This window comes from Sorangium sp. So ce296 (assembly GCF_051529605.1).
GTDB lineage: Bacteria > Myxococcota_A > Polyangia > Polyangiales > Polyangiaceae > Sorangium > Sorangium cellulosum_D.
In genome coordinates, this window is record NZ_CP150325.1 from 8,929,739 (window position 1) to 9,391,111 (window position 461,373).

At 72.1% G+C, this 461,373-nt stretch carries 340 protein-coding genes and 2 pseudogenes (2 of these 342 only partly in view); 194 read left to right on the forward strand and 148 right to left on the reverse strand.

Annotated elements, in window-relative coordinates; translation table 11 throughout:
• Positions 1–207 carry the beginning of an RtcB family protein gene (locus tag WME98_RS33035; protein ID WP_437939605.1) on the reverse strand. The gene continues 960 nt to the left of window position 1, outside the view, so the window shows 207 of its 1,167 coding nt (coding positions 1–207); its start codon is at positions 205–207; its stop codon lies beyond the left edge, outside the window.
• A gap of 82 nt (positions 208–289) precedes the next feature.
• A complete protein-coding gene (locus tag WME98_RS33040) occupies positions 290–3,448 on the reverse strand; it encodes a beta-propeller domain-containing protein (protein WP_437945679.1) in 3,159 nt (1,052 codons plus the stop codon).
• Between the two features lie 394 nt (positions 3,449–3,842).
• Between WME98_RS33040 and WME98_RS33045 the strand changes: the two genes are divergently transcribed.
• The 3 genes from WME98_RS33045 (at position 3,843) to WME98_RS33055 (ending at position 7,723) form a co-directional block, all read left to right on the forward strand.
• Positions 3,843–5,732: a D-glucuronyl C5-epimerase family protein gene (locus tag WME98_RS33045; RefSeq protein WP_437945680.1), complete on the forward strand. Its 1,890-nt coding sequence runs from the start codon at positions 3,843–3,845 to the stop codon at positions 5,730–5,732.
• Between the two features lie 205 nt (positions 5,733–5,937).
• Positions 5,938–7,239, forward strand: a complete 1,302-nt coding sequence (locus WME98_RS33050; RefSeq protein ID WP_437945681.1) for an FIST signal transduction protein — start codon at positions 5,938–5,940, stop codon at positions 7,237–7,239.
• Between the two features lie 94 nt (positions 7,240–7,333).
• Positions 7,334–7,723 carry a tautomerase family protein gene (locus WME98_RS33055; protein ID WP_061624068.1) on the forward strand — a complete coding sequence of 130 codons (390 nt, stop codon included), beginning with the start codon at positions 7,334–7,336 and terminating at the stop codon, positions 7,721–7,723.
• A 107-nt stretch (positions 7,724–7,830) separates the two neighbouring features.
• Here the strand turns inward: WME98_RS33055 and WME98_RS33060 are convergent, their stop codons facing one another.
• Together WME98_RS33060 and WME98_RS33065 are read right to left on the reverse strand one after the other, a co-directional pair.
• A complete protein-coding gene (locus WME98_RS33060; protein ID WP_437945682.1) occupies positions 7,831–11,355 on the reverse strand; it encodes a DNRLRE domain-containing protein in 3,525 nt (1,174 codons plus the stop codon).
• A gap of 158 nt (positions 11,356–11,513) precedes the next feature.
• Positions 11,514–15,449 (reverse strand): serine/threonine-protein kinase, encoded by a 3,936-nt coding sequence (locus WME98_RS33065; RefSeq protein WP_437945683.1) that lies wholly within the window; start codon positions 15,447–15,449, stop codon positions 11,514–11,516.
• A 396-nt stretch (positions 15,450–15,845) separates the two neighbouring features.
• On the opposite strand from WME98_RS33065, the gene WME98_RS33070 reads away from it, so the two are divergent.
• Positions 15,846–16,280: a globin domain-containing protein gene (locus WME98_RS33070; RefSeq protein ID WP_063752127.1), complete on the forward strand. Its 435-nt coding sequence runs from the start codon at positions 15,846–15,848 to the stop codon at positions 16,278–16,280.
• A gap of 25 nt (positions 16,281–16,305) precedes the next feature.
• Here WME98_RS33070 and WME98_RS33075 read toward each other — a convergent pair whose 3' ends face one another.
• The 5 genes from WME98_RS33075 to WME98_RS33095 form a co-directional block, all read right to left on the reverse strand.
• Entirely contained in the window at positions 16,306–17,823 is a 1,518-nt protein-coding gene (locus WME98_RS33075; protein WP_437945684.1) for a sigma 54-interacting transcriptional regulator, read from the reverse strand.
• A gap of 262 nt (positions 17,824–18,085) precedes the next feature.
• Positions 18,086–19,021, reverse strand: a complete 936-nt coding sequence (locus tag WME98_RS33080; RefSeq protein WP_437945685.1) for an alpha/beta fold hydrolase — start codon at positions 19,019–19,021, stop codon at positions 18,086–18,088.
• Between the two features lie 10 nt (positions 19,022–19,031).
• Positions 19,032–20,117 carry a catalase family protein gene (locus tag WME98_RS33085; RefSeq protein ID WP_437945686.1) on the reverse strand — a complete coding sequence of 362 codons (1,086 nt, stop codon included), beginning with the start codon at positions 20,115–20,117 and terminating at the stop codon, positions 19,032–19,034.
• 29 nt (positions 20,118–20,146) lie between these two features.
• Positions 20,147–21,271: a hypothetical protein gene (locus WME98_RS33090; RefSeq protein ID WP_437945687.1), complete on the reverse strand. Its 1,125-nt coding sequence runs from the start codon at positions 21,269–21,271 to the stop codon at positions 20,147–20,149.
• A 27-nt stretch (positions 21,272–21,298) separates the two neighbouring features.
• Positions 21,299–23,122, reverse strand: a complete 1,824-nt coding sequence (locus WME98_RS33095; RefSeq protein ID WP_437945688.1) for a hypothetical protein — start codon at positions 23,120–23,122, stop codon at positions 21,299–21,301.
• Between the two features lie 716 nt (positions 23,123–23,838).
• Between WME98_RS33095 and WME98_RS33100 the strand changes: the two genes are divergently transcribed.
• Positions 23,839–23,979 carry a hypothetical protein gene (locus WME98_RS33100; protein WP_437572240.1) on the forward strand — a complete coding sequence of 47 codons (141 nt, stop codon included), beginning with the start codon at positions 23,839–23,841 and terminating at the stop codon, positions 23,977–23,979.
• Positions 23,980–24,080: 101 nt separating this feature from the next.
• On the opposite strand, the gene WME98_RS33105 is transcribed toward WME98_RS33100, so the two are convergent.
• Together WME98_RS33105 and WME98_RS33110 are read right to left on the reverse strand one after the other, a co-directional pair.
• Positions 24,081–25,406 (reverse strand): LLM class flavin-dependent oxidoreductase, encoded by a 1,326-nt coding sequence (locus WME98_RS33105; protein ID WP_437954048.1) that lies wholly within the window; start codon positions 25,404–25,406, stop codon positions 24,081–24,083.
• A gap of 468 nt (positions 25,407–25,874) precedes the next feature.
• Positions 25,875–26,969: a hypothetical protein gene (locus WME98_RS33110; protein ID WP_437945689.1), complete on the reverse strand. Its 1,095-nt coding sequence runs from the start codon at positions 26,967–26,969 to the stop codon at positions 25,875–25,877.
• A 663-nt stretch (positions 26,970–27,632) separates the two neighbouring features.
• Here WME98_RS33110 and WME98_RS33115 point away from each other — a divergent pair.
• From WME98_RS33115 to WME98_RS33125, 3 genes are read left to right on the forward strand one after another with little or no spacing between them, the layout of a single operon-like run.
• On the forward strand, positions 27,633–28,568 hold the full coding sequence (locus WME98_RS33115) for an ABC transporter ATP-binding protein (RefSeq protein ID WP_437945690.1): 936 nt from the start codon (positions 27,633–27,635) through the stop codon (positions 28,566–28,568).
• Positions 28,565–29,401: an ABC transporter permease subunit gene (locus tag WME98_RS33120; RefSeq protein ID WP_437945691.1), complete on the forward strand. Its 837-nt coding sequence runs from the start codon at positions 28,565–28,567 to the stop codon at positions 29,399–29,401. The genes WME98_RS33115 and WME98_RS33120 overlap by 4 nt, the downstream gene beginning before the upstream one ends.
• Positions 29,402–29,406: 5 nt before the next feature.
• On the forward strand, positions 29,407–30,486 hold the full coding sequence (locus WME98_RS33125) for a hypothetical protein (RefSeq protein ID WP_437945692.1): 1,080 nt from the start codon (positions 29,407–29,409) through the stop codon (positions 30,484–30,486).
• A gap of 129 nt (positions 30,487–30,615) precedes the next feature.
• Here WME98_RS33125 and WME98_RS33130 read toward each other — a convergent pair whose 3' ends face one another.
• A complete protein-coding gene (locus WME98_RS33130; protein ID WP_437945693.1) occupies positions 30,616–31,173 on the reverse strand; it encodes an RBBP9/YdeN family alpha/beta hydrolase in 558 nt (185 codons plus the stop codon).
• Between the two features lie 197 nt (positions 31,174–31,370).
• On the opposite strand from WME98_RS33130, the gene WME98_RS33135 reads away from it, so the two are divergent.
• The 13 genes and pseudogenes from WME98_RS33135 to WME98_RS33195 all read left to right on the forward strand — a co-directional run bounded on the left by WME98_RS33135 (position 31,371) and on the right by WME98_RS33195 (position 44,202).
• The gene (locus WME98_RS33135; RefSeq protein WP_437945694.1) at positions 31,371–31,913 is read left to right on the forward strand and encodes a hypothetical protein; all 543 of its coding nucleotides are present in this window, start codon (positions 31,371–31,373) and stop codon (positions 31,911–31,913) included.
• Positions 31,910–32,863 carry a phosphotransferase gene (locus tag WME98_RS33140; protein WP_437945695.1) on the forward strand — a complete coding sequence of 318 codons (954 nt, stop codon included), beginning with the start codon at positions 31,910–31,912 and terminating at the stop codon, positions 32,861–32,863. The genes WME98_RS33135 and WME98_RS33140 overlap by 4 nt, the downstream gene beginning before the upstream one ends.
• 359 nt (positions 32,864–33,222) lie before the next feature.
• Positions 33,223–33,465: pseudogene (locus tag WME98_RS33145) on the forward strand (DUF1428 domain-containing protein); the annotation flags it as partial.
• A gap of 69 nt (positions 33,466–33,534) precedes the next feature.
• On the forward strand, positions 33,535–34,077 hold the full coding sequence (locus WME98_RS33150; RefSeq protein ID WP_437954049.1) for a VOC family protein: 543 nt from the start codon (positions 33,535–33,537) through the stop codon (positions 34,075–34,077).
• 206 nt (positions 34,078–34,283) lie between these two features.
• Positions 34,284–35,168 (forward strand): STAS domain-containing protein, encoded by an 885-nt coding sequence (locus WME98_RS33155; protein WP_437945696.1) that lies wholly within the window; start codon positions 34,284–34,286, stop codon positions 35,166–35,168.
• 408 nt (positions 35,169–35,576) lie between these two features.
• Complete coding sequence (locus tag WME98_RS33160) at positions 35,577–35,825, forward strand: hypothetical protein (RefSeq protein ID WP_437945697.1); 249 nt, start codon at positions 35,577–35,579, stop codon at positions 35,823–35,825.
• 128 nt (positions 35,826–35,953) lie between these two features.
• Positions 35,954–37,483 carry an amidohydrolase family protein gene (locus tag WME98_RS33165; RefSeq protein WP_437945698.1) on the forward strand — a complete coding sequence of 510 codons (1,530 nt, stop codon included), beginning with the start codon at positions 35,954–35,956 and terminating at the stop codon, positions 37,481–37,483.
• A 403-nt stretch (positions 37,484–37,886) separates the two neighbouring features.
• Positions 37,887–39,170: a hypothetical protein gene (locus tag WME98_RS33170; protein ID WP_437945699.1), complete on the forward strand. Its 1,284-nt coding sequence runs from the start codon at positions 37,887–37,889 to the stop codon at positions 39,168–39,170.
• 167 nt (positions 39,171–39,337) lie between these two features.
• Positions 39,338–40,420 (forward strand): ABC transporter substrate-binding protein, encoded by a 1,083-nt coding sequence (locus tag WME98_RS33175; RefSeq protein ID WP_437945700.1) that lies wholly within the window; start codon positions 39,338–39,340, stop codon positions 40,418–40,420.
• Between the two features lie 49 nt (positions 40,421–40,469).
• Complete coding sequence (locus WME98_RS33180; protein ID WP_437945701.1) at positions 40,470–41,330, forward strand: ABC transporter permease; 861 nt, start codon at positions 40,470–40,472, stop codon at positions 41,328–41,330.
• 19 nt (positions 41,331–41,349) lie between these two features.
• The gene (locus WME98_RS33185) at positions 41,350–42,132 is read left to right on the forward strand and encodes an ABC transporter permease (protein ID WP_437945702.1); all 783 of its coding nucleotides are present in this window, start codon (positions 41,350–41,352) and stop codon (positions 42,130–42,132) included.
• 20 nt (positions 42,133–42,152) lie between these two features.
• On the forward strand, positions 42,153–42,908 hold the full coding sequence (locus WME98_RS33190) for an ABC transporter ATP-binding protein (protein WP_437945703.1): 756 nt from the start codon (positions 42,153–42,155) through the stop codon (positions 42,906–42,908).
• A gap of 130 nt (positions 42,909–43,038) precedes the next feature.
• A complete protein-coding gene (locus WME98_RS33195) occupies positions 43,039–44,202 on the forward strand; it encodes a sigma-54 interaction domain-containing protein (RefSeq protein ID WP_437954050.1) in 1,164 nt (387 codons plus the stop codon).
• 152 nt (positions 44,203–44,354) lie between these two features.
• Here the strand turns inward: WME98_RS33195 and WME98_RS33200 are convergent, their stop codons facing one another.
• Positions 44,355–45,335, reverse strand: coding sequence for a hypothetical protein (locus WME98_RS33200; protein WP_437945704.1), 981 nt, complete (start codon positions 45,333–45,335; stop codon positions 44,355–44,357).
• A 275-nt stretch (positions 45,336–45,610) separates the two neighbouring features.
• On the opposite strand from WME98_RS33200, the gene WME98_RS33205 reads away from it, so the two are divergent.
• A complete protein-coding gene (locus tag WME98_RS33205; protein ID WP_437945705.1) occupies positions 45,611–45,868 on the forward strand; it encodes a hypothetical protein in 258 nt (85 codons plus the stop codon).
• A gap of 110 nt (positions 45,869–45,978) precedes the next feature.
• Here the strand turns inward: WME98_RS33205 and WME98_RS33210 are convergent, their stop codons facing one another.
• Positions 45,979–46,437 carry an SRPBCC family protein gene (locus tag WME98_RS33210; protein WP_437945706.1) on the reverse strand — a complete coding sequence of 153 codons (459 nt, stop codon included), beginning with the start codon at positions 46,435–46,437 and terminating at the stop codon, positions 45,979–45,981.
• A 316-nt stretch (positions 46,438–46,753) separates the two neighbouring features.
• Between WME98_RS33210 and WME98_RS33215 the strand changes: the two genes are divergently transcribed.
• A complete protein-coding gene (locus WME98_RS33215; RefSeq protein WP_437945707.1) occupies positions 46,754–48,037 on the forward strand; it encodes a glycerophosphodiester phosphodiesterase family protein in 1,284 nt (427 codons plus the stop codon).
• A 115-nt stretch (positions 48,038–48,152) separates the two neighbouring features.
• Positions 48,153–48,575: a DUF1992 domain-containing protein gene (locus tag WME98_RS33220; protein WP_437945708.1), complete on the forward strand. Its 423-nt coding sequence runs from the start codon at positions 48,153–48,155 to the stop codon at positions 48,573–48,575.
• 22 nt (positions 48,576–48,597) lie between these two features.
• Here the strand turns inward: WME98_RS33220 and WME98_RS33225 are convergent, their stop codons facing one another.
• From WME98_RS33225 to WME98_RS33250, 6 genes are all read right to left on the reverse strand, one after another.
• On the reverse strand, positions 48,598–49,401 hold the full coding sequence (locus WME98_RS33225; protein WP_437945709.1) for a phosphatase PAP2 family protein: 804 nt from the start codon (positions 49,399–49,401) through the stop codon (positions 48,598–48,600).
• Positions 49,398–51,053 (reverse strand): M16 family metallopeptidase, encoded by a 1,656-nt coding sequence (locus tag WME98_RS33230; RefSeq protein WP_437945710.1) that lies wholly within the window; start codon positions 51,051–51,053, stop codon positions 49,398–49,400. Before WME98_RS33230 ends, WME98_RS33225 begins: the two co-directional genes overlap by 4 nt.
• 9 nt (positions 51,054–51,062) lie before the next feature.
• Positions 51,063–52,892: a M16 family metallopeptidase gene (locus WME98_RS33235; protein ID WP_437945711.1), complete on the reverse strand. Its 1,830-nt coding sequence runs from the start codon at positions 52,890–52,892 to the stop codon at positions 51,063–51,065.
• 101 nt (positions 52,893–52,993) lie between these two features.
• Positions 52,994–55,450 carry a lysyl oxidase family protein gene (locus tag WME98_RS33240; RefSeq protein ID WP_437945712.1) on the reverse strand — a complete coding sequence of 819 codons (2,457 nt, stop codon included), beginning with the start codon at positions 55,448–55,450 and terminating at the stop codon, positions 52,994–52,996.
• Between the two features lie 185 nt (positions 55,451–55,635).
• Positions 55,636–57,492, reverse strand: coding sequence for a DUF4397 domain-containing protein (locus WME98_RS33245; RefSeq protein WP_437945713.1), 1,857 nt, complete (start codon positions 57,490–57,492; stop codon positions 55,636–55,638).
• A 52-nt stretch (positions 57,493–57,544) separates the two neighbouring features.
• Positions 57,545–60,475: a hypothetical protein gene (locus tag WME98_RS33250; protein WP_437945714.1), complete on the reverse strand. Its 2,931-nt coding sequence runs from the start codon at positions 60,473–60,475 to the stop codon at positions 57,545–57,547.
• A gap of 362 nt (positions 60,476–60,837) precedes the next feature.
• On the opposite strand from WME98_RS33250, the gene WME98_RS33255 reads away from it, so the two are divergent.
• Together WME98_RS33255 and WME98_RS33260 are read left to right on the forward strand one after the other, a co-directional pair.
• Entirely contained in the window at positions 60,838–61,002 is a 165-nt protein-coding gene (locus tag WME98_RS33255; protein ID WP_437945715.1) for a hypothetical protein, read from the forward strand.
• Between the two features lie 77 nt (positions 61,003–61,079).
• Positions 61,080–61,679: a hypothetical protein gene (locus WME98_RS33260; protein WP_437945716.1), complete on the forward strand. Its 600-nt coding sequence runs from the start codon at positions 61,080–61,082 to the stop codon at positions 61,677–61,679.
• A gap of 237 nt (positions 61,680–61,916) precedes the next feature.
• Here WME98_RS33260 and WME98_RS33265 read toward each other — a convergent pair whose 3' ends face one another.
• The 5 genes from WME98_RS33265 to WME98_RS33285 all read right to left on the reverse strand — a co-directional run bounded on the left by WME98_RS33265 (position 61,917) and on the right by WME98_RS33285 (position 68,466).
• Positions 61,917–63,242, reverse strand: coding sequence for a hypothetical protein (locus WME98_RS33265; protein WP_437945717.1), 1,326 nt, complete (start codon positions 63,240–63,242; stop codon positions 61,917–61,919).
• Positions 63,243–64,048: 806 nt separating this feature from the next.
• A complete protein-coding gene (locus tag WME98_RS33270; protein WP_437945718.1) occupies positions 64,049–64,426 on the reverse strand; it encodes a hypothetical protein in 378 nt (125 codons plus the stop codon).
• A 979-nt stretch (positions 64,427–65,405) separates the two neighbouring features.
• Positions 65,406–65,834 carry a hypothetical protein gene (locus tag WME98_RS33275; RefSeq protein WP_437945719.1) on the reverse strand — a complete coding sequence of 143 codons (429 nt, stop codon included), beginning with the start codon at positions 65,832–65,834 and terminating at the stop codon, positions 65,406–65,408.
• A gap of 273 nt (positions 65,835–66,107) precedes the next feature.
• Complete coding sequence (locus WME98_RS33280) at positions 66,108–67,310, reverse strand: hypothetical protein (protein ID WP_437945720.1); 1,203 nt, start codon at positions 67,308–67,310, stop codon at positions 66,108–66,110.
• A 154-nt stretch (positions 67,311–67,464) separates the two neighbouring features.
• The gene (locus WME98_RS33285; RefSeq protein ID WP_437945721.1) at positions 67,465–68,466 is read right to left on the reverse strand and encodes a Vgb family protein; all 1,002 of its coding nucleotides are present in this window, start codon (positions 68,464–68,466) and stop codon (positions 67,465–67,467) included.
• A 1,035-nt stretch (positions 68,467–69,501) separates the two neighbouring features.
• Between WME98_RS33285 and WME98_RS33290 the strand changes: the two genes are divergently transcribed.
• Positions 69,502–70,287, forward strand: coding sequence for an SDR family NAD(P)-dependent oxidoreductase (locus WME98_RS33290; protein ID WP_437945722.1), 786 nt, complete (start codon positions 69,502–69,504; stop codon positions 70,285–70,287).
• A 4-nt stretch (positions 70,288–70,291) separates the two neighbouring features.
• On the opposite strand, the gene WME98_RS33295 is transcribed toward WME98_RS33290, so the two are convergent.
• From WME98_RS33295 to WME98_RS33305, 3 genes are all read right to left on the reverse strand, one after another.
• Positions 70,292–72,592 carry a di-heme oxidoredictase family protein gene (locus WME98_RS33295; RefSeq protein WP_437945723.1) on the reverse strand — a complete coding sequence of 767 codons (2,301 nt, stop codon included), beginning with the start codon at positions 72,590–72,592 and terminating at the stop codon, positions 70,292–70,294.
• Positions 72,593–72,669: 77 nt separating this feature from the next.
• Complete coding sequence (locus WME98_RS33300) at positions 72,670–74,253, reverse strand: DUF1552 domain-containing protein (protein WP_437945724.1); 1,584 nt, start codon at positions 74,251–74,253, stop codon at positions 72,670–72,672.
• 52 nt (positions 74,254–74,305) lie between these two features.
• Positions 74,306–75,913 carry a DUF1592 domain-containing protein gene (locus WME98_RS33305; protein WP_437945725.1) on the reverse strand — a complete coding sequence of 536 codons (1,608 nt, stop codon included), beginning with the start codon at positions 75,911–75,913 and terminating at the stop codon, positions 74,306–74,308.
• A 452-nt stretch (positions 75,914–76,365) separates the two neighbouring features.
• Here WME98_RS33305 and WME98_RS33310 point away from each other — a divergent pair, with 452 nt between their 5' ends.
• On the forward strand, positions 76,366–76,929 hold the full coding sequence (locus tag WME98_RS33310) for a LamG domain-containing protein (RefSeq protein WP_437945726.1): 564 nt from the start codon (positions 76,366–76,368) through the stop codon (positions 76,927–76,929).
• 3 nt (positions 76,930–76,932) lie between these two features.
• On the opposite strand, the gene WME98_RS33315 is transcribed toward WME98_RS33310, so the two are convergent.
• The 4 genes from WME98_RS33315 to WME98_RS33330 are packed head-to-tail and all read right to left on the reverse strand — an operon-like array spanning position 76,933 to position 80,670.
• Positions 76,933–77,973 (reverse strand): hypothetical protein, encoded by a 1,041-nt coding sequence (locus WME98_RS33315; RefSeq protein WP_437945727.1) that lies wholly within the window; start codon positions 77,971–77,973, stop codon positions 76,933–76,935.
• A gap of 9 nt (positions 77,974–77,982) precedes the next feature.
• Positions 77,983–78,975 carry a hypothetical protein gene (locus WME98_RS33320; RefSeq protein WP_437945728.1) on the reverse strand — a complete coding sequence of 331 codons (993 nt, stop codon included), beginning with the start codon at positions 78,973–78,975 and terminating at the stop codon, positions 77,983–77,985.
• Positions 78,968–79,594: an RNA polymerase sigma factor gene (locus tag WME98_RS33325; protein ID WP_437336777.1), complete on the reverse strand. Its 627-nt coding sequence runs from the start codon at positions 79,592–79,594 to the stop codon at positions 78,968–78,970. The genes WME98_RS33320 and WME98_RS33325 overlap by 8 nt, the downstream gene beginning before the upstream one ends.
• Complete coding sequence (locus WME98_RS33330; protein ID WP_437945729.1) at positions 79,591–80,670, reverse strand: glycoside hydrolase family protein; 1,080 nt, start codon at positions 80,668–80,670, stop codon at positions 79,591–79,593. Before WME98_RS33330 ends, WME98_RS33325 begins: the two co-directional genes overlap by 4 nt.
• A 199-nt stretch (positions 80,671–80,869) precedes the next feature.
• Here WME98_RS33330 and WME98_RS33335 point away from each other — a divergent pair, with 199 nt between their 5' ends.
• Positions 80,870–82,063 (forward strand): hypothetical protein, encoded by a 1,194-nt coding sequence (locus tag WME98_RS33335; RefSeq protein WP_437945730.1) that lies wholly within the window; start codon positions 80,870–80,872, stop codon positions 82,061–82,063.
• A gap of 687 nt (positions 82,064–82,750) precedes the next feature.
• Here the strand turns inward: WME98_RS33335 and WME98_RS33340 are convergent.
• On the reverse strand, positions 82,751–83,371 hold the full coding sequence (locus WME98_RS33340; RefSeq protein WP_437945731.1) for a Uma2 family endonuclease: 621 nt from the start codon (positions 83,369–83,371) through the stop codon (positions 82,751–82,753).
• Positions 83,372–83,637: 266 nt separating this feature from the next.
• On the opposite strand from WME98_RS33340, the gene WME98_RS33345 reads away from it, so the two are divergent.
• Entirely contained in the window at positions 83,638–85,329 is a 1,692-nt protein-coding gene (locus WME98_RS33345; protein ID WP_437945732.1) for a hypothetical protein, read from the forward strand.
• Positions 85,330–85,357: 28 nt separating this feature from the next.
• On the opposite strand, the gene WME98_RS33350 is transcribed toward WME98_RS33345, so the two are convergent.
• Positions 85,358–86,188 carry a GNAT family N-acetyltransferase gene (locus WME98_RS33350; protein ID WP_437945733.1) on the reverse strand — a complete coding sequence of 277 codons (831 nt, stop codon included), beginning with the start codon at positions 86,186–86,188 and terminating at the stop codon, positions 85,358–85,360.
• A gap of 265 nt (positions 86,189–86,453) precedes the next feature.
• On the opposite strand from WME98_RS33350, the gene WME98_RS33355 reads away from it, so the two are divergent.
• On the forward strand, positions 86,454–87,077 hold the full coding sequence (locus tag WME98_RS33355; RefSeq protein WP_437945734.1) for a hypothetical protein: 624 nt from the start codon (positions 86,454–86,456) through the stop codon (positions 87,075–87,077).
• Between the two features lie 84 nt (positions 87,078–87,161).
• On the opposite strand, the gene WME98_RS33360 is transcribed toward WME98_RS33355, so the two are convergent.
• Positions 87,162–88,610: a hypothetical protein gene (locus tag WME98_RS33360; protein ID WP_437945735.1), complete on the reverse strand. Its 1,449-nt coding sequence runs from the start codon at positions 88,608–88,610 to the stop codon at positions 87,162–87,164.
• A gap of 448 nt (positions 88,611–89,058) precedes the next feature.
• Between WME98_RS33360 and WME98_RS33365 the strand changes: the two genes are divergently transcribed.
• The 12 genes from WME98_RS33365 to WME98_RS33420 all read left to right on the forward strand — a co-directional run bounded on the left by WME98_RS33365 (position 89,059) and on the right by WME98_RS33420 (position 102,316).
• Positions 89,059–90,099, forward strand: coding sequence for an FG-GAP repeat domain-containing protein (locus tag WME98_RS33365; protein WP_437945736.1), 1,041 nt, complete (start codon positions 89,059–89,061; stop codon positions 90,097–90,099).
• A 47-nt stretch (positions 90,100–90,146) separates the two neighbouring features.
• On the forward strand, positions 90,147–91,223 hold the full coding sequence (locus WME98_RS33370) for an FG-GAP repeat domain-containing protein (protein WP_437945737.1): 1,077 nt from the start codon (positions 90,147–90,149) through the stop codon (positions 91,221–91,223).
• 35 nt (positions 91,224–91,258) lie between these two features.
• Positions 91,259–92,347, forward strand: coding sequence for an FG-GAP repeat domain-containing protein (locus tag WME98_RS33375; RefSeq protein WP_437945738.1), 1,089 nt, complete (start codon positions 91,259–91,261; stop codon positions 92,345–92,347).
• Positions 92,348–92,539: 192 nt separating this feature from the next.
• A complete protein-coding gene (locus WME98_RS33380) occupies positions 92,540–92,941 on the forward strand; it encodes a hypothetical protein (RefSeq protein WP_437945739.1) in 402 nt (133 codons plus the stop codon).
• 205 nt (positions 92,942–93,146) lie between these two features.
• Positions 93,147–93,239, forward strand: a complete 93-nt coding sequence (gene kdpF, locus WME98_RS33385; RefSeq protein ID WP_020733824.1) for a K(+)-transporting ATPase subunit F — start codon at positions 93,147–93,149, stop codon at positions 93,237–93,239.
• The gene (gene kdpA, locus WME98_RS33390) at positions 93,236–94,978 is read left to right on the forward strand and encodes a potassium-transporting ATPase subunit KdpA (protein ID WP_437945740.1); all 1,743 of its coding nucleotides are present in this window, start codon (positions 93,236–93,238) and stop codon (positions 94,976–94,978) included. Before kdpF ends, kdpA begins: the two co-directional genes overlap by 4 nt.
• Positions 94,975–97,158 carry a potassium-transporting ATPase subunit KdpB gene (gene kdpB / locus WME98_RS33395; protein WP_437945741.1) on the forward strand — a complete coding sequence of 728 codons (2,184 nt, stop codon included), beginning with the start codon at positions 94,975–94,977 and terminating at the stop codon, positions 97,156–97,158. Before kdpA ends, kdpB begins: the two co-directional genes overlap by 4 nt.
• Before the next feature lie 20 nt (positions 97,159–97,178).
• Positions 97,179–97,751, forward strand: coding sequence for a potassium-transporting ATPase subunit KdpC (gene kdpC, locus WME98_RS33400; RefSeq protein ID WP_437945742.1), 573 nt, complete (start codon positions 97,179–97,181; stop codon positions 97,749–97,751).
• Positions 97,752–97,765: 14 nt separating this feature from the next.
• Positions 97,766–100,498 (forward strand): DUF4118 domain-containing protein, encoded by a 2,733-nt coding sequence (locus tag WME98_RS33405; protein ID WP_437945743.1) that lies wholly within the window; start codon positions 97,766–97,768, stop codon positions 100,496–100,498.
• A gap of 16 nt (positions 100,499–100,514) precedes the next feature.
• On the forward strand, positions 100,515–101,219 hold the full coding sequence (locus tag WME98_RS33410; RefSeq protein WP_437945744.1) for a response regulator: 705 nt from the start codon (positions 100,515–100,517) through the stop codon (positions 101,217–101,219).
• Between the two features lie 109 nt (positions 101,220–101,328).
• The gene (locus tag WME98_RS33415) at positions 101,329–102,042 is read left to right on the forward strand and encodes a YcnI family copper-binding membrane protein (RefSeq protein ID WP_437945745.1); all 714 of its coding nucleotides are present in this window, start codon (positions 101,329–101,331) and stop codon (positions 102,040–102,042) included.
• Positions 102,043–102,058: 16 nt separating this feature from the next.
• Complete coding sequence (locus WME98_RS33420; RefSeq protein WP_437945746.1) at positions 102,059–102,316, forward strand: hypothetical protein; 258 nt, start codon at positions 102,059–102,061, stop codon at positions 102,314–102,316.
• Positions 102,317–102,471: 155 nt separating this feature from the next.
• On the opposite strand, the gene WME98_RS33425 is transcribed toward WME98_RS33420, so the two are convergent.
• The gene (locus tag WME98_RS33425; RefSeq protein WP_437945747.1) at positions 102,472–104,934 is read right to left on the reverse strand and encodes a family 43 glycosylhydrolase; all 2,463 of its coding nucleotides are present in this window, start codon (positions 104,932–104,934) and stop codon (positions 102,472–102,474) included.
• A gap of 428 nt (positions 104,935–105,362) precedes the next feature.
• Here WME98_RS33425 and WME98_RS33430 point away from each other — a divergent pair, with 428 nt between their 5' ends.
• The 4 genes from WME98_RS33430 to WME98_RS33445 all read left to right on the forward strand — a co-directional run bounded on the left by WME98_RS33430 (position 105,363) and on the right by WME98_RS33445 (position 110,300).
• The gene (locus tag WME98_RS33430) at positions 105,363–106,433 is read left to right on the forward strand and encodes an alpha/beta hydrolase family esterase (RefSeq protein WP_437945748.1); all 1,071 of its coding nucleotides are present in this window, start codon (positions 105,363–105,365) and stop codon (positions 106,431–106,433) included.
• Positions 106,434–106,559: 126 nt separating this feature from the next.
• The gene (locus tag WME98_RS33435) at positions 106,560–107,699 is read left to right on the forward strand and encodes an alpha/beta hydrolase family esterase (protein WP_437945749.1); all 1,140 of its coding nucleotides are present in this window, start codon (positions 106,560–106,562) and stop codon (positions 107,697–107,699) included.
• Positions 107,700–107,795: 96 nt separating this feature from the next.
• Positions 107,796–109,016: a DNA polymerase IV gene (locus tag WME98_RS33440; protein WP_061625524.1), complete on the forward strand. Its 1,221-nt coding sequence runs from the start codon at positions 107,796–107,798 to the stop codon at positions 109,014–109,016.
• A 90-nt stretch (positions 109,017–109,106) separates the two neighbouring features.
• Entirely contained in the window at positions 109,107–110,300 is a 1,194-nt protein-coding gene (locus WME98_RS33445; RefSeq protein ID WP_437945750.1) for an outer membrane protein assembly factor BamB family protein, read from the forward strand.
• A 27-nt stretch (positions 110,301–110,327) separates the two neighbouring features.
• Here WME98_RS33445 and WME98_RS33450 read toward each other — a convergent pair whose 3' ends face one another.
• Positions 110,328–111,353 carry an NADP-dependent oxidoreductase gene (locus WME98_RS33450; RefSeq protein ID WP_437945751.1) on the reverse strand — a complete coding sequence of 342 codons (1,026 nt, stop codon included), beginning with the start codon at positions 111,351–111,353 and terminating at the stop codon, positions 110,328–110,330.
• A 437-nt stretch (positions 111,354–111,790) separates the two neighbouring features.
• On the opposite strand from WME98_RS33450, the gene WME98_RS33455 reads away from it, so the two are divergent.
• Both WME98_RS33455 and WME98_RS33460 read left to right on the forward strand, forming a co-directional pair.
• Positions 111,791–112,336, forward strand: a complete 546-nt coding sequence (locus tag WME98_RS33455) for a dihydrofolate reductase family protein (protein ID WP_437945752.1) — start codon at positions 111,791–111,793, stop codon at positions 112,334–112,336.
• Positions 112,337–112,491: 155 nt separating this feature from the next.
• The gene (locus WME98_RS33460; RefSeq protein ID WP_437945753.1) at positions 112,492–113,679 is read left to right on the forward strand and encodes an MFS transporter; all 1,188 of its coding nucleotides are present in this window, start codon (positions 112,492–112,494) and stop codon (positions 113,677–113,679) included.
• 39 nt (positions 113,680–113,718) lie between these two features.
• Here the strand turns inward: WME98_RS33460 and WME98_RS33465 are convergent, their stop codons facing one another.
• Entirely contained in the window at positions 113,719–114,177 is a 459-nt protein-coding gene (locus WME98_RS33465; RefSeq protein ID WP_437945754.1) for a hypothetical protein, read from the reverse strand.
• A gap of 210 nt (positions 114,178–114,387) precedes the next feature.
• Here WME98_RS33465 and WME98_RS33470 point away from each other — a divergent pair, with 210 nt between their 5' ends.
• The 6 genes from WME98_RS33470 to WME98_RS33495 all read left to right on the forward strand — a co-directional run bounded on the left by WME98_RS33470 (position 114,388) and on the right by WME98_RS33495 (position 120,694).
• Positions 114,388–114,858, forward strand: coding sequence for a hypothetical protein (locus WME98_RS33470; RefSeq protein ID WP_437945755.1), 471 nt, complete (start codon positions 114,388–114,390; stop codon positions 114,856–114,858).
• 360 nt (positions 114,859–115,218) lie between these two features.
• Positions 115,219–116,391, forward strand: coding sequence for a hypothetical protein (locus tag WME98_RS33475; RefSeq protein ID WP_437945756.1), 1,173 nt, complete (start codon positions 115,219–115,221; stop codon positions 116,389–116,391).
• Between the two features lie 398 nt (positions 116,392–116,789).
• Positions 116,790–117,215: a hypothetical protein gene (locus WME98_RS33480; RefSeq protein WP_437945757.1), complete on the forward strand. Its 426-nt coding sequence runs from the start codon at positions 116,790–116,792 to the stop codon at positions 117,213–117,215.
• 310 nt (positions 117,216–117,525) lie between these two features.
• Positions 117,526–118,734 (forward strand): hypothetical protein, encoded by a 1,209-nt coding sequence (locus WME98_RS33485; RefSeq protein WP_437945758.1) that lies wholly within the window; start codon positions 117,526–117,528, stop codon positions 118,732–118,734.
• A gap of 675 nt (positions 118,735–119,409) precedes the next feature.
• A complete protein-coding gene (locus WME98_RS33490) occupies positions 119,410–120,285 on the forward strand; it encodes a HipA family kinase (RefSeq protein WP_437945759.1) in 876 nt (291 codons plus the stop codon).
• Positions 120,266–120,694, forward strand: coding sequence for a DUF3037 domain-containing protein (locus WME98_RS33495; protein WP_437945760.1), 429 nt, complete (start codon positions 120,266–120,268; stop codon positions 120,692–120,694). The genes WME98_RS33490 and WME98_RS33495 overlap by 20 nt, the downstream gene beginning before the upstream one ends.
• Before the next feature lie 83 nt (positions 120,695–120,777).
• Here WME98_RS33495 and WME98_RS33500 read toward each other — a convergent pair whose 3' ends face one another.
• Positions 120,778–121,701, reverse strand: a complete 924-nt coding sequence (locus WME98_RS33500; RefSeq protein ID WP_437945761.1) for a DUF808 domain-containing protein — start codon at positions 121,699–121,701, stop codon at positions 120,778–120,780.
• 346 nt (positions 121,702–122,047) lie between these two features.
• On the opposite strand from WME98_RS33500, the gene WME98_RS33505 reads away from it, so the two are divergent.
• Complete coding sequence (locus tag WME98_RS33505) at positions 122,048–122,620, forward strand: NADPH-dependent FMN reductase (protein ID WP_437945762.1); 573 nt, start codon at positions 122,048–122,050, stop codon at positions 122,618–122,620.
• A 44-nt stretch (positions 122,621–122,664) separates the two neighbouring features.
• On the opposite strand, the gene ylqF is transcribed toward WME98_RS33505, so the two are convergent.
• The 5 genes from ylqF to WME98_RS33530 all read right to left on the reverse strand — a co-directional run bounded on the left by ylqF (position 122,665) and on the right by WME98_RS33530 (position 129,083).
• Positions 122,665–123,561: a ribosome biogenesis GTPase YlqF gene (gene ylqF / locus WME98_RS33510; protein ID WP_437945763.1), complete on the reverse strand. Its 897-nt coding sequence runs from the start codon at positions 123,559–123,561 to the stop codon at positions 122,665–122,667.
• Positions 123,562–123,593: 32 nt separating this feature from the next.
• Positions 123,594–124,316, reverse strand: a complete 723-nt coding sequence (locus WME98_RS33515; protein ID WP_437945764.1) for a DsbA family oxidoreductase — start codon at positions 124,314–124,316, stop codon at positions 123,594–123,596.
• A 145-nt stretch (positions 124,317–124,461) separates the two neighbouring features.
• Positions 124,462–126,159, reverse strand: a complete 1,698-nt coding sequence (locus tag WME98_RS33520; protein ID WP_437945765.1) for a rhomboid family intramembrane serine protease — start codon at positions 126,157–126,159, stop codon at positions 124,462–124,464.
• 118 nt (positions 126,160–126,277) lie between these two features.
• Complete coding sequence (locus WME98_RS33525) at positions 126,278–128,053, reverse strand: protein kinase domain-containing protein (RefSeq protein WP_437945766.1); 1,776 nt, start codon at positions 128,051–128,053, stop codon at positions 126,278–126,280.
• Positions 128,054–128,303: 250 nt separating this feature from the next.
• A complete protein-coding gene (locus WME98_RS33530) occupies positions 128,304–129,083 on the reverse strand; it encodes an endonuclease/exonuclease/phosphatase family protein (protein ID WP_437954051.1) in 780 nt (259 codons plus the stop codon).
• Between the two features lie 151 nt (positions 129,084–129,234).
• On the opposite strand from WME98_RS33530, the gene WME98_RS33535 reads away from it, so the two are divergent.
• The 3 genes from WME98_RS33535 (at position 129,235) to WME98_RS33545 (ending at position 130,860) form a co-directional block, all read left to right on the forward strand.
• Positions 129,235–129,366, forward strand: coding sequence for a hypothetical protein (locus WME98_RS33535; RefSeq protein WP_437945767.1), 132 nt, complete (start codon positions 129,235–129,237; stop codon positions 129,364–129,366).
• Positions 129,366–129,800 carry a GNAT family N-acetyltransferase gene (locus WME98_RS33540; RefSeq protein ID WP_061622845.1) on the forward strand — a complete coding sequence of 145 codons (435 nt, stop codon included), beginning with the start codon at positions 129,366–129,368 and terminating at the stop codon, positions 129,798–129,800. The genes WME98_RS33535 and WME98_RS33540 overlap by 1 nt, the downstream gene beginning before the upstream one ends.
• Before the next feature lie 193 nt (positions 129,801–129,993).
• Positions 129,994–130,860 carry an SDR family oxidoreductase gene (locus WME98_RS33545; protein ID WP_437945768.1) on the forward strand — a complete coding sequence of 289 codons (867 nt, stop codon included), beginning with the start codon at positions 129,994–129,996 and terminating at the stop codon, positions 130,858–130,860.
• On the opposite strand, the gene WME98_RS33550 is transcribed toward WME98_RS33545, so the two are convergent.
• The 3 genes from WME98_RS33550 to WME98_RS33560 form a co-directional block, all read right to left on the reverse strand.
• The gene (locus tag WME98_RS33550; RefSeq protein ID WP_437945769.1) at positions 130,857–131,795 is read right to left on the reverse strand and encodes a hypothetical protein; all 939 of its coding nucleotides are present in this window, start codon (positions 131,793–131,795) and stop codon (positions 130,857–130,859) included. The two genes, WME98_RS33545 and WME98_RS33550, sit on opposite strands and share 4 nt — an antisense overlap.
• A gap of 42 nt (positions 131,796–131,837) precedes the next feature.
• On the reverse strand, positions 131,838–132,674 hold the full coding sequence (locus WME98_RS33555) for a DUF692 domain-containing protein (protein ID WP_437945770.1): 837 nt from the start codon (positions 132,672–132,674) through the stop codon (positions 131,838–131,840).
• A gap of 99 nt (positions 132,675–132,773) precedes the next feature.
• A complete protein-coding gene (locus WME98_RS33560) occupies positions 132,774–132,896 on the reverse strand; it encodes a hypothetical protein (RefSeq protein WP_437945771.1) in 123 nt (40 codons plus the stop codon).
• 767 nt (positions 132,897–133,663) lie between these two features.
• Here WME98_RS33560 and WME98_RS33565 point away from each other — a divergent pair.
• Positions 133,664–134,134 (forward strand): hypothetical protein, encoded by a 471-nt coding sequence (locus WME98_RS33565; protein WP_437945772.1) that lies wholly within the window; start codon positions 133,664–133,666, stop codon positions 134,132–134,134.
• 9 nt (positions 134,135–134,143) lie between these two features.
• On the opposite strand, the gene WME98_RS33570 is transcribed toward WME98_RS33565, so the two are convergent.
• Positions 134,144–134,989, reverse strand: a complete 846-nt coding sequence (locus tag WME98_RS33570) for a PPK2 family polyphosphate kinase (protein WP_437945773.1) — start codon at positions 134,987–134,989, stop codon at positions 134,144–134,146.
• A gap of 64 nt (positions 134,990–135,053) precedes the next feature.
• On the reverse strand, positions 135,054–135,860 hold the full coding sequence (gene otsB, locus WME98_RS33575; protein WP_437945774.1) for a trehalose-phosphatase: 807 nt from the start codon (positions 135,858–135,860) through the stop codon (positions 135,054–135,056).
• A gap of 247 nt (positions 135,861–136,107) precedes the next feature.
• Between otsB and WME98_RS33580 the strand changes: the two genes are divergently transcribed.
• Complete coding sequence (locus tag WME98_RS33580; RefSeq protein ID WP_437945775.1) at positions 136,108–137,079, forward strand: D-alanine--D-alanine ligase family protein; 972 nt, start codon at positions 136,108–136,110, stop codon at positions 137,077–137,079.
• Here the strand turns inward: WME98_RS33580 and WME98_RS33585 are convergent.
• Positions 137,067–138,101 (reverse strand): putative zinc-binding metallopeptidase, encoded by a 1,035-nt coding sequence (locus WME98_RS33585; protein ID WP_437945776.1) that lies wholly within the window; start codon positions 138,099–138,101, stop codon positions 137,067–137,069. The two genes, WME98_RS33580 and WME98_RS33585, sit on opposite strands and share 13 nt — an antisense overlap.
• A 261-nt stretch (positions 138,102–138,362) precedes the next feature.
• Between WME98_RS33585 and WME98_RS33590 the strand changes: the two genes are divergently transcribed.
• Together WME98_RS33590 and WME98_RS33595 are read left to right on the forward strand one after the other, a co-directional pair.
• On the forward strand, positions 138,363–139,610 hold the full coding sequence (locus WME98_RS33590) for an MFS transporter (protein WP_437945777.1): 1,248 nt from the start codon (positions 138,363–138,365) through the stop codon (positions 139,608–139,610).
• A 113-nt stretch (positions 139,611–139,723) separates the two neighbouring features.
• Positions 139,724–140,788 (forward strand): ABC transporter substrate-binding protein, encoded by a 1,065-nt coding sequence (locus WME98_RS33595; RefSeq protein WP_437336824.1) that lies wholly within the window; start codon positions 139,724–139,726, stop codon positions 140,786–140,788.
• Positions 140,789–140,815: 27 nt separating this feature from the next.
• On the opposite strand, the gene cynS is transcribed toward WME98_RS33595, so the two are convergent.
• Positions 140,816–141,259, reverse strand: coding sequence for a cyanase (gene cynS / locus WME98_RS33600; protein ID WP_437945778.1), 444 nt, complete (start codon positions 141,257–141,259; stop codon positions 140,816–140,818).
• Between the two features lie 79 nt (positions 141,260–141,338).
• Positions 141,339–141,494 carry a hypothetical protein gene (locus WME98_RS33605; RefSeq protein WP_437945779.1) on the reverse strand — a complete coding sequence of 52 codons (156 nt, stop codon included), beginning with the start codon at positions 141,492–141,494 and terminating at the stop codon, positions 141,339–141,341.
• Between the two features lie 281 nt (positions 141,495–141,775).
• Between WME98_RS33605 and WME98_RS33610 the strand changes: the two genes are divergently transcribed.
• Positions 141,776–142,369: a hypothetical protein gene (locus WME98_RS33610; RefSeq protein ID WP_437945780.1), complete on the forward strand. Its 594-nt coding sequence runs from the start codon at positions 141,776–141,778 to the stop codon at positions 142,367–142,369.
• Positions 142,370–142,519: 150 nt separating this feature from the next.
• Here WME98_RS33610 and WME98_RS33615 read toward each other — a convergent pair whose 3' ends face one another.
• A complete protein-coding gene (locus WME98_RS33615; RefSeq protein WP_437945781.1) occupies positions 142,520–143,770 on the reverse strand; it encodes an efflux RND transporter periplasmic adaptor subunit in 1,251 nt (416 codons plus the stop codon).
• On the reverse strand, positions 143,767–146,943 hold the full coding sequence (locus tag WME98_RS33620; protein ID WP_437945782.1) for an efflux RND transporter permease subunit: 3,177 nt from the start codon (positions 146,941–146,943) through the stop codon (positions 143,767–143,769). Before WME98_RS33620 ends, WME98_RS33615 begins: the two co-directional genes overlap by 4 nt.
• A 126-nt stretch (positions 146,944–147,069) precedes the next feature.
• Between WME98_RS33620 and WME98_RS33625 the strand changes: the two genes are divergently transcribed.
• Positions 147,070–148,035 (forward strand): LysR substrate-binding domain-containing protein, encoded by a 966-nt coding sequence (locus WME98_RS33625; protein WP_437945783.1) that lies wholly within the window; start codon positions 147,070–147,072, stop codon positions 148,033–148,035.
• A 15-nt stretch (positions 148,036–148,050) separates the two neighbouring features.
• Here WME98_RS33625 and WME98_RS33630 read toward each other — a convergent pair whose 3' ends face one another.
• The 4 genes from WME98_RS33630 to WME98_RS33645 form a co-directional block, all read right to left on the reverse strand.
• Positions 148,051–148,344 (reverse strand): hypothetical protein, encoded by a 294-nt coding sequence (locus WME98_RS33630; RefSeq protein ID WP_437726282.1) that lies wholly within the window; start codon positions 148,342–148,344, stop codon positions 148,051–148,053.
• A 151-nt stretch (positions 148,345–148,495) separates the two neighbouring features.
• A complete protein-coding gene (locus tag WME98_RS33635; protein ID WP_437945784.1) occupies positions 148,496–150,625 on the reverse strand; it encodes a substrate-binding domain-containing protein in 2,130 nt (709 codons plus the stop codon).
• Between the two features lie 250 nt (positions 150,626–150,875).
• The gene (locus tag WME98_RS33640) at positions 150,876–151,466 is read right to left on the reverse strand and encodes a hypothetical protein (RefSeq protein WP_437945785.1); all 591 of its coding nucleotides are present in this window, start codon (positions 151,464–151,466) and stop codon (positions 150,876–150,878) included.
• Positions 151,467–151,557: 91 nt separating this feature from the next.
• A complete protein-coding gene (locus tag WME98_RS33645; RefSeq protein WP_437945786.1) occupies positions 151,558–156,549 on the reverse strand; it encodes a sigma 54-interacting transcriptional regulator in 4,992 nt (1,663 codons plus the stop codon).
• 114 nt (positions 156,550–156,663) lie between these two features.
• On the opposite strand from WME98_RS33645, the gene WME98_RS33650 reads away from it, so the two are divergent.
• From WME98_RS33650 to speB, 4 genes are all read left to right on the forward strand, one after another.
• Entirely contained in the window at positions 156,664–157,359 is a 696-nt protein-coding gene (locus tag WME98_RS33650; protein ID WP_437945787.1) for a hypothetical protein, read from the forward strand.
• Positions 157,360–157,461: 102 nt separating this feature from the next.
• Complete coding sequence (locus WME98_RS33655) at positions 157,462–158,157, forward strand: hypothetical protein (RefSeq protein ID WP_437945788.1); 696 nt, start codon at positions 157,462–157,464, stop codon at positions 158,155–158,157.
• 294 nt (positions 158,158–158,451) lie between these two features.
• Complete coding sequence (locus WME98_RS33660; RefSeq protein WP_437945789.1) at positions 158,452–160,563, forward strand: substrate-binding domain-containing protein; 2,112 nt, start codon at positions 158,452–158,454, stop codon at positions 160,561–160,563.
• 112 nt (positions 160,564–160,675) lie between these two features.
• A complete protein-coding gene (gene speB / locus WME98_RS33665; protein WP_437945790.1) occupies positions 160,676–161,674 on the forward strand; it encodes an agmatinase in 999 nt (332 codons plus the stop codon).
• 338 nt (positions 161,675–162,012) lie between these two features.
• Here speB and WME98_RS33670 read toward each other — a convergent pair whose 3' ends face one another.
• The 6 genes and pseudogenes from WME98_RS33670 to nrfH form a co-directional block, all read right to left on the reverse strand.
• A complete protein-coding gene (locus WME98_RS33670; protein ID WP_437945791.1) occupies positions 162,013–162,855 on the reverse strand; it encodes an alpha/beta fold hydrolase in 843 nt (280 codons plus the stop codon).
• A gap of 145 nt (positions 162,856–163,000) precedes the next feature.
• Positions 163,001–163,168: a hypothetical protein gene (locus WME98_RS33675; RefSeq protein WP_437954162.1), complete on the reverse strand. Its 168-nt coding sequence runs from the start codon at positions 163,166–163,168 to the stop codon at positions 163,001–163,003.
• 36 nt (positions 163,169–163,204) lie between these two features.
• Positions 163,205–163,454 (reverse strand): annotated as a pseudogene (locus WME98_RS33680) (LLM class flavin-dependent oxidoreductase); the annotation flags it as partial.
• Positions 163,455–163,586: 132 nt separating this feature from the next.
• Entirely contained in the window at positions 163,587–164,903 is a 1,317-nt protein-coding gene (locus tag WME98_RS33685) for a M28 family metallopeptidase (protein ID WP_437945792.1), read from the reverse strand.
• Between the two features lie 153 nt (positions 164,904–165,056).
• Positions 165,057–166,499: an ammonia-forming cytochrome c nitrite reductase subunit c552 gene (locus WME98_RS33690; RefSeq protein WP_437945793.1), complete on the reverse strand. Its 1,443-nt coding sequence runs from the start codon at positions 166,497–166,499 to the stop codon at positions 165,057–165,059.
• A gap of 30 nt (positions 166,500–166,529) precedes the next feature.
• Positions 166,530–167,072 carry a cytochrome c nitrite reductase small subunit gene (nrfH, locus tag WME98_RS33695; protein ID WP_437945794.1) on the reverse strand — a complete coding sequence of 181 codons (543 nt, stop codon included), beginning with the start codon at positions 167,070–167,072 and terminating at the stop codon, positions 166,530–166,532.
• Positions 167,073–167,335: 263 nt separating this feature from the next.
• Between nrfH and WME98_RS33700 the strand changes: the two genes are divergently transcribed.
• From WME98_RS33700 to WME98_RS33710, 3 genes are read left to right on the forward strand one after another with little or no spacing between them, the layout of a single operon-like run.
• Positions 167,336–168,223: a phytanoyl-CoA dioxygenase family protein gene (locus WME98_RS33700; RefSeq protein WP_437945795.1), complete on the forward strand. Its 888-nt coding sequence runs from the start codon at positions 167,336–167,338 to the stop codon at positions 168,221–168,223.
• Between the two features lie 8 nt (positions 168,224–168,231).
• The gene (locus WME98_RS33705; protein WP_437945796.1) at positions 168,232–169,359 is read left to right on the forward strand and encodes a hypothetical protein; all 1,128 of its coding nucleotides are present in this window, start codon (positions 168,232–168,234) and stop codon (positions 169,357–169,359) included.
• 13 nt (positions 169,360–169,372) lie between these two features.
• A complete protein-coding gene (locus WME98_RS33710) occupies positions 169,373–170,617 on the forward strand; it encodes an MFS transporter (protein ID WP_437336845.1) in 1,245 nt (414 codons plus the stop codon).
• A gap of 61 nt (positions 170,618–170,678) precedes the next feature.
• On the opposite strand, the gene WME98_RS33715 is transcribed toward WME98_RS33710, so the two are convergent.
• Positions 170,679–171,674, reverse strand: coding sequence for a zinc-dependent alcohol dehydrogenase family protein (locus WME98_RS33715; RefSeq protein WP_437945797.1), 996 nt, complete (start codon positions 171,672–171,674; stop codon positions 170,679–170,681).
• Between the two features lie 170 nt (positions 171,675–171,844).
• On the opposite strand from WME98_RS33715, the gene WME98_RS33720 reads away from it, so the two are divergent.
• Both WME98_RS33720 and WME98_RS33725 read left to right on the forward strand, forming a co-directional pair.
• Positions 171,845–172,066, forward strand: a complete 222-nt coding sequence (locus tag WME98_RS33720; RefSeq protein ID WP_437945798.1) for a hypothetical protein — start codon at positions 171,845–171,847, stop codon at positions 172,064–172,066.
• A 472-nt stretch (positions 172,067–172,538) separates the two neighbouring features.
• Positions 172,539–173,681 (forward strand): cytochrome P450, encoded by a 1,143-nt coding sequence (locus WME98_RS33725; protein WP_437945799.1) that lies wholly within the window; start codon positions 172,539–172,541, stop codon positions 173,679–173,681.
• A 468-nt stretch (positions 173,682–174,149) separates the two neighbouring features.
• Here the strand turns inward: WME98_RS33725 and WME98_RS33730 are convergent, their stop codons facing one another.
• Positions 174,150–175,253, reverse strand: a complete 1,104-nt coding sequence (locus WME98_RS33730; RefSeq protein WP_437945800.1) for a cellulose binding domain-containing protein — start codon at positions 175,251–175,253, stop codon at positions 174,150–174,152.
• 663 nt (positions 175,254–175,916) lie between these two features.
• Between WME98_RS33730 and WME98_RS33735 the strand changes: the two genes are divergently transcribed.
• Positions 175,917–176,117 (forward strand): hypothetical protein, encoded by a 201-nt coding sequence (locus tag WME98_RS33735; RefSeq protein ID WP_437945801.1) that lies wholly within the window; start codon positions 175,917–175,919, stop codon positions 176,115–176,117.
• Positions 176,111–176,506, forward strand: coding sequence for a GFA family protein (locus WME98_RS33740; protein WP_437945802.1), 396 nt, complete (start codon positions 176,111–176,113; stop codon positions 176,504–176,506). Before WME98_RS33735 ends, WME98_RS33740 begins: the two co-directional genes overlap by 7 nt.
• Positions 176,507–176,560: 54 nt before the next feature.
• Here the strand turns inward: WME98_RS33740 and WME98_RS33745 are convergent, their stop codons facing one another.
• A complete protein-coding gene (locus WME98_RS33745) occupies positions 176,561–177,724 on the reverse strand; it encodes a peptide-N-glycosidase F-related protein (protein ID WP_437945803.1) in 1,164 nt (387 codons plus the stop codon).
• Between the two features lie 79 nt (positions 177,725–177,803).
• On the opposite strand from WME98_RS33745, the gene WME98_RS33750 reads away from it, so the two are divergent.
• The gene (locus tag WME98_RS33750) at positions 177,804–178,229 is read left to right on the forward strand and encodes a VOC family protein (protein ID WP_437945804.1); all 426 of its coding nucleotides are present in this window, start codon (positions 177,804–177,806) and stop codon (positions 178,227–178,229) included.
• Between the two features lie 21 nt (positions 178,230–178,250).
• Here WME98_RS33750 and WME98_RS33755 read toward each other — a convergent pair whose 3' ends face one another.
• The 6 genes from WME98_RS33755 to WME98_RS33780 form a co-directional block, all read right to left on the reverse strand.
• Positions 178,251–179,348, reverse strand: a complete 1,098-nt coding sequence (locus WME98_RS33755; protein ID WP_437945805.1) for an alpha/beta hydrolase — start codon at positions 179,346–179,348, stop codon at positions 178,251–178,253.
• Positions 179,349–179,507: 159 nt separating this feature from the next.
• A complete protein-coding gene (locus tag WME98_RS33760) occupies positions 179,508–180,161 on the reverse strand; it encodes a YIP1 family protein (RefSeq protein ID WP_437945806.1) in 654 nt (217 codons plus the stop codon).
• Entirely contained in the window at positions 180,161–180,526 is a 366-nt protein-coding gene (locus tag WME98_RS33765; RefSeq protein ID WP_061621987.1) for a DUF2089 domain-containing protein, read from the reverse strand. Before WME98_RS33765 ends, WME98_RS33760 begins: the two co-directional genes overlap by 1 nt.
• Positions 180,527–180,678: 152 nt before the next feature.
• The gene (locus tag WME98_RS33770) at positions 180,679–181,719 is read right to left on the reverse strand and encodes a polysaccharide lyase (protein ID WP_437945807.1); all 1,041 of its coding nucleotides are present in this window, start codon (positions 181,717–181,719) and stop codon (positions 180,679–180,681) included.
• Positions 181,720–181,932: 213 nt separating this feature from the next.
• The gene (locus tag WME98_RS33775; RefSeq protein WP_437945808.1) at positions 181,933–182,814 is read right to left on the reverse strand and encodes a galactose mutarotase; all 882 of its coding nucleotides are present in this window, start codon (positions 182,812–182,814) and stop codon (positions 181,933–181,935) included.
• A gap of 19 nt (positions 182,815–182,833) precedes the next feature.
• Positions 182,834–183,121: a hypothetical protein gene (locus WME98_RS33780; protein ID WP_020733898.1), complete on the reverse strand. Its 288-nt coding sequence runs from the start codon at positions 183,119–183,121 to the stop codon at positions 182,834–182,836.
• Positions 183,122–183,378: 257 nt separating this feature from the next.
• Between WME98_RS33780 and WME98_RS33785 the strand changes: the two genes are divergently transcribed.
• Positions 183,379–184,104 (forward strand): Uma2 family endonuclease, encoded by a 726-nt coding sequence (locus WME98_RS33785; RefSeq protein ID WP_437945809.1) that lies wholly within the window; start codon positions 183,379–183,381, stop codon positions 184,102–184,104.
• A gap of 26 nt (positions 184,105–184,130) precedes the next feature.
• Here WME98_RS33785 and WME98_RS33790 read toward each other — a convergent pair whose 3' ends face one another.
• On the reverse strand, positions 184,131–184,622 hold the full coding sequence (locus WME98_RS33790) for an LEA type 2 family protein (protein WP_437572357.1): 492 nt from the start codon (positions 184,620–184,622) through the stop codon (positions 184,131–184,133).
• A 137-nt stretch (positions 184,623–184,759) separates the two neighbouring features.
• Between WME98_RS33790 and WME98_RS33795 the strand changes: the two genes are divergently transcribed.
• Positions 184,760–185,725 (forward strand): alpha/beta fold hydrolase, encoded by a 966-nt coding sequence (locus tag WME98_RS33795; protein ID WP_437945810.1) that lies wholly within the window; start codon positions 184,760–184,762, stop codon positions 185,723–185,725.
• A gap of 31 nt (positions 185,726–185,756) precedes the next feature.
• Here the strand turns inward: WME98_RS33795 and WME98_RS33800 are convergent, their stop codons facing one another.
• Positions 185,757–187,793, reverse strand: coding sequence for a MutS family DNA mismatch repair protein (locus WME98_RS33800; RefSeq protein WP_437945811.1), 2,037 nt, complete (start codon positions 187,791–187,793; stop codon positions 185,757–185,759).
• Positions 187,794–187,907: 114 nt separating this feature from the next.
• On the opposite strand from WME98_RS33800, the gene WME98_RS33805 reads away from it, so the two are divergent.
• From WME98_RS33805 to WME98_RS33845, 9 genes are all read left to right on the forward strand, one after another.
• Positions 187,908–188,897, forward strand: coding sequence for a transaldolase (locus tag WME98_RS33805; protein ID WP_061628549.1), 990 nt, complete (start codon positions 187,908–187,910; stop codon positions 188,895–188,897).
• A 323-nt stretch (positions 188,898–189,220) separates the two neighbouring features.
• Entirely contained in the window at positions 189,221–189,985 is a 765-nt protein-coding gene (locus WME98_RS33810) for a class I SAM-dependent methyltransferase (RefSeq protein WP_437945812.1), read from the forward strand.
• 10 nt (positions 189,986–189,995) lie between these two features.
• Positions 189,996–190,844 (forward strand): class I SAM-dependent methyltransferase, encoded by an 849-nt coding sequence (locus WME98_RS33815; RefSeq protein ID WP_437945813.1) that lies wholly within the window; start codon positions 189,996–189,998, stop codon positions 190,842–190,844.
• Positions 190,837–191,883: a polysaccharide deacetylase family protein gene (locus WME98_RS33820; protein ID WP_061628550.1), complete on the forward strand. Its 1,047-nt coding sequence runs from the start codon at positions 190,837–190,839 to the stop codon at positions 191,881–191,883. The genes WME98_RS33815 and WME98_RS33820 overlap by 8 nt, the downstream gene beginning before the upstream one ends.
• 111 nt (positions 191,884–191,994) lie before the next feature.
• On the forward strand, positions 191,995–193,014 hold the full coding sequence (locus WME98_RS33825; RefSeq protein WP_437945814.1) for a hypothetical protein: 1,020 nt from the start codon (positions 191,995–191,997) through the stop codon (positions 193,012–193,014).
• Positions 193,015–193,274: 260 nt separating this feature from the next.
• Entirely contained in the window at positions 193,275–193,601 is a 327-nt protein-coding gene (locus WME98_RS33830) for an acyl carrier protein (RefSeq protein WP_061625706.1), read from the forward strand.
• A complete protein-coding gene (locus WME98_RS33835; protein ID WP_061625707.1) occupies positions 193,598–194,542 on the forward strand; it encodes an SAM-dependent methyltransferase in 945 nt (314 codons plus the stop codon). Before WME98_RS33830 ends, WME98_RS33835 begins: the two co-directional genes overlap by 4 nt.
• Positions 194,539–196,221, forward strand: coding sequence for an AMP-binding protein (locus WME98_RS33840; RefSeq protein WP_437945815.1), 1,683 nt, complete (start codon positions 194,539–194,541; stop codon positions 196,219–196,221). Before WME98_RS33835 ends, WME98_RS33840 begins: the two co-directional genes overlap by 4 nt.
• Positions 196,222–196,455: 234 nt before the next feature.
• Positions 196,456–196,641, forward strand: a complete 186-nt coding sequence (locus tag WME98_RS33845; protein WP_437945816.1) for a hypothetical protein — start codon at positions 196,456–196,458, stop codon at positions 196,639–196,641.
• 190 nt (positions 196,642–196,831) lie between these two features.
• On the opposite strand, the gene WME98_RS33850 is transcribed toward WME98_RS33845, so the two are convergent.
• Positions 196,832–197,737, reverse strand: coding sequence for a glycoside hydrolase family 5 protein (locus WME98_RS33850; protein ID WP_437945817.1), 906 nt, complete (start codon positions 197,735–197,737; stop codon positions 196,832–196,834).
• A 4-nt stretch (positions 197,738–197,741) separates the two neighbouring features.
• On the opposite strand from WME98_RS33850, the gene WME98_RS33855 reads away from it, so the two are divergent.
• On the forward strand, positions 197,742–198,080 hold the full coding sequence (locus WME98_RS33855; protein WP_437945818.1) for a hypothetical protein: 339 nt from the start codon (positions 197,742–197,744) through the stop codon (positions 198,078–198,080).
• Positions 198,081–198,617: 537 nt separating this feature from the next.
• Here the strand turns inward: WME98_RS33855 and WME98_RS33860 are convergent.
• The gene (locus WME98_RS33860; RefSeq protein WP_437945819.1) at positions 198,618–200,108 is read right to left on the reverse strand and encodes a carboxypeptidase regulatory-like domain-containing protein; all 1,491 of its coding nucleotides are present in this window, start codon (positions 200,106–200,108) and stop codon (positions 198,618–198,620) included.
• 395 nt (positions 200,109–200,503) lie between these two features.
• Here WME98_RS33860 and WME98_RS33865 point away from each other — a divergent pair, with 395 nt between their 5' ends.
• Together WME98_RS33865 and WME98_RS33870 are read left to right on the forward strand one after the other, a co-directional pair.
• On the forward strand, positions 200,504–201,889 hold the full coding sequence (locus WME98_RS33865) for an MATE family efflux transporter (protein WP_437945820.1): 1,386 nt from the start codon (positions 200,504–200,506) through the stop codon (positions 201,887–201,889).
• Positions 201,890–201,994: 105 nt separating this feature from the next.
• Entirely contained in the window at positions 201,995–202,363 is a 369-nt protein-coding gene (locus WME98_RS33870) for a hypothetical protein (protein WP_437945821.1), read from the forward strand.
• Between the two features lie 31 nt (positions 202,364–202,394).
• Here the strand turns inward: WME98_RS33870 and WME98_RS33875 are convergent, their stop codons facing one another.
• The 3 genes from WME98_RS33875 to WME98_RS33885 all read right to left on the reverse strand — a co-directional run bounded on the left by WME98_RS33875 (position 202,395) and on the right by WME98_RS33885 (position 205,165).
• The gene (locus WME98_RS33875; RefSeq protein WP_437336869.1) at positions 202,395–202,991 is read right to left on the reverse strand and encodes a hypothetical protein; all 597 of its coding nucleotides are present in this window, start codon (positions 202,989–202,991) and stop codon (positions 202,395–202,397) included.
• Positions 202,992–203,154: 163 nt separating this feature from the next.
• Positions 203,155–204,600, reverse strand: coding sequence for a sigma 54-interacting transcriptional regulator (locus WME98_RS33880; RefSeq protein ID WP_437945822.1), 1,446 nt, complete (start codon positions 204,598–204,600; stop codon positions 203,155–203,157).
• Positions 204,601–204,655: 55 nt separating this feature from the next.
• The gene (locus WME98_RS33885; protein WP_437945823.1) at positions 204,656–205,165 is read right to left on the reverse strand and encodes a Smr/MutS family protein; all 510 of its coding nucleotides are present in this window, start codon (positions 205,163–205,165) and stop codon (positions 204,656–204,658) included.
• A 30-nt stretch (positions 205,166–205,195) separates the two neighbouring features.
• Between WME98_RS33885 and WME98_RS33890 the strand changes: the two genes are divergently transcribed.
• Both WME98_RS33890 and WME98_RS33895 read left to right on the forward strand, forming a co-directional pair.
• Positions 205,196–205,780 carry a PadR family transcriptional regulator gene (locus WME98_RS33890; RefSeq protein WP_437945824.1) on the forward strand — a complete coding sequence of 195 codons (585 nt, stop codon included), beginning with the start codon at positions 205,196–205,198 and terminating at the stop codon, positions 205,778–205,780.
• Complete coding sequence (locus WME98_RS33895) at positions 205,750–206,553, forward strand: SDR family NAD(P)-dependent oxidoreductase (protein WP_437945825.1); 804 nt, start codon at positions 205,750–205,752, stop codon at positions 206,551–206,553. Before WME98_RS33890 ends, WME98_RS33895 begins: the two co-directional genes overlap by 31 nt.
• 16 nt (positions 206,554–206,569) lie before the next feature.
• On the opposite strand, the gene WME98_RS33900 is transcribed toward WME98_RS33895, so the two are convergent.
• Positions 206,570–207,784 (reverse strand): ATP-binding protein, encoded by a 1,215-nt coding sequence (locus WME98_RS33900; protein ID WP_437945826.1) that lies wholly within the window; start codon positions 207,782–207,784, stop codon positions 206,570–206,572.
• A gap of 153 nt (positions 207,785–207,937) precedes the next feature.
• On the opposite strand from WME98_RS33900, the gene ligD reads away from it, so the two are divergent.
• The 8 genes from ligD (at position 207,938) to WME98_RS33940 (ending at position 219,448) form a co-directional block, all read left to right on the forward strand.
• Positions 207,938–210,406 carry a non-homologous end-joining DNA ligase gene (ligD, locus tag WME98_RS33905; protein ID WP_437945827.1) on the forward strand — a complete coding sequence of 823 codons (2,469 nt, stop codon included), beginning with the start codon at positions 207,938–207,940 and terminating at the stop codon, positions 210,404–210,406.
• A 112-nt stretch (positions 210,407–210,518) separates the two neighbouring features.
• Positions 210,519–212,006, forward strand: coding sequence for an MDR family MFS transporter (locus tag WME98_RS33910; RefSeq protein WP_437945828.1), 1,488 nt, complete (start codon positions 210,519–210,521; stop codon positions 212,004–212,006).
• 92 nt (positions 212,007–212,098) lie between these two features.
• The gene (locus WME98_RS33915; protein WP_437945829.1) at positions 212,099–213,010 is read left to right on the forward strand and encodes a hypothetical protein; all 912 of its coding nucleotides are present in this window, start codon (positions 212,099–212,101) and stop codon (positions 213,008–213,010) included.
• Between the two features lie 425 nt (positions 213,011–213,435).
• A complete protein-coding gene (locus WME98_RS33920) occupies positions 213,436–214,686 on the forward strand; it encodes an arabinan endo-1,5-alpha-L-arabinosidase (RefSeq protein ID WP_437945830.1) in 1,251 nt (416 codons plus the stop codon).
• Between the two features lie 257 nt (positions 214,687–214,943).
• Positions 214,944–215,582: an RNA polymerase sigma factor gene (locus tag WME98_RS33925; RefSeq protein WP_437336879.1), complete on the forward strand. Its 639-nt coding sequence runs from the start codon at positions 214,944–214,946 to the stop codon at positions 215,580–215,582.
• Complete coding sequence (locus WME98_RS33930) at positions 215,579–216,682, forward strand: tetratricopeptide repeat protein (protein ID WP_437945831.1); 1,104 nt, start codon at positions 215,579–215,581, stop codon at positions 216,680–216,682. Before WME98_RS33925 ends, WME98_RS33930 begins: the two co-directional genes overlap by 4 nt.
• A complete protein-coding gene (locus tag WME98_RS33935; RefSeq protein ID WP_437945832.1) occupies positions 216,679–217,902 on the forward strand; it encodes a hypothetical protein in 1,224 nt (407 codons plus the stop codon). The genes WME98_RS33930 and WME98_RS33935 overlap by 4 nt, the downstream gene beginning before the upstream one ends.
• Positions 217,903–218,461: 559 nt before the next feature.
• The gene (locus tag WME98_RS33940) at positions 218,462–219,448 is read left to right on the forward strand and encodes a rhamnogalacturonan acetylesterase (protein WP_437945833.1); all 987 of its coding nucleotides are present in this window, start codon (positions 218,462–218,464) and stop codon (positions 219,446–219,448) included.
• Between the two features lie 265 nt (positions 219,449–219,713).
• On the opposite strand, the gene WME98_RS33945 is transcribed toward WME98_RS33940, so the two are convergent.
• The 7 genes from WME98_RS33945 to WME98_RS33975 all read right to left on the reverse strand — a co-directional run bounded on the left by WME98_RS33945 (position 219,714) and on the right by WME98_RS33975 (position 229,180).
• A complete protein-coding gene (locus WME98_RS33945; RefSeq protein WP_437945834.1) occupies positions 219,714–222,011 on the reverse strand; it encodes a cellulose binding domain-containing protein in 2,298 nt (765 codons plus the stop codon).
• A 750-nt stretch (positions 222,012–222,761) separates the two neighbouring features.
• Positions 222,762–224,075, reverse strand: coding sequence for a magnesium transporter (gene mgtE, locus WME98_RS33950; RefSeq protein WP_437945835.1), 1,314 nt, complete (start codon positions 224,073–224,075; stop codon positions 222,762–222,764).
• A gap of 134 nt (positions 224,076–224,209) precedes the next feature.
• Complete coding sequence (locus tag WME98_RS33955) at positions 224,210–224,800, reverse strand: GTP-binding protein (RefSeq protein ID WP_437945836.1); 591 nt, start codon at positions 224,798–224,800, stop codon at positions 224,210–224,212.
• A 338-nt stretch (positions 224,801–225,138) separates the two neighbouring features.
• Entirely contained in the window at positions 225,139–226,377 is a 1,239-nt protein-coding gene (locus tag WME98_RS33960; protein WP_437945837.1) for a hypothetical protein, read from the reverse strand.
• 257 nt (positions 226,378–226,634) lie between these two features.
• Positions 226,635–227,825 carry a cytochrome P450 gene (locus WME98_RS33965; protein WP_437945838.1) on the reverse strand — a complete coding sequence of 397 codons (1,191 nt, stop codon included), beginning with the start codon at positions 227,823–227,825 and terminating at the stop codon, positions 226,635–226,637.
• Positions 227,826–228,097: 272 nt separating this feature from the next.
• Positions 228,098–228,493, reverse strand: coding sequence for a hypothetical protein (locus WME98_RS33970; protein ID WP_437945839.1), 396 nt, complete (start codon positions 228,491–228,493; stop codon positions 228,098–228,100).
• Positions 228,494–228,724: 231 nt separating this feature from the next.
• Positions 228,725–229,180: a hypothetical protein gene (locus WME98_RS33975; RefSeq protein ID WP_437945840.1), complete on the reverse strand. Its 456-nt coding sequence runs from the start codon at positions 229,178–229,180 to the stop codon at positions 228,725–228,727.
• Positions 229,181–231,025: 1,845 nt separating this feature from the next.
• On the opposite strand from WME98_RS33975, the gene WME98_RS33980 reads away from it, so the two are divergent.
• Positions 231,026–232,306 (forward strand): serine hydrolase domain-containing protein, encoded by a 1,281-nt coding sequence (locus tag WME98_RS33980; RefSeq protein WP_437945841.1) that lies wholly within the window; start codon positions 231,026–231,028, stop codon positions 232,304–232,306.
• A gap of 28 nt (positions 232,307–232,334) precedes the next feature.
• Here WME98_RS33980 and WME98_RS33985 read toward each other — a convergent pair whose 3' ends face one another.
• Together WME98_RS33985 and WME98_RS33990 are read right to left on the reverse strand one after the other, a co-directional pair.
• Positions 232,335–234,263, reverse strand: a complete 1,929-nt coding sequence (locus WME98_RS33985) for an adenylate/guanylate cyclase domain-containing protein (protein ID WP_437945842.1) — start codon at positions 234,261–234,263, stop codon at positions 232,335–232,337.
• 176 nt (positions 234,264–234,439) lie between these two features.
• Complete coding sequence (locus tag WME98_RS33990) at positions 234,440–236,203, reverse strand: OmpA family protein (protein ID WP_437945843.1); 1,764 nt, start codon at positions 236,201–236,203, stop codon at positions 234,440–234,442.
• 266 nt (positions 236,204–236,469) lie between these two features.
• On the opposite strand from WME98_RS33990, the gene WME98_RS33995 reads away from it, so the two are divergent.
• The 4 genes from WME98_RS33995 to WME98_RS34010 all read left to right on the forward strand — a co-directional run bounded on the left by WME98_RS33995 (position 236,470) and on the right by WME98_RS34010 (position 244,547).
• On the forward strand, positions 236,470–238,707 hold the full coding sequence (locus tag WME98_RS33995) for a FecR domain-containing protein (protein ID WP_437945844.1): 2,238 nt from the start codon (positions 236,470–236,472) through the stop codon (positions 238,705–238,707).
• Complete coding sequence (locus tag WME98_RS34000; RefSeq protein ID WP_437945845.1) at positions 238,704–240,266, forward strand: protein kinase domain-containing protein; 1,563 nt, start codon at positions 238,704–238,706, stop codon at positions 240,264–240,266. Before WME98_RS33995 ends, WME98_RS34000 begins: the two co-directional genes overlap by 4 nt.
• Before the next feature lie 1,087 nt (positions 240,267–241,353).
• Positions 241,354–242,883, forward strand: a complete 1,530-nt coding sequence (locus WME98_RS34005) for an RICIN domain-containing protein (RefSeq protein WP_437945846.1) — start codon at positions 241,354–241,356, stop codon at positions 242,881–242,883.
• A 242-nt stretch (positions 242,884–243,125) separates the two neighbouring features.
• Positions 243,126–244,547 carry an RICIN domain-containing protein gene (locus WME98_RS34010; RefSeq protein ID WP_437945847.1) on the forward strand — a complete coding sequence of 474 codons (1,422 nt, stop codon included), beginning with the start codon at positions 243,126–243,128 and terminating at the stop codon, positions 244,545–244,547.
• Between the two features lie 245 nt (positions 244,548–244,792).
• Here WME98_RS34010 and WME98_RS34015 read toward each other — a convergent pair whose 3' ends face one another.
• On the reverse strand, positions 244,793–245,551 hold the full coding sequence (locus WME98_RS34015; RefSeq protein WP_437945848.1) for an AraC family transcriptional regulator: 759 nt from the start codon (positions 245,549–245,551) through the stop codon (positions 244,793–244,795).
• 175 nt (positions 245,552–245,726) lie between these two features.
• On the opposite strand from WME98_RS34015, the gene WME98_RS34020 reads away from it, so the two are divergent.
• The 6 genes from WME98_RS34020 (at position 245,727) to WME98_RS34045 (ending at position 252,101) form a co-directional block, all read left to right on the forward strand.
• A complete protein-coding gene (locus WME98_RS34020; RefSeq protein WP_437945849.1) occupies positions 245,727–246,482 on the forward strand; it encodes an SDR family oxidoreductase in 756 nt (251 codons plus the stop codon).
• Positions 246,483–246,910: 428 nt separating this feature from the next.
• The gene (locus tag WME98_RS34025) at positions 246,911–247,987 is read left to right on the forward strand and encodes a glycosyltransferase family 2 protein (protein WP_437945850.1); all 1,077 of its coding nucleotides are present in this window, start codon (positions 246,911–246,913) and stop codon (positions 247,985–247,987) included.
• A 134-nt stretch (positions 247,988–248,121) separates the two neighbouring features.
• Positions 248,122–248,760, forward strand: a complete 639-nt coding sequence (locus WME98_RS34030) for a methylthioribulose 1-phosphate dehydratase (protein WP_061628676.1) — start codon at positions 248,122–248,124, stop codon at positions 248,758–248,760.
• Positions 248,757–249,299 (forward strand): 1,2-dihydroxy-3-keto-5-methylthiopentene dioxygenase, encoded by a 543-nt coding sequence (locus WME98_RS34035; protein ID WP_020733945.1) that lies wholly within the window; start codon positions 248,757–248,759, stop codon positions 249,297–249,299. The genes WME98_RS34030 and WME98_RS34035 overlap by 4 nt, the downstream gene beginning before the upstream one ends.
• Positions 249,296–250,015 (forward strand): acireductone synthase, encoded by a 720-nt coding sequence (mtnC, locus tag WME98_RS34040; protein ID WP_437945851.1) that lies wholly within the window; start codon positions 249,296–249,298, stop codon positions 250,013–250,015. Before WME98_RS34035 ends, mtnC begins: the two co-directional genes overlap by 4 nt.
• 727 nt (positions 250,016–250,742) lie before the next feature.
• Positions 250,743–252,101 (forward strand): hypothetical protein, encoded by a 1,359-nt coding sequence (locus WME98_RS34045; protein ID WP_437945852.1) that lies wholly within the window; start codon positions 250,743–250,745, stop codon positions 252,099–252,101.
• Between the two features lie 27 nt (positions 252,102–252,128).
• On the opposite strand, the gene WME98_RS34050 is transcribed toward WME98_RS34045, so the two are convergent.
• The gene (locus WME98_RS34050) at positions 252,129–252,545 is read right to left on the reverse strand and encodes a winged helix-turn-helix transcriptional regulator (RefSeq protein ID WP_437336901.1); all 417 of its coding nucleotides are present in this window, start codon (positions 252,543–252,545) and stop codon (positions 252,129–252,131) included.
• Between the two features lie 282 nt (positions 252,546–252,827).
• On the opposite strand from WME98_RS34050, the gene gstA reads away from it, so the two are divergent.
• The gene (gstA, locus tag WME98_RS34055; RefSeq protein WP_437945853.1) at positions 252,828–253,448 is read left to right on the forward strand and encodes a glutathione transferase GstA; all 621 of its coding nucleotides are present in this window, start codon (positions 252,828–252,830) and stop codon (positions 253,446–253,448) included.
• A 78-nt stretch (positions 253,449–253,526) separates the two neighbouring features.
• Here the strand turns inward: gstA and WME98_RS34060 are convergent, their stop codons facing one another.
• Positions 253,527–254,159, reverse strand: a complete 633-nt coding sequence (locus tag WME98_RS34060; protein ID WP_437945854.1) for a DUF6151 family protein — start codon at positions 254,157–254,159, stop codon at positions 253,527–253,529.
• A gap of 83 nt (positions 254,160–254,242) precedes the next feature.
• Positions 254,243–254,404 carry a hypothetical protein gene (locus WME98_RS34065; RefSeq protein ID WP_437945855.1) on the reverse strand — a complete coding sequence of 54 codons (162 nt, stop codon included), beginning with the start codon at positions 254,402–254,404 and terminating at the stop codon, positions 254,243–254,245.
• Positions 254,405–255,151: 747 nt separating this feature from the next.
• Here WME98_RS34065 and WME98_RS34070 point away from each other — a divergent pair.
• Positions 255,152–255,973: a phytanoyl-CoA dioxygenase family protein gene (locus WME98_RS34070; RefSeq protein WP_437945856.1), complete on the forward strand. Its 822-nt coding sequence runs from the start codon at positions 255,152–255,154 to the stop codon at positions 255,971–255,973.
• A gap of 83 nt (positions 255,974–256,056) precedes the next feature.
• Entirely contained in the window at positions 256,057–263,760 is a 7,704-nt protein-coding gene (locus WME98_RS34075) for an amino acid adenylation domain-containing protein (RefSeq protein WP_437945857.1), read from the forward strand.
• Between the two features lie 263 nt (positions 263,761–264,023).
• Here WME98_RS34075 and WME98_RS34080 read toward each other — a convergent pair whose 3' ends face one another.
• The gene (locus WME98_RS34080; protein ID WP_437945858.1) at positions 264,024–264,758 is read right to left on the reverse strand and encodes a SanA/YdcF family protein; all 735 of its coding nucleotides are present in this window, start codon (positions 264,756–264,758) and stop codon (positions 264,024–264,026) included.
• A gap of 216 nt (positions 264,759–264,974) precedes the next feature.
• Between WME98_RS34080 and WME98_RS34085 the strand changes: the two genes are divergently transcribed.
• From WME98_RS34085 to WME98_RS34100, 4 genes are all read left to right on the forward strand, one after another.
• Positions 264,975–266,240, forward strand: coding sequence for an alpha/beta hydrolase family protein (locus WME98_RS34085; RefSeq protein ID WP_437945859.1), 1,266 nt, complete (start codon positions 264,975–264,977; stop codon positions 266,238–266,240).
• Positions 266,241–266,754: 514 nt separating this feature from the next.
• Positions 266,755–267,687: a helix-turn-helix transcriptional regulator gene (locus tag WME98_RS34090; RefSeq protein WP_437945860.1), complete on the forward strand. Its 933-nt coding sequence runs from the start codon at positions 266,755–266,757 to the stop codon at positions 267,685–267,687.
• A 154-nt stretch (positions 267,688–267,841) separates the two neighbouring features.
• Entirely contained in the window at positions 267,842–268,231 is a 390-nt protein-coding gene (locus WME98_RS34095) for a nuclear transport factor 2 family protein (RefSeq protein ID WP_437945861.1), read from the forward strand.
• A 224-nt stretch (positions 268,232–268,455) separates the two neighbouring features.
• On the forward strand, positions 268,456–269,310 hold the full coding sequence (locus WME98_RS34100; protein ID WP_437945862.1) for a CPBP family intramembrane glutamic endopeptidase: 855 nt from the start codon (positions 268,456–268,458) through the stop codon (positions 269,308–269,310).
• A gap of 33 nt (positions 269,311–269,343) precedes the next feature.
• On the opposite strand, the gene WME98_RS34105 is transcribed toward WME98_RS34100, so the two are convergent.
• A complete protein-coding gene (locus WME98_RS34105) occupies positions 269,344–272,361 on the reverse strand; it encodes a fibronectin type III domain-containing protein (RefSeq protein WP_437945863.1) in 3,018 nt (1,005 codons plus the stop codon).
• A 926-nt stretch (positions 272,362–273,287) separates the two neighbouring features.
• Here WME98_RS34105 and WME98_RS34110 point away from each other — a divergent pair.
• Together WME98_RS34110 and WME98_RS34115 are read left to right on the forward strand one after the other, a co-directional pair.
• Positions 273,288–273,896: a hypothetical protein gene (locus WME98_RS34110; protein WP_437336914.1), complete on the forward strand. Its 609-nt coding sequence runs from the start codon at positions 273,288–273,290 to the stop codon at positions 273,894–273,896.
• Between the two features lie 141 nt (positions 273,897–274,037).
• Positions 274,038–274,667, forward strand: a complete 630-nt coding sequence (locus WME98_RS34115) for a Uma2 family endonuclease (protein ID WP_437945864.1) — start codon at positions 274,038–274,040, stop codon at positions 274,665–274,667.
• Positions 274,668–274,722: 55 nt separating this feature from the next.
• Here the strand turns inward: WME98_RS34115 and WME98_RS34120 are convergent, their stop codons facing one another.
• Both WME98_RS34120 and WME98_RS34125 read right to left on the reverse strand, forming a co-directional pair.
• Positions 274,723–276,486, reverse strand: a complete 1,764-nt coding sequence (locus WME98_RS34120; RefSeq protein WP_437945865.1) for a prolipoprotein diacylglyceryl transferase — start codon at positions 276,484–276,486, stop codon at positions 274,723–274,725.
• Positions 276,483–277,877 carry a hypothetical protein gene (locus WME98_RS34125; protein ID WP_437945866.1) on the reverse strand — a complete coding sequence of 465 codons (1,395 nt, stop codon included), beginning with the start codon at positions 277,875–277,877 and terminating at the stop codon, positions 276,483–276,485. The genes WME98_RS34120 and WME98_RS34125 overlap by 4 nt, the downstream gene beginning before the upstream one ends.
• 403 nt (positions 277,878–278,280) lie before the next feature.
• Here WME98_RS34125 and WME98_RS34130 point away from each other — a divergent pair, with 403 nt between their 5' ends.
• Both WME98_RS34130 and WME98_RS34135 read left to right on the forward strand, forming a co-directional pair.
• Positions 278,281–281,274 carry a ricin-type beta-trefoil lectin domain protein gene (locus WME98_RS34130; protein ID WP_437945867.1) on the forward strand — a complete coding sequence of 998 codons (2,994 nt, stop codon included), beginning with the start codon at positions 278,281–278,283 and terminating at the stop codon, positions 281,272–281,274.
• 141 nt (positions 281,275–281,415) lie between these two features.
• Positions 281,416–282,036, forward strand: coding sequence for an RNA polymerase sigma factor (locus WME98_RS34135; protein WP_437726389.1), 621 nt, complete (start codon positions 281,416–281,418; stop codon positions 282,034–282,036).
• A gap of 19 nt (positions 282,037–282,055) precedes the next feature.
• Here WME98_RS34135 and WME98_RS34140 read toward each other — a convergent pair whose 3' ends face one another.
• The 6 genes from WME98_RS34140 to WME98_RS34165 form a co-directional block, all read right to left on the reverse strand.
• Positions 282,056–283,318, reverse strand: coding sequence for a NosD domain-containing protein (locus tag WME98_RS34140; RefSeq protein ID WP_437945868.1), 1,263 nt, complete (start codon positions 283,316–283,318; stop codon positions 282,056–282,058).
• Between the two features lie 138 nt (positions 283,319–283,456).
• Positions 283,457–284,119 carry a glutathione S-transferase family protein gene (locus WME98_RS34145; protein WP_437945869.1) on the reverse strand — a complete coding sequence of 221 codons (663 nt, stop codon included), beginning with the start codon at positions 284,117–284,119 and terminating at the stop codon, positions 283,457–283,459.
• 219 nt (positions 284,120–284,338) lie between these two features.
• A complete protein-coding gene (locus WME98_RS34150) occupies positions 284,339–288,166 on the reverse strand; it encodes a protein kinase domain-containing protein (RefSeq protein WP_437945870.1) in 3,828 nt (1,275 codons plus the stop codon).
• Positions 288,167–288,394: 228 nt separating this feature from the next.
• Positions 288,395–291,178 carry a hypothetical protein gene (locus WME98_RS34155; RefSeq protein ID WP_437945871.1) on the reverse strand — a complete coding sequence of 928 codons (2,784 nt, stop codon included), beginning with the start codon at positions 291,176–291,178 and terminating at the stop codon, positions 288,395–288,397.
• Positions 291,179–291,415: 237 nt separating this feature from the next.
• The gene (locus WME98_RS34160; RefSeq protein ID WP_437945872.1) at positions 291,416–292,750 is read right to left on the reverse strand and encodes a serpin family protein; all 1,335 of its coding nucleotides are present in this window, start codon (positions 292,748–292,750) and stop codon (positions 291,416–291,418) included.
• 225 nt (positions 292,751–292,975) lie between these two features.
• Entirely contained in the window at positions 292,976–294,376 is a 1,401-nt protein-coding gene (locus WME98_RS34165) for a spondin domain-containing protein (RefSeq protein WP_437945873.1), read from the reverse strand.
• Positions 294,377–294,979: 603 nt separating this feature from the next.
• Between WME98_RS34165 and WME98_RS34170 the strand changes: the two genes are divergently transcribed.
• The 5 genes from WME98_RS34170 to smpB all read left to right on the forward strand — a co-directional run bounded on the left by WME98_RS34170 (position 294,980) and on the right by smpB (position 300,606).
• Positions 294,980–295,432 carry a hypothetical protein gene (locus tag WME98_RS34170; RefSeq protein WP_437945874.1) on the forward strand — a complete coding sequence of 151 codons (453 nt, stop codon included), beginning with the start codon at positions 294,980–294,982 and terminating at the stop codon, positions 295,430–295,432.
• Between the two features lie 261 nt (positions 295,433–295,693).
• A complete protein-coding gene (locus WME98_RS34175) occupies positions 295,694–296,905 on the forward strand; it encodes a saccharopine dehydrogenase family protein (RefSeq protein ID WP_437945875.1) in 1,212 nt (403 codons plus the stop codon).
• A gap of 109 nt (positions 296,906–297,014) precedes the next feature.
• Positions 297,015–298,373 carry an acetoacetate decarboxylase family protein gene (locus tag WME98_RS34180; protein WP_437945876.1) on the forward strand — a complete coding sequence of 453 codons (1,359 nt, stop codon included), beginning with the start codon at positions 297,015–297,017 and terminating at the stop codon, positions 298,371–298,373.
• Positions 298,370–299,959: an FAD-dependent oxidoreductase gene (locus WME98_RS34185; RefSeq protein WP_437945877.1), complete on the forward strand. Its 1,590-nt coding sequence runs from the start codon at positions 298,370–298,372 to the stop codon at positions 299,957–299,959. The genes WME98_RS34180 and WME98_RS34185 overlap by 4 nt, the downstream gene beginning before the upstream one ends.
• 158 nt (positions 299,960–300,117) lie before the next feature.
• The gene (smpB, locus tag WME98_RS34190) at positions 300,118–300,606 is read left to right on the forward strand and encodes an SsrA-binding protein SmpB (RefSeq protein WP_061624061.1); all 489 of its coding nucleotides are present in this window, start codon (positions 300,118–300,120) and stop codon (positions 300,604–300,606) included.
• Between the two features lie 243 nt (positions 300,607–300,849).
• Here smpB and WME98_RS34195 read toward each other — a convergent pair whose 3' ends face one another.
• Positions 300,850–302,154 (reverse strand): peptidylglycine alpha-amidating monooxygenase, encoded by a 1,305-nt coding sequence (locus WME98_RS34195; RefSeq protein ID WP_437945878.1) that lies wholly within the window; start codon positions 302,152–302,154, stop codon positions 300,850–300,852.
• Positions 302,155–303,322: 1,168 nt separating this feature from the next.
• Between WME98_RS34195 and WME98_RS34200 the strand changes: the two genes are divergently transcribed.
• Positions 303,323–304,555, forward strand: coding sequence for a serine/threonine-protein kinase (locus WME98_RS34200; RefSeq protein WP_437945879.1), 1,233 nt, complete (start codon positions 303,323–303,325; stop codon positions 304,553–304,555).
• Positions 304,556–304,634: 79 nt separating this feature from the next.
• Here WME98_RS34200 and WME98_RS34205 read toward each other — a convergent pair whose 3' ends face one another.
• From WME98_RS34205 to WME98_RS34215, 3 genes are read right to left on the reverse strand one after another with little or no spacing between them, the layout of a single operon-like run.
• Positions 304,635–306,212 (reverse strand): hypothetical protein, encoded by a 1,578-nt coding sequence (locus tag WME98_RS34205; protein WP_437945880.1) that lies wholly within the window; start codon positions 306,210–306,212, stop codon positions 304,635–304,637.
• A gap of 36 nt (positions 306,213–306,248) precedes the next feature.
• Positions 306,249–307,874, reverse strand: a complete 1,626-nt coding sequence (locus WME98_RS34210; protein WP_437945881.1) for a hypothetical protein — start codon at positions 307,872–307,874, stop codon at positions 306,249–306,251.
• 14 nt (positions 307,875–307,888) lie between these two features.
• Positions 307,889–308,923, reverse strand: coding sequence for a PEGA domain-containing protein (locus tag WME98_RS34215; RefSeq protein WP_437945882.1), 1,035 nt, complete (start codon positions 308,921–308,923; stop codon positions 307,889–307,891).
• A gap of 498 nt (positions 308,924–309,421) precedes the next feature.
• On the opposite strand from WME98_RS34215, the gene WME98_RS34220 reads away from it, so the two are divergent.
• From WME98_RS34220 to WME98_RS34240, 5 genes are all read left to right on the forward strand, one after another.
• Positions 309,422–310,444 (forward strand): RNA polymerase sigma factor, encoded by a 1,023-nt coding sequence (locus WME98_RS34220; protein WP_437945883.1) that lies wholly within the window; start codon positions 309,422–309,424, stop codon positions 310,442–310,444.
• 219 nt (positions 310,445–310,663) lie between these two features.
• Positions 310,664–311,470, forward strand: a complete 807-nt coding sequence (locus tag WME98_RS34225; protein ID WP_437945884.1) for an RNA polymerase sigma factor — start codon at positions 310,664–310,666, stop codon at positions 311,468–311,470.
• Positions 311,471–312,117: 647 nt separating this feature from the next.
• Positions 312,118–312,708: a hypothetical protein gene (locus tag WME98_RS34230; RefSeq protein ID WP_437945885.1), complete on the forward strand. Its 591-nt coding sequence runs from the start codon at positions 312,118–312,120 to the stop codon at positions 312,706–312,708.
• On the forward strand, positions 312,705–313,076 hold the full coding sequence (locus tag WME98_RS34235; protein WP_437945886.1) for a hypothetical protein: 372 nt from the start codon (positions 312,705–312,707) through the stop codon (positions 313,074–313,076). Before WME98_RS34230 ends, WME98_RS34235 begins: the two co-directional genes overlap by 4 nt.
• Before the next feature lie 150 nt (positions 313,077–313,226).
• On the forward strand, positions 313,227–313,751 hold the full coding sequence (locus WME98_RS34240; protein WP_437954052.1) for a CHAT domain-containing protein: 525 nt from the start codon (positions 313,227–313,229) through the stop codon (positions 313,749–313,751).
• A 139-nt stretch (positions 313,752–313,890) separates the two neighbouring features.
• Here WME98_RS34240 and WME98_RS34245 read toward each other — a convergent pair whose 3' ends face one another.
• The 3 genes from WME98_RS34245 to WME98_RS34255 all read right to left on the reverse strand — a co-directional run bounded on the left by WME98_RS34245 (position 313,891) and on the right by WME98_RS34255 (position 321,741).
• Positions 313,891–319,956, reverse strand: coding sequence for an AAA family ATPase (locus tag WME98_RS34245; protein ID WP_437945887.1), 6,066 nt, complete (start codon positions 319,954–319,956; stop codon positions 313,891–313,893).
• A gap of 288 nt (positions 319,957–320,244) precedes the next feature.
• A complete protein-coding gene (locus tag WME98_RS34250) occupies positions 320,245–320,403 on the reverse strand; it encodes a 2-oxo acid dehydrogenase subunit E2 (protein ID WP_437945888.1) in 159 nt (52 codons plus the stop codon).
• Positions 320,404–320,493: 90 nt separating this feature from the next.
• Positions 320,494–321,741, reverse strand: coding sequence for a S1 family peptidase (locus WME98_RS34255; protein WP_437945889.1), 1,248 nt, complete (start codon positions 321,739–321,741; stop codon positions 320,494–320,496).
• Positions 321,742–321,764: 23 nt separating this feature from the next.
• Between WME98_RS34255 and WME98_RS34260 the strand changes: the two genes are divergently transcribed.
• From WME98_RS34260 to WME98_RS34275, 4 genes are all read left to right on the forward strand, one after another.
• Positions 321,765–321,965, forward strand: a complete 201-nt coding sequence (locus WME98_RS34260) for a hypothetical protein (protein WP_437945890.1) — start codon at positions 321,765–321,767, stop codon at positions 321,963–321,965.
• A 135-nt stretch (positions 321,966–322,100) separates the two neighbouring features.
• Positions 322,101–323,222 (forward strand): phosphotransferase, encoded by a 1,122-nt coding sequence (locus WME98_RS34265; protein WP_437945891.1) that lies wholly within the window; start codon positions 322,101–322,103, stop codon positions 323,220–323,222.
• On the forward strand, positions 323,222–324,226 hold the full coding sequence (locus tag WME98_RS34270) for a T3SS effector HopA1 family protein (RefSeq protein WP_437945892.1): 1,005 nt from the start codon (positions 323,222–323,224) through the stop codon (positions 324,224–324,226). Before WME98_RS34265 ends, WME98_RS34270 begins: the two co-directional genes overlap by 1 nt.
• 21 nt (positions 324,227–324,247) lie before the next feature.
• Positions 324,248–325,528, forward strand: coding sequence for a lanthionine synthetase LanC family protein (locus tag WME98_RS34275; protein WP_437954053.1), 1,281 nt, complete (start codon positions 324,248–324,250; stop codon positions 325,526–325,528).
• Between the two features lie 123 nt (positions 325,529–325,651).
• Here WME98_RS34275 and WME98_RS34280 read toward each other — a convergent pair whose 3' ends face one another.
• The 8 genes from WME98_RS34280 to WME98_RS34315 form a co-directional block, all read right to left on the reverse strand.
• The gene (locus WME98_RS34280) at positions 325,652–327,163 is read right to left on the reverse strand and encodes a dihydrolipoamide acetyltransferase family protein (protein ID WP_437945893.1); all 1,512 of its coding nucleotides are present in this window, start codon (positions 327,161–327,163) and stop codon (positions 325,652–325,654) included.
• A gap of 3 nt (positions 327,164–327,166) precedes the next feature.
• A complete protein-coding gene (locus WME98_RS34285; protein ID WP_061625212.1) occupies positions 327,167–328,141 on the reverse strand; it encodes an alpha-ketoacid dehydrogenase subunit beta in 975 nt (324 codons plus the stop codon).
• Positions 328,142–328,309: 168 nt separating this feature from the next.
• Positions 328,310–329,500, reverse strand: a complete 1,191-nt coding sequence (locus WME98_RS34290; protein ID WP_437945894.1) for a thiamine pyrophosphate-dependent dehydrogenase E1 component subunit alpha — start codon at positions 329,498–329,500, stop codon at positions 328,310–328,312.
• A 194-nt stretch (positions 329,501–329,694) separates the two neighbouring features.
• Positions 329,695–330,183 carry a tellurite resistance TerB family protein gene (locus WME98_RS34295; protein ID WP_437945895.1) on the reverse strand — a complete coding sequence of 163 codons (489 nt, stop codon included), beginning with the start codon at positions 330,181–330,183 and terminating at the stop codon, positions 329,695–329,697.
• A 223-nt stretch (positions 330,184–330,406) separates the two neighbouring features.
• Positions 330,407–331,543 (reverse strand): lipoyl synthase, encoded by a 1,137-nt coding sequence (gene lipA / locus WME98_RS34300; RefSeq protein WP_437945896.1) that lies wholly within the window; start codon positions 331,541–331,543, stop codon positions 330,407–330,409.
• Between the two features lie 54 nt (positions 331,544–331,597).
• On the reverse strand, positions 331,598–332,737 hold the full coding sequence (mtnA, locus tag WME98_RS34305) for an S-methyl-5-thioribose-1-phosphate isomerase (RefSeq protein WP_437336936.1): 1,140 nt from the start codon (positions 332,735–332,737) through the stop codon (positions 331,598–331,600).
• On the reverse strand, positions 332,738–333,079 hold the full coding sequence (locus tag WME98_RS34310) for a hypothetical protein (protein WP_437945897.1): 342 nt from the start codon (positions 333,077–333,079) through the stop codon (positions 332,738–332,740). It lies immediately after the preceding gene.
• Between the two features lie 10 nt (positions 333,080–333,089).
• Positions 333,090–333,929: an SDR family oxidoreductase gene (locus WME98_RS34315; protein ID WP_437945898.1), complete on the reverse strand. Its 840-nt coding sequence runs from the start codon at positions 333,927–333,929 to the stop codon at positions 333,090–333,092.
• Positions 333,930–334,840: 911 nt separating this feature from the next.
• Between WME98_RS34315 and WME98_RS34320 the strand changes: the two genes are divergently transcribed.
• The 4 genes from WME98_RS34320 to WME98_RS34335 all read left to right on the forward strand — a co-directional run bounded on the left by WME98_RS34320 (position 334,841) and on the right by WME98_RS34335 (position 338,870).
• Entirely contained in the window at positions 334,841–335,842 is a 1,002-nt protein-coding gene (locus WME98_RS34320) for a CAP domain-containing protein (protein ID WP_437945899.1), read from the forward strand.
• A 447-nt stretch (positions 335,843–336,289) separates the two neighbouring features.
• Positions 336,290–337,102 carry an alpha/beta hydrolase gene (locus tag WME98_RS34325; RefSeq protein ID WP_437945900.1) on the forward strand — a complete coding sequence of 271 codons (813 nt, stop codon included), beginning with the start codon at positions 336,290–336,292 and terminating at the stop codon, positions 337,100–337,102.
• Positions 337,103–337,180: 78 nt separating this feature from the next.
• Positions 337,181–338,314 (forward strand): AAA family ATPase, encoded by a 1,134-nt coding sequence (locus WME98_RS34330; protein ID WP_437945901.1) that lies wholly within the window; start codon positions 337,181–337,183, stop codon positions 338,312–338,314.
• Entirely contained in the window at positions 338,298–338,870 is a 573-nt protein-coding gene (locus WME98_RS34335) for a hypothetical protein (RefSeq protein WP_437945902.1), read from the forward strand. Before WME98_RS34330 ends, WME98_RS34335 begins: the two co-directional genes overlap by 17 nt.
• An 80-nt stretch (positions 338,871–338,950) precedes the next feature.
• Here WME98_RS34335 and WME98_RS34340 read toward each other — a convergent pair whose 3' ends face one another.
• Together WME98_RS34340 and WME98_RS34345 are read right to left on the reverse strand one after the other, a co-directional pair.
• Positions 338,951–339,934, reverse strand: a complete 984-nt coding sequence (locus WME98_RS34340; protein ID WP_437945903.1) for a hypothetical protein — start codon at positions 339,932–339,934, stop codon at positions 338,951–338,953.
• Positions 339,935–341,560 (reverse strand): hypothetical protein, encoded by a 1,626-nt coding sequence (locus WME98_RS34345; protein WP_437945904.1) that lies wholly within the window; start codon positions 341,558–341,560, stop codon positions 339,935–339,937.
• Positions 341,561–342,231: 671 nt separating this feature from the next.
• On the opposite strand from WME98_RS34345, the gene rlmN reads away from it, so the two are divergent.
• Complete coding sequence (gene rlmN, locus WME98_RS34350; RefSeq protein ID WP_437945905.1) at positions 342,232–343,452, forward strand: 23S rRNA (adenine(2503)-C(2))-methyltransferase RlmN; 1,221 nt, start codon at positions 342,232–342,234, stop codon at positions 343,450–343,452.
• Here rlmN and WME98_RS34355 read toward each other — a convergent pair.
• Positions 343,430–344,335 (reverse strand): DUF5995 family protein, encoded by a 906-nt coding sequence (locus WME98_RS34355; protein ID WP_437945906.1) that lies wholly within the window; start codon positions 344,333–344,335, stop codon positions 343,430–343,432. The genes rlmN and WME98_RS34355 overlap by 23 nt on opposite strands.
• 590 nt (positions 344,336–344,925) lie before the next feature.
• On the opposite strand from WME98_RS34355, the gene WME98_RS34360 reads away from it, so the two are divergent.
• Positions 344,926–348,381 carry a nitric oxide synthase oxygenase gene (locus WME98_RS34360; RefSeq protein ID WP_437945907.1) on the forward strand — a complete coding sequence of 1,152 codons (3,456 nt, stop codon included), beginning with the start codon at positions 344,926–344,928 and terminating at the stop codon, positions 348,379–348,381.
• Between the two features lie 83 nt (positions 348,382–348,464).
• Positions 348,465–349,430 carry a serine/threonine-protein kinase gene (locus tag WME98_RS34365; RefSeq protein ID WP_437945908.1) on the forward strand — a complete coding sequence of 322 codons (966 nt, stop codon included), beginning with the start codon at positions 348,465–348,467 and terminating at the stop codon, positions 349,428–349,430.
• Positions 349,431–349,475: 45 nt separating this feature from the next.
• On the opposite strand, the gene WME98_RS34370 is transcribed toward WME98_RS34365, so the two are convergent.
• From WME98_RS34370 to WME98_RS34380, 3 genes are all read right to left on the reverse strand, one after another.
• Complete coding sequence (locus WME98_RS34370; protein ID WP_437945909.1) at positions 349,476–349,742, reverse strand: hypothetical protein; 267 nt, start codon at positions 349,740–349,742, stop codon at positions 349,476–349,478.
• A gap of 312 nt (positions 349,743–350,054) precedes the next feature.
• Positions 350,055–351,518, reverse strand: coding sequence for a UdgX family uracil-DNA binding protein (locus WME98_RS34375; RefSeq protein WP_437945910.1), 1,464 nt, complete (start codon positions 351,516–351,518; stop codon positions 350,055–350,057).
• Positions 351,515–352,762 (reverse strand): putative DNA modification/repair radical SAM protein, encoded by a 1,248-nt coding sequence (locus tag WME98_RS34380; RefSeq protein ID WP_437945911.1) that lies wholly within the window; start codon positions 352,760–352,762, stop codon positions 351,515–351,517. Before WME98_RS34380 ends, WME98_RS34375 begins: the two co-directional genes overlap by 4 nt.
• Before the next feature lie 377 nt (positions 352,763–353,139).
• Here WME98_RS34380 and WME98_RS34385 point away from each other — a divergent pair, with 377 nt between their 5' ends.
• Together WME98_RS34385 and WME98_RS34390 are read left to right on the forward strand one after the other, a co-directional pair.
• Positions 353,140–354,021 carry a DMT family transporter gene (locus tag WME98_RS34385; RefSeq protein ID WP_437945912.1) on the forward strand — a complete coding sequence of 294 codons (882 nt, stop codon included), beginning with the start codon at positions 353,140–353,142 and terminating at the stop codon, positions 354,019–354,021.
• A gap of 46 nt (positions 354,022–354,067) precedes the next feature.
• The gene (locus tag WME98_RS34390; protein ID WP_437945913.1) at positions 354,068–354,922 is read left to right on the forward strand and encodes a hypothetical protein; all 855 of its coding nucleotides are present in this window, start codon (positions 354,068–354,070) and stop codon (positions 354,920–354,922) included.
• Positions 354,923–354,971: 49 nt separating this feature from the next.
• Here WME98_RS34390 and WME98_RS34395 read toward each other — a convergent pair whose 3' ends face one another.
• Entirely contained in the window at positions 354,972–356,078 is a 1,107-nt protein-coding gene (locus WME98_RS34395; protein ID WP_437336953.1) for a VWA domain-containing protein, read from the reverse strand.
• A 346-nt stretch (positions 356,079–356,424) separates the two neighbouring features.
• Between WME98_RS34395 and WME98_RS34400 the strand changes: the two genes are divergently transcribed.
• From WME98_RS34400 to WME98_RS34435, 8 genes are all read left to right on the forward strand, one after another.
• Positions 356,425–356,916 carry a response regulator gene (locus WME98_RS34400; RefSeq protein ID WP_236644520.1) on the forward strand — a complete coding sequence of 164 codons (492 nt, stop codon included), beginning with the start codon at positions 356,425–356,427 and terminating at the stop codon, positions 356,914–356,916.
• Positions 356,916–359,174 (forward strand): chemotaxis protein CheA, encoded by a 2,259-nt coding sequence (locus WME98_RS34405; protein WP_020734009.1) that lies wholly within the window; start codon positions 356,916–356,918, stop codon positions 359,172–359,174. Before WME98_RS34400 ends, WME98_RS34405 begins: the two co-directional genes overlap by 1 nt.
• Positions 359,167–359,703, forward strand: a complete 537-nt coding sequence (locus WME98_RS34410) for a chemotaxis protein CheW (RefSeq protein ID WP_020734010.1) — start codon at positions 359,167–359,169, stop codon at positions 359,701–359,703. Before WME98_RS34405 ends, WME98_RS34410 begins: the two co-directional genes overlap by 8 nt.
• A 56-nt stretch (positions 359,704–359,759) precedes the next feature.
• Positions 359,760–360,251, forward strand: a complete 492-nt coding sequence (locus WME98_RS34415; protein WP_061621309.1) for a chemotaxis protein CheW — start codon at positions 359,760–359,762, stop codon at positions 360,249–360,251.
• Positions 360,248–362,365 (forward strand): HEAT repeat domain-containing protein, encoded by a 2,118-nt coding sequence (locus tag WME98_RS34420; protein ID WP_437945914.1) that lies wholly within the window; start codon positions 360,248–360,250, stop codon positions 362,363–362,365. The genes WME98_RS34415 and WME98_RS34420 overlap by 4 nt, the downstream gene beginning before the upstream one ends.
• Positions 362,362–363,351: a CheR family methyltransferase gene (locus tag WME98_RS34425; RefSeq protein WP_437336956.1), complete on the forward strand. Its 990-nt coding sequence runs from the start codon at positions 362,362–362,364 to the stop codon at positions 363,349–363,351. The genes WME98_RS34420 and WME98_RS34425 overlap by 4 nt, the downstream gene beginning before the upstream one ends.
• Before the next feature lie 121 nt (positions 363,352–363,472).
• Positions 363,473–364,555 carry a chemotaxis-specific protein-glutamate methyltransferase CheB gene (cheB, locus tag WME98_RS34430; protein WP_020734014.1) on the forward strand — a complete coding sequence of 361 codons (1,083 nt, stop codon included), beginning with the start codon at positions 363,473–363,475 and terminating at the stop codon, positions 364,553–364,555.
• Positions 364,556–364,810: 255 nt separating this feature from the next.
• The gene (locus WME98_RS34435) at positions 364,811–367,507 is read left to right on the forward strand and encodes a transglycosylase SLT domain-containing protein (RefSeq protein ID WP_437945915.1); all 2,697 of its coding nucleotides are present in this window, start codon (positions 364,811–364,813) and stop codon (positions 367,505–367,507) included.
• An 81-nt stretch (positions 367,508–367,588) separates the two neighbouring features.
• Here the strand turns inward: WME98_RS34435 and WME98_RS34440 are convergent, their stop codons facing one another.
• Positions 367,589–367,930: a cupin domain-containing protein gene (locus WME98_RS34440; RefSeq protein ID WP_061628315.1), complete on the reverse strand. Its 342-nt coding sequence runs from the start codon at positions 367,928–367,930 to the stop codon at positions 367,589–367,591.
• A gap of 372 nt (positions 367,931–368,302) precedes the next feature.
• Between WME98_RS34440 and WME98_RS34445 the strand changes: the two genes are divergently transcribed.
• The 5 genes from WME98_RS34445 (at position 368,303) to WME98_RS34465 (ending at position 378,729) form a co-directional block, all read left to right on the forward strand.
• Positions 368,303–370,846, forward strand: coding sequence for a protein kinase domain-containing protein (locus WME98_RS34445; RefSeq protein ID WP_437945916.1), 2,544 nt, complete (start codon positions 368,303–368,305; stop codon positions 370,844–370,846).
• Between the two features lie 191 nt (positions 370,847–371,037).
• Entirely contained in the window at positions 371,038–372,585 is a 1,548-nt protein-coding gene (locus tag WME98_RS34450; RefSeq protein ID WP_437945917.1) for a protein kinase domain-containing protein, read from the forward strand.
• A 76-nt stretch (positions 372,586–372,661) separates the two neighbouring features.
• The gene (locus WME98_RS34455; protein WP_437945918.1) at positions 372,662–374,821 is read left to right on the forward strand and encodes a protein kinase domain-containing protein; all 2,160 of its coding nucleotides are present in this window, start codon (positions 372,662–372,664) and stop codon (positions 374,819–374,821) included.
• 95 nt (positions 374,822–374,916) lie between these two features.
• Positions 374,917–376,902 (forward strand): protein kinase domain-containing protein, encoded by a 1,986-nt coding sequence (locus tag WME98_RS34460; RefSeq protein WP_437945919.1) that lies wholly within the window; start codon positions 374,917–374,919, stop codon positions 376,900–376,902.
• 168 nt (positions 376,903–377,070) lie between these two features.
• Entirely contained in the window at positions 377,071–378,729 is a 1,659-nt protein-coding gene (locus WME98_RS34465) for a protein kinase domain-containing protein (protein ID WP_437945920.1), read from the forward strand.
• Positions 378,730–379,077: 348 nt separating this feature from the next.
• Here the strand turns inward: WME98_RS34465 and WME98_RS34470 are convergent, their stop codons facing one another.
• The 13 genes from WME98_RS34470 to WME98_RS34530 form a co-directional block, all read right to left on the reverse strand.
• Complete coding sequence (locus tag WME98_RS34470) at positions 379,078–380,676, reverse strand: PGRS family protein (RefSeq protein ID WP_437945921.1); 1,599 nt, start codon at positions 380,674–380,676, stop codon at positions 379,078–379,080.
• 75 nt (positions 380,677–380,751) lie between these two features.
• Positions 380,752–381,798 carry a hypothetical protein gene (locus tag WME98_RS34475; RefSeq protein WP_437945922.1) on the reverse strand — a complete coding sequence of 349 codons (1,047 nt, stop codon included), beginning with the start codon at positions 381,796–381,798 and terminating at the stop codon, positions 380,752–380,754.
• Positions 381,799–381,828: 30 nt separating this feature from the next.
• The gene (locus WME98_RS34480) at positions 381,829–383,244 is read right to left on the reverse strand and encodes a PGRS family protein (RefSeq protein WP_437945923.1); all 1,416 of its coding nucleotides are present in this window, start codon (positions 383,242–383,244) and stop codon (positions 381,829–381,831) included.
• Between the two features lie 276 nt (positions 383,245–383,520).
• A complete protein-coding gene (locus WME98_RS34485) occupies positions 383,521–384,606 on the reverse strand; it encodes a PEGA domain-containing protein (protein ID WP_437945924.1) in 1,086 nt (361 codons plus the stop codon).
• 329 nt (positions 384,607–384,935) lie between these two features.
• Positions 384,936–386,306 (reverse strand): hypothetical protein, encoded by a 1,371-nt coding sequence (locus tag WME98_RS34490; protein ID WP_437945925.1) that lies wholly within the window; start codon positions 386,304–386,306, stop codon positions 384,936–384,938.
• Between the two features lie 260 nt (positions 386,307–386,566).
• Positions 386,567–387,592, reverse strand: a complete 1,026-nt coding sequence (locus WME98_RS34495; protein ID WP_437945926.1) for a tetratricopeptide repeat protein — start codon at positions 387,590–387,592, stop codon at positions 386,567–386,569.
• Positions 387,593–387,605: 13 nt separating this feature from the next.
• Positions 387,606–389,225, reverse strand: a complete 1,620-nt coding sequence (locus WME98_RS34500) for a hypothetical protein (RefSeq protein ID WP_437945927.1) — start codon at positions 389,223–389,225, stop codon at positions 387,606–387,608.
• 32 nt (positions 389,226–389,257) lie between these two features.
• Positions 389,258–390,376 (reverse strand): PEGA domain-containing protein, encoded by a 1,119-nt coding sequence (locus WME98_RS34505; RefSeq protein ID WP_437945928.1) that lies wholly within the window; start codon positions 390,374–390,376, stop codon positions 389,258–389,260.
• Positions 390,377–390,378: 2 nt separating this feature from the next.
• Positions 390,379–392,226 (reverse strand): hypothetical protein, encoded by a 1,848-nt coding sequence (locus WME98_RS34510; RefSeq protein ID WP_437945929.1) that lies wholly within the window; start codon positions 392,224–392,226, stop codon positions 390,379–390,381.
• On the reverse strand, positions 392,216–393,217 hold the full coding sequence (locus tag WME98_RS34515; protein ID WP_437945930.1) for a hypothetical protein: 1,002 nt from the start codon (positions 393,215–393,217) through the stop codon (positions 392,216–392,218). Before WME98_RS34515 ends, WME98_RS34510 begins: the two co-directional genes overlap by 11 nt.
• Positions 393,218–393,503: 286 nt before the next feature.
• Positions 393,504–394,568 carry a tRNA (adenosine(37)-N6)-threonylcarbamoyltransferase complex transferase subunit TsaD gene (gene tsaD / locus WME98_RS34520; protein ID WP_437945931.1) on the reverse strand — a complete coding sequence of 355 codons (1,065 nt, stop codon included), beginning with the start codon at positions 394,566–394,568 and terminating at the stop codon, positions 393,504–393,506.
• Positions 394,556–395,146, reverse strand: coding sequence for a hypothetical protein (locus tag WME98_RS34525; RefSeq protein WP_437945932.1), 591 nt, complete (start codon positions 395,144–395,146; stop codon positions 394,556–394,558). Before WME98_RS34525 ends, tsaD begins: the two co-directional genes overlap by 13 nt.
• Positions 395,143–399,444 (reverse strand): HEAT repeat domain-containing protein, encoded by a 4,302-nt coding sequence (locus WME98_RS34530; RefSeq protein WP_437945933.1) that lies wholly within the window; start codon positions 399,442–399,444, stop codon positions 395,143–395,145. The genes WME98_RS34525 and WME98_RS34530 overlap by 4 nt, the downstream gene beginning before the upstream one ends.
• 229 nt (positions 399,445–399,673) lie before the next feature.
• On the opposite strand from WME98_RS34530, the gene WME98_RS34535 reads away from it, so the two are divergent.
• The 3 genes from WME98_RS34535 (at position 399,674) to WME98_RS34545 (ending at position 406,665) form a co-directional block, all read left to right on the forward strand.
• A complete protein-coding gene (locus WME98_RS34535) occupies positions 399,674–401,428 on the forward strand; it encodes an AAA family ATPase (protein ID WP_437945934.1) in 1,755 nt (584 codons plus the stop codon).
• 227 nt (positions 401,429–401,655) lie between these two features.
• Positions 401,656–405,654: a protein kinase domain-containing protein gene (locus WME98_RS34540; protein WP_437945935.1), complete on the forward strand. Its 3,999-nt coding sequence runs from the start codon at positions 401,656–401,658 to the stop codon at positions 405,652–405,654.
• Between the two features lie 282 nt (positions 405,655–405,936).
• Positions 405,937–406,665, forward strand: a complete 729-nt coding sequence (locus WME98_RS34545; RefSeq protein WP_437945936.1) for a hypothetical protein — start codon at positions 405,937–405,939, stop codon at positions 406,663–406,665.
• A gap of 707 nt (positions 406,666–407,372) precedes the next feature.
• Here WME98_RS34545 and WME98_RS34550 read toward each other — a convergent pair.
• On the reverse strand, positions 407,373–409,487 hold the full coding sequence (locus tag WME98_RS34550) for an AAA-like domain-containing protein (protein ID WP_437945937.1): 2,115 nt from the start codon (positions 409,485–409,487) through the stop codon (positions 407,373–407,375).
• Positions 409,484–410,401, reverse strand: coding sequence for a hypothetical protein (locus WME98_RS34555; protein WP_437945938.1), 918 nt, complete (start codon positions 410,399–410,401; stop codon positions 409,484–409,486). Before WME98_RS34555 ends, WME98_RS34550 begins: the two co-directional genes overlap by 4 nt.
• Positions 410,402–410,637: 236 nt before the next feature.
• On the opposite strand from WME98_RS34555, the gene WME98_RS34560 reads away from it, so the two are divergent.
• From WME98_RS34560 to WME98_RS34615, 12 genes are all read left to right on the forward strand, one after another.
• On the forward strand, positions 410,638–414,063 hold the full coding sequence (locus WME98_RS34560) for a hypothetical protein (protein WP_437945939.1): 3,426 nt from the start codon (positions 410,638–410,640) through the stop codon (positions 414,061–414,063).
• A complete protein-coding gene (locus tag WME98_RS34565) occupies positions 414,041–416,671 on the forward strand; it encodes a hypothetical protein (protein WP_437945940.1) in 2,631 nt (876 codons plus the stop codon). Before WME98_RS34560 ends, WME98_RS34565 begins: the two co-directional genes overlap by 23 nt.
• A gap of 220 nt (positions 416,672–416,891) precedes the next feature.
• Positions 416,892–418,064: a hypothetical protein gene (locus tag WME98_RS34570; protein WP_437336981.1), complete on the forward strand. Its 1,173-nt coding sequence runs from the start codon at positions 416,892–416,894 to the stop codon at positions 418,062–418,064.
• Positions 418,061–421,636: a hypothetical protein gene (locus WME98_RS34575; protein WP_437945941.1), complete on the forward strand. Its 3,576-nt coding sequence runs from the start codon at positions 418,061–418,063 to the stop codon at positions 421,634–421,636. Before WME98_RS34570 ends, WME98_RS34575 begins: the two co-directional genes overlap by 4 nt.
• A gap of 176 nt (positions 421,637–421,812) precedes the next feature.
• Positions 421,813–422,631 carry a CDP-diacylglycerol--serine O-phosphatidyltransferase gene (gene pssA, locus WME98_RS34580; protein WP_044985697.1) on the forward strand — a complete coding sequence of 273 codons (819 nt, stop codon included), beginning with the start codon at positions 421,813–421,815 and terminating at the stop codon, positions 422,629–422,631.
• 84 nt (positions 422,632–422,715) lie between these two features.
• The gene (locus WME98_RS34585; protein WP_020734041.1) at positions 422,716–423,117 is read left to right on the forward strand and encodes a hypothetical protein; all 402 of its coding nucleotides are present in this window, start codon (positions 422,716–422,718) and stop codon (positions 423,115–423,117) included.
• A 266-nt stretch (positions 423,118–423,383) separates the two neighbouring features.
• Positions 423,384–424,295 carry a cytochrome c biogenesis protein CcsA gene (gene ccsA / locus WME98_RS34590; RefSeq protein WP_061621460.1) on the forward strand — a complete coding sequence of 304 codons (912 nt, stop codon included), beginning with the start codon at positions 423,384–423,386 and terminating at the stop codon, positions 424,293–424,295.
• A gap of 5 nt (positions 424,296–424,300) precedes the next feature.
• Positions 424,301–425,890, forward strand: a complete 1,590-nt coding sequence (hemA, locus tag WME98_RS34595; protein ID WP_437945942.1) for a glutamyl-tRNA reductase — start codon at positions 424,301–424,303, stop codon at positions 425,888–425,890.
• 4 nt (positions 425,891–425,894) lie between these two features.
• Entirely contained in the window at positions 425,895–426,791 is an 897-nt protein-coding gene (hemC, locus tag WME98_RS34600) for a hydroxymethylbilane synthase (RefSeq protein WP_061621267.1), read from the forward strand.
• Between the two features lie 108 nt (positions 426,792–426,899).
• Entirely contained in the window at positions 426,900–428,528 is a 1,629-nt protein-coding gene (locus WME98_RS34605; protein ID WP_437945943.1) for a glycoside hydrolase family 57 protein, read from the forward strand.
• Positions 428,529–429,229: 701 nt separating this feature from the next.
• The gene (locus WME98_RS34610; protein WP_437319142.1) at positions 429,230–430,321 is read left to right on the forward strand and encodes an efflux RND transporter periplasmic adaptor subunit; all 1,092 of its coding nucleotides are present in this window, start codon (positions 429,230–429,232) and stop codon (positions 430,319–430,321) included.
• 44 nt (positions 430,322–430,365) lie between these two features.
• Positions 430,366–433,593, forward strand: a complete 3,228-nt coding sequence (locus WME98_RS34615; RefSeq protein ID WP_437945944.1) for an efflux RND transporter permease subunit — start codon at positions 430,366–430,368, stop codon at positions 433,591–433,593.
• A gap of 107 nt (positions 433,594–433,700) precedes the next feature.
• On the opposite strand, the gene WME98_RS34620 is transcribed toward WME98_RS34615, so the two are convergent.
• Positions 433,701–434,852, reverse strand: coding sequence for a S1C family serine protease (locus tag WME98_RS34620; protein WP_061622367.1), 1,152 nt, complete (start codon positions 434,850–434,852; stop codon positions 433,701–433,703).
• A 114-nt stretch (positions 434,853–434,966) separates the two neighbouring features.
• Here WME98_RS34620 and WME98_RS34625 point away from each other — a divergent pair, with 114 nt between their 5' ends.
• The 7 genes from WME98_RS34625 to WME98_RS34655 all read left to right on the forward strand — a co-directional run bounded on the left by WME98_RS34625 (position 434,967) and on the right by WME98_RS34655 (position 443,891).
• Entirely contained in the window at positions 434,967–436,697 is a 1,731-nt protein-coding gene (locus tag WME98_RS34625; RefSeq protein WP_437945945.1) for a DUF885 domain-containing protein, read from the forward strand.
• Between the two features lie 56 nt (positions 436,698–436,753).
• Positions 436,754–437,281 carry a hypothetical protein gene (locus WME98_RS34630; RefSeq protein WP_437726469.1) on the forward strand — a complete coding sequence of 176 codons (528 nt, stop codon included), beginning with the start codon at positions 436,754–436,756 and terminating at the stop codon, positions 437,279–437,281.
• A gap of 249 nt (positions 437,282–437,530) precedes the next feature.
• Positions 437,531–438,034, forward strand: a complete 504-nt coding sequence (locus WME98_RS34635; protein WP_437945946.1) for a hypothetical protein — start codon at positions 437,531–437,533, stop codon at positions 438,032–438,034.
• A 99-nt stretch (positions 438,035–438,133) separates the two neighbouring features.
• A protein-coding gene (gene prfB / locus WME98_RS34640; RefSeq protein ID WP_187345900.1) for a peptide chain release factor 2 occupies positions 438,134–439,277 on the forward strand; the annotation gives its coding sequence in 2 pieces (ribosomal slippage) (positions 438,134–438,202 and positions 438,204–439,277; 1,143 coding nt in all).
• A complete protein-coding gene (gene lysS / locus WME98_RS34645) occupies positions 439,274–440,995 on the forward strand; it encodes a lysine--tRNA ligase (protein ID WP_437945947.1) in 1,722 nt (573 codons plus the stop codon). The genes prfB and lysS overlap by 4 nt, the downstream gene beginning before the upstream one ends.
• Positions 440,992–443,148, forward strand: a complete 2,157-nt coding sequence (locus WME98_RS34650; protein WP_437945948.1) for an FtsX-like permease family protein — start codon at positions 440,992–440,994, stop codon at positions 443,146–443,148. The genes lysS and WME98_RS34650 overlap by 4 nt, the downstream gene beginning before the upstream one ends.
• An 8-nt stretch (positions 443,149–443,156) precedes the next feature.
• Positions 443,157–443,891 (forward strand): ABC transporter ATP-binding protein, encoded by a 735-nt coding sequence (locus WME98_RS34655; RefSeq protein ID WP_129574106.1) that lies wholly within the window; start codon positions 443,157–443,159, stop codon positions 443,889–443,891.
• On the opposite strand, the gene WME98_RS34660 is transcribed toward WME98_RS34655, so the two are convergent.
• From WME98_RS34660 to WME98_RS34670, 3 genes are all read right to left on the reverse strand, one after another.
• Positions 443,880–445,979 (reverse strand): FAD-dependent oxidoreductase, encoded by a 2,100-nt coding sequence (locus WME98_RS34660; RefSeq protein WP_437945949.1) that lies wholly within the window; start codon positions 445,977–445,979, stop codon positions 443,880–443,882. The two genes, WME98_RS34655 and WME98_RS34660, sit on opposite strands and share 12 nt — an antisense overlap.
• Before the next feature lie 119 nt (positions 445,980–446,098).
• On the reverse strand, positions 446,099–447,142 hold the full coding sequence (locus tag WME98_RS34665) for an arginine N-succinyltransferase (RefSeq protein ID WP_061627586.1): 1,044 nt from the start codon (positions 447,140–447,142) through the stop codon (positions 446,099–446,101).
• 140 nt (positions 447,143–447,282) lie between these two features.
• On the reverse strand, positions 447,283–448,026 hold the full coding sequence (locus WME98_RS34670) for a shikimate dehydrogenase (protein ID WP_437945950.1): 744 nt from the start codon (positions 448,024–448,026) through the stop codon (positions 447,283–447,285).
• A 149-nt stretch (positions 448,027–448,175) separates the two neighbouring features.
• Here WME98_RS34670 and lepB point away from each other — a divergent pair, with 149 nt between their 5' ends.
• On the forward strand, positions 448,176–448,910 hold the full coding sequence (gene lepB, locus WME98_RS34675; protein WP_437945951.1) for a signal peptidase I: 735 nt from the start codon (positions 448,176–448,178) through the stop codon (positions 448,908–448,910).
• Between the two features lie 9 nt (positions 448,911–448,919).
• Here lepB and ftsH read toward each other — a convergent pair whose 3' ends face one another.
• Positions 448,920–450,740 (reverse strand): ATP-dependent zinc metalloprotease FtsH, encoded by a 1,821-nt coding sequence (gene ftsH, locus WME98_RS34680; protein ID WP_061627584.1) that lies wholly within the window; start codon positions 450,738–450,740, stop codon positions 448,920–448,922.
• Positions 450,741–450,946: 206 nt separating this feature from the next.
• Here ftsH and WME98_RS34685 point away from each other — a divergent pair, with 206 nt between their 5' ends.
• From WME98_RS34685 to WME98_RS34695, 3 genes are all read left to right on the forward strand, one after another.
• On the forward strand, positions 450,947–451,471 hold the full coding sequence (locus tag WME98_RS34685) for a hypothetical protein (RefSeq protein WP_437945952.1): 525 nt from the start codon (positions 450,947–450,949) through the stop codon (positions 451,469–451,471).
• A 61-nt stretch (positions 451,472–451,532) separates the two neighbouring features.
• On the forward strand, positions 451,533–451,775 hold the full coding sequence (locus WME98_RS34690) for a hypothetical protein (RefSeq protein WP_020734062.1): 243 nt from the start codon (positions 451,533–451,535) through the stop codon (positions 451,773–451,775).
• Between the two features lie 2 nt (positions 451,776–451,777).
• Entirely contained in the window at positions 451,778–452,446 is a 669-nt protein-coding gene (locus tag WME98_RS34695) for a sigma-70 family RNA polymerase sigma factor (RefSeq protein ID WP_437336999.1), read from the forward strand.
• A 64-nt stretch (positions 452,447–452,510) separates the two neighbouring features.
• Here WME98_RS34695 and WME98_RS34700 read toward each other — a convergent pair whose 3' ends face one another.
• A complete protein-coding gene (locus tag WME98_RS34700; RefSeq protein ID WP_437945953.1) occupies positions 452,511–452,933 on the reverse strand; it encodes a hypothetical protein in 423 nt (140 codons plus the stop codon).
• A gap of 160 nt (positions 452,934–453,093) precedes the next feature.
• On the opposite strand from WME98_RS34700, the gene WME98_RS34705 reads away from it, so the two are divergent.
• The 8 genes from WME98_RS34705 to WME98_RS34740 all read left to right on the forward strand — a co-directional run.
• The gene (locus WME98_RS34705; protein WP_437337000.1) at positions 453,094–453,858 is read left to right on the forward strand and encodes an SDR family oxidoreductase; all 765 of its coding nucleotides are present in this window, start codon (positions 453,094–453,096) and stop codon (positions 453,856–453,858) included.
• A gap of 375 nt (positions 453,859–454,233) precedes the next feature.
• A complete protein-coding gene (locus WME98_RS34710; RefSeq protein WP_020734066.1) occupies positions 454,234–454,395 on the forward strand; it encodes a (2Fe-2S)-binding protein in 162 nt (53 codons plus the stop codon).
• Positions 454,396–454,575: 180 nt separating this feature from the next.
• Positions 454,576–455,046 (forward strand): bacterioferritin, encoded by a 471-nt coding sequence (gene bfr / locus WME98_RS34715; RefSeq protein WP_020734067.1) that lies wholly within the window; start codon positions 454,576–454,578, stop codon positions 455,044–455,046.
• 210 nt (positions 455,047–455,256) lie between these two features.
• Complete coding sequence (locus WME98_RS34720; RefSeq protein WP_437945954.1) at positions 455,257–456,612, forward strand: sigma-54-dependent transcriptional regulator; 1,356 nt, start codon at positions 455,257–455,259, stop codon at positions 456,610–456,612.
• Positions 456,613–457,015: 403 nt separating this feature from the next.
• On the forward strand, positions 457,016–457,423 hold the full coding sequence (locus WME98_RS34725) for a response regulator (RefSeq protein ID WP_437945955.1): 408 nt from the start codon (positions 457,016–457,018) through the stop codon (positions 457,421–457,423).
• A gap of 9 nt (positions 457,424–457,432) precedes the next feature.
• Positions 457,433–458,557, forward strand: coding sequence for a tRNA preQ1(34) S-adenosylmethionine ribosyltransferase-isomerase QueA (gene queA / locus WME98_RS34730; RefSeq protein WP_437945956.1), 1,125 nt, complete (start codon positions 457,433–457,435; stop codon positions 458,555–458,557).
• The gene (gene tgt, locus WME98_RS34735; RefSeq protein WP_061627576.1) at positions 458,554–459,675 is read left to right on the forward strand and encodes a tRNA guanosine(34) transglycosylase Tgt; all 1,122 of its coding nucleotides are present in this window, start codon (positions 458,554–458,556) and stop codon (positions 459,673–459,675) included. Before queA ends, tgt begins: the two co-directional genes overlap by 4 nt.
• A gap of 369 nt (positions 459,676–460,044) precedes the next feature.
• Positions 460,045–461,373: the 5' portion of a response regulator gene (locus WME98_RS34740; protein ID WP_437945957.1), read on the forward strand. It continues 357 nt past the right edge of the window; 1,329 of the gene's 1,686 nt are visible here — the first part of the coding sequence; the start codon lies at positions 460,045–460,047; its stop codon lies off the right edge, out of view.

Here is a 461,373-nt window from a genome sequence, read left to right on the forward strand (position 1 = left end):
GGGCGCGACGGCGTCCCGCATCGCGATGACCGAGCCGACGGTCGCGCCCTTGCCGAAGTGGACGTCGGGCATCGCGGCGACGTGGTGGAACACCCAGGGCAGGGCGCTGATGTTGCGCAGCTGCTCCAGCGCGACCGGCTCGACCTCCTCCGGCCGGGTCCACAGCTTGATGTCCACGTTCTTGCCCTTGATCTGCGCCGGTCCCATCCGGGAAGCGTAGCGCGCGGCGCGCCGGGCGGCGAAGGGAGGGAGGGCGGGCAGGGGAGGCGCGCGCCGCCTCCCTCGCGGGTCACGGCAGGAGGTTCGAGGCGTCGAGATCGAGCTGGTGGATGCCGTACCGATCGGCGGCGACCACGACCTCGTCGCGCGCCCGATCGAGCAGCACCCGGGCGGACGACGCGCCGTGGAAGAACGCCTGCGCCACGGGGCTCCGCGGGTCGTCGTAGTCGACCATCAGCGTGCCGCCGTACACGTTGAAGAACGCGCGGCGCTCGGCGGCGTACGGCATGAGCGTCATCCACCTGTCGACGGGCGTCTCCGAGAGGACGTCGAACCCGGCCGACGACATCGTGTCGCTGGCCCTCAGGATCGCGAAGCTGCGGGGCTCGTCGCCGTAGCTCCATCGCCAGTACGTCGGCCAGCTCCGCTCGCCATACGTCAAGAGCGCCCTCTGGTGCTGATCGATGAGGACGGTGTCGCCGAGCGCCTTGCCGGTGAGCTCGTGGTACTTGTTGAGGTGCGCGCGCCCGCCGTACAGCGTCGATTTCGCGAGCGCCGGCTCGATGAAGCATGGGCCCCACACCCGGTCGCGGGTGAACACCTTCGTGCCGCGGATCGCGAGGGCCTCGCCGGGGATGTTGATCGCCGGGCCGAGGGCGGGCGCCCCAGGGTGGGACAGGTCGACGCGCCGGAGGAAATAGCGCGCGTGGGGGCGCGGGTCGTGGGGCACGGCGGCCGGCAGCTTGACGGAGACGTAGACGTCGCCCTCGTGCGACAGCGAGCTCACGGCGTCCTCGTCGGCCGGCAGCGCGACGGGCGGCGCCAGGGCCGGATGATCCGGGTCCGAGAGGTCGACCACGTGGACGCTCATCTGCCGGATCTGGCGGCCCACGTCGCCGGCGTAGCAATACGACTCGAGCAGCCCGTCGAGCGCGGCCTCGTCGAGGACCGGCGCGCAGGCGTCCCTGGCGCCGAGCCGCGTCGTGCACGCGGCGAACCCGCCCGCGCAGTACTCCGGCCCCCCGTCGATCGACTGGCAGGTGCGCTGCCCCGTGTAGTAGGTGCAGCCGTCGAGCCCGGTGCAGGCGTGGTCGCCGTGAGCGTACGCGACGTGCGAATCGCACTGATCGCCCGGCCCGAGATTGGACCAGACGTCGGTCTTGCGCGTGAACGTGAGCGACCTGTTCGTGACGTGGACCCGCGTTGGCTGGTCATGGTCGTCATCGTGAGCAGCGCCGTGGGTCGGGGGCAGGGCCGTCGTGACGAGCTGGCCCGCCGCCCGGGGCGTCCGCGGGTCCGAGAAATCGACGACGCTGATCGTTGTCTCGTAGTCCGGCCAGCTCACGTACCGGGAGGTCACGACGGCGAGCAGGTCGTCGCCGACCTTGTAGTACCTCGCGTCGGGCGGGACCGGGATGGTCGCGAGCGGCGTCGCCATGCCGGCGTCGTCGTCCGCGGAGATGACCTCCGCCAGGGCCATCGCGTCGGGCTCGCGCTGCCCGGCGTCCTGCTCGGGGTTGCGGATGCGCACGCGGTGATCGCCGTACGCGAAGATCGTGTCGTAGGACGGCGCGAGATCGAGCGCGCCGAGCCGCTCCGGGGCGTCGAGATCGCGCTGGTCGTAGAGGCTGAGCTGCGTCTCCGACACGTTCGCCGCGGTGCTCGGGTCGACGCGGAACGAGCGCCGCACGGGGGAGGCGTGCCTCATCACCCCGCGGCGGGTCAGGGTCGCGCCCGAGAACGTGAAGATCTGCACGCCGGACGCGTGCTTCGACACGCCGCTCGACGTGTTGTCACCGGTGAACGGCAGCAGCACGAGGCCCGTCTCGGTCTCGCCGGTCGGCGCCTCCACGCTCACCGCGTCGTCGAGCACGGTGAACGCGCGGCGATCCCAGCTGGCCTCCGACCAGCTCCAGCCGCCCTCGTCCCCGCTCACCTCGGCGCGCGCGAGCATCGGGCTCGGGTTCTCCAGGTCGGTGATGTCGTACAGGCTGGCCGCGAGCCTGCGCGTCCCGCCCTCGTCGTTCACGCCGATCCCGATGAGGCGGGTCGCGCCGAGCACCGGGCGGAAGAAGTCGTTCCAGCCGGAGACGATGAGCTCGCTCTTCTCCTCGATGTTTCCGTCGGGATCGATCGAGAACGCGTGGAAAGGGTCCGCGCGGAGGTAGGTGACGGCGAACGCCCGGTCGTCGAGGAAGACCGCGCCGAAGAGCGACTGTCCGTCGCCGAAGTCCGCCTTGTCGATCGGCGCGAGCTCGTCCGGATCCGATGCGTCCCACGTCTGCAGGTGGCTCGACCCGCCGCCCCGTTGCGGGCCGGAGAAGACGCGCAGCATGTCGTCGCGGAAGTCCATGTGAAACCGCGAGCGCACATAGCCGTCCACGGTGACGGTATCGCGGAGCGTCATCGAACCGTCGACGCTCGAGATGTCGACGAGCGACACCTGGCTGTTCTCGTCGTCCCAGCCCACGGGCCCCCGCGCCACGAGCAGGACGTCCCCCTCGCCATGGATGTCCGTCACGTACCCGCCGAGATCGAGCTGGCTTCGCTCCACGAGCCCGCCGTGCGTCACCTCGAAGCTCTTGACGACAGCCTCGTTGTGCCACTCGTACTGATCGTTCCCGAGATCCGTCCACCCCCAGTTGGTGCTGGCCACGTAAAGGGCGTCCAGGGTCGCGCCGTTCGTGTAACGGCTTGTCTGAATGGTTCCAGGTACATCGAATTGTGACAGGAGCTCGGGCGCGTTCCGGTTGGTGAGATCGATGAGCAGGACCGCCCCGCCCGCGCGGCGATCCATGATGAGGCTGCCCGGGGTGGCGCGGAGCCCGACCCAGTCGTTCAGCAGCACGATCGCGCGGTCGCCATCGACGTACATCTCGACGGGCGTCCCGGCGACCGGCATCTGGCCGACCATCGCCGGGCTCTCCGGATCGTGGATGTCGATGACCTGCAGGCCCCGGTAGCTGTTGAGGTTCAGGAGATGCCCGTCCCCGAGGACCCGGTAGATGTCGCCCTCCTCGAGCTCGGTCTGCTCTTCTTCCTCTTCTTCCTCTTCTTCCTCTTCTTCCTCTTCCTCTTCCCCGTAAAACATCGTGGGCAGATCGTCCGCCGACACGAACGACGTGCTCCCGCCGAGGCGCTCGACGGCTGCGGTCGTCTCCTCCGCGGCCGCTCCGGCCGTGCATCCCGGACCGATCGCGAGGAGGGCCGCCCCGAGCCACGATGTCAACGCTGTATTGCGTTGTGTCAACAAGTGCATCCCGCCACCCGGCTCCTTTCGTCTCAGACCCGATGAGGGCACGAAACCCATGTAGTTCGCCGCCTCCGCGCACTCGGCGCAAGCGATGAATCACCCGGGAACATCTAGGAGTCTCGCTGTCGCACGGCCGTCACAGGCGGCAGCGGGCTCGCCGCGCGCACGGCACGCGCGGCGGCGCGTACACGCGGCGCCGATGTGAGCATCGAGTCGAGGCGACAGGGGGCGAGCGCCCGAGTCCGGGGTGCGGCGGTCCCCGTTCGGCCTTGCGGGGCCCCGGGGTTCTTGGTACGCGTCGATATCGCTGCTTCCGGGGACCTTGTCCATGCCGTCTTCACGCGCTCTCTCCGCCGCAACCCTCTTGGCCGTGGCCGCCGTGTCCTCCGCGCTCGCGATCGGTTGCGATAGCCGCAAGCCCGCCGAGGAGGCCGCGGCGGGGAAGCCCGACGCCGCCGCGCCGGCCGCGGCGACCGGCGCCCCGGCGGTCCGGAAGGCCGCCGCGACCCAGGGCGACGACCGCTTCGCGGCCCAGATCGCGGCGAATCTGCCCCGGGTGCCCAACCCGGCGATCCAGGTCCCGGAGGGCGGCGGCGCGGGCGCCGAGCTCGACAATGACACCTTCCGCGATCGCACCGTCGCCTTCGTCCGCCAGGTGACCGCGGGCGGCGACAAGGTGACGTGCGATCTGTCCCTGTCGTCCAAACGGCCTTTCCGCGCCGTCGTGATCGGGTTCCAGGAAGGGAAGCAGATCGCCCGCGGGGAGGCGTCGGACGCGGGGCTCTGCGTCGCGCTGAAGGAGGCCGCGCGGCGGGCCGTGGCCGCGGCGGGGGGCGCGCGCGAGGCGCTCGCCGGCGCGCGGCTCGTCGTGGAGCTGCCGGATCATCACGAGTCGATGATCGAGAGCGTCGAGCGCAAGGGGAAGGGCCTCGAGCTCACCCAGGGGCTCGTGCCGGTCCGCGCCCTCGACAAGGCCCTCCTCGCGAAGCGCATCGAGGACGGCAAAGGCTATCTCTTGCGCGTCATCGATCCGGCGCACAAGGGGGTTCACAAGTACTACCACGCGCCCGCCGACCGGTTCGAGGACGAGCTCCACACGATCTACACCGCGTCCACGGCGCTGACCTTGCTGAAGCTGCACGCCTACAAGCCCGACCCGCGCCTGCTCCGCACGGCGACCGAGGCCGCCGGCTTCATGATGGGCATGCAGAGCCTCGAGACGGGCGATCGGACGGCCGGCGCGTTCTTCTACGCGTTCGATCTGGAGCGCAAGCGCCCCGAGCGCCGGCTGGTCGTCGGCACGGCGTCGAAGTCGATCTTCACGCTGATCGAGCTCTACAACATCACGAAGGAGAAGAAGTACCTGGAGTCCGCCGTCATGGCGGCCGACTGGCTGATCTCGATGCAGCGGCCCGACGGCAGCGTGCGCTCGGCCCTGGTCGGGCAAGAGGGCGGCGCGTGGAAGGTCCAGGGGAAGGAGTCGACGCTCTACACGGGACAGGTCCTCTCCGCGCTGTCGCGCACCTACCGGGCCACGAACAACAAGAAGTACCTCGACGCCGCGGCCCAGACCGCGGACCTCCTGCTCGCCAGGATCGCCAAGAAGGGCTGCTTCCTCGGCGACGAGTACAGGAAGCCCAACCCGATCTCGAGCTCGTGGGCGGTGCAGTCGCTGCTCGACTTCGTCAAGGCGAGCGGCGACCAGCGCGCCGAGCAGACCGTGTTCCGCTGCGCCGACGACCTCGTGAAGCGGCAGTGGCGCAGGCCCGAGGACGCCTACCGCTACGGCCGCTGGCAGCGGTCGCTCTCGAGCAGCGGGAGCGGGTGGCTCGCCGAGGTGATGTCGGAGGTTCATCACCACTGCCGAACGAAGGCCATGCCGGGCTGCGACCGGTACAAGGACGCGGTGGTCGCTGCGATCCGGCAGATTTTGCAATACACCTATGGGCCCGAGAACTCCTTCATGGTGAAGAACCCGAAGGCCGCCGCCGGCGGGGTGTTCTGGAGCGTGCGGGACCGCTACGTGCGCACCGACTCGGTGTGTCACGCGATGAACGCGTACCTCAACATGTTCGGCGAGCTCGGCGACGGGCCGCTGCTCACGCTCCCCGAGCGGCCCCTCGCCGAGCGGATGGCGCTCGCCGCGGAGGCGACGAGCGCGGGCGCGGCGGACGCCGGGGTCGGCGAGGATGACGGCGAGGAGGGCGACGAGGCCGCAGCGGGGCAGTCCGGGCCCAAGGGCGACGATCCCGAGGAATGAGCGCGCGCGCCGGCAGACCGGCGGCGCGCTGGACCGCGCGCCGCGACCCCGCGGCGCTTCACCGGGCTCAGCGCAGGAGACCCGGTGGGCGAGCCGCGGGGCGCTCCATGCCAGCGGTCGAAACCGGGCGAGCCCGGCGCGCGGTGGTGTATAGGGATCTTGCGAGATCGACCCGACCGGGGGCGCCGCAGGAGGTCCAGATCCGATGAGCAACAACGACGTGGACAGTGGGACCAACGCGCTCTCCGGCGCAAACGACGCTCTGCAGGCGGGACGCGCGGGCGCGGAAGGGGCGGCAGGGGCGGCGGGGACGATGAAGATGGCCTCCGCGTCCTCGACGGCGGGCTCGACGGGCGTCGCGTTCGCCGAGGCCCTGGCCGCGCTCCGCGCGGGCCTCGGCGGCGAGCCGGATCATCTCTTCCTGAGCTACACCGAGGGTCACGATCTCGGCGAGCTCGCGCGCGCCACGGCGGCGCTTCCGCCGTCGGTGCGGGTCCACGGGTCGAGCTCCTGCCTCTCGGTGATGACCGCCGCCGGGGTCCACGGCGCGCCTGGCGCCGGCCTGGCGCTGTTCGGCATCGCGGACGCGCGGGGCGCGTACGGCGCGGCCGCCGAGCCGATCGGGGAGTCGCCGCGCGCCGCCGCCGCGCGCGCGGCGCGCCGCGCGATGGAGGACGCCGACCGGGCGGGCAAGCCGCCGGCGCTGTTCTGGCTGACCGCGCCGCTCGGGGTGGAGGAGCAGGTCCTCTGCGGGATCGAGGACGCGGTCGGGGCCGACGTGCCGGTGTTCGGCGGCACTTCCGCGGCGAACTCGCTCGACGGGGCGCTGTCGCAGCTCGGGCGCGGGCAGGCGCACCGCGACGCGGTGCTGCTGTCGGCGTTGTACCCGTCGGGCGAGATCGCCTATGCGTTCGGCTCCGGCTACACGCCGACCGAGCACCGGGGGTGGGTCACGCGCTCGGAGGGGCGGCGGGTGCCCGAGATCGACGGGCAGCCGGCGGCGGAGGTCTACAACCGGTGGACCGGCGGCAGGTTCGCCGCGCAGCTCGGCGGCGGTTCGATCGCGGCGGAGAGCGCGCTCAGCCCGCTCGGCCGGCCTTCCGGCTGGGCCGGCAAGGCCCCTCGGTTCCTGCTCATCCACCCGAACGCGGTGGACCAGGACAACGCGCTGACGTTCGGCGTGCACATCAGCGAGGGCGACGAGCTCGTGCTCATGAAGGGGTCGAGAGAGGGCCTGCTCGATCGCATCACGGCCGTGGCGGGCGCCGCGCTGGAGGTCGCGCGGCCTTCGTTCCAGCCGCAAGGCGCGCTCGTGATCTTCTGCGCCGGGTGCATGCTGGCGGTGCGCGACGACATCGACCGCGTCGTCCAGGGGATGAGCGCAGCGCTGGGGCCGACGCCGTTCCTCGGCAGCTTCACGTTCGGGGAGCAGGGGTGCTTCGTCCGCGGCAAGAACCAGCACGCGAACCTGTCGATCGCCGTGGTCCTGTTCGGGCAATCGGCGTAACCGGCGTAACCGGCGTAACCGGCGTAACCGGCGTAACCGGCGTAGATGGATCCGTGGCGGACTGCGGCGATGGCGCCGATCCAGGAGTGATTCGATGTCTCAGGTGAAGATTTACGGGATCAAGGACCGGCTCAACCCGGTGAAGGAGAAGCTGTCGCGGGTGATCCACGCCTGCGTCATGGAGGCGCTGGGGATGCCGCAGGACAAGCGGGCGCACCGCTTCTTCCCGATGGAGCGCGAGGACATGCTGGCGCCGGGCGGGCGCACCGACGCTTATACGATCATCGAGATCTCGATGATGACCGGGCGCACCGTGGAGACGAAGAAGAAGCTCGTGCGGCTCCTGTTCGACAGGATCCGGGACGAGGTCGGCATCGATCACCAGGACATCGAGATCTGCATCTCGGAGTCGCCGCCCCACGACTGGGGGTTCCGCGGCATGCACGGGGACGAGGTCAAGCTGAACTACAAGGTCAACGTCTAGTCCCGGCTCGGGCGCTTTGCTGTGCCCTCGTGCGCGCCCTCGTTGTATAAGGTTTCTCCTTCCCTCAGGCTGCGGGCCGCGGCGGAGCCTGCCGCGGCCCGCGCCGTTCACTCCGCCGCGTAGTAGCAGACCTCGAGCTTCGGCCTGCGCGCGACGTCACCGTACTCGCTCGCACGGAAATCGGTCCTGCTGGTGGCGTCGACCAGGGCGACACCGTGGTTCGGCTGGACGCCGTCGACCCAGCCCTGGACGAGCGATGTCAGCCCGGCGGACGCGAACGCGTCGGTCTGCGCAAGCGTGATGAGCGAGGCCTCGACGGCCGGGCTGTAGCCGCTGAGGTTGCCGGCGTTGACGGTCGCCTCGTCCCAGGCGCCGCTCACGCGGTGCACGGTGACAGCGCTGTCGGCGGGCTTCCAGGCGTAAGACAGGGAGAGGGCCGCCGACGCCACGCGCGAGCCGGCGGGGATGAAGGAGAGATCGAAGGCGACCACCGCCGTCATCGGGCGCTCCGCGACCGCGCTGGTGAGGAGATAAGGATACCCGCCGTACGACCAGCTGGTCGTGGCGTCCTCGACGAGGGCGTCCCGCACGCCGCCGAAGGTGCCGCGCTGGACGCTGACGCACGCGAGGTCGCAGACGTCGCCGTCGCCGTCGCCGTCCGAGTCCGCCTGGTGGGGGTTGCGCGCCGCGGGGCAGTTATCGAGCGCGTCAGGGATGCCGTCGCCATCCATGTCCGGCGCGATGCGGAACCGCGCCACGCCGGGATCGTGGTCGCTGGCCTGGTCGGCGAACTCCGCGTTGACGTGGACCACATCGAAGCCGACGAGCTTCGGCCCCGCCAGGCCGGGGCTGACCAGCACGTGATCGAGCACCTGGCCATTGCCGTCGTACACGTAAGTGTAGCGCTCCTCGGGCGGGAGCGTCTCGATCAGCGTGGTCAGCCCCGCGCCCTTGAGGACCTCGAGGGGCGCGGAGAACTGGAAATCGTTCAGGTCGCCCAGGACCACCACGTTCGCGGACGGGTCGCGATCGAGGATCTGCCGCACGAAGCCGGCGACCACGGCCGCCTGCTGGAGCCGCTGCGCCTCGCTGGAAAGGGTCGGGGGCTGGAAACGCCCGCTCAGCGGCTCGTCGCCGCCCTTGGAGTTCCAGTGGTTGGCCACCGCGAACAGCGGCTGTCCGTTCCAGCGGAACTCGCCCGCGAGCGGCTTGCGGCTGCTCCTGAAGGCCGGGTTGGCCGGGTCGATGCGGCCGGGGCTGTAGCGCAGCGACACGCCGCCCGCGTCGCCGACGACCTCGTTGGGCGTCAGGGATCCGGCGCCCGGGCGGTCGACGAACTGGAGTCCGCGGTCGGTCCTGAACAGGAAGCCCACGCGGATGTTGCCGCCCGGCTCGCCGCCGTCCGCGCCGTCGACCGGGTCGATGCTCCGGAACGCGTACGTCGGCCCGCCCGGCACGGCCGCGACCGCGGCGACGAGCCGCGCGAACGTCTGCGAGGCGTCCACCACGCCGTTGTTGGTCGGGCCCGTGTTGTCCTGGATCTCCTCGAGCGCGACGAGGTCGGGGCTGTCGAGGTGGTCGACGAGGATCCGCGCGAGGCGATCGAACTTCTCCTGCGGATCACCCGGATCGAGGTTCTCGACGTTGAACGCGGCGACGTCGAGGTCATCGGCGCTCCGCGCTCCCAGCGACGAGGTCTCACGCGCCAGCGCCGAGGTCGCCGCGGGGAGCCCGTCGTCGACGGGCAGGAGCTTGTAGTTGGCGAAGTTGTAGTCGATCGTGCCCACGATGGGCCCGGCGAACGTCGCGCCGACGTCGAGCGCCGGCGGTGAGGCGCGCAGGGGGAGCTGAAGCAGGATCCGCTCCGGATTGGCGTCGCCGGGGCCGAGGACGATGGCGCCGCGCGCGCTGCGCGGGCCGGCCGCGGCGCCGGTCGCGTCGTCGCGGTCGCCGGGGATCAGCGCCATCTCCGCGGTGCCCGAGCTCGTGAACGTGCGGGTCGGGCCCACGACGACCGGGCTGTTCAGGCTCACCCGCATGCCCTCGAGGCTCTCCCAGAAATCGATGCCGTCGACCTCGGGGTCGAAGTCGCCCGAGGTCTCCACGCTGCCGCTCGCGTCGTCCTCGATGACCTGCGTCGGGGGCCTGCGCGCGCCGGGGGCGAAGCCGATCGAGACCGGGGCCGGCAACGCATGGCCGCGCGAGAGGACGGTGATCTGCGGGCGGCTGAGCTCGGTGACGGTCAGGTTGTTGTACCCGCTGCCGCGGGCGGGCGTGCACGGCTCGGCGCAGCCGCCGCGGAACTCGACCACCTCGCCGGAGAGCTCGACCAGATCGCCTAGGCTCACCGCCGGGGCGGCGCCGGTGAAGACGAACAGCCCCTCCGAGGTGGCCGGATTATCGTCCGGCGCCGTCGACTCGACGGTGAAGCCGTTGCCGCGGAGGCTCGCGACGAGGCCCGTCGTCCTCACGACGGCGCCGGCGAGCGGCGAGAGGTGCGCGCGCCCCTGGATGTCGTGGATCGCGATGAACGGCGCCCGGCGCCCCGTGGTGAACGCGATCGAGACGTCGGCGGGCAATGGGTCGAACGTGCCGTCTGGCCCCGCGTCCTGCTCCACCACGCCGCTCGCGCGGATGGTGATGGTGCACGCGGCGCCCGCGGGGAGCGCTTCGGCCGGCGTGAGCGTGAACGTGAGGGGGCCGCCGCTGACCGCGATGGGGCGGCCAGCGCCGGCGCAAGCGAGCTCGAAGGCGTCGCTCGCGACCACCGGCTCGCTGAACGTCACGCTCAGGGGCGCGGCCGGGTCCGCGTCGGTCGCGCCGCTCCTGGGCGCGGTCGCGGCGACGGCCGGCGGGGCGTCGGCGCCGCACACGGTCGCGGCGGCCAGGGTGTTGCGCGGGGTGGGCGCCCCGGTCGCGAGGTCGTCGGCGTTGCTGGACGTGTCCTGGCAGCCCGCGCCCCGCCGGATCGAGGCCGTCGCGTTGGTCGTCGCCGGCGCCGGCGCGGCGCCCTCGAAATAGCCGGCGCCGCCGTAGCCGACGAGGTCCTCGAGCAGCGCCTCCTGCGCCGCCGAGCACGGGGACGACCCGCCGTTGCAGCCGAGGCCCGCAGCCTGCCGGACCAGCGCGACCTTCCCTGCCGTGCCGCTCAGGTTGATGGGCGTCGCATCGACGACGTCGGGAGCCGGGAGCGGGGCGCCGGTGCCCGACCCCGCGGCTCCCTGAACGAGCAAGTACTGGCCGGGCTGCAAGGTGATCGCGGGCAGCTCCGTGAGCTGCGCGGTCGTGGCCCCGAAGGCGCCCGTGCCGGTGGCGCTTGCGTACTGGATGGACCACCCCGCGAGAGACACCGGGCTGCTCGACCGGTTGAACAGCTCGACGAAGTCGTGGGTGTAGGAGGCGCCGGCGTTGCCGCCGCCGCCGTACACCTGGCTGATGACCACGCGCCCGCCCGGGAGGGAGACGGCTTGTTCGGCGCGACCGAGCTCGCCGTCGGCCGGCGAGCCGCTGCAGCCGCAGGCGGTCGCGAGCGCGATGACCGCCGTCCACCGGAGGCGGCGGTGCCGGAGAGGAAAATCCCAACGACGCGAGACGCACGAGCCCGCGCGCGCGGACCAGGAGAGGTTTCGCACGATGACACCTACTGGCGTTGAAGGAGCGATTGCAGGAAACGGGCGCTGCACGCAGCAGCGCCCACGATGACACTAAGCCCCTTCGGACATTGCGCCTGCAACGTTCTGATGGAGCCTTGATGACCTGTTGGCCCGCAGCGCGACGCCGCGGCAGCGGCTCATGCCGTCCGCTCGTGCGCGTGCGGCCCGGGCGGCCGCTCGACGTCGCGCCCGAGCCACGCGCGCGCGAGCTCCCTCACCCGCGCGTTCGCCGGCACCTGCTCCATGTAGCGGAGCCGCGCGGCCGCGTCGGGGATCTTCCGGGCGCGCTCCTCGACCGCGCGCAGCGCCTGCTCGATCGCGGCCCGCGCGCGCGCCGCGTCCCCGCCGGCGAGGTGCGCCTCGCTGACCGCGAGGCGCAGCGGGATCTCGCTGTACCCCAGCGAGCCGCCGAGCGCCGCGAGGCAGCTCAGCCCCTCCTCCGAGGCCTGCCGGGCGGCCTCCGCGCGCCCCTCGCGGAGCAGCGCCTGGATGAGCGTCCGGTAGACCAGCGGCCGGTAAAACCGGTCGCGCTGCAGGACCGCGAGCGCCCTCTCCGCCTCCTGGCGCGCCTCCGGGAAGCGGCCCCGCGCCACGAGGACCCGCGCCAGCGCGCCGTGCGCCGGCCCCACGGTCGCCTCCATGGCGCCGATCTTGATGAGCTGGTTCGCCAGGTCCGTGATCTCGTCCAGCTGCTCCGGCGCGCAGCACTCCGAGAGGAGGATCAACAGCCACACACGGACGCTGGAGACCGTGAAGGCGTCGTTGATGCGCAGCGTGCGCTCCAGCGACTCCCGCAGCTTGCGCTCCGCCTCGGCGTGCTCGCCGAGCTCCGCCATCGAGAGCGCGGTCGAGCTCGCCGCGAACTCGCGCCAGCGCCAGGGGCTCACCTCGAAGAAGACCTCCTCCGCGCGCCGCGCGTCCTCGTACGCCTGCCAGGGATCGTCCCCGAGGAGCCGCAGGAACGTCGAGCGGCTGTAGTGCAGCTGCGCGTGCGCGAGCTTCTCGCTCTCGGGCACGCGGGTCGCGAGCTGCTCCAGGCGCGCCAGGAGGCTCCGCGACAGATCGCGCATGCCCCAGTGGCTCAGGGCCGTGATCGCCGTCGCCACGGGCATGCAGCACGCCGCCTCGGCCCCGGGCTCGGGCTCGCTGCTCATGATCGCGTTCACGAGGGGCTCCAGGTCGCCCGCCAGGCCGAGGTGGCCCGTCATCACCACCAGCCGGCCCACCGCCCGGTTCCAGGCGACGCTCCCGCGCGGCAAGCGCGACAGGGCCTCTTTGCCGATCTCCAGGCCCACGTGCCAGTCCTCGCGCAGGAAGCACACGTCGAGCTTCATCCCGAGGAGCCGGCCCAGGATGTCGCCGCGCGGCCCGCAGGCGATGCCGCGCTCGACGCGCGAGAGCATGCCGTCGTAATCGTTGCTCCGGTACGACTGCTCGGCCGCGCGCAGGTAATACAGCGCGGCGCGCTCGAGATCCCCGCCGAGGTGCGCGTGCTCGGCCAGCACCATGGGGTCCGCCTCCCCCGCCTGCTCCAGGTGCGCCCCGGCGAGCTGGTGGCCGAGCCGCCGATCCTCCGCCGCGAGGAGGCCGTACGCGGCGTCGCGCACGAGGACGTGGCGAAACCGGTACTCCGTGTCGCCGGGGAACCGGCTGCTCCACTGCATCTCCACCATCTCGGAGCGCACCAGGCTCTCCAGCCATCGATCCGCCCCGTCGCCGTCGGCCGCCGGGCGCTCTTGCCCGAGCATGGCGAGCACGCCGCCGCGCCAGAACGTCTGCCCGAACACGCTCGCGCTGCAGAGCACCTTGCGCGCCTCCGGCTCGAGGCACGACAGCCTGGCCTGGAGCATCGCCAGCACCGTGGCGGGCTGCCCCTCGGTCTTGCCCTCGACCACCGCGCGGATCAGCTCCTCCAGGAACAGCGCGTTGCCCGCGGCTTGCTCGACGATGCGCGCCACCAGGCTGGGCGGGACCTCGGCGCCGAGCACCGCGACCACCAGCCGCTCGGCCGCCTTTTTGGTCAGGCCGGCGAGCGGGACCCGGTGCACGACCCGCCCCTGCCACAGCTTCGGGAACGCGTCGTGCACCTCGCGGCGCGCGAAGGCCAGCACGAAGAAGGCGCGCTCGCGCAGCTCGAGCAGGGCGGCGTCCACGAGCTTGACCGTGGCCGCGTCGCCCCAGTGCAGATCCTCCAGCACGAGGAGGCATGGGCGCGCCGCGGCCTCGGCGCTCAGCAGATCCAGGAAGGCGCGGCGGATCTGCTCGCTCATGATCTTCGGATCGCTGCGCGCGGCGCTCAGCGAGGCGCTCGGCCGCTCCACCGCGATGCCGCACAGGGCCGCGATGAACTCGCTCACCCGCTCGGCGTCGGCCGGCGGGACGCGCTCGCCGACGCGCTGGCGGATCTTGGCCTCCTGCGCCGCGGGCGGATCCCCGACCTGCACGTCGCAGAGGCGGCGGAGCGCCTCGCCGAGCAGGGCGTAGGGCGAGCCGGCGCTCATCGGCGCGCCGCTCGCGAACAGCACCTCGAGGCCGGACGACCGGGCGCGGAGGCGCCGGAGCAGCTCGTGCCGCAGGCGCGATTTGCCCATGCCGGGCGCCCCGATCACGAGCGCTCCGGACGGCGACGCCTCCTCGATGCACCCGTCGATCGCGCCGAGCAGCATCGAGAGCTCCTGCTCGCGGCCGACGCAGGGCGTCGGGCGGCCGAGCAGCGGGCGCGACTCGTCGACGCTCGCGCGCTCGCCGGTCAAGGCCAGCTGCCCGCCCATCGTCGTGATCAGGAAGCGCGGCTCGAGCAGCCTCGAGCTCAGCTCGTCCAGCCAGATCCCCGGCTCGAGCGCCGCGCCCTCCGGGTCGGGCTCGGCGGTCACGGTCGGCTCCGCGCCGGCGCGCAAGAGCGCCACCGCCCGGTCGATCGCCTCTCCGGCGGGCACCCCGCCCTGGAGCAGCCCGCGGCCGGTGGTCAGCGCGATGCGGGCCTCGGGCCAGTGCTGCTGCACCTCGAGGGCGCAGCGGGCGGCGGTCGAGACCTGATCCACCGCGCTGCTCGCCGGCGACACGATCACGATCAGCGAGCCGTCCGCGAGCCACTCGGCGCGGCCGCCGAGGCGCGCGAGCCGGAAGCGCAGGGCGTCGCGCGTCGGGCGGGCCCAGGTCTGGGCCGTCGCGGGCGGCAGCGTCTCGCTGGGATGGCCGGAGGCCGGCACGGCGAGGACGACGCTGAGCAGCTGCATCGCCTCGCCGGTGAGCGCCCGGGGCGTCGGCGGCGCCGCGAGCACCGGCGCCGGCGCCTCGTCGCTCTCCTCCGGCAGCGTCAGGGCGGCGAGCTGCTCGCGGAGCGCCGCCGCGTCGCGGGGGCGCCGGCGCGGATCCTTGTCGAGCATCCGCGCGAGCAGCTCCGCCAGCGCGGGCGGCGTGTCGGGGCGCAGCGAGACGACCGGGGGGACGTCGTCGAACAGGATCTTCGCGAGCACGCCCACGAGATCCCGGCCGGCGAACAGGTGCTTGCCGGTCAGGCACTCGAAGAGGACGCACCCGAGGGCGAAGATGTCGACGGTCGGCCCGAGCTCGCGGTCGCCCCGCGCTTGCTCCGGCGCCATGTAGCCGGGGGTGCCGACGAAGCGCCCGGTCCCCGTGAGCGTCATGCCGGCCGCCGCCCAGCGCGCGATGCCGAAATCGAGCACCGTGACGCCGTCGACGCGCTCGTCGCGCAGGAACAGGTTGCTCGGCTTGATGTCGCGGTGGACCACGCCCCGGCCGTGGGCGACGGCGAGCGCGTCGGCGACCCGCGTGAGCAGCGTCACGCACTCGGAGATGCGCAGCGGCCCGCGGTCGAGGCGCTCGCCGAGGTCCTTCCCCGACAGCCACTCCATGGCGAGATAAGGCCGACCGTCCTGGGCCTTGCCGTGCGCCAGGTACGCGACGATGGCCGGGTGCTCGAGATCGGCCAGGAACCGCGCCTCCCGCAGGAAACGCTCGGTCTCCTCCGAGCGCGCGGCGTCGGCGTGCAGCAGCTTGAGGGCCACCGGCGCGCCCGTCGTCACGTCCCGGGCGCGAAATACCTCCCCCATGCCGCCCCGCCTGGCCAGCGTTTCGATGAGGAACCGACCCGCAACCAGAGAACCTTCGAGGAACGACACGGATCGAGCCCTCCACCACCACGGCCGCGCCGAGCGCGCGGAGTGACCGCCCGGTGCGCGTGCGAGGATACTCAACTGGAGAGCCCGGCGGATCGGTCTTTGCCTTGTTGCTGGGGCCGGCATTGCACTACAGCGAGCGGCGTGTCGGTGGACGTGTTTACGTTCAGGTGTGCACGTGGAGGCGTGCGCGCACACGCCCTAGGGCGTGCGCGCACGGGGTGAGTGCCGCGGCCGGACCGGCGCGCCGCGCGCGTCGGCGGGTGCTTCGCGGCACGAACGATGCTGATCGCGGGATCGATGCACACCCCGACGGAAGGGCGTTCCTTCATGTCACCCCATGATGCCGAGTTGCTGCGCGACAGCTTCGAGCTCGTCGTGCAGCGTGATCACGAGTTCCCTCGCCTCGTGTACCGGGCCCTGTTCGAGCGGTACCCGCAGGCGAGGCGGCTCTTCACCCGCAACAGCCCCGGGGCGCAGGGCACGATGTTCGAGCGGGCGCTCATGGCGGTGCTCGACCACCTGGAGGACGACGTCTGGCTCTGCGAGAAGCTCGCGCGGCTCGGCGCCCAGCACGCGGCCTACGGCGTGACCCCGGAGATGTACGAGGGGTTCGGCGAGGCGCTCGTCGCGGCGCTGTCCGAGGTGAGCGCCGCGGACTGGACCGAGGCGCATCGGGACGCGTGGACCCGCGCCTACCGCGCCATCGTCTCGCGGATGCGCGCGGGCGAGCGCGCGCCCGCCCAGGTCGCGGCGGGCGCGTGAGGCGGGCGCCGCCGCCCGCGCCGGCTCAGCCCTCGCTCGCCTCTTCGTCCGGCCCGGCGATGCCGTGGCGCTTCATGAGCCGGTAGAGGGCGAAGCGGTTCTTCAGCCCGAGGAGGCGCGCCGCGGTCGTCACGCTGCCCTGCGCCTCCGCGAGCGCGGCCTCGATCTCGACGCGCCCGAGCGAGCCGGAGTCGGACGGCTGGGGCGGGATCGACTTGCCTGGATCCGTCTTGGGGCCGGCCCGCGGATCGGTCTTGGGGTCGCCCGTGTCCGGGCGGAGCACCGCGCAGAGATCGGGCGTGAGGGCGAGGAAGTTGTCGTGGCTCGACCCGAGGGCGATCCACATGAGCCGCTCCAGCTCGCGCAGGTGGTGCGTGTAGGGGTGGCGGAGCAGCGCCTCGATGAGCGCCGGCGCGATCCGCGGCTCGGCGAGCCGCTCGCCACGGCGCTCGAAGAAGCGCTCGGTCAGCTCCGGGCTCTCCCGCGCGGCCGTGGCGAGCAGGTGCCGCAGGAGCAGCGGGATGTCCTCGCGGCGATCGGCCAGCCCGGGGACGCTCACGGTGATGAGGAACCGCGCGAGGAAGTCGTGCTTCAGCGACTCGAGGGGGCGGTTCGTCGCCGCGATGACGCGCAGATCCGAGCGGCGCACGCGCGACTCGCCGAGCCGCTGGTACTCGCCGTCGCGGTCGAGCACCCGCAGCAGGTGGGCCTGCAGGTGCGGCGGGAGCTCGCCGATCTCGTCGAGGAAGAGGGTGCCGCCGTCCGCCTCGCCGATGAGCCCGGGGCGCTCGGGGCTGCCGACGTTGGGGTAGCCCTTGGCTGTCCCGAACAGCTCGGCGTCGACGAGCCCCTCGGGGAAGGTCGCGGCGTTGCGCGCGACGAACACGCCCGCGCGGCGGCGGGAGAGCGCGTGGATGGCGCGCGCGGCGAGCTCTTTTCCGGCGCCGCTCTCGCCGCGCACGAGCACGTGGTTGCCGGACTGCGCCGCGAACGCGAGGGCGCCGCGCAGCGCCCACACGGCCGGGCTCTCCCCGACGATCCCGTGGGGGTCGGCGTCGCCGAACGAGAACCGCGGCGTCTCCTTGAGCGCCTGGATCACCTCGAGGCTCCACCGCCGCCGCACCACGAACAGCACGAGGGCGTTGTGCAGGGTGAGCGTGTCGCCGGCCCTCACGAGGCCCTGCGTCGCGGGCGCGCCGTTGATGAGCAGGGGGCAGCGCCCGATCGAGCGCACGGCGAGCAGCCCGTCCTCGGTGGGCGTGAGCTCGAGCTGGAGGCGCGAGATCCGCGGCCCCTCGAGCGGAGGCATCATGGCCCAGCCCACCGGCCGCTGACGGTGGAAGGCGAGGCGCGGCGCGCTGTCCTGGGACTGCGGCCCGCCGCGGCCGAGCACGCAGCGCGCGTCGACGAGCGCCGCCTCTCCGACGCGGTGCGGCTCCTCGCGCGACCAGGCGATGACCAGGTGGAAGAACTCCGGGGCCGGCTCCAGGTCGTTCCGGCCCCACAGGAGGCTTCGATCGGTCAGGGTCGTCGTGGACGTCACGGAGGAGATTCCGGAGCGTGATTTTAACACGGGAGGCCGACGCGGACATCGGTAACGTTCCGCAACGTTCCGCGACCGCGCCAGGCCGAGCCGTACTGCGCGGGCAGCCGCGGCCGTGGAGGCCGCGGCTGGCGGTGCCGCGCCGGGGGGGCCGGATCTGCCCTGGAGAGATTCGACGGGAGGCGGGCAGTAGAGCTCCCGTTTCCACGGCGCCGACGTGCGCTCCTGACGGCCGAAGGACGCGGCCCCAGAAGGCGATGAATCAGGCGGGCTTCGCCCGTTGATGGCCGCCAGGTCGCTCGCGCGCGAGGAAGCCGCGGATCGCCGCGTTGACGATCTCGGGCTCCTCGTGGACGATCCAGTGGGTCGCCTCGGGCACGCGCATCACCCTCAGATCGGGGACGTAGAGCTCGATCCCGGCGAGGTTGCTCGCCGGCAAGAGGTACGGATCGCGCTCGCCCCAGATCACGAGGACAGGCACGGAGACGGTGAGCGAGCGGAGCCCTCGGGTGAGGTTGCTCCCCCCGACGGGCTTGCCCGGCCCTGGAGGCCCGATCTGCGCCGCGCGGTAGAGGTTGAGCCCGCCCGCCATCGCGCCCGGCTGCGCGAACGCCTCCAGGTAGACACGGACGTCCGCTTCGCTGAAATATCCCTGCGACAGCCCTGGATCGAGGAAGATCTCCCTCAGAAAGCCGTAGTCGTGTTGGGAGAGGCGCTCCTCCGCGGACCGGCTCCGGAAGAGGTGCATGTACTGGCTCGCGGCCTGCTGCGCTGGGTCCTCGCGCAGCGCCCGGTCGAAGCACGCCGGGTGAGACATGTTGATGGCGACGAGCTTCTCGACGCGCTCCGGGTGGCGGAGCGCCACGGCCCAGGCCACGACCGCGCCCACGTCGTGGCCGACCAGCACGGCCTTCTCCTCGCCGAGGTGCTCGATCAGCGCCGCGATGTCCGCGGCGAGGAGGTCGATGCCGTAGGCGTCCACGGCCGACGGCTTCGACGACAGGTTGTAGCCGCGCTGGTCCAGGGCCACCGCGCGGTGGTGGCGGCCGAAATCGAAGAGCTGCCGTTTCCAGGCGTACCAGAGCTCGGGGAAGCCGTGGATGAACAGGATGAGCTTGCCCGCGCCCCTGGACGCGTAATGGAGGCGGACGCCGTTCACGTCGGCGTGAGCATGGGTGATGTCGTTCCTGGGCAGCATGGCGATGACCTCACCCGACTCCGAGCCGCGCCGGCTCTGCGAGCGACGGCGCGCGCGCGCGCCCGGCGCGCGGCGCCGCCGGCTCCTCGCGGCGAGCCCCGTTCCTCTCGTGGCGGAGCCTCGAGATCGCCTCGTAGACCGCGCGCCGGGCGCGGTTCAGCCCGCCGAGCGGCCGGTGCGCCGGCAGCGCGTGCCAGGGCGTGAACGAGAGGTTCTCCTCGAACTCCGCGTGTCCCGGGAGGTCGAGGCGCTGCGCCGGGATGATCATCGTCGCGACCTTGGTGAACGGCGACAGCGCCTCGCTCCAGCGGACCGTCGGATCCTCGATCGGCGTCTTCGTCGGGTGGGCCTGGAGCTGCACGAGGAAGTCGAACATCCAGTCTCCCTGATCGAGCTGCCGCGCCACCGCCTGCTTGAGCGCGTCGTCGCCCGGCTCGACCTCGACGCCGGGCGCGCCGCACGGCCGGGGGACCACGCAGAATTTCATCGCCCGCTCGCCGAGCCGGAACGGCGTCTGGCTGAAGTACCGGGCGTGCAGGGGGTTCTTCACCGGCTTGAGCACGACGGAGAGATAGTTCATGAGCTCGCGCAGCCGGAGGCGGGGCGGGCGGAGCGAGCAGAAATACGAGAGGGGCTTGCCCGCGCTCATAGCGGACATGAGCTCGAGGTAGTCCGCGACGCTCCGCGAGAAGAACACGTCCGTGTTCCCCATCAGGAAATCCTGCGTCGTCGCGTCCTTCTCGCCGTCGAGGATCTTCTCCCCCTCGACGCCGAGCAGCTTGATCGCCATGCAGCGGGAGTCGCGCTTCATGTCCGACTGGACGCGCGAGGACGTCGACGAGAACCGGACCCACGCCGGGTAGACGTGCGGCTCCCGGAAGACGCCGTGCCGGAGCTCGCGGGGCAAGCCCTCGTCGACGATGAAGTGGGCCCTCACGCAGCCGTGCGATTTCGGGTGCACCCCGCGGAGCGCGGGCGAGGCGCCCTTGGGGTACGCTTGCTCGTAATTGCGCCTCATGATCTCGGTGATCTGGCGGATGCTGTCTTCCTCGCCGGGCGGCGGGTACTCCTCGTGGAGCTTGAGCGTCGTGTTCATGACCAAGATCCTCGATGTCGTTGGGGGCCTCAGGAAAGCTTGGCGACGGCGCGCTCGCGCGCGTGGAGCGGCAGGGCGGCGGTCGCGACCTTCACGCCGGACGCGATCTCCTGGCGCTTCCGGTGCTGCACCTCGTTGCGCATCTGGATGAGCCGAGCGAACGTGGTGACCCAGAAGGGCGCTCCGAGCGAGAGCAACCCGCACGAGAAGGCGAGCCCGGCCAGCCAGAACAGCGAGTCCTGGAGGAGCTCCAGCGAGGTCGGCGGGGGCGCGAGGATATCGTGGCGGTACGCGCGGAACCGCTGGACGATCCAGCTCTGTTGCCAGCCGAAGCCGAGGTTCGCCTCGTCGAGGAGGGTCGCCGTCTTCTGCATCTCGATCCCGAGCTCCTCGAGCGTGGGGTCGGGGAGCTCGTCCGGCGCGCCGGACGGGCGCTCGCCCAGGCGCGCCGCGGTGGTCGTCACCGTGTCCGCGTGGGCGGCGACCTGCGCGCGCGCGGCGCCGCTCTGGTGGAGCCGCGCGAGCACCTGGAAGCCGTCGAAGTTGAAGAGGATGACCACCATCATCGAGACGAGGAGCGTCAGCCGCCGCACGCGCAGCTTGAACGTCTGCGACGCCGTGCCCTCGAGGGTGGGGAACCAGCGGCGCACGTACGTGGAGAACTGCTCCAGCGTCGCGTAGCGCTTCGGCGCGCTGGAGCCGCCCTGGCCGCAGCTCACCCAGCGGCTGGGCAAGAGGAGCTCGCGCCCGTCCCCGTCGGCCGGCGCCGAGGCGCCGGTGGCGATGCTGATCAGGTCCTCGACGTCGATGTACTCGACGAGGCCCGCGAGCCGCTCGGGGGCCGAGCCGTACGCGAGCTTCGCGCTGCGCGCGTGCAGGACCGGATCGGAGAGCACCTCGTGCACGAAGCGCATCTCGCAGGCCTCGTTCCTGGCGAGCGCGCCTCGCGCCGGGAGCCCGGTCGCCGGATCGACGACGTCAGGGTCCTTGTGGAACGCGCGGAAGCCGTGCATGAGCGACCGCAGCATGTGGATGAGGACGCAGGAACGGTAGCGCCCGACGTTGACGATCACCTGCACGACCGCGCTCACGAACAGGCTCGCAGTGAGCATGATCATGGCGAAGGCCAGCGCGGTTTCCAAGAGGGGGATCATGACTCTGCTCCTTCTTGTCCGGTTCGATCAAAGGGTCTTGAGATAGTCGATGAGGGCCTCGCGGTCCTCCGGCGTGAGGTCGGCGCCGTACGTGTGCCCCTCGTTGCCGTTGCCCGGGATCGGCTTGCCGTTGTCGTCGACGGTGCGGTAGAGGAAGAGCGCGCGCTCGCCCTCCATCGGCTCGGTCGACACCCACCCGACGTTCCGCTCGTCGAAGCGCCGGTCGCCGCGGTAAAACTGCTTCGGCCGGAACTCCCGCGCCTTCTCCGGAGCGAGCTTGCCGCGGGGCGCCGGCGGCTTGAGCAGGTCGGCCAGCGTGGGCACGGAGCCGTTGTGGAGGTAGGGGGCGCGCGCCCAGATCCCGTCGAGCGGGCCGGCGAGGTACTCGCCCGCCTCCCTGACCGGGCGGAACGCGTCCTTCTCCCAGAGCAGGCGCCGCTCGCCGTACGCGTTGAGCGCGTCCGCGGCCGGCTTCATGAACGCCTTGGAGCGCTCCGCGTCGGTCCCCGTGTCGACGCGCTCCATGTAGAGGCTGCCCTCGACCTCTTCGATCGTGCGCCTCTCCGGGTCGTAGAGCCCGTGGCACGAGGCGCAATGCTCGGTGAAGACCGCGAGGCCGCGCTCCACCCGCTCGGTCGCGGGCGCCGTGAAGGGGTATTTCGGCGCCGGGAGGTCGCGGTCGAGCCAGCGCCCGATCGCGTCGATGGTGGCCTTGTTGAGCGACATCGGGACGGCGCCGACGCCGATGGCCGAACCGCGATTGCGCGCCTTGGAGCTCATCGAGTTGCCGTCGACGTGGTGCCACTCGCGGATCTCGGCGCGCTGGTTCCACAGCGAGGGGAAGTCGATCTGGGCCGCGGTGCCGTCGTCGGGCGCCTTGAGGACCTCGAACTTGACCGCGTTGAAGGGGTCGATGCGCCCCGGGCCGTTGTCGGCGCGGAGGTCCATCCAGTCGAACGCCCCGGAGCTCCCCCGCTTCTTCAGCTCGACGAGGAGGATCCGGTAGAGCGCCTGCTCGCGGGCGGTGAGCGGGGCGGCCCCTTCCTCGGCGAGCGCGGCGTTGATCTCCAGGATGAGCCGATCGCCGGTCATGCGCTCGTCCTGGAAGGCGCGCGCGAAGAAGCGCTTGAATCCCTGCAGGTCGGCGGTGTGGTTCGGCATCCCGTCGACGTAGACCGGCTCGCCGCGCTCGTTCAGGTACTCGCCGCGGTGACAGCCCGAGCAGTTGATGGCGACGCGCTTCAGCGCGAAGCGGGTGCGCAAGAGCGGGATGTTCAGGGTGGAGTCGGCGAGGAAGAGCCCGCGGCCCACCGGTCGAGACGCGTAATAGGCGCCGTCGTCGGCGCCGAAGCCGAAGCGATCGTAGCCGCGCCCCTTGAACTCGTCGTCGAAGATCTTCGGCATGACGCGGAAGATCCAGTAGGGGACGCCGCCGCCGAACTCGGTGCCCGTGGCGCCGTAACGGAAGCGCCACACGACGTCCTCGGGGTCGATCTCCTCCACGCCGTGCGCGAGCTGCTCCTTCGGAATGGCTTCTTCCGAAGGGAGGCGGAGGTCGACCGCGACCGTCGCGTCGAGCTGCCCTGGCCGGAAGACGAGGACGGTGAGCAGCACGAGGAAGGTGACGAGCGGGATGCAGAAGGCGGCGCGGCTCGTGCTCAGCCAGCCCGCGGCGCCCGTGACGAGCTGCCGGATCCAGGCGCCGTATTTGCCGGCGCCGCGGGGCGCGACGTCGACCTCTCCCGGCTGCGGGGGGGAGCTGTCGATCAGCGTGCGGGACACCTGTTCGTATTGCCGGAGGGTCAGGGGGGACATGCTGCTCGGAATCATGCGATCGTCGTCGGTGGGCATCGCGGTGCTCTCCTTGGCAGCGCGGGGCGAGCGCGGCTTCGGTCCTGCGGGGACCGCGCCGGGCGGCACGCCTCGGCCAGCAGGGGGCGCGGCGCCACGGGCGCGCCACGCTGCGTCGTCTGCTTCGCCCCAAGCACGGCGTGGGCCACCGAACTGTCGTCGAAAATGTCGGGGTTTGCTGGGAAATCCGGGGGGTGCGAGCGCACGGAGCGCACGTGCACGCACGCACGGACCCGCACGGTGCTCTGTCCAGAGGGCCTCCGGATAGGGCGCGTCGCCGGCGCGAGTGTCAGCGGGCGCACTCTCCGCCTCGGTCCGGCGCGTCCCGAGCGCCGTCCTCCTCGGTCGTTCGTCGACTCCAGCCCTCTTCGGAGGCTCGTCGCCCCCCTCGCCGAGCGTCTCCCGCGGCTCCGGGGAGCGGCGCGGGTGGCGCGGCGCGCGGCGCGCGGCGCCCCGCCGTGCGTCCGGGCCAGCGTCCGGGCGCCGGTCCCCTGGGCGCACCACACCTTCGTCAACGACGCCGGGGCGCCGGCGAAGAGGAGAGTGAGCCCGCAGAACGGCGGAGACGCTCATGGTTCATCGATTCGTGTCAGGCCGTGGTTCTCTCCCCCCTCAATCGCGACATCGATGTTGCTCTCGCGGCGGCGGGCCGTGTGTCATCTCTCTGCGTCGGCGGCGGAGCGCCGCGCGCACCGTCGACAGGAGGAGAAAAGCCCATGTGCCCTGCGTGCCTCGCGTCCCTCGGAGTGGTCCTCGCCAAGGCGGCGTCGGCCGGCGCCGTGACCGCGTTCGTCGTCAAGAAGCTCCGGAACAGGAAGATCGCCGGCGTCACGGCCTCGACGGGAGGGCGCCGATGAGCTGCGCCAAGGTCGCTCCGCGGCAGGAACGGCTGGCAGCGCGCTCGCGCTGATGCGGGCTGAACTGAAGCGCGCTCGCCGGTCCTCCGCCGGGCGCGCGCTCAGCGCGCCGCGGCGGCGGCGGCCTGGCCGCCGGCCGCCCGGCGCGCCGCAAACCGGTTCTCCGGCCGGGGGAGCCCGTAATGGTCCCGCAGCGTCGTGCCCTCGTACTCGGCGCGGAACAGGCCGCGCCGGCGCAGGAGGGGCACCACGTGGTCGACGAACGCCTCCAGGCCGGAGGGGAGCAGCGGCGGCATCACGTTGAAGCCGTCCGCCGCTCCGTGCGTGAACCACTCCTCGATCGTGTCCGCGACCTGCTCCGGCGTGCCGGTGAACGTGCGGTGTCCGCGGCCGCCCCCGAGGCGCGAGAGCAGCTGCCGCACGGTGAGGCTTTCCCGCCGCGCGAGGTCGGTGACGAGCGCGAAGCGGCTCTGCATCCCCCGCACCGCCTTCACGTCGCCCACGGGGGGCAGCGGCCTGTCCAGGTCCGCTTCGGTCAGCTCGACGCCAATCAGGCCGGACAGCTGCTTCAGGCCGTAGGCGGGCACCTGGAGCTCCGCGAGCTCGTCCTCGCGCCGCCGGGCCTCCTCCTCGGTGCCGCCGAGGATCGGCACGATCCCCGGGAGGATCTTCACGAGGGCCGGGTTCCGTCCGAACGCGGCGACCCGCCGCTTGAGGTCCGCATAGAACGCTTGCCCCTCGGCCAGGGTCTGCTGCGCCGTGAACACCGCCTCGGCGTACTGGGCGGCGAACTCCCTGCCGTCCTCCGAGGAGCCTGCCTGTACGAGGAGCGGGTGGCCCTGCGGCGTGCGCGGCACGTTGAGCGGGCCGCGCACGCGGAAGAACCGGCCCTCGTGGTCGACGCGGTGGATCTTGTCGCCGTCTGCGAAGCGCCCTGTCGCCTTGTCGCCGATCAGGAAGTCGTCTTCCCAGCTGTCCCACAGCTTGAGGCACACGTCGACGAACTCGGCCGCGCGCTCGTACCGGTGCCGGTGCTCCGGCACCTCGTCGAGGCCGAAGTTCTGGGCCGCGTCGCTGCCCGCCGTGGTGACGATGTTCCACCCGGCCCGGCCCCCGCTGATGTGGTCTATCGTGGCGAAGCGGCGGGCCAGGTTGTAGGGCTCGTTGTACGTGGTCGAGGCCGTCGCCACGAGCCCGATCCGCTCGGTCACCGCGGCCAGCGCCGGCAGCAGCGCCGTCGGGTCGAGCCGACCCACGGGCCGGTACCGGATGTCGCCCTGCAGCGCCGGGCCGTCGCCGAAGAAGATCGAGTCGAACGTCCCGCGCTCGGCCACGCGGGCGAGGTGCTTGTAGTGCGCCACGTCCCACGTGCCGGTCGGGTGGCTCTCCGGGAACCGCCACGCCGACTCGTGGTGTCCTATCGTCATCAGGAACGCGTTGAGGTGCAGCTTGCCGGGGCGGTGGGGCACGGTCACGGGAGACTCCTTGTCAGGCTCGGGGAGCGCGGGCGTCGAGCGGGGGGCCGCGGCCGACGATGCCTGAGGCGCGGCGGGCGGCGACCGGCGACCGCGGGCAACCGCCGTGCCGCAGGTCCGCTCGCCGCGCGGCGGTGACCGCCGGCCCGCGCGCGCCCGCTGGCGGGCGGTGCCGCACTGAGGCGGTGCCGCACTGAGAGGAGCCCGGAGCGCTGCTGGTGCGCTGCTGCCTCAGCAGCAACCCGGGGCGGTCTGCTGCTCCGGCGCGAGCACGAGGTGCGTCATGGTCAAGAGGAGAAACCGCAACGGCGCAAGAGGCGCAAGGGGGACAGAGAGCGAATCATCTTCTCTCCTCCCCCTGCGCCGCTTGCGCCCTTGCGGTCCTCTTCCCACGATCCCCACGACTCGATAGAACGAGGCTCAGCCCGAGCGAGCGCGCCTCGCGCGCCTCGCGCGCGCCGCGCCGGCGATCTCGGCCTCCGGCTCGACGTCCGCGTCGTCGGGCGGCTCCACCCAGGGGTGGGTGAGGCGCTCGGGGCGCACCTGCGGCACGGACGGCCGCGGGCCCGCGGCCGCCTGGCGCGCCTCCTCGGCCGCGATCTCCAGCAGGCTCTCGCGGCTGATGCTCACCAGCTCGACGCGCAACGCCTCGGGCATCGAGCCGGGGCGCGGCGGCTGCTGCAGCTCGGCCTCGATCGCCGCCAGGGTCTCGTGGCCCACCGACGCCATGCCCACCCGGATCTCGGGCGCCGACGACAGCGCCCCGCCGAGCGCCCGCGCGACGGCGGCGTGGCCCTCGCGGCCGAGCGCCGCCTCGCCGATGCGGCGGAGCTCCGGCAACGACGCTGCGGGCGCGGGCGGACATGAGGCGCGCGGCGGGGGCGCGTCGCGGAGCACCACCGGGCGCGCCAGCGAGCGGGGCGGCCCGCCGTTGGCCAGGAGGACCAGGCCCGCGACGGCGCTGCGCCTGGCCGGCGGCGACGGCGGCGCGGCGCGCTTCGCGGGCGACGGCTCGCGGACGGCCGCGACCGCGCGGGTGGACGGCGGCGGCTCGCGGACCTCGACGACCGGGCGGCGCGCGGACGCAGGCGGCGCCTCCCCGCGCGGGCGCGACCGGGTGCGCCGGTGCCCCTTGTGGACCACCGGCCGCGACGCCGCCGCGGCCGCCTCGTCGATGGCGCGCAGGCCGTGCTCGAGCGCGGGCCACACGCCCTGGCGGTCCGCCCACGTGGGCATGACCACGCAGAGGATCACCTCGCCGGCCACGCCGAAGTACACGTCGATGGGCGCCGCGCCCCCGTACGGGACCAGGTCCTCGCGCGGCAGCTCCACATGACCGAGCCGGCCCTGGCTCCCGAGGCTCAGCGCCGCCTCCACGATCCGGCCGCGGCCCTCCTCGGACATGTCGCGCGGCGCTCGCCGGGTGACGAGCCTCCCCCGCCGGGTGATCACGAAGGCGAAGTCCGCGCCCGCAGCCACGTAAGTCCGGTCCGAGATCTCGTCGAGATTCGCCACATTCCCATCCTACACGATCCTGGGCGGCTGCGTCCGACAATCGTGTCTATCCGGGTCGATCATGTCCCACACAGGCGAGAATCGAGGACGCTGGTTGGAAGATTGCCAGTAGGGTGCAATCGCTGCTGCCCTCGGCTCTCTCGGCCCAGGAGTCACCAGCCGCAATCACACGACGCGCGCGTCCATGACATGAAGGGGACCATCTCTTCTCGATGGCTGTGCGGCGCGACGTCGGGTCGCGCTCGGAATCGAGGTCCTCTCCCATCACAGCGGGTGCTGGTCAAATTTGAACATGAAGGCGGGAAGGCGGGAAGGCGGGAAGAAAACATGAATGATCTTCCCGCCTTCCCGCCTTCATGTGGACTCTCCCTGGGCAAGGTTGCCCACTGCTTCACAGCGCTGTCCAAGGCATCGACTTCTGGGGTTGCATCGAGGGCACCACCTCCACGTACTACGGTCTCCGGTACCAGGAAGGCGTCGTGCGGCCGTGACCTGCGGATGGACTTTTTCGGTTGCAGCGAGCGACCCCCGAAGGCCGTGCGGCGCGGCCAGACAGCGCGATTCTCCCGCGCCAATCGGCGCGGCCGCGCTCTCGGCGGCCCGGGCGGCGCCGGCGAGCGCCCGACCCCTGCGGCTCTCGCCCGCGTCGGCTATGCTCCCGCCGTGCTCGCCATCGAAGCCGCCGCGCTCCGCAAGACCTACGCGGGCCTCTTCCGGCGGGAGGGCCACCAGGCCCTGGCCGGCCTCGATCTCGCCATCCCCCGCGGCGCCGCGTTCGGCCTCCTCGGCCCGAACGGCGCCGGCAAGACCACCTTCATCAAGACCTTGCTCGGCGTCGTCCGCCCCACCTCCGGCGTCGTCCGCGTCCTCGGCGGCGCCCCCGAGGACCGCGCCGTCCGCGCCCGCATCGGCTATCTCCCCGAGCGCCTCCACCTCCCGCACGCCTTCACGCCCGTCGCCTTCCTCGCCAGCGTCGCCCGGCTCAAGCGCCTCTCGATGACCGAGGCCGCGCTCCTCCGCGACCTCGCCCGCGTCGGCCTCCGCGACAGCGCAGAGCGCCGCATCGGCGGCTTCTCCAAGGGGATGAAGCAGCGCCTCGGCCTCGCCGCCGCCCTGCTCGGCGCGCCCGACCTGCTCGTCCTCGACGAGCCCACCGACGGCATCGACCCCCTCGGCCGCGCCGAGATCCGCCGCATCCTGACCGAGGAGCGCGCCCGCGGCGCCACCCTCTTCCTCAACTCGCACCTGCTCTCCGAGACCGAGCGCGTCTGCGACCGCATCGGCATCCTCGCCGGCGGCCGCCTCGTCCGCGAAGGCGCCCTCGAGGCCCTCTGCGGCAGCGCCACGCGCTTCCGCGTCCGCTTCGCGCCCGGCTGCGACCCGGCCGCGCTCGCCCCGCTCGGCTTCGTCGCCCGCGACGCCGAGGGCGCCTTCACCTGCGACGCCGGGGGCCCCGAGGACCTCAACGCCCTGCTCGACGGCGCCCGCGCCCGGGGCGCCCTGCTCATCGAGCTCGCCCGCGACATGCGCGACCTCGAGGACGTCCTCGCCGAGGCCCTCGGGGCGCAGGGCAGGCCGAGCTCCGGAGGACCGTCGTGAAGACCGTCCTGGCCGTCGCGCTCGACCTCGTCCGCGAGGCCGCCTCGCGCCGGTGGTTCCTCGCCCTCGGCGCCGGCATCACGCTCCTGCTCGGCGTCGCCGGCCTCACCCTGCGCATGGACGTCGTCGACGGCGCCCTCGCCGCCACGCGCCTCTTCGGCCAGGTCGTCCCCACCGACATCCGGTCGGTCGACGTCGCCCTCCGGCCCATCTTCCGGGCGGCGGCGTACGTCATCTTCTACGGCGGCCTCGGCTTCGGCGTCCTCGCGTGCGCCGACTTCGCCCCGAGCCTGCTCGCGCCCGGCCGCATCGAGCACCTCCTCGCGCTCCCCGTCCAGCGCTGGGAGCTGCTCGCCGGCACCTTCCTCGGCGTGCTCGCCCTCGCCCTGGCCGGCGCGCTCTACGGCGCGGGCGGCTTCACGCTCCTGCTCGCCGTGAAGACCGGCGTCTGGACGCTGCGCCCCGTCATCGCCGCCTTCCTCGCGAGCGTCACCTTCGCCGCCCTCTACGGCGCCATGCTCGCCGTCGCCGTGTTCGCGCGCAGCGCCGCGCTCTCCGCCGCCACGGGCGGCGCCCTCTTCGTCGCGGGCATCGTCGCCGGCTACCGCGAGCGCCTCTCGAGCTTCTTCGAGTCCGGCGCCCCCCGCGCGCTCTTCCGCGCCGTCACCGCGCTCCTGCCCCGCGTCTCCACGCTGGCCGACACCTCCGCCGAGCTCGCCGCCTCGGCGCCCGTCGAGGCGCTCGATCTCGCGAGCCAGCTCGCGGGGATCGCCGTCTTCGGCCTCGCCGCGGTCGCCTTCGGCATCTGGGGATTCGAACAGAAGGATTTTTGAGCTCCATGCGCCACCGAGCCTGGCTCCTCGCTGCGGTCCTCCTCCTCGGCCTCGCCGCGTGGCTCATGTCGCGCGGCGACGTCAAGGCGACGTCCCCGAAGAAGAAGGCGCGCGTGGAGTTCCCGCGCGGCCCGCGGGAACCCGAGCTCGAGCGCAGCCTGCGCCGCCGCACGCTGTCGCCGCCGGCGCTCGACCCGAGCGCGGCGCCGAGGCCCTCGCGCGACCCGCTGCTGACGGCGCTGCCCACGGACAGGGCCACGTCGGCCGTCGTCTTCGAGGCGAGCGCCATCAAGGAGTCGCCGGCCGGCAAGCTCTGGCTCGACTGCATGCTCGCGAACGTCGAGATGGATAGCTTCGAGGAAATCGAGGACGAGTTCGGGATCGACGTGTTCGAGGACATCGACCGGATCGCGGCGACGTCGGGGGCCCTCGTGGTGGTGTCGGGCGAGTTCCCGTCGGCGCGCTTCGATTCCCTGCGGGGGAGCCGCCGCGCGTACGGCGCGCGGGGGACGCTGTTCGAGGAGGAGGGGCGCGTGCCGGTGTTCGGCCGCTGGGGCGACGGCCTCCTGCTCCTCGGCAGGGACGCGGCGGCGATCGAGGCCGCGATCGACAGGCTGGAGGACAAGGTGGCGCCCGCGCCGCCGGTGATCCCCGAGTGGGCGAGCTATGGAGACGCGTACGGGGTGCTCTCGGCCGACGACGTGGCGGAGCTCCTCGAGGGGAGCGAGCCGGACATCGCCGAGCGGCTGCGCGGCGCGGTGGGCCAGGTGGAGCTGCACGTCGACGCGTCGGAGGACGTCGCGATCGTGGCCGACGTGACGGGGCCCGTGGCGGCCGACGTGGACGATCTCGGCAAGACGCTCGGGACCGCGCTCTCGCTGGCCCGGCTGAAGGCGCAGTCGGACGGGGAGGAGCAGCTCGTCGAGCTGCTCGACCTGGCGCGGGTGAGCCCGCGCAAAGGGCGCTTCTCGATGGATCTCGCGCTGCCGCTGCCGATGATCCAGAAGGCGATGGGCCGCTGCGTGGACCGCCGGAGGGACGGCGGGGCGCCGGGTGAGGAGGGGACGGGAGGGGAGGCGCGGTGATGTGATGGTGTCGCCAGGCGCCCCCTCGATCCGTCGACAATGGGGCCACGAGCGGCCGCGCGAGCTCGAGGCGAGCCGCGCGTAGGCGCGACAATGCGCGGATCCGGCGCGTCGTCAGCAATCGACGCGTCAGGCGCGAAACACCCGTGAGACGGGCTCGCCGATCAGCGCGGCGAGGATCCGCTCGCCGTCGGGCCATGGCCCGAAGCCGGCGTCGGTGTTGATGTGCCCGCACGGTCCAGCGTGGATGAGCTGGCTCCCCCAGGCGCGCGCGAAGGCCTCGGCTCGTTCCGGGGTGCAGTAGGGATCGTTCGCGCTCGCGACGACCGCCGAGGGGAACGGGAGCCTGACGCTGGGCAAGGGGTGGAACGTCGACGCGTCGCGCGGATGGCTCGGAGACTCGGTGTCGGCCGGCGCGACGAGCAGCGCGGCGCGCACGGGCCGCGCGCCCGACGCCCCCCAGTGGACCACCGTGCTCACACCGCAGCTGTGCGCGATCAGCACCGGAGGGGCGGCGCTGTCTGCGACCGCCCGGTCGAGCGCCTCCACCCACGCGCGCCGGTCCGGATGATCCCAGTCGGGCATCTCCACGCGACGCGCGAAAGGGAGCTTCTGCTCCCAGAGCGTCTGCCAGTGGCGAGGTCCCGAGCCGGAATAACCAGGAACCATGAGCAGCGGCGGCATCATGCGACTATCTTCCACCTGGCGCGCCCGGGCGTGAAGCGCTATGGACGTCGCTCTGGGTGCGCAGGGGCGCCCTCCCCGCCGGAAAGAAGCCTTTCACCCTGCAACGCGACGATCGCGGGTCACCTCGCACCGTCATGAGCACGTCGAGATCCTCGGGCCGAGGGAGCGGGCAGCGGCCGATTCGAGAGGAGACGTCCATGATCGATCCCGTTCGCGAGCTGAAGATCCGCGCCGAGCTGCTGCACAAGCGGCTCGCGTCGAACGACGCCCAGGCGCTCTCGCGCCTGCGCGCGCTGCCCGAGCTCGTGCGCGCCGACGAGGCCGCGCTCGCCGCGGCCGTCCCCGGCATCCGCCGCAAGCATTGCCTCGCCGTGGTCGCGCGCGAGTGCGGCTTCTTGAGCTGGGAGCGCGCGCGCCTCGCCCTCGCGGGAGAGCCCGGCGCGCCCGAGCTCGGGACCTTGCTTTACGGCCGGGATGGCGGCGTGCTGCACCACTGGTTCGCGACCTACGACGAGGCGCGCGCTCACCTCGAGGCGCTGCCGCAGGCGCCGCGCAGCTATCTCCTCACGTACAAGCGCCACTTCTTCGTCGCCGATCGCGCGTTCGTCGCGTCGCTCGGGCTCGATCCCGACGACCCGGACTGGCGGGCGATCGGATGGGATTGGGCCCGGCCCGCCGACCTCGCCGCGCGGAGCCGCCTCTACGCGAAGCGGCTCGCCGCGACGCGGGGGACGGCATGAGCGCCCCGGAGCTGCACCCCGACCTCGCCGCCGCGCTCGAGGCCGCGTTCCCCGGGCGCCCGGTGACCGACGTGACGGCGCTGTCCGGCGGGTTCTCCGGCGCCACGCTGCTCGCGTTCGCGGTCGACGGCGCGCCGTACGTCGCGAAGCGCTGCGCGCCCGATCCGAGCGATCCGGGGCGCTTCGCGCGCGAGACCGCGTGCATGCGCGCCGCCTCCGAGCGCGGCGTCGCCCCGCGCCTGCGCCACGCGGACGCGCGGGCGGGCGTCACGATCATGGACCGCATCGCGGGGACGCCGCTCCGCCCGACGCGCGACCCGGCGCTGCTCGGGCGGGTCGCGGCGGCGTTGCGGCGGCTCCACGACGGTCCGCCGTTTCCGCGCGGCCCGTCGCGCATGGACTTCCTGCGCTCCCTCGACGCGCAGTGCGCCGCGCTCGCGGGCGTGGGCCTCCCGGCGGAGCTCGTCCGCACCGCCGACGAGCTCGAGCGGGTGAGCGGGCCCCACGCGCACGCGGCCCCGTGTCACCGCGACGTCAACCCGAACAACGTGCTCGTCGCGGCCGACCGCGTGTACCTCGTCGACTGGTCCACCGCGGGCGCCGGCGATCCGTTCGTCGACCTCGCGCAGCTCGGCGTGTTCGCCTGTCCGCGGCCCGAGCAGCGCGAGGCCCTGCTCGAGGCGTACCTCGGGAGGCCCGCGAGCGACGACGACCGCGCGCGGGCGCGCGTGGCGCGCGCGATCGCCCTCGCCTACTACGCGGCGGGGTTCTTCGTCGCGGCGGCGCGCTTCGGCGGGCCGCCGCCCGCGGGCGAGGAGCCCCGCCCGTTCGCGGAGGTCCTCGCCGCGTTCGGCGCCGCGCCGGAGCGCACCCACCCGGGCACGGTCGCCGCCGCCCTCCTGCGCGAGATGTGCCGGGAAGCGCAGGACGTCTCGCGCGATCGGCCGTGACGTCCCGCTGAGGCACGGGCGCGGCCGCCCGACGGCGGTCGCGGTCGCCTCGACGCTGCGCCGAGCTGGAGCGGCGGCGCGTCGGCGCCAGCTCGACACGGCTCGGCAGCCGCGCGGCAGGACAGGAAGGCTCGAAGAGGAGATCGCGAGTCGCCCCTCTCCGAGGGGCACGCAGGATGCATTCCGAATGCGCGTCTCGGTTTCTCCCTCTCCGGGCCGTTGCTCGCTGCCGTGGGTCGGTTGGCCGCGATCCGCTCGGCCGACCCCGGAGCGATCGACTCTCGTCCATGGTCGAGCCCGCCGTTCGTCTGGATCCGCCGTGCTTGACGGCATAAACGGCAGATCTGCATACTCGCGCCATGAGCTACATCGACGGCTTCGTGACTCCGGTACCCACGGGCAAAAAGGAGGCTTATCGCGAGCTCTGCGCGCAAGCCGCGCAGGTCTTCCGGGAGTATGGCGCGACGCGCGTCGTCGAGTGCTGGGGCGACGACGTCCCCGATGGCAAGATCACCGACTTCAAGGGCGCGGTGAAGGCCGAGGCGGGCGAGACCATCGTGTTCTCCTGGATCGTGTGGCCCTCGAAGGAGGTGCGCGACGAGGCGAGCGCGAAGGTGATGGCCGACCCGCGCATGCAGACGACGGAAGCGCCGCCGTTCGACCCCAAGCGCATGATCTGGGGCGGGTTCGCGGTCCTCTTCGACTCGGGCGGCGAGGAGCGCAAGGCGGGCACCAGGGTCCAGAAGATCACGCCGCACCTCTGGTACGCGAAGGAGGCGGAGGAGGCGGCCCGGTTCTACGCGTCGATCTTCCCCGACTCCCGGGTGGACCGCGTGACCCCGCTGCCGAGCGACACGCCGGGCGGCCCCGCCGGCTCGGTCAAGGTCGTCGAGTTCACGCTGTGCGGTCAGCCCTTCATGGCCATCAGCGCCGGCCCGCTCGACCCGTTCAACCACTCCATCTCGTTCGTGGTGAGCTGTGACGACCAGGCCGAGGTGGATCGCACTTGGAGCGCGCTGCTCGAGGGCGGCTCCGCCGAGCAGTGCGGCTGGCTCAAGGACAAGTTCGGCGTGTGCTGGCAGATCGTGCCGACCGTCCTCGGCGACCTCATGGCCGACCCGGACCCCCAGAAGGCGCGCCGCGTCTCCGAGGCGATGCTCAAGATGGTGAAGCTGGACATCGCCGGCCTCAAGGCCGCACACGAAGCGCGCTGAGCGCCGGCGCAGCGCCTACCGCCAGCAGCTCGGTCTGACCGAGGCGAGCGGCTGCCCGAGCAAGGCGTGGTGGCGATCCCTCGCGCTGCGGGCACGTCCCGGCGATGGGGCGCACCTCCGTCGTCGGCAGCACACATGCGGCGCCCCTTCGGTCGCTACCGGTCCTCCGTCTTTGGTATAAGTCCAGGACAGAATCGGGGATCCGGATGACCTGTAGCGTAGATTACAACGATGTCGTTGCCGAGAACGAGCGCCTGAGGCAGCGCATCCGGGAGCTGGAGCGTGCCGAGGACGAGCGGGCTCGCCTCCAGGAGGCGCTGCGCCGGAGCGAGGAGCATGTGCGCCTCTTCGTCACCTACACACCGGCAGCGTTCGCCATGTTCGATCGTGACATGCGCTATGTCATGGCCAGTCACCGCTACCGGGCGGAGTTCGGCTTGGGCGACCAGGAGCTCGTCGGCCGGAGCCATTATGAGATCTTCCCCGACGTCCCCGAGCACTGGAAGGCGATCCACCAGCGCTGTCTCGCGGGGGCCTCGGAAGGGAATGATGAGGAGCCCTTCCCGCGGAGCGACGGGCACGTCGAATGGGGGATGTGGAAGATCTTCCCGTGGTACGCGCCGAACGGCGAGATCGGCGGGATCATGCTGTTCACGGAGGTGATCACCAAGCGAAAGCAGCTCGAGGATCAGCTCCGGATGCAGGCGAAGACGCTCCTGGAGCTGTCGGCGCCCATCGTGCCCATCAGCCAGGGCGTCCTCGTGCTGCCGCTCGTCGGCGCGCTGGACACGGTGCGGGCGCAGCAGATGATGGAGAACCTGCTGAGCAAGGTCGTCGAGCGGCAGGCGCGGGTGGCGATCATCGACGTCACGGGCGTGCCGCACATCGACACGGCCTCGGCGAACGCCCTCCTGCAGGTCGCGCGGGCGGTCCGGCTGCTCGGGGCGCAGGTCGTCCTGACGGGCATCCGACCCGAGGTGTCCCAGGCGATCGTCGGCCTCGACATCGACCTCTCCTGCATCGTGACCCGCCGCGACCTGCAGAGCGGCATCGCGTTCGCGACCACGACGAACCTGCCGTCCCCGCGATGACGCACCCGCTCGGGGACTGCTGCTGGAGCAGCACCCCCGCAGCACACGCCTGCTGCTCCAGCAGCACGGGGGCATCCGGTATAACGGATACGCGTCTTTCGGAGCGGACATAAGCCTGGTACGGCGCGTGCAGAACGGAAGCGACAGCGGAGCAACGCTCGTCGATCTGCTCTTCTGACCGGGTGCGCCGCGCGCGCTGCGACCCGCTGATCTTCCTTCGCCATCGGGAGGCGTCGGGCTCTTCAGGCCCTCTCTGTTTCCCCCGGGACGGCGCTCAGAAGAGGGCGGTCGCGCTCGCGACGCGGAGCGCTTCGATCGGCTTCCGCCCGGCCTGCCCTGCTGGGGCCAGCAAACGCATTGGTCCGCCCAATGCAATGCGTCAGTGCGAGCGTTCACGCGATGACAGCCATGAAAGACCCCGTGATCGCGCTCGATGCGATCCCATCCATCCTCGCCAGCATGATCGTGACGAACGCCCGTCCAGGCGCGCGGACCGTCGTGCGGCGCCGCGTCGCGACGAGCGCTGCCATCGGCGCGCCGGCGCAGGCGCGCTCCTCCCTCCGGCGCTCGCCGCAGGTAGCGCCCCGCCGGGTCGGCGCTGACGTCGAGCGATGGACGGCCACGCGCTGTCCGAGCGCCGCGCTCGCGGCGCTCTAGCTCGAAGGCCTCTCACGCTCTCAGCACAGGAGCGGTCGCCCCTCGGCGCGCCGCCTCATGCGCCTTGATCGCGGCTGCCCCGCGCCGGAAGCGAGCGCGCGGCACGGTCGCACCCTGGAGACATCGTCATGAGCATCTCATCCTCTCATCTCTCGCTGAAAGACGGCAAGAAGACCTCCCGCTCGCGGGCGGTGCGAGACAAGCTCGACTACCCGGTCATCGACACCGATCTGCACACGATCGAGTTCGCCCCGATCCTCGAGGATTACATCGCGAAGTACGGCGGCGCGAAGTACGTCGACGAGTTCCGCCAGGCGATCAACCGGGGCTTCGGCTACCTGAGCAACGAGTGGTACGAGCTCACGCCCGAGCAGCGCGCCGCGCAGCGCTCGGTCCGCCCGCCGTGGTGGGCCCTGCCGACGAAGAACACGCTCGACCTCGCCACGGTGTCGCTGCCCAGGCTCCTGCACGAGCGGCTCGGCGAGTCGGGCACGGACTACGCGGTCCTGTTCCCGAACGTCTCCACGTTCGCCACCCACGTCGGCAAGGAGGATCTGCGCCGGGTGCTCATCCGCGCGGTGAACGCGTATCACGCCGACGTGTACCGGCCGTACGCCGACCGCCTCACGCCGGTCGCCGCGATCCCGCTGCACACGCCGGAGGAGGGGGTCGAGGAGCTCGAGTTCGCGGTGCGCGAGCTCGGCCTCAAGGTCGCGCTCATCCCGGGCAACCTCCGCCGGCCGATCCGGGCGGTGGCCGAGAAGTACCCGTCCCGCCACCATCCGGACGTCGCGCGGCACGCGAACTGGCTCGACACGTTCGGCGTGGACAGCGAATACAACTACGACCCGTTCTGGGCCAAGGCGGTCGAGCTCAAGACCGTGCTGACCACCCACTCTGCCGGCATGGGGTGGACCAGCCGCAGCTCGTTCTCGAACTACATGTACAACCACATCGGCCACTTCGCCTCCGCCTCCGAGGCGCTCGCGAAGTCGCTGTTCTTCAGCGGCGTGACCCGGCGGTTCCCCGATCTCCGCGTCGGCTTCCTCGAGGGCGGGGCGGCGTGGGGCGCGACGCTCTTCGCCGATCTCGTCGGTCACTGGGAGAAGCGCAACGGCCGCGCCGTCCAGAACTACAACCCTGACCTGATCGACGCGAAGCTGCTGTACGCGCTGTACCAGCAGTACGGCGGGCAGGAGGTCGAGGCGCGGCTCGGCGACATCAACGCCGTCCTCGGGGGGGCGCTCGGCGTATCGAACAACTCGCGCCGCCAGCCGCAAGACCCGGCCGCGCTCGACGACTTCGGGGCGGCGGGCATCGAGCGGATCGAGGACATCCGCGATCGGTACGTGCCGAACTTCTACTTCGGCTCGGAGGCGGACGACCCGACGATCGCGTACGCGTTCAACACGAAGGTCAACCCGCTCGGCGTGCAGCTCAACGCCTTCTGGGCGTCGGACAGCGGGCACTGGGACGTGCCGGATCTGACCGAGGTCCTCGCCGACACCTGGAGCCTCGTCGAGCGCGGGGCGCTCACGGAGGCGAACTTCCGCGATCTCGTGTTCACCCACCCGTACAACTTCTTCGCCGGCAAGAACCCCGGCTTCTTCGCAGGGACCGCGGTCGAGCAGAAGCTGCCGAAGAGCAAGGCGGCCTGACGGAGATGCGCCGCGCGGGGCTGACGGAAGCAGCCCCGCGCGGCGGTGATGGCGAATCTAACGAACCTCTTTGGATCCATTCATGCGTCTGCTTGACCGTTCAAGAACATCTGTCTCCACGATCCTCGCGACGGCCATCGCCCTTTGCGCGACCCAGGCGAGCGCCCAGACCCCGCCCGGCAGGGCCCAGGGGGAGCGACCCGCGCCGGCGCCAGCGGGCGCGGCCCCGGCGCCTGCCGGCGCGGCCCCGGCGCCTGCCGGCGCGGCCCCGGCGCCTGCCGGCGCGGCCCCAGCGCCTGCCGGCGCGGCTCCAGCGCCTGCCGGGGCGGCTCCAGCCGCGACACCGGGCGCCGCGCCCGCCGCCGCCGCTGCGGCTCCTGCGGCGCCCGGCGCAGCCCCGGGCGTGCCAGCCCCGGTCCCGGCGCCCGCGGGGGACGCGGCCGCGGAGGCCTTCGTCGAGCCCGATCCCAACGCCGTCACGCGGGACGACCTGCAAGGGCTCGTCACCGACCTCGAGAACTTCAAGTTCCAGTGGCAGCGCGAGCGCGATCTCCACACCGCGATCTCCACGCGCTCCCTCACCATCGGCGGCGTCGTCCAGACGCGCATCGGGTGGTCGGAGCAGCCGGTGAGCTCGGCGACCTCGAACGATCGCAAGGTGACGTTCGACACGGGCGCCGCGCTCCTCTCGTTCAACGGCATCCTCTACAAGGACTACGAGGAAGGGCGCAACCTCACCTACTCCCTCCGCTTCGGCGCCTCGCCCCAGCAGGCGAGCAACAACAGCTTCCTCAACCTGCTGGACGCCCAGCTGTCGTACTCCGTGCTCCCCACCCTCGCCCCCGAGGACTGGGTCTTGCAAATCACCCTCGGACAGCAGCTCTTGCCGTTCGGGCTGGAGGTGCCGGCGAGCGAGGAGCTCAAGCCCGTCATCACCAACGCGCAGTTCACGACGCGGCTCGGGCTGAACCGGCGCGAGCTCGGCCTCATCGTCCGCGGCGACATCCTGCCGCAGGTGGACTACGGCTACAACTACCGGGCGCCAATCCTCGCCTACGCCGTGGGCCTCGTCAACGGGAGCGGCCCGAACACGCCCGACGACAACAGCGAGAAGGACATCATCGGCCGCCTCGCGTTCACCGTGCCGTCCGACTACAACTCCATTCTCCGGCAGATCACGCTGGGCGGCAGCGTGTACATCGGCTGGCAGAACACGTTCCTCAAGGACGAGAAGAAGACGCTGTCCGGGAAGGGCGCGAAGCGTCGGTACGGCGGCGATATCTACTACAACCATTACCCGATCGGCGTCACCTACGAGTTCATCTACGGCCAGGACGACGTCACGCTCGGGACGACGCTGGAGGACCCCCAGAAGACGAGGCTCTCGAGCCTGTCGCACGTGGCGACGTTCTTCTACAACTGGGGTGAGCAGTTCCTGAGGGGTTACCGGAACCAGGGTCGATACGACGACTGGTGGCCGAAGACCTACCAGCCGTTCATCCGCGTCGACCTCTTCGATCCGAGCACCGAGGTGCTCGAGAACCGGGTCGACGTCTACACGCTCGGCTTCAACGTCTTCTTCGCGGAGACGACGAAGTTCCAGCTCAACTTCAACCGACGGGACGACCGCACGAACAAAGAAGGGGCGCAGCACGAGCTGCTCGCCCAGCTGCAAGGCGGCTTCTAGAGCGATGCTCACCCGCTTCGGATACGGGCCCATCTCGACGTTTTCGGTGCTCGGCGTACGTGAGTACGCCTGCGCGCCGAAAACGCCGATCTGGACCCGTCTCCTGTGCGGGAGAGCATCGCTCTGACGGCGTGGCGCGAACCTGCACAGAGAGTCCGGAGAATAACATGAGACGAGCTCTTATCATTCTACAGATCTTCATCGCGGCGCTCTTGACCTTCTCGTCGCACGCGGCTCGGGCGGACGCGCCGCGCGTCATCCGCGTCGCGTTCGCCGGCGTGGGCATCGGCAACCGCCCCTTCGTGGGCGGCAGCAGCCTCAGCGTGGTGCACGCGCGCGGGCTCCTCGAGGAGGAGTTCAAGAAGGACAACATCAAGATCGAGTGGTCCTTCTTCAAGGGCGCCGGCCCCGCCGTCAACGAGGCGTACGCGAATAACCTCCTCGATTTCGCGCTCCAGGGAGACCTGCCGTCGAGCATCGGCAGGGCAGGGGGGCTCAAGACGAAGCTGCTCGCGGGCGTGTCGACGCGCCAGCACACGTACCTGGCCGTCCCCTCGGACTCGTCGATCTCGTCGCTCGCCGACCTCAAGGGGAAGAAGGTCGCCCTCTTCAAGGGCACGAACCTCCAGCTGGCCGTCAACAAGATCCTCGCGGGGAGCGGGCTGTCGGAGCGCGACCTCCGGATCCTCAACATGGACTCCGCGACCGCCAAGGCGGCCCTGGCCACGAGGGACATCGACGCCGCCTTCGGCGGGTACGACCTCCTCACGCTCCAGGACCAGGGGATCGCGAAGATCGTCTACACGACGAAGAACGACTCGCCGGCCTACCTGCGGCACGCTCACCTGATCGTCACCGAGGAGTTCGCGAACAAGTACCCGGACGTGACCAAGCGCGTCGTGAAGGTGGTCGTGCAGGCCGCCCACTGGATCGCGCAGAACGAGGCCAACCCGGCGCCGATCTACCAGCTCTGGTCCAAGTCGGGGACGCCCTACGCGAACTTCAAGGCGGACCAGACGGGCGACTCGCTCAAGGTGCGCGCGAGCCCGCTGTTCGATGAGTACCTGATCTCCCGCTACAAGGCGGCCGTCGCCGACGCGAAGCGGTTCGGCCTCATCAGGAATACGTTCGACGTCGATTCGTGGATCGACCTGCGGTTCCTGAACGCGGCGCTCAAGGAGCTGAACCTCGAGGGCTACTGGCCCGAGTTCGACGCGAACGGGAAGGTCAAGCACCCCGGAAGGCAATGAGAGGAGCGCGCGCGGCACGGCGCACCGCCACGATCGAAAGGCAACCAAGATGACGCAGCAGGGAATCCAAGAAAGCCAGACCCAGGCCGCCTACAAGCTCGCGGCGCCCGAGGTGGCGCTGCCCGCGGGCGGCGCCGCGCGGCTCCTGTCGGGGCGGGTGGGCAACGTCGCCGTCGGGCTCATCTTCCCGGCGGCGCTCCTCCTCGCGTGGAGCTTCGCCTCGCAGCGCGAGCTGATCCCGCCGCAGATCTTGCCGGCGCCGGGGCTCGTCCTCCAGACGCTGACCGAGCTCGCGAGCTCGGGAGATCTGCACACGAACATCGCCATCAGCCTCGGGCGCGTCTTCGGCGGCTTCGCCGTCGGCGGCGCGGCCGGCCTGCTGCTCGGCGTCGCCATGGGGCTGTCGCGGCGGATCGAGGACTACGTGCACCCGCTCTTCAAGGCGCTCGCGCAGGTCCCCGTGCTCGCGTGGCTGCCGCTGTTCATGATGGTGGTGGGCATCGGCGAGTCGCTGAAGCTGATCCTCATCGCGCAGGCGAGCCTCATCCCTGTCGCGCTCAACACGCTCCAGGGCATCAAGAACGTCCCTCGATCCTACATCGAGGTCGCCCGGGTCTTCCGGTTCAGCAACGTCCAGCTGCTCCGGAAGGTCGTGCTCCCCTCCGCGGTTCCGTCGATCGCGGTCGGCATCCGGTACGGCCTCACGCAAGCGTGGCTGTCGCTCGTGACGGTCGAGCTCCTGGCCTCCTCCGAGGGCGTCGGGTTCTTGATCGTCTGGGGCCGCCAGCTCTTCCAGCTCGACGTGGTGCTCGCGGCGATCCTCGTCGTGGGCGTCCTCGGGCTCGTCCTCGATAAGGGGCTCGAGAAGATCGAGGCCCGCCTCCTCCGCTGGCGGCGCGCCGCCCTGTGACACCCGCGAGGTCCGAACGATGAGCGCCATCACGCAAGCTCTGGTCCAGCCGCGGCTGCGGCGCGGCCTGGTCCTGCCCATCTTCGTCGTGTTCGCCTGGATCGTGGTCTGCCGCTACGAGCTCGCCAATACGCGCATCCTGGTCCCGCCGCTCGCGGTGTGGGAGGCCGCGAAGGCCCAGCACGAGAGCGGGGAGCTGTGGGCCCACCTCCGGGCCAGCCTGGGCCGGGATCTCCTCGGGTTCGCGCTCGGGACGCTGGCCGGCACGGCGGTCGGCGGCCTCCTCGCGCTCTCGCGCACCGCCGACAGGCTGTTCTCGCCGAGCTTCCACGCCGCGAAGCAGGTCGCGCTGTTCGCGTGGATCCCGCTCATGTCGGTGTGGCTCGGCGTGGGCGAGCAGGCGAAGGTCGCCTTCATCGCGCTCTCCGCCTTCTATCCGGTCGTCGTGAACACCTACGAGGGCGTGCGGAGCGTCGGTGTCGAGCACATCGAGGTGGCGCGCGTGCTCCGCTTCTCGCGCTGGCAGGTCGTCCGCAAGGTCGTCCTGCCGTCCGCCGCGCCGTCGCTCTTCGCGGGCGTCCATCAGGCGCTCATCTACGCGTGGCTCGGCACCCTCGGGGCCGAGTACCTGCTCGAGCCCGCGCCGGGCATCGGCAGCCTGATGGTCGACGGGCGCGAGCGCTTCGCGATGGACGTCGTGCTGGTCGGGCTCATCGTGTCCGGCCTCGTGGGCTTCGGCCTGAACCTCTTGGCCACGGCCGCGGAGGAGCGCCTGCTCCGCTGGCGCGTCCGCGGCGTGTGAACATCTTCGAGGAGGAATCCATGAGCTCGCCTGGAGTCATCAACATCCGCGATGTGAACAAGAAGTACGTGGTCAAGGACGAGTCCCTAGAGGTGCTCCAGGGGATCGGGTTGACCATCCACCCCGGCGAGTTCATCAGCGTCGTGGGCACGAGCGGTTGCGGCAAGTCCACGCTCCTCCGGCTGCTCGTCGGGCTGGACACCGAGTACGAGGGCGACATCCTCGTCGGCGGCGCGCGCGTCCAGGGGACGAGCCTCGACCGGGGCATCGTCTTCCAGGAGCACCGGCTCTTCCCCTGGCTCACCATCGAGCAGAACGTCGCGCTCGGGCTCGAGAACTCGGCGTGGACGCGGGCCGAGAAGGGCCGCGCGGTCGATGAGCACCTCGAGCTCGTGGGCCTGTCGGCGTTCAAGCGGGCCTACCCGCACCAGCTCTCCGGCGGGATGGCGCAGCGGGCGGCGATCGCGCGCGGGCTGGTCAACCGGCCGGGGATCCTGCTCCTCGACGAGCCGTTCAGCGCGCTCGACGCGCTGACCCGCACGAAGCTGCAGCAGGAGCTCCAGCGCATCTGGCAAAAGGAGCAGATCACCATGATCCTCGTCACGCACGACGTCGAGGAGGCCGTGTTCCTCGGCGATCGGGTCGTGGTGCTCGAGCCGAGGCCCGGGCGGATCAAGCGCATCGTCCCCGTCGGCGTGCCGCGACCCCGGTCGCGCACGGATCACGACATCAAGGCGCTCACCGACGAGGTGCGCGGCTACCTCCTCGAGGCGTAGCACGAACGGCCCCGGGTCCGTCCGGGGCCCCCGGTAAGGCTGCGCCGGAGAAAGATCTCTGGCGCATGCCAGGGTCGTCCGTTATAATGGACGGAACATCCGCTATCATGGTGAGTAAAGCCCGATGACGATGCCGTTGCTCACGCTTCCCAACCCGAGCTCGCTGGCTCTTTCCCTGCGCGCGAAGGCGCTGGTCTTCGAGGATCCCCGGTCGCAGGCGCTCCTCGACCGGATCCGTCAGATCGCGCCCAGCGACGCGACGTTGCTCGTGACCGGGGAGACCGGCACGGGCAAGGAGCTCGTGGCGCGTCACATCCACGCGCTCAGCCACCGGCGGGGCCGGCCTTTCGTGGCGGTCAACTGCGGTGCCTGGTCGGAGTCGCTGGTCGAGAGCGAGCTGTTCGGCCACGAGAAGGGCGCCTTCACCGGGGCGACGACCTCGAAGGCCGGGTGGTTCGAGGCCGCGGACGGCGGCACCCTGTTCCTCGACGAGATCGGCGATCTGTCGCTGCCGCTCCAGGTGAAGCTGCTCCGCGTGCTGCAGGAGCGCGAGGTGGTGCGGCTCGGCTCGCGCCAGCCGATCCCGATCGACGTGCGCCTCATCGCGGCGACGAACGTGAACCTGGAGGAGGCGGTGATCGCGCGGAAATTCCGCGAGGATCTCTTCTACCGGCTCAACGTGGCGACGCTCTCGCTCCCGCCGCTGCGCGAGCGGCCGGGCGACATCCTGCCGCTCGCCCGTTTTTTCCTCGAGCTGTACGCGCAGCGGCTCGGCTCGGCGCCGGCCGCGCTCTCGGCGGAGGCGACGGCGCGGCTCCTGGAGCACCCGTGGCCCGGGAACATCCGGGAGCTCGAGAACGCGATGCACCACGCGCTCCTGGTCTGCAGAGGGCATGAGGTCACGCCGGCGGATCTGCGCCTCACGGCGCTCCAGCCGAAGGCGGGGACGAGCCCTCCGCCGTCGGATCGGGCGGGCGCGGAGGCCGTGTCCCAGGTGCGACCGACGCCGCAGGCGACGTCGCTGGAGGGCGCGCTGCTCGCGCTGTTCGAGCAGAACCTGCCGAACCTGCACGAGCAGATCGAGGAGACGATCATCCGGACGGCGTACCGTTATTGCGATCGCAATCAGCTGCAGACGGCGAGGCTGCTCGGCATCAGCAGGAACATCGTGCGCGCCCGGCTGGCGCAGTTCGGCGAGCTGGTGCGCTACCGCGCGGTGCGCGGCGGGGCGGCGGGCGCGGCGTTCGGGCGGGGAGAGCCGAGCACGTCGTCGCGCGCTCCAGGGACGGGCTAGGGGCGCGTCGCTCGGCGGCGGGGCGCGTCGCTCGGCGGCGGGGCGCGTCGCTCGGCGGCGGGGCGCGTCGCTCGGCGGCGGGGCGCGTCCGCTCGGGAAAGCGGGTGCGGTCGCGCAGCTGCGTGGATCGGCGGAGGCGCCGCCGGCGCGGTTCAGGAGCGCGACGCGGGGGACTGCCGGGAGCGAGCCGGCGTGCGGGGGCGAGCCCTCGCGCTCTGGGTCCTCGTCCCGAGGGCCTCGCGCACGGTCGTCGCGGTGGCGGCCTGCGCGATCCACCGGTCGAGCTTCGCTGCGTCGGCGCAGGCCCGGATGCGGGCTTCGTCGTCCTGTGAGGGCGAGAGCCCGCGTGCCCGCAGCAGCGTGAGGAGCGCGTCTTGGCGGCCCTTGGCCTCGCCCTCGGCCCGGCCCTTGGCCTCGCCCTCGGCCCGGCCCTTCTTCCGCCCCTGCGCTTCGAGGAAGAGGCGCAGCTTCCTGGCGGCGGGGGTCTCCGGGATCTTGTCGGGGTTCATCGAGGCCTCCCTGAGGAGCTCCAGCATGCGTTCGCTGAGCACGGAGAGGATCGCACGCTGCTGGGCCCGTCGCAACGCGCGCGGCAGCCGCTCGGTCAGCTCGAACGCCCGCTCGACGACGGCGCGCGCCCCGGGTCCATGGCGGTGCTGCATGGCCCACGCCGCGAACAGCGCGAGCTCCGGGTGGTGCTCGTCGAGCAGCGCCTTGCTCTCATCGGCGCCGAGGTGGAGCACGACCGGCCTGAGCTGGAGCTCGGTCCCGAGGCGCGTGCGCACGCACGCGACGCGCTCGGCCCAGCGGGCGACCGCGCGGCGCGCGGTGATGACGATCACGTCGCCCATCGCGCCGGTCTGACTGAAGAGCAAGCTGGCCGCGAGGGGCCACCGCCTCCGCTTGGCCGGATCGACGCCGCGCTGCAGCTCGACCAGGACCCAGCGGCGCCGGCCGCCCTGAAGCACGAGATCGAGCCGCAGCTCTGCGGGCTTCACGAAGCGGAGCGTGGCGTCGGCCGGCTTGAGGCTCCGCGGGAGCTTCACGCCGGTGAGCTTGGAGACGAGCGCGCCGAGCAACCCCGGTTGCTCGCGCAATGCGACGATCAGGACCTCGTGCGGTGTGCTCGGCACGCGCCGTGACTACGCCGAGAGGGCGGTCGCCGGCCAAGTTCCGTTCGCCCACCGCGCTCACGCCATTGCGGCGCATCGCGGCCACGCAGAAACCCAAATGGGCGTGTTGCGCAGCGCGGAATCAACGAGCCGTCACCGCCGCGTTTGCTGCACCGCTGCGTGGCGCTCGATGGAAAGCGTCGCCGCGTGACGCGGCATTGCGAGGCATTTGGGGCCGGCGCCCGTCTTCGCAACCAGGGGCTTTACAGTCAGCGATCGGGCTCCAGGGTGACCTCATGAAACCCACGAACCAGCACGCAGGACCGAGCAAGCAGGCTGAGCAGCATGTCGGCAGCGAACAGCAGGAGCCGGGGGCGCCGACGCGGCAGCTCGACGACGAGACGACGCAGGGATCGAGCGACGTCGAGAAGATCGCTCGCCAGCAGGGCGCCTCGCAGCGGGGCTACACGGCGGACGGACCGCACGAAGACCGGCCGGCGCAGTTCGATCCGGCGCACCCGGGGGGGCGGCCCGAGGGCGATCCGCGCCGCTGACGCAGGGCAGGGGCTGCGGTCCCCGCGCGCGGCGCAGGGGCTGCGGTCCCCGCGCGCGGCGCGATGGGGCGCGCCCGGCGTGGCCGCCGCAGCGGCTGGACGCGGAGGGGCTACCGCGGCGGGGCCTCGCACGCCCGCCGCGTCACCTCGTGGCGGTAGTCGAACATCCGCTCCAGCTTGCGCCGGACGAAGCGGCCGCCGCCGAGCCGGCCGAGGGCCCCGAGCGGCAGCTCGTACTCCACGTGGTCGGTGAGATAGCAGCCGCCTGAGCCGTCGGGGTCCATGCGGTGGGTGTGGACCCAGCGCTTGAAGGGGCCGCTGCGCTGCGTGTCCTGGAACATCCTGCCCTGCTCGTACCGGGTGTGCTCCGCGACCCAGCGCACCGGGACGGGGCCGACGCGCGATTCCAGGACCACGCGCGCGCCGACGAGGATGCCGCCGGTCTTCTCCAGGACGCGCGCCTTCTCCCAGGGGGGCGTGAGCCGCTCCAGTGCGTCGGGCTCCTCGTGGAAGGCGAAGACCCGCTCGGGGGGCGCGGCGATGCGCGTGCGCTTCTCGAAGATGGGCATGGCGCGAGCATGGATCGCGGCCCGACGGCGCGCCCGCGCGCGCCGTCGCCGCCTCCGACCGCGCGCCGACCGAGCGCGTTCTCCCTCGGGATCGGCGCGCGGTCGGAGGCGCGACGCGACCCACGGGGGCCTGCGCGCCCGGATGCCGTCCGCGCTCGCGCCCGGGTGCCGCCCTCGAGCGCCACCCGCCCTCTGGAAGCGACGGCACGCGGGAGAGAGCGGAGATGTCGCCTCATTGTTTCGCGCAAGACACATTCGCACACGAGCATGCGCAGAACGTCCGAGCTTCAATCCATTCACAGAGGGAGTGCTTCACATGATCAAGAAGAGCGCCAGAATTGGCACCGCCTTGGCGCTTATCGCGCTGCCCGTCGCTGCGACGAGCGCTTGCTCCGGCGATGAGTCGCTGCAGCCCGCGAGCCGGCCGGAATCTCCGTCCGAAGAGGCCGCGTCGCACGGTGTGCAGCTCGGCCCGCGGCCGTACTACCTCGTCGAGGACATGGACGACGGGGAGCTGAAGGAGCAGCTGATGGCGTGCTCCGAGGGGCCCTTCGAGCGCACCGATTTCTCGATCGGCCACCGCGGCGCGTGCATGCAGTTCCCCGAGCACACGAGGGAGTCGTACGAGGCGGCCGCTCGCATGGGCGCCGGCATCGTGGAGTGCGACGTGACCTTCACCAAGGATCGCCAGCTGGTGTGCCGTCACGCGCAGTGCGATCTCCACACGACGACGAACATCCTCGCGATCCCGGAGCTCGCCGAGAAGTGCTCGGAGCCGTTCGTCCCGGCCGACGCGGAGGCCGGCACGCCTGCGTCGGCGAAGTGCTGCACGAGCGACATCACGCTCGCCGAGTTCAGGCAGCTCTGCGGCAAGATGGACTCGGCGAACCCGGACGCCGCCACGGTCGAGGAGTACATGGCGTCGACGCCGGATTTCCGCACGGACCTGTACGCCACCTGCGGCGCGCTGCTCACGCACGCCGAGAGCATCGAGCTCTTCTCGAGCCTGGGCGTCAAGTTCACGCCCGAGCTCAAGGCCCCGGAGGTGGAGATGCCGTACGAGGGCGACTACGAGCAACGGGACTACGCGCAGCAGATGATCGACGAGTACAAGGCGGCCGGCGTCGACCCGAAGAGCGTGTTCGCGCAGTCGTTCAGCCTCGACGACGTGCTCTACTGGCTCGAGGAAGAGCCGGAGTTCGGCGCGCAGGCCGTGTACCTCGACAGCCGCGTCGACACGCCCGAGGGCTACGAGGAGGCGGTCTCCGGGATGGAGAGCCTCGCGGCGCAGGGCGTGAAGATCGTCGCGCCGCCCCTGTTCGCGCTCGTGACGCTCGACGGCGACGGGGAGATCGTGCCCTCGGAGTACGCCGAGGCCGCCAAGGCCGCGGGCCTCGACATCATCACGTGGACGCTCGAGCGCTCGGGTCCTCTGGCGAGCGGCGGCGACTACTATTACCAGTCGGTCGCGGACGGCATCGACAACGACGGCGACACGATGGTGATGCTCGACGTGCTCGCGCGCGGCGTGGGCGTCCGCGGCGTCTTCTCCGACTGGCCAGCCACCGTGACGTACTACGCGAACTGCATGGGCCTCTGAGGCGCCGGAGGTGGCCGAGGTCGAGAGCGTTCCCTAGAGAAGCTGCACGGGGCGCGCGGCGCGCGGTTCCCCGGGGCCGGCGGCCGACCGGCCAGCGGATGGAGAGGACGGCAGCATGGCGTTCAGAGGGCTGGATCAGCTGGTCGAAGCGCGCATCCAGGGCGCGATCGCGCGCGGAGAGCTCGACCGGCTCCCGGGGCAGGGCAAGCCGCTCAAGGAGGACGACCTCAGCGGGCTGAGCCGCGACGAGCGGATGGAGGTCCTCCTCGCGCGGTGCGCGGGGAGCGCGCCCGAGGAGGTGCAGCTCCTGCGGGAGATCGCCGACCTGCGCGAGGCCATCGCGCGCGCCCCCGCAGGGCCGGCGCGGCAGAAGCTCGCGCAGACGCTGAAGGACCGGACGCTGCGCCTCACCCTGCTGTTCGAGGCGTCGGGCAAGCACGTCCTGGTCGGCCTGCTCGACGGCGCGGCGCGGGCCGGCGCGAAGCTCGCTGCAGGGGCCGGCCCCGAGCCGCGCCCCCCGCGCAACCGCGATCGGTGACGGACCGGCCGGCGTCGCTCGATCAGAACGTCCACGACCAGGTGAACGCGGCGGGCTCCGGCGTCGGCTCGGGCAGCGCACCTGTCGCATACGGCGCCTTGCTCGGCGCGATCGGGTGGATGGCCGCGATCGCGAAGCCCGTCACGTGGCCCAGGATCATGCCGGCGCCGACGTCCTGCCACGAGTGCGCGCCCGAGCCGATCCGCAGCGCCATCGTCACCACGGTGGCCGCCTCGGCGATGGCCAGCGCGCCGAGGCGCGGCGCGGCGTCGCCGGTCGTGCGCAGCGCGAGGTTGAGCCGCGCGCCCGCGATGGCGGCGACCGGGGTGGTGTGGCCCGACGGGAAGGCGTCGAAGTCGAGATCGGTGTCTCCGCATCGATCGGTCCGCCACGAGCGCGGCCGGCACCGGCCCGCCAGGCGCTTGATCACGCTCGAGAGGCCGGTCGACAGCGCCGCGGCCTCGACCTCGATCAGCGACGTCCTGAGCGCCCGCGAGAAGGGGCGGCGGACGCCGGCGCCCGCGAGGTAGCCGCCCTCGAGGGCGTACCCGCTGCCGAGGACGAGCATCGTGCCCACGGCGGCGCCGGTGATGTCGCTGACGAGGCCGATGGTCTCGTTGCGCTCCTCGCTGGAGGCGGCGCCCCACGTCGAGCGGCGCTGGGGGAGCAGGTACGCCCCGAGCGAGGCGGTGCAGACGGCGGCGACGGCCACCTCGCCGCCCGGCGTCCCGAACGCCCAGTCGGGCGCCGCCGGGCCTGCCTGCGCGGCGGCCGTCGGGCTCCACGCCAGCGCGCACGCGAAGGCGAGCGGCGCCGCGGCTTTCACGGCTTCTTCGCTGCGGGGGGAGCTGCCGGCTGCGCCGCGGGCTTGCCGGCCTGGGGCGCCGCGGGCTTGCCGGCCTGGGGCGCCGCGGGCTTGCCGGCCTGGGGCGCCGCGGGCTTGCCGGCCGCCGGCGGCGCGGCCGTCGCGCCCGGCGCCTTCTGGACGACGACCTCGCCGAGCTGCAGCGCCGAGAGCTGCTCTCCGACGGCGCCGGCGTCGCCCACCAGCACGACCCGGAGCTGCTCGGGCACGAGGTACTTCTGCGCGACCTGCTGCACGTCCGCGGGCGTGATCCGCTGGATCCGCGCGGGCCGCGTCGCGAACTCGTCGAGCGGCAGATCGTAGACCGCGAGGCTCGCGACCGTCGACGCGGTCGCGCCCGCCGTCTCGAAGCGGGCCGGCAGCTGGCGGATGAGGTTCGCCTTGGCGTCGGCGAGCTCCTCGATCGTGACCGGCTCCCTCCGCATCCGCTCGATCTCCGCGAAGATCTCCTTCACGGCGGGGCCGGTGTTCTCCCGCACGACGGCGCCGGCCGCCGAGAACGGGCCCGCCCCGTGGCGCATGTCGAAGCTGGAGCGCGCGCCGTAGGTGTAGGCGTGCTTCTCGCGCAGGTTCAGGTTGAGCCGGCTCGAGAACTGCCCGCCGAGGAGGGTGTTCATCACGAGGAGCGCGTCGTAGTCCTTGGTCGCGCGCGGCACGCCCGGCAGCGTCACCGTCACCGACGACTGCGTGAGCCCGGGCCGGTCGACGATCACGACGCGCGGCGCGCCCGCCGCGAGCGCCGGCGGCTCGGCCGGAAGCTCCGCCTTCGCCGGGACGGGCGGCGCGCCGGTCGGGCCCTTCCAGGCGCCGAAGACCCGCTCCACCTCCTTCACCGCGTCGGCCTTGGTGATGTTCCCGGCGATGGCGACGGTCGTCAGCTCCGGCCGGAACTGCGCGGCGTGGAACCGCGCGAGGGCGCCCGCCGTGATCTTCTTCAGCGCCGCCTCGGTGCCGATCAGCGGCGCGCTGTACGGGTGACCTTCGGGGTAGAGGACCAGGCCCTGGGCGATGGAGAGGAGCGACGCGGGCCGGTCGTTCAGCTCGGCGAGCTGGGTGATGCGGCGCGAGCGCTCGCGCTCGATCTCGGCCGGCGCGAACGCCGGGTTCATGTACGCGTCGCCGAGCAGCGTGAGCATCTCGCCGAAGCGCGGCGTCAAGCTCTGGCCCTGCACGCCGCCGCCGTCGAAGTTGACCCCGGACGAGAAGCTCGCGCCGAGCTTGCCGAGCGCGTCGCTGAACTGGAGCGCGGAGCGGGTCTTGGTGCCCTGCGTGAGCATCGCCCCCGCGAACGCGCCGACGCCCGGACCGGCCTGGTCGGCGCCCCGGACGGTGGTCACGTCCACCGCGACGATCGGCAGCTCGTGCCGCTCCACGACGAGGACGCGGATCCCGTTCGCGAGCTTCGCCTCCTCGATCCGGGGCGGCACGAAGACCACCTCCGGCCCGGGGGGCGGCGGCGAGCGGCGGAAGGCGTCCGCGGGCGCGGGGGGCTGCGCCGCGGCGGTGGGCGACGCGGGCGGCGCCTTGGCGGTCGCGGCGGGCGGCGCCGGCGGGTTCGAGGCGCAGGCGGCGAGCGCCGCGGCGGCGAGCGAGACGGAGAGGATTCGTTTCATGCGCATGGCTCAACCCCCCTTCGGCGCGGCCGTGCCGGCCGCGGGCTTGTCGACGGCGGGCTTGTCGCCCGCGGGCTTCTTGATGGCCGGCGCGGGCTCGGGCCGGTCGGCCGCCGGCGCTGCCGGCGCCGCGGGCGCCGCCGTCGCGGGCTTCGCGCCCGCCGGCGCGGCGACCGCGGGCGCCGCCGCCGCGGGCTTCGCGCCCGCCGGCGTCGCAGCCACCGGCGCAGCGGCCGCGGTGTGCTTCACGAGGCGCCCGGCCTTCGGGGCGCCCGGCTTCGGCGTGACGAGCGCGATCACGCGCCTGCCCTGGGGCAGGAGATCCGTGGCCGCCTTCTGCAGGTCGGCGGCCGCGACCTGCTCGTACCTGGCCACGTCCTTCGGGAAGTACCCCGGATCGCCGGTGAGCTGGTTGTAGTTGTTGATGGCGTTCGCGCGGTTGGTCACCTGCTCCATGCTGAAGATCAGGTCCGAGAGCAGCTTCGCCCGGGCCCGGTCGTGCTCGTCCTGCGTCGGCGGCGCCTTGCGCAGCTTCTCGAGCTCGGCGTCGATCAGCTTCAGCGCCTGCTCGGGCGACTTGCCCTTCTTCAGCGTGGCCGTGATCTGGAACGTGCTGGCGAGCTGGCTCGACTGCTGGGCCGCGAACACGTCCTGCGCGATCTGGAGATCGTAGACGAGCTTCTTGTACAGCCGGCTCGTCTTGCCCGAGGCGAGGACGTTGGCGACGAGGTCGAGCTCCGCGTCGCCGGGCGCGAACATCGGCGGCGTCACCCAGCTGATCGTCACGCGGGGCAGCTCCACGTCCGCCTCGATCTCGAGGCGCTTCTCGGTCGCGAGGTCGCCGGGGTCGGGCTTCGTCACGACGGGCGGCGGGGCGCCCTTCGCGATCGGGCCGAAGTACTTTTCGACGAGCTCCTTCGCCCGGGCGCGATCGATGTCGCCCGCCACGACGAGGGTCGCGTTGTTCGGCACGTAGAACGTCTTGAAGAAGGCCCGGACGTCCTCCATCCGCGCGGCGTCGAGGTCCTCGGGCGTGCCGATGGTCAGCAGGTGGTAGGGGTGGCTCTCCGGGAACATGGCCGCGCGGAGGAACTGCGGCACGAGGCCGTAGGGCGCGTTCTCGTAGTTCTGGCGGCGCTCGTTCTTCACGACGTTGCGCTGGCTCGCGAACGTCTCCTCGTTCGCGTGATCGAGCAGCCACCCCATCCGGTCGCTCTCCAGCCAGAGCGCGAGCCCGAGCTCGTTGGCCGGGACGGTCTCGAAGTAGTTCGTGCGGTCGGCGTTGGTCGTCCCGTTGCGATCGCTCGCGCCGGCCCGCTCCAGGTACTTGAAGAACATGTCCTCGCCGACATGCTTCGAGCCCTGGAACATGATGTGCTCGAAGAGGTGGGCGAAGCCGTTCTTCCCCTTCGGCTCGTCCTTGGAGCCGACGTGGTACCAGAGGTTGACGGCGACGACGGGCGTGCGGCGATCCTCGTGCAGGATCACCTCGAGCCCGTTCTCCAGCGTGTACTTCTCGACCGGGATCATGACGCTCACGCTCGTCGTGGCCGGCGTCGCCCCTGCCGGCGCCGGCGCGGCCGGCTTGGCCCCGGTCGCGGGCTGCGCGGCCGCGGGCTTCGCCGCCGTCGCGGGCTGCGCCGCAGCGGCCGGCTTTGTCGCGGGCTGCGCCGTCGCGGGCTGCGCGGCCGTCGCGGGCTGCGCCGCAGCGGCCGGGGGCGCCGCGGCGGGGGGCGCGGCGTAGGCGGGCAACGTCAGGCCGAGCGCGGCGACGAGCGCGCTGGACAGGGACGAGAGCGCCCGGAGGCGCCTCCGTTCGGACGGATGGTTGGCTCGCATGGGCGCGGTTCTAGCGCAGATCGCCCGAGGCCGAGCGCAAACTTCGCTCGTGGCGCGCGAGGAGCGCCGCCGCGCGGGTCATGCCCGGCGGCGCGCTCCGGTCACAAGAACGGCGTGACGAACAGCTGGTACGGCCCGAAATCCACCGGCGTGCGTCCGCTCACGGTGATGGAGCCGAGGCCCCCTCCCGAGCGCATCCCGAAGATCGAGGCGTTGGCCCCGTCCGGCGCGCCCGTGCACGCCCCGAGGGGGCTGGAGCACTGGACATTGATGGGATTGCAGGCATCGTCCGCGGTCTTCAGCGTCATCGGGAATTCCGTCAGGCCGCACGACGACACGAGGATGGGGACCCCCGGGCATACGGGGACATAGTACGGCTGCTCGGGGCTGCTCGGGCCGCACACGGCCGCGGGCGGGATCGGCGCCCCGGTGGTGTCGCCGCTGAAGAGCCCGCTGCCCGCGATGACCCCGGCGCCTTCGCCGAGGCACGTCGGGCGCTCGAACCGGAGGCGCACCAGGCCGGAGTCCCCGGGCCTCACGGCCTTGACCACCACCGTGTAGGCGCCGGCCGGGAGCTTCGCCGCGAAGTGCGCCCCCAGCATGGAGCGGCCGCAGCTCCGGGCCGCGCAGCCGACCGGGGCGCCGCCGCACCCGTCGCCTTCGAGCACCGCGAGCACCGTGTCGAGCTCGGAGTCCAGGGTCCCGAGGTAGACGACCTGCTCGGACGGCAGCGTGAACCGGAAGAACACCTCGCCGCCCTCGCCGCCGCACGAGAGGGCCACGTCCGACGTGTTCTCCGCGGTGATCTGCGCGGCGTAATCCATCGGCGCCGCGAGCTCCCCCGGCGTCTCGCAGCTGTCGGCGCCCGGGATCGGCGCGCAGCCGTCGTCGGGGACGCCGTTGCAGTTCTCGTCGACCTCGTTGCCGCACACCTCGGGGAGCGGCACGACGCACCCCGCGCCCGCGCAGCCGTTGTCGGGGACGCCGTCGCAGTCCTGGTCCACGAGGTCCCCGCAGATCTCCGGCTCGGGCACGCACGCCGTGTACGCCGGGACGTGGACGGGCACCTCGACCACGTTGTTCTCGATCGACTGCTCGGCGACCGCGCCGGTCGGGTTGACGGCGACGCGGAGGATGTAATCCCCCTCGGGCACGTCCGTCACGTCGACCCACTGACACGGCACGCCGACGTCGTAGATGTCGGCCCACCCCGCGCTCAGAAAGTTGCACCCATTGCCCCCCGAGGTCGGGAAGCCCGGCGTCGCCGGGGACTCGAGATCGAGCGGTTCCATGTCCGTCAGGCAGAACGCCTGCTTGTGGCCCCGCGCGATGACCTCGCCGTTCGCGTCGACCAGCCGGTAATCGGTGAACTCCCTGAAATGGAAGTGCCCGTGGCACTGCGCGTACTCGAAGAGCGGGTTGTCGAACTCGGAGCCCGGGTCGAGGTGGGCGGGGCCAGCGTTCTCGATGCGCCCCTCGAACTGGAGGAGGTGCCGCCTGCCGGGGCCGGCGATGCACCCTTCCACGATCTCGCAGGCGTCCGCGGGGAACGTCTGGTACGAGAACTGGACCGTGTCGACGATGCGCTCCTTGTTCGGGCGCAGGTCGGGCACCATGCAGACCCCGTCCGCGCACGCGTGGCCGCTCGGGCAGCACGCGCCGCCGCACATCGCGCCGTCGCAGGCGGGGTAGTCGACGGGGAGGACGATCGTGTTGTTGTCGAAGCTCGCCTCCGCGATCGTCCTGTTCGGGTTGACGGTGATCTCGAGCTCGTAGAGCCCGGCCGGCACGCCGGTCACGTCGACGGCGTTGCACGCGACGGTGCCGGGCTGATCGACGCGCTCTCCCGGGCCGAGGCCCTGCGCGCTGCAGCTGTACTGGCCGCCCGGCATCGCGACGCAGCGCGCGTCGAGCTCGGCCTCGGCGACCGCCGCCTCGCCCTGCTTGAGGCGCGCGCGGAAGAAGCGCGGGACGACGTAGCTGTCCTCGCAGAAATTCGGCTCGAACACGGCGCTCTCCGAGGGCGCGCCGAGGTCGAGCGGCACGTCGCCGGCGTTCCTGAGCGAGACGTTGAAGCGCAGGAGCGCCCGCCGCCCGCTCGCGCCGACGCAGCCGTGCATCAGCTCGCACGCGTCCTCGCCCACGGTGATCGCGGCGAACGTGACGGGCTCTCCGCGCTGCGCGGGCTCGAGCACGAGGTCCGCCGCCGCGCAGCCGCCGTCCACGCACGCGGCGCCGGGGCTGCAGCACGCCGCGTCGCCGCAGGCGCGCGCCTCGTCGCACGCCGGCGTGCAGCCCGAGGGCTTGCCGTCCGTGTCGATCTGACACCGCGAGCCCTCGGGGCACACGAGGTCGGAGCCGGGGCAACGGATGCCCTCGGGCGCGCCGCCGCCGTCGCCGTCGCCGCCGTCGCCGCCGTCGGTGCCACCGTCGCCGCCGTTGCCGCCGGCTCCGTCGCTGCCGCCGTCGCCCGAGCTGCCGCCCCCGCCCGTGGCCGAGGAAGGCTCGGTCGGCCCGTCGTCGCCGCACGCGGCGGCCGCGAGAAGCCATGATCCCATCAACAGCGCTCCGACAACTTTCTTCATGTGCACCCTGGTCAGGAGGAGCCGACGCGCAGCGCGCGCCGGGCGGCGCCTGCCGCTCGGGCAGGCCGCCAGGCAAGCTGCGTATCGTAGGGGTGCGCGGGGAGGAAATCAGTACGGTCGAACAGTACGGTCGAAGAGATGCGCAGGGTTCCGACCGGTCAGGGGCTCGGCAGCGGCCACGGGAGCGCCGCGGGGACGGCGCCGAAGTTGCTTATGAACACGAGCTGCGCGGCGCTCGCAGGGTCGGATGAGGCCCAATCTCCCAGGAGGACGGCGGTGTACCAGGACGTTTCCACGCCTGCCGAGACACTCCGGATGGCGTCGGCCGAGCCGGCCGGTCGAACGCCCACCCACTGCTGGCCGACGGCGCGCGGCGGCGTGAACTCGACGCCAGTGCTGGCGCTCGCCGACGCGTACGCGACGTCCGTGAGCACGGGTGTAAAGGTGTCGCCTCGGGTCCCGTCTTCATTGATCGACCAGTGGCCGAGATCCACCGAGGGCGCTGTCGCCGAGGCGTTGATCAACATGACGCGCGGGGTGGTGAGCGTCCCGGGCATGTCCGGCTGAACCTTCCACAGCTTGAGCTGCAGCGCCTTCTCGCCCGTCTCGCCGGTGGTGCCAAGCAAGCCTCCCAGGTAGATCGCGCCGGGCTCCAGCGGGCCCGTCCGCTGAGCGCCGACCACCACGGTGTCACCCGAGCCGCCGGCGCCGGGCGCGACGAGCGAGAGCGTCGACTCACCCGGCGGAAGATCGGTGTACGTCGGCGCCTGCGCATACCTCAGGTTGATGGCGATCCTCTCCGTGCCCGAGTACACCGCGAGGGGCGACGGCGTGGGCGGCGGCGATGCGTGGAAGAGATAGACGAGCGGATCCCGCTTGACGAACACGGCAGGCGAGTCGTCCCCCGCCGGGACGATGAGCAGCCCGTGTGCGCGCGCGTCGCCGACGACGCGGGTCGGCTGCCCGGTCTCGATGACGAAGTACGATCGCCCGCCGACGAGCGATGCCGCAGAGAGCGAGAACGGCGCCTGACCCGTCGGACCGAAGTTCCTCGGCGCGGTGACCGTGATCGACCGGGTCGACAGGGGCACGAGCACGCCTTCTGCAGCGCTGGCGGTGAACCAGCCGGGCGCCGCGGCGGCCGTGGCGCTTTGGTCGATGTAGAACGATTTCGGATTGAACAAGACGGAGTCGGCGTTCACGAAGCGCAGGGCGACCTCGCTGCATGAAGGCGTCGTGAACTTCTCTTCTGCGATGAGAAGCCGCGGCGTCGTCGTGCCAGTCGTGCCCAGGATTCCGACGGCCACGATCGTGTAGCGCGTCCCAGGGGCAACCGTCAGTGGATCGGCCGAAATCGTGAGCGCGTCGCCTATGCCACCGCCGGTTCCGTCATCACTCCGTGCCGAGAAGGTGATCGCGTCCGCCGTGACTTTGGCGTACCTCGTGACGGACGCGGCGATCCTGCTGGGCGACACTGCCTCTGTGTCGGGTACCGGCGCCCCGTTCGCATAGAGGCGGAGCGCGGGCGGGTCGCCGACCCCCACCGGTGTGTTCGTGCGGTTCGGCAAAAGGGCGTTGACGAGCCGGACCTTGGGTTCAGGGTCGGTGTCCGGCGGCAGGCCACACTCCTCCGGATCGCCGCCGCCCGTGCCGCCAGCGCCACCCGTGCCACCAGCGCCGCCCGTGCCGCCCGTGCCACCAGCGCCACCGGCGCCACCAGCGCCGCCGGCGCCGCCAGCGCCGCCCGTGCCACCAGCGCCGCCCGTGCCACCAGCGCCGCCCATGCCGCCAGCGCCGCCCGTGCCGCCAGCGCCGCCGGCGCCACCCGTGCCGTCCTTGCCGCCCATGCCGCCGCCGCCGTCAGAGCTACCGCCCGACGACGTGCTGGCGCTGGCGCTCGTGGTCTCACCTCCGCCTTGCCCCGACGGTGACGAGGTATCGTCGTCCCCGCATGCGCTCGTGAAGATCGAAAGCCCGGCCAGCGCACCCACCATGATCAGCCATCGTTGATGCATGTTCATCGTAACACATCTCCGTGTAGCGCGTCGCACGCGCCAGAACGATTCACTACCTCGGGAACTTCAGCTCGCAGGCGTCACGCGGAACCGCGATGACTCCCTTCGTCAGCTCGTCACGCATGTAGATGTAGGCCATCACGCCGGCGTTGAAGACCGCTCTCCGGAGCCATGCATCGACCTCCGGCGAGCTCGCGTCCGCGGTGCGGAGCTCATCCGTGAGAGGATTTCTGAGCGTGCACACGTCCCTCCACATGGGCACGCCGAACTCCGGCGCCACGGCGTTGCTCACGATGAGAGCCCAATCTCCGCTCGCAGCCGCGGCGTCGTACGCGGCTCCGAACCGATGAGCATCGGTGCGGATCTCATCGCAGGCGGCGCGCGCGACGCCGAGCATGTTCGCCTTCGAACGCTTGAAAGCCTCCTTCGCGCTCGCCAGATCGAGCGGGATCGGCACCGCGGTCACGATCCGGTTGTTCACGAAGACGTTGAAGAACGTCGTTTCCTCCTCCGGGGTACGGCCGAACGAGACGGTGGTGCCCCCGGTCGCCATCCACACGAGGTACTTCGCCGCCCCGTCGGGGCCGAGGTCGTTCTCCCCTGCGTCGGGCCCATGGAACGTGGCGAGGTTCTCGTTGGGCGCCCAGCGCGGGCCGAAGAGCCCGTCCACGAAGCTCGCCACCCTTGCCCCGGAGGTCGCGCGGAGCGCTCTGGACGCGCCGGTCTGGGCGTCTCCGTAAATCCCATGGCAATTCGAGCAGATACCGGCGTAGATATGCTCCCCCGGGTTGGCCCAGTAGATCGCGCTCCACGGCTGGCGCGGCCTCCCGGTGCCCGGATTGATCATCCACTGCTCCACCGTATCGGGTTCTGGCGCATCCCCTGGGAACGCGCAGCCTGAGGCGAAGAACCCCTGAGCATAAGCCTTCTTCGCCAGCGCCTCGTGCTCGCTCGTCACCTCCTCCGCGCGGATCCAGTCGTCGAGCTTCGTCTTCCAGTCGATGTTGCGTGGGACGTACGGATAGCGCTCGGTCGTGTCCTCGAGCACCCACCCGATATCGCGATGCTCCTCGCAGTCGTGAAGGGCGCGCGCCTCCGCGGCGTCCGCCGCGCGCAGTGCGAGCTCGATCGCCTCCGGATCCTCCGGCGCCTCCTGTCCGCCACGCTCGTAATCGCGCGGCACCGACGCCCACCAGCGCGCCACGAGGACCGGCAGGCGGCAGTCCACCGACGCCGTGTGCATCGGCATGTGGAGGTTGAAGAAGGAGCTTACCTCCTCGTTCTCCACGGGCAGGTCGAACTCGCGGAGAGTCCACGCTCCCGTGGGCAGGACGACCCGACGGTAGATCCCTCCGCCCGGTATGGAGTTCTGGATGGCGAGCTCATCGAAGGACGCGGGCACACCAGGAAAGTAGGGCAGCCCGTCCGATCCCACGGTATCCATGCGAAACCCGAAGATGCCCCCGCCAGGCGACATATCCAGGCCTCGCAGCGTCGCCTTGCTCGCCACCGCATAGCCGCGCGGGTTATGGCAATGGGCGCAGTTGCCCGCCATGTAGGCCTGCATGTTCAGCTCGTCGGCGTTGCGCGGCTGGCGGGGCAGCGCAGACTCCTCCAGCTTGGGGAAGTCGTCGGGCGTGAGGGTCGCCGACGTGCCGCGCACGACACCGTAAGCGAGGAGACGCTCGAGCTGATTGAGCTCGTCGGCGAGCACGTCCGGCGTGTAGACGCCGCCTTCCCCCTTGGGTCGCTTGTGGAGCTGGAAGGGCGTGATGCCGAGGACGAAGCTCTCGCTCTCCGAGCCCGTGTGGCACGCCACGCATCGCGTCGCGCCGGGCACGGCGTAGCTCTGCAGTGCGCCGGTGGCCTCGTCGGCTGTGTAAGGGCGGACGTAGTCGGGGAACGGCTTTCCGTTCAGGTAGAGCTCCCTGCTGTCCGGTGACGCCGGATCGAGCCCGGTCCCGAGGAGCTTCGCGCTCGTCTCCTCCGCGTTCCACACGTACGTACCGAAGATCGCGTCCTCGGCCTGCTCGCGCGTCACGATGATGCGCGTCTCCATCTTGCGGTATCGCGTGCCCCCGTCGGGCTCGACCACGGCCCTGAAGAACGTCTTGTAGAAGCGGGTGTTCGGCGGGATGCGGAGCCTCTTCGTCTCCGGGTCGTACGTGATGGCCTGCCCAGCCGGGACGTGCACGAAGCGCAGCTTCGCCGCGTCGTCCGACCACAGAGGATAGGTCGGCGCGTAAGCGAACGTCCCCCTGCGCGCGAGCACCTCGGCGTCCAGCGAGACGAAGTCGGTCTCCGGCAGCTTGACCGGGAGATCCTCGAACGATCGCATCGCGGCGAAGCGCTCGTCGAGCTCCTCGTCGCGGCCGGCGATCTCGGCGTCAGGGATGCAGTTCCCGAGCTCGGTCAGCGCGTCGCCGACCTCGCGCGGCGTCACGATGTCTCCGTCCGGATCGACCTCCATGTCGCCCTTCGGGAGGACGTACGTGCCGGCGGGGCACCCCTGCTCGATCCACGCCTGCAGCCGCCGGCCGAGCGCCTCTTGCCCGCCGATCATGTAGGGCATCTCCCCGCTGAGCATGACGTCGACGGGCGTCTTGCCGCTCTTGCCGCGCGCGTTGCACAGGTTCTCCGGGGTGCCCGTGTAGGAGAAATCTCCTTGCTCTGCTGGGGCCTTGTGGCAGTTGCCACATTGAATCTCGATCTCCCCCGAAAGGTTGGCGAAGGTATCGAGGGCGTCTTCGACCGTCGCCGAGTGGCGCTGAGGGATCTGCTCGTGCGATCGGGCCGGGGCGCATAGACGCGGCAGCGTGCCACCCCCGTCACCCCCGGTGCCGCCGGTGCCGCCGGTGCCGCCGCCGTCACCTCCGCTGGTAGCGCCGCCGCCGCTCGTGCCCTCCGGGGGCGAGATTTCACCGGTGTCGTCACCTCCGCAGCTGTACCCGGCCACGGACACGACCCCGAGCAACAGCACCATCGATCTCATCGTCACCCAACGCTGACCTTGACGCATCGCTGCCAACTCCCCGGGCTCGCAGCGGCGAACCCCTTACCGTCGCGGCGGCCGAAATGCCACCGGTGAGCTCCTGGAACAACCGCGAATGCCGCCTGTCACGGACCCGTGACGCCATCGCGGTCCCATCGACGTAGATGATAGCTCTGTCATTGATTTACGCGCCGTAAGCTCGCCTCTCCCGCCGGCCATTCATGGGGAGGATGCGTTCACCGGCCAGACCTCCTACGCTGGGCGGTGTTGCGGGGTGGGCTGCCGCTCGGGCTGTCGGTGCCGAAGCTGTATTGCGCCATAGGACGCCGTGTCGAGCTCGGAGTTCGGCAGCATTGTTCGTCGGAAAGGATTACGATTGCTGGGTCAAAGCCGCCGCCGAGACGGGGCGGACCGACAACCCGCTGAAGGTGCCCTACGACATCGCCGTGCGCGAGGCGGTCGCCGCCGCGGCGTTCGTGAAGAAGTACTGGGAGCCTGACGGCGATCGCCGGGCCTGAAGCGGGTAAAGAACCGGCTGCCCGCGTCGAGCAGCGAGGACCTGCTCTCCATCGTCCATGCCGTGCAGGAGGCGCAGATGCGGCTGCTCCTCATCATCGATCCCGCGGTGGCCGACCTCGGGGAGCGCGCCCGGTTCGTCGTCGATGAGCTTGAGTCGGCGCTCCAGTTCCTGCTCGACGACGACGTCGACGAGCCGGCCGACGCGCAGCTCGCATGCATCAAGGAGTTCCACTCGCAGAACGGCCAGCGCTCCAGCGCCCTCTCCCAGGCGCTCCGGGATTACGCGGCGCTCGCAGAGTCGCTCAAGGACCGCCTGGTCGACGCGGACGAGGAGTTCGACGTGGGCCTCATCGCCGAGGCGAGGAAACTCGCGGAGGATCTGCAACGGCGAGCGCTGGAAGCGTCCCCCGAAGCCGGCGGCTCGGCCGCCGCGACCACGATCCGCAACCAGCTCCTGCACCTCATGGTCGAGCGCGTCGGCGCCATCCGGAAGACCGCGGCCCATGTCTTCCGGCGCCACCCTGAGATCGCCCGCGAGGTGACGAGCGCCTACGAACGGCGCCGGCGCGCGGCGGCGCGGCGCGAGAAGGCCCGCAAGGCCGCCGAGGCCGGACAGGCCAACGGCAAGCCGGCGGCAGCGCCCGCGCCTGGGACCCCCGCGCCCCCGACCCCGTAGACATTGGCCGGCGCTCGGCCGTCGTAGTCCCGGCCGGCTCATCGCCCGCGCGGAAACTGCGGGCGGTGCGATCATTGGCCCCAAGAGGGTTCCCATGAAGACGGGAAGGCGGGAAGATCATTCAGGTTTTCTTCCCGCCTTTCCGCCTTCATGTTCAGATGACTGCGCTATCAGACGTCTGGCCGTCGGCGCGCCGGGGGCGGACCCGGGCGGCATCAGCGAGGGAGAAAGATCGGCTCAGTGCGCGCCGTTGGCCCGCGTAAACGGCATGGCCACGCCGTTGAGGATGCGCGTTGTCTCACATACGCGGCGCCAGGGCTCGTGGTACGAGAACACGGCGCCCGTTCCCGCCGGGTCCGGTACGGTGAGCTCGGTGCCGGGCGCGGGCAGGCCCGTGAGGACGCCGGCGGGGATGGGTGGTGAGGCGAGGAACAGCGAGACGCCGGACTGCGCGCCCGTCGGGCGCGGGTGGATGTGTGTGAAGGGCGTCGCCAGCTCGGTCGGGCTATGGCAGCCGTTGCAGGTGGCGAACGCGAAGTGATGGCGCTCCACCGGGAGGAGGGGGGTCGGCAGGGTGTGATGCCAGAACGGCCCCAGCGCCGGCGGGGGCGGGGGCGAGGTCGACTCGCCGCCGAGCATCGCGGGCGGGACCGGCGTCTGGGTGAAGTCCATCAGGTTCGTCGATCCGGTGAAGAACGCGTTGGCGTCGAGGTAGCCGTCGAGCACGCCCGACGCGTTGAGCGAGTCGTCCGGCGTCTGCTTGGTCGTGTCCGGCAGGAGCAGCGCGGCGTTCGGGCCGAAGCCGACCTGCTGAAGAGTGCTCTCACGGAGCTTCCAGTCGGGCCCGAAGACGATCTCGTTGGTGCGCACCTGGGCGATGGCGCTGCCTGCGTTGAGCGCGCCGGGCTCGGCCCCGGGCGAGGTGATGTCGGTGAGCAGCGACTCGAGCAGGGCGAGGTACGGAGGCGAGCCGATGGGGCCGAGCGCCGGATCGCTCAGCTTGTGAAAGCCGTTGGCCCAGTCGAAGGTCGTGGCCGGAGCACCGCCGCGTTGCGAGGGGAGGAGGTACTCGAAGATGACCGTGGCCGGGAGGGGACCGCCGCTCGGAAGGTCGAAGATGCCGAACACGAAGCGCACCTCGCCCGGGCTCGGGGGGCCGCCGTAGAGGGGCATGGGGTCTTGCAGATCCGCGCGGTTGAGGATCGCGAGCAGGCGGAAGGGCGCTTGCTGGAGATCGAGCGGGCACGCGCCCGGGCCGACGATGGGCGCGCCCGCCGGACAACCGCTGGCGACGAGCCAAGGATCGATGAGCACGGGCCGGATGCCGGGCCGCGCCGGTGCGGCGAAGCCGTTGACGACGAGCGGCACCTCCCATTGATGCAGCCACTCGGCCACGAACTGCTGCGGGGGCATCGTGCCCGCCATCTGGCTCATGAGCGCGCCGAAGGTCCACGCGCCCGGCGTACCGCCGAACGGGCAGAAGCCGGACCAGGTGGTGCGACAGGGGTCATCGACGACGGCGACGTCGCGGATGAGCAGCTCGCGGTCGAAGTCGACGGGCAAGGCGAGAGGCGGCCATAACACGGGGTTGAGGTAGTCGCAATCGGAGACGATAGCTTGTGCCGCCTCGCCGATCGGGCCCTCGTCGCCGGAGCCCGAGGTGCGGGAGTCGAGGGTGCATGCGCTGATCGCGAGGACGGCGAATGCGCATAGTATTGATGTTTTTCGCATGGGATGAAGCGGTCCTTTCTTGCGCAGGCCGCGGCCTGGTAACCGCCGGAGCGCACTGCGCGAAACGCCGCGCCCGGAGCGGCCCCGGACGCGACGCGAGGACATGGAATAATTGTATGCCCAGCTGCTTGGGCAACGGCGGGTTGGAGCTTTCGTGTCGGCCAGCCTCGCAAGGGCTGAACGCTTAGCGTGCGGCGCGGCGGAGGCTCTTCCACCTCCCTCCTGGAAACGTGACGCTGTATCAACAACTGTGGTACCAGGCGCCCTGCAAGATCATGGAAGCAAGCGAGCATGTTCCGGTATGGCGCTCAGGATCAGACAGTTCGGGCGGTGAGCGCTTGCGATGGGGACAGCTGCCCGCGTAAGCTCATGAATTTCTGGGGTTCTACGCGAGCGCCGCGATGGACGCACAAGAGCTCGCCATCGCCGGTCGGAACAAGAGCGAGGTGATGAGCGGCTGCAGGACGTCAAAGACGATCCGAGCAACGCTGCTCGCCGACCAGGGGTGCTACTGGGACACGGCCATCCCCACCAGGTGGCAAGGACGACGCGTTCAACTCATGAAATCCGGCGCACGGCGAGGCGCTCCGCGAGTACGACGCGACCGGCGAACTGTCAGGACAATAGGACGAGATGAATCAGGGGCAGTAGCAGCCGAGCGGGAAGTAGAACGGGTCGCTCGAATCCATGCACGAGATGAAGCCGTGGTCCATCAGCATGTTCTCGAACGCCTGGGCTTCGTGCCAGTCGTAGTAGCCCAAGGCCCAGTCTAGGAAACCTTGCTCATAGAGGTCGCGACTTCCGTTGCCCTCGTTGAGGTACAGGAAGAGCGCCAACGGGTACCCACCCCAGCGGCCATTGTTCGGGGTCGGCTCCACGCCGTTGACCTTGAGCAACTTGTTGTCGCCCGGAATGTGCGCCTCGAGGCCGGCGTACACGAGCGCGTCGACATTGTTCGCGGCGATCTTGCCCAGGCACTCGGAGACCGAGTCTACCTCCTCGCATTCGGGGTACATCCCGACATCGACGACCACCTCGACATTGGCGCAGAAGTTGGTGCAGCCAGTGCGGGCCTTGAACACATTGGTCGCGTGCGAAGCGTCGTCGGGGCGGTAGAGCTTGATGGGGCTCGACGGGTTCGACGGGGGGCTCCATGGAGGGATCGCCGTGCCCGCCATGAACTCGCCCCACGTGTCGAAGTTGGCGCAGCTGGGGCGTCACCGTCGCCGCAGAACGCGCCCAACACATAGCTCACAGGGAGCGGCGCCACCGGCGGCGGGTCGAAGATCGCATTGTTGGCGGTCTGGGAGTCATCCGTCAAGAGCACGACGGCGTCCCTCGCGATGCTATGGTCTACCTCGTAATAGCCCGAAGGGTTGTTCAGGGGCCGAGACATCGGGGCGATCGACTGGCCCGGGCTCCCGTTGCAATACGTCACGCCGCCATAAACCACCGGTTGGCCGCGCATGCACTTCTCGCCGTTGCTGTTCCCGGTACCGAGGTAGGTGAGGTCCCAGTCGAGCCCCGCCGCGAAGATCGCATCCGTGATCGCGTTGAACATCACGTCCGACCCGAAGAAGCCCTTAGCATCCGGACCGGTCAGCTCGTCCTGCGACTCGCCCAAGGCCAATCCCTCGTCCGTGCCGCTCACGGCGCATGCAGCGAGGCCGAGGACCGAAAGTACCGAAGAAAAACAACTTGCCCATCTTGTACATATTCATCTCCGTCGTTCAGAGTGACGATGCGCCTGAGCACCTTGATCGTCTCGTGCACCGGCGCGCATCGATCAAACCAGCAAGCCAACGAAGACCGCCTGACGGCCGAAGCGCTCGTCGGCGAACGGTGAAGTCGCTATCTCTCGCGGCGCACGGTGCTCAGCGGGTGATGAGAAGGGGGCGTGCCTGAGCGCGCCGCGCTGGCCATGTGCGTCGAACGGAGCGCGCCTGCCGCAATGGATCGCGCGGCGCGCTCCGTCCTTTGTCATCAGATATCAGCTCAGCACTTGCCGGCGCCGCAGGCGAGCGGGGTGTAGCCCGGAGCGAGCGGATCCTTGCACCGGATGAAGCCGTTTTGCCACAGCCTGTCCTCGAACAGCCGGCGCTCGCGGCGGAGGGCCCAGTCCAGGAAGTCCTCCTCGAAGGAGTCGATAGTCCCTGCGCCCTCGTTGAGGTAGAGGAAGCGAGCGTACTTGTACGCGGTGCCCGGGCTCGTGATGAGCGCGCGGATGTTGGCCTCGGTCGGGGCCACGCCGTCGATCACGAGGGCCTTGTTTTCGTAGGTGCCCGAGGCGATCTTCGCCCCGAGGCCCGCGTAGCCGATCACATTGGCGCTCGCGCCCGCGAGCTTGCCGATGCAAACGGTGGCCGAGTCGGTCTGCAGGCAGGGCGCGTTCGCCGTCGGAGGGCCCATCTTCTTCACGTTCATCTCCATCGTTCAGAGTGACGGTGCGCCAGTGCACCTCGATCATCTCGGTGCACCGGTATGCATCGATCAAGCCAGCAGGCCAACGAAGACCGCTGACAGCTGAAGCGCCTATCGCAGGTAGTGAAGTGGCTGTCTCTCGCGGCGCACGGCGTTCATCGGGTGATGAGAAGGGGGCGGGCATGAGCGCGCCGCGCTGGCCGTGCGTGTCGAACGGAGCGCGCCTGCCGCGATGGATCGCGCGGCGCGCTCCGTCCTTCGTCATCAGATATCAGCTCAGCACTTGCCGGGGCCGCAGGCGAGCGGGGCGTAGCCCGGAGCGAGCGGATCCTTGCACCGGATGAAGCCGTTTTGGAACAGCTTGTCCTCGAACTGCCGGGCCGTCGTCGAATTCCCCCCCGGGGCGCGGCCGAGGGCCCAGTCCCGGAAGTCCTCCTCGAAGGCGTCGAGAGTTCCGTTGCCCTCGTTGAGGTAGAGGAAGCGAGCGTACTTGTACGCGGTGCTCGGGCTCGTGATGAGCGCGCGGATGTTGGCCTCGGTCGGGGCCACGCCGTCGATCACGAGGGCCTTGTTTTCGTAGGTGCCCGAGGCGATCTTCGCCCCGAGGCCCGCGTAGCCGATCACATTGGCGCTCGCGCCCGCGAGCTTGCCGATGCAAACGGTGGCCGAGTCGGTCTGCAGGCAGGGCGCGTTCGCCGTCGGAGGGTTCGCCACGAGCGACGAGGTCCCCGCCGCGTCGGTCGAGAGCCGCGGCCCGGCCACCAGGTCCTCCACCACGATATTTACACCCCCGGTACGCACGCTCGGAAGAGCGGGGGCCGGGCAGAAGGCCGAGCAGTTGTTCTTCTCCTTGAAGACCTCGGTCGTGCCCGAAGCGTCGTCGCGGCGATAGCGCACGAGGTCGGCCGAGGGGTTCGTCGACCCCGAGGTGAACTCGGTCCACGTGTCGACCGTGCAGCCGGTCCCGTTCCTCTTACCGTTTACGTCGAGGCCGGTCCCGCAGAACGCATCTGCGACAGCCGTCGACGTCGCGCCGGTCGCGGACTGGTCCGCAGCCTTATCGGACCAGATAGCGATGGCGTCGAGCCCGATGCGGTTGGACTTCTCGCCGGTCTGACAAGTGCCGTCGAAGTCCCTGGACATCGGGGCGATCGCCTGGTCCTTGGTCCCGTTGCAGTACGTCACGCCGCCACAAGTCACGGGCCCGCTGCCTTCCAGGCACTTCTCGCCGTTGCCCGACCCGGTACCGAGGTAGGTGAGGTTGCCGCCGCCCCACGTGGCGATCGCGGCCGTGATCGCGTCCTTCAGCGTATCCGACCCGAAGAAGCCCCCGACGACGGTGCCGTTGCAGGTGACCAGTGCGTCCTGCGACTCGCCCAGGACCTCTTCTGCCTGGTCCGCGCTGCCCACGGCGCACGCCGCGAGGCCGAGGACCGAGAGCGCCGAAAGGACCAATTTGCCCATCTTCTTCATGTTCATCTCCATCGTTCAGAGTGACGGTGCGCCTGTGCACCTCGATCGTCTCGGTGCACCGGTGCACATCGTTCAATGCAGCAGTCCAAGGAAAACCGCCTGGCCGTCGAAGCGCTCGCTGTCAGGCGGTCAAGTCTCTATCTCTCGCGACGTGGGCCGTTCAGTGGGTGGTCACCGCGCGGATCTTGCCGAGGCGCTTCCCCAGCCGCTCGGTGAACCAGATGTCGAGGAGGCCGCACCCCTGGAGCGAGGGGAACAGGGTGATCCCGAACGGACGAGAGTTGGCGATCGGGAGATCGAACTCGGTGATGACGCCGCTCGTGGTGATGCGTCCGATCTTGTTCCCGAACTGCTCCGTGAACCAGAGATGGCCGTCCACCCCGAGGGTGATGGAGGTGGGCGCGCGGCCCGGCGCGGGGAGCGCAAACTCCGTCACGGTTCCGCTAGTGTCGATCTTCGCGATCGCGTTCGCCGTGGTGAACCAGATTTTGAGGTCGGGCCCGAGCGTCATCGAGTTCGGGCTCAAGGCCGAGGGCGACAGCGGGTACTCGGTCACGGTCCCGGACGTGCTGATCTTCGCGATCTTGCTCGTGAACGACTCCGCGACCCAGAGGTTTCCATCGACTCCAGCTGCGATCCCGTGAGGTTGGCTATTGGCGGTCGGCAGCGCGAACTCGGTGATCACCCCGTGCGGCGTGATGCGTCCGACCCGGTTGCCGAGGAGCTCGGTGAACCACAGGTTCCCGTCGAATCCCAGCGTGATTGCGAACGGGTTCGAGTTGGCCGTCGGGATGTCGTACTCGGTCACGATGCCGCTCGTCGTGATCGCCCCGATCCGGTTGCTCCCCTGCTCGGTGAACCAGATCCGGCCATCCGGACCGACGGTGATGCCGAGCGGGGCCGATCCGTCCGCAAGCGGGTACTCGGTCACGTTGCCGCTGGAATCTACGGCCGCGAGCTTGTGGACGGAGGTCTCGACGAACCAGAGGCGGTTATCAGGGCCAAAGGTGATGTTCCCCGGCGTGGCGTCCGAAGGAATGGCGTACTCGGTGATGTCACCCGCGGCCGCCGCCGGGCAATGCCCGGCGCTCGCGTGCTCCGCCTGCGCCATCAACGCGGCGCCGACCATCATCGACAAGGCAACAATCGACTTCTTCTTCATGTTGTTCTCTATCAGGGTTAGGGTTTGAGGTTGAGCGCGTCTCGCGAGATCTCCTGTCACGAATCTGTGGATGCCGCGGCGGCGCCGCGCGCCGGCGTCGCTCGTCGGGAGCGTCGCTACGCGCGCTCTCGACCGCTGCCTCTTCGCGCTCACGCTCGTCCGCGGCCCGTCACGATCCCGCTCGGCGCCCCGTTCGGAGCTGCGTCGGCAAACTGCGTGCACACACGGTGCGTCCCCCATTCCCTCCCCGGATACGGATTCCGTCCTATGTCGATTCGCACCTGTTTGCTCGTAAGACGAGCCCTATTGCCGCGGAGCGAATCACGTCCCGCGGTTCGGGCGGGTGTCGGCGCCAGGCGCGCGCGATGAGAACGCAACGCCGAGACCGCGCGCCGGCCGGACCCGCCAAACAGGTTGTACGAACGGCCATGGCTGCATGGAGCTGATGGCCGGACCCGCTGGGTCACCCCCACGATCGCGAACTGCCACCGCGGCGCTGCCAGCCGGCGGAGCGAGGACGAGCCGCGCTCCTGCCTTTGCTGGTCACCCCGCGTCAGAAAGCACTGGTGACGCGCTCGAACGCTCAAGCATCTGCGCGGTTCGGGCGCGTCGATGCAATCGAGACACTCACGTCATAGCTCGCTATGCGGGGAGACGGCAGCCTTTGCCCCCCGGCGGCTTCATGTGCGGGGGAATATAGTCGGCGCACAAACGAAATGCGCGAAGATTGTGTTACGTGTTACCGACGCGTTTCCGGTGATTATGGCGCAATCGTGTTGTCGTCGATCGGCGCAGCGCATGCGTTCGAAATCGATTCGTCTGGCAGCTCTGCGACGATCCTGTGCCGGATCGGTATAGCGTCCGCGCACGACATGCCGCTCCTGCGAGAGCAGGCGCCCCGCCTCCAGGGAGCTGCGTCCGCGAGCGGGGGCGCAGGAGCGCGACCGCCGGCTTGCCGCCCCTCGGCCCGCGCTGCCGGCGGCCGCCGGCGGCAATTTGTCCCCCGCCGTCCGGAGGGTCTATACTCCCGCCGACATGGCTCCTGTCGTCGTCATCACCGGTGCATCCAGCGGAATCGGTCGGGCGCTCGCGTTCTCCTGGGCGAAGCGCGGGGCGAGCGTGGTGCTCAGCGCGCGCGGGCGCGAGGCGCTCGATCGCGCCGTCGAGGAGGTGCGCGCGGCGGGCGGCGACGCCCTCGCCGTGGCCGGCGACGTGACCGCCGAGGAGGACCGCAAGGCGCTCTGCGAGCGGACGCTCGACACCTACGGCCGGCTCGACGTGCTGGTGAACAACGCCGGGCGCGGCTACTACGCGCCGTCGCTGGAGATCGACCCCGCCGAGCTCGAGGCGATCTACCGGCTCAACGTCGTCGCGCCCGTGCGCCTCGCGCAGCTCGCGATCGAGCCCCTCTCGGCCGCGCAGGGGACGATCGTCATGGTCTCCTCGATCGCGGGGCTCGTCGCCGCGCCGCGGATGGGCGCGTACGCCTCGTCGAAGTTCGCGCTGGAGGCGCTCTCGATGTCGCTCCGCGCGGAGCTCTCCTCGCGGGGCGTGCGCGTGCTCGTGGTGCGCCCGGGCCCGGTCGCGACCCCGTTCCACGCGAACGCCGTGGTCACCGACGACAACGTCGGCTACCGCCCGCCGGGCCACAAGCCGCAGAGCCCCGAGGAGGTCGCCGAGGGGATCGTGCGCGCCGTCGAGGCGCGCCAGGACGTCTGGGAGACGAGCCTCTTCGTGAAGACGGCGAGCCTCGCCGCCCGCGTGGCGCCCGGCCCGATGCGCTGGATCTCGAAGCGGATGGCGCGCCGCTCGGGGCTCTGAGCGCTCAGAGCGAGCGAAGGAAGGCGATGACGGCGTCGCGGTCCTCCCTGCGGAGCGCCACGAAGCGCTGCTTCGCGGCGTCCGCCTCGCCGCCGTGCCACAGGATCGCCTCGACGACGTCCCGCGCGCGGCCGTCGTGCAGGAGCTGGGTGTGGCCGTTCACCGCCTCGAGCAGCCCGATGCCCCAGAGCGGCGGCGTCCGCCACTCGCGCGGCCCCGCCAGGGCTTCGCTCGTCGACGTGTCCGCGAGCGCCTCGCCCATGTCGTGGAGGAGCAGATCGCTGTAGGGGTGGATGATCTGATCGCGCAGCTCGACGAACGGGTGATGGCTGCCCGTCTTCATCGAGGGGACGTGGCAGCTCGCGCACCCTGCCTGGCTGAACAGCACCTCGCCGCGCTGGACCGCCGGGTCCGCCGTGTCGCGGCGCGGCGGCACGCCGAGCGCGCGCATGTAGGCCGCCATCCGATCGAGATCCTCGTCGGAGAGCTCCGGCGCCCCGCTCGCGCTGGCCTGGCAGCCCGCCTGCTTCTCGCCGCACTCCTCGACCGGGAACAGGCTCGTCGTCACGCCCATGTCCGCGACCAGCGCGTCGGCGACCTGGTGGGGCACGCTCACCTTGCCCGCCTTCCAGCCGAAGCGCCCCAGCCGCAGCGCCCCCGAGATCGGATCCGGGATCAGGTTCGGACGGCCCGAGATGCCGTCCTGGTTGCAGTCCATCCCGTCCGCGCGCTCGAGCACCGCCTCCTCCGTGATCGCCTCGAGGAGGCCCATGCCCACGACCGGCCGGGCGACGCGGACCGAGTAGCGCGCGATCTGCCCCGCGGTGAGCCCGTCGAAGCGGAACGTGGGCCGGCGCAGGACATACGGCGTGCCGTCGGGGAGCTGCCCGGGCTCCTCCGCGTAGGCCACGGTGGCCGTGCCCTCGCCGGGGCGCCCGTCGGGCCCCTTGTCCTGCAGCTGCCGGCCGTACATCGGGTCTGTCGCGGGCTTGCCGTCGGCGCCCGCCCCGGCGCCGAACAGCTTCACGACGGCGGTCTCCATCGCCTCCCCGGGCTCGGGCGGGGCGCCGCGACCGTTGTGGATGTGACAGCCCGCGCACGTGGTCTGGTTCGAGAGCGGCCCCGCCTTGCCCGCGTGCTCGTCGAAGGCGGGATTGCCGCCCTCGGTGTGCTCGCCGGTGGCGAAGTCGGTGTGAAACAGGCGGCGCCCCTCGAGGAAGCGCTGGATCGAGCCCTCCTGGATGTTCAGCGCCATCTGCTCGTAATAGAGGTGCGGCTCCGCGTAGATGTACGGGATCGTCCCGTCACCGCCCGACAGCGCAGCCTCGTTCGGCTGGTCGAACGGCGTCAGCTCGCCGCTGCCGACGCGGTAGCGGAACGTGTCGCTGTAATAGCTGGTCCTCCCCTCGACGGTGGCCGGGTCGAGGAACACCCCGAACTCGAACTCGAGCAGATCGCCCTCGCGGATCTCCCTGCCTTCCCTGGCGTTGCGATCCACGACGAACTCCCAGTGGGTGCTCGTGACGCGGTCCATGCCGTTGTTCGAGTGGAACACGTTGCCGTCGCCCGTGTACCAGCAGCGGAAGTTGATCACCTGCGTGTCCGACGCCTTCGCGTTCGGGAGCCAGGTGAACTTGACCGTGCTGCCGCCCGCCGGGATCGCGTCCTCGACGATGAACTTGTAGCTGCGGTTCTCGAAATAGCGCGGCTGGAACGGGCTGAACTCTTCCTCTCGCTCGTGGCGGCCGCGGACGCGCCCCGCCGCCTCGAGCGTGATCGTCCCGTCCGCGGCCGTCGTGGTGATCGCCTTGCCGCCCGCGGCCGGGGGGAACAGGGGGGCGATCTGGCCGCTCACGCCGGAGCACTCGCCGGGGTCGACCTCGCCGCCGGGGCAGGTCGCGGCGGGCGGCGCACCCGAGGAGAAATAGGCGTAGATGGCCTCGATGTCGGCCGACGTGATCGCCTGTTCGCCGAAGCCCGGCATGCGGCCTTTGCCGGTGCGCACCTGCGCCGTGAACGCCTCCAGGGAGCCGTCGAAGGCGAACAGATCGGGAAACCCGCCGCTCGTCCCGCCGTGGGCGCTGTGGCACCCGCCGCAATTGAGCGCGAACGCCCGTGGCAGCGACGGCCCGCCGTCCGCCTCCACGCACGGCGCAGGAGGGGGATCGCCTCCGCCGCCCCCGCCGTCCGGCGGCGCGCCCCCGCCGCCCGGCGGGGGAGACGCCGGCGACGGGTCGCCCGAGCACCCGAGCCCTGCCGCGCAGGTCGCGAGCAGCCCGAGCGTGACGTGGAGACCCCGAGACAATAGCCGACGTGAGCGGCGTTCGATCATCGCGCTACCCTCCGACGTGAGCCCATCCAGAAAAACCGCGATTCCCCGCGCTACCGCAGGATCTCCTCGAGCAGCCGGTTCGGCTCGCCGCGGAGATCGTCGCCGAACGACGCGACGCCCAGGCCGTAATACTGGTTCATGACGGTGAACCACAGATCGCGGAGCTGGCGATCGTTGCCGAGCGCGTCGTAGGCGACGTGCGCGTCGTTCAGGAAGACGCCGTCGCCGCCCAGAAGGACGATGGGCAGATCGTACGCGTCGTGATCGTGCGTACGCATCTCGCTCATGTACATCATCACGCAGTGGTCGAGCACCGTCCCGTCGCCCTCGGGGATCGCGTCGAGCCGCTCTGCGAGCTGCGCCGTCTTCTGGCCGAGCCAGCAGTTGATCGCCGCGAAATCGAGGTTGCTCTCCTCGACGACCGCGTAGCGGCCGCCCTCGTTCGTGCTGCCCAGGTTGCCTGGGCCGTGCTGGCAGGAGTGATAATGGAGGCTGCTGCCCTCCCGGTACTCGAGGCCCACCTTCGCGCGGACGTCCGCCGGGATGCACCGGTACTCGAACTCGGAGCGCGCGTCGTCGAGCATGTGGGTGACGACGCGGGTCACGTCGCATTGAATGGCCATGACGATGAGATCGATCATGACGTTCGCGTGATCGTCGTGCTTGTACTCGCCGGCCTCCGTGCTGTCGTTCTCGTTGAGCCCCTCCTGCTGTCCGGGCGGCTCTGGGACGACGCCGGGCTCGCGGATCGGGCTGCAGCCGAGGCTCCCTTGCCCCGGCGTCATCGTCGACTGGACGCGGGTCACGTTCTTCTCGATCGCGCGCAGCGAGTCCAGGTATTGCTGGACGATCTTGCGATCGTCCGAGCCGACCCGGTTCATGAGCGAGTTCGCGTCCGCGAGCACGGCGTCGATGACGCTCTTCTCGGTCGCCGCGCGGCGCTCCGCCTCGATCCTGGCCTGCTCGTCGGTCTGCCCGGGCACGGGCGCCGCGGGCGCCGCGCCCGCGGCGACGAGCGCGTCGAACACCGCCTTCGGGTTGACCGAGCGCTTGAGCGGCTCGCGCGGGCCCTTCCAGGAGACGGCCTGGTTGTAGGCGTAGCTGCGCCCGTCGAAGAAGCCTGGCTTGACCCCGAGCCCCGTTTGCAGCGACGGGATGCGGGTCGCCTGCTCCGGGCCGGCCTTCTGGACGATGAGCTGATCGACCGAGACGCCGTTGCCCACCCACTCGCCGAGGTCCTGCCCCGCGGCTCTGCCCAGCTGATCGGCGTCGACGCAGGTCGACAGCGCGGCGGCGCAGCGCGAATGGGACGGCTCGATGAACGGGCTCTGCTCCTTGCTCCAGGTGTAGTTGCCGAGGCGGCTTATCATGAGCATCTTCGACTTCACCGGCGCGAAGTGCTCGAGCACCCTCGGCAGCTTGAAGTCGGCGCCCTTCAGCGTCTTGCCGAACGCGGGCGCTGTCTCCCACCAGTGGTGGGGCGCCCCGTTCGGGAAGGTGCAGAGCACGAAGCGCTTCGGCGTGCCGGGCTCCCCCGCGCGCGCCCGGCGCGGCGCGAGGCTCTCGAGAAACGGCAGCGCCAGGCAGACGCCCGCGCCGCGCAACAGGTTCCTGCGTGTCATCAAGCGTTTCATGTGCGCATCGCTCCTTCGTGACCGGTGTCGTTCGACAAGCGCGCCCGCGGCCTCACTGCGCCTCGCCCTTGCCTCCGCGGAGGCGGAAGGCGTCGCTGGTCACCACGTGCTTCACGAGATCCGCGAGCGTGCCGCTGTCCCAGCGCGCGGCGATCTCCCTGAACGTGGACATGTCCGCGCCGGTCGGGCGCCGGCGCAGGGCGTAGGTGAAGAGCTGCTCGGAGGGGCAGACCCCGAGCTGGGGGTCTGCCTGGAGCTTGGGCAGGAGGCCGGAGAAGTCCTGGAACTCCGTGTCCTCGAGCTTGCCCGTCGCGTCGATCGGATCGCCGTTCGGGTACTCGGTCCGGTAGGCGCCGATCGCGTCGAAGTTCTCGAGGCTCAGCCCGATCGGGTCGAGCACGTCGTGGCAGCTCGCGCAGTCGGGCGACTCGCGGTGCTTCTCGAGCTTCGCGCGGACGTTGTCGACCGCGCCCGAGCCGCTGCCCGGGGCGTCGAGCTCGGGGATGTCCACGTTGGCGGGCGGCGCCAGGGGCACGCAGAAGAGCTGCGCCAGGATCGTCTTCGCGCGGGACGTGGGCGAGGTGCGATCCGCGCGCGACGACAGCGTGAGGAAGGCGGGGAGCGTGAGGAAACCCCCGCGGACGCCCTCGGGATCGCGCGCGGTGAGCGGATCGAGCAGCGGATTCGCCGGGTGGGGCGCCGTGAGGAACTCGGACCACGGCCGCTCGCCGGTGGTGAATTCGGCGAAGTAGGCGTTGGCCTGATCGAGCATCGCGCCCTTCACCTCGTCGTTCCAGAGCGGGAACAGGGACGCGTCGACGTTGTGGCTGGGGAGCGTGCGCGTGCCGAGCCACTGGCCGAAGAAGTTCTGGAAGAAGGCGGCGCTCTTCGGGTCGTCCAGCATCCGGTCCACCTGCTGCCGGAGCTCGTCCTCGGTGGCCAGGCGATCGCCCTCCGCCGCGTCGAAGAGCTCCTCGTCCGGGAGCGAGCTCCAGAGCAGGTACGAGAGGCGCGAGGCGATCTCGTAGCCGTTGAGGGCGCCCGGCGATCGCTCCGAATCGGGCCCCGCCTCGATCCGCAGGAGGAAATGCGGCGATGTCAGCAGGCTCCGGACGACGTGCTGCACCGCCTGGACCGGGGACATCTCGAGGGTGCTCCGCGCGTCCGCGTACTGCGCCGCGTACCGCTCGACCTCCGCCGCCTCGAGCGGGCGCCGGAAGGCGCGCAGCCCGAAGCGCTCGATGATCTCGCGCGCGCACCCGTCGCCCGCGCCCTGCGCCGGGTCGCACACGAGGATCTTCGCGCGCTGCGCCTCGTTCGAGAACGCGTCCTCGGCGAGCTTCTTGGCGGCGTCGTAATACCCCTGGATCAGGACCTGGGACAGGTTCGAGAGCGCGCTGACGCTCGCGTCGAAGCCCTTCGCGCCGAAGGCCGGGAAGCCGTCCGCGGGCCTCAGGCGCGTTCCCAGGAGGTGGGCGACGGTGTTGTTGTACTCCGACGCCGTCATGTGGTGCAGAGGCATCCCGCCTGGCGCGGCGGAGGGGGCGTCTTGCTCCGGAGCGTCCTCGCTCCCGAGGATGCCAGTGCACGAGATGCTCAGGAGACACCCCCCGGCAGCGAGCCAGGGGCGCGCGAACACCCGGTCAAGTCTGAACGTCATCGTCGGCTCCCGCGTGTGAATCGGCAGATTCCCCCTCGTGGCCGGAGCGCGCTGCGTTCGTGATCAAATCGACAGCACAGGCGCGCTAGGATCAGGCCGTGCTCTGTGCGCAGAAGACTACGGTGATGGTGTTGCTCCTCGGGCTGTCCGGGTGCGGAGCGGACGTGGAGATCGCGGTGGGTCGCATGAACCCGGCGCCTCCGGCGAGCGGCGGCGGAGCGGACAGCGGCGGTGACGCGGGCAGCGGTGGGGTAGGGGGCAGCGGTGGTGTAGGGGGCAGCGGCGGTGAGGCGGGCAGCGGCGGTGAAGGGGGTCGTGGTACGACTCCGTGCGATGCGCTGCCGTCTCCCATACATCGGTACACATTCGATGGGACGGGAGCGATCGTCGCCGATACCGTCGGCGGCGCCGACGGCGAGATCCTCGGCGGCGCGAGCCTCGATGGCGGAGGGGTGCTCGCCCTCGACGGCGACGACGATTACGTCGATTTGCCCGCAGGGCTCCTCTCCGGATTGCGCGATGTCACCGTCATGGCCTGGGTCGCCCGCGACGGCGGAGGCGCCTACCTGCGCATCATCGACTTCGGCATCGGCAGCGGGGGCGAAGATCCGGTCGAGGGCGACGGGAGCGTGGGAGAGTCCTACCTGGTGATCACCCCTTCGACGGGCTTCGACGCGCGGGGGGTCGCCGCGCTCGCGAGCGACAGCGGCGCGGCGGGCGAGGTGGCGATCCCCACCACGCCGACGCTCGACGACGGCGAGATCCATCAGGTCGCCGTCGTCTTCGACGGCGCGGCCGCGTCCCTCGCCCTCTACCTGGATGGGGCGCTCCTCGGCAGCGCGCCGGTCGGCTTTCCGCTCTCGGCGATCCAGGACGTGAACAACTGGCTCGGGCGGTCCCAGTTCGATCAGGATCCGTACTTCGGAGGGCGCTACGACGAGCTGCGCATCTACGGCGAGGCGCTGGCCGGCTGCGCGATCGAGGCCGCGTGGACCGCCGGTCCGGATCGGCCGTGACGCTCAGAAGGCCAGCGCGAGGCCGAGGCGGGCGCTGAGACCTGCGGCCGGGGGGCGATAGACGGTCCCCTCGAGGTTCTCCACGACGAAGCGGGGGCGCTGCAGCGGGACGAGGGCGTGCAGCGCCCCCTCGACCTTCAGCGGAGCGGCGACGCGCCACTCGAGCAGCGCCCCGAGGCCGGCCGCGAAGATCGGCGCCGTGCGGGTGAAGGGCTCGTCGACGTCGCGCCCGCGGGCGAGGAGCCAGTGCTGGCGGCCGAGCGCGCAGACGTACACGCCGAGGGGACGGCCGAGGGCGCGCGCGCACGCGTCGACCTCGAGGAACCAGAGCCGGAAGTCGGCGCCCGCGGTCCGCCCGGCGATGCGGCCGGAGCTCGACGGCACCACGCCGGCCGCCGCGTCCGCGCGGAGCCAGCCGACGCGGAGCCCGCCGCCCGCGGCGACCCCGACGCCGATCGCCGGGACGAGCGCCTGCTCGACCTGCGCGCTCAGCCAGAGCGCCCCCTCCACGCGGCGCTCGTCCGGCGCAGGCGGCGGGCTCGCGGCGGGCGGCGGGCTCCGCGGCGCGCGGCCCCGCGCGGGTGGCGGCGGGCGCGGCGCGGCCGCTCCGTCGCCGCCGCTCGCCGGAGGTCGCGCGGGCTGCGCCGGCGGCGCGGCGGCATTCCGCGCCGCCGCGTCGGGGTCGATCGACATCGCGACGATCAGCGCCGCCGCCCGCGCCATGGCCGCGCAGTCGTCGCCGTGGATCGCGCGCTCGCCGGGCACCGGCGCGCGGATGCGCAGATCGAGCCGGAGGCGCGCGCCGCCCCGGCGGGCGACGGCGATCTCGACCGCGATCGGCTGGCGCTGCGCCGACGTTCCCAGCAGGCGGTCGATCTCGCTCCGGACCTGGTCGGCCGGCGGGCACCCGTCCGGCGCTTCCCAGCGCAGATCGATGGTGCGCGGCTCGGCGGGCGCCGCGCGCGCGCGGGCAGGCAGCAGCCCCGCCGCGACGATCAGGGCCTGCAGGGCCGACGGGGCCCAGGCCGCTCTTGAGACGTGCACCCGCGCACTCTACTCCTCCTGCCCGCACGCGGCGCGCACGCGCGTCGCGAGCGGCGAGCCCGGGCTCTGCGCCAGCAGCTTCGCCGCGATCGCCCTGCCGGCCGCCGCCCGGCCGGAGCGGCAGAGCGCGATCGCGCGCGAGGCCTCGCGCTCGGTCGAGAGCACGCCCCGCGGGTAGCGGCTCCCGTGCTCGTTCAGCTTCGAGAGCGCCTGCGCGAACTGGCCCGCCTGCAGCGCCTGCTGCGCGTCGCGCAGCAGCGCGACCTCCGCGTCGAGCCCCTCGGCGCCCGGCCTCGCGGCGGCGGCCGTCGGCGCCGGCGCGCGCGCCGCCGACCCGCGCGACACGACGGCCGCTGCGGGCGCGGCGCTGGCCGCGGGTGCGCTGGCCCCGGCGGGCTCGCTGGCCGGGGGAGGGGCGTTCACCCCGGTAGAGGCGCTGGCCTGCGCGGCGGCCCTGGTCTCGGCGGAGGCGCTCTCCTCGGCGGAGGCGCTGGCCTCGGCGGGCGGAGGCGCCTCGTCGCCCGGCGCGCCGGAGCGCGCTTCGGCGCGCGGCGCTCGGGGCGTCAGGCCCGCGGCCCTCGGCGCTTCCGCCGCGTGCGGCGCGGGCGCCCCGCCCGACGCCGGGAGGTAGAGCGCCGCGCCCGTCGCGAGGCCCACGATCAGCGTCGCGAGCCCGATCTTCAGCGGGGCGCCGAGCAGCGTGACGGCCGCCCCCTTCGCGACCGCCGCGCCCGCGCTCGCGGCCGCGCCCGCGGCGGAGCCGACCGTGTGCGCCGCCCCGGCGGCGCTCGCGGCGCTTCCGGCCCCGGCGCTCGCCGAGCCGACGGAGCCGGCCCCCGCGGCGCCCTTGGCGCTCGCGGTCACGGCCGTGGCCGCCGCCCCGGCGAGGCCGAGCCTCGCCCACACGGCCGCGCGCATCCGCCGCCGATCGTCGTCGGTCGGCTCGTCCTCGTCGCGGAGGGCGTTCAGGAGCGCCCGCTCCCCAGGCCCCAGCTCATCCATCGCGGCCTCCTCGGATCCTGGCGTGGTGGCGGCGCACCGCGTCGGAAAATGCCTGTCGGGCGGCCCTCAGCCGCGCATATACGGTGTTGATGTTCACGCCGATACCCTGAGCGATCTCCGTCGCCGGCATCTCTTCCAGCTCGGCGAGGAGGAGCACCACGCGCTTCTCCTCGTCGAGCGACGCAAGGAGGTCGTGCGCGACGCGCGCGGCCTCCGCCCTCGTCATGGCCTCGTAGGGGCTGAGGTCGCTCGGCCCTGCGAGCTGCTCCGGATCCACCGTCTCCCCCGTCCCGCGGTGGGCGGGGCTCTTGCGGCGCAGCGATCTCCGGTGCGTCTGCACGACGTTGACCACGATCCCGAAGACCCACGTCTTCAGCGACGAGCGGCCCCGGAACTCCGGGAGCCGCCGGTGCACGACCACGAACACCTCCTGGCACACGTCCTCGTGCGCGGAGGCGTCCACGCCGAGGCGGCGCACGGTCCGCCAGACGAAGGGGAAGATCTCCTCGTACACCTCGGCGAAGTCGGGCGGCGCGCCCTGGAGGCTGGCCGCGGCGACGGCGGAGACCGCGCCGGCCGGCGGCGGGGTCGACGGAGCGACCGCCGCGCGGGCGGTCACTGGCTGCACCTCTCCGCGTGGGGCAGGGAGACGTAGAGCTCGCCGAGCGCGGTGAGCTCCCCGCTCGCGCCGAGCAGGTCCACGTTGGGGATCGCGTCGGTCCGCCCGGAGAACCAGGCGTACCGGAAGACGTCGGGGTCCGATTCGAGGAGGGGCACCGCTTCTCGCATGTACGCCGCCTGGGCTTCGGGCGACCGATCCGCGCCGTCTCCGCACGAGAACTCGGTCAGCCAGATCGGGCGCCGGTAGCGTTTGAGCTCGCCGAGGTACCACTCGAGCGCCGGCCTGTCGCAAGCGTACCAGTGCGCCGCGATGAAATCGACGCGGCAGCCCTCGCACGCGGCGAAGAAGGCGTCGAGGTACGCGAACGGATCGGTCTCGTGGCAGCCGCCGCCGCAGAAGTTCACGGCCGGCGAGACGAGCTCCAGCCCCTTCTCGTCGGCGATCTCCTCGAGGTCTGGCCACAGCGCCGCGGCCTCGGCGGCGGAGAGGTTGGCCTGCGCGAAGAAGTTCGGCTCGTTGAACGCGAGCAGGTACTTCGCCCCGCTCGGGATCGCCGCCTTCACCTGGTCGGCGTCGAAGCGGCCGCCCCAGACCATCGGTACGAAGTCGACGCCCAGGTCGACGTAGGCGCCGCCCCGGAGCGCCTCGTCGGGGACGGTCGCCCAGTTGTACCACCAGCCGACGCTGGCCGAGAGGGCCGAGAGGTCGGCGACCGAGTGGTAGCCGTACCCGATGCCGCGCTTGCACGGGCGCCCCGCGGCAGCTCCGCCGTCGCCCGCGCCGCCGCCTGCGCCGGGGCTGCCGCCGTCGCCCGCGCTGCCGCCGTCGCCAGCGCCGCCGCCCGCGCTGGCGCTGTCCCCCGCACCGGCGCCGTGCCCTGCCGCGCTGCCGGTGCTGCCTGGGCCCACGAGGCCTGCGCCGCCATCGCCCGCGCCGGTCGCTGCTTGGACGTTTCCTGCGCCACCATCGCCGTTCGCGTCCTGGTGGAAAGATTCCCCCACGCAGGCGACGGACAGGAAGATCCCGAGCAGGGGGCTGATGCCGCACAGAAGGGTTTTGGGGTCTCGACGCATGGCTCGAGGGGGCTGGTGGCCGGAGCCGCAGCGTTCCGTGATGAAAAGTGGAGGGATGGGGATGTGGGGCTCATCGGGCGGCGATCCGTGGGCTGGCGTTTCTTGGCGTGCGGGGGGATCATCACGGCTGCGCACCGCGGCCGACAGCTCGCACCTCCGCGCGCTTGACGGCTGCGAGGAGCGCGCCGAGGAAAACCGGATGACACCCCCTCGCTGGCTTGCCGCGCTCGCGGCGCTCACCCTTCCTTTGGCGGTCTCGGCGACGGCCCTGACCCAGGACGGCGCTCCCCTCCCGCCGCCGCCTCCTCCTCCGGAACCGCTTCCGTCTGCCTCCGCGCAACCAGCGCCGCCGGCTGCGCCCACGCCGCCGCCTGCGCCCACGCCGCCGCCGTCGCCGTCCCCGCCGCCGGTCCCGCCCGCGCCGGCGCCGCCGCCTGCGCCTGCGCCCACGCCGATCCCGTCGCCATCGCCGCCGGTCCCGCCCGCGCCGGCGCCGCCGCCCGCAGCGCCGGCGCCGCCTCCGGTCGCGCCCGCGCTGCCGCCGCCGGCTGCGCCCGCGCCGCCGATTGCGCCCGCGCCGCCGTACTCGCCCGCGCCGCCGTATGGGCCGTCGCCGCCTCCGGTCGCGCCCGCGCCGCCGCCGCCCGTCGCGCCCGCGCCGCCGCCGCCCGTTGCGCCCGCGCCGCCGCCGCCCGTCGCGCCCGCGCCGCCGGTCGCTCCGCGTCCGCCCCGGAGCCAGCCGGCGCGTCCGAGCGCTGCGCCGCCCCCGGTGGCGGGCCCGGTGACCGTGGACGATCCGGAGCCTTCACCGGCCGAGCCGGAGGAGAACAAGCAGGACAAGGAACCCGAGGACAAGGAGCCCGAGGACGAGGACCGGGACGGCGTCCGGCTCCGGTACGGCAGCACGCTGGGCGGCGGGATCATCAAGGCGCCGACGGGCACCGGCGGCGTCTTCGCGTGGACCGGCCGGCTCGGCCTTCAGATCAATCACCTGTTCGGGATCTACTACCAGAACACCCCCATGCTGACGCTCACCCCCGAGAGCACCGACAACAGCGCGGGGTTCGAGGCGGGGTTCATCGATTACAACTCGCTCCTCGCGAGCTTCACCTTGTTTCATGTCCTCGATTTCGGCGCAGGGCCGTCCATGGACTACGTGGCCGTCGCGAGCTGCTCCGCGACGCTCGCGGGCCTCGAGTCGGGCGCCGGCTGCGCCAGCACCTCGGACTGGTACTTCGGCGCGCACGCGCGGGGCGCCCTCATCCTCGGCGGCGTGTCCGGCGACGGGCCGCGGCGCAGCGGGTTCGCCCTCGCCGCCGAGCTCCACCCGGTGTTCCTGCCCGAGGGCACGACCTTCAGCTTCACGCTCGGGCTCGGCGGAGAGTGGTATTGAGGAGAAGCCGTCCGGAGCCGGTTCTTGCCTGCCGGGCGCCGGCAGGGCTTCCCGCTACCCCTGCCGGGCGTCGGGAGGGCTTCCGGCCATCCCTGCCGGGCGTCGGGAGGGCTTCCGGCCATCCCTGCCGGGCGTCGGGAGGGCTTCCGGCCACCCCTGCCGGGCGCCGGCAGGGCTTCCCGCTACCCCTGCCGGGCGTCGGGAGGGCTTCCGGCCATCCCTGCCGGGCGTCGGGAGGGCTTCCGGCCATCCCTGCCGGCGCCCCACAGATGGCTCACGGATTGAGCCGAGCGACAGGCCATCCGCGCGTCCATCAGCGAAAAGGCCCCATCACGCGGCCGCTCGTGCTCGTGCTCGTGGAGGGCGAGCTCCGGTTCGCCTTCGACGAGATCGAGGCGCTCAAAGCGACCCTCGCCGTGGTCTCCCCGCTCGCAGGGGAGCCGCGAAGGCGACGACGGAGCGGTCCTCCCAGTCGCGCGGCACGTCAAAGGATGGTAGTGCCAAATTTGCCCGGAGAGAGTTCACATGAAGGCGGGAAGATTATTGATCTCTTCTTCCCGCCTTCCCGCCTTCCCGCCTTCATGTTCAATTTTGAGCACTACCCAAAGTATACTTCGGTGCTCTCGTAACGCGGCATCGTCGCGGTCTCCACGCTGGCGCCACGCCGCGGCGATGACGGCGCCTGCCTCACCGCAGCGCCGCGCGCAGCGCGCGGACGGCCTGGCTCTGCGTCGGCTGCTCGAGGAAACCCGCGAGCCACGCGGGGTCGAGCTCGGGAAGGAATACGCTCCGCACGCGGGGCTCATATCGCTCGCCCGAGAGCGCAAAGACGCGGAGGCCCTCCTCGCGATCCCACACCCAGACCTCGGGGACGCCGAGCCCTCGATAGATCTCGAGCTTGTCGAGACCTCCGCGCGTCCAGACGACCTCGATGGCCAGGTCCGGAACCTCCTTGTTCGTGGCGCCGACGATGTAGCACTCGTCGGGCTCGGCCCCGCGCTCCTTCGGCGCGTTGCGGAGCGTCCACGCGCCGTATCCGCTGAGCTCGATGCCGCGCTCGTCGCAATAGGCCTCGAGGAGCCGTGCGATGGTCGTTTTGACGCCCTCGTGACTGCGAGACGGGCTCATCAGCTCGATCGCTCCGTTCAGGTAGTACATGCGCACGCCGGCCCGGTCCCCCCGTACGGCGAGGAGGATCTCGTAATCCTTCCACGTCATGCCGTGGAGGATGACGTGCTGGTCGCTCTCCTCGTGACGGGGCCGCGGTCGCTCGGCCTCGGATACGGCGTTCGCTGGGACAGACTGCATGCGTAAGAAGATACTCGACGATGGAGCCGGCGGCGAGCCTCGCCATGCGCCCTGCGGCTCCTTCGAGGCGCGCACTACGCGCGGCCGGGCGCCAGCGCTTCCCTTCGAGCGCGTCGATGGAGGGCCGGCCGCTCTCCCGATCGTCACCTTGCGCCCCCGCCCCGTCGCCGCGGTGATATCCACGACCGCGCACCGCTCGGGTCCCGACGGCCGCCCGCCGGCCCTCGGCGAAACCTTTGCGGATCGCCCGTGTCCAAGGAGACGTGATGCGCTCGATCCCCCGCTCGATCTTCTCCGCCCTCGCCGCCGCGATGGGGCTCTCCCTCGCGGCCTGCGCCGCGGCTCCTCCGCCCGCGGCGCACGCGCCCGTCCCGCCGGGCGACGCCCGCGCGGCGACCCCGCCGCCGCCTCCGCTCCCCGAGCAGGAGGCCTTCGCCGTCCACGGCACGCTCAAGGACGAGTTCCTGCCGCTCCTCAAGCAGGCGCCGTTCGACCCGAAGGCCGCGCTGGTCCCCCCGGCGCCGGCCGGGGTGCCCGCCCCGCCGGCCGCCTGCGCGGCGTTCGCGCGGCGCGCCCCCGTCGCGCCCGCGAGGCCCTGCGGCGATGTCGGGGGCGCCCTCGACGCGCTCGACGCCGCGCTCGCCGAGGAGGACGCCGCGAAGCGGGACGCGCGGCTCGCGGGGGTCGAGGCGTGCGCGGGCCTCGAGACGGGGCTCGCGCGCGCGCTCCGGGCCGAGCTCGCGCCCGCCGGGTGCGGCGACGCCATCGCCGTGCCGTACCTCGAGGCGCCGCCCGCCACGCTCAAGGGCGACCTCTACCAGGTGCTGCTCGGCCTCACGCTCTCCGCCCGGCTCGCGCGCACCGCGACCGAGCCGCCCGCGCTGCGGCCGCCCTACGACGTCCAGCGCGTCGTCGCGTTCACCAAGGGGCCGCTCCTCGCGTGGGTGACGGACCAGGCCCGCGCGATCGAGGATCTCGGGCGGCTCGGGATCGAGCTGCCGTTCTACGCGAAGGGCATCGTCGCCGTGGAGTCCGGGCGGGCCGACATGCGGCTCGTCGAGGCGGTCAGGTCGGCGCCGCTGCCCGACGCCATGCGGAAGGACGCGGAGCTCAGCAACGTCTACTACGGCGAGCTCGACCAGCTGCTGGAGCCCTGGAAGAGCCGCGGCCGCGATGCCGCGCTGGTCGGCCTGCGCGAGCTCTCGTCGGTCGGCGTGATCCGCGACGCCCGCGTCGACGGCGCGCGCGCGATGCTCTCGCGCCTCTACGGCGGCCGCCGCGTCGACGCGCTCGACGCGCTGGAGCTGCCGCCGCTCCCGGCGGTCGCGCCCGCGTCGGGCGTCGAGCGGCTCGCGGCCCGGCTGCCGACGTACTACGCGGGCCGCCTGATCCCGGCCGAGATGGCGGCGCGGCCCGAGGTCCTGCGCGTCCTGGTCGGCCGCGGCGTCCCGCTGCAGCACCGCGCGGCGCTGCGCTCCGCCGAGCTCTCGCCCGAGGCGCGGCAGCTCTATGCAAGGGCGCGGATCGAGCTCGGCCGGCTGTACTGGCGCGCCGTGGACTTCGACCAGGCGACGGCGCTGCTCTTCGCGTGGCCCGAGGGCGCCGCGCGCCCGCCCGAGGCGACGATGCTGCTCGCGCTCGCCCTCGGCCTGCGCAACGGCCCGGAGGACGCGGCGCTCATGATGCGGCGCGCCCCGCTCACCGGGCTCGGCCTGGGCGACCTCGCGGCGCTCGACTGGGTGGCGCGCGCGAAGCCGGCCTCGCCGTACGCGGGCATCGCGGCGTACGACGCGGCGCTGATCAAGCAGATCGCGGCGCCGCAGGGCGCGGATCCGAGCTACTGGGCCGACGTGGCCGCGCGCTTCCGCGAGGCGCAGGCGCTCCTCGCGGGGCCGCTCGCGAAGGCGGCGGAGGAGCGGGCGCGGGCGGCGGAGGAGATCGGGCGGGCGGCGCGCTGAGGCGGGGGCGCCGCGGCGCGGGCTGCCCTCAGGGGGTGGCCTCGCCGGGCGGCTTGTACTCCGTGACCTGGCCGGTCGCGACGAAGCCGACCTGCGCGTAGACGCCCAGCCCGTCGGCCGATGCCTGGAGGATGGCCACCCGGAGCCCGGCCGCGCGCGCGTCGAAGAGCGGGCGCAGCGTCAGCGCGCGGCCGATCCCCCGCCGCCGGTGCGACGGGAGGGTCGAGATGTTGTACAGGCCGGCGACGCCGCCGCCCACGGCGAGCTCCGAGGTCGCCACGGGCATGCCGTCGAGGTAGCCGACGTAGAGCCACAGCGGCGCGTCGTCCGACAGGAGCGCCGGGGCGGCCATCTCGTAGAACCGCACCACGTGGGGATCGGGCGGGGTCCAGTTGGCCGCGAGGAGGCGCGCGAAGTCGCGCAGCTGCGCCGGGGTCCTGACGCGCGCGATCTCGAGGCCGCGCGGCGGGGCGGGATCGGCGGGGAGCGCGTGGAGATCGGCGGCCATGGCGACCTCCGACTCGGCGGCCTCGAGCCCCGCGGCGCGGAGGAGATCGCCGAGGTTCTCCGGCTCGTCGGCGGGGCCGACCCACCACGAGAAGGGGCGGCAGGCGCGGCGGAAGTGGTCGATGGCCTGCGCCACGCGGGCCTCTGCCGTCGCGGCGTCGAGGCGGGCGCGGAGGACGAAGTTGAAGGTGTCGCAGGGCAGCCCCGAGTCGACGAGCACGAGGCCGGCGTCGCGCGTGACGTGGGCGCCGGGGAGATGTGCCTGCGCCCAGCTCGAGTGGACGGCCAGGTTGTCGTCCGCGGCCGCCGCGAGCTGCTTCGCCGGGATGCCGGCAAGCGAGGTCATGGTCATGGGGGGCCTCTCTGACACGAAACGACGGGGGCGCGCCATGTCGTGCTGGGTCTCCGCGGCGCCATGGAGCGGAGCCGGTTCCCGACCCGGAAGCGCGCCGAGCACGGCCGCTCCTCGAAGGAGCTCATGACGGCCGCGCGCGTGTCTCGTCCGTGCACGGCATCCTCTTCGATGGGTGAGAGGCGCCCGTATCCAGGAGGCGTGTGCCCGCGGTGCCCACGTCCAGCCGGCCCGGCGAGTGCTGCGCTGGGTCAGAGGGAGCGCAATGAGCGGCACGAACGTGGTTCGCCTGGAACATGCGGAGCGCCGGCGCGGCGGCGATCCGCCGGTGTCGGAGGTCTCCGGCGTGGTGCTCGTCGACAACATCGCCTACGACAAGCAGGTGCTCGTCCATTACCGCGACGCCGCCGGAGAATGGCGGGTCGCCCCGGCCAGGTACGACTCCGCGCCGCCGTGGGGCTCCCCCGAGCGGTGGGTGTTCTCCGGGATCTTCTATCCTGCCGACTCCCCGGAGCCGGCGCGGTTCGCGATCCAGGTCGTCGCCGCCGGGCGCGAGTACTGGGACAACAACGGACATCACGATTACCTGCTGGATCCCGGTGGAATCGTGTTCGGCGATGCGCCGCTCTTCGGCGTCGATCGCCTCCAGCGTATCGTCGAGTTCGTGGGCTGGCGATACCACATGGACGTGATAGGGGTCGAGGAGGCCATGCCGATCGCCGGGCGGGGCCACGTCTTGCGGTACAAGGTCACGATCGGGCGAAGCGTGGGACCGGGCCGTTACGCCCATGCGCGCTGCGTGGGTATCGCCGTCCGCGGCTCGGACGTCAGCGTCCTGAGCGATACGGTGTGCGAGTCCATCCCTCCGGTCGAGCTGGTCAAACCTTGACAGGGCGCGCCTCGGGCCGGCGCGCGCCACGGCGCCGGCCGGCCCGCGAGGCGCGCCGAGCGCGCGAGCTCCCGGCGGCGGATTTCATGGGCCCCCGCCCGAACCGCCGGCGCCGCCTGTGCCGCCGGTGGCTCCCGCACCGCCGGTAGCTCCCGCGCCGCCGGTGCCCGCATCGCCGCCTGCGCCGCCGGCGCCAGGACCGCCGCCTGCGCCGCCACCTGCGCCGCCCGCGCCCATATCGCCGCCTGCGCCGCCTGCGCCGCCTGCACCCGTATCTCCGCCTGCACCCGTAGCGCCGCCCGCGCCCGTATCTGCGCCTGCGCCGCCGGCGCCATTGCCTCCAGGGTCGTTGCCGCCCGCGCCGTTCGTCGGAGGATCTAGGATCGGGCCCGGGTTCAGCACACCCCCGCCCATCGCGGCGAGGTCATAGATGCGGTACGTCGCGAAGTAGACCCCCACCGGCTTGAGCACGACGCCGGAGCCGACCACGACGCCTCCCGCCGGACCGATTCCAAGGTTCCAGCCGCCGAGGCTGACGATATCCCAGGTGATCTTCTGGAACACGGGATAGGCGGAGACGCGCGCGTACGCCGCCGTCGGGACGAAGTAGATCGAGCTCGCCTGAAGCGTGACGTTCTCGCTCACGCTGAATCCAACCGCCGCGGAGATGTCCGAGAGCGTTGGCGCGCAGCCGCCTGGTACGCCCAGCATAGCGCCGTTGGAGGGCGCGCCGTTTCCCGGCATGTTCCACGATGGCTGGCCGTTGGAGGGCGCGCCGTTTCCCGGCATGTTCCACGATGGCTGGCCGTTGGATGGCGCGCCGTTTCCCGGCATGTTCCACGAGGGCTGGCCGTTGGATGGCGCGCCGTTTCCCGGCATGTTCCACGAGGGCTGGCCGTTGAATGGCGCGCCGTTTCCCGGCATGTCCCACGAGGGCCGGCCGTTGAATGGCGCGCCGTCTCCCGGCATGTTCCACGAGGGCTGGCCGTCCGAGGGCATGCAGCCGCCCGGCATCCACCACGAGGGCGGGCAGTCTGCGGGGGAGCGGGTGCCCGGCGTGCCTGGCGCTCCAGGACCAAGCGGTGTGCCCGGCGCGGAGGGGGTGCCAGGCGCGCCCGGCGGGAACAGCGTGCCAGGCACGCCCGGCAGCTCGTTGAGGGGAGGGAATCCCGGGATGCCCAGCGCGCCCGGCGCGGGCTGGTTGCCCGCGGACGGGAAGGTGCCCGTGGCGGTCCCCTCGATGCTCACGGTGGGCTCGACGCTCGACGACACGGCGAGCTCGAGCGTCCGCGGTCCAAACCCCTCCGACACGCTGAGCAGGTGGGCGGCATCCTCCCAGTGATACGTCTCCGGGAGCACCGTCACATTCGCGATGATCAGGCCGTGACAGAGGGCCTGGCGCGCCTCGCCGGCGCCGGCGCGCTCCCCGCCGCCGTCCGCCGGCCCCGGCGCCTCGCGCGGGCCCACGCAGGTGAGGGATGGAACGAGCGTCACCGCCATCACGAGCGCAATCTTTACGTCGGGTGCAAACATCCTTGAACCTCGGGGTGCCGTCAGAATCGCGATGAGCGAGCTATCCAGGCGTGGAGAGCTCCAGAGAACGATCGCCTCCTCGGCGCTCCTGCGCCGCGCGAGGCCGCTCCTCCCGAGACCGGTGATCGCGGCGCAGACGCCCGCTCACCAAGCGCCGCGTGGGTCCGGATCCCTGGAGAGCGAACCGCTCGATGAGCACAGCAGGCCTATGCGACGCTCCGCCATGCAAGAAGCGGGGAATGCCGGGTCGAGCGCGCATGTGGGCGCCGCCCCGAGATCCAGCGCATGTGCGGAATTCGATGGACCGGCGCTTGCCGCCACCCCGCGCGCGTGACCGGCGCGCTCACGGGGGCCAGAGCCGCGCCGCCAGCGACCGATCCATGACCGCGCACGAGGTGCGAGCGAGGCGAGCATGAGAGAGCCTGCTGCTGTCGTGAAGGCCGCTATCGTGGCCTGTGCGATCCTCACCCCCATCGCCTGCGCGCAAAGCGTGGATCCGCAGCGCGAGGCGCCCGCCGCCGGGGTCGCCGAGGCCACGCTCGACGCGGCGGTGCAGCGGGCCAACGGAGGTGGATGGCTGATCACCCAGGCGCTCGACTTCAACGCTGACGGTATGGCCGACGTGCTCTGGAACGACCCCGAGCGGAGCCTCGTCGCCGTGTGGTTGATGGAGGGGAACCGGCTGCTCGCGCCCGGGCCGCTCATCCCGGGGCCGGTCGGCGACGGCTGGTTCGCCAAGACGAGCGACTTCAACGCCGACGGCATGGGGGACGTGCTCTTTCGCCACGAAGAACAGGGGGCGATGGCGGTATGGCTGATGGACGGAAGCCAGCTGCTCGCGCCGGGGCCGATCCTCCCGGGACCGGGGGGCAGCGGCTGGTTCGCCAGGGCGATCGACTACAACGCCGACAACATGGCGGACGTGCTCTGGAGCCACGCGGAACGGAGCGTGATGGCCGTGTGGCTGATGGAAGGCACCCGTTTGCTCACGCCGGGGCCGTTCATCCCCGGGCCTCTCGGCGACGGCTGGGACGTCGCCGCCGTGGGGGACTTCAACGCCGACGGCATGGCGGACGCCGTCTGGCGCCACGTCGAGCAGAACCTGATCGCGGTGTGGCTGATGGAAGGAACTCACCTGCTCGCGCCAGGGCCGCTGATCCCGGGGCCGATCGGCGATGGCTGGGTCATCGCCTGGGGCGCCGACTTCAACGGCGATGGCATGGCGGACGTGCTGTGGAACAACGCCGAGCAGAACCTGATGGCGGTGTGGTTGATGGAGGGAAGCCAGCTGCTCGCGCCGGGGCCGTTCGTCCCCGGGCCCATCGGCGACGGCTGGGTGGCGCGCACCGCGGCCGACGTCAACCTCGACGGCATGGCCGACGTGGTCTGGCAGCGGGGCGAGGCGAGCGAGATGGCGGTGTGGCTGATGGAGGGGAGCCAGCTGCTCGCGCCGGGGCCGGTGATCCCCGGGCCCTACGATGGCGGCTGATCGCGACGCATGCGCCGGTGACAGAAGGGGTGCGTATGCGAGGCCTCATGAGGGTGCTGGAGCGTCTGGCTGCCGCCTCTGGGCTCCTCGTCGCGCTGGGCTGCGCGCAGGACGCCGGCCAGCGAGACCGAGGGCCGCGCACCCTGGAGCCCGCGGGAGCGTCGATCGGCGCCGCGGCTCAGCGCGCGAACGGCAGCGCATGGAAGGCCGTGCAGGGGGCCGACTTCAACCTCGACGGCATGTCCGACGTGCTCTGGGGCGACGAAGAGCAGAACCTGATGGCGGTGTGGCTGATGGAGGGAACTCGGCTGCTCGCACCGGGCCCATCCATCCCGGGGCCGCTCGGCGAGGGCTGGTTCGCCGCCGCGGCCGCTGACTTCAACCACGACGGCATGGCGGACGTGCTGTGGAACAACCCCGAGCAGAACCTGGCGGCGGTGTGGCTGATGGAGGGAACTCGGCTGCTCGCGCCGGGCCCATTCATCCCGGGGCCGCTCGGCGACGGGTGGGTCGTGCCCTCGGCGGCCGACTTCAACCACGACGGCATGGCGGACGTGCTGTGGAACAACCCCGAGCAGAACCTGATGGCGGTGTGGCTGATGGAGGGAACTCGGCTGCTCGCGCCGGGCCCATTCATCCCGGGGCCGATCGGCGACGGCTGGGTCATCGTCCCGAACCTGACCGACCACGGCCGCGACGGCATGGCCGATGTGGTCTGGAACAACCCCGAACAGAACCTGATGGCGATCTGGTTGATGGATGGAAACCGCCTGCTCGCGCCCGGGCCGCTCATCCCCGGTCCGGCCGGCGACGGCTGGAAGGCGCTCGCGGTGGGCGACGCCAACTTCGACGGGATGGGGGATGTCGTCTGGGACCATCCGGAGCGGAACCTGACGGCGGTGTGGTTGATGGATGGAAGCCAGCTGCTCGCGCCGGGGCCGGTGATCCCGGGGCCGGCCGGCGATGGATGGATCGTCGTCGCCGCGAACGACTTCAACGGCGACGGCGAGGCGGACGTGCTCTGGACGAACGCGGAGCAGGGGCTCTCGGCCATCTGGCTGATGAACGGGGGCAGGCTGCTCGCGCCGGGGCCGGTGATCCCGGGACCGTATGACGGCGGTTGATCGCGGCGCCTGCGCCAGCAACAGGAGAGATACGTATGCGAGGCCTCATGGTGGTGCTGGAGCGCCTGGGTGCCGTCTCTGGGATCCTCGTCGCGCTGGGCTGCGCGCAGGATGCCGGCCCGCGAGCTCGAGGGCTGCGCACCTTGGACCCCCCGGGAGCGCCGATGGGCGCCGCGGTTCAGCGCGCGAACCGCAGCGCTTGGAAGGTCATCCAGGGAGCCGACTTCAACCTCGACGGCATGGCGGACGTGCTCTGGAACGATCCGGAACAGAACCTGATGGCGGTGTGGTTGATGGACGGAACTCGGCTGCTCGCCCCGGGCCCGGTGATCCCGGGGCCGCTCGGCGACGGCTGGATCGCGGCCTCGGCGGCCGACTTCAACCTCGACGGCATGGCGGACGTGCTCTGGAACGATCCGGAACAGAACCTGATGGCGGTGTGGTTGATGGACGGAACTCGGCTGCTCGCGCCAGGCCCGGTGATCCCGGGGCCGCTCGGCGGCGGCTGGGTCGCCGTCCAGAACCTGTTCGACCTCAACCGCGACAACATGGCCGATGTGGTCTGGAATAATCCGGAGCGGAACCTGATGGCGGTGTGGCTGATGGAGGGAACTCGGCTGCTCGCGCCCGGGCCGTTCATCCCGGGACCGGCCGGCGACGGCTGGAAGGCGGTCGCGATCGGGGACGCCAATTTCGACGGGATGGGCGATGTTGTCTGGAACAATCCGGAGCAGAACCTGATGGCCGTCTGGTTGATGGAGGGCAGCCAGCTTCTGGCGCCCGGGCCGGTGATCCCGGGGCCGCTCGGCGACGGCTGGATCGTCGTCACGGCGAACGACTTCAGCGGCGACGGCGAGGCGGACGTGCTCTGGACCAACGGTGAGCAGGGTCTCATGGCCATCTGGCTGATGGACGGGAGCCGGCTGCTCGCGCCGGGGCCGGTGATCCCGGGGCCGCTCGGCGAAGGCTGGGCCGTGCGCACCGCCGGCGACACCAACTTCGACAGCTTGGCGGACGCGATATGGCAGGCCGACGGGACGAACCTGATGGCCGTCTGGCTGATGGAGGGGAGCCGGCTGCTCGCGCCGGGGCCGGTGATCCCCGGGCCCCCCGACGGCGGGTGAACGGCGCATCGCCTGTCGCCGGGCCGGCCGGGGGGCGGGGCAATGCCGCCGCTTGTTCTGGACGACGCGACCGGGTGTCCTGAACAACGCGGTCTTTACGCCCTGACGGCGCGCCTTGAGGGGATCCTGATGCGGCGCGAGCTAGCTTGTCATCGCGCAGGGTCGATCGACCGTCAGCCAGGGAGCACCGTCATGAAGCCGCCGACCACCTCCGCCCCGTACAGGATGCGCACAGGAGATGACCCCTCGACCTCCGGGGAGCGCGCTCGGACCGACGTGGACCTCGCCGCCGTCCTCGGGCTCGCGTGGCTCGCCTGCCTGCTCACGACCCTCTCGGCGATCTCGCGCGGCGAGGCGTTCGGGGGCGCGACCACGGTGGCCGCGCTCATCGTGATCCTCGTTCCGTACCTGCTGCACGGCTGGCTGAGGTCGCTGAGCGCGTCGGGCGCCCGGCGGCGCCGTGAGCGCGCCCGGGCGCGAGGCGGCGGCCGGCGCGACGCGGGGGCGCGCCGCCTCATCGCTCCCCGCGCGCCCCGTCGCTCGCTCGAGCGCGCCGGGCAGAGGCCGAGACGCGCGGTCTCGCCGTCTCCTTGATACTTCCTTGACGTCGCGCCTCCCCGGTTTGACGTCCCCTTGACCCGCGGCGGACTACGCTCTGTCCCGCTCGGCCGGCGCGGGCGCCGCGGCGCACGGCAGCTGCCGATGAGGTCGCCATGGACATGGTCTACCTGGGATTGACGATCCTCTGTTTCTCGCTGTTTGCAGGGCTCATCCGGCTCTGTGAAAGGGTCTGAGCGCCATGACCGCGTTCACCTGGATCTCGGGCGTCCTCGCCCTCGGTCTCCTCCTTTACCTGATCTTCGCCCTCCTCAAGCCGGAGAGCCTGTCATGACCGCCAGCAACGCGCTGGAACCAGCGCTCTACCTGGCCGTCCTCCTCGGCCTCTCCGTCCCGCTCGGCGCCTATATGGCGCGGGTCTACCAGGGCGAGCGCGGAATGATGGCGACGGTCCTCGGGCCCGTCGAGCAGCTCATCTACCGCGCCGCGGGCGTGCGCGCCGACCAGGAGATGCGCTGGCAGGACTACGCCTTCGCGGTGCTCGCGTTCAATCTGGCCGGGCTCGTTGTCCTCTATGCCCTCCAGCGGCTGCAAGGCGTCCTGCCCCTGAACCCCGAGGGCATGGCCGCCGTCCCGCCCGATCTCGCCTTCAACACCGCCGCGAGCTTCGCCTCCAACACGAACTGGCAGGCGTACGGCGGCGAGTCGACGCTCAGCCACCTGACGCAGATGGCCGGGCTCGGGGTGCAGAACTTCGTGTCCGCCGCGACCGGAATGGCCGTCCTCGTCGCGCTGATCCGCGGGCTCACGCGGAAGACCGCGGACACCGTCGGGAGCTTCTGGGTCGATCTCGTCCGGAGCACCCTCTACGTCCTCTTGCCGCTCTCGCTCCTGCTCGCCCTCCTCCTCGTGTCCCAGGGCGTCGTGCAGGGCTTCGGCGGACACCAGAGCGCGTCGCTGCTCCAGGCCGTCAAGGACCAGAACGGCGACGCGGTCGTTCATCAGGTGATCCCGATGGGGCCCGCGGCCTCGCAGATCGCCATCAAGCAGCTCGGGACCAACGGCGGCGGGTTCTTCAACGCGAACTCGGCGCACCCGCTCGAGAACCCGACGGCCCTCTCGAACTTCCTCGAGATGCTCGCGATCCTGCTCATCCCCGCCGCGCTCTGCCACACGTTCGGCCGGATGGTCGGCGACAGGCGCCAGGGCTGGGCCGTGCTCGCCGCGATGACGGCCATCTTTGCGGTCCTCCTCGTCGTCTGCGTCGCCTCGGAGCAGGCGGGCAACCCCGCCCTCTCCCGCCTGGGCGTCGACCAGGCGGCGAGCGCGCTGCAGGCGGGCGGCAACATGGAAGGGAAGGAGGCGCGCTTCGGCATCACGAGCTCCGCCCTCTGGGCGACCGCCACCACGGCGGCCTCGAACGGCTCGGTCAACGCGATGCACGACTCCTTCACGCCCCTCGGCGGGCTCGTGCCCCTCTGGCTCATGCAGCTCGGCGAGGTGGTCTTCGGCGGGGTCGGCTCCGGCCTCTACGGCATGCTGATGTTCGTCGTCATCGCCGTCTTCGTGGCCGGCCTGATGGTGGGGCGCACGCCGGAGTACCTCGGCAAGAAGGTCGAGGCGTTCGAGATGAAGATGGCCTCGCTGGTCGTGCTCTTCCCGGCGATCACGGTCCTCCTCGGCACCGCCGTCGCCGTGATGACCGAGGCAGGGCAGAAGGGCGTGTTCAACCCGGGTCCGCACGGGTTCAGCGAGGTGCTCTACGCGTTCTCGTCCGGCGCGAACAACAACGGCAGCGCCTTCGGCGGCCTCGGCGCGAACAGCCCCTTCTACAACACCGCCATCGGCGTCGCGATGCTCATCGGCCGCTATGCGGTGATCGTCCCCGTGCTCGCGCTCGCGGGCTCGCTCGCGCGGAAGAAGCTCGTCCCGGCCGGCCCGGGCACGCTGCCCACGCACACGCCGCTCTTCGTCGCGCTCCTGACAGGCACCGTGCTGCTCGTCGGAGCGCTCACGTTCGTGCCCGCGCTCGCGCTCGGGCCGGTCGTCGAGCACCTGGAGATGACGCGATGACCTCGAACCTTCATTCCACCGCCGAGGTGATCGAAAGGCGCGGCGCGCCCGCTCCTCCCCCCGAGCTGGCGCCGCCGCCGAGGTCGCGCCACCCGTCCCGCGACGTCGAGGGGAAGAAGACCGCGGCCAGGCCGCTCCTCGACCCCACGATCCTCAAGCCGGCGATCTCCGCCGCGCTCCGCAAGCTCGACCCGCGCCACCAGGTACGCAACCCGGTGATGTTCGTGGTCCTCGCCGGGAGCGCGCTCACCACGGCCCTGTTCGTGCACGCCCTCCTCGGCGAGGGCGAGGAGCCGGCCGGGTTCATCCTCGCCATCTCGCTCTGGCTCTGGTTCACCGTGCTCTTCGCGAACTTCGCGGAGGCCGTGGCCGAGGGGCGCGGCAAGGCGCAGGCCGACACGCTCCGCAAGGCGCGGCGCGACGTCGAGGCCGTGAAGCTCGCCGCCCCCGAGCGCGACGCCGCGCGGACCACGGTCCCCGCGTCGAACCTCCGGAGAGGAGACCTCGTGCTCGTGGAGGCAGGCGCGATCATCCCCGGCGACGGCGACATCGTCGTCGGCGTCGCGTCGGTCGACGAGAGCGCCGTCACCGGCGAGAGCGCCCCCGTCGTGCGCGAGAGCGGCGGCGACCGGAGCGCCGTCACCGGCGGCACGCGCGTCCTGTCCGACTGGCTCATCGTCCGCATCTCCGCCAACCCCGGCGAGGCGTTCCTCGACCGGATGATCTCGATGGTGGAGGGGGCGAAGCGCAAGAAGACGCCGAACGAGATCGCGCTCGACATCCTGCTCGCTGCGCTCACCATCGTCTTCCTCCTCGCGACCGTGACGCTGCTGCCGTACTCGGCCTACGGCGTACGGGCAGCAGGGCAGGGGACCCCGATCACCATCACCGTGCTCACGGCGCTGCTCGTGTGCCTGATCCCGACCACGATCGGCGGGCTGCTCTCGGCCATCGGCATCGCCGGCATGGACCGGATGATCCAGGCGAACGTCATCGCGATGTCGGGCCGCGCCGTCGAGGCCGCCGGCGACGTGGACGTGCTGCTGCTCGACAAGACCGGCACCATCACGCTCGGCAACCGGCAGGCGACGGAGCTCATCCCGACGGACGGGGTCGCGGCGCAGGCGCTCGCCGACGCCGCGCAGCTCGCGTCGCTCGCCGACGAGACCCCCGAGGGGCGCAGCGTCGTCGTGCTCGCGAAGGAGGAGCACGGCCTGCGCGAGCGCGACCTCGGGGCCCTGGGCGCCCGCTTCGTCCCGTTCACCGCGCAGACCCGGATGAGCGGCGTCGACTGCGGCGCGCGCGAGATCCGGAAGGGCGCCGTCGAGGCGATCGAGGCCCACGTCAAGGAGAAGGGCGGCGCGGTCCCGGCCGCGGTGCGCGCGGTGACCGAGGCCATCGCCCGGAGAGGCGGCACGCCGCTCGTGGTCGCCGAGGGCGGCGCGGTGCTGGGCGTCATCCACCTCAAGGACATCGTGAAGGGCGGCATCCGGGAGCGCTTCGGCGACCTGCGGCGCATGGGGATCAAGACGGTGATGATCACCGGCGACAACCCCCTCACCGCGGCGGCCATCGCCGCCGAGGCCGGCGTCGACGACTTCCTCGCGCAGGCCACGCCCGAGGCCAAGCTGGCGCTGATCCGCGACTACCAGGCGGGCGGGCGGCTCGTCGCCATGACCGGCGACGGGACGAACGACGCCCCCGCGCTGGCGCAGGCGGACGTCGCGGTCGCCATGAACACGGGCACCCAGGCCGCGAAGGAGGCCGGGAACATGGTCGACCTCGACTCGAACCCCACCAAGCTCATCGAGATCGTCGAGATCGGCAAGCAGCTCCTGATGACGCGGGGCGCGCTCACGACTTTCAGCCTGGCGAACGACGTCGCCAAGTACTTCGCCATCATCCCGGCGGCCTTCGTCTCGACGTACCCCGCGCTCGGGCGGCTCAACGTGATGGGGCTCGCCACGCCGCGGAGCGCGGTGCTCTCCGCGGTGATCTTCAACGCGCTCATCATCGTCGCGCTGATCCCGCTCGCGCTCCGGGGCATCCGCTACCGGTCCGTCGGCGCGGAGCGGATGCTCCGCAGGAACCTGCTCGTCTACGGCCTGGGCGGGCTCGTCGTGCCGTTCGTGGGCATCAAGCTCATCGATCTCCTCCTCTCCGCCCTCGGCCTCGCCTGATCCTCCAAGGAATGAACGCTATGCTCGCGCACCTGCGACCCGCCCTCGTCCTCCTTGCCGTCCTCACCGCCGTCACGGGGTTCGCCTACCCGCTGCTCTCGACGGCGATCGCGCAGGCCGCGTTCCCCCAGGAGGCGAACGGCAGCCTCGTGCGGAAGGACGGCCGCGTGGTCGGATCGAGCCTGCTCGGTCAGCCGTTCGACGATCCACGTTATTTTTGGGGCCGCCCCTCGGCGACGAGCCCTGTCCCCTACGCGGGGCAGGCCTCCGCCGGGAGCAACCTCGGGCCCACGAACCCCGCCTTGGCCGAGGCGGTCAAGGCCAGGATCGACGCGCTCCGCGCCGCAGATCCGGAGAGCGCCGCGCCGGTGCCGGTCGACCTGGTGACCGCCTCCGGCAGCGGCCTCGATCCGCACATCAGCCCCGCGGCGGCGGCGTACCAGGCGCGGCGCGTGGCGCGCGCGCGCGGCCTCCCCGAGGACGAGGTGCGCCGGCTCGTCGCGCGGCACACCGAGGAGCGGTGGCTCGGGCTCCTCGGCGAGCCCCACGTGAACGTGCTCCTCCTGAACCTCGCCCTCGACGGCGCCGGCTGAGGAGAGCGCGAGCGATGGCGGACGCAGGGGACGACCGGCCGGATCCCGAGGCGCTGCTCGCCGCGGTCCGCGAAGAGGAGGAGCGCGAGCGGAAGGGCAAGCTCAAGATCTTCTTCGGCGCCGCGCCCGGGGTCGGCAAGACGTACGCGATGCTGAGGGCGGCGCGGTCGCTCCGCGAGGAAGAGATCGACATCGTCGTCGGCTGGGTCGAGACGCACGGGCGCGCGGAGACGGAGGCGCTCCTCGGTGAGCCTCCGCCGCTGCCGCGCCTGCCGGCGATCGAGGTCGAGCACCGCGGCAGGACGCTGCGCGACTTCGACCTCGAGGCCGCGCTGAAGCGCCGCCCGAAGCTCCTCGTCGTCGACGAGCTCGCGCACACGAACGCGCCGGGCCTCAGGCACCCGAAGCGCTGGCAGGACGTCCTGGACCTCTTGGACGCCGGGATCGACGTCTACACCACCGTCAACGTCCAGCACGTCGAGAGCCTGAACGACGTGGTGGCGCAGGTGACCGGCGTCGTGGTCCGGGAGACGGTGCCCGACTCGATGATCGAGCGCGCCGACGAGATCGAGCTCATCGACCTGCCCCCGGACGACCTCCTCGAACGCCTGCGCGAGGGCAAGGTCTACCTCTCGGAGCAGATCGAGCGGGCGGCGAGCAGCTTCTTCCGCAAGGGCAACCTCATCGCCTTGCGCGAGCTCGCCCTGCGGCGCACCGCCGAGCGCGTGGACGACCAGATGCGCGGCTACATGCGCGCCCACGGGATCCAGAAGACGTGGGCCGTCGCCGAGCGCATCGTCGTCTGCGTGGGGCCGAGCCCGATGTCGGCGCGGCTGATCCGGGCGACGCGGCGGATGGCCGGCAGCCTGAAGGCGGAGTGGCACGCGGTCTACGTGCAGACGCCGGCGCAGGCGCGGCTCTCCGAGGCCGATCGCGAGCGGGTCGACCGGAACCTCGCGCTCGCCGAGCGCCTCGGCGCCGTCACGGTACAGCTCCACGGCGCGGAGGTCGCCGCGGAAGTCCTGCGGTACGCGAGGCGCCACAACGTCTGCAAGATCGTCGTCGGCAAGCCGACCCACCCTCGATGGAAGGATTTCGTCTACGGCTCGCTGCTCGATGATCTCGTGCGCCAGAGCGGCGACATCGACGTGTACGTCATCCAGGGCGTGGCGGAGGCGGCGAAGCCGGAGCCCGGCCCGCCGGAGCGGCGCCGCATGATGCCGCTGCCCTACGTCTGGAGCGCGTGCGTGGTGGCGCTCTGCACGCTGGCCTCGTGGCTCATGCACCCGTTCTCCGACCTGGCGAACCTCATCATGGTGTACCTGCTCGGGGTCGCCTTCGTCGCGGGCCGCTTCGGCGCCGGGCCCTCGGCGCTCGCGTCGGTGCTGGGCGTCGCCGCCTTCGATTACTTCTTCGTGAAGCCGTACCTGACGTTCGCGGTGGGCGATCTCCGGTACTTCCTCACGTTCGCTATCATGCTGGGGGTGGGCCTCGTCATCGCCAGCCTCACCGCGCGCATCCGCCGCCAGGCCGCGAGCGCCAGCGAGCGCGAGCAGCGCACCGCGGCGCTCTACGCGATGAGCAAGGAGCTGACCGCCCTGCGCGGCGTCGACAAGCTCAGCCTCGCGGCCGCGCGCCACGTGCACGAGATCTTCGAGGCCGACGCGGCCGTCCTCCTGCCCGGCCCCGACGGGCGCCTCGCCGTCCGGGCGGGCACGGCCGACGATCTGGCCGCGAGCGAGCAGGAGCGTGCGGTCGCGGAGTGGGCGTACGCGCGCGGCAAGGCCGCGGGCGCCGGGACCGACACCCTCCCGAGCGCGGGCGCGATGCACCTGCCGCTCCAGGGCTCCTCCGGGCCGATCGGCGTCCTCAGCGTCCGCCCGCGCCGGCCGTCGTCGTTCCTCGACCTGAGCCGGCGCGAGCTGCTCGGCGCCTTCGCCACGCAGACGGCGCTCGCGCTGGAGCGCGCCCTGCTCGCGCGAGAGGCCCAGCGCTCGCAGCTCCGCGCGCAGGCGGAGGAGCTCCGCAACGCCCTGCTGAGCTCCGTCTCGCACGATCTGCGCACGCCGCTCGCCACGATCACCGGCGCCGCGGGCGCGCTGCTCGACGACGGCGCTCACGGAGCGGCGCTCGATCCGGCCGTCCGGCGCGATCTGACGCAGACGGTGCTGGAGGAGGCACAGCGGCTCGAGCGCCTCGTCCGCAACCTGCTCGACATGACGCGGCTGGAGTCCGGGGCGCTCGCGGTCAAGAAGGAGTGGCTGCCGCTCGAGGAGGTCGTCGGGGCCGCGCTGAACCGGGTCGAGGAGAACCTCGACGGACGGCAGATCTCGATCGATCTGGACCGGGCGACCGCGCTTGTCCCGATGGATGGAGTGCTGATCGAGCAGGTGCTCATCAACCTGCTCGAGAACGCGCTCAAGTACTCGCCCGCCGGCAGCCCGATCGCGATCCGGGGGCTCACCGAGGGGAGCGTGGCGGTGCTGGAGATCAAGGATCGCGGTCCGGGCATCGCGCCCGGCGAAGAGGAGGCCATCTTCGAGAAGTTCTACCGGGGGCGCGGTCAGGGCCGGCAGGGGCTCGGCCTCGGCCTCACGATCTGCCGCGGCATCGTGGCCGCGCACGGCGGGCGGATCACGGCGGAGAGCCGGCCTCACGGTGGCGCGATCTTTCGCGTGACGTTGCCCATCGAGGGCCGCCCGCCGGACCTCGCCGGCCCGGAGCTGCCGGCAGTGTCGGGGGCTTGATAGCCTGATCGGGCGAATGTCGGACGCGTCCCCCCTCGTGCTGCTGATCGAGGACGAGCCGCAGATGCGGCGGTTCCTCCGCGCGATGCTGGCGGCCCGCGGCTACCGGCTCGTCGAGGCGGAGACGGGCGGCGAGGGGATCGCCCAGGCGACGACGCGCAATCCGGATCTCGTGCTCCTCGATCTGGGGCTCCCGGACATGGATGGTCTGGAGGTGACGCGGCGGCTCCGGGAGTGGAGCGCCGTCCCGATCATCGTGCTGTCGGCGCGCGGGCAGGAGCAGGACAAGATAGACGCGCTGGACGGCGGCGCCGACGATTACCTGACCAAGCCGTTCAGCGCGGGAGAGCTCCTGGCGCGGCTGCGCGTGGCGCTGCGCCACGCCGCCCACGCGGCGCGCGGGGCGCAGGCCGAGAGCGCGAGCTTCCAGGTGCAGGACGTCGAGGTCGATCTCGCGCGCCGGGTCGTGCTGCGGGCGGGCGAGGAGATCCACCTGACGCCGATCGAGTACAAGCTGCTGACGACGCTGATCCGGCACGCGGGGAAGGTGCTGACGCACCGCCAGCTGCTCGGTGAGGTGTGGGGCCCGGCGTATGCGGGGCAGACACATTACCTGCGCGTCTACATGGCGCAGCTCCGGCACAAGCTGGAGCGCGATCCTGCGCGGCCGCAGATCCTCATCACGGAGCCCGGCGTGGGCTACCGGCTGAAGGCAGGTTGAGCCAACGCCGATCGCGGTGCGTCACGGGCGTCTGCGACAACAGGTCGCATTTCCAAGGGATGGCGGCCCTACTAGAGTGCTGGAGCTTTCCTCGGTGGAGGTGCTTCAGATGAAGAGGATGTTGCAGAGCTGCCTGATCGTTGCAGGCACGATGTTCGCCTCGACCGCTGCGCGCGCGCACATCTCCGTGTCGGGCCCCGCGTTCGCTGGCGCCACGCACGAGGCCACCTTCGGTGTCGGCCACGGCTGTGACGGCGCAGACACCTACCGGGTGAAGGTCCAGATCCCGGCCGGGGTGACGTCGGTGCGGCCGCTGGACAGCACGTTCGGCAAGGCTGTCCTGGAGAAGGACACCGAGGGCAACGTCACCGCCGTCGTCTGGACCAAGCCCGTTGCAGACGTGCTTCCGGCGGACACCAATTATTACAAACTGACCATGCGGTTCAAGGTCCCGGACGCGCCGTTCAAGACGCTGTTCTTCCCGACCCTCCAGACCTGCCGGACCCCGGATGGCACAGAGACCATCGCCGAATGGGTGGATACCTCCGGCGAGCACGGAAACCACGACGCGGACGCGGGCACCCCGGCCACGCATCCAGCGCCGTCGCTGACGGTCCTTCCGCCGCGTTCGCCCGGGTGGAACAAGTACACGGTGAACGAGCATGTGCACGACCTCTCTATCTTCAAGGACGCGCTCATCGTCTGGGCGGGGAAGGCGGCCTACAGCCCGAATCCGAACACCCAGAGCCTGATCATGACCGAGCCGGATACCGAGGTGCTGACGGCGATCCATCCCGGCACCGAGATCTGGGTCAAGTACTGAGCGGGGGAGTCCGACGATGCGAGCGTGGCTCCTCCTGATCGCCGCCTGCGCGCTCTGCGCCTGCACCGACGACACGCGCCCGCCCCCGCCCGACCCGGGAATCGACGCGGGCGACAGCGGCCAGCCCGACGCCGGCGGCCAACCTAACGCGGGCGGCCAGCCCGACGCCGGGCCGGACGCAGCGTCAACGGCGTCCCCGCTCGAGCGCCCGCCCGAGCTGCCGCGGCCACCCGCAGGCAGGTTGCCGGATGACCTGAAGCCGCCGGTGCGCTAGAGCGACAAACGGGCTGAAATCGCTCGAAAGAGCAGAAATTCGAACCGCCAAGGCGCCGAGGACGCCAAGATTTTGTTCTCTTCTTGGCGTTCTTGGCGTCCTCGGCGGTTCATTTCTCGGTCGAACAACGTGATCGTTGTTCTAGCGCCGCGCCGTCACTCCGCCGGCACGAATCGCAGGGACGCGAGGCGCACCAGCTCGCCCGCGCCGCCGGTCACCTTCAGATACACCTCGTGGGTGCCCTCGGTGGGCTTCACGTCGCACGTGACGGTCTCCCACTTGTCCCAGTCGCCCGTGTCGGGGATGTCGCAGGTGCCGATGGCCGAGCCGCCGGCCAGCGGATCGATCCAGACCTCCACGGCGCCGCCTTGGCCGGCGCTCGAGGCCTTCAGCTGGATCGCCTTCGCGTGGACGCCGCCGCTGCCCAGGTCGACGCTGCCGTACATGGCCCAGTCGCCGTTCTCCAGCCCGTCCAGCACCGGACCCGCCTTCTTGCTCGACGCGACGCCGGCGCCCGACTGCTGGTTCGCCTCCGCAGCCGGGATCCAGGTGAACCCGTCGCGGTACGTGAACAGATCGAAGTCAGCGCGCTTGTTGGTCGCGAACATGCCAGCCTGGTTGCCGATCCAGGTGTGGGCCATGGCGTAGAAGTTGTCGAGCGTGGAGATGTCGATCTCGTCGCCCACCTGCGTCCACTCGAGCCGATCGGCGCTGAACCAGCCCGTGGCCTTGTGGCCGGTGCGGACCAGCTTCAGCCAGATCGTATCGCCTTCGGGCGCCGGGGCCGACGCGCCCACCACGACGGGCTCATCGAGCTCGGTGTACGCGCCCCCCTCCTCGACCGGAGGCTTCACCGAGCGCGAGCGGAAGGAGAACCGGATCCGGTCCTTCTTGTCCTCCATGACCCGCGCCACGGAGACCTCCAGGATGGCCGGGAGCATGAAGCCCTCTCCGCTGGTCATCCACGTCGGCGCCGCGATCACCTGCTCGTCTTCCCAGTAGCCGTTGCCCACGTGGAGGCCGGCCGCGTCGCCGTTCGCCTTGGGCTTGAACTGCAGCTTCACCGTCATGCTGCTGGAGTGCAGCGCGTCCTTCTGCACCACCCGCGTGGTATTCCCGGCGCCCGGCTCGATCCGCAGCCAGCCAGCGCGGTCGGTCACCGAGTACTTGTCTTCCGACATTCCGTAAGTGGTCCAGGCCGGGTTGATCGTGTCCGACGAGAACTCGTCGTTCACGGGCACCAGGAAGGGCACGTCGCTCGTCGGCAGCTTCGGCGCCGGCAGATCGCGCACCTCGCTCGGGAACTTCGGGACCGGGATCGTCTCCCCATCCACCTGCTGCTCCTCCCAGGTGACCTGCAGGAGCAGCCCTTCGCGGCCGAGCCCCTGCCACTCGCCGTTCTTCCAGTCCTGGGTGCCCACCCCGGTGCAGTCGTAGGAGTGGGCGAGCGCCCACCAGGTGCCGTCCTCGAGCTCGATCGGAGCGGTGGCGTGCTGCAAGCCGGCGTACGGCTCCTTGCCGGTCAGCACATAGCCGAGCCAGTGCCAGTCCTCGGCGGTGCTGCCGACCAGCTTCTTCGACGCCCAGGCGTGCAGCTGGCCGCCGCAGGCCGTGTGCGTCGACACGAAGTAGTAGTACCAGTCGCCCCGCTTGGCCATCGTCGGCCCCTCGGTCCACTTGCTCCAGTCAGGGTTGGTGAAGTCCCCGCAGCCCCCGGTCTCCTGGTCCCAGTTGACGAAGCTCATATCGACGGTCGACTCCGGAATCAGCATCCCGGTCTCCGGATCGATCTCCGTGAGCAGGTTGATGCCGAAGTCGTTCGCGTGCTCGGCGTCCCATTTGCACAGGCCGTTCTTGATGACCATGAAGGTCTTGCCGCTCTCGGGATCGACGAACACCGAGTTGTCGGAGCCGGTATTGCGCTCGTACGCGATCTCGCTCCCCGGCGGCGTGTAGGGGAAGATATCGACCTTCTTGGGCTCCGACCAGGGGCCCTCGAGGCTCTTCGCCGAGGAGAAATGCTGCGTGGCGCCGATCGCGTAGTAGACCCGGTACACATCGCCGGCCTTGACGATGAAGCCGCCCCACGTGCCCTTGCCAGGGCCGGTCTGCTCGTCGAGCGCGGCCGCGGTCGAAGAGACCACCCGGGTCACGCGCTCCCAGCGCACGAGATCCGTCGAGCGCAGGATCTCGAACGCGGGCATCGTGTGGAAGCTCGACCCGACCACGTAGAACGTGTCGCCTTCCCGGTAGAGGTTCAAGTCCGGGTGATCGCCGGGCAGCACCGGGTTCTGGTACGTCGTCGGGCTGAACGCGGCGCCGAACTTGGCCGTCAGCGTCTCGCCCATGCCCATGGTGAACGTCGCCGGGTTGTCCAGCCCGGTGTCGGCGCCGCTCCAGCCCAGGAAGTTCTGTCCCGGAGCGGGCGTCGCGGTGACGGTGATCACGGTGCCCGGCGCGTGCAGGTAGGTCCCGGGCGGCGGGTCGGTCGTCCCGTCGCCCGTCGCCTCGATCGTGAGCGGATACGAGAGGGGCGCTACATGCTCGTCGATCCCGCAGGAGACGGGCAGGGCGCCGATGAGGAACACCGCCGTCATGGAGAAGATAGGTCTCTTCATTGTTGTCATGTCCTAGTTCTGCGCTGAGCCGGTTCGTGCTGGGGAACGCCTTGCGTCGCCCCGGCAGGATCAGGCCGCGGTCGGGTGTGAACGCTCACACTGTAGATGTTTGTAGATGTTAATGGGATTGCCGCCGGAGTGGAAGTCCGATCTCGGCGGCGCGCCGTGCGTCTCCATCACCGACGAGATGCCCGTCGGGCGGTCCGGCACACCCGGTCGCCACCGCGGTCCGGCGCCCGCTCTCTTGACGCGCCGCTCCGGGGGAGCTCCGCCAGCCTTGTTCTCCCCTCGGGATCGATGATATCCACGGTCCCACCGACAAGTATTGACACCGGAGTTGTGAGCGCTCACAATGGCCCACCCCACGCTGAGGACGCGCTTTCGTGGAACGCTGCCAGCGAGGGGCAAGGCCGCACCTGGGTATTCAAATGACCAACAAATCTGCTATCGCTCGAATCACACGATGCGCGGCCCTGGTCGCCTCTTTTGCTCTCTCGGCGTGCAGCGATGACGGCACGGGCTCGTCGGGGGACGACCCTCAAGCCGGAACGAGCGGGGCCTCCGTCTCAGGCAGCGGCGGTGGCGCCACGACCGGCGGCAGCACCACCACGGCCGGCGCCGGCGCCGGCAGCGCGTCCTCGGGTGGAGCGGGCGGCGAGGGAGGGACGGGCGGAAGCGGCGGCTCGCCGGGAGAGGGCGGCTCGGGCGGGTCGACGGACGGCAAGGTCCCCCCGCGGCCGAGCGCCGGCTGTAACAAGGCGAACCCGCAGACGGGCAGCGCGCAGAGCCCGCTCACCGTCTCGGGTCACCAGTACTACGTGAAGCTGCCGACCGGCTACGACGCCAGCAAGCCGTATCCGGCGATGATCATGTTCAACCCGACGAACAACCCGATCAACTGGGCAGAGCAGAACGCGGGCTTCGAGGCGACCGGCCCCAAGGAGGCCTGGATCCGCGTTTACCCGCATCCGGCCAACTCGAACTCGGGCTGGGGGGCGAACGACGTCTCCTTCTTCGAGCCGTTCTACGAACAGATCACGAACAACTTCTGCATCGACGAGGCCCGCGTGTTCGCGGCGGGCGAGAGCTCGGGCGGCGACTTCTCGAGCATCCTGGGCTGCGAGCACGCGGACAAGCTGCGCGCGGTGGGCCCGTGCGCTACCAAGAACGTACGGGACTATCCGCTCGACGCCGGCACACGACGGTGCACCGGACAGGTCACGTCGGTCGTCATCCACGGAGCGAACGACTCGGTGGTCGGGACGGAGAACGGCCCGAAGACGCGCGACTTCTATACCAAGCTGAACCACTGCGAAGCGAGCACGGTGCCCGTCGAAGGGTACACGGACGAGCGCTCGAACTGCGTCATGTACCAGGGTTGCGACGAGGACTATCCGGTCTACTGGTGCCAGCACAAAGACCCGAACTACAGCGGCACCAATCACGGCTGGCCCGCGTTCGCGCCCAAGTTCCTCTGGAGCCTGTTCTCGACGTATTGAGAGCCCTGCCTGGCCCGGTGCGCCCGGCGCACGATGTCTGCATCAACCAGCCGCGGGAGCGTGGCGGACGACCCGTGATCGTCCGCGCCCCGGCGATCCGCGGTCCGTTAGAGAGGTGATGTCTCGATGAGTCGATCTGCACTGGGCGTGAGCGTTCTTTTCTCCGTGGGCGTGGCGGTGGGGCTGTCCGCGTGCTCGTCGGAGTCGGATCCCGTCGATCCCGGCCCGTCTGGGTCTTCTAGCGCCGCCACGAGCGGCGGCTCCACCACGGGAGCGACGTCCTCGGGCGCGACGTCCTCGGGAGCGACGTCCTCGGGCGCGACGTCCTCGGGCGCGACGTCGGGCGGAGGGGACGGGGGGAGCGGGGGCGCGGGCACCTCCAGCGGCACGGGCGGCGAGTCGGCCGGCGGCGGCGGCTCGGGCGGCGCCACCCCCGGCGGGTCGGCGGGCTGCGGCAAGGAGGCGACGCGCCCCGATCCTCGCACGCAGCAGACGTTGATGGTCGGCGGCGTGACGCGCTACTTCCTGATGTACGTGCCGGAGAACTACGACCCGAGCAAGCCGCTGCCGCTGGTCTTCGGCATCCACGGCCTGAACATGAACAACGTGTGGGCGGCGCACGACGGCAGCGGGTTCCAGCTCATCCAGGAGACCGACGACCAGGCGCTGCTCATCTACCCGCAGGGGCTGCCGGCGAACGGGCGGTCCACGCCTCCGAGCACCCAATCGCAGTGGGGCGACGCGGACTCGAACTGGGGCGGTCAGCCGCCGAACGCCAATCGGGCGCGCCTCGACGCCGACCTCGCGTTCTTCGATGCCATGATCGAGCACGCCAAGTCGAACTACTGCGTCGATACGAAGCGCGTCTTCGCGGTCGGGTTCAGCCAGGGTGGCTTCATGACGAACACGCTCGGCTGCGAGCGCTCTTCCGTGTTCCGCGGTCTCGCTCCGGTCGCCGGGTGGGGCCCCAACGGCTCCCAGCCCAATTGCGGCGACGCGAGCGCCGCGCACGCGGTGATTCAAACGCAAGGCGACACCGACGGGACCGTGACCCCCGCGCTGGGACAATCCACCCGCGACTTCTGGCGCGCCCGGAACGGCTGCGAGGCGGAGTCGATGCCGTCGGCGACCTTCGGCAACGGGTGCGTCGAGTACCAGGGCTGCAACGAGGGCCTGCCGCTCGTGTACTGCACGCACCCCGGCGGCCACTCCGTGCCGTCCGGCGCGGGCGGGCGAGCCTGGCGCTTCTTCCAGTCGCTCGAGTGAGCCGGCGCGGCCGCCGGGGAGATCGCCCGGGCAGGCGCCGGCGCGTCGCGGCCGGTTGATCCCGGCGCGCTCCCGGGGTGCGATCGCTCCCCCGCGATGCGCCAGATCCTCCACATCGACATGGACGCGTTCTTCGCGTCGGTCGAGCAGCTCGACGACCCGTCGCTGCGGGGCCGCCCGGTCCTCGTCGGCGGCGCCTCGCGGCGCGGCGTCGTGGCGGCCGCGTCCTACGAGGCGCGCCCCTCCGGCGCCCGCTCGGCGATGCCGATGGTCGAGGCGCTCCGCCGCTGCCCGCAGGCGATCGTCGTGCCGCCGCGGCACGCCCGCTACGCCGAGGTGAGCGCGCAGGTCTTCGCGATCTTCCGCCGCTTCACCCCGCTCGTCGAGGGGCTGTCGCTCGACGAGGCCTTCCTCGACGTGACCGCGAGCCGCGCGCTCTTCGGCGACGGCGCGGCGATCGCGGCGCAGATCAAGCGCGCCATCCAGGGCGAGCTCGGGCTCACCGCCTCGGCCGGGGTCGCGCCGTGCAAGTTCGCCGCGAAGATCGCGAGCGATCTGCAGAAGCCCGACGGCCTCGTCGTGGTGCCCGAGGGCGTCGCCGCGTTCCTCGCGCCGCTGCCGCTCGAGCGCATGTGGGGCGTGGGCCCGCGCGCCGCCGAGCGCCTCCGCGCGGCGGGGCTCGCGACCATCGGCGACCTCGCGCGCTGCCCGGCGCCGCGCCTCTCCGAGCTCCTCGGCCCGGCGTGGGGCGAGCACGTGCGCCTGCTCGCGGCCGGCGTCGACGACCGCGCGGTGGTCCCGGGCCGCGTCGCGGAGTCGATCGGCGCGGAGGAGACGGTCGAGGAAGATCTCCGGGGCAGGGAGCCGATCGAGCAGTGGTTGCTCGAGCTGTCGGGCCGCGTGGCGCGGCGCCTGCTCAAGGCGGGCCTGTCGTGCCGCGCGGTGGCGGTGAAGCTCAAGTACTCGGATTTCACGCTGCGCACGCGGCAGACGAAGCTGCCCGAGCCGGTGGCGGACACGGACTCGATCTACGCCTCTGCGCGGGGGCTGCTCTCGCGGTTCGACCTGTCGCGGCCGGTGCGGCTCGTCGGCGTCGCCGCGGGCGATCTGACGGGCGAGACCGCCGGCGCGACCCTGAGCCTGTTCCCGGTCGCCTCCGAGCGCCGCCGGCGGCTCGAGGGCGTCGTGGCCGAGGTGGCCGAGCGCTTCGGCGGGAAAGGGCTCACGCGCGCGGCCCTCCTGGAGCGCGGGCCGCCGGGCCAGCGCGGGCCGGGCGCGGGCTCGGGCGGGCGCGGGGGCGCGCGGGAGAAGAAATAGGCCGCGGAGCTCGTGTAGAGTGGAACGATGGCAAGGATCGTCGACACCCGATGCCCGCGATGCGGCGCCCCGCTGCCGGTTCAGCCGGCCATGGACTTCGCCACCTGCCAGTACTGCGGCGCCCGGTCGCTGATCGATCGCGGCAGGAAGCCGACCACCGCGCCGGTCCCGCAGGGCATGCACGTCGTCCGGGTCGCGCCGCCGTCCTCCAACGTCGCGGTGTTCGCCGTGATGGGGGCGGTCGTCGCCATGGGCGTGGCCGGCGCGGTCGCCGCCCTCGTCACGCAGCCCGCGCCCAGGGCGTCCGGGGCATCCGGGGCGCGGCCCGTCCTTGGCATCGGGCCCAGCGTGCACTTCAAGGACCGGCCGATGCTCGCCGACGTCAACGGCGACGGGGCGCCGGATGTGATCGGCAAGAGCGGCATCCCGGCCGGGGAGGAGTGGATCGCCGCCTTCGACGGGCGCGACGGCAAGCAGCTGTGGAAGACGGGGGCCCTCGCCAAGGACGCGGCCGGCCACGAGGCGCGGCGCGCGGTCGTCTTCGATCGGGTGATCTCGATCGACGGCCTGGGCAAGGCGCAGGCGTACGACCTGCGCACCGGGGCCCCGTCGTGGTCGGCGTCGCTCGGCGAGAAGCCGAGGCGGGTGTGTCAGGGCGACGGCGTGATCGTCGTCGAGACGGTCGACGACGCGAAGCACGGCCTGGAGCCGGCGAGCGGAAGGCGGCGCGAGCTCGCGAAGGGCGCGGGGTGCAAGCCGGCCCCGAGCTCGAACGCCGACGAGGCGCCCGGCTATCGGCTCGTCGGCTGGTCCGACTTCGACGAGCTCGGGTTGCCCGAGCTGCACGCCATCGAGGGCATGTCGGCGCACCACGCGCTCGTCCCGAGCGGCCCCGGGCCGCGGTTCATGCTCGGCCGCCGCAGCAAGGGCAGCCAGGTCAGGATGGTGGCCGCGGTCGACAAGAAGAAGGTCCTCTGGAAGGACGTGGTGCCCGGCGTCGATCCGCTCACCACGAGGGCGATGGGGACCGAGGAGGCGGCCTACGAGGGCGGGCTCCTGGTCGTCCCTTACGACATGAACGATCACAGCCAGGGGACGCGCCTCGCCTGCTTCGACGGCGCCACCGGCAAGCGGCTGTGGGACGTGCAGGTCCACAAGAAGTCGCAGGTCTCGTCCGGGATCTCGGTGTCGGCGAACGACGTCTTCTTCGCCACGTGGACGGCCGTCTACGTGATCTCGCTGAAGACTGGGCAGCTCAGGTACGTGATCGGGACCGAGTTCTAGCTCGGCCGGCGCTCGCTCGAGGCGCGCTCACGGATCGGCGACCTTGAGGAGCTGCTTGCCCGTGTTGGCGCTGGTGAACAGGCGATTCAGCGTCGCGGGCGCCTTCTCGAGGCCCTCCTGCACGTCCACGCGATTCTTGATCTTGCCCGAGCTCACCCAGCCGGCGAGGTCGGAGATCGCCTCGTTCATCTGGCCGAGGAAGTCGGTGACGATGAACCCTTCCATCCGGCCGCGCCGCATCAGCAGGTTGATATAGTTCTTCGGCCCGGGCGGCTGCTCAGACTCGGTGTAATCGCCGATGGCGCCGCAGAGCACGACGCGCCCGCGCATCGCGAGCTCTGCGAGCGCCGCGTCCAGGATCGCGCCGCCCACGTTGTCGAAGTAGACGTCGATGCCGGAGGGGCAGAGCTCCCGGAGCCGGGCGGCGACGTCCTCGGAGCGGTAGTCGATGGCGGCGTCGAAGCCGAGCTCCCCCGTGATCCACGCGCACTTCTCGGGGCCGCCCGCGATCCCGATCGCGCGGCAGCCCGTCGCCTTCGCGATCTGACCCGCCATCATCCCGGTCGCGCCGGCGGCGCCCGAGACGACGACGGTCTCCCCCTCCTTGACGCGGCCGATGTGGAGCAGACCGAAGTAGGCGGTCAGCCCGGTGACGCCGAAGACGCTGAGCGCGAGCTCGGGCGGTATGCCGGGCGGCAGCTTCGAGGCCGGGAGCAGATCTCGCTTTCCGGCTGTCAAGAGCGCGTAGTCCTGCCAGCCGAGGAGGCCCTGGACGAGGTCGCCCGGCGCGAAGTCGGGGCTGTTCGAGCGCACGACCTTGCCGACGCCGCCGGCGCGGACGACGTCGCCGATCGGAACCGCCGGCATGTACGAGTCGCGAGCGAGCCATATCCGCTGCGTGGGATCGACCGACAGGTAAAGTGTACGGACAAGGATGTCCCCGTCCGCCTTCGGCTCCGGGACGGGCTCTTCACTGAACGTGAAATCGCTGTCTTTGAGCAGGCCGACAGGACGCGAGGCAAGGCGCCAGCACCGGTTCACATCGCTCCTCATGGCTGTCTTCTCCTTCCTGTGCCGAAGACGCTACCAGCGCATCACCAGCAGGGCAACGGGGGGTCCTCGAGGCGACCAGCCGTGGTCAACGCCGCGCCATGCGTCGTGCGCTGGCGCACGGATGCTCTCCTACGTTGGGGGCGCGACGGCGCTCGGGGTACGACGCGAGCGAGCGCGCGAATCGTCGGGGCTCGAACCGCTGGGCAAGCGAGCGGGTGCATGCTAGGGTCGCCACCGACGCCTGACACGCGTCCATGATGATCGCTCCTCGCTGAAGCCATCTCTCTGTCGTACGGCCGTTCGTGGCGAGCCGCCCGTTGCCCTCTTCGCGGCGATGGAGCTACGCCCGTGGTGCCGTGAGGGCGCTGTCCGTCAGCGCCTGCGGACGAACGCGCTCGTCCGCGCTGCAGGTTGGTTCCGAGAACGAGGAGGATCGAATGAGAAAAATTGTTTACGACGTCGCGGTGTCGCTCGACGGTTTCATCTCGCATGAGGACGGCTCGGTCGACGGTTTCCTGATGGAGGGAGAGCACGTCGCCGAATACGTCGAGCGCCTGAAGGGCTATGACACCGTCCTGATGGGGAAGAGGACGTACGAGTGGGGTTATCCCTTCGGGCTCGTCCCGGGCAAGCGGGCGTACCCGCACATGGAGCACCACATCTTCTCGCGGACGCTGCGCTTCGATGAGGGGGCCGAGGTCCAGGTCGTCGATCGCGACGAGGTCGCCGTCATCGAGGGGCTGAAGGCGTCTCCCGGCGCGGACATCTACCTTTGCGGGGGCGGCGCCTTCGCCGGCTTCCTCCTGGATCACGCGCTCATCGATCAGCTCGTCCTCAAGCTGAATCCCATCGTCCTCGGCCACGGGGTCCGCCTCTTCGGCGGCAGCACCAGGAAGGTCGCCCTGGCGCTGGTCAACTCGAAGCCGTACGCGAACAGCGCGCAGCTCCTGAGGTACGACGTGAAATACGGCCGCGCGGCATAGCGCGCTCCGCGCAGGCGCGCGACGTCGGACGCCCGAGCCATTCTTTCGTGCTGTCACAATCCGCGCAGGCGCGAGGAGCCACGCCTCCGCGCCGCGCGACGAACACCCGCCTCGCGCGGGGCGCCTCGGCGTCGTAAGCTCGCCCCCCTCCCGTCATGTCGTCCGTCCAGCGGAATCCCTGGCTCATCTGCGCCTACTACGGCGTGCATTCGTTGATGTTCCCTGCGGCCATCTTCCCGCTGTTCTGGACCAGGGACATCGGCATGAGCGTGGCCACGATGATGACCGTGCAGGCCTCGTTCAACCTGAGCATCGCGCTCTTCGAGTTCCCCTCCGGCTACATCGCCGACCGCCTCGGCCATCGACGCGCCCTCGTGCTCGGCTCCTCCAGCGTCCTGCTCGGCTGGTCCCTCTACGCGATCGCGCCCGCGCTCTGGTCGGTGATCCTCGCCGAGCTCGTGCTCGGCGTCGGGTTCTCGCTCATCTCGGGCGCCGACTCCGCGCTGCTCTACGACTCGCTCCGCGAGCAGGGCAAAGAGCACGAGTTCGCCCGCTGGTACGGCCGCATGCGCTCCATCGCCCAGGTCGCCTCGGGCAGCGCCGCCCTCGTCGCCGGCTTCCTCTACGCGCGCTGGTCTCGCCTGCCGTTCGTGATCGAGGTCGCGGCGTGGGTGCTCGCCCTCGGCATCGCCCTCCGGTTCGGCGAGACCCAGCGCGCCCACCCCAAGGTCGAAGATCACCTCGGCCGCATGCGCTCCATCGTCCGCGACGCGCTGCTCGAGCGCGCGGACCTCCGCGCGGTGCTGCTGCTCGGCGTCGCGCTCGCGCTCGCGTCGTATCTGCCCACCTGGCTCATGGCCCTGTACGCCACCGAGTCCGGCGCCGAGGTCACGTGGATAGGCCCCATGTGGTCCGTCGCCAGCTTCACCACCGCGCTCGGCGCGATGCTGAGCGAGCGCGCCGGCCGCCGCCTCGGCATGACGGGGACGCTGCTCGCGTGCGTCGCCCTGGTGGCGGCCGGGTACCTCGGCCTCGCGATCTCCCATCACGCGCTCGGGTTCGCGTTCTACTTCCTGCTCACGTTCGTGCGCGGCCTCCACATGCCGCTGCTCCACCACGAAGAGCAGCGGCTCGCGCCAGACGGCGATCGCGCGAGCTGCGTCTCGCTCCGCAGCTTCCTGTTCCGCCTCGCCTTCGTGCTGCTCGCGCCCGTCGTCGGGATGGGCGTCGATCGCTATGGTCACCGCCCCGTGCTGTGGGTCTCCGGCGCGCTCATGGCGGCGCTCACCATCGCGGCGTTCTGCCTGTTCCGCGCCCGCGCGGCGCGCCCGCAGCAGCCGTGAGCGGCGCGCCGCCCGCGCCGCCCCGCGCCCGGGCGCGGATCAAGCCGACTCGGCGTGCCTCGTGCGCATCCGGTGCCTCAGCTCCTGGACCGCGCTGACGACCGCCGCCGGCTCGAGCGGCGTCGCGCCTGCGGCCACGCGCGTCGACAGGAACTCCGCCGAATCGACCACGCTCCCGCTGAGCCGGAACGGGACGGGCGTCTTGGCCAGCATCATGAGCCCGGTCGCCACGCTGCGCACGGCGGACCCGAAGAAGCCCTGCCCCTCGCACGCGACGGACACGCCGCCCACCGCGCCGGGGACCTCATCGAAGACCTGCACGATGATCTTTCGTATATCCGGCGGCGGCAGCGGGGTGCCAGGCTCGATGACGGCGAGGTGGCCGATTCCCCACCCGAAGCGCGCGATACCGGCCTTCATCTCTCGATAGAACGTGTGGGCCTCGGTGACGCCGTTTCCTCGCCACACGGCGATATAGAGCCGGTCGACCCAACCCATGGCGCAGATTTCGTTGACCAGCCCGACCTCCAAGGTCATTTCCGCCAAGGTTAACCAGCCCGCTCGCCGGGGTGCAAGGCCCGGTCGTGCCCGCGTCGCGCAATGGTTGCGCCGCGATCGCCGGCCGGCGCTGGGCTGGTATGGTGGAATACTCAGAATGGACGGCGCGACGGCATGAGGCGCGGGCGCCGGAGTGCTACGGCGTCGGTCATGAAGAACGTCGCGCGCGAGGAAGAGGCGGACCGGTTCATCAAGCTCGTCGGCGCCGAGTCCTGGGAGGTCGTGCACGGGATCCTGGAGCGGCAGTTCGCCGTCCTCCATAACCGCGCCCAGGTGCTCATCGGCCTGTGCGGCATCGTCATCACCACGACCGGCTTCTCGGGGCGCCTCATCGCCGGCACCAGCCGCGCCGCGCAGGGGCTGATCATCGCTGGCGTGGCGACCGTGCTGCTCTCCGCGACCCTGATCGTCTGGGGGGTCCAGCACATCCGCTGGCTCACCCAGCAGCCCGGCCACGACATGCGCGGGTGGCTCCTCGTCTCGCTTGCCTACCGCGACCGCAAGACCGCCATCTACCGCGTCGCCATCGCGTTCCTGCTGGTGGGCCTCTCGTTCTATGTCATCGCCATCGCCATGATGCTACTCGACCCCACCGCGGCGCCCTCCTCGGGCGGGCGCTGAGCCCGCGCCGCGCGGGGCCCGTGAACGGCGCCGCTCTCGACTCGACGCGATCGCGCCACGGCGAAGCAGCCCTGATCGCTCGACCGCCGGCGCCGGCAGGCGCGCTGCGCTCCGGGCTCGACTCCGCAGGTGGTCTGATGTGGCTGCCGCCCCCGCAGCGGATCCAGCGTCGGCGATCGCGATCGCGTTGTGTTCTCGACGACGGATCTGGCCGTCCGTGCTGTTGAGAAAGCGCTCGGCACCAGATACGCTCGCCGGGTGTGGGGCTGGCTCGGAGGAGCTCGGGTGCGGTGATGGCCGCGAAGGCGAACGGCGGCTTCGCCACGCAGCCTCGTAGGATGAAGGCAAGGAGGGGCTTGAATGAGAACCGTTCATTCTTTGGCGGTCACCGGTTTGCTGGTCGGTGCGTTCGCCACGACGGGTTGCGGCGATGACGGCTCGGGCGGCGGCGGCGCCGGCGGGAGCCCCTCTGGCTCCAGCACGTCGTCGACGTTGACCGGCGGGAACGGCAGCCCGACGGGCACGGGGGGTTCCGGCGGCGGCGGTGGAGAGGGCGGCGGCGGGACCACCGACCCGAGCGAGAGCTGCCCTGGTTGCGCGCGGCTCTCGGTGCCGCTCACGAGCGCGGGGACGGCGACGCAGTTCTTCATCGGGTTCGACGAGGCGATCGACCTGACGGGCGCCGTCGTCACGTTCCGCGTGAAGGCTCACACCGGCACGAACGGCGGCTTGCAGCCGTTCGTGCAAAATGGGGCTGAGCTCTTCTGGGCGAACGTCGGCTATACATGGAATCCGGTCGCCGGCCTGGGAGAGTGGACGGACCTCACGATCGATGTCGACGCGCTGGCCCCGGCGTCTCCGTTCTTCAACCCCACTCAGGTCAAGTTGCTCGGGCTCCAGATCACCGCGGGCAACACGGGCCCCTGGGCCAACCCGACCGTCATCTACGTCGATTCCATCACGGTCACGAAGGGCGGGAGCACGAGCGCTGCGCGCGGCGCCTGGGGCACGCGCGACGAGTTCGGCGAGGGCGGCGCGGGCGGCGCGATCGGCGAGGGTGGTGCGAGCGGCGTCGGCGGCGCGAGGGGCACCAGCGGCGCGGGCGGCGAAGGCGGCGCGGGGGGCACCAGCGGCGCGGGCGGCGAAGGCGGCGCGGCCGGCACCGGCGGCGCGGGCGGCGAAGGCGGCGCGGCCGGGACCGGCGGCGAGGGCGGCGCGGCCGGGACCGGCGGCGAGGGCGGCGCGGCCGGGACCGGCGGCGAGGGCGGCACGGCCGGCACCGGCGGCGCGGGCGGCGAGGGCGGCACGGCCGGCACCGGCGGCGCGGGCGGCGAAGGCGGCACGGGCGCTGCGGGCGGCGCGGGCGGGGCCGGCGGCGCGGGCGGCGAAGGCGGCACGGGCGGCGAAGGCGGCTCCAGCGGAGAGGTGATTCACGTGGTCGGTCCGTTCGAGTTCACGACCAGCGTGGAGCCGATGGTGATCGGCAATTACATGCCCGTGGAAGGCTCGACGCTGCTCCACCTTGCCGACTGAGCCCGGGCCAGCCCCGCGGCGTCCGCTGCTCCTCACCACGGAAGCGCGCGAGGCGCGCTGAAGCATCGATCCTTCGGATCGGGTGAACCCTCCCTCGCGCCGTCGACCGGATCGCCTTCCAGCCGAATCCCATTCTCGCCGGGCGGCCTCGAGCGGGCGCCGCGCTCTGCGCCACGACGCGCTCGCTGGGGCGAAATGCGCCACGCGCGCGCCGCGCGGCGCGCCGCGGAGGCGCAGGGGCGCGCGGCGCCGCGCGCGGCTCCCGGCGGCACGGTGCGTGCTTTGACCCGGGAGGACCGAGGAACTGACGAACCACGATGACGGAACTACCGTGAGCCGCCCCCGCGCAGCGGGAGGCTTCGGTCTCCGCGAGGGTGATTGCCATGCACGATACCGCGTTGGATGCTGTCGAGAACGATCGTGAGGCGCGCCGCCGGGGCGATGCGCCGTTGCCCGCGGGCGTCCCTCCGCACGCCTCCGGCCTCGCGAAGGCCGCCGCCGGGGCCCTCGCGGGGGCCGCGGCGGGCGCGGCGGTGGGCGCGATCGCCGGCCCGCCCGGGGCCGTCGCCGGCTCGGTGATCGGCACGCTCGTCGGTACGGTCGCGGAGGTCGTCGTCTCGCGCGATCGAGAGCGCGAGGCGCAGCGGGACGCCGAGCTCGACGAGGAGCTCGGCGTGGTCGGCGGGGACATCGGCGCGGCGCCGCCCGGCCAGCCCGCCGCCCAGCGCGGCGCCCTCTCCGCGCCGGCCGCCGGGCTCGTCGGGGCCGTCGACGTCGGGGCCGGCCCGGCCGGCGGTCCGATGCAGAACGTCGAGCAGGCCTGAGCGCTCGTCGCCCTCGGCGCCGGCGACCGCGCGCCCCGCTGCGTCCGGTCCGTGCTCCTGCCTTGTGTTTCTGCGCCGGTGCTCCAGCGAACTCCCGCGCTGGGGGCGCGGCCGACGATCGAGGCTCGTTCGGCGCGCCGAGCGCTGCGGTTCGGAAATGTCCACATACGCCGTTGAGAAAATTCCGGCTTCGGGATAACGTCGCGCCCGCGCGGCGGGTTCGGAGCGAGCTCGGGTACGGCCAGAGCAGGTACGTAGAACAGCGATCTCAGCCGCGTGGCCCCTCATGGGTATAGATAGAGAGGATGCGATGAGATCAGTTCTTTCTTTGGCGATGTGTGGATTGCTGTTCGGCGCGTTCGTCATCACGGGCTGCGGCGACGATGGCGACGGCGGCAACGGCGGCGCCGGCGGGGGCACCTCGTCCAGCACGACCACGTCGGGGAGCTCGACGAGCGCGAGCTCGACCACGACGGGGTCCGGCGGTGAGGGCGGCGAGGGCGGCCAAGGCGGCGAGGGCGGCCAAGGCGGCGAGGGCGGCCAAGGCGGCGAGGGCGGCGAGGGCGGCCAAGGCGGCACGAACGAAGGCGGCGGGGGCGCCGCTCCGGACATCGGTCCTGGGCCGGAAGAGAGCTGCTCGGGTTGCGCTCGGCTGGCCGTGCCCCTCACCGAGGCGAGCACGGGGACGCTGTTCCAGTTCGACTTCCCGGGGCTCATCGACCTGACCGGCGCGACGGTCACGTACCGCGTGAAGGTTCACGCCGGCACCGGCGGTGGCGTGCAGACGTACGTGCAGAACGGGGGGGCCCAGGGCTGGGTCGGCGTCCCCTGGGGGTGGACGGACCTCAGCGCGCTGGGCGACTGGACGGAGCTCACCATCGACGTCGATGCCGCCGCCGCCGTTGAAGGTGCCGAGGCGTTCGACAAGACCCAGGTGCAGCGCATCGGCATCAAGGTCGATGCGGGCGCCATGGGGCCCTGGGCCAATCCGACCGTGGTCTATGTCGACTCCATCACCGTCACGAGGCCCGTCGGCACGGGCGGTGAGGGCGGCGCCGGTGGCGGCACGGGCGGCGCCGGCGGCACGAGCGGTGAAGGCGGCGCTGGTGGCGTCGGCGGCATGAGCGGCGAGGGCGGCGCTGGCGGCACGAGCGGCGACGGTGGCGCCGGCGGCGTCGGCGGCATGAGCGGCGAGGGCGGCGCTGGCGGCACGAGCGGCGACGGTGGCGCTGGCGGCATCGGCGGCATGAGCGGCGAGGGCGGCGCTGGCGGCACGACCGGCGACGGCGGCGCTGGCGGCATCGGCGGCACGAGCGGCGAGGGCGGCGCTGGCGGCACGACCGGCGACGGCGGCGCTGGCGGCGTCGGCGGCACGAGCGGCGAGGGCGGCGCCGGCGGCGCGAGCGGCGAGGTCGTTCACGTGATCGGTCCGTTCGAGTTCACGACCGATCTGCAGGGATTCCTGCTCGGCGACTACCTGCCCGTGACGGGCTCGCGGCTGGATCACCTCCCCGAGTGAGCCAGGGAGGGCCTGCGGCGCCCGCTCCCGCGCTCCTGCGCGGAGCGGGCGCCCGGCCCGCCTTCGATCGATCCTCGCGGGCGCGCGTTCCGGCGCGACCCGGCTCCACCGAGCTGCTCCGTTTCACGTAACTGATGTGACCGATGTGACCGACGTGGCTGCGCCCCAGCTGCCGGGTGCAGGCCGCGGCGTCGTCTCGCGAGCGAGAGGCGGCCTGCCCGCGGCGAGCGCTCTCAGATTTCGCACGTGCCGAGCGCGTCCCTGCAAATCCCATCGACGCAATCGCCAGCGCAGTCGGCGTCGGCGGCGCAGCTCTTCCGCGCGCACTGGCCCGCATCGAGATCGCACGTGGAGTCGACCGGGCAATCCTCGCCGGAGGCGCAGGCGCTCGGGACGCAGCGCTGGCCCGATGAGCCAGATGCGTGAATGCACGAGATCCCTTTCTTCTGGCCGCCCTCCGCGCCCCGGGCTCGACCGCCGTCGCGCGGGGCGACCGCGGCAGCTCGGCAAGGCTCATGCCGGCACACCGCTGCTGCGGAGAGCGCCGCGCCAGCGGAGGCCAGCCGCAGCCGTTCGCCGAAAGAGAGCGCGACGCGCTGGCACAGAGCGCCGAGATGTCGTCAACTACCGCCGCCTGGCCCGAGGGGCGCTGTCCGCCGCGACGCCAAGGTCCGTATGATCCGAACCGTCCACACGACCCGCTACGTGACCCCGCTCCGCGAGGGCGGGTCGCTGCCGGCCCTCGTCGAAGCCGACGACGATGGCCTCTACGTGCTGAAGTTCCGCGGCGCCGGCCAGGGACCGAAGGCGCTCATCGCCGAGCTCGTCGCGGGGGAGATCGGGCGCGCGCTCGGCCTGCCCGTGCCGGAGATCGTCTTCATGGAGCTCGATCCGGAGTTCGGGCGCGCCGAGCCGGACCCGGAGCTCTCGGACCTGCTCTCGGCGAGCGCCGGCCTGAACCTCGCGCTCGACTACCTGCCCGGGTCGCTCGCGTTCCAGCCGCTCGTCGGCCCCGAGCTCGACCCGGCGCTCGCGTCGGCCGTCGTCTGGTTCGACGCCTTCGTGAGCAACGTCGACCGGACCCCCAAGAACCCGAACCTGCTCCTGTGGCACCGCCGCCTCTGGCTCATCGACCACGGCGCCGCGCTCTACGTCCACCACGCCTGGACCGACACGACCGATCCGCTCGCCGACGCGCCCGATCGGTTCCCCCTCATCAAGAACCACGCGCTGCTCCCGTTCGCCCGCGACATCGCCGCCGCCGACGCCGCGCTCAGCGCGCGCCTCACCCCCGCGCGGATCGCGGAGATCGTCGCCGCGATCCCGGACGCGTGGCTCGTCGAGCCGGAGCCGCCGGTCCGGCTGGTCGGAGAGCGGCGCGCGTCGGCGTTCACCAGCCTCGCCGAGGACGACGCTCCGGCGCCCTCGGCCGCGCCGAGCGTGCCGAGCGTCGACGCGCGGCGCGCCAAGTACGCCGCGTACCTCACCCACCGCCTCGCGTCGCCGCGGGGCTTCGTCGAGGAGGCGCTCGGTGCCCGCACCCGACGGTAGCCCGCCCCGCGCGCGCGACGCCGCGGACGCCTTCGACTACGCCGTGCTGCGCGTCGTCCCGCGCGTGGAGCGCGGCGAGCGCGTCAACGTCGGGGTGGTCGTCTTCTGCCGCGCGCGGGGGTTCCTCGAGGCGCGGAGCGAGCCCGACGAGCGGCGCCTGCTCGCCCTCTGGCCCGCGCTCGACCTCGAGGCGGTCCGCGGCCACCTCGACTTCATCCGCCGCGTCTGCGCCGGCGATCCGGCGTGCGGGTACGTCGCCGGGCTCCCCCAGGTCGAGCGCTTCGGCTGGGTGGTGTCCCCGGCCAGCACCATCGTCCAGCCCTCGCGCGTCCACGCCGGCCTCGGCGCCGACCCGGCCGCGGCCCTCGACCGGCTGCTCGCGGCCCTGGTGCGGCCAGGACAGGGCTGACCCGCGCGCCGCGCCTTTCTTCGCGCGGCGCGCCTTTCTCCCCGCCGCGGCGGCGAGGAGCCGGGCGCCCTCGCGGGGTGCGATCAGGGCTCGTGCGCGTCGCGGCCCAGCGCCCGCTTCACCGCGGTGACGACGCCCAGCACCACCGCGCCGGCCACGATGCCGACGACCGCGTTGGCCAGCGACGGCACCACCGCGCCGAGCACGGGGCCGACGCCGCGGGTCATGTCCTCGATGTGGTGATGGAGCCACGGCACGCCGTGCGTCAAGATGCCGCCGCCGACCAGGAACATCGCCGCGGTGCCGGCGACGGAGAGGCCCTTCATCAACCAGGGCGCCGCCTTCAGGATGCCGCGGCCGAGCGACTGCTGGAACGCGTCGCCCTGGCGGCTCAGGTGGAGGCCCGCGTCGTCGAGCTTGACGATGCCGGCGACGAGGCCATAGACGCCGACCGTCATGATCAGGGCGATGCCGGCCAGCACGGCGACCTGCGTGCCGAACTTCGAGTCCGCCACGGTGCCCAGCGTGATCGCGATGATCTCGGCCGACAGGATGAAATCGGTGCGCACCGCGCCCTTGATCTTCTCCTTCTCGAACTCCACGAGGTCGATCTTCGGGTCGGAGAGCGCGTGCACGCGCTCGGCGTGGCGGGCCTCCTCCTCGTGCTCGGCGTGCAGCAGCTTGTGCGCGACCTTCTCGAACCCCTCGTAGCAGAGGAAGGCGCCGCCGAGCATCAGCAGGGGGGTGATGGCCACGGGCACGAGGGCGCTGATCGCGAGCGCCGCCGGCACTAGGATGGCCTTGTTGATCAGCGAGCCCTTGGCCACGGCCAGCACGACCGGCAGCTCGCGGTCGGCGGTGACGCCGGTCACCTGCTGGGCGTTCAGCGCCAGGTCGTCGCCCAGCACGCCGGCGGTCTTCTTGGCGGCCACCTTGGTCAGCACGGCCACGTCGTCCAGCACGGTGGCGATGTCGTCGATCAGGGCGAGCAGGCTGCTTCCGGCCATGGAGTGAGGTCCTCGTCGGGGGATGGGGTGAGCGGCGGCGCCGAGAGGCGGCCGTCGCGGCGGGCATGGTAGCGGCGCCGGCGGTCGCCGGTCGAAGAACTTAGCCGTTCGCGTCGACCGGCGAGCCTACCACGCGCGGCTTTCCCCGGGCGACGCTCCGCGCACGCGCCCTTCTCCGCCATGTCCACCCGCGCCGCGCGGTCCGTGAACGGCGCCGGCCGTCCACGAGGGCGCGAGGGCGCGCCTGGACGACGGATTGGACACTGTCCAACGCGTTGGAGGGTCAGCTGACGGAATGGACACGCCAGCTTACCCTGAGGGCATGTTCCTGGCTGGAGGAGCCGTCATGAAGATAGGCATTTTGCTTGGCAGCACGAGGGTCGGAAGGCAGTCGCACAAGGTCGCGCTGCACCTGGAGAAGGCGCTGAAGGAGCGGGGCGTCGCGGCCGATCTGATCGACCTGGCCGACGACCCGCTGCCGATCCTGGAGGGGCACGCCACCCGGAGCGCGCAGGTGGAGGCGCGGGTCCAGGCCCTGAGCGCGCGCCTCCGCGCCGCGGACGGGCTCGTGTTCGTGACGCCGGAGTACCACGGGAGCTTCTCGGGCGTGCTGAAGAACGCGCTCGACTACTTTTGGGAGGAGTTCAACCGGAAGCCGATCGGCGTGGCCGCGGTCTCCGCGGGGAAGCTCGGCGGCATCAACGCGTCGACCCAGCTGCAGCACGTCGTCCTGAGCCTCGGGGCCTTCGCGATGCCCACGAAGCTGCTCGTCTCGGAGGTCCACAACGCGTTCGACGAGGCGCTCGAGGTGAAGAGCGAGCCGATCGCGAAGTCGACCGCGCGGTTCCTGGACGAGTACCTCTGGTTCGCCAGCGCCATCGTCCAGGCGAAGCAGGTCGCGGCGGGGCGGGCGGCGTAGCGCGGCGGCGCGGCGCCGCGGCTGAAGAAGCGCCGCGCCGCCGCTCAGGCGCTCTCCTCGATGCCCGAGGGCGGCTCCAGCCCCGGCGGCTCTTCCAGGCTGATGCGCCCGAGGCGCCCGGCGCGGAAGTCGTGGACAAGGATGTCCGACGCCTTGTGCAGGTCCACCGCGCCGCCGCTCCGCAGGCAGCCGCGGCGGCGGCCGATCTCCTCGATCAGCGCGGAGGCCGTCTCCGGCAGCTCCTTCAGCTTGTAGCGGGCGACGAGGAGCTCGGGATACCGCCGCAGGAAGTACCCCGCCGCGAAGAGGGCGACGCTCTGGTAGTCGATGGCCGTGTCCGGGATCGCCCCGCCCACGGCCAGGCGGAACGAGGCCGCCTCGTCGTCGATCTTCGGCCACAGGATGCCCGGGTTGTCCGAGATGGCCATGCCGCTCTTCAAGGTGACGAGCTGCTGGCTCTTGGTGACCGCGGGCTCGTCGCCGACCTTGGCCACCTTGCGCTCCATGAGCGTGTTGATGAGCGTCGACTTGCCGACGTTGGGGATCCCCACGATCATCGCCCGCACCACCTTGCCCGGGCCGTTCTTGGGGGGCACGAGGCGCTTGCAGAGCTCCGGGATCCGGCGCCGCGCCTCGGACGATTGGGTCGCGGAGATCGCGATCGCGAGCACCTTGCCCCCCGGCGGCGCCTCACCGGGCGCCGGGTGCTCCGCCTCGAGGTGGCGCAGCCACGCCGTCGTGACGGCCGGGTCCGCCAGATCGCTCTTGTTCAGCACCTTGATGCACGGCTTCTGGCCGCGCAGCTCGGCCACGACGGGGTTCTCGCTGGCCCGCGGCATGCGGGCGTCGAGCACCTCGATGATGACGTCCTGCGACGGCATCGACTCGGCGATCAGGCGCCGAGCCTTGGTCATGTGGCCGGGATACCATTGAATCGCCATCCGCCGCGGAGCTCTCTATCACGCCCGGCGGCTCACGCGCACCCGTCCGGGCCGCAGGCCGCCCCCTCGGCGAGCATCGGGTCGGACGCGTCGGGCTCGCCGGCCGCCTCGTCCCACGTCCGCTGGAGCACGCCGAGGAGCGCCTCCGCCGGCTGCGCGCCGGAGACGCCGTACCGCCCGCCGAAGGCGAAGAAGGGGACGCCCGTGACGCCCATCGCCCGCGCCTCGGCCTCGTCGGCCCGCACCTCGGCCGCGAAGGCGTCGCCCGCGAGCGCCTCGCGGACCTCGGCCGGGTCGAGCCCCGCCTCGCCGGCGAGGCGCGCGAGCACCTCCGGCTCGCCGATCGCCTCGCCCTCGGTCATGTAGGCCCGGAGCAGCCGCTCCTTCACCGCGCCCTGGGCGCCGCGCTCGGCCGCGAGGTGCAGCACGCGGTGCGCGTCGAAGGTGTTGCCGGGCCGGACCTTCTCGAAGTGGAAGTCGAGCCCGTCCGCCGCGGCCACCTCGGTCATCTGCCGGATCATCGCCTCGGCCTTGGCGACCGACGCGCCGTACTTCCTCGCGAGCCGCTCGGCGTAGGAGACCTCCGCGCCGAGGACGCGCTTCGCCGCGGGGTCCAGCTCGAACGCGCGCCAGACGACCTCGACGGCATCCCGGTGCGGGAACCTGGCGAGCGCGGCCTCGAGCCGGCGCTTGCCGACGTAGCACCACGGGCACGCGATGTCGGACCAGACATCGACACGGAGCTTCTTCGTCATGGCGAGCAAGGTAGGTCGCCGCTGCGCCCCCGGCCAGGCGCGTTCGTCGCGGGCGGCAAGGGCGAGGGGCGCGAGGGAAGCGAGGGGAGGCCTCCGCCTGGTCGTCCGCTCGCCGCGGGCGCCGCCGGCCGCGGGGCGTCGCGCCTCACTGGAGCGCGATCGTCGATGCCACCTTGTCCTCGATCCCCGCCCAGGACACCGGCCGGTTCATCGTCGAGTAGGCCTGGAGGACCACCTCCCGGCCCCCGAGCACGACGATGTAGCTCACCATCTGCACCCCGTTCTTGAGCTCGTTCCTGACGCTCACCGCGGGTCGCCCGCCCAGATCGACGCGCTCCGCCGGGCCCTTCTTGACCGTGTTCGCCGGCCGGTGCTCGTCGAGCGTCTTGCGCTCCTGCTCGAGGAGCGCGTCGACCTGATCGGGCGGCACCTCGCCGTCCAGCGGGAAGACGGCGATCTGGAAGACGACCGGCGTCTGGGGCAGCCGTCCGTACGTGTGGAAGGGGATGCCGTTCAGGTCCTCCACGGCCGTGACCTTCGCGAGCGTCTCCGGCAGGTCGAGCGCGACGCCCGTGTCCGCGACCGCGACGCGCGTCAGCGCCGGCGGCGCGCCGAGCGCCCACGGGCGGCCGGCGACGAGCGCCACCGCCACGGACGCCGCCATCGCCGCGGCCGCGAGGGCGGCCGCCGCCGTGAGGAGGGGGCGCGGCCTCGGCTCCGCGTCCGCCGCGCGCGCGCGCTGCTCGACCGGCAGGAGGCCGCGGGGCAGCACCGTGACGACGAGCGCGAAGCCGACGACGCCGCCGCCGAGGTGCGCGAGCAGGTCGACGCCGGGCTGGAAGCTGTAGACGAGGTTCAGCCCCAGCGGCCACCACGCGCGGCTGCGCATCTGCGCGATCATCGCCGGGGGCAGGAGCCCGTGGGGCCGCAGCGCGACGCCGATGCCCGCCATCATGAGGCCCCAGATCGCGCCCGACGCGCCGACGCTCCACCGCTCCTCCAGCATCGCGCTCGCGACCGACCCGCCCAGCGCCGACGCCGCGTAGAGCAGGAGAAACCGCCGCGGGCCGAGGAGCGCCTCGAGCATCGGGCCGAACGACCAGAGCGCCAGCATGTTGACGAACAGGTGGATCGGGTCGGCGTGCAGGAAGGCCGACGCGAGGAGCCGGTAGAGCTCGCCGCGGCGCACCGCCTCGCCGCTGTTGGCGCCCATGCGCCAGAGCGCCGCCTCGTGGGTGCCCGAGCCGAAGAGGTAGCTCACGGCGAGGAGCGCGGCGCACGCGATCACGAGCGTCGTCGTGACGCTGCGGCTGCCCGTCAGCCTGTCGACGATCGCGCGCTCCTGCTGCGCCAGCGCCTGCCCCTCCTCGAGCGCCCGGGCGATCCCGTCGGGACCGAGCGGGCCCACCTCGGCGAGGCGCCCGTGGGCCTCCTCGAGGGCCGGCAGGGCGGGCCCCTTCACGCGCGCGAGCGCGCCCGCCGCGTCGAGGTGGTGGAAGCCCATCCGCACGGGCTGCACGAGCGGCGCCGCCTTGGCGAGCGCGGCCCGGCCGGCGGCGGCGCCGCCGCCCACCACGACGAAGTGCGCGGGCGGCCCGCCGGGGCGCACCGCCTTCACCAGGGGCTCGATCCGGGCGCGGATCTCGTCGGCCGAGGCGTCGTCGGCCGCCCTGACGAGCAGGAGCCGGAGGGGCGCCGCCCCGGCGACGAGCTCCGCCACGTCCGCGTCGCAGCGGAGGAGCACGAAGGCGTCCGGCCCGCGGAGCAGCGCCGCGAGCAGGCGGTCGCGCCGATCCACCGTCTCGTCCCCGAACGCGCGGTCCATGCTCGGCTGCTCCACCACGCTGTCTCCTCCTCCTGCGATCGATCGCGCGGAGAGCGTAGCGGAAAGGCGGCGCGCGCTGGGTCGCGAAGCGCGCCCGGCGCGCGGCTCCGCGCGCGCTGGGCCGCCGCGCCCGGGCTCACCGCAGGGAGGTCGACGCCGCCCGCGCCCCGCGCGCCGCCGCCTCGCGGCGGAGCGCCTCCGTGACGGCCGGCAGCTCCCTGAGCCAGTCGAGCTTCGGGCGGTTGCGCATGAGCCAGGCGAAGGCGTCCTTCATGGCGCTGAACACCTCGTAACGGAGCCGCGTGCGGCTCAGCAGGATGAACTCGATGGCCACGTTGCGCATCAGCGACGCCCGGAAGCCGTGGTCTTCGAACACCAGCGCGGCGCACATCCCGTGGGCCGCGAGCTCCCTCGAGAGCTCCGCCAGCGAGCTCCGGACCTCCGGCCCCGCCGGGATGGTGTGCTCCTCGAGGATGACCAGCGTCGCCTGGAGCTGGCCGCCGTGCTCGCGCAGGACGCGGCGGACCCCGCGCACCGCCGCTTCGGTGGTGCGCCCGCGCCAGATCTGGAAGAGGACGCCGTTCCAGGTGGCGATGCAGTGATCGTCGTCCAGCGCGTGGACGAGCGGCCGTTCCGTCCCGCCGCCGCCCCGGACGCGCGGCATCGCGGCGCTGCCGGGCGGCCGGACCTCGACAGGCGTCGGCGGCGGGACGGAGCTCGCGCTCCTCGGCCGCTGCGCGTCTGCCCGCGGCGCCTCCAGGCGCGGCGCTCCCGCGGCGCGGGGCTCGCCGGGCGCCGCCGCGGGGGCCTCGCCGCCTCCGCGGCGATCGCCCGTCGCCTCGCCTTCGGCGGCCTCCGCGGTCCGCTCGTCGCGGTCCCGGAGGCCGGGGAACGTGATCGTGCTGCCGTACGCGTCGACCGGCGCGGGCCTCTCCTCGGCGCCGACGTCGGCGGCGGACGCGGCCGGCGGCGACGACGACCCGCGGCGCCGCGCCTCCGCGGCGAGGGACGCCGCGGCCCCCGCCGGCGCCTCGAGCGCGGCGTCGAGGAGGCGCTCGAGGGCGGGCCACATGGAGGCGGCGCTCGTGAACCGGGCGAACGGGTCGCGCTCGACGCAGCGAGAGAACCATACGTCGAACCCGGCGGGGAGGGGCGGCAGCCCGAGCTCGGCCGCGCGCCGGCTCGCGGCGGGGATGGGCTCGATCAGGACCTCGCGCAGCAGCGCCGGGAGCTCTCGGCCCCGCCAGAAGAGCTGGCCCGCGAGCGCGAAGAACGCGACGAGCCCGTACGCCCAGACGTCGCTCTGGGGGAGCGCCGCGTAGCTCACGTGGGCCTGCTCGGGGGCCATCCAGAGCGGCGTGCCCAGGGCGCCCGTCGTCGAGGTGCGCGCGTCGGCGATGACCTTGGCGATGCCGAAGTCGAGGAGCTTGACCCGCGGCGCGGCGCCGCCCTCGGCCTCTTCGAGGAAGACGTTCTCGGGCTTGAGGTCGCGGTGGACGATGCCCGCGCCGTGCGCGGCCTCGAGCGCGCGCCCGAGCTGCTCGAGGACGCGGCGCGCCTCGGCGACCGGGAGCGGGCCGCTCTGCTCGACGCGCGCCGAGAGGGTCTCGCCGTGGAGCAGCTCCATCGCGAGGTAGGGCAGGCCCGACGCCGCGTCGACGCCGGCGATGAGCACCTCGACGATGTGCGGCGACCCGATGAGCCCAGGCGCCCGCGCCTCCCGCTCGAAGCGGCGGCGCTCCTCGGGGTCGGTGGCGCGCACCGGGTGCATGACCTTCACGGCGCGCTCGCGCGCGGTGCTGTGCTGGCGGCACAGGTACACGCTGCCCATGCCGCCCGAGCCGAGGGGGCGCACGACCTCGAAATCGCCGCCGATGAGGGTGCCAGCGTGCAGGCCGTAGGGTGAATCCATGGCGCGGGCCGAAGTGATGGCCTAGCGGACCGCTCCGGGTCTGTCACGCGAGGCCAGGCCGATTCAACCCCGTCGGCCGCTGGTCTCGCGCGAGCGACGGCGAGCGTGCCTGTGATCTTGCAGTGGTGTTGTTCGGATTCAATCGGGTCGCACGGGCGCGCGGCGCGCAGGTCCGCGCCCTGCTCGAACCGTGCTCCGCCATTGCCGTGCGCGGACGAGAGGGCGCGTGGATCGCGCGCGCCCGGCGGCGTCAGGCGATCTCGGCGACGACCGCGTGGTGGTCGGACGCGGCGCCGACGTCGATGACGTCGGCGAGCGCGAGCCGGCCGGAGAGCCGCGGTGAGAGCAGCACGTAGTCGGTCCGCGTCTCGACCTGCGCGCCGGCGCGGCCGCGCAGCGCGGTGGCCCAGCGCGGGGAGCGCGGCCGGAGGCGCAGCGCGTCGGTCCAGCCGAACGCCTCGAGGGTGTCCATCGTGTCGAATCGCGGCGGGCTCCCGTACTTCTCGATGCCCGCGGCCGCGAGGCGCGCGTCGAGGTCTGCGGGGTAGGGGTCGCGGCGCGAGATCGCGTTGAGGTCGCCGGCGAGCGCCCAGAGGCCCGCGGCGAACCGGGCGGGCGGCACGAGGGAGAGCAGCCAGCGCGCCTCGGCGAGTCGGCGGTCCTCGCTGCCGGCGTTGAGGTGGGTGCCGAGCACGAGCAGCGGCTCGCCGGCGAGCTCGAGCTCGAGCTCGAGCTCGACGAGGCAGTGGGCCAGCACCTCGGGCGCGTGCACGCGCGCCTTCACGAGCGGCGCCCGGCTGACGACGGCCACGTGGTTCCGCCGGCCGCTCGGCCGCGGGTTGGCGCTCCCGAGCACGGCGTGCCGCTCGCCCGGGGGCGCGCCGACCGCCTCGGCGACGGCCCGGAGCCGGGCGCCGTCCTCCCAGCCGACGCACTCCTGGAGGACGAGCAGGTCCGGGCGCGCGGCGGCGACGATCGTGAGGATCGCCTCGAAGCGATCCTCGCCGCCGGAGAGGATGTTGAAGGTCATGATCTTCACGGTGGGATCAGGCTAGCTCGTCCGAGCAGAGCAGCTCCAGCGCGCGCTGAATCCGGTGGACGCGGCGCCGGCGACAGCGCACGAATCCGGCACGGCCGGGCGCGGGGCCGGGCCTCGACGTGCAGGATTCATGGATAGGACGATGAGCATCGAGCAACGAGGCCTCCTGTGGGCAGCGCAGCGCGCCGCCCTCGCCATCATCGCCGGGGCGGCCGCCGCGGCGCGCGCGGGCCTTGCGGGCCGGGCTCCCTCCGCGGCCCTGGAGGGCGCCTGATGGCCGGCGAGATCCTCCCGATCCGCAGCGACTCGCCGCTCTACGTCGGCGCGCTCCGCCTGCGGTACGAGGTCTTCGTCGTCGAGCAGGCCGTGCCCGCGGACATCGAGGTCGACGAGCTCGACGAGGGCGCGCAGCATTTCGTGGTCCTGGACGGCGACGAGGTCGTCGCGACGATGCGGATCGTGCCGTACGGGGACGCCCTCAAGGTCGGCCGCGTCGCCGTCAGGAAGGATCTTCGCGGCACCGGCCTCGGGCGGCGGCTGCTCGAGGAGGCGATCCGCGTCGCCGCCGCGCAGGGCGCGCGCGCGCTGGTCTTGAACGCCCAGGTCGCCGCCGCGCCGTTCTATCGCAAGCTCGGCTTCGTCGAGGAGGGGCCGATCTTCGACGAGGCAGGCATTCCGCACACCCGGATGGTCAGGCGGATGACCTGAGCTCGCTGTGGAGTCGCGGCGGGCGCGCGCGGCGCGCCCGCCGGAGCCGCCGTGACTCGCGCCAGTCCGCGGCAGATCGCGCGATCCTTGACGTCGACGCCGACATGCTGGCAAGGCTTGTATCGCTGCGCGGCCGCGCGGGCGAGGGGCGGGGCGCTCCCGGGCGCCGCGCTCGAAAGGAACGGGTGACCCGATGACTGTGCAGCGGATCCTCCTCGCCGGCGCCACGGGCGCGGTCGGCTCCGAGCTCTTGCGCTTGCTCCGCGGCCGGGGTCACTTCGTGCGCACGCTCTCTCGCGCCGAGGGCAACGCCGCGGGGATCCGCGGCCTCGCCTCGGAGGTCGTCGTCGCCGACGCGGCGGAGCCCGGGGCCGTGACCGGCGCGCTCGATGGCGTCGATACGGTCGTGTCGTGTCTCGGCGCGAATGTCTCGATGACGCTGCGCGAGCGCAGGAGCTATTACGACGTCGACGTGGTGGCGAACACGCACCTGCTCGAGGCGGCGAAGCGGGCCGGGGTGAAGCGCTTCGTCTACCTCTCCGCGCACCCCGGCCCCGGCTATGCCCACACCCGCTATCTGGCCGCCCACCTCCAGATGGAGGAGCGCATTCGCGCCTCCGGCCTCTCGTTCTCGTTCGTGCGCCCGACCGGCATCTACTCCGCGCTGAACGACATGATCGCGATGGCCCGCGCCGGCGTCGGCACGGTGCCCGGCGACGGCCTCGCGAGGACCAACCCGGTGCACCCCGCGGACGTCGCCGAGGCGCTCGCCGAGGTGCTCGCCGGGGGGCCTGACGTGGTGCCCGTGGGCGGGCCCGACGTCATGACGCGCGACGAGGTGATGCGCCTGGCGTTCGACGCGGTCGGCAAGAAGGGGCTCATCGTGCACGTCCCCGCGGGGGTGCTCCGGTCCACGAGCGTGCTGCTCGAGGGCATCCATCCGCGGCTGTCGGATCTGCTGGAGTTCGCGGCGGCCGTCATGACGTCCGACTCGGTCGCGCCCGCGCGCGGCACACGGCCGCTGCGCGCCTGGTTCGAGGCGCTCGCAGGCGGGAGCTAGCCGAGAGATCGTCGACGCGCGCTCGGCCCGGCGCGCTCCTCGATCGTCACGAAGTTCAGCGCGTAGAGCTTCTGCAGCGCTCGGCAGCAATCTCGCTCGGCGGCTGCCCGCGCGGCGGGATCGGCCTCGGGTCCGAGCATCTCCGCGAGGATCTCCCGGGTGGGCTTTCCGCCGCCGGCGCGGGTGAGGAACGACTTGATCAACGGCCCGACGCGCGCCTTCTGGACGCGATCGGCCACCGCGATCCTCCCGAACAGGATCAGCGTCGGCGCGGGCACCGGATCGGGCGGCGCCTTGCCGTCGACGAGCGCCTGGATGAACGGCAAGACGTCGCACGAGAGCTCGTGCAGCTCGACGTGCCGGCCCGCGCGCACGGCGCCGTCGAGCAGCTCCTCCTCGGTGACGCTCGGCCTCGACGCGTTCCGCGACCTGAAATCGTCCGCGCTCGCGGCGCTCGCGGCGTCGGACCACAGCATGAACTCGGCGCGCTCGCAGCGCATCACGTCGGTGAGGTAGGGGATATTGAGCTCCCCTCGGTCGAGTTGCCGCTCGACGATCTCGGCGAACCAGAGGGCGTCGCGAAACGCGCGAATCAGGCTTTCGGACTTGATCGGGCGGTAGGTCGCGATGAGGCTCCGCTGCACCTTCGACAACGCCTTGCGGCGCCGGAGCAGCGCGAACGTGGCGGGGAAGTACGTCTCGACGAGGAAGAAGCGCTTGACGCTCAGCGAACCCGCGATCCAGCGCAGCCGGTCCTTGTCGAGGGACTGGAGCGCGGACAGCTGTCCGGGGCTCAGCGCGCTCTCCTCGGCGAAGCGCGCCGGGTCGTCGTAAAACTGCTCGAACGCCTCGGGATCGGTGAGCAGCCGCGCGAACGCCGTCTGAAACGCTGATTGGTCCGTATCCATCGCCCGCCCCTCTGTCACGTCATTCATGGCATGATCCATCGTCTACCCAGCGGCTGCGCGAGCCTCGCCTCACGCCCAGACGGCCCTCGCGTGCTCGACCTCTTCCAGGATCTCGTCGAATTTCTCCGGCGGATTCGCGTCGCGCTCGATGAGGATGCCGCGCACGGGCGCTCTCCGGCAGAGATAGTCGAGCAGGTCCCAGACCTCGGGGTGCCTGTCGACCGGGTGGCTGTGCGTGTCGATCCACATCCCCTCTTCGTAAGCTCCGCCGGCCAGGTGGACTTGCACGACGCGCTCGAGCGGGATGCGGTCGATGAACTCATACGGATCATAGTGGAGGTTCTGGGCGTTGATGTACAGGTTCGTGAGATCGAGCAAGATGCCGCAATCGGCGTCGTTCACGACCTTGCTGATGAAATCCGCCTCTGTCATGGTGCCCCCGGGGATCGCCAGGTAATAGGCGATGTTCTCGAGGAGCAACGGGACCCCGAGCATTTCCTGGAACTGCCGTGCCTTGGCCGCGCAGCGCGCCGCGGCGGGCTCGGAGAACGCGATCGGCGTGAGCTGGCCGAGCTCGATCTGGGAGACCTGCGTGAAGCAGAGGTGATCGCTGTACCAGGGGGCGCGGACCGCCTTCGCGAGGCGCGCGACGTCGCGGCAGTAATCCACGTCGAGCGGCGCGTCGGTGCCGATGGAGAGCTCGAGGCCATGGGGCGCTATGGGGAGACGCTGGCTCAGCTCGACGGCGCGCGCGACCCGCCCCTCTGTCCGGTCGATGTAGTGGTCCGCGCAGATCTCGATCCAGTCGATACGATCGCGGTGTTCTTTGAGCCCGCGCACGAACCAGGGCCGGTAGGCGAGCCCAACGCCGATGCGCGGCAGGTCGAATCTCGGCTTCACACTCATGAGCAGATCCTCGCGCGCAGGGAAAAGGAGGCGCCCAGGCAGCGCGGCGAGCGCTGCCTGGGCGCCGGCGGCAGGGGGCGCGCCTCCCTGCCGCTCATGTCACTCGTCGCTCACGCGGCCGTAGCAGCAACGACAACACAACGAGACCTCCCTCACCTCCAGCTCGGTGAGGTCGTCAGGTGTGATCATCTCGAGATCGAATCCGCTGGTGTCTGTGTTCATCTCATTCTCTCCTTCGTTCGACGCAGGTCGTCCTGCTCGGTCACGGACAGGTCGGCAGGCGCCTCGTGCGGACTGAGGCCCGCCGCTTCACCCCTACCGACGTTCGGTCCGCGCAGAAGCCCAATCAAGCGCCGTGCCGCTGGAGGAGCGGCGTGCCAGGCGTGCATGCAGAGCCGTGAGGATCGGCCCGGCGCCGTGGCTCACGCACGGCGATGGCGGCGGTGAAACGGCCGGGGAACGGCTTGGATCGGCGGAGCTCACCGCTGGACGTCGCGGGAGAGCCAGGGGCGGACGTGACGGGCCGCCGTGACCAGCTCGCCCGTTCGAGCCCCGCCGAGGAGGGCAACGTCTTGCTCGGGAATGCAAAGTCCCGCAGGTGAGGGCAGAGCCTTGCCGAGGGAGGCTCGCCGAGCGTGGTCGCAGCGGTGACCTCGGAGAGGTGCGTGCGGCAGCCGCCCCCGGGCCGCGCGAGCGCCGAGCGCGGCCGCTGCTGCCGGGAGCGCCACCGCGCCGCGGGAACGGAGCGCCGTACGCCATCGGCGCTCGGGGTCAGCCGCGCGTGACGGGCGAGCTCGGCAGATCCCTCCGCAGACCCGCAGGCGGCTAGTTCACGGCCCGTGGCGAGGGCGCTGCTCGGCTCGCCACGGCCGAGCGCCACGCATCCTGCCCACGCCCCGGGCCGCCAACGTCCATGACGCAGCCTCATCCAACGCCTACACTGGCGCGGTGGGCCGGTTCCGCGCGTACGCGGGGACGGGCGGTGCCCCATGAAAAAGCAGAGAATCGAGGAGCAGAGCTGGCTTTACGTCGACTACCGCGGCGTCATGCGGAGCTACGAGCTCGGCAAGGGCCTGATGCTCTACGTCTGTCGCGATCTCCAGATCGGAGAGTTCGCGCCCCACGTCATTGAGGACGGCGAGCGGCAGATCCGGCAATTCCAGCGGTGCATCTACATGGTGGACGCGCTCGAGTCGCCCAGGATGGACACCGATTTTCGCGACCAGATGACCGAGTGGCTGAAGAAGAACTGCCCGCGCGCCGAGGCCCACCTGCTGATCCGGTCCAGGCTCTTGCAGATGGCCGTCAACGTCGCAAACCTCCTGATCGGCGCGACGATGACGCACGCCTATTCCGATGTCGCGACCTGGGAGGGCGTGGGCCGGCGCACGGTACCGTGGTTCAGGCGCCGGCCGCTCGTGGTCCCCGACGACGTGGGCGGGCCCCGCGCGTCGTCCTGAGCTGCCCGCTCACCCCTTGTGCCGCACGCCCTTCGATCGGCGGTACTCCTCGAGCTCCTCGCGGCCTTCCTTCCCGTTCCGCTCGAGCGTCTTCAGCCAGTCGTCGCGGTGTTCCCGCATCGCCTCGGCCACGGCCTCGGCGACGACCAGGTTTCTGTACCACTTGGCGTCGGCCGGGACGATGCACCAGGGCGCATACCGCGAGGAGCAGCGCCGGAAGACGTCTTCGTAGGCCTCCGTGTACTCGTCCCAGACCTCCCGCTCCTTCCAGTCGTTCACGTTGAGCTTCCAGGCGGTCGAGGGGCTCTCCTCGCGCTCCAGGAGCCGCTTTTCCTGCTCCTTCTTGCTGATGTGCAAGAAGAACTTGATCACGATGGTCCCGTGCTCGGCGAGCAGCTCCTCGAAATCGTTGATGTGGTCGTAGCGCTCGCCCCACAGCGACTTGGGCGCCAGGTCGTGCACGCGCACGACGAGCACGTCCTCGTAATGAGAGCGGTTGAAGATGGCGAACTCCCCCGCGCGGGGCGCGTGCCGGTGAATCCGCCACAGGAAATCGTGCTCCCGCTCCTCCTTCGTCGGCACGCCGAACGAGCTCACGCTCACGCCGCGCGGGTTCAGCGCGCCGACGACGTTCTTGATCGCGCCGTCCTTGCCGGCCGCGTCGCGGCCCTGGAGCACGATGAGCACGCTGTGCGTCCGCGCGCCCCACATGAGCTCCTGGAGCTCGAGCAGCTCCTTGCCGAGCTCGTGGAGCCGCTCGGCCGCCTCCTGCTTCGTCGCGTCGCGGGGCGGGTCCGTCGAGACGTCCTCGAGGCGAAACTTCGAATCGGGCTTCGTGAGTCGCGTGATGGGCATGCCCGCGAGCCTACACGATCCGGCCCGGGCGCCTCCCCTGGAGCGACGCCGCGCGGCGGCCCCCTCACGCCGGGCGCAGCGCCGCGCTCGCCAGGCCGCGGCGCCGCGCCGCGAGCTCCTTGAGCAGGGCGATCCACGCCCCGGGGTCGCCGAGCGTCAGGTCGGGCTCGACCGCGGCGTCCGGCCGCTCGGCGGAGGCGATGTACACCCCCACGCCCCCGTTCGCCCGCGCGTAGGCGATCGCCGGCTCGTCGGTCGTGTCGTCGCCCGCGTAGACCACGAGCGTCCCCGGCGGCAGCCGCGCCAGCAGGAAGGCCAGGGCGCCGCCCTTGTCGTGCGCGGCGTCCCTGGCCTCGTGGATGCTGCGCCCCTTCATGACCACGAGCCCCTTCCGCCGCGCCGCGCCCGACCACGCCTCGATGGCGTCGAACGCCGCCGGCCGATCCTCCGCCGAGACGAGCCGCCAGTGGAGCGCGATCGAGCACCGCTTGCGCTGGACCCAGAACGCGGGGACGCGCCGCGCGATCTCCTCCGCGTCCCGCTCCAGCGCGTCGAGCGCCTCGGCCGGCGCCTCCGCCTCGTAGACGAGCGCCCCGCCCGGCGCCGCGATCTCGGCCCCGTGCTCGCCGACGCGCCACGCCGGTTCGAGCGCCGCCGTGCGCGCCGCGAGGTCGTGGATCGTCCTGCCCGACACCAGCGCCACCGTCGTCCCCGGCGCGCCGGAGAGCGCCTGGAGCGCCTCGATGGCGCCCCGCTCCGCGACCGCCCCGCCCGACACCGCGGCGATCTCGGAGATGGTCCCGTCGAAGTCCGTCGCGAGGAGCAACGACGGCGCTGCCGCCGCGCGCTCGATGAGCTGGCTCACGTCCATGCTGTTCCCGATTCTACCGCGGCCAGGCCCGATGAGGATCTTCGAACTGCAGAGGTCGGTAGAGCCTCCGCTCCAGAGCGGCAAATCGCCCCTCTGCGACGTTGCGCCACGCGGGTGAGGCGCCGGCGAGGGGCGGTTTCCTCTCGTTCTCTCCGCGGATCGAGCCTGGCTCGCTTCATGCTCATGCGTCGACGACGTCGACGACGTCGACGGCGTCGAGTGCGTCGACGCGGCGCCGAGCCCTGCCATGAACATCGTCGTGCTCACGTACATCGAGGCCCCGGACCAGAAGCCGGATGTTGTGGTCGAGCAGGTCGCCCGGGCGCTCAGGAACGGCGGACACGAGGTGTCGGTCATCGCCGAGCACGGCGACGTCGCGAGGCTCGTCTCCGCCCTCTCGCGCGCCCGCCCCGATCTCGTCTTCAACCTCATGGAGATGTTCGGCGACAACGTGCTCGGCGACGTCTCCGTGGTCGGCCTGCTCGACATGCTCGGCCTCCGCTACACGGGCGCCGGCCCCGCGGAGCTCTCGCTCGCGCAGGACAAAGGCCTCTCCAAGAAGATCCTCGCCTTCGAGGGCATCCTCTATCCAAAGTTCGCCGTCTTCTCCAAGGACGCGGATTTCGAGACCGGGGGCAACCTGCACATGCCCCTGTTCGTCAAGCCGCTCCGCATGGACGCGTCGATCGGCATCGACAGGAACGGCCTCGTCCACGACGCCCGATCCCTCATGAAGCGGGTCCTCGCCATCCACGAGGAGTGCGACGACTCGGCCCTCGCCGAGGAGTTCATCGAGGGGCGGGAGCTCTACGTGGGGATCCTCGGCAACGCGCAGCCCACGGCGCTCCCGCCGATCGAGATCGATTTCACCGGCTTCCCGGAGGGGCGGCCGCACATCCTCGATCAGAAGGCGAAGTTCGACGAGCAGAGCGCCGAGTACAAGGGCACGAAGGCCGTCGTCGCGGAGCTCTCCGACGAGCTCCGGGCGAGGCTCCAGAAGGTCTCGCTCGACGCCTACCGGGCGCTCCGCGTGAAGGACTACGGCCGGGTCGATCTCCGGCTCACCGAGGCCGGCGACATCTACGTGATCGAGGTCAACGCGAGCTGCTACCTCGAGGCCTCGGGGGAGTTCGTCATGGCCGCCGCCGCGGCCGGCATCGGGTACGACGCGCTCGTCCAGCGGATCGTCGACCTGGCGATGCAGCGCTACGCGAAGTAGCTGCCGGTGCGCACGTGGTTCATCGCGAGCGCCGTGACGAGCGCCGCGAAGGCGATCACCGCCGTCCGCTCGTTCACGGCGCGGTACGCGAGCCCGAGCTCGCCCGCGCGCCCGGCGAGGTGGCGCACGAGCGGCCGCGTCGCCTCGGGGAAATGGCCGGTCGAGCGGTAGACGCTGGCGACGAGCTCCCGCTCCATGTCCAGGATGAGCGCCGCGGCCGGCCGCTCCGCGCCCGCCTCGTCCGGCGCGTCGAGCTCGTCGAAGATCGCCCGCAGCGCGCCGTCGAAGCCCCGCGGCAGCTCGCCGTCGCCGGGGAGCGCCGCGCCGTAATACTCGTCGAGCGACGTGCCGAGCTCGGCGACGTCCTCGTCGAGCGCGTCGTCGGTCACGACCGGGTCGCGCTCGCGCAGCGCGGCCATGGCGCGATCGCAGTACTCCAGCTTGGCGAGCGCCTCGGGCCAGTCGGCGTACTCGACCCGCCACGCGCGCCCGGGCGTCATCCAGACGGCGAACGTCTCTGCCCAGTCCTCGTCCGGGTGCTTCTGCGCGTACCAGCCGGGCAGGTGGACGACATGCCGGCGGCTGAACGGGATCGGCCGGTAGCTCTCGTGGTAGGGCGCGTCGATCGGGCCGAAGCGCTCCACCCACTCCGGCTCGCCGTACAGTCGATACGCGTAATTGACGACGTGCCCCATCTCGTGGCGGAGGTAACGCAGGCAATCCGCCCGGGAGACGCCCTCGACATGCCCCGTGCGCGCGCCGTGGAGCGCCGTCAGGTCGGGCCTCGCCAGGTAGAACGGGATGCCGATCGAGATCGTGTTGAACGGGACTCCCCACTCCGTGGAGAGGTAGAATCGCGGGCGGACCCGGCGGAGCCCGGCGAGCTCGAGCTCCGCCGTGAACTCCGCGACGATCGCCTCGAGGCGCGTTCCCGCGATGGTGAGGCCGAGATCCCGGAGCGGCACCGGCCCGAGGGCGGGCTCGTGAAAGGCGGGCTCGTCGGGGGGAGCGGCGGCGGCCATGGCGCCAGCATACCGCCGCGCCGGCGCGGGCGCCCGCCGTCGCGGGCGGCCGATCGGGCGCGCGACGGCGCGGTCCTGCTGGCGCCGGAGCAGCGGATCACCACCGGTTGCTGCCGGGGCAGCAGCGCGCGCGCGGCCGGCCTCGCCGAGCGGCGCGCGGCGGCGCGGCACGGGCGTTGCTCGTTGCTGACGGTCTCCGACGATCGCGGGCACCGCGGACACGCGGTGACGGCCGCCGATCGCTGGCGCGGATCAACGGGCGTGATTCGAGCCGTCCACGAGGTCAAGCTGCGTTCCTTCATCGACAAGAACCGCTTTCTTCTGGTGTTCGCGGCGCTGTCCTCGGTCATGGGCATCAGCGTCGGCGTCGCCAAGGTGACCACGACGCTCTACGCGCTGGACCTCAGGGCGAACGAGGCGCTGCTCGGGCTCATCGCCGGATCGCAGAGCGTCGGGGTGCTGCTCATGAGCATCCCGATCGGGCTGCTCGTCGATCACCTCGGGCCCTCGCGGCTGTTCGTGCTGGGGAGCCTCGTTGCGGGGACTCTCTACATGGCCTTGCCGGCGATCCCGTCTCCGGTGTTCCTGCTGGTCTGCACGACGGCGATCAGCTTCTTCATGCCGATGCGCTTCGTCTCGCTGAGCACCGTGTTCATGCAGCAGCTCGAGACGGTGGGCGAGGGCAAGGCCGGCTGGTACCGCGCCACCCATATGGTCGGCATGTTCCTGCTGGGCCCCATGCTCGCGGCCGCGCTCACCAAGGCCCTGGGCTTTCAGGGCACCTACTGGCTCATCGGGGCGAGCTTCCTCGTCACGGTCTTCATGTCGCCGATCGTCTTCGGTCGTTATGCGGCGCGGTCCACCCCCCGGAGGGAGCTCCGCCTCTCCGGCGTCCGGTCCGATCTCGGCCTGCTCGCGCAGGACGTCGAGCTGCGCGGCGTGTGCATGATCGAGTTCGCGGCCCAGTCGGTCAACTCGTTCTTCATGTTCTTCATCATCCCGATCGGCGTCGCCGTCGCCGATCTGACGGCGGCCGAGGCCTCGGGGCTGCTCGCGTGGCAGGGCGTGACCTACATCTTCGCGCTGTTCTCGCTGGGCGGCCTGGTCGGCCGGGTGGGGCACGAGCGCATCTACCTCACGAGCCTCGTCCTCGTCCCGATCGCGCTCCTCTTGCTCGGCCTCTCGGGCGAGCTCGACCTGCTCCGCGCCGGCGGCCTGATCCTCGGCCTCGGGCTCGGCCTCTTGCAGATCGCGAACCTCACCCGCATCGCCCGCATCGGCGCGCGCGTGGGGCGGGGGAAGGTGGCCGGCTTGCACGCCCTCGTGGGCCCGTCGGGCGGCCTTTTCGGCAGCACCGTGGGCGGCCTCGTGGGCAAGAGCCTCGGGCTCCAGTCGATGTTCCTGCTCCTGTCCGTGCTCTTCGGGCTGCTCGTCGCGCTGGCGCGCAGGACGTCGAGCGCCGTAGCCGCGGTGCACCCCGCCCCGACCGAGCCGGCGGCCGCCGAGTAAGCGTGATCAGCGTCAGCCGAGAGGTACGGCGCGCGCCGTCGACGATGTCCCCGCAGGAGAGGGGCGATCCAGATCACGCGCCGGCCCACGGCGCACACAGAGGCCTTGCACCCATGCGCGAACTCGAACCGCCTGCTCCGTTCACCGTAACCCGCCGCGCGTTCGTGGCGGCGCTCTCTGCCGCGCTCTCGCTCGCGGCCTGCTCGAAGGCCGAGCCGGGCGGCGGCCAGGGCGACAGGGCCGCGGGCGATTACGAGGTGCTGGAGCTGCGCCATCAGGGGTTCGCCGGCGTGGTCTCGGTGCCCGAGCTGGCAGAGGACCTCGGGTACCTCGCCCCGCTCAAGCTCAGCTACGTCGGCAACACGATCAGCGGGCCGCAGGACATCCAGACGGTGGTCACCGGCGACACCGATTTCGGGCAGGCGTTCAACGGCGCGGTGATCAAGCTGATCGCCGCCGGGGCGCCGCTCCGGGCGGTGGTGGGCGGCTACGGGGTCGACGCGAAGCGCTGGAGCGGCTTCTACGTGACCGAGGACAGCGCCATCCGGTCGCCGCGCGACCTCCTGGGCAAGAAGGTCGCGATGAACACGCTGGGCGCGCACCACGAGTTCATGCTGAAGGAGTACCTGTCGCGCAGCGGGCTGACGGGCGCCGAGATCGCGCAGGTCACGCTGGTGGTGCTGCCGCCCGTGAGCGCGGAGCAGGCGCTCCGGCAGAAGCAGGTCGACGTCGCGGTCCTCGGCGACATCCTGCGCGACAAGGCGCTCGAGCGCGGCGGCATCCGGGCGCTGTTCTCGGATCACGAGCTGTTCGGCGAGTTCACCGCCGGCAGCTACGTGCTGAGGAAGCGCTTCCTCGAGGAGAGCCCGAACAGCGCCCGCAAGTTCGTGGAGGCCGTGGGGCGCGCCGTCGAGTGGGCGCGGAGCACCCCGCGCGAGGAGGTGGTGGCCCGCCTGCAGCGCATCATCGAGCGGCGGGGCCGCAACGAGGACGCGTCCGCGGTGAAGTACTGGACCAGCATGGGCGTCGCCGGCAAGGGAGGGCTCCTGTCGTCCAAGGAATACCAGGTCTGGATCGACTGGCTGGTGAAGGACGGCGAGCTGAAGCCGGGCCAGATCAAGGCCGAGGACCTGTATACGAACCAGCTCAACCCGTTCGCGACGACACCGGTCCAGTGACGGCGCCGCCCCGGCGCGCTCCTGCCGCTACCACTTGCGGTAGGGGAGGAATTTGCCGTGCATCACCACGCGCACGCGGTCGCCCTTGGCGTCGGGCACCTTGTCGACGCTCATCTCGAAGTCGATGGCGCTCATGATGCCGTCGCCCATCTTCTCGTGGATCAGCTCCTTCAGCGTCGTGCCGTACACCTGCACGATCTCGTGGAAGCGGTAGATCAGCGGGTCGGTCGGCGGGTTCGGGCCGAGGGAGCCCTTCGACGGCGGCACCTGGAGCAGGAGCACCTCCTCCTGGCTGAGGCCGAGCAGGTTGCCGGCCGCGGCCGCCTCGTCGGCGCTCATGCATTGCTGCCCGAGCAGCGCCGAGGTGGTCCACACCTCGCTGCGCCCCACCGCCTCGGCCAGCTGCCTCCAGGTCAGCTTGCGCTCCAGCTTCGCTGCGACGATCCGCTCCACCAGGTCCATGCGCGTCATGGCGCCACCGTAGGCGGGCGCAGGTTTCGTGGAGCGCTCGGGAGCGTGAACTTCCGGAGCGCCGCGCGTTCGGGGGCGGCTATCTCGCGCTCATCGCGGCGGCGATGCCCGCCTGCGAGGTGCTGTAGGGGATGATGCCGCTCAGGGCCACGCCGCGCTGCGCCAGGACGTGAGCCGACGTGAGCCATCGACGGTCGAATCCGGCGGCCATCACGCGGACCCCGAGGCACTTCACCGCCCCGCCACATCGGGTGAGGTGAGAGGTGAGACGTGAGAGGTGAGACATGAGACGTGATTGAAGCGCTCGCATGTACAAACGTTGTAGGCGAGGGATCGCGTCCGTCTCCGCTCGACGGATAAGGCCCCATTTGCTAGGCTGCTTCAATTGGCCGGTGAGCGCTGTGGAGCGCTCGCGAACGCGAGGGCGATGCGAGACCGGAGTGCGCACGTGACGCCGCAGGCGCCACGCCAGCGCACGAATCGCCATCTCCCGATTGTAAAGAGAGGTGACTTACCATGAGGATCACCACGAGCTTGTCGACTTTCTTCGCGGGCTGCCTGGCGGCGCTGCTTTATACGGGCAGCGCGGCCGCGACCGAAGGCCCGTTCGGCGACGACGTCGGCGTGGCGTCCAGCGCGAGCTGCGACGACCAGAGCGTGTTCCTGTTCCAGAGCATCGGACAGGATCAGTATCTGAGCTACCAGCGGGTGCTGATCGACGCGCCCATCAGCGAGGTCTGGCCCGTGCTCCGCGACATCGAGTGGTTCGTGGAGGCGGTCCTGCCCGACGTGGCGCCGACGTTCCTGTGGCTGAACGGCGGAGGCCCGGAGACGATCCCCTCGGCGTACCAGTTCACCTCGGGGGGCGTCACGCTCCACGAGGAGATCATCTACCGCTCCGAGGCGCACCACCAGATCCTCGTCCGCCTCCTGGACCCGGCGTTCGGCATGGAGCAGTACTACGCGCTCGGGGATCTCACCCAGTGCGGCAATCAGACGGTGCTGGAGTACACCCGGTATCTCGAGCTCGCGCCCGGCACGGACACCGAGTTCTTCAAGGCGCTGTTCACGCAGGAGTTCATCGACATCCCGGCGTATTTCGAAGACTAGCGCCGGCGTCGACAGCGGCCCTGGCGGAAGAGCCGCCGAGGCGCCCGGGGGGCGTCCTGAGACACGAGGCCTCTCTCTCGCGCTCTCGACGCCTCGTTCGGTTCGTCCCCGGCTCGCCGCCGCCCCGCGCCCGGGGGCGGCGGCGGCCGGTCACTTGAGGACCTCGACCGCCATCCCGTCGGTCAGCTCCGCGCTCGCGAGCTTCACGATCCGCTCGCTCCCGTCGAGCCCCGTCGACACGTGGATCGTCGCGCCCGTGTCGCGCTCGACCGTGATCGGCGCGAAGCGGATCTTGCCCCCGGGATCCACGACGGCCACGCGGAGCCCCTTGGCGTCGTTGTAGAGCGCCGTCGCCGGGATCTCGAGCACGCGGTGCGGCGTGGGCAGGGTCAGCGCGACCTCGGCGTACATGCCCGCGAGGAGCCGCCCGTCGGGGTTCGGCACCCGCACCTCCGTGTTCATCGTCCGCGTCGCCGCGTCGAGCGCGCCGGCCGTGCGCGCGATCGTGCCCTGGAACGGCTGCCCCGCGAACTCGCGCACCGTGACCTTCGCCGGCGCGTCGATCCGCACGCTGGGCGCCACGTCCTGCGGGACGCCCACGAAGACGCGCACCGGGTCGGTCGCCGCGATCCGGAAGAGCGGCGTCCCGTTGCCCGCCGTGACCAGCGCCCCGCGGTCGATCGTCCGCGAGGTGACCGTCCCCGCGAACGGCGCGGCGATCTTCGCGAACTTCTTGAGATCCAGGATGCGCTGGATGTTCGCCTGCTGCGCGGCGATCGCCGCCTGCGCCACGGTGACGCTCGCCTCGGCGACGTGCGCCTGGCCCTGCCGCTGCTCGAGCTCCTCCTGCGGCGCCACGCCCGCGGGGACGAGCTGCTGGTAGCGCTGCACGCTCGATCGCGACAGGTCGCGGTTCGCCTGGGCCTGCACGAGGCCGGCGTTCGCCTGCACGAGCTGCGCGCGGGCCTGCGCGAGCTCCTGATCGAGCTCGGGCGTGTCGATCTCGGCGAGGACCTGCCCCTCCTCGACCTTGTCGCCGATGTCGGCGCTCCACTTCCGCACGTAGCCGCTCACGCGCGGGTAGACGACCGTCTCCTCGAGCGGCTGGATGCTCCCCGGCAGGACGAGCGCCCGGTCGCTCGACACCGGCTGCGGCGAGACGACCACGACGCGCGGCGCGGCGCCCTCGGCGGCCCGCACGCCCTCCTCGAGCGCGGCGCGGGCGCTCCGGCGGGGTAGGTACGCCGCGGCGAACGCCGCCCCGAGCGCGACGGCGAGGCCCACGCCGAGGGCGAGGCCGCGCGTGCGCGTCATCGCGGCGGGCGGCGGCAGATCGAAGCCGAGATCGTCGGCGGGGGGGCCCAGGGGCGGCGTCTGGGCGGGGCGTTCGGGGGAGCTCATAGGTCCTCAGCGAGCGGGTCTCGGGCCGGAGCCTTGCTCCGGAGGAGGCTGTACATCACCGGCACGAAGAAGAGCGTGCTCAGCGTGGCGACGAGCAGGCCGCCGATGACGGCGCGGCCCAGGGGGGCGTTCTGCTCGCCGCCCTCGCCGAGGCCGAGCGACATCGGCAGCATGCCGAAGATCATCGCGAGCGCGGTCATGAGCACCGGCCGGAGGCGCGTCATGCCCGCGGCGAGCGCCGCGGTGGGGGCGTCGCGGCCCAGCTTGCGCTGGTCGTTCGCGAACGTCACGACGAGGATGCTGTTCGCCGTGGCGACGCCGACGCACATGATCGAGCCCATGAGCGCGGGCACGCTCAGCGTCGTGTGCGTCACGAAGAGCATCCACGCGATGCCGGCCACCGCGCCCGGGAGCGCCATCAGGATGATGAGCGGATCGAGCCACGACTGGAAGTTCACGACCATCAGCAGGTACACGAGCACGACCGCGAAGAGCAGCCCGTAGCCGAGGCCGGAGAACGACGAGTCCATGCTCTCCGCCTGCCCCTTGACGGTCACCTTCGTCCCGCGCGGCAGCTCGGGCCTGAGCTCGTCGATCACGCGCGAGACCGCGCCCGCGACCGAGCCGAGGTCGGTGCCGTCGACGTTCGCTTGCACGTCGAAGGTCCGCGCGACGTTGTAGTGGGTGATGTTCGCCGGCCCGGTCGAGCGCGACAGCGAGGCGACGTTCGACAGGAGCTGGGGCCGGCTGTCGCCGGTCGACAGCGGCGTCGCGTTCAGGTCGTCGATCGAGCCGATCGCGTACTGGGGCGTCTGCACGGCGACGAGGTACTGCACGCCGCGCTTGTCGAGCCAATAGGTCGGCGACGTCTGCCCGCTCGACGACAGCGAGACGAGGACGTCGCTCGCGACGTCGCGCTGGCTGAGCCCCATCTGGTCGGCCATGGTGCGGTCGACGTCGATGCGGAGCTGCGGCCGCGCCGGCACCTGCGCGAGGTGCACGTCCACCGCGCCGGGGATCCGCTCCATGCGGCCTTTGATCCGCCGTGCCACCGCGTAGGTCTCGTCCTCCTTGCCGATCGGGCCCACGACCTGGACGTTGATGGGCGCGGCGAGGCCGAAGTTCAGGACCTGCGTCGAGATGTCGGGGGCGAGGAAGAAGAACGTCGTGTCGGGGTACGCCGCGTTCAGCTTGTCGCGGAGCTTGCGCACGTAGCCGGCGGTCGGCTGGTGGTGCTCCGCGAGCGCGATGAAGATCTGCCCGTCGGCCGAGGAGATCTGCGCGCCCTCGCTCAGCGACAGGTTGATGCCGCTCGCCGGGATCCCGATGGTGTCGAGCATCGTGCGGATCTCGCCCGGCGGGATCACCTGGCGGATGGTCTCCTGGATCTGCGCGAAGTGGCGCTCGCTCTCCTCGAGGCGGGTGCCCGGCGCGCCGCGCACGTGGAGCTTGATGAGCCCGGCGTCGACGCTCGGGAAGAAGTCGCGGCCGAGGAGCGGGATCAGCGCGACCGAGGCGGCGACGAAGGCGAGGAACGCGCCCACGAACGCGGCGCGGTGCGCGAGCGCCCAGGCGAGCCAGCCCCCGTACGCCGCCCGCAGCCGGTCGAAGGCGCGGTTGAACGCGGCGAAGACGCGCCCGAACAGGCTCTTCGGCTTCGCCGTCCCCTCCGGGCCGTGGGCGTGCTCCGCGGCCTCGCGCTCGAGCAAGAGGCGCACGAGGGTCGGGACGAGCGTCCGCGACAGGAAGTACGACATGAGCATGGCGAAGACGACCGCCATGGCCATCGGCACGAAGAGCGACTTCGCGGCGCCGGTGATGAACGCCACCGGCACGAAGACGATGCAGATGCAGAGCGTCGAGACGAGCGCCGGGACGGCGATCTCCTGCGCGCCGTCGATGATCGCGCGGATGAACGGCTTCCGCTGCCCGAGGTTCCTGTGGATGTTCTCGATGGCCACGGTCGCGTCGTCGACGAGGATGCCGACCGCGAGCGCCATCCCGCCGAGCGTCATCACGTTGAGCGTGTGGCCGAGGGCGTGGAGCGCGATGATCGAGACGAGGATCGAGAGCGGGATGCTGATGACGACGATGAGCGTGCTGCGCCAGCTCCCGAGGAACAAGAGGATCATGAGCGCGGTGAGCCCCGCGGCGATGAGCGCCTCGTGCACGACCCCGTCGACCGCCGCGCGGACGAACACCGACTGATCGAAGAGCAGCGAGACCTTGAGCTCCTTCGGGAGCTTCTCCAGCGTGCTCGGCAGCATCGCGTGGATGCGCGACGTGACGTCGAGCGTGCTCGCGCTCCCGTTCTTGAGGATGCTGAGGAGCACGCTGCGCTTGCCCTCGACGTGCACCATGTTCGTCTGCGGCGCGTTCCCGTCGCGCACGCTCGCGACGTCGCGGAGGTAGACGGTCCTCCCGTTCACGGTCCTGAGCGGCAGCTTGCCGAGCTCCTCGAACGCCTCGGGGCTGCTGTTCATGATGACGGGGTACTCGTTCTCCCCCATCTTCGCCGTGCCGGAGGGCAGGATGACGTTCTGCAGGCCGAGGGCGGCGTTCACGTCGCGCGGCGACAGCCCCCACGCGAAGAGGCGCTGCGGGTCGATGTCGACCATGATCTGGCGCTGCTTGCCGCCGTAAGGCCAGGGGATCTGCGTGCCCCGGATCGTGGCGATGTCGGCGCGGATGAAGTTGACCGCGTAATCGAAGAGCTGCTGCTCGCTCAGCGACTCGCTCTCCAGCGCGGCCTGCAGGATGGGCACGCTGGAGGCGCTGTAACGGATGACGAGCGGCGGGCTGATGCCGGGCGGCATCATGCGGATGGCGGTCTGCGAGACCGCCGTCACCTGCGCGGTGGCGGCCTCGATGCTGGCGCCCGGCTGGAGGAAGATCTTGATGATCGAGATGCCGGTGAGCGACTGGCTCTCGATGTGCTCGATGTCGTTGACTGTGGTCGTCAGGAAGCGCTCGTAGTTGTTGACGATGCGCTTCTCCATCTCCTCGGGGGGGAGGCCGCCGTAGTTGAAGATGACGGACAGGACCGGGATGTCGATGTCGGGGAAGATGTCCGTCGGCATCCGGGTGATGGTGAACACGCCCAGGATGACGATGAGCATCGACATCACGATGAACGTGTACGTGCGTTGCAGCGCGATCCGGACGAGCCACATGGGCGGCGAATTCCCGTCCCCCTCCAGGGCGCCCCGGACGGGGCCGCTTGAGGGCAGGCTCCGCTTTTAGGGTGCCCCTGACGTTCGTCCAATCTATTATTTCGTATCAGACGATACCTTCAAGGTATGGACCTGCGCCACCTCCGGTACTTCACGGCCGTCGCCGAGGAGCGGCATTTCGGCCGCGCGGCGCAGCGGCTCGGCATCGCCCAGCCCCCGCTGAGCCGGCAGATCCAGGATCTCGAGTCCGAGCTCGGGTTCTCGCTCTTCGACAGGTCGCGGCGGCGCGTCGAGCTGACGCCCGCGGGGGCGGTCTTCCTGGCCCACGTGCGGCGGGTCTTCGACGCGCTCGATCTCGCGGTGCACGAGGCCAGGCGCGCGAGCGTCGGCGAGACCGGGCGCCTCGTGGTCGGGTACCTGTCGTCGCTCGCCTACAGCGGCATCACCGAGCTGGTCCGCGCCTTCCGCACCGACTTCCCGTCGGTGGAGCTCGCGCTGCGCGAGATGCCGCCGCAGGAGCAGATCGACGCGCTCAAGGACGGGCGCATCGACGTCGGCTTCGTGAGGGCGCCGCTCAACGACCCGCGGCTCGCCTCCGAGTGCGTCCGGCGCGAGCCGCTCCTCGTCGCCCTGCCGGCGGATCACCCGCTCGCCGGGCGCAGGCGCATCCCGCTCGAGCTCCTGTCGCGCGAGCCGTTCGTCGTGTTCCCGCGCCAGCGCGGATCGGCCTTCTTCGACCTCGTGGTGGGGCTGTGCCGCGAGGCGGGCTTCACGCCGCGCGTCGTGCAGGAGGCGCTGCACCTCGACATCCTGAGCCTCGTGGCGGCGGGCTTCGGCGTCTCTATCCTGCCGGAATCCATCAAGAACATCCGGCGCGGGGGGCTCGCGCTGCGGCCGATCGTGGGCGCGCCGGTCACGGACCTCCTGCTCGCGTGGCGGGCCGACGACGCCTCGCCCACGCTCGGGCAGTTCCTCTCGTTCGTGCGGCGGGTGGGCGTCAGCAAGAGCAAGCCGCGCGCGGCGCGCCGCGCTCCCGGCGAAGACGAGCGCGACCCGGGGGCCGCCGGCGCGGGGACGGGCGTGGAGGGGTAGAGGAGCGGCGGGGCCTCAATCGTACTGGGAGCAGCTCGAGACCTTTTGCTCGAACGAGTCGCACACTTCCAAGCACACGTCGACGGCGCGCCGGCAACAGCCGGCGTCGGTGCACTGCCCAGCGATCGCGGCGAACCCGCCGTTGCACCGGACCACCCAGCGAGGGCAATCCTCGACGGTGCTGCACCCGATGGGCTCCTCGTCGCACTCGTCGCCTCCGCACCCGCTGGTGCTGGTGACGAGCACGCCGACGTGCATCGCGACGGCCGCGAACGCCGTCGCGGCGGACAGACGTACCAGGGTCGACATGGCTTCCTCTTCCTCCCGGGCGCAGCGTCGTCCACCCGGCGCGACCAGGTCAACGGCAATGTGGACCCATGCAAGGCGACATCGGTCCAATCTCGCGCTGGCGACCCTTTCCGGGGAGCGCCGGCTTTTGCCGGGCCCTGCCGGCGGCGGCTCAGGCGCGGGGCGGCCGCGGCCCGATGAGCGGCTGTCGCCTGCGGCGCAGCGACGAGAGCGCGCTGCCGAGGGTCGGATAAAGCGTCATCCCCGCGAGGTCGATGCCGAGCTGGGTGAACTCCTGCGCGACCTGCGGCCGCATCCCCACGACGATGACCTCGGCGCCGAGCAGGACGGCGGCGCGGGCCGTCTTCGTCAGCGACGCCGCGACCTGCATGTCGGCGAAGGGCACGCCGGTGATATCCATCAGCAACACCTCGGCTTCCTGGCGGCTGAGCTCCGCGAGCACCACCTCGAGCACGTGGCTCGCGCGCTCCGGATCGATGGCCCCGACGAGCGGCACGAGCAGCACCCCCTCGTCGAGCGGGATGACCGGGCACCCGAGCCGGCGCACGGCGTCGGCGAGGGCGCGCTCGCGCTCGTAGGCGGCGCGCGACCGCTTCTCCTGCTCGATCAGCGACTCGATCAGCGAGGCGCGCTCGAACGCCGCGGTCAGCATCGCGACCCACATGTCCATGTCCCGGTGATCCAGCCCGAGCGGGCTGCTCACCGGAGCGCAGATGGCCAGGACGCCGCGGTCCTCGCCCTGGCTGCGGAGCGGGATGAGCCGGAGGACGTGGTCGCCGTCGTATTGAACGGCCGCAGGTAGCCAGTCGCCGCGCGGGAACTCCGCCGCCGCGACGCGCGTGCCCGCCGCCGGCGCGGCGGCCTCCATGCCGGGGCAGGAGCTCTCGACGATCCGCAGCGTGGGCCCCTCGTCTCCCGGCTCTTCCCACACGGCGAGGCAGCCCCAGCTCATCTGCACCGCGGAGAGCCAGCTCAGCTTGCTCCCGCCGTTGTCCGCGTGCTCCAAGAGCGTCTCCCGGACAACGAGGTTGATGTCGAGGAGGCTGTTCAGGTAATCGGCGCGGGCCGTCTCGATCGCCACCCGGCCCTGCATCATGTCGTGGCGCGCCCTCCGGATGTACGCCGTGACGCGCCGCTGGGCCGCGGCGTCCTCCGCGCCGCGGAGCATGGACTGGCCCGCTCGTTCCAGGCGGTCGATCATGGCGAGGAGCAGATCGATATGGGGCATCTGCTCCGCGGCCTCGCGCCACGCCCGCTCCAGCGCCGCCGGCGCGGGGCCGGGCTTTCCCTGGGCGGCCGCCTCGAGCCCGCGGACCACCTCCGTCACCCCGGGCCACGACTCGGTCGGCGGCGCGCTCCGGTCGGGCGCCGACGAGAAGGTCGCGAGGGCGACCAGCTCCCGGGCGAGCGCGTCGGCCTGGTCCGCGTCGCCGTCGGCCGGCGCGGCCGCCTCGCGCTCGGCCGGCGCGGGCGAGCAGCCGCAGGAGCGGCGCACGACGAGGAGCGTCGGCGCGATGTGCCCCGCGCTCGGGACCTCCCGTCCGGCGAGGCGATCGATGAGCAGCTGGGCGGCCGTCCTGCCGATCCAGTCGAACCGCTGGCGGACCGTCGTCAGGGGCGGCGAGGCGTACCGGGCCGCCTCGATGTCGTCGAATCCGACGATGGCGAGGTCCTCGGGGACGCGGAGGCCTGCCTCGGCGAGCGCGTCGATGATCCCGAGCGCCCCCTGGTCGGTGGCCATGAACATCGCGGTGCAGGACACGCCCGATTCCAAGAGGCGTTGCGCGGCGAACCGCCCGCCGGCCCGTTCGTTGTTCGGGAGCTCGACGACGAGGGCGGGGTCGAACGGAATCCCGCGCTCGTCGAGCGCGTCCCGGTAGGCCTTGAAGCGCTGCCGGATATCCTCGTGCGCCATGTGGCCCGCGAAGGCGATCCGCCTGTGCCCGTGATCGATGAGGTGGCGCACGGCCGCCAGGGCGCCGCCGTGGTTGTCGGGCAAGACGTACGGGCAGCGCCCGTCGGCCGAGCGCGCGCTGAGGGTCACGACCGGCCGGCCGTCGTCGAGGAAGAGCTCGATGTCCGCCGGCTCGATCAGGGCGATCCACCCGTCGATCTGGTCGCGCGCGAGCTTGAGCCTGTGAACGTCTCGCGGCGGCGATTTGACGGCGATCACGCGATATCCAGAGTGCCCTGCCGCCGACTGGATACCTCCGAGCACCTCGCAGAAATACGTCCCCCAGATGTCGTGGCACGTGAGGCCGATGGCTCTATCGAGCGACATGGTGGCAGAATCCTCGGTGGTCCAGAGCTCCGGCATCCCGCCGCGTCGCTGTCATCGACAGGACCGTGTAGCACGGAACGCGCGCGTCCTGACGCCCGGCGGCGCGCGCGGTGGGAGCGTGTCAGTTCGTCGGCTTACCGGTCAACTTCCCGGTCCTCCGATCGCGAAAGGTGCTGTGTGCCGTCGCGCCGGTATTCGAGAGGACTGCGAGCTCTCTTGCGCTGTGCCCGCGGCGCGCGCCGGCCGGGGCTCAGGCGCCGTGCGGCGATCGTTGCTCGGCGTCGCCCGTGAACGGGAATGCCTGCTGCTCGAGGGGCACCCGCCCCTTGCGCTTCGGCCGGCGCTGCGGCGCCTCGGGCTCGGCCGGCGCTGCTTCGATCGGCTCGGCGCAGCGCGGGCAGAGCGCCGGCGGAGCGTCGTCCGGCTCCGGCGCGGCGGGCGGGGGCGGCTCCGGCGCGGCGGCGGGCTGCGGGGGCGGGAGCGGCTCCGGCTCCTCCCGCTCGATCTCGGCGCGGCCGCGCGCGTGCTCGGCGGTGACCAGGGCCCGGAGGGCGCGGGCGGCGGCGCGGTGCTCGGCGGCGGCCCGGCGCAGGCGCGCCACGAGCTCGAGCGCCGCGCGCGTCGGCGCGTGGAAGCGGGCGCGCTCGCGGTGCGCGCAGCCGTCGTGCGCGCCGCCGCTGCTGCCGCAATCGACGCAGATCCGCTCGAGCGAGGGCGTCCCTCCCGCGGCGGAGAACGCCTCGTCCGCCGCGGTGTCGTCGGGCGGGATCGCGTCGACGGGTTCCTCGTCGAGCGGCAGGTCTTCGACGACGACGGCGACGGCGGCCTTGCGGGAGCGCATGCCTGTCGGCTAGCAGATGAATGAACGGATGTACAGTACTTGGCTCGCTGTCGAATCCGGGATCGGCTCGCCGTAGCTCGCGCTCCAGCGCTCACTCCTTCCGCAAGAGCCCGTACTGGGCGAGCTTCCGGTACAGCGTCGTCCTCGGGATCCCGAGGCTCCGCGACACCTCGCACACGTTCCAGCGGGCGAGATCGAGCGCGGCGCGGATCCGCTCCGCCTCGGCGCCGCGGTAGTCCGCGCGCGACCGGGCCCGCGGCGCGGGCGCCGCCGCCGGCAGCTGGATGTCGGCGGGGCCGATCTCCGGGCCCGGCGCGAGCACGCACGCGCGCGAGAGGACGTTCTCGAGCTGCCTCACGTTGCCGGGCCAGCCGTACGACATGAGCCGCCGGAGCGCGCCCCGCGACAGCCGGAAGGCCGGGCGGCCCTGGCGCGCCGAGAGCTTCTCGACGATCGCCTGCGCGATCGCCGGGATGTCGTCCGGGCGCTCGCGGAGCGGCGGCAGGCGGATCTCGATGACGCTGACCCGGTAGTAGAGATCCTCGCGAAAGCGCCCCTGCGCGACCTCCTCCCGCAGATCCCGGTTCGTCGCGCAGACGACCCGCACGTCGGCGACGGGGACGCTCCGGTCCGACCCCACCGGGCGGATCGAGCGCTCCTGGAGCGCGCGGAGCAGCTTCGCCTGCACGCCGACCGGCGTCTCCCCGAGCTCGTCGAGGAACAGCGTGCCGCCCCGCGCCGACTGGAACAGGCCGCCGTGGTCCCGGACGGCGCCGGTGAAGGCGCCCTTCACGTGGCCGAAGAGCTCCGACTCGAGCAGCGCCTCGGGCAGCGCGGCGCAGTTGACCGCCACGAACGGCCCGCCCCGCCGGGGCCCGCCCGCGTGGATGGCCCGCGCGACGAGCTCCTTGCCGGTGCCGCTCTCGCCCGTCACCGTCACCGTCACGTCGCTCTCCGCCACGCGCTCGCAGAGCGCGAGCACGGCGCGCATCGGGGCGCTCCTCCCCGCGATCTCCGGGAAGTCGCGGCGCGCGTCCGCGCGGGTCCGCTCGAGCTCGTGCGAGAGCCGCTCGATCTCGTCCGCCTGCGAGCGCATGAGCTCCGCGACCCGGCGCTGCTCCTCCTCGAGGGCCCGGGTGCGCTCCCTGAGCTCGGCCATCAGCCGGCCGTTGTGCAGCGCGACCGCGATCTGGTCCGCGAAGGCGCCGAGCAGATCCGCGTCGCCCTCCGCGAACTTGCCGCGCTGGAACCGGTTGTCGAGGTAGACGGCGCCGAGCACCGCGCCGTGCGCGCGGATCGGCACGCACACGATCGACCGGAGCCGCAGGGCGTGCACCGACGCGCTCCCGTGGAACCGCGCGTCGGCCAGCGCGTCGACCGTGAGCACCGCCTCGCCGCGCTCGACCACCCGCTTGGCGATCCCGTGGCTGAACTTGAGCTGGCTCTTGCCGACGCGCTCGCGATCGAGGTTCCGCGCGACCGCGACCTCGAGCCTGACCTTACCTTGCCCTCCGGGCGAATCCGACGAATCGCGCGGATCGCGTGAGGGCGACGTGAGGATCACGAACCCCCGCTCGGCGCCGGTCAGCTCGATGGCCGCGTCCATGGCGAGGCGGAGCACCTCCTCGGCGTCGAGCGTCGAGCTCAGGCGCCGGTTGATCTCGAGGAGCTTCATCACGAGCTCCATGCGGGCCGCCGGCCGCGCGGGACCGCCGCGGAGCGCGGCCCGCCGGGGGTGCCGCCAGAAGACCTCGGCGAGCTCCGCCGGGAGCGTGCTCCCGATGCGCTCCCAGCACTCGATCGCGGCCGTGCGGTGCCGCTCGGCCAGCGCCGTGGCCGACCTCTGGCGGAGCACCTCGGCGGACACCTCCTCGTGCTTCGCGTGGAGCTCGAGCTGCGCGACCTGCGCCACGAGGCCCGCGCCCCGCTGCACCTGCTCCAGGGCCGCGCCCGGGTCGCCGAGGGAGATCGCGAGCTCCGCGCCCGCCGTCGCGTGGCGCAGCGCGAGATCCGCCGCGTCGATCTCTCGGAGCAGCGCCGCGGCCTCGGCCAGCCGGGCGCCGGCCGCGGCGCTGTCGCGCGCCGCGAGCGCGACCTCGGCGGCGTGGAGGGTCGCCTCGCACGCCTCGCGCTTCGAGCCGCGCGCCGCGTGGCCCGCGCGGGCCTCGTCGAGCAGCCGCGCCGCCTCGCCGAGCGCGCCGCGCGCCGCCGCGATCTCCGCGGCGAGCCCGAGCGCCGCCGCGGCGATCTCCTCGGGGACCCTCGCGCCCTCGGGCGCGCGCAGGCGCGCGAGGCCGAGCTCGGCCCGGTCGAGCAGGCCGACGTCCGCGTGGATCTTGGCCAGGTTGAAGCGCAGGGTGGCCTCGGTCCGCTCCTTGGCGAAGGCGATCGCCGCCCGCAGCCCGCGCTCGTAGCAGCGCAGCGCCGCGCCCCAGTCGCCGAGCTGGTGCCGCGCCGTCCCCAGGTTCAGCGCGGCGGTCGCGAGCAGGTCGCCGAGGCCCTCCGCCTCGGCCAGGTCGAGCGCCTCCTGGAACCCGCGCGCCGCGAGGGCCGCGTCCCCGGCGCGGTAGGCGTGGAGCGCGTGGTAGCTGAGCGTGCGGGCGCGGGCGCGGGGCGAGTCCGACGCGGGCCGCAGCGCGACGGCGCGCGCGAGGCTCTGGAGGGCGCCCTGCTGGTCGCCGAGGTAGCCGAGCGCGAGGCCCAGCGTCTCGGCGAGCTCCGCCGCGGCCGAGGCGTCGGCGCGGCCCGCCGCGAGGTCGCCGCCGCCGTCGGCCGCCGCGAGGTCGCCGCCGCCGTCGGCCGCCGCGAGGTCGCCGCCGCCGTCGGCCGCCGCGAGCGCGCCCTGCGCCTCGCGCCGGGCCTCGTCGTAGCGGCCGAGGCGCAGCAGGCAGCGCGCCGAGAGGCTCGCGAGCCGCCCGCCCGCGGGCCCGGGCTCGAGCGCCCGCGCGCGCTCGAGCCGCCCGAGCGCCCGCTCGACCTTGCCGAGCTTCTCGTCGCAGCGCGCCGCCCGGTACGAGAGCTCGGCGACGACGTCGCGCGGCGGCCGCGCGCGCCTCGCCCGGGCGAGCAGCGACAGCGCGCGCCTCGGGTCGCCGGCCGCCTCGAGCGCGGACGCGGCGGCCACGAGCGTCCGCGGCGCCGGCTGCACCGCGCAGGCGGCATCCGCCGCGCGCACCCAGGCGCGCGGCGCCCACTCGAACATCGGCTCGGACGCGGCGAGCGCCCGCCGCGCGGCCTCGTGGTCGCCCGCGAAGACGAGCGCCCTCGCCCGGTCCGCGGCGCGCTGGCTGCGGAGCGCCGGGGCGAGCGCCGCCTCGTCCTCGCCGGCGAGGTGGGCCGCCATCGCCGCCGCGACCTCGCGCACGACGCCCGCGTCGAGCGCGGCCAGGAGCGCCCGCGCCTGCCCGGGCTGGCCGAGGCGGAACCCCTCGCCGTCGAGCCGCGCGAGCCCCGCCGCCTCGAGCGCGTCGAGCGCCGCGCGCCGCACGCCGAGCGCCGCGGCTGCCTCGGGCCCGAGCGGATCCGCCACGGCGAGCGCGGCGAGGGCGCGCGCCTCCTCGGGGGCGAGCGCGGCCACGCGCCGGCGAAAGAGCTCCGGCGTGGTCATCGTGGTCACGAAGCGATCGAGCTCCGCCTCGCTCAGCCTGCGCTGCCCGAGCGCGGCGCAGAGCTCCTTGAGCGCGCGCGGGCGGCCGCCGCTCGCGCGGAGGAGATCCGACACGCGCGCCGCCGTGGCCAGGGGCGCCGTCCACACCCGGACCGCCGCCTCGCCGAGCGGGCCGAGCGGGAGCTCGACGACCGCGCCGCCGCCCACGTCGAGCCGCTCGGCGGAGGCGATGAGCCAGAGGAGGGCGTCGGTCGGCGCGGCCGATCGCACGAGCGCCTCGAGCAGCGCCCGGTCGTGCGGCCGCAGCCGATCGGCGTCGTCGATGGCGAGCACGAGCGGCCGGTGCGGCGCGTCGCTCGCGAGCGGGCCGCGCGGGCTCTCGGGCGCGCGCGCGGCGTCGCCGGGGCGCCCGCGCCCGCCCGCGAGCTCGCCGCGGGCGGCGAGCAGCGCGTCGACGCCGGCCGGGAGCGCGGCGCGGCCGAGCGCGCGGAGCAGCAGCGCGCGGAGCGGATCCTCGCCGCGGGGCGCGCCCTCGAAGACCGGCGCGCTGAGCTGCGCGCGCCACTTGAGCTCGCGGAACAGCCGCGACTTGCCGGCGCCCTCCTCGCCCGTGATCACCACGGCGCGCGGCCCGCGCTCGCCGCGGAGCAGCGCCGCGAGCGCCGCGCCGAACGCCTCGACCTCACGTCCCCGGCCGACGATCTCGCCCGGCTCGCTCACGACGGCGGGCGCGCGCCGCGGCGCCCCGCCGGCGGAGAGGGCCTCCAGCACCTCGTCGACGCCGGAGGGCCGGCTGGCCGGGTCCTCCGCGGTGAGCCGCTCGGCGAGGCGGCGCAGGGCAGCGGGCGGCGCCCCGGCGAGGAGCGGGAACAGGGCCTCGAGCGTCCGCCCCACGGCGAAGAGATCCGAGCGCGCGCTCGGCGGGGCCCCCCGGAGGAGCTCGGGCGCGAAGAACCGCGCCGTGCCCGAGAGGTCTCCCGCCTCGGCGCGCATCCTCCGCGCCGCGCTGAGATCGATGAGCACGCCCGCGCCGTCGTCCCGCACGAGGACGTTCTCGGGCTTGAAGTCGCCGTGGACGATGCCCGCGCCGTGGAGCCACCCGAGCGCGTCGAGCGCGTCGAGCAGGACGGGCAGGGCCGCGGGAAGGGCGCGCCCCCGCGCGTGCTCGGCGAGCGTCCGGCCCCGGATGAGCTCCGTCGTGGCGTACGTGAGCGGCGCGCCCCCGCGCGTCGTCCGGGCGAAGTCGTACGCGCGCGGCAGGCGCGGGTGAGCGCACGCCGAGAGCAGCGAGAACTCCCGCCGGAACGCCTCGGCCGCGCCCGCGGAGTCGAAGCGCAGCGCCTTCAGCGCGACGTCGCGCTCGAAGAGCCGGTCGCGCGCCTCGACCACCGAGCCGAGCCCGCCGCGCCCGAGCGCGCGCACGACCTCGTAGCGGCCGTCGACCATCGCGCCTGGCGCAAGGCCACCCTGTACCATCGGTACATCATGGTACAGAATGGTACAGACAGGGAGCCGCGATGCCCGGGAACCGCCGCGGGGCGCGCTGGCACGGCGGTTGAACAGGACACCGTTCGACAGGATGGTGGCTTGATGCGCTGGCTCGCGGTTCTTCTCGTTGCGTGCGTCGCCGGGTGCGGGGTGAACCCGATCCCGGAGCCGCCCTCCGCGCCTGCGCTCGCGGGGGACGTCGTCGGCGCGATGTGCGACGAGTGCGACGGCGCGCTGATGGATGTCACCGGCGGGCCCGGGAGCGTGGAGGGCGCCGATCTCGTCTGGGCGGTGAACCTCGACCGGACCGGGGCGCCGGTGGTCGCGCCGGTCGAGGAGGACGGGAGCTTCGCGCTCCAGATCGACGCCATCCGCGGGCACGAGCTGCGCCTCCAGGCGCGGCGCGGCGCGGCCCGCTCCGCGCCGGCGGACCTCGTCGCGCGGAGCGGCGTCCTCGAGCCCGCGCCCCGGCCGCTGGCCGACTGCTTCCGGGTCGAGCCGGAGCTCGCCTTGCCCGAGACCGCCGTCGGCGCCGTGTCCACCCGGACCCTCCCGCTCGTGCACACCTGCGCCGCGCCGCTCGCGATCGACGCGATCGCCCTGCGCGCGCCGGCGCCCGGGTACCTCCTCGAGGGCGCGACGGCGCCGGTGGTCCTCGAGGCCGGGGAGGTGACCGACCTCCGCGTGGTGCTCCAGCCGGTCGAGGACGAGACGCGCGAGGAGGTGCTGCTGATCGAGGTGTCTTCACCGGAGGTCTCCCGGAGGGCGGTGACGCTCTTCGTCAGCGACGCTCCCTGAGCCGGCTTGAACGCTCCTCTCCTCCCGGGGCTCGAGGCGGGCCTCGAAGGGGAGGTGCATCTCCACGGATCAACCCTCTTGAAGAAAGATACGGAGACGAACATGCGAGTTTATGCCTTGTTGTTCCTTGCTGCCTCTTCGATCGTCGGACAGCTCGGGTGCGGCCCCTCGCCAGGCGGCGGCCCCTCGCCCGGCGGCGGCGGGAGCTGCCCTGATCCGGCGGATCCCGGCGTCCGCTATGTCTCTCATGATCCCGAGGAGTGCACGCTCATCGACTTCGCCTGCTCGCCGCCGGAGGAGTACTTCGGCGGCGAGTGCGGGTGCGGCTGCATCGGCCCGGAGCCGGCGTCCTGCCCTGATCCGGCGGATCCCGGCGTCCGTTATGTCTCTCACGATCCGGTGGAGTGCACGCTCATCGACTTCGCCTGCTCGCCGCCGGAGGAGTACTTCGGCGGCGAGTGCGGGTGCGGCTGCATCGACCCCGGGCCGCAGGCGTGCCCGGACCCGAGCGATCCGGGCGTCCGCTACGTGTCGGATGACATCGAGCAGTGCCACCTCATCGACTTCATCTGTGCGGAGGGACAGACGCTCTTTTACAACGACTGCGGGTGCGGCTGCATCAGCCCCGAGCCGGTCGTCTGTCCGGAGCCGGGCACCACGAACGTCGTCTATGTCTCTCACGATCCGGAAGAATGCACGCTCCTCGACGTCGCGTGCTCGCCGCCGGAGAGGCTCTTCACCAACGCGTGCGGGTGCGGCTGCATCGGCCCGGAGCTCCCTGTCGGCCACGCCCGCTGAGGCGTGAGAGCACACCCCGCCACGACGAGCTCCTCCGCCCGGTCTCGCGCCCTGCGTAGGGCTCCCCACAAACAATGAGCCTCGGCCGGCCGCCGGCCTTCGCCCCCGCGTCGCGCTGGAGCCTCGGTGATATCGACCGTCCTGGTATGGCCGTCCACGATGTTCTACATGCGCGCACGGGGGAGGACTGCGCCGGATCGAGCGGTCCCGGTCGCCGGCGCCGAAGTTACCCAGTCGTTTCGGCGAGGTCGGTGATACGCTCGCCCGCTGGACGCGGGGGAGGACACGACCGGGATGAGCACGAGGCCTGTCGACCAGCGCACACGGAACGTGATCGGGGTCGCGTCGGTCTTCATCGACAACTCCTTCAACGCCATGGTGTTCGCTGGCATGCACCGCGCGGCGCGGGAGCGCGGCTACGAGCTCCTCATGATCTACGGGCCTCCTCGGACGGTCCTGGCGCGCGGGCTGGGCCTCGAGCGGGTGGTCGGCTGGATCGCGATGTACACCATCGACGGCCTGGAGGAGCTGCTCTCCGACGGGAAGCCGGCCGTCATCTTCTGCGCGCCCCCGCTCGGCCCGCGGTACCCGATCGTCCGGGCGGAGAACCGCGAGTCGATTCACCGGCTCGTCGATCACCTCGTCGGCCTCGGCCATCGCCGGATCGCCTACATCGGCAAATCGATTTCGGACGACTTCGTCGAGCGCGGCAAGGCGTTCGATGAGGCGATGAGGGCGCGCGGGCTCCCGGCGGACCTCAACCTGCTCTCCGAGTTCGACGAGTGCACGATGTTCTACACCGAGCGCCGATTGCAGGAGTTTCTCGACCGCGACGGCAAATTCTGCTCCGCGATCGTGGCAGGGAACGACGAGATGGCGATGGGCGCCATCCACGCGATCCAGGCGCACGGCTACCGCGTGCCCGAGGACATCGCGGTGGTGGGGTTCGACGACATCAGCGTCGCCCAGCACTGCGATCCGCCGCTCACCACGATGCGGCAGGAGCCCGCCCTCCTCGGGAGGATCGCCGTCGAGCGGCTCGTCGACCTCATCCACGGCATCCCGCCGCCAGAGCCCGTGACCCGCGGCTCGGCCGAGCTGGTGGTGCGGCGCTCGTGCGGCAGCGCCGCGTGGGGCGCCGCGCCGCCCGCGCCGGAGCTCGACGCGGCGGGCGGCGACTGGCAGCGCGGGCTGTCCCGGCAGCTGAGCCGCCTGCTCCAGGGGTCGGCGCCGTCGCCGCGCCCCCTGGTCTGGCCCGAGGCCGAGGTGATCGCGCGCGGCCTCGGCGCGGCGCTCGCCGGGGCGGAGCTCCCGGACGTGGCGACGCTCGAGCGCGCGTTCGCCCCGGCGTTCGCGCACAGCGGCAGGATCGAGGTCCTCCTCGCGGCGGTCATGCTGGTCGAGGAGGCCGCCGCGCGGCAGCTCGCCGGCGCGCCGGATCCGGACGCGGCGCGGCGAGCGCAGGCCTTCCTCGGCCGCGTGCGCCTCGCGCAGCAGCGGGCCGTCGTGGCGTCGGAGCGGAGCAGCGTGCAGAGCCTCGAGCGGCTGCTCCGCGCCAACATGGAGATGAGCAGGCTCCTCGCCTCGAAGCTCGTGCGGGCCGACGAGCGCCTCGCGTGGCTGCGGCAGACCTCCGTGCGCGTCGGGTGCCTCGCGCTCTGGGCCGACGAGCCGGGCCCGGGCGGGCGAGAGGTCGTCATCGACGGCGTGCACACAAGCGATCCGGGCGTGGCCGCGCTCGTGGGGCGCCGGGTCCCGGCCGGCCTGTTTCCGCCGCCCGAGCTGCTCGACGCCGCGCAGTCCGACGAGGCGGGCGGCTATTGCGTGATGGCCCCGATCGCGACCGCGCAGCGCGACTGGGGCACGCTGGTGCTCGGCGGGCTGCACACGGAGGGCTTCGCGGACTACGTCCAGCCGCTGGCCATGTGGGTGTCGCTCCTCGTCGCGACGTTCGAGCGCGACGAGATCGAGACCGCGCTGCAGGGGGAGCGCGACATGCTGGCCGCCGCCTACGAGCGCGAGCGCGCGCTCGCGAGCACGGTGCGGGAGCTCGGCTGTCCCGTCATCCCCCTCTTGCCCGGGGTGCTGCTCATCTCGCTGATCGGCGCCATCGACGCGGCGAGGGCGCAGCAGATCCTCGAGGCCGTGCTCTCGGGCGTCGCGCGGGAGCGCGCGCGGTGGGTGCTGCTCGACCTGACCGGCGTGCCGCTCGTCGACGAGGCGACCGCGGCGGCCCTGGCGCAGACGGCGCAGGCCACACGGCTGCTCGGAGCCCGCGTGAGCCTCGTCGGCGTCGGGCCCACGATGGCGCAGCGCATGGTCAGCCTCGGCATCGAGCTGCGCGACATCGCCGTCTTCCAGTCGCTCGCCGCCGCGATCCGCCAGCTCACCCGGGCGGGGCGGTGACCGGGCGGACGGGGGCGGGCTGCCGGGCGTCGCCGGCGAAGATGCCGTGTCCTGCCGCGCGGCCCATGATATCTCTCAGCGGTGGTTCATCGGGGGGTGAGAGCGGGTGGAGATGGGGAATAGCGTGCGCGGCGATCATGCATTCACGGCCGAGGGCCTCGTCGGCGCGTCGTTCGAGCTGACCTTCGCGGGCGCGCTGTCGTTCCTGCGCCGGAAGTACTCGCGCGATCTGACGGGCGTGGACGTCGCGGTGACGGGGCTGCCGCTCGACACGGCGACGACGAACCGGCCCGGCGCGCGCTTCGGTCCGCGCGCCGTGCGGGAGGCGTCGGCCCTGCTCTCGTTCGAAGGCCGCCCTTACGGCGCCGCGGTCAGCCCGCTCGATCAGCTGGCGATCGTCGATTACGGCGACTGCCAGTGGGATTTCGGCAGGCCGCTCGAGGTGCCTTCCGCGATCGAGGCCCACATCGCGGGCATCCTCCGCGGCGGGGCCTCGCCGCTGTCGATCGGCGGCGACCACTTCGTCACGCTGCCCGCGCTGAGGGCGGTCGCCAAGCAGCACGGCACGCTCTCGCTGATCCACTTCGACGCCCACTCGGACACGTGGAGCGTCGGCGACGACGACGGGAGGATCGATCACGGCACGATGTTCCTCCACGCCGCGCGAGAGGGCATCGTCGATCCGGCCCGCTCGGTGCAGATCGGGATTCGCACCTTCAATCCGGACACGCACGGATTCCAGATCCTCGACGCGCCCTGGGTGCACCGGAACGGCGCCGCGGCCGTGGTCCAGCGCGTCCGGGAGCTGGTCGAGGGGCGCAAGGTCTATGTCACGTTCGACGTGGACTGCCTCGATCCCAGCTTCGCGCCGGGCACCGGCACGCCCGTCTGCGGTGGGCTCAGCACCGCGACCGCCATCGAGATCCTGCGCGGGCTCGCGGGCGTGGACATCGTCGGCGCGGATGTCGTCGAGGTCGCGCCCGCCTACGACGCCGCGGGGATCACCGCGCTGGCCGGGGCGACCATCGCCTACGAGCACCTCGTCCTCTACGCGAGCCGGCCGGGCGCCCCCGCGGCGCGCGCCCGCACCGACGCGTCACGCGCCCGGTAACGCCGTGGGGCCGCGCCCTCTCCGGGAGCCGCCGAGCTGCCAGGTTTGCAAGCGCCGATCTCAGGAGTGAAAGACAGCGAGCGCCGTCCGCGAGCAGGATCCCGCGAAATGCGCATGGACGGACTTGGCCCGCATCCTGCTAGTGTGGACAGAGCAGAGCGCCTGTGACGGCTTCCCCCCCCCGCCGTCGAGCAGGCGCTCTGTTTTTTTTGCCCTGCCGGACGATGGCAGTCGGTCGAGCAGGAAGGCGGGGAGGTGGGAGGAACGAGCGACGACCTCCCGCCCCCCGGCGCTCGCGGGGCGCTGTTTCCTGGCGCGTGCGATCGCGCCCGGGTCGCTCAGGTCGCGCCCAGGAACGCTCGGATCGCCGCGAGCGCTTCCGCGCGCGCGTCGGCGAGCACGGCGTGCCCGGCGTGGGGGAAATGCCTCGCCTGGACGAGCTCCCCGGGCAGCGCCGCCACGAGCTCGCGCGCGTCCGCGCTGGTCGCGAACGGGTCGAGATCGCCGGACAGCACGAGGGTAGGGCAGCGGACGCGCGCGAGATCCGCGCGCAGGTCGTAGGTCTGCATCTCGCCCGCGACGAAGTAGCCGCCGACGTCGAGGTGGATGACGGCGCCCTGGGGCGCCCCCTCCTCCTCCGGCGTCTGTCGGTAGAGCGGGAGGCACACGCGGATATAGTCGTGGAAATTGGGCATCGGGTCCGCGAAGAACCGCCGGGCGATGTCCGCCGCCCGCGCGCCCCCGAGCCGCTCGAACACCGGCAGCATGCGATCGAGGCGCAGCTTCGCGGTCGTGCTCGTCAGGATGAGCTTGCCGGGGTGATCGGGATACCGCGCCGCGTACGCCTGGGCCACCATGCCGCCGAACGAGTTTCCCAGCACCACGGGCCGCTGGATCTCCAGCGCGTCGCAGAACGCCCGCACGTCGTCCGCCCACGTCGCGAGGTTCCACCGCTCTGGCCCGCTGCGATCGCTGCGCCCGCAGCCGCGGTGGTCGAGGTAGACGACCTGCGCCATGTCGGCGAGCGCGGAGCCGAAGGGCCGAAAATCGGTGTGATCGACGCCGGGCCCGCCGTGCAGCAGGATCACCGTCGGGCGCTCGCGCATCGCGGGCCCGTCGGGGACGAGCTTCGCCCCTTCCACCTCGAAGAACAGCCGGACGTCGCCTGCCTGGACTCTCATCGTGATCCATTGAAATCACAGACGGGCGCTCAGTTCCAGCGCCGCGCGCCGCGCAGATCCGCGCCACGTGAGGCAGAGCGCCTCGTGTCGCGCCGGCGGGAGCGGCCCGCCGCCAGCGCGTCGTGGGGATGAGCTCGCCGCGCCGCTACCTGGACAAGGCCGGGAGCACGCGCGCGCCGAAGGCGTCGATGAAGGCCTGTTGATCCAGGGCCACATTGTGCACGTAGATGGTGTCGAAGCCGAGCTCCGCGTCCTCGCGCAGCCACGCGGCGTGCTGGGCGACGTCGGAGGAGACGCGCACCTGCGCGGCCACGTCCTCGGGTCGTACGAAGGAGGCCGCCGCGTCGAAATGCCGCCGGGTGGTAGCGGTATCCGGGGGCGCACACCGTCCCGAACGACAGCGACGTGGCCTGGATCGCCGCGCCGAGCCACGCCCACGCAAAGCCGCTCTCGCCCTGTCGTTCACTCCATGGGTGGAAGTGGTCCGAGCACATGGCCGCCGCGAACCCGGCCTGTTCGGCGTGGCGCACGTGCCGGAGCAGGGCCGAGGGGGCGAGCTGTTCGTGGGAGGCGTGATAGCCGATCGCGAGCTTCCGCATGGGTCCGCTGGGCTCCTCGTCGCGCGCCGGTGCTGGCGGTGATCCGCGGCGACCAGCAATCGGCGCGCCAGGGGGCCGGCGGCGACCCGGGGTCGCTCGTCCGCCGCGCGGTCGTCGCGCGGGTGTCGCGCGTCACTCGATCAGGAGATCGGCGGCGGCGAGCGCGACGGCCTGGGTCAGCCGCCGCATGTAGTCCCAGTTGAGCTGAGCTACCGTGTCGCAGCGCGCGTGGTAGCAGGGGTTGCCGTCGTCGCCGAAGAAGTTCTGCGACACGGCCACGGAGGGCGTGCCGTAGCGCCAGAACGCCGCGTGATCGCTGCGGTTCGTGCACGCGTCGACCCGGCTCAGGCCGAGCTCGCCGCGCGTCGCGGCCGCCTCGACCAGGGCGCCGAGCTCGGACGACGTGTTCTCGTTGCAGTGGATGACGTGATAACGCCCGTCGTCGTTGGAGTCGTATCCGGTCATCTCGAGATCCAGGACGCCGACCACCTGGTCGAGCTGCCCGTTCCGGTCGAGCATGCTCGCGTACGCCTTCGAGCCGAGGAGGCCGGTCTCTTCTTGATCGAAGGCGACGACGCGGAGGCCGATGCTCAGGCGCGCGTCCTTGAGCGCGCGGGCGATGGCGAGCGACGACACGACGCCGGAGCCGTCGTCGTCGGCGCCGGCGTTGCTGACCGAGTCGTAGTGGGCCGAGAGGATGAGGACGCGCGACGGATCGGCCCCGGGCTTGTCCGCCGTCACGTTGACGCCCTGGCTCCAGCCACTTCGATAGGGGTGCTCTTGCACGGTGAACCCCAGCGCCTCGTACTGCTGGCGCAGCCAGGCGCGGGCGAGGGATCGCCCGCTCTCGGAGCCGCGCTCGCGGAGGGTGACCGTCCGGCCGCCGAGGGTCACGGGCGCGGCGCCGGAGAGCTCTTTGAGGCGCGCCTCGAGGAACTCGGCTTCGATGCGGACGTCGGCGGGGTCGCCCTCGAGCGCCGCGCGCCTCCCGGCCGGAGCGGGGGCCCCCTGCCGGCCGCGCGCGCCCGACAGGACCACTTCGGTCTCCGCGATCGGCTCGGTGTGGTAGCGGTGCGAGCCGAGCCAGCCGTGGGGCTCCTGGCCAGCGGGGACGGCGACCACGGCGATGCCGCCGACGCGCGCGCGTTCACCCGGCAGGGGCGCGGCGGGCAGGGGCCCTTCGACGAGGTGCAGCGACGACTCGTGATCTTGCGTCAGCGGGGCGCTCTGCCAGGCGCCGGGGGCGGCGGCGCGGGTGACGACGACCTGGCCAGTCTCTGTCGCGAGCCGGTTCAGGAACGTGCTGACGGTGTCCTTCTCCACGTGCGAGACGTGGATCGTCTCCGCTGCCGGCGCGCCCGGATCTCCGGACGCGCACGACGCCGAGATCAGCGCAAAGACAGCACATCGAGCGGCGGCGGCGCTCGAGCGGTTGCGGCGTGTTGCCATGGCGTCTTCCCCTTTCGGGGCCACCCTACGGATCTCCTCCGAAAGTTCCAAGAACTATCTCGCGATGAGACCTTCATTTGAATCGGATCGAGTCAAATGCAGGGAGGGACACAGGAACGCTCCGCCGCAGCTGCGGAGTCACGGCCCAGCTCGTCAGTTCGCAGGGAGCTCGACGAGGCCGCTCGGCGGATTGGGACCGTCGCGCAGCGCGAGCTGACCGCGACGGCAGGTGTCGATGGCGGACGCCAGGATCCGCATCGCCTCCTGGGGCGCGTGGAAGCCGGACGAGTTCTCGGCCTCGGCGAAGTCGACGAAGAACTGGCACTTCCGCTGCGCCGCGCGCGCCTCCGCGAGCGCCTCGTCCGCCGCGCCCGCCTCCTTCGCGCGCCGGATGTCGCCGATCAGCTCGGTCACGGCGTCCATCGCGCGATCGCGCGTCTCGGCGTGGCGCCCCTGGATCGTCTCCACGCGCTGCCGGAGCTCGTCCTCGGGCCACTTGTGGCACGTCTGGCACGCCCGGTTGATGTTGAGGAGCGGGCTCTGGATGTGGTGATCGCTGACCTTCGCCGCCCCCACCCGCTGGTACGGCATGTGGCAGTCCGCGCAGGCGACGCCGGAGCGCGCGTGCACCCCCTGATTCCACATCTCGAACTCCGGGTGCTGCGCCTTCAGCACCTTCGCGCCCGACTCCGCGTGCGTCCAGTCCGCGTGGCCCGTCTCCTCGTAATAGGCGTAGATCTCGTCGACCTTGATGCCCTTCGCCCACGGATACACGAGGCGCTTCTCCGGACCCTTGAAGTAATACTCCACGTGGCACTGGCCGCAGACGTACGAGCGCATCTCCTGGCGCGTGGCCATCGTGTTGACGTCGTAGCCCTCCTCGCCCATCGACGCCTTGAGCGCGCGGATGCCCTCGAGGAACCCGGGCCGCGTCACCCGGAGCTGCATCGACTCCGGGTCGTGGCAGTCGATGCACGACACCGGGTGCGTCACGAGCTTGCGCGCCTCGGGGAACGGCATCTGGTTCATCGCCTCCCACCCGCGCATGAGGTCGCCGCCGCCGAGCTTCTTGTACGGCACGTACACGGACGCGTGGCAATGGATGCAGGTGCCCGGCTGCTTCGTCGCGATCTGCCGCTCGGTGTACACCTGATCCTCGAGCATGTAGGCGTGCCCGCGCTCCTCGCGGAAGTCCCGCGCGAAGGCGTATCCGGCCCACATCGTCTTCAGCCGCCCGTCCTCCTCGAGCTTCGACTGCGCGACCACGCTGCGCGGATCGGCCTCGGTCGGCGTGCGCGGCACGGCCTCGCTCCCGCCGTAGCGCGTCCGCTTCTGGTCGACCGTCCGCCGGTAGCCGTCGTACTGGATGGGGAAGTTCTTCCCCCAGACCGCGGGGTCTTCTATCGTGTCGTCAAGCTCGACGACGCGATAGAACGGGCTCTTCGCCTCCTGCTTGTGCTCGAAGATGTTCACGAGCAGCGCCGCGGTCCCCGCGCTCGCGGCCGCCGCCGCGACCGTGATGAGCGGCAGGTAGCGCTGGAACGCCGGCGTCTTCGCGCTCTCGGTCGTGGATCGTTCGTCCTTGGGCTCCGTCATCGTCTCCATCCCTCGAGCGGCGGGCGCGCCTCAGTGCAGGTGGCCCACCGATTCATGGCAGCGCACGCACGAGAGCCGGGGCGCGCCGCCGTGCTCGCTGTCGATCGCATGCACGACGTCGCCGTGACACCCGCGACAGGCCTCCTCCGTGATGCGCAGATTGCCGGGCTTGATCCGGATCGGGTCCGGGAAGCGGCCCGTGGTGAAGGCGAAGGAGTGCCAGAACCCGTTCGACGCCTTCGTGGCATATTTGCCCAGGAACGTGTGGGGCGCGTGACAGTCATTGCATCCTGCCACGGCGCGGTGGCTGGAGCGCTGCCACCCGTCGAACTGCTCGTTCATGATGTGGCAGTTGGCGCACGCCGAAGGATCGTTCTGCAGGTATGAGGCGCCCTTCGCGTAGAGGAACGTGTAGCCGCCGAGCCCGACCGCCGCGCCGAGCGCGACGCACAGCGCGAGCGGCAAGCCCCACGAGAGGATGCCGCGCGCGCGGCGCGCGCTCCCGCGGACGGCCGCGATCGGCGGTTCACCGCGCTGTTGCTCCTCGACCACGGGCCCCGGCGGATCGCTCATCGGTCGCGGCGCCGGTTTGCAAGGCAGGTGCCACCGCGCCGGCAGGGCGGTGTCGACAAGCCCGGTGGGGCAGCCCGGCGGCGCCGCGGGCGATGAACGGACTCGACATGACGGCTGACCGCTGCGCCGGGAGCGGCGCGGTGAGGCGGCACCGCAGGTGACGAACCTGCAAACCGTGCGCCGAGGCGCAGATTCCGCGTCGGCGCGGGACGGCTGTTCCCGCCGCGGCCCGGCTGCGCTAGTGACGGGGAAGGAGACGCCCCATGAACACCGCGCGCGCCCCGCAGCCCGCCGCCGCCCCGCGCGAGCCGCAGCCCGCCGCCGGGCTCCCTCCGGCGAACGGCCGAGTCCGGCTCCCGGACTTCACGCTCGGCGGCGCGCTCACGGCCGAGCAGCGAGGCTTCCTCGACACCCACGGTTTCATCCGCTTCCGGGGCTTCGCCGGCCGCGACGCGGTGCGCTCGCTCGTCGAGGAGGTGGAGGCCATCGATCGCCGGCTCGTCGGGGAGGGGAGGACGCACATCAACGGCGTCCCGCTCATCCTCGGCACGAGGAAGGACGGCTCGCGCTACATCCAGCGCATGGTGTTCGCGTCCCTCTTCGGCGAGCGCCTGCGCGCGTTCCTGCGCGATCCTCGCTTCGGCGCCATCCTCGATGTGGCCGGGCCCGGCTACCGGATCGGAGAGCGGGAGCGCGACGGGCTCGTGATCAACCATTATCGCCGCGAGGAGGGCTCGACGTACCAGCGCCTCGGCTGGCACACCGACAGCCTGCGCGACGTGTTCTATCTCGAGCGGCCGCGCCGCTACCTCAACGTCGGCTTCTATCTCGACGACTCCCCCCTCTCGAAGGGCGGCGTGCGGCTGATCCCCTCGTCGCACCGCCAGGGCCTCTTCGAGATGATCACCCGCAAGGCGTATTTCCTCGACCACAGGCCCGACCCGGACGAGTACGCGCTCGAGGCGGAGGCGGGAGACCTCACGATCCACGACGGCCGGATCTGGCACCGCGTCGCGCAGGCCACGGCCACGGGCGACGCGAGCCAGCGGCGCGTGATGTACCTGCCGCTCATGTGCGGCCCGCTCAAGGAGAAGCACGAGAACAGCCCCACGCCGCTGTATTTCCGGTTGAAGCGGCTCGCGGGGTACTGAGCGCCTCGATGTCGATCGCGATCGAGGAGGCGAAGAGCGCCGCGGATCTCGCCGACATCCTCGATCTGCCGCTGCGCCTCCACGCGGCGGATCCGGGCTACGTGCCGCCCTTCCGCCCGCTCGTCCTTCGGCGGCTCGACCCGCAGAACCCCTTCTTCCGCGAGGCGAGCCTCCGCCTGTTCCGGGCGCGGCGCGGGCGCGAGACGGTCGGGAGCATCTCGCTCCTCGTCGACGGGCGCCACGACCGCCACAGCGGCGAGCGCACGGCGTTCTTCGGCTTCTTTGAGTGCGAGCGCGATCCCGAGGCGGCGCGGGCGCTCTTCGGCGCGGTGAGCGAGCGCGCGCGGGCGCTCGGCGCGACGTCGCTGCGGGGCCCGCGCAACGTGACGCGGGTGGAGGACATCGGGCTGCTCATCGAAGGATACGGCTCCCGGCCGCCGATGCTCGCCGGCCATCACCCGCCGTATTACCGCGAGCTCGTCGAGGCCGAGGGGTTCTCGAAGCGCTACGACATGCTCGCCTACGACACCCCGCTCTTCGACGCCGCTGGGCGCAGCCGGGAGCTCCCCGGGGCGCTGCGCCGGAAGGCCGCGGCGGTGAGCATCCCTGGCCTCGAGGTGCGCCGCGCGGCGGTCCATCGCATCTCGCGCGACATGGAGATCGTCCACGCGGCCTTCACCGAGGCGTACCGCGGCGTGCCGGAGGTCGTCCCCATGTCGCGCGCCGAGTTCGTGAACCTGGGGCGCGCGTTCGCGCTGCTCTCGAACCCGCGCCTCTTGCAGATCGCGACCGTGCGCGGCGAGCCCGCGGCGTTCGCGGTGTGCCTCCCCGACCTGAACGAGGCGCTCGCGGCGGCGCGCGGGCGGCTCCTGCCGCTCGGGTGGGCGCGCGCCGCCTGGGCGCTCCGCCGCGTCCGCACGGCGAGCTTCAAGCTGATCGGCGTGGTGCCGGCGTTCCGGTCGACGGGCCTGTACGCGCTCCTCGTGCAGCACGTGGTGGACGGCCTGCGGGCGGCCGGGTACGACCGGCTCGAGGCCTCGTTGATCCACGAGGACAACGCGCCGATGCGGCACATCGTGGAGTCGGCCGGGTGCTCCGTCTACCGGCGCTACCGCGTCTACGAGGGCCCGCTCTGAGGGAAGAGGTGATATGACGACAGCTGCCCCGCAACGGAAGACGCCGTTCACGCCCTACCAGCGGCGGCTGTTCTGGTTCCTCAGCGTGGCCTCGTTCTTCGAGGGCTACGACTACCTGGCGCTCACGCAGATCTTGCCGAACATCGGCGCGGAGATGGGCCTCGCGGCCCGCCACGAGGGGCTGCTCGTCGGGTTCATCAACGCGGGGACGATGATCGCGTACCTGCTCGTGCGCAAGGCGGACGAGTGGGGCAGGCGGCGGGTGCTCACGATCACGATCCTGGGCTACACGCTCTTCTCCGTGCTCACGGGGTTTGCGCCGAACGTCTATGTCTTCGCCGTCTTCCAGCTCCTCGCGCGCATCTTCCTCCTCGGCGAGTGGGCGGTCAGCATGGTGTACGCGGCCGAGGAGTACCCGAGCGACCGGCGCGGGATGGTGATCGGCGTCATCCAGGCGTTCTCGAGCCTGGGCTCCATCGTCTGCGCCGGGGTGGTGCCGCTGCTCCTCTCGACCTCGTACGGCTGGCGCAGCGTGTATTTCGTGGGCGGGATCCCGCTCCTCGTCATGGCGGTGGCCCGGCGCGGGCTGCGCGAGACGGCGCGGTTCGAGCAGGCGGCCGCCGCGCGGGAGGCGGAGGGCGCGCAGCCGTTCATGCGCATCTGGCGCTCGCCGTACCGCGGGCGGATGCTGCAGCTCGCGCTCATCTGGGGGCTGACGTACGTTTGCACGCAGAACGCGGTGACGTTCTGGAAGACGTTCGCGCTCCGGGAGCGCGGGTTCACCGACGCCGAGGTGGGCGCCAGCATCACCTTCGCCGCGCTGGTGTCGATGCCGCTCATCTTCGTCTCGGGCAAGCTGCTCGACGTGATGGGCCGCCGCGCGGGCGCGGTGATCATCTATCTTCTGGCGGCGGTCGGCGTGCTCGGCGCCTACTCCCTGGGCTCGCGCGCCGGGCTCACGGTCGCGCTGGTCTTCGCCATCTTCGGCGCGAGCGGCGTGCTGCCCGTGCTCAACGCGTACAACGCCGAGCTCTTCCCGACGCACCTCCGGGGCGACGCGCTCGCCTGGTCCAACAACCTGCTCGGCCGGATCGGCTACATCCTCTCTCCGGTCGGCGTGGGCGTCGCCGCAGAGCGGATGGGCTGGGGACCTGCGGTGTCCGCGACGGCGATCTTCCCGGTGATCGCCCTGGCGCTGATCCTGCGGCTCCTGCCCGAGACGCGCGGCAAGGAGCTCGAGGAGACGGCGCGGGTGTAGCCGCGGTCGCGGGCGCCCCTCGAAGCGTCATGCGGTTCCCGCGCGCGCCGCCGTCCTGCGTTCACGGCGGCACGAGCACCGCCGCCCCGGAGAAGCGGCCGTTCCGCAGATCGTCGAGCGCGCCGTTGGCCGCCTCCAGCGGGTACACGTTCACCTCGGTCCGCAGGGGCACCCGCGGCGCCAGCGCGAGGAACTCCTCGCCATCCTTGCGCGTCAGGTTCGCCACCGAGCGCAGCACCCGCTCGCCCCACAGGATCGAATACGGGAAGGAGGGGATATCGCTCATGTGGATTCCCCCGCAGACGACGGTGCCGCCCTTGCGCACGGCGCGCAGCGCGGCCGGGACGAGCTCGCCGGCCGGGGCGAAGATCAGCGCCGCGTCGAGCTCCTCGGGCGGCGCGTCGGAGGAGGCGCCCGCCCATTCGGCGCCCATGGCCAGCGCGAACGCCCGCGCCGCGTCGTTGCCCGGCCGGACGAACCCGAAGATGCGCCGCCCCTCGAAGCGGGCCACCTGCGCCACGAGGTGGGCGGCGGCGCCGAACCCGTAGATCCCGATCCGCTCCGCGTCCCCGGCCATGCGCAGCGTGCGATACCCGATGAGCCCGGCGCAGAGCAGCGGCGCGGCCGAGAGATCCGGGAGGCCCGCCGGGACAGGGAAGCAGAAGCGCGCGTCCGCGACCGCGAGCTCCGCATAACCGCCGTCGATCTGGTACCCGGTGAAGCGCGCCTTATCGCAGAGGTTCTCCCGCCCTGCGCGGCAATGCGCGCACGCGCCGCAGGTCCACCCGAGCCAGGGCACGCCCACACGCGCGCCGCGCGCGAACCGCGGCGCTTCGCCGGGCGCGGGCACCTCCTCGAGGACCTCGCCGACGATCTGGTGCCCGGGCACGAGCGGCAGCCTGGGGTCGGGCAGCTCGCCGTCGACCACGTGCAGATCGGTGCGGCACACGGCGCACGCGCGCACGCGGAGCAGCACCTCGCCGGGCGCTGGCCGCGGGGCGGGCCGATCCTCCAGCACGAGCGGGCTCTTCGCGGCTTTCAGGACGAGGGCGCGCATGGCTTGCGCCGCAGCTTACGCCGCCGCCGCGGAGCGCGCGACGGCGCGTCCGGCGAGGCGCGCGGACGGCGCGTGTTTCCTCGATTTCCCGGCGACGTACGCGGCAGAGGGCCGATCGAGCTGGCGCAGCCGCGCGCCGCTCCGCGAGCGCGGCGGAACGCGGATGTCCCGTGAACGAGTGGGTCTCGCTGCTCGGTCCGCGGCACGTCGTCGTGGGATTCGGGATCTCGAACGAGACGAACTACATGTCGATCGACGAGGCGATCCCCACGTGGAACGAGCTCGAGAGCAACCACCCGACGCTTCGCGGGGCGTTCGACTGGAAGATTCATCTCGATGTGAGCTACGGGTGGCCGTTCGCCGACGGCATCGGCCCTCTCGTCCACGAGTGAGCCGGGCGTCGCGCCGCCCCGCCCGACCTGCGCCCCGCCCCCGGCCTGCGCTCCGCGCCACCCGGCTCGGGTCGCCGCTGGGCGCCGGCAACCTGGGTCGACGCTGCTGCGCCCGGGCGGCGCGCCGAGCTCACCCGCGCCGACCGCACCACGAGCGGCGCCGGGATTCCTCACAACGACATACATAGTCTCCCGCCATGCTGCCGCGACGGGGCTCGCAAGCCCCGCGGCCTCGTCGGCGTGCGCACGCCCGAATGAGCTATTGCGTACAATACGTATTTCATGGCAAACATGTGGTGTGCCGTAGTATCGAGGATCACGAGCTTGGTCGCTGTGGGGGAGGACCATCGACCCGTTAGCAGCCCAGGGCGTGCCTCGCTGGACCGGCGAACCGGAGGCAGCCGCGATGAGTCCCTTTCTTGATGTGTTGGCGCCAGATCTACGTGCGAATCCGCATCCCTATTATGCCGAGATGCGGCGAACGAGCCCGGTTTGCCAGGTCGATCCCGGCGGCATGTGGGCGGTGACCCAGTACGAGGACGTGCTCTTCGTGATGAAGAACCCGGGGCTCTTCTCCTCCGAGGGCTTCAAGGTGGCGTGGCAGCCTCCCTGGGTGGGCTACAACCCATTCGCCAACTCGATGCTCGCCATGGACCCGCCGGCGCACACGCGGCTGCGCGGCTTGATCCACCGCGCGTTCGGGGCTGCCACCGTGGCGCGGATCGAGCCGCGCCTCCGCGCGGTCGCGTCGGAGCTCACGAACCGGCTCGTGGAGGAGGCCGATTTCGTCGAGGCCTTCGCGCACCCGCTGCCGGCCTTTGCCATCGGCGAGATCCTCGGCCTCGATCACGCGCTCCACGCCAAGTTCAAGCGCTGGGCCGACGACATCGTGTCGATCACGCCCGAGCTACCGAGCCCCGACGACGCCCAGCGCGTGAAGACGACCCTCGCGGAGCTGACCGGGTACCTGATGGAGGTCATCGCGAAGCGGCGCCGCGCGCCGGTCGACGACACGGTGAGCGATCTCGTCCGCGCCGAGCTCGACGGGCAGCGGTTGACGGACGCCGAGATCGTCGAGTTCCTTGTCACGCTCCTGATCGGCGGGCTGGAGACCACGACGCATCTCCTCAGCAATTCGCTGCTGTTCCTCGCGGACCACCCGGACATGATGGAGCGGCTGCACGCCGAGCCCGGCCTGATCTCGCTCTTCGTCGAGGAGATGCTCCGCTACGATGGCCCGGTCCAGACGCTCCCACGGATCGCCACCGCGGACGTCGTGCTCTCCGGGGTGACCGTGCCGCGCGGCGCGCTGGTGCTCCCGATCATGGCCTCGGCCAACCGGGACGAGGCGCGGTTCAAGGATCCGGATCGGTTCGACCTGCACCGTGGGTCGCAGGGAGGTCTGCATTTCGGGCACGGCGTCCACTTCTGCATCGGCGCGGCGCTGGCCCGCATGGAGGCGCGGGTGGCGCTGGAGGCGGTGATCGCGCGCTTCGAGCGGGTCGAGCGCGTACCTGGCGAGGTCCGCTACAACCGCACGCTGACGGTCCGCGGCCCGATCGCGCTGCCGCTCCGGTTCATCCTCGCCCGGCGGACGGGCCAGCAGGTGAGCTAGATCGGCTGGCGGCGCGGGTAGGGCGATGACGGGCGACGGCGCTGCTGTGGAAGCAGCGTCGCTCGCGCCGCGGTCGTCGGGACACGGCGGTGGGAGCGGCGGGCCGGCCGAGCGGCGGTGGGGCGAGATGGGGGGCGTTGAAGTCGGCGATGTGGGCGCCTGATTCGGTTAGAGTGGGCTGGCGAGGTTGAGCCGGCGCCGACCCAGGTTGAGCCGGCGCCGACCCAGGTTGAACCGGCGCCGACCCAGGTTGAACCGGCGCCGACCCAGGTTGAACCGGCGCCGACCCAGGTTGAACCGGCGCCGACCCAGGTTGAACCGGCGCCGACCCAGGTTGAACCGGCGCCGACCCAGGTTGAACCGGCGCCGACCCAGGGTGAGCCGGCGCCGACCCAGGTTGGGGTGGTCGGCGCCGACCCAGGTTGGGGTGGTCGGCGCCGACCCAGGTTGAGCCGGCGCGCGCAGAGCTCAGGGCTCGGGGGCGCCCGCGCAAATCCAGTCGTTGATCGTCTTGAGCTCGGCCTCGGGCAGCGACGAGCCCGGGGGCATGCTGCTCTCGTCAGGGTCGCACAGGCCGACGTCCTTCAGCTTGTTCATCAGGTAGCTGCTGCTCGGCATGAACGGCACGACGAGCGCCTTTTCGCTGGAGCACGAGCCGGCGTCCTGATTGACCAGCGCGCCGACCGCCATGCTCTCGCGGAGGTCGAGCCGGCCGGCCGGCGAGGTGGGGTTGCCGTGACAGAACTGGTTGGCGCAGCTCTTCACCAGGATGGGCGCCACATCGGCGAAGGTCGCGGTGTCCGGGCCGCACGCCGGATCCAGCGGCGGTGCGCCGCCGGTGCCCGCGGTGGTGGAGCCGCCGCCAGCGCCGCCGTCGCCGCCGGTGCCCGTCGTGGTCGTGGTGGTCGTGCCGCCGCCAGCGCCGCCCTCGCCGCCGCCGGTGCCCGCGGTGGTCGTGGTGGTCGTGCCGCCGCCGTCGCCGCCGGTGCCCGTCGTGGTCGTGCCGCCGCCAGCGCCGCCGTCGCCGCCGGCGCCCGTCGTGGTCGCGGTGGTCGTGCCGCCGTCCTCGCCGCCCTCGCCGCCGCTGCCGCCGACGCCCGCGCCGCCGCCCGACCCAACGCTGCTGCTCACGGACGTGCTCGTGGTGACGTCCGGGCCTCCGGTGCCGTCGACCGAGACGAGCGTGGGCCTGCCGGTGCCGGTCCCGCAGAACCCCCACATGGTCGAGGCGCCCGGGTCCAGCCTCCCGTTGTACGACTCGTTGACGGCCCTCAGCTGCCCGTCCGACGGCGTGATGCGCGTGTTCCACGCGTGGTTCAACGTCGAGCCGTTGAGCCCGATGACCATCCCCCAGGAGGTCGCCGCGCTGCTGCCCGTGTTCTTGATCGTCACGCTCGCGCAGTACCCGCTCTTCCAGTCCGACGGCACGGTGATCTCCGCCGTCATCGTGCCATCCGGGCTCACGAGCGCGGAGCCCAACGCGCCGCTGTTCTCATCGCTCTGCGAACCAGCGCTACAGGCGAGCAGGCTGCATGCAAGCGAAGCGGAGATGTAGCCAAGTAAGCGATCCATACGCATTAAGTTCTCCATGTCAGATCGGCAAATTCACGGGGTTCTGCTCAAGATGAATAAGTGAATCAAAGAAGCCCGTGAGCTCTGCCGTTTTCTGGTTTGAGTTCGTGATTCCCTGTCAGCGATCTCTTGATCACGGATGTGCTCGCCGGTTTATCCCCGGTCGCGACGGCATTGTAGTCGTCCGCGTGCATCACGCACAAAGAATCTCTGCCTTTGATGGGGTTCAAACATCAATTGATATCGGAACGGTTCAGGCACGTTCCTTTGCAATTGCAAGCATCGCGCCGGATCGCCCGCCGCCGATACCCTCCCTGTGCCGAGCTCCGGTCAGGCACGCTCTTTTGCAATTGCAAGCATCGCGCCGGCGCGCTCTCTCCGCCGATACCCGCCCTGTGCCGGGCTCCCCAGAAGCCGCCCGCGCACCGCGATCGCTGGGCCGAACCGCGGATGCGGGAGCCGCCCGGCGCGACGGCGGACGCGGCGCGGACGGCCGGGCCGCGGTCGACCGCAGAGGCCGCCAGTCGCGGGCGCCTGCCCGAGGCGACCCGTGGTACAGCAAAAGAACAGCGCTCGTGCGATCGGAGTCGATCGGAGGGCGCGCCGGACAACCATGGACTGGATGACCCACGATCCACCAAGACTGCCAGGGCCGGAGGTCTTATGAAGTACGTAGGTCTCGTACATTGGGTGCCTGAAGCGCTGAGCTCGTCGAGCGACGAGGCGCTGCAGGACGCCTTCGTCGCCGCGGCCGCGCGGCGGCCGCGCGACGGGCTGCCGCATCACCCGCGGATCTGGCTGGTCGGGGCCGGCCGGCTCTCGGCCTTCGGGCGGCGATCGAGAGAGGTGGAGGAGCCATGCTGACGGGCAGCTGCTATTGCGGCCTCGTGCGCTTCGAGGTCGACGATGCGTTCGATTACGCCTTCTACTGTCATTGCTCGAGGTGCCGGCGGCGCACCGGCGCCGCCTGCTCCGCCGTCGGCGGGATCGCGATCGACAAGGTCAAAATCTCCGCGGGTCGCGAGCACCTCTTGAAGGTCGACGAGTCCGAGGAGGGGTATCGCGGCCTGTGCGATCGATGCTTCTCGCCGCTGTATGACACGGTCCGCGGGAACACGTTCGCTCACGTGCAGCTCGGCGCGCTCTCCGAGGCGCCGGAGCGACGGCCGGATCATCACATCTACGTCGGCTCGAAGGCGGCGTGGCATCCGATCACCGACGGCCTCCCCCAGTTCGAGGAGCTGCCGCCGTAGCGCGGCGGAGCGCGCGAGAGGCCGGCGCGACGCGCGCGGCCGCTCGCGGCGCCGCTACTCGCCGAACGCGAAGTACGTCGCCGAGACCCTCCACAAGCCGCCCTCCGCGATCGTCGAGATCTCCCACGCCACCGTGTGCTGCCCGGGCACCCGCAGCGCGTCCGCGTCCCACGTGAACGGCGGCGACTCGCTCCCTGGGCACCAGTTCGCCCGCGGCGCCCGAACGCTCTCGATCGCTCCGCACGGGTTCTCCAGGCAGTAATCGAACCCGCCGTCCTCCGGCCCGTGGTGCGCGATCGTGCAGAGCGCCGCGCAGTCGGTCCGCCACGGCCTGATGCGGGCAAGCTCGCTCCCGTCCACGAAGAGGGTGTGTATTCGCCGGCAGAACTCCTCGGCCGGTCCGATGCACCCCGACCCGGACTCGCCGCCGCCGTGGCCGGTGATCCGGTACTCCACGCGCGAGCTCACCGTCCCTTCCGGCACCTCCACGGCGAGCGGCCCCGGCCCGTCCGCGGTCGTCTGCGACCCGTTGAACAGCGGGACCACCGCCAGCACCTTCCTCGGCGCCGGCCCGGGCACCGCCTCGATCACTGCGCTCACGTTCCACCCGCCGTTCGAGCCGCTCACCTGACCGCTCCCGTCGGACCATGTCGGGATCACCACCCTCAGCCGGTGCTGGCCCGCGGGGAGCCCGTTCGCCACGTCCGTGATGTCCACGTCCAGGCGCAGCGGCCCCCCGAACGGCGTGATCGCGCGGACGAGCTCGATGCCCGGCGGATCCGCCGCAGGATCGACGGGATCATCCAGGGAGAGCTCGAAGTTCCGGTCGAACGCGTCGCAGTCCGCGGGCCAGCTCTGGCCCTCCGGGGGAGGATTGTCCTCCCACGTCTCGAAGGGATAACACGTGCTCTCCAGCTCCACGACGAGCCTCACGCTCGCGAACGGCCCGTCGCGCAGATCGATGTCCGCGTTCGCCTGCTGGAAGTTCGGCTGACTGGCGTCGCTCGTGATCCGGACCTCCTCGAACGCCGCGATCGTGTAGGCCGGCGCGGGAGAGGGCTCCTGCTCCTCGCCGCCCTGGCCGCCGGCCCCGCCGGCGCCGGGCTGCGCTTGCCCGGGCGCGCGCGCCGCGTCGTCGCTGCAGCCGGAGCCCCCCAGGACGACGGCGAAACCGAGCGCCCCGGCGAGGGCGCGTCGCATGCAACGTGAACCCGACATGAGATCCTCCGGGTCGTGCCTGATGGCGAGATCCCACGGTAGCCCGGGCGGGGCCCGCCGCGGTAGCCTTCTCCTCCTCATGGCACTCCACGTCGATCACGTCGTCCTGTGGGTCGAGGACCCGCTCCGCGCGCTCGAGTTTTATACCCGGGTGGTCGGCCTCACCAGCGTCCGCGCCGAGGAGTTCCGGGCGGGGCAGGCGCCGTTTCCGAGCGTCCGCCTCTCCGAGACGTCGATCCTCGACCTGATGCCCGTCTCCATCACCGAGTTCGTCCGGAAGGCCACCGGCGAGACGAGGCCGTCCGGCGCCGGCGGGCCCATCAACCACGTCTGCTTTGCGATGGATCGCGACGAGTTCGACGCCCTGGCCGCCCGGCTCAGCGCGGCGCGCGTGGCGATGCACACGGCGAACAACCCGTCGTTCGGCGCGCGCGGCGCCTCCGTGCACTGGTTCTACTTCCAGGATCCGGACGGAAACATGCTCGAAGCGCGTTATTACGCATAGCCGAGGACCGGGCGCGCGGCGTCACTCCGCGCGGAGGAGCGCCCCGATCTCGTCGAGCACGCGCGGCACCACAGGCAGGCTCGGATCGCTGTACGCCGCTCGCTGCGACGCGCTCGAGAGCGTCGCCTCCTTGAGCGTGTGGCTCATCCCCTCGATGAGGACGAGCCTTGCGTCCGGCCGCGCGCCGGCGAGCCGCTCGGCTTCCTGCACCCCCACCTGGATATCGGCCGTCCCGTGCAGCAGGAGGACCGGCGCCTTCACGGCCGCGAGCTCGACCGCGGGATCGTGCTTCATCCACGAGATGATGTACGGCTGCACGCTCGGGCGAAACAGGCCCAGGAACAGCTCCGTTTGCGGGACATCCTCCACGAGCTCGCCCGCCTCGAGCCGACCCAGGATCTCGTACGCCTTCGCGCGATCCTCGTCCGGCAGGCCGGCGAGCTGGTCGCGCAGCACCTCGCCGATGGGCCGGCCCGCGCCGGCGATCGAGACGTAGCCGTCGACCTCGATCGCCTGGGCGGCCAGCATGCCGAGCAGCGAGCCCTCGCTGTGGCCGACCACCGTGACCGTCGCGAACCGCCCGTCGTCGCGGAGCGCCTTCACCCACAGGACCGCGTCGTCGGCGCCCATCTCGAAGCGCAGCTCCTGCTCGCTGCGGGGCGCCGCGGAGGCGCTCCCGCCGATGCCGGCCTTGTCATAGCGGATCGACGCGATTCCCCGGTCCCGGAGGCCCTCCGCGAGGAGCCGGTACGTGTCCGCAGCGACGCCCGCGGCGGCCTGGTTGCCGTCCCGATCGGTCGGCCCGGAGCCGGGGAGGATCACCACCGCGGGGAACGGCCCGCACCCGGCCGGCACCTCGAGCGTGCCCGCCAGCGCGCCGTACGCGTTCTCGACGGTGAGATCGGCGCTGGTCGCCTCCGGACACGCCGGCGGGGTCGGCGTGTCCTGCCCCGGGGGCGGCTCCGTCTCGTCCGGGAGGGCGCCGTCTCCGCCGGCGGACGACTCGCCCACTGCGGCGCCGCAGCCCACGCCGAAGGGCGACCCCGCGAGCGCGACCGCACACGAGAGAGCGAACGCGGCGCGGCGCGCCGGGACCAGGTGATTCGAACGCAATGACATGACGAGCCTCCGAAGAAGCAGGGGAGATGCCAGCAGCAGGATGCCAGCAGCAGGAGAAAGCCGACGCCGCCCGGGCGCACCGGTGCGCCCTCGCGGCAGAGCGAGCGTCGTCGAGCGCGCGCCGCGTGAACCGGGCGGCGCGCCGCGGACCGGATGGAGTCAGCCGAGGTGCGCGAGCGCGACCTTCGAGACGATCTCCGAGACGAGCACGAGGGCGATGAGCCCTGCGATCAGCGGAGCGCCCCGCAGGCCGGAGGCGTTCTTGAAGCCCTGGGTCAGCAGCGTCAGGAACCACGCGAGGCACAGCGCGGCCAGGACGGCAAAGGCGGCCACCGCGGGCGTGAGCGCCGGCCCGCCCGCCGCTGGCGGCGCAGGGGCGAGCAGGCCGAGCACGACCGCCGCGAGCGCGAGCGGCGCGCGCGAGAGCCCGGTCACGCCGAGGAAATCGACGAACCGCACGCGGCACCGCAGGAGCCGCGCGTACGCCCAGAAGAGCAGGGCGGGCAGGGGCCACACGACGACCTGCTCGAGGAGCGCGGTCGTGGTCGGGACGACCTCCGGCGCCATGTGCAGGTCGAGGAAGCCGTCGAAGCGGACGCCGAGGCGCGTGATGGCGACGCTCAGCGCGGCGATCGCGAGCCCTGCCACGGCCGCGACCTCCCCGCCGAAGCGCTCGAACGGGTCCAGCGCCAGCCGCCATCCGGTCCGGGGGGGCCGCGGCGACATCGTCGCCAGGAGCCGCTCGCCTTCCGCGGGCTCGATCACGTGGTCGCGCACGAGCGCGCGCACCCTCTCGTCGGGCGTGATCCTCATCAGAGTCCCACCTTTCTCAGCGCCTCCTCCGCCTCCTTCGCGGAGAGGCGCCCGTGCTCGAGCGCATCCAGGATCTCGTGCCGGCGCTTCTGAACGCCCTGCTCCAGCGCTTCCAGCCGGCCGATGATCTCGTCGAGCCGGTTGCGCACCGTCGGGTAGCTGATCTGAAGGAGCTGCGACATCGCCTTCAGGCTCCCCGACGAGCGCACGAAGGCGGTCACGAAGGCGAGATCGTCCGGCGACAGCTGGAGCAGCGCCGGGATCTCGAACTGGCCGTCCAGGTTGGTTCCGCACGCCTGGCAGCCGAGCCGCGTCGCGCGCAGCTCGCCGTCACAGCTCGGGCATCGAACGACAAATTTTGCCACAGGACGAAGCTAATATGTCCCGTGGATCAACGACGTCAACATCTGGTTTAACAAAATTGATTCGTGAATCAATTTTGTTGTGAGACCCAGCCGAGCTCACGATGCGCTCGGCGCCGCCCGCGCGGGGCCCGAGCGGCGCCGTTCGCGACGGCTCAGCGCCGCGCGCGTCGCCGCGCGAACGCGAGCGCGACGGCGAGCCCGGCGAGGGCCAGCGTCGTGGGGGCCGCGGGCGAGCCGGCGGCGCGGAAGCTGCAGCCGCCCTCGTCGCCCTCCTCGTCGGCGCCCTCGTCCGCGCCGCCGGTCCCCGCGCCGGTGCCGGTGGTGCCGGCGCCGGAGGTCGCGGCCGAGGACGTCGATGTGACCGAGCCGCTCGTGGTCCCGCCGCCCGCGCCCCCGCTGCCGCTCGTCGCGCCGCCCGCGCCGCCGGTGTTGTCGCCGCCGCCGGTACCTCCGCCGCCCGCGCCCCCGGCGCCGCCTTCCCCGGAGGAGGGGAGCGCGGGACGCACGTCCTCGAGGGTGTCCCCCTCCACGGCGTCATCGAGGATGAGGATGGGGCTGTCCGTGAACTCGGACGGGTTGCGCAGCAGGCCGAGCTGCGTGAAGTGCGGGTTGCCGTCGGCGAGGGTCTGCGCCTGGCCGGCGGTGACGACCTGCTCGCCGTCGAACCACACGTCCACGGAGCCCTGGCTCGGGTTCGTCGACCACTTGATGTGCAGCGCGATGCGGTGCCACACGCCGGGCGTCACCGCGCCGTTCGCCTGCCAGTGCACCTTGTTCGCGGGCTTGCGGGTGGCGAAGCTGATGTTCTGTCCCACGACCTCGAAGGACATCATCTGATTGTAGCTCCCGTCGGACTCCCAGTATCCGATCTGCGTCGGCGGGTCCGCCGCGAGCGCCTCGGGGAGGTAGAAGCTCCAGGCGAAATACGTCTGGGCGCCCTCGGCCGTGCGCCCGGCGGCCGGCTTGTGGTTCAGCTCGACCCGCTTGATGCCGTTGGACCAGCGGGCGTCGTTGGTGAGCTGGATCTGCCCGGCCCGCGTCCCCTGCAGGACAGGCGACGTCACCACCGAGATGTGCTCGCCGTTGAGCGAGGTGTTCCACTGGGACAGGTCGCCCGTCTCGAAGTCTCCGGTCCAGACCGGCGCCGCCGAGGCGCCCGTCGCGACGGTCGCGACGAGCGCGGCGGCGGGCAAGGCGGAAAGCAGGAATCGCGGCCGCCGCCCGATCAGCGCTCGGCAGCGGAGAAAAAGGTTACGATGTGCGGTAAGGTGGGTTCTGGAAGTCATGGGCTGGATTCCATGCTGTTTCCAGCCCGCCGTCAACCGCGAAGCAGGCATCGAACACGGCCCGTGCGCGCCTCGCTTCAGCCCTCATGTCACGAGGGCCCGGCTCGCGCGCGCTGCGCCTCAGGCAGAGATTTCGATCCACAGCGCCTGCGTCTCTCGCGACGGCAGGTGGATCAGGCGCTCTCCGGTGTTGAGGGCGTCGCCGGGGCAGGTCCAGGGCTCGAGACACACGAAGTCCTTGCCTTGCAAGGTCCACACGACCCAGTGGGTGAACTCGGGCGAGCCGCGGACGGCGATGCGCGCGGCCCGAGGGCCCTCGATCGAGAGCGCGCTCTCGGTGGAGCCGTGGTCGAGCAGGTGGAGGTCGACCTCGGGCCGGGTCAGGTCGAAGCCGGAGAAGGGCACCTCCTGCTTCGTGGTGTTGTCGAACGCGCGCGTCGCCCGCGTCTCGATCGAGGCCCGGGGCTTGTCGGCCTGGGAGACGGCGAAGTAGGGGTGGAACCCGAACCCGAAGGGCATCGGCGGCGCGCCCTCGCCGGTCTCGTTGGTCACGCGGATGTCGATCCGGAGCGATCTGCCGCGCAGCGTGTAGGTGAGCTCGGCGCGGAAGTCCCAGGGGTACTGCGCGCGCGTCGCCTCGCTCGAGCGCAGGGCGAGCCGCGCGTGGGCGCCGTCGGGCGCGGCGGCGCCGCGATCGTCGAGCGACCAGGGCAGGGCGCGAGCGAAGCCGTGCTGCCGCATCTGGCCCTGCGCGCCCGAGGACGACCAGGCGTCGCCGGCGAGCTTGCCCGGGGAAGGGAAGAGCACGGGGTTGCCGCCGCGCACGTTGGCGCTGCGATCCTCGAAGGTGGCGCGATCGAGGTAGAGCAGCTCGCGCCCGCCGAGGGTCAGCTCGGTCAGGATCCCGCCGCGGGCCGGGGCGAGCACGGCGCGGCTCGAGGCGCCGCCGTCGACGAGCTCCACCGCGGGGATCGCACCTTCGATCTGCTTCACGCTGAACATGACGCCTCCGTTCTCTCCATCACCTGCGCAGCCACTCGAGCAACCCGACGAGCAGCGCGAGCGCCGCGATCGGCAGCGCGATCCACCCGAGGACCATCGCCCAGCCCCGGCGGAGCGAGCGGCCGCCGCGATCCTCGCACGCGAGGCAGATCGCCCAGACCCGCGCGCCGCCCTCGGTGAGCACGCAGCAGTCGCCGCACACGGGCGCACGGCAGCGCGCGCACGGCCCCGCCGCCTCGGCGCCGCAGCGCCCGCAGCGCGCGACGGGCCCGCCGCCGCCGTCGTGGAAGATCAGGCCGCCGGACATGGGCCGCTACCCGGCGGCGAGCGAGCGCTCGCCGAGCGACCGCGAGCACGGGCAGCGGATGGACTCGTCGACGGGCACGGGCGCCTCCTCCGCGGCGATTCTGCAAGCTTTGCGAGCCCGAGACAACAGAGCGCGCGGCGTTCTCCGCACGACGGCGCGTCGCCGGCGTAAGCCGACGCAGGCCGAGCGCGTCCGCCGTCGAGCCGCCTTCGGCTGCAGCCTTCCGGGAAGCTGGTAAGATCGCGCGGAGGAGGCCCATGCCGTACGCCAGCGAGACCTCGCTCGTCCCGATCGCGCCGCCCGGAGAGGACGAGCTCCCCCACGACGACGGTGAGCCCATGGAGAGCGATCGCCACCGCAAGCAGATGCTGCTGCTCATCGAGTCGCTGGATCTCTTCTGGAAGGATCGCGACGACGTCTACGTCAGCGGCAACATGGCCATCTACTTCAGCGAGCTCCAGACCATGAAGAACGACTTCCGCGGGCCGGACGTCTTCGTGGTGCTCGATACGGTGCGCCGCGACAGGAAGTCCTGGGTCGTGTGGCAGGAGAACGGCAGGACGCCGGACCTGGTGATCGAGCTCCTGTCGGAGAGCACGGAGTCGGTCGACCGCGGGGAGAAGATGCGCATCTACGCGAAGGTGCTGCGCGTGCCGGAGTACTTCCTGTTCGATCCGATGAAGAACCTGCTGGAAGGGTACGCGCTCGACGTCGGCTCGCGCGCCTACAGGCCCATGGACCCGAGCGCGGGCGGCGAGCTGGTCAGTCAGCAGCTCGGGTTGCGCCTCGGTGTGCGGGACGGCTCGTACCTGGGAAGCGAAGGGAAATGGCTCCGGTGGCTCGACGCCGAGGGGCGAGCGCTCCCCACGGCGGAGGAGCAGGCCCGCGCGGCGGAGGAGCAGGCCCGCGCGGCGGAGGAGCGAGCGCAGGCGCTTGCGGAGAAGCTCGCGGCTTACGAGAAGCGCTTCGGACCGCTCACCTGAAGCCCGCGGACGCGGGACGGCCGTCCCTAGCGCAGGCCGGGGAGCGGCAGGCCCGGCAGCGAGTTCCCGATCACCGTGACGAGCTGCTCCTGCGTGAGCGTCCCCGCCAGGCGGAACGGCACGTCCACGTTGAGCGTCTCCCCGCCGATCGCGACGGTGCCGTTCACCTGGTACGGGACCCCCCGACCCTGCGCCGCGAGCGCGGCGATGCTGGTGAGATCCTGCCATTTCACCGAGAGCGGCGCGTCGATCCGCGTCCACTGCTTCGACCGCAGCTTGAGCGGCGTGGGCACGGTGACCGTGCCGACGTCGATCTTGCCGTCGAGCAGCACGGTCGCCTTCAGCGAGCGCGTCGAGAGATCGACGCTGTTCGGGTTGTACGCCTGGATCTGGACCCGCAGATCGATGCCCTGGGCGGTGACGGCGGTCACCGCGGCGACCTCGGGCTTGAGCGTCGGCGGCTCGGGGCGCGAGCACGCGACCAGGGAGAGGGCGGCAGCGAGGAGCAGCGAGCGCACGGCGGAGATGTGGCGCGGATCTCGTTGGCGCTCAACGGAAATCGGGCCCGCGCGGCGGAGCACGGCGGAGCAGCCCCGCCGCGCGGGCCCGCGCTTCCGTCCGCGCGGAGACCCTCGCGATCTGCTATGCCCGGCGGATGGGCATTCTCCCGCTCGCCGAGCGCCTCGCCAAGAAGGCGCTGAACCGCTCCGGGGTGCAGAGCCGCTGGGTCGACACGTCGGTCTGCCGCCTGCACCTCTACGATGCGCCCGGCACCGGCTCGCTCCCGACCGTGGTCCTGCTCCACGGCATCGGCTCGTCGGCGCTCCCGTACGCGCCCGTGCTCCAGCGGCTGCGGCGGCACGCCCGCCGCGTCGTCGCCGCGGAGGCGCCGGGGCACGGGTGGAGCGCGGCGCCGGCGTCGGCGTTCACGCCGGAGTGCCTCACCACCGCCATGAACGAGCTGCTCGACCGCGAGCTCGACGCGCCGGCCATCGTCGTCGGCAACTCCCTCGGCGGCGCGGTCGCGGTGAGCTACGCGCTGAGCTCGCCGGACCGCGTGCGCGCGCTGGTGCTCGCGTCGCCGGCCGGCGCGTGCATGGAGCAGGCCGAGCTCGCGGCGCTGCTCGGCGCCTTCAAGCTGCGGTCGCGGGCCGACGCGCACGCGTTCTTCGCGCGGCTCTACCACCGCGTCCCGTGGTTCGCCCCGCTGGTGGCCGGCGACATCGTGCGGATGTTCGCGCGCGAGACCATCGTCTCCTTCACGAGCTCGGCCCGGTGCGAGCACGCGTTCACGCCCGAGCAGCTGCGGTCCCTGTCGATGCCGATCCTGCTCATCTGGGGCCGCTCGGACCGCCTCATGCCGGGCGGCAACCTCGAGTACTACCGGCGGCACCTCCCGCCGCACGCGGAGATCGAGGAGCCCGAAGGCGTCGGCCACTGCCCGCACGTCGACGATCCGCGCCGGTTCGCCGAGCGGATCGCCGCGTTCGCGCGGGAGGTGATCTCGAGGGACGCGGGCGCGCCGGCGGCGGCGGCCGCGTCACCGCCGCCGACCGCGTCAGGCGCCCCCGGGGAGCGCGCCGCGACGCTCGAGCAGGGCACGGGTCAGGCCGCGTCGTAGCGGGGTGAGCCGCCCGGACGGCGCGTCGCGCTCATTCCGGCGCCGCCGCTCGCTCCGACGCGGGCGGCGGCGGTGACGCGGGCGGCGGCGGTGACGCGGGCGGCGGCGGTGACGAGGCCGCCGCGGCCGGCCCGCGCTCGCCCTCCGAGAAGTCGAGGTCGATCCCCACGATCTTCATGAGCCGCAGCGCGTTCGCGCTCGTCACGACGCCGGCCTTCAGCTTGTAGTCGAAGGTCATCCGGTCATCGACCACGAGCTCCTCGAAGTGCATGTTGCGCACGCGGCCCGAGGTCTCCTGCTCCAGCACGGAGAGCCCCATGTCGTGGGACGACACCGCGCCGATGGCCCCCCGCTCGACCAGGTGCCTCACCACCGCCCTGGCCCCGATCTGGCGCTCCCGCGCGTTCGTGCCGTGGAGGATCTCGTCGAGCAGGAACAGCACCGGCTCGCCGCGGCCCACGCCGTCGACGACCCGCTTCAGGCGGGTCAGCTCGGCGTAGAAGTGCGAGACGCCCTGCTCGAGCGAGTCCTTGATCCGCATGCTCGTCCGGACGCGGACCGGCGACAGCGACAGCGACGACGCGCACACCGGCGCGCCCGCGAGGGCGAGCGCGGCGTTCACCCCGATGGCGCGCAGCAGCGTGCTCTTGCCCGACATGTTCGAGCCCGTCACGAGCAGCGCGGCGCCCGCGCCCTCCAGCGAGACGTCGTTCGTCACCCGGCGGTCGCGCGGCAAGAGCGGGTGGCCGAGCCCCGTCGCCGCGAAGCGCGGCTCCCCGACGCTCACCTCGGGGTAGGCGTAGTCGGGGTTCTCGTGCGCGAACGTCGCGAGGCTCGCGAGCGCCTCGACGTGCCCGAGCGTCCGCATCCACGCCTTCACGTGCCGGCCCGCGCGCAGCTTCCACCGCTCCAGGGAGAGCGCGCACCACACGTCCCAGAGCAGGAAGAGGTCGGCGATGAGGTGGATGAGCCCGCTGTGGCGCAGATCCGAGTAGCCCACCCGGGTCTCGAGCGCCGTCATCTCGCGCGAGGCGAGCGCGCCGGAGGGGCCGGCGAGCTCGGCCTTGAGCTCGTTCAGCAGCGCCGACGAGAACGCCTGCTGCTCGATGCGCGCGAGGAGCGGCCGGTACCGCGCGAACGGCGCCTCGCGCGACGAGGCGGCGGCGAGGATCGGCTCGATCGCGGGCCGCAGGAGGAGCAGCACGAGCAGCTGGGCCCCGAACGGCAGGAGCCAGGCGTGGCGGAGCAGCCCGAGCTGCTCCGCCGGGACGACCTGCGGCGCGGCGAGCAGCGCGAGCGTCAGCGGCACGAGCACCTTCGCCGCGGTCAGCAGCGCGCTCGCCGGCAGGCCGCCGGCGCGCGCCTCGGCGCCGAGCAGCGCCGGGGGCGCCTCGGCCCACGCGATGAGCGGCCCGGCCTCGCGGCCGCGCGCCCCCGCCTGCATGCCCACCACGGCGAGATCCTCCCGGAACGCGCCGAGGCCGGCGAGCTCGCGCACCGCCTCCTGCCGCGCCGCCACGGCGGGCGCCGGGGCGGGCTCGGTGAGCCAGGCCGCGAGCGTGGCCTCGCCCTCGCCCGTCTGGGCCACGTCGAGCAGCTGGAACAGCGACGCCTGCCCGAACACGTCGAGATCGCCCGCGTAGTCGTGGTCGGGCGCGGCGAAGCGCTCGCCCCGCTCGGGGAAGTCGGCGAAGTCGCCGGCGACGCGCCGCTTGCCGCGCACGTAGAGGCCGATGCGCTGCTCGAGCTCCGTCATCCGGGTGACGAGGCGCGCGTGCGCCACGAGCAGCCCGAGGAACACCGCGGTCACCGCGCCGGCGGCGTACGCGACCCACCGCGGCACATCGCCGAAGAGCGCGTACCCCCCGGCCACGGCCGCGGCCACGAACGAGACGCCGCGCAGGAGCGAGAACGTCCTCGACCGACGCTCGAGCGCGCCGGCCTCGGCGCGCAGGACGGCCAGGCGATCGTCGTAGGCGGACAGGACGCGCTGCGCGACGGCGTCGGGGGGCGGCTGCGCGGCGGCGTTGGGGGGCGGCTGCGCGGCGGCGTTGGGGGGCTGCTCCACGGGCCGCTGTTCATAGGCCAGCGCGGGCCGTGCATCCAGCGGCAGCGGAGGCCCTTCGCACGGAGGCCACGAAAGCTTTGAAGCGTCCTGGCTGGCTGCTCGTACAATGGCGCCATGGACCAGAACCTGCTGGAGCGCCTCAAGGCGTACACCGTCGTGGTCGCCGACACCGGCGACATCAACTCGATCGAGAAATTCCGCCCGCAAGACGCGACGACGAACCCGTCGCTCATCACCGCGGCCGCCCAGATGCCCGAGTACACCGACATCGTGAGCGGCGCGCTCGCGTGGGCCCAGAAGGAGGCGGGCCAGAGCAAGGAGCCGGGCGACGCCGTGAGCCTCGCGTTCGACCGGCTCGCCGTCGATTTCGGCTTGCGCATCCTGAAGATCATCCCCGGCCGCGTCTCGACCGAGGTCGACGCCCGCCTCTCCTACGACACCCAGGCGACCATCGAGAAGGGCCGGCGCATCATCCGCCTCTACGAGGAGGCCGGCGTCTCGCGCGAGCGCGTGCTCATCAAGATCGCCTCGACGTGGGAGGGCATCCGGGCGGCGGAGGTCCTCGAGAAGGAGGGCATCCACTGCAACCTCACGCTGCTCTTCGGGCTGCACCAGGCGATCGCGTGCGCCGAGGCGGGCGTGACGCTCATCTCGCCGTTCGTCGGCCGCATCCTCGACTGGTACCTGAAGGACACGGGCCGCGCGAGCTACGCGCCCGCCGAGGACCCGGGCGTCGTCTCGGTCACGAAGATCTACAACTACTACAAGAAGCACGGCTACAAGACCGAGGTGATGGGCGCGAGCTTCCGCAACATCGACGAGATCAAGGAGCTCGCCGGCTGCGATCTCCTGACGATCTCGCCGAAGCTGCTCGCCGAGCTCGCCGCCGCGCGCGGCGAGCTGCCGAGGAAGCTCGACCCGGACGCGGCGCGCGCCATGCACATCGAGAAGATCACGATGGATGAGGCGACGTTCCGCGCGATGCACGGCGCCGACCGGATGGCGAGCGACAAGCTCAGCGAGGGGATCGACGGCTTCGCGAAGGCGCTCGCCCAGCTCGAGGTCCTGCTCCGCGAGCGCCTGCAGAAGGTGGCGGCCTCCTAGCGCCGGCGGCGCGGGCGCGGCCCGCGGGGCAGAACGCCGGGGAAAAACGCCTCGGCGCCCCGCGCGCCGCGACGCCGGCCCGCGCGCCCGATGGCCGGAGGCGCAGGGCGAAGCCGGAGGGCCGGCTTGCGTGTGGGCCTTCCCGTCTTCTAGGATTCGTGGCGCTGGATGGCACGCGGATCGCATTCGACCAACTCGACCAACTCGACCAACTCGACCAACTCGACCAGCGCGACCAGCCGCGGTGTGGCGGGTCGAATGCGATCCTCCGGGGAGGCTCTCCGTGGAGCCGCCCCCTCCGTCACGGCAACGAGGAGGCGACGTTGAAGCTCACGTCACAGGAGTACTGGGAGAACCATTGGAAGCTCAACGCCGCCGCCGAGGACATGGGCGGCGGGTGCGAGCTCTACGACGACATCGCTCCCTTCCTGCCGCGCGGAGAGGGTTTGTCGTTCCTCGAGATCGGGTGTGCGCCGGGCCGCATCCTCGCCGACTTCAGCGGGCGCCTCGGCTACACCGCCCACGGCCTCGACTTCGCCTGCGACCCGGCCGTCGTCGAGCAGGAGCTCACGAAGCGCGGCGTCAAGGTCGGCAAGATCGAGAAGGGGGACTTCTTCTCCTGGAAGCCCGAGGAAAAATTCGATATTGTAGCTTCCTTCGGGTTCATCGAGCACTTCGACGACGCGGGATCGGTGGTGGATCGGCACTTCGAGCTGGTGAAGCCGGGAGGCACCGTGGTCGTGGCCATGCCGAACTTCGCCGGCGGGCAGAAGGCGCTCCACTGGCTGTTCGACCGCAAGAACCTGAACGGCCACAACACCCGCATCATGAACCTGCCGTTCCTCGAGGCCGCCGCCCGCCGCAACGGCGCCGAGATCGTCCAGGCCCGTTACACGGGCGGCCACTTCGATTTCTGGCTGGACGACGAGGCGCCGCTCTTGGCGCGGCGTGTCGTCTGGAAGCTCGTCGCGCCGCTCCGGGCGATCGCCAGCCGGGTGGTCCCTGGCGAGACGAACCCCTGGTTTTCCCCCTACCTGTTCGCCATCTACAGGGCGCCCACGCAGACGGGGGGTACGCCTGACGCTTGAGCCTTTCCCGATGAGCGATCCCAGCCCGAACGTCAACGCGCCGCCAGCTGTCCGGGACGCAGACGCCGACCGCCGCTTCCGCGAGTGCGCCCAGCGCCACGGCTGGGATCCGGACGACGTCTTCGTGGGGGGCTATGTCGCCTGGGAGTGGCGGCACAGCCGCCACGCCTACGACGACCTCTTCACGTCGGTCCGGGGCAAGAAGGTGCTCGAGTTCGGCTGCCACCTGGGCGGGACGTCGATCGTCCTCGCGTCGCTGGGCGCCGACGTGACGGCGATCGACGTCGACCCCACGTACGTCGAGCTGACCCAGCTGAACGTCGAGCGCCATGGGATGTCCGACAAGGTGCGCGTCCTTCACGTCCCCGACACGACCTCGCTTCCGTTCGCGGACGGGGAGTTCGAGCTCGTCTCCTGCAACAGCGTGCTCGAGTACATCCCGCCCGAGCGCCTGCCGGCCGTCCAGCGCGAGATCGACCGGGTGCTCGGGCCGTGGGGGTTCATCGTGATCCTGGGCACGAGCAACCGCCTCTGGCCGGTCGAGCTCCACAGCCGCCGCCCGCTGATGAACTACGTGCCTCGCCCGCTGCACCCCTTGTTTCCGGGCCCGTCGGTCTACAGCGTATTTCCCTGGCAGCTCCGGCGCGGGTTCGGCGATTATGCGGACATCTCGCAGCAGGATCGGGGCCGGCTGATCGTCGATTTGAAGGCCAAGATGGGCATGTCCGGGCCGCGGCTCCTCGCCTTCTCCGTGGCGAACCGGCTGCTCGGTCCGCTGGGGATGCACGTGGGCTTCGTTGCCCCGACGATCACGATGGTTCTTCAGAAGCGCGGTGAGGGAGGAGCAGGCGATGGCTGACGGCAGGACGCGGGTATACATTACCGTGGACGTGGAGTGCGCCGAAGAGCGCATCACGGGCGACAGCAAATCTCCCGCGATGGGCTACGACCTCCGCATCTGGGGCCGCTTCGTCAACCAGCGCGAGCCGCTCGGCATCGAGCTCATCATGCGCGAGCTCGAGGCGCACGGTCAGCGGGGGACGTTCTTCGTCGAGGCGATCGGCTCGTACAGCTTCGGGATGGACGGCCTCACGAACGTGTGCCAGGCGCTTCACAGCCGGGGCCACGACGTGCAGCTGCACGTGCACCCGGTGCAGCGGCGCGCGGACTGGCACACGCGGGGCGAGGCCCGCGTCTCGGACGACATCGCCGACTACCCGGTCGAGGAGCAGGCGCGGCTGCTCCTCGAGGGGCGCGACCTGCTCGTGCGCGCGGGCGTCCCGGCGAGCGAGCTGCTCGGCTACCGCGCCGGCAACTTCGGCGCGAACAACGACACCTGGCGGGCGATGAAGCTGGCGGGGCTCGTGCTGAGCAGCAACTACAACCCCTGCTACTTCAACAAGAACTGCAAGATGCAGTATCCCGGCGCGCGGCTCGGCCTCTTCGAGACGCCCGAGAAGGGGGTGTACGAGCTGCCGGTCACGAACTTCATCGAGCCGACGAAGCGCTTCAGGCACCTCCAGATCACGGCGGTGACGCTCGACGAGATCAAGCATTGCCTCCTCCGCTACCGCGCCCTCGGGGTCAAGGAGGTCACGCTGGTGACGCACTCGTTCGAGTTCTACTTCCTCGACTCGGCGGAGGCGCGCCGCGGCTACCCGAACCGGCTCAACGTGGAGCGGCTCCGCGGGCTCTGCCGCTTCCTCAAGGAGAACTCGAGGGATTTCGAGGTCGACACCGTGGGCGCCCTCGCGCGCCGGCTCGCGGACGCGTCGCCGGAGGCCGACGAGAGCGAGCCGCCGTCGCTGCAGTTCCCTCACTCCAATGCCATCCACCACGCGCGCCGCGTCGTCGAGCAGGCGTACAAGCGCGTCGCGCAGCGGCTCACGTTCGGCTAGCCCCGCCCGCGAGCGCCGAGGGGCGCCCCGGCGAAGCGCGCCCGGCCGGCGCCTCGGCGCCGCGCCCGCGTCGGCCGCCCTCCGGCGGCGCTCCGGTGCTAAGGAGCGCGCATGCGGCTCATCGGACAGATCCACGTTTCGCTCAAGGGCAGCATCATCCAGCGCGACCCCACGCTCTGGGAGAAGCTGAAGCGCGGCTTCGGCGCCAAGCTGGACCTCGACACCGATCGCATGCGCGTCGAGCTGGAGGCGACCGCCGTGGTCGATCAGGTGCGGCGGGCGCTCGTCCAGCTCGGGGTCGGCAACGCGCTCTCGCTGGTCATCGACGACACCGTCATCTTCCAGGACACCGACGGCAAGCCGGACGACCTCCCCGATCTCGTCCTCGCGCTGTCCGAGCATTCGTCCGTGTTCGGGCGCGGCTTCACCGAGCTCAAGTTCGCCGCCGAGCACGAGGAGGCGGGGCTGCACCTCGTGATCGAGGCGCGCGCCCGCACCGAGCACGCCGAGGACGAGCCGGCGGGGATCGTGTCCGTCGGCGGGCGCCTGCGCGATCTCGAGCCGCGCGCCGGCGAGGGCGCGGAGGACTACCGCCGCCGCGTCGAGCCCCTCGCGAAGGACCCGGCGCTGTTCGAGACGGCGCGGCTGCAGTTCGAGTCGTTCGTCGGGCGGCTCGAGGGCGCCCTCAAGGCGGCGATGCCGGAGGCGCGCGTGGAGCAGCGCCACGCCGAGGCGCGCGTCGTACACGCGCCCTCGGGCGACGGCGCGGCCGCCGGGCCGCAGCCGGCGAGCCCCACGCACCCGGGCTACGACCCGTTCATGGTCTATTACCCTCCGAGCCCGCTCAGCATGGTGCTGGACGTGATGCTCATCTCCTCGTTCATGCACATGCTCTCGCCTCCCCACGTGCTCTTCGTGAGCCCGGCGGGCATGCCGCTCGGCACCGCGCAGGAGGCCGCGGCGAATCCCGATCTCTTGAGCGACGCCGATCGCGGCGACGACGGCGCGGGCGACGAGGGCGCGGGCGACGAGGGTGACGGGCCGGACGACGGCGATCCGTGGGGCGATGACGGCGGCGGGCTCGACGACGGCGGCGGCGATCTCGGCGACTTCGGCGATTTCGGCGATTGAGCCGCTCGCGCCGGAGCCGCGGGCGCGGCCGCCGGCGTCACAGGCGCGCGCCACGCCCGCCGCGCGCTGGCGTTGGCGCGCCGCCGCGCCGCCACGCAGCCAGCGCGCCGCCCCAGCGGGCGAGCGCGCTCGTCCGGGCATGGACGGCGAATGACGATCATGGTACGGCCCAGTCCGGCCGTGACCGGCGCTGGCATGGAAGTCCACTCGCGCCGGCGCATCGAAGGTCGCGCGCGCCCAACCCTGGACTGGAGAGCGCGATGAAGAAGAGCGAGGCGGCGCTGGAGAAGCAGCCGCAGGCGGCGAGCGGGGGAGATCCGGAGATCGCCCGCGAGGTCCGCACCATCATTGCAGAGCGATGTGGGATGAGCGTCGATGCCGTGACTCCCGATCTGTCGCTCGAGAGCGGCCTCGGCGTGGATTCGCTGGCGCTCATCGAGGTCAACGTCGCATTGGAAGAGCGATTCCAGATCGTGGCGCCCGATTTCGCGGCGCCGGATCAGGCGCAGATCACCACGGTGGGCGACGTGATCGCCTTCGTCGAGGCGCAGCTCGCGGCGCGGGGCGGCCGGGGAGGGGCGTCGTGATCTCCCCGCGCACGCGCGCCGAGCGCGAGGCCGCCGGCCGGACGCCCGAGGAGCAGCGGGAGCACGAGCGGCGGGAGGTCGCCGCCCATTACCAGAACGACCCGGAGATCTTCTCCATGGTCCTCGACAGCCGCCTCGCCTATGCGACGGGCATCTTCCTCGATCCCGGGGAGAGCCTCGAGGCGGCGCAGGAGCGCAAGTACGACTGGGTCCGCCGCGAGCTCGATATCCACCCCGGCGAGCGCGTCCTCGACGTGGGGTGCGGCTGGGGCTCGAACCTCATCTATCTCGCCGAGCGCACCGGCGGGAGCTTCCGGGGCGTCACGCTGAGCGACAAGCAGCGGCAGGAGGCGCTCCGCCGCGCCGACCGGGCCGGCGTCGCCTCGCGGGTCCGCATCGACCTCGCCCATATCGAGGACGTCGACCTCGAGCCCGAGTCGCTCGACGCGGTGCTCTTCGTGGGCAGCATCGTGCACATGCACAACCGCGAGCGGATCCACCAGAAGATCGCCGCCGCGCTGCGCCCGGGCGGCAGGCTGCTCATCTCCGACTGCTATTTCCCGGCGCGCGCCCGCGGCGACCGGGAGAGCTCCGCCACGCAGTACATCTTCGTCCAGGCGCTCGGCTACTGCCGCCTGATCTCGCTCGCCGAGGAGCTCGGGATGATCGAGCAGGCCGGCCTCGATGTCCGGCGCGTCGAGGATCTCACGAGCTCGTACGTGCACACGGTCGCCCGGTGGATCGACAACGTGCGCGCGAACCGCGCCCGGATCGACGCGCGCGCGCCCGGCTTCTCGCGGCTGCTCCAGACGTACATGACCGTGGGCCGGCTCTCGTTCGCGCGCCGCACCGCGCTCGAGTACATGATCGTGGCGACGAAGGGCGGCGGCCGCGAGCGCCTCGGCGTCGCGCCCTCTCCCGAGCCGGGGCGCGCGCCGTGAGCGCCGTGAATGGTGGAGTCGCCGCGCGGACGGTCGCGGGCCTGCTCCGGGCGCGCGCCGAGGCCACGCCGGATCGGTTCGGCTTCTACCACAAGCAGCAAGGCGAGTTCGTCGGCTGGACGTGGGCGGAGTACTGGCGCCGCGCGCGCGCGGCGGCGTCGGGGCTGCTCGCGGCGGGCGTGCGCCCGGGCGACCGCGTGCTCATGCTCGTGACGGACGTCGAGGTGGCGGTGCCGTGCCTCTTCGGCGTCTGGGTGCTCGGCGCGGTGCCGATCCAGGTCGGGGTGCCGTACCGGCTCACCGACGTGGCGGCGTTCCTCGGCGAGCTCCGGCGGACGGCCGCCCGGGTCGGCGCCCGCGCGCTCGTGGTCTCGTCGGCGCTGCTCGGCTTCGCGCAGGGCGAGGGCGGCGCGGACGGCCTCACGCAGCTCGCCGCCGAGCCGCTGCTCGACGCGCCGCTCGACGCCTCGCTGCCCGATCCGGACCGCGCGCCCGGCCCCGCGCTCATCCAGCTCACGAGCGGCAGCACCGGGCACCCGCGCGGCGTGGTCATCCCGCACGAGCGGCTCATGCTGCACCTCGACGCGATGAGCCAGCGGCTCCCGGTGCGCGGCGAGGGCGCGGGGGGCGTGTCGTGGCTGCCGCTCCACCACGACATGGGGCTCGTCGGCGGGCTGCTCTTCCCGCTCTTCAACGACTTCCCCGTGCACATGCTCTCGCCGCTCGAGTTCCGGACGCGGCCGTTCTCGTGGCTCGCGGAGATGTCGCGCATCCAGGGCGCCATCTCGCTCGGGCCGCCGAGCGCCTACGCCATCTGCGTCGGGCTCGCCCGCCGCGCCGTCGAGGCGGGCCTCGATCTCGGCGCGTGGCGGTGCGCGATGGTCGGCGCCGAGCCGATCGCCCCCGCCTTGCTCCGCCGCTTCGCCGAGGCGTTCGCGCCGTGCGGCTTCCGCCTCGAGGCGTTCTTCCCGGTCTACGGGCTCGCCGAGGCGACGGTCGCCGTGACCTTCCCCGATCTGCTCGCCGAGCCGCGCGTGCTCACGGTGGATCGCGGCCTGCTCGAGCGCGAGGGCCGCGTCGAGGAGGCCGCGCCGGGGCCGCTGTCGCTGGAGCTCGTCGGCGTCGGCAGGCCGATCCCGCGCACGGAGATCCGCGTCGTGGACGCCGGGCGCAGCCCCGTCCCGGAGCGCACCGTGGGGGAGATCGAGGTGCGCTCGGAGACCGTGATGGAGGGGTATTTCGACGAGCCCGAGGCGACCGCCGAGGCGCTCGTCGACGGCTGGCTGCGCACGGGGGATCTCGGGTTCCTCGATCGCGGGACGCTGTTCGTCACCGGCAGGAAGAAGGAGGTGATCATCAAGGGCGGTCACACGATGATCCCCGCGGTGATCGAGGAGATCGCGTCCCGGGTCGACGGCATCCGGGCCGGGTGCGTGGTCGCGGTGGGGCTCTTCCTCGAGGAGCGGCAGACCGAGGCCGTCTACGTGGTCGCCGAGACGCGCGCCGAGGCCTCCGAGCACGCCGGCCTCACGGAGCGCGTGCGCGAGGCGCTGCGGGCGAACGGGGTCACGGTCGACCAGGTCGTCCTGCTCCCGCCGGGCGAGCTGCCCAAGACGACGAGCGGCAAGCTGCGGCGCCGCGAGGTCGCCGAGCGGCTGCGCGCTGGGGGGCCTCGCTGAAGGGCGCCGGCCCCCGTGGGGGCCTACCGTGGGAGTCGGGGTGCGCCCATAGCGCGCATCTGTGGGTTCAGGTCGAACTGCCGGTTTGCCGCTCAACCGTCCTCCAGAGGTCTTTTCCGTTCGCCTCAACGATGGACAAACTCGTCGCGATGCGGCCGATTTCGCGGGCGCTGCAGCGCTGCGCGCGATAGATCCCGGAGCCGCTCTCCGGAGCCCAACCGAACGGGACCGTCCATGTTGCGTCGCCCGACAGAACACGCCTCGACCTGTCCTGCCCCGCTTTCGCCCGAGGCGCGCGCGTGGGAGCTCGAGCAGCTCCGGGCGCTCGGCCTCGAGGACGACGACTGGAGCTCGGACGACCAGTGCCCTTTCTGTGCGGGGCGGCCCCTGTCCTCGGAGAAGGCGCCGAAGCGCGCGTGAGCGATGCGGGGAGACGCGCGCTCGGCGGGCGCGCGCTCCCCGCTCGCTGAGGGTCAGGGCAAAGCGATGCGCGCCGTCTCCTGGTGAGCCTCGTCCGCGCTGCAGCGCTCTTGGCCGCTTCCATTGTCATTGAACCATTGCACGGCGCGAACCAGCGAATGACCCCGGGGCGAGCGCCCGGGGCCGCGGATCACTCCGCGATCTTCGCCTTCACCCACTTGCCCGACTCGGTGAGGTCGTTGTCGGTCCAGTTGCCCATGGTGTTCGCCCTGGGCTTCAGCGCGGAGCACGCCTCGGCCTTGTCGCCCAGCGACCAGTTGGCCCAGCTGATGTTGTGCGCGTCGAGGAAGTTGAGCCAGGTCCCCGACTCGCCGAGATCGAGCGCGCCGTCGCCGCTGGCGTCACACGTCCCCCACTCGGTCACGAACAGCGCCAGGCCCTTGTCCATCGCGCGCTGGGCCTTCTCGCGCAGCGCGTTCTTGTGCGTCGCGGCGTAGAAGTGCAGCGTGTACGCCACGTTGGGGTCGTTGATGCGGTTGTCCGCGGCGATGTCCGCGTCCTGCGACCAGTTCGGCGAGCCGACGATGATGAGGTTGTTCGCGCCCTGGCCGCGGATCTCGCCGATCACCGCCTCGGCGTACGACTTCACGGTCTGCCAGTTGTGCGTGTTGAGCGGCTCGTTGAAGACCTCGAAGATCACGTTGGGCACGTTCTTATAGGTCTGCGCCACCTCGCGGAAGTAGCTCCTCGCCTGATCGAGGTGGTTGTTCGCGTTGTGATCGTGCCAGTCGAGGATCACGTAGATGCCCTTCCCGATCGCCGCGTCGGCGATGGCCTTCGCCTTGGCCTTCTGGCCGCCCGCGTCTTCGAGGTAGCCGCCTTCGTTCTCGATGCCCATCGCCGCGCGGACGACGGTCGCCTTCCAGTTGTCGGCGATCGAGTTGACGACGTTCCCGTTGTAGTAGTTGCTCCACTGGCTCCAGAACAGGCTCATGCCTTTGAGCTGGACCGGGGCCCCGTGCTCACCGACGATGTTGCCGTCCTTGACCCGGAGCACGCCGTGGCGCTCGACCGGCGTTCCGTCCGTTGGCACCATCCCGGTGCCCGTGCTCGTCGTCGACGACGAGGTCGTCCCGGGCCCCGTCGTGGTGGAGCTGACCGAGGTCGTCGAGCTGACCGAGGTCGTCGAGCTGACCGAGGTCGTCGAGCTGGCCGAGGTCGACGTGGTCCCCGTCGTCGTCCCCCCGCCGCCGCCGCCGGCGCCGCCGGCGCCGCCCACGCCATCATCCGTCGACGCGTCGCCGCAGCCGATCAGCACGGCTGCTTGCAGGGCGACCGCCGCGAGGCCGAATGACCACTTCGACCTGCCAAGCACACCGCGAAATGAAACGCTCTTCATCATGTCCTCCAAGGGAAGTAACCGTATGGCGCGGCATTAAAAGGGCAGCTCAGCGCCGATGGCAAGCCCTCTACGCGGTAAAAGTTAATAGAGAAAACTAAGCCTTGGCATGTAGGCCATGATACCATGCTGCCGGGCGAAGCGCTCGTGGGCGAGCGGCCGTCAGCCACCGGGGAGGTGTGAGGCGGGGCCATCACGGGCGTCGATGTGCCCGAGCCGTGGTGTGCAAGCAACTAAAAATTTCCGCAAGACGCATGCCAGTCCGCTGGACCCGCGAATCGGGCGGTGTCGCCGTGCGTCCGTGGCCTGCGCGAGCCGTCTTTCCCTCGCTTTTCCCTCGAGGATCTGCGCAGGCTACCGCGCTCTCGTCGGTGGTCCGGCGACCACCCTGGTCAACCGCCCATCCATGCGCATAGCGTCAATCGCGCTCGTGAAAGCGATGACGAACGCGCCCGGGATGTCAAGCCTCGAGCGCGCCTGTCGTGGCCCTCTGTATCGTCCTGGTCCACCCGCCGACCGGTGCCCACGTTGGCCACTGAGCACCTCGCCACGACGGCGAGCGCTCCGTCACCTCGGGTCACCTCGGGACAGGCACCGGCGGCGGCTCGTCGTCCGGCGTGACGCACGCCGACAGGTCGAACAGCATGAAGAGCAGCGCCTTCTCCTGCGCCGTCAGCTCATGGATCTCCCCGTCGCGGTCCTCGCACCCGCTCGGGAACGGCGCCCCGGCCACGTCGGTCGCCGCCACGTGGATGTCCGTGTACACGAACCGGCCGCATTGCTGCTCTTCCGGGGAGCCGATCGGCGTGTTGAACGTGAAGTACTTGACCCCCGCCCGCGCGTCGAAGGCCGGGTCGGCGTCGTTGTAGAGCCACCGCGTCGCGATCTCCTCGTTCACCGAGTCGACCCAGTGCTGCGGATCGTCGATCTCGATCTGCCCCGGCACGGTCGACGCCCCCACGCGGACGAGCCAGTCCCGGAGCGCCGCGCCCTTCGGGAACGTGGTGTCCACCATCACAGGGAGCCCGTCGTCCGGGTCGCTGCCCTCGTCCCAGTCCGCCGTCTCGGGGAACCGCTCCGGCCCGAGCCGCAGCCAGGTGTTGTGCCAGTGCGACGCGAACACGCGACCTCCCGCCGACGCGTAGTCGAACATCGCCCGCAGCGCCGCCTCGGGCTTGTCGGCCAGGAACGCCGACCCCTCGCACGACAGGATCACCATGTCGTATTGCTGCAGGTTGTCGAGCGACCCCCAGAACTCCCGCGCAGGGGAGAAGGCCGCCCCGCCGTTCAGCCCGTCGCGGTACCGGCTCGTCGCGCTGTCCCCCTCGATGGCCCGCCCGGCGAACAGGTTCACCCGCCCGTCGCCCGTCTCCGGCGTGAACTCCGACGCGTCGATACCCATCTTGTAGAGCAGGCACTCCAGCACGTCCGCGCCGCCGGTCGTCAGCGCGATCTTCGGGAGATGGCCCTCCGACGTGTTGCGCGGCAGCCGGACCTCCCCGTCGACGGTGGGGTTGTCGACGCACGCCTCGACCTTCGGCAGCGTGATCCGGCGCCGCCATTTGCCGAGCTGGACGACGAGCGGGATGTCCTCGCCGACCGGCACGTCCTCCAGCACGAACCGCCCCTCCGTGTCCGTCAGCGCGAGCGCGATGGGGTCCCCGGAGAGCGTCACGTTGCACGGCTCGCAGCTCGCCCCGTCGGCGATCGGATCAAGCTCCCTGTTCGGGACGTACACGATGACGTTGTAGAGCGGGAGCTCGCCCGCGGGCGCATACACGGTGCCGCTCACCGTGGTCTTGCCGCCGCCCGGACAGGCGATCTTCTGGCACTCGAGCCCCTCGCACCCGCCGCTCCCGACGATGGATACGCCGCTCCCGGCCGGGAACGGGTCGCCCCCGAGGCCGCTCCCCGCGCCCTGGTCCGCGCCGCCGCCGCCGCCGCCGCCCGCGCTGGCGCCGGAGGCGCTCGCCCCGCTCGGATCGCCGCAAGCGCACCCGGCCGTCACGGCCGGCGCCACGGCCGCCGCGGCCAGGAGCCATCCGGCGATGTCATGCAGCTTCACCATTCGAACCCTCCGGGCGCGGCGGGGCGAGGGCGCCCAGCTCCGCTCATTCCGAGGGTAATCGAGGCGAGGGGGAGCCGGGAAGGGATTACCCTGCAAGAAGGCGAGCGGCGACACGCCTCGCCGTCTCCCCTCGATCTCGCCCTCTCACGCTTACGTCGCCGCGAGAGCGCGGCGGCAGCGCCCCGCGCCTCCGGCGCCGCTCTCGGCCGGTGCGACCCGAGCGGACCGTGAGGAGACAGGCGACAGCGGACCCAGCCGCCTTCGCGCGGACCACAGCGCCGCGCGATCGCGCGGCGACCGCCCCTCGGCGGCAGCGCGACAGCGCGGCGGCCGGCGCTCGCCCAGCCGTGTTCCGACATGGCGAGAGGCAGCCCGGCAGAGTAGGATGCGGCGCCTTGCAATCGGTCATTCCTGCTCCGTCTCTTCCTCGCCCCCGCCTGCTCGAGATCACCTGGCCCATCTTCAGCGAGCACCTCTTGCACATGCTCGTCGGGGTGTTCGGCGTATGGCTGGTCAGCCGCCTGTCCGACGAGGCCGCCGCGGCGTACGGGCTCTCCAACCAGATCATGTTGACCTTCATGATCACCTTTCGCTTCGTCAGCGTCGGCGCGAGCGTGGTGGTCACTCAGTGCCTCGGCGCGCGCGACCGCGCCGCCGCGGAGCGGGTCGCGCGGGCGTCGCTCGCGGCCAGCATGTGGCTCGGCCTCGCCAGCTGCGCGGTCATCGCGGTCGGCGCGAGGCCCCTGCTCGAGCTGATGCGCCTGCCGCCGTCCCTGTTCCCGATCGCGCAGCCTTACCTGATGGCGGTCGGCGTGATGCTGGCCTTCGACGCGCTGAATTTCTCGATGGGCTCGGTGCTGCGCGCCCACACGTACGGCCGCGACACGCTGCGCCTCATCATCGTCATGTACGTCGTGCAGCTCTCGCTCAGCCTGCCCCTCATGTTCGGTGTCGGCGCGTGGCCGGGGCTCGGCATGAACGGGCTCGCGATCGCCGCGGTGATCGCGCGCGCGTGCTCCTTCTGGATGCACCGGCAGCTGTGGATCGCGCGCCTCGGCATCCGCCCGACCTTCGAGGACTTCTGGCGCATTCGCCGCGAGCAGCTCCGCGAGGTGCTGCACATCGGCCTGCCGGGGGCGGGCGAGAACGTGGTCTATCGCATCAGCTTCATGATGATCCTCGCCATGGTCGCCGACATGGGGCAGACGGCGCTCACCACGCATACGTACACGATGCAGATCGTGCACTTCCTGCTCCTGTTCGGCATGGCGATCGGCTTCGGGACCGAGATCGTGGTCGGGCACCACATCGGCGCGGGCGAGCTGCACGGCGCCGATCGCCAGGTGCGCGGCGGCCTGGCGGTCGGGTTCGGCGTGTGCGTCACCCTGGTGCTCGCCACCGCGCTGCTCGGCCCCCGCCTGCTCGGCCTGTTCACGAGCGATCCGGAGGTGATCGCCACCGGCTCCAAGCTGCTCTGGCTCACCCTCCTTGTCGAGCCGGGCCGCACGCTCAACCTGGTTGTGATCAACGGCCTGCGCGCCGCCGGCGACGCCCGCTTTCCGGTCGGGTTCGGCGTCTTCTCGATGTTCGCCGTGGCCGTCGGACTCTCGTGGCTGCTCGGCGTCCGCCTCGGCTGGGGGCTCGCCGGCGTCTGGGTGGCCTACGCCGCCGACGAGTGGGTCCGCGGGCTCGCCATGTCCGCGCGCTGGCACTTCCGTGGCTGGGTGCCCCACGCGCGGCGCACCCTCCGCCGCATGCGGCTCAACAGCCGCCCGGCGTGAGCGCCGGTCGATCCACGCCGCGCCCCCTCTCCGCCCACGCCGCGCCCGTCTCCGCGCCGAAGGTGGCATGTCCATTGCTGCACCTCGTCGCAAAGGAGATACACCATGGCTCAAGACGAGCGCACGATGAACGGGCGAGCGCCCCAGAGCCCCGCTGCGAGCCCGCCCGGCTACGGCGGCCTCTCGGAGGGGACCGTGGGCGACCCGAGCGCAGCGGGGCAGAAGGGAGCGCCGGCGGCGCCCGAGGGGCGCAAGGGCGCCCCGGACGCGCGGGAGCAGGCGGCCCGCGACCAGGACGTCGAGGAGGACGACGCCTCGGCGGGGCCCGTGGATACGCCGCGCGGGGGCGGGTCGAGCAACGAGGCGATCCCCGGCGTGTTCGACGGGAGCAAGCCGCTGAATCCGGAGTCGAGCGCCGAGCACAAGAGCAGCTGGCCCGACGAGGGCGCGACCGGCGAAGCTGGCGCGGGATAGCGGGCGTCGGCGATAAGGAAGGAAAACGCGACTAACCTGTCGTAAAGCCCACCTTCTCGGTCACCGCCATGCAGAGCGCGGCCACGCCGCGCCTCGGCACGGTGACGAGCTTGCCGCCAAACGCGTCTCGCCGATCGGTGTAGAGCTTCGAGACCTTGTGCGAGAGGATGGTCGAGCTCCAGACCGCGACAACGTCGGCCCAGCGGAGATCGGCGTCGGCCTTCGCCGCGTTGCGGTGGCCTTCGCCGTCCACGATGCGGATGTCGACCTCGCCCGCGAGCAGCCGGCGCAGGTCCTCGGCCGTGCCCGGCCCCCCGCCGACCACGAGCAGCCGCCGGAGCCCCCGCGTGCGGAACGCCTCGATCATCGCGAGCGCCGCCCGCTTGTTCGCAGAGCTGCCGCACATGTCGCAAACTGCGTCGGTCCCGATCTCCACCGCGCGGACCCCCGCCTTCGCGGGGAGCCTCATGCAGTCGGCGCAGCGGCGCTCGACCGGCTCCTGCGCCGGCGCGGGCTCCGGCGATCGGGCGAGCGCCTCCTGCGCGCGCTCCGCGATCTCCGCGGGGAGGAAGTCCGCCGGGTGACGGACTTCCGCCGCGGGCGCGTTCTCCGCGAGCCAGACGAGCATCTCTGTTTCAGAAATGTTTAGGGATTTTGCGAGGTTGCGCACACGGACGGGTCGCGCCATTGCGCCGCGACTGTGACATGGGCGAGGCGGCGGCGCCCTCTCCTATCGCAAGGGCGGGCGCAAGATCGCGCGCGGCCGCGCACGGCCCCGGGCGCGGCGCCGCTCAGTCGAGGGCGGCGGCGCGGCGCAGCCCGTGGCGCTGGAGGAGGCGGTGGAGGTACATCCGGTCGAGCCCCGCCTTGCGCGCGGCGCGGCTCACGTTGCCGTTCGACCACTCGAGCAGGGCGGCGAGGTAGTCCCGCTCGAACCTGTCGATGATGGCCTCCTTCGCCTCCTTGAAGGGCATCTCGATGTTCGCGGCGGGCAGGTCGTGCGCGCCGCCCGGCGGCGCGGCGCTCTGGGACCCGGAGCCCGGCGGCCCGGAGCCCGGGGGCGCGGAGCTGTGCTCCGACGGCGCCGCCGCCCCCATGGAGGCGCCCTCGCCGAGCACCACGCGGCGCTCGACGTAGTTCCTCAGCTCTCGCACGTTGCCGGGCCAGTCGTAGCGCTTCATGTCCTCGATGACGTCGGGCGGGAAGAGGTGCACCTTGTCGACGGCGCCGAGCTCGTTCAGAAAGCAGTGGACGAGGAGGCCGATGTCCTCTTTGCGCTCCCGGAGCGGCGGGACGCGCACGGTGAGCACCGAGAGGCGGTAATAGAGGTCCTCGCGGAACCGGCCGCTGTTCACCTCGCGCTCGAGGCGCCGGTTCGTGGCGGCGATCACCCGGATATCGACCTTGCGCACCCGGCTCTCGCCGAGCCTGCGCACCTCGCGCGAGGCGAGGGCGCGGAGCAGCTTGGGCTGCATCTCCAGCGGCAGCTCGCCGATCTCGTCGAGGAAGACGGTGCCGCCGTCGGCCTCCTCGAAGGCGCCCGCGCGGTCGCGCGAGGCGCCCGTGAAGGAGCCGCGCACGTGGCCGAACAGCTCGCTCTCGATGAGGCTCGGCGAGATGGCGCCGCAGTCGACGATGACGAGCGGCTTGTGGGCGCGGGCGCCGCGCTGGACGAGCTCGGTGGCGATGACCTCCTTGCCCGTGCCGTTCTCGCCCTCGATGAGCACGTCGGGCGCGCTCTTCGCCACGCGATCGAGGACGGGGAAGAGGCGCCGCATCGGGACCGACACGCCCTGGAGCGCGCCGAAGCTGACGGCGCGCGCGAGCTCGGTTTCGGCGACGGCGGCGGCGTCGCGGATGCGCACGACCGACTCGCCGAGCTCGATGCGACACTCGGGCAGCAGGGCGTCGGCGTCCCGCACGCGGACGCCGGCGATGGTCGTCCCGTTGAGCGAGCCGACGTCCGTCAGCCGGTACGTCGATTTCACGCGCTCGAGGATGCAGTGGAAGCGCGAGACGGCGCGATCGGCGAGGACGAGATCGTTGCTCTGGTGGGAGCCGATGCGGATGAAGTCGCCGTCGAGCACCATCGTCCGGCTCGCGGGCTTGCCCGCCTCGCGCTCGACGCAGAGCTCGAGGCGGGGCACCGCGAGCACCTCGGCCTTCATGCGGGGCTCGGTGGCGGCCGCGATGCTGGTCGGGCTCGGGTCGTCGGGCGTGGCGGGGGGACGCGACATGCGCGCCATCTTAACGCGGGAGCCTCTGGCCGTTCCAGGTGGCCTTGCGGGCGGCTCACGGCGCGGCGTCGCTGCCCGCGGGCTTGAGCCACACGACGGTCGCGCCCCACCCGCCGCGCGAGGCCGGCGCGTCGCGGAAGCCCTCGACCGCGGGGTGGCGCGCGAGGACGCCCCGCACGACGCGGCGCTGCACGCCCTTGCCGCGGCCGTGGATGACCCGCACCTCGCGGAAGCCGCGCCGCTGCGCCTCGTGGAGGTACTCCTCGACGACCGAGGCGACGTCGCGCGGGGCGAACGTGTGCAGGTCGATCGCGTCCTCGATCGGCATGACCACGACGTCGTCGGGGCCGGGCGGCTCGGGCTCGGGCGGCTCGGGCGGGCCGGCGACGCCGTCGAGGTCGGGGGACGCGGGCGCCCGGGGCGCGGGCGCGCGACCGAGCCAGGCGAGGAGTCGGCGGAGCACCCGCGCGGTGTAGCCGAGCCCGCGGCGGCCGCCACCGGGCGCCACCGGGCGGCGCGCGGGCGCGCCAGAGCGGCCCGGGCGTCCATAAATCACATTGCACATATGACACTCGTGGCTTATGTTGAGTGTGCCATGTCACTCCGCGGCGCCCTCCTGGGCTTCCTCTCGCTCGAGCCGACGAGCGGCTACACGCTGAAGCAGCGGTTCGACGGGTCGGTGCGCTCGTTCTGGTCCGTGACCCAGAGCCAGATTTACCGGGAGCTGCACGCGATGGAGCGCGAGGGGCTCGTCGAGGTCACGACGATGCCCGGGGACGGCAAGCCCGACCGGAAGGTGTACTCGCTCACGGAGCCCGGCCGAGCGGCGCTCAAGGCGTGGCTCGAGGAGCCGCTCGAGCCGCTGGTGCTGCGGCACCCGCTCTTGCTCAAGCTGGTGTTCGCGGCGCAGGTGCCGCCGAAGAAGCTCGACGACCTCCTGGCGAGGTACGCCCGGGAGCTCGAGGCGACGAAGGGCGATTACGAGGGGAGGCTGGGGGACCCGCGGATCTTCGCGCTCGCGCGATCCTCGCGCGAGCGCGACCTGTGGCGGCTGAGCATCGAGCACGGGCTCGCGTGGTGCGACACGGAGCTCCGGTGGATCGAGCGCGCCCGCGGCGAGCTCTCGGCAGAGGGAGGAGGACAGAGGAGATGGAACCGAAAGGCAAAGTCATCGTGGTGACGGGCGCTTCCTCGGGCATCGGGCTCGCGAGCGCGAGGGCGCTCGCCCGCGAGGGCGCGCGCGTGGTCCTGGCCGCGCGGTCGGCGGCCAGGCTGTCGGCGGAGGCCGACCGCATCGCGCGCGAGGGGGGGAGCGCCGTGGCCGTCGAGATGGATGTCACCTCCGACGCGTCGGTCGGGGCGGCGGTGGCGTCGATCCTGGAGCGGCTCGGCCGGATCGATGTCGTCATCAACAACGCCGGCAACGGCGGCAAGATGTCGCTCTGGGAGTCGACGGACGGGGCGTTCACGCGCGCGATGTTCGACGTGCACGTGTTCGGGATGGAGCGCGTCACGCGGGCGGTCCTGCCGGCGATGCTGGCGCAGGGCTCGGGCACGGTCGTGAACATCGCCTCGACGGTGGCGTGGGTGCCCATGCCGGCCGCGGCGGCGTACTCCGCGGCGAAGGCCGCGGTCGTCGCGTTCTCCGGGTCGCTGCGCGGCGAGCTCGAGGGGCGCGGCGTCCGGGTGACCGTGTTCGCGCCCCCGCACACGAGCACCGCCGCCGGCGACGACTGGCCGCTGGAAGGGCCGCAGATCTTCGCGCCCGAGTGGGTGGCCGAGCAGCTCGTCGAGACGCTCCGCCGGGACCGGCGCAGCTTCCTCGCGGGCGCGTCCAACCGCAGCCTGCTCGTGCTCCAGCGGATCGCGCCGGGCCTCGCGGCGCGCATCATGAAGGACATCGGGCTGCGCGCCGGGGCGAAGAGCGCCGCCATGCGCCGCGCGGCCGCCTAGGCCAGCGCAGGGCCGGTCACGCTCCTCGCGCGTGATCCGGCGGTCCGCTCACGGGCAAGCTTAGCCGGAACGTCGCGCCTTCGCCGGCGGGAGAGTTCACGGTCAACGTGGCCCCGTGGGAGGCGGCGATCCGGCTGACCAGGTAGAGCCCGAGGCCGATCCCCGGCGTCTTCCCGCCGGTGACGAAGCGGTCGAAGATCCGCGGGAGGAGCTCCGGCGGCACGCCGGAGCCGTGGTCGACCACATCGATGTGGGCGCGCTCCTTTCCCTCGCGCAGATCGCTGCTGAGCTTGATGAGGACCCACTTCCCCCGGGGCGAGTGCTTGATCGCGTTGCTGACGAGGTTGTCCAGCGCCTGCCGGATGCGCGCCTTGTCGGCCACGACGGCGAGCTCCGGCGGGCCCTCGACGCGGACCTCGACGCTCGGGGAGCCGAGCGCCCTGGCGGTGTCCTGCGCCAGCGCCACCAGATCCACGGGCGCCGGCGCGATCTCGAACAGCCCCTGCTCGAGGCGCCCGACGTCCAGCAGGTCGGAGACGAGCTGGCCGAGCCGATCGACCGCGTCGCTCGCCCGGTCGAGGTCGCGCAGGTCGTCTTCCCGGCGGGCGATCTCCGCGCGCCGGTGGAGCAGATCGATGCGGTTCATGAGCGGGCCGAGGTGGTTCCGCAGATCGTGCGCCACGACCGTGATCAGCTCCTCGGCGGCCTGGCGCCGGCCCTGCGCGACGGCGGCCGTGGTGACCTGCTCGACCAGCTCCGCCCGGTGCGTCAGGGCGCCGATCCAGTGCGACACCGCGCTCAGGAAGCGGAGATCTTCCTCGGTGAAGAACTCCGGCCGGGCGGACTGCGCGGAGACGACCCCTCGCCGCTCGCCCTCGACGACGAGCGGGACCGCGATGTGCGACCGGACCCCGAGATCGTGGACCACGCCCGGGAGCTCGCCGGGCGTCTGGTCCGCGTGCCCGGTGATGTAGGGATCGCCGGTCGTGAAGACCTGGACAATCGAGCCGCCGTTGGCCACCGCCTGGACATCGAGGCCGAGCGACTGCTGCAGCCGGCCCATCGGCGTGTTGCTCGTCCCGGCGGCGCACAGCGTCTTCCTGCTGGGATCGAAGAGGAAGATGTCGATCTTTTCGGCGTCGAGCGCGCTCCCGAGGAGCTCACTCGCCTGGTTCAGCGATTGCCGGAGGTCGGCCGCGGGGAGCTCGAGCAGTCGCCCGAGGGTCGCCATCAACCTACCCTCCTTCGAAGGGGGTTCCATTCCGGACATGCTCCTTGTTTTCTCCGTCGACCGCTCGAATGCGTGTCCCGAGGTGCGGCCGGAGCCCCCGGCGTCCTCAGCAGCTCGGCTGCAGCGGGTGCAGGCCTCTGCTAACCCTAGCGCATGGGACTGCGCGAGTACTGGCGCAAACGCGACTTCTCCATCACACCCGAGCCGCGGGGACAAGAGGCCACGGCCGCGCCCGCCGAGGGCGAGGAGCGGGCCTTCCTCATCCAGAAGCACGCCGCCTCGCACCTGCATTACGATTTCCGCCTCGAGCTCGAGGGCGTCCTCAAGAGCTGGTCGGTGCCGAAGGGGCCGAGCCTCGACCCCGAGGTCAAGCGGCTCGCCATGCACACCGAGGATCACCCGCTCGAGTACGGCGACTTCGAGGGCATCATCCCGCGAGGGCAGTACGGGGGTGGGACAGTGCTCCTGTGGGACCGGGGCACGTGGGTGCCGCTCGAGAACCCGCACAAGGGATATCACGCCGGAAAGCTGAAGTTCCTCCTGCGGGGCGAGAAGCTCCGCGGCGGCTTCACCCTCGTGAAGACCCGCGGGCGGGACGACGACGAGGGGAGGAGCTGGCTGCTCATCAAGGAGGACGACGCGGAGGCGCGCGCGACGAAGGAGTACAGCGTCGTGGACGCCCGGCCCGAGAGCGTGGCGAGCGGGCGGCAGCTCGAGGAGATCGCCGCGGCCAAGGATCGGGTGTGGCACTCGAACCGGGCCGAGAAGGAGACCAAGAACAAGAAGGCGGCGGGCGGCGGGCGGCGGGCGCGGGGCGACGGCGGCTGGGCGCGCGTCGCGGGGCGGGTGGAGGGCGCGCGCGAGGCGGCGATGCCGCAGAAGGTGCGGCCGCAGCTGCCCGAGCGGCTCGCGGCGAGCAAGGCGAAGGGCAAGCCGAGGGGGGCGCCGGAGGGCGAGGGGTGGCTGCACGAGATCCAGGTCGACGGCCGCCGGATCATGGCCTGGGTCGAGGACGGGCGCGTGCGGCTCGTGGACGAGAAGGGGAAGGAGCAGAAGGGCCGTTTCGAGCAGATCGCCGCGGCGATCGCGGGGCTCGGGTTGACGAACGCGCTGCTCGACGGCGAGGTGGCGGTGCTCCGGCGCGACGGCACCACGGCCCCGCCGCCGTCCAGCGCCAAGGCCGCGCCCCGGGAGGGCGAGGTCGTCTACTTCGTCTTCGATCTCCTGTACCTGGAGGGCCACGATCTCATGGCGTCGCCCCTCTCGGCGCGGAAGCGGGCGCTGGAGCGGCTGCTCCGCGACGCGAGCAAGGGCGGGGGCGCCCTGCGCTACGCCGATCACGTCGAGGGGTCGTGGGAGGAGGTCGTCCAGAAGGGGTGCCAGCTGTCGCTGAAGGGGATCGTGTCCAAGCGGGTCGACGCGCCCTACGTGCCCGGCCGCGGTCCGGGCTGGGTCCGCGTGTCGTGCAGCAGCGCGCCGGCCGGGGAGAAGGGGAAGAAGGGGAAGAAGGGGAAGGCGGCGGCGCCCAAGGCGAGCGAGCGCGCGACGCCGGGGGCGAGCGGGCGCGCGGCGCGGGGCGCGAACAAGCGCGCGGCGCCCGAGGCGAGCGGGCGCGCGACGCCGGGGGCGAGCGGGCGCGCGGCGCGGGGCACGAACAAGCGCGCGGCGCCCAGGAAGAGCGCCGGGGCGCGCTCGCGGGAGGCACGGGACGCGGAGGACGGCGACGGCGCCTCGGTCGCGGGGGTGCGCCTGTCGCACCCGGACCGGGTGCTGTACCCGTCGCAGGGGATCACGAAGCGCGAGCTCGCGCTTTACTACGAGTCGGTCGCCGGCCGGATGGTGCCGCAGGTGAAGGGCAGGCCGCTCACGCTGGTGCGCTGTCCGGAGGGCGCGGAGAGCGAGTGCGTCTTCATGAAGCACGCGAAGGTGTGGGGGCCGTCCGCGCTCCGGCGCGTGACGATCCAGGAGAAGACGAAGGCGGGCGAGTACCTCGTCGCGGACTCGGCCGAAGCCCTGGTGTCGCTCGCGCAGATGGGGATCCTGGAGATCCACACGTGGAACTCGACGACATCGCGGCTGGAGAAGCCGGATCGGGTGGTGTTCGACCTCGACCCGGATCCCTCGGTGGCCTGGGAGCGCGTCATCGCGGCCGCCCTCCTGCTCAGGGAGCGCCTCGCCGAGCTCGGCCTCGAGAGCTTCGTGAAGACGACGGGCGGGAAGGGGTTCCACATCGTGGTGCCGCTCACGCCTTCGAGCGGGTGGGACGAGTGCCTCGCCTTCACGAAGGCGCTGGCGGGGGACATCGCGCGGCGCGATCCGAAGGGGTACACGATCGCGGTGTCGAAGGCGCAGCGGAAGGGGAAGATCTTCATCGACTACCTGCGCAACACGAGGGGCGCGACGTCGGTGGCCGCGTACTCGACGCGCGCCCGGCCGGGGGCGCCGGTGTCGGCGCCGCTCTCCTGGGATGAGCTCGGCCCCGAGATGCGCTCGGACCGATTCACGCTCAGGAGCCTGCCCGAGCGCCTGGCGTCGTTGCGGGAGGACCCGTGGGCCGGCTACGGGGAGGTCCGACAGAAGATCACGGCCGCGATGCGGCGCGCGCTGCGGATGCCGGCGTAGGCAGGCGGGCGCTCCGCGCGGCGCGCCGCGCGCCTCGCGGCTCGACGAGCGGCGCCGCGCGGTGTCACGCTTGCCGCGCCGGCTCGTCCACACCACATCCCCAACCACCTGCATGGCTTCAGAACGCAAGACCCACCGCGCCCTCACCGTCGTCGGGCTGATCCTCTCCCTCGCCATGGCCGCCCTCGAATCGACGGTGGTGGCCACCGCGATGCCCACCGTGATCGGCGATCTCGGCGGCATCCAACAGTACGCCTGGGTCACCACCGCCTACCTGCTCACCTCGTCGGTGCTGGTGCCCATCTGCGGCAAGCTCTCGGACATCTACGGCCGCAAGCCGGTGATGCTGTTCGGCATCGCCGTGTTCCTGATCGGCTCGATCGCGAGCGGCGCGGCGCGGTCGATGCCGCAGCTCATCGCCTTCCGCGCGCTCCAGGGGGCCGGCGCCGGGGCGATGCAGCCGATGGCGATGACCATCTCGGGCGACATCTTCGATCTCAACGAGCGCGCGCGCATCCAGGGCGTCTTCGGGGCCGCCTGGGGGCTGTTCGGCATCATCGGCCCGATGGTGGGGGGGCTCATCGTGCACTACTTCTCGTGGCGCTGGGTCTTCTACATGAACATCCCGTTCGGCATCGCGTCCGTCGCGCTCGTGGCGAGCGCGTTCCACGAGCGCATCGACAAGCGGCCTCACGCGCTCGATTTCCTCGGCGCGGGGCTCCTGTCCGCCGGCGTGGTCGCGCTGCTCCTCGCCACGGGGAGGCTCGGCGGGGGGACGACGCTGTTCGCCTCGATCGCGGCGGTGGCGCTGTTCGCCGTGTTCTTCGCCGTCGAGCGCCGGGCCCCCGAGCCGATGATCCCGCTGCCGCTCTTCCGGCGGCCGGTGATGCTCACCTCCAACGTGGCCGGCGCGATCCTGGGCGGCGCGATGATGGGCACCATCACGTTCGTGCCGCTCTTCGTGCAGGGCGTGCTCCGCGGCACGCCGACGGAGGCCGGGAGCGCGATCGCGCCGATGCTGATCGGCTGGCCGGTCGCGAGCGCGATCGGCGGGCGGCTCATCCCGCGCGTCGGGTTCCGCCCGCTCATCTGGGCCGGCCTCGGCTTCACCGCGGCGGCGGGGCTCGCGCTCGCGATCGGCGGGGTGCACGACACGCCGCTGATGCTCCGCGCGACGACGCTGGTCTTCGGCGTGGGCATGGGGCTGTCCAACGTCGCGCTGCTCATCGCGGTGCAGAGCAGCGTCGCCTGGGATCAGCGCGGGATCGCCACGGCGAGCACGATGTTCTCCCGGCTGCTCGGCGGCGTGGTGGCGGTCGGCGTCATGGGCGGCGTGCTCACGGCTGAGCTCGCCAAGGACCCGACCATCCCTGCGGACGCGGCGAGCCGGCTGCTCACGGCAGAGGGGGCGCGGGGGCTCGATCCGTCGATCTTGCAGCACCTCGGGGAGGCGCTCACGTCGGGCCTCACGACGGTGTTCTGGATCATCGCGGGCATGGGCCTGGTCGGCTTCGTGGTGGCGCTGTGGTTCCCCCATGTGCCCCTCCAGGCGGCGGACGACAAGGCCGTCGCGCCGCCGAGCGAGGCCGGGATCGGGTGAGGCCCCGCGCGACGAGCTCCCCCTCACGGGGCCTTCCATGGTGAAAGGGGGAGCATGGGGAAGCGCAGGGTTTTGATCGTCGGCGGAGATCGATGAGCGGGTTCTGGAGGATTGCGGCGGCGGGGCTGTGGCTCGCGATCGGCGGGGCGGGGTGCGAGGACCAGCGCGTCGTGATCGGCGCGCTCTCGCCGGGGCAGGGCGGAGGCGGCGCGGGCGCGCCAGAGCGGCCGAGGTTCGAGGCGCCGACGGCGGTGACGGAGATCAACAGCAGCGCAAGGGAAGAGGACCCGACCCTCACGGACGATCTGCTCGAGATCTATTTCATGTCCGATCGCGGGGGGAGCCGGGACATCTGGACGTCGCGGCGGGCAGGGGTGGGATCGCCCTGGGACGCGCCGCACGCCGTGGAGAACATCAACCTGGCCGAGAGCATCGAGGATACCCCCTGCGTCTCCGGGGATGGGCTCCGCATCTGGTTCTACAGCAGCCGCGAGCCGGAGGGCATCTGGCTCGCCGAGCGCGCCAGCCGGGACGACCGGTGGGGAACGCCGGTGCACGTGGACGCCCTCGCCGTCGAGGGCGCCACGGTGATGGGCCCTCACGTCGATCCCCCAGGGCTCGTCGTCGTGACCGGCGTCACGCCCGCGGACGCGGAGACGTACCTCGCGATCGCGTCGCGCGAACGCCCGGAGGACGACTGGAGCGCGCTCGTCCCGATCGCCGGGCTGGACGGCCCGGGCGACGAGGGCGGCCCGTTCCTGTTCGACGACGGCAAGCAGATCCTGTTCCGATCGAGCCGCCAGGGAGGGGGAGACCTGTTCTGGGCACGACGGGCGAGCGCCGAAGCGGCGTTCGAGGAGGCAGCGCCGCTCGAGGAGCCGGTGAACCTCCCCGAGGAGCGCGACACCGATCCGCACCTCTCCCCGGACGGCTCCGTCCTGTTCTTCGCGTCGACACGGACCAACGTGGCCGATATCTACGAAGCCCACCGCGTCGCGCCGTGACCCCGCACGCTCAGGCCCCGCGCATCGCGGAGATGGCCCCGTAGCGGTCGCGGCGCACGCGGGCGGCGCTGGAGGAGCGGCGCGCACAGGCGACCCCTCCGCGGCACACGCGCGCGACCGCGTGGAGCCGCGGTGTTCTTCCTTGGTGCAATTTTGCTGCTGTAATGAAATGCTCTGAGCTGACCGCGAGAAATTCGAGCGACCGGTGATTGATTGCAGCCGATCCGATCCACGGGGAAACGAGGAGGGACAGGTTCCCGATGACGTTCGAGGACAGGAGAGGGAGCCAACCTCACCGTCGCTCCGCCGGGGAGCGCGGTGGGGCCGCGGGGGAGCACGCGAGGTCCGTGCGTTGACCGCCCACGGGCGGTCCGTCGATGAACGATTGGTCAGTCAGGGGTCTTCAGGAGTCTCAGATGCGCTTCATGCTTTGCCGATTTGGGGTACGACGGGGGTCTGCGCGCGCGTGGGGCCTGCTCAGCGTCGTCGCGTCGCTCCATTGCAGCTCGGAGTCGCCCGGCCCGGGGGCCGGCACCGGTGGTCAGGACAGCGGCACCACCGGCGCCACCACCTCCGCGACGACCGCGTCCGCCTCATCGACCAGCGGCGCGGGAGGTGACGCCGGCACGACGGCGGGCGTGGGCGGCGCCGGGGGAGCGGGCGGGGCCGGCGGCGCAGGGGCGACCGGCGGCGCAGGGGCGACCGGCGGCGCGGGGGGAGCCGGCGGCGGAGAGGTCGGCGACCGGTGCGCAGAAGCGACGCTCGACCCGGCGAGCCCGCCCGAGGCGCTGCGTCTGTCCGGAAACCTGGGGACCCACGACCCGGTGGTCATCAAGGCGGGCGACCGATATCACCTGTTCCAGACGGGGGACAGGCTCCCCATGAAGGTCTCCACGAACCTCGTCGACTGGCAGGATGCCGGTCGGGTGTTCGACGCGAAGCCCGCCTGGCTGAGCAACAAGGTGCCAGGCGTGGACCACCTCTGGGCGCCCGATATCTCTCGCTTCGGGGACACCTACCATCTGTATTACTCCGCCTCCACGTTCGGCAGCAACAAGTCGTGCATCGGGCACGCGACGAAGGTGTCGCTCGACACCCGAGAGCCCTGGGCGGACCGCGGCGCCGCCATCTGCTCGAACGACGGGACGCGGGACGACTGGAACGCGATCGACCCCAACGTCGCCATCGACGAGGAGGGGACGCCGTGGCTCGTGTTCGGGAGCTTCTGGAGCGGCATCAAGATGGTGAAGCTCACCCCGTCGGGAGAGCGGGCCGACGCGGAGCTCCACGCGCTCGCCTCGCGCCCCGACGCCAGCGGGGCGCTCGAGGCGCCGTTCATCGTCCGGCGCTGCGGATTCTATTACCTGTTCGTCTCGTTCGACGCGTGCTGCCGCGGCACGGACAGCACGTACAAGATCGCCGTCGGCCGCTCGACGAGCATCACCGGACCGTACGTGGACAAGGAGGGCAGGGAGATGAGGTCCGGAGGAGGCACCCTGCTCGTCCAAGGCGACGCACGGTGGCGGGGGCCCGGACACAACGCGGTCGTGTTCGACGGCGGCCGTGCCTACAACCTCTATCACGCCTACGACGCCCAGGCGAACGGCGCCCCCACGCTGCGGATCTCCGAGCTCGTATGGGACAGCGACGGCTGGCCGCGCTCCGGAGGGCCGTGACGTGCGAGCCGCGTTCGCCACGCGAGCACGGCGGTTTGCCTGGAGCAGCGGTGAGACTCCCAACGTCGGTGCTCTCCTCGCCACCAGCGCTGACATCCCATTTCCGTCTGGCGAGTGAGGGTGGGCAGTCGGGCCGTGTGCAACCCCCGCGCGCCGCTCGTCCCAAGCAGCTCCCGAGCGTCACCGCCGGGCTGCGGGCGTCCGGCGCTCTCGGTGCGCCTTGACCCGGTGTTCTGGCCTCGTGCATTGTCGTCAACGTGCGAAAGCCCGCGACCGATCTCCCCATGCCGCCGGAGGGAGCAGCTCCGCGGGCGGACGACCTGCTCGGGCTCGCTCGGGCCGCGGCGGCGCGCGACCCCGCGGCCATCCGCACGCTCATCACCGAGCTCGGCGGGGCCATGTTGAGGAGCGTGAGGAAGGTGCTCGGCCCTCATCACCCCGACGTCGAGGATGTAACCCAGGAAGCCGTGCTCGCGCTGCTCCAGGCGCTGCCCTCCTTCCGCGCCGAGTGCACCGTGCTCCATTTCGCGAGCCGTATCGCGGTGATGACCGCGCTCGGCGCGCGCCGGCGCCTCCGCGTGCGCGAGCGCTTCGACGAGCCGGACGCGCCGGTCGAGATCGCGCCCGACGAGAGCGGCGCGTCGCCGTTCGCCGAGACCGTCTCGAACAGGCGGCGCGAGATGGTGCTCGAGGTGCTCGACAGGATGCCGGAGTCGACCGCCGAGGCGCTCGCCCTTCACTTCGTGCTCGGCTACACGGTCGACGAGATCGCGGCGCTGGCCCGCGTGTCTCCGAACACGGTGTGGAGCCGCCTCCGGCTCGGCAAGGAGGCGCTGCGGCGCGCGCTCGCCAACAACGCGAAGCTCGCCGAGCTCTTCCGCGGGAGGGAATCATGAGCGCGGACTGCCGGAGCGAGCTCCTCACGCGGGTGCGCCGCGGCGTCGCGACCGAGCCCGACCGGCTCGCCTTCGACGCCCACCTCGGCTCCTGCGAGTCGTGCCGGATCACCTGGGAGCTCGCGCAGGATTTCGACGCCGTGGGCGCGGCGGAGCCCGGGGACGCGGAGCTCCTCGCGCGCATCGCGAACGCCGCGCTCGGCGGGGTCGCGATCGATCTGCGGCGCCAGGGGGCGGCGGTGTGGCCCGCGGGCGTGGGCGGCGAGGGCGCGGCGGTGTGGCGCGCGGGCGCGGGGGTGCGACCCGACAACGACGTCCGGCGCGGAGACGGCGATGCGCGGCCGGAGGGCGGCCTCGCGGGGCGGCGCGGGGCCGGGTTGCGGCGCAGCGTCTGGCTCTGCGCCGTGGCGGCCGTGCTCGCCTGCGGCGTGGCCGTCGCCGCCACGGTGCTCGTCGGTCCGCGCCCGGAGGCGGCGCCGCGGCCGAGCGTCCGCGCGATCGAGCCCGGGGTGCGCGCGGCGGTGTCCCGTCCGCGCGGGGCGGCGCTCCCCGAGGCGAATCCGCCTGCGGACGAGCGCGCGGCGGCCGTCGCGCCGCCGGCGGGGCCGAGCGGGGCGGCGCGCTCGACGCCGCCGGCGGCGCTGCCGGAGGTCGCGGCGCCTGGTCCGAGGCCGCGCGACGCGGCGCGGGGGCCGAGCGCGGCAGCGCCGTCCTCCGCGGCGGCGACCGCGGGGCAGCTCTTCCGGGAGGCCAACGACGCGCGGCGCGCCGGGAGCTCCCAGCGCGCCATCGAGCTCTATCGCTCGCTCCAGAAGAGCTTCGCGACGTCGCCGGAGGCCACGCTCTCGCTCGTGTCGCTGGGCAGCCTGCTCCTCAACACCGGCTCGCCCGGGGCGGCGCTCGCGCAGTTCGACCGGTACCTCGGCGTGGCCGGCGCGCGGCCGCTCTCGGTCGAGGCGCTGTACGGCCGCGGGCGCGCCTTGAGGGCGCTCGGCCGCTCGGCCGACGAGGCCCAGAACTGGCGGCGCCTGCTCCGGGAGCACCCGGGCTCGCCGTACGTCGAGCACGCGCGTCGCCGTCTCGCCGAGCTCGGAGGGTGACCACGCGGCGGGCGATCGCGCAGCGCGGGGCGTTCTGTCTCGCGGTCGCCGCGGCCGCGGCGCTCTCCTCGGCGAGCGCCCTGGCGCGCGACGGGATGGCGGGGGCGCCCGGGGCGCCGGTGTCTGGGGCGCCGGTGCCCGGGGCGCCGGTGTCTGGGGCGCCGGTGTCTGGGGCGCCGGTGTCCGGAGCGCTGGTGTCCGGAGTGCCGGTGTCCGGAGCGCCGGTCGTGGAGATCGCGCTCACGGGCGCTGCTGACCACCTCGGCGCGATCCGGACGGCGCTCGAATCCCAGGCGCTCTCCGCGTTCGCGGTCCGCTTCCGGATCGCGCCGCGGTTCGACGCGGCGGCGCTCTTCGCGACGCGCGCCTCGTCCGGCGTGACCCTCTCGTGCTGGATCGACGTGAGCGATCCGCGCCGCGCGGCGCTCTACTTCACGGATCCCGTGGCCGATCGCTTCCTGGTGCGCTCGATCGAGCTCTCGGGCCGCTTCGACGAGCTCGATCGCGAGTCCGTGGCGCAGGTCGTGGAGCTGTCGCTGCGGTCGCTGCGCGTGGATGCGCGCGCCTCGCTGGATCGGGAGCAGGCGCGCGCGCTCATCCTCCGCCAGACGGCGCCTCCCGAGGTCCCCGCCGAGACGCCGGCCCCCGCGGCGGCGCCCGCGGCGTCGCGGCGCGCCCTGGAGCTCGGGGTGTTCTACGGGGTGACGGCGCACTCCGCCGAGGTGGGGCTGACGCACGGCCCCGGGGTGCGCGTGGCGCTCGGCGGGGGCTGGGGCCGACACCGGGTCGCCCTCGACGCGCGCTTTCAGTACCAGTTCGAGCGGCGTTACGAGGAGCCGCGGATCGGCCTGGATCTCCGGACGATCGCGCTCCGGGCGGACGTCTGCTGGCTCTACCCGGTGGCCACGGGCGTGATGCCGATCGAGCTCGGGGTGCGCCTCGGTGCGGGCGTCGATCATGTGGACGCGGCGCCGAGGCCGGGCAGCGCGGGGGCGTCGGGGTACGTGCCTGCGGAGGCGAGCGCCTCGAACGCGCTCGTGCTGGTGGCCGGTCCGGTGGCGAAGCTGCCGCTGAGCCGGGATATCCGGGTGTTCACGGAGCTCTTCGTCGAGCTCGATCCCGCGCGCGTCCGCTACGACCTGTCGCTTGCTCAGGGGACCGAGACCGTCCTTGCGCGCTACCGGCTGCGGCCAGGCGTGCTCCTCGGCGTCGAGCTCTGACGGCCGCTCACGCCGACGGGCGAGCCGGGCGAGCTGACCGTGGTTGCGGTGGGGTTGGCGGGACCGGACCAGGCCGACCCGACCGTGGTTGGGGTTGGGCCGACCCGACCGTGGTTGAGGTCGTCGCTTCATTCACGGTGCAATTTTGCGTTCTGAAGCTGGATTGAGCTGAGCTGACCCGACCGTGGTTGAGGTCACCGAGGTTGGGCTGACCCGACCGTGGTTGAGATCCGCGTGGTTGAGATCCGCGGAGACCTGCGACGCCGCCAACATGCAATTTTGCACCCTGGTGAAACAGATTCGGTCCTCGCAGGACGTCCGGCCTACCCGTGATTGATCGCGCCCGCTTCCGCCCACGTGGAGAGCACTGCGGTGCCTGGCGGCGCTTCGCACGATTTCGACCATGCGACCCTGTTTCTCACCGCCCACCTCGTCCCGAGCCTCGCCCCTCGAGTGCCTCCCCGCTGCGCATCCGCGGTCGGGCGGCTACCCCCTGTCTTCCCGCCGCCCGCACCGAGGCGCACTTCCTCCATCCGTTGTTTTCCTGCAGGAGCTTGTCATGCGAACGCGCCCCCTCTTCTTGACCGTCGTGCTTCCTCTCCTCGTCGCCGGCCTCGCGTCCGGCGGCTGTGACCCAGCCGACGCCGACGACCCGCCCCCCGCGCATGCGCAGAGCGGCAGCGGCGCGGGCGACGCAGGCAGCGTCACGGGCGCCAGCGTCACGGGCGCCGGCGGCTCGGGCGCCGGCGGCAGCGCGAGCGCCGGCAGCGCAGGCGCTGGCGGCTCGGGCGCCGGCGCCGCCGCTGGAGGGCCCACGAGCGCCTCAGGCGGCTCTGAAGGCGGCGGCGGCGCCGCCGCGCTGCCGGACGTCTCGGTCTACATCGCCGGCGACTCGACCGTTCAGACGTACGTGAACAGCCCCATTCACCAGGCGGGCTGGGGCCAGATGCTCGGAGAGTTCTTCGACGCGCGGGTGCACATCGAGAACCGGGCCATCGGCGGCCGCACCGCGCGCCGGTTCATCGACGAGGAGCGTCTGGCCGACATCCTCGACGACATCCAGCGCGGCGATTACCTGCTGGTGCAGTTCGGCACCAACGACAGCAACAAGAACGCGACGTACGAGCACGACGGCGCCACGATTCCCTATTACCTCGACCCCGCGACGGACTTCAAATCGTACCTCGAGCAGTACATCACGGGCGCGCAAGCGCGCGACGCCATCCCGGTGCTCGTCACCCCGCCCCCGCGGAGATCGTGCACCGGGGACAGCCACGATTTCGGCAACGGCATGGCCGCGTATGCCAAGGCCATGCGGGAGCTCGGGGGCGACCTCGACGTGCCCGTCATCGATCTCAACGAGAAGACCCTCGCCCATCTGAACTCGATCGGGTGCGTGGCGGCGGGCGAGGACTTCTTCCTCGTCCGGGCCGATGGCTCGGTCGACGGCACCCACTTCAACGAGACCGGCGCCCGCACCATGGCGGGCTTCGTCGCCGACGGCACCGCGGACGCCGGCCTGCTGCTCGCGCAGTACCGCAAGTGAGCTCCCGGCCCGCAGCTCCGGCGCCCCCCGGCCCGCAGCTCCGGCGCCCTCCGGCCCGCAGCTCCGGCGCCCCCCGGCCCGCAGCTCCGGCGCCCCCGGCCCGCAGCTCCGGCGCCTCCGGTCCGCAGCTCCCACGCCCCGACGCTTCGCTCGGCCGGCGGCGCGCGCGGCGCCCTGACCGCTCGACGTCACGCCCTCGCGCGCTGGCGGGCAGGCCGCGCCGCGGCCTCGCGCCGGGCGACCTGCCCGCCGTGCGCGGTCGGCGTCACCTCACGTGGATGTCCGGCCTGGGGGGCGCCGCCATCCCGCCGCCGATATGGAAGCTCGGGTGAGGCGGCTGGTTGTAGGCGGTCTGCTCCGAGGTGATCTGCATGCGGTACTGCGGATCGTGCATCAACGTGTAGATCCGCCGCGTCGTCACGCTCGTCGTCGTGTACAGCCGCAGCGCGGCGTCGTTGGATTCGCGCCACACGATCTCTTCCCGCCAGTCGCCGAGCAGGTCGGCCGTGAGCGCCGGCGTCGACTTCGTGCCGTTGTTCGAGGCGCACTGGCTGCAGCTGAGCAGCGAGCCTCCGCCGTACTTGGTGATCGACGTATTGTTCTGCAGCTCGCGCAGCTCGTCCGCGTCCCACCAGATCAGGAAGTTCGCCGAGGCAGGCTGGCTCCCGACGTTCGACCCGCTCGTGGCGGACAGGAGGCCTCCCGTGGAGTTGGTCCACATCTCGGCGCCGGCGTTGCTCGCGAGCACGTCGCCCGCCACGCCGCGGCCGGTGTCGGCGCCCGTGACCGGCCCCTGCCGGAGCACCGCGCAGGTGTTCGCGTCGTGGATGTCGTAGGTCGGCTTGCTGCCGTCCTCGTGGGGCATGAACACCTCGAGCCCCGGACGCGAGAGGACGAAGTCGCTCACGTGCAGCGCGTCGCCGTGCCCGAAGTTCGTCGAGCACTTCCGGGTGCCGTTGCTGTCGATCGTGGAGGCGCCGTAAATCACCTCCTGCGCGCCGTCGGCGTCGACGTCGGCCACCGCCATCGAGTGGGCGCCTTGGCCCGTGTAGGCGGTGTTCGCGTTGCTGTCGGCCTTCCAGATCTGGGTGAGGCTCCCGTCGCGGAAGCTCCAGGCGGTGATCGTGGCGCGCGTGTAATAGCCGCGGGCCATCAGGATCGCCGGCCGGCCGCTCGCCTCCTGTCCTCTCCCGAGGTCGCTCACGAATCCGGCGCTCGCCAGGAACCGGTCGACCCGGTTGCCGTACGAGTCCCCCCAGGACGAGACCGTCCCGCGGGGCACGTCGAACGCCACGGTCGCGCGCTCTGCGCCGTCGGGCCCGCCGAACACGGTCAGGTACTCGGGGCCGCTGAGCACGTACCCCGCGCCGTTCCTGTGGTCCGCCGCGTCGTCGTCGGAGGCGGCGGGCCCTCGGCGCAGGTACGCGCCCGTCCCGTCGCGCGTGCCTGGAGCGGTCTTCACGGCGACCTCCGCTTTCCCGTCGCCGTCGAAGTCGTACACCACGAACTGCGTGTAGTGCGCGCCTGCTCGGATGTTCCTCCCGAGGTCGATGCGCCACAGCCGCCGCCCGTCGAGCTTGTAGGCGTCGAGGTACACGGGCCCGGTGCAGCCGGCCTGGGAGTTGTCCTTGGCGTTCGACGGATCCCACTTCAGGATGATCTCGTATTGTCCGTCGCCGTCCACGTCGCCGGTGCTCGCGTCGTTCGCGGAGTACGAATAGCTCTCGCCCGCGTTGTCGCATTTCGAGGGCGTCGCTCCGTTGGCGGGCTTTTCGAGCGGGATGCGGAGGTAGTTCTGGCCCCACGTGGCAGCGGCGGGCGAGGCTGCCTGAGCGGCGCCGCCGACGACGGCCCGGATGGAGTACGTCGACGAGGTGGTGCCGGCGGTGTCGAGGTAATTGGTGCTGTTGGTGACGTTCGCGATGCGCGTGCCGTTCCGGTAGACGTCGTACGAGATGGCGTTCGGGTTCGCCGGGTCGTATTCGTAACCGAACATCCTCCACCCGACGTAAACGCCGTTGGAAACCTTGACGGCGACCACGCCGCGATCGAGGTCCTCCATCTGATAGTGGCCGCTCGGCGCGGAGCCGCCGCTGCCGCCGGAGCCGCCGCTACCGCCTGCGCCACTGCTGGCGCTGCTGCTGGCGCCGGAGCCGCCGCTGCCGCCTGCGCCACTGCTGGCGCTGCTGCTGCTGGCGCTGCTGCTGCTGGCGCTGCTGCTGCCGGCGCTGCTTCCGGACCCGCCTGCCGTCACGCTCGCGAGCGCCGGGCGCTGCGTGGGACCGCTCGCCGTGGCGCAGAAGCCGAAGCTCGTCGATGCACCGGGGGCCAGGCTCGCGTTGTGGCTTTTCGGCGTCGCGACGAGCTGCGACCCGCTCTCGCGCGCGTCGGCGTTCCAGGAGTTCGCCAGGGTGGAGCCGTTCATGTCGATGGCGATCCGCCAGGTCGTCGTCGCCGCCGTTCCCGTGTTCTGGATCGCGACGTCGGCGCAGTACCCGTTCCCCCAGTCCGACGCGTACGTCAGCGTCGCGGTCAGCCCGTCGCCCGTCAGCGGCTGATCCAAGGCCTCTTGTTGCTCGAGCCCTCCTTCAGGCCCGTACGCGTCATCCATGACACACGCCCCGAGGAGCACGAGGGCAGTGGCCGTTGCTGCGGATAAGCAAGCTCGCATGGAAAAATCCTTTCATAACGCGCGGCGCACGAGGCGATCCGCGAAAGGTCCTCGCTCTCCGGGGCCGGCGGATCAATCGACCGGAGGCCCCCGGAGAGCGAGGATCAAGGAACGACCTCCATGTTGCTCCGGCAGCTCGGACTCAATCACCAGAGTCTCAAAAAAACGTGCGCTTTCGACAAATCGGAGTTTTCGCGGCGCACGAGAACGCCTCTGGCTCCCGCTGACGCCCGATGGCGGCGGGCCGCGAAATCTGACCTTGTCGGTGGTCTCTCGACATCCCCCGCGACCCTTGCGTGGGCCACCGAGCGAGCTCCTCCGTGAGATCCTTGTCGCTGCCGGCCGGGGCACGGATCCGGATCCGTGGCTCCTCCGAGGATCCCGCGCCTCGCATCGCAGCTCACGCGCCGCGGCGGCGTGCCGGGCTCGATTGTCCACAGAAAGTCCACAGCATGTGGACAGATGTGCAGTGGTCGTGGGGGCCGGCGCGGCTAGAGGCGCTCGGCGGTGCAGGCCTGCGCGCGCTGGCTCGGCGGGAGCTCGCCGTCGTCCAGGCACGCGTCGTAGCACGCGTCCGAGTCGTTCGGCACGAGGTTCACCGTCACGATCTTCGAGCGCGCGGGCCGCGCCGGGGGCCGAGCATCACAGCAGGGTGCCCTGGAGGACGATCTGCGCGACGTTGAAGTAGATGACGAGCCCCGAGACGTCGACGAGGGTCGCGACGAACGGCGCGGAGGCGCTGGCCGGGTCGAAGCCGAGCCGGCGGATCGCGAAGGGCAGCATCGAGCCCGCGAGCGTTCCCCAGGTGACGATGCCGACCAGGCTGATGGCGACGGTGGCGGCCACCTCGCGGTAGTGCTCCCCGTACGTGTGGAAGATGGCCTGCCACACGAGGATGCGGACCAGACCGATCGTGGCGAGGATGACGCCGAGCGACAGCCCGGCGGTGAGCTCGCGTCGGACGATGCGCCACCAGTCCTTGATCGTGACCTCGCCGAGCGCCATCGCGCGGATGATCAACGTCGTCGCCTGGGATCCGGAGTTGCCGCCGCTCGAGATGATGAGCGGGACGAAGAGCGCGAGCACGACCGCCCTCGCGATCTCCTCCTCGTAATGCCCCATGGCGCTCGCGGTGAGCATCTCGCCGAGGAAGAGCGCCGAGAGCCAGCCGCCGCGCTTCTTCACCATGGCCAGCATGCTGGTCTGCATGTAGGGCGTGTCGAGCGCCTCCATGCCGCCCAGCTTCTGGATGTCCTCGGTGGCCGCCTGCTGCACGACGTCGACGATGTCGTCGACCGTCACGATGCCCTTCATCCGGCCCTCGGCGTCGACGACCGGGAGCGCGTTGAGATCGTGGTGCGCGATGACGCGCGCGACCGCCTCCTCGTCCAGCGTGTCGGGCACCGAGATGACGTCCCGGCGCATGACCTCGGACACCAGCTTGTCACCCGGCGCGACGAAGAGGTCCCTGAAGGACACCACGCCCTGCAGCCGCTGCTCCTGGTCGAGCACGTACGCGTAATAGATCGTCTCGAGCTTCTCCTGGGCCTGCCGCTGCAGGTACCGGATGGCCTCGCCGACCTTCATGTCGGGCCGCAGGCGCGCGAACCGCGGGCTCATCAGGCCGCCGGCCGCGTCCTCGGCGTACGCCATGAGCGCCGTCACCTCACGCCGCGTCGGCTCGTCGAGCATCTCGAGGAACGAGTCGCGGTCTTGCGGCGGAACGAGCTGGATCACGTCCGCCGCGTCGTCGGGCGCGAGGAGCCGCATCCAGAGCTGCCGCTCACCGCTGTTCATCGCGAGCAGGATGGCCGCCTGCTCCTGCCCGGACAGGCTCAGGAAAAAGCTGTGGACCTCGCTCCGGTCGACGTGCTCGAAGCTCTCGACGCGCTCCGCGGGGGACAGGACCGCCCAGATCTCGCGGAGCTCGGCGGCGGTGAGACGGTCGTCAGGCATGGCTCGCCTCCACGACGAGGGGTTGCTGGGAAAGGGGGACGACGAGGAGGTCGAGGCGCAGGCGCCGGCCTCGACGCAACGCGAGGATACGGCGCCGAGCCCTCGTGCACGAGCCCATCTGCGCGCAAAAGGCCTCAGCGGCGCCCGCGATCCATCTCCTTGAGGGCGAGCTTCGCGATCGCCCGCAGGGTGTCGAACACGCCGCGGCCGCTCGCCGCCGCGGCCTCGAAATCGGGCGCTCCGCCCGGGTTGAGGAGCGCGCGGAGCTCCGCGACGTCGGAGATCCCGTCGAGATCCCGCTTGTTGTACTGGATCACGAGCGGCAGCCGCCCGGGCGAGCGGCCCTCCTCGGCGAGGTTGTCCCAGAGATCGGCCATTGACTCCAGGTTCGCGTCGAGCCGGGCGCGCTGCGAGTCCGCCACGAACACGACGCCATCCATTCCCTTCAGGATCAGCTTCCGGCTCGCTCGATAGAAGATCTGGCCCGGCACGGTGTAGAGCTGGAGGCGCGTCCGGAAGCCCGACAGGCCCCCGAGATCGAGCGGCAGAAAATCGAAGAACAGCGTGCGATCGCTCTCCGTCTTCAACGAGATGAGCCGCCCCTTGGCGCTCGGCACCGTCCGATCGTACACGTACTGAAGGTTCGTCGTCTTCCCGCAGAGCCCGGGCCCGTAATAGACGATCTTGCAGTAGATCTCCCGGGTCGCATAGTTGATGAACGACATCGGCGTGCTCCTCACAGAGTCGACGTTCGAGGGGAGGCAAGGCCGGTCCCCGCATTGGAAGCGAAGGCGATCGGCCGCGATCGCTCGGAAGCGAAGGCAGCGGCCGACCACCGCGCGCGAAGAGAAGGCGACCGCCCGCCCTCACGACGGAAGGAAGGCAGTTGGCCGTCGCCCTCGAAGGGAGGGCGACGGCCGCTCCCCCATCGAATCCCCGCGTCGAGCGCGGCGCGCGCTACGTCACGCGCCGCCGGCGCCGCGCCGCGCGCTACGTCACGCGCCGCCGGCCGCGAGCCCCTGTGTCGCCGTCGCGGCGGCGACCGGGGCGGCGCCGGCGGCGCTCAGCAGGACGCGTCGGCGATCGCGTGGAGCGCGGCCACGAACCCCTCGAGGGAGGCGTCGCGCGCGTCGCTGTGCTTCACCAGCCGCTCGTTCACCGCGATGAGCTCCGCGACGTCCTGGCTCGCGCCCGGGATCCGCCGGAGCTCGTGGACCGCGCGGCTCACCCGCGACGGCGGGTCGAGGCACGCGAGCGCCGACAGCGCCGCCGTCGCGCCTTCCTGGTGGCCCGCCGCGAGCGCCTCGCGCGCCATCCCGAGCAGGACCAGCGCGAAGGCGACCTGGATCGCCTCCAGGAAGCCGCGCGAGACCTCCTTGCCGCCCTGGCCGGCCTCGCTCCACGCGAGCGTCACGAGCTCGCCTATCTCCGAGAAGGCGCGCCGCGACATCAGCGCAGAGAGCGTCTCCAGACCGTGCTTGTCCCAGGCGGCCCGCGTCGTCAGCTGGCGCGCGAGCCAGGGGAGCACGGCATACGCGTCGCTCCCCGCCCGGATCGACCCGAGCGCGATGTCGAGCAGCGCGGCCCGCGCCACCCCGTGCGCCTCCAGCCAGACGAGCAGGTTCGCCCGCTCCGACCCCCGCGGCGTCCGCCGCGCCTTCTCGAGGATCGCGTCCCGGAGCACGGCAGGAAAACGGCGGATATGGGCGCTCCAGTCCTCGTCCGAGCCGCGCGCGCGCTCCATCGCCAGCGCGGCCAGCGCGCCGTCGTCGAGCGACAGCAACCCCGCCCGCCGCGCCGCGAGGATCTTCGCGACCGGCAGATCGCGCAGCGCCGGGCGCTCGGCGAGGCCGTCGAGCTCGTCGCCGTCGAGGAGCGGCTCACTGCGGACCTTCGGCGAGAGGACGAACTCCGAGGGCCACTGGACGGGCTCGCGCCGGCAGCGCGCGAGCACGCGCTCGTAGATCGCCGCCGGGACCTTGCCGCGCACGAGATCCGACAGCTCGATCCACTCCTCCTCAGCGAGCGTGAGCCGCGGCACGCCCAGCACCTCGTGCTGGAAGTGCGCCGGATCCCGGATCGCGAGCCGGGCGAGCTGCTGAATCACCGGCCCGCTGAAGCCGCTCTCGCACCGCGCCCTCCAGCGCAGGAGATCGGATGTCCCGAGCTCCTCGATGTGCTCGGACAAGAAGGCATGATCGTCCGGCTCGAGCACCGGCTGGCGGAGCACATGAAAGAAGGCGACGGGACGGGCACGGCCCCGATGCGCGCGCACCAGGGCGTCGATTTCCGCCTTTCGCATGGCGCGACCTCGTCATCCCCGGCCTGTGCGGCACGGGGACGTCTCTGCGTCTATCGTCGCCTGGCGCTTGCGCGGCCCGTCATGACTCGGCGGTCGGTGGAATGACGGATCCTGTTCCGGACCGGTGTGGCGAGGATAGCGCGAGCGCGACCTCTGTCAAGATGGCAGGCGCGGCAGGGCCCTTTTGCCGCGGCCGGAGAGAGCGGGTGACGCGCCCTGCGCCTCCCGGCGCGTTGGTCTGGTCAACTTGCCGCGCCTCACGCCGGCCCGGCGACGAACCGCAGCGGCAAGGCAACCGGGCCGCGCACGGTGAGGGTGCGGTTGTAGACGATCTCCCCGGGGCAGCGCTCGATCCGGGCGAAGCGCGCGATCAGCGCTTCCAGCGCCGCGCGGGCCTCCATGCGGGCCAGCGCCGCGCCGATGCAGAAGTGGATGCCGTTCCCGAACTGGAGCCCTCCGTGAGAGCCGCGGTGCAGGTCGAACCGATCCGGCTCGGGGTACTGCCGCTCGTCGCGGTTGGCCGATGCGACGAGCGCGAGCACGAGCGCCCCCGGCGGCAGCGTCGCCCCGGCGAGCTCCACCTCCCGGGTCGTCAGCCGGGGCACGGACTGGCTCGGACCGTCGTACCGGAGCACCTCTTCGAGGAAGAGCGGCACGAGGTCGGGCGCGTCGCGCAGGCGCCGCAGCATCTCCGGATGATCGGCGAGGAAGAGGAGCGCGTTGCCGAGCAGGTGGGTTGTCGTCTCGAGCCCCCCGAGCAGGAGCAAGACGAGGAAGTCGACGATCTCGGTGTCCGTCAGCGCCTGTCCGTCGGCCTCGGCGCGGATCAGGTCGCTCACGGTGTCGTCCGCCGGGGCGCGGCGGCGCGCCGCGACGACGTCGCACAGGTACCCCGTCAGCTCGGCGATCGTCGTCCGGACGCGCTCGGCGTGCGCGGGGGGCTCCGGGCCGGGCGTGACCGAGAGGATGTCGTCGGCCCAGCGCTTGAAGTGCCGGCGGAGCCCGTGGTCGAGCCCGAGCACCTCGCCGATGACGAAGGCCGGGAGCGGCATCGCGAGCGCCTCGACGACGTCGAGCTCTCCCGCGAGGCCGCTCGCGAGCTCCTCGGCGACGGCGCGGACGCGCGGCGCGAGGCGGGCCACGGTGCGCGCCCCGAACGCCCGGTGGATGAGCCCGCGGAGGCGCGTGTGCGCCGGCGGATCCAGGGCGAGCATCGAGTTGGCGAGCGGGTTGTACCCCACCCAGGGCGGCTGCCACGCGGCCTTGAAGCCGTGCGACGAGAAGAGCTCCGGGTTCCTGAGGACGAAGAGCACGTCCTCGTACCGGCTCACGGCCCACATTCCGCCGGGCTCGACCTGGCAGACCGGCGCCGCGCGGCGCAGCTCGGCGTACCAGGGATACGGGTCGGCGCGAAACGCGGGCGAGAGCACGTCCATCCGATGATGCATCGCGGTTGCCTCCCGGGCCCCTCGGCCGGGCAGCGCGCTCGAGGACCGAGGGCGGCGCGGGCGAGCGGACCACGGGGGCACCCGAGAGCACCCCGGAGGCCAGGCCGCGATCGCCGGATTTTGCGGCCGTCGCGCGGGACGGAGCGCCGCGCAGCCGGTCAAGATGACCTGGTGGTCGGTCATGTTGACCGAGCGAAGCCCGGGAGGGCTTCGCGCCTCCCGGGCTTCGTTCTCTCGTGCTGTCAGCGCTCCGCGCCGCGTCGCACGGTCACCTACTTGCAGAACACGAGCAGCTTCTTGACGCCATCGACGTCGAAGACCTTGACGGCGACGACATCGCTCACGTCGACATCGTTGTTGCTGAGGACGTCGCCGATCTTGATCCCGTTGGCGACATCGACGTCCTTCAGCACGTTCTGCAGGTTCAGGATCTGGAGGTTCAGGATGAGGTTGTTCAGCGTATCGTCCACGACGTCGATCTCCGCGTCGTTGAGGATGTCGTCGAGGTACACGATCTTGATGCTGTCGATGTCGATGACCTCATCGTTCAGATCCAGGACATCCGTGAGCTGGGCGGCGACGGCCACGAGCCCGGCGGCCACGTTGCCGTAGTCCGGAAGGTCGGACTTGGTCGGCGTCTGATAGCTCGCCAGCGCGGCGGTCGACATGCTGAGGGCAACGAGAGCAGCGGCGACGCCAGAGAGAACGCGAGACTTGATCGACTTCATGGTTGTTCTTGTCCTTTGAAGTGGTTCGTTTTGGTTGCTTTTGTTTCGTTTGCGGTACAGGTTGATCGCTGGTGGCCTTTTACGGTTTCAACCCATCGATCGTGCGCTCGGGCGGCTCGGGTCGCTCTTTCTTTCGTACTGTCAGCGCCCCGCGCCGCGTCGCGCGGTCACCTACTTGCAGAACACGAGCAGCTTCTTGACGCCATCGACGTCGAAGACCTTGACGGCGACGACATCGCTCACGTCGACATCGTTGTTGCTGAGGACGTCGCCGATCTTGATCCCGTTGGCGACATCGACGTCCTTCAGCACGTTCTGCAGGTTCAGGATCTGGAGGTTCAGGATGAGGTTGTTCAGCGTATCGTCCACGACGTCGATCTCCGCGTCGTTGAGGATGTCGTCGAGGTACACGATCTTGATGCTGTCGATGTCGATGACCTCATCGTTCAGATCCAGGACATCCGTGAGCTGGGCGGCGACGGCCACGAGCCCGGCGGCCACGTTGCTGTAGTCCGGAAGGTCGGACTTGGTCGGCGTCTGATAGCTCGCCAGCGCGGCGGTCGACATGCTGAGGGCAACGAGAGCAGCGGCGACGCCAGAGAGAACGCGAGACTTGATCGACTTCATGTTGGTTTATCCTCGTGGTGACAGGTTCTTGTTTTGGTTTGACCGTTCAACGCGCGCAAAACACCGGTTCGTCATGAGCCAGTCACGGGTGCCAGTCATGGGTGATCGATCGCGCGCTCGGGTGGCCCCGTCCGTCGGGTGCACGTCCGCTTGGATCGATCTCGACCTGTGGTCGCCAGCCGGCGCTCTCGCGCCGGTCTCGATGCAGCCATGTTGTACCGAGCGGGCTCCTTAAAGGAGCCCTCCCGCGCGGCGCGCTGCTGCGAACAGCCCTGCGCGCCGCGAAATCAAGGTTCGCTCATGCCGTCCCGGAGTTTGTGCGCTCCACTTGCAGAGCCGTTCGGCCCTCGCGCTGGAGCCTATTCACGGTTGATGCCAACCCCAGAATCGGTGTCAGGACAGCAGAACCATGAAAGAGTTCAGTGGCTCTGTCGCCCGGACGACAAAGGTGCCTCACTGGGGCTGTGACAATGAGACAAGACACAACAGGCTACGTGGAGCCGCGTGGGCTCTCTGGCGTAGTGCGCTTCTGTCGTTGTCTATTTCGAGCTCATATGATATCAATTTAGTTTTGCCCGCGCAAGGGATGGGACGATGCGTCGATGCTGCCCGGCCGCGGGGGTGGTCAGTTTCATACCGCCTCTGCCCGTCCCGTCATCCGCTGGCGAGCTCATCCAGGGTGATGACGCCCGCGCCGCGCCGAGCGAGCGTCGTGCGGCGCGAGCGGCTTTCGCCGAGAAATCGGGCGGTAGCCGCGCGAAGGGCGGACTGAGCGGTCGTCTCGACATCCGCCAGGAGCGGTAACCGGACCCTCCTCTGCGGTCGTGTCTCCGCGGGTGCCGCATGCTGGAGCCTGCAGGCGCATGCCCGGGCCCGCAGGTGCATGCCCGGGCCCGCAGGTGCATGCCCGGGCCTGCAGGTGCATGCCAGTGCCGGCAGGTGCATGCCAGTGCCTGCAGGTGCATGCCGTGGCCCGCAGGTGCATGCCGTGGCCCGCAGGTGCATGCCGCGGCCCGCAGGTGCATGCCGGGGCATGCAGACTCGACCGCGGAGCACCGACGGTCGCTGGTGCGGACCGATCCTGGCGCACCGCCGGCCCGGGGGCCGCGCGCTCGGTGCGCGCGGGCTACCCGCCCGTCCCGAGGTGAGAAGCAATAGAGGGTATCGCGGCGCCCGGCGGCGTCGCGACAGGGAAGCTACGTCGGTATCCTGCGATCGCATCGAATCCGTAATGCTGCTCTCTAAACGATCCACTGGACCTTCGAGAGCTGTTTGGCAGGAGACAAATCGGAGCCGGCGAATGGGCGGCAGATGGGGTAACGGGCAGATCGTGGGGCGGCCCTCGACCCGGCTCGCGCGGATGCCTCCTCTCGCGCTGGCCGCCTGACGTCGCTGGGCGCACCTCGAGAGGCGCCGTCCTCGTCGATCCAGCCGCTCGGGCGCGCCGCCCGGAGGCGATGCGCGCCCGTGGAGCGCCGCCCGAACGCGGTGTCCGCCGTCGCCTCGAAGCGCGGTCGAAAACGTGCTGTCCATTCGTCCACGCTCCTCCAGGGGCGTCCTGGATGTCGCGGGGAGCGCACATCGGCTTGCGTCATCCCGCAATCGATTGCGCTTCGATTGCCGCCGTGCCAACCCAAATGGCAGAGACGCGCCCAGCCGCTCGGCTGAAAAGGCAGCGAGATAGTCGATCTCGTCGGCGATGCAGCAGGAGGGGAAGAAAACAGGCAACGCTGGCGTGTAAATTGCGACTCCTCGCGACAGACGCCCACGTCGAATGCGCCCGGCGCCGCCGAGGCGACACCGTGGAACCATTCGTTCCTTACGAAAGCAAGGTTGGGAAGAGCCATGATCGATCAACGACGAGCGTTCAACCGCAGGCACTTCTTGCAAGGGATGACCCAGCTCGCCGCGGTCGCCGCCGCGGCGCCCGCGCTCGGCTCGGACCCGTGGAGAGGCGCCACCTGCACCAGGCTCACCCCGGGGCAGCCCGAGGACGTGAGCATGAGCTCCGAACGGCTCGAGGACGTGTTCGCACGGATTCAACGCCGGGTGAGCGAGGGCCTGTTCCCCGGCGCCACCGCGCTGGTCGCGCGGAACGGGGTCGTCGTGGGGCACCGGGCCTTCGGGAGCAAGGTCGCCGGCGCGGACGAGCCGGTGACGCTCGACACGATCTTCGACCTGCAATCGATGACCAAGGTGCTCTCGACGGCCGCCTCGGCGCTCGCGCTCGTGCAGGAGGGGGTGATCGAGCTGAGCGATCCGGTGGCCAGCTACCTGCCGGAGTTCGCCGCCAACGGAAAGGGGGGCATCTCCGTCTACGACATGCTCCGTTACTCGGCCGGCCTGCCGATGGACAACCAGTGCCTGGACGAGCCGGACGACGAGACCGCGTGGCGCATCATGGCCGAGACGCCGCTCGAGTACGCGACGGGCACGTCGGTGCTCTACAGCGATCTCACGTACCGCCTCCTCGGGCGCATGATCGAGGCCGCCGCGGGGGACGATCTGGACGCCGTCGCGCGCGCCCGGATCTGGGAGCCTCTCGGCATGAACGACACGATGTACAACCCGCCGCCGGGGCTGCTCGAGCGCATCGCGGCCACGGGGTACTCGCCCCTCCGGGGCTACGTCGTCCGCGGCGAGGTGCAGGACGAGCAGGACTTCGCGCTGGGCGGCGTCACCGGGTGTGACGGCGTCTTCTCCACGGCGATGGACATCGCGGTGTTCTGCCAGATGATCATGAACGGGGGCGCCTACGGCGGCGCCGAGGTCCTACGGCCCGACCTCGTGCGAAAGATGAAGAAGAACAACACGCCCCAGGTGACGGCGGCGGCGACCGACACCTCGCCCATCAACAACCTGCTCTTCACCCCGAAGGGCCTCGGCTGGGAGCTCTGGACGAGGCGCTTCTCGAACGGCGGCATGCGCCTGTCGCCGCGCGCGTACGGCAAGGCGGGCGGCGCCGGGACGTTCGTGTGGGTGGATCCGGATCTCGAGATCATCGGCGTCCTCTTGACCAACCACGGCCTGCCGCAGCCGTTCGACGACATCGGCTGGAGCCGGATGCTCGACGCCATCGGCTGCGCCGAGTTCTTCGACGGCATCATCAACGCGGTGCACGGCTGAGCGCCCCGCGGGCGCGCCGGGCGGGCGGTCAGTCCGGGTCGAGCGCGTAGACGGCCGTGGTCGTCTTGCGCCCGGTGAGGTTGCGCTCGCCCAGCGCGCGCAGGGGGAAGGCGTCGCCGGCGAGGGACCGGGTGGCCTCCGAGACCAGCACCTGGTTCGGCGCCGCGATCGCCTCGAGCCGCGAGGCGACGTTCACCACGTCGCCGATCACCGTGTACTCCATCCGCTTGTCGGAGCCGACGTTGCCCACGATCGCCTCTCCGGAGTTCACGCCGATGCCGAGGCGGACCTCGACGTCGTATCGCTCGCGCCACTCCTCGTTCGCCGTCTCGAGGAAGCGCATCATGTCCTCCGCGGCCGCGAGCGCGCGCCGCGCGTGATCCGCCTGCGCGAGCGGGGCGCCCCAGACGGCCATGATGCAGTCGCCGATGAACTTGTCGACCGTGCCCCCGTGCCGGAACACGATCTCGGTGAGCATCGAGAAGAGCTCGTTGAGGAGGGCGACCATGCGCTCGGCGTCGCGCGACTCGGCGAGCGGCGTGAAGCCGACAACGTCGGCGAAGAGCACCGACACCGCCGCCCGCTTGCCGCCGAGCGCGAGCGGGTGCTCGCCCCGCACGATCGCGTCGACGACGGCCTTGTCCATGAACCGGCCGAGATCGCCGCGGAGCTTCGCCTCCCGCGCGATCTCGGCCTCGCCCTGCTCGAGATCCGCGGCCATGCGGCCGAGCGAGGCGGCGAGCTCGCCGATCTCGTCGCGCCGCCCGCGGAGCCCGTCGCCGAGCGCGATCTCGCGCCAGCGCCGGGCGCCGATGAGCCGCGCCTGCGCGACGAGGTGGAGGACCGGGCGCGTCACGTGGCGGGCGGTGAAGACCGCGAGGACGAGCGCGAGGGCGAGCGCGCCCGCGGCGACCCCGAGGCCGCGGCGCCGCATCTCGTCGAGCGCGGCGAAGGCCACCGGCTCCGGGCGCCAGATCGCGACCGCCCAGCCGAGGTCGGGGAGCGTCTCGATGGCGCCGATCATCCGCTGGCCGCCCTCGTCGTGCGGGCCGAGCACGCTGATCTTGTCGGTCCACACCGCGCCCGGCGGGAGCTTGCCCCAGAGCGGCAGGGCCGAGACGTCGGCGCCCGGCGCCGCGCCCGGCACGCCGAACGCCGCGATCGCCCGGCGATCGTGGCCCGCGATGAGCAGGCGCACCTCGCGGCCGCCGAAGCGGCGCGCGGCGATCGCCGCGAGGTCGCGCCCGAGCGCGTCGAGCGCCACCTCCGCGACCACGTAGCCGGCAGGGCCGGCCGGGGAAGGCGGCGCCGCGCCGGCGGGCGCGTCGGCCGCGCCGGCGGGCGCATCGGCCGCGCCGGCGGGCGCGTCGGCCGCGCCGGCGGGCGCGTCGGCCGCGCCGGCGGGCGCGTCGGCCGCGCCGGCGGGCGCGTCGGCCGCGCCGGCGGGCGCCGCGCCGGCCGCGCCCGCCCCGCCGGAGGACCGCACGCGGGCCACGAGGAGGCCCCGCGCCGGACCGACCACGCCGAAGCCGACCCCGCGCTCGTCCGCGAGCCGGCGCAGCGCGGCCGGCGCCGCGGGGACGTCCGCGCCGGACGAGGCCTTGCGGATCACGGTGCCGATCCCCGCGTCGGGCACCTCGAGCCGCACCGCGTCGACAAGCGCGCGCGTCGCGACGAGGGCGCGCACCGACGCGACCGCATCCTCGTCGCGGATCGCGCCGCCCGCGGCGTGACCGAAGATGGCCGCCGCCGCGACGACGTCGCTCTCGACATCCCGGACGAGCTGGATCGAGACCGAGGCCACCTCGGAGAGGATCGCCGCCTGCAAGGCCTCCTCGGACGTCCGCACGGCGCGCCGGTTCACGTCGGCGAGGAGCGTGACGGCGACGGCCACGGGGACGAGCGCGATCCCCGCGAACAGCGCGATCGCCTTCGCCTTGAGCGAGAGCGCCCTCACGCGGCGCCCCCGGCGCGCGCCCGGGTGGTGGTCGACTTTGCCCAGAGAGTGTCCACATGAAGGCGGGAAGGCGGGAAGATCATTGATGTTTTCTTCCCGCCTTCCCGCCTTCATGTTCAAATCTGACCACGGCTCGGCCGCGGCTCGCCGCGCCGCACGCCCCGCGGCGCGCCCGGTTACTCAAGGGGGCCGTCCTTCCAGCCGGCCGCGCCCTCGTCCGTGCGCTTGCGGATCTGGAACTCCACCCGGCGGTTCCTGGCCCGGCCGTCGGGGGTGCGGTTGTCGGCGAGGGGCCGGCGCGCGCCGAAGCCGCGCGCCTCGAGGCGGCGGGCGTCGATGCCGTGCGCGGTCAGCCACGCGACCACGGCGAGCGCGCGGCGCTGCGAGAGCCGCAGGTTCCCCTGGTCGGTGCCCTGGTTGTCCGTGTGGCCGTCGACCGCGACCCGGGCGATCTCGGGGTGCTCCTCGAGGACCGCCGCGACCTCGGCGAGCAGCTCGAAGCTCTCCGGCTCGATCTCGGCCCTGCCGGTCGGGAACTGGACCTGCTGCAGGATGACGATCTGCGAGCCCTCGATGCGCACCGCGAACGGGCAGCCGTGCGTCGCGCGGTCCTCGCTCGGCTTTCCGCGCTCGTAGGGGCAGGCGTCCACCGCGTTGGGGATGCCGTCGCCGTCGGTGTCCGCAGGGCAGCCGTGCCTCGACGTCGGCCGGGCCCCCGCGCCCCCGGGCGCGCCGTCGGCCGCGGCGCTGCTCACCCCCGGCTCGTCCGGGCAGCGATCGTCGACGTCGTAGATCCCGTCGTCGTCCCGATCCGCCGGGCAACCGCGCCGGAACGCCTGCCGGGCCCCGGCCGCCGCGGCCGGCGGACGCGCCTCGCCGATGACCCGGGGGCACGCGTCCTCCGCGTCGGGGACCGAGTCCCCGTCGAGATCGGCGGCCGGAGCCGGCGCGCGCGCGGCGCCGCGGCCGCCGTCCGCGGCCGCAGGCGCGCCCGCGGGGGCCCGAGGCGCGGCCGAGGACGGCGCCGGCAGGGCGTCCGCGGCGACGCCGATCGCCGCGAAGAAGCGCGCCTTGGGCGTGCCGGGCAGCCGCCCGAAGCCGGGGCCGGCGCCGGCGTCCAGCGTGAGCGGGCCGAGCGACCAGCGCGCGGTGAGCAGGAGCTCCGCCCCCGCGCGGCCCGGCACCCGGAGCGCCGACGCCTCGCCGGCGGCCGCCCACACGGAGAGCTCCGACCCGAGCTGCAGCGGGCCCTTGCGGACGCCGGCGCCCGCGGCGAAGAACACCTCGCTCCCCGTCAGGCTGTCCGCCGAGGCCGGCTGGAACCGGCCCCCCGCCGCGGCCGACCAGCGGAAGCCCGGATGCTCCGCCCCCACGATCACCCGCGGCGCGTAGCGCGCGGCGCCCGCGCCGGCGAAGGCCGCGTCGCCGGTCGGCAGCCAGACCGAGAGCCCGAGCGCCGCCGCCGGCCAGAGCCCCTCCTGCGGCAGGAGCGCCACCCGGCCGCCCACCTGGAGATCGGCGAGCGCGGCGCCGCCGCCGGGCGCCGTGACGCGGACGTCCCCCAGCGCGCCGGACGCGCCGCCCTGATCCAGCACGAACGGCGCGTCGAGGTCGAGCTTGACCCGCCCGAAGAGCTCCACGCTCGCGAGCGCATGGAGGATCGCCTGCCGGTCCACCCACGCGACCGCGCCGGCGGGCGCCGTCCCGCGCAGGCTGAGCGGTTGATGAGAATAGGAAAACAGCAGTCCGACCGCCGGCCGGAGCTCGCCCGATACGCCGGCAGAAGGGACAGTGGTTAGCCCGTCGCCCGCGGGCGCGGGAGCGAGCCTGTCGAGCGCGGTGGCCTCCTGCGCCGCGGCCGGCATGGAAGCCGAGGCGGCCGCGACGAGCAGCGGGGAGGCCAGGAGGGGCGCGATGGCGCGCGCCGACCAAAACGCCATCGGTCTGCTCGTATCCCATTGCCTGGTCTCTTGCAACGCCGATCTCGATCCGGTAGCGTGCGCCGGGCGTGGCATCGTCAAGTGGCCAGTCCGTCGCTATCGCGGTGCTCCTCGGCTGTGCCAGCCACGTTGGTTACGTCGGCGCGTCGAGCGCCAAAGAGCCGACGCCGGGATATCCAGAGGCGGTCATCCAATGGGGCGTGCAGCGCGGAGAGACGTGCGACCACATCGCAGAGGTCCTCTACGGCTCGTCCAGGCATGTTGGGTTGATCCAGCGATATAACCGCGTCGCGTGCGGCCCGGGCACGGCGCTCGCGGAGGGCCTCACGCTGGTGCTCCCCGCCGAGGTGACGTCCATCCCCGACGCGAAGATCCGGTCGATGCACCCGGACGTGCGCGCGCGGGCGGCGGGCGGCGCGTGGGCGCCCGCGGCGCCGGGGATGCCCCTCGTCGCGAACTCGAGCGTCAACACGCTCGATGAGGGGCGGGCAGACATCGAGTTTGTGGATCGGACTCGGGTGCTGCTCGCGCCCAATACGCTCGTCGTCATCTACGGTACGGCGAGCCGAACGCGGGTATCGAAGACGCCGCCCGCGGCCGTGGAGCTCGCGGACGGCGAGGTGAAGGCCGCGCTCGCCGCGCTGCGCGGCCAGTCGGTCGAGGTCGCCACGGGCGGGGGCGGCCGGGTGAGCGCGTCGTCGCGGGACACCGTGGTGCAGCGGCGCGGGGAGCGGACGACGGTCGCGGTGTTCGACGGCAAGGCGGGGGTCAGCTCGGGCGGCGTCTCCGTCGTGGTCCCGAAGGACCATGGCACCCGCTTCTCGGACAGGGCGCCGCCCGCGCGCCCGCGGCCGCTGCCGCCGCCGCCCGAGTGGACGACCGCGGACGTCGCGCCGATCGCGCTCGCCCCGGCGGGGCTCGGCGTCCTGTCGGCGTCGTGGAAGCCGGCGCCCGGGGCGGCCGGCTACCGCGTCGAGGTCGCGCGCGACCCGGAGCTCAACGACCTCGTCGTCCGCGAGGAGGTGAAGCCGGACGTCGTGTCCTTCCGCGCGGAGAAGATGCCGGCCGGCGCCTATTTCCTCCGGGTAAGGGTCATCGATCGGGAAGAGTACCTGGGCGTCGGCGCGGTGCGCCGGTTCCACCTCGTCGCCGCGCGCGTCTCCGGGGGCGTCGCCCCGGCGGCGCGGGAGATCACCGCGAACCCGTACGGGATCGTCGAGCTCACGCCGTCGCCCGCGCTCGAGCTCTCGCTCGACGACGGGCCGTTCGGCCCCGTCCCCGAGCGCATCGACCTCCTCCAGCGCGCCCCGCGCGAGCTGCGGCTGCGCGAGCGGGGCAGCGCCGCGGCGGAGCGTCGGCCCGACGCGGTGACGTCGCTCCCGGTCCGGTACACGGCGGTGGGCGCGTCGATCCAGGCGGCGCGCGTGGCGACCGCGGGCGGGCAGGCGCTCGAGGCCCGGGTGGCGCTCGACGGGGTCGCGGGGGTCGACGTCGCGCGGCGGGTGGCGCCGCGGATCGTCGCCCACCTGCCGGGCGGGGCGCGCTCCGCCGCGCTGACCGGCGGCGCGCGGGGCGGCGCGCTGACCGCGCGGATCCCGCTGCCCCCGGAGGCGACGCGCCCCGGCGCGCCGCTGCGCGTCCGGCTCGACGTCGCGGACGGCCGCGGCGGCGTGCTCGGCACGAGCGACGTCGAGCTGCCGGCCGAGCCGGGGCCGGCGCGCGCTGCGGTCCCGGCGCCGCCGGCGGCGCCCGTGCTGGGCGCGTACCTCCCGCTCCTGCCGGTGACCGCGGCGGCGGACGCGCTCTGGCTCGGGCCCACGCCGCCCGCCGTGGTGGCCGTGGGCGCGGCCGCGGTGCGCGCCGGGGGCGGCTGGGTCGCGGCGGGGCAGGTGCGCGCGAGCGGCGCCGTCGGGCCGCTGGGGCTCGACGCCGCGCTGCGCTCGAACCCCGCCGGCGGCGGCGAGGGGGTGGGCAGCGCCGGCTGGCTCGGCGCGCGCTTCCGGGCCGTGCGCCTCGACCGCTCGGCGCTCGAGCTCGGCCCCACGCTCCGCCTGGGCGTGCCCCTGGCCGACGGGGGCCCGCCGGTCCGCATCGAGCCCGGGGTCGCGCTCGGCGGCGCGGCGGGCCGGCTCACGTGGGTGGTCGACGCGGGCCTCCGCATCCGCGCGGGGGGCGGCGGGGAGGGCGCTGCGGGCGGCGAGGGCGGCGCGGCGGGCGGCGAGGAGGGCGGCGGCGCGCCGATCGCGCCGCCGTCGCAGGGCTTCCTGCTGGCGGGCGCGGCGGCCGACGCTGCGCCGTGGCTCCGGCTGCACGGCGCGCTGGATCTGCACCTCGTCCACCGGGACGATGGGGCGAACGACGTGCTCGGCGGGCTGTCGGCGGGCGCGGAGGCGGGCGGCGCGCTGTTCGGGGCGCTGTCGGTGCGGGTGAGCCCGTGGCGCGAGGCGGGCGAGGGCCCGGTCACGGCGCAGATCGCGGTGGGCTTCCGCGAGGCGCCGCCGTGAGCGGCGGCGACGGCGCGCGCCGGCCGCCGGACGGGGACACGCGCCGGCCGCCGGACGGGGACGCGCGCCGGCCGCCGGACGCGGACCCCGGCCGCACCGTGCTGAAGGGCGCGCGCGCGCCGGGCACCCAGCTCGTGCCCGACCCGCACCAGCGCACCGGCCGCATGGCCGACGCGGAGACGCTCCCCTCGGACGTGCCGGAGGCCGGCCCGCCGCAGCGGGCCGGCGTCGGGCGGGTCCTCGGCGGCAAGTACAACCTCGTGCGGCTGCTCGGCGCCGGCGGGATGGGGGAGGTCTACGAGGCGGAGCACGTCCTGCTCGGCGTCCCGGTCGCGGTCAAGACGATGCACCCGCACATCGCGCTGCTCCCGGAGAGCCGGCGGCGGTTCTTCCGCGAGGCGCGCGCCGCCTCGCGCCTCGTGCACCGGAACGTGGTCAAGGTGCTCGACCTCGGGGGCGACGAGGACGACGAGGACGGGCAGATCTACCTCGTGATGGAGCTGCTCAAGGGGCAGTCGCTCGCCGCGCGGCTCCGGGCGTCGCGCGCGCTCCTGGACCTCGCGGAGGTGGCGGAGATCTTCGGGGACATCCTCGACGGCGTGGGCGCCGCGCACGCGTGCGGCATCGTGCACCGCGATCTCAAGCCGGAGAACGTGCTCTTGGCCGAGCTGGACGGGCAGCGCGTCGCCAAGGTCGTCGACTTCGGCCTGGCGCACCTCGACGACCCGCTCGACGCCGGCCCGACGCTCACCTCGAACGACATGGTCGCGGGCACGCCGGAGTACATGAGCCCCGAGCAGTGCCGCTCGCTCGCCGTGGGCCCGAGCACCGATCTCTACGCGTGCGGCTGTATTCTCACCGTGCTCTTGCAGGGGTCACCGCCGTTCACCGGTCTGCCGGCGATCGAGCTCATGGCGATGCACATGTTCTCGATCCCGCCGCCGCTGGCTCGACCGCCCGGGGCGCCGCCGGTCCCGCCGCTCCTGGAGCGGCTCCGGCTGGACCTGCTGGCGAAGCTGCCGGAGCGGCGGCCGGAGAGCGCCGCGGCGGCGCGGGCGCGGCTCGACGAGGCGATGTCGCGGGAGGCGGAGGCGCGCCGGCTGCCCGAGCGCAAGGCGGACGTGCCGCTCGGGGAGCGGGGCGAGCGCGCGCCGCCCTGGCCGCTCGGCGAGACGGCGGCGCTGGCGCCCGTGCCGGAGCGCGCCGTCGGGCTGATCCGGCTCGCGCCGGCGGGCCAGGGGCTCAGCGAGGCGTGCGAGATCGGGCTCGACGCGCAGCGGATCCACCTCACCGAGGTGGCCGGCGCCGCCGCGCTCGTCGAGTCGGGGCTCGGGGTGGCCGTGATCGACGCGGGCGCGGACGTGGAGGCGGCGTGCGCGCTGCTGGAGGCGCTCGGCCGCGCGGCGCCCGGCGTGCGGGCCGTCGTGTGCGCGGCGGGGCTCTCCTCGGACCGGATGAACGCGCTCGTCGCTGCGGGCGCCGCGGACGTGGTCCGCTACCCGGTCGCGCCGGACGTGCTGTCGCGCAAGATCGCGCGGGTGGTGCGCCGCGGGCGCTAGTGCGCCGATCATGCCGAAATTCGGCAAAGCATCGATTCATGGAGAAGAGGACCGCGAGGGCGCAAGGGGCGCGGGGAGGAGAAGAATAAAATTCCATCTCTGTCCCCTTGCGCCTCTTGCGCCTCTCGCGCCCTTGCGGTCTCTCCTCGTGCAGCATGGTCCCGCAAATGCCTATGCCGAGTAGTGACCGGGGCCCACGCTGAGCGCGGAAGCAGGGGAGAGCTGGATGCGTGCCGGGCTCAGCAAGCGGGCGCGCTGGCTGGGTGAATTTGTGAATGCTCACAGCAGCGCGTGCCTCGATCGCCGAGCGGCGGGCTGGTCGATCGACGTTGACATCCCGCATGTGAACGCTCACACTGCCGAGCGGTCATCATGCTTTTGCTTTGCTCCGGAAGGGCCGTCATGCGCATCCAGGAGACGGTCATGAAGTAGCGATCGGTCATGTCGCTCGCGGCTGGGATCGAGGTCCTGGCCAGTGGCGATCCTGGTTGCACCAACGATCCCAGCCGTGGTGGGACCTCGGTGCAGCGGGCAGCGGCGGGAACCCCGGGATCGACCCGGCGTATCCCGTCCAGCAGCAGGCCTCTCCAGGGGGCTGCACCATCAACGTCTGGTCGTGTCGTACGGCGACGCCAGCCGTCCATCTCACCACAGCTTTTCGAGCGCGCTCGCATGCCGAGCGCGGCCGGCGCGGCCCGCTGGTCGCAGGCGATTTCCGACGAGATTCGCACCAGATTCGCACGAGATTCGCGCGCCTGACGCTCGCGCCTGTCGAGCACTCGGCCCCATGTCGGCGTCGAGTTGCCATCATGACTCCGCATCTGAGCTTATCGCACCTTTATGAGGATCAGGCCCGCTCGCGATGCACAATCGGCTTGACGGGCCTGCCAGCCCGGAACAATAGATACCCTCATCGCGTTGCCTGGCGCACGCGAGATGAACTTATCCACTCTGCGCGGCAATGGCCAGCGCGGCGGCCCGCTCGGGAGCCTTGAGCACGCGGCGAGCGACCCCGACCCACGCAAGGGCAGCGCTGAGCAGTGAGAAGATTCCAGTTTTACTTACTTAACGGGACGAGGAGAACGGGATGAGATTCGGAACCAAGCAGAGCTTGCTTGCGGCGGCAGCGGGCGTCCTCGCCGTGTCGTGCGTCGTCGGCCCCGAGGGGGCGTACGACGCCGAGATCGAGGAGAACGGCTCGCTCGAGGGCGCCATCACGGTCGATACGAACGCGGTCTACACGATCGTCGGCGTCCAGAGCGGGAAATGCGTGCAGGTGGCTGGGGGCAGCACCGCTGATGCAGCGGCCATGCAGATCGCCAGCTGCAACGGCTCGACGCGGCAACAGTTCCGCATGGAATCGGCGGGCGGCGGCTACTATCGCATCCGCAACGTCAACAGCAACCGGTGCATGGACGTCACGGGCGCCTCCACCGGCGACGGCGCCGCCGTCCAGCAATACTCCTGCTGGACGGGGCAAAACCAGCAGTGGTCGTTCACGGACGTCGCCAGCGGCGTCGTGCGCATCACCGCGCGCCACAGCGGCAAGTCCCTGGACGTCTACGGCCGCGGCACCGCGGACGGCACCGCCGTGATCCAATGGGCGTCGAACGGCGGCACCAATCAGCAATTCCGGCTCACGCCCGTGGGCTCGGGGACCGGCAGCACCAGCAGCACCAGCGGCAGCGGCGGCAGCGGCGGCAGCGGCGGCAGCGGCGGCAGCGGCGGCAGCGGCGGCAGCGGCGGCAGCGGCGGCACCGGCGCAGGGGGCGGCACCGGCGGCGGGGGTGGCACCGGCGGCACGTGCACCGCGTCGCGACCGGCTGGTCGAAACGTGTCGGGGAGCGGCCCTCATCAGGTGATCGTCGAGACGAATGCAGACCCGGGCATCAACCAGGGCACCATCTTCCGTCCGGCGGATCTCAGCGGAGCCACCAAGTATCCGATCTTCGTCTGGGGGCAGGGCGGATGCTCGCGAGACGGGCTCGCGAATCAAGCGGCCATGGCCGAAATTGCCTCGCATGGCTACTTCGTGGTGGCGGACGGGACACCGGGAAACACGCAGCCCAACCGCGACCTCGGGAGCGGAGGCGAGGTGCTGCGCGGCTACGTCGACTGGGTGATCGCCCAGAATGAGAAGCCTTGCAGCGCCTACTACCAGAAGATCGAGACCACGAAGGTCGCCGCGAACGGCTTCTCCTGCGGCGGCTTGATGGCGGCGGGGACCGCTGCAGATCCCAGGATGACGACCTGGGGACACACGAGCAGCGGCTCCTTCTCGGCGAATCAGTCGTTCTACAACTCGATCCACACGCCCGTGTTGATCGTCACCGGCACGGCGGATAGCCTGGGCGCGAACCAGAACGGCGCGAGGGACTTCCAGAACATCGCCGCCCTGGGTGATATCCCGGTCATGATGTTCGCCAAGGTCGGCGCGGATCACGGGGGCGACCTGTGGGCCCGGAACGGCGGCGAGTTCACTCAGGTCAACCTGGCGTGGCTCAACTGGTGGCTCAAGGGCGACGAATCGGCCACCGGCAAGGGCATGCTCGTCGGCCCGAGCTGCCGCTTCTGCACCGACAGGACCTGGCAGATCTCTTCTGCCAATCTGCCCTAGAGTGGCTCGCTCTCGAACCGCCTTGCTCCGAGGAGCAAGGCGGTTCGACCGACCCTGGCGCGCGCAGAGCGAACCGATCCACCCTGCGCGCGTCTCTACGTTCATCCGCAGCGGCAGTGGCCGACGCGGCGGCCCGCTCGGGAGCCTTGAGCACGCGGCGAGCGACCCCGACCCACGCGAGGGCAGCGTCGAGCAGTGAGAAGATGGCAGTTTCACATCCTTGACAGGACGAGGAGGACAAGATGAGGTTCGGAACCAAGCAGGGCTTGATTGCGGCGGCGACGGGCGTCCTCGCCGTGTCGTGCGTCGTCGGCCCCGACGGGGCGTACGACGCCGAGATCGAGGAGCAAGGCTCGCTCGAGGGCGCCATCACGGTCGATACGAACGCGGTCTACACGATCGTCGGCGTCCAGAGCGGGAAATGCGTGCAGGTGGCTGGAGGCAGCACCGCTGATGGAGCGGCCATCCAGATCGCCAGCTGCAACGGCTCGACGCGGCAACAGTTCCGCATGGAGTCGGCGGGCGGCGGCTACTATCGCATCCGCAACGTCAACAGCAACCGGTGCATGGACGTCACGGGCGCCTCCACCGGCGACGGCGCCGCCGTCCAGCAATACTCCTGCTGGACGGGGCAAAACCAGCAGTGGTCGTTCACGGACGTCGCCAGCGGCGTCGTGCGCATCACCGCGCGCCACAGCGGCAAGTCCCTGGACGTCTACGGCCGCGGCACCGCGGACGGCACCGCCGTGATCCAATGGGCGTCGAACGGCGGCACCAATCAGCAATTCCGGCTCACGCCCGTGGGCTCGGGGACCGGCAGCACCAGCAGCACCAGCAGCACCAGCGGCAGCGGCGGCAGCGGCGGCAGCGGCGGCTCCGGCGGCAGCGGCGGCTCCGGCGGCGGCGGCGGCTCCGGTGGTGGCGGCAGCACCGGCGGCACGCGCAGCGCCGGCTGCGGCATTCCCACCTCCCTCGCCAGCGGTAACCGCACCATCAACGTCAACGGGACCACGCGCCAGTACGTGCTCGACATTCCGGCGAACTACGACCCGAACAAGGCGTATCGGCTGGTGTTCGGCTGGCACTGGCGCGGCGGATCGGCCAATGACGTCGTGAACAACGGGTACTATGGGCTCAAGGCGCTGGCGAACGGCAGCGCCATCTTCGTCTCTCCGAACGGCATCGACAACGGCTGGGCCAACACGAACGGGCGCGACATCGCCTTTGCCCGCGCCATGGTCGACCACCTCGAAGCCAACCTGTGCGTCGACAAGAGCCGCGTCTTCTCGACCGGGTGGAGCTTCGGGGGGATGATGTCGAACGCGCTCGGCTGTGACATGCCCGACGTCTTCCGAGCCATCGCGCCGATGTCCGGCGCCCTCTACAGCGGCTGCAACCAGTCCAACACCCAGCCCGTCGCCGTCTGGATGTCGCACGGCGTGTCCGACAGCGTCGTCCCCATCTCGGCCGGAAGGGCGGCGCTCGACGTCTTCGTGCGCAAGAACGGCTGCAGCACCGAGACGACCCCCGTGGGCCCCAGCTCGTGCGTGGCCTATCAAGGGTGCCGGGAGGGCTACCCGGTGCACCGCTGCGAGTTCGCCGGTGACCACCAGCAGCCGAGCTTCGCGAGCTCGGCCATCTGGAACTTCTTCTCGCAATTCTGACCTCGCGCCCCGCCGACTGGCAAGGTGGTCATCCGAGGTTGACCCGCGAACGGGAGCCAATGTGGGTCGGGGTACCCTCTACAGCGGTTCGTGACCGCCACTGGTACACCGAACGCTCGCAGAGCGGCGGTCACCCGCACAGGAGACGGGCCCAGATCGGCGTTTTCGGCGCGCAGGCGCACTCCAGTGCGCTGAGCACCGAAAACGCCGAGATGGGCCCGTATCCGAAGCGGGTGCCCGCCGCTCTAGGCGCTGCGCGCGTACTGGCCGGGCGTGGTGCCGACGATGCGCCGGAAGTGCCGGTTGAGCTGGCTCTGGTCGTACAGGCCGACCTTCGGGGCGATGTCGCGCGGCTTCACGCCGGCGGCGAGCATCTCCTTCGCGCGCATGATCCGCAGCCGCGTCAGGTACGCGTACGGAGACATGCCGACCTGCGCGCGAAACGCGCGGCTCAGGTGGTACTTGTCGAGGCCGGCGTGCGCGGCGAGGTCGTCGAGCGTCACCGGCTCGGCGAGCCGCTCTCGCAGGAGCTCGATCGCGCGGCGCACCGGTCGCGTGTGCTCACGCTGCGCGTCACCGAGCGCCGCGAGCGCGGCGATCGCCTCGGCGACCGCGGCCTCGATCTCGAGACGATCGGCGCCGGCGCGCACCGCGTGATGCAGGCGGTGGAACGCCGCGCCCCGCTCGTCATCGGCGGCGAGCTGGGTATGGACGCAGACCTTGCCGATCGCGCCCTCGACCATCTGGGCCGAGAGCGCGACGCACTGGCCCGTGCCCGGGCCGTCGCGCGAGACGTCGCGGTGCACGTCGCCGGGCTGCAGGATCTGCAGCGAGCCCGGGCCGCAGCTCCACACCTTCCCGCGGCTCCACCACTCCGAGCGCCCGGCCTCGATGCGACCGATCGCGTACGTTTCCTTCATGCCGGCGTAGAGCTCGTCGGTCGACCAGCGCGTGGCGCGCACGCCGGGCACGGGGACAGGAAGGAGGTCGGCACGGGTCGTCACGCCCCCATTCTACGACCGCCGCGCCCCCTCGGCTTGGGCATTCTTGGCCGCCGGCTTGGGCGCTCTTGGCCGCCGGCTTGGGCGCTCTTGGCCGCCGGCTTGGGCGTTCTTGGCGCCCTCTCGACCGGCCAAGAATCGCCAAGGCAGCGCCCGCGGCGGTCGCTATCCAGGGGACATGAACGACAAACCCGTCGCCCTCGTCACGGGGGCCAACAAAGGTATCGGCCACGCGATCGCGAAGGAGCTCGCGGCGCGCGGCTACACGGTGCTCGTCGGCGCGCGCGACCTCGCGCGCGGCGAGGCCGCGGCGAAGCAGATCGCGGGCGACGCGCGCGCGATCGCGATCGACGTCACGAACGCCGGCTCGATCGCGGCCGCCGCAGCGCGGATCCGCCGCGAGCTCGGCCGGCTCGACGTCCTCGTCAACAACGCTGGCATCGCCAAGGGCAGCGCGCAGAGCGGGGTCACGGTCGAGGAGATCTCCCGGAGCGGGAGGCCGAGCGTGGCCTCGCTCGCCGACGTGCGCGAGGTGTTCGAGACCAACGTGTTCGGCGTGATCGCCGTGACCCAGGCGATGCTGCCGCTCCTCCGAGAGGCGCCTGCCGGGCGGATCGTCAACGTGTCGAGCAGCCTCGGCTCGATGACCGTGATGAGCGATCCCGCCACGCCGTACCGCGGCGTCGGCGGCGTCGCGTACAGCCCGTCGAAGAGCGCGCTCAACGCGGTGACGATCGCGTTCGCGCACGAGCTCGCCGGCACCCCGATCAAGGTCAACGCGGTGTGCCCCGGCTACGTCGCGACCGATCTCAACAACCACAGCGGGACACGCACCGTCGCCGAAGGCGCGCGCCAGCCGGTGCGGCTCGCGCTGCTCGGCCCCGATGGACCGACTGGCACCTTCTCGGACGACGCAGGGCCGCTCCCCTGGTGAGGAGACGAGCGCGCGCCAGCGACGCTCCGGTCCACGTCACGCCAGACTTGGCCGGAGCGTCGCTCCGGGACGAGCCGTCACGTCCGTCGGACTACGCACCTGGATCTACCGCGGCCCAGAGGACGTCGCTCCGCGCGCGTCAGTCCTCCTGTAGCGACGCCAACCGTCCCCGGAGGTAATCCTTCACCGCCTCGTCGGTGGTGAGGCCGATGGCGATGAGGGACCTTCGCGAGCGGGCAGCTCCGCAAGACCTCGCCCGCCGGTGTGCAGCCCGAGCCCAGCGGCCTGCTCACCCGCGTCTTCGGCCCTCCCGCGCCGCACAGGTTGCTCCGGTCGGCCCCGCGGCGCCTCCTGGCCCCGCGCTTGTATCCGCCTCTCGCACAGTCCAGCGTCGGGTCGGTTCGACCCGAGAGAGACGGGGGGAGTTCATGGATCGATCGGCGAGCGCGCCCCTCTCGGGCCGCCTCTCGCTGCGCCCGCTCGCCGAGCGGCCGCGGTGCAGCATCGTCATTCCCTGTTACAACGAGGAGCGCTACATCGAGGACGTCCTCCGCTGCGCCCTGAAGCAGCGTTATCCTCCCGAGCTCCTCGAGATCTTCGTGGTCGACGGCGGCTCGAGCGACAGGACACGGGAGATCGTCGGCCGGGTCGCGGCGGAGGAGCCGCGGGTGACGCTCCTCCACAACCCCGCCCGGATCCAGGCCGCGGCGATGAACATCGGCATTGGCCGAGCGCGAGGCGACGTGATCGTCCGGATGGACGCGCACGCCGAGTACGCCGAAGACTACGTGGCCGCGTCGGTCGCCGCGCTCCGGAGGACCGGCGCCCTCAACGCGGGCGGCGCCGCGCGGGCGCGCCACCGGAACCGCTTTCAGCGGGCGCTCTGCGCGGCGCTCTCGAGCCCGCTCGGCGTCGGCGGCTCGGCCTACCGCGACCCCTCGCGCGAGGGCTTCGTCGAGTCGGTCTTCAACGGCGCCTTCCGGCGCGAGGCGTTCGAGATCGCCGGCCTTTACGACCCGGACGCGGTCACCAACGAGGACGCCGAGCTCAACCAGCGCATCATCGAGGCCGGCGGCGCCGTCTACCTGTCCCGGGAGATCGTCGCGTACTACTACCCGCGATCGTCCCTGCCGCCGCTCGCGCGGCAGTACTTCGCCTATGGCAAGGGGCGCGCCCGCACCCTGCTCCGCCGCCGGAGGCTCCTGTCGCTCCGGCCGATGCTGCCGTTCTTCCTGGTGACCGCCGCCGCGCTGCTCGCCCTCGCTTCCGCCCTCCTGCCGTCCGTCCGACCCGCGCTCGCGCTCGCGTCGCTCGCGTACGCCGCGCTCGTGATCGCGGAGTCGCTCCGGCTCTCGCGGCGCGCCTCGCCCAGCGATTTCCCCTTGCTCTGCGCCATCTTCCCCGCAATGCACGCGGCGCACGGGCTCGGGTTCTGGGCCGGCCTGCTCCGCGGCGCCCGCGAACGCGCTGGACGGCGCGCGGAGGGCCGCCTGCCGACGTCGTGACGCGCGAGGGCGCGCGGGGGCGCGCGGGGGCGCGCGGGGGCAGCCGCGCGCCGAGCGCGGCTGTCCCGGACTCCGCGGCTCGGGCCGCCGGGGGGCGCGTTGATCGGCCGGGCTCGCTTTGGTATGGTCGCGCGGTGAGCGCGCGCGGGACGTCGTTGACCTCGTTCTCCTCGGTCGCAGCCGAGCTCATCGAGCTGTCCCGCTGGTGCTACGAGCGCGGCTGGACGCCGGCCACGAGCGGCAACTTCTCCGCCCGGCTCGGCGAAGGCACCGTCGCGATCACCGCGTCCGGGCGGCCGAAGGGCGCGCTCGGCCCGTCGGACATCGTGGTCGTCAACGCCGAGGGCCGCCTGGTCGGGCCGTCCGCCAGCCGCCCGTCGGCCGAGACGGCGCTGCACTGCCAGCTCTACCGGCGCTCCGCCGCCATCGGCGCCGTCGCGCACACCCACTCGCGGGCCGCGACGGTGCTCTCGCGCCGGTGCGCGCAGGAGGGATACGTGACCCTCGCGGGCTACGAGGTGGCGAAGGCGCTCTCCGGCGTGACGACGCACGACCGCGCGGTGCTCCTCCCCGTCTTCGTCAACACGCAGGACATCCGGAAGCTGGCCGAGGACGTCGAGGCGTTCATGTCGGCGCACCCGCCGGTGCACGGCTACCTCATCGCCGGCCACGGGCTCTACACCTGGGGCGCGGACATCGCGGACACGATCCGCCACATCGAGGCGCTCGAGTTCATGCTCGACTGCGCGCTGCTGGAAGGGAGCATCTCATGAGCCTGCTGCGGGTGTACCGGGAGAGCGATCCGACGAAGGCCGAGGAATACACGACGCTCGAGGACATCGCCCGCGTCGCCGCCGCGTCGCAGATCCGCTTCGAGCGCTGGTCGGCCGAGCGCCCGCTGCCGCCGTCGGCGTCGCCGGAGCAGGTGCTCGAGGCGTACGCCGGCCCGGTGAAGCAGCTCTCCGAGGCGTGCGGGTTCGTCACGGCGGACGTGATCTCGGTCTCCCCGAGCACGCCGAACCACGCGGAGCTCCGGCGGAAGTTCCTCGACGAGCACATTCACACCGAGGACGAGGCGCGCTTCTTCGTCGAGGGGCGCGGGCTGTTCTGCATCCATCAGGGGGAGCGCGTGCTCTCGTTCCTGGTCGAGAAGGGCGACCTCATCAGCGTTCCGGCCGGGACGCGGCACTGGTTCGACATGGGGCCTGCGCCGTCGTTCACCTGCATCCGGTGGTTCTCCGATCCGAGGGGGTGGGTCGCCGAGCACACCGGGTCGGACATCGCGTCGCGCTTCCCGAGGCTCGCGGCGTGAGCACGGCGTCGATCCCCGCGCGCGCGGTGCTGGTCGACATCGAGGGGACCACGACGGACGTGCGCTTCGTCCACGAGACGCTGTTCTCGGTGGCGCGCCGGGACCTGGCCGCGTACGTGTCGGCGCACGCCGGGAGCCCGGAGGTCGAGGCGGCCCGGAGCGCGGTCGCGCGCGAGCGGGGCGCGCCCGCTGAGGCGGTGAGCGACGGCGAGCTCGCGGCGGCGCTGCGCGCGTGGATCGACGAGGATCGCAAGGAGACGTCGCTGAAGGCGCTGCAGGGGAAGATCTGGCGCGGCGCCTACGAGTCGGGCGGGCTCCGGAGCCACGTGTACGCGGACGTGGCGCCGGCGCTGCGGCGATGGCGGGAGCTCGGGGCGACGCTCGCGGTGTTCAGCTCCGGGTCGGTCGAGGCACAGAAGCTCCTGTTCCAGCACACGACATCGGGGGACCTGACAGGGCTCTTCACGGCGTTCTTCGATACGACGACCGGGCCGAAGCGGGAGGCGGGCGCTTACCAGCGGATCGCGGAGGCGCTCGGGGTGCAGCCGGGAGAGGTGCTGTTCCTGTCCGACGTGACGGCGGAGCTCGACGCGGCGGCAGCGGCGGGGATGCGCACGGTGCAGCTGCTCCGGCCGGGGACGGCGCGGGAGCCGGGGAGCCGGCACGCGGCGGCGGAGCGGTTCGACGAGATCGCGGTGGAGCCGGGGCAACGGTGACGGAGGCCCTGCCGGCTGCGGCGGAGCCAGCGGGGGAGGGCGTGGGGCGCGGGCGGGGGGCGGCGGGGCGGTCCCACAAACTCGCGCCTTTTGGTGGCTATGGCCATGGGGACGGGTGAGGCGATCGGGGGACGAATCGCTTCGCCGCGGGCCGGCGCTCGGGGTTTGTGGGGGCCTGCCCCGCCGCCCCCCGCCCGCGCCCCACGCCCTCCCCCGCTGGCTCGCTCCGTTGGGGGGATGGGGGCGGTCGAGGGGGCGAGGAGGCGAGGAGGCGAGATGAGCGACGACCTCGCTGTGGCAAGGATTGCCGCTCACCGTGACAAGGATTGCCGCTCACCGTGACAAAGATTGCCGCTTCCGGTGGCTCTCTCCCGCCGCACTGCTTGGCTGAAAAGATATCTCCGCCGGGAGACGCTCCGGCGATCGGCGCGCGTCCAGCCAGGAACGCAGGCCCGCGGATGCCGAGGCGCGGCCCGAGGCGTGGTCGCGGCGCTGGTGGGTGCGCTCGCGGCGGAGCTGGGAACGAGGCGGGCTCGGCGCGGGCACGGGAGTTGTTAGGCGCCCTCTGGGCCCCACGTCGATGCGTCCAGACCCCGCGCAGAAGCGCCTGCGTGCGCAGTCGATTTCGCGTCGTCAGCGAATCGCGCTGACCGGGGCGTGCGCGCTCCTTACGCAGATCGGCGCGGGCGGGTCCGCGCGCGGCGAGGACGAGCCGGGGGCGAGCGCCGTGGCTGGCGAGGAGGCTTCTCCGCACTCGATCGCGATCGCGAAGGACGAGCGCTGGGGAGCGTCGCTGTCGCTGGGCGTCGACGCGCTCGCCGCGGGGACGCGAGGCGATGGCGCGCGGGGCGGGCTGCGGCCGTATATCGACGGCGAGGGGTGGATCGGGTGGACGGCCGCGGAGCCGGACGCGAGGACGCCAGGCCTGGGCCTCTTTTCGCCTTCGATGCTCGACGCGCGCCGCGGCTTGATCGTCCGCGCGGGCGCGGCTGGCCTCGCCGCGGCGCGATCGACGGGCGGCGCTCGGGCGTTCGAGTGGCGCGCGGCGGAGAGCGCGACGCTCCAGCTTACGCCGGTCGTCCTGGAGCAGCGGTTTTCGTACCAGAGGCCTGTGGAGTTTACCGATCGCTTCTGGCGATCGCAGCGCGGCGTGATGTCGGTGGGCGGCCGGTTCGCGCTCCCGGGGATGTTCACGGTGCTGCCGGCGAAGCTGAACCTGATGAGCCTCGCCGTCGAGGCCGACGTGCTGCGCTACGAGGAGGGAACCACGCGGCGCGATCTCGGGGTCGAGATGGTCATCGTCGAGTTCTTCGACCGGAGCCCCGAGCGGCCGGTCCGTGCGGCGATCATCGATTTGAACGTGGCGCAGCAGGACGCGCCGTTCAAGCGGGGGGCGGAGGGGCGTACCAATCTGGCGGCGCTCACGATCGAGCTTGATGTGCTGTCGCTCGCGGGCATTTCGCTGTCGAGACGGCTGTCGCTCGGGGCGCGGGGCGGCCTCGGTATCGCTGTGCCGACGCATCTTTATGACGCCACGCTGCCGCCGGAGGCGCCGTCGTCGGAGGAGGACGAGAAGGGGAGCGTCCCGAGCGTCATGATGCCGACGCTCTTCGGGGATCTCGTCTATCGGTCGACGGCGCTGCCTTTCGTGCCGAGCTGGAGCTCTCTCGACCGAGTTGTCGCTGGGGAGCGTGGGCCTGGCGCGGCGATCGGCGCTGGAACATTCTCGCGGCTCGATCCGACAGGGAGCGCGGGCGACGTGGGGGGCCAGATCGCAGCGGAGGGGCGGGTAGCGATCACGCGTGAGATCTACGCAGGCGGCAGCGGCACGGTCGTGCTGGCGGAGCGGGTTGTGGTGAGCGATCTGGGCGTGCCTGAAGGGGCGCCTCGGGCGGGGGATATGATTTTGATGACGCGCGTCGCGGCGCAGTTGGAATGGGAGCTCACGAGGGGGGTCACGCAGCGCGCGTCTGCGTTCATTGAGCGGAGCGACCGCGATGATCCTGTGGGCCTCGGCGGCGCGCCGTCGGCGAGCTTGCGGCCGAGGTGGGGAGCGACCGTGTCGCTCGCTGCGACGGTGTTCTGAGATCCGCTGCTGCGTCCGTGCCCGCGCTCAGGCAACGTGGCTTCGCGCCGGGGCGGCCGCGCGCCTGCGCGCGCGTGCCCCGGGCCCCGGCACGGCGTGAGGCCCCCCTCGGCCGTTGAGCTTTCCGCCGACCTCGGCGATGGCGCGGAGCGCGGGCACCAGCTCGTGGCCGAGCGGGGTGAGCTCGTACTCGACCGAGGGCGGCGAGGTGGGCATGACGCGGCGGCTGACCACGCCCTTGGCCTCGAGCTCGCGCAGGCGCGCGCTCAGCACCCGCGCCGAGATCTGCGGGATGTCGACGCGCAGCTCGCCGAACCGGCGCGGCTGCCCGCTGAGCGACCAGATGACGTTCGGCGCCCAGGCGCCGCGCAAGAGCGCCATGCACAGCGTCAGCGGGCAGAGGGGCGGCGGGGGAACGTGATTTTTTCGAACCGGCAGCGCCATGGGTAACCCCGAAGATACCCCTTTTTCAGGATTCTGGCACCTGGCGAGTATCCAGGAGTAACTTCGCGCGCTAGCTTGCTGGTCTCGACGGCGCCGGCCCGAGCGATCGGGCTGGCGCGCCGCGGCCCTCGCCGAAGCGACGGGCTTCGCCGGGGCGCGCGGGGGCCTTCGCCGGCCCCCGCGTCCGCCCGCCCCTCGCCGCCCCGAACGCCCGGGGGCGCGTCGCCGGGGCGGGGCCGTTCGGGGTTCTCACCAACACGCTATCATTCGAAGGATGCCTCCATGAAATTGTATTTCTCTCCCGGTGGCTGCTCTCTGTCTCCGCACATCGTCGCCCGCGAGCTCGGCATCGAGCTGACGCTCGACAAGGTCGACCTCGCGGCCAAGAAGACGTCGTCGGGCCGCGACTTTTGGGCCATCAACCCGAAGGGGTACATCCCCGCGCTCGAGCTCGACGGCGGCGAGGTCTTGACCGAGGGACCGGCCATCGTCCAGTACCTGGCCGACCAGAAGCCCGAAGCGAAGCTCGTGCCGCCGCCGGGCACGATGGCTCGCTACCGCGTGCTAGAGACGCTCGGGTACATCAACTCTGAGCTGCACAAGACCTACGGATCGCTCTTTTCCCCGAAGACGTCGCCCGAGCAGCGGCAAGAGCGCGAAGAGTACCTGCGCAAGCGCTACGGCGTGATCGAGGCGGCGCTCGCGAAGGGGCCCTACCTGTTCGGCGAGCAGTTCACCGTGGCCGACGCCTACCTGTTCACGGTCACGAACTGGGCGAATTTCGTCAAGATCGACCTGTCGGCCTTCCCCAATCTGCTCGCGTACCAGCGGCGGGTGGCCGCGCGCCCCGCGGTGCAGGGGGCGATGCGGGCCGAGGGGCTTCAGGTCGACGGCGGCAAGTAAGGGGGCCCTGAAACCGCCGCGAGCGCCGAGCGCGCGAGGCCACACGCCGGGGCGGGGGACTCCGCCGTCCTGGGGTCGTCAGGCGCGCGCGGGGCGCGGGCCGCACAGCGGGCGCAGCGCGTCGCGCTCGGCCGTGGACAGCACCGTGACCGGGTACTTCGGTTCGCCGCTCGCGCGATCGAAGAACGGGTGCGGCCACGCGGCGCCGCGGAGCTTCCAGCCGAGCAGCTTTCCGATCATGCACACCATGAGGCGCACGCCCGGCCTCACCGACCCGGGCGGCGGCTCGCCGACCGCGAACTTGCCGTAGAGCCGGCCGCGCGGCGCGCCGAAGACCTCATCGCACGGCCGCGCGCTCGGCGCTCGCTGGAACAGCTCGGTGACGATGCCGACGAACGGCAGCCGCGGCTCCGCCGTGTTGCCCAGAGGCGCCTTGCAGCAGCTCGCGTACCAGCGGTAGATGGCCTTCGGCGTGAGGCGCACGGCAGCGATGAGCTCTCTGCCGCGGTCGAACGAGATCGTCGAGGGAGCGACCTGCACGATGTCCGAGCCGCCGCGCTCGTCGAGCAGATCTGCGCGGCCGAGGTGGTGGAGGAAGGCCTGGCAGTCGTCGCAGTAGCAGACGACGCGGTTCACCGCGTCCGGCGAGGCACCGCGCAGCCATCCGTGGACCTTACCGCAACGACACTGGAGCTCGACGTCTCGGATCATGGCGCCCCCGTACCACGTCCTGGCGCGCGCGGCGCGCTTCCCCCGCGCGCGCCGCGCGAGGCCTCCCTCGAGCCACGCCAGCGCTACTGCCGCTGGACGTGCGTGGCCTTGATGCGACCCTGGCGCATGTAGTCGACGGTCTGCGGATCGAAATCGAAGGCGACGATGGGGAGGTCCGGCAGCTCCGCGGCGTCTGCGGCCATCGCGCACCGATACGAGACGCTGAACACGCCGATCTGGCCCACGACGGGCGGGTCCGCGGCATCGTTCGTGGCTTTCAGCGCTTCGACGTCTTCAGCTTCGTCAAGATAGTTGAGCTGTTATACCAGCACGTTGTAACCGGCATCCGCGAGCACGGCCTGGGCAGCCTGAGTTCGTTTGACACCGTCGACCCAGGTCAGCTCCTCGGTGCGGAGCACGAGTGCCCCGCGCCCATCCCTGAAGGCCGCGGTCTCTGTGCGTCGTTCACGGCGGCTCAGCCGACAGGTGAGCACGATCGCGGGAGGAGAGGCATCTCCGTGACATGTCACGGCGGCAGCGTGCCAGATCCCGTGACATGTCACGGCGGCAGCGTGCCAGATCCCGTGACATGTCACGGCGGCAGCGTGCCAGATCCCGTGACATGTCACGGCGGCAGCGTGCCAGATCCCGTGACATGTCACGGAGACAGCGCTCCGTGGGCGCGGCGCCCTCGCCGGCCGCGTGGCGCGCCAAAGCGGAGTTTTTCCGCGGACCTGCGCTCCGCGCCGGCCCCTTCCGCGGTGACCTCCACTTCCGGTGCCACCGTCGGGCGCCGGACACGGCCGGCGCTCTGTGAGCGAGAATACGCGCTTGGCCTGCAACGTGCAATGTCGACGGGCACAGCAGCATCGCCGTGCGCCGGGGGATGAGCGCGCAATTGCTCACTGCTGCGTCACAGTCGTCCCACGACGCTGTATCTGCGGCTCGCCGTCGCCTTGATGACGGCCATGACCACTGGAGGAGATCCTCTCATGAAGCTCACGAAGACTCAGCTGAACGCCTACAATCAAGACGGGTTCGTGATCATCCCAAATGTGCTGTCCGACGCCGAGCTCGGGCGCATCCGGGCCGACACCCGCGTCGCGCTCGCCGAGGAGTCGCCGCGCCGCGTCCTCGAGCGGGACGGGCAGACCGTGCGCGGCGTTCACGGCCAGCACAAGACGTTCGAGAGCTTCGCCAGGCTGGTCCGCCACCCTCGTCTCGTCGAGCCGTGCCGCCAGCTCCTGGCGGATGAGGTGTTCGTCTATCAGTTCAAGATCAACCTCAAGGCGGCGTTCGCCGGCGAGCTCTGGCCCTGGCACCAGGACTTCATCTTCTGGCGTGAAGAGGACGGCTTGCCCGAGCCCCGGCTGGTCAACGTCGCTGTCATGGTCGACGACAACACGGAGTCGAACGGCCCGCTCATGTTCCTCGCCGGCTCGCACCGCGAGGGCGTCATCGAGGTGCGCCCGTCCGCGCGCCAAGGCGGGGCCTACGAGGGCGAACCGGTGTGGATCCACAACCTGACCGCGGACCTCAAGTACGTGTTGAGCCGCGAGCAGGTGCGCTACCTCGCGGCTCGCTACCCCGTACGGACCGCGGTGGGCTCCGCCGGCTCCGTGCTTCTGTTCCACCCGAACCTCGTACATGGGTCGAGCAACAACATCACGCCGATCGACCGGTGCCTCATCCTGGTCACGTACAACAGCGTCCTCAATCGAGCTCACCCGGTCGCGACGCCGCGGCCCGAGTTCCTCGCGAGCCGTGACTACACCCCGGTCATCGCCGGCCCCGAGAGCATCCTCACGGAGTGATCACCCCCCACGAGCGGATCGGCTGACCAGGAGACATTTCCGACCGGCGCTCGGGGCGCCGCGCTTTCGCAGGGAATTTGCACATGCACACCGAGACCTTCCATCACGTCGAGCAGCACTCGAACATCGTACAGCCCGAGCCCTGGGCCGCCTCTCCGGAGACCAGCCGGCGGCGCGCCGATGAGCTGATCCGGTGGGTGCGCGATTACGCCGAGCGGCGGATCAACTCCCGCCTGATCGACGAGCGGCGCTGCATCCCGCCGCACGTGATTCTAGACTTCGGCAACCGCGGCTTGCTCGGCATGCAGGTGCCCGAGCGCTATGGCGGGCTCGGCCTCCGCTGCGGCGACGCCCTCCGCGTCCTCGAGCAGCTCTCGGCGATCGATCTCACGCTCGCGATCGTCGTCCTGGACAGCATCCTCGGCGCGCACACCATCGGCCACCACGCGACCGAGGCCGTGCGCGGCGAGTTCCTCCCGCTCGTCGCGCGCGGCCGAGTCTTCGCCGCGGTGGCGATGACCGAGCCCAAGGCGGGCTCCAACCTCCGCGCCATCGAGACCAGGGCGGTCCCGGAAGGTAGGGGCGCGTGGCGCCTCCACGGCAGCAAGCTCTGGGTCGGCGCCGGCTCCGCCGCCAGCGTCATCCACGTCTATGCCCAGCTCCTCGACGAGCGGGGCCGCTCTCGTGGGCTGACGGGCTTCATCGTCCGCCAGGGCGCGGACGGGCTCCATATCGGGCCAGAGGCGCTCACCCTGGGGCTGCGCGGGTTCACCAAGAACACGGTGGTGCTCGACGGCGTCCGCGTGACCACGGCCGACATGCTCGGCGCGCCGGGCAGCGGAATGGAGGGAGCCCGGGACACGATGATGCTCATCCGCTTCTATCTGGGCGGGATGGCGGTCGGCGGGATGAAGCGCTGCGCGCAGCTCATGCTCCGCTACGCCGAGCGGCGGCAGGTCCTGACAGGCAACCTCCTCGACAACCCCGTGACGCTCGCCCGCATGAGCGAGCTCGCAGCCCGGATCACGTCGGTGGAGGCGCTGGCCACGCGGATCGCCGAGCTGCGCGACGCAGGCCGGAGCGTCCCCGCCGAGGCGTACATGGCCTGCAAGAACGCCGGCGCCGAGTCCCTAGGCTGGGCCGTCGATCAGCTGGTCCAGCTCCTCGGGGCGCGCGGCTACGAGGAGAGCAACCTCGTGCCGCAGATGTACCGCGACGCGCGCCCATGGCGCATCTTCGAGGGCCCCACCGAGGCCTTGAACATGGTGCTCGGCTCGAGCGCGCTGCACACGGACCGGAGCCTGTACCGCTTTCTCGCCGAGACGTGCGCGTCGCCGGCGATCGCCCGCCGCCTCGAGGAAGCAGCAGCACGGGTGCGGGCCCGCGCGGGGAATGCCGCGACGCCCTTCGACGACCGGTCGACCGCCCTCTACTGGGGCAGCGCGCTCCTCGGGGACGCCGCGACCGACGCGCTCCTCCTCGCCGCGGTCGAGAGCAGCCGCGGAGATGCGTCGGCCCTGCGCCCGGCCGCCGCGTGGCTCGGGGGACGCTTCGACGCGGCGCTCGCGGCGGCGTGCGATGGAGCCCGGGAGGAGGCCGCCCTCATGAGCCGCGACGCGCTCGCGCTCCGCATCTCCCGCTACGCCGCCGCGGTCGGCGACGTCGAGCAGGGGCTGCCGGGCGCCAGCGACGCGCTCGATCCCTACCTGAGCCGCAGGTTCGAGGAGGATCTTGCCTACTGGACGCCGCCTTCGCGCGCGCGTCGCGCGGAGGCACCACGGACCACCCTCGCCGCGCCCGCAGGGGATCTCTGGCCAGGCGGCGCGCGCCCGGCGCGCACCGGCGGGAACGGCGCTGCCCATCCCTGCGGCGCCCCCGACGACGCGGCCTGCGTCCACGACCTGTTCGCGCGAGCGGCGGCGAGAGCTCCGGGCGCGATCGCGGTCGTCTCCGGCGCCCGTTCCATCACCTACGCCGAGCTCGACGCCCGCAGCAACCAGCTCGCGCACCACCTGGCCGCGCTCGGCGTCGGCCGCGAGGCGCTCGTCGGCATCTGCGTGGAGCGCTCGATCGAGCAGATCGTCGCGATGTTGGCCGTGCTGAAGGCGGGAGGCGCGTACGTCCCCATCGACCCCGCCGAGCCGGAGCCTCGCCGCGCCTACATCCTCAAGGACGCGGGCGTGGTGACGGTCCTCACGTCGGAAGCGCTCGCCTGCCGGGTGGCGTCGCAAGCGGCGCACGTCGTGCGCCTCGACGCCGACCGCGCCGCCATCGAGGCTCGTCCCACCGCCGCGCCGGCCGCCGTCGCGGGCCTCGGCCAGGCCGCGTACGTCATCTACACGTCGGGATCCACCGGCCAACCGAAGGGCGTCGTCGTGGAGCATGCCGCGCTGTCGCGCTTCACGCGCTCGGCATGCGTCGAGTACGGCATCGGCCCGGGCGATCGGGTCCTCCAGTTCGCCGCGATCAGCTTCGACGCTGCCGTCGAGGAGATCTACACCAGCCTGATCTCCGGCGGCACGCTCGTGCTGCGCAGCGAGGCGATGATCGGCTCGGCGCCCGCGCTCGTCGCGGCTTGCGCGGAGCTCGGGTTGACCGTCCTCGACCTGCCGACCGGCTACTGGCACCAGCTCACGGCCGAGCTCACCGCGTCCGGCCTGAATCTGCCGCCCTGCGTCCGCCTCGTGATCATCGGCGGCGAGCGCGCGTCGCTCGCGCGGGTCCTCGCGTGGAAGGCGCATTGCGGGCCGTCCCCGCGCCTCGTGAACACCTACGGGCCCACCGAGGCCACGGTCGTCGCGATCGCCTGCGACCTCTCCGCCGTCGACGACCTCGGCGCCGAGGTCCCGATCGGGCGCCCGATGCCGCACGTCGAGGCGCACGTGCTCGGCCCGGCGGGCGAGCCCGTCCCCGGAGGGGTCGCAGGGGAGCTCTACCTCGGCGGGGCCGGCCTCGCGCGCGGCTATCACGGCCGGCCAGAGCTCACGGCGGAGCGCTTCATCACGAGCCCCTTCGATCCATCGGGGCACGCTCGCCTCTACAGGACAGGAGACCTCGTGCGCTGGCGCGCCGATGGACACCTCGAGTTCGTCGGACGCGCCGACCATCAGGTCAAGATCCGCGGCTTCCGCGTCGAGCCGGAGGAGATCGAGGCCATCCTGGCCGAGAGCCCGCTCGTGGGCGACGCCGCGGTGGTCGCCCCGGAGCACGCCGACGGCTCGCGCCGCCTCGTCGCCTTCGTCGTACCCCGGACGCCCTCGTCGAACCTGCCGCAGGAGCTGCGCGGCTTCCTCGCGTCGCGGCTGCCCGCCTACATGATCCCTTCGGCCTTCCACGCGATGGACTGCCTCCCTCGCACGGTGAGCCGCAAGCTCGATCGCCAGGCGTTGCTCTCGCGGGCGTCGCTGCCCGCGGAGCTCGCGCCCGCAGGGGACCCTGGCATCGATCCGGCGGATCTCCCGCGCACCGCCACCGAGCGCGCCCTGGCCGCCGTCTGGAAGGAGATCCTCGGCGCGGAGGTCGGCGTTCACGACAACTTCCTCGATCTCGGCGGCAACTCGCTGCTCGCGATCCAGACCGCCGCGCGGATCAGGAGCGCGCTCGGCGTCGAGCTCTCGGTGGACGCGCTCTTCAGCGCGCCGAGCATCGCCGAGCTCGCCGAGCACATCGACGCAAAGCACGCCCTCCGGGAGGGAGACGCCGGCAGCCAGCTCGCGGCGCGCCCGGCGGACGACGCCGCCGCTCTCACGGCGCCGCAGCACGAGCTCCCGCTCTCTCCCGGCCAGGAGCAGATCTGGTTCCTGCACCGCCTCTACGCCGGAGAGCCGCTCTACAACGAGCCTTGCGCGATCCGCATGCGCGGCCCCGTCGATGAAGGCGTCCTCGAGCGGTGCTTGGTCGAGCTCATCCGCCGTCACGAGATCCTGCGCACGGCGTTCGTCGAGAGGGAGGGGCGGCCGGTGCGGATCGTTCGCCCCCCTTCCTTTTCTTTGCGCGTAGTCGACCTGCGGGCGGTCCCTCCGGCGGACCGTGCGCCTGCGGCGCAGCGCCTCGCCGAAGAGCAAGCCCGGCTCTCCTTTGACCTCGGGGCACCTCCCCTCCTCAGAGCGACCTTCGTGCGCCTCGCCGACGACGAACAGGAGCTCCACCTCGTCCTTCACCATCTCATCGTCGATGGCATCTCCCTGTACCGCGTCCTGCTCGCGGAGCTCGAGGTGGCCTATGACGCCCTCTCCCGCGGCGCGACGGCGCCGCCGTGGCCCGAGCTCCCGGCCCAGTACGCGGACTTCGTCGCCTACCAGCGGGCCGAGGCCGAGCGGGCCGCGAAGGTCGAGCTCCCGTGGTGGATCGAGCGGCTCCGCGGTTTGCCCGAGCTCGAGCTCCCGCTCGACCGGCCCCGCCCGAGCGCCCCGCGCTGCAGCGGAGAGCGCGCGTGCATGGCGTTCTCGAGCGACCTCACCGAGGCCCTGAGGCGCCTCGGTCGCAGGGAGGGGGTCACGCTCTTCATGACCGTGACCGCCGCCATCTACGTGCTCCTCCATCGCTACACCGGCCAGCGCGATCTCGCGCTCGGTACGGTCATCGCGCAGCGCGGCCGGCCGGAGCTCGAGCGCGTGATGGGCTATTGCGACAACACCCTCGTCCTCCGCGCCGACCTCTCCGGCGATCCCACGGTCGGCGAGCTCCTGCGGCGGGTCCGCGGCCTCAGCCTCGAGGCCCTCCAGCATCAAGCGCTCCCGTTCGAGGCCCTCGTCGCGGCGCTCCATCCCCGGCGCCACGCCGGCCGGAATCCCCTCTTCCAGGTGGCGTTCATCTCCCAGCCGCCGCTCGCGGCAGGCCCGCTCGGGTGGACGCTCGACCGCCTCGGCGTCCATACAGGCACCGCGAAGTTCGACCTCATGATCGAGATCGACGAGCGCGCGGAGGGGATCCTCGGTCGGATCGAGTACCGCAGCGATCTGCTCGCGGCAGAGACCGTGCGGCGGATGGCCGGCCACCTGGAGGTGCTGCTCGCCGCGATGGCCGAGGACCCCGCGAGGCGGATATCCGCGCTGCCCGTGCTCACCCCTGGGGAGCTCCGGCAGCTCCTCGACGACTGGAACGCGACGGCGATCGAGCGCCCCTCCTGCTCCATCGTCGCGCCCTTCGAGGCGCAGGTGCGCCGGACCCCGGACGCCGCCGCCGTCGTCTTCGGAGCGGAGGAGCTCACCTATGACGCCTTGAACCGCCGCGCCAACCAGCTCGCGCGTCGCCTGCGCCGGCTCGGGGTCCGCCGCGATACCGGCGTCGCCCTGCTCCTGGACCGGACGCCGGAGCTGATCGTCGGCGTGCTCGGGATCCTCAAGGCCGGCGCGGCCTATGTCCCGCTCGATCTCAGCTATCCTGCGGAGCGACTGCGCTTCATGTGCGCCGACGCCGGCGTCCGCGTGCTCGTCACCCGCGCGGGGCTTCTCCACCTGTTGCCGGACCACGGCGCCGAGGCGCTGTGCATGGACGCCGCCCAGGACCTCCTCTCGGCCGAGCCCGATCACGACCTGGACGACGATGCCTCACCGGAGCAGCTTGCCTATGTCCTCTACACGTCGGGCTCCACGGGGACTCCCAAGGGCGTCGCGATGCCGCAGGGGCCCCTCGTCAACCTCCTCGCCTGGCAGCTCCGCCAGACCGCGCTCGGCTCGGGCGACCGCACCCTGCAGTTTGCGCCGATCAGCTTCGACGCTTCCTTCCTCGAGCTGTTCGCCACCTTCTGGACGGGCGGCACCCTGGTCCTCATCTCGGAGCCGGCGCGCCGCGATCCGCTCGCGCTGCTCGGGGTCATCGCCGATCACCGCGTCGCCCGCATGTTCCTCCCCTTCGTGGCCTTGCAGCAGATGGCGGTGGCCGTCGACCGCGGCGCCCCGGCCCCGGAGAGCCTGCGCGAGCTCTATGTCGCGGGCGAGCAGCTCAGGATCACGCCCGCGGTGCGCCGCTTCTTCGAGAAGCTCCCCCATTGCGTGCTGCAGAACCAGTATGGTCCCTCGGAGACGCACGTCGTGACCGCGCTCACGCTCTCTGGCCCGGTCAGCGCATGGCCGGAGTTGCCGTCGATCGGCCGACCGATCGACAACACTCAGATCTACCTCCTCGACCCTGCGGGCCACCCCGTCCCGATCGGCGTCCCCGGCGAGCTCTACGTCGGCGGCGCCGCCCTCGCGCGCGGCTACCTCGGCCGGCCAGAGCTCACGGCGGAGCGGTTCCTCGTCGACCCCTTCTCCGCCGCTCCCGACGCTCGCCTCTACCGCACCGGCGACCTTGCGCGGTATCTCCCCGACGGCAACATCGCGTTTCTCGGCCGCACGGACGCGCAGGTCAAGATCCGCGGCTTTCGTGTCGAGCTCGACGAGGTCGAGGCCGTCCTGGCCCGCCATCCTGGCGTGGAGGCTGCGGCCGTCGCCGCCAGGGACGACGCGACCGGCGGCAAGCGGCTGGTCGGTTACGTCGTCCCGCGGGACGGCTGCGATGTCGGCGATCTGCGCGAGTTCATGAGGGCCACCGTCCCTGATTACATGGTCCCTGCGGTGATCGTCCCTTTGAGCTCGCTTCCGCTGACGCCGAGCGGGAAGGCCGATCGGCGCGCGCTCCCGGAGCCCGAGGGGCTCACGGCCCCGACCGGCCGTGCATGGGTCGCTCCTCGCGATGAAATCGAGCTCCGCCTCGCGCGCATCTGGTCCGAGGTCCTCCGCGTCAATCCCGTCGGTGCGACCGACGATTTCTTCGACCTCGGGGGCCACTCGCTCCTTGCCACGCTGCTGACGGCGCGCATCGAGCAGGAGTTCGGGCAGGCCTTCCCGCTCGCCGCCCTGTTCGGAGGCTCGACGGTCGAGCGTGTCGCGAGCGCCCTGCGCGCGCCCGCGCGTGCACGCCCCTGGACGCCCCTCGTCCCCATCCAGCCGAAGGGCGGGCGCCCGCCCTTCTTCTGCGTCGCAGGCTCCGGCGGCAACGTCGTCTACTTCCACGCGCTCGCGCGGCACCTCGGCGCGGATCAGCCCTTCTACGGGCTCCAGTACCCCGGCATTGACGGGCAGTCGCCGCCGCTCGCCACCATCGAGGCGCTCGCCGCTCATCACCTTGCCGCGATCCGCGCGTTCAGGCCTCATGGCCCCTATGCTCTCGGTGGCCACTCCGTCGGCGGCGCCATCGCCTTCGAGATGGCCCGGCAGCTCGAGCGCGAAGGCGAGCAGGTCGCCTTGCTCGCGATCCTCGATGTCCCGGCGCCCGTCGCCGAGAGCGACTGGATCGGCTTCCGGTGGGACCACGCCCGCTGGCTCACGGCCATCCTCGCCCTCTTCGAGCCGATGTCCTCGGAGGCGCTGCGCTCGCTCGACGAGGAGTTCCGGGCGAGGAGCCCGGAGGCGCAGCTCGAGCTCCTGGCGCGTCGGCTCGGCGCTGCTGGCGTCCTGCCCACGGACGCGGGACCCGATCGCGCGCGCGGCATCGCGGAGGTCATGAAGGCGAGCGATCTCGCGTACGGCCGCTACGATCCAGCCCACGTGACGGTGGATCGCATCGTGCTCCTGCGAGCCTCCGAGCCGAGCCGCTTCGACCCTCTCGTGGACCTCGGCCTCTTCGCGCGCGCGGCGGACGACCCGGCCTGGGGCTGGGGCAAGCACGCCCGCGCCGGCGTCGATATCCGCTGGGTGCCCGGCGATCACATGACGATGTTCGCCGAGCCCCATGCGCGCGCCGTCGCCCAGGTGCTCGCGCAGAGCCTCGAGGCCGCGGCCTCGACGGCGGGCCGTCCGGCTTGAGGCTCCGACGCGCTGACTGAGCTCTCGACGCCGCCGCGCCGAGCCCGCCGATCGCACCGATGCGCGTGATCGTCCGTTGACCCCTGCCGCAGCGAATTCTACCGAGTTGGGCCGACGTCCCCCAGGTTCTGCCCACCGGAACCTTGAACCCTGATCCGCCGAGCAACCTGAACTCCATCGATCTCCTCCGCCAACCTGGGGGTAACCTCGGAACGCAGGGAGAGGAATGCTGGAGGGCGCGCCCGAGCACCCTGGCGCGCGCCTCATCGAACGACGAGCCCGCGCGTCCACGCGTCGTGGGAAGCGCTCGAGTCGCCCTGGATGGGCACCTGCGGCCCCAGGAAACGCGGCCCGCGGCCTGACCAGGTGTCGATGAGCGTCAGCGCCGTGGCGAGGAGCTCGCGCCGCGCGTCGCGGTCGGCGTTCGCATAGACGCGCCGGTCGGCGGCGTAGCCCACCGCGGGGAAGCCCGCCGCGCGCGCCAGGTACAGGGCGCGCGGCAGGTGAAAGCCCTGGGTGCACACGACCGCGTCGCGCACGCCGAAGACGCGCGCGGCGCGCTGCATCGTGTCCAGCGTGCGCAGGCCCGCGTGGTCCATGAACACGTCCTCGGAAGGCACGCCCCGGCTGACGAGCCACGCGCGCATGGCGTTGGGCTCGTCGTACCCGACACGCCCGTGGTCCCCGGAGACAAGAACCCGCCGCACCTTGCCGGCGCGGTACAGCTCGAGGGCCGCGGCGAGCCGATCCTCGAGGACCGCCGACGGCGTTCCGTCCGGCCACACGAGCGCGCCCGGGACGATGGCCACCTCACCCCGCGGAACGGCGTCGAGCTCGCGGTAGATGCGCGCCGACCGCAGGACCCAGAGGCGCGCGCCGGCCAGGGCAGCGCCCCCGACGAGCAGCAGCGACACCAGGGTCACGAGCGTGCGATAGGCGAGCCGTCGAGGGGTCGACGCGCCGAGGCGAGGCTGGGCCGGGCGAGGCTTCGGGAGCACGCCCGGCTCAACGCGCCGGACGGCGCGCGTATTCTGGCGCGCCGGAAGGACGGATGGGCTCGAGCTCGAGGTGTGTGGCGCCGTCGCGGCGTGGCCTCCGATGCCGAGCTGCGACGCGGCCGTCGGGGACCGAGAGGCCGTGCCCGGTGATGGGCCACCCCGCCACGATCGTGCTCGCCGCGCCGGTCTCGAACACTGTATGAGCACGAACCGAACATGATCCATCACTGCCTCTCTCGACATGCCGCCTGGCTGCTCGCTTCCCTCTCCGCCTGCGCGCTCCTCGCCGGCTGCGGCGACGACGACGCCGTGCCGCCGCGCGACGGTGATCCGGCCTGCGCCGGGTGGGGCGACGCTCCGCCCGGCGACGGCCTCTTCGAGCTTCCCCGCCCGACCGGGCCGCGCCCGGTCGGCACGCAGGTCCGCGCGCTGACCGACGGCGCGCGTGGCGAGGAGGCGACCGAGGATCCCGAGGACCGCCGGCAGCTCCTCGTGCAGCTCTGGTATCCGGCCGATCCCTGCGGCGCCGGCGAGCTCGCGCCGTACCTCGCGCCGGAGGAGGGCGACAGCCGCCGCGCGAGCACCGGCCTCCCGGTCGAGGACGGCTTCGAGGCGAGCTTCGTCACGCACGCGCGCACCGGCGTCCCCCTCGCCGACGAGGGCGCGCCCCACCCGGTGCTCCTCTTCTCGCACGGGTTCGGGATGCTCCGCGCCGACTACACGAGCCTCGTCGAGGACCTGGCGAGCCACGGCTTCGTGGTCGCCGCCATCAGCCACACCCACGACACCGAGCTGGCGCTGTTCCCCGACGGCCACGCGGTGCCCTTCAGCCCGGTCGTCGGGACGCCGCCGGGGATGGACGCGACGCCGGAGGAGATCGACGCCTTCTTCGAGGCGATGGACGAGCACGTCGCGGTCTGGGTCGACGACGCGCGCTTCGTGCTCGACGAGCTCACGGCCGCCGCGCAGCGCGACCCCGAGGGCCTGCTCACCGGGCGGCTCGACCTCGATCGGGTCGGCGTCCTCGGCCACTCCTTCGGCGGCGCGATGGCCGCCGAGGCGTGCGCCGTCGACGACCGCTTCGACGCCGGGCTCAACCTCGACGGCACCCTCGTCGGGCCGGAGAGCGGCGCCGGAGGCCGGAGCCTCGCGCAGCCGTTCCTGATCATGCTCGCGGAGGGCCACGTCGACGACGCGCGCGTCGACGAGACCTACGGCGCGCTGAAGGGCCAGGGCTACCTCGCGCGGGTCGAGGGCGCCGCGCACCTCACGTTCTCGGACCTGCCCGTCGTCATCGAGCACCTGCTCGGCGCAGGCGCCCTCCCCGAGCAGCTGGGCACGATCGCTCCGGCCCGCGCGGTCGAGATCACGAACGCGTACACGCGCGCCTTCGTCGAGGCGCACGTGCGCGGCGACGCGTCGCCGCTGCTCGACGGCCCCTCGCCCGAGTACCCCGAGGTGTCCTTCGAGAAGAAGCGCTGACGTCGCCGACGAGAGGCGCTGGCGCGACCATTCCGGCCTGAACGGCGGCGCGACGCGCGGGCGGGAGATCCGGCTTTCGCCCCCGTTGAGCCTATCCTCTCGCAAACGATCGATCCTCGCAAGACTGGTTCTTCGCACGGGCGAAATCGTGCGAATTCGACCGGATCCTGTCACTCGGCTCCGAGGGGGGCGCGACCGACGCGCCGTCGGGTAGTGGTCAACTTTGCCCAGAGAGAGTCCACATGAAGGCGGGAAGGCGGGGAGAGCATCAAGGTTTCCTTCCCGCCTTCCCGCCTTCATGCTCAAATTTGACCACTGCTAAGCAGCCTGCGGGCGCGCCGAAGGCGATATCGCGCTCGGGCGGCGAGAGATCGCCCAGGAAGGAGAGGTGAGCGCATGCGCGCCCCTCGCGGGCGAGGGGCGCGCGTGACCGTGGCGGCCCGCGCGCGCAGGTGCCACACTCGCGCGCGAGCGCCCGCGGCCGTCCACTCGCCTGTCGCTGCGCCCACGCCCCGTGTCGCAGAACGTCAGCCTGCAGCTGCTCCACCTCGCGCAGCGCGTCCGCGCGCGCGACGCGCACGTCGCGCGCGCGCCCGACCCCGCCCTGCAGGCCCTCAGCCCCGCGGCGCCGCTGCGGGCGCTCGTCTCGGAGCGCGCACGCGTCGGTGGGCTCGGCGCCGTCTTCGCGCTGGGCGACGGGCTCGACGCGCTGACCTTCTCGCCGACGCTCTACCTGCTCGAGAGCGCCGCGAGCGTGGCGCAGCTCGCGCATCGCTGGAGCGCGCTCGAGCGCGCGTGGGGCGTGCGCCACCAGACGCGGTTCGCGCTCGACGGCGCCGGCGCCCTGCAGCTCGCGGCGCAGCCGTACGCCGGCGCGCTCGCCCCCGCGAGCCAGACCGTGATGATCACCGGGGTGCTCGCCGCGTTGCTGCGCCGGATGGGCCACGGCGAGCTCGTCGTCGCGGCGCGCGTCGCGCGCGGACCGTGGCGCGATCTCGCCTGCGACGCCCGCTGGCTCGGGCCCGCGTCGCTCGCCGAGCCGCCGGTCGCGCTCCGCCTCGCGTGGTCGCGCCGGACCGCGCCGGCGCCGCCCGCGCGTCTGACGTTGCACCCACCGAGCGCCGCGGACGACCCGGTCGCCGCCACGCTCGCGGCGATCGCGCGCGAGCCGCACGCGCCGTGGACGCCGCAGGGCCTCGCCCACGCCACGCGGCAGTCGGTCCGCACGCTGCAGCGCCGGCTCGCGGCGCACGGCACCACCGCCTCGGCGCTCGCGCGCCGCGTGCGCACGCGCGACGCCACCGTCTCGATCGCCGGCTCGCTTCGGCCGCTCACCCAGATCGCGCACGCGTACGGGTTCAGCGACGCGGCCCACCTGGCGCGCGAGTTCCGCGCCGCGTCGGGCTTGCCGCCGAGCGCGTATCGCGCGGTCGCGCGCACGCGCTAGCGCGCGCCCACGGCGCGGTGCGCGCGCGGTAGCCGACGATTGGCGCCGACGATTGGCGCGCAGATTCAAGCCCGCCGCGCGCCCCGCTGCGAGGGTGAGCGCGCACCGGCGAGCGGCCATGCCCCCCCGGTGCGGAAAGGCACGCCCCCTCCGTATGAGCCCCGAACGCAACAAGCAGATGCTGCTCGAGCTGTACGACGCCGTGGTCGGCAGGCACTGGGACGCCGTCCGCGCCCTGTTGACCGCCGACTTCGTCGACCACAACCCCGACGCGCGCGCCGCGCCCGGGGCCAACGGCTGCGAGGCCTTCATCGCCTATTTCCGCGACGGCGAGACGCCGCTCCACGGCGCGCAGGTCGAGATCCAGCGCATGATCGCCGACGCCGAGTACGCCGTGGTGCACTACAAGCTCGTGAACCCGCGGCGGCCGCGCGGGGTCGCGGTGGTCGACATCTTCCGCGTCGCCGACGGGCGCTTCTGCGAGCACTGGGACGTGCTGCAGGACATCCCGGCCGACGCGCCGAACCCCCGCGCCATGTTCTGAGCGCGCCGCCTCGCGCCCACGGCGGCGCGCGCCTACTACCCCTCGCCGCGTCGACAGCCGGTCGCCCATCGGCGCACGACACCTCACGCCGTGCGCAGCGACCGGGCGCGTCGGTAAAAGACGCGCGATCGTGGGCACGGGGAGGTGTGGCGCGGCGAACGGATGTGGTACCTCGGAGGGCGGCGCGCAGAGGGTTTCCGGAGCACTTCAACCAAGGAGGACCAATGAGCACCGCCGCTCCTGACGCAGCGCTCCGCCCTTCGCTGGGCAAGCGCCTTCTCGCAAACACCTTCGTCCGCATCTTGCTCGCGGTGCTTGCCTCCATCGGCACGATGGCGCTGCTGCTGATGCTGTCCGAGATCGTGCCCAAACCCATGCGCGTGGTGTGGCCCACGCTGCTGGCCGCGGCCGGATGCATGGCGGGCTACCGCTTCTACGTGCGCAACGTGGAGAAGCGCGAGCCGCTCGAAGCTGCCGGGCCACGCATCCTGCCGGAGCTGGGAAAGGGCTTCGGCGTCGGCGCGGCGCTGGCGGTCGGTGTGGCCGGCCTGCTGCTGCTGTGTGGCGCCCTGCAGGTGCAGGGCCTGGGTGACTGGCGCGCCATCTTCAAGCCGCTGCCGGAGCAGATCATGGTCGCGACCTTCGAGGAGCTCGTGTTCCGCGCCATTCTGTTCCGCATCGTCGAGGAGCGGTGGGGGCTCCGCATCGCCGTGACATCGAACGTACTGCTGTTTGCGCTTGCCCACCTGCCGAACGACAACGTGAGCGTCCTCGCGGTGCTGGCCACGGCATCGGCCGGCGCCGGCCTGCTCGGCGTCTACCTGCTCACCCGCCGCGTATGGATCGCCATGGGCATGCACTTCGCCTGGAACTACCTGTTCGATGCGCTGATGTCGGTGCCCGTCTCCGGTCATGCGGCGCGCGGCTGGATTCAGGTGACGCCGGCCGGTCCGGAGTGGCTGAGCGGCGGTGCTTACGGCGTCGAGGGGTCGGTCGTCACGCTGATCGCGTGGACCGCTGCCGCCATCGCGCTGTTCCGTGTGGCGGGCCGGGGCCCAGCGAGCGTGCTCCCGCGCTAGCTCCGAAGGACGATCGCGGCGCGCCGCGGGAGATCAGAACGTCGAGAAATACGCCCACGGCTGGTTTCCGGCGCTGGCCTGCATGCAGTAGCCGCCGTTTCGCTTGGCCGGCAAGGTGACGTTGGCGCCGTTGCAGGTCACGAGCACGCCGTTGATGAGGAACGTCCGCCCCGCGGCGAAGTTGCCGCAGTTGAGCCCTTGCAGGTTCACGGTGGTCTCGTGGCAGGTGGCCGCGGTGCCGAGGTTGCCCGAGTGGTAGCTCTGCGTCGAGAACACGACGGGGCTCGAGCAGAGGCCGCCGCAAGGAGTGCTGCCGCCGGGATCGCCGCACTCGTTCGGCGTGCCGCCGCCGCCGCAGGTCTCGGGCGCCGTGCAGCTTCCGCACGAGCTCACGCTCCGCGGCGCGCCGCAGTTGTCGACGTCGCTCAAGCTGCCGCAGCCGGCGCCGAGACGCGCGCAAAACTGCGCGTCGCTCTCCGGCGTGCAGGTCCCGTCCGTCACCTCGAAGACGAGCTCGACCGTATCGAAGAGGCCATCCTGATCCGTGACCCGCACGACGGCCGTGCTCAGCCCGGCGGAGGGGGGCGTGCCGCTCAGCGCGCCGTCGCTCGCCACCGTGAGCCAGCTCGCGCCGCTCTGCTTGGAGTACGTCAGCGTATCGCCGAGGTCCGGATCGGTCGCCGTCCCCGCGAGCGTCTGCCCGGACAGCGCCACGTTGACCGTGGCGCCCCGCGTGATCGGATCGAGCGTGAAGCCGGGCGCGCGATTGCCGAGGTAGAGCGCCGAGACGCCGGGGAACTCGGTCTGCGCCTTGGCGAGCTCGAGCTCGAGCTGCGGCGTCCAGCGGAAGGCGAGCCGGGCCTCGTCCTCGAGATCCACCCCCGCGGCGCCCGCGCAGAAGTGGATGAACTCGCCGAGGTTGAGCGGGCGATTGCCGTACGTGCTGTTGATCGTGGGCAGGTGCTCGGCGAGGAGCTGGAAGAACCGGGACAGGAACCGGCTGCCCTTGTGGTCCGCGTCCGTGTTGCCGAAATCGCCAGTATAGAGCGGATAGTACCAGTCGCGGAACCAATAAACGCCGAATCCATCGGTGTGGGACACGTTGTCCGCGTAGATCTCCGGCGCGAGGTTCGGGGAGATCGTGGTCAGGTGCAGGAACACGTCGTAGCCGAAGATCTCGGCCCACTTGCTGTCACCCCAGGCATTGAAGGCGGGCGAGCCCGCGATGCCGTTGTTGTTGCTCTCGACGATGTGCCCCATCTCGTGGATCAGCGACTGCACGACCCAGCCGTAGTCGGGCACCGACCAATCGCTGCTCACGGTGAAGATGATGTTTCGATAGGAGGCGGCGCTGTCCGAGGCGTAGACGACTCCACCGACGTTGTAGGCCAGGGTGCCGGGAACCTCACCCGGAGCGTTGTCCTGGTTTCCGATCATGTGAAGGATCGGGTCGACCATGCTGCCGTAGGTGTCCTTCGCGTAGCCCCAGGCTTCGCTGACGATCGGGGTCACCCAGGTGGCGCCGGACGGGTTCGGGACGTACTGGTCGAAGTACGCGGCGAGGTTCGCGTCCGAGTAGGCCAACGTGACCGTGCGGTTCTGGCCGTCGTACCAGCCGTTCTCCACGAACGACGCGGGCGGCGTGTTCGCGGTGGTCGTCGCGCTCACGGGGCCGACCTTGATCGAGCTGCCCGCCGCGTTCTGCGCGCTCACGCGGAAATAGTAGGTCTGGTTCGGCGCCAGGCCCGTGGCGCGGAACTCGGTGCTGCCGGCGCCGGTAGTCCCGACCACGAGACCGGAGGTGAAGCTCGAGTTCGTGGCTCGCTCCACGCGGTACGACGCTTCGGGGTTGAGCTGCCCGGCGTTGTCCGTCCAGGTGACGCGGATCTGATTGCCCGACAGGGCCTGTGCGCTCACGCTGCCCGGCGCGGCGGGCGCGGCGAGCGAGGCGCTGCTCGTGCCGAAGAGCCGCCACTCCGCGAGCTGCGTGTCACCGGCGCCGTGGTTGTCCTGGATGTGCAGGCGGTATCGGCTGAACTCCAGCCGCTCGGGGTTGCAGGAATACGTGCGCGCGCTGTGGCGGTTCGTGAACGACTGGTTGGTCCGCGTGTCGAGCACGGTCCAGCTCGTGCCGTCGTTCGAACCTTCGAGCGTCCAGTCCTTCGGATCGCGGTTCGGAAAGTCGTTGGCGGACGTCAGGCTGTAGCTGGTGACCACGGCGCTCGGCGTCTCGAGCCGGATCCAGGTGCTGGCGTTCGGCTCGTAGTACTTCGAGAACGGATTGTTGTCCGTGACCTTCGTGACATCCTCGCCGGCGACCCCGTTCCCAGGGTGCTGCTCGACGGGCACGGACGAGGAGAGCGCGGTGATGTCCTGGTGCACGGCGACCCCCGCCGTCGTGGCGCGCGCGGAGACCTCGGACGGGAACCCGCGCAGCGCGCCGTTCACCGCCTGCACTTGATAGAGATAGCTCGTGCCTGGAGCCAGGTTCGTGTCGGTGTAGCTGGTGGAGCTCGTGAAGATCTCCGTGGTGCCGCTGCCGTCGTCGTTCACGCGCTGGACGTAGTAGCCGGACGCGTTCGCGGCGGGCGTCCAGGTCAGCGTGACGGCGTCGGAGTCCACGCTCGGCGCGGCGAGCACCGGAGCGCCGGGCATGGTGCCTGCGGCCAGCGAGCCGCCGACGCGCAGCTCGGCGAGCTGCAGCGCGTTGCCGCCGCCGAGGTTCTGGCTGACGTTCAAGCGATAGTAGAGGTACGCGTTCGAGTTCGAGAAGGTGAAGGACCGGGTCTGGTGCCGCGAGGTGAAGGACTCGTTCGTCCTCGTGTCGAGCACGCTCCAGCTCAGGCCGTCGCTCGAGCCCTCGAAGGTCCAGCTGCTCGGATCGCGGTCCGGGAAGTCGTTGGCCGAGGTGATGTCGTACGAGACGATGATCGACGGAGCCTGCATCCGGTACTGGATCCAGTCGGTGCGGTGGGGCATGAAGAGCTTGGTGTTGACGTCGCCGTCGTGCACCTTGTCGATGCCCTCGACCCCCGGGGGATTTCCCCGCATGTCGCTGACGTCGACCGTGGACGCCGGGGTCAGATCCGTGCCAGTGAGGGCCGCTTGTTGCGACGCGATCGCCTCGTCGGAGTCGGGCGAATCGAGAGATACGCAGGCAGGAAGGAAGAAGAGCGGGAGCCAGAGACGCGCGCGTGTACGGTGTAGCCGCATTGCCACTTGACCTCGTCAGGAATGAAGCGAAACGGATAGGGAAACGACGCAAACGAAGGAGCGTTGTTTCGGGGAGATGGAAAGCACACAATTCGAGGGCGTCAAGGTCGAATCTTTACGCTTGCGTCAGATGGCTGATGATTTCTTATGCAATCTGCTGCCTCCTGGAAGACGACATCAGACCGATCATCGAGTTACGCATTCCTGGCGGCGTGAGCTGGATCGACCTGCCGATGCTGCCCCGCACCACCTACGGCACCGTCTTCGCCCGGGGTAGCCGCCGCCGGCGCTGCGTGCGCGCTCGCCCCCTACTGCGGCGCGCCACGACGAGCGCGGCGCGAGCACGCCGGACGGGCGGCCGTACACGCTCCACGTGTCCTTCGCGCCCTGAGCGCCGGCGCCGCCGCCTCCCATCCCACGCCGGCCTGCGCTCCGGCGCGCTCCGATCCCCCCTGACGACTCCGCCCTGGAGGGCGGCGCCTCCAGGCTGAGGGGGCGCGCCCTCAGCGCGCCGGCGCGGGCGCGGACCGCCCGGGCCGCGGGGCGCGCGAAAGCGCGAAAATGCCGGCGCGTGCGCGGCCGAGCGCCGGGATCGGGGAGTGGCACGCTTCCTGTTTATAGGCGTTGCGTGACGCTCGGCGCGGTCCAAGCGGCGAGCAGGGCGACCCGGGCGACGGATGGACTCGACTCGTCGCACCCGCGGCGGACCGCCCACGCGTCAGATCACGTGTCGTTCAACTAAATACCTGAAAGAGAGCTCAATCATGAAGCGTGCAATGATCCTCCTCGCCTCGTCCCTCGTGTCCTCGTTCGCGCTCGTGGGCTGCGTCGCCGACGCGACCGACCTTGACGCGGAGCTGGCCGGCTCGGAGGAGGTCGAAGAGACCTCGCAGGCGCTGTGCGTCGATATCTCCGCCCTGCAGGTCGACCAGACCGCGGCCCAGTCGAACTCGAGCGACGTCGGCAGCTTCACCCTGCGCGAGTCGCCGGACAATACGTACTACAGCAGCAAGGGCAACTACGTCGTCGAGGTCACGAACGTGAAGAACGCGTTCGCGTCGACCCAGACGGCGATGGCGTACAGCGTCAACGCCCCCAAGTCGAAGAGCGTCTGCGAGCACACGACGACGACGGCGACGCTCTACGGCTTCGACGAGGTCGAGGGCTGCTGGGTGCAGATCGGCGCGACGAAGAGCAAGGCCGGCGTGTACTACCCGGGCGGCGGCTTCATCCAGCCGAGCTGCGACGACGTCGTGAGCTGGTCCATCCCGAAGACGGTCACCAAGGTCCGCATCAAGGGCAAGTCGGTGCTCCAGACGACGTTCGGCCCGGCCGGTCAGAAGATCGCGGAAGGCACGAGCTGGAGCCACTGATCCGGCGCGAAGGGCGGGAAGCTCGTTCTCCTCGAACGTCTGCATCGATTCCGGATCGGACACCGCAAGGACGTCGTAGAAGTGGACGTCGGTTCTGGCAGCGCGAAGGGATGCGGGAGCGTTTGGTGCTAGCCTCCCCGCATGGCCACCACCGTTCCGGCAGCCCGACCGACGCAGCCCGAGCGCGCCACCCTCGCGGACTGGCTCGCCGAGCCCGACGATCGAGGAGCAGAGCTGATCCACGGCCGGCTCGTCTACAAAGCGGTCCCGAGCCCGGAGCACGGCCGCGCGCAGCGCAAGCTGGGCGCCCTCCTGGACGCGTTCGACGGCCGGCCGGGCGAGGGCGGGCGGCCCGGCGGATGGTGGCTCTCGACCGAGGTCGACCTCGAGCTCGCCGGCGAGGGCGTGCGGCCCGACCTCGCCGGCTGGCGGCGCGATCGCGTCCCCGCGCTCCCCAAGGCACCCCCGGGCGGCGCGGTCACCGAGCGCCCCGACTGGGTCGCCGAGGTGCTCTCTTCCTCGACCGCCGCCCGCGACCTCGGCGACAAACGCAGCATCTATCACGCGGCCGGCGTCGGCCATTACTGGGTCCTCGATCCAGCCAACCGGCTCCTGATCGTCTATCGCTGGGCGCGCGAAGGCTACCTGTTCGCCCTGAGCGCCGGCGCGGGCGACCCGGTGCGCGCAGAGCCGTTCGAGGCGCTGGAGCTCCGGGTCGAGCTCCTGTTTGGCGACGAGGTCGAGCCAGAGGGCGCCGCACCCCGGCCGTGACAGCGGGCGCGATCAGGGCCTCTCGATCGGCGCCCGAACGCTCCGGCGAACTCCATCACAAGAGCCCGGCGCCGACCCAGAGCCCGGGCTCGTAGGCCACGAGCGCATCCACGTCGCTCGAGCCGAGCAAGAGGAAATTCACCGGAGAGACACCGACGAACAGGTGCGGCGTGATCGGGAGCTGGATCCCCCAGGCGAAGCGGCCGCCGAAGGCGCCGACGCTCTCGAAATACGGCGAGTCGAAGAAGATGCGGTGATAGCCCGGCGTGATCCCGACCGACATCTCCAGATGCGAGCCGACGCCCATGACGAGACGGAGCGGCACGCCGGCCGCAACCTGGTCGACGTCGGTGGTCGAGACGCTCCGGAGCTCGACGCCGATCTCGAAGCGGCGCGTCTCGCTCAGGCGCAGGCGCGCGAGCACGTCGAGATCCACGGACATGCCATCCTTGACCGCGAAGCGCGCCGGAACGAAGTAGCCGGAGATCCCGAGCGAGAGCGCCATCCGGCGCGCGTTGGCCTCGGCCTGGGGGCCTGTCCCGGGCTGCTCGGCCGCGGGCTCCGGAGACGCTTTCGGCGTGCGTCCGGGCGGCCGCGCGGCGGCCGCGGCCGAGGGCGGGGGAGACGCGGGGGACCCGCCCGCCGAGGGCGGCGGGGACGGGTAGGGCGGGGGAGGCCCGCCGGCCGGAGGCGGCGGGGACGGATACGGCGCGGGATACCCGCCTGGCGGGGGCGGCGGGTACGGATAGGGCGCGGGATATCCGCCCGCCGGAGGCGGCGGATACGGATACGGCGCGGGATATCCGCCGGCCGGAGGCGGCGGGTATGGATAAGGCGCGGGATACCCGCCTGGCGGGGGCGGCGGGTACGGATAGGGCGCGGGATACCCGCCTTGCGGAGGCGGCGGGTACGGGTAGGGCGCCGGAGCCGGCTGCGCCGCGGCCTCCCCCGAGGCCAGGCTCAGGGCGGCGAGCGCCATCAGCGCGGGGGCCGCGGCGGCGCCGCCGCGACCGCCGCGGGCACGGCGCGCGCGCAGGACGGCCGCCGCGAGGCCCAGCAGGAGCGCGAGCGAGACGAGCTGGGCGGTGCTCAGGCCCCCGTACACGCCGCGCCCCGCGTCGCCGCGGAGGAGCTCGACGAAGAACCGGCCGGCAGCGTAGAGCGCGAGCCAGGTCCCGAAGGCGCGGCCGTCCCGGTGCCCCCGGGCGAGCCAGAGGGCGGCGATCGCGCTCGCCAGCAGCCCGAGCGCCGCCTCGTAGAGCTGCGTCGGGTGCACGGGCAGGCTCGGCGCCCCGAGGGGCACCCAGCCGGCGGCGACGTGGTCCGCCGCCGCGGGGCTGCCCGCGGGAAACCGGACGCCCAGCGCGCCCGCCGTGACGCGGCCGTAGTCGCACCCCGCGAGGAAGCACCCGGTCCGCACGCTGGCGTACGTGATCCCGAGCCCGGGCACGAGCCGGTCGAGGAACGGCAGCACCGGCGCGCCGCGGCGGAGCAGGACCAGGCCGGCGACGGCGACGCCCGCGAGGAGGCCCCCGTACGCGGCCCGGCCGGCGTGGAGCACCGGACCCCACGCGCCGCGCGCGAGCGCCTCGGGCACGGCGCGCAGCGCCTCGAAGGCGTAGCCGCCGAGGAGCGCGGCGACGTAGCCCCAGAGGAGCGCGCGCCCCTCGACCCCGACGTCGCCCCGGTCCCGGCGCACCAGCCAGAAGAACGCCGCCGACCCGAGGAGCCCCGCGACGGCGACCATCACCGCGTAGGTCGGCGCGAGCCACGGCGGCAGGCCGTGGCGCTCCAGCCAGAGCATCAGCGCCCGGCTCACGCCCGCCTCCGGATGCGCAGCAGCATGTAGCCCGCGGGCACGATCAGCCAGAGCGCGCCGCCGAGGGGCACGGGCGCGCCCGGGCGGCCCCCGCCGAGGTCACGCCCGCCCGCGCTCAGCCGGCAGCTCGTGGCCGAGCCGCTGCCCGCCGTCGGATCGCCGTCCTTGCAGCTCTGGTTGCAGTCGCTGCAGTTCTGGTTGCAATCGCTGCAGTTCTGGTTGCAGTCGCTGCAGTTCTCGTTGCAGCCCGCGATGTCCTCGTTGCAGCCGGCGCAACCGCCGCCGCAGGTGCCGCAGTCGCCGTCGCCGGACGAGCCGCTCGGCGCGCCGATGGGGACGCCGGCCGGCGAGGTCGGCTCGCCGTACTGGAGGCAGCGGTCGAGCACGGCCATGCACCCCGCGTCCGCCGCGAAGGCGAGCGCGCCGTCGCGGTCGGCGATCGGCAGCGCGGCGCACGCGCCGCTGCCCGCGGCGAGGACGCACTCCTTCACCCCCTCGATGCTCATCAGCGCGAGCACGCAGAGCGCCTCGGCGTTCATCGCGCCGGCGTTGACCCACGCGCACTCGGCCTGCGCGTCGGCGAAGCGCGGATCCGTGCGCTCGTGCTCGCATCGACCGGCCTGGGCGCAGGTGCACACGTCCCGCACGCCGGCGGCGCACTCCGCGACCGACCCGGGGAGGTGGTACGGGTTGGCGCGCACGGACTGCGGCTCGCTCCGGGGGAGCTCGGGCAGCGCGACGCCGCCCTGGGGGCTCTCGAGCGCGGGCGCTTCCGACGGCGAGAGGGCGCTCAGCGCCACCAGCCACGCGGCGTTGACGTAGACCGCCCCCTCCTGGGCGACCACGCCCGCCGGCAGCCCGGTGACGCGGACGAGCTCGCGCGCGCCGGCGCGCCGCGCGAGGTCCGCCACGATCGCGCCGGCCCGGCCGCCGAGCGCCGCGTCCTCGAGCCCCGCGGTCTCCGGCGACGCCGGCTGGCCCGCGAGGACGGGCCGGGCCAGCGGCCGCTCCGACCCGCGCTCCGCAGCGAGGGAGCGGAGCACGAACCCCTCGGCGGACGGCTCGAGCGCGCCGAGGACGATCGCGTCCTTCCCGAGCTCCTCCCGCGCCGCGTCCGCGCTGCGGACCAGCGCCGGGGCGCTCGCGATCTCCGCATCGAGGATCGGCGTCTCCTCCCCCTGCTCGCGGTGCGCCTCCTCCAGCCGGGCCGCGACGTCGTGGAGCGCCTCCTCGGGCAAGGCCGCGAGGACCTCCGGCGCGGCGCTCAGCGCGTCGCGCAGCGGCAGGTCCTCGTAGGGCGGCGTCTCCGCGCTGCACGCGCCCAGCGCGGCGATCGCGAGCAGCACGGTGGCACGGCGGATCGCGCTCTCGATGACGACGTTCGTTGGCATGCCCCCCTCGCTCCCCGGGGCGCGCGGACCCGGACTGGACACGTCGCGCTCGGCTGGCGCGGGCGCATCGCCGGTGAGGACACCGCCGCGAGGAGACACGACGAGCGTGCCAGAAGGCGCGGCGCCGGCCAAGGCCCATGCAGGGGAGCGCCGGTGAGGGAGCTCGCGCAGATCGCGAGTGGCTCCTTCGACGCGGCTCCCTCGGCGTCCGACATCGGGCGGGCCTGGCAACCTGGTGGGATATCCGCGTCGCCGCGACGCGCAGGGGCGCTGACAAGCCGCTCGATACCACCCTCGGCCGCGGCCTCGCCGGCGCGTCGAATTTCGGTTCACACCGCGCGCCGGCGCGGGTCTGCCTCGGGGAACGCCGGCGGAGGGCCGGCCTCACCCGAGGAGCGGAGCCATGACTCGCATCCATTTGAGAGCACACCTGTGGACCAAGGCGGCGCGGACCCTGACGGCGCTGGGCGGCCTGCTGGCCGCGACGGCATCCCCGGCCAGCGCGCGCGCCGAGATCCTCGCTTACGACGAGCACGACGGGGAGGTGGGCGGCACCGTCGGCTGGGCGGACGATTGGCCCTTCGCGCGGGCGGGGGGCGAGCTCGTGCAGACCGCCGCCTACGTTCGCCGCCGGTTCGCGGCCCCGCTGTCGGCCGCGCACGCCACCCGGTGGATCGCCGTCACCGGCCGCATGGCCGCGCCCCCGATCGCTTATGCGTACCACGTGCCCATGGGCGTCAGCTCGTGGACGACCGCCCACCAGCACCCCGGCCTCCATTTCGACACGTCGAGCCCCGCGGGCCTGCTCGTCGACGGCGCCGGCCCGACCAGCGGCATCGCCGGGACCACGATGCAAACGTGGCTCGCGCGGTACGTGTTCGGCCCCGCCAACGCGAACGGCCGGTACAGCGCGACCGTGAGCATCTGGGCCGGATCCGGCGCCGGCCGCCGCATCGACCCCGGGGCGCCGCCGGCCGTCGTCCGCACGCTCGCCGACACCACGCTGGACAGCCTCTATGCCGGGCAGAGCGACGCTCAGGACCTCTTCTTCGTGGAGCGCGAGAGCGTCGCCACCACGGCCCGGGAGGCGCTCGCCGCGCCCGAGCGCGATCTCTACGTGGTCGCGCACCAGGACGACGATCTGCTCTTCATGAACCCCGACATCGCGGACTCGATCCAGGCGGGGAATTCCGTGGAGACGGTCTATGTCACCGCGGGCCTCGGCGGCAATTGCCTGGACGTGATGGGCGAGCGGGAGGCCGGGATGAAGGCCGCGTACGCGGCGATGGCGGGCCTCGCCAACAGCTGGAGCTGCGCCGAGGCCGCGGTGCTGGGCAAGGATCTCGTGCGCTGCGCGCTCGACGGGAGCGCCGGCCGCGTCGGGCTCGTGTTCCTGCGGCTCCCCTCGTCCCCGGACACGGCGCTCCTGAGCGACCTCTGGAACGGGGGCGCGCCGACCCTGACGCGCGTCGACCGCACCGGCGACGAGTGCGACTACAAATGCGCCTCCGACGACCCCGCCGACGACGCGTGCGACGACCCCGCCGGCGAGATCCCCTCCGACGAGCTCCCCGTCGACTACACCCGCGAGGAGCTCATCGACGTCCTCGCTCGCCTGATGTCCGATTTCCGCGCGAGCCGCGTCGGCACGCTGAACAGCGACCACGGCCACGCCGGCGACCACACCGATCATTATCACGCGTCGCTGTTCGCGTTCGCGGCGCAGCAGGCCTACGCCGCGGGGCACGCGCTCCAGACCTACCGGGGCTACGACATGTCCAACGAGCAGGCGAACGTCTCCGACGAGGAGTTCGACATCACCTGGGACGCGTTCCGGTGGTATGCGCAATGCGACCGATTCACCTGCACGGACATGAGCGCGTGCGGCACCGGGACCACCTGCGAACCGGACAACTCGAGCTATCGCGCCTGGGCGCGCCGCCGGTACGTGGCCTCGGCGATCGCGGGCGTCTCGGGCCGCCTCGGCGCGCTCGGGGCCAAATGCCTCGCGGCCGCGGGCGCGTCGAGCGGCGCGCCCGTGGTCCTCGCCGATTGCTCCATGGCCGCGGCGCAGCAATGGACCGTCGCGGAGGACCGCATCGGCGGCCCCGGCGGCCGCTGCCTCGGCGTCGCCGGCGGCAACGCGTCGAACGGCGCGCCCGTGGTGCTCGAGAGCTGCGCCGGCACGAGAGGCCAGGCGTGGACGATGCTGGACGGCGGGCAGATCCGCGGCCTGGAGGGGAGGTGCCTCGCGGTCGCCGGCGGCAACGCCGCGAACGGCACGCCGGTGCAGATGGTCGACTGCAATGGCGCGGAGGCGCAGCGGTTCGCGATCCAGCTCTCGGCGCCCACCCGCTGGTCGTACGGCAACGATTTCTCGGACGCGCAGATCGGCACGAGCGAGGCCTACACCCGCACGGTCCGGCTCGGCGACGTGAACGGCGACGGCAAGGCCGACGCGTGCGTGCGGCGCGCCGACGGCGTGTATTGCGCGCGCAGCAATGGCGCGGGCGGGTTCCTCCCCGCGCAGCGGTACACGACGGAGTTCTCCGACGCGAACGGCTGGCAGCCCGCGCGCTACGGCAACACGATCCAGCTCGCCGACATCGACGGCGACGGCAAGGCCGACATCTGCGGCCGCGGCGTCTGGGGCATCCTCTGCCAGCTCGCGAACGCCGCCGGCGACGCGTTCGTGGCCTCCGGCGGCGGCTGGTGGACGCACAGCTTCTCCGACGCGGAGGGGTTCGACGACGCGCCGAGCTATTACCGCTCGATCCACCTCGCCGACGTGGACGCCGACGGCTACGCCGACGTGTGCGGCCGCGGCGCCGACGGCCTGCGCTGCGCGATCAACACGACCGCCGGGAGCTTCGGGGCGGCGGCGCTCTGGCTCGCCGAGATGTCGGACGCGAACGGCTGGCTCCCCGAGCAGTACGGCGCCACGATCCAGCTCGGCGACATCGACGGCGACGGCGCGGCGGACGCCTGCGGCCGCGGGCCGTCGGGCGTGGTGTGCGCGGTGGCGAGCGCTTCCGGCGCCGGGTTCGTGCGGCCGCACGTCTGGTCGTACAGCCGCGGGGGCGCGCCGGATTACGGCGACGGGTCGGAGTTCGACGCGGCGCCGAGCCACTGGGGGAGCCTCGGCCTCGGCGACATCGACGGCGACGGCGACGCCGACCTCTGCGGCCGCGGCGCCTCCGGCGCGCTGTGCGCCCTGTCGAACCGCCTCGGCTTCGGCGCGGCGCGCCCCGCGTCGATCGGCGCCTTCGGCGATGCCCAGGGGTGGCTACCCGCGCGGTACGGCGCGACGGTGCAGCCCGGCGACGTCGACGGCGACGGCCGCGCCGACCTGTGCGGCCGCGCGTCGGACGGCCTCTGGTGCGCGCTCGCGCCGTGAAGCGGCGACGGCGGTCCGGCCGCGCGTTCCGGCTTCGCGTCGACCCTCTCTCCGCGGCGTGGGCCTGCGGCGCCGCCGCCGCGGGACGGCGGGATCGCCGGCTGCGGGTCGTCGGCGGACGGTGATACCCTCGGCCCCACGATGTCCCTCGACCGAGAGCACCTCGAGCGCGAGGTCCGCGAGCGCTGCGAGAGCGGCGCCGTCGCGCGGGCCGCCGAGCTCGCCATCCGCGGCTACGGGCCCGAGATCCTCGGCTTCCTGACCGCGCTCCTCCGCCGCGAGGAGGACCCCGACGACGTCTTCTCGCTGTGGTGCGAGCGCATCCTGCGCGGGCTGCCGACCTTCGCGTGGGAGTGCTCGCTCCGCACCTTCGCCTACACGATCGCGCGGAACGCGGCGAAGAACCACGCCCGCGACAGGCGCGCCCGCGAGCGGCGCGTGCGCCCCTCGCTCGGGACCACGGAGCTGAGCGCGATCGAGCAGCAGGTGCGCACCGAGACGCGGCCGTACCTGCGCACCGACGCGAAGGACAAGCTCATGGAGCTGCGCGAGGCGCTGCCGCCGGACGATCGGATGTTGCTCGTGCTGCGCCTCGACAAGGGGCTGGAGTGGAAGGACGTGGCGCGGGTGATGCTCGGCGAGGAGGCGGTGGACGAGGCCGCGCTGAAGCGGGAGGCGCAGCGGCTGCGCAAGCGCTTCCAGATCGTGAAGGATCAGCTCGTCGAGGCGGGCCGGCGCGCGGGGCTGCTCGGCGAGGGGTGACTCGCTCCGCCCGCGGGCGCTACCACGCGCCGAGCGCGCCGCCGTGGGCGCCCGCGGCGACGGGCTCGGCGCCGTCGTCGCCGAGGCAGCCGGCCGTCAGCGCCGGCGAGCCGGCGCTCAGCTGAAAGTCGCCCGCGAGCAGGTCCGCGAAGAACGGGTCAGCCTCGATGTTCCCGTCCTGACCGGGCACGATCACGTTGCCCAGGCGCTCGTTCCCGAAGAGCACGTTGCACCGCACGCGCCCGCGCTGCACGTGCTCCTGCTCGAGCGCGGCGCCGTTCGCGATGATCACGTTGTTGAGGACGTCGAGCTCCGCGGCGTCCGCGGCGATCGCGTGATCGCGGTTCTCGTAGAACACGTTCTGGGCGACCACCGCGTGATCCTGCAGGTGGCTCCCCACGAAGCCATGGCCGTTCCCGATGAACACGTTGTTGCGGACCACGGCGAGCGCGTGGAAGTAGAGCATCACGCCGACCTCGTTGCCCTCGATGATGTTCTGCGTGAGGAGCAGCGACGGACGCGCGCACTCTTCCCAGTTATCCCCGCTGTGGCCGTCCGCGTAGACGGCCGCGGAGTACCAGTTGCCCGAGCAATTCAGCACGTCGCGCGAGCAGTCCCCCGCCGATCCCACGTTCCGCAGCCTGAAGCCCCGGACGACGGCGTTCTGGGCGCCGGTGTAGTCGATGAGGTTCCCGCTCAGCCCCTGGCCGTCGAGCACCGTCGTCGTCGCGCCCGCGCCGACCAGCTTCACGCCCGAGCGCAGGCGGAGGTGCTCGTGGTATTCCCCGGGCTGGACGAAGACGGTATCGCCATACGCCGCGGCGTCGATGGCCGTCTGGATGCTCGGGTAGGCGTCCGGCACCACGAGCACGCGCTCCTCGCCCGGGATCGGGAGCGAGCACCCCGCCGTGCCCGTGCTCGCGTCCAGCACCTCGCCGCCCTCGTCGAGCGCCACCGCGGACGCGAGCGCCGCGTCGCCGGTGGCCAGCGTGATGAGCGGGCCCGTCGCGCTCTCGACGTCCAGCACCGCCGGGGCGTCCGAGGTCACGACCAGGCTGTCGACGGTCACGCGCTCGCCGCCGGGCACGCGGAGCCGCAGGGCGGAGGACGCGCCCTGGGCCGATCCATCGGTGCCGCCCGGCGCGTCGTCCGGCCTGCTCGCCCCGCCAGGCGGATCGGGGATCGAGGGCCCCTGGGGATCCCCTCCTGTCGAGATCTCTGTCCCACACGCCGCGATCCACACCGTGGCGCAGAGCACTCCGAAGCGAGAGATGGTGTTCATGGCGGTGAGCTCGGCAAACGCCATGCCGCTCCGCTGAAGAAGAGAGCGACGGGTTCGGCCGCGATCCAGGAGCGGCGTGTGTCACGCTGAGCCACGCGCCGGGCGACGCTGACAGCCGCCGCGGGCGCGCGGGAGCGGCTAACGCTTCGATCCGGTGGCGTCGAAGCGCGGGACCTCCGGGAGCTCCGGGGCGTCGAGCCCGGCGAACGGATCGCGCCAGGCGTCGAGCTGCCACAGGCGCGCGTGCCAGGCCGCGACGTGCGGGTAGTCCGAGAGCGGCAGCCCGGCGAGATCCGCGAACGGGAGCACCGACGCCATGCGAAAGTCCGCGTACGAGACCGCGCTCCCGACGAGCCAGTCCCTGCCGCTCAGGACCTTGTCGAGCAGCGTCGCCGCTTCGGCGAACCCCGAGAGCCCCTCCGCCACGAGGTCGTCGCGGATGGGGCCGAGCCCGTAGCGCTGCTTCGTCACGCGCTCGAAGTGGACCTTGTCGCACGCGGCGACGAAGTTGTGCGTGCCCCAGCTCAACCAGCGGATCATCTCCGGTTGTGCGGCGCCCGTGCGCCAGAAGTCCGAGCCCGTGAGCTGCGAGAGGCGGCACGCGATCGCGTCCGTCTCCCAGAGCGACTGGCTCCCCTCGACCAGGATGGGCACGCGCAGGTTAGGGTTCAGCGCGCGAAACTTCTCCTGCTGCGACGGGTCGAGAGGCGCCGCGTGGATGAATTCCACGGGAGCATCGAGGTGGCGCGCCACGGCGACGGCGACGCGTGGATTCAAGTTCCGGCTGAAGTACAGTTTCATGGATCGTCCTCTCCTGCGGGCTGGCTCTGCTCTTTCGAGCGGTTTCACCCCGTTCGTCGAGCGGTGGTGAAATTTGAACATGAAGGCGGGAAGGCGGGAAGAAAACCTTAATGATCTTCCCGCCTTCCCGCCTTCATGTGGACTCTCTCCGGGCAAAGTTGACCACTACCGTTCGTCGCTCTGCGGTGAACGCACGAGGCCTCGCACGTGCGTTGGGCGCTAGCCCGCCAGCGTGGCGGCGAAGCGCGCGGGGCGCCGCACGCCGCGGGCCTCCATCCACGCGTCCGCCGCGGCGACGAGCGCGCGCCCCTCGTCGCCGCCGAGCCAGACCCCCCGCGCGCGGCGCGCGGCGGCCGCCAGCAGGGCAGCGCCAAGCCGGTCGAGCGCGGCCTCGGCGCCGCGCATGCGCTCGGCGGCCTCGGCCGCGCGGCCGCGCTGCGCGGCGACGCTGGCCCGGATCATCGCGGCGACGGGGGGGCCCCAGAAGACGTCGCGCCGGTCGAGCGCGCGCGCGTCGGCGAGGGCGAGGGCCCGTAAGGCGACCGCCCGCGCGCCGCCGCGCGCGGCGACCGCGAGGGACGCGAGGGCGCGCAGGTAGTGGAGCTCGCCCCGCACCAGCGGGATCGCGACCATGCCGGAGCCGAGGAGCGGCGGCGTCGCCGCCAGGACGAAGCGCAGCGCCGCGGCCGCGTCGCCCTCGTAGAGCGCGATCCGCCCGCGGGCGAGGACCTCGCGGAAGTGCTGGAGGTGGTAGCCGGCGCGCGACCAGCGCTCCATCGCGGCGTCCACCGTGGCGCGGGCCGAGGCCGGCCGATCGGCGGCGAGGTCGAGCAGGTACGCGCCGTTGAGGCGGATCATCGTCTCGCGGTAGCGGTCGCCGCGCTCGCGCGCCTCGGCGAGGAGATCGGCCGTGGTCGCGGCGAGGTCGGGGATCTTGCCCTGGAGCCAGAGCACCGTCGCCAGGAGCGCGTGCGCGAAGCTCCCGCCGCTCCCGCTCTCGCCGCCGTGCGCCCCGAGCGCCGCGCTGCTCCGCCCGAGGAGCACCTCGGCGCGCTCGAGCTCGCCGCGGGCGAACGCGGCCACGCCCTCGGCCAGCAGGTGGAAGTTGCGCGCCTCCGGGCGCGGCGAGCGCGCGGCCACCCGCTCGAGGAGCGCCAGCAACGCGGCGGCGCGCCGGCCGCCGTCGCGCTGGCCGCGGAGCGCGGCGTGGATCGCCTCGAGGGTGAGCGCCCGCGCGAGGCGGTGCGGCTCGCCGGCGTCGAGCGCGAGGAGCAGGTGCCTCGCCGCGAACGGCGCGCTCTGGACGGGCGCCGTCACGGCCAGGCTCGCGGCCGCGTGGCACGCGTCCATGGCGAGCAGGTCGCGGCCCGGGATCTCGCGCTCCGCGCGCTCGCGGAAGGCGAGGCCGCGGGCCCAGAGCCGCGCGCGCAGGGCGGCCGCCTGCGCGAGCGCCTCGAGCGTCGACGCGGGCCTGGAGAGCCCGAGCTCGGCCAGGACGTCGTCGAGCACCGACAGCCCTTCGTCCACGTACCCGCCCGCGAGGAGCAGCTGCATCGCCCGCAGCCGGTGGGCGAGCGCCTCGCGCGGCGGCTCGCGCGACGCGAGATCGAGGTACGCCTCCGCCGCCTCGCGCGACCGGCCGCCGCTCGCCAGCGCGGCGGCGAGCGCGAGCCGGGCGCCGCGGGCGACCGCGGCGTCAGGCTCGCCGAGCTCGAGCGCCTCGCGCGCGAAGCGCGCCGCCCGATCGAAGGCGAGGGCCGCCTGCGCCTGCGCGGCCGCCTCGACGGCGCGAGCCGCGGCCTCCGCGTCGAGCCCGGCCCCGCGGAGGTGGTGCACGAGCAGGGACGGCTCGGCGCCGCCCTGGCCCTCCAGCGCCCGCGCGACGCGCAGGTGGTGCTCGCGGCGGCGCGCGCGCGGCAGCGCGGCGAGCACCGCCTCGCCGACGCGATCATGGTACGGTAGGAGCTCCTCGCGCTCGTGCGCCTCCCGCACGCGCACGACCTGCGCGGCGACGAGCCGCGAGAGCGCCTCGGGCTCGTCCAGCGCCTCGCCCTCCGCCTCGGCCGCGCGCGCCGCGGTCCGCCGCGCGATCGGCTGCCCCGCCACCGCGACCACCTCGAGCAGCCGCCGCGCCGGCGCGGGGAGCCGCTCGATGCGCCCCGCGAGCAGCGCGGGCAGGTCGGGCGCGGCGCCGCCGAAGTCGCCGCGCTCGGCCGCGAGACGCGAGAGCTCGGTGATGAAGAGCGGGCTGTGGTGGGCCTCCGCCGCGATCCGCGCCGCCGCGCCGCCGGGCGCGCCCGCGCCCGCGAGCAGCGCGCCCGCGAGCGCCGCGGCGTCGGCGGGGGGCAGCTCGCCGACGTCGATCTCGTGCACGCGCACGTCCGCCGCGAGGCCTTCGCGCAGCGCCGCGAGCAGCGCGCGGAGGACGGGGCTCGTTTCGTCCTCCTCCGCGCGGTACGAGGCGACGAAGAGCAGCGGCGGCGCCGCGGGAGGGCGCATCAGCTCGACGAGCAGCGCGACGCTGTCGAGGTCGCCCCACTGGAGATCGTCGACCGCGAGCACCAGCGCGCGCGCCCGGCCGAGGCGCGCGCACAGCTCGCGCAGCGCGGCGAAGGCCCGGCGCCTGCGCTCCGCGTCGTCCGGCGCCGCGCCCTCCCGCGGCGCGGCCGCCGCGATCGCCGGCACCTCCCGCAGCACCGGGAAGGCGCGCCCGAGCTCGACGACGTCGTCGGGCAGCCACGCGGCGAGGTCCTCCGGCGCCGCGCGGGCGAGGAGCCGGCCGAGCTCGTCGACGATGCCGTCGAGCGCCTTGTACGGCACCGACTCCTGCTGAAAGCAGCGCCCCGCGAGCGGGACCGCCCCGGGCTCGCCGCCCGCCGACTCCAGGAACCGCTGCAAGAGCGCGCTCTTTCCCATGCCCGACGATCCGCGGAGCAGCGCGACCACCGTGCGCCCCGCGCGCGCCTCGTCGAGGGCCGCGTGGAGCCGCCCGAGCTCGGCCGCGCGGCCCACGAAGGGGGCCGCCGGCGCCGGGCGCCGCGCGATCGGGGCGCCGGCGGCCTGGCCGAGGAGCCGCGCCGCTGCCTCGCGGGCCGTGGGTCGGGTCGCGGGATCGTGCGCCAGGAGCTCGCGGCAGAGGCGGTCGAGATCCTCGGGCGCGTCCCTCGCGGCGGGCCCCGGCGCGGGCGCCGTGGCGCCTTGCGCGGGCAGGCGGCCGGTGAGCGCCTGGTGGAGCATCACGCCGACGGCGTACATGTCGGCTGCCGGCCCGACCGCGAGCCCCGCGGCCTGCTCCGGCGCCATGTACCTCGGCGTCCCCGCCCGCACGGGCGCCGTGGGGGCGTTGAGATCGGCGACGAGCCCGAAGTCGAGGACCTTCACGGCGCCGGCCGCGTCGACCATCACGTTCGACGGCTTGATGTCGCGGTGGAGCTTGCCCGCGTCGTGCAGGAAGGCCAGCCCCTCGGCGATCTCCCGGAAGGCCGCGCGCAGGCGCGCCTCGTCCGGCCCTCCCTCGCGGCGCACGTGCGTGAGCACGTCCGTGCCCGAGACGAGCTCCATGGTGAAGAACCAGCGCGCGTCGTCCCGGTGCAGCTCGTAGAGCCGGACGAGGCGCGGGTGGACGATCCCGGCCAGCGCGCGAAACTCCTGCTTGAACAGGGCGATGGCCTGCCCGTCCGGGCGCCGCAGCACCTTGAGCGCGACGAGCGCGCCGCGCTTCCGGTCGAAGGCCTCGTACACGGTGCCGAACCCGCCGCTCCCGAGGCGACGGCGGAGCGCGAAGCGCGGCGGATCCTCGCCGGCGGCGAGGAAGGCGCCGCTCTCGTCGGCGTCGATCGGGGCGACGGGGACGACCTCGGGCACGCGGGCGATCTGGCGGAGGAACGCGAGGGACGGCGAGGAAGAGGTGGAGCCGTCACTGGAGAGGCTGTCGGCGTCGGCCGTGGCGCCGGCGGACGGCGCGGCTTCCGCCGTGACGCCGGAGGATGGCTGGGGATCGACCGTGACGCCGGGGGATGGCTCGGATCGGTGGTCTTCAGCGGACAAGCAGGGGCTCCTGGGGGAGGAGCATACCGTGGGCGCGCTTCACGATGCAGGCGCCGCCGGCGCGGGCAGGTCGTGGTCAACTTTGCCCGGAGAGAGTCCACATGAAGGCGGGAAGGCGCGAAGATCATTAAGGTTTTCGTCCCGCCTCCCCGCCTTCATGTTCGAATTCGACCACTGCTCGCGGGCGGGGGCGTGAGGAGGCGGCCTCACCGCCTCACGCCGGGCCCTTCACCAGGCCTGGTGCCAGACCTGATCGCGGTCGGCCACCACGCCGGCGCTCGAGCCATACAGGACGTTGACGTGGCCGTCGTTGTCGTCGCCGCCGCGCGAGATGTCCTCGCCGGGCGCGCCGATGGCCAGGTCGGCCTTGCCGTCGCCGTCGAAGTCGCCGGAGGCCAGCGCGTACCCGGAGCGGTCATCGTCCTCCAGGCTGCCCTCCACGCCCGGGCTGTCCTGCGTGTACGCCGGGTCGCCGAGGGTCGACAGGCCCGTGGCGGTGCCGCGGAAGAGGTGCGTCACCCCGGCGTCGTCGTGGCCGTCGATGTCCTCGTGCGGCGCGCCGACCGCCAGGTCGGCCTTGCCGTCGCCGTCGAAGTCCCCCGACGCCAGGGCCCAGCCGAAGTGATCGCCGTCCGCGACGCTGCTGCCCACGTTCGGGCTGTTCTGGCTCAGCAGCGGATCCCCCGCGGCGGCGAGACCCGATGCGGTGCCGCGGAAGACGTGCACCACGCCGCCGCCGCCGTGCCCGGCGAAATCCTCGTGCGGCACGCCGATCGCGAGGTCGGCCTTGCCGTCGCCGTCGAAATCGCCCGAGGCGAGCGCGTAGCCGAAGTGATCGCCGTCCTCCACGGCGTCGGCGACGTTCGGGCTGTCCTGGTGGAACATCGGATCGCCGACGGCCGACAGGCCCGCCGCCGTGCCGCGGAAGACGTGCACCGCGCCGGCGCCGCCGTGACCGGCGAGATCCTCGTAGGGCGCGCCGATCGCGAGATCGGCCTTGCCGTCGCCGTTGAAGTCGCCGGCCGCCAGCGACCAGCCGAAGCGATCCCCTTCCTCGACGCTGCCGGCCACGTTCGGGCTGTTCTCGTGGAACATCGGATCGCCGGCGGCCGACAGGCCCGCCGCCGTACCGCGGAAGACGTGCACCGCGCCGCCGTCGTCGTGACCGTCCACGTCCTCGTCGGGCGCGCCGATCGCCAGGTCGGCGTAGCCGTCGCCGTTGAAGTCGCCGGTGGCCAGGGACCAGCCGAAGTGATCGCCGCCCTCGACGCCGCCGGCCACGTTCGGGCTGTCCTGGTCCCAGCCCTGATTGCCGGCGCTCGTGAGCCCGGACGCAGAGCCGTAGAGGATGTAGACCGAGCCGCCGTCGTCGTCGCCGCCGATGTCCTCGCCGGGCGCGCCGATCGCGAGATCGTCGAAGCCGTCGCCGTTGAAGTCGCCGGCCGCCAGGGCATAGCCGAAGCGATCGTCATTCTCGGCGCTGCCCACCACGCCCGGCGAGTCCTGGTGCCACAGCTGGTCTCCGCCGCTCGTCAGCCCGAGGGTCGATCCGTAAATCACGTTGACGGCGCCCGCGTCGTCCGCGCCGTTGATGTCCTCGTAGGGCGCGCCCACGGCCAGGTCGGCGTAGCCGTCTCCATTGAAGTCCGCCGTGGCCAACGCCCGGCCGAAATGATCGTCCTTTTCGGCCTTGTCCTCGGTGTGGCCGTCGGTGATCCGCTGCGCCGACACCACCGCGCAGCGGTAGCTCGACGCCGAGCCCGGCGCGACGTCGGGCTGGGTGCCTCCCGGGCAAGGGTTGACGGGGTAGGGGTGGTGCGACGGCGCCTTGACGTTGGCGCAGTTGCCCACGCCGTAACGGTCGCAGTCCGAGGTCGTGTACGCCGTGACCTGCGCGGGGACGCCGCCCTCGCTATGGACGGCGCTCACATCCATGCTGTCGCCGTCGAACTGGACGAGCAGGAAGTAGCTGTACGTCGCGGAGCCGGTGCGAAACCACGGGATCTGGACGCCGTTCACGGCGATGTTCCCCCTGTGGCCGGCCTGGCTGTGGATGTGCCCCGAGAAGATGCCGAGGACGTTGTATTCGAAGCCGGTGATGGCGCCGATGAACTCCGCGTCCGTGGTCGACATGTCGTCGCCGAAATCGTGCATGTTGATGACGGCGCGCTGCCCTTCGCCCACCGCGTCGGCGAGCTCGTTCCGGAGGAAGTCGATCGACTTCGAGATGTGGAAGTCGGGCTCCTCGTAGGTGGGGTGATTGTGGAGCTGGATGAAGCGGATCCCGTTCTTCACGAACGAGTAGGCCACGCTGCCCGGATCGTACGCCTCGAGCTGGCCGCGGTGCTTCTTGATCCAGCGCTCCATCCACCGCCGCGACTCGTTGCCGCAGTAGTTGGATCCCTCGCCGGTCATCCGGTCGCACTCGGCGCACCCCTTGTCGCAATCGCAGGCGCCGACGAGCTCGCACAGGTCGCAGCCGGGGCTCGCCGCGCAATAGCCGCAGGCCTCGGCGATGTCCTGCGCCGATGCGCCGCAGCTGTCGTGCACGTTGCTCCCGTAGTCGTGGTTCCCCAGCCCCGGGAAGACGTCGACCAGGAGGTCGTCTTCATACTGATCCTCGTACGCGGCCCACTGGTCGGGGCGGGCGAACGAGGTGAGATCGCCGTTGACGACGACGGCGCTTGGCGCGCTGTAGCCTGGGGGCGTCGCGCCCTTGACGAGCGCGTTGATCGCCTTGACCTGATCCCGGTTGGTCTTGTTGCCCAGGGCCTTGATGTCCGCCGAGGAGAGATGGGCCTCCGCGGCGTCCTCGCCCACGAGGTCGTCCTCGCTCCACCAGTATTGCGGATCGGAGGCGATGACGACCGAGAACGGCGCCACGGCCTGGAGCGGCGCGGGGGCCTCGGCGAGGGGGGCGGGCGGCTCGACGTCGGCGGCCTCGCACGCGGCGAGGGCCATGGCGGTGCCCAGGGTCGTGATGGACAGGAGGATCGGCGCTGCGCGTCTCATACGGGTCTCCTTTCGGGTGTCGCTGAGGCAGACCCGGCCCGCGGAGGATGTGACGGACGCGATGCTATGAGAGGCGGCGCGGCCGCGCCCCGGGGTCCGGGCCGCGGGCCCCCGCGCCGGCGGGGGCGCGGGCAGGTCGAGCGGCGCGCGCGCTGGTGGAGCCATGATGGCGGCGGTTCGCCATCGCGGGCGCCCGGCGCCTGGCGCGCGGACGCGCCCGGCGCGGGGCCCTTCGGGTCAGCTCGCGCTGGGATCGGCGACGCGGCCGACGAACAGGATGCTGCCCGTCGCGTTGTCGCGGATGAGGAACAGGAAGGGATTCACGAGCGCGAGCGACGCCGGCACGGGCGCCGACTCGTCGCCGACGATGACCGCGGTCGCGGCCGCCGCCTCGGTGCCGGCCTCGTTCACGCCGACGAACGCCTTGTGGAGGACGTCCTGGATGTAGGGCTGTCCCTCGGCGTTGATGCCGGTGAAGTCCGCGACCCCGGACGTGAACGCGATCTCCATCCCCATCGCCTCCAGCGTCTTCTTGAGGCTCAGCTCGTACTCGAACTTGAACTTGGGCATCGTGGTCTCGACCAGGTGCTCGCTCATCGCGCCGACGATGCCGTCGACCTTCGCCGCGTCGAGCGACGCCTCGAACGCGTCGAGGGTGCCCTTGGCCGGCAGGACGAGCACCATCGACAGCTCGTCCCCGTCGTAGGGCATCGCGACCGCCTTGTAGCCCTCGCCCTCGGCGTACGGCATCTCCAGGCTGGCGTGCATCAGGGGCACCGTCACCTCGGTTCCATCGGCCTTCTCGAACGGCCCATCCGCCGTCGCGGTGGGCTCGAAGGGGGTGCGCCACGCCGCGTTGAAGTAGATGGCGTTCGTGAGGACCAGCACCGTCTCGAGGGTGATCGCGTCGATGGGCACCAGCTTTTCGATCTTGCCCTCGGTCTGGTCGCTGACCCAGCCGTTGATGAGATCGACCGCTTCCTGCTTGTGGCCCACGAAGTCCACGACGCGCATTCCGGCGCCGTAGTTCAGCGCGAGCGTGTCCAGGAAGGGCGCCTCGAACCCGTAGCCGATCTGCCCCCAGAGCGCGTTCACGACGTTGAGGCGGAAGCCTTCGCCATCGGCGCCCTGGGCGCCCTGACCGCGGCTCTCGAGCTCCTGGTCGATCCAGTTGAACGCCGGGTGGAGCTTGTCCTGCCCGAGGCCGAAGCGCAGCGTGTCGGCCATGGCCGTCTCGGTCTCGCCCTTCGCGCCGGCCCAGGTCATCGCGAGCGCCGTCGAGATGCTGTAGGGCGAGTAGAAGACGTTGCCGGGCTCCTGGCGGAGCTCCTGGTAGAGGTCGAGCGCGAACGCGGAGTTGCCAGAGACGAGCGCGGTCTTGTCCTCCGCAGGGACGTCCGGGGTCGAGATGCGCTGTTTGTCCGAGGCGACCACGCACCCGGCCGTATCGGCGTCGCGGCACCCCTCGCCCCCGGGTTCGGGGGTCGGGTTGGGCTCGGTGGACGCCTCGCAGCCGAGGATCGCGGCCAGAGACAGGGCGAAGAGCGGAGCGAAGGTTCGGAGGGTTCGCATGATGCCGCCCTGCCCAGCATCGGCCGTGCCGCGCCGGCCCGCGATCGCGGGCGCGTGGGTTTCCGGGGCGATGCGCGCGGGGCGACCGGGCCGCTGCGCTCCGGGCCTTCCGCTCCCTGACATCCGGAGAAGCGCTGGCCCGTTCTGGCACAGGATGCTTCGCCCGGGCCGCCGAGCGCTACCTCGTCGGACGTCGCGTCGGCGGGGTCGAGGCTCGCGCTCCCGCTACCGCGCCGGGGTGATGGTCACCTTCAGCATCTGGTTCGACGCGGGATACGCATACCCGTCGTCGACGGGGCGCACCTGGTCCGTGGGATCGTCGGCGCCCATCTGCGGCCCGGCCTGGCGCGGCGCCTGGTCGGGGCCCACGCCGGGCCACTGGTTGGCCTCGGTGCCCGCGTCCCAGATCGTGACCTGGTCGGAGACATCGCCGCTCACCGGCTCGCCGCTCGCGTCGAACAGCGCGATCCCCTGCGCGCTCGGCGCGAAGAACAGATCGTTCGATTGCCCGAGCATGGACGCGAAGCTCAGCCGCTCGCCGGGCCGCGCGGTCACCGTGAAGCTGAGCTTCGCGCCGGGCAGCAGCGGCCCCGGCATCGAGGCGCCCACGGGCGTGTTGTAGACCAGCACCGACGAGATCCCGCTCTCGCCCCCGACCTCGTCTTCCAGCGACGCCGCGAGCGCGGTCGGGTTCCCGTCCTCGGCCAGCATTTCGAGGCCCTTGCCCCGGTCCGCCTCGCCCGACATGAACAGGGGCGCTCCGGACCCGTGGACCACCGCGACGCCAGGCGCCACCGGCGAGGTCAGCCCCGCGCGGGGCATGGCTCCCTCGTGCAGCATCGTCGGGTTCCCGTCCTCGGCCTGCGCCTCCAGGCCGTTGTCGGGGTACGCCTGTCCGACGGTGAACAGCGGGTTGTCCATCGTGTGCACCACGAAGAGCCCCGGCGACAGCGGCACGGCGGCCGGCTCCCCGCCCTCGGGCATCAGCGTCCCCGCCTTTGACATGTTGGTGATCCGGATCGTGAACTCATTGCCTGGCTCCGGCGTCACCGTCACCTGGATGACCTCCTCGACCGGCGGGTAGGTATAGTCATCGTCGACCAGCCGCACCGTGTTGTCCGGGTCCGGAGCGCCCGTGTTGGGGCCGCTCTGCCGGGGCGCCTGGTTCGGCCCGGCGCCCGGCTCCTCGTTGGCCTCGGTGCCCGCGTCCCACAGGAGGACCTGGTCGGTCACGTCGCCGCTCACCGGGGCGCCTTTCTCGTCGTAGAGCGCGATCCCGGCGCCGTCGGGCGCATAGAACAGATCGTTGGATTGACCGAACATGGTCGTGAACGACAGCCTGTCGCCGGGCAGGGCGCCGACGCGGAATTCGAAGCTCTTTTCGGGGAAGAGCGGGCCGGGCATGCTCTCGCCGACGGGGGTGTCGAACACGCCGGCGACCCGGTAGTCCCGCGCGGGCGTCACGTTTTCGAGGGTGATCTCGAAGCTCGTGACCGCATCCCCGCCCGCGCCTCCCCCGCCCATGCCACCGGCGCCGGTGGTGTCGCCGCCATCGCCGTCGCCGCAAGCAGCGGCGAGGGTGAGGACGAGGGGCAGGGCCGACAGCGCGCGATTCCGAATCTTCATGAACATCCTCCAGAAGCGGTGATTGAGGTGACGCGACCTGGATCGCCCCCGCCGCGGCGAGCCGCGTGGCAGCGGGCGCTCCTCCAGCACGCCGCGGAGACCGGAGCGGCCGCGGGCGCCTGCATGGCGCCCGCCTCGGCCTGTGATGGCCCGGGCGCGTCGTTCGATGGTGCTACGCGATGGGGGGCGGGTCGGTTTCGCGATGTTCGCGCGTGCCTGGTCGATCGTGCTCGGGAGGAATTTTTCGGCGCGGCAGGTGGCCGCCGGCGCGCTCGCCTCGCAGCCCTTGGGGGACCAGGCGACGCGTTGGGTGGTGGCCGTCGCGAGGGCACCGGGTCGAGCACCACGTCGACCGGCTCCTGCCCGCCTTCGGAACGGAGCTCGCGGCCGTCGACGCGGCGGCTGGCCCTGGGGCGACGACCGCGGCGACGAGGACGAGCATCGCGCTCGGACCGAGCCCCGCGAGCTCCGAGCTCACCCGGAATCGGCGGCCGAGGAGCGAGCTCTCGCGCGCACCGTCACATGCATGCTTGCGCGGATTGACGCGCTCGCCCTGCCATTGAATCGTTGACACGCGATTCAGGGAGCTGCTATAGGCCTCGTATGGGACGAGCGTTTCTTGGGCGTGCGCTTCGTGTCTTAGCCTCGCGGCTGCCGTTGTTATCGCTTGCGACATCGACCATCGTCGTGGCCGCGCCGGGGTGCGGGTGGCCGTCTTCCAAGCCGAAGGCTGCGATGTCGCTGGGCTGTAGCGAGGATCAGCTCACGATTCAGCCGAACACGACGTACTCGGAGATCGTCTCCGGCTGCGGGAAGAGCGATGTGATGACGCTCGAAGGCGGCAGCTGGGCTTCTCTGAGGGACCGGGTGGCATTCGAGCTGTCCTGCCCTGCCAACCAAATCGACGTGAAGATCATCAGCTCGTCGTTGTATGGGGTGACGGGTTGCAACAAGAAGCTGGTGTATAAGTACGTTCCCAATGCCGGGATTGTGATTCAGTCGGTGCAGGACACAGGCGAGACAGGGCCTGCGGACCCGGCAGCGATGACCAAGTAAGCTCCGACGTCGCTCCCCACCTCGCCCGGACAGCATCTGGGTCTTGCAGCGCAGAGCCGATACTGCCCCAAGGGCCGTATCGCGAGACCCTGCCCGTGTGCAACTGCAACATGCCTGCACGGTGCCCATGACGTCGTGCCGCGCATATGCGTTGACCCATAAGGCCGAAGCCCACGATGCCGCCCGACGAACCGCTGGTACCCGACCGCGCTTCGCGCGGCGGCACACCGGCAACCAGCGCTCTGCTCCAGATTGGCGCGCATGACCAAGGAACTCGACCTCGTCCTCTTCGGTGCCACCGGCTTCACCGGTCGGCTGGTCGCGGAGTACCTCGTGGCGCGGCGCCCAGGCGTGCGCTGGGCCTTGGCGGGGAGGAGACGGCACCGGCTCGAGCACGTCCGGAGCGGGCTCGCCGCCCTCGATCCCGCCGCGGAGGCTCTCCCCATCCTCGTCGGCGACAGCCTCGATCGCGGCGCCATGGACGACATCGCCCGCCGGGCGCGGGTCGTGTGCAGCACGGCCGGGCCCTACGCGAAGTACGGCGATCAGCTGGTCGCCGCTTGCGTCGAGGCGGGCACGTCATACTGCGATATCACCGGCGAGACGCACTGGATCCGCCGGATGATCGAGGCCCACCACGCCCGCGCGGAGGCCACGGGGGCGCGCATCGTGCATTGCTGTGGGTTCGACTCGATTCCGTCGGATCTCGGCGTGCTCATGCTCCACGAGCACCTCGCCGCGCAGGGCGATCGGCTCGCCGAGGCGCACGGCCGCGTGATCCTGAAGACCCCGGGCGGCCTGAGCGGCGGCTCGGTCGCGACCCTGATGTCCATCTTCGAGAACATCGGCGATCCGGCCGTGTGGCGCGCGCTCATCGATCCGTACGCGCTCGATCCGGAGGGCAGCCCGCGCGGCCCGGATTGCCGCGACTTCAAGGCTCCCGGACGCGACGCAGGCAGCGGGGGCTGGACGGCTCCGTTCATCATGGCGGCCATCAACACGCGCGTCGTGCGGCGCTCGAACGCGCTCCTGGGACACGCCTACGGTCGCGACTTCCGGTACGACGAGGCCATCAGCACCGGCGAGGGCGTCGCAGGGCTCGCGAGGGCGGCGGGGATCAGCGCGGCGCTCGGGGGCGCGAGCGCGCTGGCCGTCTTCCCGCCGGGGCGAGCGCTGCTCGGGCGACTCCTCCCGGCGCCGGGCGAGGGGCCGAGTCGAGAGCAGCGCGAACGTGGGCGGTTTCGCCTCGAGATCCATGCGAGGAGCGCGGCCGGAAAGAAGCTCACCGGCGTGGTCGCCGGGAGCCACGACCCCGGGTACGGCGGAACGGCGATCATGCTCGGGGAGGCGGCGCTGTCGCTGGCCCAGGACGACCTGCCGGCGCACGGGGGCGTCCTCACGCCCGCGGTCGCCATGGGGACGAAGCTCATTGAGCGCCTGCGCGCGGCGGGCGAGACGTACCGAGCGGAATGAGCCCGCGCGTGCGAGCCCGAGCGGCGGCTACACGCTTGCCCCCTTTCGCTTGACCGCCATGATGGCAACATGTACCTGTCATTCTCGCCTCTTGCCCTGAGAGTCATCCATGGCAGACAAAAAGGACGAAGTCGCCTCTCAACAACAACAACCAAGAAAGCTGCACGAGCGGATACTGGAGGGGCTCCCCCGTCCGCAGACAAGCTCGCGCAGCCACAAGACCGTCGGCAAGCTCGTCCTCGCCGCGACGAGCGAGCCGCTCGCGGGGGTAGAGCTGGAGCTGTGGGATCGCGACGCCCTGAGGGGCGATTTCCTCGGCCGCGGCATCACCGATGCGCACGGCGCTTTCCAGATCTATTATAACCCGGTCGACGCCGGGCCGTTCGATCGCCCCGACCTCGACCTCCGCGTCATCGAGCGCTCCGAGCAGACGCGCCTCGTCGTGCAGACCTTCCACGGCGCCGACGACGTGCAAGAGCTGGTCTACGACTTCGGGACATGCCGCCTCGCGCGCGCGCCGCGGCCTGCTCCGCTCGATCGGGTCGCGCCCCCGCGGGATCGCTTCAGGTCGTCTCCCCTGGGCATGCCGAGCGCGCATCCGCTCTGCCTGCCGCCCCCTTTTTCGCTGGCGCTGCGCGCGCGTCTCTTCCTCGTCGACGTCGATCCGGGCTGGCTCGGCGCGGATATCCCTCCCTGCCTGGGAGTCCTCCCCGGCCTCGAGGGCAAGGCGCTATGGGGCGTGATGGATTACTCGTCGGCGTTCTCCTCCTCGGATCCCACGGGCGCGGTTTACCCCTACCGGGAGCTCGTCATCGGCTGCTTCGTGCGTGAGCACGCGCGGATGAGCGAGGTAGGGCTCTTTATCAACACCATCTATATCTCGAGCGACGTGATGATGGTCACCGGGCGCGAGATGTATGGGTTTCCGAAGAAGCTAGCGGAGATCGCCATCGGCAGCGACGGCACGGAGGTGCGTCGGCCCGGCCTCGCTCCAGGAGAGACGGCCGGGAACGTCCACCCGATCGAGCTCGTGCGTGGGACGTGGCATGCGGCTGCGAAACACGAGTCCTTCGTCGACCACGTGGCTCGCGCGGTGGCGGACAAGGCTGCCGCGCTGGGCGCGCGGGGAGCGGCGCTGGGGATGAGCAACGTCTTCGAGCTGCCCTTTTATACGCACCAGGTCATCCCGACCCCCGCGGGCGACCGTTCGTGCGTATCGCGGGTGTGGCGCACGCCTCTCCACGACGTGCGTGTCTCCCGGGCGGTGCTCCTCTCCGCGGCGCGGTTCGAGATCGGGCCCTCGACGGTCGACCCCATCTACCTTCTCGCGCCGGGTAACATGCCGGTCGTGGAGGCGGCCGCGGGCGTGGAGATGGACGTGAGCTTCGTACTGAACGAGGGAGAGATCGTCGCGCAGTACAGCCCCACCTCGGCGCCGACCGCGTCGCCTGCCGAAGTCCGGCCGTGACGGGGACATCGTCGCGGGTCGTCGTGGTAGGCGCGGGGCTGGCCGGGCTCACGGCGGCGATCCGGCTGGCGGAGGCGGGCGCCCCCGTCGTGCTGGTCGAGGCCGGCGATGTCGCCGGCGGGCGCCTGGCCACGCTGGACACCGTGGATGTCCGATGGCGCGGCACGGCGATGCAGTTCCCCGTCGAGCACGGGCTCCACGGCGTGTGGCGGCAGTATCGCAACCTGCGCCGCCTCCTCGCCGATCACGGCCTCGATCGGCGGCTGGTCGACGCTGGAACGCAGGAGCTCATCGTCGACTCGCCCAACGGCGTCGCGGCCGTCGACATCGGCGCGTCCGTGCGCGGCTCGCGCGTGCCGGCACCGCTTGCGCAGTTCCGCCCCTGGTTCTCCCCGCCATTCGCTTACGACACGCTCACGGCGGGTCCGGTCGCGTTCGCGCGCATGCTGGGGTGCCTTTCTCACGCTCTCGCGTTCGACCTCGCCTCGCCCGACGACGTCGCCGCGTACGATCACGCGAGCGTGGCGACGATGATCGCGGACTGGCCACTTTCGTTCCGGCAGCTCTTCGAGTCCTTCTCGCACTCGATTTACTTCGAGGAGACGCACGCGATCAGCCTCGCCGCGCTCTTCACCGGGATTCACCTTTATCTGGTGAACGACCGGCGCGATTCGCAATTCGATGTCTTCGCCGCCGACTCAGAGCAGTGCGTGATCTCGCCGCTCCTCGCTGCGATCCGCGGGCGAGGCGGCGAGGTGCTGCTCGGCGCGCGCGCGACGGGGTTGCGGATCGAGGGGCGGCGCGCGACCGGAGTGACCATCGACACGCGGCGAGGGGCCGAGACGCTCCCGGCCAGCGCGGTGGTGGTCGCGCTCGATCCCGCCGGGCAGGAGCGGCTCCTTGCGGGGACGCCGCTCGCTGCAGCCCCGGGGACCCCTCGGCCGGCCGGGCTCCCGAGCGTCGTGGTGCGGCTGTGGCTCGCGGGCGCTCCGCGGCCGGAGCGCGCGCCCTCCGGGCTGCTGGTCGATTCTGTGGCGAGGAACTTCTTCTGGCTGCATCGGCTCCAGGAGCCATTCCGCACCTGGCACGCTCGCACGGGAGGAGGCGTCCTCGAAGCGCACCTTTACGGAGACCTGGCTGTGGGCGCGCAGACGGTGGAGGACGCGGCCCTGGCGCAGCGAATCAAGGCGATGGTACGGCGGATCTGGCCCGAGATCCCGGGCGAGATCGTGCATGCCCATGTGCAGCGCAATCCGCCGACCCAGGTCGCGCTGCGCGTCGGCGAGATGGCGCGGCTCCCCGCGGTGATCACCGCGCTGCCGAACGTCGCGCGCTGCGGTGACGGCGTTGCGTGCGGATCGCCGGCGATGTTCCTCGAGCGCGCGTGCCTGACAGGTGTCCTCGCGGCCCGGGCGATCGTGCCGTCGCTCGGCCTCTCCCCGGAACGGGTCCCCGCTCCGCTCGATCCGCACCCGCCTGAGCGCACCGTGGCTGCTGTCCGCGCGGCTTGCCGTGTCATGCGCGGGCTCTTGCCGCTGAATCTCCGCTCGTATCAGCTCCCCTCCAGGCGCGCGGGTCGCGCGTGATGCGCCCCCCAGCGGAAGAGCGCGCAGCCTCTGGAGCTGAGGCGCCTCCGGGGGCGCGCGAAGCGACGGTGCGTGCATCGCTGCTCGATGCAGCCGGGCAGGGTGGCTCGCGCGGCTCCACGGTCGGGGGGACGGCAGCGTCGTGCTAAGATCCCTTCGTGCCGAAGGAGAAGGTCAGGCCGGGCGAGGTTCTCATCGCGCGCAACAAGCGCGCAGGCTTCGATTATGATCTCGGTGACCGGTTCGAGGCGGGGATCGTCCTCAAGGGGAGCGAGGTGAAGATGCTCCGCGACGGCAAGGCCGACTTGACCGACTCGTTCTGCACGGTCCTGCGGGGAGAGGCGTTCTTGCACGGCGTGAGCATCGCCGCGATGGCCGGCGCCGCCTTCGGCCACTTGCCGAAGGGCGCGCGCAAGCTCCTGCTCCACCGGCGCGAGATCGAGCGCATCGACCACTCGATCGCCCGTGAGGGGATGACCGCCATCGCTACCCGGCTCTACTTCAAGAGCGGCTTCGCCAAGGTCGAGATCGCGCTGGCGAGGGGGAAGAAGATCTACGACAAGCGCGAGGCCATCAAGACGCAAGACGCCGAGCGCGAGGCGCGCGCCGTGGTGGTGCACGGACAGCGACGGTACGGACGCGCGTGACGCTCCTTTGGCCCTGGCGCTCGTGCATAGTCTTTCCCGCCGCGGAACGCGTTTGCTTGTCCTATCCGCTCGCTGAAAGCGAAGCGATCGACGCGGCCGTTCGGGGTGGCGCGCGGATCGAAGAGACCCTCGAAGGCGCCCGGCGGCGCGCGCGGTGCTCCTGTTCGCCAGGCTTACGAGCGCTCTCACCGAACGGCGGGCGCCTCCGCTTGGGCACAGGCCGCGCGTCTTGCACGAGCTGGTCTATTTTGTCGTCACACAGGACGCGTCGTCCGTCGGAGTAGTCAACTCTATCTCTTGAGACGGATAGTACATCACGAAATTATAACACATCTCATCCACCGTCCGCTCCCCGAATTCCACGGCCCTGTTGCCCGGGTTGTCCCACGCGCAACGCGTCCTCACGGTGTCGCCGCCTCGAAGGATGGTATCGTTGTCGTACCAGATCTGGTTGTCGAAGTTCCACGGATCGGCGAGCCCCAGGTTGCTCGGCTCGCTGCCGTCCGTGGGCACCGTGTTGCTCGACAGGTGCTTGCCGAGATTGTGCATGTGCGGCATAACACTGATCACCGAAATCGCCCCCATATCCCGCGGGAACTGGTAATCGCAGCTCACGTCGAGCGAGCCGTGAGGCGGGATGTTGATGTCTTCTGTGCCGAACGAGAAGATGCCGGCGTCGTTGGGGCGGAGCTCCGTCGTCGTGCAGACGTTGAAGCCGGTGCTGTCTTGCTGCCCGTCGAGGCCCTTGATGTTGCTGTAGTGCACCTGGACTACGAAGTGTGCCGTGCCTTCCAGCGGGAAGCCCGCCTCTAGCGGCAGCTCCGTGGCCTCGCCGCCGGGCGCCCAGACGGACAAAAGAGCCCCCTGGATGTCGCCCCCCTCACAGGGCGTGGGCGTCGAGGGAGACGCCTCATCCGCCTTGAAGAGCAGGATATGGTGTACAATGGTGCTGTTGTCGATCTGGGGTGCGATCCCGACGAGGTGTCGTTTCTGGCCGATCTCTACATCGACCCCATAACACATATACTGGTCCTGGACGTCCTTCGGCATGACGTACGGCGCGGACGGCGCTAGCAGGACATCCGGTGTGCAGCTCAGGGTCGGAGGGTCGATGGTTCCGCCGCCGCCCGGGTCGACGCACGTGTCTTTACCGGCCGGCATGCCGGCGGCGATCCATTGATCGAAGATCGCGAGCTCCGCGGCGGTCAGGCGCTCGGTTGGGGGCGGAGGCATGGGGCGCGCGGTGTCGCGGGCGCGTGCGGCGACGAGCTCGTAGACCTTCTTGTTGGGATCGCTCACCGCGGGCGCGACCAGATCGCTCCGATCGACCAGCGGGAACGGCGCGCCGAACTTCGGGGACGCCCCGTGACAGGTCTGGCACTTCGTGGAGAGGATCTTGTCGACGTCGCACGGCAGCGCTTCCGCGTTGCCGTTCTCCGGACCGGAGCCGGATGAGCCGCTGCTGCCCTTCTCGGCGTCGCTGCACGCGACGACCACGAGAGCGGATAGGAAGGACAGCGCCGAGAACAAATAACGACTACGATTCATGCGAGCTCCTCGGGAAAAAGTGCGACCTGAATGGGCGTTCGAGGGTATCGAGCGCTGAACTGCAGCTTTTTGAAAGGGCGGTCGAAGACCGAGATTCCGAAAGACGCCGTCGAATTGGGTGGAAGAAGAACGCGCGCCGCGAGCTCCCGAGAACAGCGGGAGACTTGGCGCGTGAGAGCACCGGCGACCCAGGTCTACGGACGGGCCGGCGACCTGGCGTCGGTGCTCCTTCGGTGAGTGCCCGCCCGCTCTGAGATCGTTCAACGGTGCGCTCACGCGGAGGGTATCGAGGCGCTCGCGCGCCAGGAGGCGCCCGTCCAACCGGGTGATGAGGACGCCGCCCCCCGGATCGCGTGTTCTCTACCGCGAGCGCGCCGCCACGTATCGCGCAGCCGGAATCGAGCTGCTCTCCACGTGGCGAGCTCCCGCTGGCGGTCACGAGAAGGCCGCGCTGCCGCCGGAGATCAGCTGCTCGGCACTACGAGCCATGAGCGACGCGCGAGCGGAAATGAAGTCGGCGTAAAGTCTGTCGCCGTCGCGGAATCCCCAAAGGGATCAAAGCGCGATCAAGGAAATCGTCCTTCGTCGTCGAAGGGATCGGGCCCCCTTGTGCTTCCCCTCCTCGCGCACCCGGCCCTCCCGGCGAGCGCCCATGCCGCCCTGGCCGCTCCGCTGCGCTCGCGCGCGATGCCGACGGAAACACCATCGAGGTCGTCCACCACGGCCGACAAGATCACGTTCCGACCTGGGCGAGGTCGCCGCCATCATGCGCCCACTCACCACCCTTGCGCACATGATGGTGGATCCGGCGACTCCCGAGCGAGGCGCTTCCACCATTCCTGATTCCAGTTTCGCCTTCCCGGTGGTATCGTAGCCGACATGCCCCGGTCTCGGTGGCCAGGAGCGTTGTCGCATCAGCGCGTCAACGAGCTTGGACACGGCGACGGCACGGAGGGTACCGCTCGTGTGGCAAGCATCGGCTTCCGCTGGACAATCTGACGCCAATCCCCCGATCAGCGCGCGTGCCGCTCTGGCGCGCGCCGGCCGCTCCGGCGACGCCGGCCCCGCCTCTTCCGCAGCCGGGCGGGGCGACGTCGCGCAGGACCCCCGGCGCAACCAGGTCGTCGCCGGGCGGTACAAGCTCCTGCGGCTGATCGGACGCGGCGCCATGGGCGAGGTGTGGCTCGCGCACGACAGGGCCCTGCGCATCGACGTCGCGCTCAAGCTCCTCACCGTCCAGCGCGAGAGCCAGGCTGGCACCGCGCTGGAGCGCTTCCGGTTCGAGGCCCAGGTCGCGGCGCAGCTGGCGCAGAAGACCGACCACGTCGTCGCCGTGCGCGACGTCGGGAGCGATCCCGAGGCGGGTCCGTACCTCGTCATGGGCTACGTTCGAGGCCAGTCGCTGAGGCAGCTCATGCAGGAGCGGGGCCCGATGTCCCCGGCGGAGCTCGCCCCGCTCCTCGGCCAGATCGGAGAGGCCCTCTCGGTCGCGCACGGCCTCGGCATCGTGCACCGCGACGTCAAGCCGACGAACGTGCTGCTCGAGGAGGAGCGGAGCGGCGAGGTGCGCGCCAAGGTCGCGGACTTCGGCATCGCGAAGTGGATCCGGAAGGACCTGCCAGCCGATTTCCCCCGTCGGACCGCCGACGGCGTGGTGCTGGGCACGCCGGCGTACCTGAGCCCGGAGCACGCATGCGACGGGGACACGAGCGCGCACTCGGACATGTGGGCGCTCGCGGTCGTCTCGTACGAGGCGCTCACGGGCGAGCTGCCCTTCCCGGGCCAGACCATGAGCGACGTGCTCGCCTCGATCCTGGCCAGCGCGCCGCCGCCGCGGTCGTCGCTGTGCCCGGCGGCGCCGCCGGCGCTCTCGGGCTGGTTCGCGCGCGCCTTCGCCCTGGATCCGACGGAGCGGTTCCCCTCGATCGAGGCCATGGTCGCCGCCTACGAGGCCGCGGTCGGCGCGTCGGCGGCGCCGGCGCGCGCCGAGCCCGCGCGCCGGGGCAAGCTGGGCCTCGCGGCCGGCCTCGTCGTGGCGCTCGGCGTCGTGCTGTCGACCGGCGCGCTGTGGGCGCAGGTCCAGGTCCCCGGCGCGCTGCGGGCGGCGAGCGTCGACGCGCGCGCCGGGGCCATCGTCCGCGCCGCGCAGGCGCGCATCGCCGCCCAGGCGAGCCCGCGCACGGCCGCGCGATCGGGGGACGCCGCGACCGCGGGGGGCGCCGCCTCGGCGACCGAGGAGGCCTCCGCGGCCACGGCCGCGCCGCGCCCCGCCGCCGCGCAGGCCGCGCGCCCGGCCGACCCCCGCCCGGCGCCGCGGAGCTCGCGCGCTCCCCGCGGCGACCGCGCGACGAGCGCGCGGAGCGCGCCCACCGAACGCGATCTGCTCAGGACGCGCCACTGAGCGGTGGGTCGTTGCCTGGGCGGGCCGAGGAGCAGGTGCGTGAGGGAGCGGTCGCGGGCGGCAATCTCGGGCGCAGATACTACGGCGAGAAGCGCATCGTCTCGGCAATGAACCCGTCGCTGCCCCGGTTCGCCTTGTCGCGCGTCTCGTCTTCCACATCCGCGATGCCGCCCCGGCCCGCTGGGCCGATCTCGAACGTGACGCGATCCAGGGTGAGCTGCTCGTCGTCGGCATAAGCGATGCCGATCGACGGCCCGCCGGCGCCCCCGCCGCCGTAGCCGCCCTTGCCGCCCCAGCCGCCGTAGCCTCCTCGGCAGGCGTACTCGCCTCCCATGGCCGGCGCCCGCCCTGGCGGTCCTCCTTGCACGCCCTGCCCGCCGTACTGGCCTTCGCCCCCTCGGCCGCCGGCACCGCCCCTGCCCGTGATGACTCGGGTCTCCCGCAGGGTCAGCTTGCTGCCCGGATGGGCGAAGATCGCGATGCTCGCGCCACCCGCGCCGCCGCCCGCGCCGCCCGCGCCGCCGCAGCCACCGCCGCCGCCCGAGCCGCCCGATGCTCCTCCCAACGCCGCGTTGCCGCAGGCGCTCCGGCCGCCGGGCGCGCCGCCGCCCCCGCCGCCCCCCTGGCCGGGCGCTCCCGTGCCGCCTTGGCTGCCAGCTACGCCTTCCCACCCGGCCTGGGTGAGGCGCCCACCCCGGCCGGCTGTGCCGGGGGCGCCCCGCGCGCCGTCTTCCCCATCGCGGCCGAGCTCGCACCGGCCGCCGTCCTTCGCGCCCGCGCCGCCCAGGCCCGCGTCCTGCGGATTCGTCGTCGACATCGGCTTTCCGTCCTCTCCATCGCCCCCGCGGTCAGGGGTCCCGTCGCCCCCTTTACCGCCCGTCGACACCAGGTCGCCGCACACGGTCGTCACGGCGGGCGCGCCGGTCACGGTGGCTGCCGAGCAAGCGTCGTTGCCGATCGCGCCGATCTCCCCGTGCGCTGCCGATCCCGGCAGGGCAAGGTCCGCCCCATTTGCGCCGTCTGCGCCTTTCTGGGCGCTGTCTGCCTGGATCACGCTCCGAAGCACCTCCGCGACCGCACCCGGATCGAGTCTCATCGCGACTGTGGAGAGGCCCGTCTCGGATGGGAACGAATCGATCACGTGCACGTCTACGATCGTGGATACGCCATCGGTGGCCACCTCGCCACCACCCTCCGCGCCTACGACGGTGAGCGGGGCGACCTCGGAAGATGCTGTCTGGATCGTTGCAACCAGTTGGGGGCTCGACGTTTCGGTGGTGTGCCTCCATCCAGCCCAGCAACTGAAGCCACCCCACAAGTCGACGCCGGTGGGTAATATGGCGGCATCGAGGAAAGGCTCGCTGCAAGCGAACACCCGCCCCCGTGCACGAGACGCGAGCGAGATCGCGCGGGCGAGCGTCTTCACCGGTTTGCGCATCGTGCCGGGATTGCCGTCGTCTCCCTGCGTCGTGCTCGCGAAGACCCCGCAGCCGTCTTGCACGCGCAGCGCGGCGAGGCCATCGAGACACACCTCCTCCGAGGGCTCGGCGTCGCAGATGCCCCCGTCCGCGCACGGTGGAGTCGACGGCTCCGTTCCGCAACCAAGGGCGGCCAGAGAGGACAGCAGAAGAACCCATGCAGCGGCTGCGATCTTCATGTTCCTCTCTTCCTAGTCATTCCCGCGCGAACCACATCATTGGGGTGGCAGCACCAGCTCGGGGAAATCCCAGAGGTAGGCAACCATGCCGCTCTTCCCTCTGGCTGGCTCCTCGTCCGGATCGGGTCCGAATCCACCAGATCCAGGGACTCCAAAGCTCCAGGTTGCGCTCTCCGTGAAGTGAATGCTGCTGTCTGCGCGTGCGATGGCGACGGAAATTCCCCCGAGCCCTCCGCCGCCATGGCCGCCGTCGCCACCGTGGCCGCCGGCCCCCCCTGCGCATGCGACATATGCTGGAGAGGCATAAGGGATGAACCCAGCGGGACCCCCCAAGTTACCGCGGCCACCCTCTCGCCCCCGCCCTCCGTTGCCGCCGCGACCCCCATCGCCGGTGATGATGTCGGTCTTGTCCACCATGACGTGAGCATGCAGGGCGATGATCCCGAAGCTACCGCCTCCGTAGCCGCCACCTCGGCCGCCATGCCCCCCGCAGCCGCCGCCCCCGCCCGAGCCGCCGGAGGGCCCGCCTTGCGGATCTGCGGGGCGGCACTCCCCGTTCGAGCCTACGCCGCCCCCGCCGCCGCCTCCCTGGCCGATTCCCCCGGTTCTGCCGTCCTGTCCTGAAAGACCTTCCCAGCCGCGCGCGCTGATGCTTCCGAAATTGAGCCGCTCCTCCGGCCCCTGCCCACCTCCGACCCCGTTCGTGCCGGGCTCCCCATCGTCGCCCTTCTCGCCGGGGGTGCACCCCATCGCCCCGCCTTTTCCCCGTTCGCCGTTGTCGATCGAGCCAGGCCCCGGCGCCGGCGCGCCTGGCTCACCATCGCCGCCCGCAGCGACCTCGCCCTCGCCACCCGCGCCACCGATGGACGTCGTGCCGTCCTCGCACACGGTCACCGCCGGCGGCGCGCCCTCGGTCCAGTCCGCCAAGCACCCCGGCGTGCCTGGATGGCCAGGCGCCCCGTCCGGCGCCCGCCACGGCTGGTCCCGGGGGGCGCCATCATCCCCATCCGCCCCATCGGCCCCGTTCCCCGCCAGGATCTCGCTCGACACCACCTCCGCCGCCGCGCCCTCGCCCACGATCATCCCGACGGACGACCCGCTCGGCCGGACCGCATCCGCCGCCACGAGCCGCACCCCGAACACCGGCGACGTCCTGCTCTCCTGGCGCGCCTCCACCGTGAGCGGCACCCGCCCCGGCTCGGGCGCGATCCCGGTGAAGCTCTCCCCGCCGCCCCAGGTCCACGCCTCCGCGCCGCAGTCCCGCCCGCCCCAGATCGCGACCCCCGACGGCAGCACGACCGCCTCCTCGAAGTCCTCCGCGCACGCGTACACCCGCCGCGTCCCCCCGGGCTCCGCCGCCTTCTCCACCGCGCGCCGCAGCGTCCTCACGGGCGCCTCCCTCGTCCCGTCGCTCGCGTCGTCCCCGTGCCGCGCGACGAACACCCCGCACCCGTCCTTGGCCGGGCTCGTCGCGGGATCGCCGTCGCACGGCGACGCCGGCAGCGACGGCGGCGCCTCGCCGGGGAGCGGATGGCACGTGAAGCTCCTCGCGCAGTCCTCGGCATAGGAACAGCCGGCGCCCGCCGAGGCGCTTCCGCAGCCGAGCACGATCAGCGCGACCGAACGCAGCCTCGTTCGACCTCGCCCCCCGCGCATCCCCATCGTCTCTCCTCGCCTCACCACGCGCCTTGAAGCACGAGCCCGGCCCGCGTTCCCGTCGCGCTCGGCGCCACCTGCACGCCTCCTCCGCGGACCGGCGTCTCGTCGAAGAGCCACCCCTCCGCGAGGAACGACGCCGCCGTCGCGATCCCGAACACCGCCCCCGTCGCTAGCGCCACGTTGCCGAGCGTCGCGAACAGGTCCCGCTCGGCCAGATCCCTGCGGATCTCCGCGCAGGCCGAGGGCGCGTCCGGCCACCAGCACGTCGACGACGTCCAGCCTTGCCGGCGCAACACGACGTCGCGCTCGGCGAGGTTGTCGTCGACCACATCGGCCCGCAGCAGGAACACCGTGCCGGCAGCCACCGCGGCCGTCGCCAGCGCCGCGCCCCCGATCCGCAGCTCCGTCAACGGCACTGCAGGCCGCGCCGCCGGAGGCGGCGATGGAGCCAACATCCGCGCCGCTCTGGCGCTGGCCGCCTCCGGCGCCCGTGCACCGCGCTCCGGCGCGCGAGGCAGCTTCAGCGCCAGCGAGATGTCCTTGCCTGCCTGCCCCTCGAACGCGCTCACCGCCTCGGCGTGTCCATCGAGCCGGGCCCGCACGGTGTGGTGCCCCGGCTCCAGGAACAGCTCGTAGGTCGGCGCCGGGCGCCCCAGCGCTTTGCCGTCGACGAACACCTCGGCGTCGGGCGGATTGACACCCAGGTAGACGGTCACCACGCGGCGCTCCGCCTGGAGCAGGCCGGCTTCCGCCCGTTCCCGGAGCGCGCGGCGGAGCCCGTCGCGGTGCCTCAGGCTCTGCGCCAGGTGGTCCGCCGCGTCGCGGTACTTGCCCAGCGCGAGCTCGCACAGGCCGAGCTCCGCGGCGATCTCGGCGCGTTCCGCGTCGGTCGTCCACGCCGCCTCAGCCGCCGCGAGCGCCGCCTCGTACGCCGCCTCGGCCTCGACCCACCGTCCGGCGTCGCGCGCCTGCCGGGCGAGGCGCAGCGGGTTCGCCGTCGTCGATGCCTCGTGCGTGCCCGAGATCGCCTGGGGCTCACGCGCACGCGCCACGCCCTCCTGCGCCGCGACGACGCCAAAGAAAACGCACGTCACGAAGGCGCAGCGCGCGGGCCACACCGCTCGGTGGATACTCCTTCGCGTGTGCCCATGTCAACGAGCTGGGCTCCGGAAGCGCTGGGTCTTCTCGTTGTTGCTCGTCGTCGATGGCGTTCGAGACGGCCAGAGTCGTCACCGGATCAACGAGTGAAAGAGAACCGGAGCACCGATGACGTAATGCCGTGATTTCACCGCGGGACCCGAGGTCGGAGGCCGGAGTGGGGCAGGGGACCACGGCGGAGCTGGGCAACGGCTCAGCTCCGCCGGCAGCCTGGATCTGCAAGGAGGACATCTCGCCGGGCCTGTGTCCCGCCTCGTCGCCATCGTGTTTCGTGGCGCCGCCTGTCCCACGCCCTTTCGCGGGCTCGGTCGATTTTTGGACCGTCGGGCCGGGCTCGGATCGTCTGGTGGGTCGTGGACCGAGCAACGCCGACCTGCCTTCTACCCGCACGCGTGAGATCGCTCGCCAGCTACGTCGGGGTGCCCGCGCGGGATCTCGACGACGTCATGCAGGACGCGATGGTGCGGCTATGGGAGAAGCGAGAGCAGGCGCGCTCGGCCGCGAATCCGGGCGCCTTTCGCGACAGCGTCGTCCTGAACGCGGCCCGCGATCACCGGCGTGCGGCGCGCCGGCGCGAGGAGGTGCTCGCGGGCCTCGACGAGGCGGCGCTCTGCGATGAGCGAAAGAGCCCGGAGGAGCACGCCATCGCGCGCCAGGAGGCGGCGCTGGTGCGGCAGCTGATCGACCAGATCGGCGAGCGGCGCCGCGCGGTCTTCATCGCGTGCGAGCTCCTGGAGCGGCCGATCGCCGACGTCGCTCGAGAGCTGGAGATCCCGCTGGAGACCGCGCGAAGCCGCCTGCGCCGGGCCTGGGTGGAGTTCGAGGACGCCGCCGCCCGCTGGGAGGCGAGGCAGCGGGGCCGCGGCGCCCGGCGGCTGCGTGCCGTGCTGTTCGCGCCCTGGCTCCTGGAGCGGCGCTCCTTTCGGCGAGGTGGTTCCGCGCGCTGGGTGGCGCCGGGCTTCGCCATCGCGTGCGCGGCGGCGCTCGGCACGCTGGTCGCGGGCCCGAGGGAGCCTGTCGAGCCGCTCCGCACGTCCCTGGCCGCCGCGGTCTCCCGGAGCACGCTCGTGCCGGCGACCGCGCAGGACGGGCGGGATCCCGCCGAGCCGGCGCGCGTGGGCCAGGCGCTGGACGGCGCGGAGACGGCGCCTCCGGCGCTGGCTGCGGCGGTGGCGGCCAGTGCCGCCCTCGCCAGGCCGGCAGGCCACGCGGTGCCGACAGGCCGGCCCGCGGCGCGGCGCCCGGCGATCGGCGCACGCGAGCGAGATCTGGTCGCCCGCGCACGGACGGCCGTGGAGGCCGGTGATGTCGCGTCGCTCGTCGAGGCGCGACGCATGCTGGAGGAGCACGGGCGGAGGTTCCCGCGGGGCCGCATGGCGCGCGAGCGCGAAGCGCTGCTGGAGCAGATCCGATGAGGAGCGCGCAGCGGGCCATCGCCGAGCGCGAGGCGGCGCTCGTGCCGAAGGCGGCGCTCGACGTACCGTGGTGCGTGGTCGCCGCGCTGGGGGATTGAGCGCCCCCTGAGCGGGCGTCGCTCGGCGCGCGGCGCCTGCTCAGGCCTGCTCAGGAGCGGTCGTGTCTGCGCGCGGACGAGGGGTCGCGCGGAGCATTCACGTTTGACTCGGAGGCGAGCCATGGATCTCCAGGTGCTGCCCGCGCGGGGTGCAGCCGTTCATCGTGTCGGACCAGGCATGTTGGGTGAGGCGTCGGCCGCTGTGGCGCGACACGCCCGGACGGCTCGCCCGAGAGTGCGCGGCGTCGCGGCGCGGGCGGCGGGACGGTCGGGATCTCCGCAGAACGAGGTGAAGCGCGTTGCTGCCCGCGACCGGGCGGACGCGTTTCACGATCTCTTTCGTGCCGAGACGGCTCGGCGCGTTCATCGGTGGCTCGGGAAGCTCCGCGTGCCCGAGCGCGATCGTGGCGATCTGAGCCAGGATGTCCTTCTGGCGGCTGTCCTGAGCTTTGGCAGCTACGACCCTTCGCGTGGCGAGATCGCGCGGTGGCTGAACGGCATTGCGGTGAACGTCGCTTCGCATTACCACGCGAAGGCTTCTCGGCGGAACGAGATCCTCACGGATCCCGCAGCGCTGTGCGAGGCTTTCGGCAGCGCGACGGCGATCGAGCGTCTGCTCGCGGCGGAGCGGCGGGGCCTGCTGAGATCACTCGTCCTGGAGTTGCCGTTCGAGCTGCGCTCGGTGCTCGTCCAGCACGACCTCTACGAGATCTCCATGAGAGACATCGCCGAGACGCGGGGAATACCCGTCAGCACGGTGTACAAATGGCGCAGCAGGGCGCTCCACGGCGCGCGGGAAGCGCTCGCGAAGCGCATCGCCGCGGAGGAGGAGCGCTGCGCGAGGCCCGGTCGCGCAACCGGAACCGGTTGCCGGCAGGCAGCTGAGCAGCCCTCGCGTAACCGGAACCGGTTACGGGCAGGCAGCTGAGCAGCCCTCGGGTAACCGGAACCGGTTACGGGCAGGCAGCTGAGCAGCCCTCCGTAACCGGAACCGGTTGCCGGCAGGCAGCTCGGCAGCCCTCGCGGAACCGGAACCGGTTGCCGGCAGGCAGCTGGGCAACCCCCATAACCGCAAGCGGTTACGGGCAGGCAGCTGGGCAACCCCGCGGAACCGGACCCGGTTAGGGGAGGCAGCTCGGCAGCCATCCGGAACCGGACCCGGTTGCGGGCAGGCAGCTCGGCAGCCCTCGGGGAACCGGACCCGGTTGCCGGCAGGCAGCTCGGCAGCCCTCGCCCGAACGGGTCTGCCCGATCCATCACCCTCGGCCCCCAGGCCCCGCACGGCGCCGGCCCCGCAAGATGCCAGGGGCGCGCGCGGCGGCAGGGCGGCCCCTCCCGTCGGCCCGTGCAGGCACACCACCTATGCTGAAACATTACGACACAAGCCGTGGCGCAACATTACGACACTGAGGAGCACGCGTTCGGAATTGACAGCAAGATGAGGGTGACTATCCCTGACCGAAACGTCCGGCGCGCGCCGGGCGGTCACATCGCGTCCAGCACGGGGGTGGGGGAGCATGGCGTATTTATTCTTCCGCCTCTCCGCGGCGCACATCGACGAGAGGTAATTCCCTCATGGCCAGACCGTTCTCGAACAAGAAAAAGCCTGCTCCCAAGAAGCCCGCGGCCCCGACCCAGGCGGCGACGGCGTTCAACAAGACCCTCCCCGAGATCGAGGCGCTGAGCGCGGATCGGCTCATCGCCGTCAACCTCGACATTCCGCGCGTGGTCTCCCAGGTGCTGGGCGTGCTGCCTGGTCTCCTCGCGCTTCGCCCCGACGTCGCCGAGCAGCTGCAGAAGCACGATGTCGCGCTGCTCGACCGGCTCGAGACGTACGCGCTCGCCGCCTGGTACGCGCACCTCGTATGGCTGTCCAGCGGAGGCACCGAGAGCGCGCTGAAGCCGCTCCTCGAAGAGGCGGTCCCGCTCCGCGAGAACCTCTTGAGCGACGCCGAGGCGCTCGCCCGCCGCGGCCTGCTCGACGCGGAGACGGTCGCGGAGATCCGCGCGGGGCAAGGCCACATCGACACGGCCAACGACCTCGTCGCGCTCTCGGCGCTGTTCAGCGGGAGCTGGTCGGAGATCGCCGGCAAGACGGCGGCGACCGAGGCGGAGGTCAACGCGCCGGCGAGCTCGGGCCGCAGCTCCTGGCCGCGCTCGGCGTGAGGGAGCACGGCAAGGGGCCCGGGCCGACCGAGGCCGCTGACACGAGAGCGCGTGCGTTCGCGCTGCTCGTGCACGCCTACGATCAGACCCGCCGCGCGATCGCCTACCTCCGCTGGAACGAGGGGGACGCCGACACGATCGCGCCGTCGCTGTACAAGGGCCGCGGTGGTCGCGCGGCGTCGTCGAGCGACGACGCCGGGGCGCCGCAGGACGCCGCCCCGGCCGGCCCGACGGCGCCGGCATCGGCTGCGCCTCCGGTGGTGCCGCCGGCCACGGCGGCGCCGGCGACGCCGACGGCGTCCGGCGCGGCGCCGCCCGGCGCGGCGGTGTCCGGCGCAGCGTCCAACGGCGCGCCGCCGGTCGCCTGATCCCCCCGCCCGGAGGCCCGCCGCAGACGGTGTCCCTGCGCACCGCGCGGCGGGATCCGTTATCCTGGCCACGCGCTCTCCGACCGGATCGAGGCCGGCGAGATCGAGTGGCTGGATCCGAGCGCCGGCCCTCTCGCGGGTCAGCGTTTCCTGTTCGAGCAGCTCCGCCGCAGCAAGAGCCCGCACGTCGTCCATTTCCTCGGGCACGGCACCGTCGCCCCGGATGGCCGGCCGATGCTCCGGCTCGCCGACGACGACGGCGAGGAGGCCTGGATTTCCGCCGGAGCGCTGGCGCAGGAGCTCTCGGCGAGCTTCGGCGAGGACCTGCGGCTGGTGGTGCTGGAGGCGTGCGAGGGCGCCGCGCCCGGGGCCTTTGGCAGCGCGGCGGAGATCCTGGCGCGGGCGGGAGCGAATGCGGTCGTGGCGCACCTGCCACCACCGATTGCCTCGATCCCGACATGCGCCGCATCCACCTCGACGAGAACGACGACGACGCTCGCAGGGGCTAGGACGCCTGCGAGCGCTCCTATGGCCGGACACCCTTCTACCCCGACACCAGCACGCCGTGACCCGCGACGCATCGCTGCGGCAGGCGCTTGCCCTCGTAGCGCTGGCTGCCTGACGGGCGGGATGACGGGCATTGGGCCGAAGCGATCCGTCGGAGTGCACCCGTAGTACCGCGGAAGCGGGGCAGGACCACCCCGCTCCTGCCCGCTCGTAGCGAGCCCGTGTCCCGAAGCGCCGGATGCGGGGATTCCGCGCGTCCGGATCGATCTGTGGGGGGCCGGGGAGTCGTCGACCCCGGCCTACCCGACTAGGCCGGCGCGGCGCCGGGCTCGCCCGCCTCCGGCGGGTTCAACGGGAGCTCCACCACGAACGTCGCGCCCGCGCCCGGATGGCTCTCCACCCGGATGGATCCGCCGTGCGACATCACGATCGAGCGCACGATGTACAGCCCGAGGCCGAGGCCGCCGAAGTTCCGCACCGACACCGCGCGCTCGAAGCGCTCGAAGATCCTGCCCTGATCGGCCTCGGCGATCCCGATGCCCTGATCCCGGACGACCACCAGCGCGCGATCGGCCTTCCGCCGCACGCCGACGAGGATAGGCCTCTCTGCACCGTACTTCATCGCGTTCGACAGGAGGTTGATGACGACCTGCTCCACGCGAGACGGATCCCAGTGGCCGACCACGGGCTCGTCCAGATCGAGCTGGATCGGGCAGCGGGCGTCCGCGAGCTGCGGGCGCATCCGGTCGACGACCTCGCGCGCCAGCGCCGTAAGATCGACCGGCGCCCGCGCGAGCGTCAGCCGCCCGGCGTTCAGCCGCGTGACGTCGAGCAGCTCGTCGACCAAGCGCCCGAGCCGCAACGTCTGGCGGCCGAGCGTCTGGAACATCCTCTCGAACCGCTCCGGGGGGACGTCCGCGAGCGAGCGGCGGCGCAGGGCGCGCTCGACCGCCTGGACCTGCATCTGCAGCGAGGTCAGCGGCGTCTTGAGCTCGTGAGACGCGACGACGAGGAACTCGTCCCGCCGCTGGATCGCCTCCTGGGCCTCGGCATACAGACGGGCGTTGTCGAGCACGAGCGCCGCGCGGCGCCCCAGCTCCTCGGCCAGCTGCAGGTCGGCGGGACCATAACGGCGCTCGGGCGCGGTCGCCAGCAGGGTCATGACGCCGAAGTACCGGTCGCGCGCGAGCAGCGGAACCCGCAGGAAGGAACGGACGCCGAGCCGATCCCAGGTTGGCCTGACCCGGGGGTCGAGCGAATGCACCTGCTGCAACAGCGGCGTGGCGCGGCCATCTTCCCCCTCGGATCCGGCCGGCGACGCCTCTGCCAGAGCGCGCAGCGCGTCCTTCAGCGCTCCCAGCTGCTCGCCGGGCACCCCTGCGATGGCTGTCGGGCCCGGCGTCCTGTCCTCCAAGAGCACCTCGACGACGCACTGATCCGAGAGCTCGGGCACCGGGAGCTGCGCCACGCTCTCGAAGGTCGCGCCGTAGCCCAGCGTCATCAGCCTGCGGCTCGCCTCGGCCAGGAAGCGCTCGGCCTGCTCGGCCCGCTTGCGCTCGGTGATGTCGGTGGAGATGCCGCAGACCGCACGAGGCTCAGCGCCCTGGCCCAGAGGGAACTTGACGGAGAGCGCGGTGCGCAGTCCGCTGGCGAGCGGCACCGTCTCCTCCCACTCCATCGGCGCGCCCGCCTCGAGCACCTGCCGGTCGTGCTCGCGGAGCGCCGCGGCGACGGGCGGAGGAAAGAGATCGGCGTCGGTCTTCCCGAGGATCTGCTCGCTCGGCACGCCCAGGAGGGCCGCCACCGGCCGGTTGGCGAGCAGGTAGCGACCCTCGTCATCCTTCACGTAGACGCCCGCCGCCGAGTTGTCGACGATCGCCTGGAGCATCTCCTGGTTGGCCTTGAGCGCCTGTTCCGCCCGCCGCCGCTCGGCGTTCTCCTGCTCCAGCTCGGCATAGAGCATCGCGTTCTCCAGCGAGATCGCCGACTGCGAGGCGAGCAGCTCGATGACGCTGAGCCGCCCGGGGGTGAAGGCGCCGGTGATGAGGTTGTTCTCCAGGTAAAGCAGGCCGATGAGCCGGGCCTGGCGCACGATCGGGAGACACAGCACCGATCTCGGGCGCTTGCGCCGGAAATACTCATCCTCCATGAAGGGGTGCCGGGCGGCGGCGTCGTCGAGCAGCACGCGCTCGTGGCTCCGGCGAACATAGTTGAGGACGGACCGCGGCAGCGCGGCCGAAGGCGCCTCGCCCGCGCCGAGCAGCCGCACCGCGCCCCCTGGCGTCTCGATCGCCGCTGTCCACAGCCGCTCATCCTGGCCGAGGAGGACACAGCCCTCCTCGGCGCCCGCGTGCTCGACCACGACGCGAAGCAGCGTCTCGAGCAGGCGCGGGAGCTTGAGCTCGCCGGAGATGCCCTGCGAGGCCTTGACCACCGACAGGACGTCGAACTGCTCGGCCCGCACGGCGAACGTGACGGTGGGGGCGATCGGCTTGCGCTCGACGAGGTAGGGGTAGCGCTGATCGAGCTGCTCCACCTTGGCGTGGGCGCCCCACGTGAAGTAGGCGGCGCGGGCCCTTCGCAGGTGGGCGCCTTCGGACGTGGAGAGGCCGCGCGCGCGGTAGAGCCCCGCGGCGAGCTCGGAGGCGATGGCCTCGTGCTGGACGAAGCCGCCCTCCCGCGCCGACGAGATGGCCTGCTCGTAGAGCCCGATGGCCTCCAGGTCCTGCCCGCGGAGCCGGGCGATCTCGGCGCGGACCAGGGCGTGCTTGTGAAGGAAGTTGTCGGGGCCGCTCCTGGCCCACTCGCCGAGCTGCCGCTCGCACTCGAGGAGCTCCTCGGGGAGCGCCCGCAGCGGGGATGGCTGCGCCTCGTGCGCCTCGTGCGCTTCGTCGCAAAGGGCCGCGAGCGCGAGCGCGCGAACATAGAAACTCTCGGCGATGAGCGCGTGCGGCCCGACCCTGGGCGGGTGCTCGGCGATCGCGCGGGTCGCCGCCGCGAGCGCCTCTCGGGGAGAGCCGAGCACGAAGAGCGCCTGCGCCTTCAAGCTGTAATAGAAGTCGCGAGCGGCCTCCAGCTCCCCACCCTCCTCCAGCCGCGCCTCGAAGGCCGGCGGATCCAGCTCGGACCCGTCCGGCATCGCGAAGCGGACCGGCCTGCCGCGCAGCGTCTGGATCATGGCGTGGCCGCCGAGGAGGGCGTTGTGCGGGAACGCGTAACCGACCCTGCGCACGAAATCGAGGCGCGCTTTGACCTCGTGGAGCACGTCCTCCAGCGGCTCGCCCGAGAGCAGCGGGAACAGCGCGGCCCAGATGCAGTTGAGGCACGCGTTGTTCAGATTACCGGACTCGACCGCGGCGCTGAAGCCGTCGCGCGTGTACGGATACGTCTCTCGGTAGTGGCGTGTCCAGTAGACGACATAGTGTAAGAGGATGACCACCACCGATTTCGTGGTGAGGAGGCCGCTCCGGTCCGCCAGGTCGTGGCCGACCCTGCCGAACAGGAGAGCCTCCTGATATCGCCCGAACCTCGAGCTGATCACCATCGCGAAGGCGGCGTACGCGACAGCGGAGTGCTCGGCGTTGCCGTGGCGCAGGCTGAGCTTGACCATGCGCATGACGACGATGTTGTACAGGTTCGGGTCCACGAAGAACGCAGGGAGGGACACGCTCTGCAGCACGCCCATCGTGGTCTTGATCTCCGGGTGCGTCATGGGGGGCAGGTGGATCAGGGTATCGATGGCCCGATCGCCCAGGGCCTGCCAGACGCTCTCGGTCTCCTCCTCAATCTGTGCGTCGGTGGGGTGGAGCGGCAGATCGACGTCGCACGCGCGGAGGCACGAGAGCCCGATCTCCACCGCGCGGGCGTATTGCCCGCGGGTGACGTTCAGCGCGACGACGAGCTCGACGACGGCGGCCGTCTCGCGCCGGGTCCTCGCGCGCTCCATGAGCTCTCCCAGGCGCCGCTCGGCGTCCTCGAAGCTGCCGGTGATGTACGCGATGTGCGCGCGCTCGAAGGCCAGGTCGTAGGTCAGCTCGTGACGCGTCTCCCAAGAGGCCGGCGCGAGCAGCGAGAGGCCCGCGGCGAAGAGCCCGGCGGCGGACTGGAAGGCCGCGGCGGCCTTGGCCTTCCTGCCGGCGCGGAGGTTCAGCTCGGCGACCTCCTCCCGCTCCGCCTGGGAACGCAGACGCGCGGCGCCGCGGTTGAGGTGGCCGACGACGTCGAAGAGCGCGTCGTCGCGCTCCTCCGCGCGTCGTGCCCTGAGGAGCAGCCGCCCGATCCCGAGGTGCGTCTCGGCGAGCTGTCCCGCCGGGATGAGCGCGTAAGCGGCTTGCTGCACCCGGTCATGGAGGAATCGATAGGCGCCGTCTCGGCGGAGGAGCAGCCCCTCCCGCACGACCTCCTCGAGCGCGTCGCCGAGCTCCGCCGCCGGACGGCCCGCGACCACCGCGAGCGTGTCGAGCTCCAGGCTGCTGCCGAGGCACGCGGCGAGCGCGAGCACCTCCCGCGCCGGGTCCGAGAGCCGCTTCAGCTTGCCCGCCATCAGGTCGACGACATTGTCGGTGAACCCCTTGTCGCGGATCGCGGCGATGTCCCACCGCCATCTGCCCTCCTCCGCGTCGAAGGTGATGAGCCCCTCCTGGTGCAGCGCGATCAGGAACTGGAGCACGAAGAACGGGTTGCCGCCGGTCTTCTCGTAGACCAGCCGCGAGAGCGGCTCGACCTGCTCTGCCGGCGCGTGGACCGTCTCGGCGACGAGCGCCCCGACATGGGCGGCCGAGAGCGGGTAGAGGACGAGCTCGGACACGGCGGCGCCGCGCCTCCGCGCCTCGGCCAGCGTGAGCCGCAGCGGGTGCGCGGGGCCGACCTCGTTGTCGCGGTAGGCGCCGATCAGCAGGAGGTGCTCGGACCCGGCGTAGGTGGCGAGCTGCTCGAGCAGCTGGAGGCTTCCCGCGTCGGCCCACTGCAGATCGTCGAGGAAGAGCGCCACGGGGTGCTCTTTCTGGGCGCACGCGGAGACGAAGCGCTGGAGCGTCGCGTGCAGCCGGCTCTGGGCCTCGGTGGGCGGCAGCTCGGGCACGGGCGGCTGGGGGCCAAGGAGCAGTTCCAGCTCGGGGAGCACGTCGGCGAGCAGCCTGCCGTTGGGCCCCAGGGCCTCCCGCAGGTGCTGTCTCCAGCGCTCGACCTGCTCCTCGCTCGCGCCGAGGAGCTCCTGCACCAGCGCCCGGAACGCCTGATGGAAGGCGCGGTAGGGGACGTCCCTCGCGGTTTGATCGAACTTGCCGGAGAGGAAGAACCCCCGCTCCCTCACGATCGGCCGGTGCAGCTCGGCGGCGAGCGACGACTTCCCGATGCCCGCGTACCCCGACACGAGCACGAGCTCCGGCCGGCCCTGCGCCACCACCCGCTCGAACACGGCGAGCAGCGCCTCCACCTCGCGCTCGCGCCCGTACAGCCGCTGGGGCACCTGGAACCGGTCGGAGAGATCGCGCTCACCGAGCGCGAAGGGCGGAATGGCGCCGCTCGTCCGCCACCGGGCGAAGCACTCGTCCAGGTCGTGCCGCAGGCCGGCCGCGCTCTGGTAGCGCTCCTCGGCGGCCTTGGAGAGCAGCTTGAGCACGACCTCCGACAGGAGCGGGGGAATCGACGGGACGAGCGCGCGCGGCGGGACCGGCTTCTGGGCGATGTGGCAATAGACCCACTCGACGGGATCGCTGGCCCGGAACGGCAGGGTGCCCGTCAGGAGCTCGTAGAAGACGACGCCCAGGGAGTAGAGATCGGTCCGCTCGTCGACCCAGCGGTTCATCCGGCCCGTCTGCTCCGGGGCCATGTAGGCCAGGGTCCCCTCGATGAGCCCGGCGTGCTCGATGTGCTGGAGCTCGCGGGGTATCCGGGACGCAATCCCCAGGTCGGTGATCTTCACCTCGCCGGTGGTGGGGTTGAGGAGCAGGTTCTGGGGTTTGATGTCCTTGTGGACGACGTCGTGCCGATGCAGCCCGGCGAGCGCCTTCGCCAGGCGGACGGCGAGGGGGAAGAAGCGCTCGAGCGGCATCGGCCCTTCCAGGAGCCGATCGAGCGATACGCCGCCGAAATCCTCCAGGACCAGCGCCGGCTGACCGCCGAGCATCTCGAGCGCGTAGGGCTTGACGATGGCGGTTGTGTCGATCGTCCGGGCGACCTCGTGCTCGTGACGCAGCCGCCCGAGGGCGCGAGGGCTCGCGTGATCGCGACGGAGGACCTTGAGCACCACGGGACGGCGGTCGCCCCGGCGTAGACCCCGATAAAGAAGGGTGTCCGAGCCCTCGCAGAGGACCGCGATGATGGCGTAACGGGACGACGCACCGTGATTGGAGAAGACGGGAATGGTGTTCACAGGAGCTGTACGACGGGTAACGCGCGACGGATGCTGCCATGCGCGGCGCGCATCGCCATCGATTTGAGCGGGCGAGGCGCCGGACATCATCCGTCCTCCTCCGCGAGCCAGCGCGCGCCGCGCCCCACGCCGGCGCCACCCTGCCGATGACATCGTGAAAGGACTTGCCGAAGAAGATGCCGACCAGGTGGGCTCGCGAGCCCGGTGAGACAGGGGGGCGGTCGCTCAGCGCAGCGCGCAGGCGAGCCCATCAGGCGGGCTCGCCTGCCTGGTGAGGCGGGGATGCGCTCAGCTCATCTCCAGGAACAGCCGGTCTGGATCCTCCAGATACCCGATGATCTCATAAGCGAACGCGGCCCCCGCGTGACCATCGATGATCCGGTGATCGCTGGATGGGCATCTCGCGCAGCTCGAGGCGCAGGAGGGAGACCTTCTCACGGTCGACATCAACGGCGTGATCCTCCGCGGATACTTCGTGCGCGTCGAGCGTCAGCGGCTCACCTGGAGCACGGCGAGCCGCTCCCCATCTCGGCGCGATCAGGGGCCCGCAACGGAGGGCGGGGGCGAGCTGCGGGCATGCTCGAGGAAGGCCCGCGTGGCAGGGCCAAAGGTCGCATAGATGCCGCCGAAATCGCAGCGCATACGATCCGAGCCCAGCCCGCCCGAGACGACGCCGTAGACAGCCAGCTCGCCGCCTGCGCGTCGTACGAGGGGGCTGCCCGAGTCGCCGTTGCAGGGCTGGACGTCGCCCGCGACGTGCCCCACCCAGGCCTCGTAGCCATCGAGCAGCAACGTCTCATCGTAGCGCCGGCGGAGGTAGTCGTTCCACGCCTCGTCGTCGCTGTCCTCCCGGCGGGGCGCGTCCTCGAGCAAGCGCGAGACATCGTGGGTCTCCGTGTAATGAATGAAGCCCTCGAAGCTGCCGAAGATATGCGAGAACACCTTCCCCCGCCGCGCGCGGAGCGTCACCGTGCCCGCCTTGCGCGTGCCCGCTGTGCCAGCGCTATCCTGGATGCCGTACCCGATGGCGCCGAAGCGCGTCTCCAGATCGTCGTCCGAGAGGTCGCCGAGCGAGAGCGGGGCGATGTCCTCGATCGCCTCGTCGAGGTGCACCACGCCGACGTCACGACCGTTGCCGATGAATCCGCCCTGGTCGCCGGGGGCCATTCGGAAGTCTGCGATCTCGATCCTCCGCTCCGGGGCGTTGCCATCGGGGCCTACGGCGAAATACAAGGTGTCGCCCGGATCGAGGAGCCTGCGCGCGACGACGATACAATGCTTGGCGGTGACAACCGTCTCCTTGCCGATCAGCGTACCTCCGCAGAACGGCACATAGCGCCTCTGTATCACGCCCGCTGCATCGGTGGCTGCTTGCTCGATGCCGAGGCTACCGATGGCGTCGAGCCCGTGGCTCTTCGCGTCGGCGCCCCCGATGATGTAGGCATCGCCGGCGCTGAGGGGATGCGTCGCTTCGCCTGCGTCCATATCGCTGCTGCAGGCGGGAGTCACCAAGCACGCGCAGAGACTGGTGAGCACCCAGCCGCTGGAGACGATGTAAGTGTGCGAACTCATGGAAATGCTTTCCCTAGTGGTGTCAGGGTTCTCTCTGCGACATTGCTCTTTGAGCGACTTGACGGATGAGCCCGCAAATCGGGCGCCATGATGGCACACTTCGAATCCGCGAGCGCCCATTTCAGCGGGCCCGCGGCCAAAGCCGGAGGTGAGCGCCAGCGCGAAGCGCGGCGCCTGCGCTTGCCTTGACCTGTCTCGTGTTCTGCACCACATGGTTCCTTGGAAGGGGGTCTTGTATGTATCAGGAAAGCCTCACGATTGGAGCGAGCTCAGTAACGATCAATTCACTCTTCGCTGACGCCGCAGCGGCGCGCTTCGCCGCAGGCGCCATCGTCAGTGAGCATCTGCCCGCCATCTCGACGCCGAGCGAACCTCGGGACAGCGACATGGCCGACTGCTGTTGGATCATCGTCGCGACGTCGGGCTGCTCGACCTAGGCGCCTCCGGCGGCGCCCGGTCGGGCCCCATCCTCGCGGGACGGCGGGGCGAGTGTGCGGCCCGCGCGCATCTGCGCGCGGGCCGCACGCGCGTCGTGCACGACGCCGAGGTACCTGCACGGAACGAGGCGATCCATGCTGAATGTCGACGACGCTCCACGGTACTTGTTCGAACAGGGCCTGATCTCCGAGGAGGCAATCCTTCATCGCGGCTTGACGATCACGAGCGTCGCGCGGCGCAACAGGAGCCTGCGCGTCGAGCTCGGGGACGGCTCCGGCTACCTCATCAAGCAGCCCGAGCACTCGATCTACGGCGGCGGCGGGCTGCTCTCGAGCGAGGCTGCATTCTATGCGTTCTGCTGGAACGAGCCTGCTGTCGAGGCGCTCTGCGCGTCTTTGCCGCGCGTCGCTCACGTCGATCCTGAAAGGGGGCTGTTCGCGCTCTCGTTGGTCGAGGGCGCGCTCCCGCTCTGGCGCTGTGCGTCGTCGCCCGGCGGCGCCGCGCAGCTGGTCGACGCGTCGAGGCTTTTCGGGCGTGCGCTCGCGCTCGTTCATGGCACCTTCATGGATGCGCGCCTGCGCGCCGATCCCCGGCTCTCCTTCCTCCGCGACGGCGCGCCGTTCATCTTCGACCTGCACCGGCCTTCTCCGGAGCTGCTGTCGAACATCAGCCCGGCGAGCTACGAGGTGCTGCACATCATCCAATCCGATGCGCTCCTCATGGAGCGCATGGACGAGCTCCGTGGTCTGCTTCGCTCGGAGACGGTCATTCACAACGACGTCAAGCTGGATAACCTCCTCATCGTCACGGAGCCGAGCCGCGGCGACGTGTGCAGGATCTGCGTGGTCGACTGGGAGCACGTCCAGCTCGGCGACCCGGCCTGGGATCTGGCCGGCGCGCTGAAGGATTTCGTGGCCCTCTGGATCTTATCGATGCCCAGCCACGCGCCGCCGGGGCAGATGATCGAGGGAGCGGCGCTCCCGATGAGCGCGATCCAGCCAGCCATCCGAGCGTTCTTTGAGGCTTATAGAGACGCGCGAGGGCTCCCGCTCGGGGAGACGCGCGAGGTCGTACGCCGCGCTGTCCGCTTCTCGGCCGCGCGCTTGATTCAGACGGTGTACGAGATGGCGAACGGGCTCCGGGCGCTCCATGCCCACCCGGTGATGATACTTCAGATCGCCGCCAATCTATTCGCGGATCCCGGGCGGGGGCAGTCCCAGCTCTATGGGCTCTCTGAGACGACGGGAGGAGCGTGATGCGCGAGGTTTGCCACGAGGATCTGGTGCGGATAGCCGGCGCGGTGGAGATTCACTCGCCTACGTCGTACTCGTTTTTCGGCGACACGCGTGATCTCTCCACGGGGCTGATGCCAGCTGTCCCGCTCTGGAGCGAGCCGCGAGGCGACGACGCGCGCTCGCGGACCGAGGCGGCGCTGGAGAGCGAGCTCTATTTCCGGCTCTATGTGCGCCCGCGGGCGAGCCGGACGCCGTCGGGCGACCCGCTCCCGCTGCGGGATCACGTGGCAGCCCTCTCGGCCGCGAACTGTGGACAAACGACCTGGGAGCCGGGGTGGAAGGTCGTCGCGATCGGCGATGACGGTCGCGTCGGTGTGATGAAGGATCGGGTGACCTTCTGGGTGTCGCCGCTCGAGCTCTGCCCGGCACCTTCGCTGGGTGAGTATTGCCGGGTCCGGATCGGCAAGGAGATACGCCAGCTCGTTCCCGGATACTACCTCGCGCTCGGGGGCGGGGAGCCCGGCGGTGATCCACGGCCAAGGCGCCCTGCCGTCCGCATCTACTGGAACCTCACGGCGCCGGGGGCGATCCACTACATGAAGCTCGCGACCGAGCGGCTGAACGCCGCGGGCCTCCCCTTCCGGACGAAGGTGATCGCCGATCCGCGCCTCTACAGGCGCGCCGACGCCGGCGTGCTCTACCTGGAATGGGAGAGCTTGCCGCTGGCGCATCCCATGATCTTCGAGATCCACGCCGCCCTGCGCGGAGCCCTGCATGACGAGATCCCGATGTTCACGAAGCGCCTGGCGAGGGGCCTGGCGGCGGCCGAGGATCCCGGCGACGGGTTGAGCTTCGGTCAATCGAGGTGCCGGATCGCGGCGCGCGGGCTGCTCTCCATGTGCGCCCATGGACGCGCGGACGCCGACCATCGTCTCGTGGCGCTGCTCTCCGCGTTCCACCAGGCAGGCCTGGATGCGGCGCGCCCGTACCTCGGAAACGCTGCGTGGGGCAGGAATGGATCATGAGAGGACACAGGTGAGGTGACCATGCATTCGAGCCGCGCGTGTCGGAGCCTCTTCGAGGCGACCGCGATCGGGATCGGCCGGGATCTGTGCGACGGCGCGTTCTGGGACGCGGAGCGGAGGCAATGCAACTGGATGGGACGCACGGACGAGAACCCCACGCGGCAGCCGTTCTCGCTTTCGTCCGCGGCCATCGGCCCGGAGCTGTACGCCGGCAGCGCCGGCGTCGCGCTCTTCCTGACGGAGCTCTACGGATGGACGCGTGAGCCGGAGCTCCGCGCGACGGCGGAAGGGGCGCTCCGTAGATCCGTCCAGCACCTCCGGTCGCGGCCGACGCCCGCGTCACCGCTCTCGCTCTTCGCCGGCCATCTGGGCGTGGCCTATGCGCTCGCGCGCCTGTCAGATCTCGCGCCCGACGCCGAGATCATCGCCGAGCTGCCCCGGCTGGTCGGCGAGGCGATCGACGCGATCGAGGCGCCCCACGGGCTCGATCTCATCACGGGCACGGCGGGGACGATCTTGGCGCTGCTCTCGCTGTCCCGACGAGAGGGGTTCGAGAGGTGCCTCGACGGCGCGTCTTTGTGTGGAGAAGAGCTGTGCGACGCCGCTCGATGGGACGGGGAGAGCTGCAGTTGGGACGCCGCCAGAGCGAGCGGCCCGTCGTTCACGTGGGGACCGATGACCGGCCTCTCGCATGGGGCGTCGGGGATCGCGCTGGCACTGCTCGAACTGTACGCGAGGACAGGCGGGCGCAGGCTCCTGGACGTCGCGCGCGGCGCGTTCGCCTTCGAGGATGGTCTCTTCATGGAGGAGGTCGGCAACTGGATCGACGTGCGGCACGCGTACTCGCGGCGCCTCGGCGTGCCGAGCGGCGCCTGCCAGACGACATGGTGTCACGGCGCGCCTGGAATCGGGCTCGCGCGGGCCCGCGCCATGACGCTGGACCCCGAGCGCGCCGACCAGCACGCCCTGGCGGCCCGCGCGGCAGCGCGCACCACGCGCGCCGCGATGCGTCAGAAAATGGAGGTCTCGGGCCACGACGCGACGCTCTGCCACGGCATCGCGGGGCTCTCTGGAGTCCTCTTGTCCGTCGGGGCACAGCTCGGCGACGCGTCGCTCTGCGTGCTGTCGGCAGAGTGCATGGAGCAGCTGGCCGGCCAGTATGCCGCCGCCGCCGACTGGCCTTCCGGCATTCACGCCGGTGGCCCTCACCCAGGCCTCATGATCGGCGCCGCGGGGCTCGGACTCCACCTGCTACGGCAAGCGAAGCCGGGGGCATCCGCTATGCTGACGATCATCCCGTGACGCGCCGCGATCGACCGCCCAACAGAAGGAGCGGCCCACTTGACGCGAGCCAGCGCCCGCCGCCGCGATCCGCGCCGTCCTGCCACAGCGGCCGAGCCCAGGCCCGGAAGCCGGGCCCTGCGCTCAGCTCATCTCGAGGAAGAGCCGATCCGGATCCTCCAGATACCCGATGATCTCGTAGGCGAACGCCGCCCCCACGTGACCGTCGATGATCCGGTGATCGAACGACAGCGACAGCAGCATCACCTCGCCGATCACGATCTGCCCGTCGCGCACCACCGGCTTCTGCTTCATCTGGTGGATCCCGAGGATCGCCACCTCGGGGAAGTTCAGGATCGGCGTCGCGAACAGCCCCCCTTGCTGGCCGAGCGACGTGATCGTGAACGTCGAGCCGCCGAGATCCTCCGGCTTCACCCGCCCTGCCTTCGTGTCCTCGCCGAGCCGCGCGATCTCCTGCGCGATCTCCAGCACGCTCCGGCGATCCGCGTCGCGCACGACCGGCACGATGAGCCCCGCCTCGGTCGCGGACGCGATGCCGATATGGTAGCTCTTCCGGACGACGATCTCCTGCGCGGCCTCGTCGAAGGTGCTGTTCAGCGTCGGGTGCTTCTTGAGCGCGGCGACGACGGCCTTCACGAAGAAGGGCAGGAACGTGAGCTTGACGCCCGCCTTCTCGGCCAGCGGGCGCAGGCGCGCGCGGCGCTCCTTCAGCGCGGAGACGTCGCACTCCTCGACGAAGGTGAAGTGCGCCGCCGTGTGCTTCGACCGCGACATCGCCTCGAAGATCCGCTTGCGCACGCCGCGCAGCGGGACGCGCTCGTCGCCCGGCGCCGCCGGCTGCCCGCGGCCGCGCTCCCCCTCGGGCCGGGCCGCCACGCGCACCGGCGCCTCGTCCAGCAGCTCGGCCTCCACGGCCGCCGCGCCCGCCGCCCGCTCCGGTGCGCCCGCCGGCCGCTTCGGCGCCACCTCGGACAGCGCCGGGGCCGTCACGGGCGCCACCTCGGCCGCCTCGGGCGCCTCCAGCGCCCGCACGTCGTCCTTCGTCACGCGGCCCCCGGGGCCGGTCGGCGGCACGCGCCGCAGGTCGACCCCGAGGTCGCGCGCCAGCTTGCGCGTCGCCGGCGTCGCCAGCGGCTTCTCGTTGAAGTAGGCCGCCGCGCCGGCGCCCGCGCTGCCGTTCGCCCACGCGGGCCGCGCCGGCACCATCAGGTTCATCCCCGGGAGGTCCTCCCGGATGTCGCCGACCGCCGTCGCCGCAGGCTCGGCAGGGCCGGTCTTCGCGGCGGATTGACGCATCCCCGCCCCGGACGAGGGCGACGGCGCCGCAGGCCGGCCGTGCGCCCCCGCGCCCGCGCCTGACGGCGCCGGCGCCGGCGACGCGGCGGCCGGCCGGTCGTCGAGATCGAACACCACGAGCACCGAGTGGACCGGGACCACCCCGCCCACCTTGCCCCGCGTCTCCACGATCCGGCCCGAGCGCGGCGACGTGATCGTCACCGTCGCCTTGTCGGTCATCACCTCGACCATCGGCTGGTCCTCGACGACCACGTCGCCCGGCGACACCAGCCAGCTGACGATCTCCCCCTCCGTGACGCCCTCGCCGATGTCCGGAAGCCTGAACTCGTACTTGCCCATGCGTCAGTACCTCGCCGTCTCCAGGATCGCCGGAAGGATACGATGCGAGAGCGGGAGGTACTCGTTCTCGAGGGTGTAGGGGAAGGGGGTGTCGAAGCCCGTGACCCGGAGCGGCGGCGCCTCCAGGTGGAGGAACGCCTTCTCGTTGACCAGCGCGACGATCTCGGCCCCGAAGCCGCAGGTCTTCGGCGCCTCGTGCACCACGATGAACCGGCCCGTCCGCTTCACCGACTCGACCACCGTGTCGATGTCGAGCGGCCACAGCGTGCGGAGGTCGATCACCTCGCACTCGATGCCCTGCGCGGCCGCCTGATTCGCCGCGTCGAGCGCCTCGTAGAGCATCGCGCCCCAGACCACGAGCGTCACGTGCCAGCCCGGCCGGACCACGCTCGCCTGGCCGAGCGGGACCGTGTAGTCGCCCTCGGGGACGTCCCCCTTCGCCGCGCGGTAGATGCGCTTCGGCTCGAAGAACAGCACCGGATCGGGATCCCGGATCGACGAGAGCAGGAGCCCCTTCGCGTCGGCCGGGTTCGACGGGCACACGACCTTCAGGCCCGCCACGTGGATGAACTGCGCCTCGGGCGACTGCGAGTGGTAGTGCCCGCCGCGGATGCCGCCGCCCACCGGCGTGCGGATGACGAGCTTCGACGGGTACTCGCCGCCCGAGCGGTAGCGGTACTTCGCCAGCTCGGACACGATCTGGTCGTACGCGGGATAGATGAAATCGGCGAACTGGATCTCCGGGATCGGCACGAGCCCGTAGAGCGCCATGCCGATCGCCGTCCCCACGATGCCGCCCTCCGAGAGCGGCGTGTCGATCACCCGGTCGTCCCCGAACTCGTCGAACAGGCCCTGGGTAACGCGGAACACCCCCCCGACCTTGCCGACATCCTCGCCGAGCACGACGACCCGCGCGTCCCGCCGCATCTCGTGGCGTAGCGCGTCGTTGATCGCCTGGACCATGTTCATCTGAGGCATGCTCTTCGTCTCCGTCTCTCGGCCAGAAGGTGGGAATGCAACCTCACAGGCGCCCCCGCTCCCCTGGGGACCCTATCGATCGCGGGCGGCGGCGCCACCCCGGCCATCGGCGCCGCCCGGCGAGCCGCCCCGCCGACCGCGCCGTCGTCCACGCCGCGCCCGCACGCGCTAGTGGCCGCCGTGGCCCTTGGGCCTCGGGCCCGCCTTGAGCTGCTCCCGCTGCTCGACCAGGTGCCACGGCGGCTCCGCATAGACGTCCTCGAACATCGAGTCGAGCGACGGCGGCGCCACCTTCTCCGAGACCGCGATGCAAGCCTTGATCTCCGCGTCGACCGCCGCCTCGATCTCGCGATCCTGCGCCTCGGTCCAGCCGTGGGCGCGCTCCATGTGCCGCCGCAGCCGCGCGATCGGATCGAGCCGGCGCCACGGGTCGAGCCACGCGTCGGGGCGGTACGCCTTGGGGTCGTCGCTCGTCGAGTGGCCCGACAGGCGGTACGTCATCGCCTCGATGAGCGTCGCGCCCTCGCCGCGCGCGGCGCGCGCGATCGCGTCGCGCGTCACCTTCACGACGGCGAACAGATCGTTGCCGTCGACCCGCACCCCGGGGACGCCGTACGCGACGCCCTTGCACGCGAACGTGTTGCTCGACGTCTGGCGCTCGGTCGGCACGCTGATCGCCCAGCCGTTGTTGCGGCAGAAGAAGACGACCGGCACCTTGAACACGCCCGCGAAGTTGAGGCCGCTGTGGAAGTCCGACGAGCTGGTCGCGCCGTCGCCGAAGTAGACGAGCGCGGCGAGCTCGTCGCGCTTCAGCTTCGCGGCCCACGCGAAGCCCACGGCCTGCGTGAGCTGCGTGCCGATGGGCGAGCTCACCGAGCCGAAGTGCCCCTCGCGGTAGGTGTAGTGGTCCGGCATCTGCCGCCCCTTCACCGTGTCGTTCGCGTTGCCGAACATGTTGTCGATGTACCGCTGGAGCGGCAGCCCCCGCCAGAGCGCGGCGCTGAACTCGCGGTAGCACGGGAACACCCAGTCCTGAGGCCGCGTCGCGTAGGCGCTGCCGAGGATCGCCGCCTCCTCGCCGAGCGAGCCGACGTGGAACCCGATGCGCCCCTGCCGCTGCAGCGCCACGAGGCGCTCGTCGAGGTGGCGCACGCGCACCATGAACTTGTAGAGGGCGCTCACCTCCGACGGGTCGAGCTTCGGATCGTGCGCGGGATCGAGCGAGCCGTCGTCGCGCAGGACCTTGATCACGTCGTCGGCACACGTGTCGAGCGGGTGCCGGGCGACGGCAGCCTGCGGCTCCAGGCTTGCCCCTGAGACGGTCGGCGGGCGGTCGGTGGAGTACGTCGCGGTGCTCATCGGCTCGCGTGGACACTAATCAAAGGCGCTGCCCGAGACCAGTGCCGAGACGCGGCGTTCGCTCATTCGCTTTACGCGCGACGTTGACTCGTCGCAGCGAGCGCGCCTCCGGATTGACTCGCCGCGGCGATCATGGGCCCGCGCGCGGCCTCGCCGCACGTCGCACACCGCACGCCGCGGTGTCGATGTCCCGGTTAGACGTTCCCGGGCTCGGCCGCCTGCGCGAGCGCCTCGTCCACCGCGGCCGCGTCGAGCTTGAACCCGCGCGCGAGCTGCTCGAGCACGCCGCGCTCGTGCAAGCTCACGCCGCCGGAGGCCTGCGCCATGAACGCCGCCACGCGGAGCACCTCGCGCTGGTGCTCGGTCCGCCCGATCGTGCGGGAGACCATGGCGACGCGCTTCTCCATCCCGTCCTCGGCCAGCATCTCGCCGAGGTCGGCGAGCAGCGCCTCGAGCTGCTTTTCGTGGACGAGGTTCTGGCATGCGTCCACGACGATGGCCTGGAAGCGCTTGCGCTCCGCCTCGTCGAAGTGGCCGTCGGCGTTCGCGACGAGGAACGCGGCCTCGATGATCGTCTCGAAGAGCGCCACGGCGGCCGGATCGAAGCCGGTGGGCATCGTGATGTCCTCGATCGGGGGTCGCGCGCTGTAGGCCCTCGCCGCCTGGGCGATGATGGAAGCCACGCGCGCGCGGGGCGTCTCCGCGCCGAGGCGTGACGCGCCGGGAGCGATGCCGCCCGGAGCGATGCCGCGGGGGCGCCTGTCGATGGGAGCGGACATCGTGGTCTTTGACCCTCCTGCCGCCTTCAACGCTCGGACAATCCCCGGGGAGCGTCAAGGCGCTTGCGCCGGCCGCCGCAGCGCGCGGCGAATCCGTTCGGTTTCTCGTCCGACCCGGCCCGCGGGACTAGCGGCGGACCAGGGACGCTGCAGGGACGAGCCGCGCGGCGGGCGCGGCCGCCGGAGCGCCGAGCTGGCGGGGCTCGTCGTCGTCGGGCGCGAGCTCCGCCTCGATCCGGGCGGCCTCGCGGCGCGCCACGGCGAGCCGCTCCTCGAGGAGCGCCTCGATGTGCGCGCCCGCGGGGGCCTCGCCCGCCGGGGCGCCGTCCTGCGGCGCCGGAGGGCGGCGGTCGACGAGGCTGCGGACGAAGACCTCCGCGGCCTTGTAGCTCGATCGCACGAGCGGCGCGCTGGCGGCGTAGAGGAAGCCCATCTCGAGCGCCGCCCGCTCGAACGCGGCGAACGTGTCCGGCTCGACGAAGCGCTGCACGGGCGCGTGCTTCGAGGACGGGCGGAGGTACTGGCCGATGGTCACGATGTCGACCCCCGCCTCGCGCAGGTCGCGCAGCGCCTCCAGCACCTCGTCGTCGGTCTCGCCGATGCCGACCATGATCGAGCTCTTCGTGAGCCGACGCGGCGCCGGCGCGCCGCGCCCCTCCGCGTCCGCGGCGAGGCGCCGCTGCCGGTCCTTCGCGCGCCGCAGCACGGCGAGCGACTGGTCGTAGCTCGACCGGACGTCGCGGATGACGCGGGTGATGCGGCGGACGACCTCGACGTTGTGGGCGAAGACGTCGGGCCCGGCGTCGACGACGGTGTCGACGGCGCTCATGTGGCCCTGGAAGTCGCCGACCAGGGTCTCGATGAGCAGGTCGGGGCGGAGCGCGTGCAGGCGGCTCACCGTGCGGGCGACGTGGTCGGCGCCGCCGTCGAGCAGGTCGTCGCGGTTGACCATCGTCATCACGACGTACTGGAGCGAGAGCCGGGCGATGGCGCGGGCCACGTGCTCCGGCTCGCGCACGTCGACCGCGCCGCGCGGGTCGCCGGTCGTGACCGCGCAGAAGCGGCAGCCGCGCGTGCACACGTCGCCGAGGAGCATCACCGTCGCGGTCCCCTCGCGCCAGCACTCGCCGACGTTCGGGCAGCGCGCCTCCTCGCAGACCGTGTGGAGATCGAGCTTGCGGAACGTCTCCTTGAGGTGGTGGTAGGTGTCGCCTCCAGGAGCGCGGACCTTGAGCCATTCAGGCTTGGGCGAGAACTGCGCCATCAGGGGTGTCCTTAGCCCATGCGGCGCGTGCGCGCGAGGGGGAGGCGGCCGGCGTCAGCCGCCCGGCGGCACGGAGCGGCTGATCTCGCGCGTCGTCAGCTTGCCGCGCTCGGTGAAGATGGCGGTGATGAGCTCCGCGGGGGTGACGTCGAAGGCCGGGTGGCGGACCGGCACCCCGGGCGGGACGACGCGGCGGCCGCCGACGACGGCGACCTCGTCGCGGGTCCGCTCCTCGATCGGGATCGACGCGCCGGTGTCGGTCGCGAGGTCGATCGTGCTCCACGGGGCGGCCACGTAGAACGGGACGCCGTGGTGGCGCGAGAGGCAGGCGAGGCCGTAGGTGCCGATCTTGTTGGCGACGTCGCCGTTCCGCGCGATGCGGTCGGCCCCGACGACCACGGCGCCGATCTCGCCCTTCTGCATGAACCACGCGGCCATCGAGTCGGAGATCACCTCGACGGGGATGCCGTCGCGCTGGAGCTCCCAGGCCGTGAGGCGCGCGCCCTGGAGGTACGGGCGGGTCTCGCACGCGAGCACGCGGATGTTCTTGCCCTCGGCAACGGCGGCGCGGATGACCCCGAGCGCCGTGCCGTAGCCGCCGGTCGCGAGCGCGCCGGCGTTGCAGTGGGTGAGGACCGTGCCCGACTCGGGCAGGCGCGCGGCGCCGGCGCGGGCCATCTGGTGGCAGGCGGCGACGTCCTCGCGGTGGATCTCGCGCGCGAGCGCGGCGAGCTCCCGCGCGCGCTCCTCGCCGCGGCGCCCCGCGTGCTCCAGGGCCAGGGCGAGGGCGCGCCGCACCGCCCACCCGAGGTTCACGGCGGTGGGCCGGGCGGAGGCGAGCTGCTCCCCCGCCGCGCGCATGGCGGCGACGTAGCCGGAGGCGATCTCGTTCCGGGCGGCGCGCGCGGCGAGGGCCATCCCGTACGCGGCGGCGATGCCGATCGCCGGGGCGCCGCGGACCACCATCGTCCGGATGGCCTCGGCGACGCCCGCGGCGTCGGTCGCGGTGACGTAGCGCTCGCGCTCGGGCAGGTCGCGCTGCTCGAGGAGGAACACGCGGTCGTCGCCCTGCGCGAGCTCGACGGCCGAGTAGTCCGCGCCGGAGATGGCCTCGGCCGGCGCCCACGGCGGCGCGAGCCGCGCGCCGTCGCCTGCCTGCTGCGACCTCTGTTCTGCTTCGAAGCTCGTGCTCATTCAGCGCCTCCCGTTCGAGCGTGACGGTTCCCCCTGCGATCCTGCGTCCGTCCCCGAGCCCTCGGCGTTCACGGCGAGCCGGCCGCGGATCTCCTCGGCGACGGTCGCGAAGTCCTCGGCCGCGTCGGCCTTGCGGCCCGCGAGGTAGGCGCGGAGCGCGTCGGCGGCGAGCAGCGCGAGGCTCGCGTTGATCCCGCGCGCGGTGAGCGCGGCGATCACGTCGCCGTTCTTGAGCAGCGTCTCGAGATCGTCGAAGACCGCGGCGACCTCGGGCCCGGGATCGATGCCGCCGCCGGCACCGGGGCGCGCTTTCTCGTCGTCCTCGTCGTCGTCGCGGCTCACGCGTCGCGCCTCATTTCTTGGTGGTCGTCGCCTTGGGGATCGCGCTGAAGGGGAAGTGCGGCGGCTCCACGCCGGGCACGCACTGGTACTTCGAGAAGTCGGTGACGCCCTCCTCGCGGAGCAGGACCTCGTCGATCCACGCCTTGCCGGGGCGGGCCGACGGCTCGCGCGCGAGCAGCGCCACGGTCGCGTCGGCGATGATGTCCGCCTTGCGCCAGAGCTCCGGGCCGCCGAGGCCGAAGTTCATGGTCGCGTAGCTCTCGATCGCGGTCGCGGGCCAGAGAGCGTGGGCGGTGACGTTGTGCTCGGCGTACTCGCCGGCGATCGCGTTGGCGATCATCGTCATGCCGAACTTCGAGACCGCATAGGCGCCGTGGTGGGCGCAGGCCTCGGGCTCGACGGGGGGCGACATCATGATGATGTGGCCGTATTTCTGCGCGATCATGTGGGGGAGGACGGCCTGCGAGAGGGCGAACGACGCGCGCACGTTGATGCCCATGATGAGGTCGAACTTCTTCATGGGCGTGTCCACGACGTCGGCCCACCAGAGCGCGCCCGCGTTGTTGACGAGCGCGTCGACGCGCCCGAAGCGCTCGACGGCCGCGGCGACGGCGGCCTTGCAGGCCTCGTCGTCGCGCACGTCGAGCTTGACGGGCAGCGCGCGGCGGCCGAGCTGCTCGACCTCGCGGGCGACGTCGAGGATCGTGCCCGGCAGGCGCGGGTTCTCGGCGACCTCCGTCTTCGCGGCGACGACGATGTCCGCGCCCTCCCGCGCGCAGGCGAGGGCGACGGCCCGACCGATGCCGCGGGAAGCTCCGGTGATGAAGACAACGCGGTCCTTGAGGCGCATGGAGGGCGGTCATAGCACAGGACCCGGCGAGGGTGCGGGCCCGCGGCGCGATCTCGTGATCGCGTGATCGCGCGCGGCCGTCCGCCATGCGACGCCACACGCCGCGCGCGACGCGAGGCGCGCGGCACGAGGCGCGAGGACGGGCTCTGCCGTGGACGGGAGCGGGCGAGGGCTCCGAGCGGCGCGGGGCGACGCGGCGACGATCGGACGGGAGCCTCGGATGTCAGGGGGCTTTCAACGTATGGCGCGCAGCTCGCCGTATGGCGCGCAGCTCGCCCCGGACGAGCGCGCCGGGCGGTCGAGGCGGGCAGCGCGATGAGGGCTGTGGCGGCCGAGCGACGCTGCGGCGCCCGGCTCGGCGCAGCGCGCGGATGGGCGATGGGGCCGCGCGCGGGCCGGGAAAGGCCGCTCCCGTCGAGCGTCGGCCGCTGGAGCGGCCCTGTCCAGCAGGTCAGTCGTGGTCTCGCTGACACGGTGTTGCCGGCATCGACGGATCGCTGGGCTCGGTCTCCTCTCGGAGCACGAACACCTACCCTTCGGCTCAAGGGAGATGGGGTGTCCTGCTGGCGCCCTGTCGCGCACCGGCCTCGAGTGAAGAAATCCTGTCTCATGGAGCCTTGTGAAGGTCGATTCCACGCGTCGTGGAAAGGTTCAGTGATTCGGCGGTAAATCATGCGGTTGGGGGTGTTTCGTATCTGGACATGCCAGCGGTCAGGTGACACCGTGTTGTCAGCGAACTGAAGGGAGGCGCTGCGCTGCGCGGGATCGCGCTGGGCGCTACTCCGCCCCCTGAACAACGCTGTACTGGGGTGGCCCGCCGGGGCGCCGTGTGCCCCGGCGTACCTGCCGGCGCGAGCCGCGGGGCCGGGGCGGGCCGAACTCAGACGGGCTTAATCACAAGGAGCATGCATATGAGCGCTTTGCACCGGACGCTGGTCCTCGCCTTCATCGCTGGCTGTTCTGCCGTCGGTTGTCTCGCATCGACCGAGGTCGATCACGAGCCGTCTGGCGAGGCGTCCGAGCCGGTCGAGGGGGCGGTCTGCGATACCGCTCCGGAGGGCTCGGACATCTCGCTCTCCTGTCCGGCCGGCGAGGTCATCACGGCGGTCGAGTTCGCGAGCTACGGCACGCCGCGGGGGGTCTGCGGCAGCTACCGCGCGACCTCGTGCAACGCGCCGACGTCGAAGGCGGTGGTGGAGCGCGCGTGCCTCGGGCAGTCGAGCTGCACCGTGCGGGCGAGCAACGCGACCTTCGGCGATCCGTGCAGGAGGACCACGAAGCGGATGTACGTTCAGGTCGCGTGCGCCCCCGCGGCGCCGGACGGCGGCTCGACGGGCACGGGCACGGGCGGCTCGACGGGGGAGGGCGGCTCGACGGGGGAGGGCGGCTCGACGGGCGTGGGCGGCTCGACGGGCGTGGGCGGCTCGACGGGCGAAGGCGGCTCGACGGGTACAGGCGGCGAGACGTGCGGCGGCGCGGGGCCCAGCACCACGCCGCTCGATGCCGAGGAGCAGGCGTTCCTGTCCATCATCAACCAGTACCGCGCGCAGAACGGCCTCGGGGCGCTCTCGGCGTGCACCGCGCTGAGCCGCGCCGCCCAGGGGCACAGCGAGGACATGCGCGATCACAACTACTTCGATCACGCGAGCCAGGATGGCCGGACGCCGTGGGATCGCGCGGCCAACGCCTGTTATGCGTCCGCCGGCAGGACCGCCATGGCCGAGAACATCGCCGCGGGCAACTCGGCGGCGCAGGCGACGTTCACCCAGTGGAAGAACTCGGACGGCCACAACAAGAACATGCTCGGGTCGTCCTACAAGGTCATCGGCATCGGGCGGGCGACCGGAGGCGGGACGTACGGGTCCTACTGGACCACGATGTTCGGCGGCGCGTCGGACGCGAGCTGCAATTAGCGCCGAGCACCCGTGATGCCGCGCACGTGCGCGGCCGCCGACGGCGCGGAGCAGCCTGTCACGCATGAGGCGTTCTGCCACGGCGGCGCGGCGCGATCTGGGCGGAAGAGGCCCAGGTCCGCGCCGCGCGCCGCGGCCGGTACGCCGCGAACGAGGGGCGGCCTGGCGATTGCTTCACCCCGGGGGCGGCGGAACGGACCTCCGCGCAGGCGAAGAATCGCGAACGACCGCAGGACTCGGCCGTCCAGGGGCGTGGCTCGCGCAGCTCGGCGAGCGCGCGCCCTCAGCGGCTCCGGTCGGCGTGGGGAGCAGGTACCCCGCGTGGATCGGAAGGCAGCTCCCAGGAAGGCGGGAAGTCGGAAGCAGATCCAGGACTTCCCGTCTTCCTGGGGACGGGCGGTGTCCTCGGGCGATCGGGCTGCGCGGGTCCTCCGTCTGGAAGAGCCCATGGCGGAACACATCATCTATCTCCTCGGTCCGTATCGGATTCCCGGCTTCCAGGGGGAGCGCAACGTCCGTGTCTATCTGCCCAGCGAGGGGGCGCACGCCGCGCCGTCGCCGGTGCTATTTCTGTTCGATGGGCAGAACGTCTTTCACGACGATCCGTCCTACAGCGGCGGCTGGCACCTGCACGAGGCGGTGCGCGATCTCTCGGATCGAGGCCAGGTGGCGCCGGTCCTCGTGGGGATCGATCACGGCGGGAGCGAGCGGCTGACCGAGCTATCGCCGTTCCCGGGCGACGGCAGCGAGGGGAGGCTCGACGACTTCCTCGGCTGGATCGCGTCCGAGATCGTGCCGGCCGTGCGGGAGCGCTTCCCGGTGCGGCGCGACGCGGCCGGCACGGCGATCGGCGGCTCGTCGATGGGGGGCCTCGCGGCGCTCTATGCGCATTTCCGCCGCCCCGACGTGCTCGGGGCCGCGCTCTGCATGTCGCCGTCGCTCTGGTTCGCGGAGCGGAAGATCTTCGACGTCATCGCGTCGCAGCCCGTCCCTCCGGGCTCGCGGCTGTACGTCGACGCCGGCGCGCAGGAGGACGGCGGCTCGGTGTTGCGCGACGCCGCGCGGCTGGTGGAGCACCTGCGCGAGCGGGGCTACGGCGAGCCGAACCTGCTCTTCTGCCCGGACGAGGACGGGACGCACTCCGAGGACGCGTGGCGCCGGCGCGCGCCGGGGGCGCTGCAGTTCCTGTTCGCCGAGGCCGCCGCGGAGCGGCCGGAGGGCGGCGCCGAGGGGGCGGAGGGGTCGCAGCAGGCGGCTTGAGCCAGGCGCAGGAGCGCCCGCGGAACAGAGAGAGGACCAGGGCTCGTCGGCGTGATACTTTGTACGCACGGCAGGCTCATGCTCACCAGCGTCTTCATCCACAATTACAACTGCTTCGTGAACTTCGCGATGGAGCTTCCACGAAGGCTCCTGGTCGTCGGTAGCAACGGGTCGGGGAAGACGAGCCTATGGGAGGCGCTCGCCGGTCTTCAGGACCTCATCGTCCGTAGCACCGAGGCAGCGAGCGCGTTCCCCACGCGCTCGCTCACTCGCTGGCTGAACGGTGACCCCGTGCAGCGGTTCGCCATCGACATGGATCTCGATGCAGAGACGTATCACTACGAAATCGAGATCGTTCACGATATCGCACGGCAGCAGGCGTCAATCCGGCGCGAAGAGCTGACCTCCAGTGGAAAGACACTCTACGAGGCGCTCGACGGCGACGTGCGTCTCTATGGGGACAGCCCGATGGGAGCGCCGCGCACGAGCTTTCCATTCGGCCGCAAGCGCTCCTTCTTGCCGGACATGGAGCCACGTCACGACAATAAGCGTACTATCGCCTTCCGCGAGGCGCTCGCGAAGGTATGGCTACTCGCGCCTTCCCCGCGGCGCCTCGATCCGACGACGGCGGGTGAGGCTCCATGGCTCGATCGTGACGGGAGGAACTTCTCGTCATGGTTCCGAGGTGTCCTCGTCGAGCGACCCGGGCTAGGCAACGCGCTGCTCGAGGCGCTGAGCCCCACGTTGCCGGGTTTGCGGAGCGTCGCGTTCGAGCGCATCAGCAGCGAAGTGCGCGAGCTGATGCTGACATTTCGGACTGGAGGAGCGGACTACAAGTTGTCGGCGGGTGAGCTTTCGGACGGTCAGCGGACGCTGGTCGTGCTCTATGGCTTTCTCCTCGGCGCAATCGAGCATGCCACGCTCGCGTTCCTCGATGAGCCGGAGACCGGCCTCGCGCCCCACGAGATGCAGCCTTGGCTTGCCGCGATGTCGGCCGCGCTCGACAGGCACGATGGTCAGGCTGTCGTGACCTCGCACCATCCCGCGGTCATCGATTATATGGCTGCGGCTCGGACGGTCCGATTCTCGCGACCTGCCGGAGGACCGGTGCGCATCGATGAGGTAACGCTGGAGACGGCTGGCGGAGCTCGGATCTCCGAGTGGCTCTCACGTCCATGGGCTTACGAGGACGAGCATGAAGAAGCGTCGTAGACTCTACGTGCTCTGCGAGGATGCGTTGCAGCAGCGGTTCGTCGAGCGCCTCGCCGACCGGTGGGGGATCGGACCGAGGCAGCGCAAGATCGACGCTTCGCCCAAGGCGCGCGGATCCGCAGCGCAGTATGTGATCGAGCGCTACACGGACGCAGTGAGGCAGTGGCGAGCCGAGAGCCATGACCCGAACGTGGGACTGCTCGTCGTGGTCGACGGCGACGAGCACGGCGTCGCGCGACGCCGGCAACAGCTCGCACAGAAGCTCAAGGACTCCAAGTTGGAGCCCATCGCCCCTTCGGATCCGGTCGCCATCGTCGTCCCCACCTGGCACATCGAGGCGTGGATCGCGTGGCTATGCGGTCATCGTCCGGTGGACGAGCAAACACGCTACAAGGAGGACGACGAGGCGGGGTGTGTCGTCGGTCGCAAGATCGAGCGGGGCGAGTACTCACCGCAGCGCGCGGTGGATGCCTGGACACCTCCCGCCGCCGATGAAGAGACGCATGTCCCTTCCCTGACGGAGGCTCGCCGCGAGGTCCGCCGGCTCGGCGTCTGATTCAGGGCGCGGGCGCGGCATGGCTGGCCAGCGGCCAGCGACTCTCCAGCGCCGCAGCACGCGGTGCCCCCCCGGCCCCCCTACCGCCGCCCCTTGCTCCGCTTGCGCGTCCCCTGGACGATGCGCGACGGGTCGCGCGGCGGCGGGGCGGTCGCCGAGAGCGCCGCGGCGAGCCGATCGGTCTCCGCGTCCGAAAACGACCCCTTCCGGAGCGCCGCGATCGCCTGCGCCACGACATCGCGCGACTCGGGGCGCTCCGCCTGCGCCTTCTCCTCCAGCCAGCGCACCACCTCGGGGAAGCGCCCCGCCAGGGTCGCGATCTGCGCGGGCATCCCCTGCCGCAGGAGGCGCAGCCCCTGCAGCCGCTCGTCGGCCCGCGGCGAGCGATCCGAGATCGCGAACGCCTCCTCGAGCCGCGCGACCACCTCCGCGCCCGCCGAGAGCCCCGTGAGCAGCGTGCGCTCCGCGAGCGCCTCGAGCGCCACGTACGCCTGCAAGTAGCCGTCGGTCCAGGACGAGAGCTCGCCGACCACCGCGTCGCCGCGCGCCGCGATGACGGCGCGGAGCGCCGCCACGACCCCGTCGCGCACGACGCGCCGCGGATCCTCGGCCAGCTGCCCGAGCTCGCCCAGCGGATCGAGCCCGCCCCGGCCGCCCCGCGCGCGCGGCGGCCGCCCCGACCTGGCCGCGACCTCCGCCTGCGCGCCCTGCGCCGCGATCGCCGCGAGCGCCTGCGCCGCCACGATGAGCGCGTACTCCTCGGCGCTCGAGCAGAGCGCCCGCACGAGGCGCTCGGCCGGCGCGCCGCGGTCCGCGATCGCCGCGCCGACCGCGCGCGCGAGATCCAGGTTCACGCGCGGCAAGGGGGCGTTCGGGCCGAGGTCGGGCCCGGGCGCGCGCCCCCCGCCGCGCCGGGCAGGGAGCCCGGAGCTGCGATCGAGCAGCGCGAGCAGCTCGGCCGGGTCGCCGAGCTGCACGGCGCGCTCGATCGCGGCGTCGATCTTCGGGTTGCGCAGCGCGCCCGGGGGCGTCGCGCCCCGGCGCTGATCCGACGTATCGGCCATTCAGAACCCCAGGGAGAGGCCGACCTCCGGAGAGAGGACGGCGGTCACGGCAGGAAAGGTGAGGCTCGCGCGGAGCGCGAGGTTCAGCGATACGGCCTCGAGCGGCGCATAGGCGACGCCCGCGCCGAGCGACGCGAACCCCTGGCCCGCTTGCCGGGTCGCGGCGAGCGTCTGCTGGCGCTCCTCGACCCTCCCGCTGCGGCCGGGCCTCGTGCACGGGCTCGTGATGTCGTCAGGATCGGCCCCGCACGCGGCCGCGTCCTCGAGGACCTCCACGTCGACCTCGGCGTCGACCTGCGCGACCCCGGCCGCGGCGAGCACGAACGGGCGGGCGCCGAGCTGCTCGAACGGCCGCGCCATGAGGAAGTACTGCGCCCGCGCCTCGAGGTGGAGCGGCAGGAACGAGGCGCCGCCGCCCGTCGTGCCGCCGGCCGCGAAGCCGACGCGGCCGCCGACCGTGAGGTTGTCGAGGACCAGCCGATCGTAGGCGAGCGCCACCCGCGACGTCGCGAGCGCGAAGCCGAGGTTCACGTCGTTCGCGACGTCCGGTGTCGGCGCGCCGTCGTACCGGGTCCCGTCGCCGCGCAGGCAGACGAAGTTGCCGCGCTCCTGCGACGCGAGGGAGCACACCTCCCTGCCGGACAGCAGCGCGACGTCGGGGGAGAAGGTGAGCCCGACCCAGTTCCGCGAGACGCTGGGCGCGACCTCCGCGGGGGGCCTCTCGACGCACGCGCCGCGGACGCAGGCGAGCCCCCGGCTGCACTGCCGGTCGTCGATGCACTGCCGCGGCCGCTCCCGCTCCGGCGCCGCGCACATCGCCGGCGGCGCGTGGCCCGGCCAGCGGGGCGGCGCCGACGCGATGCGCGCCTCGATCTCCGTGGTGAGCGGCGCGTCGCGCGCGCCCGCGCTCGCGAGGATCGCGCCGTCCTCGTCGACGGCCGCGACGTGATAGCGGAGCGTCCCCTCCGCGGAGGTCGCGGCGCACGGCACGTTGATCCCGAACCCCTGGCCGCGCAGCTTCTTCATGACGAGCGGGCGGTACTCGCGCTCGCCGGGCGCCTGGTACCAGAGCGTCACCTGCTTCACGCTGGGCAGCAGCTCGGCCGGGACCTCGACATAGATCGGGACGGGCGTGCGGATGCGCTGCTCGGGCGGCGGCGCGATCGTGAGCTGCGGCCCGGCCGCCGCGGGCGCAGCGACGCCGGTCGCGGCCCGCGCCTGCTCGAACGCGAACGAGACCTCCGGCGTCGCGAGATCCGGGCTCGGCTTCGCCGACGGATCGATGCGCAGGGCGTCCGCGAACGCGTCGCGCGCGTCCCCCAGCTCCTTTCTGCCCTGGGCGAGCACGGAGCCGAGCGCGACGAACAGCCTGGCCTTCATCGCGGGCGAGCACTCCGACGCGCCGCAGGCGTCGATCGCGGCCCGCAGCTTGCGCTCCGCCTGATCGAACCGGGTCTCGAAGTAGTCGACCCCCATCGCCTCGTTCAGGGCCGCCTCCGCCTGCGCATCCCGGGGAGCGGCCTGCGCGGCCGCCGCGCCCGCGACGAGCCACCCGGAGAGCCCCCCCGCCGCGATCGCGACCAGCGCGCGCGGCGCGCGGGGAGCGGAGCCGTTGCGTAGGGGCATCGGCCCGCAACGTAGCCCACCGGTGTGGCCGCGAGCGCTACAAAAACTCCGCGGCAGGTGTACCGCCCAGCCGGCCTCCGCCGCACGGAGGGCGCAGCACGGACAAATAATCCACAGGTTGTTCCCAGCTTGTGGAATACCCAGACGAGGTCCCTCGACATCTTCTGGGAAGCTGCCCGGGTCCTGCGTCGCTCGCGGGGCGGCAGCTCCTCCAAGCGCCGGCGCCGGCCAACGCCAGCCCGGGCATGGACGCGCCGCCCACACCGATGCCACCGATTTTTTCTGCGATCTCGGGCACTCCGCGGCCCGACGCGCCGCAGAACTTCCGGGCGCTAAACTCCCTCCTCCGAGCCCGATCTGCAACCCAAAAATCACGCATCTGAGCCGTGTTTGAAAGCCCAACCGCTTGTCCACAGCTTGGCCACCCGATGGCCCCAGACAGGGGTCGGATTTCGTCCCCGTTGCGGGCACCGAGGGGGATGGCCGGGTCCGGATGTCGGCTCTTCCTTGACAGCCGCGTGACGACCTGTGGAGGCGGACCCGGCGGCCGCTGGGGCCTCGCCGGGGGGCTCGGCCCCCTGGCGGCCGTCCGGGCGCGGGCGCCGCGCCGGGCGCGGAGGCGGCGAGCGCAGGGCCGCGCGGCGCCGCGCGTGGCGTGCTAGCTGGTGCGCATGCGCGTTCCGGAAATCCCCGAAGAGGGCGCGCCGGCCCTCCGCGCCGGCGATCCGCCGCCGCCGGCGCCCGTCCCGGCGCGACCGCTGATCCGGAGGAGCGCGCGCGTCCCGCGTTGGCGCGCGCGCCTCGCCGACCACGACGCGGCCTCGCTCGCCGAGCTCCTCCGCAAGGCCGGCGGCACGGCGTCCGCGGCGCGCGCGGTCGCCGGCAAGGTGGTGCGCCACGCGTTCGGCGCGGAGCCGGGCGCCGAGCGGCCCGCGCCGGCGTGGGACGCGGCCGCGCTCGCCGCCCTGGGCGTCGGAGCGTGGGCGCACGAGGCGCTGCTCGCGCTCGAGCCCGGCCTGTCGCTCGAGATCGCCGAGCGGGCGCCGTCCGAGGACGACACGCTCCGGCTGGTCCTGCGCGCGCGCGACGGCGCGCTCATCGAGTCGGTGCTCATCCCCGGGCCGGCCCGCACCACGCTGTGCGTCTCGAGCCAGGTCGGCTGCGCCCGGGCCTGCGCGTTCTGCGAGACGGGGCGGCTCGGGCTCGCGCGCCAGCTCACCGCCGGCGAGATCGTCGATCAGGTCCGGATCGCGCAGGCGCTCGCGCTCGCCGAAGGACGAGCGCGCCGCGGCGCGCCGCTCCGGAACCTCGTCTTCATGGGCATGGGCGAGCCGTTCGACAACCTCGGCGAGGTGCTCAAGGCCATCCGCCTGCTCACCGACCCGCGCGCGTTCCGGTTCGCGCCGTCGCACGTGACCGTGAGCACCGTCGGGGTCGCGGACAAGATCGAGGCGTTCTTCCGCGAGGCGCGGGCGGAGCTCGCCGTCAGCCTCAACGCCCCGGACGACGCGCGCCGGCAGGCGATCATGCCGGTCAACGCGCGCTTCTCGATGGCGGCGCTGAAGGAGGCGCTCGCGCGATCGCTGCCGCCGGGCCGGCGCGTGCTGTTCGAGTACGTGCTCTTCGATCGGTACAACGACGCCCCGGACGACGCGGACCTCCTCGCCGCGTACGTCGCCGGGCTCCGCTGCCGCGTGAACGTCATCCCCTGCAACCCCGGCCCGGATCCGGCGCTGAGCCCGCCGTCCGCGGAGCGGCTCGACGCGTTCGTGGCGCGGCTGTCCGGCCACGGCGTGACGACGCTGGTGCGGCGGCCGCGAGGGCGCGACGTGGGCGGCGCCTGCGGCCAGCTCGCGGGGATGGCCCGCGTCAGGCAGCCAGCGCCAGCTTGAGGGCGGCGCTCCGGACGAACGGCGCGCCCACCCGCAGCGCCCCGTTGCCCGCCGCGAACGTGCGGGCGACCTTCCCGGAGTGCTGGTTCATCCGGACGACCACAGCGCGCTTGGCCATCGCGTCGGCCGCCTCGACCGTGTCGAGCAAGGAGAGCAGGTCGCTCCAGACCCGGTCGCGCCAGCCCTTGAGCATGAAGAGCACGACGCTCGACACGGTGCGCTGCACGTCCTTGGTAAAGGTCGCGATCCGGGCGAGCGGGCAGCCATAACGATCGCTCAGGATCGCGAAGATTTCCGGCATCGCTGCCGCGAGAATTTCATTCACAAGATCGTGGTCGTGCCGGTAGCGGTGGAGAAGGCGGGCGTCCTGCGCTGCGCCGTGCTGGACGATGTTCCGGTAGAGCCCGAGGGCCAGGTCGTAGTTGATGTGCGCATTGATGCCGAGCAGCGCGTGCACCGCCGCCGCCGTCCCGTCGGTGCGGCTGCACTGGAAGGCGACGTCCCACGCCTCCACGCCCGTCGAGCGCCCGTCCAGCGACGCCGCGAGCGCCGTCAGGTAGTACTCGCAGAAGATCCCGGCGAGGCGAGAGATCCACGCGGGCTCGAGGAACCGCTGATCGGTGCCGTCGACGACCGCCTCCTTCACGCGGCGCGTGATCACGGCGTAGACGTCGGGGAACACCGCCCGGGGGTCGTTCCTCTCGCGCAGCCGCGCCGCGACCGTCTCCAGCGCCACCAGCGCTTCCGCCACGTTCGCCGGCTTCATCGTCACCCCCTGCAGGATGGCGTGACGCGCGGCGGAGTCCGCGGGACGGCACGCGGCAGAGGACCGCGTCTGCTTGCTCACCATCGCGAGGGGCCGGTCGGAAGTAAGGGTCTTCATGGCTGCGCTGAGCGAGCGAATTCAAGGATCGTGCCCGTATGTCCGGTTCGCAGTCGTACACCGTGTTGAGGTGTGGTGAGCCGCCGCGCCGGGCGGAGCTCGAGCGCGCGCCAGCGCCGCAGGCGCGCTCGTCCACCGCGCCCGCGCTCGCGTGATTTCCCGCGAATCCAGCGGAGTTCGTCGACCCGAAACCCCGGGCGAGCGCGCGAGGCCGTCGGTGGTCGTCAGCGGCTAACCGGAGCGGACCTGCGCGCGGTGGTCACAGGAGCGCCATCTGCCCGACACGGTGAGAGCGCTGACCGGGGCGCCAAAGTGCCCCATGGGGCAGATTGTTACGCGCGGACGGATTCCCTTCACTCAAAATGCGGGACGCCCTGACGCTCCGCGTGTTGTGGCGACTTGACGCCACCCTGTGCGACGCGTCGAGCTGACGTTTCGCGTTGACGCGCCGGGCCGACGTTTCGCCCGCGGAACGCGGGCGTTGCGCCGTATCCTGGCGGGCGGGATCGCGCGCCTGCCCGCATCCATCGACATCGACCGGCGCGCGGAAGGGCGAGCTCCGCTCCTCCGCGCTGCCCCTGCCGAGCACCATGAGCTTCCTCAAAATCGTCTGCTCCGAGCCGAAGAACGACCTCGCCTCCTTCCTCCAGTCGCTGCCGATCGAGCCCGCGGAGCCGGTCGTCGCGCTCGTGCTGAGCACCGCGGATCTCGCCTATCCGCACGTCGCCGCGCGGACGTTCGTCGCGTCGGCGAAGGAGGTGGGCGCGTCGCACCTGCTCTGGGTGGCGCCCTACGTTCCCCCCTCGAGCCCGCTGGGGCAGCAGATCCGCGACGCTGAGGCGTTCGTGCGCGCCTCCGGCCACCGGGTGACGGCCGTGTGGCACGGGCCGCTGCTCAGCGCGCTCAACCTCTGGCGCGAGGACATCCGGCTCCGTCGCACGCTGCCGCTGCCGCTCGGAGGCGCCGCGCTGCCCTGGGTGGCGCCGGCCGACGTGGCCCGCATGGCGATCCGCGCGCTGGAGCAGCCCGGCGTGGAGGCGCCGGTCGTCCGCGGCCCCGCCGCGTGCACCGGCGCCGAGGTGGCGGCCGCGCTCTCCCGCGCCGTCCGGGCCGCCCTCGCCAGCGAGCGCTTCGCGTGGCGCAGGTTCGAGGAGATCGATCGCGACAACAACCGCGCGCTCAGCGAGGACGAGCTCCTGCCCTACCTCACCGGGCTCGGGATCCCGGCCGACGAGGCGAGGGCGCTGCTCGTGGCGGCGGACACGACCGGGGACGGGACGCTCGATTTCGAGGAGTTCACCGCCGGGTTGCGGGGGCGGCTCGACAACCTGGTCCAGCAGTTGCTCCGCGAGGACACCTTCGAGATCCGGTACGTCGACACGCCGGCGGACAAGGCCGTCGCCGCGCTGGTGCGGGCGGGCCTGCGGCGGGCGGCGGCCGAGGCGCTGGTCGAGGGCTGGGCGAGCGTGGCCGCCGAAGGGATCCCCGAGGGGCCGGCCGAGGCCTGGCTCGAGCTCCCGCCCGCGAGCGTCGACGCGTGGGCGGAGCGCCACGCGCTCGACTACGTCAACGTCCACCTGCTCCCCGGGCAGGGGCTCCTCTCGCAGCGCGAGGCGACGGTCGAGGACGGCGCCGCGATGGGCGCGCTGGCCGGCAAGCAGGCCGCCGTCTCGTCGATCGTGGACGGCGGCGGCCGGATCCTCACGCTCTTCCGCGCGCTCGACGGGAGCGGCGTCTCGGCGCGGTGGCTCGACGCGCCCGCCGAGAGCCTCCGGTGGGTGACGTGCGGGGACCGCGACAAGCGCCGCGCGCTGCTCGTGGCGGGCGGGCAGCTCGCGGGGGTGCACGTCGAGGGCGAGTGGCAGGGCCTCCCCTCGGCGATGCGGCAGCTCATGACGCGCGCCCCGCTGCCCGGCTGGCAGCTCGCGACGTTCCGGGAGCTCGGCGAGCTGAAGCTCGAGCAGTCCGCGGCGCTGTGCGAGCCGAACGAGGTCGTGTGCAACTGCGCGGGGGTCAAGCGGGGGCAGATCACGGGGCTCATCGAGGGCGGGTGCGCGACGGTGGCCGAGCTGTCGGAGCGGACGCGGGCGGGCCAGATCTGCGGCGGCTGCGTCCCGGCGATCGAGGAGATGTTCGGCGGGTCGAGCCTGGTGCAGGCCGAGGTGAAGGGCGCGCGGGAGCTCGCCGCCGGGATCTTCCAGATCGCGCTGTCGCCGGTCGGCGGCGCGCCGGCGGCGTCCGTGCCCGGGCAGCACGTGCTCGTGCAGGGCTACCTCGATCGGCGCTGGGTGGCGCGCGCGTACACGCTCTCGGCGCCGGCGCGCGCGGGCGGCGACTACGAGATCACGGTGAAGCGCGAGGAGCTCGGGGTCTTCTCCCGGTGGCTGTGCGAGCGCGCCGCGGCCTCGCTGCTGCGCGCCTCGTCGCCGCGGGGCAGCTTCGTCCTCCCGGCGCCGCCGGTGGAGCGGGTGGTGTTCCTCGCGGGCGGGATCGGCGTCACGCCGGCGATGGCGATGCTGCGGGCGCTCGACGGGAGGGCGGACCGCCCCGAGGCGCGGGCCTTCCTCCTGGACTGGTCGGCGTCGCGCGCCGCCGACTTCCTCTATTTCGAGGAGGAGCTGCGCGCGATCGCCGGCCGCACGCCCGGCGTCGCGCTCCGCCTCCGCGCGACGCAGGCGGAGGGGCGGCTCTCCGGGGAGGACGTTGTCGAGCTGTACCCGTACCGGCCGGGCTCGCGGGCGCTCGTGTGCGGGCCCGAGGGCTTCATGCGCGACGCGCACGAGCACCTGCGCGCGGCGGGCTGGCCGGCGGACGCCATCCAGCGGGAGCTGTTCACCTCGAACGTCGACGCCGCGGGCACGATCCGGCAGGCGCCGCTCCGGCGGGCCGGCGCCGTTCGTGCGGCCGGCGGGGTCTGCCCGGTCGAGCACGGGTCGTTTCAGCTGACCCCGACGGCGCCCGCGGCGGCGCTGACCGAGGCCGAGGCGTTCCTGCGCCAGTGCTACGCGGAGCTCGGCGTGCCGTCGGCCGTGGACGAGCGCTGGCAGGAGGTGCGGGCGAGCCTGGAGAAGCACGGGACCTACGCGCACCTGCCCGACGAGCTCGCCTACGGGGCGCGGCTGGCGTGGCGGAACAGCTCGCGGTGCATCGGGCGCTTCTTCTGGTCGACGCTCCACGTGCGCGACCTGCGGCACCTGAAGACGGAGGAGGAGCTCTTCCAGGCGCTCGTCGAGCACCTCGATCTGGCGACGAACGGGGGCGACATCCGGGCGACGATGTCGGTGTTCCGGCCGGGGGAGCCGCGGATCCGCATCTGGAACGGGCAGCTCGTCCGCTATGCGGGCTACCGGCTCCCGGACGGGGGCATCCTGGGCGATCCGGCGAACGTGGAGCTGACGGACCAGGCGCTCTCGCTGGGGTGGCCGGGCGGGGAGCGGACGCGGTTCGATCTGCTGCCGCTGATCATCCAGATCGGCGACGCGCGGCCGCGGTGGTTCGAGCTGCCGCGGGAGCGGGTGCTCGAGGTGCCGATCGAGCACCCGCGGCACGCGTGGTTCGCCGAGCTCGGGCTGAAGTGGCACGCGCTGCCGGCGGTCTGCAACATGGCCCTCGATCTCGGCGGGATCCACTACACGGCGGCGCCGTTCAACGGCTTCTACATGGGCACCGAGATCGGCGCGCGCAACCTGAGCGACGTGACGCGGTACAACCAGCTGCCGCTGATCGCGGATCGCCTCGGGCTGGACCGGTCGCGCAGCGACACGCTGTGGCAGGACGCCGCGCTGGTCGAGCTGAACATCGCGGTGCTGCACTCGTTCCGGCAGGCGAAGGTGCGGATGCTCGACCACCACACGCTCTCGGAGTACTTCAAGAAGTTCGAGCAGCAGGAGCGGCAATGCGAGCGCCCGGTCTACGCGGACTGGTCGTGGATCGTGCCGCCGATGTCGGCGTCGACCATGGCGGTGTTCCACACCAACATGGAGAACAAGATCCTGAAGCCGAACTACCTTTATCAGGACGATCCGTGGAAGGAGCGGAAGGGGTAGCTCGGGGCGGGAGCGGGCGTGTTTCGCGGGGTTGGCGGGGTTTCCCGAGCGGGCCGGCGGCGGTCTGGTAACCTCCGCGCGCGATGATGGACGACGAGGAGCTCGCGGCGCAGCGCATCGGCACGCGGATCGGCACCTGGAGGGTGGAGCGCGTGCTCGGGGGCGGCGGGATGGCGAGCGTCTTCCTCGGGCGGCGCGCGGACGGCCAGGTCGCGGCGGTGAAGGTCCTGCACCCGTCGTTGAGCCAGATCGAGGAGCTGCGGAAGCGCTTCCTGCGCGAGGGCCCGATCGGCAGCGCCCTGGCCGCGGTCGGCCCGCTCTGCGAGGGGCTGCCGCTCGTGCTGGAGTCGGGCATCGCGGACGACGGGGCGGCCTACCTGGCGATGGAGGTGCTCGAGGGCGAGACGGTCTTCGACCGCATGGCCCGGGCGGGGAGCCTGCCGGTGGGCCAGGTGATGGCGCTGGCGGAGCGGGTCCTCGATGTGCTCGTCGTGGCGCACGCGCACGGCGTGGTGCACCGGGACATCAAGCCCGAGAATCTGCACATCGGGAACGACGGGCGGGTGAAAGTGCTCGATTTCGGGATCGCGCGCGTGCTCGATCCGCTGCCGTTCGGGATGGGGGAGCTGCCGGAGAAGACGGCAACGAGGACGGGGGTGGCGCTCGGCACGAGCGAGTACATGGCGCCCGAGCAGGCGACGGGGATGGTGCGCGAGATCGACGGCCGTACCGACGTCTTCGGCCTGGGCGCCACGATGTTCCGGCTGCTCTCCGGCCGCGCGATCCACGGCGACGTCGCCGACGCGCGCCTGCTCATCGCCGCGGCGACGGAGCGGGCGCCGTCGCTCGCGCTGTGTGCGCCGGGCGTGCCCTCCGAGGTGTGCGACGTCGTGGATCGCGCCCTCGCGTTCCACAAGGTCGAGCGTTATCCCGACGCGGCGACGATGCGCGCCGACGTCCGGGCGGTGCGGGCGGGCCGCCTGCCGCCGTACGTGGTCGCCGTGGAGGAGGGCCGGATCCCGGCGGGGGCCCCGCTCCCTCGCCGCTGAGGGCGCCCGCCGCGCGGCGGGCGCCCTGTCCGGCTGCGGCGCGCGTCAGCGGCGGCCGCAGCGGAGGTGGCCGTTGTCGTTCGTGATGTCTCCGCGGCACCGCCGGAAGTCGACCATGCGCGTCCTGTGGTAGTGCCCCCTCCGGTCCCTGCACATCGCGTTCAGCGAGCCTCGATTCACCCGGACGTCCCTGCACGTCTTGAGATAGGAGCCCTCCGGCGGTCGTCGTTGCGCTTGCGCCAGTTCGCTGCTGGACAGCACGGCAGACAACGAGAGCGCGCCGAGGACCAGCGCGACGAGTGAACTCTTCATGATTCCCCCCCTTGGTGCACCGCATTGCAGAGCGATGCTCGGGGGATCTCATGGGGCGGGCGCTTGGAGGCCGCAATCCTGCTGGAACCGCGAGCGATGGAGACATGAATGTGAAGAATTGAACCACAGAGGCGCAGAGGGCACAGAGGAGAGAGGAGAAAGGGGAGGGGAAAGAGCAGAGGGGGAGAGGAAGGCCAGACATTCGTTCCTTTGTTTCTCTGTCCTCTGTGCCCTCTGTGGTCTGTGGTTCGATTCTCGTAAGTCGTCTGGCACGCACGCCGCCGACATCGCTCTCGACGCCCCGCAGCGCCCTTATCCGCTCCCCTGCGCTCCACCCGCCACCAAGCTCGCCGCCTTCACGAAATCCGCCTGGAAATGCGCCCGCGCCGCCGCGCGGGCCGCCTCGTCGGGCATGCGGAGCAGCGCCGCCGGGTGGTACGTCGCCATCCACGCCTCGGCCCACGGCGTCTTGAAGACCTGCCCGCGGCTCTGCGTGACGCTGAATCGACCGCCGAGGAACGAGCGCGCCGCCGTCGCGCCGAGACACACGATCACGCGCGGCCGCACCGCCTCGACCTCCGCCTGAAGCCAGGCGCGACAGGCCTGGATCTCCGGGCCCACCGGCTTCGCGTGCAGACGGCGCTCGCCTCGCGGCTCCCACTTGAAGTGCTTCACCGCGTTCGTCACGTAGATGCCGCCCCGCGACAGGCCCGCTCCGGAGAGCGCTTCGTCGAGCACGCGACCCGCAGGGCCGACGAACGGCCGCCCACAGAGGTCCTCCTCGTCGCCCGGCTGCTCCCCCACCAGCATCAGCGCCGCGCCCGCCGGACCCTCGCCGAACACCGTCTGCGTCGCCCGCTCGCACAGCGCGCACGCCCGGCAGGACGCCGCCGCCTCGCGCAGCACCGGGAGCTCGCGCGCGCCGGGCACGTACGCCGCCGCCGCGCCCGCCGCCCCGCTGCGGCCCGCCTGCATCGCGTCGACGCGCGACGCCGCGTCCCGCACGAGCTCGCCCATCACCGACGTCTCGGGCAGCGTGCTCCAGTGCTTCGCCGGCATCTCCGCGCGCATCGCCCGGAGGTTCACCCGCGCCGGGTTGTAGATCGCCCGGTAATACGTGCGAAACAGCTCCTCGAGCTCGTCCTCGCGCGGCGCCGCGTCGCGCGGCAGCCCCGGGCCGTAGCGGAGCTCCGCGCCGTCCCAGTGCGCCGACTCGTCCGGCGTCAGGATCGACCACGCCATCGACGGGAAGCGCCGCTCGAAGAACGGCGCGGCGAGGCGCACGATCCGGTGATCCGGGCGGTACCACGCCACGTAGCGCTCGCCGCCGCCCGCGTCCTCGACCCGCCGGAAGCGAACGAACGCGTGCATCTTGTGGACGTCGCGCCGCACCGCCTGCTCCAGGGCGCGCAGCCTCGCCACGTCGGGATCGGCGGCGACGTCGAGCAGGTAGGGCTCGCCGTGGGTCAGGCGGAACAGCGCGCGGTAGAGCAGCGCGAACCGCCCGGGATCGCGATGGCAGGCCGCGGCGCTCGCGAGGCTCATGAACGCGGCCGGGACGCGCGGCGCCGGGGAGGACGGCGCGCCCGGCGTCGGGGAGGACGGCGCGCCCGCGGCCGGCGCGGGGAGCGCGGGGCGCGCCGCGTCGAAGAGGACGCCCTGGCCCTCCACCACGTCCTCCCAGAAGACGTCCTCCGGCGCCGCATGGCGGGCGAGCAGCGCGCGGGCGGCGTCGCGGAAGGCCTCGAACGTCGGCGGGATGGGCGCGCGGATCACAGCTCCCCGGAGCGCGCCACCTCGCGCGCCTCGAACAGCCCGAGCTGCGCCGGCGGGCGCACCCGCGCCGCGAGCCCGGCGCGGTCGAGATCCCGCGCGGCGCTGCGGTGCTCGTCGGCGGTGACCAGGAACGGCGCCGCGCGGCCGACAGGGACGCGGAGCCGGGCGAGGTCGGCCATCCGCACGGCCCGGTGGCAGCGCATCGCGAGCACGCGCTTCACCGTCCGCACCCCGAGCCCGGGCACGCGGAGGAGCGCCTCCCGGGGCGCGGTGTTCACGTCGACCGGGAAGAACTCGCGGTGCGCGATCGCCCAGGCGAGCTTCGGATCCATCGTCAGATCCAGGTTCGGCGAGGCCGCGCTCAGGAGCTCGCCCGCGGAGAAGCCGTAGAACCGGATCAGCCAGTCCGCCTCGTACAGCCGGTGCTCGCGCGCGAGCGGCGGGGACTCGGCCGGGAGCCGGGCGTCCGCATGCGGGATCGGGCTGAACGCCGAGTAGTAGACGCGCCGGAGCCCGTGCGCCGTGTACAGCCGCGAGGCGGTGGCGAGGATCTCCTGGTCGCTCGTCGGCGTCGCGCCCACGATCATCTGCGTGCTGTGCCCCGCGGGCGCGAACGCGGGCCTGCGCGGGCTCGGGTCGCCGCGCGCCTCGGCGATCTTCGCGTGGATCTCCGCCATGGCGGCCTCGATGGCCGGCATCGTCTTCTCGGGCGCGAGCGCCGCGAGATCCCGCTGCGTCGGCAGCTCGACGTTGACGCTGAGGCGATCGGCGTACCGCCCCGCCACGTCGAGGAGCTCGGGAGAGACGCCCGGCGCCGCCTTCAGGTGGATGTAGCCGCCGAACCGGTGCTCCTCGCGCAGCGACCGGGCGACGGCCACGAGCTGCTCCATCGTATAATCGGGGCTCTTGAGGACTCCCGAGCTCAGGAACAGCCCTTCGATGTAGTTCCGCCGGTAGAAATCGAGTGTGAGCGCGACCACCTCTCTGGGCGAAAAGCTCGCGCGCTCGACGTCGCTGGACAGGCGGTTCACGCAATACTGGCAATCGTAGATGCAGATGTTCGTCAGCAGGATCTTGAGCAGCGACACGCAGCGGCCGTCCGGCGTGTAGCTGTGGCAGATGCCCATGCCCTCCGTGCTGCCGATCCCCTGCGGCAGGGCGGGGCGGCTGGAGCCGCTGCTGGCGCACGAGGCATCGTATTTGGCGGCGTCCGCGAGGATCGCGAGCTTTCGCTTGAGCTCCATGAACCGAACCAACCTTGGGTGCTCTGTTCACCTTGGCAAGGCCCGCAGGGCAGCGCCGCGGACCGGAGACGGCGAGGCGCGCGGGCAAGCTGCGCCTGATCGTCGCGCCCGTCGCGCGCGGACCACCTCTTCGCCGGATGAGGCGTGATGCGCGGTGATGGGTTGATGGGCCTGCTCGTCTCTCGCCTGCTCGCCGGGCACAGGCAGCCTCGGCGGTAGCAGCAACGTCGGTCCCGGCGGCGGCGGCCTCGGCGGCGGAAGGGCAGCGTCCGCGAGATCGTGCCCTGAGCTGCGCCCCGTCGCGCGGGTGGCGCTCGTGACGCCGCTCGCCTGAGCATCTGGCCGATGGTTCGGGTAGGCTCGGCGCCCTCGTCCTCATGGTCCGTTCTCGACTGATGATCCTCGCCGCCGCGGTCCTCTGGTCCACCGGAGGAGCCGCCATCAAGCTGATCTCCCTCGACGGGTGGCAGATCATCGCGGGCCGCGCGCTCATCGCGGCGCTGACCTTGGGCCTGGTCATGCCGGGGGCGCGCCGCTGGCCGTCGCGGCGCGCGCTCGGCGCCGCGGCGCTCTACGCCGTCACGATGGTGCTGTTCGTCTTGGCAACCAAGCTGACGACGGCGGCGAACGCGATCTTCCTGCAGTCCACCTCGCCCGTGTACGTCCTCCTGCTCAGCCCCCGGCTGCTCGGGGAGCGACCCTCTCGCAGCGAGAAGCTCGCCGTCCCCGTGTTCCTCCTGGGCCTCGGGCTCTTCTTCGTGGACCAGCTCTCGGCGGGACAGCTCCTCGGCAACGCCCTGGCGCTCCTCTCCGGGCTCGCGTGCGGGTTGTGCCTCATGAGCTTCCGTGCGCTCCCGGACGACCACGCCGCGGTGCTCGTCTCGGGCAACCTCCTCGCGTGCCTCTGCGCGCTCCCGATGGCGCTGGCGGGCGCCGCCCGCCCGGGGCTGGTCGACCTCGGGCTCCTGATGTTCCTGGGCGCGGTCCAGATCGGCCTGTCGTACGCCCTGTTCTCCCGCGGCGTGCGTCACACGCCGGCCGTCGAGGCCTCGCTGCTGGCGCTGGTGGAGCCGGTGCTCAACCCCATCTGGGCGCTCCTCTTCGTCGGGGAGCGCCCCGGGCTCTGGGCGACCGTGGGCGGCGCCGTCATCCTCGGCGCCACCGTGTGGCGGACCCTGCAGGTGGCCCGCGCCGCGCCCCCGAGGCCGCCGCTGCCGAGCCAGAATCCTGCGCGACGCCAGGATGGCGCAAAATGGTAATCCGACGCGCCTTTACCATGCGCGCGGCTTCGACGATCTTCATGCGATGAACCTACGTCTTCTTTCAGCTTTGACTCTCGCGATCGCGCTCCCTGCATCCGGGTGCTCGGACGCCGGCTCCGATCCCGGCGACGCCGGCGCCGGCGCCGGTCACGGGGGCGCCGGCGGCGACGACGAGGGCGGTCCCGGGGAGATCGCCGGCGGCGGCGGGGGGACCGGGCTCCCGAGCGCGGTGAGCGTGATCATCACGGCCGACAACGCGTATGGCTTCGGCTACGGGACCGGCGAAAAGCTCCTGAACTACTTCGGAGGCATCGAGAACAACCTCGCCGCGGAGATCTTCTCCTGTCCCATCGGCAACGGGCCCGAGTCGTACACCGTGCCGTCGGAGTCCGCGAACGCCGGGCACTACCTCTACATCATCACGTACGCCGACAAGCTCACGACACAGGGCGTGATCGGCCAGTTCTTCCGCGAGGGCGCCGAGCCCGTCTTCACCGGCAACGGCGGGTGGGAGGTCTGCGCGACGGGCGAGGACTACGACCTCGGCTCGCACGGGCCGACGCTGGAGACCATCAACCAGCAACTCGCGCGCTGCAACGGCGGCGACCTCGACCCGCAGACGAGCAGCGCCGGCTGGGTGACGACCGAGGCGTCCGCGCGCGGCCACGTCGTGTTCGGCGAAGCGAACGACACCGCCCGCGAGATCCCGGAGCCCGGGAACGAGTTTCCCGTCGTCTGCGGCATCGACGAGGAGGCTCGGTGGATGTGGTACGAGTGGGAGCCGGACCGCAGCGCCGGCAGCCCGTTCCTGTGGCCCAGCGGCAGCGCCGGCAACGCCACCAAGGACTTCTTGATCTTCCGTCTCGGCGCCGAGCTGATCCCCGAGGTGCCGCGCTAGCGGCGCTCGGGCGCCGCGCCGCGGCCGCGGAGGGCGGCCGCGACGCCCGTCACTTCGCCTCGACCTTCACGTTGGCGTTCGCCTTGAAGCTCGCCTTCGCGCCCGCGCCCCCGTTTCCATCGTCCACGGGCGTGGTCGCCTTCAGATCGAACGACGGCGGCGTGTTGGGGTCGCACTCCGGCGGCGGGCCGAAGCCGTCGGCGTTGAACTTCCACGCGACCGACCCCGAGGCCGACGGATCCTTCCGGATCGCCTTGATCTCCACCTCGTGCTCCCCCGCGCGCGCCGGCGTGCAGTACGAGAGCAGGTAGAAGCGCTTCATGTGCGCCTCGATCTTCGCCGCGATCTTGTCGAACGACTCCTTGACCTTGGCCTGGTCCGCCGCGAGCTCGGTCCCGTCGCGCCCGATCTCGTCGAGCCGCGCCTTCTCGATCTCGGCGCCGACGCCGACGACGAAGATCTGGTAGTTCTCGTAGTCTTCCTTGTCGAGCTCCTTGAGCATGTCCTCGCGGCTCACGCGGTTCGCGCGATCCGTGCCGTCCGAGAAGACGACGAGCGTGCCGAACTTGAGCGGCCGCCGGTCCCGGTCGAGCTGCTTCTTGAGCTCCCGGATGCCCTCGACCACGCCGCCGTGGAGGTTGGTCGACGTGTCCTTGGGCTTGTAGCTCCGGAGCCCCTCGAGGCCGCCCTGGACCGAGCCCTGCGCCTCGGTGAACGGGACGACGGAGTGGATCTTTGCCTCGCCGTCGAACGCGTAGACGCCGACCTTCTGGCTCTTGCCGACCCGATCGCTGAACGACTGCGCGGCGTCGACGAGGGCGTCGGCCTGGCCGGACTCGGTGATGCTGCCGCTCATGTCGACGAGCAGCATCGTGTACATGACCGCCGCGACCTCGGGGTTCTGGATGGTCTGCTTGCTCTCGAACGTCGAGACGAGGTCGCCGTCCTCGTAGATCTCGAAGTCGCTGGCCGTGAGGCCGCCCACCGGCTCGTCCTCGCCGGCGTCGACGCTGAAGAACACCCAGACGTTGTTCGGCTTCTTCTGGGCGGAGTTGATCCGGGTTACCCGCAGCCCGCCGCCGCAGGCCACGCTCGAGAGCGCGAACAGGGCGGCGAGCAGGATCCGGAACGCTGGAGAACAAAGGAGGATTTTCACGCGCGCGATTAGCGCGCATCGGACGCCGCGCTGTCAATTCGCTGCCGTAGCCGACCGACGGGCGGCCGGCGCGACGGCCGGGCGCGGCCGCGCCGCGGGCAGGGCGGCGCCCTCCCTCCTCGGAGACCCAGCCCGGCGGCCGCCGCGCGGGGCCGCCGGGAGGCTTCCCGGAAGCGCTCGCGCCGGTTTACACCGGGAAGGAGTCCGCCGTACATAGCCGGCGCGCCGTCGAAGCGCGCGCGCCGCCGCCGGACCGTCAGCGTCAGCGAGTTGCTCCTCCCCGGCGGATTTCCGTTACCCTGTCGCCGACATGGCACGCATCCTGATCGTCGAGGACTCGCCGGCAATGCGAGCGTACGTACGCTCGACGCTCGAGGACTGCGTGCTCGGGCTCGCGGGCGACGTCGACATCGTCGAGGCGATGAACGGCTTCGACGCGCTCCGGCTCCTGCCGCGCGGCGCGTTCGACCTCGTCATCACCGACATCAACATGCCCGACATCAACGGGCTCGAGCTCATCCGCTTCGTGCGGCAGAGCGACCGCTACCGCCGCGTCGGCATCCTCATCATCTCGACGCAGGCGGCCGAGCGCGACATCCAGCGCGGGCTCCGCCTCGGCGCCGATCGCTTCCTCCCGAAGCCGTTCACGCCCGAGGCGCTGCGCGACGCGGTGGTCGCCTGCCTCGACGGGCGGCCCCAGCTCGCCGAGCCCGATGGCTCGCCGCCGGCCGATCGCGAGGGCGGCGCCGAGGACGGCGGAGCCCCGCCGGCCGCCCGCGCCCCGGAGCCGGTGACCCGCACGAAGCAGCCCGGCTCCGGCGAGGAAGGCGGCGGCTGATGGTCGACAGCGGCGATCGAGCGCGAGAAGAGTTCTTCTCGGAAGCGCAGGAGATCGTCGAGGGGCTCGGGCGCGACCTCCTCGCGCTCGACGAGGCGGTGCGGACCAACAAAGTCGACCCCGACGTCATCAACGACGTCTTCCGCGCCGTGCACACCCTGAAGGGGCTCGCCGGGCTCTTCGGCGCGACCCGGATGGCCACGCTGTCGCACGAGCTCGAGGAGCTGCTCGACAACCTGCGCCTCGGCCGCATCGAGATCAGCGCGTCCGTCCTCGATCTCCTGTTCCGCAGCGTCGAGCTCTACGGGCGCATCCTCCAGAACGAGAAGGACGGGCGCGACGCGCCCATGCCCGAGGTCGACGACCTCCTGCGCCAGCTCCACCAGGACGCCGGCCCGAGCGCGGCCGGCCTCCCGGACGACAACTACGACCTCGATCCGGGGCTGCTCTCCGTGCTCACCGAGTACGAGGAGCACCGGCTGCGCACGAACATCGCGAGCGGGATGACCCTGTTCCGGCTCCGCGTGCAGTTCCACCTCGCCACGATCGACCAGGCCCTCGACGACCTGAAGATCACCGCGAAGCCGTACGGCGAGATCATCACCTACCTGCCGACCGGCGCGGGCGCGGACCAGGACTCGATCGAGCTCGACATCCTGATGGCGTCGCGCGCGCCGCTCGAGGAGCTCCAGCGCGCCCTGCACCAGGCCGGCGCCGCGGTCGAGGAGATCCCGCGGCGCAACAACAACGGGCACGGCCGCGTCGCCCCGCCGGGCATGCCGTCGATGTCCGCGGCGCTGCGCGGCGGCGCGCCGACGGGCGTGTCGCGGGCCGTCGACCTGACCGGCTCGATGCAGGCGAGCCCGCCGTCGAGCGCGCGCGGCGGGCGCAAGGGGGAGCTCAGCTCCATCCGCTCCGTCGCCCAGACGGTGCGGGTCGACATCCACAAGCTCGACCGGCTGATGAACATCGTCGGCGAGCTCGCCCTCGTCCGATCGGCGCTCGGCCGCCTCGTCGAGCGGCTCCGCGCGGCGCCGACCGAGCGCGAGCTCTCCCTCGACCTCCACCGGCTCCAGCGCACGTTCGACCGGCACCTCGCCGCCATGCAGGCGGGCATCCTCGAGGTCCGGATGGTCCCGCTCGGGCAGGTGTTCGACAAGCTCGCCCGCGTCGTGCGCCAGATCAGCCGCGACGCCGACAAGCTCGTGAACCTCGTCATCACGGGCGCCGAGACCGAGGTCGACAAGCTCATCGTCGAGGAGCTCAGCGACCCGCTCATGCACATGATGCGCAACGCCATCGACCACGGCATCGAGTCGAAGAGCATGCGCGAGGCGGTGGGCAAGCCGGCGGTCGGCACGATCGCGCTGAACGCCTTCCAGAAGGGCAACCACGTCGTCATCGAGATCGAGGACGACGGCAAGGGCATCGACGTCGACAAGCTGCTCGACGCCGCCCTGCGCCGCGGGGTGATGACCCCGGAGGACGCGCGCACCACGAGCTACCGCGAGGTCCTGAACCTCATCTTCCAGCCGGGCATCTCGACCAAGACCGACGTGAGCGAGATCTCGGGGCGCGGCGTCGGGATGGACGTCGTGAAGACGAACATCAGCAAGCTCGGCGGCGTCATCGACGTGCACAGCGAGCCCGGCATCGGCACCAAGATGACGGTGACGCTGCCGATCACGCTGGCGATCATCAGCGCGCTCATCGTCCGGGTCGCCGACCGGCTCTTCGCGATCCCGCTCACGAACGTGCAGGAGGCGGTCGCGCTCGACGAGAGCACGGTGCGCCAGATCGACGGCCGCGAGATGATCACGCTGCGCAACAGCACGCTCCAGCTCTGCTACCTCGCGCGGCTCTTCGGCCTGAACGAGGAGGAGGAGCTCAGCGCGCGCATCGCCGGCCTGCTCGGCGGGGCGCGCGGCGGCTCGGCGGCGCGGGCCGCCGTGTCCGGCGGGCGCCGCGGCGACGGCCGCGCGACGCTCGGGCTGCAGGGGGGCAGCAAGCGCAAGTACATCGTGGTCGCGTCGGTCGGCGCGCGCCGGCTCGGGCTCGTCGTGAGCACGCTCATCGGCCAGCAGGACGTCGTCATCAAGGCGCTCGGCCCGTCGCTCTCGTCGGTGCGCGGCTTCTCCGGCGCCACCGAGCTCGGCGACCAGCGCATTGCGCTCGTCCTCGACGCCCCGGCGCTCATCGAGGAGATCCTCCACGGCGGCGACAGGCAGCGCAACGATCCGCGGAGCACCCATGGCTAACCTCTCCCGAAGGCCCGCCCGGATACCCGTCTCGAAGAGGAACCCGCGCGCGCAGGCGAGCGGTCCGCGGACCGAGTACCTCGCGTTCACGCTCGCGGGCGACACCTACGCCGCGCCCGTCTCGCTCGTGCGCGAGATCCTGAAGCCGCCCCCGCTCACGCCGGTGCCGCGCGCGCCGGACTCGACGATGGGCATCGTCAGCGTGCGCGGGCAGCTCGTGACCGTCATCGATCTGCGGCGGCGGATGCGGCTGCACGAGGGCGCGCCGCAGCGGCGGGCGCGCATCCTGCTCGTCGACGCGGCGAACGGCGAGACGCTCGGCCTCTTCGTCGACGAGGTCCAGCAGGTCTACCGGCTCGCCGACGCCGAGATCGAGCACGCCGCGACGGCGCTCGGGGGCGACGTCGCGGGCTACATCGCCGGCATCGCCCGGCCCATGCACGGGGCGAGCGCGTCGGACGGCACCCAGGGCGAGGCGCAGCCGCGCGTCATCATCCTGCTCGACCTGCAGGCCATACTCGCGTCCTAACGGACGAATCGTCCGCGCCCGGGCGGCTCGTAGAGCCCGGGCGCTCGGAGGCTCAGATGCCGTTGACTGGAGAGCGCAGCCGTCCCGACCCGCACAAGAGCCTCGTCGGCTTTGTGGTCGGCGACGTGCAGTACGCGATCGACATCACGCGGGTGCGCGAGATCGTGAATCCGCTCGAGGTGACCACGCTGCCGCACACGCCCCCGGAGGTCGCCGGCGTCGCGAACCACCGCGGCGAGGTGGTGCCGGTGATCGAGCTCCGCGTGCGGTTCGGGCTGCCTCCGGTCGAGCCGAGCCGCAGCACCAAGTGGATCCTTGTCGACGTGGGGACGCACACGGTGGGGCTCGTCGTCGACGCCGTGACCGAGGTCTTCGGGACGAGCGGCGACTACCGGCCGACGCCGCCGGTGGGCGGCAGCAGCGACCTGCGCGGCATCGTCGGGGTGACGACCCACGACGAGCGGATGATCTTCGTGCTCGACGTCGGGCGCTTCGTCGAGCTCGCGCTCGCGCTCGCCGCGTCGGGCGCGCTCCTGGAGGCGCCGTGAGCCGCGCGTTCGACGATCTCGGCCCGTACGGGGGCCCGCGCGTGAGCGACGCGGGCCCGTGGCCGACCGAGCCCGAGTCCATCTCGCCCAGCGTGCGCAGCACGCCGATGCCGATCGCGGCGATCGCCACGGCGCTCGCCGCGGACGACGCCGAGGAGCGCCGCCAGGCGGCCGCGCGGCTCGGCCGGGCCGACGTCGCGGAGGCGCTGCCGCTCCTCATGCGCGCGCTCGGGGATCCCGACTGGCGCGTCCGCAAGGAGGCGACCTACGCCTGCCACCGGCTGATCCAGGCCTCGTCGCCGCCGGCCGCCGAGGGCGAGCGGCCCGCTGCGCCGCCGGCCGGCGCCGAGGGCGAGCGGCCGTCCGCCGCGCAGGTCCTCGTCGGCGCGCTCCTCGACGCGCTGCGGACCAGCGACGACGTGGGCCTCAGGAACGCGGCCATCGAGGTGCTCGGCTACTGCGGCCGCGACGCCACGCCGGCGCTCGTCGGCGCGCTCGCCGAGCTCAAGGGCGACGAGCGCAAGCTCGTGCTCGACGCGCTCGGCCGCACGCGCGACCCGGCGGCGCTCGACGCGCTCTACGCGGCGCTCGCCGAGAAGGACGACAACCTGCGCCAGAGCGCGATCGAGGCGATCGCCGGGATGGGGCTCATCGCGCGCGAGCGGGTGACGGACATCCTGTACGAGCGGCTCGGCGATCGGGATCGCTTCGTGCGGCTCACCGCGCTGAACGGGCTGAACGGCCTCGAGGCCCCGGTGCCGTGGCGGGTGCTGTCGCAGCTCATCGACGACCCGATCCTCCGCCCGGCGGCGCTGGTCGCCGCGGCGCTCGCGGAGAGCCCGGAGGCGCCGCGGGCGCTCGTCGCGGCGCTCGCGACGGCGCGCGGCGGCGCGTTCGCGCAGCTCGTCCGGGCGCTCGCGCGGCTCGTCGAGGGGCCGCTCGCGTCGCACGCGGTCGACGCGCTGCGGGCCGCCCCGCAGGAGGTGGGCGCCCGCCTCGTGCAGGCCGCCGCCGCCTCGCCGGGCGCGGGCGCCGCGGAGCCCCCGTCGTGGCGCGGCCTCGGCGCCGATCCGGTGAGCGGGCGCGCGCAGGCGCTCGTGCTCGCGGCGATGGCGCGCGCGCCGGGCGCGGCCGACGCCGCGGTGCAGGCGATGATCGAGCCGGCGCTCGTCGAGACGGCGCAGCGCGCGCTCGGGCTGCTCGGCGGGGAGGCGCTGCCCGCGGTGCTCGCCTACCTCGAGCGGCACATCGATCCCGATCCGGATCTCTGGGAGGGCCTCGACGACGCGACGGCCGCGCTCATCGACGGCGCCGTGGCGATCGCGGAGCAGCGCGGGCGCGAGGGCGCGCCGGCGCAGCCGCCGCAGCCGCCGCAGCCGGCCGCCGACCCGACGCTCGACGAGCTGCTCGGCGCGGTGCGGAGGTCGGTCAAGAGCCCGTCGACGCTCGTGGCGACCAGCGCGCTCTACGGCCTCGCGAAGATCGGGACCGCGGACGATTTCCCGCTCGTCGTCTCGCAGACGCGCGCGATCTCGCTGCCGGTCGCGCGCGCGGCGGAGAGCGCGCTCGCGGGGCTCTCGGAGCGGTACCCCGAGTCGGCGCGCGCGCTCGCGCGCCGGCTGATGCAGGCGGGGGAGACCCACCTCGCGGCGGCGATCGTGATCGAGGCGCTCGGCACGGCGGATCAGGAGGAGATCGCGTTCCTCACGGGCGTCGCGTCGGTCGGGGACGTGCGCGCGCGGCGCGCGGCCGTGACCGCGGTCGCGGCGGCGGCGGGCGTCTCGGCGCTCGAGGTGCTGAGCCTCTCGCTGGCGGACGAGGAGCGGGAGGTCCGGCTCGCGGCGGCGCGCGCGCTCGGCCGGCTGTACGCGTCGCTCTCGGATCGCGCGGGCGACGAGCGGGCGCGCGCCCGCGAGCTGCTCTCGCTGGTGCGGGCGTCGGGGGAGCCGGAGCTCGTCGCGGCGGCGGCGCAGGGGGGCGCGCCGTTCCGCTCGGATCCCCCGTGGGGCGAGGCCGGGGACCGGCTGAGCGCGCCCGTCTCGATCGATGGCGGCGAGGGCCCGGTGTCCACCTCGGGGATGTCCGGCGGGCCGCCGTCGGGGAAGGTGCTGTGAACCGGCGGCGGGACGACGAGATCCGCCTCTTGCCTGACGAGTTCCAGAGGCTGCGGGACCTGTTCAACAAGCACTGCGGGCTCCAGTTCGGGCCCGAGGCGCGCACGTCCATGGAGCGGCGGCTCCGCGAGCGGGTGGTGGTGCTCGGGCTCTCGTCGTTCGCGCAGTACCACGAGTACCTGCGCTCCCACAGCCGCGGGCGCGCCGAGCTCGACGAGGCGCTCGAGCTCATCACGGTCAACGAGACGTATTTCTTCCGCGAGGACTACCAGCTGCGCGCGCTCATGACCGAGATCGTGCCGATGATCGTCAAGGCCGGGGGCGCCAAGGGCCGGCTGTCCATCTGGAGCGCGGGCTGCTCGACGGGCGAGGAGGTCTACTCGATCGCGATCGCGGCGCGGGAGTCGGGCGCCGCGGATCGCCGCGAGGTGCGCGTCTTCGGCAGCGACATCTCGCGCCGGTGCGTGGTCGCCGCGCGCAAGGGGGTCTACGGCGCCTCGTCGTTCCGCGTGACGCCGCCCGAGCTGAAGCGGCGCTACTTCACGGAGCGGCCGGACGGGTTCCACGTGGTGGACGAGCTGCGCGCGCTGTGCCAGTTCGGCCACCTCAACCTGCTCGACTCGTCGCGCGCGGCGGTGGTCGGGCGGGTGGACGTCATCTTCTGCCGCAACGTGCTCATCTACCTGGACGAGGAGTCGCGGCGCCGGGTGATCGACATCTTCTACGAGCGCCTCTCGCCGGGCGGGTTCCTCTTGCTCGGCCACTCCGAGTCGCTCCTGAACGTCACGACCGCCTTCGAGATCGTGCACCTGCGGGAGGATCTCGTGTACCGCAAGCCGGCGGCGACGATGCGCCTCGGGCTCGCGGAGCTCTTTCCGGAGCGGGGGGGCGGCGAGCGGGGCGGCGGCGAGTGGGGGGGTGGTGAGTGGGGGGGTGGTGAGCGCGGGGGCGGCGAGTGGGGGGGCGGTGAGCCGGGCGGGCGGTGAGTGGGAGAACGGTGAGCGTGGCGGATGAGACGCCGACGAAGTCGAGGCTGCACGGGCGACGGGTGGTCCCATGGCGCTCCTGGTGGGGTAGAATGAACCTCCGGCGGAAGGTTTTGCGCTCATGACATTCGCTCCCCTGCGCGTGCTCGTCGTCGACGACTCCGCGTACAACCGGCGCAACATCGCCGAGATCTTGAGCGGAAGCGACGAGATCGAGGTCGTGGGCAAGGCCGGAGACGGCGACGACGCGCTCCGTCAGGCGGCCCAGCTGAGGCCGGACGCGATCACGCTGGACCTCGAGATGCCGCGCATGGATGGCTTCACCTTCCTCCGCATCCTGATGGCGAGGCAGCCCACGCCGGTCATCATCGTCTCGAGTTACAGCCACAAGGAGAACGTCTTCAAGGCGCTCGAGCTCGGCGCCGTGGACTTCGTGGCGAAGCCGGACCGGCAGTTCACGGCGGACGCGCAGATCCGCAAGGAGATCATCCAGAAGGTCCTGCTCGTGCGCTACCTCCGGCCCCGGTCGCCGATGCCGGCGGCCTCGCCTCCGGCGCGGGCGTCGCAGCCTGCGCTGCAGCGCCCGGTGCAGGAGTCGTCGCGGCTCGGGGTCTCGCTGCGCCACCTCGTCGCGGTCGGCTCGTCGACCGGCGGGCCCACGGCGCTCCTGGAGATCTTCAACCGCATCCCGGATCGCTTCCCCGGCGCGATCTTCATCGCGCAGCACATGCCGGACAAGTTCACCCGCACGTTCGCGGAGCGGCTCGATCGGAAGGGCGGGCTCCGGGTGGTCGAGGCGCAGAACGGCGATCAGGTGGTGGCCCGCAAGGCTTACGTGTGTCCAGGACGGATGTGCATGGAGATTGCGGTGACGCCGGGCAGCGGGGTCGGGTTGAGCGGCGACATCCGGATCCGGGTGGGGGCGCCGGCGCCTGGCGATCGGTACGTGCCGAGCGCGGACCGGCTGTTCCGGAGCGTGGCGCAGGTGGGCGGCAGCCGCGCGGTGGGCATCATCCTGACGGGGATGGGGGACGACGGGGTGAACGGCGCGCGGGCGATCCGCGCGGCCGGGGGCACGGTGGTGGCCGAGAGCGAGGACTCGGCGGTGGTCTACGGCATGCCCGGGGCCGCGGTGCGCGCGGGGGTCGTGAACGAGAGCCTGCCCTTCACGGCGATCGGCGACTTCATCGCGCTGCTCTCCTAGCGCTGCTGCGGGAAGTCAGCCGGATCCGCAGAAGAACCGCCATCGCGGTTCGCATCCTCTGTGCCTCTGTAGTTTGAAATCTCTCTCTTCATCACACCTCCGCCGGTGCGATGTGCGCCAGCTCCCTGTGTCGTGGACGGTTCGCGGCCGTTCCGCCTGACTGCCAAAGTTGACCCCTCGGGCGCATCGTGAGACAGGTCGGGCGCTGACATGCGGATCCGACGCGCCGCACGCAGGCTTGTCTGTCTTGGCTGGATGGCCGCCCTCTCGGGCGTCGCTCTCGACGGCCTCGCCGCGCCCCCGGAGGCCGCGGCGGCCGAGCCGGCCAAGGTCGAGGCGAAGCGGGATGCGGCGGCCGGCGGCAAGGCGGATCGGCCGGAGGCGAAGAAGGCCGGCGCGGCGGAGGCCACGCCGGAGAAGCCCGCGCCGGCCAGGCCCGCCGCCGCGTCGAGCGGCAAGGGCGGCGCGAAGCGCGTGGCCGCCAAGGCGCCGGCCAAGCCGGCGGCGCGATCGAAGGCGCCGAAGAAGGGCGCGACAAAGATCACGCGCAAGCCGGGGGAGCCCGGCGCGCCGGACGAGGCCGCTCGCCGGGTCATCGCGGGCACCGCGGCGCCGGCGGGGGCGAGCGTCGCCGAGTCGCCCGAGCTCCGCACGATGCGCGAGATCGACCAGGCGCTGTTCCCCGGCGCGACCCCGAGCGCCGGGCCCGTGTGGCCGGTCGACGGCACGCTCCTGCTCGGCGCGGGCGAGCCGCGCCTCGAGGCGTCCGGCCTGCCGCCCTCGGGGCTGTCCGTGGCGCCGCCGCAGGCCGAGGAGACCCGCGACATCTCCTGGCTGCGGCAGCTCGAGCTGCCGGAGATCCCGGTCCGCTGGGACGGCCGGGTCGTGCGCTACCTCGAGTACTACAAGGACGACCCGCGCGGCCGCTCCGCCGTGGTCTCCTGGATCAAGAAGAGCGGCCGCTACGGCGCCGCCATCCGCCGCGTCCTCCGCGAGCAGGGGCTCCCGGAGGACCTGCTCTGGCTCTCGCTCGTCGAGAGCGGCTTCGACCCGACCATCCACTCGCCGGCCGGCGCGGCCGGCCTCTGGCAGTTCATGCCCGAGGGCGCGCGCATCTACGGCCTCACCGTCGATCGATGGGTCGACGAGCGCCTGGATCCGGAGCGCTCCACCCTCGCCGCGGCGCGGTACCTCTCGGATCTGCGGCGGCGCTTCGGCGGCTGGGAGCTCGCGTTCGCGGCCTACAACATGGGGTACGGGGGGCTGCTCGCGTCGATCCGGAAGTACAACACGAACGACTTCTGGGAGCTGTCGCGGCTCGAGGCGGGGATGCCGCTCGAGACGGCGCTCTACGTGCCGAAGATCCTCGCGATCGCGATCGTGGCGCGGAACCTGAAGGTGTTCGGCTGCGACGAGGTCGAGCTCGATCCGGCGGTGACGTTCGACAAGATCTCGCTCGGGTCCGGGGTGTCGCTGCAGTCGGTGGCGTCCGCGGTCGGGGCGGGGGCGCCGGAGATCGAGGCGCTGAACCCGCAGCTCGTGGCGAAGCGCACGCCGCCGTTGCCGGTGGACGCGAAGGAGCAGGCGCGCTGGGAGGTCCGGGTGCCCGCGGGGGCGGGGGCGCGCGCGGCCAAGGCGATGCCGAAGCTCCTGGAGCGCGAGCCGAAGCTCGAGCGCTACCTGGTCCGCTGGGGCGAGTCGCTCGACGACATCGCGACGTTCCGCGGGACGACGCGGTGGACGCTGCAGACGCTGAACGGCCTGCGGGCCGGCGAGCCGGTGCGCCCGGGGACGCTCCTGTTCGTCCCGGCGGCGGAGGGCGTGGGCGTGGCGGCGGCGGAGCACCTGCTCGCGAACGGCGCGCCGCTGTCGTCGGACGCGAAGCCGGTCGTGGTGGTCCCGGCGCAGCGCTTCTCGTACGAGGGGCGCCGGCGCGTCTTCTACCGCGTGGTCGCGGGCGACGCGATCCGGGATCTCGCGGCGGTGCTGTCGGTGACGCCCGACGAGATCTGCCGCTGGAACACGCTCTCGCCCGGGGCGTCGCTGCACGAGGGGATGACGCTCCAGCTGTACGTCCCGAGGTCGCAGCGCTATGACGGGGTGTTCCTGCTCGACGAGGCGGACGCGCGCATCCTCCCGGTCGGCTCGGAGGAGTTCTTCGCGCACTTCGAGGGGCTGAAGGGGCGCAAGCGCATCGAGATCGCGGTGCGGGAGGGCGACACGTTCAGCAAGCTCGCGACCCGCTACGGCCTCAGCGTCGGCAGCCTGGAGCGGATCAACCAGCGCTCGAGGCGGAGCCCGCTGATGCCCGGGGATCGGCTCGTGGTGTACGTGCCGACCTCGCTGCCGGACGATCCGCCGCCGGTCGAGCCGCGCGAGCCGCGCGAGGACGAGGTCCGCGTGGCGTCGGCCCAGGCGGCAGGCGCGGTGGACGACGGCGACAAGGCCGCGGCCGCCGAGCCGGTGAAGCCGGCGGCGCCCGCCGCGGCCACGGCCGCCGGGGAGGAGGGCCGCAAGGCGGCCGCCGCCAAGGACGGGAGCAGCGCCAAGGACGGGAGCAGCGCGCCGGCAGGCGCTGCGGCGGGCGCGGGCGAGACGAAGCTGGCGCGGGCCGAGAAGGCCGAGGCGGGCGAGACGAAGCCGGCGCGGGCCGAGAAGGCCGAGGCGGGCGAGACGAAGCCGGCGAAGAGCGAGGGGGCGGCGGCGGGCGCGGGCGAGACGAAGCCGGCGCGGGCCGAGAAGGCCGAGGCGGGCGAGACGAAGCCGGCGAAGCGCGAGGGGGCGGCGGCGGGCGCGGGCGATCAGGCCGGAGCGGCGCCGGAGGAGAAGAAGACCGCCGAGGGCGAAAAGAAGCCGGCGCCGGGCGGCGCGGACGAGAAGAAGCCGGCAGGGCGCGCCAAGGGAGCGCAGGACCGGGAGAAGCCCGCGGCCGGCGCCGGCACCGCGCTCTGAGGCGCGCCGCCCGGCGGCCCGGGTGAGCTCGTCCCGGGCACGACGGCCAGCGCCGCGGTCAGGCCCCGCCGGTGGGCCTCCTCAGGTCTCGTCGCGCCCGTGGACGCTGGCCGGCGGGCTCGTCGCTTCCACCGCCGTGAACGGTTCGATGATCTTGTAAGAATGCGATGCGCCTTTAGGGACCGTCCAGGAGTCGCCCGGCTCCAGGCGCACCATCTGCCCCTCGAGGTGCAGCTCGGCTCGCCCCTCGATGACGAACCCCACGGTCTCGTAATCGCGCACGGTCGGCGGTTTGGCGTCGCCCGGCGGCTCGCGCTCCCAGAGTCGCATCGAGACCTGGATTCCGGAGGCCAGGTATTTTTGGCCCATCTGGCCTCTCGGGGAGCGGCCGGAGGAGACCTTCATGATGGTTGTATCGCCCATGTGCGCCTCGCTTTCCTCGCGTCGTTCGCCGGGTTTTGCAGCGAGCGTGGGCGCGATCGTGGGTCCGAGCCTGACACGCGCGAATCGGGCTTCTCCCGCTTTCCTGGTCGGTCGTTCGTCGTCCGTCCCGCGCTGCAGAGAACGTATCGCGGCGGGGAGAACTGCTGTAAGATGCCCCGCTCAGGAGGCGCGTCCCGTGGACCTGGGAATCGGATGTTACGTCGCGCGGGAGCAGGCGCGTGAGGGAACGGACGGCGCGAGCGCTGGGCGGGGGCGCCGGAGGGACGCCGCGGCTCGCCTCGCCCCGCTGGCCGCGTCCGTCCGGGCGTGCTCCGTGACGGCGGGGCGCGCCGCGCTGCTGGAAAGTCGCTGATGTCATCGCCGAAGAGCTCGACGCTGCTCGCCTCCGGCGTGCTGATCGACAAGAAGTACCGGCTCGTGCGCCAGATCGGCGAGGGGGCCATGGGCGTCGTCTGGTCGGCGGTCAACGTGGCGACCTCCCGCGAGGTGGCGCTGAAGCTGATCCACCGCCCCGAGGCCGAGTTCCGGCTGCGGCTGCAGCGCGAGGCGCGCAACAGCGGGGCGCTGCGGCACCGGAACGTCATCGACATCTACGACATGGGCGAGACCGAGGCCGGGGAGCCGTTCCTCGTGATGCAGCTGCTCACGGGGGAGACCGTGGCCGAGCTGCTCGCGCGGCGCCGCCGGCTCGATCCGCCGGTGGCGGCGTCGATCGGGCGCGACGTGGCGCGCGGCCTCGCGGCGGCGCACGCGATGCACATCATCCACCGCGACCTGAAGCCGGCGAACATCTTCCTGCACCGCGAGCCGGACATGGACGAGCCGGTGGTGAAGGTGCTCGATTTCGGCGTCGCGAAGAACCTCTCGGTCAACGACGGCCTGCACACGGTGCAGGGCGGCGCGGTGGGGTCGCCGCTCTACATGAGCCCGGAGCAGGTGCGGGCGGAGCCGAACGTCGATCACCGCGCCGACATCTGGGCGCTCGGCGTCGTGCTGTTCGAGATGCTGACCGGCATGCGGCCGTTCCAGGGGGACGCGCAGGCGGTGTTCATGGGGATCCTGACCGGCGAGATCCCCACCGTGTCCAAGTACCTGCGGCGGGTGGACCAGGGGCTCGTCGATCTGATCGCGCGCTGCATGCGGCGGGACCGCGCGGACCGGATCGCCTCCGCGGCGGAGGTCGCGGCGCAGCTCGATCGGTACGCGGCGCGGGGCGCCGGCGCCGGCATGGACGCGGCGCTGCGGCAGACGTCGCCGGAGGAGCAGGGGCTGCTTCCGGGCGAGGCCACGGACGGCGGCTGGCAGGGGGCGGAGGCCGGCGCGGCGCAACCCGGGTCGGTGGCGCAACCCGGGTCGGTGGCGCAACCCGGGTCGGTGGCGCAACCTCGGCTGGCGACGCAACCCGGATCGGTGGCGCAACCTCGGTCGGTGGCGCAACCCCGGCTGGCGACGCAGCCCGGGCTGGGGGGCGCCGACGCGGGCGCGGGAGCGCTGCCGCTGGCGCTGCTCGGCGGCGGGCCGCGGGCTCCGATCCCGGTGCAGGAGCCGCCGGGGGCGGGCGCGCCACCGTCGCTGGGCCCTGGGCAGGCGGCCGCCGGGCAGGCGGCAAGCGCGAGCCCGGATGCGGGACAGGCGGGGGTCGCGTCGCCTCGGCGCGCCGGGAGCTCGGGCCAGCACATCGCCGCGGCGTCGGCGGGGCGCGCGCTGTGGGAAGAGGACGTGGCAACCCTGCCGCTCGGGCGGGGGGGCGCGGAGGCGGCCGGCGCCGGCAGGCAGCGCGCGGGCTCGGGGCAGCACCCGGCGGCGGGACATCCCGCGGCTGCGCTGCTGACGCCGCTCCCCACGGCGGTGGCGTCGGCGGCGTCAGGGCCGTCTCACGCGAGCGCTGCGCTGCCCGCGCCGGCGCACCCCGTGCCGGGGGCGATCCCGGAGCGCGGTCCCTGGGGGATGACCGTGCGCATGGCCTCGCCGCCGACGCCGGAGGGGACGGCGGGGCCGGGGGGCTTCGGCGCTGCCGGCGCGCAGGCCTTCGGCAGCGCCAGCGCGTCGTCGAGCCGGATCCCGGAGTCGGCGGTGAAGCTCACGTCGGAGCCGGGCGCGAGCGCCTCCGACTCCAGGCCGGGCGCGACCACCGGCACAGGCGTGCCGCAGCAGGGGGCGAGCTCGTCGACGACCCCGCTCGTCTCGAACCACCCGTCGGTCCATCAGACCGGGGCGCACCCGGCCCAGGGCGCCCAGGAGCCAGCGCTGCAGGGCGACGGGCAAAAGCGCAAGCGGACGGCCGCGACGTTGGCGATCGCGGCTGCCGCGCTGTCGCTGATCCTCGTGGGGATGCTGATCGCGCTGCGGTCGCAGGAGCCGGCGCCCGCCGCGCCGGCGCCGTCCGAGAGCGCGGTGCTGCCCGAGATCACCGCGGGACGGGACGAGGGGACGCCGCCCGAGGGCGGCGGCGTTCGTACGCGGGACGACCGGCTCCCGGAGCAGCCCGCGGGGCTGCCGGCGGGCTCCGCGACGGCATCGCCGCCCGAGCCGACGGCGGCGCCGAGCGCCGGTCCGGCGAGCAGCGCTGGGCCGGCGAGCAGCGCCGGGCCGGCGGCGAGCGGTAAGGCCGGGACGGCGGCAGGCACCGGCGCCGGGACGGCGGCGGGCACCGGGACGGCGGCGGGCGCGGGCAGCGCTGGCAGCGCGACGAGGGTCGGCGCCGGAGCGACGGGCACCGGCGCGGGCGCCGCGGCGGGGGCCACCGCGCCGGCGACGCCGAGCAGCGCGAAGCCGCGCACCGGGGGGAGCTCGCCTCCGACCGGGACGGCGCAGACCGCCAAACCGCCCTCGAATCCGTGCGCTGGTCTCAAGTTCATGGAGAAGCAAAAGTGCGAGGCGAGGTTCAAGAAGTAGGCGTTCTGTTCCCCGGTCTCGCGCCGCGTCTCCCGCGCTGACGCCGCGGCCGCGCCGGCGCGCCCCCGTTCTTGGATGCCGCGGCCGCGCCGGCGCGCCCCCGTTCTTGACCGTGCGCTATCTCACCTGCGACAATTCCCCGAAGAGCGCCTGCGACCTGCCCCCGCGTCGTCCCTAACGCGAGCCCATCCATGCCATCTCCCTCGCCTCCTGGCGGCCCGCCCCCAGGTACGCTCGTTCGCGGCAAGTACCGGCTGCTCCGTCAGATCGGCGAGGGGGCCATGGGGGTCGTCTGGGCCGCGCACAACGAGGCCACCTCGCGCGAGGTCGCGCTCAAGCTGCTCGTGCGGCCCGACCCGGAGCTCCGCGTCCGGCTCCTCCGGGAGGCGCGGGCTTGCGGCGCGGTGAGCCACCGGAACATCGTCGATATCTACGATGCGGACGAGACCGAGGACGGCGATCCATTCCTCGTCATGCCCCTGCTCTCGGGCGAGACGCTCTCGTCCTTGCTCAAGCGCAAGCGAAAGCTGGAGGTCCCCGAGGCCGCGCGCATCGCGCGCGACATCGCGCGCGGCCTCGCCGCGGCGCACGAGCGCGGCATCATCCACAGGGACCTGAAGCCGTCCAACATCTTCCTTCACACCGACCCTGGCGAGAGCAACTACGTCGTCAAGATACTCGACTTCGGCGTGAGCAAGTTCCCCACGGGGGCTGATCAGATCCGCACCGCGACAGGCATCCTCATCGGCTCGCCCGCCTACATGAGCCCGGAGCAGGTGCGCGCGCAGGGCGAGCTCGATACGCGCGCGGACCTCTGGGCGCTCGGGGTGGTGATGTTCGAGATGCTCACCAGCCGGCGGCCGATCCAGGGCAGGGCGCACGAGCTCCTGAGGAACGTGCTCCAGGGCGAGATCCCCACGGTCTCCCAGATCGTCTGGCAGATCGACCCCGGGCTCGACGCCCTCGTGGCGCAGTGTCTCCAGCGCGATCGCGAGCGGCGGCCGCGCTCGGCGGCGGAGGTGGCGGCGGCGCTCGAGCCGTTCGTCACGCCGCCTCCGCGGCCGCGCAGCGCCTCGTCGCCGGGCTCGTCGCCGGATCTGCGGTACGACGTGCTGCAGCAGCCGGGGCGAGGGCCGTGGGGCGGGGCGGCGCCCGGGCCGATGCCGGCGACCACGACGCCGCTTCCGGCGTCGGTGGCGTCTCTGCAGGTCCCGCACGGGCACGGCGGCGCGCCGACGCCGGCGACGTCGGCGCGAGGGGCGGGCGCGTCGCCGACGCCGCTGCCGCGAGGGGCGGGCGCGTCGCCGACGCCGCTGCCGCGAGGGGCGGGCGCCTCGCCGGCACCTCCGGCGAACGGGAGCCCGGCGGCGCCGGCGCCTCGGCCGCCGATGTCGAGCTATTCCCTGCTGGGAGAGCACGGGACCATCAAGCTCTCACCGGCGGCGGCGGACGTTCATCGGCAGGCGCTCGTCGCCGCGCAGGCGCGTCCTGCCGGTACCATCGCGCCGCAGCCCGCGCCGGCGCCGGCGCCGGGGGGCGGCACCGTGCCGCTCGAGACGCTCCGCATGCCGGAGCGATCGCCGCCCGCGATTGCTCGCCCGGCGGCCGTGTGGATCGCCCTGGCGGTGCTCGCGGCGATGGTCCTCGTGGGGATCGGCATGGCCGCGGGGTACCTGCTGTTGCGCGCCGGGGCGGAGACCCCCGAAGGTCGCGGTGGCGCGCGCGTTACCTCGTGGTGACGCCCTTTCGTTCCGTGGTACGTCACGATACCTTGCGCGCTCCGGTGCTGCGCCCCGAACAACCCTGTTGAGCTCGATGTCCAAGTCCTTCACGCACATCGCTGCCGGCCTGGTGATCGCCGAGAAGTACAAGCTGGTGAGGAGGCTCGGCGAGGGCTCCATGGGGGTGGTGTGGGCTGCGCTCAACCTGTCCACGTCGCGCGAGGTGGCGCTGAAGCTGATCCACCGGCCGGATCCCGAGCTCCGGCGGCGGCTCCAGCGCGAGGGGCGGAACGGCGGGGCGCTGCGGCACGGCAACGTCATCGACATGTACGACATGGGCGAGACGGAGTTCGGCGAGCCGTTCCTCGTGATGCAGCTGCTCACGGGAGAGACGCTCGCGGAGCTGCTCCAGCGCAGGCGCCGGCTCGACGCGGACGTGGCCGCGGCGATCGGGCGCGACGTGGCGCGGGGCCTCGCCGCGGTGCACGCGGCGCACATCGTCCACCGCGATCTGAAGCCGGCGAACATCTTCCTGCACCGCGAGCCGGATACGGACGAGCCGGTGGTGAAGGTGCTCGATTTCGGCGTCGCGAAGAACCTCGCCACGAACGACGGCATCCGCACGGCGACCGGCGGCGCGGTGGGGTCGCCGCTCTACATGAGCCCGGAGCAGGTGAAGGCCGATCCGACCGTCGATCACCGCGCCGACATCTGGGCGCTCGGCGTGGTGCTGTTCGAGATGCTGACCGGCACGCGGCCATTCCAGGGGGACGCGAGGGCGGTCTTCACCGGGATCTTGACCGGGGAAATCCCCAAAATTTCCAGGTACTTGCGGCGAGTGGATCCGGGGCTCGTGGAGCTCGTCGCGCGGTGCATGGCGCGCCACCGGGACGAGCGGATCGGGTCGGCGGCGGAGCTGGCGGAGCTCCTCGACGGGTACACGGCCGCGGGCGCGAGGTCGGGCGGGAGGGCGGGCGCCGCGGGCGCCGCCGTGGTGAGCGGGGGCGGAGGCGGCGTTGCGGCGCCGGAAATACCGGCGCAGCGGGCCAGCGTGGCGCCGGTATCGCCGCCGGTGCTCGGGGCGAGCGTGGCGCCCGCGGGGGGGCCGGCGGGGCTGGGGGCGAGCGCGGTGCCGGCGGGAGTGCCCGCGGCGCTGGGGTCGAGCGTGGTGCCGGCGGGGTTGCCCGCGGCGCTGGGGGCGAGCGTGGTGCCGGCGGGGTTGCCCGCAGCGCTGGGGGCGAGCGTGGTGCCGGCGGGGCTGGGGGCGAGCGCGGCGCCGGCGGGGCTGGGGTCGAGCGTGGTGCCGGCGGGGTTGCCCGCGGCGCTGGGGGCGAGCGCGGCGCCGGCGCGGTTGCCGCCGCTGCCAGGCGCGAGCGGTGCGGCCGAGCCGGTGTGGAACGCCGAGCTGACCCAGAAGCTCGATCCGGAGGTCATGGTGGGCGCGGACGCGGGAGCGGCCGCCTCGCCGACGTGGGGTCAGGACGAGCCGGGGAGAGCGGGGAGATCGACGCCCGCGCCGGGTCCGGAGGCGGGCCGGGCGGCAGCGCAGCCGTCGCCGTGGGCAGCGCGCGCGACGCCGCCGCCGATGCCGCCGCCGGAGCCGAAGCGGCGCCCGGGGAGGATCCAGGTCCCCGGCGCGATCCTGGCGCTGGTGGCTGCCTTTGGCGCTGGCCTCGTGGGCGCGGTGCTCTTCTTCGCCCTGCGCGGGCCCACGGGTGACAGCGAGGCGTCCGGCGGGCCGGACGCGTCGATGGAGGCCGGCGGCGAGCGCGAGAGCATCGAGAGCAGCGTCGCCCGACCGGCCGAGACGCTGGCTGCGCCGGCGGCGTCCGCGCCCCAGGCTCCGGCGGCGGAGCCGAGCGAGGTCAACACGGATGCTGGCGCGGCGAGCAACGCGGAGGGCGCGGAAGCGGACGCATCGTCGCCACCGGCGCCGAGCGCGCCGACCGCAGCGGCGACGGCGGCGGCCGGCGCGGCAGCGGCGCCTGCGGCGGCAGCGCCGGTCAAGGCGGCGCCAGCGGTGGCAGCGCCGGCCAAGGCGGCGCCAGCGGCGGCGTCGCCTGAGTTGCGGCTCGCCGCTGCCGCGCAACCCGGGGGCAAGGCTCCCGTGAAAACGCCCGCGCCGGCGGCTACGGCGCAGCAGCAGCCCGCCGCCAAGCGGCCCAAGGTCGATCCGTGCGCGGGGAAGACCGGGTTCATGCGGACCAACTGCCTGCGGGAGAACGAGCGGAAGCGGGATCCTTACGCCCCCTGAGCGGCCTCGACGGCCAGGGCCCGGGTTCCGCGATTCCGGTCGCGCGGGAGCGATGGTAAGCCCGCGCTGGGTTTGGGGCGCGACCCGGGGGGCATATGTCGGAACCGATCGAGGCGTACAGGCTTCTTCCGGGCATGCTGCTCGCGCGGAAGTACCGCCTCGGCCGCAAGATCGGGCAGGGCGCGATGGGCGTCGTGTGGGCCGCGAGGAACGAGGCCACCGGGCGCGAGGTGGCGCTCAAGGTGATCGCGCGGCCCGATCCGTCGCTGCGCAAGCGGCTGCTCCGCGAGGCGCAGTCCTGCGGCGCGCTGCAGCACCCGAACATCGTCGACGTGATCGACGTGGCGCGCACCGAGAGCGGCGAGCCGTGCCTCATCATGGAGCTGCTCGTGGGCGACAGCGTGGCCGCGCTGCTCGAGGCGCGGCGCCGCCTGGAGGCGCCGCTGGCCGCGCGGATCGCGCGCGACGTGGCGGGCGCGCTCGGGGCGGCGCACGCCGTGCAGATCGTGCACCGCGATCTCAAGCCGGCGAACGTGTTCCTGCACCGGCCGAGCGAGGCTGGGGATTTCGTGGTCAAGGTGCTCGACTTCGGGGTGGCGAAGAGCCTCGCGGCCGCGAGCGGCGCGACGTCGACGCTCGACGTGGTGGGCTCGCCGCTCTACATGAGCCCGGAGCAGCTGCGCGCGGACGAGGACCTCGACGCGCGGGCGGATCTCTGGTCGCTCGGGGTGATGCTGTTCGAGATGCTCACCGGCGTGCGGCCGTTCCAGGGCGAGGGGCCGCAGCTCCTGTCGCAGATCCTGTCGGGGGAGATCCCGAAGGTGTCTCGCTATCTGCGGCGCGTGGACGAGCGGCTCGTGAGGATCGTCGACCGGTGCCTGCGCAGGGAGCGGCAGGAGCGGTTCGGGACGGCGGAGGAGGTGGCGCGGGAGCTGGCGGCGTTCGTCCTGCCGGCCGCCGGGGGGATGGGGGAGCTCCGGGAGGGCGCGGGGGAGGCGGAGCGCGGGGGGCTGCGCATCACGGGGGAGCGCACCGTGCCGCCGCTGGGGAGCGCGGTGGAGCAGGAGACGGTGGTGGCGCCGGCGCGAGGGCAGGGGAGCGCGGCCTCCGCGGAAGAGCTCGCGACGACGGCGCCGCTGGCGGGGCCGGGGGCGCGGTCGGTGGTGCAGGTCGCGCCGGGGCAGCAGCGCGCGCACGCGCCGCAGGGCGCGTCGGCGGCCGGGCAGGTGTTGCAAGGAGCAGCCGCGCCGGGCACGAGCGCCGCCGCCTCGGCCGCCGGAGCCGGACCCGTGGTCACGCTTCGCGGGACGCTCGTGATGCAAGGGGAGGCCGCCGAGGCGCAGTATCAGGCGGCGATGGCCAGGATGCGCGCGGTGCAGGCGCAGCAGGCCAGCGCGCGCGTGGCGGACGCGCAACCCGCCGCGCAGGTGGGAGCCGCCGGCAAGGCGAGGCGAAGGGGAGGGAAGGCCCCGGCGATCGTGGCCGTGACGCTGGTGGTTGGCGTGATCGCGGGCGCGGTCGCGACAACGTGGCTCCTCGGCCCGGGAAAGCCGACCCCGCCGGCAGGCGCCGACGGAGGGAGCGAGCCAGCCGTGGGCGCGGCGGAGGCGATGCCGCGCGAGAGGGCTCCGGCTGCGGCAGCGGCGACGCCTGCTGCCGCGGGGCCGGGGCAGCCAGCGGCGATGGGGAGAGCCGCGGAGGGCGCGGACGCAGGGATCGAGGGGGCGGCGGCGATCGAGCAGGAGCGACACGAGGGCAGGGCGGCCCAGGAGGCCAGCGCAGCCCAGACGGCGCCGCCGTCGCGAGCGGCGCCGCAGCAAGGGGAGGTTCCACCCGCTTCGCCCGGACCCGAAGGGACAGCGGACCAGGTGAGGCCGTCGGCGCCGACGGGGACGGCAGGTACTGCGACGGGAGCGGGGAAGCCGTCGCCTGGGCGAGCGTCCGTCCCTGGAAAGTCGGTGGCGGCCTCGGACTCCGTGTACGACAGCGAGCCGTCGCCGTATCCGCCGCCAGCCCGCGCTGCATCGCCGGCTGGCGCCGCGGCCACCGCGGAGAAGAAACCGCCGCCCCGGCCGTTCTGAGCAGCCTGGCCCGTCGACTCGGCGTCCGTCGCGCCACGGCGCCGCGCTCGAGCTCGCCTCGACGCGCGACCCGCGCGCCGCGCCCTCTCGCTGCGTCCGTCGCGCTCGGCCTGCGCGTCCGGCGTGCGATCGGTTACGCTGCTCCCACCGCAGGAGGCGCCCCGGCGCATGCAGCTCGAATCAGGCTCGATCATCGCCGGCAAATACCGCCTGGAGCGCGCCCTCTCGGCGGGCGGCATGGGCTCGGTGTGGGTGGCGCAGCACGTCCAGCTCGGCACGCACGTCGCCGTCAAGTTCATGGGCACGGCCTACGCCGGGTCGCCGGCGTTCCGCGCGCGCTTCGAGCGCGAGGCGCGCGCGGCGGCGCACCTCCGGAGCCCCCACGTCGTGCAGGTGCACGACTTCGGGTTCGAGCAGGGGGTGCCGTACCTCGTGATGGAGCTCCTGCGCGGCGAGGACCTCAGCGCGCGCCTCACGCGGGTGCGCCGGCTCTCACTGCCGGAGACGCAGCGCCTCCTGGTGCACGCCGGCAAGGCGCTGCGGAGCGTCCACGACGCCGGGCTGGTGCACCGCGACCTGAAGCCGGCGAACCTGTTCCTCGCGCGCGTCGACGGCGAGGACGAGGACATGCTCAAGCTGATCGACTTCGGGATCGCGAAGGAGACGGCGACGAAGCTCGTGTCGGAGGCGTCGACGACCGGCGAGGTGATGGGGTCGCCGCACTACATGAGCCCGGAGCAGCTCCGTGCGGAGCGCGACATCGACGCGCGGAGCGATCTCTGGGCGCTGGGGGTGATCCTGTTCCGGATGGTGACCGGGTACCTGCCGTTCCCGGGCGAGGTGCTGGCGCAGGTGATGACGCGGATCCTCGTGGAGCCGATCCCGACGCCGCGGCAGCTCGCGCCGGATCTGCCGCCGGCGCTCGACGCGTTCTTCACGCGGGCGCTGGCGCGCGACCGGAACCAGCGGTTCCAGAGCGTGCGCGAGATGGTGGAGGAGTTCGGGCGGGCGACGGGGATGCCGGTGTTCTCGTCGTCGGGGGTGGGAGGATCGAGCCCGTTCGGGTGGACGGCGGTGGGAGGGCCGGGGGTGACGGGAGCGGCGGGGGCGCCGTGGGCGGGAGCGGGGGGGAGCGGCGCGGGCGGGGGGCCGGGGGCGGGCGCCGGCGGGAGGAGGGGAGCGGGGTATGGCGCTGCGGTTGGGGCGCCGGGGGTGGGGGCGAGCGGTGAGGCGGGGGGCCATGGCGCGGCCGCGGGGCATGAGCTGCAGGCGCAGCCGGGGACGCTGACCGATGCGATCCGTGTGGCGGCGTCGCAGCGGTCGCGATCGCGGGGCGCGCGGGTGGCCTGGGTGCTGGCGGGCAGCGTGGGGCTCGCAGTGGTGGGATTGGGGCTGGGGGTTGCGCTGCGGCGTGCCCTGGAGGAGCCGGCGGCTCCGGTGGAGGCGACGGGGGCGTCCCCGGAGGTCGCGGCGAGCGCGCCTGGAGCTGCGGCGGCTGCGGTGGCGACAGGGGAGGCGTCTGCGGTGGCGACAGGGGAGGCGCCTGCGGCGGCGACAGGCGAGGAGCCGGCGCTGCTGCCCGGGCCGGCGCTGAGCGCGCAGGGGCTGGAGAGCGATGCAGGAACGAGCGCACCGCCCGAGGAAGGAAAGCCTGCTCCGGCAGCCTCGCCGGGGACGAGCGCCGCGCCGGCGCCCTCGGTGCAGGCGAGAACACCCAAGGACAAGCGTCCGGGGGGGACGCAACCCTCCGGCCCGGGTGGGTCGAAGCCGGCAGGAGCAGCGGCGCCTCAGAAGGCGGTACCTGGACAGCGAGACTGGGGACTCTGAGACAACGCCCGGTGCTGCGCGCGGTCCAGGCGCTTGTCAAGGGGCAACTGTTACAAATCGACGTGCGACATCGAAAAATCGATGTGAGACGCCGTTGAACCGATGCTGGGCATCGAAAGATCGATGCCGTGCCACGCGGGGGCGAAGGCGGACATCGAGCGACCGATGTCCGCCTTCGCCTGAGCGAAGGCGGACATCAACGGGGCGAGGTGCGGCTTCCGCCGATGGCAGCGGAGGTCGGAGCGGCGGAAGCGGCCGTAGCAGCGAGGCGGTATGGAGCTCGCGGTGCATGCGGCAGTGTGAACCGCCGGTGGAGCCACCGACGGTGCGCCGCACGCAACCTGGGCGCTAGTTGAACTCCAGCGTGGTGTCCGCGATCCCAGAAGCGCCGCTGCCGTTGGCGGCGCTCTCTTGGCCGCCGGTGCCCGGGGCGCCGAGCGTGATCTCGGTGATGCCGACGGTGGACGGCGGAGCGCCGCGGAACGCGATGCCGAGGGAATGGCCGCCCTGACCGCCGCCGCCCTTGCCGCCGGTACCACCATTGCCGCCCTTGCCGCCCTCGCAGGCTGGGAATAGTCCCGCGGCCCCCATCGGCGGAATCCGTCCGCCTGGACCGCCAGCGCCTCCTTCGCCACCCGGCTGTCCGGGACCGCCCTTGCCGCCGTCGCCGCCGTCGCCGACCGTGAGGATCACGTCATCGAAGGAGAGCGCGGCATCCAGGCTGATGAGCGCGATGCTGGAGCCGCCCGGCAAGCCGCCTCGGCCGCCTCGGCCACCGCAGCCGCCGGCCCCGCCGGAGCCGCCGCTCGCGCCGCCGCGTCGATTTCCGGTCGGGCAATAGCGATCCGCCGTCGGCTCCGCCACACCACGGGCACCCCCCCCACCGCCTCCGCCTTGTCCGGGCACCCCAGGGCGGCCGTCGCCGCCAGCGGCACCGGCATAGCCGGCAGCGGAAATGGAACCGGTGCCTATCGCGCCCGCGCCGGGAGGGCTCTCAGCGCGGCTGCTGCCTGGTCTTCCGATTGTGCAGGTGTTGAGCCCATCATGGCCGTGGCCGCGATTTTCCATGTCGCCGCTGGCAGTGAAGAGCGGGGTTCCGTTGTCGCCGGTGGTTCCGATCAAGAGCAAGCCGTCGCCACCACTTCCGCCCGACGAATCATCACCGAGGTCGTCAGGTGTGCCGCACTCGTTGATCACAGCGCTTCCGCCGGCCACGGGCGCATTGTACGGGCCGGCACACGCGTAATTGCCTTGTTGCCCCGGCAGCCCCGGCGGGGCATTGCCTTCGTGAGGCGCGCCGTCCGCCCCCGCTCCCGCGTGTCTGGCCTCGAGCACGCATCGCACGAGCTCCGCGCTCGTGCTGTGCGCGAGGGCCGCGATCGACGATAGCCCTGCTCCGTTCTGGTCTTGCTGCGCGGTCGACTGCGCCACGACGTGCAGATCCTCGATGTGCACGGTTCCCGTCAGCCCGCGCATCGTCAGCGGGATCACCCCTTTTTGTGCCGTCAGGATCGTCTTCTTCGTATCGCCGACCCACTTCCAGCCGTCGTTGCAGTCGACCCCGCCGTAGAGCGCCACGCCGCCGGGCACCTCGACCGTTGCGATGAAGTCCTCGCCGTCGCCGGCGCACGCGTACACGCGCCGGGTTCCATTCTTCTTTGCGAGATCGACGGCCTCCTGAAGCGAGCCGAGCGGTTTCGCCTTGGTTCCTGCCTCATTGGATGTGCCACCGCGCGCCGACACGAAGACGCCGCAGGTGTCGTCCACGCCATCGGGGTTTTCACGGGGCACGCATTTCTCCTCGTCCGGCTCGGGCGGATCATGCGCGTCGGGCGGATCCGGCGACTCCGGCGACTCCGGGCCTGTCGCAGCGCCTCCGCATTGATGCAGCTCGACGCAGTCTGGTCCGAGGCAGCTCGATGAATGGATCGATGCTGCGATCGCCATCACGACCAGCGTCGGAGCCCCGCGTGCGGCCAGCCGTATCGCCCTCTTGGTTCGTCGGTTCATGGCTTCCTCGACTCAGAACACGCCGCCAGCGACGACCCCCGCGCCGCCGGGCGTCACGCTCGGCGAGAGGTGCATCTGCTTCTCCGGCTCGCTCGGCGCTCCAGCCAGCCAGGTGTAGCCGAGCGCTCCGAGCGCGCTCGCTCCCCCGAGGATGAAGCTCCACGCCGCGAGGTTGCTGAAAAGGTACTTGTCGTCGACCATCGAGCTCAATTTCCGGCATTGAATCGCCTGATCTGTACCGGCGGGACTGGAGCAGTTCACCGGACCGTCATTCATGGCCTTGACCTTCATCCACTGCTGTGTCGCGTCGCTCGCATGGCCATTGGCGACGAGCGTGAACGCGACGCCCGCGAGCACCAGAGCTCCAGCTGCCCCGCCGCCGATCAGCGCGATCGTCCTCGCATCGCTCTCCGCTGCTGGAGGCGCGCGATCCGGGAGCGACGCCGTTGCTGCCGCGGTGGAGGCATCCGAGAGCTCGATGGTGACGCGCTCTCTCTTTCCCTCCGTCAACTGGAACATTCTCGTTACCGGGGTGTAGCCCGGCGCGGTCGCGACCAGCTTGTATTCACCGGGATCGCGTTCCACGGGCGTCGCCACGGCGATGCGCTCTCCGTTCAGCGTCAGCTCCACCGCGCTCGGCGCTGCGCCCGCGACAGCGACCTCCAGGGCCGGGATGCGCGGCGCCAGGGCGGCCAGCCCGGCCTTCGCGTCGGCCTGGGCCTGATGGAACGCCCGCGAAGCGCTGGTGTCGAGCGGCTCGTCGGCGACGCGTCGATAGAGCGCGCGGGCCTCGGTCAGGCGGCCGAGCCGCTCGCAGGAGCGCGCCGCGAGGAGCAGGAACGGCGGGGCGTGGACCTGCGCCTCGGCGTCGCGGAAGGCCGCGAGCGCCTCTTCGTAGCGGCCGGCATTGAAGAGCTCCCAACCCTTGTCGGCGAGGGCTCGAGCCGCGGCCTTGGCCTGCTCGTCCGGCCGGGCAGGCTGGGACACAGCGGTGGCCGGCACGGCGGAGAGCGTGAGCGCGAGGAGCAGACCCAGGCGGAGATGTCGGCGGATGGTCATGGCTGCGAGGCGTGGGTAGGCGTGGGCGGTCTAGTTGAACTCCAGCGTGGTCTCCGCGACCCCAGAAGCGCCGCTGCCGTTGACGGCGCTCTCTTGGCCGCCGGTGCCCGGGGCGCCGAGCGTGATCTCGGTGATTCCGTCGGTGGGCGGCGGGGCGCCGCGGAACGCGATGCCGAGGGAATGGCCGCCCTGACCGCCGCCACCCTTGCCGCCGGTACCACCAGTGCCGCCCTTGCCGCCCTCGCAGGCTGGGTATAGTCCCGCTGCCCCAATCGGCGGAATCCGTCCGCCTGGACCGCCAGCGCCTCCTTCGCCACCCGGCTGTCCGGGACCGCCCTTGCCGCCGTCGCCGCCGTCGCCGACCGTGAGGATCACGTCATCGAAGGAGAGCGCGGCGTCCAGGCTGATGAGCGCGATGCTGGAGCCGCCCGGCAAGCCGCCTCGGCCGCCTCGGCCACCGCAGCCGCCGGCCCCGCCGGAGCCGCCGCTCGCGCCGCCGCGTCGATTTCCGGTCGGGCAATAGCGATCCGCCGTCGGCTCCGCCACACCACGGGCACCCCCCCCACCGCCTCCGCCTTGTCCGGGCACCCCAGGGCGGCCGTCGCCGCCAGCGGCACCGGCATAGCCGGCAGCGGAAATGGAACCGGTGCCTATCGCGCCCGCGCCGGGAGGGCTCTCAGCGCGGCTGCTGCCTGGTCTTCCAATGGTGCAGGTGTTGAGCCCATCATGGCCGTTGCCGCGATTTTCCATGTCGCCGCTGGCAGTGAGGAGCGGGGTTCCGTCGTCGCCGGTGGTTCCGGTCAAGAGCAAGCCGTCGCCACCACGTCCGCCCGACGAATCATCGCCGAGGTCGTCAGGTGTGCCGCACTCGTTGATCACAGCGCTTCCGCCGGCCACGGGCTTATCGTACGCGCCGGAACACGCGTAATTGCCTTGTACCCCCGGCAGCCCCGGCGGGGCATCGCCTTCGTGAGGCGCTCCGTCCGCCCCCGCTGCGGCCGGGCCGGCCTCGAGCACGCACCGCACGAGCTCCACGCTCGTGCTGTGCGCAATCGCTGCGATCGACGATACTCCTGCACCCTTGTCGTCTTGCTGCGTGGTGGGCTGCGCGACGACGTGCAGATCCTCGATGTGCACGGTTCCCGGCAGACCGTGCATTGTAAGAGGAACTACTCCTTCGGTCGCTGTCAGATTCGTCTTCTTCGTCTCATCGTCGACCCACTTCCAGCCGTCGCTGCAGTCGAGCCCGCCGTAGATCGCCACGCCGCCCGGCACCACGACCGCTTCGTTGAATTCCTCGCCGGCGCATGCGTACACGCGCCCGGTTCCATTCTCCTTTGCGAGATCGATGGCCTGCTGGAGCGAGCCGAGCGGTTTCTCCTTGGTCCCCGCCACATTGGATGCTTCACCCCGTGTCGATACGAAGACGCCGCAAATGTCGTTCACCCCATCGGATTTCTCACGAGGTACGCACTTCTCCGGCTCGGGAGGCTCCGGAGGATCCGGAGGATCCGGAGGATCCGTAGTAGGATCCGGTTTCTGCCCGCCCGTGCCAGCATGCCAGCAGTTTTCGTGTCGGTCCTCGCAGTTGGGAGATGGGGTCTCATAGACACAGCTCGCCGCGTGCACCGCCGTTACCAGCGACGCCATGACCAGCGCCGAAGCGCTGTGAGCGGTGAGCCGCATCGCCCTCTTTGCGTGTCGGTTCATGCGTCCCTCGATTCAGAAAACACCGCCAGCGACGATTCCCCCGGCACCAGGTGCCACGAGCGGAACGACGCGGACGTGCCGCTTCTCGGGGGGGGTCGATGGGCTGGCGAGCCAGTAGCCGAGCGTCCCGACGGCGACCGCGCCTCCGCCGACGAAGCTCCACAGCGCCAGGTTGCTGAACAGATCTCTGCCGTCGACCAGCGTGCTCAGCCTGTTGCACTGCTGCATCTGCTCGTCGTTCGTGGTGGCGTTGCAGTTCACGGGGTCGCCGATCTTCGTGTGCTGTTCTCTCACGCTGCTCGCCTTGGCGTTCGCGACGACTGTGAAAACGACCCCCGCGATCACCCCCGCCGCGGCGACCGAGGCGCCAGCCACGATCGGCGCCGAGCTCTGCTCCTTCACGTCGGGCGGGGGCGGAGCTGGTTCCGGTGTCGGCGGCGCGCTCACCACCAGCTTCTCGAGCTCGAAGGCGCGCTGGATCTCGCTCCCTCGGGCGACGTCCACCGCGCTGCTCTTCGGCGAATAGCCGTCGTGCTGTACGGCGATCGTGTGCGACCCCGGCTCCAGGAACACCGGGTCGACGAGCGGCGTCGTGCCCACGGGGGAGCCGTCCACCAGCACCTTCGCGCCCGGCACGTTGGCGCTCACGACCACTGCGCCCACCTCCGCGCGCGCCTGCGCGTAGGCTGCCGCCGCGGCCTCGCGCTCCTCCGGGGTCGCGGTCGTGTCCTCCGCGAGCTCGCGCACGTAGATCGCGAGGTGCTCGGCGGCGTCCCGGTACCGCTGCAGCATCAGCTCGCACGTGCCGATGCCTCCGACGATGGTGTAGTGCTTTTGCAGCGCCCAGGCCGCGACGAACGAGGCGTAGGCGTCGGCCCACCGGTTCTGCTCGGACGCGGCGACGCCCTCGATGTAGAGCTTGCGCGCCTTGTCGCTCATGGCGTCGCTGGGCGCGCGCTGGATCCTGGGGCGGCGGGCGGCCTTCGGCGCGGGGGCGCTCGTCGGCGGAGCGCTGCTCTTCGGCTGCGCGTCGGCCGGCGATGTGGATGCGAGCAGGCCTGGCAGGCAGAGCAGCGGGACGACCTGGGAGGGGCGCATGGGGACCATCTTACCCGGGGTCGGAGTGCTCGTAGCGGATTTTGGCGGGCTCGACGAGGTTGCGGGGCGTCGGGATGCTGTGGTGGGACGAAGGATCGAGCGGCTCGTCGGGTATCGAGCGGCTCGTCGGGCGTCGTCACCTGGGCAGGCCGGTCGTGTTGCTGCGGGGCTGGCGCTGATGTCGCGGCTGGCGAGGCGGCCTGGACGGTCGATCCGTCTAGGGGCGGGCCTCCGTGGGCCGGCGGAGAAGGAGCTGGTCGGCCAAGAGCGTGAGCCCGAGGAGAAGCGCCGCGCCGAGATGTCGGCAGGTGCTCACGGCAGGTGCCACATCACGGGGATGCCGATGAGGTGGTAAAATCTTTCATCTTCTCCGCGAGACCGTTGCCCCTGGCAGCGCCGACTTCGATGGCGACAACACCCTCACCCTCCTCCGGTGGCGGGTGGCCAAGGTAGGCGATGCCGAGGGAATGGCCATCGCTGCCCTCGCCACCAGGCCCGCCGTCGCCGCCGTCGCCTCCTCGGCCGCCGTCACAACCGGTGCTCAGCGCGGTCGGACCTGTGCCGCCTCGGCCCAGAGCGCCACCTGCGCCGCCGACCTGGCCCTCGCCGCCGGGGCCACCCCGGCCGCCAGCCTTGGCTTTCAGGAGCACATCCTCGAAGGTGAGGGTTGCATTGATGCTGAGGAGGGCGATGCTGGAGCCGCCTGGTCCGCCGCCCTTGCCGCCCTCGCCGCCACAGCCGCCGGCTCCACCGGAGCCGCCGCTGGCGCCGCCCAGCCCCGGTGAGCCGGCGGGGCAGGCGCTCCCGCCCCTTGCGCCCGCGCCGCCTCCGCCGCCCTGGCCTGGAGTTCCGGGCTTGCCTGTTCCTCCAGTAAGTCCGGTGAAACCGGTGCTGTCGATGGCACCGGTGCCCTTCGCGTCGTCGCCTGCGTCGCCGGCCTTACCTGCCTGACCATCCTTGCCGTTGCCGCACGCGCCGCCCGAGCTGCGAGTGCCGCCATTGGGATTCGCATCCTCTCCAGGAGAACCGGCGGCTCCAGGGCCTGCTAGCGTTGACGTACCGATGCCGCCCAGCCCGCCGATCGAGTTGTCGCTGGAATCGTTCGGCATCCCGCAGTCGTTCTCGGGAGGTTCGTCCGTAGTCACGGTACCCGCAGTGCACGCCTCACTCCCTGAGCTGCCGTCTCCCCCTTTCGTGGCGCGCTGGCGGTGGAGCGCTCCCGGTGCCCCCGGCGCCGCTTCACCCGCATCGAACGTGCACCGCTCGAGCGCGATATTGCCGCCATCAGCAATCACAGCGATCGAGGACTTCCCGTATCTATCTTTATTGTCCGGGTTGTCGGGGTCTTCGAGATCGACGGTGATCGGCGGCGCTACGACATGGAAATCCTCGATCCGTACGCTCTTGCCCGCGGCGTTCATCGTGAGAGGAGCCGTCCCAGGCGGCGCCATGGGCGGCGTCGTCAGGAGCGTTTCCCCTGTGCTCGTCCATTGCCAGTTTGCCCCCTCGGTCTTGCAGTCGAGCCTGCCGAAGATCGATACCTTCGTCCGCACCGTGACGGCTTCCTCGAAGGTGCCGACACACACGTAGACGTGAGGTTTGTCAGCGCCCTCCACGCGAGCGATGGCTTCTCCGATCGACCTGAGCGGCGCCTCCTTCGTGCCAGCAGCGCCATCATCGCCGTCCTCGGACACGAACACCCCGCAACCGTCGTCGACGCCGGCTCCGGCGAGCTGCGGGTCACACTCGGGGGTCGGAATGACTCCCCCACCGTCGCCGCCGCCACCAGCGTCACCGTTCCCGCCACTACCCAGGGGGCAGCCGACGAGCTTGCCGACGCAGGGGTCACCCGTCGAGCACCCAGTCACCTGGATCCCGATGGCCATCGAACCCAGAAGAAGCGTCGCGGCGAAGCGACAACCACCCACCCAGCTGACTCCCCGGTACACGGCGCCTCCGCTCAGAATCGACCGCTCAAGGAAAGACCCGTCACGCCCGACCCCACGAGCGGCACGACCTGCACGCGGCGGTCCGGCGCGGAAGGTCGAGCGACGAGCGCGTAGATCACCGTTCCCACCCCGGCCGCGCCGACGATGAAGCTGCCGATGGCCACGTTGGTGAACGCGTACTGGAGGTCGACCGCATCGCTCAGCTCCGCGCAGACCGCCGGCGACTCGGTGCTGGGGCAGCGGCCCATGAGCTCGCTGTCTGCGCGGACGCTGTCGCGCAGATCCTCCGCGTCGCTTTGCTTGCCGAGCGCGAGGACCGTGAACGCGGTGCCCGCGATCACGCCGACCCCGGCCGCGACTCCGCCTCCGATCAACAGGGGCTTTCGCAGATCGTCTCGTGATGCGGATGACTCGCCGTGCGTCCGCGCGGCTTCGGCCGGAGGCGCCGTCAGGTCGAGGACGACGTATCCTTTCGCCCGCTCGTCCAGCCGGATCGTCCGTGAAACCGGAGGGCGGCCCGGCTGGACACCGACCAGCGTATGGTCGCCAGGGTCACGCTCCACGGGGGTCGCCGGAGCAATGCGCTCTCCGTCGAGCGTCAGCTGCACCGCGCCTTGCGCCGTGCCAGCGAGGGTGACCTCCAGGGTGGGGATGCGCGGGGCGAGGGCAGCGAGCTCGGCCTTCGCGTCGGCCTGCGCCTGCTGAAAGGCGCGCGGAGCGCTGGCGGAGAGCGGCTCGTCCAGGACGCGCTGGTAGAGCGAGCGCGCCTCGAGCAATCGACCGAGGCGCTCGCAGGCGCGCGCCGCCATGACCAGGAACGGCGGGGCGTGGACCTTGGCCTCGGCGTCGCGGAAGGCCGTGAGCGCGTCTTCGTAGCGGCCGGCGTTGAAGAGCTCCCAGCCCTTGTCGGCGAGCGCCTTGGCCGCGAGCTTTGCCTCGGTGGTCGGCGGAGACGGCTGGGCGACGGCGGTGGGCGAGGCGACCAGGAGCGTGAGCCCGAGGAGAAGCGCCGGGCCGAGATGTCGGCAGGTGCTCACGGCAGGGGGCGCATCACGGGGATGCCGATGCGTTGGTAAAATCTTTCATCTTCTCCGCGAGGCCGTTGCCCCTGGCAGCGCCGACTTCGATGGCGACAACACCCTCACCCTCCTCCGGTGGCGGGTGGCCAAGGTAGGCGATGCCGAGGGAATGGCCATCGCTGCCCTTGCCGCCAGGGCCGCCAGGGCCGCCGTCGCCACCTCGTCCGCCGTCACAGCCGGTGCTCAGCGCGGTCGGACCTGTGCCGCCTCGGCCCAGAGCGCCACCTGCGCCGCCGACCTGGCCCTCGCCGCCGGGGCCACCCCGGCCGCCAGCCTTGGCTTTCAGGAGCACATCCTCGAAGGTGAGGGTTGCATTGATGCTGAGGAGGGCGATGCTGGAGCCGCCGGGGCCGCCGCCCTTGCCGCCCTCGCCGCCACAGCCGCCGGCTCCGCCGGAGCCGCCGCTGGCGCCACCCAGCCCCGGTGAGCCGGCGGGGCAGGCGCTCCCGCCCCTGGCGCCCGCGCCGCCTCCGCCGCCCTGGCCTGGAGTTCCGGGCTTGCCTGTTCCTCCAGTGAGCCCGGTGAAACCGGTGCTGTCGATGGCACCGGTGCCCTTCGCGTCGTCGCCTGCGTCGCCGGCCTTACCTGCCTGACCATCCTTGCCGTTGCCGCACGCGCCGCCCGAGCTGCGAGTGCCGCCATTGGGATTCGCATCCTCTCCAGGAGAACCGGGGGCGCCAAGGCCTGCTTGCGTTGAAGTGCCGATGCCGCCCAGTCCACCGATCGAGTTGTCGCTGGAATCGTTCGGCATCCCGCAGTCGTTCTCGGGAGGTTCGTCCGTAGTCACGGTACCCGCAGTGCACGCCTCACTCCCTGAGCTGCCGTCTCCCCCTTTCGTGGCGCGCTGGCGGTGGAGCGCTCCCGGTGCCCCCGGCGCCGCTTCACCCGCATCGAACGTGCACCGCTCGAGCGCGATATTGCCGCCATCAGCAATCACAGCGATCGAGGACTTCCCGTATCTATCTTTATTGTCCGGGTTGTCGGGGTCTTCGAGATCGACGGTGATCGGCGGCGCTACGACATGGAAATCCTCGATCCGTACGCTCTTGCCCGCTGCGCTCATCGTGAGAGGAGCCGTCCCCGGCGGCGCCGTGGGCGGTGTCGTCAGGATCGTCTCCGCTGTGCTCGTCCATCGCCAGTTTGCTCCCTCAGTCTTGCAGTCGAGCCTGCCGAAGATCGATACCTTCGTCTGCACCGAGACGGCTTCCTCGAAGGTGCCGACACACACGTAGACGTGAGGTTTGTCAGCGCCCTCCACGCGAGCGATGGCTTCTCCGATCGACCTGAGCGGCGCCTCCTTCGTGCCAACAGCGCCATCATCGCCGTCCTCGGACACGAACACCCCGCAACCGTCGTCGACGCCGGCTCCGGCGAGCTGCGGGTCACACTCGGGGGTCGGAATGACTCCTCCTCCTCCTCCGTTCCCGCCGCTCCCGCCATTGCCGCCCGTTGCGCCCTGGCCGGAAGCCCTATCATGCTTCTTATCGGCATCGTCAGGTTGTACCAAGCACCCGCTCACATGGAGCCCTGCGGTCATCGCCGTCAGGAGAAGCGTCGCGGCGAAGCGACAACCAAGACGATGATGGCCCATCCTGCTGACTCCCCGGTTCACGATGCCTCCGCTCAAAATCGACCGGTCAAGGAAAGGCCTGCCGAGCCCGCGCCCACGCGTGGAACGATCTGCATGCGGCTGGCCGGTGGAGCAGGCCGATCCACGAGCGCGTAGATCACCGTCCCCGCGCCGGCTGCCCCGACGATGAAGCTGTAGATAGCCGCATTGATGAATGCGTACTGGACGTCGACCGTATCGCTCAGCTCCGCGCACAGCGTCGGGTGCTTCGTGCTTGCGCAATACCCATTGAGATCCGGGTCGTTATCGACCTGTCCCCGCAGATCCTCGGCGGCGTCCCCTTTCCCCAGCGCGAGCACCGTAAACACCGTCCCCGCGATCACCCCCACCCCCGCCACCGCCCCTCCCGCGATGAGCAGCGTCTTGTTCGGCGGAGGCTCGCCGCCCTTCCCCAACCCCCCGTGCCACGCCGTCGCCGGCCTCTCTCCCGTCGCCCCCGCCGCCGGCTCGCTCGCCCGCGCGCTCTTCAGCTCGACGCTCCGCTCGATCTCCTCGCCCGCCTTGAGCTCCACCGCGACGCTCGCCGGCTCGTACCCCTGCCGCCGCACCGAGATCGTGTGCGCCCCCGGCTCCAGGAACACCGGGTCCTCGAGCGGCACGGTCCCGACGACCTCCTGCCCCACGCGCACCTCGGCGTCCTCCACGTTGACGCGCAGCTTGACCGCGCCCACCTTCGCCCGCGCCTGCGCGTACGTCTTGAGCGCGGCGGCGCGCTCTTCCGGCGTCGCCGTCGTGTCCTTCTCGATCTCGCGCACGTAGATGGCGAGGTGCTTGGCGGCGTCCGGATAGCGCTGCAGCATCAGCTCGCAGGTGCCTATCCCGCCGGCGATCGTGTAGTGCTTCTGCAGCGCCCACGCCGCCACGAACGACGCATAGGCGTCGGCCCACCGCCCCTTCTCCGAGGCGGTCACGCCCTCCATGTAGAGCTTCCTGGCCTTGTCGCTCATCGCCTCGCTGGGCGCGCGCGGCGCCTGGATCGCCGTCTGGCCCGCAGCGCCCTGCTGCCCCGCGCCCCTAGGCGAGGCGCCGCCCCGCGGCTGCGCCTCGCTCGGCGAGGCGGCCGTCAGCAGGCCGACGAAGCACATCCACGGAACACTCTGCGCGAGACGCATGATCAAAACTTTACCTTCGGTTGAATCGCGCCCACCGGCTTCTGGTCCTCCGGCTCGCGCCCTGTCTCTTTCCCGCGTTGCTGCTGCGCCGCGGGCGGCTTCGAGCCCGCCCTGCCGCCGCCGGTCTTCCGCTGCTGGCTCGCTGTCGTCGCAGACGCTGGCGGCTTCGCCTGCGCATCCTCCCCGGCGCTCGCCGCCCCCTCCGGCGCCGACGCCGCCCCCGTCGCCTGCGGCCCCGCCGTGGCCTGCGGCGCTGCCGCCTCCGCCCCCTCCTTCACGCTCGTCCCCGGCGCCCCGCCCACCGTCGTCGGCGCCGCCGAGGGCAGCTCCGGCGGCGGCGCCGGCTGCGCTCCCGGGCCCCTCGACACAACCGCCCACGCGACCGCCCCCGCCGCGGCGGCGCACCCGAGCCCTGCCACCGCCCAGAGCGCCTTCCGGGACCTCTGAGGCTGCTCGACGACGATCGGTATCTCCCCGCCCTCGTCCTCCCCCGCGGCGCTGCGCGCCGAGACGGGCGGCATCGCCGGCGCCTGCTGCACGCCCCTGCCCGCAGCCATCGGCAACGGCGGCGCCCCCGCCCCGAGGCGAGCCACGTCCGCCGGACCCCTCGAGATCGGCGGCACCCCGCCTGCAGCTGGCCCCCCCGCGGCCCCGATCACCGCATTCCCCGCCGCCGCCTCCACGAGCCCCGCCTCGCGCAGCAGCTTCTCCGCGTCGATGACCAGCGTCCCCTTCGGCCCCATCGCCGACGACGCCACCCCCGCGCTCGCCCCCTCGACCGCGTGCGCCTCGACCCGCCGCTGCGCCGGCGGCGCCGACGGCACCCGCCCCCGCTCCGACACCGGCCCCGCGGGCGCCGGCGCCGCCCCCCCGGCGGTCTGCGCCAGGTGCGCCGCGCCCCCCGCCTGCTGCGCCGCGTACCGCTCGCGCCACCCGCCGAACTGCGGCTTGTCCCCCGTCTCGCCCTGCGGCCGCGCCCCGAACAGCTTGCGCGCGATCTCCCCCTCGTCCTCAGAGACGTCCTCGATCCGCAACAGCGCCCCGTGGCGATCCTCCATCGTCACGTCGCGCTCCCGCACGAACCGCACCGACACCCCGCCCGGGATGTCCGCCTCACGCCCGCTCGTGATCGACGTCCACTTGATGTTCGACCGGTACAGCACCGTCGCGATCCTCGCCGCCGCGTGCGCGATGGCCCCGAACGGCTCATCGTGCTTGTGCACGATCACGACCCGCTTCGGCAGCGAGCCCTCGTCCGCCACCCAGTCCCACGTCGCGCTGCTCCGCCGCAGGTACGGCAGATCCCCGAACTCCTCGACGTACCGCTCCAGCACGTGCGCCACCCGCTCCGGCGCGTCGCGCACCGCGCCCACATACTCGCGGTAAAACATGCCCGCCGACGAGTTGACCTCCGTCGCGTTCATCACGTGCCGGTAAAACGTCGCCGACGCCTCCAGGAGCGACGTGTACCCGAGGTCCCGATCCACCGCGACGATCCCGTGCGCGAACGGCGGATTCCCCCGACCGGCGTGATCCATCGCCCCGCCGATCCGGAACCCGAAGATGAGCCCCATCGCCCCGTGCCCAGGCTCGTGCTGCGTGTCGTCGCGCGACAGGTTGCCGATCGCGAACGCATGCGTCGCCCCCGTCGCGGGCTCGATGTACTTCATCAGCCGCGCCAGATGGCTGAAATGCGTCGTCGTCAGCGCCCCCTGCGGCACCTCCGGGCAGTACATGAAATCGATCTGATGCCCAGGGATGTTCCCGTGCAGCACGTGATACCACGCCGCCTCCGCAGGCGCGCGGTACCGCGGGATCACATACCCCGAGGCGCCCTCGCTACCGTACATTGGGCCTGACCTGCTGCTGCGGCATCTGCGGGGCCGGGAGCTGCGCGGTCCGCGACAGCGCCGGATTCGGCCCGATGTCCGCCTTCATCCGCTGGAGCAGCTGCGGATCATACGCGTTCTTCGGGAGGATCCGCTCCACGAAGTGCGAGAACAAATGGTGCGTGCTGTGCCCGTAGCTCGCCGACCCGACCAGCACCCGAATGTCGATGTGGTTCTTGTACCGCTCGAGGCTGTCGATGAGCGGCTTGTAATACCCGCGCGCCTCCTTCTCCACCTCGGCCGGCGTCCCGGACAGAACATCGGACTTGTTGATGAACAGCACCACCGCCTTGCACGACGCCAGCGTCTTCGGGCTGAAGAAGAACTGCAACGACTGCGGCTGAAACTCCCGGAGCTGCTCCTGGATCCGCGACGGCTCGAGCTTCTGCCCGTCCTTGCCCGCCAGATCCACCACCATCAGGAGCCCATGGATCTCCTCCATGATGAGCTCCTGCTGCGCGTCCACGATGTGCTCGCCGCCCCAGTCGCCGATCTCGAACACGTGCTCCGTCAAGACCTCTTTCGTGAGCACGTGGCTGACCGTCCGCTCGTACCGCTCGATCTTCGTCCCCTGCAGCGTGCCGAGATCCACGAGCGGATTCGCCCACTTGAGCGTGAGCGACGTCTTGCCGGTCCACTTGATGCCCAGGGTCAGGATCTTGTAGCGCTTCTGCGTGATCTTCGGCCGGCTATCGAGCTCGCTCTTGTACCAGTCGATCTCCTTCTGCTGGGCGTCGAGCCAGTCGACCTTCTGCCGGTCCTCGCCCCGCGCGATCTCGAGCGCCTGCTGGAGCTGCGCGTACTGCCCCCGCATCTGCTCCAGCTGGTTCTTCGCCTGCCGGAGCGCCTCGATGTGCTGGTTCGCGTCCTTCAGCTGCCGCTTCAGCGGCGCCACCTGCATCAGCAAGAACACGACGCCCGCGCCGCACGCCACCGCAACCAACCCAAGCACAATCGGTAGAACAACCTGCATGGCCCTCAAACCTCGCGCCCCGACGGGCGGCTATCCCAAGCTGTCCTGTCCCGTGAGGCCGGAAAAACGGCCAGCGCGGGCCGGCCTGAGTCCTGAGCTCTCATCAGACCACGGCTCGCCGCAGCCGACAAGTCCGAGGTAGTCCCCGGCACCAGCCGTGCCTTCACCGTTCGCCAGCGTTCGCCAGCGCCCGCCATGCCCCCACACACCTCGCGCCCCGCGCCCATGCCGCTCCCCACGACGCCCCGCTACCGGCCTGTCCCGCTCACCGCGCGCCGCCGCCCTTCCGGGTCACCCGCGGCAGCGCCGTCCTCGTCTCCGGCGCGAGATCCAGCGCGTCCCGCTCCCCGGCCGCGAGCCGCAGCGCGCCCGCATACGCGATCATCGCGCCGTTGTCCGTGCAGCTCGCGAACGGCGGGACGAACAGCGCGAGCCCCCGCCGCTCGCACGCCGCCGCCATCCTCGCCCGGAGCCCCCGGTTCGCCGCGACGCCCCCCGCGAGCACCACCCGCTCGACCCCCTCGACCCGCGCCGCCCGCACGGTCTTCTGCACGAGCGCGTCGACCACCGCGCCCTGGAACGCCGCGCACAGGTCGTGGAGCGCCTGCCCCTCGGGCCGCCCCCGCTTCGCCACGTGGCGCGCCACCGCGCTCTTGATGCCCGAGAAGCTGAACTCCAGCGACTCCTTCCGCGCCATCACCGCCGGCACCGCCTCCGACGCGGCCGCCGCATCCCCCGTCGCCGCGAGCCGGTCGACCACCGGGCCGCCCGGATACCCGAGGCCGAGCAGCTTCGCCACCTTGTCGAACGCCTCGCCCGCCGCGTCGTCGCGCGTCGCGCCGAGCTCGCGGATCGCGCCGAGCGAGGGCCCGTCCACCCGGTAGATCGCCGTGTGCCCGCCCGAGGCGAGCAGCGCGACGTACGGGAACGACGGCCGCTCCTCCGGCGGCGGCGCGCCGCCCCGCCGCAGGAACACCGCGAGCAGGTGCCCGACGAGGTGATCGACGCCGACGAGCGGCTTGCCCGCCGCCCACGCGAGCCCCTTCGCCGCCTGCAGGCCGACGAGCAGCGCCCCCGCGAGCCCAGGCCGCGACGTCACCGCGACGCCGTCGAGGTCCGCCGCCGCGACGCCGGCGCGCGAGAGCGCCTCGCGCACCACCGGGACCACCGCGCGCGCGTGATCGCGCGCCGCGACCTCGGGCACGACCCCGCCGTACGGCGCGTGCAGCGCCACCTGGCTGCGCACGACGTCCGAGAGGACGTCGCCGCCCTCGGTCACCACCGCCGCCGCCGTCTCGTCGCACGATGTCTCGATCCCTAGAACCCGCATGTCCCCGTCCGCCGCGTCAGCCTGAAATTGCCGAACACCTGCCGCTCTCCCTCCGCCTGCGCCGCGCCCGGCGCAAGCGGCTCCCGGCCCGGCCGGAGCAGGCGGACCTCGACGGACGCGTCGGTGCGCAGCGACAGGATCGCGAGCAGCGGCTCCGCCGCAGGATCCGACGCGCTCACCGCGTAGATCGCGTTGCGCTCGCGGCCCTCCCCGAACTCCAGCCGCGACAGCGGATCGTGGGCGAGCGCGCCGAACGGCCGCAGCGGCGCGCCGTCGAGGAGGCGCCGCTCCGGCGCGGCCCCGTCGGGCGCCTCGTAGGTCCACAGCGCGCCCGGCGGCTCCGGCCCGTCGAGCGCGTCCGCGTCGAGCGACAGCCGCATCTGCACCCGCGGGCTCAGGCCCGCGCGGAACGCGCCGCCCAGCGTGATCGCGCCGCAGTAGGCCTCGCCGTCCGCCGTCGAGAACCGGCTCACGTCGTCGCAGCCGGCCGCGCCGCCCGCCGCGGCCGCGCCGGCCAGGACGAGCGGCGCGAGCCGCAGCGGGGCGCGCCGCGGCCCGGGCGCTGCAGCGGCGCTCACGGCGCGCCGCTCCGCATCAGATCGGCCGCGGCCTGGCGCACGCGCGGCTCGGGGTCGCGCGCCGCCAGGTGCTTCAGCACCGGCGCCGCCGCCGCGCGGTCCGCCGAGGCGAGGGCGCGCGCCGCCGCCTCGCGCACGAGGGCGTACGCGTCGGAGCGGGCCGCAGCGCCGAGCGTCTCCGCCACCTGGCCCGGCCGCCCGCCGGCCGCGCCGCCGCCGCCCGGCGCGCCCAGCCGGCCCAGGGCCTCCGCCGCGCGGACGCGGAGCGGCCAGCTCGGCGAGGTCCGCAGGAGCTCCGAGACCGCCGCGATGGTCGGCCCGTGCCGGACCGCGCCGAGCGCCGCGAGCGCCGCCCGCCGCACGCTCTCCTCCGGATCGCCGAGCGCGTCGACCACCGCGGCCTGCGCCTCGGGCTCGGGCCGCGTGGCGAGCAGCTCCACCGCGCGCGTGCGCACCTCGATCGCCGGGTGCCGCACGAGCGCCACGAACCCGCCCACGACCGCGGCCGCGACCCCCTCCACGGCCGCCTCGACCTGCCGCCGGAGCTCCGGGGCGAGCTCGGCGCGCCCGTCCGTGAACGGCGCGAGCCCGAGCGCCGCCCCGCCGCCCGCGGCGCCGCGATCGCCGGCCGCGCCCGCGCCGCGCGGGCCGCCCGCGCCGCGCGACAGGATCGCGTCCGCGACGACCAGCGCCCGCTCCGGCGACGTCGCGACCGCGGCGACCGCCGCCTTCTGGAGCGCCGGGCCGAGCGCCACGAGCGCGGCCGCGCGGTCCTCCGGGCCCGGCGGATCCGGGTCGAGCCCGGCGAGCACGTCCTTCACCGTCAGCGCTCCGTCCGGCACGGGCAGCGGCTCTCGTGCGCGCGGGTAGGCCCGCCGCGTGAGCGCGACCGCCGCCGACACCGCGGCCGCGCGCAGCCCCTCGTCCGACGAGAACGCGCCGGCCGCGATCGCCTGCGCGGCGCCCCCCGAGGCGGGCGCCTCGACCTCGCCGGCGCCCTTCGCCGAGGCGCCGTCGCCGAGCCGCGCGAGCGTGAGCAGCGCCGCGCGGCGGAGCTCCGGCTCGCTCGAGTCCGCGAGCGACATGAACAGCGCGGGCCCCTCGCCGCCGCCGCCGATCTCGCCCAGCGCGCGGACCGCGGCCGCGCGCGGCACGGAGCCGGCCTCGGGCGCCCGCGCGACCGCGGACAGCGCCGCCGCGTGCCTCCGGTCGTGCGTCAGCCCGAGGCCGACCGCCGCGATCGCCCGCACCTCCGGCGCCGGCGACGACAGGAGCCGCGCGAGCAGCGCCTCGGCCTTCGCCGCGGGCCGGCCGCCGCCCGCCGCGAGCCGCGCCACGCCCCAGGTCGCCGCGACCGCGACCGCGTCGTTCGGCAGCACGGTCGCCGCCGCGTCCCGCGGGGCGAGCATCTGCTCGTAGCGCTCCAGCATCGACGGGTCGCGCAGCGCGCCGCACGCGATCATCGCGCGGGCGCGCAGGCCCTTGTCCGCCTGCCCGATCGCGAAGTTGTAGAGCGCCGGCCCGGCGCTCTTGTTCTCGACGTAGGCCAGCACCTCGATCGCGACCTTCTGCTGCGACTCCTTCTCGTCGGCGAGCGCGTCGAGCAGCGGCTTCACCGCGCGCGCGCCGATCTTCGCGAGCTCCGCGCGCGCGGCCGCGCTCGCCGCGCCGCCCTCGGCGCGGACCTTCTGCATCAGCGGGAAGGTCATCGCCCCGTACAGCTCGACGAGCAGCCGCCGGTAGAGCGGCTTCTGCGGGTTGCCGACCGCGACCGGCAAGAGCTCGCGCTCGAGCACCTCGAGCGAGCTCCGGCCGAGGTTCACCTGCATCGACATCCGCGCGGCGCGCGCGACGAGCTCCTCGTCGTTCGACGCCCGCACGACGCGCCGGAAGAGCCGGTCGGCCTCGTCGGCCTGCCCCGCGGTGAGCAGGAGCTCGGCGAGGTCGAAGTAGACGGGGAACAGCCGGTCGTTCTTCGCGAGCGCCTGCCGGTACTCGGCGATGGCGCGCGGGAAGTCCTGCCGCCTCCGGTACATGTCGCCGAGCTTCTGGTGGCCGCTCGCGTCCTCGGGCGACAGCTCGACGGCGCGCGCGGCGTACCGGATCGCGTCGTCGTCGCGGTAGAGCTCCGCGGCGTACTGCGCCATGCGCTGGTAGAACTCGCGGGCCCGCTTCGGGTTCACCTCGACGAGCTTGCCCAGCACGTCGATGGCGCCGAGGAGGTTCTGCTGGAGCACGAGCACGCGCTCCAGCGCGAGGAGCGAGTCCTCGTCGCCCGGCGCGGCCTGGACGAGCTTGCGGAGCGTGGCCTCGGCGTCGGGCAGCCGGTGCAGCTTGCGCTGCACCTCGGCGAGCAGCCGCCCCGCCTCCAGGTCGGGCGGGGTCGCGTTGAAGCGCGCGCCGAGCGGACCGACGCGGCCCTGCAGCTCGTGGGTGAGCGACCAGAGGCTGACGATGTGGGTGCGCGCCTCGCGCGCGAGCAGCTTGTCGCCGCCCGCGCCGGCGAGCAGCTGCTCCCACAGCTCGCGCGCCTCGGCGTAGCGCGGCCCGGCGTTGCCGAGCGAGCTCGCGGTGCGCTCCAGCGCGATCGCCAGCGCCTTCTTGTAGCGGGCGTTCGCGGGCTCGAGCTGCGCGGCCTCCCGGAGCGCGGCGAGCGCCTCGGTCACCATGTCGTGGTCGAGGTACACCTCGCCGAGGGTGGCCGCGGCGCGCGCCCGGCTCGGCACGACCAGCTTGATGCGCGCCCAGGTCTCCAGCGCCTTCTTCTTGTCGCCCGCCTGGAAGTACCGGTCGCCGAGGTCGACGAGGTGGCTCGGATCCCCGCCCGCGGCCCCGGCGAGCCGCTGGAGCACCTTGAGGGCCCGGTCCTTCTCCTCGACGCGCTCGTAGAAGTCGGCGACGGCCGCGAGCGTCTCGGGCTCGTCCGCGACGCGCCCCTCGAGCTGGGTGAGCAGCGCGAGCGCCTTGGGCCGATCGCCCCGCTGGATGAGCGTCTCGCACAGCTCGAACACGAAGTCGGCGTTGTTCGGGGCCGCCTTGATCAAGAGCTCGTACTCGCGGATGGCGGTGTCGAGCTCGCCGGCGGTCTGGAGCAGGTGCACGAGCCGGAGCCGCGTGTCGATGTGCTTGCCGTCGAGCGCGAGCGCCCTCCGGTAGATCGCGATCGCCTTGTCGACGTCGCCGGTCTCCTCGTACAGCGCGCCGAGGGTCGCGAGCCGCTGGAAGTCCTGCCCCCGCTCGGCCTCGAGGATCGCGATGAGCTCGGCGAGCTTGCCCTCGGCGCGGAAGGCGTCGGTCATGATGAGCAGGATCTCGGCCCGCACGCCCGCGGCGTTGCCGGCGATGGAGAGCGCCCGCTTCAGCACGGCGAGCGCCTCGTCCATCTTCTTCTGCCGCGCGAGCGCCTGCCCGAGGTCGCGCAGCGCCGGCGCGAGCGCCCGGTTGTCGCCGGCGGCGGCCTTCACGAGCTCGCGGAACTCGGTCTCGGCGCGCGCGTGGTGCCCGCGCGCGGAGAGCTCGCGCCCGAGCTCGGCCTTCACGAAGAGCGAGCCCTGCGCGTTCTTCACGAGCGCGTCGTGGTGCGCCTTGGCCGCGTCGAAGTCCGAGAGGTCGAGGCAGAGCGCGAGCAGCGTGCGCCGGGTCTGCTCGACGTCCGCGGCGACCTTGAGCAGCGGCAGCGCCTTCTCGTAGTGCGCCCGCGCGCGGGCCTTGTCGCCGCGGTCCGCCTCGAGCTGGGCGAGCGCCATCATCGCCGCCGGGTCCGCCGGCCGGTCCGCGATGGCGGCCTCGTACGTCTTGATGGCGTCGTCGTAGCGCCCGTCCTGCTTGTAGATGCCGGCGAGCACGACCTTGGAGGCCCAGGCATCGGCGCCGGGCTGCGCGGCGCGGCGCTCGAACTCCTCGACGAGCTTCTTCAGGTTCCCGTCGCGCTCGCGGTAGAGCTGGGCGAGGCGCTGGAGCGGGAAAGGCGCGCTCGGCTGGCTCATGACGATGGCCGTGTAGCGAGCGATGAGCGCGTCGTTCGACGGCCCGCTCCGCTTCGCGTCGGCGCCCTCGGCCGGCTCGGGCTTGGCCTGCGGCGCTTGTTCGGGCTGCGGCCGCGGTCCCGGCTGCGGCCGCGGTCCCGGCTGCGGCCGCGCGGCGGGGCCCGGCTTGCCGCCGCCGGGCTTCGGGGCCTTCGGTTTGCGCTTGCCGCGGCCGGAGGGATCGAAATCCGCGGCCTCGGCGTGCGGGATCGCGAGCGTCGCGGCTGCGGGGACCAGGACCGCGAGGCAGCCGGCCAGAACGAGGGATCGCACGGGGGTAGGGTAGATCGGCGGTGCGCGGCGGGCCACGCGGAGCGGCGGCGGCGCGTCCAGGGAGGGGCGCGATCGCGGCGCCGGGCGCGCCGGGCGGGTGAGCTCGGCGGGCACGTCTGCCGTTTCCGGGGGAATGCTTGACGGGCGAGGTGGGGCCGAGGACAGTCCCTGTGCGCGCCGCGAGCCCCCTCTCCGCCACGGAAAGGCGGCGGCCCCATTGAAGGAAGCCATGCCCTTCGTCCCCGCGCTCGGCCAGTCCGATTTCCGCGACCTCCGCGGGGCGGGCGCCGGCTATGTCGACAAGACCTCGTTCATCGGACAGCTCCTCGCCGATCCCGCGCAGGTCGTTCTCTTCCCGCGGCCGCGTCGCTTCGGAAAGACCCTAAACCTCTCTACCCTCGCGTATTTTCTCGAGAAAAGGGACGAGGACCTCTCCCCGCTGTTCCAGGACCTCGCCGTCTGGAGCGACCCGGCGGCCCGCGCGCATTTCCAGCAGCACCCTGTGCTGTTCCTCACGTTCAAGGACATCAAGACCCTCTCTTACGAGACCACGCTGGAAGGGCTTCGCAGCGAGCTCGAGGGCCTCTATGCGAAGCACCGTTATCTCCTCGACGAAGGCGCGCTTGAGCCGTACGAGCGTCGGCGGTTCGAGCGCATCCTGTACCGCGAGGCGACGGAGGAGGACTGCCGTTGCTCGCTCAGGGACCTCTCGGAGCTTCTCGCGCGCCATCACGACCGCAAGGTGGCCATCCTCATCGACGAGTACGACGCGCCCATCCAGTCCGGCTACCTGAACGACGTTCTCAATGAGGTGACGCACTTCTTCCGGAACTTCTTATCTGCCGCCCTCAAGGACAACCCTTGTCTCTTCAAGGGGGTGCTCACCGGGGTGCTGTGCGTTGTCCGGGGCAACCTCTTCTCCGGCCTGAACAACATCATCGTGTCGTCGATCCTGCACGACCGCCGCTACGCGACCTTCTTCGGCTTCACCGGGGCCGATATCGCCAGCGTCATCGATCAGGCGCCCACCATCGTCTCCGCAGCGAACACCGGCCTGCTCCCGGAGCACGCGCCGCCGCGCCTCGACGAGGTCCGGGCCTGGTACAACGGATATCTCTTCGGCGGCGAGGTCATCTACAATCCCTGGTCGATCCTCAACTGCGTGGCCAGCGGCGCCCTCCGGCCCTACTGGGTCAACACCGCCTCGACCGACCTCCTCCAGGATCTCATCGCCCGGCGCGGGCTCGGCCTCTCGAGCGAGACCGAGGCGCTCCTGCGCGGCGAGCCTGTCGAGGCACACATCGACGAGAACATCGTCCTGCGCGACCTGGACCAGCAGCCCGAGGCGCTGTGGAGCTTCCTCCTCTTCTCCGGCTACCTCACGCCCAGGGCGGTGCGCGAGGAGCTCGGGGACGTCATCGCCGAGCTCGCGATTCCCAACATCGAGGTCCGCGTCGCCTATCGCGATCTCTTCGACTCCTGGCTCCGCCGCGGGCTGCCGGAGCGGAGGCACGCCGAGGGGCTGCTCCGCGCGCTGCTCGCGGGCGACGCGCCGTCGCTGGAGGCGCTGCTCGAGCGGCTGCTCGTCACCGTGATGTCCTACCAGGACCCCGCCGGCCGGGAGCCCGAGAAGCTCTATCACGGCTTCATCCTCGGCCTGCTCGTGCAGCTCGAGGGCGATTACGACGTCCGCTCCAACCGCGAGTCCGGCCTCGGCCGCGCCGACGTCCTCGTGCGGCCGCGGACGCCGGGGCGCCCAGGGGTCGTGCTGGAGCTCAAGGTGCCGCAGCGCGGCGAGACGCCGGAGCAGGCGCTCCTCGCCGCCGCGCGGCAGGTCCGCGATCGCCGCTACGCGGCAGAGCTCATCGCCGCCGGCGCCGCGCCCGTGCACGCGCTGGTCGCGGTCTTCGACGGAAAGCGCGCCTGGGTCAGGCCCGTCGCCGAAGTCCTCTCCGGCGCCGAGGACGGACCCTCGCGGGACTGACCGCTCCGGACACGTGTCGTGGTGCGGAGCACAACGTCCTGCCCACCTTACGCACCGCTCCGCGGCAAACCGTAACCTAGATCTCGTAACGGTTGCCTTCCTCACAGCACAAATTGCTCCCTGGAAGCGGCGCGGTTCTGGATATCCTCGGCCACTGCGATGGGCTCTTCCGACGCACTGCACTGGCGAGCGCCGCGGCTCCCGGGGCCGCCGCAGGGGTACCGCTGATGCGCGCAGGGGACCTCGTCGGCAACCGCTTCGAGATCGAGGGGCACGCCACCGCCGGCGGCATGGCGCAGATCTTCCGCGCCCGCGACCGGCTCACCGGCGAGCCGGTCGCGGTGAAGATCCTCCAGCGCCGGGGCCCCCAGGAGACGCACCGCTTCCTCCGCGAGGCGCAGGCGCTCGCCGCGCTCCGTCACCCCGGGATCGTCGCGTACGTCGCGCACGGCGCGACCGAGGGCGGCGACCTCTTCCTCGCCATGCAGTGGCTCTCCGGCGAGACCCTCGCCGAGCGCTTCCTCCGCGAGCCGCTCACCGTGCCCGAGAGCCTCGCGCTCGGCGCGCGCGTCGCCGCCACGCTCGGCGCCCTCCACCGCCTCGGCGTCGTCCACCGCGACCTCAAGCCGAGCAACCTCCTGCTCGTCGGCGGCTCCGTCGACGAGGTCACCCTGCTCGACTTCGGCGTCGCGCGCGTCGCGGAGGCCGGCCAGGAGCTCACCATGCCCGGCGTGATGCTCGGCACCCCCGGCTACATGGCGCCCGAGCAGGCGCGCGGCGAGCTCACCATCGACGCCCGCGCCGACGTCTTCGCCCTCGGCTGCGTCCTCTACCGCTGCCTCACCGGCCGGCCCCCGTTCGTCGGCAACGACGGCCTCTCCGTGCTCGTGAAGGTCCTCCTCGAGGATCCGCCCCGGCTCCGGGAGCTCCGCGGCGAGGTGCCCGCCGCGCTCGACGATCTCGTCATGCGCATGCTCGCCAAGGCCCCGCGCGACCGCCCCCGCGACGGCGCGGCCGTGGCCGCCGAGCTCGCGTCGCTCGGCGAGCTCGCGCCCGGCTCGCGGCGCGTCCCGTTGCCGATCGGCGGCCCCGCCCCCGAGCTCACCACCGGCGAGCGCCGGATGATCTGCCTCCTCCTCGCCCGCGACGGCGCGCTCGACAGCGACGCGACCCGGTCCGAGGGCGAGGACGCGCTCCGGGTGCGCGCGCTCAGCGCCCTGGCCGAGCGGCACCAGGGCCGCCTCGAGATCATCGAGTCGCGCTCGCCGGTCGTCGTGCTCTCCGGCGCCGTCGCGCCGACCGATCTCGCCGCCCGGGGCGCGCGGTGCGCGCTCGCGATGCAGGTGCTGCTCGGCGGCGCGCCCGTCGCGCTGGTCTCGGGGCGCACCGAGCTCACCGCCCGCTCCCCGATCGGCAACCTCATCGATCAGGCCGCGGCGCTCCTCGCCGGCGACGCGGCGCGGCCCGGCGTCGTCCGCATCGACGAGGTCACGGCCGGCCTGCTCGGCGCGCGGTTCGACGTCGGAGCCGACCCCACCGGCCACCTCCTGCGCGGCGAGCGCGACGACCTCGAGGTGGTGCCGCGCCTGCTCGGCAAGCCGACGCCGTGCGTGGGCCGCGACCGCGAGCTGTCCCTCCTCGAGGCGACCTTCGTCCAGTGCATCGAGGAGCAGACCCCGTCCGCGGTGCTGGTCACCGCCCCCGCGGGCATGGGCAAATCGCGCCTGCGCACCGAGCTGCTCCGGCGCCTCCGGGCGCGCGGCGAGCCGATGGAGATCTGGATCGCGCGCGGCGATCCGATGAGCGCCGGCGCCTCCTTCGGCCTCCTCTCGCAGGCGCTCCGGCGCGCGCTCGGCGTCGCCGACGGCACGCCGGCCGCGGCGGTGCAGCGCAAGATCCGCGAGCGCGTCGGCCGCCACGGCGAGGACGGCGCCCGCCTCGCGCCGTTCCTCGGCGAGCTCGTGGGGGCGCCCTTCCCGGACGACGAGAGCGAGGCGCTCCGGGTGGCGCGCCGGAGCTCCGTGCTCATGGGCGATCAGCTGCACCTCGCCTGGGAGGAGTTCCTGCGCGCCGAGTGCGCGGCGCAGCCGGTGCTGCTCGTGCTCGAGGACCTGCACTGGGGCGACCTGCCGACGGTGGCCATGATCAACAGCGCCCTCCGCAACCTGCGCGACGCGCCGTTCATGGTGCTGGCGCTCGGCCGGCCCGAGGTGCGCGAGATGTTCCCGAAGCTGTGGGCCGGCCGCGGCGTGCAGGAGATCGAGCTCACGGGGCTCTCGCGCCGCGCCAGCGAGCGGCTCGTGCGCCAGTCGCTCGGCAACGCGGCCGCCGACGAGGTCGTCGCCACGCTCGTCGAGCGCGCCGACGGCAACGCGTTCTTCCTGGAAGAGCAGATCCGCGCCGCCGCCGACGGGCGGGGCGCCGCGCTGCCGGAGACGGTGCTGGCGATGGTGCAGGCGCGGCTCGAGGCGCTCGATCCCGAGGCGCGGCGCGTCCTCCGGGCGGCGAGCGTCTTCGGCCAGAGCTTCCGGCCCGCGGGCGTGGCCGCGCTGCTTGGCGGCGCCGACGCCGAGGTGGGGGACCGGCTCGCCGAGCTCGTCGAGCGCGAGGTGATCGTCCCGCGGCGGCAGCCTGGCCGGCGCGGCGATGGCCTCCTCTCCGCGCTGTCCTCCTCCCCGCGCCCGGGGCCCATCGACGAGCCCGAGCGCGACGCGCCCACGGCGTGCGAGGCCGCGGCGCTCGAGCTCGGCGCGCCGGGCGAGGCCGAGCCCGAGTACAGCTTCCGTCACGGCCTCGTGCGGGAGGCGGCGTACGGCGCGCTGACGGACTACGACCGGCAGCTCGGGCACCGGCTCGCGGGCGAGTGGCTGGAAGGGGAGGGGAAGGGCGACGCGGCGGAGCTCGCGGAGCACTTCGAGCGCGGCGCCGAGCCGGGGCGGGCGGCGGCGTGGTACCGGCGCGCGGCGGAGCAGTCCCTGCGCGGCAACGATCTCCTCGCCGCGATCCGGCACGCCGAGCGCGGCCTCGCGTGCGGCGCCGCCGGGGCGGAGGCGGGCGGGCTGCTCCTCGTCGAGGCGGAGGCCCGCGTGTGGCGCGGCGATTTCGCCGCGGCCGAGCAGCGCGCGCTCGAGGCGACCGCGCTCTTCGAGCCGGGCTCGCCGTCCTGGTACTCCGCCGCGACCGAGGTGGTCATGGCCGCCGGCAAGCAGGGGGCGCTCGACCGCGTCGAGTCCTGGGTGGCGACGGCGCGGGGCGCGTCGCCCGGCGAGGGCGCGCTCACCCGGCGGGACATCTGCCTCGTCGAGGGCGCCCTCTGGCTCGTCTTCGGCGGCCGCTACGCCGCCGCGGACGGGATCATCGCCGCGCTCGAGCGCGGCGGGGACGAGGGCCGGGCGCTCGACGTCGAGGTGCGCGCCAGGCTTCACGAGGCGCGCGCCATCCGCGCGATGACCTTCGGCGATCCCGGCGCTTGCCTGGAGGGCATCGAGGCGGCGCTCGCGGTGTTCGAGCGGAGCGGCGATCGCCGCAACGCGTGCTCGCTGCGGGTGAACCTGGGCGCCGTCACCATGGAGCTCGGCGATTACGAGGGGGCCGAGGCCGCGCTGCGCGCCGCGCTGCGCGCCGCGGAGCAGATGGAGCTCACGGACCTGGCCGCGTTCGCCCGCAGCAACCTGGGCAACGTGATGATCGCCCGCGGCGACCTCGACGAGGCGCGGCGGGTCGAGGCGGAGGCGATCGCGACGTTCCAGCGGCTGGGCGATCCGAGGGCCGAGGGGGTCGCGCGCGCCTACCTGGCGAAGGCGGCGCTGCTCGGCGGCGACCTCGCCGTCGCGGAGGCCGAGGCCCGCGCGGCCGCCGAGCTCCTGCAGAGCGCGCCGCCGCTGCGCGCCGCGGCGTGGGCGCTCTCCGCGCGCGTGCTGCTCCGGAAGGGCCGCGCCGACGAGGCGCTCTCGCTGTCCGGCGAGGCGCTCGCCCTCCTCGAGTCGCTCGGCGCGGTCGAGGAGGGCGAGTCGCTGATCCGGCTCGTCCGGGCGGAGGCCCTCTTCGCGAGCGGCCGGCAGGACGAAGGGATCGCCGCGGTCGCGCGGGCGCGCCAGAGCGTGCTCGCCCGCGCGGGGCAGATCTCGAATCCTCGCTACCGGGATCGGTTCCTCTCGTCGCTCGACAACGTCGAGACGCTCGCGCTGGCGGCGCGGTGGCTCGGCGACAGCGACGCTCGGCAATGATGCGACATGGGTGCGATGGATAACGGTGCGATCCAGCGAACGTAGGATTCTCTGCCAGCATCTCTCCCGATGTCCTCGCGCCGCCCACGAGCGCGCCTGATCGGCTGCTCACACGCTGTTTTTGCCATATCGACGCAGGTGCGGAATCTTGAGGTCCCTCCCGAAAACGGGTTGAGGAAACTCCTGATATATGTTTGAATGGGTATTGAGGGGGCTATGCGAAATCGTATCGTACTCGCGATCTCGTTCCTGGGCCTGATGACTGCCTGTTTGCCGGCCTGCATGAGTGAGGGCGACCCCTTCGAGGAGGACAGCGAGACGGCGGCGCAAGAGGTGTTCACGCGGAACGCATTCACGAAGAACGCGCTCAAGGCCAGCGCGCTCACGACCGACAGGGTCGCGACGGGGGAGCTCACTGGCAATCCGCTGACCACCGACGCGATCGCCGGCAGCGGCGATGTCCTGAACGCGCTCCGGGATCCGCTGGCCCGAGAGTTCCTGAAGTACGCGGTGGGCTGCGCGCTCCCGGCGGGGCAGTCGGTGGAGGTCTCCCTGGACGGCGAGACTCACGTCTTCGAGGGGGATGTCGGTCTTTCACCCGAGTGGGGCAGGGCGCACGGGCACTGCAACGCGCGATGCCAAGGGTGGGTGTCCTCCTGCATGCTGGCCAGGGTCAACCACCTCGGGGAGAGCCTCCCCATCTCGATGCGCGGCCAGAACAAGGCCCTTGAGTCGGACTCTGCCGAGCGGGGGGCCTTCCCTCACCGGGAGGGGGCGTACTTCGGCGATCTCTTCGCGCCGGAGCAGCTGCGGTTCGCGTGCAAGTCGCCGGGATCGACGCTCATCAGCCGCGTGTGCGGCGGGACGGGCGCGGACGCGGAGGGCTGCGTCGTCGAGGTCCTCGGCGAGTGCGACGAGCATTGCGGTGCGCCGGCGTCGGACGGCAGCTTCCGGAACTGCTCCGGCGGCGGCCATACGATTCCGACGACGGTGACGATCTTCCGGCAGTAGCGGGGGAGGTGGCGAACGGGGGCGCCTTGTCGGGGCCGAACAAGGCGGCGAAGAGGATCTTGGTCGGATCGGGCCAGATGAGCGGGATCTTGGGTATCCGCCGGCTCTCGCGCGTGATCGAGATCGGCGTCGTTGCCTGGCGGAAGAGGGCCTGCCCTTCCGCGGCGAAGCCCGCTGGCGCGTCCGCCATCTCGAACGGCAGGCTCGCTAGCTCCTGCGCCGTCAGCTCGATCCGTAAGTGAGTGTGCTCGCCGGCCCCTGCGCCCGCGAGCTCGGCGGCGAGGCCTCGGACCGAGCCGAAGAGGCGAGTCAACGCCCGCGTCGCGGCCGATGCGCCGTCGCATCTCTCATATCGAGCATCCAGTGCAGGAACTCGCGGCGCTCGGCGTTCACGTGCAGCGTCTCCGGCGTCCGATTCGCGCACCCGGCGATATACTGCGTCAGGGGTGAGAGGAGCTGGTTATGGGCGGCCCGGGCCGAAGGATCTCGAGGGTCACGGTACGCGTGGGGGTCATCGCCACCTCCGGTCAGCGGTACTGAGACGTGCGTGTGGCTAGCTTGAACCCGCCTTCTGGTTCGGGCTCGACGCGGCGGAGCGCGCCGAGGACGCCTTCCGAGCCCCTGTCCTGGATCGAGGCGACCGTGCGGGCGTGGTGAAGGGGGCGGCGTCTGTCGCCGCAGGAGAACTGATCGAGCTCCGCGAGCGCTCAGGGGCAGGGGCAGCCATCCGGGCGAGGCGTGGCGGCGCAGATGTGGGTGCAGGCGGATGTTTGCGCGTCGAGGGAGCTTTGGACGGTCGTGAGCGAGGTCTGGCAGGTGGTGAGGGAGCTCTGGACGGTCGCGAGGGAGGTCTGGCAGGTGGTGAGGGAGTTCTTTACGGTCGCGAGGGAGGCTTGGCAGGCGTCGCGCTCGGTAGTGCGTGTGGTGAGGGAGGCTTGGCAGGCGTCGCGCTCGGTAGTGCGTGTGGTGAGGGAGGCTTGGCAGGCGTCGCGCTCGGTAGTGCGTGTGGTGAGGGAGGCTTGGCAGGCGTCGCGTTCGGTAGTGCGTGTGGTGAGGGAGGCTTGGTAGGCGTCGCGCTCGGTAGTGCGTGTGGTGAGGTTGGTTCGGCAATCGTCGCGCTCAGTGATGCTGGTGTTGAGATCCGTTCTGCACTGAGGAAGCAGTGCTTGATAGTTTCGCAGATCGGTGCGAGGTTTGCGAAGGGCCCTTGCCAAGTCGTCCGCGTTGGTGCCTTCCAAGTAAGTGATGGCGAGATCGATAGCCTTAACTGCCTCTAGCTGCTGTTGATTCTGAAGTCCTTCGGCTACCTTGCTCAGCCTCATCCTCGCATCTGCGTCGTTGCTGAGGCACCTGCCTACGAGTTCTTGGATTTGTTGCGTCTCCTGCAATGCGGATTCGATAGCGCTGCTGGTCTGCATCGCCGCTTTCTTTGCGTCATTCTGTGCTATCCTGGCTGCAATGCGTGCTTCTCTTGCGTCAGTCGTCGTATACACTGCTACCGCGATGAGTATGAACATGGTGCCGATCGCAAGCACCAGGAGGCGTACGTAGAAGCGAATCTCCTCGGTCCGTTTCGCCACGGAGCGCCCCAAGAATTGGATCTCCTCGCGAGATAGCTCCCACAAGGTTCCATGAGCCGTCTCCTCCTGGATCTCCGCCAGCGTGAGCAGCTTACTATCATTCTCGCCGCTCTCCTTCCACCTCTTCATGGTGACCGCGAACGGGCGCTTGGCCTCTGCTTTCTGCTTGTCAGTCCATGAGAGGTCAAAGCGCTTTTCCAGGATCCGGTTCCTTGCGACTAGGCGGGGCGGCATCCCTCCGCTACGCACGAGACCGGCGAGCTGGAGATCTGTCGCGTAGCCTTGATTTACCTTGCTGGGGTCGAGCTCCCCCTCTCTGAGTATCGCGCCATAGACTTCGAGTCGCTGGAGCTCAAGCGCCGGACCGCCTGCCTGAAGCTGTTTGACGGCAAAGTCGAGGACAGGCTCTCTCGATAGCTCAACCGTTAGGAAGGCCTCCTTGGCAAGTTGCGAAATGAGCTCCTCCAGTGCTTCCATCGGCGAAAGCTCTCTTGTCAACGCCGTGTTGATGAGGCTTGCTGTCATGTACGGATGGCCGCTGGTCCATCTGTATACCTCTTCGAGGAGCTTGCGACTGACCTCCGCGCCCGTTACATCTGCTCCGAAGGCGAACACGAGCTGATCGAGCGTAAAGTCATCGAGTAGGATCGGTTTGGATGCGTTGAACGGCGTAAGCTCGGGGCTCTTCATGAGCGCTTGGGGACTGGCGTAGCCGAGGAGACAGATGCCGGCCGTCGACCGGCCCGAGCGAGCTCGATCGGCATCGAACGCCTTGAACATCGCGAGGAAGCCCTCCCGGATCGTCTCGGGAAGCTGGAGCAGCGAGTTCGTCTCGTCGAGCGCCAGCGCGACAGGCGCATCGAGTTCGCGAACCCTGCGCAAGAGCTGCTGCCAACCCGCTGGATCCAGGCACTCCTCGCCTGGCGCCGCCTCCAGCTTGAGCTCTTGCCGTATGCGCACGGCCAGCTCGTCGTAGAACCGCGCGCGACCTGCCGCTTCGGAGTGCCCTTTGGCCGCCTCTACGGCAGGGGTGATGTCCACGTAAGCGGTCCGGAAACCATCCGCCGCGAGCGATCGCAAGGCGCGCAGGGCGAGGCTCGTCTTCCCCGTGCGGCTCGAGGCGATGACATGACAGAGTTCGCCGGAGCGCAGCGCCTCAAAGAGCTCGGCATCCGCGGGGCGCTCGATGTAGACGTCGTCCGGACCGAGGGCGCCGCCCGCGCGTAACTCTTTCATGTTCATAATCGATGATACTCCTTCAAGAAAGCCTCAAAGAGCCCATATCGGATCCCTGAGCGACCCCCTTCGAATACTCCACGCTGCTCAAGCTCGTCCGCGAAATAGCCCTGAGGGGCGACGCCATACTCCAGGAGACGCCGGGTGCCGGCGCGCTCCTCCCGCGAGACCCCGTCGAGCCATCTCTTGAACCTGGCGTACATCTCGCGAAACGGTCCCCCGGGGTGAAGCGGCTTCTTGCAGAGATCTTCGATCGAGAGGCCAGGCGTGCGATGGCGCAGGGCCAACCGAAGGAAGTAGATGTGGCCGCCAATAGCCCGATGCAGGCGCTCGGCGTGCTGGCCCGGCAGGTGTACGCCGAGGCGAGAAGCGAACCTCTCTATCTCGACGGCATCCAGATCCGGCACCGTCACGGTTGCCTCGGAGACGTTGCGATAATATTCGATCCTCGGCTTTGAGGTGAGTATCGCTTGGCGAAGGAGCCTGAAGCTGCTCTTGTACGCGCTCGCCGTAGACCATTCTCGCATGGCATGCCGGACCTGGCTACGCTCGTGCCGCCCTGGCTCCTCGAACGCTTCGACATGCCTCCACACGAGTATCGTGGGACGGTCGAGGAGCGTTTCCAGGAACACCGAGAGGTCGCCGGTGCGGGTGATGTTGCGCGGGAGGACATGTCCGGTATCGGTCGCGAGCTGACGCGCAGCGTCGCCCGGCCCGTGTATGCTCCGGGCATCCAACCATAGCGTCCGTGTCCCCTCCTGCTGCCCAAGTAGATGCTCTACGAGCCATCGCTTGCCGGCGAGATCAGGTGCGAGCACGGTCCACAGTCGCCGTTTCGACGCGAGGCTCTCGCCCAGCGTTCTTTCAGCCGCTGGGCGCGGGAAGTAGTCACTCGGCGAGTACGATCTCGGTTCCGCCATGGTAACATTGTACCTCGCTTCAACGCTCGCGCCTACTGCGCGGTGAGCCGTCCAGATGCCGAGCGCACACAACGCCGCGCCGAGCCGCCTGGCAACCTCCGGCGCCCTGGCGGAGCTCATCCGAGGTGGGGGGCGGTCGCCCGAAGCGGCGCGGTGGCCGCCTCCACGAGCCCGATAGGTACAGGCATTCGAGCGCGCTCTTTATTTCGTGCGGGCGCTCTGGTATTCGATCAAGAATGACGGATTTCAAGGTTCGTCTGGAGGCGAGCGATGTCCCCTGGGAGCAGCTCTCGGCCGACCAGAAGAGGGCCGCCGAGCGCGCGGTCGGGCTGCTCAAGAGCTTCGCGGATCAACCGAGCGCACCGTCGAGGCCGGACATTTTCACCCTTGCGAGATCCGGCGGGTCGAGCGCGGGACCGTGGTTCTTACCGTGGGTCGACGGCGTCCGAGCTAACCCGGTCGTTCTCCTCGACGGAGGACGCGGCTCCGGCAAATCCACCGTGCTCCTCACCCTCGTTCACGCGTGGAGCGAGGCGTGGCGCGAGAAATTGTACGGCGATTTCCCTCCACGCAGCAGGGGGGAGCTGTCGAGGGTGCACTTCCATCGCGCCAATGGTCCAATCCCGGGCGATCCGCGCTTCTTGCCGCTCGACATGATCGATCTCCAGCCTATTCCTCAGGGCACGAGCCTGCTCCTGCGCGTGGCGGGCGCGTTCGTGCGCATGGTGGAGTACATCGAAGATCGCGCTAGAAAACAGGATTTCGGCGCCGAGCCACCGCGGTCGCGCGACCAGTGGAACCAGTTCGTACAGGTGGTGGCTTCCGGCTGGGAACCGAACGTGAGCGCACGGAAGGCGACCCTCGATCCGGAGGCATACGCGGTCGAGCTGGGCATGGCAGAGCAACGCGGACGCGACGTCCAGACCAGCTTCCGCGCGTTCATCGATGCGCTGTTACAGGATTTCATGGCCAGACGCGGGGACGGGCTCGTGCCCTTGTTCATCGTGCCCATCGACGACAGCGACATGAACGTGCCGAGGTCGATCGAACTGATCACGCTCCTCCGGACGATCTGGCATCCGCGCGTGGCCTTTGTCTTGACGGGATTCACGGAGATGTTCCTGCTCGCCCTGCGCGCGCACTTCCTCGGAGAAGCGCGCCGCCCGCTCTGGCACCTGCAGACCACGAAGCTCGACCTCGAGGCGCTCAGCGAACCTGAGAAACCAATCCAGTACGCCGAGGAGCTCTACAACCGCGTGATCCCGCCGCGTCACCGCTGCAAGCTCGACCCCCTGCCGCGTGATGCCCGGCTGCAACACGCTCCTCCCAGCAGCGCCGATGCACGGAACGAGCTGAGCATCGCGGACCTGCTCGGTAGCTTTGCTGTCGCGCAGGAGCCCGCGCGGGCGACAGCCACGGGGCTCCCTGAATTGTCCGGGAGAGCCTCGTTGGGCACCTATTTCATGCAGCACCGCGTGGTCCAACTTGCGCTGCCCGATCGCCTGCGCGCCCTTGAGGACGTCCGGCTCCGGCTGGCCGAGTTCCAGGGACAGAAGAGCGCCGCGGAGGTCGCGCATTATCTCCTCGGCGTTGCCATCAATCATTCGCCAATGCTTCCAAACGAAGAAGAGGAGCTCCTCAGGCTCGTCAAGATCGACCGGAACGAGGACGACCGGAGCGGGGAACCACCACGTCTGCTGGTGTACGCAGGGCAGATCGAGATCCTCTGGACGCACCGACTCATCCATCAGGTGAGCTTCATCCCCGGCGTTTCCCTCGAGCTGCTGCTCCCGCTAGAGCTTCCCCGGATGAGCGTCAATGCCGGAAAAACAAGGTTCGACCTGCCCGAGAGCGTCACAGCAGCGCTTCTCCTGATACTGGACCTGATCGCGGATGGCGGCGGCTCGCTCGTGGGTCCGTCGCCCTTGGCCATGAATCCCCCGCAGCTCGTCATTGCAAGGGTCGAGTCGCTCTCGTCCTCGTCACATCCGCCGCAATCCTGGCCAATGCCTGCATGGGAATCGCCGCTCGATTTCGCGCTTGCAGCCAACGCGTGGGCTTCGACGTGGAAGGACAAGGTCGCGGACGACTTCTCCGGCGAGGCCGTCATCGACGCGTTCCTAGGCGTGGTGTTCCGGGTGGCCGTTTCCGATAGGAAGGATGGGGAGGAGGCGAAAGACTGGTCAGCGATGCTCGGGAAGCTGGCTGGATCGAGCGGTCAATCGCGCCGTGACAAGGTCCAGCGTGACTGGGCGCGGGAGTCACTGGGCTCGCTGTTGTATCCCGAAGCCGGTCTCCCGTCCAAGGTTGGTGACGACCTCAGGGGCTGGTTGCTGGCGGCGAACTACACAGACGAGCGGGGTAAGCCTGAGGTGCTCTGGGATCCGCGTCGATTCGAGCGGATCCGCGTGGAATCCAAGTCGCGTCAGCTGGCCGATCTCCATCCGGGCAAGAGCGCCGTCGAGGTCCGCGTCATGGCGCGCGCGCTATGCTCCGATCTCGATCGTCTGGCGGGCGGCGGCCAGTCGTACGACCAGCGCCTGAAAAGCCTCCGCGTCGTGCAGCCGGCGGGCAGTTTCCTGGGAACCTCGTCGGACGATCGCCTCGCGAAGTACGTGGATGACCGCGACGATCTCCTGGCGCGCATTCAGCCGGAAGAGGCGCTCGTGATTGAGAAGACGCTGGAGCCCTATGGTGATCAGGTCGGCGTGTCGGACATCGCGCTCATCGCCCTTTGGGAGGCGCTGCGTGACCTCCACAAACTGCCCCAGACCGATCGCGTGCTGGATCTCGAGCAAGGCATCATCGTACAGGACCTCTTAAAGAGGCGAGGTAACGTCGTGGCGAGCGTCCGAACGAGCGCCGCCGACATCGATGTTCGCCTCTTGCTGTGGACGCTGCACCTCGACGTCGTCCCGCCAGGCGGGCGCCGATTGCCGCCAGCGCTCGAGCTGATTTACCGGATCGCGACCGACGTCGAAAAGGATGAGACCGATCTGGCTGCGCAGGCATGCTCCGAAAGCACGGAGAGGTGGCCCGGGCTCGAGCTGCGATCGTCCCGCGATCAGGCGAAGCGATTCTGGCCGGCGGTCAGGTGGGAAGCGGCGCTTGATCGAGAGTTTCTCTTCCGGGCCTGGAATCACCTGGCCGTGGGCGCAGCCAAGGAGCTCCAGTCCCCTAGCTGTGACGCGGGCGCCGTGCTCGAGTCGCTCGCCTTCCAGTACGTCATGACGGTGTTCGAGATTGGTCGATCTCGGAAGGCGTACGCGGTCAGCTGGTCGTTCGAGCGACCCGATCTCCATGCGTGGATCAGGGTGATACAGTCCTACTTCCAGGTAGCCGCGGACGGGCGGCGCTGGGGCGCATTTTGCTCGTTCCGGTCTCGACTTGCGCTGCTCGCCGCGCCCGAAGCCGGCCTGCCTGCAGACGCGGCCGAGCGCATCCTCTCAGCGCTGAACGAGCGGCTGCCAGAGAGCGATGTCATCCAGGCGGCGCGGCTCTCGCTCCTAGTCCTGGACGCTGACAACGATGGCATCGACGACGCGGACAGACTCCTCAACCTGCGCAACAAGCTGCTGGTGTTTGAGGAGATCGACAATCGGCATCCCAACCACCCCTTCGTGCAGAGGTTCGGCCGTCGTGCACCTCCCCAGCCCGCATGAGCTCCTCGTCGCGGAGACCGAGGCTTTTCCCTTCGTCTCCATGGAGGCCTACCGCGGCCGCACGCTGGCGCTGACACGCGCGCACGCCGCCGACGAGGATGCCTCCACCGCGGCGCTCGGCCACGCGCTCGAGGATCGCCTCCGCCTGCACGCCAATGGCCTCTCGCTCGACGCCCTCCGCCAGATCCGGCTGCGCGCCTGGTTCTTCCGCGATCCCCCGGGCGGGAAGGTCCAGGGCAACGACACGGTCCCTCTCCACCAGCACCTCGAGCGCCTCGCCTCCACCTACCTCGATTTCCGCGGCCGCCGCGCGATCCTGAGCCAGCGCTGCGCGGACCCGATCGACCCCGGCGCCTCCAGCATCGACGCGCTCCACCTCCGCGCCATGCGCTACCGCTGGCTCACGCTGCGCCTGCCGCCCGATCTCCTCGTGAGCGCGCTCGCGAGCAAGCACGGCGTCCAGCCGGAATCCTCGCTCGTCGACCTCACCACCCCGCACCTCGCGCGCGTGCTCGAGAGGGACGTCGCCGACACGCACCTGCACATCGGCCAAGGCACCAGCTTCGGCGATGTGTGGCGCTCCCTCATGGCCCAGCTCGCCTCGGGCTACGACGTCGACGCGGTGAAGCTCGACGCTGGCGAAGGCGTCCCCGATTACGCCGCGTGGGGCGATCCGAAGCAGCGGGGCGATCGCTACCACCGCGCGCTCCTCCTCGCGGCGCTCGTGCGCCTCTGGCTCGCGCGCTTCCTCTCGAGGCCCTCGGTGCCCTATGCGCAGTTCCTGGGAGCGCTCTCGAATCAGGCCGCAGCGTCGCTCGTCTGGCCTGAGGCCCCCTCGATCATGCTCGCGGCCCACCGCGCGCTCCGGAACATCGAGGCGACCCCGTCTCGCCCGCTGCTGCGCAAGCTCTATGTCGGCCTCGCCTGCGCGCAGATCGACGTGAGGCGCCAGACGCCGGGCCCGGTGACGTCCACTCTCCACAAGTCGGCGGCCGAGATCTTGAAGCGCGATCCCGCCTGCGCCTGGCTCCACGACGGCGATCCCGAGATGGCCCTCACCCGGCGCGGGCTCGCCTACCTCGCCGCGTGCAAGCAGGCCACAGACCCCGACTTCGCCCTAGCGTTCTGGCAGTACCAGCGCCTGCGCTGCATGACGTACAACTTCGTCACCCAGGACCCGGGCGTCGGTGGGCTCGACTGGTTCCAGCGCTTCAGCCGTCGTCTCGGGCCGCTCCGGCGACCGCTCGACGGGACCCTGGTCACGAGCGCCCACACGCTCCAGGGCAGCGATGTGCAGCTCAAGTCGCTCGAGGTGCGCGAGACGCCGCGCGACGACTGGTCGGTGACCTGGCGCAGCGTCAGGGGAATGGCCCGCCAGCTCCGTGAGCTCCCCAGGCGCCCACAGGCCGGCGTGGTGCTGCATTTCATCAAGCGGCGCGACCCCGCGCGCGACGAGCCGGACGGCGCCAGGTGGGCGTTCGGCGCGTGGTCGCTGGACCAGTGGAAGGCGGCCCGCTCGACCGAGCTCATGCTCGAGCAGCTCCCCGAGACGCTGGTCCTCCTCCGCGGGCTCGACGTGGCCTCCGCGGAGCTCTCAATGCCGCTGTGGCCCACGCTGAGGCCGCTGCGCCACCTGCGCGACGCCTCGCAGCGCGCTGCCGTGAAGCTCTCGCACCGCCGGCCCACCTGGAACGTGCCTCCGCTCCGCGTCACCTACCACGCCGGCGAGGACTTCCGCCGCCTGGCCGAGGGCATCCGCCGCGTCCACGAGCTCGTCTGCTTCCGCGTGCTCGAGGCCGGCGACCGCGTGGGACATGGGCTCGCGCTGGGGATCGATCCCGAGCGGTGGGCCGAGCGCGCCCGCTGCATCGAGCAGCCCCAGGCCGAGCGGCTCGACGATCTCCTGTGGGAGCTCGACCTCTACGGCCGCGGCTGGCTCGCCCCATCGGCAGCGCGGGTCGAGCGCGTGCGGTCCGAGGCCGCGCGCGTGGCTGAGAGGATCCACGGCGAGCCTGTCCCGATCGACGCGCTGCTCGTGGCGCGCAAGCGGAGGCACGACCCGGTGCGGCTCGCCGCCCTCGGCTACCCGTCCGCGATCACGCCCGCCGCCCGCGCGGACACGGCCGACGTGCTGATGATCGATGGGCTCCGGCGCCCGGAGGTCTTCCGGCGGGGACTCGTTCCCATCGAGGTCGCTGTCGACGCAGGAGAGGTCGAGTTCCTCCGCGCCGCCAGCCACTTCGTGCGACGCGAGCTGACGCGGCTCGAGATCACCGTCGAGACCAACCCGTCGAGCAACCTGCTCATCGGGCGTTACGAGTCGATCGACGAGCACCCGATCTTCCGCATGTTCCCGCGCCCCGGCCACGAGCGCCCCGGGGAGGTGCCCGTCCTTGTTTCGCTCAACGTCGACGATCCGGTCGCCTTCGCGAGCCGGACGGCCGACGAATACGCGCACGTCTACTTCGCACTGCTGCGCGGCCGCGTCCCGGCGAGCGAGGCCCTCGATTGGCTCGATCGCGTTCGGAAAAACGGCTACGATTCCAGGTTTACCGTCGAGGCGAGCCGCGCGGAGGCGGTCCTCTCGGTCGTGGCGATGCAGGCGTAAGCGATCGAGACGGTCGCGGCGAAGCGGGGCGCGTGCAGCCCGCCTCCTCTTCACTCCATGGGACCCGGCCTCACGGCGTCCGTCCGGAAGGCGCGTTCTTGCGATTTTCCGGCGGCAGCAGCCGAGCCGGCCGTCGCTCCGCGCTCACGAGAGCGCCGCTCAATCCCGCCGCGTCCCGCCCTTGTTGCGGGCGGCTCCCCGCGGCTAGAGTCGCGCCGCCATGAACCGACGGCCGCCCGCCCTGCTCGCCTGCCTGCTCCTCGCCGCCTGCGCCTCGCCGGAGCCCCGGCCGAAGGAGCCCCTCGGCCAGATCCCCGAGGCGACGACCACGGCGAAGCCCGAGTGGCTCCCCTTCCGCATCCGCGCCGGCAAGAGCGTCGCCGCCGACCCGCGCGAGAAGCACCTCGCCGACCTCCGGCAGCTCACCTTCGCCGGCGAGAACGCCGAGGCCTACTGGTCGCCCGACGGCAGGAAGCTCATCTTCCAGTCGACCCGCGACGGCAACGCGTGCGACCAGCAGTACGTGATCGACCTGGAGAGCGGCGAGGTCCGCCGGGTCTCGAACGGCCAGGGCAAGACGACCTGCGGCTACTTCCTCTTCCCCGCGCCCCCGGCTCCGGCGCAGCCGCGCGTCCTCTTCGCCTCCACCCACGCCGCCGGCGAGGCGTGCCCGCCGAAGCCGGATCACTCGCAGGGCTATGTGTGGCCGCTCGACGAGTTCGACATCTACACCGCGAACCCCGACGGCTCGGATCTCCGCCCCCTCATCCAGGGCAAAGGCTACGACGCCGAGGCCACCGTCGCGTTCGACGGCTCGCGCCTCGTGTTCACGAGCACGCGCGACGGGGACATCGAGCTCTACACCGCGAAGCTCGACGGCTCCGACGTCCGGCGCATCACGAGCACGCCCGGCTACGACGGCGGCGCCTTCTTCTCGCCCGACTCGACCAAGCTCGTCTGGCGCGCGAGCCGCCCGACCGGCGCGGCGCTCGACGACTACCGCGCGCTGCTCGCCAAGGGGCTCGTCCGCCCGAGCGCCCTCGAGATCTTCGTCGCGGGCGCCGACGGGCAGAACCCGCGCGCGGTGACGAGGAACGGCCGCGCCAACTTCGCGCCCTACTTCCTGCCGGACTCGCGGCGGCTCGTCTTCGCCTCGGATTTCAGCACCCCGCAGGGCGCCCGGGGCATGCCGAACTTCGACCTCTACCTCGTCGACTCGGAGGGGCCTCCGGGGCCCGACGGCGTGCCGCCCGTCGAGCGCGTCACGTTCTACGAGGGCTTCGACAGCTTCCCGATGTTCTCGCCGACCGGCGAGCACGTCGTCTTCGCCTCGAACCGGTACGGCGCGAAGCCCGGCGAGACCAACCTGTTCGTGGCCCGCTGGGTCGAATGACCGCGCCGCCGCGGCGCCGCGCGCCCCTCGCCCTGGCGTCGGCGTGCGCCCTCGCGGGCTGCTCCAGCGCCCCGGCGCAGCCGTCGCGCCCGGCGGCGGCCGTGCTCCCGCCGGCCGACATCGCGGGCGCCGCGTACGCCTCGCCGGCGCGCTGGAGCTACCACCCGGCGCCGCCCGAGGCCGCGGTCGCGTGGGCGCCGTCCACCGGCGGCGGCTGCGTCGTCGTGGCCCAGGGCGGCCAGCGCTGGACGGTGACGCCCGAGTCTCGGGCGGCCGCGGCGGCCGCGGCGGCCCGACCGGACGCCGCCGCGCCGCCGGGCGCCGCCGCGCAGCCCGTCCGGTGCGCGGGGCAGGGCAGGGCGAGCGCCGCGCCCGCGCCCGAGGAGCTCACCGCCATCGTGCGGCGCTCGCCGGCCTCCTGGATGTTCGTCGGCGCGAGCGGGTCGATCTACGAGGCCTCCTCGCCGCTCGGGCCGTTCACGCGGACGCTGTCGCCGCCGGATCCGCTCGTGCAGCTCGCGGGCGCCGGCGGCTCGCTGCTCGGGGTGACCCGGGCCGGGGGCGTGCTCCGCTGGCGCGAGGAGCTCGGGTGGAAGCCGACCCTGCTCGACGGCGCCGCGGCGCAGGCCGGGTCCCCGCCGCGCGCCTTCGGCGTCGCCATGACCGAGGGCGGCCGCGCGCTCGCGCTCGCCCTGCCCGAGGCCCTGTTCGCGAGCGAGGACGGCGGCGCCACCTGGGCGCGCGCGCCGCTCCCGGCCATGGGCCTGTCGCGCGTCGGCGTCCTCGGCGGCGAGCTCCTCGCCGAGGGCCTCCTCGCGTCGGCGACCTGGGATCCGCGGCGCGCGCCCGCGTTCTCGCGCGGCGCGGCGACGCTCCCGCGCGCCGACGTCGAGCTCGCCATCGCGGCCCCGCGCGCGCCGTCCGCCGCCGCGGTGTGGCTCGGGCGGGCGGCGATCGCCGGCGATCGCTACGTCGAGGCGGTGCGCCCGGACGACGCCGGCGCGCCGTGGCGCCTCGCGAGCGGCCCCATCGACGGGCCGCTCAAGGAAGCGCCCCTGCCGGGCACGGGCGAGTGCGGGAGCATCAAGCTCGGCGCGAACGGCCGGCGGGTGGTCGCGGTGTGCGCCGAGCCGGACGGCGACCGCATCGTGGCGCGGGTGCTCCGCAGCGAGGACGGCGGCGGTGCGTGGTCGCCGGCCGCCACGCTGGAGACGGCGGACATCGACCAGGTCGGCGTCGCGGTGGCGCCCGAGGGCGCGGCGCTCGTGACCGGCGTCTGCAGGCCGAGCGACGGCGCGGACGGCTGCAAGCCGACCGCGCCGCTGCTCCTCACCCGCGACGGCGCCCGCGACGCGCGCGACGCGGTGACCCTCGCGGCGGCCCCCACGCTCAGCGCCCCCGCCGCGCTGCCGGCGTTCTCGGCGGACGGGCGCTCCGCCTACTTCCTCGGCTACCGCGGCAAGGACGAGCGCCTCGCGCTGTTCGTCTCGCACGACGGCGGCGAGACCTTCGCGCCGCGGTCGCTCGACGCGACCGGCGGCGCGCCGCCGGCGGCGCGGGGAGACGGCGCCGAGGACGAGGACGAGGACGCCGAGGGCGGCCCGGGCGAGGGCGCGTCGCCCGAGGGGCTCGAGATCGTCGAGGAGAGCGCGCTCCGCCCCGCGGACGACGGCGCCGTGGGCCTGCTGCTCTCGGATCGCGGCGCGCTCACGTACCTCACCGCGGACGAGGACGGCCGGGTGCTCACGGCGGCGGCCGCGCCGGCGGAGAGCGCGGCGCTCGCCGGCTTCGGGCGGCGCGTGGTCGCGCTGTCGGCGCGGGCGTCGCGCGGGCGCGCGCGTACCGACGGAGGCGGCGAGGACGTCGCGGCGTTCTGGGAGTCGCTCGACGGCGGCGTGACCTGGGTCGAGCTCCCGGAGATGCCGGCGCTCTCGCGCGAGCTCGCCCAGGCGCCGGTCGCCGTCGCGTGCGGCGCGAGCGGCTGCCTCTTCGGCGACGTGGCGACCCGCGTCGGCTGGGGCGGCCAGGCCGAGGCCGCGCCGCCGCGCGCGCCGGAGCCTCCGCCGCGCGCCCAGCCCGCCGTGCGCACGCCCATCGTCTGCGAGACGCTGCCGTCCTCGAAGTGGACGCGCATCGACCACGTCGACGCGAGCGGCCTCGGCCTACCCGACGCCGACGAGCTCCTGCGCGGCCGGTCGGTCTGGTCGTTGCTCACGCGCGCGCCGAGCGGCGCCATCGACGTCGTCTCCGCGACGCTCCCCGAGTCCGGCGCCGGCGAGGCGCGCGTCGTCACGCGATCGCTCTTGCCGGCGGTGCCGGCGGGGCTCGGGGGAGCGCGGGTGGCGACCAACCTCACCGCGCAGATGGAGGGCTACGCCGCGGCGCGCGTGCGGATCCCCGGCGGCGCGGCGAAGCCGGGCGCGCCGATGCGCAACGTCGAGGTCGCATGGGAGAACTGGCTGGACGGCACCTCGGGCCGCGGCGTCATCCCCGACGCCGGCCCGTTCGAGCTCGGCGACGTGAAGCCCGCTCCGGACGCCGCGCGCAACGCGCCTCCGGGCGCGCGCCCTCAGCCCGGCCAGCGCCGCGCGCCCGCGCCGCCCCCCGAGGATTTCTACGACCCCGCGCTCCTGTCGGTCTCGCTGCGCGGGATCTTTCTTCGCCCGCACTCCGGCAGCGCGCACTCGGAGCTCACGTTCTTCTACGAGCCGTCCGGCAAGCTCCAGCGCTTCGATTTCCCGTCCTGGCCCGCGTCGGGCCTCCACGGCAGCCTCGACGTGCGGGCCGACGCGGTCCTCGCGGACGGCCTGCCCGTCGGCGTGGGGATGGTCCGGCAGGCGTCGAACGGCCCGGTGACCGCGATGCTGCTCGCGCACCGCCCGGCTCCGGCGCCCTCCGCCAGCGCGCCCGCCCCGCCCGGCCCGGGCCCCGCGTGGGCGATCGAGGCCGTGACCGTCGCGCCTCCCGCGGGCCGCGATCGGCTCGTGCACACCGACTGGACCTACGCGGGCACGTCGATCGGCGTGACGACCCTGGTCGCCGATCCAGGGCACGCGATCGCCTGGGCCCTCTTCCAGCCTTTTCGCAAGGACGGAACGCTCGGCCCTGCGCGGCCGCTGCCGACGCCGTTCGATCTCGGCGACGCGCCGCGCCCGTGCTCTGCCGCCGAGCGCGCCGCGACCGCGCGCCATGAAGTGCCGCTCTTTTTGGGCAGCGAGGCCCTGTTCCCTGGCACGCGCCACCCCGTCGTCGTCACCGACGCCGCTGGCCCGTCGGGCGCGCCCGAGGTGATGGTGCTCCTGACCGCCTCCACGGTGCTCCACGGCACGCCGTCCGCGCCGTGCGTCGCCGGCTGGGACGCCCGGGCGATCGGGCGGGCTCCTCTTTCCGCGATCCTCCCCGGCGATCTCGCGCAGTCGTGGCTGTTCCGGGCGGCGGCGGGCTCGTCGGGCGCGACCGGCACGGCCATCGAGCTCCGCCGGATGGCCTGCCGCTTCGAGCCGGGCGCGAAGGTCCCGGAGGCGGTATGGAGCGAGCCGGCGCTCGACGGCTCGCCGCGCCCCGAGCGCTGAGCGCTGAGCGGCGGCCGAAAGCCGAGAAAAAGAACGGCTGAAACGCAGCAGAGGGTGCGATGAAACGCTCCTGGATCCCGGCTCGCGGTAACCTTCTAGCGGTTCGCGTCTGCGCTTCGGCGCTTGCGTTCGTGGTCTGTGCGGCGATAGCCTGGCCTGCCTGAAAGGGAGGCGGCATGATCCGGAAGCGACGGCGGTTGGAGCTCAGGAAGACGCTGTTCCTGCTTCCGAACCTGATCACGCTCTCATCGATATTCTGCGGCTTCGACTCGATCCGGCGCTCGGCGACCGCGCAGTCGGAGGATGATTTCTACCGCGCCGCGCTGCTCATCGTCTTCGCGATGTTCTTCGACACGCTCGACGGGCGCGTCGCGCGGATGACGAAGACCCAGAGCGCCTTCGGCCTGCAGATCGACTCGCTGGCCGATATCGTCTCGTTCGGCGTGGCGCCGTCGATGCTCGTGTACCAGTGGACGCTGCACCGCTTCGATCTCGCGGGGCTGCTCGTGTCGTTCATCTTCACGGCGTGCGGCGCGGTCCGGCTGGCGCGCTTCAACGTCCTCTCCATGGGCGAGGCGGGCAAGCCCACGAAGCCCTCGAAGTACATCGTCGGCCTGCCGATCCCGGGCGCCGCGGGGATCCTGGTCTCGATCGTGGTGGCGAACCACGCGGCCGCCGGCGACATCGGCGGCGAGCGCTACGCGCCGGCGATCCTCGTGACCACGACGATCCTGTCGCTGCTGATGGTCTCGACGATCCGGTTCCGCTCTTTCAAGGATCTCCGGCTCAACGTCCGCACGGTGCTCTTCGTCGCGTTCGCCGTCGGCTCGAGCGCGGTGATCTCGACGCAGCTGCAGCCTGCGTTCGTGCTCGTGTGGCTGCTCGGCTTCTACGTGCTGCTCGGGATCTTCGAGTCGCTCTGGCACCTGCCGGCGCGCCTCCGCGGCCTGTCGCGGGACTCGGCGCCGCCGCCCCGGGTGCCCCCTCCGGCCTGACGCGGGTCCCGGCCGCTGGCCGACCCCGGGCCGCCGGCATCGCGGCCCAACCGCTCGGGCCTGTTTTTGAGTAGACTGCCCGCGATGAAGAACCGCGTGTTCTTTCCGCAGGCCGCGCTCGACGACTGGATCGCGAGCGACCGCGTCGATCTGAACAACGACGAGCTTCTGATCAAGACCGAGGGCCGCCGCTACAAGATCATCGAGGCGATCCGCGTGCTCCGCGAGGTGACGGGGGCGGCGGACGTCCACGAGGTCCTCGGCCGGGTCAAGACGCGCGCGTTCCTGCGGGAGCTCGGGGCGGAGATCCTCGAGGGGTCGATGATCATCGGCGACAACGCCTACGACGTGATCCCGGGGTTCATCGGCGCGCCGGTGGGTACGTTCGCCGAGCACCGCAAGGCCGCGCCCGCGTCGACCGCCACGAACAGCAGCCTGACCAGCGACGAGGAGCTCCTCGCCGCGTTCCTGACGAGCAAGATGTAGCGCCGCCGCGCGGCGGTCACCGGCCGGGCGCGCGGCGGTCCCCGGCGGGGCCCGGGGCGCCCCCGGCGCGGCGCCCCGGCCGGGTGCGACGGCGCCGCAGCCGCCGGCGACCCGTCGGGCGCGACGGCGCCCCCGGCGCAGCGGTCGCCCCGGGGCGCCCACCCTCCGACCGGGTCCTCGCGCTGTCGGGCCGGCTCCGACGACGGTACGCGCCCGCCTCCGAGCGCGGCGGGCCATCCCCGGTAAGGCAGGCTATAACGGGGGCCATGCCCGAGGTCATCTCCGGGATCAGCTTTGCGCTCGCGCTCCTGTTCTACGGCGCCGCCAGCGCGCTCTTCTTCCTCGACGTCGCCCGCAGCCGCGCGCGGCTCCCCTCCTCGGGGGAGCTCCCGGGCCTCCTCGGCGGCGGGGCGCACGCCCACGACCCCGCCGCTCGGCCGAGCGCCACCGCCGCCGCGCGCGCGTCGCGGCACGCGCCCCTGCTGCTCGGCCTGGGCGCCCTCGGGCACGCGACCTATGTCACGCTCGCCAGCTTCGTCGCGCGCGTCTGCCCGGTCCACTCGGTCCACTTCATGCTCTCGGTCGCGTCCCTCCTCGCGATCGCCGTGTACCTCGTCGCCCGCCGTCGCTTCCGCATCGACGCGCTCGGGCTCCTCATCGGCCCGCTCGGGCTCGCCTTCCTGCTCGGCACCTTCTTCCTCGGCAAGCCGCACTCCGAGCAGAAGCTCAGCCCGCTGTTCATCGCGGCCCACGTCATGGCGAACCTGCTCGGGATCGCCCTCTTCCTCCTCGCCGGCGCCGCCGCCGCGCTCTACCTCGTCCAGGAGAAGCGCCTCAAGCGGAAGCGGCACGTCGAGCGCATGGGCGGGCTCCCGCCGCTCGACACCCTCGATCACGCCGTCCACCGGTTCCTGATCGCCGGCTTCCCCTTGCTGACGCTCGGCATCGTCACGGGGACGTACTGGGCGCACCAGCTCGAGATGGGCAGCACCGAGGAGGTGATGCGCGCCATCTTCGGCTACGCCACCTGGCTCCTCATCGCGCTCGTGCTGCTCCTGCGCGCCGCCGCCGGCTGGCGCGGCCGCCGCGCGGCGTACGGCACCATCGCGGGGCTCGCCTGCGCCGCGGCCGTGCTCGTGATCTACCTCGTCCGCCCCGCCGCGGGGCTCGGAGGCTAGCGCCCGTGATCTTCGTCGGGCTCTCCCACAAGACCGCGCCCATCGAGGTGCGCGAGCGGCTCGCGATCGGCCGCGACCGGCTCCCCGAGGTGCTCGGCCGCCTCACCGCGCACCCCGCCATCGGGGAGGCGCTGGTGCTCTCCACCTGCAACCGCGTCGAGGTCTACGCCTCGCCGCGGCAGCAGGCGCCCGGGCTGTCCCGCCCCGGCGGCGCCGCGCCGCCGTCCGACGAGGAGCTCGCGGCCGACAACGAGGCGCTGCGCGCCGCCGTCGGGGTCCTCGTCGGCCTCGGCGGCGACGGCGTCCGCGGCCACCTCGCCGGCCGCGTCGGCGGCGATGCCGTCCTCCACCTCTTCCGCGTCGCCGCGTCGCTCGACTCGATGGTCGTCGGCGAGCCGCAGATCCTCGGGCAGATGAAGGAGGCGATCGAGATCGCCCGCGGGGCGAAGACCCTCGGCGCGCGGCTCGGCCGCGCGGCCCACCGCGCGATCAAGGTCGGCAAGCGCGTGCGCACCGAGACGGCGATCGGCGCGGGCCAGGTCTCGGTCTCCAGCGTCGCCATCGATCTCGCCCGCCAGATCTTCGCGGATCTCGCCGGGCACACGGCGCTGCTCATCGGCGCCGGCGAGATGGCCGAGGCCGCCTCGAAGCTCCTCGTCCGCGCCGGCGCCCGCCTCGTCGTGGTCAACCGGAGCCTGGATCGCGCCGCCGCCCTCGCGCGCGAGGTCGGCGGCGAGCCCCGCCCCTGGGCCGAGCTCGAGCGCGCCGTCATCGACGCCGACATCGTGATCTCGTCGACCTCGAGCCCGAGCTACGTGGTCACGCTCGACCTCGTCCGCCGGGCCCGCAAGGCCAGGAAGGGCCGGAGCCTGTTCCTCATCGACATCGCGGTCCCGCGCGACATCGACCCCGCCGTCAACAAGCTCGACAGCGTCTACCTCTACGACGTCGACGATCTCTCGCAGATCGTGGCGCAGTCGGTCGAGGGGCGCGCCGCCGAGGCGGCGCGGGCCGAGGCGATCGTCGCGGACGAGGCGCACGCCTTCGAGACGTGGACGCTCGAGCGCGCCCTCACGCCCACGATCGTGGGGCTCAGGGCCCGCACGCGCTCCATCCTCGCGGCCGAGGTCGAGCGCAGCCTCGCCGGCAAGCTCCGGCACCTCGGCCCGGCCGAGCGCCAGGCGCTCGCGCTGATGGTCGACGCCGCCACGAACAAGCTGCTCCACGTGCCCACCACCCGCCTCCGCGCCATGGCCACCGATCCCCGCGTCGCCGACCACGTCGACTCGCTCCGCGAGCTCTTCGACATCGACGGCGCGTCGGCCGACAGCGCCGCCGCCCCGCTCGCCGAGGGGGAGCTGCGCGTCGCCGCGGAGGGCCCTCCCACGCCGCGGTCCGCCCGCGGGGCAGCGCCGCCGCCCTCCGGCGCGCGGGGCGCCTCGCCGCGGCAGGTCGACCCGCGCCCTCAGGTCGCGGACGACGACGGCCGCTACGCCCGGCAGCCCAGCGCGCGCCCCCAGCCCGCCGAGGCCGGCGTCCTGGCCGTCGCGAATCCGGCCGCGGCCGTGCGCGCAGCTGGGTTAAAGGGAGCGTGACCCCATGGAGCTCACCCTCGCCACGCGCCGCTCGGCGCTCGCCCTCGCCCAGTCCCGCGCCTTCGCCCGTTCCCTCGAGGCGGCGGTGCCCGATCTCTCCCTCCGCGAGCTCGAGGTGGTGACCTCGGGCGACAAGACGCAGGATCGCTCGCTCCAGGACATCGGCGGCAAGGGGCTGTTCATCAAGGAGCTCGAGGAGGCGCTGCTCGACCGGCGCGCCGATTTCGCGGTCCACTCGATCAAGGACGTCCCCGCCGAGCTCGCCCCGGCGCTGTGCCTCGCCTGCATCCCCGCGCGGGAGGATCCGCGCGACGTCATCGTCACCCGGAGCGGCGCCCCGCTCGCGGAGCTGCCGGCGGGCGCGCGGGTCGGCACCTCGAGCCTCCGCCGGGCGGTCGCGCTGCGCGAGGCGCGCCCGGATCTCGCGATCGAGCCGGTCCGCGGCAACGTCGACACGCGCCTCCGCAAGGTGTTCGACGGGTCGTTCGACGCCGTGGTGCTGGCGCTCGCCGGCCTGAAGCGGCTCGGCCTCGCCGATCGCGCCACCGAGGTCCTGTCGCCCGAGGTGTCGCTGCCGGCGATCGGCCAGGGGGCGCTCGGCATCGAGTGCCGCGCCGAGGACGCCGGCGTGCGCGGCGTCCTCTCGGCGCTCGCGGACCGCGAGACCACCGTCTGCGTCACGGCGGAGCGGGCCGTGATGGCGGCCGTGGAGGGCAGCTGCCGGACGCCGGTGGCCGCCTACGCGGTGCGGGACGGCGGCGCGCTCTGGCTGCGGGCGCTCCTCGCCGAGCCCGACGGCTCCCGGCTGCGGAGGGCCGAGCGGCGCGTCCCGTGGCCCGGAGACGAGCGCGAGGCCGCGCGCCTGGGGGAGGACCTCGGGATGGAGCTCAAGAAAGGCTGAGGCGCACGGGCCGACGCCGGAGCTCCGACGCTTCCCGCGCCGGCGCGCCCGTGCGACATCGCGCCCGCCGGCGATCTCCCGCCGGCGATCTCCCGCCGGCCAGCGCTCATGCCGGGCTACGTCGCCCTCGTCCTCCACGCCCACCTGCCGTACGTGCGCCACCCCGAGCACGCGCGCTCGCTGGAGGAGCGCTGGCTCTTCGAGGCGCTCTGGGAGTGCTACCTCCCGTTGCTCGGGGTCCTCGATCGCCTCGCCGCCGATCGCGTCGTCGCCCCGCTGACCCTCTCCGTCTCGCCGCCGCTCCTCGCGATGCTGCGCGACGAGCTGCTCCTCCGCCGGTTCGAGGATCACCTCCGCCGGATCACGGCGCTCGCCGCCCGGGTCGAGGCCCGCTTCGCCGGCAGCGGCTTCGCGGCGGCCGCCGCGTTCTACCGTGCGCGGCTCGCCGGCGCGGCGAGCGCCTGGGCGGCGCTGGGCGGCGACGTCCCCGGCGCCCTCCTGCGCCACGCCGCCGCGGGCCGCGTCGAGCTCCTCACCACCGCCGCGACGCACGCGTACCTGCCCGGCCTGCTCCCCACGCCGGCGTCGATCCGGGCGCAGATCCGGCTCGGCCGCCGCGCCTTCGCGGCCCTCACGGGCGCGCCCGAGCCGCGCGGCTTCTGGCTGCCCGAGTGCGCTTATGCGCCCGGCATCGACGCCGATCTCGCCGCGGCCGGCGTCCGCTTCACCGTGCTCGACGCCCACGCCCTCGCGCTCGCCGCGCCAGCGCCGTCCGCCGGCGCGTCGGTCCCCGTGCGCTCGCCGGCCGGCGTCGCGTGCTTTGGGCGCGATCGCGACAGCGCGCGCGAGGTCTGGTCGCGCGACGCCGGCTACCCGGGCCACCCGGTCTACCGCGAGTTCTACCGCGACGTCGGGCTCGACCTGCCCGAGCGTGAGCTCGACGGGGAGATCGGCCCCGGCGGCGCCCGGCTCATGACCGGCCTCAAGCTCCACCGCGTGACCGGGCCCGGCCCTGACAAGGCGCCGTACGACCCGGCCCGCGCGTCCGCGCAGGCGCGCGCCGACGCCGCGGCGTTCGTGGCGCGCCGCGAGGCCGCGCTCGCGTCGATCCACGGCGCCCCGTGGGCCGGCGCGCCGGGCCGTGGCGCCCCGGCCCCGCCCATCCTGGTGGCCCCCTATGACGCCGAGCTCTTCGGCCACTTCTGGCTCGAGGGGCCCGAGTTCCTCGAGCACGCCCTGCGCGGCCTCGCCGCCTCGGATCGCGCCGTCCCCATCGCGCTCGGCGCCTACCTCGAGCGCCACCCGCCCGCGGAGGTCGTCGCGCCCGCCGCCTCCACGTGGGGCGAAGGCGGCTTCGGCGCGTACTGGACGGGCCCGAGCGCGGCGCGCCTGTGGCGGCACGCCCATCACGCCGAGCGCGCGGTGCTGGGGGCGCTCTCGCGCCGCCGCGGCGCGGGCGGCCTGCCCGGCCGCGCGCTGGACCAGGCGATCCGCGAGCTCCTCCTCCTCCAGTCGAGCGACTGGGCGTTCATGATGTCCGCCGGCGACATGGTCCCCTACGCGGAGGCGCGCACCCGGGCCCACGCGGCGCGCGCCCGCCGGCTCGCGGGACTCGCCCAGGAGCCCTCGGCCGCTCCCGCCGACGTCGCCTGGCTCGACGCGCTCTGCGCGCTCGATCCGTTCCTCGCCGAGCTCTCGGGCCCTGCGCTCCAGGACGCCTTCGACCCGTGGCGATGAGCGGTGTCTCCACGGCGCTGCCCCGTCCCCGGACATCTCCGGAGATCAGGAGCTGAACCGCTTTCAATATCCCGAATACACGCACACTAGAATGCGCCTTTATTGAAATATTCTATGGCGGAATTTGCCGCGACCGCTGGCGGCCTGCCCCGAGGCGCAGCACCCTTGCACCGCGGATGCCACGGCGGCCGCGGCGCGCGGCGCTGAGGAGGGCGCATTCGCGCGGCGGCTCACCGCTCCGGCGCCCCCTTTCCGGACGATGACCGGCGATTCACCGCTCCGTTTCATTGCCGAGCGCCGGCCGGCGCAACCCCGAGCGCGGCGCGCAGCACGTTTTCCTCGGCCATGGCGGCATAAAGTGCGAGGAGGACGGAGACATTGGCCGGAACACCCCCTTGATGACCGGCCGGTCAGCACCCTACTGTGGTGCCCGCCAGCTTTGCTCCTGGACCGCACCGGCAGGCGCTGGCAAAGAACCGGGCGGACTCCCCATGACACATCCTCCTTGCGGACCCGAGCGCCGTATCGCTCGACGGGTTTTCGGCGCTCGTAGCGCCGCCTCGAATCACTCTCGCGCCGCCGTCGTCGCGGCGCTCGTCGCCGCGCTCGCGGCGACCACGCTGACCGCCTGCAAGCGCCCGGAAGCGGAGGCGAAGCCCGCGCCCGCGCGCGACACCGCCGCGCCTCGCGAGAAGCCCGCCGTGCGCTTCGGGAAGGTGACCGCGCGCCCGCTCCCGCAGACGCTCGACATCAGCGGCACGCTCGTCGCCGACGAGACCAGCGAGGTGGCGACGCAGGTCGCCGGCTCGGTCGTGAGCGTCGAGGTCGACGTCGGCTCCCGGGTCAAGAAGGGCGACGCGCTCGTCGTGCTCGACGCGCGCAACCTGGCGCTCCAGTCGCAGGCGGCCTCCGCCGCCGTGGCGCAGGCCCGGGCCAAGCTCGCGCTGCAGCAGGGCGCGTCGCCGAAGGACATCGATCCCGACCAGGTGCCGGAGGTCCGGGCCGCGAAGCAGAGCATGGAGCTCGCGAAGGCCGAGGCCGACCGCGTGAAGCAGCTCTTCGATCAGGGCGCCGTCGCCCAGTCGACGTGGGACGCGGCGCGCACGCAGGCGCAGAACGCGACCGCGCAGTACGAGGCCGCGGTCAACGGCATCCGCGCGACCGTCGCCGCGCTCTCGTCGGCGCAGGCGCAGGCGGGGCTCGCCTCGAAGTCGGTGGCCGACACGACGGTGCGGGCGCCGTTCGACGGCGCCGTCGCCGAGAAGCGGATCAGCGTCGGCGAGTTCGCGAGCCCGGGCCGCGTGGTGGCGGTCGTGGTCCGCGACAACCCGCTGCGGCTCCGCATCGACGTGCCCGAGGCGGACATCGCGAGCATCGAGGTCGGCAAGCCGGTCCGCATCTCGGTCGCCGCCTTCCCCGATCGCACGTTCCCGGGCGTCGTGAAGCGCATCGGCGCGAGCCTCAAGGCCTCCTCGCGCACGCTGCCCGTCGAGGCCGAGTTCGACAACAGCGAGGGGAAGCTCCGGCCCGGCCTCTTCGCGCAGGGTCAGCTGGCGCTGACCGGCGAGTCAAAAACGGCGCTCCTCGTGCCCGAGGCGGCGGTCGGCACCTCCGGGACGAGCGCGCGCGTGTTCGTGAGGTCCGGTGATCGCGTGACGGAGCGGCTGGTCAAGACCGGCCGCAAGGTCGACGGCCTCGTCGAGGTGATCGGCCCGGTCGCCGATGGGGAAGAGGTCGCGATCGACAAGGTGAGCGAGCTGGCGGACGGCATCGAGATCGCGGCGGCGCAGTGAGCCGAGCGCGCTGCGCGTCTCATTACTGAAGAAAGGTAGCGACCATGCAATGGCTCGCGGCAATCTGCATCCGTAGGCCGGTGTTCGCGTCGGTGATCGTCCTGCTCCTGACGGTGCTCGGGGCGTTCTCGTACTTCGGCCTCGGCGTGGACCGGTTCCCCAAGGTCGAGTTCCCGTTCATCGTCGTGACGACGGTCCTCCCCGGCGCGGCGCCCGAGGAGGTGGAGACGGAGATCTCCGACAAGATCGAGTCGGCGGTCAACACGATCAGCGGCATCGACGAGCTGCGCTCCGCGTCGGTCGAGGGGCTCAGCCAGGTCATGATCTCCTTCCAGCTCGAGAAGGACGTCGACGTGGCCGCGCAGGAGGTGCGCGACAAGGTCGAGGGCATCCTCGCGGAGCTCCCCGAGGGCATCGATCCGCCGATCGTGGGCAAGCTGGATCCGGACGCGGCCCCGATCCTCACGCTCGCCGTCTCGTCGCCGAAGGCGAGCGTCCGCGAGGTGACCGAGTTCGCCGACAAGACGCTGCGGCGCGAGCTGGAGTCGCTCGCCGGCGTCGGCCAGGTGCTGGTCATCGGCGGCCGCAGCCGCCAGATCAACATCTGGATCGATCCGGAGAAGCTCGAGAAGTACGCGCTGACGGGCGGCGTGGTGGCCCAGGCGCTGGCGAGCCAGAACGTCGAGATCCCCGCCGGCCGCATCGAGCAAGGGGGCAGGGCGCTCACCCTGCGGACGCGCGGCCGCGTGCAGTCGGTCGAGCAGATGGCGGACATCGTGCTCGCCAACCGCGACGGCTACTCCGTCCGGCTCGGCGACGTCGCCGAGGTCCAGGACGGCATGGCGGAGCCGGAGTCCGCCGGCTTCCGCGGGCTCGACCCCGCCGTGCTCCTCAGCATCCGCAAGCAGAGCGGGACGAACACCGTCGAGGTCATCGACGGCCTGAAGGCGCGGATCAGCGACGTCGAGAAGCGCCTCCCCCCGGGCTACCAGATCGTCATCGCCCGCGATCAGTCGGAGTTCATCAAGAACTCGGTCAACGCCGTCAAGGAGCACCTCGTGCTCGGCGCGCTGCTCGCCGCGATCATCGTCGCGCTCTTCCTCGCGAACGCGCGCAGCACGGTCATCTCCGCGATCGCGATCCCGACGAGCATCATCTCCACGTTCGCCCTGATGAGGGTGGCGGGCTTCACGCTCAACGGGATCACGCTCCTCGCCCTGACGCTGGCGGTCGGCATCGTGATCGACGACGCGATCGTCGTCCTCGAGAACTGCTACCGCTGGATCGAGGAGAAGGGCGCGAGCCCGTGGGAGGCGGCGCTCCAGGGCACGCGGGAGATCGGCCCCGCGGTGCTCGCGACGACGCTCTCGCTGGTCGCGGTGTTCCTCCCGGTCGCGTTCATGAGCGGCATCGTCGGCCGCTTCCTGAACTCGTTCGGCCTCACCATGGCGTTCTCGATCCTGGTCTCGCTGATCGTGAGCTTCACGCTGACGCCGATGCTGTCGGCGCGGTGGCTGAAGAAGCCGGACAAGGGCGGCTCCCACAGCTCCAAGGAGTCGCGCTTCTACGGGCCGATCGAGCGCGGCTACATGTCGCTCCTCCGCTGGTCGATGGCGCACCGCTGGGTGATCGTGCTCGCCTCGGTCCTGGCCCTGTTCTCGATCCCGGTCCTCGGGGGCCTCGCGAAGTTCAACTTCCTCCCGGTCGAGGACGAGTCGCAGTTCCAGGTCTCCCTGCGCGCGCCCGAGGGCGTGAGCCTCGACGGGACGCGCGTCATCGCCACGCGGATCGCCTCGGAGATCGAGAAGCTCCCCGGCGTGAGCTACACGCTGACGACGATCGGCGACGATCCGCAGAAGACGCCGAACCTCGCCAACATCTACGTGAAGCTCAAGCCCGTGAGCGAGCGCGGGCTGTCGCAGCAGGACCTCATCGACCGGGCCCGGCGCGAGCTCCAGCCGAGGTTCGACGCGGAGAAGCTCCGGGCGAGCATCGGCGTCGTGCCCGCGTTCTCCGGCGGCCAGAGCGCGCAGATCGCGTACCAGGTGCAGGGCCCCGACCTCCAGAAGATCGGCGTGTACTCCGACGCGCTGCTCCAGAAGCTCAAGGCGATGCCGGGCGTCGTGGATCCGGACACGTCGCTGCTCGTCGGCAAGCCGGAGATCCGGGTGGAGATCGACCGCAAGAAGGCCGCCGATCTCGGCGTCCAGGTCGGCGACGTGGCCAGCACCCTGCGCCTCCTGGTCGGCGGGTACAAGGTGTCGACCTACAACGAGGGCGGGGAGCAGTACGAGGTGCGCGCGCGCGCGCTGCCGAGCTTCCGCTCCGACAAGGAGGGCCTCGCGAAGATCACGGTGCCGTCGACCAAGCTCGGCGCGGTCACGCTCGACAACGTGGTCACGTTCAACGAGGGGACGGGCCCGTCGCGCATCGAGCGGTACAACCGCCAGCGGCAGGTCATGTTGATGGCCAACCTCGAGGCGGGCTACTCGCAGCAGACGGTCGTCCAGGAGCTCGACAAGGCGGTGGCGCAGCTGAACCTGGCGCCCGGCTACTCCGCCGGCCCCGTCGGCGCGTCGAAGGAGCTCGCCAAGATGATGAAGAGCTTCCTCGTCGCGCTGCTCCTGTCGTTCGTCTTCATGTACCTCGTGCTCGCGGCGCAGTTCGAGTCGTGGCTGCACCCGATCACGATCCTCCTGTCGCTGCCGCTGACGGTGCCGTTCGCGTTCATCTCGGTCATCATCTTCCGGCAATCGCTCAACATCTTCTCGCTGCTCGGCATCGTCGTGCTGTTCGGCGTCGTGAAGAAGAACTCGATCCTCCAGATCGATCACACCATCAAGCTGCGCGAGCACGGCTTGCCGCGCGCGCAGGCGATCCTGGAGGCGAACCGCGACCGGCTCCGGCCCATCCTGATGACCACGCTCGCGTTCGTGGCCGGCATGATCCCGCTCGTCGCCTCGAGCGGCGCGGGCTCGGGGACCAACCGCGCGACCGGGTTCGTGATCATCGGCGGGCAGACGATGGCGCTGCTCCTGACGCTGCTCGCGACCCCGGTCGCCTACTCGCTCTTCGACGACGTCTCGTCGTGGCTGAAGCGGGTCCTGCCGTTCATGCGGGGCAACGACGATCCGGGAGCGCCTCGCGGGGAGGGCGAGGGCGGCGTCGCTCCGGCGGGCGACGGGGTCGTCGCAGCGGGCCACCACGGCGCCGCGGCGCGCACCGTGATCGCGCACGAGGGCGGCCGGCCGGTGGGGGCGCACCTCGACTAGCCGCGCTGCCTGGCGGCGCTCGGGGGCCGCGGCGCGCCGCGCCCGGCCCCCTGCGCTGCCGCGACGCGGCGCCGGTCGAGCGCGCCGCGCTCGCCGCGACGCGCCGGTCACTGCGTGTCGCCGTGCACCTTGCGCAGGATCACATCCAGGAGACCGTCGAACGCGTCGCGCATCGCCCAGGCCTGCGCGGCGTTGTCGTCGAGGCCGGCGGCCTTGCGGCGGCCCTCGGCGAGCGCCTGCCTCGGGCCCCGGCACGAGGGGCCGAGCCGGCGCTCCATGTCGAGCGAGGCGCCCTCGTAGATGTGATAGCAGGACGCGAAATCCCCCTGGTTGTAGAGGGGCGAGCCGACCTCGATGGCGCCGTCCATCGTCCGCGCCAAGACGAGGAGATCCCCCTCGGTGCAGCCGCGGAGGATCGCGAGCGCGTGGTGGGGCACCGAGCGCTTGACCGCCGGCAGCGCCTGCTCCTCGTCGGCCGTCTCGGCCGCGAAGGTCGAGAGCGGCACCGGGTCGGGGCGCACGAGCAGCCGCTTGAGGTAGTCGGCGGGCACGCCGAAGTTGAGGTTCTGCCCCTGCGTCGCCACCGCGGCGGCGACGCCGATCACCTCGCCGCGCTCGTTGAACAGCGGCCCGCCCGAGGAGCCCGGCGCGATCGGCGCGGAGATCTGCAGCAGCGTCAGCGCGGGATCTACCACGCGGACCGCGCTCACGAGGCCGTTCGACACGGTGTCGGCGAGGCCGAGCGGATGCCCGATCGCGACCACGGGATCGCCCGGGCGCACCGCGCGGCTGTCGCCCAGGGGCAGCAGCGGGAGCTTCCGCGGCGCGTGGATCCGGACGATCGCGAGATCCCGGTCCTCGTCGAACGCGAGCACCTCGAGCACGGGGTGCTCGCTCTGGTCCCAGAGGACGACCTTGAGATCCGGCATCCCGGCGATGACGTGGAAGTTCGTCGCGATCCAGCCGTCCTCGCGGACGAGGAAGCCCGCCCCCAGCGAGCCGTCGCCGCGGATCGTGACGACCGCCGGCGTGGCGCGCGCCGCGATCTGGGCCGGCGTCATCGCGGCGGGCGGGGGCGCCGAGCTCGCCGGGTGGCCTGCGGAGCCGGCGCAGCCGAGCGCCGCGAGCGCCGCCGCGGCGAGCAGCCCGGAGAGGCGCGGCCGGAGGGGCCGCCGCGGCGGCCGGGAACGCGAGGGAAGGGCGGCGCTCGGGCGCCGGTCGTCGTCGTGGAGCTCGCCTTTCAGGCTGCGATGGTTCATGTCGCTCCCCGGGGCCGCCCCGTGAGCGGCCTCTCTCCACAAGCGTAACGAAGACCCGACGGGCCGTCTCGCGTGCACGAAGAAATTCCGGGCGCGGCCGCCTATGCTGTCGCGGTGAGCCAACACCACGACGCGCGCGATCCGATCTTCGCCCTCAGCGACGAGTTCGTCGAAACCTTCGCCGCACAATGTCCTGCCCACGCCACCCTGGCGGGCATCCCGTGCGACGACGGCGCCTGGAACGACTGGAGCCCGAGCGGCGCCGCGTCCTGGGCCTCCACCGTCGCGTCCTTCCAGGAGAGGCTCCGGGCGCTGCCGCCCCCTGGGCGCGGGCCGGAGGCGCGGTGGGGCCGCCTCGCACGCCGTGTGATGGCCGATCACCTGGACGAGCGGCTCGACGATTTCCGTCACGGCGAGCACCTGCGCGACCTCAACAACATCGAGTCGGCGTTCCAGCACCTCCGGGTGGTCTTCGACCTCATGGACGTGCGCAGCGCGGCCGGCTGGGACGCCATCGCGTCGCGCCTGGAGGGGCTCCCGCGGGCCTTCGACAGCTACCGGGCGTCGCTGGAGGAGGGGCGCCGAACAGGCCAGGTCGTCGCGCGCCGCCAGGTGCGCGCCGTCATCGAGCAGGCGCGCTACCAGGTCGGCGAGGCGTCGTTCTTCCTCACGCTGCCCGCCGCCTACGAGGCGTCCGGCTGCGCCACGGACGCCGGCCGCGCGCGCCTCGCCGCCGGCGTCGGGCGGGCGCGCGCCGCGTTCGGCGCGTTCGCCGATTTCCTGGAGCAGACGTACCTGCCGAGCGCGCGCGCCGCGGACGCCGTGGGCGAGGAGCGTTACCTGCGCATGGCGCGCCGCTTCCTCGGCGCGACCATCGATCCGATCGAGACCTACGCCTGGGGGTGGTCCGAGGTGCACGACATCGAGGCCCGGATGGCGCGCCTCGCGGGCGAGATCCTCCCCGGCGCGTCGCTGCCCGACGTGATCGAGGTGCTCATGACCGATCCCGCCCGGTGCGCGCGCGGCGCCGACGAGTTCCTCCGCCTCATGTCCGAGCGCCAGCGGAAGGCGCTCGCCGAGCTCGACGGCGTGCATTTCGACATCCCCGATCCCATCCGCCACATCGAGGTGAAGCTGGCGCCGCCGGGCGGCGCGCTCGGCGCGTACTACATGCCCCCGAGCGACGGCTTCAAGCGGCCCGGCACCGTCTGGTACGCCGCCGGCGACAAGCAGCAGTTCCCGCTCTACGAGGAGATCACCACGGCGTACCACGAGGGATTTCCCGGCCATCACCTGCAGTGCGCGCTCCAGGTGCACCTCGAGGACCGGCTGAGCCGGCTCCACCGCTTCCTGGTGACGTGCTCCGGCTTCGCCGAGGGGTGGGCGCTCTACGCCGAGCAGCTGATGTACGAGCTCGGCTACTTCGAGCGCCCCGACTACGTGCTCGGAATGCTCGCGGGCAAGCTCACGCGCGCCTACCGCGTCGTCCTCGACATCGGCATGCACCTCGACCTGCCGATCCCCCAGCACGCCCCGCTCCACGCCGGGGAGCCATGGAGTTACGAGACCGCGGTCGAGTACCTCCACCGCCGCGCCTTCCTCACGCTGGATCACGCGCACAGCGAGGCGACGCGCTACCTCGGCTGGCCGGGGCAGGCGATCTCGTACAAGGTCGGCGAGCGGGTCGTCCTGGAGCTGCGCGAGGAGCTGCGGCGCCGGCAGGGCGAGGCCTTCGATCTGAAGGCGTTTCACGCCAAGGTGATCGGCTCCGGCTCGGTCGGGCTCGACCACCTGCGCGAGATCGTCCTCGAGGGCGCGGGCGCGGAGGGCGGCGCGCTGCGCTGAGTCGCGCTCGCCTCGATTGGCTCGACGCGCGGCCGCGCGCGTGCCAATCGAGGCGGGTGAGCTCTCCCCCGGCGAGCGAGACCCCCGAGGCGCGGCCGAGCGGCTCGGACCTGTGCACCGCGTGCGGCCTGTGCTGCACGGGGCTGCTCTTCGACGTCGCGCCGCTCGAGGAGCACGAGCTCCCGCTCGCCGAGAAGCTGCGCCTGCCGCTCGCGTGCAACCAGTACCACGACGCCTTCAGGCTGCCGTGCCCGTGCCACCGCGACCGGAAGTGCACCGTCTACGAGACGCGCTTCTCCGTGTGCAGCAGCTACGAGTGCGGCCTGCTCCGGCGCTGCAAGGCGGGCGAGGTGCCGCTCGGCGAGGCGCTCTCCCGCGTCGAGCGCGTGCTCCGCTTGACGGACGCCGTGCGCCGGCGCGTGCCCCCGCTGGAGCCGCCGCGCCCGCTCTGGGACGAGGCCCGCGAGCACCTCCGCCGGCGCGACGCCGAGGACGCGTCGCCGGCGTGGCGCGGCGAGCGGGAGTCGCTCGTCGCCGCGCTCGCCGAGCTCAGGGCCGCCTGCAGGGAAGGGCTCGATCCGTAGCGCCGCCGGCGCTGGAGACGCCGCCATTCCAGCGGAGCGCGGGGTCGGGCTCCCCGGGGCTCGCGCTGGATCGATCCGCGGATCTGCAGAGTCGCTCCGGGGAGATCTCGCCTCGCCGCGCGCTCGCGAGGCGCGCCGAGGCCCGCGATCGGGATCGCGGCGACTCCCGCGCTGCGCCCTGGTCGAGCGCGGTTCGTCCTCGACTTCGCGCGTCGCGGCCTCGACCCAACGAGCTCGTCCGGCCTCCCGGTGGCCAACGCCGCGCCGTATATACGGTCGATGGAACCGAAGATCCGCCGACTGACCAACAAGTATTCCGCGATCACCGCGGTGACGAGCTTCGTCACACAGCCCATTCCTGGCGCAGATGAGCTGATCGTGGTTCCCATCCATTACTGGTTTTCCGCGTCGCTGACGCGGACGCGGGGCGTGCCGCTCCTCAGGGCTCCGTGGCTTCAGGTGAGCAAGATCATCTGGGGCGGAGCCGCTGTGCGGCTCTTCGCCAACTTCACGCTCGGCCTCGTCCCGGTCGCCGGTCTCTTCTCCAACGCGATCACCGCCGTCGCGCTGACCGAGCTCCTGGGCCGTTACCTCGACGGTGCGCTGAGCAGCCCGGCGGCGGCTCCCCCGATCTCCCTGAGGACGATCCGAGACGTGGTGGCGAGCTCGCGCCGAGCGAGGAGATCTCGGCCGTCATGGCCCGCGATCCGTCGGGCCTTCCAGCGATCTGTCCCCCGACCGACCCCGGCTTGAGCCGCCAGCGCCCCCGGCGCGGGCCGCCGCGGCCTCTGCGTCTGCGCGCGGGGCGGTCTCTCCTGGCGATCGCCGCCCAGATCGAATAGATCCCCGGCCATGCTCTCCGAGACCCGCGAGAAAGTCCTGGACATCAAACGGCGCTTTGAGGCGCTAAGGGGGCATCTTTGACGTCCCTAAGCTCGAACGGATGCTCCAGGACCTGACCCAGACGACGCTGTCGTCCGGGTTCTGGAACGATCAGGAAAAAGCCCAAGCCGTCCTCCGCAAGCGCGCCCAGGTCGAGGCGAAGCTCGAGATGGCGCAGAAGCTCGGCCGCGAGATCGAGGATCTCGCGGAGTACCTCGAGCTCGGCGCCGCCGAGGGCGACGAGGGCGTCATCGCCGACGCCGACGCGCAGGCCGACGCCATCGCCGCGCGCCTGCGCAAGGCCGAGCTCGATCGCATGCTGTCCGGCCCCGCCGACCGCGGCAACGCCATCGTCAGCATCCACCCGGGCGCCGGCGGCACCGACGCGAAGGACTGGGCGTCCATGCTCCTCCGCATGTACCTGCGCTTCTGCGAGCGCCGGGGCTACAAGACGGAGATCATCGACTACCAGGACGGCGACGAGGCCGGCATCGACGCCGTGACCTTCACGGTGACCGGCGACGCCGCCTACGGGTACCTGCGCTCCGAGGCAGGGGTCCATCGCCTGGTGCGGATGAGCCCGTTCAACGCGGATCACACGCGCCAGACCGCGTTCGCCGCCGTCGAGATCACCCCGGACAGCGACGACGAGATCAACATCCAGGTCAACGAGAAGGACATCGAGATCACGACGATGCGCGCCGGCGGCAAGGGCGGGCAGAACGTGAACAAGGTGGAGACCGCCGTTCGCCTGCGCCACCTCCCGACCGGCCTCAACATCGTGTGCCGCGCCGAGCGCAGCCAGCACCAGAACCGCGCGATGGCGATGAAGGTCCTCAAGGCGAAGCTGTACGAGATGGAGCTCCAGAAGCGGGAGGCCGAGGTCCAGGCCTACAACGCCGCGAAGAGCGCCATCAACTTCGGCAGCCAGATCAGGAACTACGTCCTCGCGCCCTACCGGCTCGTCAAGGACGTGCGCACCTCCACCGAGGCCACCGACGTGGACGCCGTCCTCGACGGCGATCTCGAGGGCTTCATCGAGGCCTATCTGCTCGCCGCGGCCGGCGGCTCGCTCAGGAAGGGCGGCTCGGTCGCGGAGGACGACGCTCCGTGAGCCAGCAAAAAGACCGACCGAACGACAAGAAGAGCGAGCGGCTAGCGAAGGAGGCCGCCGAGGCCGCGCGCGCCGAGGAGACGCTGATCGCCACCCGCAAGGCGAAGGCGGGCCGCCTCCGCGCCCGCGGCGAGAACCCGTTCGCCAACGACGTCACGACGGGCGAGCCGCTCACCGAGCTCGCCGCCGTCCGCGCCCGCTTCGACGGGGCGCGGGCCGCGGCCGAGCCCCGGCCGGAGGGCGCGGCGCCGGATCGGCCCGCCGCGCCGACGGTGGATCGCTACGACCCGGCGCGCGTCGAGCCGACCCCGTTCCGCGTCGCGGGCCGGGTCCTCTTCGTGCGCTCGTTCGGCGGCGTCACCTTCATGCGGCTGCGCGACCGCACCGGCGAGCTCCAGCTCTACTGCGAGCAGGGGAGCCTGGCCGATTTCGAGCGGCTGGAGGACATCGATCTCGGCGATTTCGTCGAGGCCCACGGCGTCGCGATGGCCACGCAGAAGGGGGAGCTCTCGATCCGCGCGGAGCGCCTCCGGCTGCTCACGAAGGCCTACCGCCCGCTGCCGACCAAGACGAGCTTCAAGGACGTCGAGTCGCGCTACCGCATGCGGTACGTCGACCTCGTGGCCAACCCGCACGTGGCGGGGGTCTTCCGCGCCCGCAGCGCGATCGTCGCCGCGCTGCGCGAGTTCCTCGACGCGCGGGGCTTCCTCGAGGTCGAGACCCCGACGATGCACACGCTCGTCGGCGGCGCGGCCGCGAAGCCGTTCAAGACCCACCACAACGCGCTCGATCTCGAGCTCTTCATGCGCATCGCGCCCGAGCTCTTCCTGAAGCGGCTCGTGGTCGGCGGCTTCGAGCGCGTCTACGAGATCGCGCGCTGCTACCGGAACGAGGGGCTGTCGACGCGGCACAACCCCGAGTTCACGATGCTCGAGTACTACCAGGCGTACGCGACGTACGAGACCCTGATGGACGCGACCGAGGCGATGCTCCGCCACGTCGACGCCCGCCTCGCCGAGCGCCTCCCGGCCGAGCACGCGGCCTGGGCCTCGCAGCGCGCGTTCTCGCTCGAGCGCTTCGCGCGCGTGCCCATGGCCGAGGGGCTCGCCCGCGCCCTGGCCAAGGCGGGGCTCCCCGCCGACGTCCCGCAGCGCGTCGCCGCGGACGACGCGCCGATCAAGGAGTGGGCGAAGGCCGCCAAGGCGAGCGGGCGCGAGATCGACTGGACGAACTTCCGCGCGGGCGCGAAGAAGTGCGAGTCGCCCGGCGAGCTCGTCTTCTGCGCCTACGAGTACGTGGTCGAGCCGTTCCTCACGAAGGACTACCGCACCGAGGCGGGCGACAAGAGCGTCCCCGTCTTCATCATCGACTATCCCTTCGAGGTCTCCCCGCTCGCGCGCAAGAAGGACAGCGATCCCTCGCTGGTCGACCGCTTCGAGCTCTTCATCGAGGGCCGCGAGCTCTGCAACGCCTTCAGCGAGCTCAACGACCCCGAGGACCAGGACGCGCGGTTCCGCGCGCAGGTCGCCAAGAAGTCGCGGGGCGAGGAGGAGACGATGGATTACGACGCCGACTACGTCCGCGCCCTGGAGCACGGCCTCCCGCCGACGGCGGGCTTCGGCATGGGGATCGATCGCCTGACGATGCTCCTCACCGGCGCGACATCCATCCGCGACGTCATCCTGTTCCCCCTCCTCCGCCCCGAGACCGACGCGTGATCGAGCTCTCCCGACCCCTGCAGGCCGCGCTGCTCGCCGCCGTCGCGCTGGGTGTCCTCCTGCTCGCCTGGCGCGGCTACACCCGCTTCGACAAGAAGGGCGAGCTGGAGCCGCGGCGCCCCGTCGTCGCGCGCGTCGGGCTCGTGCTCGCGCTCGCGGGCGGCGGCCTGCTCGCGCTCGCGCTCCTGACGGCCGGCGGGGGAGCGAAGGCCCTCGGGCTCGTCGGCGTGGTCGTCGCCAGCAACCCCGAGATGATCGGCGGCGCCCTCGGCGCGCTGGCCGGGGCGGGCGTCGGCTTGCTGCTCGTGACCGCGACGGGCCTCGGCTGGCGGGTGTTCGGCGCGCGAGGGCCCAAGGTCCGCGCGTTCGTCAGGGCGCTTGGCGTGATCTGCCTCGTGGCTGCGCTCGCGGTGGCCGTCGTGTGGCTCGCCGTCCTGCCGCTCCATCCGACCCTGAAGTGGCTCCTCGCGGGCGTCCTGATCGCCGCGGGCGTGGGCTACGCGATCGCCGGGACCCGCCCCGTCCGCAAGGGGCTCTACCGCGCGCTCGGCTGGTGGTGGGGCGCGCTCGTGGGCGTGACGTTCGCCGTCACCGCGGCGCTCACGGCCAGGATGCCCGTCGGGCGGTTCGCGTCGCACAACACCACCGATCAGATCATCCGCTTCGCCGCGCTCGTCTCCAGCACGGTCTTCCTGTTCTTCGTGCTGTCGGCGCTCCTGCCGCTCGCCCTCGACGCCCTCGAGCGCCGGAGCTTCGTGCCCCACGTGGGCGCGCGCCACGTGCGCGCCTCGAAGAGCGGCTTTCTCACGGTCATCTCGGTCCTGTCGATGGCCGGGGTCGCCGTCAGCTCGTGCTCGCTGTGCTCGGTGACGAGCATCATGGGCGGCTTCGGCGCCGACCTGAAGCGCAAGATCCTCGGCAACAACGCGCACATGGTCGTCGACGCCACCCGCCCCGGCGGCTTCGGCGACTGGGACGACAAGCTCACCAAGGTGCGCGTCGCGCTCGCGCCTTACGGGGGCGCCGCGACGCCGGTCGCGGCCGGCGAGGCGATGGGCTCCAGCGCCTCGAACACCGCCGGCGCCATCGTCCGCGGCATCGATCCGGACACGATCGGGCAGGTCATCGATCTCAAGAAGAACATCGAGGTCGGCAGCTTCGACTACCTGCGCGATCCCGAGAAGCTGACGAGCCTGCCGCCGGAGGAGATCATCGGCCGGGGCCCGGGCGGGGAGCCGTACTTCAAGGGGCCGGACTTCCGCCAGCCGTCGGACGTCGACCCGTCGGTGCGCGACTACCTGAAGCGGCAGACGCGCGTGTACCCGGGCGTCGTCATCGGCCGCGAGCTCGCGAAGTCGCTCCACGTGCTCGTCGGGGACGAGGTGACGCTCCTCTCGCCGGTGGGCGAGCTCGGCCCCACCGGCGTGATGCCGCGCTCCCGCAGGTTCCGCGTCGCGGCGATCTTCTACAGCGGCATGTACGAGTACGACGTCTCGCACGCGTACGTCTTGCTGGACGAGGCGCAGAAGTTCTTCGGCCTGGAGGACAGGATCACCCACATCGACATCCGGATCCCGGATCCCGAGCGGGTGCAGGACGTCCGCCCGGCCGTCGAGGCGGCGGTCGCCGCGAGCGCCGCGCTCGACGAGGCGCCGGAGGGCGGCAAGCCGCCCCCGCAGCTCCGCGTCCGCGACTGGGTCGAGAGCAACAAGAGCCTCTTCAGCGCGCTCAAGCTGGAGAAGATCGCGACGTTCATCATCCTGTCGATCGCCATCGCGGTCGCGAGCTTCTGCATCGTCTGCACGCTGCTCCTCATGGTGACGGAGAAGGGCAAGGAGATCGCCGTCCTGAAGGCGCTCGGGGCCTCGGACAGCGCGGTGATGCGCGTGTTCATGCTCGAGGGCGTCATCATCGGCGCCATCGGCACCGTCTACGGTGTCGGCACCGCGCTGGCGGTCTGCACGGGCCTGTCCTGGTTCGGCGTCCGGCTCGATCCGGACGTCTATTACATCGACCGGCTGCCCGTGAACGTGAACGGCTCCGACTATGCGATAGTCGCCGTGGCGGCGCTGCTCATCTGCACGATCGCCACCCTCTACCCGGCCCGCGCCGCCTCGAAGCTCTCTCCGGTCGACGGGCTCCGTTACGAGTAAACCCCTCCATGTCCACTCCGCTCGTCGTCGTCGAAGATCTCCGCAAGACGTTCGTTCACATGGGGCGCGAGCTCCACGTGCTCTGCGGCATCGATATCGTGATCAACCAGGGCGAGGTCGTGGCGTTCGTGGGCCCCTCCGGGGCCGGCAAGAGCACGTTCCTCCACTGCATCGGCACCCTGGACCTCCCGACGAGCGGCCGCATCCGCCTCGGCAGCGACGAGCTCACCGGCATGCCGAGCTCGCGGCTCGCGGCGATCCGGAACCGGATGATCGGCTTCGTCTTCCAGTTCCACCACCTGCTCCCCGAGTTCAACGCGGTCGAGAACGTGATGATGCCGGGCCTCATCCAGGGGAAGACCCGCCGCGAGATGGAGCCGCTCGCGCGCGCGCTGCTCGCCGAGGTCGGGCTCGCCGCGCGCGCGACGCACCGGCCGGGCGAGCTGTCGGGCGGCGAGCAGCAGCGGGTGGCCCTGGCGCGCGCGCTCGTCCTGTCGCCGAAGCTGCTCCTCGCCGACGAGCCGACCGGCAACCTCGACACCGCGACGAGCGACTCGATCCACCAGCTGTTCTTCGAGATGAACCGCAAGCACGGCACCACGGTCGTCGTGGTGACGCACAACCTCAGCTTCGCCGAGTCGATGCCGCGCGTGGTGACGATGCGCGACGGGGCCATCGAGAGCGACCGCATCGGCAGCGAGCGCGCCGCGGCCGCCGGGTACCGCGGCGGCTCAGCCGGATAGCCGCTCGCTCAGGAGCTCGGCCGCGCGCAGCGACATGGCCATGATGGTCATCTGCGGGTTCACGCCGAGCGACGAGGGGATCGCGCTCCCGTCGCACACGTAGAGCCCGGCGACGTCGTGCGCCTGGTGGTCCGGCCCGAGGCACGACGACCGCGGATCGACGCCGATGCGGCACGTCCCGAGCGGGTGGAACGCGGCCACGTCGATGTCGCCGGCCTTGATCTGCCGCCCCTTGAGCCGCGCGAGGTCCTCCGGGCCGTTCACCTCGTCGCAGCCGGCGACGAGCGGCAGCACGCGCCGCGCCCCCGCGGCCAGGAACACCTCGCAGAGCAGCTCGATCCCGCGCTGCATCCTCGCGACGTCCTCCGGGTTCATCGTGTAGAGCACGAGCGGCGTGCCGCCGAGCCCGGGCCGCACCTCGCCGCGGCTCGTGTCCTTGATCATGAAGCCGAACGTCGCGAGGTGCGGGTACCGCTCCATGAGCTCGGTGTAGCGCCGCCCCGTCCACGGCACGGCCAGCGCGGCGACGTCGAACGGGAGCGAGCCGCCCTCGAACATCAGCCCTTCGTCGGCGAAGTGGTCGATCTGGTAGCCCTGCGGGATGCCTCGCCACTGGTCGACCCGCTCGTCGAAGAGCGCCATCACCTTCGACGCCGGGTGGATCGACAGGTTCTTCCCCAGCATGCCGCTCGAGAGGCACGCCCCGCTCCGGCGCAGCAAGAGCGGCGTCATCAGCGCGCCGCCGGCCACCACGACGGCCTCCGCCTTGACCACGAGCCGCGGCCGCCGCCGCCTCGCGCCGCCGGCCGCGCGGCCGCCTCCGCCGGCCCTCGTGTCGCCGCCGAGCACGGCCGTCGCCCCGCGCGCGCGGCCCGCCACGACGTCGATCGTCCTCACGCGCGCCGCCGTGATGAGCTGCGCGCCCCGCTTCAGCGCCTCGGGCACGTAGCTCACGTCGGTCGAGCGCTTGGCCCCGGTCGGGCAGCCGAAGCAGCAGATCCCCTGTCCGTCGCAGTCCGGCGCGTTGCGCTGGAGCGGCCCGTGCTGCAGGCCGAGCCGCTCCGCGCCGCGCTGGATGATCGGCCCGATCGCCCCGAGGTGCAGCGGATCGGCCGGGGCGACCTGGAGCATCCGCTCGACGCGCTCGTAGTAGGGCGCGAGCCCCTCGGACGAGAGCTCCGCGGGCAGCCCCATGCCGTCCCGCCACGACGCGAAGGTGCTCTCCGGCGCCCGGTAGCAGGTCCCGGAGTTGATCACGGTGCTCCCTCCGACGGCGCGCCCTGCGAACACCGGGATCCCCACGTTGCCGATCGCCATGTCGAGCCCGTGGTCGCGGTACATCTCCCGGTACGCGCGCGCCGGCCGGCCGGTGAAGCTCGAGCGGCGGTGGTAGTCGCCCTCCTCGAGCATCAGGACCGCGTGCCCCCGCGACGCGAGCTCGTAGGCGGCGGCCGCGCCGCCGGCCCCGGTGCCGATCACGAGCACCTCGCACTCGAGCTCCAGGTCCTCCTCGACCTCGCGCCCGTTCGTCACCTGCGACAGCCAGCGGGGGCTCTCGTCCCGCACCGTGGGCAGCTCGTAGCGGCAGCCCACGTGCTCGAACATCTCGGGCCGGTCGTAGTGGAGGAACCGGAGCGGCGTGAGCACGGCGCGGAGCAGCGAGCGCAGCGCCAGCGCCCGGCTCTGCTCGAAGCCGCGGAGCACCTCCATCCGCTCCTCGAGCGGCAGCGCCGACAGCGGCCTGAGCCGCGTCGCCACCGGCGCGAGCTCGATCGCCCACAGCGCCGCGCGCAGCCCCTGCGCCAGGTGCGGCGGGATCGTCGACAGAAAGGCCGCGAGGCGGGCGGCGGTCGCCGCGCCGGCGCCCTCGAGGAAGCGGCCGGGCGGCATCGCCGCCTCGGCGAGCGCGGCCGCGATGCGCAGCTCCCGCTCCGAGAGCGCCGGCTCCGCGCCAGGCCGTCCCCCTGTCGCGGGCGCGCTCTCCGCGCCGCCCTCCGCCCGCTGCGCCGCCCCGGGCCAGCGCTCCTTCCGCTCCAGCCGCTCCAGCGCGGGCCAGCGCCTGAAATCGAAGTCCAATCCCAGGGTCATGGTCGTCCGAGCCCCTCGTGATAACTTCTGTTAATTCTGTAGCAACAGAATCGTCGAAATGCAAGGCGGCCCGGTCCGCTCGGTCTGCGCGTTCCGGTCGGAGCGCGCGGCGGCGTCGCTCACGGCATGGGCAGGACGCAGATCGGCGCGCGGGGCTCCAGCGCGAGGTGGTGCCAGGCGTCCTCGGCGATCGCCAGGCCGCGCTCTCCCTCGTCGCGGAAGTGCGCGGCGACCGCGCGGAAGTAGGGGGCGTCGGGGCGCTCGAGCGCGACGATGCCCTTCGGGTCCGACGGGCTCGGCGCGAACGGGCGGCCAGCCTTGGCCCGGCGGGTGTCGCTCACGAGGGAGATCTCGTCCATGCGGGCGGTGAAGTGCGGCCCGCCGTCGAACGGATCGACCCTGTGGGCGTAGCGGAAGCCGATGCGGCGCAGGAGCTTCTCCACGCCCCGGGTCTGCGACCCGACCTTCCCGATCACGCGCTGGGCGTCCTCGGGCAGCAGCGAGGCGTAGATGGTCCCCTCGGGGAAGAGCCCCTTGATGAACTCCTTGTTCTTCTTGGAGAGGAGGTCTGCCTCGGCATAGCTCATGTCGGTGAACTTGCGCCCCAGCGCCTCCCAGAGGTGGCTTGTCCCATCCGGCTCGAGCGGGGGCATCAGCTCCGCGAGGATCTCCTCCTGGAACAGGTCGGGCCGCGCGGCCATGTAGAGGAAGCGAACATACGAGATCATCGTGCCGAGCCGCTCGGGCCCCTGCCGGTAGTCCGGCATGAGCACGAGTCCGCCGATCTCCGTCGGTCCATTGTACGAGTAGCCGATGCGCAGCACCGTATGATGGAAGTGCTTGTCGATCGTGGCCGAGTACTTCTCCTCATCGAGCACGTCGAAATAGATGTACGGGACGCCGCGCCGGCCGAGCTGCGCGATGATCATCGAGGTGCCGACGATCATGCCCTTGTCGCCCTTCGTCAGGTCGACGAGCACGAAGACGTATTGGCGCAGGCGGGGGTCCTGGATGGCCCCGCTGAAGCTCCGGTGGCTCTCGGCGACGATCTCGTGGATTGCGTCACGGTTGTTCGGCAGGTTGACCGAGTTCAGGTGGCGCGCGACATAGAGGAGCTGCTCCTCGTCGCCGGTCACGGCTGCGCGTATTTCAAACGAGATCATCGGGAGAAGCCTACGCGTGGCGCTCGCGCTTGGCCATTGCTACGGATGCCGCGCGCGGGGCGTACAACAGAGCTCGCCGCGCGCCGCCCGTCCCCGCCGGCGCGCGGACGGCGCGAGCCGGCCCCGCGCGCCGGCGCGCGTCAGCCGAGCTGAGCGCGGAGCGCTTCGTCCATGGCGTCGAGCGGCGGCTCGCGCCCGGTGTACAACCGGAACTGCTCCGCCGCCTGGTGAAGGAGCATCCTCCCGCCGTGAACGGCGGTGGCCCCGCGCCGCCGCGCCGCCTCCACGAGCTCCGTGATCATCGGCTTGTACACGATATCCATCACCAGGAGACCCTCCCGCAACGCCTCCTCCGGGACGGGGCTCCGCGGGTCGACCTCGGCCATGCCGCGCGAGGTCGCGTTGACGAGGACGTCGTGGTCGGGCGTGAGCGCCCCCCCGTCGAGGGGCACGGCCGTCCCGCCGACCGCCGCCGCGAGCTGCCGCGCCTTCTCGAGATCCCGGTTCGCGATCGTGACGCGGGCGCCGCGCTCCGCGAGCCCGAACGCGACCGCGCGCGCCGCGCCCCCCGCGCCGAGGAGCAGCACCCGCGCGCCCCCGAGCTGCGTCGCCTCCTCCAGCGCCCGCGCCGCGCCGATCCAGTCGGTGTTGTACCCCCGGAGTCGCCCGCCGTCGTTGACGATCGTGTTCACCGCGCCGATGCGCGCGGCGATGGGGTCGATCTCGTCCAGCAACGGAATTACCGCCTGCTTGTAGGGCATCGACACACCGAGGCCGCGGATCCCGAGCGCCCGCATCCCGCGCGTCGCTCCCTCAACATCGGTCACCGCAAAAGGGATATAGGTAAAATCGAGCCCCAGCGCGCGGTAGCCGGCGAGGTGCATGGCGGCGCCTGTCGATACCGGATGAAGCGACATTGATCCGCAGAGTGTGAGGCGGCCCAGAGCTTGGGAGAATGATGCAGTCGACGAAGTACAGCCGTGCATGCAGCGAAGCTGGCCTGTCTCCAGCGCGGATGCTAGCCCCGCCAGCGATGAGCGAGCAGAGCTCCCCCGGGCCGGCGGCGGAGGCGGCGACAGCGTGCCTCGAGCCCGCCAAGGCCGGCCTGTTCATGCCCCGATCCGATCGCGCGTTCGCGCGGCGCGCCTACCAGACCGTCGCGCCGCTCGGTCGCAGCCTCCTCAAGGTCCTCGCGGTCCTCGCGGTCCTCACGCTGGGCCGCTCGACGCTCGCGGACCAGTATCACGTGCCCACCGGCTCGATGTGGCCGACGATCGCCCCCGGCGATCGCATCCTTGTCGACAAGGTCGCCTACGGGCTCCGCGTCCCGCTCACGGACGGCTACGTGTTCGAGCGCAGCTGGCCGAGCGCCGGCGACGTGGTGCTCTTCGCGGATCCGCGCGGCGGCTCGACCCTCCTCGTCAAGCGCGTGATCGCGCTCCCCGGGCAGACGGTGATGCTCCGGCGAGGCGTGCTGTACGTCGACGGCGCGGCGCAGGCGACCGAGGAGCTCGGGGACGGCACGCGGGTCGAGCACCTCGGCCCGGTCACGCACGCGGCGGGCGAGCCCGATCTCGAGGCGTTCGGGCCGGTCGTCGTGCCGCCGGGCCACCTCTTCGTGATGGGCGACAACCGCGCCGCGTCGCTCGACAGCCGGGCGATGGGCGCGGTGCCGCGGGAGCTCGTCCGCGGCCGCGTGCTCCGCGTCGTCTATCACCACGACGCCGAGGGCTTCGATCTGTCCCGCGCCCTGCGGAGCGTCGACTGAGCGCCCGGGTCACGCGTCGCCTCGCGCCATCATCGCCCTGAGCTCGTCGCCGCTCAGGGTCTCGACCTCATAGAGCCTCGCGGCGATGCGCTCGAGCGTCGCGCGGCGCCCGTGGATCATCGCGCGCGCCCGCGCCTCCGCGTCCGAGAGGATCCGCGCGACCTCCGCGTCGATCTCGCGCGCGGTCGCGTCGCTGCACTCCCGCCCCGCCCCGGACGGGGGCGCGCCCCGCGGCTCGCCGAGGAACGACAGCGGCCGGCGCGGCTCCAGCGCCGAGAGCCCGACCCCCTGGCCCATGCCGAGCTCGCGCACCATGCGGCGCGCCAGCTCCGTCGCGTTGAGCAGGTCGTCCTGCGCGCCGGTCGACAGGTCCCCGACGGCCTCCGCCTCGGCGGCGCGCCCGCCGAGCAGCACGACCAGCCGGTCGAGGATTTCCTGCCGGCTCCACAGGTAACGGTCCTCCCGCGGCAGCTGCATCGTGTACCCGAGCGCCCCTGGCCCGCGCGGCACGATGGACACCTTGCGCACCGGGTCCTGCGTCGGCAGCAGCGTCGCCGTCAGCGCGTGCCCCACCTCGTGGTAGGCGACCACGAGCTTCTCGCGCGCGCCGAGCCGCCGGCCCCGCCGCTCGAGCCCCGCGAGCCCGCGCTCGATCGCGGCCTCCAGGTCGATCTGCCCCACCGCGGTGGCCCTGCGCCGCGCCGCGAGCAGCGCCGCCTCGTTGACGATGTTCGCGAGGTCGGCCCCGACGAGCCCCGCGGTCTGCGCGGCCACGGCGTCGAGATCCACGTCCGCGTCGAGCGTCACCTTCCTCCCGTGCACCGCGAGGATCTCGCGCCGCTCGGCGAGATCGGGCCGATCGACGTGCACCCGGCGATCGAACCGCCCCGCCCGGAGGAGCGCCGGATCGAGGATCTCGGGGCGGTTCGTCGCGGCGATCACGACGATGGCCGCGCGCGCGTCGAACCCGTCCATCTCGGTCAGGAGCTGGTTGAGCGTCTGCTCGCGCTCGTCGTGGCCGCCGACCGAGCCGCCGATGCCGCGCGCCTTGCCGACCGCGTCGAGCTCGTCGATGAACACGAGGCAGGCCCCCTTCTCGCGCGCCTGGGAGAAGAGATCGCGCACGCGCGCGGCGCCGACGCCGACGAACATCTCCACGAACTCCGACCCGCACGCGCTGAAGAAGGGGACGCTCGCCTCTCCCGCGATCGCCCGGGCCAGCAGCGTCTTGCCCGTGCCGGGCGGCCCCACGAGGAGCACCCCCCTGGGCATCCGTCCGCCGAGCTTCTCGTAGCGCTCGGGCGCCTTGAGGAAGTCGATGATCTCGCCGAGCTCGGCCTTCGCCTCGGCGCTGCCCGCGACGTCGCGGAACGTCGCCGTCGACCCGCGCTCCTCGTAGAGCCGCGCCTTGTTCTTGCCGAAGGCGGTCGCGGCGCCCGAGATGTTCCCCGCCGCCGCCGACCGGCGCGACGCGAGGTGGACCATCGCGGCCAGCGCGGTGAGGGGCAGCGCCAGCCAGAGGTACGGCAGCAGCCCTCGCTCGTCCGCGGCGCGCGTGTACGGGATTCCGCGCCGGTCGAGGGCGGCGAGCAGATCCTTCTCGGTCTGCTCGATGCGCCCCGTGCGGTAGCTCCGCGGTGTGCTCACGCTGAGGCCGGGCGCCGCTCGCCCGATGTACACGCCGTCCCGGATCTCGACCTCGGCGAGCTCTCCGCTCTCCGCGAGCGAGCGGAACCGCGCGTACGGGATGCGGCTGTCGGACGCCACCACCACCTGAAGGAGCAGCGCCGAGCCGAGCACCAGGACGAGAACAATCCAGAGCGACCGCATGGCTCGCCTCCGCGCGGACAGGCGACGTCACCGGCAAGCCCGGCCAGTCGCCACGGTGCGCCCTGCACGGAGTCTGCCAAGGCGGGTCGTGCACCCTCGAGGCAAGGCGGACCGCTCGACCGATGAAGTTGCGTTACAGGCGTAACAGCGCCGAGCGCGCCCGGCGCGGCGTGGACGCACGGCGCGAACCGATCAACCCTGATCGCATGGGGAGAGCTCTTTTCTTGATCACGGGTCCGCTGACGATGTCTTTGCTCGGGTGCGGCGGGGCTGCGCCACCTCCGGCCGAGCAGCCCGAGCCCGCGCGGCTGGAGGAGCCCGCGAAGGCCGCCGAGCCCGCGCCGGAGGCCGCCCCGGGCGTCGAGGCGCAGGAGGCGGAGCCCGCTCCGGCGCCGCCGTCCGCCGCGCCGGCGGCGCCGCGGCGCGACGACTCGGTGCCCGACGACTACGCGCTCATGCACGGCGACTGCGTCGAGCTCGGCAAGCAGCTCACGGTGCTCACGCGCTCGGAGCAGGTCGCGGCGCTGAGCGCCAAGCTGACGCCGGAGCAGCGGGGCGAGACCGAGAAGCGGATCGACGCCGTCGCGGCCACCCTCGGGGAGCAGTACGCGCAGTCGTGCGAGCAGAACGTCGGCAAGCACGTGGATCCGAGGTCGCTCAAGTGCGCGTTCGACGCGCGGAGCGTCAGGGTGTTCGAGGCCTGCCTCAACGCGCCGCCGCCGGCCAAGTGACGCCGCCGCGTCGCGTGCGCCGGATGACGGCGCGCGCGATGCGGATATAATGCGGCCCCGCATGGACGCTTCGCTCCTCGACGACCCCTGGATCGCCGCTCAGGTCGACGCCGCCGTGGCGCCTTACGTGGGTCGCCTGCCGGCGCACGAGGTCGCGTGGATGCGCGAGCAGCTCGCGGAGGTCTTGCTGCACGACGAGGAGGCGATCCGCCTCCTCCGGCGCGCGCACCCGCGCGAGGTCGACGAGAGCGGCGAGCGGGCGTTCGGGGTGCTCGGCGCAGCGGGGCGCGCCAAGGCGGGCTAGCGGTGCGCACTCCGGAAGACCGGCTGCTCGCCGAGGGGCTCGCTCTGCTCCAGCTGGTCGCGAAGCGCGTCGCGCGCCGCCTGGGCCGCCGCATCCCGGTCGAGGACCTCGTCGCGCTCGGGCACCCGGCGCTGCTCGAGGTGGTGCGGACGTACGATCCAGGCCGATCCTCGTTCGAGGCGTACGCGAAGCGGAAGATCCGCTGGGCGATCTTCGACGGCATCCGGCGGGAGACGCGCTGGCGATCCGCGGCGGCGCGGGCCAGCGCGCTGGCTGCGTCGGCGCGGTTCGCGGAGGGGCGGGGGGCGGAGGACGACGCCGACGCGCCGGCCACGCAGGAGGACTACGCCGCGCGGCTCGGCGGCCTGCTCGCCGGGCACGCGGCCGCGATGGCGCTCGGCCTGCTCTCGAACCAGGGCGACGTCGCTGCGGTCGCCGACGCCGCCGACAGCCCCGAGGAGCGCGCCTCTGCCGCCGAGCTCGCGCAGGCCGTGCGGCACGCCGTGCGCGAGCTCCCCGAGCGCGAGCGCGCCCTGGTCGAGCGCCACTACTTCGACGACGAGCGCTTCGATCAGATCGCGCAGGATCTCGGGATCAGCAAGAGCTGGGCGAGCCGCCTGCACAGCCAGGCGATCGCGCGGCTGGGCGAGCTGCTCCGCGCGATGCGCTGACGCGCGTGCGCGCCGCTCTCCCACGGGCGCGCCGGCGCGTCGTTCCCCCCTCGACGGATGGCGGTTATCGCTGCCGGCTCTGGACCGAGCGGAGGTACGGGGCGCGCTCCTCGTCGGTGACCGGCTCGTTGCTGATCACGCGGTGATCGCGCGGCATGAAGTGAACGAGGCGGACCATCATGTGGTCCTTCACGACGGTCAGCTTCCCCTTGCGGCGGAGCTCCGCGGCCTCCTGGAAGGTCTGCACCTTGGGATCGTAGGCGATCATGTGCAGGTCCCTTCCGAACGGCTCGGGCAGGTCTTCGACCTCGACGATCTTGTAGATGCGGATCCCTCCGCTCTTCTCGGTGGCCGCGACCACGGCGCCGACGACCAGATCCTTGCCGGTCGGATCGGAGGTTTCGGGCACGGGGGGCGCGCGGTCACAGGCCGGCGCGAGGGCCAGGATGCCGGCGCACACGGCGGCGGCGAGCGCGATCGACCTCATGGGCGCTGAATAACATCGATGCGACCTGGCGCAAGCGGCTACCGCGCTCGGCGCGGGGGAGCGCGGCGCGCCGCGACGTCGTCCGCCGCCGGGGGGCGGCGCTGTGGTAGACGCGCCTTCGAGACAGTGGCCGGGAGCGATCCCTCGGAGGAATGCGATCATGCGACTCGAGGACACGAAGTTTGTCGTCACAGGCGCCGCCCAGGGGCTGGGTCGCCACTATGCGCTGCGGCTCGCGGAGTCCGGGGGCCAGGTCGCCGCGGGCGACGTGAACGAGGAGGGGCTCGCGTCGCTGGTCGAGGCGAGCCAGGGTCTCCCCGGGAAGATCCACGCGCGGCCCTTCAACGTGGCGGTGGAGGCGGAGGTCGAGGCGTTCGTCCGGTTCGCGCACGGGGCCATGGGCGGCCTGAACGGCCTCGTGAACAACGCCGGCATCCTGCGGGACGGCCTCCTGGTCAAGAAGGACCGCCAGACCGGCGCGGTCGTCAAGCTGAGCGCGGCGCAGTGGCAGGCCGTCATCGACGTCAACCTGACGGGCGCCACGCTGATGGTCCGCGAGGTCGTCGCGAAGATGGTCGAGACCGAGCAGAAGGGCGTCATCGTCAACATCAGCTCCATCGCGCGCCACGGCAACCGCGGCCAGTCGAACTACACCGCCGCGAAGAGCGCGCTCGCGGCGAACACGAAGACCTGGGCGCTCGAGTTCGCGCCGTTCGGCATCCGCGTGGGCGCGGTCGCGCCCGGCATGATCGAGACGCCGATGACGCAGGGCATGCACCAGAAGGCGCGCGACGCCCTGGTCGCCATGATCCCGGTCGGCCGCATCGGCGTGCCCGAGGACATCTGGCAGGCCGTGCGCTTCGTGATCGAGTGCGAGTACTTCAACGGCCGCTGCATCGACGTCGACGGCGGTCTCACGATGTGACCCCGGAGCGGCGGCCCCGGCATCCCGCCGCGCCCCCGCGCGCCCTCACCGCGTCCTCACTCACCGCGCCTCTTCGCTTCGCGCCTCGCCTCCTGGACACCCAGGGCGCTGCCCGGCGGCGTCCGTCGTCGGCCTGCCCCGTCCGGCGGCCCCACGTCTCGCTCCGCCGGCGCCGCCGTCCGGCGCCGGGGGCGCCCGAACCCCGGAAGGCCGAGCCCCCAGCCGGCTCGGCGATCCGCCCACGAAACATTCGCGCTTGACGCGTCGATATTGAAAGCTATGTTCAATATCAACCTACCCGTTAAACGTAGCCGGGGGTTCTGCATGTACGTGTGCCTCTGCATGGGCGTCTGTGATCGAGAGATTCGCGAAGCGGTGAACGAGGGGGCCTGCTCCGTGGCCGAGGTGATGGAGTGCACGGGGGCCGGTACGCGGTGCGGCTCCTGCCAGCCGACGATCGCCAAGCTCGTCGGTGCGGGCGAGCCCGTCGCCGCCCCGCGCCGCCTGACGATGGCGCCGGTCTCCAGCGCAGCCTGATTCTCTGGATCGACGCTGCGCTCCGGTCTCTCTGGCGGAGGATCGGCGACCTTTCCTTAGAAATTTCTTGCGCACTTCCGTGGACCTTGCGCATTTGACCTGGGCGCTGGCGCTCCCGCCGGCGCCTCCTCGCCGTGGCAGGCGGGGCGAGCACGACAGGCACGAGCGCGAGAGGGTCCGATGAAGGGTGCGAAAGATGTCGTCGACGCGTTGAACGAGGTGCTCGCGGCGGAGCTCGTCGCGATCAACCAGTACTTCCTGCACGCGAAGATGTGCGCGCACTGGGGCTTCGTCACGCTCGCCGCGCGCGGCCGCGCCGAGTCGATCGACGAGATGAAGCACGCCGACGCGATCATCGATCGCATCCTCTTCCTGGAAGGGCTGCCCAACCTGCAGCGCCTGGACACCCTTCACATCGGGCAGACCGTGCCGGAGCAGCTCAAGAGCGATCTCGAGCTCGAGTACAACGCGGTCAAGCGGCTCAACACGGCGATCGCCCTCTGCCGCGACAAGGGGGATCGCACCTCCGAGGAGCTCCTGGCCAAGATCCTCGAGTCCGAGGAGGAGCACATCGACTGGCTCGAGACGCAAATCGGCCTAATCGAGAAGCTTGGCGAGACCGCCTACCTGTCCCAGCAGATCCGCGAGTAGGGTAGGGTGGGGCTCGGCCCCCCGCACCGACGGCGCACCCCGCGCGCGTTCTGGCGGCGGAGGCCGCGCTTGACGTACGATACTCTGGACGCATGTCCAAGGCGCCGCGGACGACCGCGCTCGTGCGGTTACGCGCCGGCTCGGTGCGTCGGTCGTGATCGTCGCGCCGCGCCCGTCCCTCGAGGAGGATGAGCGCGGCGGGGGAAATCCATGTCGAAGATTCTTGTCGTCGATGACCAGCGGAACATGCGGACCACGCTCGCGATGATGCTGCGTGGCGCCGGGTACGAGGTCGATGAAGCGGGCGACGGCAGCCAGGGCGCCGACCTGGGCGCCAAGGGTGCGTACGACGTCGTGCTCACCGACCTGCGGATGGGCGGCTTCGACGGCATCGGCGTCCTGCGCGCGGTGAAGGAGTCGAACGCGAACACCGAGGTCATCGTGATGACCGCGTACGGCACCATCGAGAGCGCGGTCGAGGCGATGCGGCTCGGCGCGTTCGACTACATCCAGAAGCCGTTCTCGGAGCAGGAGCTCCTCGTGAAGGTGGAGCGCGCGATCCAGAACCGGAAGCTCACCGGGGAGGTGCAGCTGCTCGCCAGCGAGTTCAAGGAGCGCTACCGGTTCGAGAACATCGTGGGCCGCTCGCAGGCGGTCCGCGAGGTGCTGGGCCGGATCGTGAAGGTCGCGCCGACCGACGCGACGGTGCTCATCACCGGCGAGAGCGGCACCGGCAAGGAGCTGGTCGCCAAGGCCATCCACGCCAACAGCAAGCGCGCCGATCGCCCCTTCGTGCCGGTGAACTGCGCCGCCATCAGCGAGACGCTCCTCGAGAGCGAGCTGTTCGGCCACGCGCGCGGCTCGTTCACGGGCGCGATCTCGGCGAGGAAGGGCCTGTTCGAGGAGGCCGACGGGGGCACGTTCTTCTTCGACGAGATCGCCGAGACCCCGCTCACCTTCCAGGCGAAGCTGCTCCGCGCGATCCAGGAGAACGAGATCCGCCGCGTGGGCGAGAACAAGCCCATCCACGTCGACGTGCGCATCATCGCCGCGACGAACCAGGAGCTCCTGACCGCGGTGGCGGAGAAGCGGTTCCGCCAGGATCTCTACTACCGCCTGAACGTCGCGCGCTTCGTGCTCCCGCCGCTGCGCTCGCGGCGCGAGGACATCCCGATCCTCTGGGAGTTCTTCCTGGAGAAGTACAACCGGAAGATGACCTGTCGGGCGCGCGCCGCGGACGGCGTCATCGAGGCGCTGACGCAGTACGACTTCCCCGGCAACATCCGCGAGCTCGAGAACATGGTGGAGCAGGCGGTGGCCCTCTCGGGCGGCGGCGTCATCAGCGTCGACGACGTGCTGCCCGCCGCGGTGCAGCCGAAGCGGGCGCCCGAGGGCGGCAGCCGGCTGCTCGCCGACGTTGTCGACTGCGCCGAGCGCCAGGCGATCGAGGCCGCGCTGCGGGAGTGCGACGGCAGCCGGGAGCGCGCCGCCGAGGTGCTCGGGATCAGCGCGACCACCCTCTGGCGCAAGATGACCCGCCTGACGATCACGTACCCGCCGGGCTGAGCTGCCCCTCCGCAGCCGTTCTGCCGTTCCCGACGACCAGGCTCGGCAGCACGTTCCCTCAGGGTACAGCGGAACTCCGTGGACCCGACTGAGCAGGCCAGTGCTCACCTGGCTGAGCAACGTTCTGCCCACCGGGCTCAGCCAGCGTGTGCCTGTCCGCGGTTCGACCGGCACGTACGACCAGGCTGAGCAACAGACCTGACTCGCCAGCAAATCAGGGCAGCTAGCCCACGTTGGCTTGCATCTTTGCAATGGCGCAGGGTCGGGATTTGCCTTAGTGCAATGAGGCAGCCGATGTAGACTGTGCGCATCTGTTTCACTTCGGCGTCGGCAACCGCAACTCGGTGATTCGGCAGCTTGGCCCGGCAATTGCTAACCCCTGAACCGATAGGCGTAGTCATGGTTGGCGGCGCTCGCCGCAGGAGGACGCTTAATGGCCCGCATGCTGATCGTGGACGGTGAGAATTCCCAGCGTCGCGCTCTTTCAGCTGGGCTAAGCGTCGAGGGGTTCGAGGTCGTCTTCGCCGCCTCGTTCCAGGATGCGCTGCGCATCCTCGGCGCCTCCCCGGTCGACGTGGCGATGATCGACCTGATGATGCCGGACCTGAACGGGCTTGAGCTCGCCCGTCACATCCGGCATGCCTTCCCGAGGGTGCGGGTCGTCCTCTCCAGCCCGTATCACCTCTCCGCGCGCCAGGTCGAGCGCGCCGACTGCGGCGCCGTGGCGTTCGTCCCGAAGCCTTACAAGGTGGGCGAGATCTGTCGCTTCCTGCGCGCCAAGACGAACGTGCTCACGCCCGCGCCGTGCTAGTAGCGCGGCGTGCGCTGCGAGCTGCTCGACTACGAACTCCCTGAAGCGCTCATCGCGTCGCGGCCCCCCGAGGAGCGCGACGGCGCCAGGCTCCTCCTGGTCGACCGCGGCCGCGAGGCCGGCGAGGTCGAGCACGCCGCGATCCGCGATCTCGACCGGTACATCGAGCGCGGCGCGCTCGTCGTCATCAACGACACGAAGGTCGTACCCGCCCGGCTGTTCGGCAAGAAGCGCGGCTCCGGAGGGCAGGTCGAGCTCTTCCTGCTGCACCGGCTGGACGAGGCGCCCGACGGCGGGGAGGGGACCGCCGGCCAGCCGTGCGACGGCGCGGCGCGCCCCGAGCGCTGGCGAGCGATGGGGCGCGCGTCCAAGCCGATCCGGCCGGGCGCGTTGCTCGATCTCGAGCGCGACGGGGCGTTGGTCGCGGAGGTGCTGGAGCGCGCGGACGACGGCGTGCTCACGGTGCGGCTCTCGTCGCCGGCAGGGCTGTCCGTCGCGGCCGCGATCGACGCGTACGGCCACGTCCCGCTCCCGCCCTACCTCGGCCGCGGCGACGACGCGTCCGATCGCGAGCGGTACCAGACCATCTTCGCCCGCGTCCCGGGCGCGGTCGCCGCGCCCACCGCGGGCCTCCACCTCTCGCCCGGGCTCGTCGAGCGGCTCCGCGCGAACGGGGTCGAGATCGCGAGCATCACGCTGCACGTCGGCCTCGGTACGTTCCAGCCGGTCACGGTCGACGACCTCGACCAGCACCCGATGCACGTCGAGGTCTACTCGGTCCCCGAGGCGACCGCCGGCGCGGTCGCGGCCGCGCGCGAGCGCGGCGCGCCGGTGGTCGCGATCGGCACCACCGTGGTGCGCGCGCTGGAGAGCGCGGCCGACCCGGCGCGCGAGGGCCTCGTGCGGGCGCAGTCCGGGGAGACGCGCCTCCTGATCCAGCCCGGCTACCGGTTCCGCGTCGTCGACGGCCTGCTGACGAACTTCCACCTGCCGCGCTCGACGCTGCTCGCGCTGGTGTTCGCCTTCGCCGGCCGCGAGCGCGCGCTCCTCGCGTACCGCGCGGCGATCGAGGCCCGCTACCGCTTCTACTCTTATGGAGACGCCATGCTGATCCGCGGCGCGAGCGCGCCATGAGCCGGACGCCCGGCTTCGCCTTCTCCGAGCTCGCGCGGGACGGTCACGCCCGCACGGGCGTGCTCTCCACGCCGCACGGCGACGTGCCGACCCCGACGTTCATGCCGGTCGGCACCCAGGGCAGCGTGAAGACGTTGACCCCCGCCGAGGTGGCCGCGACCGGCGCGAGGATCGTCCTCGGCAACACGTACCACCTGTGGCTCCGCCCCGGGCCCGAGCTCGTCGCGCAGCTCGGCGGGCTGCACGCGTTCACGCGCTGGCCGCACGCGATGCTCACGGACTCCGGCGGTTTCCAGGCCTTCTCGCTCGCCGAGCGGCGCACCCTCGTGGAGGACGGCTTCGTGTTCCGCTCGCACCTCGACGGCGCCCGCAAGGCGCTCACGCCCGAGGTCGCGATGGAAGTGCAGGGGCTGCTCGGGGCCGACATCGCGATGCAGCTCGACGTGTGCCCGCCCGGCGGCGCGCCGCTCGCGGAGGTCGAGGAGGCGTGCCGCCTGACGACGCGCTGGGGGAAGCGCTGCCTCGCCGCCAAGCGCCCCACCCAGGCGCTCTTCGGCATCGTTCAGGGCGGCACCTCGGTCGCCCTGCGCACGGCGCACGCGGACGAGCTCGCGGCCCTGCCGTTCGATGGGCTCGCCCTGGGCGGCTTCTCCGTGGGCGAGCCGATCGCGCTGATGCACGAGGCCGTCGCGCAGATCGCGCCGCGCCTCGATCCGTCGCGCCCCCGCTATCTCATGGGCGTGGGGACGCCGCTCGATCTCGTTCACGCGATCGGCGCCGGGGTCGACATGTTCGATTGCGTGCTCCCCACCCGGAACGCCCGCAACGGGCAGGCGCTCACGCAGCACGGCAAGATCGTCATCAAGCAGGCGCGCTACAAGGACGACCGATCGCCGCTCGACCCGACCTGCGCCTGCCCGACCTGCGCCGGGGGGTACAGCCGCGCGTACCTCCGGCACCTCTACATGGCGGGCGAGATCCTGGTGCTGCGCCTGCTGACCGAGCACAACCTGCACCTGTATGGCCGCCTGATGCGCGAGGCGCGCGCGGCCATCGCCGAGGGGCGGTACGCGGCGTTCGCCCGCGCGTGGCTCGGCGCGCGCGATGCCACCGAGTAACCGGGCAACCGAGCAACCCGGTGGCCGAGCGACCGCGGGATCGAAAGCCGCCTACATCGTCTCCATGGTCTCTGAACGCGCTCCTGGCGCGGCCGCGGGGGATCGCGCGGAGGGCGCAACGTCCGCGCTGCCCGGGAGGGTTCCGAGCTACCATGGGCGGATGGTGAGCCCTCGCCTCCGGCGTGGCGTCGCGCGCCCGCAGCCGCGCGCGCGGGGCCACGCCTCGGCCGCGCTCGACCAGCCTGTAGGCCCGAGGCGCCGGCGCACGAGCCCCAGCCGGCCGCACCCGCCGAACGGCCGCCGTCGCGCGCGGACCGCGTGCTTGCCCGCGCATTCCTCGTCCATTAGCCTTCGAACTCGGCCCGCGGAATGACGCAAGACGCCAACAAGAAGCCGCTCGGACGCATCCTCCTCCAGCAAAGGGCGGTCACCCAGCCCCAGCTCGAACAAGCGCTCCTCGAGGCGCGCGCGAAGGGGGTCCCCCTCGCCACGAACCTGATCGAGAGCGGCACCGTCTCCGAGGTCGCTGCGCTGAAGGCCCTCTCCGAGCAGAGCGGCGTTCCCGGCATCGACCTCAACCAGGTCTGCATCAAGCTCAGCGACCTCTCGATCCTGCCGCGCGAGATCGCCGCCAAGCACAAGCTCCTGCCCGTGCTCGTCCGCGAGGATCGCATCCTCGTGGCCATGGCCGCGCCCGCCGACAAGAAGGTGATCGACGAGCTCGAGTTCGTGACGGGCAAGCGCGTCTTCCCGTACATCGCGCTCGCAGGCCCCCTCGTGCGGACCATCGCGGCCGCTTACGACATGAAGGAGCAGGGCGAGCCGTTCTTCGTCGGCGCCAAGTGCCCGCCCGAGGTGCTGAAGCGGGCCGGGCTCGGCGCCACGTCGGCGTCGTCCGCGCCGGAGGCGCCGCCCGCGCCCGCGCCCGCTCCTGCGCAGCCGCCGCCGCCGCCGCGCCGGCCTGCGTCCGCCGTGCCGCCGTCGACGGTCGCCCAGGCCCCTGCCGCTCCTGCGCCCGCGCCTGCGCCCAGCGCCGCCCCGCCGGCGAAGCCCGCGCCGGAGCGCCCGCGCGACGACGCGGAGATCTCGTTCGCCGATCTGACCGACGAACCGAGCCCGCCCGCTGCCCCGTCGCCGGCCCGCATCTCCTCGGCGGGGCCCCCGCTCGTCGTCGACGATGCCATGCGGAGGGCGGCGGCCGCCGACGAGCTGACGGACACCGATTTCGGCACCGCCGATCGCGATCTGTCCGTGGTCGAGTCGCTCCCGGGCGCAGGCAAGGCACCGCAGGGCGATCAGACCACGATCCTCGTGGTCGACGACGAGCCGGAGATCCGGAAGCTGCTCCGCCGCATCTTCGAGGAGCGCGGGTACCGCGTCGAGGAGGCCGACCGCGGGCTCCTCGCGCTGCGCATGGTCAAGGAGAATCCGCCCGACGTGATGATCCTCGACGCCATGCTGCCCGAGGTGCACGGCTTCGACATCGCCCGCCGCATGAAGGGCACCCAGCGCTACGGCCACATCCCGATCATCATGATCTCGGCCGTGTACCGCGGGTGGCGGTTCGCGGAGGACCTCAAGTCGAGCTACGGCGTGGAGGCGTACATCGAGAAGCCCTTCCGCGTGGCCGACGTCGTCGCCGCCGTGGAGAACGCGCTCCAGGCGCGCTCGATCCGCGGCGATCAGGACCGGATTTCG

Bases quoted from the DNA above. Each gene is read 5' to 3' on its own strand.
- WME98_RS34255 (WP_437945889.1), bottom strand. From the start codon at position 321,741: ATGTGGTGCAGAACACGAGACAGGTCAAGGCAAGCGCAGGCGCCGCGC.
- WME98_RS33445 (WP_437945750.1), top strand. From the start codon at position 109,107: ATGGACTTCGCCACCTGCCAGTACTGCGGCGCCCGGTCGCTGATCGAT.
- WME98_RS33180 (WP_437945701.1), top strand. From the start codon at position 40,470: ATGACGCAGCAGGGAATCCAAGAAAGCCAGACCCAGGCCGCCTACAAG.
- tsaD (WP_437945931.1), bottom strand. From the start codon at position 394,568: ATGCGGGTTCTAGGGATCGAGACATCGTGCGACGAGACGGCGGCGGCG.
- WME98_RS34160 (WP_437945872.1), bottom strand. From the start codon at position 292,750: ATGCGAACCCTCCGAACCTTCGCTCCGCTCTTCGCCCTGTCTCTGGCC.
- WME98_RS33870 (WP_437945821.1), top strand. From the start codon at position 201,995: ATGGCTCAAGACGAGCGCACGATGAACGGGCGAGCGCCCCAGAGCCCC.
- WME98_RS33710 (WP_437336845.1), top strand. From the start codon at position 169,373: ATGACGACAGCTGCCCCGCAACGGAAGACGCCGTTCACGCCCTACCAG.
- WME98_RS33245 (WP_437945713.1), bottom strand. From the start codon at position 57,492: ATGCATCAACGATGGCTGATCATGGTGGGTGCGCTGGCCGGGCTTTCG.
- WME98_RS34665 (WP_061627586.1), bottom strand. From the start codon at position 447,142: ATGATCTCGTTTGAAATACGCGCAGCCGTGACCGGCGACGAGGAGCAG.
- WME98_RS33380 (WP_437945739.1), top strand. From the start codon at position 92,540: ATGAAGCCGCCGACCACCTCCGCCCCGTACAGGATGCGCACAGGAGAT.
- bfr (WP_020734067.1), top strand. From the start codon at position 454,576: ATGAAGGGTGCGAAAGATGTCGTCGACGCGTTGAACGAGGTGCTCGCG.
- WME98_RS34500 (WP_437945927.1), bottom strand. From the start codon at position 389,225: ATGGGCCATCATCGTCTTGGTTGTCGCTTCGCCGCGACGCTTCTCCTG.
- WME98_RS33485 (WP_437945758.1), top strand. From the start codon at position 117,526: ATGAGATCAGTTCTTTCTTTGGCGATGTGTGGATTGCTGTTCGGCGCG.
- WME98_RS33990 (WP_437945843.1), bottom strand. From the start codon at position 236,203: ATGGCGTTTTGGTCGGCGCGCGCCATCGCGCCCCTCCTGGCCTCCCCG.
- WME98_RS33705 (WP_437945796.1), top strand. From the start codon at position 168,232: ATGTCGATCGCGATCGAGGAGGCGAAGAGCGCCGCGGATCTCGCCGAC.
- WME98_RS34010 (WP_437945847.1), top strand. From the start codon at position 243,126: ATGAGGTTCGGAACCAAGCAGGGCTTGATTGCGGCGGCGACGGGCGTC.
- WME98_RS33285 (WP_437945721.1), bottom strand. From the start codon at position 68,466: ATGAAGAAGAAGTCGATTGTTGCCTTGTCGATGATGGTCGGCGCCGCG.
- WME98_RS33305 (WP_437945725.1), bottom strand. From the start codon at position 75,913: ATGACGTTCAGACTTGACCGGGTGTTCGCGCGCCCCTGGCTCGCTGCC.
- WME98_RS33215 (WP_437945707.1), top strand. From the start codon at position 46,754: ATGATCAAGAAGAGCGCCAGAATTGGCACCGCCTTGGCGCTTATCGCG.
- WME98_RS33405 (WP_437945743.1), top strand. From the start codon at position 97,766: ATGGCGGACGCAGGGGACGACCGGCCGGATCCCGAGGCGCTGCTCGCC.
- WME98_RS33080 (WP_437945685.1), bottom strand. From the start codon at position 19,021: ATGCTGCCCAGGAACGACATCACCCATGCTCACGCCGACGTGAACGGC.
- WME98_RS34005 (WP_437945846.1), top strand. From the start codon at position 241,354: ATGAGATTCGGAACCAAGCAGAGCTTGCTTGCGGCGGCAGCGGGCGTC.
- WME98_RS33335 (WP_437945730.1), top strand. From the start codon at position 80,870: ATGACACCCCCTCGCTGGCTTGCCGCGCTCGCGGCGCTCACCCTTCCT.
- WME98_RS33300 (WP_437945724.1), bottom strand. From the start codon at position 74,253: ATGAAACGCTTGATGACACGCAGGAACCTGTTGCGCGGCGCGGGCGTC.
- WME98_RS34545 (WP_437945936.1), top strand. From the start codon at position 405,937: ATGAGTGAGGGCGACCCCTTCGAGGAGGACAGCGAGACGGCGGCGCAA.
- gstA (WP_437945853.1), top strand. From the start codon at position 252,828: ATGAAATTGTATTTCTCTCCCGGTGGCTGCTCTCTGTCTCCGCACATC.
- WME98_RS33355 (WP_437945734.1), top strand. From the start codon at position 86,454: ATGAGCGGCACGAACGTGGTTCGCCTGGAACATGCGGAGCGCCGGCGC.
- WME98_RS34050 (WP_437336901.1), bottom strand. From the start codon at position 252,545: ATGGCGCTGCCGGTTCGAAAAAATCACGTTCCCCCGCCGCCCCTCTGC.
- WME98_RS33240 (WP_437945712.1), bottom strand. From the start codon at position 55,450: ATGGGATCATGGCTTCTCGCGGCCGCCGCGTGCGGCGACGACGGGCCG.
- nrfH (WP_437945794.1), bottom strand. From the start codon at position 167,072: ATGAGCGATCCGCCGGGGCCCGTGGTCGAGGAGCAACAGCGCGGTGAA.
- WME98_RS33805 (WP_061628549.1), top strand. From the start codon at position 187,908: ATGGACCAGAACCTGCTGGAGCGCCTCAAGGCGTACACCGTCGTGGTC.
- WME98_RS33630 (WP_437726282.1), bottom strand. From the start codon at position 148,344: ATGTCGACCCTGGTACGTCTGTCCGCCGCGACGGCGTTCGCGGCCGTC.
- WME98_RS33540 (WP_061622845.1), top strand. From the start codon at position 129,366: ATGGCCGGCGAGATCCTCCCGATCCGCAGCGACTCGCCGCTCTACGTC.
- WME98_RS33920 (WP_437945830.1), top strand. From the start codon at position 213,436: ATGCTTTGCCGATTTGGGGTACGACGGGGGTCTGCGCGCGCGTGGGGC.
- WME98_RS33465 (WP_437945754.1), bottom strand. From the start codon at position 114,177: ATGGGTTGGGTCGACCGGCTCTATATCGCCGTGTGGCGAGGAAACGGC.
- WME98_RS33155 (WP_437945696.1), top strand. From the start codon at position 34,284: ATGACCTGTAGCGTAGATTACAACGATGTCGTTGCCGAGAACGAGCGC.
- WME98_RS33135 (WP_437945694.1), top strand. From the start codon at position 31,371: ATGATCGATCCCGTTCGCGAGCTGAAGATCCGCGCCGAGCTGCTGCAC.
- WME98_RS33965 (WP_437945838.1), bottom strand. From the start codon at position 227,825: ATGCATCATCGGATGGACGTGCTCTCGCCCGCGTTTCGCGCCGACCCG.
- WME98_RS34070 (WP_437945856.1), top strand. From the start codon at position 255,152: ATGAAGCTCACGAAGACTCAGCTGAACGCCTACAATCAAGACGGGTTC.
- WME98_RS33725 (WP_437945799.1), top strand. From the start codon at position 172,539: ATGCGGCGAACGAGCCCGGTTTGCCAGGTCGATCCCGGCGGCATGTGG.
- WME98_RS33250 (WP_437945714.1), bottom strand. From the start codon at position 60,475: ATGGTGCTGTTGCTCGGGGTCGTGTCCGTGGCCGGGTACAGCTGCGGA.
- WME98_RS33880 (WP_437945822.1), bottom strand. From the start codon at position 204,600: ATGTCGCGTCCCCCCGCCACGCCCGACGACCCGAGCCCGACCAGCATC.
- WME98_RS33100 (WP_437572240.1), top strand. From the start codon at position 23,839: ATGTGCCCTGCGTGCCTCGCGTCCCTCGGAGTGGTCCTCGCCAAGGCG.
- WME98_RS34470 (WP_437945921.1), bottom strand. From the start codon at position 380,676: ATGGCGATCGCAGCATCGATCCATTCATCGAGCTGCCTCGGACCAGAC.
- WME98_RS33620 (WP_437945782.1), bottom strand. From the start codon at position 146,943: ATGTGGCTCGTCCGGATCGCGCTGCAACGCACGTACACGTTCATCGTG.
- WME98_RS34290 (WP_437945894.1), bottom strand. From the start codon at position 329,500: ATGAGCACCGCGACGTACTCCACCGACCGCCCGCCGACCGTCTCAGGG.
- WME98_RS33530 (WP_437954051.1), bottom strand. From the start codon at position 129,083: ATGACCTTCAACATCCTCTCCGGCGGCGAGGATCGCTTCGAGGCGATC.
- WME98_RS34660 (WP_437945949.1), bottom strand. From the start codon at position 445,979: ATGACCCTGGGATTGGACTTCGATTTCAGGCGCTGGCCCGCGCTGGAG.
- WME98_RS34445 (WP_437945916.1), top strand. From the start codon at position 368,303: ATGTCATCGCCGAAGAGCTCGACGCTGCTCGCCTCCGGCGTGCTGATC.
- WME98_RS34225 (WP_437945884.1), top strand. From the start codon at position 310,664: ATGGATCTCCAGGTGCTGCCCGCGCGGGGTGCAGCCGTTCATCGTGTC.
- WME98_RS33470 (WP_437945755.1), top strand. From the start codon at position 114,388: ATGAAGAACGTCGCGCGCGAGGAAGAGGCGGACCGGTTCATCAAGCTC.
- WME98_RS33440 (WP_061625524.1), top strand. From the start codon at position 107,796: ATGCGCCAGATCCTCCACATCGACATGGACGCGTTCTTCGCGTCGGTC.
- WME98_RS34355 (WP_437945906.1), bottom strand. From the start codon at position 344,335: ATGAAGACCCTTACTTCCGACCGGCCCCTCGCGATGGTGAGCAAGCAG.
- WME98_RS34475 (WP_437945922.1), bottom strand. From the start codon at position 381,798: ATGACCATCCGCCGACATCTCCGCCTGGGTCTGCTCCTCGCGCTCACG.
- WME98_RS33885 (WP_437945823.1), bottom strand. From the start codon at position 205,165: ATGTGCAATGTGATTTATGGACGCCCGGGCCGCTCTGGCGCGCCCGCG.
- WME98_RS33050 (WP_437945681.1), top strand. From the start codon at position 5,938: ATGAGCAACAACGACGTGGACAGTGGGACCAACGCGCTCTCCGGCGCA.
- WME98_RS34450 (WP_437945917.1), top strand. From the start codon at position 371,038: ATGCCATCTCCCTCGCCTCCTGGCGGCCCGCCCCCAGGTACGCTCGTT.
- WME98_RS34465 (WP_437945920.1), top strand. From the start codon at position 377,071: ATGCAGCTCGAATCAGGCTCGATCATCGCCGGCAAATACCGCCTGGAG.
- WME98_RS34615 (WP_437945944.1), top strand. From the start codon at position 430,366: ATGCAATGGCTCGCGGCAATCTGCATCCGTAGGCCGGTGTTCGCGTCG.
- WME98_RS33980 (WP_437945841.1), top strand. From the start codon at position 231,026: ATGATCGATCAACGACGAGCGTTCAACCGCAGGCACTTCTTGCAAGGG.
- WME98_RS33235 (WP_437945711.1), bottom strand. From the start codon at position 52,892: ATGCGAGCCAACCATCCGTCCGAACGGAGGCGCCTCCGGGCGCTCTCG.
- WME98_RS33555 (WP_437945770.1), bottom strand. From the start codon at position 132,674: ATGAGTGTGAAGCCGAGATTCGACCTGCCGCGCATCGGCGTTGGGCTC.
- WME98_RS33420 (WP_437945746.1), top strand. From the start codon at position 102,059: ATGCGAGCGTGGCTCCTCCTGATCGCCGCCTGCGCGCTCTGCGCCTGC.
- WME98_RS33755 (WP_437945805.1), bottom strand. From the start codon at position 179,348: ATGTCATTGCGTTCGAATCACCTGGTCCCGGCGCGCCGCGCCGCGTTC.
- WME98_RS33195 (WP_437954050.1), top strand. From the start codon at position 43,039: ATGCCGTTGCTCACGCTTCCCAACCCGAGCTCGCTGGCTCTTTCCCTG.
- WME98_RS33745 (WP_437945803.1), bottom strand. From the start codon at position 177,724: ATGTCGGGTTCACGTTGCATGCGACGCGCCCTCGCCGGGGCGCTCGGT.
- WME98_RS33535 (WP_437945767.1), top strand. From the start codon at position 129,235: ATGAGCATCGAGCAACGAGGCCTCCTGTGGGCAGCGCAGCGCGCCGCC.
- WME98_RS34270 (WP_437945892.1), top strand. From the start codon at position 323,222: ATGCGCGAGGTTTGCCACGAGGATCTGGTGCGGATAGCCGGCGCGGTG.
- WME98_RS33210 (WP_437945706.1), bottom strand. From the start codon at position 46,437: ATGCCCATCTTCGAGAAGCGCACGCGCATCGCCGCGCCCCCCGAGCGG.
- WME98_RS33290 (WP_437945722.1), top strand. From the start codon at position 69,502: ATGGCTCCTGTCGTCGTCATCACCGGTGCATCCAGCGGAATCGGTCGG.
- WME98_RS33970 (WP_437945839.1), bottom strand. From the start codon at position 228,493: ATGTCGACCGCCGCGCTGGCGAGCTATCAGACGCCGACCAAGTCCGAC.
- WME98_RS33660 (WP_437945789.1), top strand. From the start codon at position 158,452: ATGAGCACGAGGCCTGTCGACCAGCGCACACGGAACGTGATCGGGGTC.
- WME98_RS34335 (WP_437945902.1), top strand. From the start codon at position 338,298: ATGAAGAAGCGTCGTAGACTCTACGTGCTCTGCGAGGATGCGTTGCAG.
- WME98_RS33130 (WP_437945693.1), bottom strand. From the start codon at position 31,173: ATGATGCCGCCGCTGCTCATGGTTCCTGGTTATTCCGGCTCGGGACCT.
- WME98_RS33845 (WP_437945816.1), top strand. From the start codon at position 196,456: ATGTTGCGTCGCCCGACAGAACACGCCTCGACCTGTCCTGCCCCGCTT.
- WME98_RS33625 (WP_437945783.1), top strand. From the start codon at position 147,070: ATGGACCTGCGCCACCTCCGGTACTTCACGGCCGTCGCCGAGGAGCGG.
- mtnA (WP_437336936.1), bottom strand. From the start codon at position 332,737: ATGAGCACGAGCTTCGAAGCAGAACAGAGGTCGCAGCAGGCAGGCGAC.
- WME98_RS33460 (WP_437945753.1), top strand. From the start codon at position 112,492: ATGTCGTCCGTCCAGCGGAATCCCTGGCTCATCTGCGCCTACTACGGC.
- WME98_RS34510 (WP_437945929.1), bottom strand. From the start codon at position 392,226: ATGTACGGTAGCGAGGGCGCCTCGGGGTATGTGATCCCGCGGTACCGC.
- WME98_RS34135 (WP_437726389.1), top strand. From the start codon at position 281,416: ATGTCCCTCGACCGAGAGCACCTCGAGCGCGAGGTCCGCGAGCGCTGC.
- WME98_RS33775 (WP_437945808.1), bottom strand. From the start codon at position 182,814: ATGTTCAGCGTGAAGCAGATCGAAGGTGCGATCCCCGCGGTGGAGCTC.
- WME98_RS33595 (WP_437336824.1), top strand. From the start codon at position 139,724: ATGCGCGAACTCGAACCGCCTGCTCCGTTCACCGTAACCCGCCGCGCG.
- WME98_RS33785 (WP_437945809.1), top strand. From the start codon at position 183,379: ATGCCGTACGCCAGCGAGACCTCGCTCGTCCCGATCGCGCCGCCCGGA.
- WME98_RS34170 (WP_437945874.1), top strand. From the start codon at position 294,980: ATGGGACGAGCGTTTCTTGGGCGTGCGCTTCGTGTCTTAGCCTCGCGG.
- WME98_RS34555 (WP_437945938.1), bottom strand. From the start codon at position 410,401: ATGGCGGAACCGAGATCGTACTCGCCGAGTGACTACTTCCCGCGCCCA.
- kdpC (WP_437945742.1), top strand. From the start codon at position 97,179: ATGCTCGCGCACCTGCGACCCGCCCTCGTCCTCCTTGCCGTCCTCACC.
- WME98_RS34115 (WP_437945864.1), top strand. From the start codon at position 274,038: ATGGCCACCACCGTTCCGGCAGCCCGACCGACGCAGCCCGAGCGCGCC.
- WME98_RS33645 (WP_437945786.1), bottom strand. From the start codon at position 156,549: ATGGTACAGGGTGGCCTTGCGCCAGGCGCGATGGTCGACGGCCGCTAC.
- cheB (WP_020734014.1), top strand. From the start codon at position 363,473: ATGACATTCGCTCCCCTGCGCGTGCTCGTCGTCGACGACTCCGCGTAC.
- WME98_RS33545 (WP_437945768.1), top strand. From the start codon at position 129,994: ATGACTGTGCAGCGGATCCTCCTCGCCGGCGCCACGGGCGCGGTCGGC.
- WME98_RS33505 (WP_437945762.1), top strand. From the start codon at position 122,048: ATGAAGATAGGCATTTTGCTTGGCAGCACGAGGGTCGGAAGGCAGTCG.
- WME98_RS33070 (WP_063752127.1), top strand. From the start codon at position 15,846: ATGTCACCCCATGATGCCGAGTTGCTGCGCGACAGCTTCGAGCTCGTC.
- ligD (WP_437945827.1), top strand. From the start codon at position 207,938: ATGGGACTGCGCGAGTACTGGCGCAAACGCGACTTCTCCATCACACCC.
- WME98_RS34485 (WP_437945924.1), bottom strand. From the start codon at position 384,606: ATGCGCCCCTCCCAGGTCGTCCCGCTGCTCTGCCTGCCAGGCCTGCTC.
- WME98_RS33740 (WP_437945802.1), top strand. From the start codon at position 176,111: ATGCTGACGGGCAGCTGCTATTGCGGCCTCGTGCGCTTCGAGGTCGAC.
- WME98_RS34105 (WP_437945863.1), bottom strand. From the start codon at position 272,361: ATGCGGGGAAATCCCCCGGGGGTCGAGGGCATCGACAAGGTGCACGAC.
- WME98_RS34330 (WP_437945901.1), top strand. From the start codon at position 337,181: ATGCTCACCAGCGTCTTCATCCACAATTACAACTGCTTCGTGAACTTC.
- WME98_RS34535 (WP_437945934.1), top strand. From the start codon at position 399,674: ATGCCCTTCGTCCCCGCGCTCGGCCAGTCCGATTTCCGCGACCTCCGC.
- WME98_RS34230 (WP_437945885.1), top strand. From the start codon at position 312,118: ATGGCCAGACCGTTCTCGAACAAGAAAAAGCCTGCTCCCAAGAAGCCC.
- WME98_RS33475 (WP_437945756.1), top strand. From the start codon at position 115,219: ATGAGAACCGTTCATTCTTTGGCGGTCACCGGTTTGCTGGTCGGTGCG.
- WME98_RS34275 (WP_437954053.1), top strand. From the start codon at position 324,248: ATGCATTCGAGCCGCGCGTGTCGGAGCCTCTTCGAGGCGACCGCGATC.
- kdpF (WP_020733824.1), top strand. From the start codon at position 93,147: ATGACCGCGTTCACCTGGATCTCGGGCGTCCTCGCCCTCGGTCTCCTC.
- WME98_RS34575 (WP_437945941.1), top strand. From the start codon at position 418,061: ATGACCGCGCCGCCGCGGCGCCGCGCGCCCCTCGCCCTGGCGTCGGCG.
- WME98_RS33585 (WP_437945776.1), bottom strand. From the start codon at position 138,101: ATGGCCGCCGCCGCTCCCCCCGACGAGCCCGCCTTTCACGAGCCCGCC.
- WME98_RS34175 (WP_437945875.1), top strand. From the start codon at position 295,694: ATGACCAAGGAACTCGACCTCGTCCTCTTCGGTGCCACCGGCTTCACC.
- ftsH (WP_061627584.1), bottom strand. From the start codon at position 450,740: ATGCGGTCGCTCTGGATTGTTCTCGTCCTGGTGCTCGGCTCGGCGCTG.
- WME98_RS34405 (WP_020734009.1), top strand. From the start codon at position 356,916: ATGGTCGACAGCGGCGATCGAGCGCGAGAAGAGTTCTTCTCGGAAGCG.
- WME98_RS34285 (WP_061625212.1), bottom strand. From the start codon at position 328,141: ATGCCTCAGATGAACATGGTCCAGGCGATCAACGACGCGCTACGCCAC.
- WME98_RS33370 (WP_437945737.1), top strand. From the start codon at position 90,147: ATGAGGGTGCTGGAGCGTCTGGCTGCCGCCTCTGGGCTCCTCGTCGCG.
- WME98_RS34250 (WP_437945888.1), bottom strand. From the start codon at position 320,403: ATGTCGACCGTGAGAAGGTCTCCCTCCTGCGCCTCGAGCTGCGCGAGA.
- WME98_RS33820 (WP_061628550.1), top strand. From the start codon at position 190,837: ATGGCTGACGGCAGGACGCGGGTATACATTACCGTGGACGTGGAGTGC.
- WME98_RS34020 (WP_437945849.1), top strand. From the start codon at position 245,727: ATGAACGACAAACCCGTCGCCCTCGTCACGGGGGCCAACAAAGGTATC.
- WME98_RS34345 (WP_437945904.1), bottom strand. From the start codon at position 341,560: ATGCCCCTACGCAACGGCTCCGCTCCCCGCGCGCCGCGCGCGCTGGTC.
- lipA (WP_437945896.1), bottom strand. From the start codon at position 331,543: ATGGCGCAGTTCTCGCCCAAGCCTGAATGGCTCAAGGTCCGCGCTCCT.
- WME98_RS33205 (WP_437945705.1), top strand. From the start codon at position 45,611: ATGAAACCCACGAACCAGCACGCAGGACCGAGCAAGCAGGCTGAGCAG.
- WME98_RS33515 (WP_437945764.1), bottom strand. From the start codon at position 124,316: ATGACGAAGAAGCTCCGTGTCGATGTCTGGTCCGACATCGCGTGCCCG.
- WME98_RS34195 (WP_437945878.1), bottom strand. From the start codon at position 302,154: ATGAATCGTAGTCGTTATTTGTTCTCGGCGCTGTCCTTCCTATCCGCT.
- WME98_RS33795 (WP_437945810.1), top strand. From the start codon at position 184,760: ATGGGCATTCTCCCGCTCGCCGAGCGCCTCGCCAAGAAGGCGCTGAAC.
- WME98_RS33730 (WP_437945800.1), bottom strand. From the start codon at position 175,253: ATGGATCGCTTACTTGGCTACATCTCCGCTTCGCTTGCATGCAGCCTG.
- WME98_RS33415 (WP_437945745.1), top strand. From the start codon at position 101,329: ATGAAGAGGATGTTGCAGAGCTGCCTGATCGTTGCAGGCACGATGTTC.
- WME98_RS33735 (WP_437945801.1), top strand. From the start codon at position 175,917: ATGAAGTACGTAGGTCTCGTACATTGGGTGCCTGAAGCGCTGAGCTCG.
- WME98_RS33860 (WP_437945819.1), bottom strand. From the start codon at position 200,108: ATGGTGAAGCTGCATGACATCGCCGGATGGCTCCTGGCCGCGGCGGCC.
- WME98_RS33890 (WP_437945824.1), top strand. From the start codon at position 205,196: ATGTCACTCCGCGGCGCCCTCCTGGGCTTCCTCTCGCTCGAGCCGACG.
- WME98_RS34380 (WP_437945911.1), bottom strand. From the start codon at position 352,762: ATGGAGCTCAAGCGAAAGCTCGCGATCCTCGCGGACGCCGCCAAATAC.
- WME98_RS34155 (WP_437945871.1), bottom strand. From the start codon at position 291,178: ATGAGACGCGCAGCGCCGATCCTCCTGTCCATCACGACCCTGGGCACC.
- WME98_RS34560 (WP_437945939.1), top strand. From the start codon at position 410,638: ATGACGGATTTCAAGGTTCGTCTGGAGGCGAGCGATGTCCCCTGGGAG.
- lepB (WP_437945951.1), top strand. From the start codon at position 448,176: ATGAGCGAGCAGAGCTCCCCCGGGCCGGCGGCGGAGGCGGCGACAGCG.
- WME98_RS33320 (WP_437945728.1), bottom strand. From the start codon at position 78,975: ATGGATGAGCTGGGGCCTGGGGAGCGGGCGCTCCTGAACGCCCTCCGC.
- WME98_RS33900 (WP_437945826.1), bottom strand. From the start codon at position 207,784: ATGGCGACCCTCGGGCGACTGCTCGAGCTCCCCGCGGCCGACCTCCGG.
- WME98_RS34605 (WP_437945943.1), top strand. From the start codon at position 426,900: ATGCCGGGCTACGTCGCCCTCGTCCTCCACGCCCACCTGCCGTACGTG.
- WME98_RS34025 (WP_437945850.1), top strand. From the start codon at position 246,911: ATGGATCGATCGGCGAGCGCGCCCCTCTCGGGCCGCCTCTCGCTGCGC.
- WME98_RS33875 (WP_437336869.1), bottom strand. From the start codon at position 202,991: ATGCTCGTCTGGCTCGCGGAGAACGCGCCCGCGGCGGAAGTCCGTCAC.
- hemC (WP_061621267.1), top strand. From the start codon at position 425,895: ATGGAGCTCACCCTCGCCACGCGCCGCTCGGCGCTCGCCCTCGCCCAG.
- WME98_RS33895 (WP_437945825.1), top strand. From the start codon at position 205,750: ATGGAACCGAAAGGCAAAGTCATCGTGGTGACGGGCGCTTCCTCGGGC.
- WME98_RS33640 (WP_437945785.1), bottom strand. From the start codon at position 151,466: ATGCGCTCCCGCAAGGCCGCCGTCGCCGTCGTCGTCGAAGACCTGCCG.
- WME98_RS33580 (WP_437945775.1), top strand. From the start codon at position 136,108: ATGAACATCGTCGTGCTCACGTACATCGAGGCCCCGGACCAGAAGCCG.
- WME98_RS33715 (WP_437945797.1), bottom strand. From the start codon at position 171,674: ATGCGCGCCCTCGTCCTGAAAGCCGCGAAGAGCCCGCTCGTGCTGGAG.
- WME98_RS33410 (WP_437945744.1), top strand. From the start codon at position 100,515: ATGTCGGACGCGTCCCCCCTCGTGCTGCTGATCGAGGACGAGCCGCAG.
- WME98_RS33165 (WP_437945698.1), top strand. From the start codon at position 35,954: ATGAGCATCTCATCCTCTCATCTCTCGCTGAAAGACGGCAAGAAGACC.
- WME98_RS34085 (WP_437945859.1), top strand. From the start codon at position 264,975: ATGATCCATCACTGCCTCTCTCGACATGCCGCCTGGCTGCTCGCTTCC.
- WME98_RS34125 (WP_437945866.1), bottom strand. From the start codon at position 277,877: ATGCCAACGAACGTCGTCATCGAGAGCGCGATCCGCCGTGCCACCGTG.
- WME98_RS33430 (WP_437945748.1), top strand. From the start codon at position 105,363: ATGACCAACAAATCTGCTATCGCTCGAATCACACGATGCGCGGCCCTG.
- WME98_RS33685 (WP_437945792.1), bottom strand. From the start codon at position 164,903: ATGGCAACACGCCGCAACCGCTCGAGCGCCGCCGCCGCTCGATGTGCT.
- WME98_RS34360 (WP_437945907.1), top strand. From the start codon at position 344,926: ATGAGCTTCCTCAAAATCGTCTGCTCCGAGCCGAAGAACGACCTCGCC.
- WME98_RS33650 (WP_437945787.1), top strand. From the start codon at position 156,664: ATGCGCTGGCTCGCGGTTCTTCTCGTTGCGTGCGTCGCCGGGTGCGGG.
- WME98_RS33085 (WP_437945686.1), bottom strand. From the start codon at position 20,117: ATGAACACGACGCTCAAGCTCCACGAGGAGTACCCGCCGCCCGGCGAG.
- WME98_RS34365 (WP_437945908.1), top strand. From the start codon at position 348,465: ATGATGGACGACGAGGAGCTCGCGGCGCAGCGCATCGGCACGCGGATC.
- WME98_RS33670 (WP_437945791.1), bottom strand. From the start codon at position 162,855: ATGAGAGTCCAGGCAGGCGACGTCCGGCTGTTCTTCGAGGTGGAAGGG.
- pssA (WP_044985697.1), top strand. From the start codon at position 421,813: ATGATCCGGAAGCGACGGCGGTTGGAGCTCAGGAAGACGCTGTTCCTG.
- WME98_RS34620 (WP_061622367.1), bottom strand. From the start codon at position 434,852: ATGAACCATCGCAGCCTGAAAGGCGAGCTCCACGACGACGACCGGCGC.
- WME98_RS33280 (WP_437945720.1), bottom strand. From the start codon at position 67,310: ATGAACATGAAGAAGATGGGCAAATTGGTCCTTTCGGCGCTCTCGGTC.
- WME98_RS33565 (WP_437945772.1), top strand. From the start codon at position 133,664: ATGAAAAAGCAGAGAATCGAGGAGCAGAGCTGGCTTTACGTCGACTAC.
- WME98_RS33955 (WP_437945836.1), bottom strand. From the start codon at position 224,800: ATGTCGTTCATCAACTATGCGACCCGGGAGATCTACTGCAAGATCGTC.
- WME98_RS34165 (WP_437945873.1), bottom strand. From the start codon at position 294,376: ATGAAGATTCGGAATCGCGCGCTGTCGGCCCTGCCCCTCGTCCTCACC.
- WME98_RS33375 (WP_437945738.1), top strand. From the start codon at position 91,259: ATGCGAGGCCTCATGGTGGTGCTGGAGCGCCTGGGTGCCGTCTCTGGG.
- WME98_RS33610 (WP_437945780.1), top strand. From the start codon at position 141,776: ATGAGGATCACCACGAGCTTGTCGACTTTCTTCGCGGGCTGCCTGGCG.
- WME98_RS33780 (WP_020733898.1), bottom strand. From the start codon at position 183,121: ATGTCCGGCGGCCTGATCTTCCACGACGGCGGCGGCGGGCCCGTCGCG.
- WME98_RS34060 (WP_437945854.1), bottom strand. From the start codon at position 254,159: ATGATCCGAGACGTCGAGCTCCAGTGTCGTTGCGGTAAGGTCCACGGA.
- ccsA (WP_061621460.1), top strand. From the start codon at position 423,384: ATGCCCGAGGTCATCTCCGGGATCAGCTTTGCGCTCGCGCTCCTGTTC.
- WME98_RS33760 (WP_437945806.1), bottom strand. From the start codon at position 180,161: ATGAGGATCACGCCCGACGAGAGGGTGCGCGCGCTCGTGCGCGACCAC.
- WME98_RS33825 (WP_437945814.1), top strand. From the start codon at position 191,995: ATGCGGCTCATCGGACAGATCCACGTTTCGCTCAAGGGCAGCATCATC.
- WME98_RS33700 (WP_437945795.1), top strand. From the start codon at position 167,336: ATGAACACCGCGCGCGCCCCGCAGCCCGCCGCCGCCCCGCGCGAGCCG.
- WME98_RS34385 (WP_437945912.1), top strand. From the start codon at position 353,140: ATGGTCCGTTCTCGACTGATGATCCTCGCCGCCGCGGTCCTCTGGTCC.
- WME98_RS33850 (WP_437945817.1), bottom strand. From the start codon at position 197,737: ATGGTGCCAACGGACGGAACGCCGGTCGAGCGCCACGGCGTGCTCCGG.
- WME98_RS33220 (WP_437945708.1), top strand. From the start codon at position 48,153: ATGGCGTTCAGAGGGCTGGATCAGCTGGTCGAAGCGCGCATCCAGGGC.
- WME98_RS34110 (WP_437336914.1), top strand. From the start codon at position 273,288: ATGAAGCGTGCAATGATCCTCCTCGCCTCGTCCCTCGTGTCCTCGTTC.
- WME98_RS33270 (WP_437945718.1), bottom strand. From the start codon at position 64,426: ATGTACCCCGAATGCGAGGAGGTAGACTCGGTCTCCGAGTGCCTGGGC.
- WME98_RS34540 (WP_437945935.1), top strand. From the start codon at position 401,656: ATGCGCGCAGGGGACCTCGTCGGCAACCGCTTCGAGATCGAGGGGCAC.
- WME98_RS33065 (WP_437945683.1), bottom strand. From the start codon at position 15,449: ATGGGGGAGGTATTTCGCGCCCGGGACGTGACGACGGGCGCGCCGGTG.
- ylqF (WP_437945763.1), bottom strand. From the start codon at position 123,561: ATGGCGATTCAATGGTATCCCGGCCACATGACCAAGGCTCGGCGCCTG.
- WME98_RS34370 (WP_437945909.1), bottom strand. From the start codon at position 349,742: ATGAAGAGTTCACTCGTCGCGCTGGTCCTCGGCGCGCTCTCGTTGTCT.
- WME98_RS33940 (WP_437945833.1), top strand. From the start codon at position 218,462: ATGCGAACGCGCCCCCTCTTCTTGACCGTCGTGCTTCCTCTCCTCGTC.
- WME98_RS34265 (WP_437945891.1), top strand. From the start codon at position 322,101: ATGCTGAATGTCGACGACGCTCCACGGTACTTGTTCGAACAGGGCCTG.
- WME98_RS34390 (WP_437945913.1), top strand. From the start codon at position 354,068: ATGAACCTACGTCTTCTTTCAGCTTTGACTCTCGCGATCGCGCTCCCT.
- WME98_RS33490 (WP_437945759.1), top strand. From the start codon at position 119,410: ATGATCCGAACCGTCCACACGACCCGCTACGTGACCCCGCTCCGCGAG.
- WME98_RS34550 (WP_437945937.1), bottom strand. From the start codon at position 409,487: ATGAACATGAAAGAGTTACGCGCGGGCGGCGCCCTCGGTCCGGACGAC.
- WME98_RS33360 (WP_437945735.1), bottom strand. From the start codon at position 88,610: ATGTTTGCACCCGACGTAAAGATTGCGCTCGTGATGGCGGTGACGCTC.
- WME98_RS33055 (WP_061624068.1), top strand. From the start codon at position 7,334: ATGTCTCAGGTGAAGATTTACGGGATCAAGGACCGGCTCAACCCGGTG.
- WME98_RS33330 (WP_437945729.1), bottom strand. From the start codon at position 80,670: ATGCGTCGAGACCCCAAAACCCTTCTGTGCGGCATCAGCCCCCTGCTC.
- WME98_RS33140 (WP_437945695.1), top strand. From the start codon at position 31,910: ATGAGCGCCCCGGAGCTGCACCCCGACCTCGCCGCCGCGCTCGAGGCC.
- WME98_RS33910 (WP_437945828.1), top strand. From the start codon at position 210,519: ATGGCTTCAGAACGCAAGACCCACCGCGCCCTCACCGTCGTCGGGCTG.
- WME98_RS34095 (WP_437945861.1), top strand. From the start codon at position 267,842: ATGAGCCCCGAACGCAACAAGCAGATGCTGCTCGAGCTGTACGACGCC.
- rlmN (WP_437945905.1), top strand. From the start codon at position 342,232: ATGCGCGTTCCGGAAATCCCCGAAGAGGGCGCGCCGGCCCTCCGCGCC.
- cynS (WP_437945778.1), bottom strand. From the start codon at position 141,259: ATGACGCGCATGGACCTGGTGGAGCGGATCGTCGCAGCGAAGCTGGAG.
- WME98_RS33830 (WP_061625706.1), top strand. From the start codon at position 193,275: ATGAAGAAGAGCGAGGCGGCGCTGGAGAAGCAGCCGCAGGCGGCGAGC.
- WME98_RS34410 (WP_020734010.1), top strand. From the start codon at position 359,167: ATGGCTAACCTCTCCCGAAGGCCCGCCCGGATACCCGTCTCGAAGAGG.
- WME98_RS34585 (WP_020734041.1), top strand. From the start codon at position 422,716: ATGAAGAACCGCGTGTTCTTTCCGCAGGCCGCGCTCGACGACTGGATC.
- WME98_RS34315 (WP_437945898.1), bottom strand. From the start codon at position 333,929: ATGCGCCTCAAGGACCGCGTTGTCTTCATCACCGGAGCTTCCCGCGGC.
- WME98_RS33090 (WP_437945687.1), bottom strand. From the start codon at position 21,271: ATGATCCCCCTCTTGGAAACCGCGCTGGCCTTCGCCATGATCATGCTC.
- WME98_RS34100 (WP_437945862.1), top strand. From the start codon at position 268,456: ATGAGCACCGCCGCTCCTGACGCAGCGCTCCGCCCTTCGCTGGGCAAG.
- WME98_RS33570 (WP_437945773.1), bottom strand. From the start codon at position 134,989: ATGCCCATCACGCGACTCACGAAGCCCGATTCGAAGTTTCGCCTCGAG.
- WME98_RS34505 (WP_437945928.1), bottom strand. From the start codon at position 390,376: ATGCGTCTCGCGCAGAGTGTTCCGTGGATGTGCTTCGTCGGCCTGCTG.
- WME98_RS34440 (WP_061628315.1), bottom strand. From the start codon at position 367,930: ATGGGCGATACAACCATCATGAAGGTCTCCTCCGGCCGCTCCCCGAGA.
- WME98_RS34670 (WP_437945950.1), bottom strand. From the start codon at position 448,026: ATGCACCTCGCCGGCTACCGCGCGCTGGGGCTCGATTTTACCTATATC.
- WME98_RS33345 (WP_437945732.1), top strand. From the start codon at position 83,638: ATGCGCTCGATCCCCCGCTCGATCTTCTCCGCCCTCGCCGCCGCGATG.
- WME98_RS34035 (WP_020733945.1), top strand. From the start codon at position 248,757: ATGAGCCTGCTGCGGGTGTACCGGGAGAGCGATCCGACGAAGGCCGAG.
- WME98_RS33915 (WP_437945829.1), top strand. From the start codon at position 212,099: ATGAGCGGGTTCTGGAGGATTGCGGCGGCGGGGCTGTGGCTCGCGATC.
- WME98_RS34400 (WP_236644520.1), top strand. From the start codon at position 356,425: ATGCGAGCGTACGTACGCTCGACGCTCGAGGACTGCGTGCTCGGGCTC.
- WME98_RS34685 (WP_437945952.1), top strand. From the start codon at position 450,947: ATGGGGAGAGCTCTTTTCTTGATCACGGGTCCGCTGACGATGTCTTTG.
- WME98_RS33175 (WP_437945700.1), top strand. From the start codon at position 39,338: ATGAGACGAGCTCTTATCATTCTACAGATCTTCATCGCGGCGCTCTTG.
- WME98_RS34435 (WP_437945915.1), top strand. From the start codon at position 364,811: ATGGCCGCCCTCTCGGGCGTCGCTCTCGACGGCCTCGCCGCGCCCCCG.
- WME98_RS33930 (WP_437945831.1), top strand. From the start codon at position 215,579: ATGAGCGCGGACTGCCGGAGCGAGCTCCTCACGCGGGTGCGCCGCGGC.
- WME98_RS33125 (WP_437945692.1), top strand. From the start codon at position 29,407: ATGCGCCACCGAGCCTGGCTCCTCGCTGCGGTCCTCCTCCTCGGCCTC.
- WME98_RS33450 (WP_437945751.1), bottom strand. From the start codon at position 111,353: ATGAGGAGCGATGTGAACCGGTGCTGGCGCCTTGCCTCGCGTCCTGTC.
- otsB (WP_437945774.1), bottom strand. From the start codon at position 135,860: ATGGACGTGAGCCAGCTCATCGAGCGCGCGGCGGCAGCGCCGTCGTTG.
- WME98_RS33260 (WP_437945716.1), top strand. From the start codon at position 61,080: ATGCGGCTGCTCCTCATCATCGATCCCGCGGTGGCCGACCTCGGGGAG.
- WME98_RS34570 (WP_437336981.1), top strand. From the start codon at position 416,892: ATGAACCGACGGCCGCCCGCCCTGCTCGCCTGCCTGCTCCTCGCCGCC.
- WME98_RS34140 (WP_437945868.1), bottom strand. From the start codon at position 283,318: ATGAACACCATCTCTCGCTTCGGAGTGCTCTGCGCCACGGTGTGGATC.
- kdpB (WP_437945741.1), top strand. From the start codon at position 94,975: ATGACCTCGAACCTTCATTCCACCGCCGAGGTGATCGAAAGGCGCGGC.
- WME98_RS33560 (WP_437945771.1), bottom strand. From the start codon at position 132,896: ATGAACACAGACACCAGCGGATTCGATCTCGAGATGATCACACCTGAC.
- WME98_RS33690 (WP_437945793.1), bottom strand. From the start codon at position 166,499: ATGACGGAGCCCAAGGACGAACGATCCACGACCGAGAGCGCGAAGACG.
- WME98_RS33190 (WP_437945703.1), top strand. From the start codon at position 42,153: ATGAGCTCGCCTGGAGTCATCAACATCCGCGATGTGAACAAGAAGTAC.
- WME98_RS34145 (WP_437945869.1), bottom strand. From the start codon at position 284,119: ATGAAACTGTACTTCAGCCGGAACTTGAATCCACGCGTCGCCGTCGCC.
- WME98_RS34655 (WP_129574106.1), top strand. From the start codon at position 443,157: ATGTCCACTCCGCTCGTCGTCGTCGAAGATCTCCGCAAGACGTTCGTT.
- WME98_RS33095 (WP_437945688.1), bottom strand. From the start codon at position 23,122: ATGCCCACCGACGACGATCGCATGATTCCGAGCAGCATGTCCCCCCTG.
- WME98_RS33655 (WP_437945788.1), top strand. From the start codon at position 157,462: ATGCGAGTTTATGCCTTGTTGTTCCTTGCTGCCTCTTCGATCGTCGGA.
- WME98_RS33960 (WP_437945837.1), bottom strand. From the start codon at position 226,377: ATGCGAAAGGCGGAAATCGACGCCCTGGTGCGCGCGCATCGGGGCCGT.
- mgtE (WP_437945835.1), bottom strand. From the start codon at position 224,075: ATGCCTGACGACCGTCTCACCGCCGCCGAGCTCCGCGAGATCTGGGCG.
- WME98_RS33340 (WP_437945731.1), bottom strand. From the start codon at position 83,371: ATGCAGTCTGTCCCAGCGAACGCCGTATCCGAGGCCGAGCGACCGCGG.
- WME98_RS33550 (WP_437945769.1), bottom strand. From the start codon at position 131,795: ATGAATGACGTGACAGAGGGGCGGGCGATGGATACGGACCAATCAGCG.
- WME98_RS33105 (WP_437954048.1), bottom strand. From the start codon at position 25,406: ATGACGATAGGACACCACGAGTCGGCGTGGCGGTTCCCGGAGAGCCAC.
- tgt (WP_061627576.1), top strand. From the start codon at position 458,554: ATGAGCCGGACGCCCGGCTTCGCCTTCTCCGAGCTCGCGCGGGACGGT.
- WME98_RS33185 (WP_437945702.1), top strand. From the start codon at position 41,350: ATGAGCGCCATCACGCAAGCTCTGGTCCAGCCGCGGCTGCGGCGCGGC.
- WME98_RS33425 (WP_437945747.1), bottom strand. From the start codon at position 104,934: ATGAAGAGACCTATCTTCTCCATGACGGCGGTGTTCCTCATCGGCGCC.
- WME98_RS34210 (WP_437945881.1), bottom strand. From the start codon at position 307,874: ATGGGGATGCGCGGGGGGCGAGGTCGAACGAGGCTGCGTTCGGTCGCG.
- WME98_RS33160 (WP_437945697.1), top strand. From the start codon at position 35,577: ATGAAAGACCCCGTGATCGCGCTCGATGCGATCCCATCCATCCTCGCC.
- WME98_RS34325 (WP_437945900.1), top strand. From the start codon at position 336,290: ATGGCGGAACACATCATCTATCTCCTCGGTCCGTATCGGATTCCCGGC.
- WME98_RS34320 (WP_437945899.1), top strand. From the start codon at position 334,841: ATGAGCGCTTTGCACCGGACGCTGGTCCTCGCCTTCATCGCTGGCTGT.
- WME98_RS33975 (WP_437945840.1), bottom strand. From the start codon at position 229,180: ATGAAGTCGATCAAGTCTCGCGTTCTCTCTGGCGTCGCCGCTGCTCTC.
- kdpA (WP_437945740.1), top strand. From the start codon at position 93,236: ATGACCGCCAGCAACGCGCTGGAACCAGCGCTCTACCTGGCCGTCCTC.
- WME98_RS34205 (WP_437945880.1), bottom strand. From the start codon at position 306,212: ATGAAGATCGCAGCCGCTGCATGGGTTCTTCTGCTGTCCTCTCTGGCC.
- WME98_RS34130 (WP_437945867.1), top strand. From the start codon at position 278,281: ATGACTCGCATCCATTTGAGAGCACACCTGTGGACCAAGGCGGCGCGG.
- WME98_RS34690 (WP_020734062.1), top strand. From the start codon at position 451,533: ATGGACGCTTCGCTCCTCGACGACCCCTGGATCGCCGCTCAGGTCGAC.
- WME98_RS33635 (WP_437945784.1), bottom strand. From the start codon at position 150,625: ATGTCGCTCGATAGAGCCATCGGCCTCACGTGCCACGACATCTGGGGG.
- WME98_RS34340 (WP_437945903.1), bottom strand. From the start codon at position 339,934: ATGGCCGATACGTCGGATCAGCGCCGGGGCGCGACGCCCCCGGGCGCG.
- WME98_RS34705 (WP_437337000.1), top strand. From the start codon at position 453,094: ATGCGACTCGAGGACACGAAGTTTGTCGTCACAGGCGCCGCCCAGGGG.
- WME98_RS34700 (WP_437945953.1), bottom strand. From the start codon at position 452,933: ATGAGGTCGATCGCGCTCGCCGCCGCCGTGTGCGCCGGCATCCTGGCC.
- WME98_RS33230 (WP_437945710.1), bottom strand. From the start codon at position 51,053: ATGAAACGAATCCTCTCCGTCTCGCTCGCCGCCGCGGCGCTCGCCGCC.
- WME98_RS33500 (WP_437945761.1), bottom strand. From the start codon at position 121,701: ATGGCCGGAAGCAGCCTGCTCGCCCTGATCGACGACATCGCCACCGTG.
- WME98_RS33275 (WP_437945719.1), bottom strand. From the start codon at position 65,834: ATGAACGTGAAGAAGATGGGCCCTCCGACGGCGAACGCGCCCTGCCTG.
- WME98_RS34180 (WP_437945876.1), top strand. From the start codon at position 297,015: ATGGCAGACAAAAAGGACGAAGTCGCCTCTCAACAACAACAACCAAGA.
- WME98_RS33750 (WP_437945804.1), top strand. From the start codon at position 177,804: ATGGCACTCCACGTCGATCACGTCGTCCTGTGGGTCGAGGACCCGCTC.
- WME98_RS34460 (WP_437945919.1), top strand. From the start codon at position 374,917: ATGTCGGAACCGATCGAGGCGTACAGGCTTCTTCCGGGCATGCTGCTC.
- WME98_RS34455 (WP_437945918.1), top strand. From the start codon at position 372,662: ATGTCCAAGTCCTTCACGCACATCGCTGCCGGCCTGGTGATCGCCGAG.
- WME98_RS33435 (WP_437945749.1), top strand. From the start codon at position 106,560: ATGAGTCGATCTGCACTGGGCGTGAGCGTTCTTTTCTCCGTGGGCGTG.
- WME98_RS34200 (WP_437945879.1), top strand. From the start codon at position 303,323: ATGGGCGAGGTGTGGCTCGCGCACGACAGGGCCCTGCGCATCGACGTC.
- WME98_RS33150 (WP_437954049.1), top strand. From the start codon at position 33,535: ATGATCTGGGGCGGGTTCGCGGTCCTCTTCGACTCGGGCGGCGAGGAG.
- WME98_RS33525 (WP_437945766.1), bottom strand. From the start codon at position 128,053: ATGGATTCACCCTACGGCCTGCACGCTGGCACCCTCATCGGCGGCGAT.
- WME98_RS34260 (WP_437945890.1), top strand. From the start codon at position 321,765: ATGTATCAGGAAAGCCTCACGATTGGAGCGAGCTCAGTAACGATCAAT.
- WME98_RS33815 (WP_437945813.1), top strand. From the start codon at position 189,996: ATGAGCGATCCCAGCCCGAACGTCAACGCGCCGCCAGCTGTCCGGGAC.
- WME98_RS33350 (WP_437945733.1), bottom strand. From the start codon at position 86,188: ATGACCATGACCTCGCTTGCCGGCATCCCGGCGAAGCAGCTCGCGGCG.
- WME98_RS34720 (WP_437945954.1), top strand. From the start codon at position 455,257: ATGTCGAAGATTCTTGTCGTCGATGACCAGCGGAACATGCGGACCACG.
- WME98_RS33615 (WP_437945781.1), bottom strand. From the start codon at position 143,770: ATGAGCTCCCCCGAACGCCCCGCCCAGACGCCGCCCCTGGGCCCCCCC.
- WME98_RS34280 (WP_437945893.1), bottom strand. From the start codon at position 327,163: ATGGGCAAGTACGAGTTCAGGCTTCCGGACATCGGCGAGGGCGTCACG.
- WME98_RS34075 (WP_437945857.1), top strand. From the start codon at position 256,057: ATGCACACCGAGACCTTCCATCACGTCGAGCAGCACTCGAACATCGTA.
- WME98_RS34415 (WP_061621309.1), top strand. From the start codon at position 359,760: ATGCCGTTGACTGGAGAGCGCAGCCGTCCCGACCCGCACAAGAGCCTC.
- speB (WP_437945790.1), top strand. From the start codon at position 160,676: ATGGGGAATAGCGTGCGCGGCGATCATGCATTCACGGCCGAGGGCCTC.
- WME98_RS33455 (WP_437945752.1), top strand. From the start codon at position 111,791: ATGAGAAAAATTGTTTACGACGTCGCGGTGTCGCTCGACGGTTTCATC.